Origin of the sequence: Rhizobacter sp. SG703 (assembly GCF_012275445.1) — a bacterium.
GTDB lineage: Bacteria > Pseudomonadota > Gammaproteobacteria > Burkholderiales > Burkholderiaceae_C > Rhizobacter.
The window spans coordinates 237778-695119 of record NZ_JAAZQK010000001.1 but is presented as its reverse complement, the minus strand read 5'-3'; the positions used below and the strand labels follow the sequence as shown (position 1 = coordinate 695119).

Annotated in this window: 378 protein-coding genes, 7 tRNA genes and 4 pseudogenes (2 of these 389 running past the window's edge); 214 read left to right on the top strand and 175 right to left on the bottom strand. The window is 69.8% G+C overall.

Translation table 11 applies throughout. The features are described from left to right. The 3 genes in view from folD to FHT26_RS02920 are tightly spaced (at most 59 nt apart) and all read right to left on the bottom strand, a layout consistent with a single transcriptional unit that may run on beyond the window. Positions 1-823, bottom strand: the 5' portion of a protein-coding gene (folD, locus tag FHT26_RS02930) for a bifunctional methylenetetrahydrofolate dehydrogenase/methenyltetrahydrofolate cyclohydrolase FolD (protein ID WP_168558647.1). The gene continues 32 nt to the left of window position 1, outside the view; only the first 823 of its 855 coding nucleotides appear in the window; it begins with the start codon at positions 821-823; its stop codon lies off the left edge, out of view. Positions 824-882: 59 nt separating this feature from the next. After that, positions 883-1506 carry a response regulator transcription factor gene (locus FHT26_RS02925; RefSeq protein ID WP_047510729.1) on the bottom strand — a complete coding sequence of 208 codons (624 nt, stop codon included), beginning with the start codon at positions 1504-1506 and terminating at the stop codon, positions 883-885. Positions 1507-1516: 10 nt separating this feature from the next. Then, positions 1517-4075: a PAS domain S-box protein gene (locus FHT26_RS02920; RefSeq protein WP_168558646.1), complete on the bottom strand. Its 2559-nt coding sequence runs from the start codon at positions 4073-4075 to the stop codon at positions 1517-1519. 157 nt (positions 4076-4232) lie between these two features. Here FHT26_RS02920 and aceE point away from each other — a divergent pair, with 157 nt between their 5' ends. Genes aceE through lpdA (FHT26_RS02900) form a run of 4 tightly spaced genes read left to right on the top strand, consistent with a single transcriptional unit; the run spans position 4233 to position 11086 of the window. After that, positions 4233-6938: a pyruvate dehydrogenase (acetyl-transferring), homodimeric type gene (gene aceE, locus FHT26_RS02915; RefSeq protein WP_168558645.1), complete on the top strand. Its 2706-nt coding sequence runs from the start codon at positions 4233-4235 to the stop codon at positions 6936-6938. A 35-nt stretch (positions 6939-6973) separates the two neighbouring features. Beyond that, on the top strand, positions 6974-8683 hold the full coding sequence (gene aceF, locus FHT26_RS02910; RefSeq protein ID WP_168558644.1) for a dihydrolipoyllysine-residue acetyltransferase: 1710 nt from the start codon (positions 6974-6976) through the stop codon (positions 8681-8683). Positions 8684-8696: 13 nt separating this feature from the next. After that, the gene (locus tag FHT26_RS02905) at positions 8697-9275 is read left to right on the top strand and encodes an Ntn hydrolase family protein (protein ID WP_056808316.1); all 579 of its coding nucleotides are present in this window, start codon (positions 8697-8699) and stop codon (positions 9273-9275) included. 2 nt (positions 9276-9277) lie between these two features. Continuing rightward, the gene (lpdA, locus tag FHT26_RS02900; protein WP_168558643.1) at positions 9278-11086 is read left to right on the top strand and encodes a dihydrolipoyl dehydrogenase; all 1809 of its coding nucleotides are present in this window, start codon (positions 9278-9280) and stop codon (positions 11084-11086) included. Between the two features lie 106 nt (positions 11087-11192). On the opposite strand, the gene FHT26_RS02895 is transcribed toward lpdA (FHT26_RS02900), so the two are convergent. Further along, a complete protein-coding gene (locus FHT26_RS02895; protein ID WP_168558642.1) occupies positions 11193-13040 on the bottom strand; it encodes a TolC family outer membrane protein in 1848 nt (615 codons plus the stop codon). A 387-nt stretch (positions 13041-13427) separates the two neighbouring features. Between FHT26_RS02895 and FHT26_RS02890 the strand changes: the two genes are divergently transcribed. Both FHT26_RS02890 and FHT26_RS02885 read left to right on the top strand, forming a co-directional pair. Beyond that, positions 13428-14051 (top strand): transglutaminase-like cysteine peptidase, encoded by a 624-nt coding sequence (locus tag FHT26_RS02890; RefSeq protein ID WP_349238075.1) that lies wholly within the window; start codon positions 13428-13430, stop codon positions 14049-14051. A gap of 22 nt (positions 14052-14073) precedes the next feature. Next, on the top strand, positions 14074-15987 hold the full coding sequence (locus FHT26_RS02885; protein WP_168558640.1) for an EAL domain-containing protein: 1914 nt from the start codon (positions 14074-14076) through the stop codon (positions 15985-15987). A 65-nt stretch (positions 15988-16052) separates the two neighbouring features. On the opposite strand, the gene FHT26_RS02880 is transcribed toward FHT26_RS02885, so the two are convergent. The 4 genes from FHT26_RS02880 to FHT26_RS02865 all read right to left on the bottom strand — a co-directional run bounded on the left by FHT26_RS02880 (position 16053) and on the right by FHT26_RS02865 (position 33653). Further along, positions 16053-29090, bottom strand: a complete 13038-nt coding sequence (locus FHT26_RS02880; protein ID WP_168558639.1) for an immunoglobulin-like domain-containing protein — start codon at positions 29088-29090, stop codon at positions 16053-16055. Between the two features lie 297 nt (positions 29091-29387). Then, a complete protein-coding gene (locus FHT26_RS02875; protein WP_246867668.1) occupies positions 29388-30836 on the bottom strand; it encodes an HlyD family type I secretion periplasmic adaptor subunit in 1449 nt (482 codons plus the stop codon). Then, positions 30833-33061, bottom strand: coding sequence for a type I secretion system permease/ATPase (locus tag FHT26_RS02870; protein ID WP_168558638.1), 2229 nt, complete (start codon positions 33059-33061; stop codon positions 30833-30835). Before FHT26_RS02870 ends, FHT26_RS02875 begins: the two co-directional genes overlap by 4 nt. 46 nt (positions 33062-33107) lie before the next feature. Beyond that, the gene (locus FHT26_RS02865) at positions 33108-33653 is read right to left on the bottom strand and encodes an NUDIX hydrolase (protein ID WP_168558637.1); all 546 of its coding nucleotides are present in this window, start codon (positions 33651-33653) and stop codon (positions 33108-33110) included. Positions 33654-33733: 80 nt separating this feature from the next. On the opposite strand from FHT26_RS02865, the gene FHT26_RS02860 reads away from it, so the two are divergent. From FHT26_RS02860 to pgeF, 3 genes are all read left to right on the top strand, one after another. Beyond that, a complete protein-coding gene (locus FHT26_RS02860; RefSeq protein WP_168558636.1) occupies positions 33734-34441 on the top strand; it encodes a fumarylacetoacetate hydrolase family protein in 708 nt (235 codons plus the stop codon). A gap of 28 nt (positions 34442-34469) precedes the next feature. After that, complete coding sequence (maiA, locus tag FHT26_RS02855) at positions 34470-35108, top strand: maleylacetoacetate isomerase (RefSeq protein ID WP_168558707.1); 639 nt, start codon at positions 34470-34472, stop codon at positions 35106-35108. A gap of 77 nt (positions 35109-35185) precedes the next feature. Then, complete coding sequence (gene pgeF / locus FHT26_RS02850) at positions 35186-35890, top strand: peptidoglycan editing factor PgeF (RefSeq protein ID WP_168558708.1); 705 nt, start codon at positions 35186-35188, stop codon at positions 35888-35890. On the opposite strand, the gene FHT26_RS02845 is transcribed toward pgeF, so the two are convergent. Then, on the bottom strand, positions 35822-36109 hold the full coding sequence (locus FHT26_RS02845) for a hypothetical protein (RefSeq protein ID WP_168558635.1): 288 nt from the start codon (positions 36107-36109) through the stop codon (positions 35822-35824). The two genes, pgeF and FHT26_RS02845, sit on opposite strands and share 69 nt — an antisense overlap. 191 nt (positions 36110-36300) lie before the next feature. Between FHT26_RS02845 and phaC the strand changes: the two genes are divergently transcribed. The 6 genes from phaC (at position 36301) to FHT26_RS02815 (ending at position 45034) form a co-directional block, all read left to right on the top strand. Then, positions 36301-37926: a class I poly(R)-hydroxyalkanoic acid synthase gene (gene phaC, locus FHT26_RS02840; RefSeq protein ID WP_168558706.1), complete on the top strand. Its 1626-nt coding sequence runs from the start codon at positions 36301-36303 to the stop codon at positions 37924-37926. Between the two features lie 78 nt (positions 37927-38004). Beyond that, positions 38005-39183 (top strand): acetyl-CoA C-acetyltransferase, encoded by a 1179-nt coding sequence (locus tag FHT26_RS02835; RefSeq protein WP_168558634.1) that lies wholly within the window; start codon positions 38005-38007, stop codon positions 39181-39183. A gap of 116 nt (positions 39184-39299) precedes the next feature. After that, positions 39300-40037, top strand: coding sequence for an acetoacetyl-CoA reductase (gene phbB / locus FHT26_RS02830; RefSeq protein ID WP_168558633.1), 738 nt, complete (start codon positions 39300-39302; stop codon positions 40035-40037). Positions 40038-40503: 466 nt separating this feature from the next. Continuing rightward, entirely contained in the window at positions 40504-42396 is a 1893-nt protein-coding gene (locus FHT26_RS02825; protein WP_168558632.1) for a thiamine pyrophosphate-binding protein, read from the top strand. A 61-nt stretch (positions 42397-42457) separates the two neighbouring features. After that, positions 42458-43393 (top strand): LysR substrate-binding domain-containing protein, encoded by a 936-nt coding sequence (locus FHT26_RS02820; RefSeq protein WP_168558631.1) that lies wholly within the window; start codon positions 42458-42460, stop codon positions 43391-43393. Positions 43394-43594: 201 nt separating this feature from the next. Continuing rightward, positions 43595-45034, top strand: a complete 1440-nt coding sequence (locus tag FHT26_RS02815) for an FAD-linked oxidase C-terminal domain-containing protein (protein ID WP_168558630.1) — start codon at positions 43595-43597, stop codon at positions 45032-45034. Positions 45035-45075: 41 nt separating this feature from the next. Here the strand turns inward: FHT26_RS02815 and FHT26_RS02810 are convergent, their stop codons facing one another. After that, positions 45076-47712 carry a [protein-PII] uridylyltransferase gene (locus FHT26_RS02810; protein WP_168558629.1) on the bottom strand — a complete coding sequence of 879 codons (2637 nt, stop codon included), beginning with the start codon at positions 47710-47712 and terminating at the stop codon, positions 45076-45078. An 11-nt stretch (positions 47713-47723) separates the two neighbouring features. Beyond that, a complete protein-coding gene (map, locus tag FHT26_RS02805; RefSeq protein ID WP_168558628.1) occupies positions 47724-48563 on the bottom strand; it encodes a type I methionyl aminopeptidase in 840 nt (279 codons plus the stop codon). A 99-nt stretch (positions 48564-48662) separates the two neighbouring features. Between map and purL the strand changes: the two genes are divergently transcribed. The 4 genes from purL (at position 48663) to FHT26_RS02785 (ending at position 54189) form a co-directional block, all read left to right on the top strand. Further along, entirely contained in the window at positions 48663-52667 is a 4005-nt protein-coding gene (gene purL / locus FHT26_RS02800) for a phosphoribosylformylglycinamidine synthase (protein ID WP_168558627.1), read from the top strand. A gap of 33 nt (positions 52668-52700) precedes the next feature. Further along, a complete protein-coding gene (locus FHT26_RS02795) occupies positions 52701-52943 on the top strand; it encodes a hypothetical protein (protein ID WP_168558626.1) in 243 nt (80 codons plus the stop codon). A 9-nt stretch (positions 52944-52952) separates the two neighbouring features. After that, entirely contained in the window at positions 52953-53309 is a 357-nt protein-coding gene (locus tag FHT26_RS02790) for a 5-carboxymethyl-2-hydroxymuconate Delta-isomerase (protein WP_168558625.1), read from the top strand. Between the two features lie 67 nt (positions 53310-53376). Next, positions 53377-54189 carry a metal-dependent hydrolase gene (locus tag FHT26_RS02785; protein WP_168558624.1) on the top strand — a complete coding sequence of 271 codons (813 nt, stop codon included), beginning with the start codon at positions 53377-53379 and terminating at the stop codon, positions 54187-54189. Between the two features lie 193 nt (positions 54190-54382). Here FHT26_RS02785 and FHT26_RS02780 read toward each other — a convergent pair whose 3' ends face one another. Genes FHT26_RS02780 through FHT26_RS02765 form a run of 4 tightly spaced genes read right to left on the bottom strand, consistent with a single transcriptional unit; the run spans position 54383 to position 59619 of the window. Further along, on the bottom strand, positions 54383-56599 hold the full coding sequence (locus FHT26_RS02780; RefSeq protein ID WP_168558623.1) for a molybdopterin-dependent oxidoreductase: 2217 nt from the start codon (positions 56597-56599) through the stop codon (positions 54383-54385). Between the two features lie 47 nt (positions 56600-56646). Next, positions 56647-57450, bottom strand: coding sequence for a helix-turn-helix domain-containing protein (locus tag FHT26_RS02775; RefSeq protein ID WP_168558622.1), 804 nt, complete (start codon positions 57448-57450; stop codon positions 56647-56649). After that, complete coding sequence (locus tag FHT26_RS02770; RefSeq protein ID WP_168558621.1) at positions 57447-58925, bottom strand: sensor histidine kinase; 1479 nt, start codon at positions 58923-58925, stop codon at positions 57447-57449. The genes FHT26_RS02775 and FHT26_RS02770 overlap by 4 nt, the downstream gene beginning before the upstream one ends. A 19-nt stretch (positions 58926-58944) precedes the next feature. Then, positions 58945-59619, bottom strand: coding sequence for a response regulator transcription factor (locus tag FHT26_RS02765; RefSeq protein WP_168558620.1), 675 nt, complete (start codon positions 59617-59619; stop codon positions 58945-58947). Positions 59620-59723: 104 nt separating this feature from the next. On the opposite strand from FHT26_RS02765, the gene FHT26_RS02760 reads away from it, so the two are divergent. Beyond that, a complete protein-coding gene (locus FHT26_RS02760) occupies positions 59724-60194 on the top strand; it encodes a nuclear transport factor 2 family protein (RefSeq protein WP_168558619.1) in 471 nt (156 codons plus the stop codon). Between the two features lie 25 nt (positions 60195-60219). On the opposite strand, the gene fabG is transcribed toward FHT26_RS02760, so the two are convergent. The 12 genes from fabG to FHT26_RS02700 are packed head-to-tail and all read right to left on the bottom strand — an operon-like array spanning position 60220 to position 70868. Beyond that, positions 60220-60957: a 3-oxoacyl-ACP reductase FabG gene (gene fabG, locus FHT26_RS02755; protein WP_210427210.1), complete on the bottom strand. Its 738-nt coding sequence runs from the start codon at positions 60955-60957 to the stop codon at positions 60220-60222. Continuing rightward, entirely contained in the window at positions 60954-61436 is a 483-nt protein-coding gene (locus FHT26_RS02750; RefSeq protein ID WP_168558618.1) for an ApeP family dehydratase, read from the bottom strand. Before FHT26_RS02750 ends, fabG begins: the two co-directional genes overlap by 4 nt. Positions 61437-61492: 56 nt before the next feature. Next, positions 61493-62296 carry a beta-ketoacyl synthase chain length factor gene (locus FHT26_RS02745; protein WP_210427209.1) on the bottom strand — a complete coding sequence of 268 codons (804 nt, stop codon included), beginning with the start codon at positions 62294-62296 and terminating at the stop codon, positions 61493-61495. Next, a complete protein-coding gene (locus tag FHT26_RS02740) occupies positions 62296-63483 on the bottom strand; it encodes a beta-ketoacyl-[acyl-carrier-protein] synthase family protein (RefSeq protein WP_168558617.1) in 1188 nt (395 codons plus the stop codon). The genes FHT26_RS02745 and FHT26_RS02740 overlap by 1 nt, the downstream gene beginning before the upstream one ends. After that, a complete protein-coding gene (locus FHT26_RS02735) occupies positions 63480-64379 on the bottom strand; it encodes a polysaccharide deacetylase family protein (RefSeq protein WP_168558616.1) in 900 nt (299 codons plus the stop codon). Before FHT26_RS02735 ends, FHT26_RS02740 begins: the two co-directional genes overlap by 4 nt. 40 nt (positions 64380-64419) lie before the next feature. Further along, complete coding sequence (locus FHT26_RS02730) at positions 64420-66795, bottom strand: MMPL family transporter (RefSeq protein ID WP_168558615.1); 2376 nt, start codon at positions 66793-66795, stop codon at positions 64420-64422. Continuing rightward, on the bottom strand, positions 66792-67346 hold the full coding sequence (locus FHT26_RS02725; RefSeq protein WP_157604793.1) for a LolA family protein: 555 nt from the start codon (positions 67344-67346) through the stop codon (positions 66792-66794). The genes FHT26_RS02730 and FHT26_RS02725 overlap by 4 nt, the downstream gene beginning before the upstream one ends. A 23-nt stretch (positions 67347-67369) precedes the next feature. Then, positions 67370-68290, bottom strand: coding sequence for a lysophospholipid acyltransferase family protein (locus FHT26_RS02720; protein ID WP_168558614.1), 921 nt, complete (start codon positions 68288-68290; stop codon positions 67370-67372). Then, positions 68287-68607, bottom strand: a complete 321-nt coding sequence (locus tag FHT26_RS02715) for an ApeI family dehydratase (protein WP_168558613.1) — start codon at positions 68605-68607, stop codon at positions 68287-68289. The genes FHT26_RS02720 and FHT26_RS02715 overlap by 4 nt, the downstream gene beginning before the upstream one ends. A gap of 5 nt (positions 68608-68612) precedes the next feature. Then, positions 68613-69971 (bottom strand): AMP-binding protein, encoded by a 1359-nt coding sequence (locus FHT26_RS02710; RefSeq protein WP_168558612.1) that lies wholly within the window; start codon positions 69969-69971, stop codon positions 68613-68615. Continuing rightward, positions 69968-70594: a COG4648 family protein gene (locus FHT26_RS02705; RefSeq protein WP_168558611.1), complete on the bottom strand. Its 627-nt coding sequence runs from the start codon at positions 70592-70594 to the stop codon at positions 69968-69970. Before FHT26_RS02705 ends, FHT26_RS02710 begins: the two co-directional genes overlap by 4 nt. 4 nt (positions 70595-70598) lie before the next feature. Continuing rightward, positions 70599-70868, bottom strand: coding sequence for a phosphopantetheine-binding protein (locus tag FHT26_RS02700; protein WP_168558610.1), 270 nt, complete (start codon positions 70866-70868; stop codon positions 70599-70601). A gap of 135 nt (positions 70869-71003) precedes the next feature. Between FHT26_RS02700 and FHT26_RS02695 the strand changes: the two genes are divergently transcribed. The 13 genes from FHT26_RS02695 to FHT26_RS02635 all read left to right on the top strand — a co-directional run bounded on the left by FHT26_RS02695 (position 71004) and on the right by FHT26_RS02635 (position 81754). Further along, entirely contained in the window at positions 71004-71792 is a 789-nt protein-coding gene (locus FHT26_RS02695) for a class I SAM-dependent methyltransferase (RefSeq protein WP_168558609.1), read from the top strand. Beyond that, positions 71792-72268 carry an acyl-CoA thioesterase gene (locus FHT26_RS02690; RefSeq protein ID WP_056808397.1) on the top strand — a complete coding sequence of 159 codons (477 nt, stop codon included), beginning with the start codon at positions 71792-71794 and terminating at the stop codon, positions 72266-72268. The genes FHT26_RS02695 and FHT26_RS02690 overlap by 1 nt, the downstream gene beginning before the upstream one ends. 58 nt (positions 72269-72326) lie before the next feature. Further along, positions 72327-73031 (top strand): aquaporin Z, encoded by a 705-nt coding sequence (gene aqpZ, locus FHT26_RS02685; protein ID WP_168558608.1) that lies wholly within the window; start codon positions 72327-72329, stop codon positions 73029-73031. 103 nt (positions 73032-73134) lie between these two features. Continuing rightward, a complete protein-coding gene (locus FHT26_RS02680) occupies positions 73135-73644 on the top strand; it encodes a hypothetical protein (RefSeq protein WP_168558607.1) in 510 nt (169 codons plus the stop codon). Positions 73645-73821: 177 nt separating this feature from the next. Then, the gene (gene thrS / locus FHT26_RS02675) at positions 73822-75741 is read left to right on the top strand and encodes a threonine--tRNA ligase (protein ID WP_168558606.1); all 1920 of its coding nucleotides are present in this window, start codon (positions 73822-73824) and stop codon (positions 75739-75741) included. A gap of 119 nt (positions 75742-75860) precedes the next feature. Then, a complete protein-coding gene (infC, locus tag FHT26_RS02670; protein WP_255358641.1) occupies positions 75861-76376 on the top strand; it encodes a translation initiation factor IF-3 in 516 nt (171 codons plus the stop codon). A gap of 111 nt (positions 76377-76487) precedes the next feature. After that, positions 76488-76691, top strand: coding sequence for a 50S ribosomal protein L35 (rpmI, locus tag FHT26_RS02665; RefSeq protein WP_056808404.1), 204 nt, complete (start codon positions 76488-76490; stop codon positions 76689-76691). Between the two features lie 52 nt (positions 76692-76743). Beyond that, positions 76744-77100, top strand: coding sequence for a 50S ribosomal protein L20 (gene rplT, locus FHT26_RS02660; RefSeq protein WP_047511792.1), 357 nt, complete (start codon positions 76744-76746; stop codon positions 77098-77100). Between the two features lie 150 nt (positions 77101-77250). Further along, positions 77251-78294: a phenylalanine--tRNA ligase subunit alpha gene (gene pheS, locus FHT26_RS02655; RefSeq protein WP_168558605.1), complete on the top strand. Its 1044-nt coding sequence runs from the start codon at positions 77251-77253 to the stop codon at positions 78292-78294. An 18-nt stretch (positions 78295-78312) separates the two neighbouring features. After that, positions 78313-80727: a phenylalanine--tRNA ligase subunit beta gene (gene pheT / locus FHT26_RS02650; RefSeq protein WP_168558604.1), complete on the top strand. Its 2415-nt coding sequence runs from the start codon at positions 78313-78315 to the stop codon at positions 80725-80727. Between the two features lie 12 nt (positions 80728-80739). After that, positions 80740-81108 carry an integration host factor subunit alpha gene (locus tag FHT26_RS02645; RefSeq protein WP_056808411.1) on the top strand — a complete coding sequence of 123 codons (369 nt, stop codon included), beginning with the start codon at positions 80740-80742 and terminating at the stop codon, positions 81106-81108. Positions 81109-81143: 35 nt separating this feature from the next. After that, positions 81144-81635, top strand: a complete 492-nt coding sequence (locus FHT26_RS02640; protein ID WP_168558603.1) for a MerR family transcriptional regulator — start codon at positions 81144-81146, stop codon at positions 81633-81635. A 42-nt stretch (positions 81636-81677) separates the two neighbouring features. Next, a tRNA-Pro gene (locus FHT26_RS02635) sits at positions 81678-81754 on the top strand. 65 nt (positions 81755-81819) lie between these two features. On the opposite strand, the gene FHT26_RS02630 is transcribed toward FHT26_RS02635, so the two are convergent. Then, positions 81820-84018: a sodium-translocating pyrophosphatase gene (locus FHT26_RS02630; RefSeq protein ID WP_168558602.1), complete on the bottom strand. Its 2199-nt coding sequence runs from the start codon at positions 84016-84018 to the stop codon at positions 81820-81822. Positions 84019-84322: 304 nt separating this feature from the next. Here FHT26_RS02630 and ppa point away from each other — a divergent pair, with 304 nt between their 5' ends. Further along, positions 84323-84868 carry an inorganic diphosphatase gene (ppa, locus tag FHT26_RS02625; protein ID WP_168558601.1) on the top strand — a complete coding sequence of 182 codons (546 nt, stop codon included), beginning with the start codon at positions 84323-84325 and terminating at the stop codon, positions 84866-84868. Between the two features lie 133 nt (positions 84869-85001). Then, positions 85002-87722 (top strand): M16 family metallopeptidase, encoded by a 2721-nt coding sequence (locus FHT26_RS02620; protein WP_168558600.1) that lies wholly within the window; start codon positions 85002-85004, stop codon positions 87720-87722. Here the strand turns inward: FHT26_RS02620 and FHT26_RS02615 are convergent, their stop codons facing one another. Next, positions 87723-88937 carry a GNAT family N-acetyltransferase gene (locus tag FHT26_RS02615; protein WP_168558599.1) on the bottom strand — a complete coding sequence of 405 codons (1215 nt, stop codon included), beginning with the start codon at positions 88935-88937 and terminating at the stop codon, positions 87723-87725. It abuts the gene before it with no gap. 11 nt (positions 88938-88948) lie between these two features. Between FHT26_RS02615 and FHT26_RS02610 the strand changes: the two genes are divergently transcribed. After that, complete coding sequence (locus FHT26_RS02610; RefSeq protein WP_168558598.1) at positions 88949-90625, top strand: NAD+ synthase; 1677 nt, start codon at positions 88949-88951, stop codon at positions 90623-90625. Positions 90626-90657: 32 nt separating this feature from the next. Further along, on the top strand, positions 90658-90996 hold the full coding sequence (locus FHT26_RS02605; RefSeq protein ID WP_047511820.1) for a P-II family nitrogen regulator: 339 nt from the start codon (positions 90658-90660) through the stop codon (positions 90994-90996). Positions 90997-91065: 69 nt separating this feature from the next. Here the strand turns inward: FHT26_RS02605 and FHT26_RS02600 are convergent, their stop codons facing one another. The 6 genes from FHT26_RS02600 to FHT26_RS02575 are packed head-to-tail and all read right to left on the bottom strand — an operon-like array spanning position 91066 to position 94413. Further along, on the bottom strand, positions 91066-91659 hold the full coding sequence (locus tag FHT26_RS02600) for an LOG family protein (protein ID WP_168558597.1): 594 nt from the start codon (positions 91657-91659) through the stop codon (positions 91066-91068). Further along, positions 91656-92036 carry a diacylglycerol kinase gene (locus FHT26_RS02595; RefSeq protein ID WP_047511825.1) on the bottom strand — a complete coding sequence of 127 codons (381 nt, stop codon included), beginning with the start codon at positions 92034-92036 and terminating at the stop codon, positions 91656-91658. Before FHT26_RS02595 ends, FHT26_RS02600 begins: the two co-directional genes overlap by 4 nt. 43 nt (positions 92037-92079) lie before the next feature. After that, positions 92080-92619 carry an RDD family protein gene (locus FHT26_RS02590; RefSeq protein WP_168558596.1) on the bottom strand — a complete coding sequence of 180 codons (540 nt, stop codon included), beginning with the start codon at positions 92617-92619 and terminating at the stop codon, positions 92080-92082. Further along, positions 92616-93392: a DUF3106 domain-containing protein gene (locus FHT26_RS02585; protein WP_349238072.1), complete on the bottom strand. Its 777-nt coding sequence runs from the start codon at positions 93390-93392 to the stop codon at positions 92616-92618. The genes FHT26_RS02590 and FHT26_RS02585 overlap by 4 nt, the downstream gene beginning before the upstream one ends. Positions 93393-93403: 11 nt before the next feature. After that, complete coding sequence (locus FHT26_RS02580; protein WP_082541881.1) at positions 93404-93850, bottom strand: DUF3619 family protein; 447 nt, start codon at positions 93848-93850, stop codon at positions 93404-93406. Continuing rightward, the gene (locus FHT26_RS02575) at positions 93847-94413 is read right to left on the bottom strand and encodes an RNA polymerase sigma factor (RefSeq protein ID WP_056808476.1); all 567 of its coding nucleotides are present in this window, start codon (positions 94411-94413) and stop codon (positions 93847-93849) included. Before FHT26_RS02575 ends, FHT26_RS02580 begins: the two co-directional genes overlap by 4 nt. A 256-nt stretch (positions 94414-94669) precedes the next feature. Between FHT26_RS02575 and FHT26_RS02570 the strand changes: the two genes are divergently transcribed. From FHT26_RS02570 to pbpG, 7 genes are all read left to right on the top strand, one after another. Continuing rightward, positions 94670-96448 (top strand): acetolactate synthase 3 catalytic subunit, encoded by a 1779-nt coding sequence (locus FHT26_RS02570; RefSeq protein WP_168558595.1) that lies wholly within the window; start codon positions 94670-94672, stop codon positions 96446-96448. Positions 96449-96614: 166 nt separating this feature from the next. Further along, positions 96615-97106: an acetolactate synthase small subunit gene (ilvN, locus tag FHT26_RS02565; protein ID WP_056808480.1), complete on the top strand. Its 492-nt coding sequence runs from the start codon at positions 96615-96617 to the stop codon at positions 97104-97106. Positions 97107-97163: 57 nt separating this feature from the next. Then, the gene (ilvC, locus tag FHT26_RS02560; protein WP_047511841.1) at positions 97164-98180 is read left to right on the top strand and encodes a ketol-acid reductoisomerase; all 1017 of its coding nucleotides are present in this window, start codon (positions 97164-97166) and stop codon (positions 98178-98180) included. Between the two features lie 140 nt (positions 98181-98320). Then, a complete protein-coding gene (gene pssA, locus FHT26_RS02555; protein WP_056809191.1) occupies positions 98321-99145 on the top strand; it encodes a CDP-diacylglycerol--serine O-phosphatidyltransferase in 825 nt (274 codons plus the stop codon). A gap of 198 nt (positions 99146-99343) precedes the next feature. Beyond that, positions 99344-101038, top strand: coding sequence for a 2-isopropylmalate synthase (gene leuA / locus FHT26_RS02550; RefSeq protein WP_168558594.1), 1695 nt, complete (start codon positions 99344-99346; stop codon positions 101036-101038). Positions 101039-101072: 34 nt separating this feature from the next. Beyond that, positions 101073-102614 (top strand): 2-isopropylmalate synthase, encoded by a 1542-nt coding sequence (locus tag FHT26_RS02545; protein ID WP_168558593.1) that lies wholly within the window; start codon positions 101073-101075, stop codon positions 102612-102614. 165 nt (positions 102615-102779) lie between these two features. Next, on the top strand, positions 102780-103805 hold the full coding sequence (gene pbpG, locus FHT26_RS02540; protein ID WP_490362761.1) for a D-alanyl-D-alanine endopeptidase: 1026 nt from the start codon (positions 102780-102782) through the stop codon (positions 103803-103805). A gap of 42 nt (positions 103806-103847) precedes the next feature. Here pbpG and FHT26_RS02535 read toward each other — a convergent pair whose 3' ends face one another. Together FHT26_RS02535 and hpnD are read right to left on the bottom strand one after the other, a co-directional pair. Further along, positions 103848-104615: an IclR family transcriptional regulator gene (locus tag FHT26_RS02535; protein ID WP_168558591.1), complete on the bottom strand. Its 768-nt coding sequence runs from the start codon at positions 104613-104615 to the stop codon at positions 103848-103850. Between the two features lie 68 nt (positions 104616-104683). Next, entirely contained in the window at positions 104684-105532 is an 849-nt protein-coding gene (gene hpnD / locus FHT26_RS02530) for a presqualene diphosphate synthase HpnD (protein ID WP_168558590.1), read from the bottom strand. 201 nt (positions 105533-105733) lie between these two features. Between hpnD and FHT26_RS02525 the strand changes: the two genes are divergently transcribed. From FHT26_RS02525 to FHT26_RS02485, 9 genes are all read left to right on the top strand, one after another. Further along, entirely contained in the window at positions 105734-106870 is a 1137-nt protein-coding gene (locus tag FHT26_RS02525; protein WP_168558589.1) for an efflux RND transporter periplasmic adaptor subunit, read from the top strand. A gap of 22 nt (positions 106871-106892) precedes the next feature. After that, positions 106893-110072: an efflux RND transporter permease subunit gene (locus FHT26_RS02520; RefSeq protein WP_168558588.1), complete on the top strand. Its 3180-nt coding sequence runs from the start codon at positions 106893-106895 to the stop codon at positions 110070-110072. A 108-nt stretch (positions 110073-110180) separates the two neighbouring features. Further along, positions 110181-110267 (top strand) — tRNA-Leu (locus FHT26_RS02515). A 29-nt stretch (positions 110268-110296) separates the two neighbouring features. Then, positions 110297-111604 carry a trigger factor gene (tig, locus tag FHT26_RS02510; protein ID WP_168558587.1) on the top strand — a complete coding sequence of 436 codons (1308 nt, stop codon included), beginning with the start codon at positions 110297-110299 and terminating at the stop codon, positions 111602-111604. Between the two features lie 205 nt (positions 111605-111809). Continuing rightward, positions 111810-112433, top strand: coding sequence for an ATP-dependent Clp endopeptidase proteolytic subunit ClpP (gene clpP / locus FHT26_RS02505; protein ID WP_168558586.1), 624 nt, complete (start codon positions 111810-111812; stop codon positions 112431-112433). A 166-nt stretch (positions 112434-112599) separates the two neighbouring features. Then, a complete protein-coding gene (gene clpX / locus FHT26_RS02500) occupies positions 112600-113865 on the top strand; it encodes an ATP-dependent Clp protease ATP-binding subunit ClpX (RefSeq protein ID WP_056808498.1) in 1266 nt (421 codons plus the stop codon). Between the two features lie 113 nt (positions 113866-113978). Further along, the gene (gene lon / locus FHT26_RS02495; RefSeq protein ID WP_056808499.1) at positions 113979-116417 is read left to right on the top strand and encodes an endopeptidase La; all 2439 of its coding nucleotides are present in this window, start codon (positions 113979-113981) and stop codon (positions 116415-116417) included. A 151-nt stretch (positions 116418-116568) separates the two neighbouring features. Beyond that, positions 116569-116644 (top strand) — tRNA-Gly (locus tag FHT26_RS02490). A gap of 88 nt (positions 116645-116732) precedes the next feature. Next, positions 116733-116806, top strand: a tRNA-Cys gene (locus tag FHT26_RS02485). A gap of 230 nt (positions 116807-117036) precedes the next feature. On the opposite strand, the gene FHT26_RS02480 is transcribed toward FHT26_RS02485, so the two are convergent. The 13 genes from FHT26_RS02480 to ccmA all read right to left on the bottom strand — a co-directional run bounded on the left by FHT26_RS02480 (position 117037) and on the right by ccmA (position 127465). Then, positions 117037-118791 carry a methyl-accepting chemotaxis protein gene (locus FHT26_RS02480; RefSeq protein WP_168558702.1) on the bottom strand — a complete coding sequence of 585 codons (1755 nt, stop codon included), beginning with the start codon at positions 118789-118791 and terminating at the stop codon, positions 117037-117039. Positions 118792-118821: 30 nt separating this feature from the next. After that, entirely contained in the window at positions 118822-119346 is a 525-nt protein-coding gene (locus FHT26_RS02475) for a chemotaxis protein CheW (RefSeq protein WP_168558585.1), read from the bottom strand. A gap of 399 nt (positions 119347-119745) precedes the next feature. After that, positions 119746-120105, bottom strand: a complete 360-nt coding sequence (locus FHT26_RS02470; protein ID WP_168558584.1) for an HrpB1 family type III secretion system apparatus protein — start codon at positions 120103-120105, stop codon at positions 119746-119748. A 132-nt stretch (positions 120106-120237) separates the two neighbouring features. After that, positions 120238-120453 (bottom strand): hypothetical protein, encoded by a 216-nt coding sequence (locus tag FHT26_RS02465; RefSeq protein ID WP_168558583.1) that lies wholly within the window; start codon positions 120451-120453, stop codon positions 120238-120240. A gap of 112 nt (positions 120454-120565) precedes the next feature. Next, positions 120566-121840 carry a c-type cytochrome biogenesis protein CcmI gene (gene ccmI / locus FHT26_RS02460; RefSeq protein ID WP_168558582.1) on the bottom strand — a complete coding sequence of 425 codons (1275 nt, stop codon included), beginning with the start codon at positions 121838-121840 and terminating at the stop codon, positions 120566-120568. A 1-nt stretch (position 121841) separates the two neighbouring features. Then, positions 121842-122318, bottom strand: coding sequence for a cytochrome c-type biogenesis protein (locus FHT26_RS02455; RefSeq protein ID WP_168558581.1), 477 nt, complete (start codon positions 122316-122318; stop codon positions 121842-121844). Further along, positions 122315-122860: a DsbE family thiol:disulfide interchange protein gene (locus FHT26_RS02450; protein WP_168558580.1), complete on the bottom strand. Its 546-nt coding sequence runs from the start codon at positions 122858-122860 to the stop codon at positions 122315-122317. Before FHT26_RS02450 ends, FHT26_RS02455 begins: the two co-directional genes overlap by 4 nt. Next, positions 122857-124827 (bottom strand): heme lyase CcmF/NrfE family subunit, encoded by a 1971-nt coding sequence (locus FHT26_RS02445; RefSeq protein WP_168558579.1) that lies wholly within the window; start codon positions 124825-124827, stop codon positions 122857-122859. Before FHT26_RS02445 ends, FHT26_RS02450 begins: the two co-directional genes overlap by 4 nt. Further along, positions 124824-125261 carry a cytochrome c maturation protein CcmE gene (gene ccmE, locus FHT26_RS02440; RefSeq protein ID WP_168558578.1) on the bottom strand — a complete coding sequence of 146 codons (438 nt, stop codon included), beginning with the start codon at positions 125259-125261 and terminating at the stop codon, positions 124824-124826. Before ccmE ends, FHT26_RS02445 begins: the two co-directional genes overlap by 4 nt. A gap of 17 nt (positions 125262-125278) precedes the next feature. Beyond that, positions 125279-125443 carry a heme exporter protein CcmD gene (ccmD, locus tag FHT26_RS02435; RefSeq protein WP_168558577.1) on the bottom strand — a complete coding sequence of 55 codons (165 nt, stop codon included), beginning with the start codon at positions 125441-125443 and terminating at the stop codon, positions 125279-125281. Next, the gene (locus FHT26_RS02430; protein ID WP_168558576.1) at positions 125443-126192 is read right to left on the bottom strand and encodes a heme ABC transporter permease; all 750 of its coding nucleotides are present in this window, start codon (positions 126190-126192) and stop codon (positions 125443-125445) included. The genes ccmD and FHT26_RS02430 overlap by 1 nt, the downstream gene beginning before the upstream one ends. Continuing rightward, positions 126192-126857, bottom strand: a complete 666-nt coding sequence (gene ccmB / locus FHT26_RS02425) for a heme exporter protein CcmB (RefSeq protein ID WP_168558575.1) — start codon at positions 126855-126857, stop codon at positions 126192-126194. Before ccmB ends, FHT26_RS02430 begins: the two co-directional genes overlap by 1 nt. Then, a complete protein-coding gene (ccmA, locus tag FHT26_RS02420; RefSeq protein WP_168558574.1) occupies positions 126854-127465 on the bottom strand; it encodes a cytochrome c biogenesis heme-transporting ATPase CcmA in 612 nt (203 codons plus the stop codon). Before ccmA ends, ccmB begins: the two co-directional genes overlap by 4 nt. A 477-nt stretch (positions 127466-127942) precedes the next feature. On the opposite strand from ccmA, the gene FHT26_RS02415 reads away from it, so the two are divergent. From FHT26_RS02415 to FHT26_RS02335, 17 genes are all read left to right on the top strand, one after another. After that, positions 127943-128923 carry an FAD:protein FMN transferase gene (locus FHT26_RS02415; RefSeq protein WP_168558573.1) on the top strand — a complete coding sequence of 327 codons (981 nt, stop codon included), beginning with the start codon at positions 127943-127945 and terminating at the stop codon, positions 128921-128923. A gap of 121 nt (positions 128924-129044) precedes the next feature. Beyond that, on the top strand, positions 129045-131987 hold the full coding sequence (locus FHT26_RS02410; protein ID WP_349238071.1) for an HzsA-related protein: 2943 nt from the start codon (positions 129045-129047) through the stop codon (positions 131985-131987). Positions 131988-132000: 13 nt separating this feature from the next. After that, positions 132001-132645, top strand: a complete 645-nt coding sequence (locus FHT26_RS02405; protein ID WP_168558571.1) for a hypothetical protein — start codon at positions 132001-132003, stop codon at positions 132643-132645. A 13-nt stretch (positions 132646-132658) separates the two neighbouring features. Next, entirely contained in the window at positions 132659-133462 is an 804-nt protein-coding gene (locus FHT26_RS02400) for an SH3 domain-containing protein (RefSeq protein WP_168558570.1), read from the top strand. 17 nt (positions 133463-133479) lie between these two features. Further along, a complete protein-coding gene (locus FHT26_RS02395) occupies positions 133480-134139 on the top strand; it encodes an outer membrane beta-barrel domain-containing protein (protein ID WP_168558569.1) in 660 nt (219 codons plus the stop codon). Positions 134140-134170: 31 nt separating this feature from the next. Then, positions 134171-134689, top strand: coding sequence for a TlpA disulfide reductase family protein (locus tag FHT26_RS02390; protein WP_168558568.1), 519 nt, complete (start codon positions 134171-134173; stop codon positions 134687-134689). Positions 134690-134691: 2 nt separating this feature from the next. Next, on the top strand, positions 134692-134928 hold the full coding sequence (locus tag FHT26_RS02385; protein WP_200953106.1) for a DUF4266 domain-containing protein: 237 nt from the start codon (positions 134692-134694) through the stop codon (positions 134926-134928). After that, positions 134915-136093: a DUF3570 domain-containing protein gene (locus FHT26_RS02380; RefSeq protein ID WP_349238070.1), complete on the top strand. Its 1179-nt coding sequence runs from the start codon at positions 134915-134917 to the stop codon at positions 136091-136093. The genes FHT26_RS02385 and FHT26_RS02380 overlap by 14 nt, the downstream gene beginning before the upstream one ends. A gap of 14 nt (positions 136094-136107) precedes the next feature. Then, positions 136108-136740 (top strand): AraC family transcriptional regulator, encoded by a 633-nt coding sequence (locus FHT26_RS02375; protein ID WP_168558566.1) that lies wholly within the window; start codon positions 136108-136110, stop codon positions 136738-136740. A gap of 6 nt (positions 136741-136746) precedes the next feature. Further along, entirely contained in the window at positions 136747-138681 is a 1935-nt protein-coding gene (locus FHT26_RS02370) for a tetratricopeptide repeat protein (protein ID WP_168558565.1), read from the top strand. Beyond that, a complete protein-coding gene (locus tag FHT26_RS02365; protein WP_168558564.1) occupies positions 138662-141475 on the top strand; it encodes a tetratricopeptide repeat protein in 2814 nt (937 codons plus the stop codon). The genes FHT26_RS02370 and FHT26_RS02365 overlap by 20 nt, the downstream gene beginning before the upstream one ends. After that, the gene (locus FHT26_RS02360; RefSeq protein WP_168558563.1) at positions 141462-142193 is read left to right on the top strand and encodes a tetratricopeptide repeat protein; all 732 of its coding nucleotides are present in this window, start codon (positions 141462-141464) and stop codon (positions 142191-142193) included. Before FHT26_RS02365 ends, FHT26_RS02360 begins: the two co-directional genes overlap by 14 nt. Beyond that, positions 142190-142528 carry a hypothetical protein gene (locus tag FHT26_RS02355; protein WP_246867667.1) on the top strand — a complete coding sequence of 113 codons (339 nt, stop codon included), beginning with the start codon at positions 142190-142192 and terminating at the stop codon, positions 142526-142528. The genes FHT26_RS02360 and FHT26_RS02355 overlap by 4 nt, the downstream gene beginning before the upstream one ends. Before the next feature lie 51 nt (positions 142529-142579). Next, positions 142580-143236: a MotA/TolQ/ExbB proton channel family protein gene (locus FHT26_RS02350; RefSeq protein ID WP_168558562.1), complete on the top strand. Its 657-nt coding sequence runs from the start codon at positions 142580-142582 to the stop codon at positions 143234-143236. A 2-nt stretch (positions 143237-143238) separates the two neighbouring features. Next, positions 143239-143733 (top strand): ExbD/TolR family protein, encoded by a 495-nt coding sequence (locus FHT26_RS02345; protein WP_168558561.1) that lies wholly within the window; start codon positions 143239-143241, stop codon positions 143731-143733. A gap of 11 nt (positions 143734-143744) precedes the next feature. Next, positions 143745-144242 carry an ExbD/TolR family protein gene (locus tag FHT26_RS02340; protein ID WP_246867666.1) on the top strand — a complete coding sequence of 166 codons (498 nt, stop codon included), beginning with the start codon at positions 143745-143747 and terminating at the stop codon, positions 144240-144242. Between the two features lie 117 nt (positions 144243-144359). Continuing rightward, positions 144360-145442 (top strand): AgmX/PglI C-terminal domain-containing protein, encoded by a 1083-nt coding sequence (locus FHT26_RS02335; RefSeq protein ID WP_168558560.1) that lies wholly within the window; start codon positions 144360-144362, stop codon positions 145440-145442. 34 nt (positions 145443-145476) lie between these two features. Here the strand turns inward: FHT26_RS02335 and FHT26_RS02330 are convergent, their stop codons facing one another. The 6 genes from FHT26_RS02330 to FHT26_RS02310 all read right to left on the bottom strand — a co-directional run bounded on the left by FHT26_RS02330 (position 145477) and on the right by FHT26_RS02310 (position 154384). Beyond that, positions 145477-145809, bottom strand: a complete 333-nt coding sequence (locus FHT26_RS02330) for a hypothetical protein (RefSeq protein WP_168558559.1) — start codon at positions 145807-145809, stop codon at positions 145477-145479. A gap of 129 nt (positions 145810-145938) precedes the next feature. Next, entirely contained in the window at positions 145939-146061 is a 123-nt protein-coding gene (locus FHT26_RS30235) for a hypothetical protein (protein WP_282597128.1), read from the bottom strand. Between the two features lie 47 nt (positions 146062-146108). Next, positions 146109-147614 (bottom strand): 4-alpha-glucanotransferase, encoded by a 1506-nt coding sequence (malQ, locus tag FHT26_RS02325; RefSeq protein ID WP_168558558.1) that lies wholly within the window; start codon positions 147612-147614, stop codon positions 146109-146111. A 17-nt stretch (positions 147615-147631) separates the two neighbouring features. Beyond that, positions 147632-149719, bottom strand: a complete 2088-nt coding sequence (glgX, locus tag FHT26_RS02320) for a glycogen debranching protein GlgX (RefSeq protein ID WP_210427207.1) — start codon at positions 149717-149719, stop codon at positions 147632-147634. Next, positions 149716-151896 carry a 1,4-alpha-glucan branching protein GlgB gene (glgB, locus tag FHT26_RS02315; RefSeq protein WP_168558557.1) on the bottom strand — a complete coding sequence of 727 codons (2181 nt, stop codon included), beginning with the start codon at positions 151894-151896 and terminating at the stop codon, positions 149716-149718. Before glgB ends, glgX begins: the two co-directional genes overlap by 4 nt. Before the next feature lie 19 nt (positions 151897-151915). Beyond that, the gene (locus FHT26_RS02310; protein WP_168558556.1) at positions 151916-154384 is read right to left on the bottom strand and encodes a glycogen/starch/alpha-glucan phosphorylase; all 2469 of its coding nucleotides are present in this window, start codon (positions 154382-154384) and stop codon (positions 151916-151918) included. 145 nt (positions 154385-154529) lie between these two features. Here FHT26_RS02310 and glgC point away from each other — a divergent pair, with 145 nt between their 5' ends. From glgC to FHT26_RS29465, 4 genes are all read left to right on the top strand, one after another. After that, the gene (gene glgC / locus FHT26_RS02305) at positions 154530-155798 is read left to right on the top strand and encodes a glucose-1-phosphate adenylyltransferase (protein ID WP_168558555.1); all 1269 of its coding nucleotides are present in this window, start codon (positions 154530-154532) and stop codon (positions 155796-155798) included. Beyond that, the gene (gene glgA / locus FHT26_RS02300; protein ID WP_168558554.1) at positions 155795-157312 is read left to right on the top strand and encodes a glycogen synthase GlgA; all 1518 of its coding nucleotides are present in this window, start codon (positions 155795-155797) and stop codon (positions 157310-157312) included. The genes glgC and glgA overlap by 4 nt, the downstream gene beginning before the upstream one ends. A 97-nt stretch (positions 157313-157409) precedes the next feature. Next, complete coding sequence (locus FHT26_RS02295) at positions 157410-157658, top strand: hypothetical protein (RefSeq protein WP_168558553.1); 249 nt, start codon at positions 157410-157412, stop codon at positions 157656-157658. Between the two features lie 166 nt (positions 157659-157824). Beyond that, complete coding sequence (locus FHT26_RS29465; RefSeq protein WP_210427206.1) at positions 157825-158973, top strand: CAP domain-containing protein; 1149 nt, start codon at positions 157825-157827, stop codon at positions 158971-158973. A 1-nt stretch (position 158974) separates the two neighbouring features. Here the strand turns inward: FHT26_RS29465 and FHT26_RS02285 are convergent, their stop codons facing one another. Continuing rightward, the gene (locus FHT26_RS02285; protein ID WP_168558552.1) at positions 158975-160084 is read right to left on the bottom strand and encodes a threonine aldolase family protein; all 1110 of its coding nucleotides are present in this window, start codon (positions 160082-160084) and stop codon (positions 158975-158977) included. Between the two features lie 77 nt (positions 160085-160161). Here FHT26_RS02285 and FHT26_RS02280 point away from each other — a divergent pair, with 77 nt between their 5' ends. Then, on the top strand, positions 160162-160617 hold the full coding sequence (locus tag FHT26_RS02280) for a hypothetical protein (protein ID WP_168558551.1): 456 nt from the start codon (positions 160162-160164) through the stop codon (positions 160615-160617). Between the two features lie 64 nt (positions 160618-160681). Further along, positions 160682-162529, top strand: coding sequence for an RICIN domain-containing protein (locus FHT26_RS02275; protein ID WP_168558550.1), 1848 nt, complete (start codon positions 160682-160684; stop codon positions 162527-162529). Positions 162530-162550: 21 nt separating this feature from the next. On the opposite strand, the gene FHT26_RS02270 is transcribed toward FHT26_RS02275, so the two are convergent. Beyond that, the gene (locus FHT26_RS02270) at positions 162551-166783 is read right to left on the bottom strand and encodes a chemotaxis protein CheB (RefSeq protein WP_168558549.1); all 4233 of its coding nucleotides are present in this window, start codon (positions 166781-166783) and stop codon (positions 162551-162553) included. Positions 166784-166934: 151 nt separating this feature from the next. Here FHT26_RS02270 and FHT26_RS02265 point away from each other — a divergent pair, with 151 nt between their 5' ends. Next, entirely contained in the window at positions 166935-167975 is a 1041-nt protein-coding gene (locus FHT26_RS02265) for a chemotaxis protein CheB (RefSeq protein ID WP_168558548.1), read from the top strand. 42 nt (positions 167976-168017) lie between these two features. Here the strand turns inward: FHT26_RS02265 and FHT26_RS02260 are convergent, their stop codons facing one another. Continuing rightward, the gene (locus FHT26_RS02260; protein WP_168558547.1) at positions 168018-169400 is read right to left on the bottom strand and encodes a sigma-54-dependent transcriptional regulator; all 1383 of its coding nucleotides are present in this window, start codon (positions 169398-169400) and stop codon (positions 168018-168020) included. Between the two features lie 74 nt (positions 169401-169474). Further along, a complete protein-coding gene (locus FHT26_RS02255) occupies positions 169475-172462 on the bottom strand; it encodes an ATP-binding protein (RefSeq protein WP_168558546.1) in 2988 nt (995 codons plus the stop codon). Positions 172463-172672: 210 nt separating this feature from the next. Between FHT26_RS02255 and rpoN the strand changes: the two genes are divergently transcribed. Genes rpoN through FHT26_RS02235 form a run of 4 tightly spaced genes read left to right on the top strand, consistent with a single transcriptional unit; the run spans position 172673 to position 179595 of the window. After that, entirely contained in the window at positions 172673-174196 is a 1524-nt protein-coding gene (gene rpoN / locus FHT26_RS02250) for an RNA polymerase factor sigma-54 (RefSeq protein WP_168558545.1), read from the top strand. A gap of 18 nt (positions 174197-174214) precedes the next feature. Beyond that, entirely contained in the window at positions 174215-177004 is a 2790-nt protein-coding gene (locus FHT26_RS02245) for an ABC transporter transmembrane domain-containing protein (protein ID WP_168558544.1), read from the top strand. 54 nt (positions 177005-177058) lie between these two features. Beyond that, complete coding sequence (locus FHT26_RS02240) at positions 177059-177808, top strand: SDR family oxidoreductase (protein WP_168558543.1); 750 nt, start codon at positions 177059-177061, stop codon at positions 177806-177808. A 14-nt stretch (positions 177809-177822) separates the two neighbouring features. Beyond that, complete coding sequence (locus tag FHT26_RS02235) at positions 177823-179595, top strand: carbamoyltransferase family protein (protein WP_168558542.1); 1773 nt, start codon at positions 177823-177825, stop codon at positions 179593-179595. Here the strand turns inward: FHT26_RS02235 and FHT26_RS02230 are convergent. The 7 genes from FHT26_RS02230 to FHT26_RS29455 all read right to left on the bottom strand — a co-directional run bounded on the left by FHT26_RS02230 (position 179538) and on the right by FHT26_RS29455 (position 187791). Further along, positions 179538-180563 (bottom strand): UDP-glucuronic acid decarboxylase family protein, encoded by a 1026-nt coding sequence (locus tag FHT26_RS02230; RefSeq protein WP_168558541.1) that lies wholly within the window; start codon positions 180561-180563, stop codon positions 179538-179540. The two genes, FHT26_RS02235 and FHT26_RS02230, sit on opposite strands and share 58 nt — an antisense overlap. After that, positions 180560-181801, bottom strand: a complete 1242-nt coding sequence (locus tag FHT26_RS02225; RefSeq protein ID WP_168558540.1) for a glycosyltransferase — start codon at positions 181799-181801, stop codon at positions 180560-180562. Before FHT26_RS02225 ends, FHT26_RS02230 begins: the two co-directional genes overlap by 4 nt. A 4-nt stretch (positions 181802-181805) precedes the next feature. Beyond that, a complete protein-coding gene (locus tag FHT26_RS02220) occupies positions 181806-182726 on the bottom strand; it encodes an amidohydrolase family protein (RefSeq protein ID WP_168558539.1) in 921 nt (306 codons plus the stop codon). Between the two features lie 16 nt (positions 182727-182742). Further along, positions 182743-185385: an FAD-dependent oxidoreductase gene (locus tag FHT26_RS02215; protein ID WP_210427205.1), complete on the bottom strand. Its 2643-nt coding sequence runs from the start codon at positions 185383-185385 to the stop codon at positions 182743-182745. Then, a complete protein-coding gene (locus FHT26_RS29460) occupies positions 185373-186617 on the bottom strand; it encodes a hypothetical protein (protein WP_210427204.1) in 1245 nt (414 codons plus the stop codon). Before FHT26_RS29460 ends, FHT26_RS02215 begins: the two co-directional genes overlap by 13 nt. Positions 186618-186792: 175 nt before the next feature. After that, positions 186793-187044: a hypothetical protein gene (locus FHT26_RS02210; RefSeq protein ID WP_168558160.1), complete on the bottom strand. Its 252-nt coding sequence runs from the start codon at positions 187042-187044 to the stop codon at positions 186793-186795. 336 nt (positions 187045-187380) lie between these two features. Then, positions 187381-187791 (bottom strand): hypothetical protein, encoded by a 411-nt coding sequence (locus FHT26_RS29455; RefSeq protein ID WP_210427203.1) that lies wholly within the window; start codon positions 187789-187791, stop codon positions 187381-187383. A gap of 213 nt (positions 187792-188004) precedes the next feature. On the opposite strand from FHT26_RS29455, the gene FHT26_RS02200 reads away from it, so the two are divergent. Next, positions 188005-189315: a glycosyltransferase family 4 protein gene (locus tag FHT26_RS02200; protein ID WP_168558699.1), complete on the top strand. Its 1311-nt coding sequence runs from the start codon at positions 188005-188007 to the stop codon at positions 189313-189315. Beyond that, positions 189312-190706 carry a UDP-glucose dehydrogenase family protein gene (locus tag FHT26_RS02195; RefSeq protein WP_349238068.1) on the top strand — a complete coding sequence of 465 codons (1395 nt, stop codon included), beginning with the start codon at positions 189312-189314 and terminating at the stop codon, positions 190704-190706. Before FHT26_RS02200 ends, FHT26_RS02195 begins: the two co-directional genes overlap by 4 nt. Here FHT26_RS02195 and FHT26_RS02190 read toward each other — a convergent pair. Continuing rightward, positions 190664-190756, bottom strand: a complete 93-nt coding sequence (locus FHT26_RS02190) for a DUF378 domain-containing protein (protein WP_168558538.1) — start codon at positions 190754-190756, stop codon at positions 190664-190666. The genes FHT26_RS02195 and FHT26_RS02190 overlap by 43 nt on opposite strands. Positions 190757-191031: 275 nt before the next feature. On the opposite strand from FHT26_RS02190, the gene FHT26_RS02185 reads away from it, so the two are divergent. Further along, on the top strand, positions 191032-191625 hold the full coding sequence (locus tag FHT26_RS02185) for a porin family protein (RefSeq protein WP_168558537.1): 594 nt from the start codon (positions 191032-191034) through the stop codon (positions 191623-191625). 42 nt (positions 191626-191667) lie between these two features. On the opposite strand, the gene FHT26_RS02180 is transcribed toward FHT26_RS02185, so the two are convergent. Then, positions 191668-192837 carry a zinc-dependent alcohol dehydrogenase gene (locus FHT26_RS02180; protein WP_168558536.1) on the bottom strand — a complete coding sequence of 390 codons (1170 nt, stop codon included), beginning with the start codon at positions 192835-192837 and terminating at the stop codon, positions 191668-191670. A gap of 147 nt (positions 192838-192984) precedes the next feature. On the opposite strand from FHT26_RS02180, the gene FHT26_RS02175 reads away from it, so the two are divergent. The 8 genes from FHT26_RS02175 (at position 192985) to FHT26_RS02140 (ending at position 200221) form a co-directional block, all read left to right on the top strand. Then, the gene (locus FHT26_RS02175) at positions 192985-193527 is read left to right on the top strand and encodes a hypothetical protein (protein ID WP_168558535.1); all 543 of its coding nucleotides are present in this window, start codon (positions 192985-192987) and stop codon (positions 193525-193527) included. After that, positions 193527-194528: a glycosyltransferase family 2 protein gene (locus FHT26_RS02170; RefSeq protein WP_246867665.1), complete on the top strand. Its 1002-nt coding sequence runs from the start codon at positions 193527-193529 to the stop codon at positions 194526-194528. Before FHT26_RS02175 ends, FHT26_RS02170 begins: the two co-directional genes overlap by 1 nt. A gap of 5 nt (positions 194529-194533) precedes the next feature. Continuing rightward, on the top strand, positions 194534-195520 hold the full coding sequence (locus tag FHT26_RS02165) for a glycosyltransferase (protein WP_168558534.1): 987 nt from the start codon (positions 194534-194536) through the stop codon (positions 195518-195520). Positions 195521-195585: 65 nt separating this feature from the next. Beyond that, on the top strand, positions 195586-196182 hold the full coding sequence (locus FHT26_RS02160; RefSeq protein ID WP_168558533.1) for a D-glycero-alpha-D-manno-heptose-1,7-bisphosphate 7-phosphatase: 597 nt from the start codon (positions 195586-195588) through the stop codon (positions 196180-196182). Beyond that, positions 196179-197327 (top strand): glycosyltransferase family 9 protein, encoded by a 1149-nt coding sequence (locus FHT26_RS02155; RefSeq protein WP_168558532.1) that lies wholly within the window; start codon positions 196179-196181, stop codon positions 197325-197327. Before FHT26_RS02160 ends, FHT26_RS02155 begins: the two co-directional genes overlap by 4 nt. 29 nt (positions 197328-197356) lie before the next feature. Beyond that, on the top strand, positions 197357-198436 hold the full coding sequence (locus FHT26_RS02150) for a glycosyltransferase family 9 protein (RefSeq protein WP_168558531.1): 1080 nt from the start codon (positions 197357-197359) through the stop codon (positions 198434-198436). A gap of 106 nt (positions 198437-198542) precedes the next feature. Next, on the top strand, positions 198543-198845 hold the full coding sequence (locus tag FHT26_RS02145) for a helix-turn-helix domain-containing protein (protein WP_168558530.1): 303 nt from the start codon (positions 198543-198545) through the stop codon (positions 198843-198845). Further along, positions 198842-200221 carry a type II toxin-antitoxin system HipA family toxin gene (locus FHT26_RS02140; protein ID WP_168558529.1) on the top strand — a complete coding sequence of 460 codons (1380 nt, stop codon included), beginning with the start codon at positions 198842-198844 and terminating at the stop codon, positions 200219-200221. The genes FHT26_RS02145 and FHT26_RS02140 overlap by 4 nt, the downstream gene beginning before the upstream one ends. Before the next feature lie 6 nt (positions 200222-200227). Here FHT26_RS02140 and FHT26_RS02135 read toward each other — a convergent pair whose 3' ends face one another. From FHT26_RS02135 to FHT26_RS02120, 4 genes are all read right to left on the bottom strand, one after another. Then, complete coding sequence (locus FHT26_RS02135) at positions 200228-201595, bottom strand: MATE family efflux transporter (RefSeq protein WP_210427202.1); 1368 nt, start codon at positions 201593-201595, stop codon at positions 200228-200230. 83 nt (positions 201596-201678) lie between these two features. Continuing rightward, positions 201679-203133: an ATP-binding protein gene (locus tag FHT26_RS02130; RefSeq protein WP_168558528.1), complete on the bottom strand. Its 1455-nt coding sequence runs from the start codon at positions 203131-203133 to the stop codon at positions 201679-201681. After that, a complete protein-coding gene (locus tag FHT26_RS02125; RefSeq protein WP_168558527.1) occupies positions 203126-203857 on the bottom strand; it encodes a response regulator in 732 nt (243 codons plus the stop codon). The genes FHT26_RS02130 and FHT26_RS02125 overlap by 8 nt, the downstream gene beginning before the upstream one ends. 10 nt (positions 203858-203867) lie before the next feature. Further along, positions 203868-205118 (bottom strand): ABC transporter substrate-binding protein, encoded by a 1251-nt coding sequence (locus FHT26_RS02120; RefSeq protein WP_168558526.1) that lies wholly within the window; start codon positions 205116-205118, stop codon positions 203868-203870. A gap of 285 nt (positions 205119-205403) precedes the next feature. Between FHT26_RS02120 and FHT26_RS02115 the strand changes: the two genes are divergently transcribed. The 6 genes from FHT26_RS02115 (at position 205404) to FHT26_RS02090 (ending at position 210976) form a co-directional block, all read left to right on the top strand. Further along, entirely contained in the window at positions 205404-206657 is a 1254-nt protein-coding gene (locus FHT26_RS02115) for an ABC transporter substrate-binding protein (protein ID WP_168558525.1), read from the top strand. A gap of 13 nt (positions 206658-206670) precedes the next feature. Beyond that, complete coding sequence (locus FHT26_RS02110; RefSeq protein ID WP_168558524.1) at positions 206671-207585, top strand: carbohydrate ABC transporter permease; 915 nt, start codon at positions 206671-206673, stop codon at positions 207583-207585. Beyond that, a complete protein-coding gene (locus FHT26_RS02105) occupies positions 207582-208421 on the top strand; it encodes an ABC transporter permease subunit (RefSeq protein WP_168558523.1) in 840 nt (279 codons plus the stop codon). Before FHT26_RS02110 ends, FHT26_RS02105 begins: the two co-directional genes overlap by 4 nt. A gap of 5 nt (positions 208422-208426) precedes the next feature. Further along, positions 208427-209584, top strand: coding sequence for an ABC transporter ATP-binding protein (locus FHT26_RS02100; protein WP_168558522.1), 1158 nt, complete (start codon positions 208427-208429; stop codon positions 209582-209584). Between the two features lie 110 nt (positions 209585-209694). Further along, positions 209695-210597 carry an SHOCT domain-containing protein gene (locus tag FHT26_RS30445; protein WP_168558521.1) on the top strand — a complete coding sequence of 301 codons (903 nt, stop codon included), beginning with the start codon at positions 209695-209697 and terminating at the stop codon, positions 210595-210597. Between the two features lie 118 nt (positions 210598-210715). After that, positions 210716-210976 carry a hypothetical protein gene (locus FHT26_RS02090; RefSeq protein ID WP_082542315.1) on the top strand — a complete coding sequence of 87 codons (261 nt, stop codon included), beginning with the start codon at positions 210716-210718 and terminating at the stop codon, positions 210974-210976. A gap of 232 nt (positions 210977-211208) precedes the next feature. Here FHT26_RS02090 and FHT26_RS02085 read toward each other — a convergent pair whose 3' ends face one another. Next, the gene (locus tag FHT26_RS02085) at positions 211209-212600 is read right to left on the bottom strand and encodes a class II fumarate hydratase (RefSeq protein WP_168558520.1); all 1392 of its coding nucleotides are present in this window, start codon (positions 212598-212600) and stop codon (positions 211209-211211) included. A gap of 95 nt (positions 212601-212695) precedes the next feature. Here FHT26_RS02085 and FHT26_RS02080 point away from each other — a divergent pair. After that, positions 212696-212782, top strand: a tRNA-Leu gene (locus FHT26_RS02080). Positions 212783-212837: 55 nt separating this feature from the next. Here FHT26_RS02080 and FHT26_RS02075 read toward each other — a convergent pair. Next, on the bottom strand, positions 212838-214391 hold the full coding sequence (locus FHT26_RS02075) for an Ig-like domain-containing protein (RefSeq protein WP_168558519.1): 1554 nt from the start codon (positions 214389-214391) through the stop codon (positions 212838-212840). Positions 214392-214410: 19 nt separating this feature from the next. On the opposite strand from FHT26_RS02075, the gene FHT26_RS02070 reads away from it, so the two are divergent. Continuing rightward, positions 214411-215391 carry an alpha/beta fold hydrolase gene (locus FHT26_RS02070; RefSeq protein WP_210427201.1) on the top strand — a complete coding sequence of 327 codons (981 nt, stop codon included), beginning with the start codon at positions 214411-214413 and terminating at the stop codon, positions 215389-215391. A 205-nt stretch (positions 215392-215596) separates the two neighbouring features. On the opposite strand, the gene FHT26_RS02065 is transcribed toward FHT26_RS02070, so the two are convergent. Together FHT26_RS02065 and FHT26_RS02060 are read right to left on the bottom strand one after the other, a co-directional pair. Then, positions 215597-216691 (bottom strand): sensor histidine kinase, encoded by a 1095-nt coding sequence (locus tag FHT26_RS02065; protein WP_168558518.1) that lies wholly within the window; start codon positions 216689-216691, stop codon positions 215597-215599. 453 nt (positions 216692-217144) lie between these two features. Next, positions 217145-218215, bottom strand: a complete 1071-nt coding sequence (locus tag FHT26_RS02060) for an aldo/keto reductase (protein ID WP_168558517.1) — start codon at positions 218213-218215, stop codon at positions 217145-217147. A 142-nt stretch (positions 218216-218357) separates the two neighbouring features. On the opposite strand from FHT26_RS02060, the gene FHT26_RS02055 reads away from it, so the two are divergent. Continuing rightward, positions 218358-219248: an AraC family transcriptional regulator gene (locus tag FHT26_RS02055; protein ID WP_168558516.1), complete on the top strand. Its 891-nt coding sequence runs from the start codon at positions 218358-218360 to the stop codon at positions 219246-219248. A 122-nt stretch (positions 219249-219370) separates the two neighbouring features. Continuing rightward, positions 219371-219673 (top strand): plasmid stabilization protein, encoded by a 303-nt coding sequence (locus FHT26_RS02050; protein ID WP_168558515.1) that lies wholly within the window; start codon positions 219371-219373, stop codon positions 219671-219673. A 15-nt stretch (positions 219674-219688) separates the two neighbouring features. Here the strand turns inward: FHT26_RS02050 and FHT26_RS02045 are convergent, their stop codons facing one another. The 5 genes from FHT26_RS02045 to FHT26_RS02025 are packed head-to-tail and all read right to left on the bottom strand — an operon-like array spanning position 219689 to position 226269. Continuing rightward, a complete protein-coding gene (locus tag FHT26_RS02045) occupies positions 219689-221179 on the bottom strand; it encodes an efflux transporter outer membrane subunit (RefSeq protein WP_168558514.1) in 1491 nt (496 codons plus the stop codon). Positions 221180-221196: 17 nt separating this feature from the next. Further along, a complete protein-coding gene (locus tag FHT26_RS02040; protein ID WP_168558513.1) occupies positions 221197-222309 on the bottom strand; it encodes an ABC transporter permease in 1113 nt (370 codons plus the stop codon). 5 nt (positions 222310-222314) lie between these two features. Further along, complete coding sequence (locus FHT26_RS02035; protein ID WP_168558512.1) at positions 222315-223478, bottom strand: ABC transporter permease; 1164 nt, start codon at positions 223476-223478, stop codon at positions 222315-222317. Then, positions 223475-225265 (bottom strand): ATP-binding cassette domain-containing protein, encoded by a 1791-nt coding sequence (locus FHT26_RS02030; RefSeq protein WP_168558511.1) that lies wholly within the window; start codon positions 225263-225265, stop codon positions 223475-223477. The genes FHT26_RS02035 and FHT26_RS02030 overlap by 4 nt, the downstream gene beginning before the upstream one ends. Then, positions 225262-226269: an HlyD family secretion protein gene (locus tag FHT26_RS02025; protein ID WP_168558510.1), complete on the bottom strand. Its 1008-nt coding sequence runs from the start codon at positions 226267-226269 to the stop codon at positions 225262-225264. Before FHT26_RS02025 ends, FHT26_RS02030 begins: the two co-directional genes overlap by 4 nt. A gap of 103 nt (positions 226270-226372) precedes the next feature. Here FHT26_RS02025 and FHT26_RS02020 point away from each other — a divergent pair, with 103 nt between their 5' ends. Beyond that, positions 226373-227053, top strand: a complete 681-nt coding sequence (locus tag FHT26_RS02020; protein WP_168558509.1) for a TetR/AcrR family transcriptional regulator — start codon at positions 226373-226375, stop codon at positions 227051-227053. A 7-nt stretch (positions 227054-227060) separates the two neighbouring features. On the opposite strand, the gene FHT26_RS02015 is transcribed toward FHT26_RS02020, so the two are convergent. Continuing rightward, complete coding sequence (locus FHT26_RS02015; RefSeq protein ID WP_168558508.1) at positions 227061-227969, bottom strand: AraC family transcriptional regulator; 909 nt, start codon at positions 227967-227969, stop codon at positions 227061-227063. Between the two features lie 148 nt (positions 227970-228117). Here FHT26_RS02015 and FHT26_RS02010 point away from each other — a divergent pair, with 148 nt between their 5' ends. After that, complete coding sequence (locus FHT26_RS02010; RefSeq protein ID WP_168558507.1) at positions 228118-228954, top strand: oxidoreductase; 837 nt, start codon at positions 228118-228120, stop codon at positions 228952-228954. 10 nt (positions 228955-228964) lie between these two features. Here the strand turns inward: FHT26_RS02010 and FHT26_RS02005 are convergent, their stop codons facing one another. Further along, positions 228965-229498, bottom strand: a complete 534-nt coding sequence (locus FHT26_RS02005) for a phosphoglycerate mutase family protein (RefSeq protein ID WP_168558506.1) — start codon at positions 229496-229498, stop codon at positions 228965-228967. A 17-nt stretch (positions 229499-229515) separates the two neighbouring features. After that, entirely contained in the window at positions 229516-229701 is a 186-nt protein-coding gene (locus tag FHT26_RS02000) for a DUF3606 domain-containing protein (RefSeq protein WP_168558505.1), read from the bottom strand. Between the two features lie 173 nt (positions 229702-229874). Between FHT26_RS02000 and xth the strand changes: the two genes are divergently transcribed. Then, positions 229875-230663 carry an exodeoxyribonuclease III gene (xth, locus tag FHT26_RS01995; RefSeq protein WP_168558504.1) on the top strand — a complete coding sequence of 263 codons (789 nt, stop codon included), beginning with the start codon at positions 229875-229877 and terminating at the stop codon, positions 230661-230663. A gap of 6 nt (positions 230664-230669) precedes the next feature. On the opposite strand, the gene FHT26_RS01990 is transcribed toward xth, so the two are convergent. Next, the gene (locus FHT26_RS01990) at positions 230670-231116 is read right to left on the bottom strand and encodes an SRPBCC family protein (RefSeq protein ID WP_168558503.1); all 447 of its coding nucleotides are present in this window, start codon (positions 231114-231116) and stop codon (positions 230670-230672) included. A gap of 144 nt (positions 231117-231260) precedes the next feature. Next, the gene (locus tag FHT26_RS01985) at positions 231261-231443 is read right to left on the bottom strand and encodes a GFA family protein (RefSeq protein WP_210427200.1); all 183 of its coding nucleotides are present in this window, start codon (positions 231441-231443) and stop codon (positions 231261-231263) included. Positions 231444-231653: 210 nt separating this feature from the next. Between FHT26_RS01985 and FHT26_RS01980 the strand changes: the two genes are divergently transcribed. Further along, complete coding sequence (locus FHT26_RS01980; RefSeq protein WP_168558502.1) at positions 231654-233465, top strand: YbhB/YbcL family Raf kinase inhibitor-like protein; 1812 nt, start codon at positions 231654-231656, stop codon at positions 233463-233465. A gap of 25 nt (positions 233466-233490) precedes the next feature. Here the strand turns inward: FHT26_RS01980 and FHT26_RS01975 are convergent, their stop codons facing one another. After that, positions 233491-234276, bottom strand: a complete 786-nt coding sequence (locus FHT26_RS01975; RefSeq protein WP_168558501.1) for an SDR family NAD(P)-dependent oxidoreductase — start codon at positions 234274-234276, stop codon at positions 233491-233493. 164 nt (positions 234277-234440) lie between these two features. On the opposite strand from FHT26_RS01975, the pseudogene FHT26_RS29630 reads away from it, so the two are divergent. After that, positions 234441-234995 (top strand): annotated as a pseudogene (locus FHT26_RS29630) (cysteine hydrolase family protein); the annotation flags it as partial. A gap of 28 nt (positions 234996-235023) precedes the next feature. Here the strand turns inward: FHT26_RS29630 and FHT26_RS29625 are convergent. From FHT26_RS29625 to FHT26_RS01955, 4 genes are read right to left on the bottom strand one after another with little or no spacing between them, the layout of a single operon-like run. Further along, positions 235024-235671: a UdgX family uracil-DNA binding protein gene (locus FHT26_RS29625; protein WP_246867664.1), complete on the bottom strand. Its 648-nt coding sequence runs from the start codon at positions 235669-235671 to the stop codon at positions 235024-235026. Between the two features lie 7 nt (positions 235672-235678). After that, the gene (locus FHT26_RS01965) at positions 235679-236692 is read right to left on the bottom strand and encodes an SDR family oxidoreductase (protein ID WP_168558499.1); all 1014 of its coding nucleotides are present in this window, start codon (positions 236690-236692) and stop codon (positions 235679-235681) included. Between the two features lie 59 nt (positions 236693-236751). Further along, positions 236752-237015: a hypothetical protein gene (locus tag FHT26_RS01960; RefSeq protein ID WP_168558498.1), complete on the bottom strand. Its 264-nt coding sequence runs from the start codon at positions 237013-237015 to the stop codon at positions 236752-236754. Then, positions 237008-237208 (bottom strand): hypothetical protein, encoded by a 201-nt coding sequence (locus tag FHT26_RS01955; protein ID WP_168558497.1) that lies wholly within the window; start codon positions 237206-237208, stop codon positions 237008-237010. The genes FHT26_RS01960 and FHT26_RS01955 overlap by 8 nt, the downstream gene beginning before the upstream one ends. Positions 237209-237308: 100 nt before the next feature. Between FHT26_RS01955 and FHT26_RS01950 the strand changes: the two genes are divergently transcribed. Then, a complete protein-coding gene (locus tag FHT26_RS01950; RefSeq protein WP_168558496.1) occupies positions 237309-238631 on the top strand; it encodes a chloride channel protein in 1323 nt (440 codons plus the stop codon). On the opposite strand, the gene FHT26_RS01945 is transcribed toward FHT26_RS01950, so the two are convergent. The 3 genes from FHT26_RS01945 to FHT26_RS01935 form a co-directional block, all read right to left on the bottom strand. Beyond that, positions 238615-239616 carry an NADP-dependent oxidoreductase gene (locus FHT26_RS01945; protein WP_168558495.1) on the bottom strand — a complete coding sequence of 334 codons (1002 nt, stop codon included), beginning with the start codon at positions 239614-239616 and terminating at the stop codon, positions 238615-238617. The genes FHT26_RS01950 and FHT26_RS01945 overlap by 17 nt on opposite strands. 95 nt (positions 239617-239711) lie before the next feature. Then, a complete protein-coding gene (locus tag FHT26_RS01940; RefSeq protein WP_168558694.1) occupies positions 239712-240308 on the bottom strand; it encodes a TetR/AcrR family transcriptional regulator in 597 nt (198 codons plus the stop codon). Positions 240309-240345: 37 nt separating this feature from the next. Then, positions 240346-241032, bottom strand: coding sequence for a glutathione S-transferase family protein (locus FHT26_RS01935; RefSeq protein ID WP_168558494.1), 687 nt, complete (start codon positions 241030-241032; stop codon positions 240346-240348). A gap of 119 nt (positions 241033-241151) precedes the next feature. Between FHT26_RS01935 and FHT26_RS01930 the strand changes: the two genes are divergently transcribed. Further along, positions 241152-241715, top strand: coding sequence for a TetR/AcrR family transcriptional regulator (locus tag FHT26_RS01930; protein WP_210427199.1), 564 nt, complete (start codon positions 241152-241154; stop codon positions 241713-241715). A gap of 94 nt (positions 241716-241809) precedes the next feature. On the opposite strand, the gene FHT26_RS01925 is transcribed toward FHT26_RS01930, so the two are convergent. Beyond that, the gene (locus tag FHT26_RS01925) at positions 241810-242691 is read right to left on the bottom strand and encodes an aldo/keto reductase family oxidoreductase (RefSeq protein WP_168558493.1); all 882 of its coding nucleotides are present in this window, start codon (positions 242689-242691) and stop codon (positions 241810-241812) included. Positions 242692-242784: 93 nt separating this feature from the next. Between FHT26_RS01925 and FHT26_RS01920 the strand changes: the two genes are divergently transcribed. Beyond that, the gene (locus FHT26_RS01920) at positions 242785-243705 is read left to right on the top strand and encodes a LysR family transcriptional regulator (protein ID WP_168558492.1); all 921 of its coding nucleotides are present in this window, start codon (positions 242785-242787) and stop codon (positions 243703-243705) included. A gap of 96 nt (positions 243706-243801) precedes the next feature. Here FHT26_RS01920 and FHT26_RS01915 read toward each other — a convergent pair whose 3' ends face one another. The 8 genes from FHT26_RS01915 to FHT26_RS01880 all read right to left on the bottom strand — a co-directional run bounded on the left by FHT26_RS01915 (position 243802) and on the right by FHT26_RS01880 (position 249324). Then, positions 243802-244209, bottom strand: coding sequence for a VOC family protein (locus tag FHT26_RS01915; protein ID WP_168558491.1), 408 nt, complete (start codon positions 244207-244209; stop codon positions 243802-243804). Beyond that, entirely contained in the window at positions 244206-244715 is a 510-nt protein-coding gene (locus tag FHT26_RS01910) for a helix-turn-helix transcriptional regulator (protein ID WP_168558490.1), read from the bottom strand. The genes FHT26_RS01915 and FHT26_RS01910 overlap by 4 nt, the downstream gene beginning before the upstream one ends. A 64-nt stretch (positions 244716-244779) precedes the next feature. After that, positions 244780-245367 (bottom strand): hypothetical protein, encoded by a 588-nt coding sequence (locus tag FHT26_RS01905; RefSeq protein ID WP_168558489.1) that lies wholly within the window; start codon positions 245365-245367, stop codon positions 244780-244782. Next, on the bottom strand, positions 245364-246023 hold the full coding sequence (locus FHT26_RS01900; protein WP_168558488.1) for an SCO family protein: 660 nt from the start codon (positions 246021-246023) through the stop codon (positions 245364-245366). The genes FHT26_RS01905 and FHT26_RS01900 overlap by 4 nt, the downstream gene beginning before the upstream one ends. 15 nt (positions 246024-246038) lie before the next feature. Next, on the bottom strand, positions 246039-246482 hold the full coding sequence (locus FHT26_RS01895; protein WP_168558487.1) for a group III truncated hemoglobin: 444 nt from the start codon (positions 246480-246482) through the stop codon (positions 246039-246041). Continuing rightward, positions 246475-247065, bottom strand: a complete 591-nt coding sequence (locus tag FHT26_RS01890) for a c-type cytochrome (protein ID WP_168558486.1) — start codon at positions 247063-247065, stop codon at positions 246475-246477. The genes FHT26_RS01895 and FHT26_RS01890 overlap by 8 nt, the downstream gene beginning before the upstream one ends. Positions 247066-247079: 14 nt before the next feature. Continuing rightward, positions 247080-247688 carry a cbb3-type cytochrome c oxidase subunit II gene (locus FHT26_RS01885; RefSeq protein WP_168558485.1) on the bottom strand — a complete coding sequence of 203 codons (609 nt, stop codon included), beginning with the start codon at positions 247686-247688 and terminating at the stop codon, positions 247080-247082. A 31-nt stretch (positions 247689-247719) separates the two neighbouring features. Next, a complete protein-coding gene (locus FHT26_RS01880) occupies positions 247720-249324 on the bottom strand; it encodes a cbb3-type cytochrome c oxidase subunit I (RefSeq protein ID WP_168558484.1) in 1605 nt (534 codons plus the stop codon). Between the two features lie 203 nt (positions 249325-249527). Between FHT26_RS01880 and FHT26_RS01875 the strand changes: the two genes are divergently transcribed. Further along, positions 249528-250025 (top strand): Rrf2 family transcriptional regulator, encoded by a 498-nt coding sequence (locus FHT26_RS01875; RefSeq protein WP_168558483.1) that lies wholly within the window; start codon positions 249528-249530, stop codon positions 250023-250025. 9 nt (positions 250026-250034) lie between these two features. Here the strand turns inward: FHT26_RS01875 and FHT26_RS01870 are convergent. After that, positions 250035-250280: pseudogene (locus FHT26_RS01870) on the bottom strand (thioredoxin domain-containing protein); the annotation flags it as partial. Positions 250281-250342: 62 nt separating this feature from the next. Between FHT26_RS01870 and FHT26_RS01865 the strand changes: the two are divergent. From FHT26_RS01865 to FHT26_RS01855, 3 genes are all read left to right on the top strand, one after another. After that, on the top strand, positions 250343-250864 hold the full coding sequence (locus tag FHT26_RS01865; RefSeq protein ID WP_168558159.1) for a hypothetical protein: 522 nt from the start codon (positions 250343-250345) through the stop codon (positions 250862-250864). 104 nt (positions 250865-250968) lie between these two features. After that, the gene (locus tag FHT26_RS01860) at positions 250969-251316 is read left to right on the top strand and encodes an H-NS histone family protein (RefSeq protein WP_168558482.1); all 348 of its coding nucleotides are present in this window, start codon (positions 250969-250971) and stop codon (positions 251314-251316) included. Between the two features lie 17 nt (positions 251317-251333). Continuing rightward, positions 251334-251723 carry a nuclear transport factor 2 family protein gene (locus FHT26_RS01855; protein WP_168558481.1) on the top strand — a complete coding sequence of 130 codons (390 nt, stop codon included), beginning with the start codon at positions 251334-251336 and terminating at the stop codon, positions 251721-251723. Positions 251724-251778: 55 nt separating this feature from the next. On the opposite strand, the gene murI is transcribed toward FHT26_RS01855, so the two are convergent. Next, positions 251779-252594, bottom strand: coding sequence for a glutamate racemase (murI, locus tag FHT26_RS01850; RefSeq protein ID WP_168558480.1), 816 nt, complete (start codon positions 252592-252594; stop codon positions 251779-251781). A gap of 200 nt (positions 252595-252794) precedes the next feature. Between murI and FHT26_RS01845 the strand changes: the two genes are divergently transcribed. The 6 genes from FHT26_RS01845 (at position 252795) to mgrA (ending at position 259061) form a co-directional block, all read left to right on the top strand. Then, positions 252795-253544 (top strand): electron transfer flavoprotein subunit beta/FixA family protein, encoded by a 750-nt coding sequence (locus FHT26_RS01845; RefSeq protein WP_168558479.1) that lies wholly within the window; start codon positions 252795-252797, stop codon positions 253542-253544. A gap of 145 nt (positions 253545-253689) precedes the next feature. Next, positions 253690-254622, top strand: coding sequence for an electron transfer flavoprotein subunit alpha/FixB family protein (locus FHT26_RS01840; RefSeq protein ID WP_168558478.1), 933 nt, complete (start codon positions 253690-253692; stop codon positions 254620-254622). 88 nt (positions 254623-254710) lie between these two features. After that, on the top strand, positions 254711-256504 hold the full coding sequence (locus FHT26_RS01835; RefSeq protein ID WP_168558477.1) for an acyl-CoA dehydrogenase: 1794 nt from the start codon (positions 254711-254713) through the stop codon (positions 256502-256504). 34 nt (positions 256505-256538) lie between these two features. Beyond that, on the top strand, positions 256539-257492 hold the full coding sequence (locus FHT26_RS01830) for an NAD(P)H-dependent flavin oxidoreductase (RefSeq protein ID WP_168558476.1): 954 nt from the start codon (positions 256539-256541) through the stop codon (positions 257490-257492). Positions 257493-257590: 98 nt separating this feature from the next. After that, on the top strand, positions 257591-258004 hold the full coding sequence (locus FHT26_RS01825) for a cupin domain-containing protein (protein ID WP_246867663.1): 414 nt from the start codon (positions 257591-257593) through the stop codon (positions 258002-258004). A 13-nt stretch (positions 258005-258017) separates the two neighbouring features. After that, on the top strand, positions 258018-259061 hold the full coding sequence (mgrA, locus tag FHT26_RS01820) for an L-glyceraldehyde 3-phosphate reductase (RefSeq protein WP_168558475.1): 1044 nt from the start codon (positions 258018-258020) through the stop codon (positions 259059-259061). A 14-nt stretch (positions 259062-259075) separates the two neighbouring features. On the opposite strand, the gene FHT26_RS01815 is transcribed toward mgrA, so the two are convergent. Further along, positions 259076-259402: a hypothetical protein gene (locus tag FHT26_RS01815; protein ID WP_168558474.1), complete on the bottom strand. Its 327-nt coding sequence runs from the start codon at positions 259400-259402 to the stop codon at positions 259076-259078. 243 nt (positions 259403-259645) lie between these two features. On the opposite strand from FHT26_RS01815, the gene FHT26_RS01810 reads away from it, so the two are divergent. From FHT26_RS01810 to FHT26_RS01790, 5 genes are all read left to right on the top strand, one after another. Continuing rightward, positions 259646-262504 (top strand): 2-oxoglutarate dehydrogenase E1 component, encoded by a 2859-nt coding sequence (locus tag FHT26_RS01810; protein WP_168558691.1) that lies wholly within the window; start codon positions 259646-259648, stop codon positions 262502-262504. A gap of 74 nt (positions 262505-262578) precedes the next feature. Then, positions 262579-263844, top strand: coding sequence for a 2-oxoglutarate dehydrogenase complex dihydrolipoyllysine-residue succinyltransferase (gene odhB, locus FHT26_RS01805; RefSeq protein ID WP_168558473.1), 1266 nt, complete (start codon positions 262579-262581; stop codon positions 263842-263844). Between the two features lie 12 nt (positions 263845-263856). Beyond that, positions 263857-265308 (top strand): dihydrolipoyl dehydrogenase, encoded by a 1452-nt coding sequence (gene lpdA, locus FHT26_RS01800; protein ID WP_168558472.1) that lies wholly within the window; start codon positions 263857-263859, stop codon positions 265306-265308. A 19-nt stretch (positions 265309-265327) separates the two neighbouring features. Further along, positions 265328-266428, top strand: a complete 1101-nt coding sequence (zapE, locus tag FHT26_RS01795; RefSeq protein ID WP_168558471.1) for a cell division protein ZapE — start codon at positions 265328-265330, stop codon at positions 266426-266428. Further along, positions 266425-266994 carry a hypothetical protein gene (locus FHT26_RS01790; protein WP_168558470.1) on the top strand — a complete coding sequence of 190 codons (570 nt, stop codon included), beginning with the start codon at positions 266425-266427 and terminating at the stop codon, positions 266992-266994. Before zapE ends, FHT26_RS01790 begins: the two co-directional genes overlap by 4 nt. Positions 266995-267037: 43 nt before the next feature. Here the strand turns inward: FHT26_RS01790 and FHT26_RS01785 are convergent, their stop codons facing one another. Further along, positions 267038-267802, bottom strand: a complete 765-nt coding sequence (locus tag FHT26_RS01785; protein WP_168558469.1) for a PP2C family protein-serine/threonine phosphatase — start codon at positions 267800-267802, stop codon at positions 267038-267040. A 63-nt stretch (positions 267803-267865) separates the two neighbouring features. Here FHT26_RS01785 and FHT26_RS01780 point away from each other — a divergent pair, with 63 nt between their 5' ends. Together FHT26_RS01780 and yoaA are read left to right on the top strand one after the other, a co-directional pair. Continuing rightward, a complete protein-coding gene (locus FHT26_RS01780) occupies positions 267866-268069 on the top strand; it encodes a YdcH family protein (RefSeq protein ID WP_168558468.1) in 204 nt (67 codons plus the stop codon). Beyond that, a complete protein-coding gene (gene yoaA / locus FHT26_RS01775) occupies positions 268047-270047 on the top strand; it encodes a DNA repair helicase YoaA (RefSeq protein ID WP_490362760.1) in 2001 nt (666 codons plus the stop codon). Before FHT26_RS01780 ends, yoaA begins: the two co-directional genes overlap by 23 nt. 6 nt (positions 270048-270053) lie before the next feature. Here yoaA and FHT26_RS01770 read toward each other — a convergent pair whose 3' ends face one another. After that, the gene (locus FHT26_RS01770) at positions 270054-270851 is read right to left on the bottom strand and encodes an outer membrane protein assembly factor BamD (protein WP_168558467.1); all 798 of its coding nucleotides are present in this window, start codon (positions 270849-270851) and stop codon (positions 270054-270056) included. A 56-nt stretch (positions 270852-270907) separates the two neighbouring features. On the opposite strand from FHT26_RS01770, the gene FHT26_RS01765 reads away from it, so the two are divergent. The 20 genes from FHT26_RS01765 (at position 270908) to FHT26_RS01670 (ending at position 292395) form a co-directional block, all read left to right on the top strand. Further along, a complete protein-coding gene (locus tag FHT26_RS01765) occupies positions 270908-271945 on the top strand; it encodes an RluA family pseudouridine synthase (RefSeq protein ID WP_168558466.1) in 1038 nt (345 codons plus the stop codon). Between the two features lie 279 nt (positions 271946-272224). After that, positions 272225-273148 carry an SMC-Scp complex subunit ScpB gene (gene scpB, locus FHT26_RS01760; RefSeq protein WP_490362759.1) on the top strand — a complete coding sequence of 308 codons (924 nt, stop codon included), beginning with the start codon at positions 272225-272227 and terminating at the stop codon, positions 273146-273148. Then, positions 273135-275381, top strand: coding sequence for a pseudouridine synthase (locus FHT26_RS01755; RefSeq protein WP_246867662.1), 2247 nt, complete (start codon positions 273135-273137; stop codon positions 275379-275381). The genes scpB and FHT26_RS01755 overlap by 14 nt, the downstream gene beginning before the upstream one ends. A gap of 108 nt (positions 275382-275489) precedes the next feature. Next, positions 275490-275915, top strand: coding sequence for a nucleoside-diphosphate kinase (ndk, locus tag FHT26_RS01750; protein WP_056808777.1), 426 nt, complete (start codon positions 275490-275492; stop codon positions 275913-275915). 31 nt (positions 275916-275946) lie between these two features. Further along, positions 275947-277104: a dual-specificity RNA methyltransferase RlmN gene (rlmN, locus tag FHT26_RS01745; RefSeq protein WP_168558464.1), complete on the top strand. Its 1158-nt coding sequence runs from the start codon at positions 275947-275949 to the stop codon at positions 277102-277104. Continuing rightward, on the top strand, positions 277101-277919 hold the full coding sequence (gene pilW / locus FHT26_RS01740; protein WP_168558463.1) for a type IV pilus biogenesis/stability protein PilW: 819 nt from the start codon (positions 277101-277103) through the stop codon (positions 277917-277919). The genes rlmN and pilW overlap by 4 nt, the downstream gene beginning before the upstream one ends. 4 nt (positions 277920-277923) lie before the next feature. Further along, positions 277924-278937, top strand: coding sequence for a RodZ domain-containing protein (locus FHT26_RS01735; protein ID WP_168558462.1), 1014 nt, complete (start codon positions 277924-277926; stop codon positions 278935-278937). Between the two features lie 3 nt (positions 278938-278940). After that, positions 278941-280278, top strand: a complete 1338-nt coding sequence (gene ispG, locus FHT26_RS01730; protein WP_168558461.1) for a flavodoxin-dependent (E)-4-hydroxy-3-methylbut-2-enyl-diphosphate synthase — start codon at positions 278941-278943, stop codon at positions 280276-280278. An 88-nt stretch (positions 280279-280366) separates the two neighbouring features. Further along, positions 280367-281689 (top strand): histidine--tRNA ligase, encoded by a 1323-nt coding sequence (hisS, locus tag FHT26_RS01725; protein ID WP_168558460.1) that lies wholly within the window; start codon positions 280367-280369, stop codon positions 281687-281689. 33 nt (positions 281690-281722) lie between these two features. Continuing rightward, positions 281723-282406 carry a YfgM family protein gene (locus tag FHT26_RS01720; RefSeq protein ID WP_168558459.1) on the top strand — a complete coding sequence of 228 codons (684 nt, stop codon included), beginning with the start codon at positions 281723-281725 and terminating at the stop codon, positions 282404-282406. Next, a complete protein-coding gene (gene bamB / locus FHT26_RS01715; protein ID WP_168558458.1) occupies positions 282403-283533 on the top strand; it encodes an outer membrane protein assembly factor BamB in 1131 nt (376 codons plus the stop codon). Before FHT26_RS01720 ends, bamB begins: the two co-directional genes overlap by 4 nt. 143 nt (positions 283534-283676) lie before the next feature. Then, on the top strand, positions 283677-285008 hold the full coding sequence (gene der / locus FHT26_RS01710; protein WP_168558457.1) for a ribosome biogenesis GTPase Der: 1332 nt from the start codon (positions 283677-283679) through the stop codon (positions 285006-285008). A gap of 83 nt (positions 285009-285091) precedes the next feature. Further along, entirely contained in the window at positions 285092-285334 is a 243-nt protein-coding gene (gene hfq, locus FHT26_RS01705) for an RNA chaperone Hfq (protein ID WP_047502530.1), read from the top strand. A gap of 55 nt (positions 285335-285389) precedes the next feature. Further along, the gene (hflX, locus tag FHT26_RS01700) at positions 285390-286691 is read left to right on the top strand and encodes a GTPase HflX (RefSeq protein WP_168558456.1); all 1302 of its coding nucleotides are present in this window, start codon (positions 285390-285392) and stop codon (positions 286689-286691) included. 55 nt (positions 286692-286746) lie between these two features. Further along, on the top strand, positions 286747-288078 hold the full coding sequence (gene hflK / locus FHT26_RS01695) for an FtsH protease activity modulator HflK (protein WP_168558455.1): 1332 nt from the start codon (positions 286747-286749) through the stop codon (positions 288076-288078). Positions 288079-288111: 33 nt separating this feature from the next. Then, entirely contained in the window at positions 288112-289038 is a 927-nt protein-coding gene (gene hflC / locus FHT26_RS01690) for a protease modulator HflC (protein ID WP_168558454.1), read from the top strand. A 12-nt stretch (positions 289039-289050) separates the two neighbouring features. Next, on the top strand, positions 289051-289239 hold the full coding sequence (locus FHT26_RS01685; RefSeq protein WP_168558453.1) for a DUF2065 domain-containing protein: 189 nt from the start codon (positions 289051-289053) through the stop codon (positions 289237-289239). A gap of 72 nt (positions 289240-289311) precedes the next feature. Next, the gene (locus tag FHT26_RS01680) at positions 289312-290478 is read left to right on the top strand and encodes an ATP phosphoribosyltransferase regulatory subunit (protein ID WP_168558452.1); all 1167 of its coding nucleotides are present in this window, start codon (positions 289312-289314) and stop codon (positions 290476-290478) included. 46 nt (positions 290479-290524) lie between these two features. After that, positions 290525-291856, top strand: coding sequence for an adenylosuccinate synthase (locus FHT26_RS01675; RefSeq protein WP_168558451.1), 1332 nt, complete (start codon positions 290525-290527; stop codon positions 291854-291856). Between the two features lie 17 nt (positions 291857-291873). After that, positions 291874-292395: a phosphoribosyltransferase gene (locus FHT26_RS01670; protein WP_168558450.1), complete on the top strand. Its 522-nt coding sequence runs from the start codon at positions 291874-291876 to the stop codon at positions 292393-292395. A 66-nt stretch (positions 292396-292461) separates the two neighbouring features. On the opposite strand, the gene FHT26_RS01665 is transcribed toward FHT26_RS01670, so the two are convergent. Together FHT26_RS01665 and FHT26_RS01660 are read right to left on the bottom strand one after the other, a co-directional pair. Then, positions 292462-292546, bottom strand: a tRNA-Leu gene (locus tag FHT26_RS01665). A gap of 135 nt (positions 292547-292681) precedes the next feature. Further along, a tRNA-Leu gene (locus FHT26_RS01660) sits at positions 292682-292766 on the bottom strand. 25 nt (positions 292767-292791) lie between these two features. Between FHT26_RS01660 and rnr the strand changes: the two genes are divergently transcribed. Beyond that, positions 292792-295038, top strand: a complete 2247-nt coding sequence (gene rnr / locus FHT26_RS01655; RefSeq protein ID WP_490362766.1) for a ribonuclease R — start codon at positions 292792-292794, stop codon at positions 295036-295038. 8 nt (positions 295039-295046) lie between these two features. On the opposite strand, the gene FHT26_RS01650 is transcribed toward rnr, so the two are convergent. The 3 genes from FHT26_RS01650 to FHT26_RS01640 are packed head-to-tail and all read right to left on the bottom strand — an operon-like array spanning position 295047 to position 299242. Beyond that, complete coding sequence (locus FHT26_RS01650) at positions 295047-296543, bottom strand: NAD(P)H-hydrate dehydratase (protein WP_168558448.1); 1497 nt, start codon at positions 296541-296543, stop codon at positions 295047-295049. 9 nt (positions 296544-296552) lie between these two features. Then, the gene (locus FHT26_RS01645) at positions 296553-297890 is read right to left on the bottom strand and encodes an FAD-dependent oxidoreductase (RefSeq protein WP_168558447.1); all 1338 of its coding nucleotides are present in this window, start codon (positions 297888-297890) and stop codon (positions 296553-296555) included. After that, positions 297890-299242: an amidase gene (locus FHT26_RS01640; protein WP_168558446.1), complete on the bottom strand. Its 1353-nt coding sequence runs from the start codon at positions 299240-299242 to the stop codon at positions 297890-297892. Before FHT26_RS01640 ends, FHT26_RS01645 begins: the two co-directional genes overlap by 1 nt. 194 nt (positions 299243-299436) lie before the next feature. Between FHT26_RS01640 and rpsB the strand changes: the two genes are divergently transcribed. From rpsB to FHT26_RS01560, 16 genes are all read left to right on the top strand, one after another. Then, the gene (gene rpsB / locus FHT26_RS01635; protein ID WP_168558445.1) at positions 299437-300183 is read left to right on the top strand and encodes a 30S ribosomal protein S2; all 747 of its coding nucleotides are present in this window, start codon (positions 299437-299439) and stop codon (positions 300181-300183) included. 123 nt (positions 300184-300306) lie between these two features. Beyond that, entirely contained in the window at positions 300307-301224 is a 918-nt protein-coding gene (gene tsf / locus FHT26_RS01630; RefSeq protein ID WP_168558444.1) for a translation elongation factor Ts, read from the top strand. Between the two features lie 99 nt (positions 301225-301323). Continuing rightward, entirely contained in the window at positions 301324-302034 is a 711-nt protein-coding gene (pyrH, locus tag FHT26_RS01625) for a UMP kinase (RefSeq protein WP_047502555.1), read from the top strand. An 18-nt stretch (positions 302035-302052) separates the two neighbouring features. After that, positions 302053-302613: a ribosome recycling factor gene (frr, locus tag FHT26_RS01620; protein WP_168558443.1), complete on the top strand. Its 561-nt coding sequence runs from the start codon at positions 302053-302055 to the stop codon at positions 302611-302613. A gap of 10 nt (positions 302614-302623) precedes the next feature. Further along, complete coding sequence (uppS, locus tag FHT26_RS01615; RefSeq protein WP_168558442.1) at positions 302624-303400, top strand: polyprenyl diphosphate synthase; 777 nt, start codon at positions 302624-302626, stop codon at positions 303398-303400. A gap of 2 nt (positions 303401-303402) precedes the next feature. Beyond that, positions 303403-304239, top strand: a complete 837-nt coding sequence (locus FHT26_RS01610; RefSeq protein ID WP_168558441.1) for a phosphatidate cytidylyltransferase — start codon at positions 303403-303405, stop codon at positions 304237-304239. A 70-nt stretch (positions 304240-304309) separates the two neighbouring features. Then, positions 304310-305512, top strand: coding sequence for a 1-deoxy-D-xylulose-5-phosphate reductoisomerase (gene ispC, locus FHT26_RS01605; RefSeq protein WP_168558440.1), 1203 nt, complete (start codon positions 304310-304312; stop codon positions 305510-305512). Next, positions 305509-306882: an RIP metalloprotease RseP gene (gene rseP, locus FHT26_RS01600; RefSeq protein WP_168558439.1), complete on the top strand. Its 1374-nt coding sequence runs from the start codon at positions 305509-305511 to the stop codon at positions 306880-306882. Before ispC ends, rseP begins: the two co-directional genes overlap by 4 nt. Positions 306883-306889: 7 nt before the next feature. Then, complete coding sequence (gene bamA / locus FHT26_RS01595; RefSeq protein ID WP_168558438.1) at positions 306890-309214, top strand: outer membrane protein assembly factor BamA; 2325 nt, start codon at positions 306890-306892, stop codon at positions 309212-309214. Positions 309215-309228: 14 nt separating this feature from the next. Continuing rightward, positions 309229-309741 carry an OmpH/Skp family outer membrane protein gene (locus tag FHT26_RS01590; RefSeq protein WP_056808798.1) on the top strand — a complete coding sequence of 171 codons (513 nt, stop codon included), beginning with the start codon at positions 309229-309231 and terminating at the stop codon, positions 309739-309741. Between the two features lie 3 nt (positions 309742-309744). Next, positions 309745-310773: a UDP-3-O-(3-hydroxymyristoyl)glucosamine N-acyltransferase gene (gene lpxD / locus FHT26_RS01585; protein WP_168558437.1), complete on the top strand. Its 1029-nt coding sequence runs from the start codon at positions 309745-309747 to the stop codon at positions 310771-310773. Between the two features lie 2 nt (positions 310774-310775). Further along, a complete protein-coding gene (gene fabZ / locus FHT26_RS01580) occupies positions 310776-311222 on the top strand; it encodes a 3-hydroxyacyl-ACP dehydratase FabZ (protein WP_490362765.1) in 447 nt (148 codons plus the stop codon). A gap of 16 nt (positions 311223-311238) precedes the next feature. Then, positions 311239-312027: an acyl-ACP--UDP-N-acetylglucosamine O-acyltransferase gene (gene lpxA, locus FHT26_RS01575; RefSeq protein WP_168558436.1), complete on the top strand. Its 789-nt coding sequence runs from the start codon at positions 311239-311241 to the stop codon at positions 312025-312027. Between the two features lie 113 nt (positions 312028-312140). After that, positions 312141-313286, top strand: a complete 1146-nt coding sequence (gene lpxB / locus FHT26_RS01570) for a lipid-A-disaccharide synthase (protein WP_168558435.1) — start codon at positions 312141-312143, stop codon at positions 313284-313286. After that, a complete protein-coding gene (rnhB, locus tag FHT26_RS01565) occupies positions 313258-313932 on the top strand; it encodes a ribonuclease HII (RefSeq protein ID WP_168558434.1) in 675 nt (224 codons plus the stop codon). The genes lpxB and rnhB overlap by 29 nt, the downstream gene beginning before the upstream one ends. After that, a complete protein-coding gene (locus tag FHT26_RS01560; RefSeq protein ID WP_168558433.1) occupies positions 313929-314732 on the top strand; it encodes a TrmH family RNA methyltransferase in 804 nt (267 codons plus the stop codon). The genes rnhB and FHT26_RS01560 overlap by 4 nt, the downstream gene beginning before the upstream one ends. On the opposite strand, the gene ppsR is transcribed toward FHT26_RS01560, so the two are convergent. After that, positions 314707-315528 carry a posphoenolpyruvate synthetase regulatory kinase/phosphorylase PpsR gene (gene ppsR, locus FHT26_RS01555; RefSeq protein WP_168558432.1) on the bottom strand — a complete coding sequence of 274 codons (822 nt, stop codon included), beginning with the start codon at positions 315526-315528 and terminating at the stop codon, positions 314707-314709. The genes FHT26_RS01560 and ppsR overlap by 26 nt on opposite strands. Positions 315529-315745: 217 nt before the next feature. Between ppsR and ppsA the strand changes: the two genes are divergently transcribed. The 8 genes from ppsA (at position 315746) to dnaB (ending at position 323746) form a co-directional block, all read left to right on the top strand. Beyond that, positions 315746-318154: a phosphoenolpyruvate synthase gene (gene ppsA, locus FHT26_RS01550; RefSeq protein ID WP_168558431.1), complete on the top strand. Its 2409-nt coding sequence runs from the start codon at positions 315746-315748 to the stop codon at positions 318152-318154. 7 nt (positions 318155-318161) lie between these two features. Continuing rightward, the gene (locus FHT26_RS01545; RefSeq protein WP_168558430.1) at positions 318162-318428 is read left to right on the top strand and encodes a sodium/substrate symporter small subunit; all 267 of its coding nucleotides are present in this window, start codon (positions 318162-318164) and stop codon (positions 318426-318428) included. Then, positions 318421-320493 (top strand): sodium:solute symporter family protein, encoded by a 2073-nt coding sequence (locus FHT26_RS01540; protein ID WP_168558429.1) that lies wholly within the window; start codon positions 318421-318423, stop codon positions 320491-320493. Before FHT26_RS01545 ends, FHT26_RS01540 begins: the two co-directional genes overlap by 8 nt. A gap of 169 nt (positions 320494-320662) precedes the next feature. After that, on the top strand, positions 320663-321025 hold the full coding sequence (rpsF, locus tag FHT26_RS01535; protein WP_047502595.1) for a 30S ribosomal protein S6: 363 nt from the start codon (positions 320663-320665) through the stop codon (positions 321023-321025). A 37-nt stretch (positions 321026-321062) separates the two neighbouring features. Beyond that, on the top strand, positions 321063-321344 hold the full coding sequence (gene priB, locus FHT26_RS01530) for a primosomal replication protein N (RefSeq protein WP_056808804.1): 282 nt from the start codon (positions 321063-321065) through the stop codon (positions 321342-321344). A 48-nt stretch (positions 321345-321392) separates the two neighbouring features. Then, entirely contained in the window at positions 321393-321683 is a 291-nt protein-coding gene (gene rpsR, locus FHT26_RS01525; RefSeq protein ID WP_047502601.1) for a 30S ribosomal protein S18, read from the top strand. A gap of 11 nt (positions 321684-321694) precedes the next feature. Next, positions 321695-322147 (top strand): 50S ribosomal protein L9, encoded by a 453-nt coding sequence (gene rplI / locus FHT26_RS01520; RefSeq protein ID WP_168558428.1) that lies wholly within the window; start codon positions 321695-321697, stop codon positions 322145-322147. Between the two features lie 156 nt (positions 322148-322303). Beyond that, the gene (gene dnaB / locus FHT26_RS01515; RefSeq protein ID WP_168558427.1) at positions 322304-323746 is read left to right on the top strand and encodes a replicative DNA helicase; all 1443 of its coding nucleotides are present in this window, start codon (positions 322304-322306) and stop codon (positions 323744-323746) included. Positions 323747-323752: 6 nt separating this feature from the next. On the opposite strand, the gene metE is transcribed toward dnaB, so the two are convergent. Then, entirely contained in the window at positions 323753-326080 is a 2328-nt protein-coding gene (gene metE, locus FHT26_RS01510; RefSeq protein WP_168558426.1) for a 5-methyltetrahydropteroyltriglutamate--homocysteine S-methyltransferase, read from the bottom strand. A gap of 109 nt (positions 326081-326189) precedes the next feature. On the opposite strand from metE, the gene FHT26_RS01505 reads away from it, so the two are divergent. Continuing rightward, the gene (locus tag FHT26_RS01505; RefSeq protein ID WP_168558687.1) at positions 326190-327128 is read left to right on the top strand and encodes a LysR family transcriptional regulator; all 939 of its coding nucleotides are present in this window, start codon (positions 326190-326192) and stop codon (positions 327126-327128) included. A 3-nt stretch (positions 327129-327131) separates the two neighbouring features. Here the strand turns inward: FHT26_RS01505 and FHT26_RS01500 are convergent, their stop codons facing one another. Genes FHT26_RS01500 through tehA form a run of 4 tightly spaced genes read right to left on the bottom strand, consistent with a single transcriptional unit; the run spans position 327132 to position 331085 of the window. After that, entirely contained in the window at positions 327132-327698 is a 567-nt protein-coding gene (locus FHT26_RS01500) for a hypothetical protein (RefSeq protein ID WP_168558425.1), read from the bottom strand. A gap of 5 nt (positions 327699-327703) precedes the next feature. Beyond that, positions 327704-329017: a lipase family protein gene (locus tag FHT26_RS01495; RefSeq protein ID WP_168558424.1), complete on the bottom strand. Its 1314-nt coding sequence runs from the start codon at positions 329015-329017 to the stop codon at positions 327704-327706. A gap of 42 nt (positions 329018-329059) precedes the next feature. Further along, positions 329060-330016 (bottom strand): hypothetical protein, encoded by a 957-nt coding sequence (locus tag FHT26_RS01490; RefSeq protein WP_168558423.1) that lies wholly within the window; start codon positions 330014-330016, stop codon positions 329060-329062. Between the two features lie 58 nt (positions 330017-330074). Beyond that, positions 330075-331085, bottom strand: a complete 1011-nt coding sequence (gene tehA / locus FHT26_RS01485) for a dicarboxylate transporter/tellurite-resistance protein TehA (RefSeq protein ID WP_168558422.1) — start codon at positions 331083-331085, stop codon at positions 330075-330077. Positions 331086-331203: 118 nt separating this feature from the next. On the opposite strand from tehA, the gene FHT26_RS01480 reads away from it, so the two are divergent. Further along, positions 331204-332142: an AraC family transcriptional regulator gene (locus FHT26_RS01480; RefSeq protein WP_168558421.1), complete on the top strand. Its 939-nt coding sequence runs from the start codon at positions 331204-331206 to the stop codon at positions 332140-332142. Between the two features lie 96 nt (positions 332143-332238). Next, complete coding sequence (locus FHT26_RS01475; RefSeq protein ID WP_168558420.1) at positions 332239-333225, top strand: M28 family peptidase; 987 nt, start codon at positions 332239-332241, stop codon at positions 333223-333225. A gap of 3 nt (positions 333226-333228) precedes the next feature. Here FHT26_RS01475 and FHT26_RS01470 read toward each other — a convergent pair whose 3' ends face one another. Further along, positions 333229-334206, bottom strand: a complete 978-nt coding sequence (locus FHT26_RS01470) for a DUF3616 domain-containing protein (protein ID WP_168558419.1) — start codon at positions 334204-334206, stop codon at positions 333229-333231. 179 nt (positions 334207-334385) lie between these two features. Here FHT26_RS01470 and FHT26_RS30580 point away from each other — a divergent pair. Continuing rightward, positions 334386-334490 (top strand): annotated as a pseudogene (locus tag FHT26_RS30580) (hypothetical protein); the annotation flags it as partial. On the opposite strand, the gene FHT26_RS01465 reads toward FHT26_RS30580, so the two are convergent. Beyond that, complete coding sequence (locus tag FHT26_RS01465) at positions 334490-335524, bottom strand: DMT family transporter (RefSeq protein WP_168558418.1); 1035 nt, start codon at positions 335522-335524, stop codon at positions 334490-334492. The pseudogene FHT26_RS30580 and the gene FHT26_RS01465 sit on opposite strands and share 1 nt — an antisense overlap. A gap of 135 nt (positions 335525-335659) precedes the next feature. On the opposite strand from FHT26_RS01465, the gene FHT26_RS01460 reads away from it, so the two are divergent. Continuing rightward, positions 335660-336541, top strand: coding sequence for a LysR family transcriptional regulator (locus FHT26_RS01460; protein ID WP_168558417.1), 882 nt, complete (start codon positions 335660-335662; stop codon positions 336539-336541). A 71-nt stretch (positions 336542-336612) separates the two neighbouring features. On the opposite strand, the gene FHT26_RS01455 is transcribed toward FHT26_RS01460, so the two are convergent. After that, positions 336613-337410: a ChaN family lipoprotein gene (locus tag FHT26_RS01455; RefSeq protein ID WP_246867660.1), complete on the bottom strand. Its 798-nt coding sequence runs from the start codon at positions 337408-337410 to the stop codon at positions 336613-336615. 78 nt (positions 337411-337488) lie between these two features. On the opposite strand from FHT26_RS01455, the gene FHT26_RS01450 reads away from it, so the two are divergent. Then, positions 337489-338616, top strand: a complete 1128-nt coding sequence (locus FHT26_RS01450; protein ID WP_168558415.1) for an aminotransferase class V-fold PLP-dependent enzyme — start codon at positions 337489-337491, stop codon at positions 338614-338616. 41 nt (positions 338617-338657) lie between these two features. Here the strand turns inward: FHT26_RS01450 and FHT26_RS01445 are convergent, their stop codons facing one another. The 3 genes from FHT26_RS01445 to FHT26_RS01435 form a co-directional block, all read right to left on the bottom strand. After that, positions 338658-339245, bottom strand: a complete 588-nt coding sequence (locus FHT26_RS01445) for a hypothetical protein (protein WP_168558414.1) — start codon at positions 339243-339245, stop codon at positions 338658-338660. Between the two features lie 142 nt (positions 339246-339387). Next, positions 339388-340287, bottom strand: a complete 900-nt coding sequence (locus FHT26_RS01440; protein ID WP_168558413.1) for an SDR family NAD(P)-dependent oxidoreductase — start codon at positions 340285-340287, stop codon at positions 339388-339390. A 37-nt stretch (positions 340288-340324) separates the two neighbouring features. Further along, positions 340325-341062: an SDR family oxidoreductase gene (locus FHT26_RS01435; RefSeq protein WP_168558412.1), complete on the bottom strand. Its 738-nt coding sequence runs from the start codon at positions 341060-341062 to the stop codon at positions 340325-340327. Positions 341063-341180: 118 nt separating this feature from the next. Here FHT26_RS01435 and FHT26_RS01430 point away from each other — a divergent pair, with 118 nt between their 5' ends. Beyond that, on the top strand, positions 341181-342116 hold the full coding sequence (locus tag FHT26_RS01430; protein ID WP_168558411.1) for a LysR family transcriptional regulator: 936 nt from the start codon (positions 341181-341183) through the stop codon (positions 342114-342116). On the opposite strand, the gene FHT26_RS01425 is transcribed toward FHT26_RS01430, so the two are convergent. The 3 genes from FHT26_RS01425 to FHT26_RS01415 all read right to left on the bottom strand — a co-directional run bounded on the left by FHT26_RS01425 (position 342049) and on the right by FHT26_RS01415 (position 346078). Further along, positions 342049-342348: a hypothetical protein gene (locus FHT26_RS01425; RefSeq protein WP_168558410.1), complete on the bottom strand. Its 300-nt coding sequence runs from the start codon at positions 342346-342348 to the stop codon at positions 342049-342051. The two genes, FHT26_RS01430 and FHT26_RS01425, sit on opposite strands and share 68 nt — an antisense overlap. Positions 342349-342412: 64 nt before the next feature. Further along, entirely contained in the window at positions 342413-343360 is a 948-nt protein-coding gene (locus FHT26_RS01420) for a YihY/virulence factor BrkB family protein (RefSeq protein WP_168558409.1), read from the bottom strand. An 84-nt stretch (positions 343361-343444) separates the two neighbouring features. Beyond that, positions 343445-346078, bottom strand: a complete 2634-nt coding sequence (locus FHT26_RS01415) for a di-heme oxidoredictase family protein (RefSeq protein WP_168558408.1) — start codon at positions 346076-346078, stop codon at positions 343445-343447. A gap of 234 nt (positions 346079-346312) precedes the next feature. Between FHT26_RS01415 and ku the strand changes: the two genes are divergently transcribed. Then, positions 346313-347161 (top strand): non-homologous end joining protein Ku, encoded by an 849-nt coding sequence (gene ku / locus FHT26_RS01410; protein ID WP_168558407.1) that lies wholly within the window; start codon positions 346313-346315, stop codon positions 347159-347161. A 10-nt stretch (positions 347162-347171) separates the two neighbouring features. Next, on the top strand, positions 347172-349745 hold the full coding sequence (gene ligD, locus FHT26_RS01405) for a DNA ligase D (protein ID WP_168558406.1): 2574 nt from the start codon (positions 347172-347174) through the stop codon (positions 349743-349745). A 6-nt stretch (positions 349746-349751) separates the two neighbouring features. Here the strand turns inward: ligD and FHT26_RS01400 are convergent, their stop codons facing one another. The 4 genes from FHT26_RS01400 to FHT26_RS01385 form a co-directional block, all read right to left on the bottom strand. Then, entirely contained in the window at positions 349752-350168 is a 417-nt protein-coding gene (locus FHT26_RS01400) for a type II toxin-antitoxin system HicB family antitoxin (RefSeq protein WP_168558405.1), read from the bottom strand. 372 nt (positions 350169-350540) lie between these two features. Next, the gene (locus tag FHT26_RS01395) at positions 350541-352508 is read right to left on the bottom strand and encodes a phosphatase PAP2 family protein (RefSeq protein ID WP_490362758.1); all 1968 of its coding nucleotides are present in this window, start codon (positions 352506-352508) and stop codon (positions 350541-350543) included. 127 nt (positions 352509-352635) lie between these two features. Next, positions 352636-353526 carry a PEP-CTERM sorting domain-containing protein gene (locus tag FHT26_RS01390; protein WP_168558404.1) on the bottom strand — a complete coding sequence of 297 codons (891 nt, stop codon included), beginning with the start codon at positions 353524-353526 and terminating at the stop codon, positions 352636-352638. 148 nt (positions 353527-353674) lie between these two features. Further along, positions 353675-354487: an IclR family transcriptional regulator gene (locus FHT26_RS01385; protein WP_168558403.1), complete on the bottom strand. Its 813-nt coding sequence runs from the start codon at positions 354485-354487 to the stop codon at positions 353675-353677. Between the two features lie 165 nt (positions 354488-354652). Here FHT26_RS01385 and FHT26_RS01380 point away from each other — a divergent pair, with 165 nt between their 5' ends. The 7 genes from FHT26_RS01380 to FHT26_RS01350 are packed head-to-tail and all read left to right on the top strand — an operon-like array spanning position 354653 to position 361383. Then, the gene (locus tag FHT26_RS01380; RefSeq protein ID WP_168558402.1) at positions 354653-355741 is read left to right on the top strand and encodes an ABC transporter ATP-binding protein; all 1089 of its coding nucleotides are present in this window, start codon (positions 354653-354655) and stop codon (positions 355739-355741) included. Continuing rightward, positions 355711-356583 (top strand): ABC transporter permease, encoded by an 873-nt coding sequence (locus tag FHT26_RS01375; RefSeq protein ID WP_349238081.1) that lies wholly within the window; start codon positions 355711-355713, stop codon positions 356581-356583. The genes FHT26_RS01380 and FHT26_RS01375 overlap by 31 nt, the downstream gene beginning before the upstream one ends. Positions 356584-356596: 13 nt before the next feature. Then, complete coding sequence (locus tag FHT26_RS01370; RefSeq protein WP_168558400.1) at positions 356597-357391, top strand: ABC transporter permease; 795 nt, start codon at positions 356597-356599, stop codon at positions 357389-357391. Next, entirely contained in the window at positions 357391-357702 is a 312-nt protein-coding gene (locus tag FHT26_RS01365) for a (2Fe-2S)-binding protein (protein WP_168558399.1), read from the top strand. The genes FHT26_RS01370 and FHT26_RS01365 overlap by 1 nt, the downstream gene beginning before the upstream one ends. Then, entirely contained in the window at positions 357699-359090 is a 1392-nt protein-coding gene (locus FHT26_RS01360; protein WP_168558398.1) for an NAD(P)/FAD-dependent oxidoreductase, read from the top strand. Before FHT26_RS01365 ends, FHT26_RS01360 begins: the two co-directional genes overlap by 4 nt. Continuing rightward, entirely contained in the window at positions 359087-360304 is a 1218-nt protein-coding gene (locus FHT26_RS01355; RefSeq protein ID WP_168558397.1) for an NAD(P)/FAD-dependent oxidoreductase, read from the top strand. The genes FHT26_RS01360 and FHT26_RS01355 overlap by 4 nt, the downstream gene beginning before the upstream one ends. A gap of 11 nt (positions 360305-360315) precedes the next feature. Continuing rightward, complete coding sequence (locus FHT26_RS01350; RefSeq protein WP_168558396.1) at positions 360316-361383, top strand: ABC transporter substrate-binding protein; 1068 nt, start codon at positions 360316-360318, stop codon at positions 361381-361383. Positions 361384-361486: 103 nt separating this feature from the next. Here FHT26_RS01350 and FHT26_RS01345 read toward each other — a convergent pair whose 3' ends face one another. Next, a complete protein-coding gene (locus FHT26_RS01345) occupies positions 361487-362179 on the bottom strand; it encodes a glutathione binding-like protein (RefSeq protein WP_168558395.1) in 693 nt (230 codons plus the stop codon). A gap of 76 nt (positions 362180-362255) precedes the next feature. Here FHT26_RS01345 and FHT26_RS01340 point away from each other — a divergent pair, with 76 nt between their 5' ends. Then, positions 362256-363017: a hypothetical protein gene (locus FHT26_RS01340; RefSeq protein ID WP_168558394.1), complete on the top strand. Its 762-nt coding sequence runs from the start codon at positions 362256-362258 to the stop codon at positions 363015-363017. Positions 363018-363023: 6 nt separating this feature from the next. On the opposite strand, the gene FHT26_RS01335 is transcribed toward FHT26_RS01340, so the two are convergent. From FHT26_RS01335 to FHT26_RS01325, 3 genes are read right to left on the bottom strand one after another with little or no spacing between them, the layout of a single operon-like run. Then, positions 363024-364238 carry an acyl-CoA dehydrogenase gene (locus FHT26_RS01335; protein ID WP_168558393.1) on the bottom strand — a complete coding sequence of 405 codons (1215 nt, stop codon included), beginning with the start codon at positions 364236-364238 and terminating at the stop codon, positions 363024-363026. 21 nt (positions 364239-364259) lie between these two features. Further along, positions 364260-365351 carry a phosphotransferase family protein gene (locus tag FHT26_RS01330; protein ID WP_210427198.1) on the bottom strand — a complete coding sequence of 364 codons (1092 nt, stop codon included), beginning with the start codon at positions 365349-365351 and terminating at the stop codon, positions 364260-364262. 30 nt (positions 365352-365381) lie between these two features. Next, positions 365382-366086 (bottom strand): Crp/Fnr family transcriptional regulator, encoded by a 705-nt coding sequence (locus tag FHT26_RS01325; protein ID WP_056808840.1) that lies wholly within the window; start codon positions 366084-366086, stop codon positions 365382-365384. Positions 366087-366178: 92 nt separating this feature from the next. Between FHT26_RS01325 and FHT26_RS01320 the strand changes: the two genes are divergently transcribed. Beyond that, the gene (locus FHT26_RS01320) at positions 366179-366955 is read left to right on the top strand and encodes a class II aldolase/adducin family protein (protein ID WP_168558392.1); all 777 of its coding nucleotides are present in this window, start codon (positions 366179-366181) and stop codon (positions 366953-366955) included. Between the two features lie 344 nt (positions 366956-367299). On the opposite strand, the gene FHT26_RS01315 is transcribed toward FHT26_RS01320, so the two are convergent. Beyond that, positions 367300-367983 (bottom strand): histidine phosphatase family protein, encoded by a 684-nt coding sequence (locus FHT26_RS01315; RefSeq protein WP_168558391.1) that lies wholly within the window; start codon positions 367981-367983, stop codon positions 367300-367302. A gap of 102 nt (positions 367984-368085) precedes the next feature. Beyond that, the gene (locus tag FHT26_RS01310; RefSeq protein WP_168558390.1) at positions 368086-368865 is read right to left on the bottom strand and encodes an oxepin-CoA hydrolase, alternative type; all 780 of its coding nucleotides are present in this window, start codon (positions 368863-368865) and stop codon (positions 368086-368088) included. A gap of 230 nt (positions 368866-369095) precedes the next feature. Between FHT26_RS01310 and FHT26_RS01305 the strand changes: the two genes are divergently transcribed. Further along, the gene (locus tag FHT26_RS01305; RefSeq protein ID WP_168558389.1) at positions 369096-371105 is read left to right on the top strand and encodes a hypothetical protein; all 2010 of its coding nucleotides are present in this window, start codon (positions 369096-369098) and stop codon (positions 371103-371105) included. A 28-nt stretch (positions 371106-371133) separates the two neighbouring features. Here FHT26_RS01305 and FHT26_RS01300 read toward each other — a convergent pair whose 3' ends face one another. From FHT26_RS01300 to lptF, 5 genes are read right to left on the bottom strand one after another with little or no spacing between them, the layout of a single operon-like run. Continuing rightward, entirely contained in the window at positions 371134-372285 is a 1152-nt protein-coding gene (locus tag FHT26_RS01300) for a pyridoxal phosphate-dependent aminotransferase (RefSeq protein WP_168558388.1), read from the bottom strand. Between the two features lie 28 nt (positions 372286-372313). Further along, positions 372314-373270, bottom strand: coding sequence for a CysB family HTH-type transcriptional regulator (locus FHT26_RS01295; protein ID WP_168558387.1), 957 nt, complete (start codon positions 373268-373270; stop codon positions 372314-372316). Positions 373271-373304: 34 nt separating this feature from the next. Then, on the bottom strand, positions 373305-373691 hold the full coding sequence (locus FHT26_RS01290; RefSeq protein WP_168558386.1) for a sirohydrochlorin chelatase: 387 nt from the start codon (positions 373689-373691) through the stop codon (positions 373305-373307). Further along, entirely contained in the window at positions 373688-374791 is a 1104-nt protein-coding gene (gene lptG / locus FHT26_RS01285; RefSeq protein ID WP_168558385.1) for an LPS export ABC transporter permease LptG, read from the bottom strand. Before lptG ends, FHT26_RS01290 begins: the two co-directional genes overlap by 4 nt. 7 nt (positions 374792-374798) lie before the next feature. Beyond that, positions 374799-375944, bottom strand: a complete 1146-nt coding sequence (lptF, locus tag FHT26_RS01280) for an LPS export ABC transporter permease LptF (RefSeq protein WP_168558384.1) — start codon at positions 375942-375944, stop codon at positions 374799-374801. A 26-nt stretch (positions 375945-375970) separates the two neighbouring features. Between lptF and FHT26_RS01275 the strand changes: the two genes are divergently transcribed. From FHT26_RS01275 to FHT26_RS01250, 6 genes are all read left to right on the top strand, one after another. Beyond that, positions 375971-377443: a leucyl aminopeptidase gene (locus FHT26_RS01275; RefSeq protein WP_168558383.1), complete on the top strand. Its 1473-nt coding sequence runs from the start codon at positions 375971-375973 to the stop codon at positions 377441-377443. Between the two features lie 112 nt (positions 377444-377555). Then, entirely contained in the window at positions 377556-377996 is a 441-nt protein-coding gene (locus FHT26_RS01270) for a DNA polymerase III subunit chi (protein WP_168558382.1), read from the top strand. Between the two features lie 85 nt (positions 377997-378081). Beyond that, the gene (locus tag FHT26_RS01265) at positions 378082-378573 is read left to right on the top strand and encodes a hypothetical protein (protein WP_168558381.1); all 492 of its coding nucleotides are present in this window, start codon (positions 378082-378084) and stop codon (positions 378571-378573) included. Between the two features lie 307 nt (positions 378574-378880). Further along, entirely contained in the window at positions 378881-380020 is a 1140-nt protein-coding gene (locus FHT26_RS01260) for a branched-chain amino acid ABC transporter substrate-binding protein (protein ID WP_168558380.1), read from the top strand. Between the two features lie 165 nt (positions 380021-380185). After that, positions 380186-380734: a Dps family protein gene (locus FHT26_RS01255; RefSeq protein ID WP_168558379.1), complete on the top strand. Its 549-nt coding sequence runs from the start codon at positions 380186-380188 to the stop codon at positions 380732-380734. 52 nt (positions 380735-380786) lie between these two features. Next, complete coding sequence (locus FHT26_RS01250; protein WP_168558378.1) at positions 380787-381431, top strand: YitT family protein; 645 nt, start codon at positions 380787-380789, stop codon at positions 381429-381431. 10 nt (positions 381432-381441) lie between these two features. On the opposite strand, the gene FHT26_RS01245 is transcribed toward FHT26_RS01250, so the two are convergent. The 8 genes from FHT26_RS01245 to FHT26_RS01210 form a co-directional block, all read right to left on the bottom strand. Then, on the bottom strand, positions 381442-381924 hold the full coding sequence (locus FHT26_RS01245) for a hypothetical protein (RefSeq protein ID WP_168558377.1): 483 nt from the start codon (positions 381922-381924) through the stop codon (positions 381442-381444). After that, positions 381921-384143: an acyl-CoA dehydrogenase gene (locus tag FHT26_RS01240; RefSeq protein ID WP_168558376.1), complete on the bottom strand. Its 2223-nt coding sequence runs from the start codon at positions 384141-384143 to the stop codon at positions 381921-381923. Before FHT26_RS01240 ends, FHT26_RS01245 begins: the two co-directional genes overlap by 4 nt. A 107-nt stretch (positions 384144-384250) precedes the next feature. Next, complete coding sequence (locus FHT26_RS01235) at positions 384251-384865, bottom strand: hypothetical protein (protein ID WP_168558375.1); 615 nt, start codon at positions 384863-384865, stop codon at positions 384251-384253. A gap of 18 nt (positions 384866-384883) precedes the next feature. Continuing rightward, positions 384884-385864: a 2-dehydropantoate 2-reductase gene (locus FHT26_RS01230; RefSeq protein WP_168558374.1), complete on the bottom strand. Its 981-nt coding sequence runs from the start codon at positions 385862-385864 to the stop codon at positions 384884-384886. Between the two features lie 43 nt (positions 385865-385907). Beyond that, the gene (locus FHT26_RS01225; RefSeq protein WP_168558373.1) at positions 385908-386183 is read right to left on the bottom strand and encodes a hypothetical protein; all 276 of its coding nucleotides are present in this window, start codon (positions 386181-386183) and stop codon (positions 385908-385910) included. Continuing rightward, complete coding sequence (locus tag FHT26_RS01220; protein WP_056808861.1) at positions 386174-386452, bottom strand: hypothetical protein; 279 nt, start codon at positions 386450-386452, stop codon at positions 386174-386176. Before FHT26_RS01220 ends, FHT26_RS01225 begins: the two co-directional genes overlap by 10 nt. Before the next feature lie 101 nt (positions 386453-386553). Further along, on the bottom strand, positions 386554-387891 hold the full coding sequence (locus FHT26_RS01215) for an ATP-binding protein (RefSeq protein ID WP_168558372.1): 1338 nt from the start codon (positions 387889-387891) through the stop codon (positions 386554-386556). Next, on the bottom strand, positions 387888-388550 hold the full coding sequence (locus FHT26_RS01210; RefSeq protein ID WP_168558371.1) for a response regulator: 663 nt from the start codon (positions 388548-388550) through the stop codon (positions 387888-387890). Before FHT26_RS01210 ends, FHT26_RS01215 begins: the two co-directional genes overlap by 4 nt. A 170-nt stretch (positions 388551-388720) precedes the next feature. Here FHT26_RS01210 and FHT26_RS01205 point away from each other — a divergent pair, with 170 nt between their 5' ends. From FHT26_RS01205 to FHT26_RS01165, 9 genes are all read left to right on the top strand, one after another. Beyond that, a complete protein-coding gene (locus FHT26_RS01205) occupies positions 388721-389245 on the top strand; it encodes a sigma-70 family RNA polymerase sigma factor (protein WP_349238066.1) in 525 nt (174 codons plus the stop codon). Positions 389246-389282: 37 nt separating this feature from the next. After that, positions 389283-389543: a DUF4880 domain-containing protein gene (locus FHT26_RS01200; protein ID WP_210427197.1), complete on the top strand. Its 261-nt coding sequence runs from the start codon at positions 389283-389285 to the stop codon at positions 389541-389543. Positions 389544-389715: 172 nt separating this feature from the next. Then, positions 389716-389949: an MbtH family protein gene (locus FHT26_RS01195; protein WP_168558370.1), complete on the top strand. Its 234-nt coding sequence runs from the start codon at positions 389716-389718 to the stop codon at positions 389947-389949. A 57-nt stretch (positions 389950-390006) separates the two neighbouring features. Further along, the gene (locus FHT26_RS01190) at positions 390007-390975 is read left to right on the top strand and encodes a TauD/TfdA family dioxygenase (protein WP_168558369.1); all 969 of its coding nucleotides are present in this window, start codon (positions 390007-390009) and stop codon (positions 390973-390975) included. Next, entirely contained in the window at positions 390972-396254 is a 5283-nt protein-coding gene (locus FHT26_RS01185) for a non-ribosomal peptide synthetase (RefSeq protein ID WP_168558368.1), read from the top strand. Before FHT26_RS01190 ends, FHT26_RS01185 begins: the two co-directional genes overlap by 4 nt. Next, positions 396254-403969 carry a non-ribosomal peptide synthetase/type I polyketide synthase gene (locus FHT26_RS01180; protein ID WP_168558367.1) on the top strand — a complete coding sequence of 2572 codons (7716 nt, stop codon included), beginning with the start codon at positions 396254-396256 and terminating at the stop codon, positions 403967-403969. Before FHT26_RS01185 ends, FHT26_RS01180 begins: the two co-directional genes overlap by 1 nt. Then, positions 403970-411733 carry a non-ribosomal peptide synthetase gene (locus FHT26_RS01175; RefSeq protein ID WP_168558366.1) on the top strand — a complete coding sequence of 2588 codons (7764 nt, stop codon included), beginning with the start codon at positions 403970-403972 and terminating at the stop codon, positions 411731-411733. A gap of 5 nt (positions 411734-411738) precedes the next feature. Continuing rightward, on the top strand, positions 411739-415785 hold the full coding sequence (locus FHT26_RS01170; RefSeq protein WP_246867659.1) for an amino acid adenylation domain-containing protein: 4047 nt from the start codon (positions 411739-411741) through the stop codon (positions 415783-415785). A 61-nt stretch (positions 415786-415846) separates the two neighbouring features. Continuing rightward, the gene (locus FHT26_RS01165) at positions 415847-416560 is read left to right on the top strand and encodes a YebC/PmpR family DNA-binding transcriptional regulator (protein ID WP_168558364.1); all 714 of its coding nucleotides are present in this window, start codon (positions 415847-415849) and stop codon (positions 416558-416560) included. A gap of 11 nt (positions 416561-416571) precedes the next feature. Here FHT26_RS01165 and FHT26_RS01160 read toward each other — a convergent pair whose 3' ends face one another. After that, entirely contained in the window at positions 416572-418965 is a 2394-nt protein-coding gene (locus tag FHT26_RS01160) for a TonB-dependent siderophore receptor (RefSeq protein WP_168558363.1), read from the bottom strand. Positions 418966-419261: 296 nt separating this feature from the next. Between FHT26_RS01160 and FHT26_RS01155 the strand changes: the two genes are divergently transcribed. Further along, entirely contained in the window at positions 419262-421004 is a 1743-nt protein-coding gene (locus tag FHT26_RS01155; protein WP_168558362.1) for a hypothetical protein, read from the top strand. Between the two features lie 12 nt (positions 421005-421016). Here the strand turns inward: FHT26_RS01155 and FHT26_RS01150 are convergent, their stop codons facing one another. Genes FHT26_RS01150 through FHT26_RS01135 form a run of 4 tightly spaced genes read right to left on the bottom strand, consistent with a single transcriptional unit; the run spans position 421017 to position 424964 of the window. Beyond that, positions 421017-422015: a FecR family protein gene (locus FHT26_RS01150; protein ID WP_349238065.1), complete on the bottom strand. Its 999-nt coding sequence runs from the start codon at positions 422013-422015 to the stop codon at positions 421017-421019. Then, the gene (locus tag FHT26_RS01145; RefSeq protein ID WP_490362764.1) at positions 422012-422605 is read right to left on the bottom strand and encodes an RNA polymerase sigma factor; all 594 of its coding nucleotides are present in this window, start codon (positions 422603-422605) and stop codon (positions 422012-422014) included. The genes FHT26_RS01150 and FHT26_RS01145 overlap by 4 nt, the downstream gene beginning before the upstream one ends. A gap of 5 nt (positions 422606-422610) precedes the next feature. After that, a complete protein-coding gene (locus FHT26_RS01140) occupies positions 422611-423879 on the bottom strand; it encodes a lysine N(6)-hydroxylase/L-ornithine N(5)-oxygenase family protein (protein WP_168558680.1) in 1269 nt (422 codons plus the stop codon). A 2-nt stretch (positions 423880-423881) separates the two neighbouring features. Continuing rightward, complete coding sequence (locus FHT26_RS01135) at positions 423882-424964, bottom strand: GNAT family N-acetyltransferase (protein ID WP_349238064.1); 1083 nt, start codon at positions 424962-424964, stop codon at positions 423882-423884. Between the two features lie 136 nt (positions 424965-425100). On the opposite strand from FHT26_RS01135, the gene FHT26_RS01130 reads away from it, so the two are divergent. Further along, the gene (locus FHT26_RS01130; protein ID WP_168558360.1) at positions 425101-425961 is read left to right on the top strand and encodes a formyl transferase; all 861 of its coding nucleotides are present in this window, start codon (positions 425101-425103) and stop codon (positions 425959-425961) included. Continuing rightward, positions 425958-428309, top strand: a pseudogene (locus tag FHT26_RS01125) (penicillin acylase family protein); the annotation flags it as partial. The gene FHT26_RS01130 and the pseudogene FHT26_RS01125, both read left to right, overlap by 4 nt. A gap of 42 nt (positions 428310-428351) precedes the next feature. Here FHT26_RS01125 and FHT26_RS01120 read toward each other — a convergent pair. From FHT26_RS01120 to aptA, 14 genes are all read right to left on the bottom strand, one after another. Beyond that, a complete protein-coding gene (locus FHT26_RS01120; RefSeq protein ID WP_168558359.1) occupies positions 428352-429278 on the bottom strand; it encodes a DMT family transporter in 927 nt (308 codons plus the stop codon). Between the two features lie 33 nt (positions 429279-429311). After that, positions 429312-430643 (bottom strand): type III glutamate--ammonia ligase, encoded by a 1332-nt coding sequence (glnT, locus tag FHT26_RS01115; RefSeq protein ID WP_168558358.1) that lies wholly within the window; start codon positions 430641-430643, stop codon positions 429312-429314. Next, on the bottom strand, positions 430640-431929 hold the full coding sequence (gene gabT, locus FHT26_RS01110) for a 4-aminobutyrate--2-oxoglutarate transaminase (protein ID WP_168558357.1): 1290 nt from the start codon (positions 431927-431929) through the stop codon (positions 430640-430642). Before gabT ends, glnT begins: the two co-directional genes overlap by 4 nt. Before the next feature lie 13 nt (positions 431930-431942). After that, complete coding sequence (locus tag FHT26_RS01105) at positions 431943-433430, bottom strand: aldehyde dehydrogenase (protein WP_168558356.1); 1488 nt, start codon at positions 433428-433430, stop codon at positions 431943-431945. A 46-nt stretch (positions 433431-433476) separates the two neighbouring features. Next, the gene (locus FHT26_RS01100) at positions 433477-434901 is read right to left on the bottom strand and encodes a DUF3138 family protein (RefSeq protein WP_168558355.1); all 1425 of its coding nucleotides are present in this window, start codon (positions 434899-434901) and stop codon (positions 433477-433479) included. 39 nt (positions 434902-434940) lie between these two features. Then, on the bottom strand, positions 434941-435789 hold the full coding sequence (locus FHT26_RS01095; RefSeq protein ID WP_168558354.1) for an ABC transporter permease: 849 nt from the start codon (positions 435787-435789) through the stop codon (positions 434941-434943). Next, positions 435786-436703 (bottom strand): ABC transporter permease, encoded by a 918-nt coding sequence (locus FHT26_RS01090; RefSeq protein WP_168558353.1) that lies wholly within the window; start codon positions 436701-436703, stop codon positions 435786-435788. The genes FHT26_RS01095 and FHT26_RS01090 overlap by 4 nt, the downstream gene beginning before the upstream one ends. Before the next feature lie 10 nt (positions 436704-436713). Then, a complete protein-coding gene (locus FHT26_RS01085; protein ID WP_168558352.1) occupies positions 436714-437823 on the bottom strand; it encodes an ABC transporter ATP-binding protein in 1110 nt (369 codons plus the stop codon). 136 nt (positions 437824-437959) lie between these two features. Then, positions 437960-439081, bottom strand: a complete 1122-nt coding sequence (locus FHT26_RS01080; RefSeq protein WP_168558351.1) for a polyamine ABC transporter substrate-binding protein — start codon at positions 439079-439081, stop codon at positions 437960-437962. A 23-nt stretch (positions 439082-439104) separates the two neighbouring features. Further along, positions 439105-440490 (bottom strand): aspartate aminotransferase family protein, encoded by a 1386-nt coding sequence (locus tag FHT26_RS01075; RefSeq protein ID WP_168558350.1) that lies wholly within the window; start codon positions 440488-440490, stop codon positions 439105-439107. Positions 440491-440504: 14 nt separating this feature from the next. Beyond that, positions 440505-441872, bottom strand: a complete 1368-nt coding sequence (locus tag FHT26_RS01070; RefSeq protein WP_168558349.1) for a glutamine synthetase family protein — start codon at positions 441870-441872, stop codon at positions 440505-440507. 81 nt (positions 441873-441953) lie between these two features. Continuing rightward, positions 441954-442742, bottom strand: a complete 789-nt coding sequence (locus FHT26_RS01065) for a gamma-glutamyl-gamma-aminobutyrate hydrolase family protein (RefSeq protein ID WP_168558348.1) — start codon at positions 442740-442742, stop codon at positions 441954-441956. Between the two features lie 133 nt (positions 442743-442875). After that, positions 442876-444204 carry an NAD(P)/FAD-dependent oxidoreductase gene (locus FHT26_RS01060; RefSeq protein ID WP_168558347.1) on the bottom strand — a complete coding sequence of 443 codons (1329 nt, stop codon included), beginning with the start codon at positions 444202-444204 and terminating at the stop codon, positions 442876-442878. A 49-nt stretch (positions 444205-444253) separates the two neighbouring features. Further along, positions 444254-445558: an omega-aminotransferase AptA gene (gene aptA / locus FHT26_RS01055; RefSeq protein ID WP_168558346.1), complete on the bottom strand. Its 1305-nt coding sequence runs from the start codon at positions 445556-445558 to the stop codon at positions 444254-444256. A 136-nt stretch (positions 445559-445694) separates the two neighbouring features. Here aptA and FHT26_RS01050 point away from each other — a divergent pair, with 136 nt between their 5' ends. After that, positions 445695-446174 carry an Lrp/AsnC family transcriptional regulator gene (locus FHT26_RS01050; protein ID WP_168558345.1) on the top strand — a complete coding sequence of 160 codons (480 nt, stop codon included), beginning with the start codon at positions 445695-445697 and terminating at the stop codon, positions 446172-446174. On the opposite strand, the gene speB is transcribed toward FHT26_RS01050, so the two are convergent. The 3 genes from speB to FHT26_RS01035 are packed head-to-tail and all read right to left on the bottom strand — an operon-like array spanning position 446146 to position 449974. Then, on the bottom strand, positions 446146-447090 hold the full coding sequence (gene speB, locus FHT26_RS01045; protein WP_168558344.1) for an agmatinase: 945 nt from the start codon (positions 447088-447090) through the stop codon (positions 446146-446148). The two genes, FHT26_RS01050 and speB, sit on opposite strands and share 29 nt — an antisense overlap. 17 nt (positions 447091-447107) lie before the next feature. Continuing rightward, the gene (locus tag FHT26_RS01040; protein ID WP_168558343.1) at positions 447108-447554 is read right to left on the bottom strand and encodes a hypothetical protein; all 447 of its coding nucleotides are present in this window, start codon (positions 447552-447554) and stop codon (positions 447108-447110) included. Beyond that, entirely contained in the window at positions 447554-449974 is a 2421-nt protein-coding gene (locus FHT26_RS01035; RefSeq protein WP_349238062.1) for a bifunctional metallophosphatase/5'-nucleotidase, read from the bottom strand. The genes FHT26_RS01040 and FHT26_RS01035 overlap by 1 nt, the downstream gene beginning before the upstream one ends. A 332-nt stretch (positions 449975-450306) precedes the next feature. Between FHT26_RS01035 and aceA the strand changes: the two genes are divergently transcribed. Beyond that, entirely contained in the window at positions 450307-451623 is a 1317-nt protein-coding gene (gene aceA, locus FHT26_RS01030; RefSeq protein ID WP_168558341.1) for an isocitrate lyase, read from the top strand. 65 nt (positions 451624-451688) lie between these two features. On the opposite strand, the gene FHT26_RS01025 is transcribed toward aceA, so the two are convergent. Next, positions 451689-452837, bottom strand: coding sequence for an iron-containing alcohol dehydrogenase (locus FHT26_RS01025; protein ID WP_168558340.1), 1149 nt, complete (start codon positions 452835-452837; stop codon positions 451689-451691). 83 nt (positions 452838-452920) lie between these two features. Between FHT26_RS01025 and FHT26_RS01020 the strand changes: the two genes are divergently transcribed. The 3 genes from FHT26_RS01020 to FHT26_RS01010 form a co-directional block, all read left to right on the top strand. After that, positions 452921-453832, top strand: coding sequence for an alpha/beta hydrolase (locus tag FHT26_RS01020; protein ID WP_168558339.1), 912 nt, complete (start codon positions 452921-452923; stop codon positions 453830-453832). Then, positions 453829-454686: a YbgC/FadM family acyl-CoA thioesterase gene (locus FHT26_RS01015; RefSeq protein WP_168558338.1), complete on the top strand. Its 858-nt coding sequence runs from the start codon at positions 453829-453831 to the stop codon at positions 454684-454686. The genes FHT26_RS01020 and FHT26_RS01015 overlap by 4 nt, the downstream gene beginning before the upstream one ends. Before the next feature lie 209 nt (positions 454687-454895). Next, positions 454896-457342: the 5' portion of an ATP-binding response regulator gene (locus FHT26_RS01010; protein ID WP_168558337.1), read on the top strand. It continues 409 nt past the right edge of the window; 2447 of the gene's 2856 nt are visible here — the first part of the coding sequence; the start codon lies at positions 454896-454898; its stop codon lies beyond the right edge, outside the window.

The following is a 457342-nucleotide window of genomic DNA, read 5'->3' as shown; positions in this document are numbered from 1 at the left end:
GGGTGTTGACCAGGAGCATCGCACGGGTCATGGGTCCGACGCCACCCGGCACCGGCGTGATCCAGCCGGCGACCTGGGAGACGCCGTCGAAGTCCACGTCGCCGGCGAGCTTGCCGTCGTCCTTGCGGTTCATGCCCACGTCGATGACCACCGCGCCCGGTTTGACCATGTCGGCGGTGAGCACATTGCGCTTGCCGACCGCCGCGACGACGACATCGGCCTGGCGCGTGAAGAGGCCGATGTCGGACGTCGCGCTGTGGCAGATGGTGACGGTGGCGTTGGCCTGCAAGAGCAGCTGGGCCATCGGCTTGCCGACGGTGTTGCTGCGGCCGATCACGACGGCATTCCTGCCGCGCAGCGCGATGCCGGTGGTGGCGATCAGCTTCATGCAGCCGTACGGCGTGCACGGCAGGAAGCCGGGGCGGCCGACCATCAGCGCGCCGGCGCTCTGCACATGGAAGCCGTCGACGTCCTTCAGCGGCGAGATCGCCTCGATGACCTTCTGCGGATCGATGTGCTTCGGCAGCGGCATCTGCACCAGGATGCCGTGGATCGTCGGGTCGGCGTTCAGCGCGGCGATGCGCGCCAGCAGCTCGGCCTCGGGCAGCGCCGCGTCGTACTTCTCGAGCACCGAGCGCACGCCGCTGGTTTCGCAGTCGTTGACCTTGTGCTTCACGTAGACCTGCGAGGCCGGGTCGTCGCCGACCAGGATCACCGCCAAGCCAGGCCGGTGGCCGCGGGCGGTGAGGGCGGCGGCACGTTGCGCGACTTCGGCGCGAACCTGCCTGGCGAGGGCGTTGCCGTCGATCAGTTGTGCGGTCATGGGGGGCTCCAGAAACGAAAAAGGCCGCTTCGGTAGCGGCCTTCAGGATGGGGTGGATGTCAGGCCTTGGCTTGGGCGCCGAGGGCAATCTTGAGGAGGTCGGCCACGGTGTTCGCGTTCAGCTTCTCCATGATGTTGGCGCGGTGCGCCTCGACCGTCTTGATGCTGATGCCCAGGTCGTCGGCGATCTGCTTGTTGAGCCGGCCTGCGACGATGCGCTCGAGCACCTGCGCCTCGCGGGTCGTCAGCCGCGACAGCAGCGCGTCGCGGCTGGCGGCTTCCTGGTGGTGCGAGAACGCGCTGCGCGCCTGGTCGAGCATGCGCTCGACCAGGCCGAGCAGTTCTTCTTCCTTGAAGGGCTTCTCGATGAAGTCCATCGCGCCCTTCTTCATCGTCGTGACCGCCATCGGCACGTCGCCATGGCCGGTGATGAAGACGACCGGCAGCGGCGACTTGCGCTCCAGCAACCGGTCTTGCAGTTCGAGCCCGCTCATGCCGTCCATGCGGATGTCGGCGATCAGGCAGGCGACCTCGCGGGGGTCGAAGCGGGACAGGAACGATTCGGAGGAATCGAAGCACTTGACGCGGTAGTCCTTGCCTTCGAGCAGCCATTGCAGCGAGTCGCGCACAGCCTCGTCGTCGTCGACCACATAGACCGTGCCCTTTTTCGGAATCAAGCTCATCGATGCAGTCTCATGGCAGCGCCGGCTCCAGGCCGGCAGATTTGGCGGTTTCCACAGGCAGCGTGAAGCTGAAGCGGCACCCGACGGCGAGGTCGCCATTGTAGAGGTTCTGTGCACGGATACGGCCGCGGTGGCTCTCGATGATCGAGCGGCACAGGGACAACCCGATGCCCAGGCCCTCGGCCTTGGTCGAGAAGAAGGCCTCGTACAGCCGCGCGATCACTTCCTCCTTCAGCCCGGGGCCGCTGTCGGTCACGCTGAACTCGATCACGCCGCCTTCTTCCGGCGTGTGCTTGGGCACCACGCGCATCTCGATGTTGCGGCGCGCCTGCGGCAGCTGCGCCATGTCGATCGCCTCGGCCGCGTTCTTCAGCAGGTTCAGCACCACCTGCTCGATCAGGATCGGGTCGACCATCAGCGTCGGCAGGCGCTGCGCGACATAGACGTGCACCGCCACGTTGCGCCGGCGCAGTTCGATGTTGGCCAGCTCCACCGCATCCTCGACGATGCTCTGCGCCTGCGCCGGCTGGCGCTGCGGCTCGCTGCGCTTCACGAACGCGCGGATGCGCCGGATGATCTGCCCGGCGCGCTCGGCCTGGCGCGCGGTCTTCTCGAGCGCGGCGATCAGGTCGTCCTTCTGGATCGCGTCGCCCTTCACGCGCGAGACCATGCCGTTGCAGTAGTTCGTGATCGCGGTCAGCGGCTGGTTCAGCTCGTGCGCGACCGACGAGGCCATCTCGCCCATCGTCACCAGCCGGCTCGTCACCTGCGCCTTCTCGGCCTGCTGCGCGGCCTGCGTCTCGGCGTTGCGGCGGCCGGTGATGTCGGTGGCGATCAGCATCTGCGCAAGCCGCCCGTCGGTCCACTGCAGGTAGCGCGCGCGCACGTCGAACCACTTCTGCAGCGGGTCGATGTAGACCTCGCGCGCATCCGAGCCGACCTCGGTCAGCTCCTGCGTCGGCAGGCCGCCGAAGCTGTCGACCGAATCGCCGTCGTCGCCGAAGGCCGACAGCCCGCCGATCACCGGCAGGCCGGGGTCGCCGCCGGCCAGCAGCGCATGGCCGCGCGCATCGGCACCGAACCACAGCCGGTACGAGCGGTTCGCGAACAGCAGCTCGCCCTGCTGCACCGACAGCACCGACACCGCGGCGTCCAGCCCTTCGAGCACGGTGGTGAAGCGCTCGTGCGAGGCCGACAGCTGGTCGCGCACCCGCTTGGCCTCGGTGATGTTGGTCATCGAGGTCATCCAGCCGGTCTGCAGCCCCTTCGGGTCGATCAGCGGCGAGACGTACATGCGCGCGTCGAACTGCGATTCGTCCTTGCGCATCACCTTCACCTCGATGCCACCGGCCGGGCTGCGGCCCTGCAGCTCCTGCTGCAGCAGCCGGGTGTTCTCGTCGATGCGCTCGGGCGGCCAGTGCGGGAACGGCGGCACGCGGCCGATCAGCTCGGCCTCGCTGAAGCCGGTCATCGCGCAGAAGGCCGGGTTCACGTAGGTGATGCGGCCTTCCATGTCCATCGCGCGCATGCCGGTCAGCATCGAGTTTTCCATCGCGCGCCGGAAGTTGGTCTCCGACACCAGCGTGCTCTGGATCTGCAGCCGCCGGCGCATGTGGCGCCAGGTGCCGAGCAGCATCCAGACCGTCAGCACCGACAGGGCCGCGACCATCCAGAAGAGGGTGTTGCTGATCAGCCCGATCGAGGTGCGGTAGCCCTGGCCGCGCAGCACCAGGCCGTTGCCGGCCGGCGCGAGCGGCACGTCGTGCACGATGGTGGTGGCCGAGCGGCGGTTCTGCTGGCCGGGCATCGGCGTCACGGTGCTTGCGAGGATGCGGTCCTGGCCGTCGACCAGCGTCACCGAATGCCGCGTCGACACCTCGGCCGGGATGAAGTAGCGCATCAGCGATTCGATCGAGTACTCGGCGATCAGCGTGCCCGAGAACGCGCTGCGGTCGAGCAGCGGCACCTGCACCTGGAACACCGCGGCGCCGTACAGGTCGGTGAACGGCCGCGAATACACCGGCTGGCGCAGGTCGCGCGCCGCGGTGAAGGCGGCCTCGGGCGCGGTCTTCGCGCCTTCCTTGGGCACCGAGGTGCTGCTCTCCTCGCCGCCGAAGCCGCTTTCCGGGTGGAAGCCGGTGGCCGCGTAGCCGGCGCGCCGGCTGCGGTTCGCGCCGACCCAGATCAGGTTCGTGATCTCGGGGCGCTCGCGGGTGAAGCTCGCGGCCTGGCCGAGGAACTCGTCCTGGTCGATGGTGCGGGTCGCGATCTCGCGCGCGATGCGCACCAGCTGCTCCTGGTTCTCGATCAGCCGCAGCCGGATCTGCTGCTGCGCGATCTCGGTGTCGCGCTTGACCGATTCCTGCTCGCGCTCGAATTCCTCGTTGCGCAGGTACCAGAAGGCCAGGATGATCGCCGCCAGGAACAGCAGCACCGACACCAGCGGACCCAGCGTCGCGAAGCGGTCCTGGCGGGCGAGCGACTGGCGCCGCCACCAGAGCCCGAAGATTCTCTGCGCCGCGCCGGGGAGAGGGGCGCTGCGTGGAGGAGGGGTGTTCAACGGCTGCATGGAGCGATTATCGAGGGCCCGCCCGAGGGAGCCCGTCCGGAGCGACCCGCGCCCCGGGGAATTCCATAATACGAAACGATGTCGCGCAATTTGGAAAGCTTTTTGAGTTGTGCGACACTGCCGCCGCCCCAAAAAGTTGAACCTTACGGAGACAAGCATGGCTGCAAACCCGGAGTCTTTCCTCGGCGACTCGGCGAACGATGCCGACTCGCAGGAAACCCGCGAATGGCTGGACGCCCTGTCGGCGGTGATCGGTGCCGAAGGCGGCGAGCGCGCGCACTTCCTGCTCGAGCAGCTGATCGACCACGCCCGGCAGGCCGGCATCGACGTGCCGTTCTCGGCCAACACCGCCTACGTCAACACCATCCCGGTCGACCAGGAGGAGCATTCGCCCGGCAACGTCGAGATCGAGGAGCGACTGCGCGCCTACATGCGCTGGAACGCGATGGCGATGGTGGTCAAGGCCAACCGCCTGCACCCCGCCGACGGTGGCGACCTGGGTGGCCACATCTCGTCGTTCGCATCGCTCGCGACGATGTTCGGCACCGGCTTCAACCATTTCTGGCATGCCGAGAGCGAAGGCCATGGCGGCGACCTGCTGTACATCCAGGGGCATTCGTCGCCCGGCGTCTACGCCCGCGCGTACATGGAAGGCCGGCTGAGCGAGGAGCAGCTGCTGAACTTCCGCCAGGAGGTCGACGGCAAGGGCATCTCCAGCTACCCGCACCCGAAGCTGATGCCCGAGTTCTGGCAGTTCCCGACTGTCTCGATGGGCCTGGGCCCGCTGATGGCGATCTACCAGGCGCGTTTCCTGAAGTACCTGCACGCCCGCGGCATCGCGAACACCGAGAACCGCAAGGTGTGGGTGTTCTGCGGCGACGGCGAGATGGACGAACCCGAATCGCTCGGCGCGATCGGCCTGGCCGCGCGCGAGAAGCTCGACAACCTGATCTTCGTCGTCAACTGCAACCTGCAGCGCCTGGACGGCCCGGTGCGCGGCAACGGCAAGATCATCCAGGAACTCGAAGGCGAGTTCCGCGGTGCCGGCTGGAACGTCATCAAGCTGCTGTGGGGCAGCTACTGGGATCCGCTGCTCGCGAAGGACAAGGACGGCATCCTGCGCAAGGTGATGATGGACACCGTCGACGGCGACTACCAGGCCTTCAAGGCGAACGACGGCGCCTTCGTGCGCAAGAACTTCTTCGGCCGCCATCCGAAGATGCTGGAGATGGTCGCGAAGATGAGCGACGAGGAAGTCTGGCGCCTGCAGCGCGGCGGCCACGACCCGCACAAGGTCTACGCCGCGTACGACCGCGCGACCAAGCACAAGGGCCAGCCGACGGTGATGCTGATCAAGACCGTCAAGGGCTATGGCATGGGCAAGATCGGCGAAGGCAAGAACACCGCCCACCAGACCAAGAAGCTGGTCGACGAGGATGTGCGCGCCTTCCGCGACCGCTTCAACATTCCGATTCCGGACGACAAGCTGGCCGAGATCCCGTTCTACAAGCCGGCCGACGACACGCCGGAGATGCAGTATCTGCACGCCCGACGCAAGGCGCTGGGCGGCTACCTGCCGCACCGCCGCACCAAGGCCGACGAGCAACTGAAGGTGCCCGAGCTGGAGACCTTCAAGGCGGTGCTCGAGCCGACCGCCGAAGGCCGCGAGATCTCGACCACGCAGGCCTACGTGCGCTTCCTGACGCAGCTGCTGCGCGACAAGGAACTCGGCCCGCGCGCGGTGCCGATCCTCGTCGACGAGGCGCGCACCTTCGGCATGGAAGGCCTGTTCCGCCAGATCGGCATCTACAACCCCGCGGGGCAGCAGTACACGCCGGTCGACAAGGACCAGGTGATGTACTACCGCGAGGACAAGGCCGGCCAGATCCTGCAGGAAGGCATCAACGAGGCCGGCGGCATGAGCAGCTGGATCGCGGCGGCCACGTCGTACTCGACGAACAACCGCATCATGGTGCCGTTCTACGTCTACTACTCGATGTTCGGCTTCCAGCGCATCGGCGACCTGGCCTGGGCCGCCGGCGACATGCAGGCGCGCGGCTTCCTGCTGGGCGGCACCTCGGGCCGCACGACGCTGAACGGCGAAGGCCTGCAGCACGAAGACGGCCACAGCCACATCCTGGCCGGCACGATCCCGAACTGCATCAGCTACGACCCGACCTTCGCGCACGAGGTGGGCGTGATCCTGCACCATGGCCTGAAACGCATGGTCGAGCAGCAGGAGAACGTGTACTTCTACCTGACGCTGCTGAACGAGAACTACCCGATGCCGGGCCTGAAGGCCGGCACCGAAGAGCAGATCATCAAGGGCATGTACCTGCTGGAAGAGGGCGCGAAGAAGACGCCGCGCGTGAACCTGCTCGGCTCGGGCACGATCCTGCGCGAATCGATCGCCGCGAAGGAGCTGTTGGCCAAGGACTGGGGCGTGTCGGCCAACATCTGGAGCTGCCCGAGCTTCAACGAGCTGGCGCGCGACGGCCAGGACTGCGAACGCTGGAACCTGCTGCACCCGACCGAGAAACCGCGCGTGCCGTTCGTCGCGCAGCAGCTCGACAAGTACGCCGGCCCGGTGATCGCGTCGACCGACTACATGAAGAACTACGCCGACCAGATCCGCGCGTTCATTCCGAAGGGCCGCAGCTACAAGGTGCTGGGCACCGACGGTTTCGGTCGCAGCGACTTCCGCAGCAAGCTGCGCGAGCACTTCGAGGTGAACCGGCACTACGTCGTGGTCGCCGCGCTGAAGGCGCTGGCCGACGAGGGCACGCTGCCGGCCGAGAAGGTCGCCGAGGCGATCAGGAAATACGGCATCAACGCTGACAAGATCAACCCGCTGTACGCCTGAACGGCTACGCCACAAGAACACGCCGGAGACCCAGCATGGCATTGGTGGAAGTGAAAGTCCCCGACATCGGCGACTTCAAGGATGTCGAGATCATCGAGTTGCTCGTGAAGCCGGGCGACACCGTGAAGGCCGAGCAGTCGCTCGTCACGGTGGAGAGCGACAAGGCCTCGATGGAGATCCCGTCGTCGCACGCCGGCGTCGTGAAGGAGCTGAAGGTCAAGCTCGGCGACAAGATCAACGAGGGGACGCCGCTGCTGGTGATCGAGGCGGCTGGCGCTGGCGCCGCACCGGGTGCCGCTGCTCCCGCGCCCGCTCCCGTTCGGGCTGAGCCTGTCGAAGCCCCTGCCTCGCAGGCCGCTGCGTCCACTTCGACAAGCCCGGTGCGAACGGAATCCGCGGCACCTGCTTCCGGCGGCGTCGTCGACGTGGTGATCCCCGACATCGGCGATTTCGACGAGGTCTCGGTGATCGAGGTGTTCATCAAGCCGGGCGACACGATCAAGGCCGAGCAGTCGTTGATCACCGTCGAGAGCGACAAGGCCTCGATGGAGATCCCGTCGTCGCACGCCGGCGTCGTCAAGGACCTGAAGGTGAAGGTCGGCGACAAGGTCAAGAAGGGCTCGCTGATTGCGACGGTGCAGGCTGCGGCCGGTGCCGTGAACACCGTTCGGGCTGAGCCTGTCGAAGCCCCTGCCTCGAAGGCCGCTGCAACTCCCGCAAGCACTTCGACAAGCTCAGTGCGAACGGAGGGTGGTGCGGTGCAAACGGCGCTCCCCGCCCACGAACCCGCCGTCCTCCAGTCCAACCTGCCGCACGCCTCCCCCAGCATCCGCAAGTTCGCCCGCGAACTCGGCGTGCCGCTGGACGAAGTGAAGGGCAGCGGTCCGAAGGGCCGCATCACGCAGGACGACGTGCAGGCCTTCGTGAAGACCGTTCTGTCCGGCGCGCAGCAGACCAAGGCGCAGGCCGCCAAGGCCCCGGCCGGCGGCGCGGCATCGGGCGGTGCCGGCTTCCCCGGCCTGCTGCCGTGGCCGCAGGTCGACTTCACCAAGTTCGGCCCGGTCGAGCGCCGCGACCTGTCGCGCATCAAGAAGATCAGCGGCGCCAACCTGCACCGCAACTGGGTGATGATCCCGCACGTCACCAACCATGACGATGCCGACATCACCGATCTCGAAGCCTTCCGCGTGCAGCTGAACAAGGAGAACGAGAAGTCGGGCGTCAAGGTCACGATGCTCGCCTTCCTGATCAAGGCCTGCGTCGCGGCGCTGAAGAAGTTCCCCGAGTTCAATGCGTCGCTCGACGGCGAGCAGCTGGTGCTGAAGCAGTACGTGCACATCGGCTTCGCGGCCGACACGCCGAACGGCCTGATGGTTCCGGTGATCCGCGATGCCGACAAGAAGGGCATCCTGCAGATCAGCAAGGAAATGAGCGAGCTCGCCGGCAAGGCGCGCGACGGCAAGCTGGGCCCGGCCGAGATGACCGGCGGCTGCTTCTCGATCAGCTCGCTGGGCGGCATCGGCGGCACCTACTTCACGCCGATCATCAACGCGCCCGAGGTGGCGATCCTCGGCGTGTGCAAGTCGGCGACACGCCCGGTGTGGGACGGCAAGGCCTTCCAGCCGCGCCTGATGCTGCCGCTGAGCCTGAGCTGGGACCACCGGGTGATCGACGGCGCCTCGGCGGCGCGCTTCAACACCTACCTCGCGCAGATCCTGGCCGACTTCCGCCGCGTCCTGCTCTGAGCGGATCCGCACCATGACGACCGTGGTGGTGGTCCGAAAGGGAATGCAGCTGGCGCTCGCGTCCGACAGCCTCGTGACCTTCGGGGACACGCGGCTGGCGCACGGCTACGAAGAGAACGAGAAGCTGTTTCGCGTCGGCGATTCGTGGATCGGCATGGCCGGCACCACCGCGCACTTCCCGGTGCTGCGGCGGGTGCTGAACAGCCTGCCGCCCGACGAGCTGAAGCTGCGCTCGCGCGACGAGGTGTTCGACACCTTCCTGAAGGTGCACCCGAAGCTGAAGGAGACCTTCTTCCTGAACCCGAAGGAAGAAGACGCCGACCCATACGAGAGCTCGCAGTTCACCGCGCTGATCGCCAACGCGACCGGCATCTACGGCGTGTACTCGTACCGCGAGGTGTTCGAGTTCGACCGCTTCTGGGCGATCGGCTCGGGCCGCGCGTTCGCGCTCGGCGCGATGTACGGCGCCTACGGCGGCAAGCTGACGGCGCGCGAGATCGCCGAGCTGGGCGTGCGCGCCGGCTGCGAATTCGACAAGAACTCGGCCGGGCCGATCAAGGCCCACACGATCAAACTGAAGGCGAAAGACTGAGCATGGCACTGATCGACATCAAGGTCCCGGACATCGGCGACTTCAAGGACGTGGCCATCATCGAGCTGCTGGTCAAGCCCGGCGACACGGTGAAGGCGGAGCAGTCGCTGATCACCGTCGAGAGCGACAAGGCGTCGATGGAGATCCCGTCGTCGCACGCGGGTGTCGTGAAGGACATCAAGGTCAAGGTGGGCGACACGGTGAACCAGGGGACGGTGATGCTGTCGCTGGAGGCCAGCACCCCCGTTCAGGCCGAGGCCCCCACCTCCGTTCGGGCTGAGTCCACCACCTCCGTTCGGGCTGAGCCTGTCGAAGCCGGGCGGGCAACGAGCCCTTCGACAAGCTCAGTGCGAACGGAATTTGCCGGTACCGCCGACCTCGAATGCGACATGCTGGTGCTCGGCGCCGGCCCCGGCGGTTACTCGGCCGCGTTCCGCGCCGCCGACCTCGGCCTGAAGACGGTGATGATCGAGCGCTTCGCGACACTCGGCGGCGTGTGCCTGAACGTCGGCTGCATCCCGTCGAAGGCGCTGCTGCACGTGGCCTCGGTGATGGACGAGGTCAAGCATTTCGATGCGATGGGCATCGGCTTCAATGCCCCGAGCGTCGACCTCGGCAAGCTGCTCAAGCACAAGGAAAAGGTCGTCGGCAAGCTGACCAACGGCCTGACCGCGATGGCCAAGATGCGCAAGGTGACGGTGGTGCAGGGCACGGCCGAGTTCGCCGATCCGCACCACATCACCGTCGCATTGGCCATGGGCGGCACCCAGACGATCCGCTTCAAGCGCGCGATCATCGCGGCCGGCTCCGAAGCGGTGAAGCTGCCGTTCCTGCCGAAGGACGATCCGCGCGTCGTCACCTCCACCGGCGCGCTCGAGCTGCGCCAGAACCCGAAGCGCATGCTGATCGTCGGTGGCGGCATCATCGGGCTGGAGATGGGCACGGTGTATTCGTCGCTCGGTGCGCGGCTCGACGTGGTCGAGATGCTCGACGGGCTGATGCAGGGCGCCGACCGCGACCTCGTCAAGGTGTGGCAGAAGATGAACGCGCCGCGCTTCGACCACATCATGTTGAAGACGAAGACGGTGGGCGCCGAGGCGACGAAGGACGGCATCCTGGTGCGCTTCGAAGGCGAGGGCGCGCCGAAGGAGCCGCAGCTGTACGACCTGGTGCTGCAGGCGGTGGGCCGCGTGCCCAACGGCAAGCGCATCGGTGCCGACAAGGCCGGCGTGGTGGTCGGCGAGCGCGGCTTCATCCCGGTGGACATCCAGATGCGCACCAACGTGCCGCACATCTTCGCGATCGGCGACATCGTCGGGCAGCCGATGCTGGCGCACAAGGCGACGCACGAGGGCCATGTGGCGGCCGAGGTCGCGGCCGGCGAGCAGCTGGGCGACGACCACCTCGCGAAGACCACGTTCATTGCGCGCGTGATCCCGAGCGTGGCTTATACCGATCCTGAAGTGGCCTGGGTCGGCGTGACCGAGGACGAGGCCAAGGCCAAGGGGCTGAAAGTGAAGAAGGGCCTGTTCCCGTGGACCGCGTCGGGCCGGGCGATCGCGAACACCCGCGACGAGGGCTTCACGAAGCTGCTGTTCGACGAAGAGACGCATGCCATCGTCGGCGGCGGCATCGTCGGCACGCATGCGGGCGACATGATCGGCGAGATCGCGCTGGCGATCGAGATGGGGGCCGATGCGGTGGACATCGGCCGGACGATCCATCCGCACCCGACGCTCGGCGAGACGATCGGGCTGGCGGCGGAGGCCTTCGAGGGTGCCTGTACCGATTTGCCGCCGGTGAAGCGATAGGCTTTGGAGTCGGCCGCCAGGCCGACCGCCCCGGCATGAGCCCCCGGCCCATTCCCTCACCCACCGCGACGCACCGGAGCGGCGCACAAGACCGCCCCCCGGCAGCTCAGAGGTTGCTCTCCTTGGTGATGAACCACTGCCCATCGATCAGCTGCCAGGTCAGCGACTTGGCGGTGACGTCGGCATAGCCGTTCGAGCTGTAGCTCTGCTTGAAGCGCGTCTGCGTGACCGTGGGACTCACCGCCTTCACGTCGATGCTGTCGAGCTTCACGCTGATCGAGCCGCCCTTCGACAGCATCGCCTGTCGGCGTGCCTTCCATGCGGCCGCCGAGCCCTGCGCCGGCGTGAAACCGGGCGCGTAGAAGCCCAGGTAGCGCGGCAGGTCCTTGGCTTCCCAGGCCGCCGCCCAGCCGTTCAGGCGCGTCAGCGGGCTGCCGGCGGCAGTCGCCGCTGCCGGCGCCGCCACCGCGGCCGGCAGCGTCGAGACGCCTCCCGCGATCGGCGTGGCCGGGCCACTGCCGCTGGCCGCGCGCCGCGACAAGGCGTCGAAATCGATCGGCGGCGACACGATGGTGTCGGCCGGGCAGCGCGTCGGCGCGTCGCCGTCGACCGCCCAGCCGCTCGCGTCGTCCGGCGCCTCGGGCGCGGCCTGGTCGCGCGCCAGCCCCAGCTGCGCGCTCAGCTGGTTCATCGACGCCTGCGTGCGCAGATAGGCGATGCCCAGGTCGTATTCGGCATTCGCGTAAGAGCGCCGCGCGGTGTACAGCTCGTTCTCGGCGTTCAACAGATCGAGCAGGCTGCGCTGGCCGATGTCGAACTGCTGCCGGTAGGCGTCGCGCGCTTTCTCGATCGCGATCGTGTTGCGGTCGAGGTAGCTCAGCTGGTCGCTCAGCTTGCGGGTGTCGTTGTAGGCGATCGCCACCGTCTGGCGCACGTCGCGGCAGGCCTTGTCGCGCAGGTCTTCGGCCTGCGTCAGCAGCTTGGCCTGCTGGCGCACGCGCGCCTGGTCGGAGCCGCCGTTGAAGAGGTTCCAGTTCAGCACGATCTCGGCGGTGCTGTCGCGGCGCTGGTCCTGCACGCCGTCGAAGTTGCGGCCGGCACCGGCCCGCACCCGGGCCTCGACCTTCGGCTGGTAGGCGCTTTCGCGCACGCCGACCGCCGAGCGCGCCGAGCGCAGCGATTCGACGGTGGCGCTGATGGTCGGGCTGCGGCGGATCGCCTCGGCCGCCGCATCGTTCGCGGTGGCAGGAATTGCCGCGCGCAACGGCGTGGGCAGCGGCAACGCCGCCGGCGGCGCCTCGCCGACCACGCGCTGGTAGCGGGCCGACACATCGTGCAGGTTCGACACCTCGGTCGACAGGTTGGATTCGGCCAGCGCGAGGCGCGCCGCGGCCTGCTCGAGGTCGACCCCGCGGCCGACACCGGCGCGCACCCGCGAGTTGATCTGGTTGAACGCGCCGCGGTGCTGCACGAAGTTGTCTTCGGCCAGCGTCACCAGCCGGCGGTAGCGCAACACGTCGTAGTAGGCACGCGCGGCTTCGAGCGCGGTCTGCTCGGTGATGTCGACCACCTCGAAGTAGCGGGCCAGCCGCTCGTGGCCGAGGCGGCCCACGTCCTTGCTGGTGGCGAGCCCGTCCCACAGCAGCTGCGTCAGCGTCAGCGCCGCGCCGCTGCGGCTGATCGACTGGCTCTCGGGCGTGCGCGAATCGATGCTGTCGCGGTCGCGGCCGACGTTGGCGCTCAGGTCGAGCCGGGGGTAGAAGCCGCCGCGCGACGCGTCGATCGCATCGGAAGCAGCGCGGTAGGCATTGAACCGGCCGGTGACGTCGGGGTTGGACGCGATGGCCTTCTGGGCCGCCGCCTTCAGGGCCTCGTTGCTCTGCGCGAGGGCCGGGCCGGCGCACGCCAGTGCGGCAGCGGCGGCGGAGAGCAAGCGCTTGGTCTTCAACTGCATCGTCATCCTGTCTCTGAGCGAACCCATCGTGAAACCCGATGAGTGTAGTGGCCGCGCTACATCTGCTCACCCGCGCGGGTCGAGGCGACACCGGGGCGGGCAAAGTATTTCACGCAACCGATGCGCGAAGAAGCGTTTTTGCAACAAGCTCTCACACTCTGCCGGGCGTTGGTGCGACGGGATCTTGCACCTCAAGTCCCCGCGCGTCATGACGACATCCTTACGTCGGGCCCCACTTCATGGATGCACGTGACCGATAGACCCCCCCCCGAAGGCGCTTCGCGCCTCCCCCCCGAGGGGGGCGCCGCCAGTGGCCCGGCGAAGCCGGTTCCACGGCGGCTGCTGGGTCTTCGGCTGTCGCAACGATGGCGTGCCGCGTTGCTGTCGTTGGCGCTTGTCTTGTCGATGGTGCCGTCGGGTGCGTGGGACGCCGACCGCATGCTGGCTGCCGCGCAGCGCATCTCGCCGCGCGCCGTCGACGGCGCGCGCGCGCTGCAGCCGGTGCTGGCCGCCGCGCAGGCGCTGGACGAAGCGGCCAAGCTGCAGACCGTCAACGAGTTCTTCAACCGACGCGTGCTGTTCCGCGACGACACCGAGGTCTGGGGCCAGGTCGACTACTGGGCCAGCCCGCTCGAGACGCTGGGCAAGGGCGCCGGCGATTGCGAGGACTACGCGATCGCGAAGTACTTCAGCCTGCTCGCGCTGGGCGTGCCGACGGCGAAGCTGCGGCTGGTCTACGTGCGGGCGCAGATCGGCGGACCGGGCGGTGTCGTGCAGGCGCACATGGTGCTCGCCTGGTACGCCGCCCCCGATGCCGAGCCGCTGATCCTCGACAACCTGATCACCGACGTGCGCCCGGCTTCGCGGCGCCCGGACCTGACCCCCGTGTTCAGCTTCAACAGCGATGGCCTGTGGCAGGGCGTCGGCGCGCAGGCCGCGGGCGACCCGTCGGTGCGCCTGTCGCGCTGGCGCGAAGTGCTTGCGAAGGCACGCGCCGAGGGGTTCCAATGAGTTTCCGAAAGAGGGAGAGAGCATGTCGCTGATTCGTCAGATCTGGTTGCTGCTGCTGGGCACGGTACTGCTCGCCTTTGCCGGCAGCGTGACCGTCGCGGTCGAATCGGCGCGCGGCTACCTGCAGACGCAGCTGGGCGTGAAGAACACCGACAACGCGACGGCCCTCGCACTCGCGCTCTCGCAGCAGCATGGCGACAAGGAACTGATGAATCTGCTGCTGTCGGCGCAGTTCGACAGCGGCTACTACAGCCGCATCCGCTTCGTCGCGAGCGATGGCAGCGTCGCCTTCCAGCGCGAGACCTCCGGCGCCCCGCGCGAGGCGCCCGGCTGGTTCGTCCGGCTGGTGCCGATCGGCGCGGAACCGGGCGTGGCCCAGGTGTCCGACGGCTGGCGCGCACTCGGCCGCGTCGAGCTGATCAGCCAGAGCGGCTATGCGCACGACGAGCTGTGGCGCAGCAGCCTGTGGTCGGCGCTGGCGCTGGGCCTGGTCGGGCTGCTGGCCGGCGGCGTCGGCACGCTGATGATCCAGCGCATCCGCCGGCCGCTCGATTCGGTGGTGGACCAGGCGCAGGCGCTGGTGCGCGGCGAGTTCGTCACCGTGCCCGAGCCCGGCGTGCCCGAGTTGCGCCGCATGACGCAGGCGATGAACACGATGGTCGGCCGGCTGCGCATCACGTTCCAGGCGCAGGCCGAGCAGCTCGAAGGGCTGCGCCAGCAGGCCAACTGCGACCGGCTGACCGGCCTGTCGAACCGGGCGCACTTCCTCGGCCAGCTGGCCGTCGCGCTGCAGCGCGAAGACGGCACCGCCGAAGGCGGGCTGGTGCTGCTGCGCATGCTCGACCTGGCCGACCTGAACCGCGCACTCGGCCACGCCGAGACCGACCGCATGATCACCACCGTCGCGCAGGCGCTGCGGCCGTATGGCGACCGGGTGAAGGGCTGCTTCATCGGCCGCCTGAACGGCTCCGACTTCGCGCTGTGCCTGCCGGTCGCCGGCATGGCGCGCGAAACCGCGCAGGCCCTGGCCGACGCGCTCAGCCTGGTGCTGCCCAACCTCAGCGCCGAGGCAGGGGTCAGCGTCGGCGCGGTCGAACTGCGCCGCGAGATGACGATGGGGCAGGTGATGAGCGAGGCCGATGCCGCACTGGCGCGGGCCGAGAGCCGCGGGCCGTTCGCGGTCGAGCTGGGCGGCGAGGGCGCGGTCAGCGTCGCGATGCTGGGCGAGGGCGCCTGGCGCCAGCGCATCCGCGACGCGATCGGCCAGCAGCGGGCCCACCTGGTCAACTTCCCGCTGGTCAACGTGCGCAAGGACCTGATCCACCTCGAATGCCCGCTGCGCCTGCAGCTGGAGCCGAACGGCGCCTACGAGCCGGCCGCGCGCTGGCTGCCGCTGGCGATCCGCAGCCGGCTGACGGTCGACATCGACGAATGCGCGCTCGCGCTCGCGCTGCGCGACGCGGCGCGCGACGGCAAGGCGCGCTGCGTCAACCTGTCGCCGTCCTCGCTGGCCGACAGCGGCTTCTCGGCGCGGCTGCGCGCGCTGCTGTGGAATGCGCCGCAGGTGGCGCGGCTGATCTGGCTCGAGGTGGCCGAGAGCGCGGCCGTCGAGCACTTCGGGCTGCTGCAGGAGCTGGGGCGGCAACTGCGGCCGACCGGCATCCGGCTCGGGCTCGAGCATGCCGGCGAGCGGCTGGGCAAGATCCCGCGGCTGTTCGAGGCCGGGCTCGACTACGTGAAGCTCGACGCGGCCATCGTGCAGGGCGTGGGCAGCGACGAGAACCGCGCCGCCTTCGTGCGCGGCACGGTGACGCTGCTGCACGGGCTGTCGCTGCAGGTGTATGCCGAGGGCGTCAGCAGCGCCGCCGATGCGCAGCGCCTGTGGGACTGCGGCATCGACGGCGCGACCGGCCCCTGGATCAGCGAGAACACGTGATGTAGCCCGGTTGCCAATCCGGGTTTCACGGTCACGTCGCCCGGATCTGCATCCGGGCGACGCGATCAATCCACCACCAGCTTGCCGCGCTTCAGCAGGTCGTCGAGCACCTGGTTGTCGTTCGTGAACGTACCGACGAGGTTCAGGTTGTTGATCGTGATCACCTGGTTCACCGCACCGGCGTTGTAGGTGCCGCCGGTGAAGCCGCCGGTCGTGCTGACCTCGACCACCGTGTTGCCACCCACTACCGAGAAGTGCAGGTAGTTGCTCAGGTTGCCGTGGTCGACGGTGATCGCGGTCGCGTTGTTGGTGCCGATGTTGGTCGCGGTCGTCACGCCGTTCGCCGTGTGCGATTCGCCGACCAGCAGGTCGCGCAGGTCGAGCACGTCGCCGGAGTTGTTGGCGTTGTCGAAATCGGTGATCACGTCGCGCGCCGGTGCCGCGACCGTGCCCTGGTCGGCGAACTTCCACTGGAAAACGTCGTGGCCGGCGCCGCCGGTCAGCAGGTCGTTGCCCTTGCCGCCGATCAGCGTGTCGTCGGCCGCGCCGCCATTCATCGAGTCGTTGCCGTCGCCGCCGATCAGCTTGTCGCGAGCGGCGCTGCCGGTCAGCGTGTCGTTGCCGACCCCGCCGTCCAGCGTGGAGCCGGTGCGGATCACGTACTGGCCGCTGTTCAGCACGATGTCCTGCGTGTCCGACAGCGTCGGCGCATTCGCATCGCTGAACATCGCGAAGCTGCTCGTGCCCAGCGTCTGGTAGCTCGTGTCCGCCGACCCCGTGGCCTTGATCTCGATCTTCAGCACCGCGTTGCCGCCTTGCTCCCAATAGAGCAGTTCCATCGCCGTCAGCCCGCCGGTGATCGGCACGCCGGTGTAGACGCGGGTGGTCGGCGACTGGATGTCGTCGAAGATCGCGACCTGGTGGCCGTCGAGTTTCAGGCGGAAGCCGTCGTCCGCGGTGACGCGGATGTCGTAGCTGCCGGCCGCCATGTACACCTCGCCGGTCAGGCGGATGCCTGCGTCGGTGGTGGTGCCCAGGCCGCTCGACGGACCGGACCCGCCGACGCTGCCGGCGCCGGTGCCGGTCTCGATCTTCAGCGAGCCGACATCGGGGCCGCCGGTGCCGGTGCGGTCGAGGAACTTGTACAGCGAGCTGTTGCTGTCGGTCAGCGTCGCGGTGGAGCCACCGGCTGCGACATTCTTGTTCGAGCCCAGCGAGTTGGTGACCTCAGGCGCGCTGCCGTAGTCGATGGTCTTCGCAAGGAAGCGGGCATCGACCGTGCCGGTGACGGCTGCGGTCGAGGTGCCGAGGATGGCGTTGCTGCCGCCCATTGCCGCATTGCGGGCGTTGACCAGCGTGTTGAAGTCCGACACTTGGTTGAGGTTGCCCACGCTCCCGTCGTCGCTGTGGCGGCGGTTGCCGTTCACCGCGCTTTCGTTGTAGCCGTAGTACTCGCCGTTCAGGCCCAGGGTGTTGGTGACGACCGTCGTGGTCGGCGTGCTGGCGGTCAGCGTGTCGGCCTGGCCGGCGACGTGGACCGTCAGCGTCGTGTTCGACGTGGCGCCGCTCGGGTCCTTGACCTGGTAGGTGAACACGTCGTCGACCGTGGTGCCGGTCGCGACTGCATTGGCGTTGCTGGCCGCGTAGCTGTAGCTGCCGTCGCTCTTCAGCGTCAGCGTGCCGTAGGTGCCGGTGATGGTGGTGCCGGCGGCGGTGATCGCGGTCGCCGGAGTGCCGGTTCCGGCGACGGCGAACGCGACGGTCAAGGCATTGCCTTCGGGGTCGGTGTCGGTGCCGGCCGGCGTGGCCGCCGACAGGATCACGCCGTCCGCGGCCGTGACGCTCAGCGTGGCCGCAGCGGTGACGCTGGCCTCGTCGCTGTGGGCCACCGGGGCGTCGTTGACGGCGACCACGCTGATCGTCGTCGTCGCGGTGGCGCTGTTGCTGGTGCCGTCGTTGGCGACGACGGTGATCACGCGGTTGGTGGTGTCGGGCGTGTCGCTGGAGTTCGAGTAGGTGATCGCGCGAATCGCCGTCTCGTAGCTGGCGAGCGACGCGGCACCGCTGAGCGTGATGACGTTGCCCACGACGTTGGCGGTGATGCCCGCCGGCAGCGTGCCGACGGTCAGCACGTCGCCACTCTTGGCGTTCGTCAGCGTGATGGTGGCGCTGGCCAGCGATGCGCTGTCGACGTCGGTGATCTTGATGTCGGAATCGGCGATCGAGACACCCGAGCCGTTCTCGATGAAGGTGGTCGCGTAGCCGACGCCTGTGGCGGTGGAGTTGTTCGAATCGAGGTCGATCGCCGGCGGCTGGTCGTTGTCGATGATGCTGCCGACGCCGGTGGCCACCGCGATGGTCGCGTTCGTGGCGCCGCTCAGCGTGACGTTGAAGGTCTCGGTGGCCTCGGCGAGGGTGTCGTTGGTGATCGGGACCGTGATGGTCTGGACGGTCGAGCCCGCGGCGAAGGTGAGCGTACCGCTGGACGCGGCGTAGTCGGAGCCGGCCGTGGCGGTGCCGTTGGACATGCCGTAGTTGACCGAGACGGCCTGGCCCGACGCGGCCGACAGCGTCACCGTGAAGGTGGCCGTGCCGGCGGCTTCGTTGACGGTGACGTTGTTGATCGACAGCGTCGGGGTCGGGTCGTTGTCGACCAGGGAAGTGGTCAGCGTGTTGTTCGTGGCATGCGGCGCGATGGCTTCGAATCCGCCTCCGATGACGGTGCCGATGGAGACCACGATCGTTTCGTTCGGTTCGTCGCGGCCATCGGCGGCCGTTGCGACGCTGAAATTGGCGCTGCTGGCGCCGGCGGGGATCGTGACGGTCGTGACGCCGGTGTAGTCGGTGCCATTGCTCGCGGTGCCGGTGTAGTTCAGCGTGACGGTGACGGCGCTGGTGGCGGGGTTGCTCAGTGTCAGCGTGTAGGTGGCTGCGCCGCCCTCGGTGACGGTGCTCGACCCCGACAGGCTGACGGTGGTCACGTCGCTGTCGTCGGTGACCGAAGTGGCCACGGTCGACGAGGTGGTCAGCGCCTCGAAGTTGCCGCCCGAGCTGGAGGACACACCGACGGTGATCGTCTGCGTGCCTTGAGCATAGGCATCGTCGGCACGTGGCACATAAGGCGCGGCGCTCGCGCTGGACTGGCCGACCGGGATGGTGATGGTCTGGCCGTTGCTCAGGGTCAGCACCAGCGGCGAGCCGGTGACGGCGTGGTCGAGCGTCGCGGTGTAGGTGACGCTGCCGCCTTCGACGACGGAGTTGGCCGAACTGCTGAGGATGACGGTGGTCGCGCTGGCGTTGTCGGTGACGTCGGTTCTGACGGTGCTGGTGGTCGTCAGCGCCTCGAAGTTGCCGCCGGTGTGCGAGCCGACGCCGACGCTCAGCGTCTGCGTGCCCTGCACATAGGCATCGTCCGCGCGCACAGCGAACGGTGCCGAGCTGCCGCTGGTCTGGCCGACTGCGATCGTGATGCTCTGGCCGTTGGTCAGCGTCAGCACCAGGTCCTGGCCGCTCACCGCATGGTCGAGCTCGGCGGTGTAGACGATGCTGCCGCCTTCGGACACCGAACTGCTCGACGCCTTCAGCGTGACGGTCGTCGCATCGGCGTCGTCGGTGACGCTGGTGCTGGCCGTCGACGTGTGCGTCACGGCCTCGTAGTTGCCGCCGCTGGTCGAGCTGACGCCGACGTTCAGCGTCTGCGTGCCCTGGACATACGCGTCGTCGCCGCGCACCGCGAAGGGCGCGCTGCTCGCGCTGGATTGACCGACCGGGATCGTGATCGTCTGGCCGTTGGACAGCGTGACGACGAAGGGCGAACCGGTGACCGGATTGTTGACGCTGGCGGTGTAGCTGATGCTGCCACCTTCGGCGACGGACGTGGCCGAGGGCGTGAGGGTGACCGTGGTTGCGCTGGCGTTGTCGGTGACGGTGGTGCTGACGGTGCTGGTGGTCGTCAACGCCTCGTAGTTGCCGCCGGTGTGCGAGCTGATGCTGACCGAGACAGTCTGGTCGCCCTGGGTGTAGGCGTCGTCGGCGCGCACGGCGAAGGCGGCACTGGTGCCGCTGGACTGGCCGGCAGCAATGGTGATGGTCTGCCCGTTGCTGAGGGTGAGCACCAGCGGCGAACCGGTGACGACGTGGTCGACGTTGGCCGTGTAGACGATGCTGCCGCCTTCGGAGACCGAGTTGGCCGAAGCGCTCAGCGTGACGACGGTGGCGTCGCCGTCGTCGGTGACGGTGGTGCTGGCCGTGCTCGTCGTGGTGACAGCCTCGAAGTTGCCACCCGCGGTATTGGTGATGCCGACCGAGACGGTCTGGTTGCCTTGGGCGTAGAAGTCGTCCGCACGCACGGCGGTGGCCGCGCTGCTCGCGCTGGATTGACCGACCGGGATCGTGATGGTCTGACCGTTGGACAGCGTGACGACGAAGGGCGAACCGGTGACCGGATTGTTGACGCTGGCGGTGTAGCTGATGCTGCCACCTTCGGCGACGGACGTGGCCGAGGGCGTGAGGGTGACCGTGGTTGCGCTGGCGTTGTCGGTGACGGTGGTGCTGACGGTGCTGGTGGTCGTCAACGCCTCGTAGTTGCCGCCGGTGTGCGAGCTGATGCTGACCGAGACAGTCTGGTCGCCCTGGGTGTAGGCGTCGTCGGCGCGCACGGCGAAGGCGGCACTGGTGCCGCTGGACTGGCCGGCAGCGATGGTGATGGTCTGCCCGTTGCTGAGGGTCAGCACCAGCGGCGAGCCGGTGACGACGTGGTCGACGTTGGCCGTGTAGACGATGCTGCCGCCTTCGGAGACCGAGTTGGCCGAAGCGCTCAGCGTGACGACGGTGGCGTCGCCGTCGTCGGTGACGGTGGTGCTGGCGGTGCTCGTCGTGGTGACAGCCTCGAAGTTGCCACCCGCGGTATTGGTGATGCCGACCGAGACGGTCTGATTCCCTTGGGCGTAGAAGTCGTCCGCACGCACGGCAGTGGCCGCGCTGCTCGCGCTGGATTGACCGACCGGGATCGTGATCGTCTGGCCGTTGGACAGCGTGACGACGAAGGGCGAACCGGTGACCGGATTGTTGACGCTGGCGGTGTAGCTGATGCTGCCGCCTTCGGCGACGGACGTGGCCGAGGGCGTGAGCGTGACGGTGGTCGCGCTGGCGTTGTCGGTGACCGTCGTGGACACGGTCGACGTGGTCGTCAACGCCTCGTAGTTGCCGCCGGTGTGCGAGCTGATGCCGACCGAGACGGTCTGGTCGCCCTGGGTGTAGGCGTCGTCGGCGCGCACGGCGAAGGCGGCACTGGTGCCGCTGGACTGGCCGGCAGCGATGGTGATGGTTTGGCCGTTGCTGAGGGTCAGCACCAGCGGCGAGCCGGTGACGACGTGGTCGACGTTGGCCGTGTAGACGATGCTGCCGCCTTCGGAGACCGAGTTGGTCGAGGCGCTCAACGTGACAGTGGTGGTGTCGACGGTATCGGCGATGGCCGTGACGGCCGGTGTCGGGTCGATCGACAGCAGGATGCCGCCGCCGCTCGTGCCCTGGATCGTCGCCGACACGCTGGTCGGGTCGACATACACGTCGTCGCTCGCGGCCACCGCCACCTGCGTGTTGCCGCTCAGGTGCCCGGCCAGGATCGTGATGCTCGCCCCGTTCGACAGGGTCACCGTCATGTCGCTCACCGGCGCCTGGGTCAGCGTGGCGGTGTAGACGATGTTGCCGCCGGCCTCGGTGAGACCGGACGTGGCCGACAGGCTCAGCGTCGCGCTGTCGTTGTCGACGATGCCGGTGGTGACGCTGTTCGCGCTGCCCACGGCCAGGCTCTCGAAGCCGCCGCCGCTCGCGCCGGTCACCGTCACGGTGAAGCTCTCGGTGCCCTCGGCCAGCGCGTCGTCGATGGTCGCCAGGTTGAAGCTGGCGCTGCTGCTGCCGGCCGGGATGGTGACGGTGGCGACACCGGTGTAGTCGCTTCCATCGGCGGCGACGCCGCTGTAGCTCAGCGTCACGGTCACCGGCGTGGCGGCGACGTGGTCCAGCGTCAGCGTGTAGCCGGCGCTCGCGCCTTCGGCGACGCTGCTCGCGCCGCTGATCGACACCGTCGTCACGTCGGCGTCGTCGCTCACGTCCACCTGGGCCGTCGAGCTGCTGTTCACCGCCTCGAAATTGCCGCCGCTGGTGCCGGTGATGCCGACCGACACCGTCTGCGTGCCTTGCATATGCGCGTCGTCGCCGCGCAGCACCAGGGCCGCGGTGCTGGCCGAGCTCTGGCCGACCGGAATGGTCACGCTCTGGCCGTTGCTCAGCGTCACGCTGAAATCGGAGCCGGTGACCGCCTGGTTCAGCGTGACGGTGTAGCTGACCGCCGTGCCTTCGGCCACCGCGCCGGCCGACGCCGTCACCGTGGCGACCGTCTGCGTGCCGTTGTCGTTGACGTCGGTACTGACGGTGCTGGTGGTCGTCAGCGCCTCGAAGTTGCCGCCGGTGTGCGAGCCGACGCCGACGCTCAGCGTCTGCGTGCCCTGCACATAGGCATCGTCCGCGCGCACAGCGAACGGTGCCGAGCTGCCGCTGGTCTGGCCGACTGCGATCGTGATGCTCTGCCCGTTGGTCAGCGTCAGCACCAGGTCCTGGCCGCTCACCGCATGGTCGAGTTCGGCGGTGTAGACGATGTTGCCGCCTTCGGACACCGAGCCGCTCGACGCCTTCAGCGTGACGGTCGTCGCATCGGCGTCGTCGGTGACGCTGGTGCTGGCGGTGCTGGCGGTGTTGAGCGCCTCGAAGTTGCCGCCGGCCGTGCCGGTGACGCCGACCACCACCGATTGCGAACCCTGCGCGTCGACGTCGTCGGCACGCAGCACGACGGCCGGGCTGCTGGCGCTGGACTGGCCGACCGGGATCGTGATCGTCTGGCCGTTGCTCAGCGTGATCACGAAGTCGGAGCCGGTGACGGCATGGTCGAGCGTGGCGGTGTAGCTGACGCCCGTGCCCTCGGCCACCGAGGCCGACGATGCCTTCAGCGTGACGGTCGTCAGGTCGCCGTCGTCGGTGACGGCGGTGCTGACCGTCGACGTGTGCGCCACGGCCTCGTAGTTGCCGCCGCTGGTCGCGCTGACGCCGACGTTCAGCGTCTGCGTGCCCTGCGCATACGCATCGTCCGCGCGCACCGCGAAGGGCGCGCTGTCGGCGCTGCTCTGGCCGACCGGGATGGTGATGGTCTGGCCGTTGCTCAGCGTGACGACGAAGTCCTGGCCGGACACCGGCTGGTTCACCGACGCGGTGTAGACGATGCTGCCGCCTTCGGCCACCGACGCCGTCGACGCACTCAGCGTCACGGTGGTCGTGCTGGCGTTGTCGGTGACGGTGGTCGCCACCGTGCTGCCGGTGGCCAGGTTCTCGTAGTTGGCACCGCTGTGCGACACGATGCCGACGTTCAGCGGCTGGTCGCCTTGCGCATAAGCGTCGTCGGGGCGCACCGCGAACGGCGCGCTGTTGCCGCTGCTCTGGCCGACGGCGATGGTGATGCTCTGGCCGTTCGACAGCACCAGCACCAGCGGCGAGCCGGTCACCGGGTGGTCGACGCTGGCGGTGTAGACGATGCTGCCGCCTTCGGCGACGCTGGTCGCCGACGCTTTCAGCGTGACCGTCGTCGTGTCGGGGGTGTCGGCGATTGTCGTGACCGCCGCCGTCGGATCGATGTTCAGCAGGATGCCGCCGCCGCTCGTGCCCTGGATGGTGGCGCTGACGCTGGTCGGGTCGACGTAGACGTCGTCGCCGGGTGCCACGGCCACTGTCGCAGTGCCGCTCAGCTGGCCGGCCGCGATCGTGATGACCGCGCCGTTCGACAGCGTCACGCTCAGGTCGCTCACCGGCGCCTGGGTCAGCGTGGCGGTGTAGACGATGTTGCCGCCGGCTTCGGTGAGACCGGACGTGGCCGACAGGCTCAGCGTCGCGCTGTCGTTGTCGACGATGCCGGTGGTGACGCTGCCATTGGCGGCGCTGACGACCAGGTTCTCGAAACCGCCGCCGGTGGCCGAGGCCACGCTGACGGTGAAGTGCTCGCTGCCTTCGGCCACGGCGTCGTCCAGCGTCGGGATGCTGAAGTTCGCGCTGCTGCTGCCGGCGGGAATGGTCACGGTGGCGACGCCGGTGTAGTCGCTGCCGTCGGCGGCCGTGCCGCTGTAGCTCAGCGTCACGGTGACCGGGCCTTGCGCCGGGCTGGTCAGCGACAGCGTGTAGCCGGCGCTTGCACCTTCGGTGACGCTGCCGCTGCCGGTGATGCTCAGCGTCGTCGTGTCGATCGAATCGGTGACCGTCGTCGTCGCGGCGGCGGCGCTCGGCGCCAGCTGCTCGAAGTTGCCGCCAGCGGCGCTGGCGATGGTGGTCGAGACCGTGCCGCCGTTGAGGTAGACGTCGTTGGCCGCGGTCGGGTGCGAGACCGAGCCGCTGAACTGGCCGGCGGCGATGGTGATGGTGTCGCCGTTCGACAGCGTCACCAGCACCGGTGCCTGCGCCACCGCGCCGAGCGTCGCGGTGTAGACGATGCTGCCGCCCTCGACCACCGACGGCGTGGCCGCCAGCACGACCGTCGTCGCGTCGACGCTGTCGGTCAGCGTGGTGCTGGCCGCCGTCGGGTCGACGCTGAGGTTCTCGAAGTTGCCGCCGCTCGCGTTCGCGATGGTCGCGCTGACGGTGCCGCCGCTCAGGTAGACGTCGTTCGCCGGCGCGGCGTGGGTGACGCTGCCGGTGGTGGCGCCGGCGGCGATGGTGATGACGTCGCCGTTCGACAGGTTGACGGTGAGCGGCGTCTGCGCCGCCTGCGTCAGCGTCGCGGTGTACGTGATGCTGCCGCCTTCGATCACGCTGCCGGTGGCCGACAGGCTCAGCGTGGTGGTGTCGGCGCTGTCGGTGATGCTGGTCGAGCGCGGCGTCGTGTCGACGTCCAGCTGCTCGAAGTTGCCGCCGGTGGCGCCGGTGATCGACGCCGAGACCGGCGCGTGGCCGGCATAGGCATCGTCGGCCGGGGCGGCGACGCTGACGGTGCCGGTGGTGGCACCGGCGGCGATGGTGATCGTCGCGCCGTTCGACAGCGTGACGCTGACCGGCGTCTGCGCCGCCGCGCCCAGCGTCGCGGTGTAGGTGATGCTGCCGCCTTCGACGGCGCTGGCCGGGGCCGACAGCGTCAGCGTGGTGGCATCGATGCTGTCGCCGATGGCGGTCTGCGCCGGCGTCGAATCGATCGCCAGGTTCTCGAACTTGCCGCCGGTCGCGCCGGTGATGGTGGCGCTGACGGTGCCGGCGTTGGCGTAGACGTCGTCGGCCGGGGCCGGATGGCTCACCGAACCGCTTTGCGTCCCGGCGAGGATGGTGATGGTGGCGCCGTTCGACAGCGTCACGGTCACGTCGGCCTGCGCCACCGCGGTGAGTTGCGCGGTGTAGGTGATGTTGCCGCCCTCGACCGCGCTGGCGGATGCGATCAGCCGGACGGTGGTGGTGTCGACGCTGTCGGTGACGAGGGTCTGCGCCGCCGTCGGGTCGACGGCCAGCTGCTCGAAGTTGCCGCCGCTGGCGTTGGCGATGGACACCGACACCGTGCTGCTGCCGGTGTACACGTCGTTCGCGGGCGCGGCATGGCTCACGCTGCCGGTGGTGGCACCGGCGGCGATGGTGATCACGTCGCCGTTGGACAGGTTGACGGTGACGGGGGTCTGGGCCGCGGCGGTCAGCGTCGCGGTGTAGGTGATGCTGCCGCCTTCGGTCGCGTTGGGCGTGGCCGCGAGCGACACGGTGGTCGTGTCGATGCTGTCGTTGACGGCGGTGACGGCCGGCGTCGCGTCGACGGTGATCGGGATGCCGCCGCCGGTGGTGCCCTGGATGCTCGCGCTGACGCTGCCCGGGTCGACGTAGACGTCGTCGCTGGCCGGCAGCGCGACGCTGGTGCTGCCGCTCAGGTGGCCGGCCTGCACGGTGATGACCGCGCCGTTGCTCAGCGTGACGCTCAGGTCGGTGGTGGGGGCCTGGCTCAGCGTCGCGGTGTAGACGATGCTGCCGCCGGCTTCCGTCAGCGCCGACGTGGCGGACAGGCTCAGCGTCGCGGTGTCGGCGTCGACGATGCCGGTGTTCACGCTGCCGCTGCCGGCGCTGATCGCCAGGTTCTCGAAACTGCCTCCGGTGGCGCCGGCGATGCTGACGGTGAACTGTTCCGGCCCCTCGGCCGTGCCGTCGGCCAGCGCGGCGACGCTGAACGTCGCGCTGCTGCTGCCGGCCGGGATCGTCACCGTGGTGACGCCGGTGAAGTCGCTGCCGTCGGCGGCGGTGCCGCTGTAGCTCAGCGTCACGGTGACGGCGGTCTGCGCCGGGCTGGTCAGCGACAGCGTGTAGCTCGCGTCCGCGCCCTCGTTGACGGTGCTGCTGCCGGTGATGCTGACGGTGGTGGTGTCGATCGAATCGGCGACGCTGGTCGTGGCCGGCGCCGGGTTCAGCGCCAGGTTCTCGAACTGGCCGCCGCTCGCGCTGCTGATCGTCGTCGAGACCGTGTGGGCATTGGTGTAGACGTCGTCGGCGGCGGTGGCATGCGCGACCGAGCCGCTGCTGGCGCCGGCGGCGATCGTGATCACGTCGCCGTTCGACAGCGTCACGGTGACCGGCGTCAGCGCCGGTGCGCCGAGGCTGGCGGTGTAGACGATGCTGCCGCCCTCGACCACCGACGGCGAGGCCGTCAGCGTGACGGTGGTGGTGTCGACCGTGTCGGTCACGGCGGTGGCGGCCGCGGCCGGGTTGACCGTCAGCTGCTCGAAGCCGCCGCCGGTGGCGCCGTTGATCGTGGCCGAGACGCTGCCCGCGTCGGCATAGACGCTGTCGGCCGGCGCCGCGTGCGCGACCGAGCCGCTGCTGGTGCCGGCGGCGATGGTGATGGTGGCGCCGTTCGAGAGCGTGACCGTCACGTCGGTGGCGGCCGGTGCGCCGAGGGTGGCGGTGTAGACGATGCTGCCGCCTTCGGCCACCGACGGCGTGGCGCTCAGCGAGACGGTGGTGGCGTCGGCGTCGTCGGTGACCGAGGTGGACGGGCTGCCGACCGGCGTCAGCGACTCGTAGCCGCCGCCGCTGCTGCCGGCGATGGCGGCCGTGACGGTCTGCGGGCCCTGGGCCAGCAGGTCGTCGGCGCGCACCGCGAACGGCGCGCTGCTGGCGCTGCTCTGGCCGACCGGAATGGTGATGGTCTGGCCGTTGTCCAGCGTCAGCACCAGCGGCGTGCCGCTGACCGGGCTGCTGACGGTGGCGGTGTAGACGATGCTGCCGCCTTCGGTGACGCTGGCCGCCGACGCGCTCAGCACCACGGTGCTGTGGCTGCCGTTGTCGGTGACGCTGGTGCTGACCGGGGCCGCAGGTGCGAGGCCTTCGAAGTTGCCGCCGCTGGTGGACGCGACGCCCACCGTCAGCGTCTGCGTGCCTTGCGCGTAGGCGTCGTCGCCGCGCACCACGAAGGGCGCGCTGCTGGCGCTGCTCTGGCCGACCGGGATCGTGATGGTCTGGCCGTTGTCCAGCGTGATGACCAGCGGCGAGCCGGTCACCGGGTTGTTCAGCGTCGCGGTGTAGACGATGCTGCCGCCTTCGGCCAGCGTGCTGGCCGACGGGCTCAGCGTGAGGCTGGTGGTATCGGCGTCGTCGACCACCGTGCTGCTGGTGCTGGCGTTCGGGTCGAGCGACGCGAAGTCGCCGCCGCTCGCCTGGGTGACGCTGACGGCGACCGTCTGCGGACCCTGCACGTAGCCGTCGTCGGCGCGCACCGGCACCGGGGCGCTGCTGCCGCTGCTCTGGCCGACCGGGATGGTGATGGTGCTGCCGTTGCTCAGCGTGATCACCAGCGGGCTGCCGGCGACCGGGTTGTTCAGCGTCGCGGTGTAGCTGAGGCTGCCGCCTTCGGTCACCGTGGCCGCCGATGCGGTCAGGGCGATGCTGGTGCCTTCGGGCGTCACGATGACCGGCACGCTGGCCGGTGCCGAGGTGCCGCCTTCGTTGTCGGTGACGGTGAAGCCGATGTCGGTCGAGCCGTGGTAGTTCGGATCCGGGCGGAACACCAGGTTGGCCGCGTCTGCGGCCGACATGGGCGTGCCGGCGCTGACCGGGGTCGTGCCGTCGGGCAGGTACAGCGTGCCGTGCTGCGGCAGCGTGGTGACGGTGACGCTGGTCACGCTGCCGTCGATGTCGCTGCCGCCCAGGTGGACGGCGATGGTCGTGTCTTCGAGGCCCGAGCCGGCCGGGACGCTGGTGGCGACCGGCAGGTCGTTGACCGGCGTGACCGAGATCGCGACGCTGGCCGGCGCCGAGACGGCGCCGCTGTCGTCGGTGACGGTGAAGCTGACGCTGGAATTGCCGTTGAAATCGGCAGCGGGCTTGAACAGCAGCCCGGCGGCATCGGCGGCGCTCAGCGTCTGGCCGGCGGTGACGACGGTGACGCCGTCGGCCAGCAGCAGGCTGGCGCCGGCCGGGATGGAGACGATCGTGACCGAGACCACGTTGCCATCGGCATCGCTGCCACGCAGCGGCAGCGGCAGCGTGCTGTCTTCGAGGCCGCTGGCATTGCCGGCGATGGCCGACGGTGCGGCGTTCTGCGGGGCCGGCGGCGGGCCGGCCGGGGTCGGGGCCGGGGCGGGTGCAGCGGCGGGGGCCGGAGCGGCAGCAAGGCCGTCGCCGGTCGGCGTGGTGGCCACGATCGGGGTGGTCGCGGGCGCCGCCGCGGCGGTGTCGGCGAGTTCGAGCGAGGCCGGCGTGATGTTTTCAGCGATGCGGTCGACACGCAGGCCCGGGGTCAGGCCGCCGCCACCGCCGCCGGTCAGGCCGGCCGCCGGGGCGGTCTGCGAATCGGGCTGGTTCAGCTCGGCGATCACCCGATCGATGTCGGTGTCGGCCGTCGCGGGAACCTTCGGTGCCGCGGCCATCGTCGGTGCGTCGACGTCGTCGAGCCGCACGATGCCGTCCTGCGTCGTCAGCACCACGTCGCCCTTGTTCACCACGTCGCCGATCTGCAGCGCGCGGACGTGGCCGTCGGGCGTGCGGATCAGCGCGGCACCCCACAGTGCGGACACCTTGCCGTGTTGGGTTTGGACGATGGTGGGCATGGGATTTCCTCGGACACAAAACTGGCCAGAACTTACCAGTCAGGATATCCAGAAACCCAGCGCTTATGTACGAACCTACCGCGGTGGTTCGTGACCTGAATCACCGAAACCGGCCCTTCGTGGGGCAATAAGCGAGATCGGTTTGGCCTGGCTCAAAGGGTTTCGGACATGTTCGAAACTCCCGGCTGGTCGGGTTTTCGACCTGCCGGAAGGGAACTTGAGACATGAATGTCCAGGCGTTTGTTACGCAAGACCGGCGCCGGTGGATGCACTGCCGGCCTGAGCCGGGGCAGCCGCCTAGCGTTCGCGCAGCGCGTTCGCCTTGATCTTCAGCACCGGCTTCAGCACGTAGGCGAGCACGGTCTTCTGGCCGGTCAACACGTTCACCTCGGCCGTCATGCCCGGGATGATCGGCATCTTCTCGCTGAAGTTGGAGCGCGTGGTGCGCACCCGCACCAGGTAGAACGCGTTGCCGCGCTCGTCGGTGATGGTGTCGGGGCTGATGTTCTCGACCTGCGCTTCCAGGCCGCCGTAGATCGAAAAATCGTAGGCGGTGAACTTGACGGTGGCGGCCTGGCCGGGGCGGATGAACGCGATGTCCTTCGGTGCCATGCGCGCCTCGAGCACCAGCTGGTCGTCCAGCGGCACGATCTCGACGATGTCCTTGCCCGGCTGCACGACGCCGCCGACGGTGTTGGCCAGCAGCCGCTGCACCCGGCCGCGCACCGGCGATTTCACCTGCGACTTCGTCACCTTGTCGGTCAGTGCCACCGCGCCTTCGTTCAGCGCGTTCAGCTTGCCGGCCACCTCGGCCAGTTCCTTGCGCGCCTCGTTGCGAAAGCCGATCTCGGTCTCCTGGCTCTTGCGCTCGGCCTCGCCGATGGCGGCCTGCACCCGTGCGATCTGCGCTGCCGACTGCTCCGATTCGCCGCGCGAGCGCGCCACCTCGCGCTCGAGCCGCAGGATGTCGACCTCCGACACCGCGCCGCTGGCCAGCAGCGGCCGGGTCTTGTTGAGTTCCTGCTGGCCCAGTTCGAGCCCGCGGTCGGCCGAGGCCTTGCGGGCGCGCATCTCGGTCAGCTCCTGCTGGCGCTGCTGCAGCTGCTGGCGGTTGATCGACAGCAGCGTCTCCAGTTCGGAACGCTTGGCTTCATACAGCTGCCGCTCGCCGAGCAGGATGCGCTGCTCGTCCGGGTCGGCCGAGGTCGGCGGCGTGAACACCGAGCCGTCGGCCAGCGCCTGCAGCCGCGCTTGGCGGGCCTTCAGCGCCAGCCCGGTGGCGTTGCTCTCGCGCACGCCCGAGGTGGCGCGCGTCTCGTCGATCTTCAGCAGCAGCTGGCCGGCCTCGACCACCTCGCCTTCGCGCACCAGGATCTCCGACACCACGCCGCCGTCAAGCGACTGCACCACCTGCAGCTGGCGCGACGGGATCACCTTGCCGTCGCCCTTGGTCACCTCGTCGACGTGGGCGAGCGCGGCCCAGCCCACCAGCAGCACGACGATCAGCAGCGCCGCCCGCACGATGGATTGCGCATGGTGGGTGCCGCTGCGCGACATCACCTGGTCGGCCTCGGCCTCGAAGCTGCGGAAGCCGGCATCGGCGGCGTTGTCGGGCGTGACCACCGGGCCGAGCACGCGGCGGGTGATCGGGTCGAGCAGCCGGCGCACGCGCTCGAGCACCCACATCACCGCCAGGCCGAGCTTGATCAGCACGCGGTTCAGGCCGCCTTCATTGCGCGCGCTCATGCGGCCCTCGCGATGCGCCCGCTCTGCAGCGCTTCCATGATGCGGTCGCGCGGGCCGTCGGCGACGATCTTGCCGCCGTCGATCACGATCACGCGCGTCACCATCGCGAGCAGCGAGGTGCGGTGCGTCACCAGCACCACCGTCTTGTTCTGCGCGAAGTTGCCGATGTTGTGCGTGATCTGCGCCTCGGTCGAGAAATCCATCGCGCTGGTCGGTTCGTCGAGCAGCAGGATCGGCGCGTTGTGCAGCACTGCGCGCGCCAGGCCGATGCCCTGCCGCTGCCCGCCGGACAGCGATTCGCCGCGCTCGCCGACCGTCATGTCGAAGCCGCGCGGGTGGCGGTCGATGAAGCCGCTCATGCCGGCCAGTTCGGCCGCCGCGACGATGGCCGAATCGTCGGCATACGGCAGCCCGAAGGTGATGTTGTCGCGCAGGCTGCCGTAGAACAGCGTCACGTCCTGCGACACGTAGCCCAGGTTGCGGCGCACGTCGGCCGGGTCGAGCTGGCGCAGGTCGATGCCGTCGAGCAGCACCGCGCCGTCGTTCGGCTGGTACAGCCCCATGATCAGCCGCTCGATCGTCGACTTGCCCGAGCCCACGCGCCCGATCAGCGCGACCCGCTCGCCGGCCTGGATCTTGAAGCTGATGCCGTCCAGCGCGGCATCCTGCCGGCCGGGGTAGTTGAACCTGACGTTGCGGAACTCGATGTCGCCGCGCAGCTGCGCGCGCTGCACGAAGTTCTCGCCCGGCGGCCGCTCGACCGGCTTCTCCATGATCTTGTCGAGCGACTCCATCGCGGTGCGCGCGCCCTGGTACTGCATCAGCAGGCCGACGATCTGCCCGGCCGGCTGCAGCGCGCGCGACGCGAGCATCGACGACGCCACCAGCGCGCCCATCGTCAGCTCGCGCTGGCTGATCAGGTACACGCCGACGATCACGATCGCGACGGTGACGCCCTGCGACAGCCAGTTGGTGCCGTAGTTGGCCGCCGACGACAGCGCGCGCATGCGCACGTTGGTGACCGCGAGGAAGGCGTTGGCGCGTTCCCACTTGGCCTGCACGACGCTTTCGGCGCCGAGCGACTTGATGGTCTCGATGCCGGTCAGGCTCTCGATCAGCGTCGCATTGCGCTGCGCCGAGGCCTGGTAGGTGGTCTGCGACAGCTCGTGCAGCCGGTGCTGCAGCACGTAGCCGATCACCAGGATCAGCGTGAAGGCCGCGACCACCGGCACCGCGAGCCACGGCGAGATCCAGGCCAGCACCACGACGAACAGCAGCGCGAACGGCAGGTCGATCAGCGCGGTGACGGTGCCCGACGCGATGAAGTCGCGCACCTGCTCGAAGCCGCGCAGGTTCGAGGCGAACGAGCCGACCGATTCGGGCCGGTTCTCGAGCCGCATGCCGAGCACCTTCTCCATCAGCGTGGCGGAGATCTGCACGTCGATGCGCGCGCTGGCCTCGTCGACGAAGTGGCTGCGCAGCAGCCGCATGAACAGGTCGCCGCACATGATCAGCACGACGCCGATGGACAGCGCCCACAGCGTCTCGACCGCGTTGTTCGGCACCACCCGGTCGTAGACGTTCATCGAGAACAACGGGAACACCAGCGCGAACACGTTGACCAGCAGCGCCGCCCACAACACGTCGCGGTAGACGATGCGCTGCTCGAGCACCGCGCCCCAGAACCAGTGCCGCTGGCGCACCTTGCGCACCTCGGGGGTGCGTGCGTCGAAGCGGAAATGCGGCCGCACGAACAGCACCACGCCGGTGTAGCGGCGCGCCAGTTCGTCGACCGGCAGCACGATCGAGCCCTGGCCGGTTTCGGGCAGCAGCACGCGGGCCACCTTGCCGGCCTTGCCGCCGCTTTCGATGCGCAGCAGCACGCAGGCCTGGTTGTCCTTCAGGATCAGGATGGCCGGCAGCGCGGCGGCGTCGATGCGCGGCAGCGCGAGGCGCTGCAGCTTGGTCGCCATGCCGGCGCGCGCGGCGGCCCGCTCGGTCAGCTCGATGGTCAGCCGGCCCTTGCCGCTGGCGCCCAGCGGCAGCCCGGCCGACAGCGAGGCGCGCGATGCCGCCTGGCCGTTCAGCCGGCAGATCTCGACCAGGCAGTCGAGCAGCGGATCGGGATGGATCAGGTCCTCGCGCAGGCGCAGCGGCGCGGCCTCCGCCGGTTTGTCGGACGAGGCATGGGCTGCAGCGGAGGGCAGGGGGCGAGGGTCGGTCATCGATGTCGCGGTTACTGCTGGATTCGAACGGCGACGCGGCGCGCCGTCAATCGATATCGGCCATATGAAAGCCGAATTGACCCCGGCGTCGATCGTCGAAGAAGCGCCTCAAGGTTTCCCGCACCGTGGGGAACGCGAGCTCGTCCCACGGCACGTCTTCTTCGCGGAACAGGCGCGCCTCGATCGTCTCGGGGCCGGGCGCGAAATCGGTGTCGAGCAGGCGAGCGCGGTAGAAGAAGTGGACCTGCCCGACGCGCACCACGTTCAGCAGCGTGAACAGCGCCTGCATCTCGATGCGCGCGCCGGCCTCTTCGTCGGTTTCACGCAGCGCGCCGGCGGCGGTGGTCTCGCCGAGTTCCATGAAGCCGGCCGGCAGCGTCCAGAAGCCGTGGCGCGGCTCGATGTTGCGGCGGCACAGCAGCACCTGGTCCTGCCACACCGGCAGCGTGCCGACGACATTCAGCGGGTTCTCGTAATGGATCGCACCGCAGGCGCCGCAGGTGGCGCGCTCGCGGTTGTCGTCCGGCGGGATGCTGTAGGTGACCGCCGAACCACACGCCTTGCAGTGCTTGAAGCTTCGCGCTTTGAACATCGCCCGAGTTTAGCCTTGAGGTTTCGCACCTCATGGCATCATCCTGGCATCCCCTATTGACTCTCTGCGGAGTGCTTTCCATGAGCCACGTCGTGCCGGTCCCGGCCACCCCTTCCGTGCCCGTCGTCGGCGCGCAGCTAGGCGACACCTTCCCGGTGCACCGCATCTACTGCGTCGGCCGCAACTACGTCGACCATGCGATCGAGATGGGCCACAGCGGCCGCGAGGCGCCGTTCTTCTTCATGAAGCCCGCCGACGCGGTGCTGCCGGTGGCCGAGGGCACGCTGGGGCAGATGCACTACCCGAGCGTCACGAAGGACCTGCACCACGAGGTCGAGCTGGTGGTGGCGATCGGCCGGGGCGGGCGCAACATCCCGGCCGCTTCGGCGCTCGAGCATGTGTACGGCTACGCGGTCGGGCTCGACATGACGCGCCGCGACCTGCAGGGCGAGGCCAAGAAGCAAGGGCGCCCGTGGTGCAGCGGCAAGGGCTTCGACGAATCGGCGCCGATCGGCCCGGTGCGGCCGGCCGCGCAATGCAACGTGGGCGCCGCGACGCGCATCGAGCTGAAGGTCAACGACAGCGTGCGCCAGCACAGCGTGATCGGCAAGCTGATCTGGAGCATCCCCGAGATCATCGAGCAGCTGTCCGCGCTGTGGGAGCTGGCGCCGGGCGACCTGATCTTCACCGGCACGCCCGAGGGCGTGGCCGCGGTCGTCGCCGGCGACACGCTGAGCGCGCAGGTCGACGGCGTCGGCAGCCTGCAGGTCCGGCTGGTCGCGCGCTGATGGTGGTCCGTTGAAAGGCGCCCGCGGCATGCAGCTCTACAGCTACTTCCGGTCGTCGGCCTCGTTCCGCGTGCGCGTCGCGCTCGCGCTGAAGGGGCTGGACTACGACTACGTGCCGGTGCACCTCGTCAAGAACGAGCAGACGCAACCGGACTTTGCCGCGCTGTCGCCCGGACGGCTGGTGCCGGTGCTGAAGGACGACGGCGCGCTGCTGTCGCAGTCGCTCGCGATCATCGAGTACCTCGACGAAACCCATCCGCAGCCGCCGCTGCTGCCCGCCGACCCGCTCGGCCGGGCGCGCGTGCGCGCGCTCGCGATGGACGTCGCCTGCGAGATCCACCCGCTGAACAACCTGCGCGTGCTGCGCTACCTGCTGCACGACCTGGGCGTCAGCGAGGACGACAAGAACCGCTGGTACCGCCACTGGTGCGAGACCGGCCTCGAGACGGTGGAGCGCCAGCTCGCGAGCCAGCCCGAGACCGGCCGCTTCTGCCACGGCGACAAGCCGACGCTGGCCGACATCACGCTGGTGCCGCAGATCTTCAACGCGCAGCGCCTGAACTGCCGGCTCGACCACGTGCCGACGGTGATGCGGGTGTTCGACGAATGCATGCGGCTCGACGCGTTCAGCGGCGCGCAGCCGTCGGCCTGCCCGGACGCGGCTTGAAGGGCATTGCCGTGAACACCACGCCGTTGCAGGACGCGCTTCGCCCCGACTGGGCGCTCGACCACGTCGGCGCGCTGATGAGCACCCGCCGCGGCGGGCTCAGCGCGCCGCCGTGGGCCAGCCTGAACCTCGGCATCGCGGTCGGCGACGACCCGGAGGCGGTGGCCGCGAACCGCGCGCGTTTCGCGGCGGCCACCGGCGCGGCGCCGGTCTTCATGAAGCAGGTGCACGGCACGCGGGTGCTGCGGCTGGTGCGGGGCTCGGCGAACGCGCCGCTCGAAGAGGCCGATGCCGCGATCACCACCGAGCGCGGCCTGGCCTGCACGGTGCAGGTGGCCGATTGCCTGCCGGTGCTGCTGGCGACCACCGGCGCGCTGGCCGTGCAGGCGGTGGGGGCGGCCCATGCCGGCTGGCGCGGCCTGGCCGGCGGCGTGCTCGACCACACCGTGGCGGCGCTGTGCGATGCGGCCGGCTGCGAACCCGCGGCGCTGGTGGCCTGGCTCGGGCCCTGCATCGGCCCCGGGCGCTTCGAGGTCGGGCCCGACGTGGTGCAGGCGTTCGGCGACGACCCGCGGCAGGCCGATCCCGCGCTGTTCCGCAGCCACGCGGCCGGCAAGTGGATGGCCAACCTGCCCGGACTCGCGCGCCGCCGGCTGGCGAGCCTCGGCGTGACGCAGGTCAATGGCGGCGCCTGGTGCACCGTCGATGATGCGTCACGGTTCTTTTCGTTCCGGCGCGACCGCATCACCGGCCGGATGGCCGCTGCCGTCTGGCTGCGCTGAAGGTTCCGCGGTGGCCAAGGCGAGGTCGGCCGCCTCGGCCTGCCGTTGCGCGCGCCGGCGCGACGGCGTCCCCAGCAGGTACAGCACGATGGACAACGGCAGCACGCCATACAGCAGCAGCGTGAAGACCGCGCCGAGCACGGTGCCTTGCGAGCTGGTCGCTTCGGCGATGCTCATCATGACAACCACGTACATCCAGGCAATCGCGACGAGGTACATTTTTGAGGCCGCCCGGCGGCTGATGGCGAAGCATCGAGTGTGACCCGAAACCGAACCCGTCGAACGACACCACGGAGGCCCGCACGAGGCCGGCAAGGAGACCTGTGAAGAAACCAGCAGCGGTGCCCGATGCCGTGGCCAACGAGCATGCGGATGCCTTCGGCGCGACGATCGGCGATGTCTTCAAGTCGATGAGCGGGTTGAGCGTGCCGGTGCCGCAGCTGAGCGCGCTGCAGGCCGACTACATGGCCCAGGCGAGTGCGCTGTGGAACCAGAGCGTTGCTGCCGCGCCGTCGAACGGCGCCGCGCACAAGCCCGAGCCGCTCGGCGATCGCCGCTTCAGCAGCCCGGCCTGGGCCGACAACCCGATGGCGTCGTTCACCGCGCGCATGTACCTGCTGAACGCCCGCACGCTGACGGCGCTGGCCGACAGCGTGCAGGGCGACGAGAAGACGCGCGAGCGCATCCGCTTCGCGGTGCAGCAGTACGTGGCCGCGGCTTCGCCCAGCAACTACCTGCCGCTCAACCCCGAGGCGCTGCAGCTCGCGCTGACGACGCAGGGCGAGAGCATCCTGCACGGCGTGCAGCACCTGGTGCAGGACCTGCAGCAGGGCCACGTCTCGCAGACCGACGAAAGCGTGTTCGAGGTCGGCCGCAACGTCGCGACCACCGAGGGCAGCGTGGTGTTCGAGAACGAGCTGTTCCAGCTGCTCGAGTACAAGCCGCTGACGAAGACGGTGTTCGAGCGGCCGCTGCTGATGGTGCCGCCATGCATCAACAAGTACTACATCCTCGACCTGCAACCCGAGAATTCGTTGATCCGCCATGCGGTCGCGCAGGGCCACCGGGTGTTCGTCGTCAGCTGGCGCAATGCCGACGCGAGCCTGTCGCACCTCGGCTGGGACGACTACATCGAAGACGCCGCGATCCGCGCGATCGAGGTGGTGCGCGAGATCACCGGTGTCGAGACGCTGAACACGCTCGGCTTCTGCGTCGGCGGCACCATCCTCGCCAGCGCGCTGGCGGTGCTGGCCGCGCGCGGCAGCAAGCCGGCGGCGAGCATCACGCTGCTCACCACCTTCCTCGATTTCAGCAACACCGGCGTGCTCGACCTGTTCGTCGACGAGGCGATGGTGCAGCTGCGCGAGATGACGCTCGGCCCGGGCAGCCCGAATGGCGGCGGACTGCTGAAGGGGCAGGAGCTCGCCTCCACCTTCAGCGCGCTGCGCCCGAACGACCTGCTGTGGAACTACGTCGTCGGCAACTACCTGAAGGGCGAGACGCCGCCGCCGTTCGACCTGCTGTACTGGAACAGCGACAGCACCAACCTGCCGGGGCCGATGTACTGCTGGTACCTGCGCAACACCTACCTCGAGAACAACCTGGTGAAACCGGGCCGCCTCACCGTGTGCGGCGAGAAGCTCGACCTGAACCGGGTCGATGCGCCGACCTACGTCTACGGCTCGCGCGAGGACCACATCGTGCCGTGGGACGCGGCCTGGCGGAACACGCAGGTGCTGAAGAAGGCGAAGACGCGCTTCGTGCTGGGCGCGTCGGGCCACATCGCCGGCGTCATCAACCCGCCGGCCAAGAAGAAGCGCAGCCACTGGATCGGCCCCGCCCAGGCATCGCAGCCGGCCAGCGCCGAGGCCTGGTTGGCGGCCGCGACGGAGCACCCCGGCAGCTGGTGGACCGACTGGGACGCCTGGCTCGCGGGCCATGCCGGCCGGCAGGTGCCGGCCCCGAAAAACCCTGGCAGCCGCAGGCACAAACCGATCGAGCCGGCGCCGGGGCGCTATGTGAAGCAAAAGGCCTGAAGTCGAACGCCGCCCGCGCTTGACCGCGACCCCGCACGGCACCACATTCCGACCAACATCCGTCAACAGGAGACTTTCATGTCCGACATCGTCATCGTCGCCGCCACCCGCACCGCCGTCGGCAAGTTCGGAGGCTCCCTCGCCAAGACGCCGGCCCCCGAGCTCGGCGCGGCCGTCATCGCCGAACTGCTGAAGCGCGCGAAGCTCAGCGGCGACCAGGTCAACGAGGTCATCCTCGGCCAGGTGCTCACCGCCGGCTCGGGCCAGAACCCGGCGCGCCAGGCCGTCATCAAGGCCGGGCTGCCGCAGGCGGTGCCGGCGCTGACCATCAACGCGGTCTGCGGCTCCGGCCTGAAGGCGGTGATGCTGGCGGCACAGGCCATCCGCGACGGCGATTCCGAGATCGTGATCGCCGGCGGCCAGGAAAGCATGAGCCTCGCACCGCACGTGCTGCCGAACTCGCGCGAAGGCCAGCGCATGGGCGACTGGAAACTGGTCGACTCGATGATCACCGACGGCCTGTGGGATGTGTACAACCAATACCACATGGGCATCACCGCCGAGAACGTCGCGAAGAAGTTCGGCGTGAGCCGCGAGGCGCAGGACGCGCTGGCGCTGGCCTCGCAGCAGAAGGCGGCCGCCGCGCAGGATGCCGGGCGCTTCAAGGACGAGATCGTGCCGTTCAGCATCGCGCAGAAGAAGGGCGACCCGATCGTCTTCGCGGCCGACGAGTTCATCAACCGCAAGACCAACGCCGAAGCGCTGGCGGGCCTGCGCCCGGCCTTCGACAAGGCCGGCGGCGTGACGGCCGGCAATGCCTCGGGCCTGAACGACGGCGCGGCCGGCGTGGTCGTGATGAGCGCGAAGAAGGCCGACCAGCTCGGCCTGACGCCGCTCGCGCGCATCAAGAGCTATGCGACGGTGGCGCTCGACCCGGCGCTGATGGGGATCGGGCCGGTGCCGGCCTCGCAGAAGGCGCTGCAGCGCGCCGGCTGGAAGCCGGGCGAGCTCGACCTGCTCGAGATCAACGAAGCCTTCGCGGCCCAGGCCTGCGCGGTCAACACCGAGATGGGCTGGGACGTCAGCAAGGTGAATGTCAACGGCGGCGCGATCGCGATCGGGCACCCGATCGGTGCATCCGGCTGCCGCATCCTGGTGACCCTGCTGCACGAGATGCAGCGCCGCAATGCGAAGAAGGGCATCGCCAGCCTGTGCATCGGCGGTGGCATGGGTGTTGCCTTGACGGTCGAGCGCTGAGCACCACGCCGGGCGTGAACATTAAGCCAGGGTGAGCCCAGGGCGAACCCCGGTTGACGCGGCACCCCGGCGCGACGACGCTCGGGTGTCTGCATACCATTTCAGGAGAGAAAAGAATGACTCAGAAGATCGCCTACGTCACCGGTGGCATGGGCGGCATCGGCACCACGATGTGCCAGCGCCTGCACAAGGACGGCTTCCTCGTCGTCGCGGGCTGCGGCCCGAGCCGCGACTACACGAAATGGCTGACCGAGCAGAAGGCGCTGGGCTTCACCTTCCACGCGTCGGTCGGCAATGTCGGCGACTGGGATTCCACCGTGTCGGCGTTCCAGAAGACCAAGGCCGAGTTCGGCCCGATCGACGTGCTGGTCAACAACGCCGGCATCACGCGTGACGGCATGTTCCGCAAGATGAGCCGCGCCGACTGGGATGCGGTGATCGAGACCAACCTGACCAGCCTGTTCAACGTCACCAAGCAGGTGATCGACGACATGCTCGAAAAGGGCTGGGGCCGCATCATCAACATCAGCTCGGTCAACGGCGAGAAGGGCCAGTTCGGCCAGACCAACTACTCCGCGGCGAAGGCCGGCATGCATGGCTTCACGATGGCGCTGGCGCAGGAAGTGGCGAGCAAGGGCGTGACGGTCAACACCGTGTCGCCGGGCTACATCGCGACCGACATGGTCAAGTCGATCCGCCAGGACGTGCTCGACAAGATCGTCGCCGGCATCCCGGTCAAGCGCCTGGGCACGCCGGACGACATCGCGTCCATCGTGTCGTGGGTGGCCTCCGACGAATCCGGCTTCGCGACCGGCGCCGACTTCTCGGTCAACGGCGGGCTGCACATGGGCTGACGCCCGCGCGCGCCACCGTTCGCTGTTCCCGCAGCCCCGGTTGCCAGCACGCTGGCGGCCGGGGCTGTTTTCATCGCGCCTGCAACGATGTTCGCGGGGTACACCTGCACTTTCTTGCACCACGCTGAGCCACCTCGACCCGGGCCATCGATTTCGCAGATGGCGCTATCGACAGAGGATATGGCCCGCCTCGCGAAAGCTCACTAGCATTCGCACCCATTCGCCACGCGCCGCCGGATTCACCCATCCGCAGCCGGCGGGGAACCCGGCCCATCGGCCTGCACGATTTCCCCGCAATTGAGACGCAAGCTGGCGCCCCGCCGCGATCGGCTCGCCGTTGCCGTCCTGCTTGTTTCGTCGCCGCTGTTTCGTCGCCGTTGTTTCGTTGCTGTCCCCCCGTCCCGTCAGCGTGCAGAGCCCCCGCATGGAGCACTCCCAGCCCCCCGCCCATCCCCTCCCCGAGCCAGTGCCCGATCCGTCCGACGACAGCCGGCCGGGCTCTCGCCGACTCGAACTGACGGCGCGCCGCCAGTCCGGATCGCAGGCCGTCGTCCAGGCGCTGGTCGACCGCGACGTGACGATGTTCTTCCTGTGCAGCGGCGGGGCCTTGATCGCTCCGCTGTGCGAGGCGCTCGGTGCGCGCGCCGGCGTGCGCGTCGTGCGCCTGTCGCAGGAGCGGGCCGCCGTGCACGCCGCCGAGGGTTACGCGAAGGCGACCGGGCAGATGGCCGCGGTGCTGGTGTCGGGCGGGTCCGGCGTGGCGGCGGCCGTCGCGGGGCTGATGAGCTCGATGGCCGACTCGGTGCCGGTGTTGTGCCTGGCCGGGCAGGTGGATTCGGCGCTGATCGGTACCGATGCGTTCCGCGAGTGCGATGCGCTGGGCATCACCCGCTCGGTGACCAAATGGAGCCGGCGCATCGACGCGGCCTACGATGCGGCCGACATCGTCGACCGTGCGGTGCAGGTCGCGCGCAACGGACGCTGCGGGCCGGTGCTGCTCGAGGTGCCGATCGACGTGCAGCGCACCCAGGTGCCGGTGCGGCGGCCGGCAACCGGCAGCGCCGCGGCGATGGCCGCGCGCAGCGGCTCGCGTGCGGGCCAGGTGCCCCGCTCGCCGCCCGACCGACGGCTCGTGCACTCGGTCGCACTGATCCGCGCCGCGCGCCGGCCGGTGCTGTACGCCGGCGGCGGCGTGATCCGCTCCGGTGCTGCCGCCAGCGAGGCGCTGGCCGCATTCGCGCAGGTGGCCGACCTGCCGTGCGTGCTGACGATGTCGGCGCTCGGCGCGCTGCCGTCGACCGATCGCCGCTGCCTGGGCTGCCTCGGCGAACAGGGCAGCCCGGTCGCGAACCTGGCGCTGCGTCACGCCGACCTGGTGATCTGCGTCGGCACGCGCCTCGACGAGCGGTCGTGGCCGCGCGGCGAGAGCCTGCCGGGCGCGTTGATCCATGTCGACATCGACCCGACCAGCATCAACAAGATCAGTCCGGCCGCCACGCCGCTGGTCGGCGATTGCGCCGAGGTGCTGAAGGGGCTCGGGCAGCACTGGCTGCAGGACCCCGCGTTCCGCGTCGCGGCCGACGACGGAGCAAGCGCCCGGCTGCTGCCGTGGTGGCAGGCGATCGACGGCTGGCGGCACGAGGCCGCGCCGGCCGACGTACTGCAGCCCCGGGCGCCGATCGCCGACCAGGTGCTGCGCGCGCTGCGCGATCCGCTGGCGTCGCTCGATGCCGTCGTGACCGTCGACGATGGCCTGGCGCAGGGGGCCGGTGCACGCCACCTGCAGCACCGCTTCCCGGGCCGCTGGCTGGTGTCGGCGGGTGTCGGCATGCCGGGCTTCGCGCTGCCCGCGGCGATCGGCGTGCTGGCGGCGCAACCGCGGCGGCCGGTGGTGTGCCTGAGCGATGCGAACGCGCTGCTGCCGACGCTGCATGAGCTGCAGTCCGTCTACGACCACGGCTGGCCGTTGAAGCTGATCGTTTTCCCGCCGCCGGTGGCAGACCTGCGTCGCAGTGCCGCGGCCTGTGCGGCGTCGCCGTCGGTGATGATCCAGCGCCCCGACATCGCGGCAGTCGCGCGCGCCTTCGGATGGCGCATCCACCGGCTGAAGTCGGCCGCCGCGATCGAGCGGGCGATCGCCGAATGCCTCGCCAGCGATGAACCCTACCTGCTGCAGGTCGACCTGTCGCTCGCCGATCCGTTGCGATTCGAGCCCGTGGACGGGCCGGCGGTCGAGCCGGCGGTCGAGCCGGCGGTCGAGCCGGTCGTCGAGCCGGTCGTCGAACCGGTCGTCGAACCAGCGGCCGGACCAGCGGTCGAGCAGGGACGGACCCGGCCCGCCTTGGCGCGCGAGCGCTGAACCCGCGACCGCGCGGCATGCGGCGCGGGTGGACGCCCCCCAGGAGGACGAGAAAATCGAGTTGAGACAGCTTCGCTACTTCGTGCGCATCGTGGACATGGGCAGCCTGTCCCGCGCGGCCGGCGTGCTGCACGTTGCGCAATCCGCACTGAGCCACCAGGTGGCCGCACTGGAGGACGAGTTCAAGAGCCTGCTGCTGAACCGCAGCTCGCGCGGCGTGTCGCCGACCGAATGCGGACTGCACCTGTACCGCTATGCGCAGGCGATCCTGAAGCATGCCGACGATGCGCACGATGCGGTCACCAGCTGCTCGACCGAGCCGACCGGGCACGTCGGCATCGGCATGCCGCTGTGCATGGTCGCGCCGCTCGGCCTGCCGATCTTCAACGAGGTCCGCACGCGCTATCCGGCGATCCGGCTGCAGGTCTACGAGGAGCTGAGCGGCACGGTGCTCGAATGGGTCAAGAGCGGCCGCCTGATGCTCGGCATCGCGTTCGACGACGGCAACCTCGAAGGGCTGGACATGGTGCGCGTGATGGAGGAGCGGCTGTTCCTGGTCGTCAACCCGAAGTCGCGGCTGGCGCGTCGCAAGGTGATCACGCTGCGTGAACTGCAGGGCATCGAGCTGGTGCTGCCGGGGCTGGAGCAGGGCGTGCGCCACCGCGTCGAGCGCGTGATGATGCGCGAGGGCCTGTCGCCGCCGACCGTCATCGCCGAGATGAACTCGCTGACGCTGCTGAAGCAGGCGGTCGCGACCGACATCGCCGCGACCGTGCTGTCGTGGCCCAGCATCGAGCTCGATGTGCTGCAGAAGAAGCTCGCGGTGATCGAGATCACGCGGCCGTCGATCACGCGCACGGTGTCGGTGTGCGCGACCACCGTCGTCAAGCAGACGCGTGCCGCCGAATGCGTGCTGGCGGCCGCCACCACCGCGATCCGCCATGCGGTGCGCAATGCGTCGTGGCGCGGCGTGCGCCTGTTGAGCGCCGGCGCATGACCCGTGCGGCTGCAAGAAATTGCAGTCGCGCGGTGCCGGTCGGTGACCGTGATCGCTGAAGCAGATGGCGCGTTCTCGAAAAGCTATGGCGCTGCCGGCGCGCTCGCGGCGATTCGTCGCTAGTCTTTCCACCTTGCCGAGCGCCGGCCAACAGGCGCCGTGTTCACCGCCGTCTCACTTGACGTTGTCAGAGAGGACCACATGATCGATCTTGCGACTGCTGCCGCCGCCTTTGCGGCCCCTCCCGCGACCGTGCTGACGGGTGCGCCGATGGCGCTGCTCGACGCGTTGCGACACCGCTTCGGCCTGCGCTTCAAGCTCGGCCGCTCGATGCGCGAGCAGCACGGCTGCGAGGCGTCGCCGTCGGACACGACGGCGCCCGACGGCGTTGTCTTCGCCCACGCGACCGAGGAGGTCGCCGAGATCGTCCGGCTGTGCGCGATGCACCGGGTCGCGGTGACTGCCTTCGGCATGTTCTCGTCGCTCGAGCGCCATGTGCTCGGCCATGTGGGCGGCATCTCGATCGACCTGTCCGAGATGGACGAGGTGATGACCATCAATGCGCAGGACCTGACCGCGACGGTGCAGGCCGGCGTCACCCGCGAGCAGCTGAATGCCGAGGTGAAGGACACCGGGCTGTTCTTCCCGATCGACCCCGGCTCGAAGGCCTCGCTCGGCGGGATGGCCGCGACGCGTGCCGGCGGCACGAGCGCGGTGCGCTACGGCACGATGCGCGAGAACGTGCTGGCGCTCACGGTCGTCACCGCCGAAGGCCGGATCATCCGCACCGCGCGCCGGGCCAAGAAGTCGTCGGCCGGCTACGACCTGACGCGCATCTTCGTCGGCAGCGAAGGCACGCTGGGCATCATCACCGAAGTGACGGTGCGGCTGTACCCGCGGCCCGACGCGATCGCGACGGCGGTGTGCACCTTCCCCGACGTGCGCAGCGCGGTCGACACGGTGATCCAGACCATCCAGACCGGCGTTCCGCTGGCCCGTGCCGAGTTCATGGACGCGCTGGCGCTGCGCGCCGTCAACCTGCACACCGACACGCTGTTCACCGAGCGGCCGACGTTGTTCCTGGAATTCCATGGCACGCCGGCCGGCGTGGCCGAGCAGGCCGAGATCGTGCGCGACATCGCACGCGAACACCGCGGCGACGACTACGACTGGGCCGACCAGCCGGAAGCCCGCACCCGCTTGTGGAGCGCGCGCCACACCGCGTTCGCCGCCTGCGAGCGGCTGCGGCCGGGCTGGCGCACCTTCACGACCGATGCCTGCGTGCCCTTGTCGCGGCTTGCGCAGTGCATCGAGGAGACCATCGAGGACACGCGGCGGTCATCGCTGCTGTGCCCGCTGTTCGGTCATGTGGGCGACGGCCACCTGCTGTGCCTGATCATTGCCGACCCGGACAATCCGGCCGAGATGGCCGAGGCCGAGCGATTGAACCAGCGGATGATGAGCCGGGCGCTGCGCATGGAAGGCACCTGCACCGCCGAGCACGGCATCGGCGCGCAGAAGGTGGTGCTGCTGACCGAGGAGTTCGACGCCAACGCGGTGCACCTGATGCGCCAGCTGAAGCGAGCGTGGGACCCGCTGAACATCCTGAACCCCGGCAAGGTGATCGCGGTTCCTGAGTGAATCTCGATCTCGGTTGACGCGATTGGCGCGCAGCACACACGCTATGTGATCGCGTCCAACAATTCGCTCTCGATCTCGATCTGCGCCCGGTTCTGCTGCAGCGCCGAGCCGTCGATCAGGAAGGTGTCTTCGACGCGCTCGCCGAGCGTCGTGATCTTCGCGAGCTGCAGGTTGATGTGGTGCCGCGCCAGCACCCGCGCGATCGCGTACAGCAGGCCGGAGCGGTCGCTGGTCGACACCGACAGCAGCCAGCGCTGGCCACGCTCGTCGGGGCGCAGCAGCACGCGCGGCGTGATCGGGAACGACTTCACGCGGCGCGACAGCCGGCCGCGGCTCGGGTCGGGCAGCGGCCCGTCGGCCTTCAATGCCAGCGCCGCCTGCGTCTCCACCAGCGAGATCAGGTCGCGGTAGTGGTGCTCCATCTGCGGGCTGATCACCTGGAAGGTGTCGAGCGCATAGCCGGCGCGCGTCGTGTGGATCTTGGCGTCGAGGATGTTGAAGCCGGCGCCGTCGAAGTACCCGCAGATGCGCGCGAACAAATCAGGGCGGTCGGGCGCGTACACCAGCACCTGCAGACCTTCGCCGACCGACGACAGCCGCGCCCGCACGATCGGCTCGGTGCTGGTCACGTGGCGGAACAGCGAGCGTGCATGCCAGGCGATGTCGCCGGCATCGTGCCGCGCGAAGTAGCTCAGCTCCAGCGTCTTCCACAGCGGCACCTCGGTGCCCGGCAGCAGCGAGTACAGGTTCAGCGTGTGCCGCGCATCCTGGCGGCGGGCCTCGATCTCGGCGTCGAGGTTCGGCGTCGCGCCGCCCAGCGCGCGCAAGGTCAGCCGGTACAGGTCCTCGAGCAGCTTGCCCTTCCAGGCATTCCACACCTTCGGGCTGGTGCCGCGGATGTCGGCCACCGTCAGCAGGTACAGCGCGGTCAGCCGGCGCTCGGTGCCGACCAGCGTCGCGAAGTTGCCGATGACCTCGGGGTCGCTCAGGTCTTCCTTCTGCGCGATGCGCGACATCGTCAGGTGGCCCTTGACCAGGAACTCGATCAGCGCGGTGTCGTCCTTGTCGATCCCGTGGTCGCGGCAGAAGCGCCGCGCCTCGACCGCACCCAGGTCGGAGTGGTCGCCGCCGCGCCCCTTGGCCACGTCATGGAACAGCGCGGCGATGTACAGCACGTACGGCCGGTCCCAGGTGGACGCGAGCTGCGAGCAGAACGGGTACTCGTGCGCATGCTCCGGGATGAAGAAGCGCCGCACGTTGCGCAGCACCATCAGGATGTGCTGGTCCACCGTGTAGACGTGGAACAGGTCGTGCTGCATCTGCCCGACAATGCGCCGGAACACCCACAGGTAGCGACCCAGCACGCTGGTCTGGTTCATCAGCCGGAAGGCATGCGTCTGGCCTTCGGGCTGGCGCAGGATCTGCATGAAGGTCGCACGGTTCGCCGGATCGCGCCGGAACTCGCCGTCCATCACCTCGCGGGCGTTGTACAGCGCCCGCAGCGTGCGCGCCGACAGTCCCTTGATGCCGGGCGTCTGCTGGTAGACGAGGAAGGCTTCGAGGATGGTGTGCGGCTCGCGCTCGAACAGGTCGTCGCTCGCGACTTCGAGCATGCCGGCGCGGTCGAGGAAGTGCGGGTTGATCGGGCGCATCGGCGCGTCCTGCGAGCCGTTGATGCGTTCCTCGATGTTCAGCACCAGGATCTGGTTCAGCTGCGTCACCGCCTTCGCCGCCCAGTAGTAGCGGTGCATCAGCTGCTCGGACGCGCGGCGCGCATGCGTGGTCTCGTAGCCGAAGCTCTCGGCCACCGCGGTCTGCAGGTCGAACACCAGCCGGTCTTCGCGGCGCCCGGCCACCATGTGCAGCCGCGCGCGGATCAGGCGCAGCAGGCCCTCGTTGCGCTGCAGCTGCTTCACCTCGAACGGCGTGATCAGCCCCTTGGCGGCCAGCTCGGTCCAGGTGCGGCCGAGGCCGGCCGCCCGTGCGACCCAGATCACCATCTGCAGGTCGCGCAGGCCGCCGGGGCTTTCCTTGCAGTTGGGTTCGAGCGAGTAGGGCGTGTCCTCGTACTTCTGGTGGCGCTGGCGCATCTCGAGCGTCTTCGCGCGCAGGAAGGCCTTCGGGTCCATCGCACCGGCATTGGCGCGCCGGAAGGCGTTGAACAGGCGCTTCGAGCCGCACAGGTAGCGCGATTCGAGCAGCGCGGTCTGCACCGTGACGTCGCCATGCGCCTCGGCGACGCATTCGTCGACGGTGCGCACGCTGGAGCCGATCTCCAGGCCCAGGTCCCAGCAGGCGGTGATGAAGCCCTCGACCGAGGACTTCAGCGCATCGTTGTCGGAGCCCGGCGCGCCGATGCGGGCGTTGTGCAGCGCGTCGCCCGGCGGCAGCAGCACCAGCACGTCGACATCGGAATGCGGGTACAGCTCGGCGCGCCCGTAGCCGCCGACTGCCAGCAGCGCGGCCCCCGGTGGCATCATCGCGTGCTCCCACAGGCCGAGCAGCGTCTGGTCGACGTGGCGGGCCAGCGCCCGCACCAGCCGGGTCGCGGCCGGCGCGGTGGCACGCGACTCGCTGAAATGGGCCATCAGCGCCGCCTTGCCCTCGCGGAAGCGGCTGCGTTGTTCGGCCAGGCTGCGCGCGGCCGCAGGCGTCGGTGTGTCCACCGCGATCGCCATCGACGACACCGTCAGGCGGCGGTGGAGGCGGTCGCCGATGCCGCCGCGGCAGCGACGGCGAAGGCCGGCGGCGGCGGGCTGCCGGCCGACAGCGTCAGCACTTCGTAGCCGGTCTCGGTGACGAGCACCGTGTGCTCCCACTGGGCCGACAGCGAGCGGTCTTTCGTGACGATGGTCCAGCCGTCGCCGGCCTCGCGGATGTCGCGCCGTCCGGCATTGATCATCGGCTCGATCGTGAACACCATGCCCGGCACCAGCTCTTCGAGCGTGCCGGGGCGGCCGTAGTGCAGCACCTGCGGTTCTTCATGGAACTTGCGGCCGATGCCATGGCCGCAGAATTCGCGCACGATCGAGAAGCCGGCATTCTCGGCGAAGGTCTGGATCGAGTGGCCGATGTCGCCCAGGTGGATGCCGGGCCGGACCTTCACGATGCCCTTCCACATGGCGTCGTAGGTGATCTGGCACAGGCGGTTGGCGGCGATGGAGCCGTGGCCGACGACGAACATCCGGCTGGTGTCGCCGTGCCAGCCGTCCTTGATGACGGTGACGTCGATGTTGACGATGTCGCCCGCCTTCAGCGGCCGGTCGTTCGGGATGCCGTGGCAGACTTGGTGGTTGATCGACGTGCAGATCGATTTCGGGTAGGGCGTGTAGCCCGGCGGCGCGTAGTTCAGCGGGGCCGGAATGCCTTGCTGGACGTCGACGATGTGGTCGTGCGCCAGCTTGTCGAGCTGCTCGGTGGTGACGCCGGGCTTCACGTGCGGCGTGAGCATGTCCAGCACTTCGGAGGCGAGCCGCCCGGCGATGCGCATGCCGGCGACATCCTCGGCGTTCTTGATCGTGATCGTCATGGGGCGGAATTATTGCACCGACCCCCGTAAAATCCCGGGTTTCCACCGGCAGTCCCTGAACACGACCCGGTCTCCAGAACCCGAAGCTGGCCCCCCACCGTGACGTCCACACCCAAGCATCTGCTGCACTTCGAGGGCGGCAACGCCTTGTCCGCCTTCCGCGCCCAGGCCCTGCTGCCGCGGCTGCAGGCGATCAGCCCGCGCATCGCCGCCGTGCACGCCCGGCATGTTCACTGGGTGTGGAGCGACCAGCCGCTGCCGCGCGACGCCCATGACAAGCTCGCCGCGCTGCTCACCTATGGCGATGCCTACACCGGCCCGGCCGACGGCGCGCTGGTGCTGGTGGCGCCGCGCCTGGGCACCGTGTCGCCGTGGGCCAGCAAGGCCACCGACATCGCGCACAACTGCGGCCTGGCGATCCGGCGCGTCGAACGCGTGACGGAATACCGGCTGGTGCTGAAGACCGGCCTGGCCGGCCTGCTCGGCGCCGCGAAGCCGCTCGAGGCCGGCGAGCTGCAGCAGGCCGCCGCGGTGCTGCACGACCGCATGACCGAGAGCGTGCTGCTGCAGCGCGACGATGCCGCCCACCTGTTCGACGAGCAGGTCGGCAAGCCGATGGCGCATGTCGACGTGATCGGCCGCGGCCGCGCCGCGCTGGAAGCCGCCAACAAGGACTTCGGCCTCGCGCTCAGCGACGACGAGATCGACTACCTGGTCGCCGCCTTCGGCGGGCTGAAGCGCAACCCGACCGACGTCGAGCTGATGATGTTCGCGCAGGCCAACAGCGAGCACTGCCGGCACAAGATCTTCAACGCCGCCTTCACGATCGACGGCGTCGCGCAAGAGCGTTCGATGTTCGGGATGATCCGCAACACCCACCAGCTGGCGCCGCAGCACACGGTGGTGGCGTACAGCGACAACGCGTCGGTGATGGAAGGCGGCCCGACCGAGCGCTGGCTGCCGCAGGGGTACACCAACGCGCCGCTGTACGGCCCGCGCGAGGACACCGTGCACGTGCTGATGAAGGTCGAGACGCACAACCACCCGACGGCGATCTCGCCGTTCCCGGGCGCGTCGACCGGTGCCGGCGGCGAGATCCGCGACGAGGGCGCGACCGGCCGCGGCTCGAAGCCCAAGGCCGGCCTGACCGGCTTCAGCGTCTCGAACCTGCACCTGCCTGGTACGAACGAGCCGTGGGAGCAGTCGCCCTACGGCAAGCCGGAGCACATCGCGAGCCCGCTGCAGATCATGGTCGACGGCCCGCTCGGCGGCGCCGCGTTCAACAACGAATTCGGCCGGCCCAACCTCGCCGGCTACTTCCGCGTCTACGAGCAGACGGTGGACGGCCAGCGCCGCGGCTACCACAAGCCGATCATGATCGCCGGCGGCCTGGGCAGCATCTCCGACAGCCAGACGCACAAGGTGAAATTCCCGGCCGGCACGCTGCTGGTGCAGCTGGGCGGCCCCGGCATGCGCATCGGCATGGGCGGCAGCGCGGCCAGTTCGATGGCGGCCGGCGCCAACGCGGCCGAGCTCGACTTCGATTCGGTGCAGCGCGGCAACCCCGAGATCGAACGGCGTGCGCAGGAGGTCATCAACCACTGCTGGGCGCTCGGCGAATCGAACCCGATCCTCGCGATCCACGATGTGGGCGCGGGCGGCATCTCGAACGCCTTCCCCGAGCTGGTCGACGGCGCCGGCCTCGGCGCGCGCTTCGACCTGAGCCAGGTGCCGCTCGAAGAGAGCGGCTTGGCGCCGAAGGAGATCTGGTGCAACGAGAGCCAGGAGCGCTACGTGATGGCGGTGTCGCCTGACGCGTTGCCGATCTTCCGCGCGATGTGCGAGCGCGAGCGCTGCCCGTTCGCGGTGGTCGGCGTGACCACCGAGGCGAAGCAGCTGGTGCTCGACCACTCGGCCGCCGACACCGACCCGCAGCAGCGCCCGATCGACATGCCGATGGAGGTGCTGCTCGGCAAGCCGCCGAAGATGCACCGCGACGTGAAGCGCGTCGCGCGCACGCTGCCGGCGCTGCAGCTGACCGACGTGTCGCTCGACAAGGTGGCCTTCGACGTGCTGCGCCATCCGACGGTGGCGAGCAAGCGCTTCCTGATCACGATCGGCGACCGCACCGTCGGCGGCCTGAACCACCGCGACCCGATGGTCGGCCCGTGGCAGGTGCCGGTGGCCGACTGCGCGGTGACGCTGGCCGATTTCCGCGGCTTCCGCGGCGAGGCGATGAGCCTGGGCGAGCGCACGCCGCTCGCGACGCTCGATGCGCCGGCCTCCGGCCGCATGGCGGTCGGCGAGGCCATCACCAACCTGCTGGCCGCGCCGATCGAGCTCGAACGCGTCAAGCTCAGCTGCAACTGGATGGCCGCCTGCGGCGAACCGGGCGAAGACGCGGCGCTGTACGACACCGTGAAGGCGGTCGGCATGGAGCTGTGCCCGGCGCTCGGCATCAGCGTGCCGGTCGGCAAGGACAGCCTGTCGATGCGCACCCGCTGGAGCGACGGCGGCGAAGCCAGGCAGGTCACCGCACCGGTGTCGCTGATCGTCACCGCGTTCGCGACGCTGGCCGACGTGCGCGGCACGCTGACGCCGCAGTTGCAGCCCGGCGACACGACGCTGCTGCTGATCGACCTGGGCCAGGGCAGGAACCGCATGGCCGGCTCGATGCTCGCGCAGGTGCTGGACCAGTTCGGCGACGAGGTGCCCGACCTCGACGACCCGGCGCTGCTGAAGTCGCTGGTCGCCGCGATCAACCAGCTGCGCGGCCAGGGCAGGCTGCTGGCCTACCACGACCGCAGCGACGGCGGCCTGTGGGCGGCGGCCTGCGAGATGGCCTTCGCCGGCCATCGCGGCCTGAGCCTGAACGTCGACATGCTGGTCACCGAAGGCGACGGCATCGCCGACAGCCGCGCCGACCATGGCGACTCGAAGAACTGGGCCGGGCAGGTCGGCGCGCGCCGCACCGAGCTGACGCTGAAGGCCTTGTTCAACGAAGAGCTGGGCGCCGTGATCCAGGTGCCGACCGCGTTGCGCGACGAGGTGATGCAGGTGCTGCGCGAGCACGGCCTGGCCAGGCACAGCCATGCGATCGGCAAGACCAACGAGCGCGGCGTCGTCGAGGTCTGGCGCGATGCGAAGGCGGTGTTCAGCGCGCCGCTGCGCGACCTGCACCAGGCCTGGGACGAGGTCAGCTGGCGCATCGCCCGGCTGCGCGACAACCCGGCCTGCGCCGATGCCGAGCACCAGGCCGCCGGCCGCGTCGACGACACCGGGCTGCACCTGCAGCTGAGCTTCGACCCGGCGGCGCCGGTCGCGCCGTACGTCAACACCGCGCGCCCGAAGGTGGCGATCCTGCGCGAGCAGGGCGTCAACAGCCACCTCGAGATGAGCTACTCGATGGCGCAGGCCGGCTTCGACACCTTCGACGTGCACATGAGCGACCTGCAGACCGGCCGCGCACGCTTCGACCAGTTCCAGGGCTTCGTCGCCTGCGGCGGCTTCAGCTACGGCGACACGCTCGGCGCCGGCGAAGGCTGGGCCCGTTCGGTGATGTTCAACCCGGTGCTGGCCGAGCAGTTCGCCGCCTTCTTCGGGCGCAGCGACACCTTCGCGCTCGGCGTATGCAACGGTTGCCAGATGATGGCAGCGCTGTCGCCGATGATTCCCGGCGCGCAGGACTGGCCGAAGTTCACCCGCAACCGCAGCGAGCAGTTCGAGGGCCGGCTGGCGCAGGTCGAGGTGCTGGACAGCCCGTCGATCTTCTTCGGCGGCATGGCCGGCAGCCGGCTGCCGATCGCGGTGGCGCACGGCGAAGGCTTTGCCGATTTCTCGCAGCGCGGCGACGCGGCCAAGGTGAAGCGCGCGATGCGCTTCGTCGACGCCGCCGGCCGGCCGACCGAGGCCTACCCGGCGAACCCGAACGGCAGCCCCGACGGCCTGACCGCGGTGACCACCGACGACGGCCGCTTCACGGTGCTGATGCCGCACCCGGAGCGGGTGTTCCGCAACGTGTTGATGAGCTGGACGTCGGGCGACATCGGCGCCCCCAGCCCGTGGATGCGGATGTTCCACAACGCCAGGAAGTGGATTGACTGAACACGTCCAGGAACAGGGCCAGGGAGAAATGCGATGCACAGCAAACCGGTTCGCTACCTCGTGTTGATCGACGCCGCCGGCGCGTCGGTGGCGCGGCTGTTCGATGAACAGCTGCACCAGCTCAACGAGATCGACGGCGGCTCCGAAGAGGTCGCGGTGATGCTGCGCGGCCTGGCGCCGGCGCATTCGGCTGGCGACCCGGCGTGGGCGCAGGCGCTGCGCGGCCACAGCGCCGCCGAACGTGCCGCCGCGCGCGTCTACACGCTCGACGTCTGAGAAGCTGCCATGCCCCATTGCATCCTCGAGTGCACGAAGGCGGTCGCGGCCCAGGTGCCGGTCGACCGGATGATGCGCGCCGTGCACGACGCCGCGCTCGCGAGCGAGCTGTTCACCGTCGGCGACGTGAAGATCCGCGTGCTGGTGCACGAGCACAGCCTGGTCGGCGGCATCAACGCCGATTTCGTCCACGTCTTCGCCTACGTGCTGACCGGCCGCAGCGAGGCCGAGCGCAAGACGCTGTCGGCCGGCATCGTGCGCGGGCTGGCGGCGCTGGTGCCGGCGGTGCAGGCCGTGTCGTGCGACGTGCGCGAAATGGACCGCGCGACCTTCAGCAACCGGCGCAACGCCGGCATCGACGCCTGAGGCGATCGAATTCCTGCGGCAAACCCTGCGCCGCGCGCGTCGCGGCTTCCGATAGCATCGCGGGACCATGGCCCACCACACCGTCCGCTCGCTGCTCGTCGACCTGTCGACCCCGATCGAGCGGCGCTGGGCGGGCGGCGATGCCTTCCTGACGGCGTTCTTCAATGCGCTGTCGATGAGCTTTCCGGTCGGCGAGCAGTTCTTCATCGATGCGGTGCGGACGGCCGCGAAGGCCTTGCCGGCCGATGTGCAGGCCGGCTTCGCCGACGAGGTGCAGGGCTTCGTCGGGCAGGAGGCGACGCACCGGCGCATCCACGGGCTGTTCAACGGCCAGCTCGAAGCGCAGGGCCACCGCAACACCTGGGGCCCGCGGGCGGCGCGCCGCATTGCGCGCTTCGAAGGCGGCGACCCGCGCCATGCGCTGGCGGTGACGGCCGGCTACGAGCACTTCACCGCGATCATGGCGGCGTGGATGCTGCAGCACCCCGAGGTGCTCGACGGCGCCGAGCCGCGGCTGCGCACGATGTGGATGTGGCATGCGGCCGAGGAGACCGAGCACCGCAGCACCGCGTTCGACGTCTACCGCGCCGGCGGCGGCGACCAGCGCTGGCGCATCCGCTGGTTCCGCGTCGTCACGTTCTTCTTCGTCACCGACGTGATCCGCCAGACGCTGCGCAACCTGTGGCACGACGGCGCGCTGCTGCAGGGCCGCACCTGGCGCAGCGCGTGGCGGCTGTTGTTCGCGCGCGGTGGCCTGGTGCGCGAGACGTTCCGGCCGTGGCGGGCGTACTTCCGACCCGGTTTCCATCCGCAGCAGCAGGACGAGCCGCGCGCCGAGGCCTGGCTGCGCGACAACGCGGCGCAGTTCCGCGAGGTGTAGGTGTTGGCTCCCCAGTCGCTTTGCTCCTGCCTTGCAGGCCGCGCTGGGCCAGAGGCCCAGCCCCTCGCCAGGCACGAACAGTCCTCAGGACTGTTCATGTCCGGGCTCGGCCCCCAAGGGGCGCCTCCCAGCGGCCCGGCGGAGCCGGTTCCGCGGGCGTTGCTTGATCCGAACCGATGTCTTGCTTCGGTCTTCAGCACGGTCTGACCTGCACCGACACACCGCCCAATACCGCATTGCCCGACAACGGATCCCGCAACGCATCGTCCAGCACCGCATTGAGGTTGGCGCCGGGCCGCTCGGCGGCCACCGCGAGGCGAGCCCCCGGCAACGCGTGGCCCCAGCCGTGCGGCAGGCTGATCACGCCGGGCATCATCTCGTCGCTGACCTCCACCTGCACCTCGATGGACTGGTCTTCTGCACGCGAGACCCGCGCCTGTCCGCCATGCTGCAGCCCCCAGCGCGCCGCATCGTGCGGATGAACCAGCGCCGTGCAGCGGAACGGGCCTTTCGCGAGCGTCGGCAGGTTGTGCATCCAGCTGTTGTTCGAGCGCACCTGGCGGCGGCCGATGATCACCGCGTCACCGGTGGACGGCCCTGCATCGGCGGCCACGCGCCGCAGGTCGTCGAGCAAGCTCGATGGCGCGAGCTCGATGCAGCCTGACGGCGTGCGCAGCAGCTCGGGCACGCGCGGCGCGAGCGGGCCGAGGTCGACGCCGTGCGGCGCGGCCTTCAGCGCGTCGAGCGTCAGGCCCTCGGGCCGACGGCCGAAGCCGTCGCCGAACGGCCCGCTGCGCAGCGCCAGGTCGAGCAGCCGCTCGGGGCCGCGGTGGTGCGACACCGCCTGCATCACCGCATCGGCCTGGTCGCCGGCCAGCTTGCGCACGTCCTCGGCCACCAGCGCATCGTCCAGCGCGCCGATGTCGGCCTGCGCGCCGCGCCCCTGCAGCAGCGCGGCCAGCCGCAGCAGCGTTTCCCATTCGGCCGGCGTGCCCGCCGGCGGCGGCAGCACCGCCGGGCTGTAGCGCGCGTGGTTGCGCACGCTGAACTGCGGGAACGCGACGTCGTAGTGCGTGTCCTCCAGCGGCGACAGCCCCGGCAGGATCACGTCGGCATGGCGGGTCGTCTCGTTCAGGTAGATGTCCAGGCTCAGCATGAAGTCGAGCCGCTCCAGCGCCTTCGCCAGCCGCGGCCCGTTCGGCGCCGACAGCACCGGGTTGCTCGCGATCGTGATCAGCGCCTTCACCTGGCCGTCGCCCGGGGTCTCGATCTCTTCGGCGAGGCAGGTCATCGGCAGCTCGCCATACACCTCGGGCGCGCCGCTGACACGGCTGCTGTGCCGCCCGGTCACGATGCCGCGCCCGCGCCCCGGCGTGCCGGCGGTGTTGGCCGCGAAGGCCGCCGCCTGCGGAAACATCGCACCGCCCGGCTCGTCGAGGTGGCCGGTCAGGATGTTCAGCACGTCGATCAGCCACGAGCAGGTGGTGCCGTAGGCCTGCACGCAGGTGCCGAGCCGGCCGTAGACGCAGCCGCGCCCGGCCACGGCGAGCTGGCGCGCGAGGCCGCGAACAGTGTCCGCATCGATGCCGCAGCGTGCGGCCATCGCGTCGGCGCCGAAGGGCTGCACCGCGTCGCGCAGCGCATCCAGCCCTGCCAGATGCGGCTGCAGGCGGCCGAGCTTCACCAGTCCCTCGGCGAACAAGGTGTGCACCATGCCGAGCAGCAGGAAGACGTCGCTGCCCGGGCGGATGAAGTGGTGCGCATCGGCGAGCGCTGCCGTCTCGGTGCGCCGCGGGTCGATCACCACCAGCCGGCCGCCGCGCGCCTTCATCGCTTTCGCCTTGCCGCGGAAATCCGGCACGGTCCACAGGCTGCCGTTGCTCGCCATCGGGTTCGCGCCGAGCACCAGCAGGAAGTCGCTGCGCTCGATGTCGGGCACCGCCATCGACAGCCAGTGGCCGTACATCAGCCCGTTCGACAGCTGCTTGGGCATCTGGTCGAGCGTCGACGCCGAAAAGAAATTGCGCGTGCCCAGCGCCTTCAGCAGCCGCGGCATGTACAGCAGCAGCCCCATCTTGTGCGCCGACGGGTTGCCCAGCGACAGCGCGACGCAGTCCTTGCCGTGCGCCTCGCGCAGCGGCAGCAGGCGGCGCTCGATCTCGGCAAAGGCCTCGTCCCAGCTGGCCTCGACGAAGCGCGCCCCGCGCCGGATCAGCGGCGTGCGCAGCCGGTCCGGATCGTCGTGCAGGTCCTTCAGTGCGACGCCCTTCGGGCACAGGAAGCCGGCGCTGAACACATCGGCCGCGTCGCCGCGGATGGTGCCGATGCGGCCGGCCTCGTCGACCTGCACCTCGAGGCCGCAGCAGGCCTCGCACAACGGGCAGATGCGCAGTGCAGTTCGTGGGCTCATCGTCGTCTCCTGTGCGGTCGGGGCCGCGGCGTCGTGCCGGTCCCCGTTTATCCGCCCGTCGGGCCGGTTTGTCCGTCACCGAGGCGACGCAGCAGCTGCGCCGTTTCGGCGTCGGCCGGGAAGAAGGTCTCCAGCGCCAGCTCCGACAGCGTGATGTCGACCGGCGTGCCGAACACCGTGGTCGTGCTGATGAACGACAGCACGCCGAGCGAGCTGCGGATCTGCAGCGGCACGGCCACCGCGCTCCAGTCCGCACCGCCCGGCGGGCTGTCGTCGCCGGGGTAGCCCTGCAGTTCGTCGAGCAGCGCGGCCAGCACCGGGTCGCCGCTGGCCAGCACCTGCGTGCGCAGCCGCGCGAACAGGTGCGTGCGCCAGGCGTTCAGGTTGACGATCTTCGGTGCTGCGCCTTGCGGGTGCAGGCTCAGCCGCAGCACGTTGACCGGCGGTTCGAGCAACTGCGGCGCGATGCCGTCGAGCAACAGCAGCATCGGCCGGTTGTGCGCCAGCAGGTTCCAGTGCCGGTCGACGGCCAGCGCCGGGTGGGGTTCATGCGCCCGCAGCACCAGCTCGACGGCGTCGCGCGCGGCCTTCAGCGCCGGGTCGTCCAGCGTGCGCTCGCGGTACAGCGGTGCGAAGCCGGCGGCCGTCAGCAACGCGTTGCGCTCGCGCAGCGGCACGTCGAGCGCCTCGGCCAGGTGCAGCACCATCGCGCGGCTCGGTGCCGCGCGGCCGGTCTCGACGTAGCTCAGGTGGCGTGTGGAGATGTCGGCACCGGTGGCCAGGTCGAGCTGGCTCAGGCGCCGGCGTTGGCGCCATTCGCGCAGCAGCGATCCCACTGGCACCGCGCTCATGCCATTGTCGCCTTGCGCTCGACGATCCGCGGCAGCCGCACCACCGCGCGCAGGCCGTGCGGCTGCACCGCCTGCAGCTCGACGGTGCCGGTGTGCCGCTCGACGATCTCCTTGACGATCGCGAGCCCCAGCCCACAGCCGTTGCCTTCGTGCGTCGCGCGGGCGAAGCGCTCGAACACCCGCTCGCGGTCGGCCTCGGCGATGCCCGGGCCGTTGTCCTCGACCTCCAGCACCGCCTGGCTGTCCTGCGCCGACAACCGCACCGTCACGACGCTGCCGTCTCCGGCATAGCGGATCGCGTTGTCGACCAGGTTCAGCAGCGACTCGCGCAGCAGCAGCGCATTGCCGTGGATCTCGATCGGCTTCTCGTCGCCATCGTCCAGCCCGAGGTCGACGCCCGCGTGCCGGCCGCGCGGCACCAGCTCGGCCGTCACCTCGCTCGCGAGGCGCCGCAGGTCGACGCGGGTGCGGCCCTGCGCGGCCACCGACTCCGGCTCGGCGCGCGCCAGCGTCAGCAGCTGGTTGATCAGGTGGGCGCTGCGCGTCGCGCTCTCGTGCACCCGGCGCAGCCGCGCCTGCAGCGCGGGGTTGTCGGTTTCGGTCAGCGCGAGTTCGGTCTGGCTCTTCAGCCCCGCCAGCGGCGTGCGCAGCTGGTGCGCCGCATCGCTGATGAACCGCTTCTGCACCGACACGTTCTCGTGCACCTGGGCCAGCAGGCTGTTCAGCGCCTTCACCAGCGCGCGCACTTCCTCGGGCGCGGCTTCGAGCTTGATCGGCGCCAGGTCGTTCGGCGCGCGGTCCTCGACCTCGGCGCGCAGCCGCGCCAGCGGCGCGAGGCCGGTGCGGATGCCGCCCCAGACGATCACCGACATCAGCGCCACCAGCCCCGACAGCGGCAGCGCGGTGTCGACCAGGATCTGGCGCGCGAGTTCTTCGCCGCTGGCACGGCTGCGCGCCACCTGCACCAGCATGCGCTGCGGCGCGTTCTCGTCGCCGAACGACAGGTACATCGCCGCGACGCGGATGCCCAGCTGCTTCGTCTTCTCCTGGGGAGTCCGCTCCTTCATGCTGCCGTTGTAGAAATAGGTCTCGCCCAGCCGCGCATCGGTGACCGGCGGCGGCGGCAGCTTGTTGTTGCCGAGGATGAACTCGCCCGGCGGCGTGCTGACCATGTAATACACCCGGTCGTCCGGGTCGGCCTCGATGATGTCCTGCGCGGCCTTCGGGAAATCGATGAACAGCCCGTTGCCGATCGGCTTGACCTGGCGGGCGAGCGAGCGGGTGGCGGTCTTCAGCGCGGCGTCGATCGCGCGGTTGGCATAGCGGTCGGCGACGTTGTAGGTGACGTAGGCAGCGGCCAGCCACAGCACCAGCTGCGGCAGCAGCAGCCACAGCAGCAGGTGGCGGTGCAGCGAGCGGGTGCCCGGCGTCACGCCGGGCATGCGGCGCAGGGCCAGCTTGAACGGGGAGAGCATCGACGCCGGGCCGTTCCAGTCAGGCCGCTTCGGCTTCCAGCAGGTAGCCCAGGCCTCGCACCGTGCGGATCGCGAGACCCGACCCGTCGAGCTTGCGCCGCAGCCGGTGGATGTAGACCTCGATCGAGCCGGCGTTCGCATCGCCGCGGTCCACCGCCCAGGCCTCGGCGATCTGCTCCTTCGTCACCACCTTGTCACGTTGCGTGAGCAGCAGGTCCATCAGCATCCATTCGCGCGGCGACAGCTCCATCGCCTCGTTGTCGATCGCGGCGCGGCGGGTGTCGCGGTCGAAGCTCAGGCGCCCCATCTCCTGCGCCGACGCGGCAGCCGCGCTGCGGGTGCGGCGCAGCAGTGCGCGGATGCGAGCCTCCAGTTCGGGGAAGTCGAAGGGCTTGGTCAGGTAGTCGTCGGCGCCGGCGTTCAGCCCGGCGACGCGGTGGTCGAGGCCGTCGAGCGCGGTCAGCACCAGCATCGGCAGCGTCGGCCGGGCGGCGCGCACACGCTTCAGCACCGTCAGGCCGTCGACCAGCGGCAGCCCCAGGTCGAGCACGCCGAGGTCGAACTGCTGGCGCAGCAGCAGGTACTCGGCGACGGCGCCGTTCGGGGCCACGTCGACCTCGAAGCCGGCCAGCGCCAGGTTGGCGCTGAGGGCATCGGCAAGGATGGCGTCGTCTTCGGCGAGCAGCAACTTCATGGGCGAAGCTTACCGACTTCAGTGGCGAATCCGCATCGCCGGATACCCGAACGGCCCTGGCTGCTGGCACACTCAAGCGATCCTCGACTGCCCCGGTGGCCCGCATGCACGACCACGCTGCACTGATCCAACGCTTCTACGAAGGCTTCTGCCGCCGCGACTGGTCCGCGATGGCCGGCTGCTACCACCGCGAGATCCACTTCAGCGACCCGGTGTTCGACCTGCACGGCCCCGACGCCGGGATGATGTGGCGCATGCTCTGCACCAACGGACGCGACCTGCGGCTCGAGTACACCGGCATCCAGGCCGACGACCGCCAGGGCTCGGCGCACTGGGAGGCGAGCTACACGTTCTCCGCGACCGGGCGCAAGGTGCTGAACATCATCGATGCGAGCTTCGAGTTCCGCGACGGGCTGATCGTGCGGCACGTCGACCAGTTCGATTTCTGGGCCTGGTCGCGGCAGGCCCTGGGGGCACCGGGGTGGGCACTGGGCTGGTCCGGCTTGCTGCAGAACAAGATCAAGGCGAAGGCGGCGTTCAACCTCGCGCAGTTCAAGGCGAAGAACCCCTCGTAGCCCGGATGCCGATCCGGGAGGCGGTTCACGCCATCCCGCCGTTGATCGAGATCACCTGCCCGGTGATGTAGCCGGCCTCGTCGCCCGCCAGAAACCCCACCAGCGCCGCCACCTCGTCGGCCTTGCCGGCCCGTTTGGCCGGCACCAGTTGCGCGATCGTCTTGTCGTCGAAGGCCTGTGCCGCCATCGGCGACGCGATGATGCCCGGCGCGACCGCGTTCACCGTGATGCCGCGGCTCGCCAGCTCCAGCGACAAGGCCTTGGTCGCGCTGTTCAACGCGCCCTTGGCTGCCGCGTAGTTCGTCTGCCCGCGGTTGCCCATCACGCCGGCCACCGACGAGATGTTGATCACCCGGCCCCAGCGCGTGCGGATCATCGGCATCACCAGCGGCTGCGTCACGTTGAAGAAGCCGTGCAGCGACACGTCGATCACGCGGTGCCATTGCTCGTCGCGCATCGCGGGAAACACCGCGTCGTCATGCAACCCGGCGTTGTTGACGACCACCTGGATCGCGCTGGCCTCGGCCAGCGGCAGCAGCACCGCGTCGCAGGCCGCGCGGTCGGTCACGTCGAAGCAGACCGCTTCGGCCGAGCCGCCGGCGGCCTTCAGCTGCAGCGCCAGCAGCTCGACCGCATCGGGCCGCGAGTTGGCATGCAGGATCACGTGGAAGCCGTCGCGCGCCAGCCGGCGTGCGATCGCGCTGCCGATCTCGCCGCTCGCGCCGGTGACCAGCGCGCGCCGCAGGGCAGGGGTGTCGCTCATGAGGGGTCTCCTGGTGTCGATCCTGAGGCGAGCACCGGGTTCAGCACGACCGCGGCCCGCCCGTCGGCCACCGGCTCGCCGGCATGCTGCACGCGGAACGCATAGAGCAGCTGGTGCGTATCGCCGGCGACCCGCTCGGCCACCACCTCCAGCGCGCCGGGCAGGTCGTGCAGGTGCAGCCGGTGGCAGTGCACGCCGCGCGCGCTCGCGAGGAAGCCGGGCGACGGCGACGCGCCGGTCGACTGCGCGAGCAACGCGCCATGCAAGGCCATCGCCTGCGCGGCGTATTCGATGGCGTTCGTCGCGAGCAGGCCCGACGCGGTGCGCAGCGGATGGCCGGCGGCGCGGTGGCCGGTGGCGCGGCAGCGGATGGTCCGCGCGTCCCAGGCCAGCAGCCCGTCGAGCAGGCACATCGACCCGGCATGCGGAATCAGCGCCGCGATGCCGGGCTGGTCGAGCAGCAGGGCGTCGTCGCTCACAGGAGTACCTTCGTGCTGCGCACTGCGGTATTCGCCCTTGGGGCGGCCCGGCGAGCTCATGGCTGCGACACGTCCACGCGCAACGACAGGCCGGTCTGGCAGTCGAGCACCACATGGCCCGCGACGCCGCGGGCGATCAGTTCGAGCAGCGGCAGCGCGCGCGCCGCGGGAATCTGCTGGCGCAGCGCTTCGAGCCCGGCGTCGCTGCAGGGCGTGGACGCCTGCGGCGGCTGCGCGGCGAGGGTCAGCCGCGCGAGCGCGCCATTGCCCGGCGGCTGCAGCACCAGCGCGACGCCGAGGCTGTCCGGCAGCGGCCGTGTCGCGTTCAGCGGCTCGGGGTAGGGCGTGTCGCTCGCGACCAGCAGCACCGGCTGCGCTTGCACCGGCGCCTGCCCATGCAACTGCCCGGCCGCTTCGATCAGCCCGGCCGCGAAGCTGGTGTCGAAGCCGCACAGGCTGGTCGACGCGGCGCGGCCGGTGACCGCGATGTGCCAGTAGCCGGCGGCAGCGTTGTGCACCGAGTTCGTGAAGCGCGTCGGCGACACCAGCCGGTCGCTGCCGGCCAGCGCCTCGCACAGCGCATGGCAGTTCGCGCCGTCGCCGCTCGACGACGCGAATACCGTGGCCGCCAGTGCCGGGTCGATGCCGCCGCGCCGGCAGGCCTCGTCGGCCACCGCCAGCGCGATCTTGATCGCGGCCCCGGCGCGGCGGCGCTCGGCGGCCGGCAGGCGCGCCGGTGGCGGCACCGCGGTCGGCGTGCGCGCATAGGCCAGTTGGCCGCCCAGCACCTGCGCACCTTGCGCCCAGTCCGCCAGACCGGGGCCGCACAGCCCGATGCCCTGCACGAAGAGCGTGGCCATCAGGCGGCTCCGAGCACGAGGCTGGCGTTCGAGCCGCCGAAGCCGAACGAATTGCTCAGCACGCGGCGCAGCGGTGCGGCGCGGCTGTGGTCGACGTAGTTCGACTGCAGCTCGGCATCCGGCTGCCGGCGGTTCAGCCCGCCCGGCAGCAGGCCGTGCTGCAGCGCCAGCAGGCTCAGCACCGCCTCGACACCGCCGGCCGCGCCCAGCGTGTGGCCGGTCGCGCCCTTGGTCGAGCTGCAGGGCGTGGCCGGGCCGAACACCGTCTGCACCGCGCGGTCTTCGGCCGCGTCGTTGTTGTGCGTCGCGGTGCCGTGCAGGTTGATGTAGTCGATGTCGCCCGGCTGCAGGCCGGCTCCGGCCAGCGCCTGCTGCATCGCGGCGACCGCGCCGCCGCCGTCGGGCAGCGGCGAGCTCATGTGGAAGCCGTCGCTGCTTTCCCCGACGCCGAGCAGCCAGCCCTGCGGCTCGGCCATGCCGGCCGACCGGCGCTCCAGCAGCGCGAACGCCGCGGCCTCGCCGAGCGACAGCCCGTTGCGACCGGCGTCCCAGGGCCGGCAGATCTGCGGCGACAGCAGCTCCAGCGAGTTGAAGCCGTACAGCGTCGTCAGGCACAGGCTGTCGACGCCGCCGACCACCGCCGCGTCGATCCAGCCGAGGTCCATCAGGCGCGCCGCGGCCGCGAACACCTTGGCGCTGGACGAGCAGGCGGTCGACACCACCCACTGCGGCCCGTCGAGCTGCAGCGCGAGCGCGACGAAGCGCGCCAGCGAGCCGGTGTTGTGCGTCTCGGCGTAATGGAAGTCGGCCGGCAGCGCGCCATCCGGCCCGCGCCGGCGGTAGGCATGCTCGGTTTGCAGGATGCCGGAGGTGCTGCTGCCGAGCAGCACCGCGACCCGTTGCGCGCCATGGCGCTCGCGCGCCGCACGCACCGCGGCCCGGAAGCCGTTCTGTTGCAGCCCGAGCCAGGCGAGGCGGTGGTTGCGGCAGTCGTAGGCTTCCAGCTCGGCCGGCAGCGCGATCGCATCGACGCCGGCGACCTCGCCGACGTGGCAGTTCAGCGCGACGTCCTCGAAGCGGCATGGCGCAAGCCCGCTGCGGCCGTCTCGCAACGCCTGCAGGTGGGTCTCGTTGCCGGCCCCGAGCGCGCTCGTGACCGTCATGCGGGTGATCGCGACCGGCTTCATGTGGCGGGCGAGGTGTTGATCGGCGCGACCTGCGGCCGCGCGGTGCAGGCATCGTCCAGCCGCACGAAGCGCAGCCCGGCCTGCCGTGCGTGCGCGATCAGCGCGGGCAGCACGTCGAGCACCACCGGCCGGCCGTCGGGCGAGCTCGCGCAGTGGCCGTCGTGCAGCAGCAGGACATCGCCGCCTCGCAGGCCGCGCGTCAGCCGCGCCAGCACGCGCTGCGCATCGCCGTCGCGGGTGTCGAAGCCGCGCCGCGTCCAGCTGGCCAGCCGCAGCCCCGCGCGGTGCAGCAGCGGGCCGAGGAACACGTTGCGCAACCCGGCCGGCGCGCGGAACAGCGTCGGCCGCTCGCCGGTCGCGTCGTGCAGGAACGCTTGCGCCTGCTGCAGTTCACGCGCGATGCGGCGCGGGCCGAACACCGAGAACGCATGCGGATGCCGCCAGCTGTGGTTCTGCACGCCGTGGCCGCGCCGCACGATGTCGCGCAGCAAGCCGGGGTGGGCCGCGGCGCGCTCGCCGATCACGAAGAAGGTGGCCTGCACGCCGGCCGCGTCGAGCAGCGCCAGCACCTGCGGGGTCAGCACCGGGTCGGGCCCGTCGTCCAGCGTCAGCGCGATCTCGCCGCGTGCGGCGGCCTCGGCCGGCAGCCGCGTCAGGTTCTCGCCCAGCCAGTTCGAGCGCGGCCACAGCCCGAGCAGCGTGATCGCGAGGTGGTTCAGAACGACGGCGCCGACCGCCCACGGCCACGCGGCGGGCGTGCGCAGCACCGCGAGCAGCGCCACCAGGTGCAGGCCGGCGCTGAGCAGCAGGAAGACGGGGACGGGCCAGGTCGTCACGCGGAGCGTTGGCGGGGGCGTCGAACGGGGGAGCGACGTTGAATGCTGCGCAGGCGTCATCGATTTTGGGGGCGAGGAGCTATGCCGCCAGCAGGGGAAATCAGGGCCCGGATTGTCCCACACCGCCCGGGCGGCGGGCCCAGCTGGCCGACAGCAGCAGGCACAGCGCGGTGCCCGGTGCGACCACCTCGCCGAGCGCGACCAGCAGCGGCACGCTGGAGCTGCACAGCAGCGCGAACGACGCGACGATGGTCAGGTTGGCGAGCAGCAGCGAAGCCAGCGTCTCGGCATCGGCCTCGCGCGCATCCTGCTGCGCCAGCTGGTCGAAGAACAGCGCGTAGTTGGAGCCGACCGCCACCACGAGCAGCAGCCCGACCAGGTGCAGCACGCCGAGCGCGACGCCGGCGAGCGTCAGCCCGGCCAGCACCAGCACCACGCTGGCCGCGAGCGGCAGCGCGACGCGCCACAGCCGGCGCAGCGAGCGCAGCCCGGCGTACAGGATCAGCAGCACCGCCAGTGCGCCGAGCGCGCTTTGCCAGAAGGCCTCGCGCAGGTAGCGGGCGTACAGCGCATCGAGCTCGGGCTGGATCTCGACGACGCGGGTGTCCGGCAGCCCCTGCATCGCGTCGCGCAGCCGCGCCGCGGGCAACGCCTGCGTGCCGGCGCGCAGGCTCAGCAGCACGGTCCACGGCCGGCCCTGTGCCGCCGGCAGCAGTTGCGCCTGCAACGCGGTCGTGAGCGGCGTGCCGTCGTAGTCGGCGCGGGTCAACGGCCTGGCCTGGCGCTGCGCCTGCACGTCGGCGATGAAGGGCTCGAGCCGGTCGGCCGGCAGCAGGCCGTCGACGGTCGCGAGCTTCAGCCGGGCGCGCAGCGTGTCGGCATCGGGCAGCGCGGCCCGGCGGGCGGCCTGCGTCGCCGCGGCCGGCAGCAGCCGGGTCGGCGATTCGTAGCCGGCGAGCAGGCCGGCGGCCACCAGCGGGTCGAGCCGAGCGCTCGCCTGTTCGGCGCGCTGCAGCGCGGTCGCTTCGTCGGGCGCCTCGATCGCGACCAGCGTGCCCAGTTCGGCCGCGCCCAGGTCGGCGCGCAGCGAGGCGTCGAGCGTCAGCGCCTTTGCCGAGACCGGGCTCAGGTGCGTGAGCTGGCCGCGCCAGGCGCTCGGGAGGCACAGCAGCAGCGCCAGCGCCGCGGCTCCGAGGCCGCCCCAGAACCAGCGCAGCCGCGGCAGCGCGGTCGCCATCCGCGCGGTGGCCTGGCCGAGGCGCATCCGAAGGCCCAGGCCGGGCGCGCCGTCGGGCGCGAGGTCGACCAGCAGGTAGCGGGTGGTCAGCGCCGCGGCCAGCAGCCCGGCGACCGAGAACACGCCGAGCTGGGCCAGCCCGCCGAAGCCGGAGAACACCAGCGCCGAGAAGCCGGCCAGCGAAGTCAGCAGGCCCCAGCGCACCGTCGGCCAGTTGTGCTGCCGCCAATGCAGCGCGCCGGCGCCGGGCGCGCTGCCGGCGGCCGGGCGTGCCTGCACCAGGTAGTAGATCGCGTAGTCGACCGCCTCGCCGATCAGCGTGGTGCCGAAGCCGAGCGTCATGCCGTGCACCTGGCCGAAGCCGAGGCTCACCGCGACGGTGCCGGCCAGCACGCCGCTGGCCACCGGCAGCAGCGCGACGCCGAGCGCCTTCAGCGAACCGAACGCGAGCAGCAGCAGCGCGAGCACGATCGCGCCGTCCCACAGCGCGAGCCGTTCGACCTCGGCCTTGATCAGCGTGCGCGACTGCACGCCGAGCACGCCGGCGCCGGACAGGTCGAGCGACAGCCCGCGCGCGGCCCACGGCTCGAAGGCCCGGTGCAGCGCCTCGATGGCCCGCGCCTGGCCGTCGAGGTCGGAGCCGCCGGCGCGCGTGATCGCGACCAGCAGCGCGCGCGGCTGGCTGCGCGACACCCACACGCCGGCCTCGACGCGCGGCCCGCCCGACGGCAGCAGCGTCTCGGCCAGCCGCGCCATCTCGCCGGTCGGGTCGCGCCACAGCAGCGGCTTGATCCACGCGCCGGCCGGCGTGCCGAGCATCGCGGTGGTGTCGGCGATGCCGTCGCGCAGGCCGTCGACGCTGAAGCGCTGCGCATCGACCGCCGGGCTCAGCAGGTAGCGGTGACCCATCAGCAGTTCGCCGACCGCCTTCGGCGCGCCCAGGGCGTCGCCGTTGTTGACGCTGTCGAATTCGCCACCGGCACGCAGCGCGGCCGCAAGGCCGCGCGAGGCTTCGCCGCGCAAGGCTGCGTCGCCGCCGCGCACGCCGACCAGCATCACGCGTGCGGTGACGCCATGGCGAAGCTGCTCGAGCAGCACGCGCTGCTCGGCACTCGGCGACGACGGCAGGAAGGCCGACAGGTCGGCGACGTAGGTGGCGCGCGTCGCGAGCCAGGCGCCGAGCAGCATCGCCGCCAGCCACACCCAGGCCGCCGGCCGGCGCAACCCCTGAAGCTTCATGGCGCCCGGCTCTCGACGATCTTCATCGTCGAGCGGTCGCCGCCGGCGAGCTGCACCTGCACCTCGGTCAGCGCGGCACGCACGCCGCTCACCGTGACGCGCGCGACCTGCTCGCGCAGCAGCGGTTCGCGCGGCACCATCTCGAGCGTCCACTGGTCGAGGCTGCCGCTGAACTGCAGCGTGAAATGGCGGTCGAGCAGCTCGCGGTTGCCGGTCAGCGTGCCGCGCACCGCCTCGACCAGCACCTGCGCTTCGGGCACGGTATCCAGCGGCACGCTGCGGCTGCGGCTGCCCTGGCTCATCGTCAGCGTGTTGCCGGCCACGGCCAGGCGCTCGCGGCGCGGCTTCAGCGTTTCGCGCACGAAGGTGTCGGGCGCCGCGAAGCTGAGCCGGCCGGACGATTCCAGCGTGCGCGTCATGTCCTGCAGCGTGACCTGGCGCTGTTCGGTGAACGTGGCCTCGCCCGATTTCACCGCGGCCAGCAGCGGCAGCAGGCTGCCCAGGTCGGCGGGCGCGGCGCCCGCGGCGGTGCTCACGAGTGCCAGCAACATCCAGACGAGCCTGCGCACGGGGGTCATGGTTTCCAGAAGTCGTAGAAGTTGAACCAGTTGAACGGATGCTCGCGGCACAGCGATTCCAGCATGCCCACATAGCGGTGTTGCGCCTCGGCGATGGCCGCATCCTGCGCCTCGCGGCCGGCCGGCCGCTCGCTCAGGTCGGCCAGCGGCATGAAGCGCAGTTCGTAGCGGTTGCCGCCGAGGTACAGCCCGGTCATGAAGACGACCGGCCGGCGCAGCAGCGCGGCGAGGCGGAACGGGCCGTCGGAGAAGGTGGCCTCGTCGCCGAGGAAGGGCAGCCGGTGGCTGACCGAGCGCGCCGACGCGGCGCCGGGCAGGCTGCGGTCGCCGAGCAGGCCGGCGACCCCGCCGTCGTCGAGCCAGCGGCGCAGCTGCAGCATCGACTCGAGGTGGCCGAGCGCGATGATGTGCAGCGGCGTGTCCGGTGCGATCGCCTTCAGCGTGGCATTGATCATCCGCGCATTCTCTTCGTACATCACCATCGCGACGCGCAAGCCTGCGCGCGACTGGCCGAGCGCGCGCATCACCTCGAAGCTGCCGAGGTGCGCGCCGATCAGCAGCGCGCCCTGGCCGCGCGCGAGCACCGCGTCGAGGTGCCCGGTGCCTTCGATGCGGATGTCGAAGCCGTCGAAGCGCTGCTGCAGCAGGTAGACGCGGTCGAGCACGGTCGACGCGAAGGCGTGCAGGTGGCGCAGCCGCTCGCCGAACGACGGCGCGCGGCCCAGCACGCGCCGCAGGTACTGCGTCGATGCACGCGACGGCGCGCCGCCGAACAGCAGGAAGTACAGCGCGATCGGGCCGAGCAGCAGCCGCGCGACCGGGCGGCCGAGGCCGACCGCGATGCGGCGCATCAGCGCCAGCGCCCACAGGTTGCTGCGCTCGCGCTGGCTCGTCCAGGAGCTGTCGGCAGGCGTCATCGGGGCGCGGCCGGCAGGTCGAAATGGCCGCTGGCGCGGCGCTGCGCCTGTCCGTCGACGACCTGGCCGACCTCGAAGCGCAGCCGTGTCGACGCGGCGTCGACCGCGTCCCATTCGATGCGCAGCTCGGCATCGGGGCCGACCGGCGCGACGAACTTGACCGCGCCGACCTGCAGCGGCGCCAGCGTGCCGCCGTGCGCCAGGATCGCCTCGACGACCTCGGCCAGCAGCAGCACGCCCGGCACGATCGGCCGGCCGGGGAAGTGCCCCGCAAAGGCCGGGTGCGAGGCCGGGATGCGAACGGTGGCGACAGGCATGCGGGTCAGGGCTGGAGGTGCTCGGCCGCGAGCGCGGCCAGCCGCTGCGCCGGCAGCTTGCCGGTGGCGTCGCGCGGCAGCGACGGCAGCAGCACGATGCGCCGCGGCAGCAGCACCGGGTCGAGCCGCAGCCGCAGCGCGGCCAGCAGCGCCTCGCGCGTCAGCGTGTCGGTGACGACGAAGGCCACCGGGCGTGCGATGCCCTCGACCGTGTCGGCCGGCGGCAGCCAGAACGCACCGTCGCGCACGCCGTCGATGCCGTTGAGCTGGAAGTTCAGGTGCGACAGCGAACTGCGCTTGCCGGCGACGTTGATCAGGTCATTGCTGCGGCCGAGCAGCCGGAAACGCGTCGGCGACAGCACCTCCAGCACGTCGGCCAGCCGCACCGGTTCGGGCACGTGGCCGCCGCTGACGATGCTGTCGGCGCCGTCGCCCGCCAGCCGCACGCCGTCGTAGGTGAGCCAGTCGGCGCCGTCGGTGGTGCGGCGCGTCGCGACCTGGCCGGCCTCGGTGCAGCCGTAGATCTCGATCAGCGGCGCCTGCCACGCGGCCTCGGCGCGCGCGGCCATCTGCGGCGACAGCGGCGCGGTGGCCGACAGCACCAGGTCGAGCGGCGGCAGCGCGACGCCGGCGTCGAGCAGCGTCTTCAGGTGGAACGGCGTGGTCACCAGCACCCGCGGCCGCGGCAGCTGCGCCAGCCCTTCGGCGATGTCGGCCGGCAGCAGCGGCCTCTCGGCGGCGAACGACGCGCCACCGAGCATCGCCAGCAGCACCGTCGATTCGAAGCCGTACATGTGGTGCGGCGGCACGGTGCCCAGCAGGCTGACGCCGGCGAGGCTGTCGCGGCCCAGGTGGTGGGCGATGCGCGCTGCTTCGGCGCGGAGGTTCTCGACCAGCAGGTCCCAGCGCTTGGCATGGCGGGTCGGCTGGCCGGTGGAGCCGGAGGTCAGCACCTGCGCGACGACGGTGTCGGGCGCGAAGCAGGGCGTGTCGGCGACGCTGTCGGCGCGGCCCGGGGCGACGTCGTCGAAGCGCAGCGACGGCAGCGCGTGCGGGCCGGCGCCGGCTTCGAGCAGGCCGTGCGTGCGCGGGAACAGGCCGAGCAGGCGCTCGACCATGTCCGGCGTGTGGTTCGGCGGCATCAGGTTGAACTGGCCGCGCTGCATCGCCGCGCCGAGCGACAGCGCGAAGCGGTAGCGGTCGTTGCAGACGGCGAGCACCGCGTCGCCGTCGGGCAGCCGTCGTGCCAGCGCGTCGACGTCGGCCAGGTACTGGCGGCGGCTGATCGGCCGGCCGGCGCGCCAGGCGAGCGGCGCATCGAGCGGCGCGCCGGCGAGAAGTGGCAACGCAGGGGGGGCGTTCATCGCGGCGTGTCGGCGCTGGCGCGGTAGGCGCGCACAGCGTCGAGGAAGGCGACGCGTTCGAATTCGGGGTGCAGCCGGTAGCGCAGCAGGTACTCGACGACGAACATCGCGACCAGCGAGACCGGCGTCAGCACGTTGGCGAACAGCGACCACGCGGCGATCGGCGCGAAGGCGAACAGCAGGAAGGAGGTGCCGGCGATCGCGACGAAGTAGATCGTCCAGGCCAGCGTGACGTGGCGCGTGTAGACCACCATCGTCGGCTGCATCGGGTCGTGCAGACGGCGTGCGAGCTGGGTGATGAAGGGCTCCAGGCCGCCGCGCAGCGTGCGGCCGAACCACCACGCGAGCCCCAGGTGGATGCCGGCATGCTGGGCCAGGTACAGCCACGAGACCGGCAGCCGCGAGCCGTTCAGCAGCACCGCGACGGCGCCGGTCGCCAGCCCGAGCGCGACCAGCCGGTGCCCCGCATGCCACAGCCCCCACAGCGTGGCGCCGACCATCGGCCCGAGCAAGGTGAGCAGCGCCAGCACCGAGCCGGCATCGCGGCTCACGAGGTGGTGCGCCAGCAGCGCATACGCCCCGAGGCCGACGGCGGCCAGACCCCAGCGGGCGCAGGAGTTCATCGTGTCACTGCGTGCGGTGCGCGGCGATGTGGGCGGCCAGGCTGCGCAGCGACGAGAAGATGCGCAGGTTGTCCTCGTCGCCCGAGCGCAGCTGGAAGCCGTAGCGCTTTGACACGACGAGCGCCAGTTCGAGGATGTCGATCGAATCGAGCCCGAGGCCTTCGCCGTACAGCGGCGCATCGGGATCGATGGCGTCCGGGGCGATCTCCAGGTTGAGGGACTCGACGAGGAGCGTGCCGACTTCCGGCAACAGAGAGATGTCAGCTGAACTCATGCGGTCTCAGGCTACTTGCACGATGTCGTACGGTGGGATCCGCACAATCAAAGTGCGCGATTTTAGCGGAGCCCGGGTTGCGGCATCCGTCACAGGCCGTACCATCGCCCGACCCTGGCCACCGCCCCGCCGCCCATGCCTGACCGTGTTCCTCCCGCACGTTCCTCGCCCGAACCGGCCGACGGCGTGGTGCACCTGCCGCACAGTGCACTGACCGATTACTACCCCGACGGCGACAGGCAGGCCCGCGAGCGCTTCATCCGCTCGGCCTTCGACGACACCGCCGGGGACTACAACCGCCTCGAACGCATCCTCGGCCTGGGCACCGGCTCGTGGTACCGGCGCCAGGCGCTGCTGCGTGCGGGGCTCGCGCCCGGCATGCAGGTGCTCGACCTCGGGATGGGCACCGGCCTGGTGTCGCAGGAGATCCTGCACGTGACGAACGAGCCGCAGCGGCTGGTCGGCGTCGACCCGAGCCCGGGGATGATGGCGCAGGCCCACCTGCCGGGCGAGGTGCGCTGCCTGGTCGGCCGGGCCGAGGCGCTGCCGGTGCCCGATGCCAGCATCGACTTCCTGGTGATGGGCTATGCGCTGCGTCACATCGAGGACTTTTCGGTGGCCTGCGCCGAGTTCCGCCGCGTGCTGAAGCCGGGCGGCCGGCTGCTGATCCTCGAGATCACGAAGCCGGCCGGGCGCATCGCCACCGTGCTGCTGAAGCTCTACATGCGGGGCGCGCTGCCGCTGCTGGCGCGCTTCGTCTCGAAGGCCGAGGGCACGCCGCGGCTGTGGCGCTACTACTGGGACACCATCGCCGCCTGCGTGGCGCCAGCCGAGGTGCTGGCGACGCTGCGCGCGGCCGGCCTGCACGATGCGAGCAGGTACGTCGAACTTGGCATCTTTTCGGAATACGGAGCCCGCGGCTGATGAACCTGCCATCGCATCAACTGACCATGACGGTGCTGATGACGCCCGACATGGCGAACTTCACCGGCAACGTGCACGGCGGCAGCATCCTGAAGCTGCTCGACCAGGTGGCCTATGCCTGCGCGAGCCGCTATGCGGGGCGCTACGTGGTGACGCTGTCGGTCGACCAGGTCACGTTCCGGCAGCCGATCCACGTCGGCGAGCTGGTGACCTTCCTGGCGTCGGTCAACCACACCGGCAACACCTCGATGGAGATCGGCATCAAGGTCGTCACCGAGAACATCCGCACGCAGACGGTGCGGCATGCCAACAGCTGCTTCTTCACGATGGTCGCGATGGACGACGAGCGCCAGCCGGCCACCGTGCCGAAGCTGGTGCCGGTGACGCCCGACGAGATCCGCCGCAGCAAGGCGGCCCAGGTGCGGCGGCAGCTGCGCCAGGAGTTCGAGCAGCGCGCGACGTCGATGAAGCCTTGACGGCGTCGGATGATGCGGGCACAACTGCGGTCCTCATCAACGACATCGGGGGAGAGCGATGAACCTGACGAAGCGGGCTGCGGCCGAATTGATCGGAACCTTCTGGCTGGTGCTGGGCGGGTGCGGGAGCGCGGTGCTGGCCGCCGCGTTCCCGAACGTCGGCATCGGCCTGCTGGGGGTGTCGCTCGCGTTCGGGCTGACGGTGCTGACGATGGCCTTCGCGATCGGCCACATCTCGGGCTGCCACCTGAACCCGGCGGTGTCGATCGGCCTGGTGGCCGGCGGGCGCTTCAAGGCGTCGGAGCTGCCGGCCTACATCGCCGCGCAGGTGATCGGTGGCCTGCTGGGTGCCGCGGTGCTGTACCTGATCGCCAGCGGCAAGGCCGGCTTCAGCCTGGCCGGCGGGCTGGCGTCGAACGGTTTCGGTGAGCACTCGCCGGGCGGCTATTCGGTGATGGCCGCCTTCGTCTGCGAGGTCGTGATGACCGGCATGTTCCTGGTGATCATCATGGGCGCGACCGACAAGCGCGCGCCGGCCGGCTTCGCACCGATCGCGATCGGCCTGGCGCTCACGCTGATCCACCTGATCAGCATCCCGGTCACCAACACCTCGGTGAACCCGGCGCGCAGCACCGGGCCGGCGCTGATCGTCGGCGACTGGGCGCTGGCGCAGCTGTGGCTGTTCTGGGTCGCGCCGATCGGGGGCGCGGTGATCGGCGGCGTGCTGTACCGCTGGCTGGCCGGGGCCGACGACAAGGGTTGAGGCGACAAGGGCCGACATCGTTCTTTACACGCGGGCGGCCAACCCGTGGCCGGGCTTCGGCGTTGCTCCAGGGCGGCGCCGCGTCCGGCGCCCGGAGATGTCGATGAATCCGAAGCTTGCGCTGACGCGGCTCGCGTTGCTGACCCTGGTGGGCAGCACCTTGTCCGGCTGCATCGTCTACCCCCGGCCGTACCACGAGCGGCCCTACGGCCCGCCGCCCGGGCCTCCGCCCGGTGCGGTCGTCGTCGTGCCGCAGGCACCGCCGCCGCGCTATTCGTACAACGACAACGGCCGCGGCCAGGTCACCAGCATCGAGGTGCTGCGCCAGCAGGAGCGCCCGACCGGCGGCGGCGCGGTGCTCGGCGGCATCGTCGGCGCCGCGGTGATCGGCGCGGTGATGGGCGGGCGCGGCGCCGGCGTGGTGGCCGGGGCGGTCGGCGGCGCGATCGTCGGCAACGAGATCGAACGCAACCAGGCGCCGGCCTACGACGTGTTCCGGATCTCGGTGCGGCTGGACAGCGGCGTGTGGCGGCAGTTCATCGTCTCGCAGCCGAACGGCCTGCGCGTGGGCGACGCGGTGCGCGTCGAAGGCCCCCGGATCTTCCCCGGCTGATCTACAATCCCGGCTCCCACGAGCAGCAAGGACCGAGGAAGGCAGCATGGTTATGACACCGCGAACTACGCCGGATTTCACGAAGGTTTAGTCGGCCGCGGCGCATCACGTCTTTACTCGTCATCTCTCTCGAAGCGCGGCTCACCCCGCGCTTTTTTGTTTTCAGGAGCTCCTTTCATGATTTCAGTCCAGTTGCCCGACGGTTCCAGGCGCGAGTTCCCCGGACCGGTCACGGTGGCCGAGGTGGCGGCATCCATCGGCACCGGGCTGGCGAAGGCGGCGCTCGCCGGGCGGGTCGGGCAGGGCGATGCGGCGCGCGTCGTCGACACCAGCTACCGCATCGAAGCCGACACGGCGCTGGCGATCATCACCGACAAGGACCCCGCCGGGCTGGACGTCATCCGCCACTCCACCGCCCACCTGCTGGCTTATGCGGTCAAGGAGCTGTTCCCGGATGCCCAGGTCACGATCGGCCCGGTGATCGAGAACGGCTTCTTCTACGACTTCTCGTACAAGCGCCCGTTCACGCCGGAAGACCTGGTGGCGATCGAAGCCAAGATGACCGAGCTCGCAAAGAAGGACGAGCGCGTCGAGCGCCGCGTGCTGCCGCGCGGCGAGGCGGTGGCGTACTTCAAGAGCCTGGGCGAGGACTACAAGGCCGAGATCATCGCCAGCATCCCGTCCGATGAAGACGTCTCGCTGTACCGCGAAGGCCGGTTCGAAGACCTGTGCCGCGGCCCGCACGTGCCGAGCACCGGCCGGCTGAAGCACTTCAAGCTGATGAAGGTGGCCGGCGCCTACTGGCGCGGGGACCACCGCAACGAGATGCTGCAGCGCATCTACGGCACCGCCTGGGCCACCAAGGACGAACTGCAGCAGTACCTGCACATGCTCGAAGAGGCCGAGAAGCGCGACCACCGCAAGATCGGCCGCGAACTCGACCTGTTCCACCTCGACGAGCACGCGCCCGGGCTGGTGTTCTGGCATGCCAAGGGCTGGTCGGTGTGGCAGCAGGTCGAGCAGTACATGCGCGCCGTCTACCGCGACAACGGCTACCAGGAAGTGAAGGGTCCGCAGATCCTCGACCAGGGGCTGTGGGAGAAGACCGGCCACTGGGGCAACTACCGCGACAACATGTTCGTGACCGAATCGGAGAAGCGCGACTACGCGCTGAAGCCGATGAACTGCCCGGGCCACGTGCTGATCTTCAACTCGCAGATGCGCAGCTACAAGGACCTGCCGATCCGCTACGGCGAGTTCGGCCAGTGCCACCGCAACGAGCCGTCGGGCGCGCTGCACGGGATCATGCGGGTGCGCGGCTTCACGCAGGACGACGGCCACATCTTCTGCACCGAAGACCAGATCCTCGAGGAGTGCGTCGCCTACACGGCGCTGCTGCAGCAGGTCTACAAGGATTTCGGCTTCACCGACATCATCTACAAGGTCGCGACCCGGCCGGAACACCGCGTCGGCTCCGATGCGTTCTGGGACAAGGCCGAATTCGCGGTGATGGAGAGCCTGCGCCGCTCCGGCTGCGAGTTCATCATCTCCCCGGGCGACGGCGCGTTCTACGGCCCGAAGATCGAGTACACGCTGAAGGACGCGCTCGGCCGGCAGTGGCAGTGCGGCACGATGCAGGTCGACTACAACACCGCCGAGCGCCTGGGCGGCGAATACGTCACCGACACCAGCGGCCGTGCGCACCCGGTGATGCTGCACCGCGCGATCATCGGCAGCTTCGAGCGTTTCATCGGCATGCTGATCGAACACCACGCCGGCGCGCTGCCGGTCTGGCTGGCGCCGGTGCAGGTCGTGGTGGCCAGCATCACCGAAGCGCATGCCGACTACGCCCGGGAAGTCGCGAAAACACTTCAAAAACAAGGAGTTAGGGCGGAGAGTGATTTGCGCAATGAAAAGATCACGTATAAAATCCGCGAGCATTCCTTGCAAAAGGTCCCGTTCATCCTTGTCGTTGGCGAGAAGGAGAAGGCAATCGGGGCCGTTGCGGTGCGTGCCCGCGGCAACCAGGATCTCGGCGTGATGCCCTTGGACGACTTCGCAAAGAAGCTCGCCAGCGACATCGCCAACCGGGCCTGAAGTACGGTAAGTCCTGTCCGCCGGCGTTCATCGACATTCCAAAGTTTGGGCTCCGCTGCCTCGGGGTCCGGTGAAAGGTAAGAACCATCGCTACTTTTGCTGACCGTCGCACTCCCAATGTGGAGCGCAAGCACCGCCTCAATCGCGAAATCATGGCGCCAGAGGTGCGGCTCAACGGTGTGGAGAACGAACCGCTCGGGATCGTCAACATTCAGGAGGCCCTCCGCATGGCGGGCGAACTGGACGTCGATCTGGTCGAAATCGCTGCCCAGGCCGATCCGCCGGTCTGCCGGCTGATGGACTACGGCAAGTTCAAGTACCAAGAGCAGAAACGGGCAGCGGAAGCGAAGTCCAAGCAAAAGGTCATCGAGATCAAGGAAGTCAAGTTCCGTCCGGGCACGGACGAAGGCGACTACCAGATCAAGATGCGCAACCTGCGCCGCTTCATCGAGGAAGACGGCGACAAGGGCAAGGTCACGCTGCGCTACCGAGGCCGCGAGATCACCCACCAGGACATCGGCATGCGCCTGCTGGAGCGCATTCGCGACGAACTGGCCGATGTGGCCGTCGTCGAGAACATGCCGAAGCTCGAAGGGCGCCAGATGATCATGGTGCTCGGTCCGAAGAAGCGTTGAAGAGTTCAGCGCGCCGGTCTGGTCACCGGCGCGTTGCAAGAAGCCCCTCCAGGCCAACAAGACCGCAAGTTCTTTGCGGGCGCCTGGTGGAGCAACGAAAAAGGAGCAGTCATGCCCAAAATGAAGACCAAGAAGAGCGCTGCGAAGCGTTTCCGCGTTCGTCCGGGTGGCACCGTCAAGCGGGGCCAGGCGTTCAAGCGCCACATCCTCACGAAGAAGTCCACGAAGAACAAGCGCCACCTGCGTGGCTCTGTCGGCGTGCACGAGACCAACATGGGTCACATGGCTCAGATGCTGCCCTTCGCCGGGCTGTGATCTGCAGCGATTGATTCCACGGTCTCAGAAATACTTCTAGAAGGAGAAATCCATGCCTCGCGTCAAACGTGGTGTAACAGCCCGCGCTCGTCACAAGAAAATTCTCGCACTCGCCAAGGGTTACCGCGGCCGTCGCAAGAATGTGTTCCGCATCGCCAAGGAAGCGGTCATGCGCGCTGGGCAATATGCCTATCGCGATCGTCGCACCAAGAAGCGTGTGTTCCGCCAGCTCTGGATTGCGCGTATCAACGCAGCAGCCCGTGGCCTGGGCATCACCTACAGCAAGTTCATGAACGGCATGAAGAAGGCGTCGATCGAGATCGACCGCAAGGTTCTTGCCGACATGGCAGTCAACGATCCTGCCGCTTTCGGCAGCATCGTGGAGAAGGTGAAGGCCCAGCTCGCTTGATGTCGTGATCGCGCCGGTTTGCGCACACCCTGTGCATCCGGTGCCACGCAAGTCCCCGAAGGCTGTTCGCAGCTGTCGGGGCAAGCTCTCCAAGGCCGACCTCGTGTGCGGCCTTTTTTGTTTCTTGAACCGACCATCCACCCTCAACCGATGAACGACCTCGATCAACTGGTGCAGGCCGCGCACGCCGATTTCGCGCAGGCGACTGCACCCGCCGACCTCGAGAACGCGAAGGCGCGCTATCTCGGCAAGGCCGGGCGCGTGACCGAGCTGCTGAAATCGCTGGCCGGGCTCGCGGGCGACGAGAAGAAGTCGCGCGGTGCCGAGATCAACGCTGCGAAGCAGGCCATCGAGGCCGCGCTGAATGCGCGCCGCCAGGCCCTGGCCGATGCCGAGTTGCAGGCGCAGCTGAAGGCTGAATCTCTGGACGTGAGCCTGCCCGGTCGCAAGCGCGGCGTCGGCAGCGTGCACCCGATCGCGCGCACGATGGAGCGCATCGAGGCGATCTTCGGTTCGATGGGTTTCGACGTGGCCGACGGCCCCGAGATCGAGACCGACTGGTACAGCTTCACTGCGCTGAACAACCCAGAGAACCATCCGGCGCGTTCGATGCAGGACACCTTCTACGTCGACATCAAGGACGACGAGGGCCACTGGCTGAACCTGCGTCCGCACACCTCGCCGATGCAGGTGCGCCACGCCCGCGCGCATGCCGCGAAATACGCCGGCCAGCCGCACATGCCCGACATCCGCGTGATCGCGCCGGGCCGCACTTTCCGCGTCGACAGCGACGCGACGCACTCGCCGATGTTCCACCAGGTCGAAGGCCTGTGGATCGGCGAGAACGTCAGTTTCAAGGACCTGAAGGCGATGTACCTGGATTTCATCCAGGCCTTCTTCGAGACCAGCGAGCTCGCGCTGCGCTTCCGCCCGAGCTACTTCCCGTTCACCGAGCCGAGCGCCGAGATCGACATCATGTTCGAGAGCGGGCCGCTGAAGGGTCGCTGGCTCGAGGTCTCCGGCTCCGGCCAGGTGCACCCGCAGGTGGTGCGCAACATGGGGCTCGACCCGGAGCGCCATGTCGGCTTCGCGTTCGGCTCGGGCATCGACCGCCTCGCGATGCTGCGCTACGGCGTCAACGACCTGCGCCTGTTCTTCGACGGCGACCTGCGTTTCCTCAGCCAGTTCAAGTAACCAGCGGAAGACCCATCAATGCAATTCCCCGAGTCGTGGTTGCGTGAGTTCTGCAATCCGCCCCTTGATACCGCCGCGCTGGCCGAGCTGCTGACGATGTCCGGCATGGAGGTCGAAGAGCTGCGCCCAATGGCGCCGCCCTTCAGCCGCGTGGTCGTCGGGCGCGTCGTGTCGCTGGCGCGCCATCCGAATGCCGACCGGCTGAACGTCTGCCAGGTCGACGTCGGCAGCGGCACGCTGCTGAACATCGTCTGCGGCGCGCCCAACGTGGCCGCCGGGCTGAAGGTGCCGTGCGCGCTGGTAGGGGCGGTACTCCCTCCGGGCGAAGATGGGAAGCCCTTCGAGATCAAGCTCGGCCAGCTGCGCGGTGTCGAGAGCCAGGGCATGCTGTGCTCGGCGCGCGAGCTGAAGCTGTCCGAAGACCAGGGCGGGCTGCTGATCCTGGCCGACGACGCTCCGGTGGGCGAGGACATCCGCACGCACCTGTCGCTCGACGACACCTTGTTCACGCTGAAGCTGACGCCGAACCTCGGCCACTGCCTGAGCGTGCTCGGCGTCGCGCGCGAGGTCTCCGCGCTGACCGGCACGCCGTTGAAGGTGCCGACCTTCGCGCCGGTGCCGGTGAAGCATCGCGACGTGCTGCCGGTCAAGGTCGAGGCGCCCGACCTGTGCGGCCGCTTCTCGGGCCGCATCGTGCGCAACGTCGACACCGCCGCGAAGACGCCGGCCTGGATGGTCGACCGCCTGGCCCGCTGCGGCCAGCGCTCGGTGACCGCGCTGGTCGACATCTCGAACTACGTGATGTTCGAGCTCGGCCGGCCTTCGCACATCTTCGACCTCGACAAGATCCACCACGGCCTCACGGTTCGCTGGGGCCGCCCGGGCGAGCAGCTGAAGCTGCTGAACGGCAACACGATCGAGGTCGATGCGTCGGTCGGCGTGATCGCCGACGCCGAGGCCGTCGAGTCGCTGGCCGGCATCATGGGCGGCGATGCGACCTCGGTGTCCGACGCCACGCGCAACGTCTACGTCGAGGCCGCGTTCTGGTGGCCCGAGGCGGTGGCGGGCCGTTCGCGCCGTTTCAACTTCACGACCGATGCGGGGCATCGCTTCGAGCGCGGCGTCGATCCGGCGCAGACGGTCGAGCACATCGAGCGCATCACGCAGCTGATCCTCGACATCTGCGGCGGCGAGGCCGGCCCGATGGACGACCAGATCACCCGGCTGCCGGCGCGCACGCCGGTCACGCTGCGCGTCGCACGGGCCGCGAAGGTGATCGGCATGCCGATCACGCAGGCGCAGTGCGTCGGCGTGATGGAGCGCCTGGGCCTGCCGTTCACGCAGGCCGAGGGCACGATCACGGTGACGCCGCCGAGCTGGCGCTTCGACCTGTTGATCGAGGAAGACCTGATCGAGGAAGTGATCCGCGTGCTCGGCTACCCGACGCTGCCGTCGACGCCGCCGCGCGCGGCGATCACCGCCAGCGTGCGCAGCGAATCGAAGCGCGGGCCGCATGCGGTGCGCCATCTGCTGGCCGGCCTGGACTACCAGGAGACCATCAACTTCAGCTTCGTCGAGGAGCGCTGGGAGCATGAGCTCGCCGGCAATGCCGATCCGATCCGCGTGCTGAACCCGATCGCGAGCCCGCTGTCGGTGATGCGCTCCAGCCTGATCGGCGGCCTGGTCAACGTGCTGCGCTTCAACCTGGCGCGCAAGACCTCGCGCGTGCGGGTGTTCGAATTCGGCCGCGTGTTCCGCCGCGATGCGACGGTCGCCAACGGCGCGTTCAGCGTCGCGGGCATCGCGCAGCCGCTGCGGGTCGCGGGCCTCGCGTACGGCGGTGTCGATGCGCTGCAATGGGCCGCCAAGGAGCGGCCGGTCGACTTCTTCGACGTGAAGGGCGACATCGAGTCGCTGCTCGCGCCGCTGGCGGTCCGCTTCGTCGCCGACGAGCATCCGGCGCTGCACCCGGGGCGCTCGGCGCGCATCGAGGTCGACGGCGCGGCCCTCGGTTTCGTCGGCGAGTTGCACCCGAAGTGGCGCCAGTCGTACGAGCTGCCGCAGGCGCCGGTGGTGTTCGAGCTCGATGCACCGGCCCTGCTGCAGCGCCTGCTGCCGCAGTTCCAGCCGATCCCGAAGCAGCAATCGGCCTGGCGCGACATCGCCGTCATCGCCGGCGAGCAGGTCACGCACGAAGCGCTGATCAGCACGATCACCGGCGTCGACCCGGGCCTGATCCGCTCGGCGCGCCTGTTCGACATCTACAAGCCGGCCACGCCGTCCGCCGACATGGCCGCCGGCGAGCGCAGCCTGGCGATCCGGCTCGAACTGCTGGACGACACCGCGACGTTGACCGACGAGCGCATCGAAGCCGGTGTGCACCGGGTGCTGGACAGCCTGAAGGCCCGCCTCGGCGTGCGCCTTCGCGGCTGAGCGGAGGCCGCGATGGACGATCACAACGACGACAAATCCCCGCCGCGCGTGCTGCTGCCGACGCTCGAGACGCCGACGCTGACCAAGGCCGAGCTGGCCGAGTTGCTGTTCGAGCGGCTGGGCCTGAACAAGCGCGAATCGAAGGACATGGTCGAGGCCTTCTTCGACATCATCCACGGCACGCTGGTGAAGGGCGAGGACGTGAAGCTGTCGGGATTCGGTAATTTCAACATCCGGCGCAAGGCGCCGCGGCCCGGGCGCAATCCCCGGACCGGGGAATCGATACCGATCAAGGCGAGGAATGTTGTAACGTTTCACGCAAGTCACAAACTGAAGGGAGTTGTGCAGGGCGACATACCGGCGGGTGACGACTTCGAGTAAAGTCTTAGCTTTCTCTCTCGAACTCCTTGATTTCAATGGAGAAAGCGCTTCCCGCCATCCCTGCCAAACGCTACTTCACCATTGGTGAGGTGAGTGATTTGTGCGGCGTGAAGCCGTACGTGCTGCGCTATTGGGAACAGGAGTTCACGCAGCTGAAGCCGATGAAGCGCCGGGGCAACCGGCGCTACTACCAGCACCACGAGGTGCTGCTGATCCGGCGCATCCGCGAACTGCTGTACGAGCAGGGGTTCACGATCAGCGGAGCCCGCAACCGGCTCACCGAGCTGGTCCACTCGCGGGCGTCGTCGTCTTCGCTGGCACCGGCCGGAGCGCCGGACAGCCAGGATGCGGAGCTCGACGGTGAACTGGATGCCGAACTCGATGCGGCCGGTCCCGACTCTGAATTGCCGCTGGCTGCCGAGCCCGAAGACGCGCCCATTCCGCAACCGGTCGTGATCGTCGACGAGGTGTCGATGACGCAGATGCGCGAAGAGCTGATCTCGATCCGCCATCTGCTCGTCGCATGACGGGAACCACCAGATTTCCACGCTATACTGCGCGGCTTACGTCGGGGTGTAGCGCAGCCTGGTAGCGCACTTGCATGGGGTGCAAGGGGTCGCGAGTTCGAATCCCGCCACCCCGACCAAAGAAGAACAGCGAAGCCCGGTACCGAAAGGTGCCGGGCTTTTTGCTTTCAGGCCGCCCGATGCCTCATTGGCTGGCGGCCGAAGCCGCCGGTGCGGGGACCACCGCAGGAGACACTGCTGCCGAGGCCTCCGTGGCCGGCGCGGGCGCGCTCGCCGCCATCGTGGTCGGCGCCCCGTGCTGCTGCATTGCGTCGGCGGTGCTCGCGGCCATGCTGGCCGGCAGCAACGGCACGATCAGCAGCGCGACGATGTTGATGATCTTGATCAGCGGGTTCACCGCCGGGCCGGCCGTGTCCTTGTAGGGGTCGCCGACGGTGTCGCCGGTCACGGCCGCCTTGTGCGCATCGGAGCCCTTGCCGCCGTGGTGGCCGTCCTCGATGTACTTCTTCGCGTTGTCCCAGGCGCCGCCGCCGGTGCACATCGAGATCGCGACGAACAGGCCGGTCACGATGGTGCCCATCAGCAGGCCGCCGAGCGCGGCCGGGCCGAGCAGCATGCCGACCGCGATCGGCACGATCACCGGCAGCAGGCTCGGCACGATCATTTCCTTGATCGCGGCGGTGGTCAGCATGTCGACCGCGCGGCCGTACTCCGGCTTGCCGCTGCCGTCCATGATGCCCTTGATGTCGCGGAACTGGCGGCGCACTTCCTCGACCACCGCGCCGGCCGCCCGGCCCACCGCCTCCATCGCCATCGCGCCGAACAGGTACGGGATCAGCCCGCCGATGAACAGCCCGACGATCACGCGCGGCTCCGACAGGTCGAAGCTGACCGTCATGCCACGTGCCGTCAGCGCGTGCGTGTAGTCGGCGAACAGCACCAGCGCGGCCAGGCCGGCCGAGCCGATCGCATAGCCCTTCGTGACGGCCTTGGTCGTGTTGCCGACGGCGTCGAGCGGATCGGTGATGTCGCGCACGCTGTCGGGCAGCCCGGCCATCTCGGCGATGCCGCCGGCGTTGTCGGTGATCGGCCCGTAGGCGTCGAGCGCGACGACGATGCCGGCCATGCTGAGCATCGAGGTCGCGGCGATCGCGATGCCGTACAGCCCCGCCAGCGCATACGACACCAGGATCGCGATGCAGACGAAGACCACCGGCCAGGCCGTCGAACGCATCGACACGCCCAGCCCGGCGATGATGTTGGTGCCGTGCCCGGTGGTCGACGCCTGCGCGACGTGCTGCACCGGCTTGTAGTCGGTGCCGGTGTAGTACTCGGTGATCCACACCATCGCGGCCGTCAGGACCAGGCCGACGACGCAGGCGCCGAACAGTCGCATCTGCGTGCCCGCGCCGAGCGCGTCGTCCGGCATCGCGTACTTCGTGATGAAGAAGAAGCCGACCAGCGAGATCAGGCCGGCGACGATCAGGCCCTTGTACAGCGCCGGCATCACGTTCTTCATGCCGGGCGTCGCCTTCACGACGCTGCAGCCGATGATCGACGCGATGATCGAGAAGCCGCCGAGAACCAGCGGGTAGATCACCGCCTGCATCGGCGCCTGCGCGACCATCAGCGCGCCGAGCGCCATCGTCGCGATCAGCGTGACGGCATAGGTCTCGAACAGGTCGGCCGCCATGCCGGCGCAGTCGCCGACGTTGTCGCCCACGTTGTCGGCGATCACCGCCGGGTTGCGCGGATCGTCTTCGGGGATGCCGGCCTCGACCTTGCCGACCAGGTCGGCGCCGACGTCGGCGCCCTTCGTGAAGATGCCGCCGCCCAGCCGCGCGAAGATCGAGATCAGCGACGCGCCGAACGCGAAGCCGAGCAACGGCTTCAGCACCGCCGACAGGTTCTCGGGCGCGGCCGTGCCGTTGCCGGTGATGAACAGGAAGAAGATCGTGACGCCCAGCAGGCCCAGGCCCACCACCAGCATGCCGGTGATCGCGCCGCCCTTGAAGGCGACGTCCAGGGCCGGTGCCATGCCCTGCGTGGCCGCCTGCGCGGTGCGCACGTTGGCCTTCACCGACACGTTCATGCCGATGAAGCCGCAGGCGCCCGACAGCACCGCGCCGAGCACGAAGCCGATCGCGGTGGTGATCGGAAGGAAGACGGCGATCAGGATCGCCAGCACCACGCCCACGATGGCGATGGTCTTGTATTGGCGGGCCAGGTAGGCGGCAGCGCCTTGCTGGATCGCCGCCGCGATCTCCTGCATGCGGGGGTTGCCCGCGTCGCGGCTCAGGATCCAGCTTCGTTGCACGAAGCCATACACCACTGCGGCGACACCGCAGGCCAGCGCAAAGTACAGCGCCAAGTTCGTGGACATCAGGTCTCCTTCCTCGTTCGTTCGTTGATGATCGGAATCGAGAGTCGTGCCCGACTGCACAGGGCCGCGTGAGGCCGCCGGGCCGCCCCAAGGGCAAACACCGGAGTGCGCAGCACGAAGGCTTCAGTGAGCCCTGACGGGTCTGCGGCGCATGCTACGGGATGACCCGCCTTGAAGGCAACGAAACCCGTCATGGTGTTTTCCAGCGGACCGCGCCGTCAGCTGCGCGAAAGGCGGGAGCGGGGCGCGCGGCTAAAATCCGGGTTATCCCTCGCGAGATCCCTGCTTCATTCAAGAGAACTTCATGAGCCTGCACAAAGTCCCCCCCGGCGCCAAGGCGCCCGAGCAGTTCAACGTGATCATCGAGATCCCGATGAACGCCGACCCGATCAAGTACGAGGTCGACAAGGAAAGCGGCGCGCTGTTCGTCGACCGCTTCATGACGACCGCGATGCACTACCCCTGCAACTACGGCTATGTGCCGCAGACGCTGTCCGACGACGGAGACCCGGTCGACGTGCTCGTCATCACCCCGTTCCCGCTGTCGCCCGGCGTGGTCGTCACCTGCCGCCCGATCGGCGTGCTGAAGATGGAAGACGAAGCCGGCGGCGACAGCAAGCTGCTCGCGGTGCCGATCGACAAGGTGCTGCCGATCTACACCCACTGGCAGAAGCCCGAAGACATCAACCAGATGCGCCTGAAGGCGATCCAGCATTTCTTCGAGCACTACAAGGACCTCGAGGCCGGCAAGTGGGTCAAGGTGACCGGCTGGGAAGGCCCGGAATCGGCCAAGGCCGAAATCAGCAACGGCCTCGCCGCGTACCAGAAGGCTGGCGCCGCGAAGGCCTGAGCCACACGCCGTCACGAACGGACATGAAGAACCAGGGGAGCCGCGTGCTCCCCTTTTGCATGGCCTCGGACCTCGCGGAACCTCCGTGGAAGAGGGCGCTCTACACTGCGCCCTTCGCTTCCATGAGCCGCCCATGCTGAATCGTTTCCTGCCTGCCGTTCTCGTCGTCGCCGGCGCCCTGCTGGTGCAGCCCGCCTCCGCGCAGGCCCTGCCGGCCGGCATCTCGAAGGTCCAGGTCGTCGAAGGCATCACCGAGTACCGCCTGCCCAACGGCCTGCAACTGCTGCTGATTCCCGACGATTCGAAGCCGACCACCACGGTCAACATGACCTACCACGTCGGCTCGCGCATGGAGAACTACGGCGAGACCGGCATGGCCCACCTGCTGGAACACCTGCTGTTCAAGGGCACGCCGAAGCACCGCACCGTGTGGTCCGAGTTCACCAAGCGCGGGCTGGCCGCGAACGGCAGCACCTGGTTCGACCGCACCAACTACTTCGCGAGCTTCTCGGCCAACGAGGACAACCTGAAGTGGTACCTCGAGTGGCAGGCCGATGCGATGGTCAACAGCTTCATCGCGCGGCGCGACCTCGACACCGAGATGACGGTCGTGCGCAACGAGATGGAGATGGGCGAGAACAGCCCCGACCGCATCCTGCTGCAGAAGACCGTCGCGACGATGTACGAGTGGCACAACTACGGCAAGGACACCATCGGCGCGCGGGCCGACGTCGAGAACGTCGACATCCCTCGCCTGCAGGCCTTCTACCGCCAGTACTACCAGCCCGACAACGCGACGCTGATCGTCTCGGGCAAGTTCGAGCCGGCCAAGGTGCTGCGCTGGGTCGGCGACGCATTCGGCAAGATCCGCAAGCCCACGCGCAAGCTGCCGGTGCAGTACACGCTGGACCCGGCGCAGGACGGCGAACGCAGCGTGACGCTGCGGCGCTCGGGCGGCACGCCGCAGATCTTCGCGGCCTACCACGTGCCGCCGGCGGCGCACCCGGACTATCCCGCCGTCGAGGTGCTCGACCTGGTGATGGGCGACACGCCGTCGGGCCGCCTGCACAAGCGCCTGACCGAGAAACAGCTGGCCGCCAGCACCTTCGGCTTCGCGCAGGCGCTGGCCGAACCGGGCTTCACGCTGTTCGGCGCGCAGCTGGCACCGGGCCAGGCGGTCGAGCCGGCGCGCGACGCGCTGCTGGCCACCGTCGAGTCGACCGCCGCCGAGCCGATCACCGACGAGGAATTCAAGCGCGCGCAGGGCAAGTGGCTGAAGGCCTGGGAACAGGCGTTCACGAACCCCGAGACGGTGGGCGTGTCGCTCAGCGAATCGGTGGCCCAGGGCGACTGGCGCCTGTTCTTCCTGCTGCGCGACCGCGTGCGCGACCTGAAGCTCGCCGATCTGCAGCGCGTGGCCGACCAGCGCTTCATCGCGTCGAACCGCACGCTCGGCACCTACCTGCCGACCGACAAGCCACAGCGCGCGCCCGCGCCGGCCAAGGTCGACGTGGCGACCGAGATCAAGAGCTTCAGGCCGCAGCAGGCCCTGGCCACCGCCGAGGCCTTCGACAGCTCGCCGGCCAACATCGACCAGCGCACGCAGCGCTTCCAGGTCGGCGGCATCAAGGCGGCGCTGCTGCCCAAGGCTTCGCGCGGCGGCACCGTGCATGCGACGCTGACGCTGCACTTCGGCACCGACAAGAGCCTGGCCGGCCTGAACGACGTGCCGGACATGACCGCCGCGCTGCTCGACAAGGGCACCGCGACGCTGACCCGCCAGCAGGTGCAGGACCGGCTCGACGCGCTGAAGACCGAGATGGGCGTCAGCGGCGGGCCGGGGCGCGTCACGGTCGGCCTGCTGTCGCGCCGCGAGACGCTGCCGCAGGCGATCGCACTGGTCGCCGACCTGCTGCGCAACGCCAGCCTGCCGGCCGATGCGCTCGACGAGCTGAAGCGCCAGACGCTCGCCGCCATCGAGCAGCAGCGCAAGGAGCCCGAGAGCGTGCTCGACAACGCGCTCGGCCGCATCGGCAACCCGTACCCACGCGGCGACGTGCGCTACGTGCGCAGCTTCGACGAGATGGTGGCGGACGTCGGCGGCCTGAAGCGCGGGCAGCTGCAGGCCTTCCACCAGCGCTTCTACAGCGCGGCACACGGCGAGTTCGGTGCGGCCGGCGACATGGACGTGCCGGCCGTCAAGGCGGCGCTGCAGGCCGCGTTCGGCGACTGGCAGAACAGCGAACCGTATGCGCGCATCGCCGAGCCGCTGGTGCCGATCCCGCCCCAGCGCGTCGTGCTGCCGACGCCCGACAAGCAGAACGCGACGATGCTGGTGCGCCTGGGCGTGCCGCTGCAGGACAGCGACGCCGACTACCCGGCGCTGATGATGGCCAACTACCTGCTCGGCTCGGGCGGCAACTCGCGCCTGTGGAAGCGCATCCGCGAGGCCGACGGCCTGTCGTACGACGTGCGCAGCCGCATCAGCTGGAACAACCAGGAGCCGCATTCCGAATGGCAGGCGAGCGCGATCTTCGCGCCGCAGAACCAGCCGAAGGTCGAGGCCGCCTTCAAGGAGGAAGTGGCGCGCGCGCTGAAGGACGGCTTCACCGCGCAGGAACTGGCCGAAGGCCAGCGCGGGCTGCTGGCCTTCCGCCGCCTGTCGCGGGCGCAGGACGCCAACCTGGGCGGCGCACTGGCCAGCAACGAGGAACTCGGCCGGACGTTTGCCGTTTCGGCTCGTGTCGACGACGCGTTGTCGAAGCTGACGCTGGAGCAGGTGAACGCCGCGCTGCGCGCCTACGTGAAGCCGGACGCCTTCGTCAGCGGCTTCGCGGGCGACTTCAAGCCCTGATCAGTCGGCTGCGCTGCCGGCTGATGCGGCGGGCGCCTGCTTGAACGGCAGGCGCTCGTTCAATTCGTCGATGTAGCCCTCGACCGCCGAGCCTTCGCGCGCGAGGAAGTCGCCGACCGCCTCGGCGAACTGCGGGTGCGCCAGCCAGTGGGCCGACCAGGTCTGCACCGGCAGCAGGCCGCGCGCCATCTTGTGCTCGCCCTGCGCGCCGCCTTCGAAGCGCCGCAAGCCGTGCGCGATGCACCACGCAAGCGGCTGGTAGTAGCAGGCCTCGAAGTGCAGGCAGGAGATGTGCTCGGTCGCGCCCCAGTAGCGGCCATAGGCCACGCCGCGCGCGGCATCGACGCCGATCAGCGACACCGCGATGCGCTCGCCGTCTTTCCAGGCGACGAACAGCACCCAGTTCTCGGGCATCGTGCGGGCCATGCGGGCGAAGAAGTCGCGCGTCAGGTAGGGCGTGGAGTGGTGCGCGCGGTAGGTGCGGACGTAGCAGCGGTAGAAGAAGTCCCACATCGCCTCGTCGATCCCGGCGCCGGCATGGGTCGTGAAGCTGACACCGGCCTCGGCGACGCGGCGGCGCTCCTGCTGGATCTTCTTGCGCTTCTCGCGCTGCAGGCTGGCGAGGAAATCGGTGAAGTCGGCGTACGGCTGCGGTTCGCGGTTGACCCAGTGGAACTGCACGGTGCTGCGCATCATCCAGCCGGTGTCGCGCGCCGCCTGCTGGTCGCGTTCGTCGAGGAACAGCACGTGGGCCGACGACAGCGACGCGTCGTGCGCGATGCGCATCATCGCGGACAGCAGCGCGCGCCGCGAGCCGTCGTCGCGCGCCATCAGCCGCGGGCCGGGTACCGGCGTGAACGGCACCGCGCTGAGCAGCTTCGGGTAGTAGCGCAGGCCATGGCGCTGGTAGGCGTCGGCCCAGGCCCAGTCGAAGACGTACTCGCCGTACGAATGGTCCTTCAGGTACAGCGGGCAAGCGGCGGCGAGCGTGCGCTGGTCCCCGTCGCCGTCTTCGATCAGCAGGAACTGCGGCATCCAGCCGGTCTCGGCCACCGCGCTCGCCGACGCGTGCAGTGCCGCGAGGTACTCATGCCGCATGAACGGCGCCGCCGACGGCTGCGCATCGAGCAGCGCGTTCCACTGCGCGGCGTCGATCTCGCCGGGGTCGGCGGCGACCCGGATGACATAATCTTTCGAGCTCTTTTTCGCAGGCATATCGCGGGTCTATGGCATCAAACACGAGGGTTCGCGTCGCGCTGGCGCAGATCAACGCCACGGTCGGCGACCTGGCCGGCAATGCACGCAAGATCGTCGAGAGCGCGCGGCGTGCGCATGCGCAGGGGGCGAGGGTGGTGCTGACACCCGAGCTCAGCCTGTGCGGCTACCCGCCCGAAGACCTGCTGCTGCGACCGGCCTTCATGCAGGCGTGCGCACAGGCGCTGGCCGAGTGCGCGGCGGCGCTGGCGCCGCTCGAAGGTCTGCATGTGGTGGTCGGGCATCCGCATCAATGGGGTGAGCACGGCGATGTTAGGTCGAAGTCGATGGCCGTGCAGCAGCGCTTCAATGCGGCCTCGGTGCTGGCCGGGGGACGCGTCGTCGCCACCTATTGCAAGCGCGAGCTGCCCAACTACCAGGTGTTCGACGAGCGCCGCTATTTCGCGTCGGGCCGCGACGCCGGGCTCGACCCGGTGGTGTTCGAGGTCGATGGGCTGCGCTTCGGCATCAACATCTGCGAGGACGCCTGGTTCGACGAGCCGGCGCAGCGGGCGAAGGCGGCCGGCGCCGATGTGCTGTGCGTGCTGAACGCCTCGCCGTTCCACCTCGGCAAGCTCGAAGAGCGCGAATCGTGGATGGCCGCGCGGGTGCGCAGTACCGGCATGCCGCTGCTGTACGCCCACCTCACCGGCGGGCAGGACGAAGTGGTGTTCGACGGCGGTTCGTTCGCGCTCGACGGGCAGGGCGCGGTGGCCGCGCGCGCGCCGATGTTCGAGGAGGACCTGCTGCTGGTCGACTTCGACGCAGCCGGGCAGCCGTCGGGCCCGGTGGCGCCGGTGCCGGAGATCGACGCCCAGGCCTGGGCGGCGCTGGTCACCGGCGTGCGCGACTACGTCGGCAAGAATGGCTTTCCCGGCGTGCTGATCGGGCTGAGCGGCGGCATCGATTCGGCGCTGGTGCTGGCGGTCGCGGTCGATGCGCTCGGCGCCGACAAGGTGCGCGCGGTGATGATGCCGTCGCCATACACCGCCGACATCTCCTGGATCGACGCGCGCGACATGGCCGGGCGGCTGTCGGTGCGCTATGACGAGATCTCGATCGTGCCGATGTTCGAGGCGTTCCGCGCCAGCCTCGCGAGCGAGTTCGCCGGCCGGCCCGAAGACGCGACCGAAGAGAACATCCAGGCCCGCGTGCGCGGCACGCTGCTGATGGCCTTGTCGAACAAGTTCGGATCGATCGTGCTGACCACCGGCAACAAGAGCGAGATGGCAACCGGCTACTGCACGCTGTACGGCGACATGGCCGGCGGCTTCGCGGTGATCAAGGACGTCGCGAAGACGCTGGTCTACCGGCTCGCGAACTGGAAGAACGCGCAAGGGCGCGAGGTGATTCCCCAGCGCATCATCACGCGGCCGCCGTCGGCCGAGCTGCGCCCGGACCAGAAGGATCAGGACAGCCTGCCGCCCTACGAGGTGCTCGACGCGATCCTGCAGCGCTACATGGAAGACGACCAGGGCATCGAGCAGATCGTTGCGGCCGGCTTCGACCCGGCCGACGTCGAGCGGGTCACGCGGCTGATCAAGGTCAACGAATACAAGCGCCGCCAGTCGCCGGTGGGCATCCGCATCACCCACCGCGCGTTCGGGCGCGATTGGCGATACCCCATCACATCGAGGTTCCGCGCTTAAACTACGTCGATCCCATCCCTTCGGAGACCGCCATGAAACAGATCACCGCGATCGTGAAGCCGTTCAAGCTCGAGGAAGTTCGCGAAGCCTTGGCCGATGTCGGCGTGACCGGCCTGACGGTGACCGAGGTCAAGGGTTTCGGCCGCCAGAAGGGGCACACCGAGCTGTACCGCGGCGCCGAGTACGTCGTCGACTTCCTGCCGAAGGTGAAGGTCGAGGTCGTGGTCAAGGATGGCGACGTCGACCGCTGCATCGACGCGATCGTCAAGGCCGCGAAGACCGGCAAGATCGGCGACGGCAAGATCTTCGTGACGGCGGTGGAGCAGGTCGTGCGCATCCGCACCGGCGAGACGGACGAAGCGGCCGTCTGAAGCACGCTTGCACCGGAATGGGGCCCGCCGCGAGCGGGCCTTTTTCATGGGCCGGTTTTTCCTCGAGCGTCAGATCGACCGATAGTCGTCGGGCCGGTGCGCCGTCGCGGCGAGCGACGCGAGCTGCGTCAGCAGGGCGGCGGCATCGTCGCCGACGTTCAGCAGTTCGTGCTGCGCCGTCGACAGGAAGCCGCTGTCGATGGACCGGGCGAGGAAGGCCAGCAGGTCGTCGTAGTAGCCGGCGACATTGAGCAGCCCGATCGGCTGGTCGTGGTAGCCGAGCTGGCGCCAGGTCCAGACCTCGAACAATTCCTCGAAGGTGCCGATGCCGCCCGGCAGCGCCAGGAACGCGCTGGCGCGCTCGGCCATCATCTGCTTGCGCTGGTGCATCGTGTCGACCACGTGCAGCTCGGTCAGCCCGGTGTGGCCCAGTTCGCGCGACATCAGCGCCTGCGGGATCACGCCGACCGCCGTGCCGCCGGCCTCCAGCGTGGCGTCGGCGACCACGCCCATCAGGCCGGCGCGGCCGCCGCCGTACACCAGCCGCCAGCCGCGCTCGCCGATCAGCGTGCCGACGCGGCGGGCCGCGGCTTCATGGGCCGGGTCGGTGCCGCTGCGCGAGCCGCAGTAGACGCACAGCGAGAAAGGCGCGTGCGTGCTCATGGCATGAAGCGGTGCCACAGCGCCGCGAGCCAGATACCGCCGCACAGCATCAGCGACAGGAACACCGCAGCGCTGGCCAGGTCCTTGGCGCGCTTGGAGAGGTCGTGCAGTTCGAACGAGACCCGGTCGACCACCGCCTCGATGCCGGAATTCAGCAGCTCGACGATCAGCACCAGCAGGACCGATCCGGCCAGCAGCGCGGTCTCGATCCAGGTGCGGCCGAGCCACAGCGCGGCGGGCAGCAGGAAGACGGCGAGCCAGGTTTCCTGGCGGAAGGCGCTCTCGCCGTGGTAGGCCGTTTTCAGGCCTTCGATGGAGTAGCCGGTGGCGCGGATCACGCGTTCCAGACCGGTGCGTCCTTTGTAGGGATTCGTCATGGGCCGCGATTGTGCCCTGAGCCGATGACGGCCCGATGCGCGCTCAGGCAGGGTGCGCGGGAGGAACGGCAGGCGGGGTGGGCGGGACGTCGACGAGGCGGGTGCCGCACAGCGCGTCGTGCCAGAACTGGCGCTGCGGGTGCAGCAGCGCGAGCAATGCGTAGGCGACGATGCCGACGCCGATCGCGCCGAACATCTCCTTGCCGGCCCAGCCGTTCAGCCGCGCGAGCGCCCAGGCGGGCGCGATCCAGACCCAGCTGGCGAAGTAGCGGGCCAGCGCATGCCACTGCGACAGCGGCCGGCCGTCGGCCGCGACGACGCGGATGCGCCAGGTCTGCATCGGCAGCGTCTGGCCGCGGCGCGACCAGAACCAGGTGAAATAGAGGCCGTAGATGATGAAGGCGATGTAGCGCAGCTCCACGCCATGCTCACGGCCGGTGATGGCGACGAAGAGCGCGCCGATCGCGCCGGGGATCAGGCCGATGCCGAACAGGATCAGCGCCTCGTAGACGAAGCTGGCCATGCGGCGCTTCAGGCTGGGCGCGCGCAGCGGGGCGGCGGCCAGCGCTGGCGTCGAATTCATCGGTTCGGCTTGCCGGACGCCGGGGCCGACGCGGCGACCGAGCGGGTCGCGGCGGCCTGCGGTCCGCGCTTGGGCAGCAGCGTGGCGCTGTCGACGAGGCCGGGCGCCGTCGCGATCTTCGGCAGGCCGGTCTGCTGGTGCGCCGGCGGGGTGGGGCGCTTGGAGATCAGGTTGGTGGTCGCGCCCGGCTGCGCCTGCGCGACCGTCGGTGCGACGGCCTTCGGACGGGCCGCGTAGGCGGTGTTCGGAACGATGCTCGACTTGGCTTCCGACGCGTCGCCGTCGGGCTCCCTGCCGGCCTTGGCGGCGGGCGCCTTGTTCCCGGCACGGTCGGCCAGCTGCTTGCGCTGGTCAGGCGGCAGGGCCTTGTAGGCTTCCCACTGCGACTTTCGGTCCTGCGGCGCGACCTGCTGGGCTTCCTTGAAGTTCAGCCGGGCCTCGGCGCGCTCCTTCGGCGTCAGCTTGGCCCATTCGGCCATGCGCGACTGCACGCGGGCCTGCTCGGCCGGCGGCAAGCTGCCGAAGCGTTCCGAGATCTCGATCCACTTGCGGCGGCGCGGCGCATCGATGCTGTTCCAGTCGTGCTGCAGCGGCGCCAATGCATGCTGTTGTGCCGGGGTCAGCGACGACCAGGCGGGACCCGTCCCCGCTGCCGGCGGCGCTTGCTGCGACCAGGCCAGCCCTGCGCAGGCCAGCAATGCACCGGCCAGCAGCGGCACGAAGCGGTGGCGCAGCGCGGTTACGGCGGAGTCCTTGTCGAGGCGTCGAATCACGAGCGCCTCGTTCAGTCGCGGGGGGTCTTGAGGAATTCCACGAAGCCCGGATCGCTGTAGGCGTCCGGCGGCACGTCGTCGGACAGCAGGCTGGCGTCGATTTCAGCGGCGGCTGAAATCTGCGAGCTGCTGTGCCAGCGCTGGATCAGGATCAGGCCGGCGGCCAGCACGACCAGCGGCAGCACCGAAGCGATCTTGACGCCCCAGCCGCCCAGCAATGCGAGCGACGCGCCGGAGCGGGAGGTCGATCCGGCGGTTTCGGCCGCCAGCTTCGTGCGGGCGCGCTCGAGCGCCTGCTCGCGCGCGAAGCGCAGGCGTTCGGAAATATCGGGGGAAACGGCCTGCGATTGTTCGGTCAGGCGGGCGGACAGGCGAAGTGCGAAGCGGGTCTGGAGGGCGTCCAGTTCGGCGGCGGAGTGCGGTGCTGTCTGCGGTGCTGTCATTTGGCGGCTGTTCATAGTTCGATTCCCTTCGACTTGAGGGCGTTGGCCAGGGCATGCACGGCACGCGAGCAATGGGTCTTCACGCTTCCTTCCGAGCACCCCATCACGGCGGCAGTCTCGGCAACATCGAGTTCCTCCCAGTAACGCAGCAGAAACGCTTCCCGTTGACGCGTCGGAAGCTGGCTCACCTGCGCCTCGATGGCTAGCAGGATCTGAGCCCGGGAAACCGAATCGGCAGCGCTTTCAGTGGCGGGGGAGTCGTCCTGGACCGCCAGAGTTTCCAGCAAATCGAAATCCCCGTCGTCGCTTGCGGATTCGAATTCGGAGAAATTCCGTACCACCGCATTGCGCACCTTCTGACGCCGGAACCAGTCCATGGTGGCGTTCGACAGGATGCGCTGGAAAACCAGCGGCAGTTCCGCGGCCGGACGGTCGAAGTATTTCTCGGCCAGCCGGATCATCGAATCCTGGACGATGTCGAGGGCCGCATCGTCATCCCGCACGGCGTACACCACGCGCTTGAAGGCCCGTTTCTCGACGCTCTTGAGGAAATCGGAAAGTTCTTTTTCAGATGCCAAGGGAGATGTGCCTCGGGCCAGCCAGCCTGCCAAAACGGGGCGGATTATCTCACTGCCTCCCGGCAAGGCGTCCCCTTCGCCGGAGATCGATGCGAAGCGATGCCATAATCGCCCGTTGCACAACATTCCGGTCTTGACTCAGCTGCCCGACCACGGGCGTTGCAGTGTTTGACCGCGCAGGTACCACACCCGCCTCACGAGGGCGAGGAAAGGTGCACCGATGGTTTTTCGTCAGAGAAATTCACAAAGGTTCAACATGGACATGTCTGCCGCGGAAATCAAGCGTGCCGCTTCGGCACAACCGCACCCTTCTTCTCCCTCCACCGAGCCCAACGGCTCCGAAATCCTCGTCCGCTGCCTGCAGGCCGAGAACGTCAAGTTCCTCTGGGGCTACCCCGGCGGCGCCGTCCTCTACATCTACGACGCGCTATACAAGCAGGACACCATCGAGCACGTGCTGGTCCGCCACGAACAGGCGGCGGTCCATGCGGCCGACGGCTATGCCCGCGCCACCGGCAACGTCGGCGTCGCGCTGGTCACGTCGGGTCCGGGGGTCACGAATGCCATCACCGGCATCGCGACCGCCTACATGGATTCGATCCCGATGGTGATCATCACCGGGCAGGTGCCGACGCCGGCGATCGGCCTCGACGCCTTCCAGGAGTGCGACACCGTCGGCATCACCCGCCCGATCGTCAAGCACAACTTCCTCGTGAAGGACGTGCGCGACCTCGCGACCACGCTGAAGAAGGCATTCCACATCGCGCGCACCGGCCGGCCCGGCCCGGTGGTGGTCGACATCCCGAAGGATGTGTCGCAGAAGACCACCGCGTTCCACTACCCGCAGAGCGTCGAAATGCGCTCGTACAACCCGGTCCGCAAGGGTCACGGCGGGCAGATCCGCAAGGCGGTGCAGTTGCTGCTGGCCGCCAAGAGGCCTTACATCTACACCGGCGGCGGCGTCGTGCTGGGCAACGCGGCCGCCGAGTTGCGCGAACTGGTCAACCTGCTCGGCTACCCGTGCACCAACACGCTGATGGGCCTGGGCTCGTTCCCGGCCAGCGACCCCAAGTTCCTCGGCATGCTGGGCATGCACGGCACCTACGAAGCCAACATGACGATGCAGAGCTGCGACGTCCTGCTGGCGGTCGGTGCGCGCTTCGATGACCGCGTGATCGGCAACCCGAAGCATTTCGCGTCCGTCGAACGCAAGATCGTCCACATCGACATCGACCCGTCGTCGATCTCGAAGCGCGTCAAGGTCGACATCCCGATCGTCGGCGACGTGAAGGACGTGCTGCAGGAGTTGATCGCCCAGATCCGCGAAGCCCAGGCGCGCCCCGACGTGCAGGCGCTGTCGGCCTGGTGGGGCCAGATCAACGAATGGCGCAAGCGCGAGTGCCTGTCTTACAAGGGTAGCGCCGACGTCATCAAGCCGCAGTCCGTCGTCGAGAAGCTCTGGGAGCTGACGAAGGACCGCGACACCTACATCACGTCGGATGTCGGCCAGCACCAGATGTGGGCCGCGCAGTACTACCGGTTCGACGAGCCGCGCCGCTGGATCAATTCCGGCGGGTTGGGCACGATGGGCGTCGGGCTGCCGTACGCGATGGGCATCAAGCTCGCGAAGCCCGATGCCGACGTGTTCTGCATCACCGGCGAGGGCTCGATCCAGATGTGCATCCAGGAGCTGTCGACCTGCCTGCAGTACAAGACGCCGGTCAAGATCGTCTCGCTGAACAACCGCTACCTCGGCATGGTGCGGCAATGGCAGGAGCTCGATTACGGCGGCCGCTACTCGCACAGCTACATGGACGCGCTGCCGAACTTCGTCAAGCTCGCGGAGGCCTATGGCCACGTCGGCCTGCTGGTCGAGAAGCCGTCGGATGTCGAGCCTGCGCTGCGCGAGGCGATCAAGCTGAAGGACCGGACGGTGTTCCTCGACGTTCGCACCGATCCGACCGAGAACGTCTGGCCGATGGTCCAGGCGGGCAAGGGCATCAGCGAGATGCTGCTGGGGTCCGAAGACCTGTGACGTGCTGAACACCGGCCAGGGCGGCGCGTCACCGCGCGCCGTCGACCGCCGGTGGAATGCACGATCGCCGCTTCGACCATTCGAGGTTCAACTTTCCATCATCGATACAGCGTGGCCAAGGCCCGTCGGTTACCGCCGCCGGTCTGAAGAGCGCGCTCCAACGACCATGAAACACATCATTGCCTTGTTGCTCGAGAACGAACCGGGCGCGCTGTCGCGCGTCGTCGCGTTGTTCTCCGCCCGCGGATACAACATCGAGAGCCTGACGGTCGCGCCGACCGAGGATGCCTCGCTGTCCCGCATGACCATCGTGACCACCGGCTCCGACGAGGTGATCGAGCAGATCACCAAGCACCTGAACCGGCTGATCGAGGTGGTCAAGGTCGTCGACCTGACCGAAGGCGCCTTCACCGAACGCGAGCTGATGCTCATCAAGGTGCGCGCCGTCGGCAAGGAACGCGAAGAGATGAAGCGGATGGCGGACATCTTCCGCGGCCGCATCATCGATGTCACCGAGAAGAGCTACACGATCGAACTCACTGGCGATGCGTCCAAGCTCGATGCCTTCATCGAAGCGATCGACCGCGGCGCCATTCTCGAAACCGTGCGCACCGGCACCAGCGGGATCGGTCGCGGCGAGCGCATCCTGCGCGTCTGATCGTCTCGATCAATCCAATCACCCCGCAAGACTGAACTGTTTTTTTTGGAGAAGACCATGAAGGTTTATTACGACAAGGACGCTGACCTGAGCCTGGTGAAGGGCAAGAACGTCACGATCATCGGTTACGGCTCGCAGGGCCATGCGCACGCGCAGAACCTGAACGACAGCGGCGTCAAGGTCACCGTCGGCCTGCGCAAGGGCGGGGCCTCGTGGTCCAAGGCCGAGAAGGCCGGCCTGAAGGTCGCCGAGATCGCCGATGCGGTGAAGGCCGCCGACGTCGTCATGATCCTGCTGCCCGACGAACAGATCGCGTCGGTCTACAAGAACGACGTCGAACCGCACATCAAGCAGGGCGCCTCGCTCGCGTTCGCGCACGGCTTCAACGTGCACTACGGCCAGGTCGTGCCGCGCGCCGACCTCGACGTCTGGATGGTCGCCCCGAAGGCCCCCGGCCACACGGTGCGTTCGACCTACACGCAAGGCGGCGGCGTGCCGCACCTGATCGCCGTCTACGCCGACAAGACCGGCAAGGCGCGCGACCTGGCGCTGTCATACGCGGCGGCCAACGGCGGCGGCAAGGCCGGCGTGATCGAGACCAACTTCCGCGAAGAAACCGAGACCGACCTGTTCGGCGAGCAGGCCGTGCTGTGCGGCGGTGCCGTCGAGCTGATCAAGGCCGGTTTCGAGACGCTGACCGAAGCCGGCTACGCACCCGAGATGGCCTACTTCGAGTGCCTGCACGAGCTGAAGCTGATCGTCGACCTGATCTACGAAGGCGGCATCGCGAACATGAACTACTCGATCTCGAACAACGCCGAGTACGGCGAGTACGTGACCGGGCCGAAGATCGTGACAGACGAAACCCGCCAAGCCATGCGCCAGGCGCTGAAGGACATCCAGACCGGCGAGTACGCGAAGAGCTTCATCCTCGAGAACCGCGCCGGTGCGCCGACGCTGCTGTCGCGCCGCCGCCTGACGGCCGAGCATCCGATCGAGGTCGTCGGCGAGCAGCTGCGCGCGATGATGCCGTGGATCAAGAAGAACCGCCTGGTCGACCAGTCGAAGAACTGAACGGGCCGCCTGGGCGAAGCCTGCCGGAAAGGGCTGCACGCCGCGCGCGTGCGGCCCTTTTTCACAGGTGCGCTGCGGTATCCTCCACGCGATGAACATTTCCCCTCGGCCGCTGCGCGGTCCGGACCATGAGTGACGACGTGCACGACGGCGACCAACCCTTGCCCGACGCCGATGAACTGCCCGTGCGGCGGCGTCGCAAGGGCATCTACATCCTGCCGAACCTGTTCACGCTGGCGGCGCTGTTCGGCGGCTTCTATGCCATCGTGATGGCGATGAACGGCCAGTTCGAGCAATCGGCGATCGGCATCTTCTGCGCGATGGTGCTCGACAGCCTCGACGGCCGCGTCGCCCGCATGACCAACACGCAGAGTGCCTTCGGCGAGCAGATGGACAGCCTGTCGGACATGGTGTCGTTCGGCGCGGCGCCGGCGCTGATCGTCTACGAATGGGCGCTGAAGGGCCTGGGCAAGCCGGGCTGGATCGCCGCGTTCGTCTACTGCTCGTGCGCGGCATTGCGCCTGGCGCGCTTCAACACGAACCTGAAGGTGGTCGACAAGCGCTTCTTCCAGGGGCTCCCGAGTCCCGCTGCGGCAGCGCTGGTGATGGGCTTCATCTGGTTGATGAACGACCAGGGCTTCGTCGTCGACGAGGAGGGCGCTTGGCTGATCTGGACGGCGTTCGGCTTCACGCTGTATGCCGGCCTGACGATGGTGACCAACGTGCCGTTCTACAGCTTCAAGGACGTCAGCTTCAAGCGCTCGGTGCCGTTCATCGTGATCGTCGCGATCGCGCTCGGCATCTCGCTGTTCACCTGGCACCCGCCGCTGGTGTTCTTCGGGCTGTTCGTCATCTACGGCCTCTCGGGCTATGGCGTGTATGCCTGGAAGCGCAAGAAGGGCAAGCCGGTCAGCGTGATCGCCACCTCGATGGACGAGCCCGACGAAGAAGGCCTGCACCGTTGACCGCACGGCGAGGCATGCTACATTCGCACCCCATGACGTTCCGCACCACGATCACGCTAGCGCTATTCCTAGGAGTACCTCGGGTGCGCTGATCGTTCACGTCCATCGTTTTCGTCTCAACGGCCCGATTGCAACCTGCAGCGGGCCGTTTTGCTTTTCGGAGTGCAGGTTGCGCCACACGACTCTCAAGGGATCGCCATGCTGAAGCAACCGAACACCAAGTACCGCGCCTTCAAACCCGTCGCCTTGCCCGACCGCCGCTGGCCGGATGCCGTGCTGGCTCACGCGCCGATCTGGCTCAGCACCGACCTGCGCGATGGCAACCAGGCGCTGATCGAGCCGATGGATGTGCAACGCAAGCTGCGCATGTTCGAGATGCTGCTGCGCGTCGGCTTCAAGGAGATCGAGGTCGGCTTTCCGTCGGCCTCGCAGACGGATTTCGATTTCGTGCGGATGCTGATCGAGCAGGACCGCATCCCCGACGACGTGACGATCCAGGTGCTGACGCAGGCCCGCGAGCCGCTGATCCGCCGCACCTTTGAATCGCTGCAGGGCGCGCGCCGCGCGGTGGTCCACCTCTACAACGCGACGGCACCGGGCATGCGCCGCGTGGTGCTCGGCCTCGACGAGGACGGTGTCGTCGAACTCGCGACCGCGCATGCGCGGATGTTCAACGAATGCGCCGCGGCCCAGCCCGGCACCGACTGGCGCTTCGAGTACTCGCCCGAGACCTTCTCCGACACCGAGCTGCCGTTCGCGAAGCGTGTCGTCGACGCGGTGACGGCGGTGTGGCAGCCGACGCCGCAGCGCAAGTGCATCATCAACCTGCCGACCACCATCGAGCGTTGCACGCCGAACGTCTTCGCCGACATGATCGAGTGGATGCATCGCCACCTCGAGCGGCGCGATTCGATCGTGCTGTCGGTGCATCCGCACAACGACCGCGGCACCGGCACCGCGACCGGCGAACTCGCGCTGATGGCGGGCGCCGAACGCATCGAGGGCTGCCTGTTCGGCAACGGCGAACGCACCGGCAACGTCGACCTCGTCAACATCGCGTTGAACCTGTACACGCAGGGCATCCCGCCGGGGCTCGATTTCTCGGACATCGACGAGGTGCGCCGTTGCGTCGAGCATTGCAACCAGCTGCCGGTGCACCCGCGGCATCCGTATGCCGGCGACCTGGTCTACACCTCGTTCTCCGGCTCGCACCAGGATGCGATCAAGAAGGCCTTCGCGCAGCGCCAGCCGACCGACATGTGGGACGTGCCGTATCTGCCGATCGACCCGGCCGACCTCGGTCGTAGCTATGACGCGGTGATCCGCGTCAACAGCCAGTCGGGCAAGGGCGGGGTGTCGTACCTGCTCGAGACCGAGTACGGCGTGGAGCTGCCGCGCCGCCTGCAGATCGAATTCAGTGGCGTGGTCCAGCGCGTGATGGACGACAGCGGCAAGGAGCAGACGGCCGCCGACCTGTGGGCCGTCTTCTGCGGCGAGTACGGCATCGACGAAGGCGACGTGCGCTCGAACCTGCCCGCGATCACCGCGCAGGCGGGCGGCTCGGTTCGCCTGCATGGCGCGGTCCGCCTCGGCGACCGCGAGTTGCTGCTGGATGCCGATGGTGCGGGGCCGATCGACGCGTTCGTCAACGCGCTCAACGCGCACCTGGCCGCTACGGTGCGGGTGCTCGACTACCACGAGCATGCGATCGCCAGCGGTGCCGACGCACGCGCTGTCGCCTACCTGGAGCTTCGCGTCGGCGATGCAGCGACGCTGTTCGGTGTCGGCATCGATGCCAACATCGTCTCCGCGTCGTTGAAGGCCATCGTGTCGGGCCTGCAGCGCGCGCTGCGCCGCGGCGAACTCGCCTTCAAGGCCGCCGAGCTCGCCTAAGATCCATGCAGACCACCAGAACCGAGGAGTCCCCATGACCGACAAACTGATCATCTTCGACACCACCTTGCGCGACGGCGAGCAATCGCCCGGCGCCTCGATGACCAAGGACGAGAAGCTTCGCATCGCCCGGCAGCTCGAGCGCCTGAAGGTCGACGTGATCGAGGCCGGCTTTGCGGCGGCGTCGAATGGAGACTTCGAAGCGGTCAAGGCGATTGCCCAGGCGGTGAAGGACAGCACCATCTGCTCGCTGGCGCGTGCGAACGACCGCGACATCGCACGCGCCGCCGAGGCGCTGAAGGGCGGCAACTCGACGCGCATCCACCTGTTCCTCGCGACCAGCGCGCTGCACATGGAGAAGAAGCTGCGCATGACGCCGGACCAGGTGTTCGAGCAGGCGCGGCTGTCGACGCGCTTCGCGCGCAACCTGACCGGCGACGTCGAGTTCTCGCCGGAAGACGGCTACCGCTCCGACCCCGATTTTCTCTGCCGCGTGCTCGAAGCGGTGATCGCCGAAGGCGCGACGACGATCAACATCCCCGACACCGTCGGCTATGCGATCCCCGAGCTGTACGGCAACTTCATCCTGGACCTGCGCCAGCGGATCCCGAACGCCGACAAGGCGGTGTGGTCGGTGCATTGCCACAACGACCTTGGCATGGCGGTTGCCAATTCGCTGGCGGGCGTGAAGATCGGCGGCGCTCGGCAGATCGAGTGCACGATCAACGGCCTGGGCGAGCGTGCCGGCAACTGCTCGCTCGAAGAGGTCGTGATGGCGGTGAAGACGCGGCGCGACTACTTCGGCCTCGACCTCGGCATCGATGCGAGCCAGATCGTGCCCGCCTCCCGCCTGGTGTCGCAGACGACCGGCTTCGTCGTGCAGCCGAACAAGGCGGTGGTCGGCGCCAATGCCTTCGCCCATGCGTCCGGCATCCACCAGGACGGCGTGCTGAAGGCGCGCGACACCTACGAAATCATGCGGGCCGAAGACGTGGGCTGGTCGGCCAACAAGATCGTGCTGGGCAAGCTGTCGGGGCGCAACGCCTTCAAGCAGCGCCTGCAGGAACTCGGCATCGCGATGGAGTCCGAGGCCGACATCAACGCCGCGTTCGCGAAGTTCAAGGAACTGGCCGACCGCAAGAGCGACATCTTCGACGAGGACATCCTCGCGCTGGTGATGGACGAGGCGGTGATGGCCGAGAGCGAGCATTACCGGTTGCTCGCGCTGTCGCAGCACTCCGAGATGGGCGAGCGGCCGCACGCCACGATCGCCTTTTCGGCCGGCGGCGTCGAGCACCATGCCGAGAGCGATGGCAACGGCCCGGTCGACGCCAGTTTGAAGGCCATCGAATCCAAGCTGCAAAGTGGCGCCGAAATGCTCCTCTATTCGGTCAATGCCATCACGTCGGGCAGCACAGAATCTCAGGGCGAGGTGACGGTTCGACTGCAGCATGGTGGCCGCGTCGTCAACGGAGTCGGGTCTGATCCGGACATCGTGGTGGCTTCGGCCAAGGCCTACCTCGCGGCCATGAACAAGCTGCACAGCAAGAGCGAACGCGTCGCTGCCCAGGGATAAGTCGATCTGATGACTTTGTCACAGACCTGACAGACCCTAAGGTACAGAAGGAGAAAGGGCGCGTAAGTTTTTGATCTTGCGCGCTTTTTTTCTTTCACCTACACTCGCGCCAGCGGCTGTCAAGGGGTTGTTGTGGCAAAAATGATGCAAGTTTCGGTATCGGCGATGATTCGCGGTCTGGTCACGTTGATCACGGCAGTTGCACTCCCGTTGGCCGCAGTAGCCGCCGACGGCACCGTCAAACCCACCAAGCGCAAGGTCGCTGCCAGCGCCAAGGCCTCGTCGGTCAAGTCCAAGAGCGCTCGCAGCAAGCGCGTCCGCACTGTCGCCTTCGTACCGGCTCGCCCGTCGTTCGGCCAGATCGCCGGCCTGCACACCACGGTCGATCCGCTCGAACTGAAATCCAGCGTGGCCCTGGTGATGGACCAGGACACCAATGAAGTGCTGTTCAGCAAGAACTCCGCCGCCGTGCTGCCGATCGCGTCGCTGACCAAGCTGATGACGGCGGTCGTCGTCACCGATGCCCAACTGCCGCTGGATGAAACGCTGACGATCACCCAGGACGATGTCGATACCGAGAAGGGCAGCCGCTCGCGCCTGACGGTCGGCACCCAGCTGACGCGCGAAGAGATGCTTCACCTGGCGCTGATGTCGTCCGAGAACCGCGCGGCCCATGCGCTCGGGCGCCACTATCCAGGCGGACTCGATGCTTTCGTCGCCGCGATGAACCGCAAGGCGGTCGAACTCGGCATGAACGACACGCACTACGTCGAGCCGACCGGACTGTCCAGCCGCAACCAGTCGAGCGCGCACGACCTGGCGTCGCTCGTCAAGGAAGCGAGCACGCGTCCGTTGATCAGCGAACTGTCGACCTCGCCGGAATACCAGGTGATGGTCGGTCGGCGCATGCAGGCTTTCCACACCACCAACGGCCTGGTGCGCAGCCCCGAGTGGGAGATCGGCGTGCAGAAGACCGGCTACATCTCCGAAGCCGGTCGTTGCCTGGTGATGCAGGCCAAGCTGGCCGGTCGCAAGCTGATCATGGTGTTCCTGGATTCGGCCGGCAAGTATTCGCGGATCGGCGATGCGGAGCGCGTCCGCCGCTGGGTGAACCAGCTGGCACCGGTTCCGGCGGTGGTTGCGCCGGCGGCCACCACGGTGGTCCACGACGTGCCGAAGCTGACGTCCTGAGTTCCCGGCACTGAGCCCGGATGCCAATCCGGGTTTCTTTTTTCAGCTGCGATGCCCCAGCGCAGACGAGATCTGCGACGCGGTGGCCTTCAGCCGCTCGAGCCAGGCTTCTTCCAGCCGGTCCGCCGGCGCCGAGATCGACAGCCCCGCGACCAGCTTCCCCTGGTCGTCCAGGATGCCGGCGGCCATGCAGCGCACGCCCAGTTCCAGCTCTTCGTCGTCGCGCGCCGTGCCGTACTGCAGCACCTTCGACAGCTCGCGCTCCAGCGTGCCGACCTCGGTGATGCTGTTGCGCGTGTGCCCGGCGAGGCCGGTGCGGGTCGCATAGGCCCGCACGCGTTGCGGGTCGTCGTGCGCGAGGAACAGCTTGCCGACCGACGTCAGGTGCAGCGGGGCTCGCCCGCCGACCGCGCGGACCACCTGCATGCCGGAGCGTTCGCTGTAGGTTCGTTCGATGTAGACGATCTCGTCGCCCTGGCGCATCGACAGGTTCACCGGCTGGTGCGTCAGCTTGTGGAGTTCGCGCATCGGGCCGAGCGCGGCATCGCGCACGTCCAGGCGCGCCTTCACCAGGTTGCCCAGTTCCAGCAGCCGCATGCCGAGGCGGTAGCTGCCGGCCTCGGGCCGGTCGACATAGCGGCCGACCGTCAGGTCGTTGAGGATGCGGTGCGCGGTCGACGGGTGCAGCCCCGTCTGTTCGCTGATCAGCTTCAGTGAGATCGGATCCTGGTGGGACGCCAGCAGGTCCAGCAGCGAAAACATGCGCTCCAGCACCTGGATCGCCGGCGTCTGGCCCTCTTTGCTTTTCATCGCGGCACTCTCATTCAGTTGTCCGCCATTTTGCATGGCGAAAACTGACTTGACCAGCACCGCGCCCTTCAGCGGCCTTTCCAGTGGGTGCGTGCGGCGATCCACAGTTTGCGGATCGGCGTCAGCGACACGCGCTGGTGCAGCACCTGGAAACCGCCGGCCTCGATCTCGCGCAACAGCGTGCGGTAGATGTTGGCCATCATCAGCCCCGGCTTCTGGGTCACGCGGTCCGCGTCGGGCAGCAGCGCGAACGCCTCGTCGTAGCAGCGGTGCGCCCGTTCGGACTGGAAGCGCATCAGCGCGGTGAATCGTTCGCTGTAGCCCCAGGGCGCGTTGCGCTTCAGCAGCTCGTGGGCTTTCACGTCGAACTGTTGCAGTTCGGAGATCGGCAGGTAGATGCGGCCGCGGCGCGCGTCGTCGCCGACGTCACGGATGATGTTGGTCAACTGCATCGCCAACCCCAGCCTGTGGGCGTACTGCAGCGTCTGGTCGCTGCTGCGCCCGAAGATGCTGGCCGCGACCTCGCCGACGATGCCGGCCACCAGGTGGCAATAGCGCTGCAGCCCGGGGTAGTCGAGGTAGCGCGACTGCTCCAGATCCATCTGGCAACCCTCGATCACCGCGTTGAGGTGCTCGGCGCGGATGCCGAACTCGGCGGTCTGCGGCATCAAGGCCTGCATCACCGGGTGGCTGGCCTGCCCGGCGAACGCGCTGGCCACCTCCTTGCGCCACCATGCGAGCTTGGTGGCCGCGACCCCTGGGTCCTGCACCTCGTCGACGACGTCGTCCACCTCGCGGCAGAAAGCGTAGAACGCGGTGATCGCCGCACGGCGCGGCGGTGGCAGGAACAAGAAGGCGTAGTAGAAGCTCGAGCCGCTCTTGGCGGCCTTGTCCTGCACGTATTGCTGGGGCGTCATCGTCGGTCGTGATCAATTCAGCGCGCATTGTCGCCGTGTCCGCTCCGGCCGCTGATGACGCGTCGAAAGATGCCATCGACGGTTTGACACCTGGGATTCACCCGAATACATTACTGACCGGTCAGTCAGTTGTACCGTAACTGACGTCACCTCCCGATTCCAATTCTCCCGCCCCCGTCCACCGCCTCGAAGAGGATTCCGATGCGATCCACGCTGTTCATTGCCTTGGCCGGTGCGGCCGTCCTGGCTGCCTGCTCGAAGACCGAACCCGCCGCCGAGCCGGTGCGCGCGGTCCGCACCCTGACGATCACCAACGGAGCGGCGGGCGGCACCCGCGAATACGCGGCCGAGATCAAGGCGCGCACCGAATCGAAGCTGGGCTTCCGGGTCGGCGGCAAGATCACTCGCCGTTCGGCGAACGTGGGCGACACCGTCAAGGCGGGCCAGGTGCTGGCCCAGCTCGATCCGCAGGACCTGAAGCTCGCCCAGGAGTCGGCGCGCGCGGCGCTCGCCGCGGCGCAGACCAACCTCGAGCTCGCGAACGCCGACTACAAGCGCTACAAGGACCTGCGCGACCAGGGCTTCATCAGCTCGGCCGAGCTGGAGCGCCGCGACACCGCGCTGAAATCGGCGCAGGCGCAGTTCGACCAGGCGCGCGCGCAAGCCGGCGTGCAGGGCAACCAGGCCGCCTACGCGGCGCTGGTGGCCGATGCGAACGGCGTGATCACCGGCGTCGACGCCGAACCCGGCATGGTGGTGGCGGCCGGCACGCCGGTCGTGCGCCTGGCGCAGGACGGCCCGCGCGACGTGGTGTTCTCGGTGCCCGAGGACCACGTCGGCGACCTGCGGGCGCTGGCCCGCAAGCCCGGCGCGCTGAAGGTGCGCCTGTGGGGCAGCAACGAGGCGGTGTCCGCCTCGATCCGCGAGGTGGCCGCGGCGGCCGATGCCGCGACCCGCACGTTCCAGATCAAGGCCGACATCGGCGAGCTGCCGGCCCGCCTCGGCCAGACCGCCACGGTGCTGATCGAGCTGCCGCAGCAATCCGGCGTGGTGCGCCTGCCGCTGTCGGCCGTCACAGAGTTGCAAGGCCGCACGTCGGTGTGGCTGGTCGACAAGAATGCCCAGGGCGTGCTCAGCGTCAAGGCACAGCCGATCCAGGTGGGTGGTGCCGATGGCAACACCGTGGTGGTGGCCGGCGGCCTCGCGCCGGGGCAGATGGTGGTGACGGCCGGCGTGCACGTGCTGTCGCCCGGCCAGCAGGTGAAGCTGTACGTCGAGCCGACCGCGCAGAACGGCAATCCGGCTGCGATGGCGCCCGCCAGCGCGGCGTCCCACTGAGCCCCCGCGTCCGAGGCACCGCATGAGCCCCCAAGACAACCACGATGGCCACGCCGGCCCGCACGACGACGTGCCGAGCTCGCGTTTCAACATCTCCCGCTGGGCGCTGGAACACCAGCCGCTGACGCGCTACCTGATGGTGGTGCTGATGCTGCTGGGCTTCGTCGCCTACTTCCAGCTTGGCCAAGATGAAGACCCGCCGTTCACCTTCCGCGCGATGGTGGTGCAGGCCTTCTGGCCCGGCGCCACCGCGCAGCAGATGGCCGAGCAGGTCACCGACAAGATCGAGAAGACGCTGCAGGAAGCGCCGTACGCCGACAAGATCCGCAGCTACACCAAGCCGGGCGAGTCGCTGACCATCTTCCAGATCAAGGACAGCTCGCCGCCGAAGGAAGTCAACAACGTCTGGTACCAGACCCGCAAGAAGATCGGCGACATGCGTTCGACGCTGCCGTCGGGCGTGATCGGGCCGGCGTTCAATGACGAATTCGGCGACGTCTACGGCTCGATCTTCGCGCTGTCGGCCGACGGCTTCACCTACGAAGAGCTGCGCCAGCGCGCCGAGGAGGTGCGCCAGAAGTTGCTGAAGGTGCCCGACGTGGCCAAGGTCCAGGTGTTCGGCGCGCAGCCCGAGAAGATCTTCATCGAGATCTCTCAGAAGCGCCTGGCCTCGATGGGGCTCGACTTCAACCAGGTGATCGCCCAGCTCGGCGCACAGAACGCGGTCGAGGGCGCCGGCGTGCTGAACGCCGGCAGCGACAACCTGCAGGTGCGCGTGGGCGGCCAGTTCAACTCGGTCGACGAACTGGCGGCCTTCCCGATCCGTGCCACCAACGCCGGCACCGGCGTCGCGAGCACGCTGCGCCTGTCCGACATCGCGACCATCAAGCGCGACTACGTCGATCCGCCGGCCGTCAAGGTGCGCCACCAGGGCAAGGAAGTGATCGCACTCGGCATCTCGATGGCCAAGGGCGGCGACATCATCGAGCTCGGCAAGCAGCTCAAGCACCGCGTGGCCGCGATCCAGAAGGAACTGCCGATCGGCATCGAGCTGTCGCAGATCCAGGACCAGCCGTCGGCGGTGACCACGTCGGTGGGCGAGTTCGTGCACGTGCTGATCGAGGCGGTGGTGGTGGTGCTGGCGGTCAGCTTCATCAGCCTGGGTCTGCACACCCGCCCGCTGCGCATCGACGTGTGGCCGGGGCTGGTGGTGGGCATCACGATCCCTCTGGTGCTCGCGATCACCTTCGTCACGATGTTCTACTGGGGCGTCGGGCTGCACAAGATCTCGCTGGGCTCGCTGATCATCGCGCTCGGGCTGCTGGTCGACGACGCGATCATCTCGGTCGAGATGATGGTGCGCAAGCTCGAAGAGGGCTACGACAAGATGCGCGCCGCCACCTTTGCCTACGACGTGACCGCGATGCCGATGCTGACCGGCACGCTGATCACAGCGACCGGCTTCCTGCCGATCGGCATGGCCAGGTCGACGGTGGGCGAGTACACCTTCGCGATCTTCGCGGTGACCACCGCGGCGCTGCTGATCTCGTGGGTGGTGTCGGTGTACTTCGTGCCCTACCTGGGCGCCAAGCTGCTGCACAGCAAGTCGAAGGTGCACGAGGGCGAGCAGGCCCACGAGCTGTTCGACACGCCGTTCTACACGCGCTTCCGGCGCGCGGTGAACTGGTGCGTGAAGCACCGCTGGATCACCATCGGCCTGACCATCGGCACCTTCGTGCTCGGCCTGGCCGGCATGGGCAAGGTGCAGCAGCAGTTCTTCCCGGATTCGAGCCGGCCCGAGATCCTGGTCGACCTGTGGCTGCCCGAAGGCGCCACCATCCAGTCGAGCGAGGAACTGGCCAAGCGTTTCGAGGCCCGCATGCTGAAGGAGCCGGGCGTCGTCGACGTATCGATCTGGGTCGGCAGCGGCGTGCCGCGCTTCTACCTGCCGCTGGACCAGATCTTTCCGCAGACCAACGTCAGCCAGGTGATCCTGATCCCGAAGGACCTGCCGACGCGCGAATCGCTGCGCCTGAAGCTGCCGAAGATGCTGGCCGAGGAATTTCCGGACGCACGCGGCCGTGTCAAGCTGCTGCCGAATGGGCCGCCGGTGCCGTACCCGGTGCAGTTCCGCGTGATGGGGCCGGATGCGGCGCAGGCCCGTGCCTGGGCCGACAAGGCCAAGGACATCCTGCGTACCAACCCGAACATGCGCGGCGTCAACGACAACTGGAACGAGTCGGTCAAGGTGCTGCGCCTCGAGGTCGACCAGGACAAGGCGCGTGCGCTCGGCGTCACCAGCCAGGCCATTGCCACCGCGTCGCGCACCATCCTGTCGGGCAACACCGTCGGCCAGTACCGCGAGGCCGACCGGCTGGTCGACATCGTCGTGCGCCAACCGCTGGACGAGCGCAACGCCATCACCGACATCGGCAACGCCTACCTGCCGACGGCCAGCGGACGCTCGATCCCGCTGACGCAGATCGCGAAGGTCGGCTTCGCCTGGGAGCCGGGCGTGCTGTGGCGCGAAGGGCGCGACTATGCGGTGACGGTGCAGGGCGACGTGGTCGAAGGCCTGCAGGGCCCGACGGTCACGATGCAGGTGTGGCCCGAGCTCGACAGGCTGCAGAAGACCATGCCGGACGGCTACCGAATCGAGATTGCCGGCGCGGTGGAGGAGAGCAGCAAGGGGCAGGGCTCGATCGCCGCAGGCCTGCCGCTCGCGCTCTTCATCATGTTCACGCTGCTGATGCTGCAGCTGCACAGCTTCTCGCGCTCGATCCTGGTGTTCCTCACCGGCCCGCTCGGCATCGCCGGCGTGGCAGGCGCGCTGCTGCTGCTGAACCGGCCGTTCGGCTTCGTCGCACTGCTGGGCGTGATCGCGCTGATGGGCATGATCATGCGCAACTCGGTGATCCTGATCGACCAGATCGAGCAGGACCGCGCGCGCGGCGTGCCGGCCTGGGAGGCGATCGTCGAATCGGCGGTGCGGCGTTTCCGCCCGATCGTGCTGACGGCGGCGGCCGCGGTGCTCGCGATGATTCCGTTGTCGCGCAGCGTGTTCTGGGGTCCGATGGCGGTCGCCATCATGGGCGGGCTGATCGTCGCGACGGGGCTGACGCTGCTGGCCTTGCCGGCCATGTACGCCGCCTGGTTCCGCGTCAAACCGGCCGATGAGGAAAGAGCGGCCGCGAGCGGCTAAACTACGCGGTTTACCGAATCGCCTCAAAAGGGAAGCTTCGGCTTCCCTTTGTTTTCATTTGCTTGTGCAAGTGCCGTGCAAGCACTTGTGCAAGTGCCCGGAGAATGTGCGCGGGTGGCGAAATTGGTAGACGCACCAGGTTTAGGTCCTGACGCCAGCGATGGTGTGGGGGTTCGAGTCCCCCCCCGCGCACCAGCTAACGAAACCAGAGAGTCCAGACAATCATGGCTGTCACTGTAGAAACCCTCGAGAAGCTCGAACGCCGCATCACGCTGACGCTGGCGGCCGACACCATCACCAACGAGGTCGAATCGCGCCTGAAGCGACTGTCCCGCACGGTCAAGGCCGACGGGTTCCGCCCGGGCAAGGTGCCGATGAGCGTGGTGTCGCAACGCTACGGCTACTCGGTGCAGTACGAGGTCATGAACGACAAGGTCGGCCAGGCCTTCGCGCAGGCCACCGCCGAAGCCAAGCTGCGTGTCGCCGGTGCCCCGCGCATCAGCGAGAAGGAAACCGCGCCCGAAGGCCAGATGGCCTTCGACGCCGTCTTCGAGGTGTACCCCGAGGTCAAGCTCGGCGACCTGTCGACCGCCGAGGTCGAGCGCGTCAGCACCGAAGTGACCGATGCCGCGATCGACAAGACGCTGGACATCCTGCGCAAGCAGCGCCGCACCTTCGCGCAGCGCCCGCAGGGCGAAGCGGCCGCCGAAGGCGATCGCGTGACGATCGACTTCGAAGGCAAGATCGACGGCGTGCCGTTCGATGGCGGCAAGGCCGAAGGCTTCCAGTTCCTGATCGGCGAAGGCCAGATGCTCGAGGCCTTCGAGAAGGCCGTCCGCGGCATGAAGACCGGCGAATCGAAGACCTTCCCGCTGCAGTTCCCCGAGGACTACCAGGGCAAGGACGTCGCCGGCAAGGAAGCCGACTTCCTGGTCACGCTGAACAAGGTCGAGGCGCAGAACCTGCCCGAGGTCAACGACGCGCTGGCCAAGTCGCTTGGCATCAAGGAAGGCACCGTCGATGCGCTGCGCGCCGACATCAAGCGCAACCTCGAGCGCGAGGTCAAGTTCCGCGTGCTGGCCCGCAACAAGTCGTCGGTGATGGACGCGCTGGTCAAGAGCGCCGAGCTCGACCTGCCGACCTCGCTGGTCAACGGCGAAGTCGAGCGCATGACCGAAGGCGCCCGTGCCGACCTGAAGAAGCGCGGCATCAAGGATGCCGACACCGCGCCGATCCCGGCCGAGATCTTCCAGCCGCAGGCCGAGCGCCGCGTCCGCCTGGGCCTGGTCGTCGCCGAGCTGGTTCGCGCGAACAACCTGCAAGCCAAGCCCGAGCAACTGCAGGCGCACATCGAAGAGATGGCGCAGAGCTACGAGAAGCCGGCCGAAGTGGTGCGCTGGTACCTGGGCAGCCGCGAGCGCATGGCCGAGGTCGAAGGCGTGGTCATCGAGAACAACGTGACCGAATTCGTGCTGGGCAAGGCGAAGGTCACCGACAAGGTGCTGCCGTTCGACGAACTGATGGCCGGCTGATCATTTCGACCGCCATGCGAAGGGCGCCGGGCTGAAAGGCCTGGGCGCCCTTTGCCATTCGAGGGTCTGCCATTCGAGGGTTTGCCTGCGTCGGCTTTGTTCACGCCAATGGACGCAGTTTCTTCGAACGCGGACTTGTCGCGACATAATCAAACCCAATCTCCGTGGGACTATCACGAACCTCCTCAAGGACGCAAGGACGATCATGAGCGCGCTGGAAACACAAAGTCTGGGCATGGTGCCCATCGTCATCGAGCAGTCGGGCCGCGGGGAACGGGCTTACGACATCTACAGCCGCCTGCTGCGCGAGCGGGTCATCTTCCTGGTAGGGCCGGTCAACGACCAGTCGGCCAACCTGGTCGTCGCGCAGCTGCTGTTCCTCGAAAGCGAGAACCCCGACAAGGACATCTCGCTGTACATCAACTCGCCGGGCGGTTCGGTGAGCGCGGGCATGTCGATCTTCGACACGATGCAGTTCATCAAGCCCGACGTGTCCACGCTGTGCATGGGCATCGCCGCCAGCATGGGCTCGTTCCTGCTGATGGCCGGCGCCAAGGGCAAGCGCTTCGCGCTGCCGAATTCGCGCGTGATGATCCACCAGCCCTCGGGCGGCGCCCAGGGTCAGGCCACCGACATCGAGATCCATGCCCGCGAGATCCTGAAGACCCGCGAGCAACTGAACCGGATCTATGCCGAGCGCACCGGGCAGACGATCGAGAAGATCCGCGCCGACATGGAGCGCGACTTCTTCCTCGACCCGACGGAAGCCAAGGACTACGGCCTGATCGACCAGGTGCTGACGCAGCGCACCCCGCCCGCTGCAACATGAGCTGACAGATCGGGCCCGCAGCCTCGGGTAAAACCGGGGTTGGACCTGGAAAAAGCCGTACAAAGCTGCAGAACGGGGCCCATTTGGGGCCCTTTTCCATGGCCTGGGCCCGAATTCTTTTGCTCTATCATTGACTCAGCCTTCTCAACGCACAGCGCATCCATCCATGGCCGACAAAAAAGGCTCCTCCAGCGAGAAAGTCCTGTACTGCTCCTTCTGCGGCAAGAGCCAGCATGAGGTGAAGAAACTGATCGCGGGTCCGTCGGTTTTCATCTGCGACGAGTGCATCGAGCTTTGCAACGACATCATTCGCGATGAAGTGCCGGCCGACACCGCCGAGGCCCGTGCCACCAAGTCCGACCTGCCGGTGCCCAGCGAGATCAAGGCGAGCCTCGATCAATACGTGATCGGGCAGGACACGGCGAAGCGCACGCTGTCGGTGGCGGTGTACAACCACTACAAGCGGCTCAAGCACATGGCGTCGTCGAAAGACGAGGTCGAGCTGAGCAAGAGCAACATCCTGCTGATCGGCCCCACCGGTTCGGGCAAGACGCTGCTGGCACAGACGCTCGCACGCCTGCTCAACGTGCCGTTCGTGATCGCCGACGCCACCACGCTGACCGAAGCCGGCTATGTCGGCGAGGATGTCGAGAACATCATCCAGAAGCTGCTGCAGAACTGCAACTACGACGTCGAGAAGGCGCAGCGCGGCATCGTCTACATCGACGAGATCGACAAGATCTCGCGCAAGGCCGACAACCCGTCGATCACGCGCGACGTGTCGGGCGAGGGCGTGCAGCAGGCGCTGCTGAAGCTCGTCGAAGGCACGATGGCGTCGGTGCCGCCGCAGGGTGGCCGCAAGCACCCGAACCAGGACTTCCTGCAGATCGACACGACGAACATCCTGTTCATCTGCGGTGGCGCGTTCGACGGCCTCGAGAAGGTCATCCAGAACCGCTCCGAGAAATCCGGCATCGGTTTCGCGGCGACCGTGCACACCAAGTCGGAACGCCGCGTGTCCGAGGTGTTCCGCGAAGTCGAGCCCGAAGACCTGATCAAGTTCGGCCTGATTCCCGAACTGGTCGGCCGCCTGCCGGTGGTCGCCACGCTGGGCGAACTGACCGACGACGCGCTGGTGCAGATCCTGACCGAGCCGAAGAACGCGCTGCTCAAACAGTACCAGAAGCTGTTCGCGATGGACGGCGTCGAACTCGAGGTGCGTCCTTCAGCGCTCGCCGCCATCGCCCGCAAGGCGCTGGCACGCCGCACCGGGGCACGCGGACTGCGTTCGATCATGGAGCAATCGCTGATCGACACGATGTTCGAACTGCCGACGCTCGATGGCGTCGCGAAGGTGGTGCTCGACGAGCACACGATCGAGGAAGACACCAAACCCTTGCTCGTCTACCGAGAGCAGAAGGCCAGTGCCTGAACAGGGCCATCGCCACGACAACGGATCCTGATGTTTGCCGGTGCGCCACACTGCGCCGGCTCCTTGCAAACGAATGCTTGAGCCCTAGATGGGCTTGAGAAAGAGAGGTTCCAATGTCCGGACATCCCGTTTTGCCCGCCGAGCCCATCACGATGCCGCTGCTCCCGCTGCGGGACGTGGTGGTGTTCCCCCACATGGTGATCCCGCTGTTCGTCGGACGCCCGAAGTCGATCAAGGCGCTCGAAGCCGCGATGGAAGCCGGCCGGCAGATCATGCTCGTCGCGCAACGCGCGGCCGGCAAGGACGAGCCCAAGCCCGACGACATGTTCGAAGTGGGTTGCGTCTCGAGCATCCTGCAGATGCTGAAGCTGCCCGACGGCACGGTGAAGGTGCTGGTCGAAGGCATCCAACGCGCCAACACGCATTCGATCAGCGACAACGGCGAGCACTTCATGGCCGAAGTGACGCCGGTGCCGCCCGAGACCGAGGCCAAGCCCGAGGTCGAGGCGCTGCGCCGCGCGGTGACGCAGCAGTTCGACCAGTACGTCAAGCTCAACAAGAAGATCCCGCCGGAGATCCTGACCTCCATCGCGGGCATCGACGATGCCGGCCGCCTGGCCGACACGATTGCGGCACACCTGCCGCTGAAGCTCGAGAACAAGCAGTCGGTGCTCGACCTGTTCGCGGTCGACAAGCGGCTCGAGAAGCTGCTCGAGCAACTCGAACATGAAGTCGACATCCTGCAGGTGGAGAAGCGCATCCGCGGGCGCGTGAAGCGCCAGATGGAGAAGAGCCAGCGCGAGTACTACCTGAACGAGCAGGTCAAGGCGATCCAGAAGGAACTCGGTGACGGCGAAGAAGGCGCCGACATGGAGGAGCTGGAAAAGAAGATCACTGCGGCGAAGATGCCCAAGGAGGCCCGCAAGAAGGTCGATGCCGAGCTGAAGAAGCTGAAGCTGATGTCGCCGATGTCGGCCGAAGCGACCGTCGTGCGCAACTACATCGACACGCTGATCAACCTGCCGTGGACCAAGAAGACCAAGATCAAGCACGACCTGCCGAATGCAGAGGCCGTGCTGAACGAGGACCACTACGGCCTCGAGAAGGTCAAGGACCGCATCCTTGAGTATCTCGCGGTGCAACAGCGAGTCGACAAGGTCAAGGCCCCGATCCTGTGCCTGGTCGGCCCCCCGGGCGTCGGCAAGACCTCGCTCGGCCAGAGCGTGGCGCGCGCCACCGGGCGCAAGTTCGTCCGCATGGCGCTGGGCGGCATGCGCGACGAGGCCGAGATCCGCGGGCACCGCCGCACCTACATCGGCTCGATGCCGGGCAAGGTGCTGCAGAGCCTGTCGAAGGTCGGCACCCGCAATCCGCTGTTCCTGCTCGACGAGATCGACAAGCTCGGCATGGACTTCCGGGGCGATCCTTCGAGCGCATTGCTCGAGGTGCTCGACCCCGAGCAGAACCACACCTTCAGCGACCATTACGTCGAGGTTGACTTCGACCTGAGCGACGTGATGTTCATCGCCACGTCGAACTCGATGAACATTCCGCCGGCGCTGCTGGACCGGATGGAGGTGATCCGCCTTGCGGGTTACACCGAGGACGAGAAGGTCAACATCGCTCAGCGCTACCTGCTGCCGAAGCAACGCAAGAACAACGGCGTGCAGGACGAGGAGATGGAGGTCACCGAATCGGCGATCCGCGGGATCATCCGCTACTACACGCGTGAAGCCGGCGTGCGTTCGCTCGAGCGCGAGGTGTCCAAGATCTGCCGCAAGGTGGTGAAGAGCATCCAGCTGAAGAAGCAGGTCGGCAAGATGGTCGTCAGCGAAGAGAACCTGAACGACTTCCTCGGCGTGCGCCGCTTCAACTACGGCCAGGCCGAGAAGCGCAACCAGGTCGGCCAGGTGGTCGGCCTCGCGTGGACGGAAGTGGGCGGCGATCTGCTGACCATCGAGACCGCGGTGATGCCGGGCAAGGGCAACATCATCCGCACCGGCTCGCTGGGCGACGTGATGAAGGAGTCGGTCGAGGCGGCACGTTCGGTGGTGCGCAGCCGTGCACGCCGCCTGGGCATCAAGGACGAGATGTTCGAGAAGCGCGACATCCACATCCACGTGCCCGATGGCGCGACGCCGAAGGACGGCCCGAGCGCGGGTGCTGCGATGACGACGGCCTTCGTGTCGGCGCTGACCAACATCCCCGTGCGTGCCGACGTGGCGATGACCGGCGAGATCACGCTGCGTGGCGAGGTCACGGCCATCGGAGGCCTGAAGGAGAAGTTGCTCGCGGCTCACCGCGGCGGCATCAAGACGGTGCTGATCCCGGAGGAGAACGCGAAGGACCTTCAGGACATTCCGGAGAACGTGAAGAACCACCTCGAGATCGTGCCGGTGAAGTGGATCGACCAGGTGCTGGAGATCGCCCTCGAGTCGGCACCGCAAGCGCTGGCCGATGAAGAGGTGCCGAAGGTCGACGGCAAGGCCGAAGCTGCGGCCACGCCTGCGGCGCCGGCCACGGCACCTGCGACCGACGCGCTGAAGCACTGAAGAAAGTTTGAAAAAAATCGGCCGGTCTTGCGGATCGGCCGATTTTGAACATATACTGTGAGTCTTGGTTGATACAGCAAAGCAACTGCAACGAAGTGAGAGCTTCAAGCGAGCAGAGCGAGTTGATCAAGGGATCGAAAGATCCGGCAAAGCGGGAGTAGCTCAGTTGGTAGAGCGCAACCTTGCCAAGGTTGAGGTCGCGAGTTCGAGCCTCGTCTCCCGCTCCAAATTCAAAGGGAAGCTTTCGAGCTTCCCTTTTTGCCTAGATGACGCAAGAGCGTGACGCAAGAGCGTCAGGCAAGACAAGTTAAGCGGGGCGCGGTAGCAAAGCGGTTATGCACCGGATTGCAAATCCGTGTAGGTCGGTTCGACTCCGGCCCGCGCCTCCAAAGAACTCAGTGAAATCAGCTCGTCTGAACGCCTCGCACTGCGAGGCGTTTCTGCTTCCAGCTGCGAGACATGGCCCATGTCCTGCAGCCGCTGCTGCACTTCGGTACCCGAAGAACATCGGATCACTTGTCTGAAGACCGTTGTCGCTGCCGGGCCCGACAAGTGATGAGCTGCGACTTCTGATCGATGCGCAGGTGGAACACTCACTTGCTGTGCTCCACGCCTTCCATCAGAACGAAGACCAATCCGTCGTACCCGTCGCCGCTGAGCTCAATCTTGCCGGCGCAGCGTGGCCAGCCTGCTTTCGTGCGATCACCGTGAAGCTCGGGCGTGCAGCACGCGGCGAGTCGTTCGCGCTGCGGCGATCTTGCAGTCCCGCTTCCAATGTGGAGCCTATCGAATCTGATCGGCCATTCGCGTCGCGATCCATCTTGAAGTTGGCCACGGCTTGCACCAATTGCTTGGCTTGGATGTTCATGCTCTCTGCGGCGGCGGCGCTTTCTTCGACCAACGCGGCGTTCTGCTGAGTTGCCTGATCCATCTGCGTGACCGCTTCCCCGACCTGCGCAACTCCGGCGCTCTGCTCCGTGCTGGCAGCACTGATTTCGCTCATGATGTCGGTGACGCGCTTGATGGAGCCGACGACCTCCCTCATCGTGACGCCGGCCTGGTCGACCAACGCAGTGCCTTGCTCGACGCGTTCGACGCTGGTGTTGATCAGGCCTTTGATTTCCTTCGCCGCATCGGCCGAACGCCCTGCGAGATTGCGGACCTCGGAGGCGACGACTGCAAATCCGCGCCCCTGTTCACCTGCTCTTGCCGCTTCGACGGCAGCGTTCAGCGCCAAGATGTTCGTTTGAAACGCGATGCCGTCAATGACGCTGATGATGTCCGAGATCTTCTTGCTGCTGTCGTTGATCCCCCGCATCGTCTCGACAACCTGGTCGACCACCTCACCGCCTTGGATCGCGACAGTGGTCGCGCCCTTTGCCAATTGATCCGCTTGGCGGGCGTTGTCCGCGTTCTGCTTGACGGTCGCGCTCAGCTGCTCCATCGATGCGGCGGTCTCTTCCAGGGCGGACGCCTGCTGCTCGGTGCGGCCGGACAGGTCGTTGTTCCCTTGCGAAATCTCCGCGCTCGCGGTCGCGATGCTGTCCGCCGAGGTCCGCACCTGGCTGATCAGCGCAACCAGTTGTCGTTGCATGGCGCCCATTGACGCGAGCACGCTGCCCGCCGGCGCCGATTCCGCGCCGCGCACCGGGCCCAGGTCCCCCGCCGAGACACGCTGCGCCGCATCGCTGAGATCGGCGGGTTCAGCTCCGAGCGACCAGACCAGCCGGCGCGTGATGAACCATCCGAGGACGAAGGCCACGATCGTTGCGAAAGCGCTCAGGGCCAGAACGACTGCGCGTTGCCTGGCAAAGACCTCCGAGGCCATCTCAACCTCTCTTTGGCTCGCCGCGTGACTGTATTCCGCATAGTCCTTTGCGGCTGCCAGCAATGCGGCGAGCAAGGGGCGGCATTCGACGTTCATCTTCTCGATCGCTTCGTCGGACTTGCCGCCGGCGGCCAGTTCCACGATGGCGAGCGCGACAGGACGGTACTGAGACTCGACCTTGTCAAATGCGTCGACGAGCTTGCGTTCCTGGTCGGTCGCATCTGCTGCTTTGCCGACGTTCTCGCGCAGAGACTTGAGGCTGGCCTGCAGGCCGTCATTCGCCGTGATGGCCATCTGCTTCGACGATGCACGGTCGGCATCTGTCTTCACAAGCACCATGTCGCGAACGCCGATCGCGCGTTGGCTGGCGTAGGAACGCACGTCGGCGGCAAGGTTCTCGCGCTCGGACGAACCGTTCTCATGCGCGATGAACCTTTCGTTGGAGCCGCCAAGTCCGTGCAATGCGACGATGCTGACGATGACCACCAATGCGGCGAGGGCGCCAAAGGCCAGGATGAGTTGCCTTTTGACAGATAAATTGTTCATGTACTGCTCCAGTTTCACGGATGCTGTTGACTAGTGAATCGCCGGGATCAGGCCCATGTCGAAGCTCGACATGAGCTTGCCGATGTCCAGCAAGATCAACATTCGTTCGCCTTCGCTCTGGGCGATGACGCCGATGCCCACGATGTGGTTCGCATCGATCGAAGAATTGAACTCGGGAGCGGGCCTGATCTGGTCAAGCGTGAGTTCTATGACGTCACTCACGGAGTCGACGACGGCGCCTACCGTTCGGCCGGCGATGCTCAGGATGATCGTGACGGTGACCGGTTCGCAGTTCGCGGCTTCGCCGAACTTCGTCCGCAAGTCGACGACAGGCACGATCACCCCCCGCAGGTTCAACACGCCTTTGATGAACGAGGGTGCACCGGCAATGCGCGTCGGAGTTTCATACCCGCGAATCTCCTGCACTTGAAGAATGTCGATTCCAAACTCCTCGCCTCCAATGCGAAACGTGAGGCATTCACGCATCAGCGTGTGGCCGATGGCGAGGCTGGAAGGGGAGGGAGCGGACGAGGAAGCGCCAGCGCGTGGATTCATGGGATTCCGATCTGAAGGACTACACGGAGGTCGATGGCCATGCCACCTTCCACACTCAATCTGATCTCGCGCTATTCGCAGGAGCGCACCGATGACTGCGGGCGCAATTGTGGTAAGAAAAGGAAAAACGGATAAGTAAATTAGTCACATTTAATCATTTATGATTAACGCGACAAAAAATATGCGACTTTATGACGAACGCAGTCATTTTTGGCTGCGTAGCCCTGGCGTGACTGCTGGCTCGCTCGGCCTGCGGGTCATCAGCGGGTCGGCTCCCGCATTGGCGACGGCAGCGAGAAGACCGTTGAAGGGCGCTGACATCGACCACCGGCCCTGCCCGGTGCCACCGCGATGGCCGCGGAGGAACAGCGACGCATGGGTCATGGGTCGCGCGCACCTTCAAACCGTCGCGCTCGTCTCCAGCAGATGCCGCATCGCCGTGCGCATCAACGGATCATCGCTCTCGGCCAGCGCACTTGCTTCCAGGTGCCAGATCGGATCGCCGAGCAGGTAGGTGCACAAGGCCTTCAGGTCGGGGCAGCAATCGTCCGGCAGCGTCTGCAGGAAGTGCAGTGCGTCGCGCGGCTCGTTGCGCAGGATCGGGATGAAGGCGCCGATGGCCAGTGCCGATGGCGCGACGTCCGGCAGGTCGCGAAGCTGGAACCACAGCGCTTCGGCGCGGCCGAGTTCCTGGCGCACGATCGCGTCGATCATCTCCTGGACCAGCTGCGCAATATCGTCTTTGGTGTGCGGGCTCATGACGGGCTTTCGGGGTAGTGCGCATCAGCGCACAAAGCGGTCCGCCGGGTCGCGGCCGCGTCAGAGGTGCCGGACAAGGCCGCAGCGCGGCCGGTCCGACAGGTCGATCTTCGTCAAGGTGATCGGTGGGACTCAGTCGCCTCCCCCCGGAACCATCGACTTCAGGCGCTGGATGATGGCGCTGGCGGCGCCGCCCGGGCCGGCTTGCTGGCCGCCTTGGGCTTGCTCGCCACCACCAGGGCCACCCATCAGGCCACCGAGGGCTTGCAGGCCAGGGGCCTTGCTGAGGGCTTGCGCGGCCATGGGAAGGGCACGGGTCAGTGCGGCACCGATTGCGGGAATGGGCATGTGAAATCCTTTCAGTTGGGACGCTGTCGGGTGACAGCGCTGAAAGGAAGTGTCGTCGGCGAGCGCCCGGCGTCGCGGCTCCGAAGCGAAGCGCGCGATGCCGGGCCGAAGCTCAGGGCCTGATCTGGTCGATCTGCACCGCGACGCCAGTGGCGCCCGGCTTCACCACCGGGCCCTGGCCGATCAGGTCGCCGGTCGATGGCGTCGCGCTGCCATTGCGCGACACCCGCACCTCGATGCGCACCTCGGGCACGCTCGACAGCTTGAACTGCGGGCTCATCGCGGTCGAGTCGTCGAGCACGAAATCCATCGGCAGGTCCGACACCAGCCCGCGCTTCACCGCCAGCGGCATGCGCGGGCCCTGCGGCGCACGCGCGAACACGAACACCGTGTCGCCCGGCTGCACCTTCGACGCCAGGGCAGGGGACAGCGTGACGCGCCCGCTGACCGACGTCGCCGTGCCCGCGGCCGGCTTGTTGGCCGCGGTCGCCGCCGTGGCGGCAGACGCCGATGCTCGCGCGGCAGACGCCACCGGCGCCGAAGCCGCCGCCCCCGCCGTGCCGCTGCGGATCTCGGCCAACGTCTGCACGATGAACTTCGCGTAGTCCGACTCCGGTGGCAGCATCGGCAGCAGCTGCTGCCATTGCGCTGCGGCCGTCTTCATGTCCTGCCGCTGGTACGCCGCCGTCGCCGACATCGACAGCGCCATCGCATTGTTCGGGTCGATCGCCAGCGCCTGCTGCACCAGCTTCAGCGGCTTGCCCTGCAGGTCGCCATTCGCCGTCGTCGCGAGCACGTCGGCGTACTCGGTCAGCAGCACCGGATCTCGGTCCAGCATCTCGGCACCGACGTGCTCGAAGGCCTTCGCCGAATCGGCCGGCCGGCCCATCGCGCGGTACGAGCGGGCGAGCACCATCCAGGCCTTCGGATCGTCCGGGTTCTTCTCGACGCGTGCCGCGAGCGCGGCAATCATCTGTTCGATCTGCTGCTGCGTCACCTCGCCGCGTTGCGCGGGCGGCGCCGGCGGGTTCAGCGCGGCCGGGTTGCCGCGCCACGCGTAGAGGCCGGTGGCCAGCAGCGGCAACGCCACCGCGAGCGCGACCATCGTGCCGCGGCCCGAGCTGCGCGGTGCGATCGCCGGCTCGGCGACCTCGGCATCGGCCAGCAGGCGCTTCTGCAGCTCGCCGCGCGCCTGTTCATGGTCGGCGGCCTGGATGGTGCCGGCTGCGAGGTCGCGGTCGAGCTCGGCCAACTGGTCGCGGTAGACGGCGGTGTTGGCGTCGCGGGCGGTCGATTCGGCGGCCTGCGCGGCGCGCCGCCAGGGTCGCAGCAGCACGAGCAGGGTGGCGGCGACGAGCAGCGCCGCGGCAATCAGGAAGGTGGCCATCTCAGGGGCGCTCGGCAGTTGTGGGGTCGTTGTTCAGCAGCGCCATCGCGCGCTGTTGCTCCTCGGCAGTCAGCGCGACGGCATCGGGCGCCGTGCGGCGGCGCAGGAAGGCGACCAGCGCCACCAGCCCGCCGCCGAGCAGCACGAACGGGCCGAGCCACAGCAGCCAGGTGGTCGGCTTCATCGGCGGCCGGTAGCGCACGAAATCGCCATAGCGGCTGACCAGGAAGTCCATCACCTCCTGGTCGGTCTTGCCCTGGCGGATCAGCGTGCGGATCTCGCGGCGCAGGTCTTCCGCCAGGTCGGCGCGCGAGCCGGCCAGCGATTCGTTCTGGCACACCAGGCAGCGCAGCTCCTCGGCGATGCCGACCAGCCGCGCCTCGACGACCGGGTCGTCGGCCAGCGGCGGGGCATCGGCGGCATGCACGCTGCAGGCGAACGCGATCGCCAGCGCGACTCCCATCATCAACCGCTTCATGTGCCGAGTTCCTTGAGCATCGGGATCACTTTCGAGCGCAGCACATCGTCGGTCAGCGGCCCGATCTGCTTGAAGCGGATCGTGCCGGTCTTGTCGATCAGGTAGGTCTCCGGCACGCCGTAGACGCCGTAGTCGATGCCGACGCGCCCGTCGGCATCGACGGCGGTCGCGACATACGGGTTGCCGAACTCGGTCAGCCAGCGCTGCGCCTCGTCGCGCTTGTCCTTGTAGTTCAGGCCGACCACCGGCACCAGGCCGAGCTTCGCGAAATTGACGAGCACCGGATGCTCCTGGCGGCACGGGCCACACCAGGTGGCCCACACGTTGAGCATCCACACCTTGCCGCGCATCTCCTGCGGCGTGAACTTCGCGGCGTCGGCCGCGGTCGCGCCAGACGCCTCGAGCCGCGGCAGCGAGAACATCGGCGCCGGCTTGCCGATCAACGGCGACGGCACCTCGTGCGGGTCGTGGTTCAGGCCGACGGCGAGGAACACCGCCAGCACCGCGAACAGCCCGAGCGGGATCAGGAAGTATTTCTTCATGCGGCCGCTCCGGTGGCGCCCGACAGCGTCGCGCCGACCCGCTGCTTCAGCTTCAGCCGGTAGCGCCTGTCGCTCGCGGCGAGTGCCCCGCCGGCGGCCATCAGCAGGCAGCCGAGCCAGATCCACACGACGAAGGGCTTGTAGTACACCCGCACGCTCCAGGCCGCGGCCTTGCCGCCCGGGCCGGCTTCCAGCGGTTCGCCCAGCGAGACGTACAGGTCGCGCGTCAGGCCGCTGTCGATCGCGGTCTCGGTCATCGGCATCTGCGACGACGCATAGTTGCGCTTCTCGGGGTTCAGCCGGTTCAGCACCTGGCCGTCGCGCGACAGCTCGACCTCACCTCGCTGCGCGATGTAGTTGGGCCCGCGCACTTCGTCGACGCCGAGCAGCTTGACGGTGTAGCCGCCCAGCGCGACGGTCTCGCCGACCGCCATGCGCACGTCCTTCTCGACCTCGTAGCCCTTCACCATCGTGACGCCGACGACGAACACCGCGATGCCGACGTGGGCCAGGTGCATGCCCCAGTACGCCCGCGGCGGCCAGCCTGATTTCAGGCGGGTGCGGATCTGGAACACGCTGCTCGCGACGATCCACACCGCCAGCAGCAGGCCGAGCGCGACCAGCGGCGACCAGTTGCCGACGAACGCCGGCAGCAGCGCGCCCAGCACGACGGCGATGCCGGCGGCCATCCACAGCCGCTGCGACATGTCGCGCGCATCGGCGTGCTTCCAGTTCGCGACCGGGCCGATCGCGATCAGGAACAGCAGCGGCACCATGATCGGCACGAACACCGCATTGAAGTAGGGCGGCCCGACCGACAGCTTGCCCAGCCCCAGCCCGTCGATGATCAGCGGGTACAGCGTGCCCAGCAGCACCGAGCCGGCGGCCACCATCAGCAGCACGTTGTTGATCAGCAGCAGCGTTTCGCGCGACATCAGCGCGAACGCGCCGCCCAGGCCGACCTTGGGGGCGCGGTACGCGAACAGGCTCAGCGAGCCGCCGATCACCGCGCTCAGGAACAGCAGGATGAAGATGCCGCGGCGAGGGTCGGTCGCGAAGGCGTGCACCGAGGTCAGCACGCCGGAGCGGACCAGGAAGGTGCCGAGCAGCGACAGCGAGAATGCGCAGATCGCGAGCAGCACGGTCCAGTTCTTGAAGCTGCCGCGCTTCTCGGTGACGGCCAGCGAATGGATCAGCGCGGTGCCGACCAGCCACGGCATGAACGACGCGTTCTCGACCGGGTCCCAGAACCACCAGCCGCCCCAGCCGAGCTCGTAGTAGGCCCAGTACGAGCCGAGCGCGATGCCGAGCGTCAGGAAGGTCCAGGCGACGTTGGTCCACGGCCGCGACCAGCGGGCCCAGGCGGCGTCGAGCGTGCCGGCCAGCAGCGCGGCGATCGCGAAGGCGAACGCGACCGAGAAGCCGACATAGCCCATGTAGAGCATCGGCGGGTGCACGATCAGGCCCGGGTCCTGCAGCAGCGGGTTCAGGTCCTGGCCTTCGACGGCGGCCGGGATCAGCCGGTCGAACGGGTTCGACGTCAGCAGCATGAATGCGAGGAAGCCGGCGGCGACCAGCCCGAGCACGCCGATCACGCGCGCGACCATCGGCAGCGGCAATTGGCGCGACAGCAGGCTGACGGCGAGGGTCCAGCCGTTGAGCATCAGCAGCCACAGCAGCAGCGAGCCTTCATGGCCGCCCCAGACGGCGGCGGCGCGGTAGGCGGTGGGCAACTGCGAATTGGAGTGCTCGGCGACGTACAGCACCGAGAAGTCGTTCGCGACGAAGGCCTGCATCAGGCAGGCGAACGCGAACGCGACGAGCAGGAACTGCGTCTGCGCCGCCGGCCGCGCGAGCGAGGTCCACGCGACCTTGTTGCGGTGGGCGCCGGCGATCGGCAGCACGCCCTGCACGATCGAGACGAGGAAGGCGAGGATCAGCGCGAGGTGGCCGAGTTCGGGGGTCATTTGAGTGTGTTCCTCATCTTCTTGGCTTGCTCGACCGCATGGGCGGCCTCGGGCGGCATGTAGTTCTCGTCGTGCTTGGCCAGCACTTCGGTCGCGACGAAGCTGCCGTCGCCATCGAGCTTGCCCTGCACGACCGCGCCCTTGCCCTCCTGGAACAGGTCCGGAAGGATGCCGGTGTAGCGGATCGCCACGTCCTTGGCGGTGTCGGTGATGACGAAGCTGACGGTCATCTGGTCGCGCTTCAGCGTGCCCTGCCGCACCATGCCGCCCACGCGGAACGCACGGTCCTTCGGGGCTTCGCCGGAGACGACCTGCGTCGGCGTGAAGAAGAACGCGACGTTGCTGTTCAGCGCGTTCAGCACCAGGGCGGCGGCGACGCCGAGGCTGGCGACGGCGCCGACGATGATCGCGAGGCGTTTGTGGCGGGGTTTCATGTGTGCTTGCTTTCCTGTCATGCCTCGTGCTGATCCTTCAGGGATCGCAACAGTTCCCGGCGCTGCTGGCGCAACAGCAGGCTTTCGACCAGCATCGCCAGCGCGCACGCGCCGAAGCTGCCCCAGACGTAGAAGGCGTAGCCGCCCATCGCGAAGAAATCACCCACGCTGTTCCACTGCATCACGATGCCTCCACGGCTTGACGAACCCAGTCGGCATGGCGCTCACGTTCGAGGATGATGTTGCGCACCCGTGCCAGCGCGACCGCGATCGCATACATCCAGAAGGCCAGCGCCATCAGCAGCATGCCCCACAGCATCGTGACGGCCATCGACGGCGACTTCGTCATCGAGATCGTCGCGCCCTGGTGCAGCGTGTTCCACCACTTCACCGAGAAGTAGATGATCGGCACGTTCACCACGCCGACCAGAGCCAGCACCGCGCCGGCACGGTCGGCCCGCTTCGGGTCTTCGATCGCCGCCTGCAGCGCGAGGAACCCGAGGTACAGGAAGAACAGGATCAGCTCCGACGTGAGCCGCGCGTCCCAGACCCACCAGGTGCCCCACATCGGCTTGCCCCAGAGCGACCCGGTCAGCAGCGACAGCAGTGCGAAGAGTGCCCCGGTCGGCGCCAGCGCCGAGGCCATCATCGACGACACCCGCGTGTTGAACGCCAGGCCGATGCCGGCCCAGAACGCCATCGCGCAGTAGATGACCATCGACATCCAGCTCGCCGGCACGTGCACGAAGATGATCCGGTAGCCCTCGCCCTGCGTCGCATCGGTCGGCGCGACGAAGAAGCCGATCCACAGGCCGGCGATCGTGAGCAGCGCAGCCAGGCCTGCAAACCAGGGCTGCAGCTTGCCGGCAAGGGGGTAGAAGGTGGCGGGCGATGCGTAGCGCATCCACGGGCTGGCTGAGTGCTTGTCCATCATTCGATTGCGATGCGAAGAGCCGCGGTGGTGGCCCAGGGTGCGAAGAATACGGCGAGCGCGAGCAGCGCCCCAAGGATCGACAACTGCGCCGACGAGCCCAGCCCGGCGCTCTGCGCCTCGACCGCGCCGGCGCCGAAGATCAGTGTCGGCACGTACAGCGGCAGTACCAGCAGCGCGAGCAGCGTGCCGCCGCCGCGCACGCCGAGCGTCAGCGCGGCACCGATCGCGCCGATCAGGCTCAGCACCGGCGTGCCCAGCAGCAGCGCCAGCATCAGCACCTGCAGTTCGCCGGCGTCCAGGTTGAACTGCAGCCCGAGCAACGGCGCCAGCAGCACCAGCGGCAGCCCGCACAGCAGCCAGTGCGCCGCGATCTTGCCGGCCACCAGCAGCGCGAATGGGCGCGGCGACAAGGCCATCTGCTCGAGCGTGCCGTCGGCATGGTCGCTCGCGAACAGCCGCGGCAGCCCGAGCAGCGTGGCCAGCAGCGCCGCGACCCACAGCACGCCCGGGCCGATGCGGCGCAGCATCGCCGGTTCCGGCCCGATGCCGAGCGGGAACAGGCTGACCACGACGACGAAGAAGAAGAGGGCGGTGACGACCTCGCTGCGCCGGCGGGCGGCCAGCAGCAGGTCTCGCTTCAGAGCAACGAAAAGGGTGTTCATGCGGCGAGGCTCACGGTCTCGCCGGCCGGCAACGGTGCCGGCTGGTGGCTGGTCAGGATCGCCAGGCCGCCCTGCGCCAGGTGCGCACCGATCAGTTCGCCCATCAGCTCGACCGCATCGGTGTCGAGGGCGGCGAACGGCTCGTCCAGCACCCACAGCGTCGCCGGGCGCACCAGCAGCCGGGCCAGCAGCACGCGGCGCTTCTGGCCGGCCGACAGCACGCGCGTCGGCAGGTGGCCGCGCCCGCGCAGCCCGATGCGGCGCAGCGCATCGCCGGCCTGAGCGTCGTCGAGCGCCACGCCGTCGATCGCGCAGGCCTGCCGCAGGTTCTCGAACGGCGTCAGCTCGTCCTTCACCGCTGCGTGGTGGCCGAGGTACAGGCAGGCGCGGCGGAAGTCTTCGCCGGCCTCGCGGATCGGCGTGCCGTTCCAGCGCACCTCGCCGTCATCGGGTGGGTTCAGGCCGACCAGCGTGCGCAGCAGCGTCGTCTTGCCGGCACCGTTCAGCCCGCCCACCTGCAGCCAGCGGCCGGGCGCCAGCGACAGGCTCAGGTCGGCGAACAGGGTCCGGTCGCCGCGCGAGCAGCGGAGGTGATGGGCACTGAGCATGGAGTGGGACGAGGGCGCGGGCAAGGCAAGGGAAAACCAGGAGGGCGGCGATCGATCGCCGGTATCGGAAGGGGCTGCGGTTCGGTGTCGATGGGGCCGTGGGTCGGTTCAATGGTGGGTCACGCCCAGCCCGGGAGTATCGGTGCCCTCGCGACCAGCTCGCATCAGGGACAGCACGATCTGCGCCATCGCTGCCGGCCGGCGTGCACGGGCCCATCCGGTTGCCTTCGTTCACATCTGATTCAGATCTCGTCTGGACGAGCAAAAACGGTCACCGTTTCTTCTGGAACAGGATGTAAGGTCGCCTCCGTTTGCCAACTATTGACACATTTTCAGGGGTTTTCGGGAAGAAGATCCGCTCCGCCGTCCAGGCACGTGATCTGCGTAGGACATGGATCAACAGACGGTCAACGATTCCGAGGGAATGAAGTGCAGTTGGTTCCGGAGGGCCTCGTGTCCAGCAAGCCAGTCAGGTCGATGAACCCCGTCCAGCCCGCCCAACCGGCCGTGCGGGGCGGTGGCTGGCTGCGCCGCGAGGAAGCCATCATGGGCACGTCGGTCTCCGTCGAGCTGTGGAGCGACGATCGCGCGGCCGGCGAGGCGGCGATCGCCGCCGTGATGGCCGACATGCAGCGCATCGATTGGACCATGAGCCCGGTGAAGGCCTCGTCCGAGCTGTCCCGCATCAACCGCGAAGCCGCCACGCAGCCGGTGGCGCTCAGCAACGAGCTGTACGGCCTGCTGGAACGCGCCCTGTATTTCTCGCAGCTCTCCGACGGCGCCTTCGACATCACGTTCGCCAGCGCCGGCCAGCTGTACGACTACCGCGAGCAGCGCGCGCCGACCGAGGCCGAGCTGGCCACGGCCCGTGCCGCGATCGGCTGGCAGCAATTGCTGCTCGACCCGCAGCACCGGACCGTCCGCTTCGGCCACCCCGGCATGCGCATCGACCTGGGCGGCTTCGCGAAGGGCCATGCGGTCGACCGCGCGGCCGCGATCCTGCGCGGCCACGGCATCCGCCACGCGGTGGTGGCCGCCGGCGGCGACAGCTACGTGCTCGGCGACCGCCGCGGCCGGCCGTGGAACATCGCGGTGCGCGACCCGCGCCGCCCGGACCAGGTCGTCGCGGTGCTGCCGCTCGAAGACGTCGCGATGTCGACCTCGGGCGACTACGAGCGCTTCTTCGAGCGCAACGGCGAGCGTTTCCATCATGTGATCGACCCGAAGACGGGGCGGTCGGCACACGGCCTGCGCAGCGTGACCATCCTCGCCGAGGACGGGCTCACCAGCGAAGGGCTGTCGAAGAGTGTTTTCGTGAAAGGCCTTGCAGAGGGCATGCGGCTCGTCGAGTCGCAGGAGGGCGTCGATGCCATCGTGATCGACGCGGAAGGTGTTCTGCATTACTCCTCCGGCTTGCTGGGCGCCGCCCCGCAGTCCGGCAACCCAGGCCGGCAGTAACACGACCGGCCGCATCGGAGGCGAGAAGATGAAGTACCCCACAGCAACCCAGGTCCCCGCGAGCGATCGCAGGGCGTACCGATGCAGCCTCCGGTTCGCGGGGGCGGCGCTCGTCGCCACCGTGGCGGCCGTACTCGCCGCCTGCGGCAGCGGCAGCAGCGATTCCACCGTGGAAGGCGATGTGCCGCTCGCGTACACGCAGCGCGTCAACACGATGGGCATGAACCCGACCAACGGCGCGCCGTACGCCCAGGGCGGCGACCTGATGATCCGCGAGAAATCCTCGCCGAGCGCGCCCGAGCACAACATCACGAAGGACATCACCCAGGGCCACGGCGACGTGTCCGACCCCGAGGTGTCGTTCGACGGCAAGAAAATCGTCTTCGCGCTGAAGTGCGAAACCTCCAACACCTCGATGATCGACGGCGCCAAGGCCTGTACCGGGCGCTGGAACATCTGGGAATACGACATGACGAAGGGCGGCATGACCGGCGGGAGCTTCAAGCGCCTGACGAACTCGACCACCGCCGACGACGTCGACCCGGCCTACCTGCCCGCGGGCAAGGGCTTCGTCTTCACGTCGAACCGCCAGGGCACGTCGTTCTTCAACCAGGGCGTCGGCGGCGACCGCTTCGCGCTGGACGAGTACGAACGCGAGCGCGTGTTCAACCTGCACACGATGGACGCCGCCGGCGGCAACATCACGCAGATCTCGGTCAACCAGAGCCATGACCGCAACCCGGTCGTGCGCCCCAACGGCGACATCATGTTCTCGCGCTGGGACCACGTCGGCATGCGCAACCACTTCAAGGTGTTCCGCGTGAAGCCCGACGGCACCGACATGTTCGTGCTGTACGGCGCGCACAGCGACGGCAACAGCTTCCTGCACCCGCGCGACATGGACCCGAACGGCAAGTTCAAGGGCTTCCTCGCGTCCGACCTGATGCCGCTGTCGCGCACGAAGGAAGGCGGCGGCCTGGTCATGGTCGACGCCGCCAACTATTCCGAACAGAACACGCCGGCCAACCCGGGCGTCGCGCCGCAAGGCGGCCAGTACTACCCGACGGCGGAAACGCTGAACATCGGCGGCGGGCTGTCCGAATTCGGCCGCATCACGACGCCGTTCCCGCTGTGGGACGGCACCGACCGCGTGCTGGTCGCCTTCCGCCCGTGCGAGGTGACGAAGAACGGCAAGGTGGTGCCATGCGCGTCGCTGACCACCGAAGAGAAGGCCCGCCTGGCCGATGACAACCGGATGGCCAGCGACGTCGCCGCCGACGGCGTGAAGGACAACGTGCCGCCGCCGTACGGCATCTACATGTTCAACCCGAACCGCCCGAAGGACGGCATGCAACCGGTGGCGCCGCCGCCGCCGGGCTTCATGAACACCGACCCGGTGCCGCTGCAGTCGCGTGCCGAGCCGAACGCCACCGACCCGACGCCGGTCGACGCCACGCTGGCCGCGCAGAAGCTCGGCCTGCTCGAAGTGCGCAGCGTCTACGACACCGACGGCCTCGGCCGCATGGGCGACCCGGTGATCGCCGCGGCCGACCTGTCGGCCACCTGCACCACCGCGATCGCGAAGACCAAGCCGACCGACCCGGCGGACACCCGCGCCCAGGTCGCCGATCTCGTCAAGATGAAGGACCCGGCGAACCCGGCCTACGGCTGTGCGCCGGCCCGCTTCATCCGTGCGTTCCGCGCCGCGGCCCCGAGCCAGGGCATGGGCGTGCGCCAGGCGATCGGCGAGACCGACTTCGAGCCGCAGCAGATCCTCGGCTATGCGCCGATCGAGCCGGACGGTTCGTTCAAGCTGCAGGTCCCGGCCGACACCCCGATCGGGCTGGCCGTGGTCGATGCCGAAGGCCGCGCCTTCCAGACCCACACCAACTGGATCCAGGTCCGCCCGGGCGAACGCCGCACCTGCGACGGCTGCCACAGCCCGCGCCGCGGCGGCGCGCTGAACTCCGGCACGGTCGCCAACACGATCCCGTCGGGCTGGATGGACGCCCTCGCCGGCGCCCACCAGTCGGGCGAGACGATGGCCGGCACCCGCACGCGGCTCGACCCGAACCTGCTGAAGCTGATGACCGACATGGTCTCGACCGACGTCTGGGCCGACCCGGCCAAGGCCGGCGTCACCGCGCGCAATTCGATCAGCATCAAGTACAAGAACAACACCGATCCGAAGGACGACCTGCTGACCGCGGCCCCGACCGACGGCGTCATCAACTACCCGGACCACATCCAGCCGATGTGGACGGTCAGCCGCGGCGTCAACGGTGCCGGCACCTGCGTCACCTGCCATGCCGACCCGGCCAAGCTGGACCTGACGGCGACCATCACCGGCACCGGCCGCACCGCGTCGTACGAGCGCCTGCTGATCGGCGACCCGCTGATCGACGAGGTCACCGGCCTGCCGAAGACCCACCTCGACGAAGGCGTGCCGATGATCGACCGCGAGCCGGCGATGGTCGACACGATGGCCAGCGAAGGCGATGCGCTCGGCATGGGGCGCAAGAGCCGCCTGGTGGAAATCCTGTCGGGGGCGACCCTGATGGCCAGCACGGAGGCACGCAAGCTGTACCCGACGCCGGCCGCAGGCGCGCCGGACCACTCGACGCTGCTGACCAAGGCCGAGAAGCGGCTGCTGGCCGAATGGATCGACCTCGGCAGCAAGTACTACAACGACCTGTCGGCCGGCGGCGTGAAGAACATCGGGCTGCTGACCCAGGCCTCGTTCGAGTCCGACATCTACCCGATCCTGCGCAGCACCTGCGCGGCCGGCTGCCACCAGGGCATCGGCAGCGACGAGATCGCCGCCGGCAAGGCGTTCCGCGAGAACCGCTTCGTGTTGCTGGGCGATGCGGAGGGCGATTTCAATGTCACACTGACGATGATCAACGACGCCTGCCATCCGGACAACAGCTCGCTGCTGAAGCGGCCGTCGACGATCCCGCACCCGGCGGGCGCCGCGAGTTCGCCGACGGCGGTGCTGCCGGTGGGCAGCGCGAACTACACGACGATCGCCAACTGGATCAAGAAGGGCTGTACCACCCCATGAGCTCCACCGTCCTATGAGGCAAGCGTCTCCCGCGGCACCTGCGCGCGCACCCTGGCGGGTGCCGCTGCGCGCGGCGGGTGCCTGCCTCGCCGCAGCCTGGCTCGCCAGCTGCGGCGGTGGCGGCAACCCGCTGGGCAACCCGTCGTCGATCAACAACCCGGGGGGAGCGACCGGCCAGCGCCTGTCGTACGCCTACTTCCAGAAGTGCATCAACCCGATCTTCCTGGCGGCGCTTCCGATCACGCACAACGGCGTGACGACCGTCAACACCTGCGCCGGCTCGGGCTGCCATGACACGGTGGCCGGCACCGGCGGCGCGTTCCGCATCGCCACCGGCGCAACCGCGCTCGACGTGACCGACCCGGCCAACACGCCGGACGCGATCCGCGACACCGACATGTACAAGAACTTCTACTCGGCGCAGGGCGAGGTGGTGGGCGGCTCGACCACGCAGAGCCGGCTGCTCGCGAAGCCGCTGCTGATCAACGTGCTGCACGGCGGGGGCCAGATCTTCGCGAACGACCAGGACCCCAACGTCAAGCTGATCGAGTACTGGATCACCCACCCGTCGCCGTCCGGCCAGGACGAATTCAGCACCGCGACCTACAACATGTTCACGCCGGCAGACCCGAACACCGGGACCTGCAATACAAATTGACAACCAGGCAAGCATGACCCTCGCTCCACCGCACGAGTCGCCACCCTACCGCCTTCACGCCCGCCTTCGCCACGCCCTCCAGGGGCTGGCGCTCGCCTGTGCGCTGGGCGTCGTGGCAGTGCCGGCTGCCGCTGCCGACACCCCGCCGGAGCGCCTGCAGGTCAGCGACCCCTACATCGAGATGCACACCGGTGCCGGCCGCGGCTACCCGGTGTTCCACATCGCCGAGAAGGGCGAGTGGATCGAGGTGCTGCTGCGCCACACCGACTGGTTCAAGGTGCGCACCGACAAGGGCAAGGAAGGCTGGGTCGCGCGGGCGCAGCTCGAGACCACGCTGACCGAAGGCGGCAGCACCAAGACCTTCCGCGACGTGCTGCTCGACGACTACCTGAACCGCCGCGTCGAGTTCGGCGCCGGCTGGGGCCGCTTCAAGGGCGAGCCGATGCTGAAGATGTGGACCGGCTACCGCCTGTCGGACACGCTGTCGCTCGAAGGCACGCTCGGCCAGGTGCAGGGCGTGTTCTCCGGCAGCGACTTCTGGCATGCCAACCTGATGGTCGAGCCGTGGTCCGACAAGCGGCTGTCGCCGTTCTTCTCGGTCGGCTTCGGCAAGTTCAAGAACGTGCCGAATTCGACGCTGGTCGACGCGATCGACACCAAGGCCAAGCTGGCCAATGCCGGCATCGGCGTGCGCTACCACCTGACCGATCGCTTCGTGATGCGGGCCGACTGGACGCTGTACACCGCGTTCATCGGCGACACCCGCAGTGCCGAGTACCGCGCCGCCACGGTCGGCTTCTCCTTCTTCTTCAATTGATGGATCGCGAGACCCCCATGCGCGAATTGCGACATCTCGTCATGCCCCTGCTGGCCTCGGCCTGCCTCGCCGCACCGCTCGCGGCCCGCGCCCAGAACCAGCAGCAGGTCGTCGAACCCGGCAACGAACAGGTGATCGTGCCGCAGGTCGACCGCCGCCCGGTCAACGTGCCGAAGATCCCGTCGAACGACTTCGAGTTCGGCCTGTTCGGCGGCACCTACAGCACGCAGAACTTCGGCGCGAACGCCGTCTCCGGGCTGCGCGTGGGCTACCACATCACCGAGGACTACTTCGTCGAGGCCGTCTACGGCCAGACCAAGGTCACCGACGAATCGTTCCGGCAGATCCTGCCGGGCGGCGTGCTGTCCGACGACAGCCAGAAGCTGCGCTACTACAACGTCTCGATCGGCGTGAACGTGCTGCCGGGCGAGATCTTCTGGGGCCGCAACACCGCGAAGGCCTCGGCGGTGTACCTGATCGGCGGCGTCGGCAGCACCAAGTTCAACGACCAGCGCAAGCAGACCTTCAACGTCGGGATGGGCGTGCGCCTGTTCCTGAAGGACTGGATGGCGCTGCAGGTCGACATGCGCGACCACATCTTCACGCTCGACCTGCTCGGCAAGCGCCAGAACACGCAGAACCTCGAGCTGACCGGCGGCGTCACCTTCTTCTTCTGATCGAGCGCTCTTCTTTGATCGAGAACCCCCCATGAACGTCTTCTTCCGATTCGACAAGCTCCTGCGTACCGCGGCCGCGCTGCTGCTGAGCACCGGCCTGGTCGTGGCGCCGGCGCAGGCGGCCGCGCCGATGACGCCCGCGCCCGACTTCACGCTGAAGAGCCTCGAAGGCCAGAACCTGCGGCTGAAGGAGCAGCGCGGCCGGGTCGTGCTGGTGAACTTCTGGGCCACCTGGTGCGCGCCGTGCCGCCAGGAGATGCCCAAGCTGAACGCGCTGTACGACAAGTACAAGGGCTCGGGCTTCGTGTTGCTGGGCGTCAACGTCGACGACGATGCGCGCAATGCCGCCAGCGTCGCGACCAAGCTCGGCGTCAAGTTCCCGGTGCTGTTCGACACCGACAAGAACGTCAGCAAGCTGTACGAGCTGAACAGCATGCCGTCGACCGTGCTGATCGACCGCGACGGCCGCGTGCGCTTCCTGCACCGCGGCTACCAGGACGGCTACGAGAACACCTACGACAAGCAGATCCGTGACCTGCTGAAGGAATGACCATGGGCAGCCAACGCAGAGCACTCGCTGTCGTCGCGCTGGGGCTGGCATCGCTGCTGGCCGGCTGCGCCGCGCCCGAGCCGTGGGTGAAGCCGTACGAGCGCGAGCGCCTGGCCGATCCGATCATGCGGCTGTCGCGCGATGCGCTCGCCGACAAGCACCGCGAACACATCTACGACGTGCGCGAGAGCGGACGCGGCGCCACCGGCGTGCAAGGAGGCGGCTGTGGTTGCAACTAGCGGCTCCAGCATCTGGATGCGCCGGCTGCGCCGCGCGCTGGCGCGCCGCCCGCACCACCTGATGCGCGCGGGCCGGGCGCTGGGCGTGGTGGGTGGCGTGATGGCGGCGGGTGTTTCCACGGTAGGGACGGCGTACGCGATCGACCTGCCGGAAGACCGCGCCGACGCGATGTACCACTTCTACGACGGCGGCGGCACGCGCGCCGACGGCCCGGCGCTGCTGATCCGCAAGAAGGTCGCCGACCGGCTGTCGATCAGCGGCTCGTACTTCATCGACTCGGTCAGCAATGCGTCGATCGACGTCGTGACGACCGCGAGCCCCTACAAGGAAAAGCGCACCGAATACAGCCTCGGCGCCGACTACGTCTACCGCGACGCGCAGGTCTCGCTGTCGGGCACCACCAGCGACGAGCCCGACTACAAGGCCAACAGCGTCAGCCTCGACGTCTCGCAGGAGGTGTTCGGCGGCATGACGACGATCAGCCTCGGCGCGTCGCGCGGGGCCGACCACGTCGGCTCGCGCTACGAGGGCATGTTCGACCGTGCGCAGCACTGGCGCTACCGCTTCGGCGTCACGCAGATCCTGACGCCGCGCTGGCTGATGAGCGCGAACCTGGAGGCCATCTCCGACAACGGCTACCTCGGCAACCCGTACCGCGTGGCGCAGGTGTTCGGCACGCTGGTGCAGGAGCGCTACCCTCGCACCCGCTCGAGCCGCGCGCTGAAGCTGCGCGCGGTCGGCGACATCGGGCAGGGCGAGCAGCGCGCCGCGCTGCGCGCCGAGTACCGCTACTTCTGGGACAACTGGGAAATCAAGGCGCACACGCTCGAGGTGGGCTACACCCGCTACTTCGGCGCGGAGTGGCTGGGCGAGGCCTTCGTGCGCTACAACACGCAGAAGCAGGCGCTGTTCTACAGCGACAACGCGCAGAGCGAGACGCTGTACGTGTCGCGCAACAAGCAGCTGAGCGACTTCAACGACGTCGGCATCGGAGCGAAGGCGACCTACAGCGCCGGCAAGATCGCCGACAAGTTCGACGTCAAGTGGAACGCGCAGTACCAGTTCATGCGCTTTCGCTACAAGAACTTCACCGACATCCGCACCCACGGCCTGTATTCGTTCGACGCGAACATCCTCGAGCTGTTCGTCTCGGCCACCTTTTGAGAAAGACCGCCCCCATGTTCAAACGTAGTCGCAGCCTGCTGGCTGCCGGATGCCTGGCGGGACTGCTGTGTGGTCCGCTGTGGTGTGGCAACGCGTTGGCCGCCGATCCCGCGCCGGCCGATGCCGCAGCGTCGGCACCGGTGCCGGCGATGGCCGCCAGCGCCCCCGATGCCGCGCTCGCGCCGGCCACCGCGGCGTCGGCCGCAAGCCTCGACGGCCGCATCCAGGACCTGAAGGGCGACGTGATCCGCCTGAACCGCGACCTGCTGGTGCTGGAAGAGGAACTGCTGTTCCCCGCCAACACGCAGGTGGCGGTGTTCGTGTCGATGGACGTCGGCAAGATGTTCGAACTCGGCTCGGTGCAGGTGAAGCTGGACGACAAGGTCGTCGCGAACTACCTCTACACCCCGCTGGAGGTGAAGGCCTTGCACCGCGGGGGCGTGCAGCGGGTGTTCCTCGGCAACCTGAAGGCCGGCGAGCACCAGATCGTCGCGGTGTTCACCGGCGGCGGCCCGCACTTCCGCGACTACAAGCGCGGTGCGACCGTCAAGTTCGACAAGACCACCGACCCGAAGTACATCGAGCTGCAGATCAAGGACAACACCGGCAAGCTGCAGCCGGAGTTCGAAGTCAAGGTCTGGCAGTAAGCCGCCATGCGCCTTCGCAACGTTCCCGCAACCCTGCTGCGCGTGGCCGCCGCGGCGTGCCTCGTCGGCGCGCTCCCGGGCACGGCCCAGGCCGCCGAGCCGCTGCCGCCGCACCTGGTGCAAGACCCGTATTACGGCGAGACGCTGTTCCAGTTCTACCAGGGCCGCTATTTCTCGTCGATCACCGGGCTGATGGTGTCGCAGCATTTCGGCCGCGTCTCGCACCACACCGATGAAGCCGAGATCCTGCGCGGCGGGCTGCTGCTGTCGTACGGCCTGCACCGCGAGGCCGGCGAGATCTTCGCGCAGCTGATCGAGAAGGGCGCGCCGCCGTCGGTGCGCGACCGCGCGTGGTTCTACCTCGCGAAGATCCGCTACCAGCGCGGCTTCCTGCCGGAGGCCGAAGAGGCGCTCGGCCGCATCGAGAAGAACCTGCCGCCCGAGTTCGAGGAAGAGCGCGGGCTGCTGAGCGCCAACGTGCTGATGGCGCGCGACGATTTCGCCGGCGCCGCGGCGCAGCTGGAGGCGCTGGCCAGGCTGCCCGACCCCGGCAAGATGCCCGGCGGCGCGAACGCGACCCGCTATGCGCGCTTCAACCTCGGCGTCGCGCTGATCCGCACCGGCGACGCCGAACGCGGCAACCAGCTGCTCGACCAGCTCGGCCAGGCCCCCGCGCCCGACGAGGAGACTCGCAGCCTGCGCGACAAGGCGAACGTCGCGCTCGGCTTCGCCGCGCTGCAGGACAACAAGCCCGAGGCCGCGACCATCTACCTCGAACGCGTGCGCCTGAACGGCATGCAGGCCAACAAGGCGCTGCTCGGCTTCGGCTGGGCCCAGGCCGCGCTGAAGCAGCCGAAGCGGGCGCTGGTGCCGTGGCAGGAACTCGCGCAGCGCGACCCGGGCGACTCGGCCGTGCTCGAAGCGATGATCGCGGTGCCCTACGCCTATGCCGAGGCCGGTGCGAGCGGCCAGTCGCTCGACCGCTACAACGAGGCCATCGCGTCGTTCGAGCGCGAGAACGGCAACCTCGACCAGTCGATCGTCGCGATCCGTGCCGGCAAGCTGCTCGACGGCCTGCTCGAACGCAACCCCGGCGAAGAGATGGGCTGGTTCTGGAACATCGGCGAGCTGCCCGAGATGCCGCACGCCAACCACCTGGCGCCGCTGCTCGCGCAGCATTCGTTCCAGGAGGCCTTCAAGAACTGGCGCGACCTGCAGTTCCTGCGCAGCAACCTGCTGCAGTGGCAGGACAACCTCGGCGTGTTCGGCGACATGCTCGCGAACCGCCGCCAGGCCTATGCCGAGCGGCTGCCGAAGGTGCGCGCGAAGTCGGCCGAAGGCGGGCTGGAAGCGCTGCAGAAGCGGCTCGACGAGATCACCACCGAACTCGCCCGCATCGAGGCCGACGGCGATGCCGCCGCGCTGGCCGACGAGAAGCAGGCCGCGCTGCAGGCGCGCGTCGACCGCATCCGCGCGACGCTGGCCCAGGCCGGCGACCTGCCCGAGGCGGTGGCGGCGCGCGAGCGCTTCCGGCTGGCCTCCGGCGCGCTGACCTGGCAGCTCGCGCAGGCCTACCCGCAGAACCTGTGGGACGCGCAGAAGAACGCGCGCGCCACCACCGAGGCGCTGGCCGACACGCGCCGCGCCGATGCCGCGCTGGCCCAGGCGCAGCAGGACGAGCCGGCGAAGTTCGATGCCTTCGGGACCCGCATCGCCGAGCTCGCGAAGGCCATCGAGCTGCTGCTGCCGCGCGTCGCCGCGCTGAGCACCGAACAACAGCAGTTCGTGCAGGAGCTGGCGGTCGCCGAGCTCGTGCAGCAGAAGGAACGGCTGGTCGAATACACCACGCAGGCCCGCTTCGCCGTCGCACAGCTGTACGACCGCGCCGCGAGCCAGGCCAACAAGCAACTGGAACCCGCCAATGCGCCGCCCAAGCCATAGTCTGGCGCTGCTGATGCTGCTCGGGCTGGCCGCCTGTGCCGGCAAGAAGACGCTGCCCGGCGATGACCAGCCGACCCTGAAGTCGATGTCCGGCCGCGAGATCACGGTCGCCGAGGACAACGGCGTGAAGGCCGACGAGAACCAGGCCATCGCCGCCTACAACGAATTCCTGAAGGCCGCGCCGAAGGCCACGCAGCGCGCCGAAGCGATGCGCCGGCTCGGCGACCTGGAGATGGACAGCGCCGACAACCGGCTGGCCGCCGGCCAGCAGACGCCGAACGGCACGCCCGACTACAAGGCCGCGACCGCGCGCTACCAGGAGTTCCTGAAGACCTACCCGCAGGACGAGACCAACGACCGCGTGCTGTACCAGCTGGCACGCGCGCAGGAGCAGGGCGGCGAGCTCGAACTGGCGCTGAAGACGCTCGACGACCTGGTCGCGAAATACCCGAAGACGATCTACCGCGACGAAGCGCAGTTCCGCCGCGGCGAGCTGCTGTTCTCGACGCGCGACTACGTGAAGGCCGAGCAGGCCTACGCGACCGTGCTGCAGGGCGACTCGTCGAACCCGTTCCGCGACCGCGCGCTGTACATGCAGGGCTGGTCGCTGTTCAAGCAGGGCCGGCTGGACGACGCGCTGCACCCGTTCTTCGGCGTGCTCGACCTGAAGCTCGGCGGCCGCAAGGACGACGGCGAGCTCGAGACGCTGCCGGGCCTGACGCGCGGCGACCGCGAGCTGGTCGAGGACACCTTCCGCGTCGCCAGCCTGAGCCTGGAGAACCTGCAGGGCGCCGAGAGCATCCCGGCCTACATGACGACGCCGGAGCGCCGCGCCTACGAATGGCGCGTCTACCAGCAGCTCGGCGAGCTGTATCTGCGCCAGGACCGGCCGAAGGACGCCGCCGACACCTTCAGCGCGTTCGCGCGCCGCGACCCGCTGCACGGCCAGGCGCCGCTGATGCAGGCGCGCGTGATCGCGATCTACCAGCAGAACGGCTTCGGCACGCTGGCGCTCGATGCGAAGAAGGAATACGTGGAGCGCTACGGCGTCGACAGCGAATTCAGCAGGCAGAACTCGGCCGCGTGGCAGGAGAACGCGCAGCCGCTGGTCAAGACGAACCTCGCCGAGCTGGCGCAGCACTACCACTCGCAGGCGCAGAAGACCAGGTCGACCGCCGACTACCAGGAAGCGGTCAAGTGGTACCGCAGCTACCTGGTGTCGTTCCCGAAGGACGCCGAGGCGCCGCAGAACAACTTCCTGCTGGCCGAGCTGCTGTACGAAGACGGCCGCTTCAAGGAAGCCGCGCCCGAGTACGAGAAGACCGCCTACGGCTACCCGCTGCACGCGAAGAGCGCCGACGCCGGCTATGCCGCGCTGCTGAGCTATGCCGCGCAGGAGAAGAAGGCCACGCCGGCCGAGCTGCCGGCGCTGCAGAAGGAAAGCGTCGAGAGCGCGCTGCGCTTTGCCAACGCGAACCCGGCCGACAAGCGCAGCGGCCCGGTGCTGACGAACGCCGCGGAGAAGCTGTTCGCGCTGGGCGACCAGGCGCGTGCGGCCACGGTCGCGCAGCAGGTGCTGGCGCTGCAACCGCCGGCCGAGCCGGCGAACCGACGCGTCGCGTGGACGGTGATCGCGCACAGTTCGTTCGAGCGCGGCGAGTACGAGCAGGCCGAGAAGGCGTACGGCGAGGTGCTGGCGCTGGCGCCGGCGAACGATCCGGCCCGCAAGGACCTGGTCGAGCGCCAGGCAGCGTCGATCTACAAGCAGGGCGAGCAGGCGCGCAGCAAGGGGCAGCTGGTCGAGGCGGTGAAGCATTTCACGCGCGTTGCCGCGGTGGCGCCGCAGTCGAGCGTGGCGGCGCCGGCGCAGTACGACGCGGCGGCCGCGATGATCGGGCTGAAGGACTGGGACGGCGCGAGCCGCACGCTGGAAGACTTCCGCAAGCGCTACCCGAACCATCCGCTGCAGGCCGACGTCGGCAGCAAGCTCGCGCTGGCCTACACCGAGCGTGGCCAGTGGGCCCTGGCGGCCGGCGAGTACGAGCGCTTCGCGGTCACCAACAAGGACCCTGCGCTGGCGCGCGACGCGCTGTGGCAATCGGCCGAGATGTACGAGAAGGCCGGTTCGCGCGCGAACGCCGGCAAGGCCTACGAGCGCTACCTGAAGCAGGGCGGCATGTCGTTCGAAGCGTCGGTCGAGGCACGCTGGCGCCTCGCGAAGATCGCGAAGGACGACGGCAATGCGGCGCGCGAGTTCGCATGGATGAAGGAGATCTACCAGGTCGACCAGGCCGGCGGCGCGGCGCGCACGAACCGCACGCGCTACCTCGGCGCGACCGCGGCGCTCGCGATGGCGGCGCCGGTGGCCGACAACTACCGCAAGGTGCAGCTGGTCGAGCCGCTGAACGTCGCGCTGAAGAACAAGAAGGCGCGGCTGGAGGAATCGCTGAAGGCCTACACGGTGGCGGCGGACTATGGCGTGGCCGACGTGACGACCGCGGCGACCTACCAGATCGCCTCGCTGTACCAGGACTTCGGCAAGGCGCTCGTCAACTCGCAGCGCCCGAAGAAGCTGTCGAAGCTCGAACTGGAGCAGTACAACGTGATGCTGGAAGAGCAGGCCTACCCGTTCGAGGAGAAGGCCACCGAGCTGCACGAGCTGAACGCGCGGCGCACCACCAACGGCATCTACGACCAGTGGGTCAAGAGCAGCTTCAAGGCCTTGGGCGAGATCCGGCCGTTGAGGTACGGCAAGTCCGAACGCAGCGAGGGAGTGGTCGATGCGATTCGTTGAGCGCCATCTCACCCTCGCGATGCTGCTGGTGCTGGCCGGCTGCTCGACGATCTCGCAGCCGCTGCAGGCCATTCGCGATGCGGTGATGCCGGCCAAGGCGGCCTCGGCGCCGGCGGCCGCCGCCTCTGCCCCTGCCCAGGCCGCTTCGGCCGCCGCCCCGGCCATCGCCCGACCCGATCCCGAAGCCCCGGTCGCGCCGGCGCTGCAACGCAGCTACGACGACGCCCGCCGCGCGCTGCGCGCCGGCCGCATGGACGAAGCCGAGCGCGCCTTCAAGGCCATCGCGCAAGCCAACCCCGAGCTCGGCGGCCCGCATGCCAACCTCGGCGTGATCTACCGCCAGGCCAACAAGCTGCCCGAATCGGCCGGCGAGCTGGAGCAGGCGGTGCGCCTGAACCCGAAGCAGCCGCTGTACTTCAACCAGCTCGGCATCACCTACCGCCAGCAAGGCCAGTTCACGAAGGCGAAGGACGCCTACGAGCGCGCGATCGCGCTCGACGCCGGCTATGCCGCGCCGCTCTTGAACCTCGGCATCCTGTACGACCTGTATCTGTGGGATGTTGCACAGGCCGGCGAGCTGTATGGCCGGTATCTTGCGTTGACTCCGGGTGGCGATGCCACGGTGACCAAATGGGTCGCAGATCTGAAAAATCGTAAGCAGCAGCCCGCTGCGGCCGCCGCACCGGCAGCGGCAGCGAGCCGGAAGGAAAAACCATGAAGTCCCGAGATCCCTTGCGCGTGCCGCTGACGGTGGCCGCGGTGTTCGCGATGCTGATCGCCGCCGGCCTCGCGCCGGCCTGGGCGCAGGACCGCGCCGACATCAAGGGCTCGCAGATCATCGGCAACCGCGAGCTGCCGAAGGTCTTGTACATCGTGCCCTGGAAGAAGCCGCTGACCGGCGACCAGAGCGGCCGGCCCGCCGTCAGCGTGCTCGACGAGGCGCTCGCGCCGGTCGACCGCGACGTGTTCCGCCGGCAGGTCCACTACGACACGCTGACGCAGCCGATGGCCGCTGCGACACCGGCCACCCCATCCGCCGCGGCCACCAGATAAGGCCTGCCGTTTTTTGTCGAATCACAGAGAAGTTTCCATCGGAGATCAGAGATGAATGCATTCAACACAGCAGTGAAGTTCTTCCAGGATTGCGGCCTCTTCATCTATCCGAGCTTGACGATCATGGCGATCGGCCTGGCCATCGGCATCGAGCGCTACATCGTGCTGAACAAGGCCCGCAGCGAGAACCGCAAGCTGTGGTCGCAGGTGCTGCCGATGCTGCAGGGCGGGCGCTTCAAGGAAGTGCAGAACGTCACCGCGAACTCCGACGCCGCGATCGGCAAGATCGTCAACTACGGGCTGACCCGCATGCAGAGCCCGGGCCGCCGTGAAGACTTCGACGCCGCAATGGAAGAGGGCATGATGGAAATCGTGCCGCGCCTGGAGAAGCGCACCCACTACATCGCGACCTTCGCGAACGTGATCACGCTGGTCGGCCTGCTGGGCACCATCATGGGCCTGATCAAGGGCTTCACCGCGGTGGCGCAGGTCAACCCGGCCGAGAAGGCCGAGATGCTGTCGGCGTCGATCTCGATCGCGATGAACAACACCGCGTTCGCGCTGATGGTCGCGATTCCGTTCCTGCTGCTGCATTCGTTCCTGCAGGCCAAGACTGCCGAGATCGTCGACGGCCTCGAAGCCGCCAAGATCAGCTTCCTGAACCTGGTGCAGCGCCTGAAGGCCGAGCAGAGCACCGGAGCGCGTTGACCATGGCTGCCCGTCGTCGCCTGCGCAAGGAAACGGCGCACCTGGAGATCACCGCGTTCATCAACCTGATCGTGGTGCTGGTGCCGTTCCTGCTGTCGACCGCCGTGTTCAGCCGGCTGGCGGTGATCGACATTTCGCTGCCCGCGAAGAACACCGCCGTCGAGCAACTGAAGGTCGACAACCTGCAGCTCGAGGTGGTGCTGCGCCCGGATTCGCTGGAGATCGGCGACCGCATCGGCGGGCTGATCCAGCGCATCCCGAACACCGCCACCGGCTACGACACCGCGGCCTTGTCGACGCTGATCCAGCAGATCAAGGCCAAGTTTCCGGACAAGGTCGATGCCAGCGTGCTGGCCGAGCCGAACACCCCGTACGACGCGCTCGTGCAGGTGATGGACTCGGTGCGCGTGGTCGCCAAGCCCCAGGGGGCGACGATCCTGCACACCGAAATGTTCCCCAACATCTCGATCGGCGACGCGCCGGTCGTCAAGCGATAGAGGCGGGGACCATGGCACTGATGACACCGCTGCAGAAGCGGGCCGAGCGCCGCGCGCGCAACCAGACGGGGCTCGACATGAACCTCGTCTCGCTGATCGACGTGTTCACGATCCTGATCTTCTTCCTGCTGTCGAATGCCACCGGCGTCGAACTGCTGCCCAGCCCGAAGGCGGTGCAGCTGCCGCAGTCGACGGCCGAGAAGCAGCCGAAGCAGAACGTGGTGCTGGTGGTCAGCGGCACCGAGATCATCGTCGAGGGCCGCAAGATCGCGAACGTGGCCGACGTGATGGGGCTGAAGGGCGACCTGATCGCGCCGCTGAAGGAAGAGCTCGACATCCAGGCCGGCCGCGAGATGATCCGCGAGGCCAACAAGGACAAGGGCAAGGCGCTCACCATCATGGGCGACAAGGACATCCCGTACCAGCTGTTGCGCAAGATCATGTACACCGCGGCGCGTTCGAGTTTCACCGACATGTCGTTCGCGGTACGACAGAGGAATGGCGCATGAAGATGATCCTGCGCAAAGCGCCAATCAGCAGCGGACCGAGCGCCGGGCCGCTCCCAAGCGGGTCCGCTCTCCCCTCGGGGGAGTGTCCGACGTACTCGTCTCGGACGAGGGGCTGACATGAGTGCCACCATTGTTTCGTTCAACCCGCGGGTGATGCCGTGGGCGGGCGTGCCCGAGGATGACGCGCGTTTTCGCCGCATCATCCAGCGCACGGTGGGCGCCTGCCTGCTGATCTTCCTGATCGTGCCGTGGCTGCCGGTCAAGCAGCCCGATCGCAGCGTGCCGGCCGAGCTGCCGCCGCGTCTGGCGAAGCTGGTGCTTGAGACGCCGCCACCGCCGCCTCCGCCGCCGAAGGTCCAGGAAAAGCCGAAGGACGCGGCCGAGGCCGCGGTGCCGCAGGCCAAGCCCGACCAGGCCAAGCCGATCCCGGCCAAGCCCGATCCGGTGAAGATGAAGGAGCCGATCCCCGAGGCTCGCGTGCCGCAGGCCAACAAGCCGCCGGGCGAGATCGAGGGCGCGCGCCGCAAGGCGGCCGGTGTCGGCCTGCTCGCGATGAAGGACCAGTTGCAGGAGCTGAGCGGCGCGCCGCTGGCGGTGCAGCTGAAGCCGGACATCAAGCAGGGACCGGGCGTGGGGTCGGGCGTGGGTGTCGGCGTCGGTGCGGGTACCGAGGCCGGCCTGCCGGACCGCGCGATGATCACGTCGAACGCGACCGGCGGCAGCGGCGGCATCAACACCGCGGGCTACAGCCGCAACACCGGTGGCGGCGGGCTGGCGGGGCGCTCGACCACGCTGGTGGCCGGCGTGGCCGGTGGCGGGGGCGGCGGCGGCAAGGGTTCGGCGGCCGGCAGCGGAACCGGCAATGGCACCGGGGCGGGCGGCACGGTGCAGCGCGGCGGCAGCGGCAAGGCGGCCCGTTCGATCGAAGAGATCCGGCTGGTGTTCGAGCGCAACAAGGGCGCGATCTACGCGATCTACAACCGTGCGCTGCGCGAGGACCCGGGGCTGCAGGGCAAGGTGGTGCTGGAGCTGAAGATCTCGCCGTCGGGCGAACTGGCCGGGGTGCGCATCCTGTCGAGCGAGCTGAAGTCGCCGGAGCTGGAAGCGAAGCTGCTGGCGCGGATCAAGCAGTTCGAGTTCGGCGCCCGCGACGTGGATCAGATCATCATCAGCTACCCGCTGGACTTCCTGCCGTCTTGATGCGCAGCCCGGGTGACAACCCGGGCCCGCGCCGTCAGTGCTTCAGCGACGCCGCCAGGCCGATGGCCCGGCGCGCTTCCAGCTCGGCGTTCAGCGCCTTCTCGAGCGGCGAGCGCACCAGCCCGGCGTGCTCGTAGCGTATGTTTTCATACAGCTCGGACGCCGCCGGGCAGTCTTCCAGGATCAGTTGCAAGGCCTTGCCCGGCTCGACGCGTTCGAGCGCGCGGGTCAGCTGCTGCACGACGGTGCGGTACTGGTGGGCGTCGATCTCGGCCGGGCTCGCTTCCATGCGTTGAACCAGGCGCGCCAGCGCGTGCACGACATCGAGGTCGCTGACGCTGCGTTGCTGCGATTGGGTGGTTTTCATCGGTTCCTTCTGCGGGCTGTACTGAACTGCCCTCGTCGAAGGAAGTGGGGCCGCCTCGGCAGCTTGCAAGATCTCACCGGTTTCAACCGCTTCGTCTGCGCGGCAACATAGGAGAGGCGTCTGGCCCATTCAGCGTCCGAAGCCGAAGATCCACGCCAGCTTCTGCAACGGGCTGCGGCCCAGGCGCACCAGCGACAGCGTCGGGTACGGACTGCGCGCCTTCAGCGGGCGGCGCCGCAACGCGGGGCGCACCGGCCGGACACCGCTCTTCCGGGGGGTGGCAGCCTGCCATCGGCACCCTAGGCCACGACCACCCCGTCCCGCCCGTACAACCGCGTCAGCAGCGCCAGCTCCTGCGCATGCGCCGGCTTCACCTGGTCCCAGCTGAAGCGCCATTCCCAATAGCCCGAGGGCTTGCCGGGATAGTTCATCCGGTCGGCGCCGGGCAGCCGCAGCACGTCCTGCATCGGGTGCACTGCGGTGTCGGCCACCGACGCGCAGGCGGTGCGGATCAGCTCCCACGCGATGTCGCTGCCGTCGGTCGGCAGGTAGGCCGACGCATGGCGCCGTTGCGCCTCGGTCGCGGTGGCCCACCAGCCGACGCTGGTGTCGTTGTCGTGCGTGCCGCTGTAGACCACGGTGTCGGCCTCGTGGTTGTGCGGCAGGAACGGGTTCGCGCTGTCGCCGCCGAACGCGAAGTGCAGGATGCGCATGCCCGGCAGCGAGAACTTGCGACGCAGCGCCTCGACGTCCGGCGTCACCACGCCCAGGTCTTCCGCGATGATCGGCAGCGTGCCGAGTGCCTCGGCGATCGCGTCGAACAAGGCCTCGCCCGGCCCCGGCCGCCAGTGCCCGCGGATCGCGGTCTCTTCGCTGGCCGGTATCTCCCAGTAGCTCGCGAAGCCGCGGAAGTGGTCGATGCGCACGATGTCGACCAGCTCGAAGGTGCGGCGGATGCGCTCGACCCACCAGGCATAGCCCTCGGCCGCATGCGCGCTCCAGCGGTACAGCGGGTTGCCCCAGCGCTGCCCGGTCTCGCTGAAGAAATCCGGCGGCACGCCGGCCACCACGGTCGGCTGGCCGCGCGCATCGAGCTCGAACAGGTCTTGCCGTGCCCACACCTCGGCGCTCTGGTACGCGATGAAGATCGGCGCATCGCCGATCACCTGCACGCCGCGGCTGGTCGCGTGGTCCTTCAGGCGTTCCCACTGCACGAAGAAGCGCCACTGGCAGAAGGTCCAGAACGCGATGCGCTCCGCATGCTGCAACCGCGCCGCCGCCAGCGCCGTCGGCTCGCGCTGCGCGAGGCCCGTGCCCCAGTCGCACCACGGCGCCCAGTCGTGGTGGTCGGCCAGCGCCATGAAGAGCGTGTAGTCGTCGATCCAGCTGGCGTGCTCGGCGCAGAAGGCCTGCAGCGCCTGCGTCTGCTGCGGCGTGGCCGTCGCGGCAAAGCGCCGCGCGGCGCGCGCGAGGCGGTCCATGCGGTACGGCCAGACGGCAGCGAAGTTCAGCCGGTGCGGCTCGATGCCGTCGGGCGGCAGCAGCTCGTCGGCGGTCAGCCAGCCGTGCTGGCCGAGCTCGGCCAGGTCGATCAGCAGCACGTTGCCGGCGAAGGCCGAGCTGCTCATGTACGGCGAGTTGCCGGGGCCGATGCCGCCCAGCGGCAGCATCTGCCACAGCCGCTGGCGCGCGGTCGCGAGCCAGTCGACGAAATGGTAGGCGGCCGGGCCGAAATCGCCGCTGCCGTGCGGGCCGGGCAGCGAGGTCGGGTGCAGCAGCACGCCGCTGGCGCGGGGGAATCGCATGGGTCGCCTCGTCGGGGTCAGGTGGCTGGATCGGCGGAATGGTCTTGCGCCAGCAGCACGACGCTGTGCGCGGCCAATGGCCACGGAGTGTGCGCCATCGCGCCGGCTTCGCGCAGCGCGGCCGAGGGCAGCGCGGCGCTGTCGAGCAGCACCCGCCAGCCGCCCGCCGGCAGTGCGAACGCGACATCGTCGTCGCCGGCATTCATCAGCAGCAGCAGCGGTCCCCCGGGCTGCCCCGGCGCGCCGATGCTCGCGCCGATCACGCGCTGCGCCGGATCGTTCCAGGCCGCATCGTCGAGCGGCGAGCCGTCGGCCTGCAGCCAGCCGAGGTCGGGCCGGCCCTGCGCATCGACCGCGCCGGTGTACCAGCGGTCGGCGAGCGGCCGGTGGGTGCGGCGCAGCGCCAGCAGCTGCGCGGTGAAGGCGATCAGCGCGTCATCGGCGCGCGCCCAGTCGATCCAGCTGGTCGCGTTGTCCTGGCAGTAGGCGTTGTTGTTGCCGTGTTGCGAATGCCCGAGCTCGTCGCCGGCGCACAGCATCGGCGTGCCCTGCGACAGCAGCAGCGTGGCCAGCAGCGCGCGCTGCAGCCGCCCGCGCAGCGCGACGATCACCGGGTCGTCGCTCGGCCCTTCGACGCCGGCGTTCCAGCTGTGGTTGTGGTCGTGCCCGTCGCGGTTGCCTTCGCCGTTCGCCTCGTTGTGCTTGCGGTCGTGGCTGACCAGGTCGGCCAGCGTGAAGCCGTCGTGCGCGACGATGAAGTTCACCGATTCGGCCGGCGTCCGCCCGCGCGCGTCGAACACGTCGGACGATGCGCACAGCCGCTGCGCCAGCTCGCCGCGCGTCGTCGCGTCGCGCAGCCAGAAGCTGCGTACCGTGTCGCGGAAACGGTCGTTCCATTCGGCCCAGCCTGCGGGGAACTGGCCGAGCTGGTAGCCGCCGAAGCCGATGTCCCACGGCTCGGCGATCAGCTTCACGCCGGACAGCAGCGGGTCCTGCGTGATCGCATGGAAGAACGCGGCATCGAGGTCGAAGCCGCCGCCGCTGATCCGGCTGCGGCCGAGCACTGGTGCGAGGTCGAAGCGGAAGCCGTCGACGTGCATCTCGCCGACCCAGAAGCGCAGCGAATCCATCACCAACTGCAGCACCCGCGGGTGGCCCAGGTTCAGCGTGTTGCCGGTGCCGGTGTCGTTGACGTACAGCGCCGGGTCGTCCGGCCGCAGGCGGTAGTAGGCCGCGTTGTCGAGCCCGCGGAAGTGGATCGTGGGCCCCCGCTCGTCGGTCTCGGCGCTGTGGTTGTAGACCACGTCGAGGATCACCTCGATGCCGGCGCCATGCAGCCGCCGGACCATCGTGCGGAATTCGTCGCGCGCCGATGCGCCCGGCGAGGCGAGCGCAGGGCTCGGGCAGAAGAAGCCGAGCGTGTTGTAGCCCCAGTAGTTGCGCAGCCCCATGCGCACCAGGCGTTCCTCGTCGAGCGCCTGGTGCACCGGCAGCAGGCTGACGGCGGTGACGCCCAGGCGCTTCAGGTGGGTTATGGCCGCGTCGCTTGCGAGGCCCGCATAGGTGCCGCGCTGCGCCTCGGGCACGCCGGGGTGCAGCCGCGTGAAGCCTTTCACGTGCACCTCGTACAGCACGGTGTCGGCCAGCGGCGTGGCCGGCGGCGCGTCGCCGCCCCAGTCGAAGCGGTCGTGCACGACGCGCGCCTTCAGCGCCTGCGCGCCGTTGTCGCGGGGGTCGATCTCCAGCGGGCGCTGGCGGTCCCCGCCGAAGTGCGGGCCGTCCCAGTCGAAGCGGCCGACGATCGCGCGCGCATACGGGTCGAGCAGCAGCTTGGCCGGGTTGAAGCGCTGGCCGCGCTGCGGCTGCCACAGGCCGTGCGCGCGCAGGCCGTACACCAGCCCCGGCTGCGCACCGGGCAGGTAGCCGTGCCACACCTGCTGCGTGCGGCCGGGCAGCGCGGTGCACGATTGCTGCAGCGTGCCGGCGTCGTCGAACAGGCACAGCTCGATGGCTTGCGCATGGTCCGAGAACACCGCGAAGTTGATGCCATCGCCATCCCAGTGCGCACCCAGCGGCCAGGGCCGTCCCACCTGCAACGCCGTCAAGCTGCGAGCTCCAGGAACACGGTGGCGAGCGGCGGCAGCGTCAGCATCATCGACTGCGCGCGGCCCTGCCACGGCACGTCTTCCGATTGCGCCGCACCGAGCGGCGTGCCGACGTTGCTGCCGCCGTAGTGCGCCGAATCGGTGTTGATGCGCTCGCGGTACTGGCCCGGCCGCGGCACGCCGATGCGAAAGCCGTGGCGCACCGTCGGCGTCAGGTTCGACACGACGACCACCGTCGCGCCGTCGCGGCGGCCGTGCCGCACGAAGCTGATCACCGAATGCTCGGCATCCTGGTGGTCGATCCACTCGAAACCGGCCGGCACGAAATCCTGCTCGTACAGCGCCGGCGTCGCGCGGTAGAAGCGGTTCAGGTCGCGCACCAGCCGCTGCATGCCTTCGTGCAATCCATCGGACAGCAGGTGCCAGTCGAGGCTCTGGTCATGGTCCCATTCGCGTTCCTGTGCGAACTCGCCGCCCATGAACAGCAGCTTCTTGCCGGGGTGGCCGAACATGAAGCCGTAGTAGGCCCGCAGGTTCGCGAACTTCTGCCAGCGGTCGCCCGGCATCTTCGCGATCAGCGAGCCCTTGCCGTGCACCACCTCGTCGTGCGACAGCGGCAGCACGAAGTTCTCGTTGAAGGCGTAGACCAGCCCGAAGGTCATCTCGCCGTGGTGGTGCTTGCGGTGCACCGGGTCGCGCGCCATGTACTTCAGCGTGTCGTGCATCCAGCCCATGTTCCACTTGTAGTGGAAGCCCAGCCCGCCGGCGAAGGTCGGGCGCGACACCGCCGGGAACGCGGTCGATTCCTCGGCCAGCGTCACCGCCTGCGCGCGTTCGATGCCCACCACCTCGTTCATGCGCTTCAGGAACGCGATCGCCTCGAGGTTCTCGCGCCCGCCGTGCACGTTGGGGATCCATTCGCCGGGCTTGCGGCTGTAGTCGCGGTACAGCATCGACGCGACCGCATCGACGCGCAGCCCGTCGACGTCGTAGCGCTCCAGCCAGTACAGCGCATTGCCGACCAGGAAGTTGCGCACCTCGGTGCGGCCGAGGTTGTAGATCAGCGTGTTCCAGTCGTTGTGGAAGCCTTCGCGCGGGTCGGCGTATTCGTACAGGTGCGTGCCGTCGAACTGCGCGAGGCCGTGCACGTCGCTCGGGAAATGCGCCGGTACCCAGTCGAGCAGCACGCCGAGGCCGGCCGAATGGCAGCGGTCGACGAAGCGGCGGAAGCCGGGGCCGTCGCCGAAGCGGGCGGTCGGCGAATAGAGTCCCACCGGCTGGTAGCCCCACGACCCGTCGAACGGGTGCTCGCTGACCGGCATCAGCTCGAGGTGGGTGAAGCCCATGTCCTGCGCATACGGCACCAGCGTGTCGGCGAGTTCGTCCCAGGTCAGCCAGCGGTCGCCTTCCTCGGGCTTGCGCCGCCAAGAGCCGAGGTGCACCTCGTAGATGCTGACCGGCGCATCGAGCGCGTTCGACTGCTGGCGCTGCGCCGAAGCCGGCGCGAGCCGCGGCATGTGCGACACCACGCTCGCGGTGGCCGGCCGCAGCTCGGATTGCAGCGCATACGGGTCGGCCTTCTGCGGCAGCACATGGCCGTCGGCGGTGCGGATCTCGTACTTGTAGCGCGCCCCTTCGGCGATGCCGGGCAGGAAGATCTCCCAGACGCCGCACTCGCGGCGCAGCCGCATCGGGTGGATGCGGCCGTCCCAGTGGTTGAAGTCGCCGACCAGGCTGACGCGCGAGGCGTTCGGCGCCCACACCGCGAAGCTCGCGCCGCTGACGCCTTCCATCGTGCGGATCTGCGCGCCCAGCGTCTCGTACGGCCGCAGGTGCGTGCCCTCGGCCAGCAGCCACACGTCGAGCTCGCCGAGCACCGGCGGGAAGCGGTACGGGTCGTCGACGGTGGACGTGGAGCCGTCGGGCCAGGTGAACTGCAGCCGCCAGGCGCCGGCGGTGCTGCCGAGCATGCCTTCGAAGACGCCGTCGGGGTGCAGCTGCGTCAGCACCGACAGCGGCTGGCCGTTGTCGGCATCGACCGCCAGCGCGGCCCGCGCACCGGGCTGGAAGCAGCGCAGCCAGCGCTGGCCGCTGGCATCTTCGTGCGCGCCGAGCACCGAGAACGGGTCGCCGTGGCGGGCGTGGCGGAGGGCCTCGATCTCGGCGAGGGTCAGCATGGGCGGCAGGGCAGGGAGGTCATGCGACCGATCGTAGCGCTGCCGTCGCCTTCAGTTCGGGGTCGATGTTCCAGATGTCGCGGGCGTACTCGCGGATCGTCCGGTCGGACGAGAACACCCCCATGCCGGCCACGTTGGCGATCGCGCGCGCGATCCAGGCCTCGCGGTGGCCGAACAGCGTGTCGACGCGCTGCTGCGTCTGCACATAGTCGTCGTAGTCGGCCAGCAGCAGGTAGTGGTCGCCGCCCCACAGCAGCGAGTCGACGAGCGGGCGGTAGCGGTCGCGTTCGTCGGGCGAGAACAGCCCGCCGGAAATCGCGTCGAGCACCGCCTTCAGCGCCGGGTTGCCCTCGTAGTGGCGCATCGGGTGGTAGCCCGAGGCCTTCAGCGCCTGCACCTCGGGGGTCTTCAACCCGAAGATGAAGATGTTGTCGTCGCCGACGCTCTGGCGGATCTCGATGTTCGCGCCGTCGTCGGTGCCGATGGTCAGTGCGCCGTTCAGCGCGAGCTTCATGTTGCCGGTGCCGGAGGCTTCGGTGCCGGCGGTGGAGATCTGCTCCGACAGGTCGGCGCCCGGCATGATGACCTCGGCCACCGAGACGCCGTAGTTCGGGACGAACACCACCCGCAGCTTGCCGCCGACGCGCGGGTCGGCATTGACGACCGTGCCGACGTCGTGGATCAGCCGGATGATCGACTTCGCGGTCTGGTACGACGACGCCGCCTTGCCGGCGAAGATCACCGTGCGCGGCACCCACGGCAGCGTCGGGTTCTCGAGGATGGCCAGGTAGCGCGTGACGACGTGCAGCACGTTCAGCAGCTGGCGCTTGTACTCGTGGATGCGCTTGACCTGCACGTCGAACAGGCTGCCCGGGTCGACGTGGATGCCGGTGTGGCGCTGGATGTGCTCGGCCAGCCGCTTCTTGTTGTTCAGCTTGATCGCGGCGAACTTGCTGCGGAAGGCTTCGCTGCCGGCGTGTTCCTTCAGCTGCCCGAGCTGGTCGAGGTCGAGCCGCCAGCCGCGGCCGAGCGTCTGGTCGAGCAGGTGCGCGAGGCCCGGGTTGGCCTGCGCCAGCCAGCGCCGCGGCGTGACGCCGTTGGTCATGTTCGTGAAGCGCGTCGGGTACAGCGACGCGAAGTCCGCGAAGATGGTCTTGGTCAGCAGCTCGGAGTGAAGCGCCGAGACGCCGTTGACCTTGTGGCTGCCGACGATCGACAGGTTGGCCATGCGCACCCGGCGTTCGCCGGATTCGTCGATCAGCGACAGGCGGCGCAGGAAGCCGTCGTCGCCGGGCCGCTGCTTCGCGGCCAGGTCGAGGAACTCCTGGTTGATGCGGAAGATGATCTCCAGGTGGCGCGGCAGCACCTGCTGCATCAGCGCCACCGCCCAGGTCTCGAGCGCCTCGGGCATCAGCGTGTGGTTGGTGTACGAGAAGGTCTTCTGCGTGATCTCCCATGCGGTGGCCCACGGCATCGCATGCTCGTCGCACAGCACGCGCATCAGCTCGGCCACGCCGATCGCCGGGTGGGTGTCGTTCAGGTGGATCGCGACCTGGTCGGCCAGGTTGTGCAGGCTGGCGTGCTCGTCGAGGTGGCGGGCGACGATGTCCTGGATCGACGCGCTGGTGAAGAAATACTCCTGGCGCAGCCGCAGCTCGCGGCCGGCCGGCGTGCTGTCGTTCGGGTACAGCACCCACGAGATGTTCTCGTACTCGTTCTTCACGCTGGCCGCGCGGGCGTAGTCGCCGGTGTTGAACGCGTTCAGGTCGATGTGGGCCGGCGCGGCGGCCTTCCACAGGCGCAGCGTGCTGACCTTCTGCGTGCCGTGGCCGGGGATCACCATGTCGTAGGCCTTGGCCTCGACCGCGCCGGCCGGGCGCCACACCGCGTGAGTGCTGCCGTCTTCATGCCGGTGCTGCTCGACATGGCCGCCGAAGCGCACCGGGTGGCTGATGCCGGGCCGCGGGAACTCCCACGGCGTGCCGTCGGCCAGCCACGGATCGGGGTGCTCGACCTGGCGGCCGTGCGCGATGCCCTGCGCGAACATGCCGTACTCGTAGCGGATGCCGTAGCCGAACGACGGCAGCCCGAGCGTGGCCATCGAATCGAGGAAGCAGGCGGCCAGCCGGCCGAGGCCGCCGTTGCCGAGCGCCGCATCGGGCTCGTGGTCGGCCACGTCTTCGAGCGTCTGCGCATGCAGCGCGACCGCAGCCGCGGCCGGCTCGCGCAGGTCGAGCGCGGCGAGCGCATTCGACAGCGTGCGCCCGATCAGGAACTCCATCGACAGGTAGCAGACGCGGCGGGCCTTGGCCGCGCGCTCGATGGCCTGCGTCTGCACCCAGCGTTCCGACAGCTGCTGGCGCGCCACCTGGGCCACGCCGTGCATCACGTCGACCGGCGTGGCGGCGGGCGGCGCGACGCCGACGGTCTTCAGCAGTTGCTCGTCGAGGTCGGCCTGCATCTGCTGGGGGGTGATCTGTTGTGTCATGGGGGGAGTCGTCGACAGGGGTGCTGCAGTGTTGTGGACGACACTTTGCTCGTTTGTCCCGGCGTGCGCAAGCGCAGGGGCAGTGCTTCAATGCGGTGCGGGCCGTGCACAATCGGTGCGCGCCGCGACCCCTCCTGGAGACATCATGCAACCCATCGATCTTGCGTTGAGCCTCGACCTGCCCAAGCGCGCCGTCGCGCTGGTGCTGGCGGGTGGCCGCGGCAGCCGGCTGAAGAACCTGACCGACCGCCGCGCCAAGCCGGCCGTCTACTTCGGCGGCAAGTTCCGCATCATCGATTTCGCGCTGTCGAACTGCCTGAACTCCGGCATCCGCCGCATCGGCGTGATCACGCAGTACAAGTCGCACAGCCTGCTGCGCCACCTGCAGCGCGGCTGGGCCTTCCTGAAGAGCGAGATGAACGAGTTCGTCGACCTGCTGCCGGCGCAGCAGCGCAACGACGACGAGAGCTGGTACCGCGGCACCGCCGACGCCGTCTACCAGAACCAGGACATCCTCGCGAGCTACGGCGCCGACTACGTGGTGGTGCTGGCCGGCGACCACATCTACAAGATGAACTACGCGCTGATGCTGGCCGACCACGTGGCCAAGGGGCGCGAGTGCACGGTCGGCTGCATCGCGGTGCCGCGCCACGAGGCGGTGGCCTTCGGCGTGATGGCGGTCGATCGCGACAACCACATCACCGAGTTCGTCGAGAAGCCGGCCGACCCGCCGCCGATGCCGGGCCGCCCCGACATGGCGCTCGCCAGCATGGGCATCTACATCTTCAATGCGCGCTACCTCTACAAGGAGCTCGAGCGCGACATGAACGACGCCGATTCGAGCCACGACTTCGGCAAGGACATCATCCCGCGCGCGGTGCGCAACGGCCAGGCGTCGGCGCACCCGTTCGAGCTGAGCTGCGTCAGCACGCGCCATGGCGAGGCGCCGTACTGGCGCGATGTCGGCACCATCGATGCGTACTGGGATGCCAACATCGACCTGACCGCCACCGACCCGTTGCTGAACCTGTACGACAAGCGCTGGCCGATCTGGACCTACCAGGAGCAGCTGCCGCCGGCCAAGTTCGTGCACAACCAGGAAGAGCGCCGCGGCATGGCGGTCGAGTCGCTGGTGTCGGGCGGCTGCATCGTCTCGGGCTCGGTCACGCGCACCGTGCTGTTCTCGAGCGTGCGGGTGCATTCGCATGCGGTCGTCAACTGGTCGGTGCTGCTGCCGGGCGCGCAGATCGGCCGCGGCGCGCGGCTCACCCGCGTGGTGGTCGACCGCGCCTGCGTGATCCCCGACGGCATGGTGATCGGCGAGGATGCCGAGCTCGATGCCCTGCGCTTCCACCGTTCCGAGAACGGCATCACCCTCGTCACGCGCGACATGCTCGCCAAGCTCACTGCATGAAAGTCCTCCAGGTCGCCGCTGAAATCTTCCCGTTGGTCAAGACCGGCGGCCTGGCCGACGTGGCCGGTGCGCTGCCGCAGGCGCTCGCGCGCGCCGGGGCCGACGTGCGGCTGGTGCTGCCCGGCCTGCCGGCCATCGCCGACGCGGTGCAGCAGCAGCAGACCGTCTGCGAGATCGGCGCCGCCTTCGGCGCCGCGCGCGTGCGGCTGACGCTCGGCACGATGCCGGCGAGCGGGCTGCCGGTCTACGTGGTCGACGCGCCCTACCTGTACCGGCGCGGCGGCAGCCCGTACCAGGCGCCCGACGGCAACGAATGGCCCGACAACGCGCAGCGTTTCGCGTTGCTCGGCTGGGTCGCGGCCCACATCGCCGCCGGTGAGTTCGATCCCGGCTGGGTGCCCGACGTGCTGCACACCCACGACTGGCATGCCGCGATGGCCTGCGCCTATGCGCATGCCCATGCGCCGACGCGCGCGGCGCGCGTCTTCACGGTGCACAACCTGGCCTACCAGGGGTTGTTCCCGGCCGGCGACTTCAACCTGCTCGGGCTGCCGGCGCGCTACATGGCGGCCTCGGGCCTCGAGTACCACAGCCAGCTGTCGTTCATGAAGGCCGGGCTGAAGTTCGCCGACCGCGTGACCACCGTCAGCCCGACCTATGCGCGCGAGATCGCGACGCACGACTACGGCTGCGGGCTCGATGGCGTGATCCGCGGCCGCGGCGGCGATGTCTGCGGCATCCTGAACGGCGTCGACCCGGAGGTCTGGAACCCGGCCACCGATGCCGGCATCGCGAAGCGCTACCAGGCCGATTCGCTGGTCGGCAAGGCGGTCTGCAAGCATGCGCTGCAGACCGAGCTGGGGCTGGAGCGGCGCGCCGATGCGCCGCTGTTCGGCGTCGTCAGCCGGCTCACGTCGCAGAAGGGGCTCGACCTGGTGCTGGCGGCGCTGCCGGGCATTCTCCAGCGCGGCGGGCAGTTCGCGCTGCAGGGCAACGGCGACCGCGCGCTCGAAGCCGCGTTCGAGGGCGCCGCGCGCGCGCACCCGGCGCAGGTGGCGGTGCGCACGGTGTACGACGAAGCGCTCGCGCACCGCATCATCGCCGGCAGCGACGCGCTGCTGATGCCGTCGCGCTTCGAGCCTTGCGGGCTGACGCAGCTGTACGCATTGCGCTACGGCACGCTGCCGGTGGTGCGGCGGGTCGGCGGGCTGGTCGACACGGTGGTCGACACCACCGACGAGACGATCCGCACCGACCGCGCGACCGGCTTCTCGTTCGAGCCGGCCAGCTCGATGGCGCTGGAGGTCACCGTCGACCGGCTGCTGCACGCCTACGGCCAGCCGGCGCTGTGGCAGCAGCTGATGCGCCGCGCGATGGCACAGGAGTTCTCGTGGGACGTGGCCGCCGCGTCATACATGCGCCTGTATTCGCAGTGCCCGCCAGTCGCTTCGCTCCTGGCCCCGGGGGGCGCCACCCCTGGGCCCGGCGAAGCCGGATCCCGGGGCGTTGCTTGATCCCTCGTATGGGGGCCATCATCTTGCGGATTCCCACGGCCTGTTCTTGCGTTCAAAGTTCGCCCCTTGCGGCAGTGGAGCCGGCGTGGAGCAGAGCATGCATTTCCAGGAGCAGACGGTCGGCGACTTCAAGATCTACGCCGGCGCCATCGAAGCGGCGCACGGCGGCTACGTGGCCGCGGTGGTGGTGAAACAGGTGCACGGCGGCGGGGCGCCGTGCGAGGTGTTCCGCGACGAATCGATGTGCGACGGCCGCTGCTGGACCGACCCCGAATCGGCGCTGCACTATGCGATGACGGCCGGGCGTTCGGTGATCCGCGACCGCGCCCGGCTCCAGAGCGCCTGAGGCGCCCCGGCTGACGCGCAGGCAGAGGGTGTGACGCCCGGCGTCGGCCTTGCAACACGATGTGTGCGGATCGTGCCGGATAGGGGCACGCACCGCGTGGTCCTGTGCTTGCTTGCCGGAAGGCATGCCTTCTCATCGTCATTCCATCGGATCCTCGGCCGGGCTGTTGAGCCTGTTGATGCTGGCCGCCTGCGGCAGCGGCGGCGACAGCACCGAGGTCAGCCAGAACCCGCCGACCGGCAATGCGCCGAGCCCGGCGCCTGCTCCTGCTCCTGCTCCTGCTCCTGCTCCTGCTCCTGCTCCTGCCCCCAGTCCTGCACCGTCTCCCGCGCCATCGCCGGCGCCATCCCCCGCACCTTCACCCGCCCCGTCGCCTGCGCCGGCACCTTCGCCGGCCCCGGCACCGGCACCGGCTCCCGCGAGCGCCACCGCCTTCGGTGCGATCGACACCAGCAACCGGGCCGAGGTGCTCGCGCGCTACCAGGATGGCTTCGTCGCGCTGCGCAAGACCACGTTCAGCTGGACCGGCAACGTCGCCGGCTGCGTGGCCGGCGACACGCCGCTCGCGTACAAGAACGCGGTCGTCAAGCTCGTCAACTACTACCGCGCGATGGCCGGCCTGCCGGGCGACGTGACGCTGTCGCTGACGAAATCGGCCCAGGCCCAGCAGGCCGCGCTGATGTTCGATGCCAATGGCCAGCTCAGCCACACGCCGCCCACCACCTGGAAGTGCTACACCGCCGACGGCGCGACCGCGGCCGGCAAGTCGAACATCGCACGGGGCGGCAACCTCAACAGCGCGAACCCCAACAGCTCGGGCATCGGCTCGATCCCGTTGTACGTGATGGACGGCGATGTCGCATCGCTCGGCCACCGGCGCTGGGTCTTCAGCCTGGTGCTTGGCGAAGTCGGCACCGGCGACACGCCACAGGGCAATGCGCTGTGGGTGCTGGGGAACACGCATGCGGCACCGAGCGTGCCGAACGGCATGCCGTGGCCGCCGCGCGGCTATGTGCCGTGGGACAGCAGCATCGCCGAGCCGGGGATGCGCTGGTCGTTCTCGTACCCCGGCGCCGACTTCTCGGCGGCCACCGTGGCGATGACCGACGACGCCGGCGCCGCCGTGCCGGTGACCGGCGTGGCCGAACTCGACAAGGGCTATGCCGAGAACACGATGGCCTGGTCGATCGGCGGCAGCGGGCAGCCCTGGTCGCGTGCGCCGGCCGACACGAAGCTCGGCGTGACGGTGTCGAACGTCAAGATCGGCGGTGCCGCGAAGAGCTTCAGCTACAGCGTGACCTTCATCAAGCCCTGATTCAGGGTCGCAGCGCCGCGGCGAGCTTCGCGAACAACGGCAGCACCGCCGCATCGTCGGCCTGCAGCAACCGGTCGCCGACGTAGAGCTCGGTCGCGCTCCAGCCCGGCACCTCGGTGGCCCGCACGTGGCCGAAGAGCCAGCAGCGGTCCTGCGCGGCGAGCGTGTCGCGTGCATTGAGCACCGCGTCGGGCGGCGCGTCGAAGAACAGGTGCAGCAGGTTGGTCTGCGGCACGCGCGGGTTCACGCGCAGCCCGGGGATCGCATTCAGCCCGGCGGCCAGCGCGACCGCGCGCCGGTACAGCGCCGGCATCAGCGCCAGGCGCTCGTCGAAGCGCATCGCGGCCGACACCAGCATCGGGCTCAGGTGGTAGAGCGTGCCGCCCAGGCGCCGGCGCCACAACCGGGCCTGCGCGATGAAGTCGTCGCTGCCGGCCAGCATCGCGCCCGAGACGCCGCCGATGCCCTTGTAGAGCGACACGTAGACCGACGCGAAACCGGCCGCGATCTCGGCCGGGCTGCGCTGGTAGAACGCCGCGCATTCCCACAGCCGCGCGCCGTCGAGGTGCAGCGGCAGCGCGCGCTGCTGCGCCACGGCATGCAGCGCGAGCAGATCGTCCCAGGTGGGCAACTGGCCGCCGGCCTCGCGGATCGGCAGCTCGACGATCGCGCAGGCGAGCGGCTGGCGCACCGCATCGAGGTCGGATGCGCGCATCGGCCGCAGCCGGTCGCCGACCGGCACCGCGTGGCATTGCAGCAGCGCGCTGAAGGCCTCTTCCTCGTGCAGCGCGAGGTGCGAGGTCGGGTGCAGGCCGAAGCGCGGCAGCCGTGCCGCTTCGGTGTGGATGCGCAGCGCGGCCAGTTGCGCCATCACGCCGCTGGGCATGAAGACCGCCGCCGGCTTGCCGAGCAGCGCGGCGATCTTGCGTTCGAAATCGGCTGCCAGCGCGCCGTTGCCGTAGTGGTCGTGCTCGACGCCATGGGCCTCGCACCAGGCGGCCATGCGCGCGAACTCCTCGGCCGGCGTCAGCGCGGCGAAGTCGGGGACGACCAGCGTGCAGTCGCGGCGCAGCTGCTGGCGTTGTTCGGGGGTCAGCGGGGTGGAGGGCATGGACAAGGGCATGGACAGCTTTGTAAAAAAAGGGCGGAAGTCCCTGGAATCCAAAAACTTCGAGGCGGACAACAAAAATGAGGCCTGTCGGGTCCGAGCACCTGCGCCAGTCGCTGTCGCTCGCGGCGCTTCCGCCCGCGAAGCCGGCTTGGCTGAAGCCGGTCACGCGCATCGAACCGGGCGAGACCTTCCTGTCCATTCCTCGCAGTGTTGCACCCGAGACGACGCAGCCGCTGGCGCACCTGCTGTTCGCGCTGAAGCAAGAGGGCGTCAACCTGCAGATTCTCGCGCAGGCCCTCCCGCGCGTGTGTCGAATCACCGGCGCAAGCAGCTCCGGAACCGCGTGCCTGAGGGGCTGTTCGATGCGGTTCAGGAAGCGGCGATGCGCTCCGCTCCGCCGGACTGAAAGCGTTTCCAGTGTCCCCGCCTGTTTGGTAACACGGCGCAATCGCCGCGACGCATCCGGGCATCGTTCGCCTGCTGGGACGGCACGGCTCTGCTCGGCGTCGACAGGTTTCGGCTTGTTGCAATGACCCGGTGCGCGGCCTCGCCGCACAACTCCAGAATCCGCCTGCCACACACAGGGGAGAGCAGGGCATGACAACGCACAGCACGGCGCGCGCAGCGGGCCACCGGACTTCATTGCTGCCGCTGGCGATCGCCGCGGCGGCGCTCGTCGCGGCCTGCGGCAGTGGCGATGACGCATCGTCATCCGCGCAGGCCGGCGCCAACGCCAACGCCCAGGACGCCGGCCGCGAAGCCGCCGCCGGCGTCTCCACCGCGACGCTGCCGGTCGGCCGCTACGTGATCGTCAATGCGCTGAGCGGCAAGTGCGTCGACGTCGCCGCGGCCAGCACCGCCGACGGCGGCAACATCCAGCAGGCGAGCTGCAACTCGAACCTGGCCCAGGCCTTCGACGTCTCGCAGCCGTCGGCCGGCGTCTACAAGCTGGTCAACGTCGCCAGCGGCAAGGCGGTCGATGTCGCGTCGGCCGGCACCGGCGACGGCGTCAACGTGCAGCAGTGGGCCGACAACGGCACCAATGCGCAGCGCTTCCGCATCGAGCGCGTGCAGGGCAACCGCTACGTGCTGACCAACGTCAACAGCAGCAGGTGCGTCGACGTCGCTGCCGCCTCGCTGAACGACGGCGCCAACATCCAGCAATGGGGCTGCAACGGCAGCGGCGCGCAGCAGTACCACTTCTACCCGCTGACGGCCGCCGGCCGCGGCACGCTGCCGGTCGGGCAGTACACCATCAGCTCGAACCACTCGCACCTGTGCGTCGACATCCAGGGGGGCAGCACGGCTGCCGGCGCGCCTGCGGTGCAGGCCGCCTGCGGCAGCGCGCATACGCAGAAGTTCGACGTGCTGCCGGAGCAGGGCGGCGCCTACCGCTTCTCGAACGCGCAGACCCACCAGTCGCTCGACATCGCCGGCGTCTCGACCGCCAGCGGCGCGCTGCTGACGCAGTGGACCGACACCGCCGGCGACAACCAGCGCTTCACCGTCAACGCGACGCCCGACGGCTACCAGGTCGTCGCGCGCCACAGCGGCAAGTGCCTGGACGTGGCCGACTGGAGCACTGCGCCGGGCGGCAAGCTGCAGCAGTGGGACTGCACCGGCACGCAGGCCAACCAGCGCTGGGCCTTCTCGGCCGGCAGCGGCGACACGACCACGCCCAACCAGCCGCCGACCCAGCCGCCGGCCGGCTGGCGCCTGGTGTGGCAGGACGAGTTCAACGGCAGCACGATCGACGGCACCAAGTGGGGCTTCGAGGTCAACGGCGGCGGCGGCGGCAACAACGAGCTGCAGTACTACACCGCGCGGGCCGAGAACGCCTCCGTCGCCAACGGCGTGCTGAGCATCAAGGCGCTGAAGGAACGCTTCTGCTCGACCGACGGCTGCCGCGACTACACCTCGGCCCGGCTGCGCACGCTGAACAAGGGCGACTGGCTGTACGGCCGCATCGAGGCGCGCATCAAGCTGCCGGGCGGGCAGGGCCTGTGGCCGGCGTTCTGGATGCTGCCGTCCGATTCGGTCTACGGCGGCTGGGCGGCCAGCGGCGAGATCGACATCATGGAAGCGGTGAACGCCGGCGCGGCCGGCGGCAACACCGTCTACGGCACGCTGCACTACGGCGGCAGCTGGCCGAACAACACCAACTCCGGCAAGCCCTTCGTGCCGGCGAGCAGCATCCTGAACGACTTCCACGTCTACGCGGTCGAATGGGAAGCCGGCGTGATCCGCCACTACGTCGACGGCACGCTGTACAACACGCAGACGCAGTGGTGGTCGAGCGGCGGCGCATTCCCGGCGCCGTTCGACAAGCGCTTCCACATCCTGCTGAACGTCGCGGTCGGCGGCAACTGGCCGGGCGCGCCGAACGGTGCGACGACCTTCCCGCAGCGCATGGACGTCGACTACGTGCGGGTGTACCAGCGCTGAGCGATCGCCGGCGGGCAGGCGTCACGCCGGGCGCCGCCAGCGCGCGATCAGCTCCTTCAGCTTGGCGACGTCGATCGGCTTCACCAGGTGCGCATCGAAGCCGGAGGCCGACGAGGCCTGCCGGTCCGCTTCGCTGCCCCAGCCGGTGGCGGCGATCAGCAGCATGCCGCGGCCCCACTCCTCGTTGCGCACCCGCCGCGCCACCTCGTAGCCGTCGAGCCCCGGCATCGCGATGTCGAGCAGCGCGACGTCGGGCACCATCTCGACGATGCAGGCCATCGCCTCGACGCCGTTGACAGCCGTCTTCACCAGGTGGCCCTCGGCCGACAGCAGCGTCGCGAGCGACCACGACGCGTCCTCGTTGTCGTCGGCGATCACGATGCGCTGCGGTGCGGGCCGGGTGTCGCCGGCCGTCGTGGCGCCGTCGTCGGTGTCCACCGGCAGCTCGTCGCCGGTCGGAGCGAGCGGCAGCCGCACGATGAACGCGCTGCCGTGGCCGGGGCCGTCGCTGCGCGCCTCGACGGTGCCGCCGTGCATCTGCACGATGCTGCGCACCAGCGACAGCCCGATGCCCATGCTGTGCGCGCTCTTGGTCTCGATCTCGCCGCTCTGCCAGAACATGTCGAACATCGATTCGAGCGCCTTCGCATCCAGGCCCCGGCCGTTGTCCGACACCGTCAGCACCAGCTGGGCGCCTTCGGTGTGGCCGGTCAGCGCGATGCGACCGCCGTCGTCGGTGTACTTGGCCGCATTGACCAGCAGGTTGGACAGCACCTGGCTGAGCCGCGACGGGTCGGCGTCCAGCATCACCGGGCGGGCCGGCAGGCTGACGCCCAGCTCGTGGCCGCGGCGTTCGATCTCGCTGCGCGCAGTCTCGACCGCCGCGTCGACCACGCTGCGCAGTGCGACGCGCCGCTGCGTCATCGCGAAACGCCCCAGGCGCAGGCGCGACACGTCGAGCAGGTCGTCCAGCAGGTCGCGCATGCTGCCGACCTGCTGGCGCAGGATGCGGATCGCGCGCTCGTGCGCATCGCCTTTCGACGCACCGGCCGCCAGCGTCTCGGACGCACCGGAGATCGACGCCAGCGGGTTGCGCAGCTCGTGCGACAGCACCGCCAGGAAACGGTCCTTTGCGGCGTCGGCGGCCTCCAGCTCGAGCCGCGCCTTCTCCTTTTCCTCGAGCGCCTGCAGCAGTTCGAGCCGCCCTTGCGCCAGCGCGTCGCTGGTCAGGCGTTCGGCGGTCTGGTCGCGCAGCACCTTCACGGCGCCGATCACGGTGCCGGTGGCGTCGCGCATCGGTGTCATCGCGCCGCTGGCCCAGAAGCGCTCGCCGTCCTTGCGCTGATGGGTGCGCTCGTCCATCGCGCGGCCCTCGCGCAGCGCGGTGGCCTGCTCGCGCTCCGGCACGCCGGCGGCCCGGTCTTCGTCGGTGAAGATCACGTCGCAACTCTGGCCCAGGATCTCGCTTTCGGTGAAGCCGAGCAGCCGCTGCGCGCCGGCGTTCCACGAGGTCACGCGGCGCTCCATGTCCATCGAGAAGATCGCGTACTCGACCGCGCTGTCGACCACCAGCCGCAGTCGTTCTTCCGACGCGCTCAGCGCCGCCTGGCCGTGCTTGCGCTCGGTCACGTCGACCAGCGTCAGCACGATGCCGGCGATGCGGTCGTCCACCGTGCGGTACGGCAGCATGCGCACCAGGTACCACTTCTGGCGCGAATCGTCGACCTCGCGCTCGATCGGCACCAGCCCCTGCAGCACCCGCCGCGCATCGGCGTCGAGCGTCGGGTAGTTCAGGTGGTTGGTCAGGTGCGACAGCGGCCGGCCGACGTCGGTCGGGATCAGGTTGAACAGCTCGACCGCCGACGGCGTGTAGCGGGTGATGCGCAGGTCGCGGTCGAGGAACACGGTGGCGATCGCCGTCGCGTCCATCAGGTTCTGCATGTCGCTGTTGGCATGGCCCAGCTCGTCGACCTTGCCCTTCAGCTCGTGGTTGACGGTGGTCAGCTCCTCGTTGATCGACTGCAGCTCCTCGCGGCTGGTCTCCAGCTCTTCGGTCGCGGAACGCAGCTCCTCGTTCATCGCCTGCAGCTCTTCGTTGCTGGCCTTCAGCTCCTCGGTCGAGGCCTCGTACTGCTCCACCGTGTCGCGCAGGTGCGCCTTCAGCCGCTCCAGTTCGCGGTCGAGGTGGTGCGACAACGGGTCGGCCTCGACCGGCGCCGGCGGCCGCGGCGCCGGCTCGAGCGCTTCGCCGGCCGCCGCCGATTCGAGCAGCACCAGCAGCATGCCGGGCGCCGCCTGGTTCATCGGCTGCACGCTGATGCGCACCGCCACCGGGTCGCCGCCCAGGTCGATCGCCAGCGGCGGCACCGTGATGCGCTCCTCGCCGAGCGCCGCCTTGTACAGCGCCGCGCGCAGCTCGACGCGCAGCGACGGGTGGATGGCCCGCAGCAGGTTGCGGCTCGGCTCGCCGCCGCTGAACTGCAGGAAGCGGCCGGCGCTGCCCGACAGGTGCACGATCTCGTGCTGGCCGTCGACCAGCATCGACGGCGGGGCCAGCATCTCGATCATCTTGAAATGCAGCTCGGCCCATGAGATCGAGCGGCCGTTCGCGTCGGCCAGCGGGCGCACATCGGCCAGGTCGCGCGAGAACGAGCTGCCGGCGACCATCGGGCTGGCGCGCGCCGCGTTCTGCAATTCGAGTGCGCGGGCGATCGAGCCGGCGCCGCTGGGCATCGGCATGCTGACGCGCGACACCGGGCGCGGCGCGTGGATGCGGTGCTTCTTGTCGAGCGTGAAGAAATACGGGCTGTCGTCCTCGACCGTCTCGGACGCGCCGATGAACAGCCGGCCCTCGGGCAGCAGCGCGAATCGCGCGGTCTCGAACACCCGCTGCTGCGCCTCGCGGTTCAGGTAGATCAGCAGGTTGCGGCACGACATCAGGTGCAGCCGCGAGAACGGCGAATCCTTCAGCAGGTCGTGCGCGGCGAACAGCACCATCTCGCGCAGTTCGCGCCGCACCCGGTAGCCGCGGTGCTCGCGGGTGAAGAACGTGCGCAGCCGGTCTTCCGGCACGTCGGCGGCGATCGTCAGCGGATAGATGCCTTCGCGCGCGATGCGGATCGCCTCCTCGTCGAGGTCGGTCGCGAAGATCTGGATCGGCGGCGGCGTCTCGAGCTTGCGCGCGTGCTCGGCCAGCAGCATCGCGATCGAATAGGCTTCTTCGCCGGTCGCGCAGGCCGCCACCCAGACGCGCACCGCGTCGTTCGGCGCCTTGTCGCGGAACAGCAGCGGGATGTGCGCTTCGAGCGCCGTGAAGCAGTCGGCGTCGCGGAAGAAATTGGTGACGCTGATCAGCAGGTCCTGCAGCAGCGCGCCGGCTTCGCCGGGCAGCGTGCGCAGGCAGCGCAGGTACTCGCCCAGCTCCTGCACGCCGTTGACCATCATCCGCCGCGCGATGCGCCGCAGGATGGTCGCGCGCTTGTAGTTCGAGAAGTCGCGGCCGGTGCGGGTGCGCAGGAAGCTCAGCACCTCGCGCAGCTCGGCCTCGCCGTCCGGCTGGCGAGCGTCGGCCACCGGCTGCTGGCCGTGCACCGGCGGCAGGCGCAGCTTCGACTCGAGCCGGATGTAGTCGAGCACGCGCGGCGCGATCTCGTCGACCGGCAGCACCCAGTCGACCATGCCGGTCGCGATCGCCGCGCGCGGCATGCCGTTGTGCTCGGCCTCGTCGGGGTCTTGCGCGACGGCCAGCCCGCCGCGTTCCTTGATGCGCTTGATGCCCATCGCGCCATCGCTGTCGGCGCCCGACAGCACCACCGCGACGGCGTGCGAGCCGTGGGTGTCGGCCAGCGTGCGGAAGAACAGGTCGACGGCCACCGGCCCGTTGCGTGCCGCCGGCATCTCGGTGAGCTGCAGGTGGCCGTCGTACATCTGCAGCGCCTTGCGCGGTGGAATCACGTAGACGGTGTCGGGCTCGATCTGCACGCTCTGGCGCACCTGCACCACGCGCAGCGAGGTGTGGCGCTGCAGCAGTTCCGCCAACGTGCTCTCGTGCTCGGGCGACAGGTGCAGGATCACGACGAAGGCGACGCCGGGCGACGCCGGCACGGTGCGAAAGAACGCCGTGAGGGCCGGGATGCCGCCGGCCGATCCGCCCAGGCCGATCACCGGCAGCTTGTCGTATCCCTCCTGCGGCAGGCCGTCCGGCAACGCGCTGCCGGCGTCTTGTTCTGCGGGGTCCGGACCGATGGCGTCCATGTGCTTGTCCCTTGGCTGCAAGTGCATCTGCGATGCGAGGCGCAATCGACAATGCTACGTCAGCCGGTTGCAGAAACCGGGTGGGCTGACCCGCAAAAGAAGGGGAACGCCGCTTGCCCCCGCAGGCCGTGTGCCGCCTCGTCGACTGCAGATGAATCGACCTTCCAGAATCGTGCTGATCGGTGCTTCGGCGGGTGGCGTCGCGGCGCTCACCGATCTGACAGCCGGATTGCCGAAGGATTTTCCGGCGCCGGTGCTGCTGGTGCTGCACATCGGCGCGCACCGCAGCAACCTGCAGGAGCTGCTGCAGCGCCGGTGCCCGCTCGACGTGGCGACCGCACGGCACGGCGAGCTGCCGCGGGCGGGCACCGTGCGGGTGGCGCCGCCCGACGAGCACATGGTGCTGGTGGGCGGGCACATCGAACTGACGCGCAGCGCGAAAGAGAACCACACGCGGCCGGCGATCGACCCGCTTTTCCGGTCCGCCGCCCTCGAATTCGGCGCGCAGGCGATCGGCGTGGTGCTGACCGGCACGCTGGACGACGGGACCGCCGGCCTGCAGGCGATCAAGGCGGTCGGCGGCACCGCGGTCGTCCAGGACCCGGCCGATGCGGCCGAGCCGGGCATGCCGGCCAGCGCACTGCGCCATGTGCGGGTCGACCACTGCGTGGCGCTGGCGGCGATGCCGGCCTTGCTGGCATCGCTGGCGGGCCGGTCCGTCGACAGCGCCGCCGCCGTGCCTGGCAACGGCACCGGCGCCGCCCAGGAGCTCGCCGCGATGTCGCCCGCCCGCCAACGCCTCTTCCACGAGCAGCAACTGATGCTCGGGCTGGGCAATTTCGTCGAGCACCTGCGGGCCATCGGCCGGCCCTCGATGTTCACCTGCCCCGAATGCCAGGGCGCGCTGTGGGAGCTGGACGACGTCGCGCCGCGCCGGCTGCGCTGCCACACCGGCCATGCGTTCACCGATCGCAGCCTGCAGCAGGCCGTGTCGGAGGGGGCGGACGAGGCCCTGTGGGCGGCGCTGCGCGCGCTGCAGGAAAAGGAAAGCCTGATGGCCCACCGTGCCGCCGAGCACCGCGACAGCGACCCGCTGGAAAGCGCGCGCCTCGCCGCCGCGGCCCGCAGCGCGGGGCGGCAGGCCCGTGCGCTGCGCCAGCTGCTGCACCGGCCGTCGCCGCCGGACGAGTGAACGGCGGTGGCGGCGCGCCGGCCGGCGTCGTTCCGGCCCGCGTCACTTCTCCTTCGCGCCGTCCGTCCCGTTTCGGTCGCCGCCGTACTCCTTCAGCCGGTTGTAGAGCGTCTTCAGGCTGACGCCGAGCACCGCCGCGGCGCGCTCCTTGTGGTGCTTGAAGTGCCGCACCGTCTCGAGGATCAGCTGCCGCTCGGCCTCGGCCAGCGAGGTGCCGAGCGGGATGCACAGGTGGTCCTCGTCGCGCACCGCCGGCGCGCGGGCCGGCTCGGCGTCCACCGGCAGCCATTCGTCGGTGATCGTCGCGCCGTCGGCCATCACGTAGCTGCGCTGCACCACGTTGCGCAGCTCGCGCACGTTGCCCGGCCACGAGTACTGCGTCAGCTTGCGCAGCGCGGCCGCCGAGAAGCGCCGCGCCTCGCCCTCCTGCGCGCTGATGGTCTCGGCGAAATGCTCGGCGAGCAGCGGGATGTCGGCGCCGCGCTCGCGCAGCGGCGGCAGCGCCAGCGGGAACACGTTCAGGCGGTAGTACAGGTCCTCGCGCAGCCGGCCGCTCTTCACCGCCTGGTCGGGCTGGCGGTTGGTGGCCGCGATGATGCGCACGTCGGCATCCTGGTAGGTGCTGGAGCCGACCCGCAGGAAGGTGCCGGTCTCCAGCACGCGCAGCAGCTTGACCTGCAGCTCCAGCGGCATCTCGGTGATCTCGTCGAGGAACAGCGTGCCGGCGTGCGCCCGCTCGAAGAAGCCCAGGTGCTGCCGCTCGGCGCCGGTGAAGCTGCCTTTCTCGTGGCCGAAGATCTCGCTTTCCATCAGCTGCGGCGAGATCGCGCCGCAGTTGATCGCGAGGAAGGGCGCGTGGCGGCGCCGGCTCAGGTCGTGCAGCGTGCGCGCGACCAGTTCCTTGCCGGTGCCGCTCTCGCCGGTGATCAGCACGCTGACCGAGGTGCCGGTCACGCGCGAGATCTGCGCATAGACCCGCTGCATCGGCTCGGAGCGGCCCCACAGCAGGCCGAAGCGGCCGCTGCGCTGCCACTCGTGCGACACGCTGACCAGCTCGGCGTTCAGCGTGGCCGGCGGCATCGCGCGCGACAGCACGCCTTCGAGCTGGCGGGCGCTGACCGGCTTCACCAGGTAGTCGGCGGCACCCAGCCGCAGCGCCTGGATGGACGTTTCCAGCGTCGCGTGGCCGGTGATCAGCACCACCTGCGCATCGGCGATCGCCGACGGCGGGTCGAACAGCGCCAGCCCCTGGCCGTCGGGCAGCTGCAGGTCGAGCAGCACCAGCTCGGGCGGGGCTATCGCCAGCTGGCGGCGCGCCTCGCGCAGCGTGTGCGCGACGCCGACGGTGAAGCCGGCCTTCTCGACCAGCGCGGCCATCATGTGGGCGGCATCGGCATCGTCTTCGACGATCAGCACTCGGCTCATTCGGTCTTTCCTCGGGATGTGGCGGACAAGGACAGGGACATCGGTTCAGCTGAGGGCGCTCTGCGAGGACGCAATCAGACTTCGTTCAACTGGCGGCGCAGCTGCTCGCCATGCACCGGCTTCACCAGGTGGGCGTCGAAGCCGGCTTTCAGCGAGCGCCGCACGTCGTCTTCGCGGCCGTAGCCGGTCAGCGCGACCATGCGGCCCGGGTAGCCGCTCGCGCGGGCGTGGCGGGCGATCTGCAGGCCGTCGAGCGTCGGCAGGCCGATGTCGACGATGACCAGGTCGGGGCGCTGCGTCAGCACCGCCGCGAGCCCGGCGCCGCCATCGCTTTCCGACAGCACCTCGTGGCCGTCGACGCTCAACAGGCCGTGCAGCGCGGCCAGCGCATCGGCGTTGTCTTCGATCACCAGCACCCGGCGGGGCGCGACCGGCGGTCGCCAGGCCGGCGCCTGCGACGTGGCCGGCGCCGCCACGCCGCGCAGCCGGATCTCGAAGCAGGTGCCGTCGGCGCCGCTGTCGACGCCGATCGTGCCGCCGTGCAGCTCGACCAGCCGCTTGGCCACCGTCAGCCCGAGGCCGAGGCCGCCGTCGCGCCGGTCGCTGCGGCGCTCGCCCTGCGCGAACAGGTCGAAGATGCGCGGCAGCAGGTCGGGCGCGATGCCGGGGCCGTCGTCGCCGACCTGCAGCACCGCCTCGCCGCCGTCGCGTTCGAGGCGGATCCGCACCGTGGTGCCGGCCGGCGTGTACTTCAGCGCGTTGCCGACCAGCTGCGAGATCGCCTGCTCGATGCGCAGCGGGTCGACTTCGGCCCAGGCCTCGTCCAGCGCGAGCGCGAGTGCATGGCCGCTCGCCGCCGCACCGGCCTGCAGCGGGGCCAGCGCCGAGTGCACCAGCGGCGCCAGCTCGCACACCTGGCGCACCAGCGCCATCTGGCCCGACATCAGCCGCGTGGTGTCCAGCATCTCGGCCATCAGGCGGGTCAGGTGGCGGGTCTGGCGCGCGATGATCTCGCAGGCGCTCGCGACCAGCGCGGGCGGCGGCCGGCTGGCCAGCACTTCGGCCGCCGACGAGATCGCGCCGAGCGGGTTGCGCAGCTCGTGGCCCAGCATCGCGAGCAGCTCGTCCTTCGCGCGGTTCACCGCCTCGGCCTTCTCGCGCGCCTGCTGCTCGTGCGCCATCAGCGCGACGGTCGCCCGCTCGGCGCGGCGCCGGTCGCTGACGTCGATGCTGACGCCCAGCAGCTGGCAGGGCCGGCCGTCGTCGCCGTAGCTGATCGCCACGCGCGTCGAGATCCATCGCTCGCGGCCGTCCGGCAGCGCGATGCGGTATTCCAGGTTCTCGCTCGCGCGCCGCGCGGCGAAGGCGCGCAGCAGCACCAGCTCCATGTCGCGCCGGTCGTCGGGTTCCGCCAGGTCGAGCAGCTCGGCCAGCGTGCCCGCGAGCGCTTGCCCGTCGCGTCCGAGCAGCCGGGCCTGGCCGGGCGTCCAGGTCAGCAGGTCCTGCGCGACGTGGTACTCGAAGAAGCCGACCTGGCCGACCTCCTGCGCCAGTTCCACCAGCCGCTGGCTCTCGCGCAGGCGGCCGTTGCTCTGCAGCAGCTCGTTCTTCGCGCGCACCTGGTCGCTGATGTCGACCAGCGCGCCGATCGCACCGCGCGGGCGGCCGTCGTCGTCGCGCAGCGGCATCGCGCTCGCGAGCACGCGTTGGCGCGGCCGGCCCGGCAGCTGCACCTCCAGCTCGGCGGTCTCGACCGGCTCGCCGGTGCGCGCCGCCACGCACAGCGGCCAGTCGCAGCGCGGCAGCGGCCGGCCGTCGCGCAGCATCTGCCAGCCGTCGTCGCCGTTGCTGCCGGCCTGCGGCGACGGGCCGAACAGCCGGTCCATCGCGGCGTTGTGCGTGACCACGCGGCAGTCGACGTCGTGCGCGAACGCGAGCCCGACCGGCGTGCAGGTGAACAGCGTCTCGAACTCCTCGGCGCGGCGCTCCAGTTCGGCGCGGGCCGCACTGTCGCGTTCGCGCGCCTGGCGCATCGCTTCGCCGAGCGCCTCGATCTCGCGCACCTGCGGGCCGTGCGACGGGGTCGCGTCCAGCCCCGCGGCGAGCCGCTGCAGCGGCCGCGTGATGCGCCGCGCCATCAGCAGCGCGACCGACCAGCCGAGCAGCAGGCAGGCGCCGACGGTCGCGAGCGCGGTGGCGACCGCGGCGCGCTGCGCCTGCTCCAGCGGCATCGCGGCGTTCGACACCATCACCCGCCAGCCGCTGCCGGCGACCTGCTGCTGCGCGACGTAGGCGTCGCCGAGTTCGGGCTGCGGCAGCCGCATGACGGCAGGCTCGACCGCGCCGCGGCACATCGGGCTCGCGACGAAGCGCTCCGGCGCCTCGGTGCGGGCGATGGCCCGGCCCTGGCCGTCGCACAGCGTGCTGATGCCGGCGTCCAGCGGCACCGCGTGTTCGATCAGCGACTGCCAGGTGCGCAGCGGGATCCAGACACCGAGCACCCGGGGCGGCGCATCCCGGCCCGACGGATCGGGCCGCATCGCCGGCAGCGGCACCATCACCGCCGTCGCGTACTGCCGGCTGCCCGGCTCGGTGACGAGGTCGGAGACGACCGCGCCGAGCCCCGGGCCGACGCGCTGCAGGTCGGGCAGCCGCAACCTGTCGCGCCGGCCCGGCGTCGCGGTGTCCAGCCGCAGCGTGCCGTCGGCATCGGCGACGAAGGCGCCCTGCCAGCCGGCGCGCAGCCGGCCGGCGGCGGCCAGCCCGCGGGCGAACGCGCCCATGTCGCCGCCGCGCAGGCTGTCGGATACCGCGAGGATGTTGAGCGCGTCGATCGACGATTCGAGCTCGCGCTCGACCGCCTTCGACAGCGCGGTCGAGGCCGCGGCCAGCCGCGCCTGCCGCCGCGCCTCGTCGCTGCGCAGCTCGTCGAGGATCTGCCACGACATCAGCGCGGCGATCGGCACCGCCGCCAGCAGCAGCACCAGCAGCAGCGTGCTGCGCAGCGACAGCTGCATGCCGTCGAAGCGCTGGCGCAGGGCCTGCACGGACGGTCGCTTCATCGCGATCCCCCGCCGGGTTGCGGCACGCCGATTGCAGCAAAAACTGCTGGAAACGGAAAGCGCCGACACGAAGCCCGCGGGCGGCGCGGGACGACCGCCGGCGCGTTCTGCGCAGGCAGCGCCAGCAAAAAAACAGCGGTGTCGGCGTGCGGCATGGGCCTTGCCTTTTCGGTGCATCTGAAACCCACACGAGACCGGAGGCTCCGTCCCATGTCTGCGTTGACCTTGCGTGCCGACCAGCGGCAGCATCAGGCTCTTTCACCCCGTCTCCAGCAAGCGGTGCGCCTGCTGCAGCTGTCGTCGATGGAGTTTGCGCAGGAAGTGCGCCAGGCGCTCGACAGCAACCCTTTTCTCGAACCGGTCGAGGACGAGGGACCGCCGCTGCCGCAGGGGCTGGCGATCGGCGGCATCCTGCCGGCCTCGGCGGTCGGCGAGGGGCCGGGCGATCCCGGCCCCGAGTCCGATCCCGAGATCGACGCCGTGCCCGGCACCGGGCCCGACGCCGCCGAGGAGCGCGACGACTGGCACCTGGCCGGCGGGGCGGCCGGCGGCGGCAGCGACGCGCCGCGCGGCGACGACGGCGAGTCGTCGCCGATGAACCGTGTCGCCGCACCGACCTCGCTGGCCGACGCGCTGCACGGCCAGCTGCACGTGCTGCCGCTGCCGCCGCGCGATCTGACGCTGGCGAAGGCCATCGTCGACTCGCTCGACGACGACGGCTACCTGCGCCTGGACAGCCTCGACGAGCTGGTCGAGGTGACGGCGCTCGACCCGCCGGCGACGCCGGACGAACTGCAGATCGCGCTGCGCCGCGTGCAGTCGCTCGAACCGGCGGGCGTCGGCGCGCGCAACGTGGTCGAGTGCCTGTCGCTGCAGCTCGGCGCCATCGCCTGCCCGGAGCAGCGCGCGCTGGCGCGGCTCATCATTGCGGAGCGGCTGGACGCGCTGGCCGGCAAGGACATGGCGGCGCTGGCGCGCATCCTCGGGCGGCCGCTGCCGCTGGTGGCCGACGCCTGCGCGGCGATCCGCCGGCTCGACCCGCGGCCGGGCTGGCGGCTCGGCCATGCCGACATCCGCTACGTCACGCCCGACGTGATCGTGCGCCGCGGCCACTCGCGCTGGCTGGTGCAGCTGAACCCGGCGGTGGTGCCGCGGGTGCGGCTGCACCGGGTGTACGCCGATCTGTTCTCGCGCCAGCGCGGCGACGAATCGCACCCGCAGATGGCCGAGCAGCTGCGCGAGGCGCGCTGGACGCTGCGCAACGTCGAGCAGCGCTTCGCCACCATCCTCGGCGTCGCGCAGGCGATCGTGAAGCGCCAGCACCTGTTCTTCGACTACGGCCCGCCGGCGATGAAGCCGCTCGGGCTGCGCGAGATCGCCGACGAGGTCGGGGTGCACGAATCCACCGTCTCGCGCGTCACCAGCAACAAGTACATCGCGACGCCGAGCGGCGTGTTCGAGCTGAAGTACTTCTTCTCGCGCGCGATGACGGCCGGCGACGGCGGCCTGGCCTACTCCGGCACGGCGGTGCGCGGGCTGATCAAGGAGATGCTCGAGCAGGAGGAGGCCGGCCAGCGGCTGTCGGATGCCGAGATCACGCGCCGGCTCGCGCGGCAGGGGCTGGTGGTCGCGCGGCGCACCGTCACGAAGTACCGGCACCAGCTGCGCGTCGACTCGGTCGGGCGGCGGCGCGCCGACGAGGCGCAGGCGGCGCGCGACGGCGCGGTCGCCTGAATCCGCGCGACGGCAACGATGGCGGCCACCTTCGACCGGCGCCGCGTCTTCGCCGGGCTGTGGGCGGCGGCCTGGCAGCACCGCGGCCGCGCGGCGCTGGCGCTCGTGCTGCTGGTCCTCGCGAAGGCGGCCGGCGTCGTGGTGCCGCTGGTGCTGAAGGCGATCGTCGACCAGTTCAGCCGGCCCGACGGGCTGGCCGAGCCGGCGAGCGCCGCGCTGGCGGCCGGCGCCGCGTCGGCGGCCGCCAGTGCGGGCATCGCCGCGAGCGGGCCGCCGATGGTGCTGGTGGTGCCGGTCTTCCTGCTGCTCGGCTATGCGCTGCTGCGCTTCCTCGGCACGCTGTTCACCGAGCTGCGCGACCTCGTGTTCGCGCCGGTCACGCAGCGCACCGTCACCGCGGTGTCGCAGCGCAGCTTCGCGCACCTGATGTCGCTGAGCCCGCGCTTCCACGTGCAGCGCAACACCGGGCAGCTGATCCGCGAGGTCGAGCGCGGCACCAGCGGCGTCGGCTTCCTGCTCGGTGCCGGGCTGTTCACCGTGGTTCCGACGCTGGCCGAGTTCGTCGCGGTGCTCGGCGTGCTGGCCTTCAACTACAGCGTCTGGTTCACGCTGATCATCGTCGTCACCTTCGTCGTCTACGCGACGCTGACCACGCTGCTGACGCAGAAGCGCGAACTGCGGCAGCGCCGCGTCAACGAGATGGACTCGCGCGCCAACGGCCGGCTGGTCGACAGCCTGCTGAACTACGAGACCGTCAAGAGCCACGCCCGCGAGGACTACGAGCGCGAGCGCTATGCCGCGATCTGCGAGCAGTGGGTCGCGGGCACCGTCACCAACCAGCGCATGCTGTCGGCGCTGCACATCGGGCAGAGCGCGGTGATCGCCGCCGGCGTCGCGGCGGTGATGCTGCTGGCCGGCCAGCAGACGGTGCGCGGTCTGATGACGGTCGGCGACCTGGTGCTGCTGAATGCCTACGTGATCCAGGTCTGCCTGCCGCTGAATGCGCTGGGCTTCGTGTTCCGCGAGGCGAGCGATGCGCTGGTCAACACCGAGAAGCTGTTCGCGCTGCTCGACGAGAAGCCCGACATCGAGGACCGCATCGGCAGCACCGCGCTGCAGCCGCGCGGCGGCCGGATCACCTTCGAGCACGTCGACTTCTCTTACGAGGCCGGCCGCCAGGTGCTCAGCGACGTCGACCTGGAGCTGCCGGCCGGCAGCACGGTGGCGGTGGTCGGTGGCAGCGGTTCCGGCAAGTCGACGCTGGCGCGGCTGGTGCTGCGGCTGTACGACGTGAACGGCGGGCGCATCGCGATCGACGGCCAGGACGTGCGCGCGCTGACGCTGCGGTCCTTGCGCGAGGCGATCGGCGTGGTGCCGCAGGACACCGTGCTGTTCAACGACACGATCGCCTACAACATCGCGTACGGCCGCCAGGGCGCCGGCATCGCCGAGGTGGTCGAGGCGGCCAAGGCGGCCCAGGTGCACGAGTTCATCCTGTCGCTGCCGCAGCAGTACGAGACCGTGGTCGGCGAGCGCGGCATGAAGCTGTCGGGCGGCGAGAAGCAGCGCATCGCGATCGCGCGCGCCTTCCTGAAGAACCCGCCGATCATGATCTTCGACGAGGCCACCTCGGCGCTCGACACCCGGGCCGAGCGGGCGATCCAGGGCGAGCTGGACCGCATCGCGCAGGGCCGCACCACGCTGGTCATCGCGCACCGGCTGTCGACCGTGGTGAATGCCGACGAGATCGTCGTGCTCGACAAGGGCCGCATCGTCGAGCGTGGCCGCCACGATGCGCTGCTGGCGCGAGACGGGCTGTATGCGCAGCTGTGGAACCTGCAGCGCCAGCAGCAGGAGTTCGAGCGGCTGGAGCGGCAGATGGCGCGCCAGCCGGTCAACCTGGTCGCGCTGGTCGCGAACGCGATCGACGGGCTGCGCGCGGCCATCGACGCGCGCCAGGTGCGGCTCTACACCGACATCGACATCGACAACGCCAGCATCACCGGCGACCCGAGCACGCTGGCCCAGGTGCTGCGCGAGCTCGGCATGTGGGCGGTGCAGGCGACGCCGCCGGGCGGGCGCGTCGAGCTGAAGCTGGAACGGCGCGACGGCAACGCCTGCCTGAGCGTGACCGACGGCCGCCACGCGGCCGGCAACGGGCTGCCGGCGGCCGCCAACGATGAGATGCCGCTGCCGCACGGCACCGAGACGCCGCTCGACCCGATGCAGCTGCGCTCGACTGTCGAGCGCCAGGGCGGCAGCTTCTCGATCGAGCCGCCGGGCGCGCTGAACGGCATGCGCTACCGGGTCGACCTGCCGCTGCGCGCGATCGTCGCCGATGCGGTGCCGACGCAGCCGGTGCTGCCGCTGGCGCCGCAGCCGCTGGCCGGGCTGCGCGTGATGGTGGTGGACGACAGCGCCGACGCGCGCGAGTCGCTCGGCATGGTGCTGGAGGTGGAGGGCGCCGACGTGCTGCTGTTCGACAGCGGCAGCGCGACGCTCGACTGGCTGGGGCGCCACCCGGCCAGCCTGTGGCCGGCGCTGATGGTCTGCGACATCGTGCTCGGCGACGAGGACGGCTACGGCGTGATGCGCCGCGTGCGGCAGCTGGAGGACCAGCGCCGCGTGCCGCTGGAGCAGCGCATGCCGGCCGTCGCGCTGACCGGGCTGGCGCAGCCGGACGACCGGGTGCGCGCGCTGATGGCCGGTTTCCAGGTGCACCTGGTGAAGCCGGTCGAGCCGCGCGAGCTGGTGGTCGCGCTGTACACGCTGGCTGGCCGCGGCGGGCCGGCCCGGGCCGCCGCCTGAGCGGCACGCCGCCTGCCCTTTCCGGGCTGCGGCATTTCTTTCCAAGGAGAACCCATGACATCTTCCATTCCCTCGTTGCGCGGCCAGGTGGTCGTCGTCACCGGCGGCTCGCGCGGGCTCGGCGCGGCCATCGCGCAGGTGCTGGGCGAGGCCGGCATGAAGCCGGTCATCGCCGACCTGGCGGTCGAACGCGCGCAGGACCGGGTCGCGGTGCTGGCCGATGCCGGCATCGAGGCGGTCGCGCTGCCGCTGGACGTCGGCGACGACGCGCAGGTGCGCGCGATGCTGTCCGAGGTGCGCGAGCGCTTCGGCCGGCTCGACGCGGTCGTCAACAACGCGGCGATCGACATCACCGTGCCGATCGCCGAGCTGGCGGCCGACGACTGGGAGCGCGTGCTGCGCACCAACCTGACCGGGCCGTTCCTGGTGGCCAAGCATGCGGCGGCCATCATGGGCCCGAAGACCGCGGGCGGCGGCGGCGGGCACATCGTCAACATCGCGTCGACCGCGTCGAAGCGCGCGTGGCCGAACGCCGCCGCGTACCACGCGACCAAGTGGGGGCTGCTCGGGCTGTCGCACGCGCTGCATGCCGAGCTGCGGCCGCAGGGCATCAAGGTGTCGGCGGTGGTGGCCGGCGGCATGCGCACGCCGTTCCTGCTCGACCGCTTCCCGGACATCGACCCGGGCGTGCTGCAGGACCCGCTGAACGTCGCCAACGCGGTGCGCTTCGTGCTGAGCCAGCCGGACGAGACGGTGGTGCCGGAGGTGACCGTGCTGCCGATGCGCGAAACCTCGTGGCCGTGAACGGAGGTGCACCGATGATCACGCTCGGCCTGAACGCCGCCTTCCACGACTCCGCCGCCGCGCTGGTGGTCGACGGCACCGTCGTCGCCGCCGCCGAGGAGGAGCGCTTCACCCGCATCAAGCACGGCAAGCGGCCGGTGCCGTTCTCGGCCTGGGAGCTGCCGTACCACGCGATCGACTTCTGCCTGCGCCAGTCCGGCATCACGCTGCGCGACGTCGACCACGTGGCCTACAGCTACGACCCGCAGCACTTCCTCGGCGACCGCCCGGCAGACCGGTTGACGCTGCCGATGCAGCCGTCGCTGGCACCGGGCGGCGACTGGGAGAACCCCTGGGATCCGCTGTTCGCCGCCTACATCGTCAACGCGCCGCGCCAGCTCGCCGACGGCGCACCGCACCACCTGCGCCGCCGGCTGGCCGGCGTGCGCGCCGACGCGGCGCCGTACCGCTGGCATTTCGTCAACCACCACCTGTGCCACCAGGCCAGCGCCTTCCTGGCCGCGCCGTTCGCGCGCTGCGCGGTGATGACGCTGGACGGGCGCGGCGAGCACGCCACCACCACCTACGGCCGCCATCGCGACAGCCGCTACGAGCCGATGGGCGAGGTGCTGATGCCGAGCTCGCTCGGCATGCTGTACGAGCAGGTCACCGCGCACCTCGGCTTCCTGCGGTCGAGCGACGAATACAAGGTGATGGCGCTGGCGGCGCTCGGCACGCCGCGCTACGCCGGTGCGCTGCGCGAGCAGGTGCGCATCGGCCGCGACGGCCTCTACACGATCGCGCCGGTCGACCTGGACGCGCTGGTCGGCCCGAAGCGCGAGGCCGGCAGCGAGCTCGCCGAGCGCGACCTCGACCTCGCCGCGTCGCTGCAGGACGTGCTGGAAGACACCGTGCTCGCGCTGGCCGGCTGGCTGCGCGAGGCGAGCGGCGAGCGGCAGCTGGCGATGGCCGGCGGCGTCGCGCTGAACTGCGTGATGAACTCGCGGCTGCGCGACAGCGGCATCTTCGACGCGGTGTGGGTGCAGCCTGCTGCCGGCGATGCCGGCACCGCGCTCGGCGCCGCGCTGTGGACCGATGCGCGCGAACGCCGCGGCCTGGAGCCGGACGACCGCGCGCTGCACGCGGTCGATACGCTGGCGCCGCGGCGCTGGCAGATGGACCACGTCTACCTCGGCCCCGGCTTCGAGGACGACGAGATCGAGGCGCTGCTGACCTGGGCCAAGCTGCCGTACCGGCGCAGCGATGCGCTGGCCGACGAGGTGGCGCGGCTGCTGGCCGACAACCGCATCGTCGGCTGGTTCCAGGGCCGCATGGAGTTCGGGCCGCGCGCGCTCGGCGGCCGCTCGATCCTCGCGTCGCCGATCACGCCGCAGATGCAGGCACGCCTGAACGAGCTGAAGGACCGCGAGGATTTCCGGCCGGTCGCGCCGGCCGTCCCGGTCGAGGACCTGCCGCAGTGGTTCGCACCGGCCGATGCGAACGGCGGGCGCTCGCCGTTCATGCTGTTCACCTACGACGTGCTGCCGGGCCGGCGCGACCGCATTCCGTCGGCCTGCCACACCGACCGCACGGCGCGGGTGCAGACGGTGGACCGCGAGACGAACCCGCGCTTCCATGCGCTGCTGAAGGCCTTCGGCGAGCTGACCGGCGTGCCGGTGCTGGTCAACACCTCGTTCAACGTGCGCGGCGAGCCGATCGTCTGCACGCCGCGCGCGGCGGTCGAGGCCTTCTACAGCACGCCGCTGGACGTGCTGGCGATCGGCTCGTTCATCGTCGAGAAGCGCTGAGCGCTGCCGGCGTCCGCGGCCGGCATCTGCCGGAAGTACGCGATCGTCTCGCGCAGCCCGTCTTCCAGCGACACCCGCGGCGACCACTGCAGGTGGTGGCCGGCCCGCGAGATGTCGGGCCGGCGGCGCTTCGGGTCGTCGGGCGGCAGCGGGCGCCGCTCGATGGCCGACCGGCTGCCGGTCAGCCGCAGCACCAGCTCGGCCAGTTCCAGCACCGTGTGCTCGACCGGGTTGCCGAGGTTGATCGGGCCTTCGATCGCGCTGTCCATCATGCGCAGCAGCCCGTCGACGGTGTCGTCGACGTAGCAGAAGCTGCGCGTCTGGCTGCCGTCGCCGTAGACCGTCAGCGGCTCGCCGCGCAGCGCCTGCACGATGAAGTTGCTGACCACGCGCCCGTCGCCCGGCCGCAGCCGCGGGCCGTAGCTGTTGAACAGCCGCACGATGCGCACCTCGCTGCCGTGCTCGCGGTGCCAGGCCATGCACAGGGTTTCGGCGACGCGCTTGCCTTCGTCGTAGCAGGCGCGCGGGCCGATCGGGTTGACGTGGCCGCGGTAGGACTCGGCCTGCGGGTGCTCCTCGGGGTCGCCGTAGACCTCGCTGGTCGAGGCCTGCAGCACGCGCGCGCCGTCGCGACGCGCCGCCTCGAGCGCATGCCACATGCCGAGCGTGCTGGTCAGCGTGGTCTGCACCGGGTGGCGCTGGTAGTGCGCCGGGCTGGCCGGGCACGCCAGGTTGTAGATGCGGCGCAGCGGCGGCAGGTCGGCCGGCCACGGCTGCGCGATGTCGTGCTGCCGCAGCGTGAACCGGTCGCGGTGCGGCGACGCCGCCAGGTGGGCCAGGTGCGACGCATCGCCGGTCGAGAAGTCGTCCAGCACCAGCACCGCGTCGCCGCGCGCCAGCAGGCGGTCGCACAGGTGGCTGCCGAGGAAGCCTGCACCGCCGGTCACCAGCACCAGCGGCGCCGTCATGGCGTGAGCTTCGCGTTGGCGCTGCGACGCGCGGCCGGCACCGCGCCGATCGCGGCACGCAGGCCGCTGCCGCGCGCCGCCAGCTGCGCGAGCAGCGCCGCGGTGCGCCGCACGCTGTCGGCCAGCTCGAAGCGGGCGACGGCGCGCGCCCGCGCCTGCGCGCCCATGCGGGCCGCGAGGCCGGGCGTCTGGAACAGCTGCGCCAGGTGGTGCGCGACCGCCTCGGCATCGCGCGGGCCGGTCAGCCAGCCGGTGGCACCGCTGTCGACCAGGTCGGGCACGCCGCCGACGTGGCTCGCGACCACCGGCAGGCCGCTGGCCATCGCCTCCATCAGCGCGAGCGGCATCGCCTCGGACTGCGAGGTGTTGACCAGCACGTCGAGCTGCCGCCACACCGCCGGCATGTCGTCGCGCACGCCGGCCGGCAGCACCGCATCGCCGAGGCCGAAGCGCTCGATGAACTGCTGCACCGACGCGCGCAGCGGCCCGTCGCCGACCAGCACGAAGCGGGCGCGCGGCAGCGTGGCGCGCAGCAGCAGCGCGGCGCGCAGGAACACCTCGGGGCCTTTCTCCGGCGACAGCCGGCCGACGAAGCCGATCAGCGGGTCGCCCTCGGCGAGCCCGAAATGGCGGCGCAGGTCGTCATCGCCGCCGTCGCCATGGCGGCCGTCGCGCGGCCGGAACACCTGCGTGTCGACGCCGTTCGGGATGCAGCTGAGCTGCGCCGCGTCGACGCCCATGCTCAGCGCGTGCAGGTGGCTGTGCCGGCACACCACGCTGAGGTGCGTGCCGGCGAGCCGGTGCACCTCCAGGTCCATCGGCGTGACGTGCCGGCTGTGCACGGTCGCGATGACCGGCTTGCCGCACAACTTGCCGACCAGCCCGGCCAGCAGGTGGGCGTTCGGCATGTGGGCATGCAGCACGTCGATGCCGCCGGCGCGCACCAGCGCGCAGGTGGTCATGATCGACGCCCACGGCGGGTCGTCGGGCATCGCGGCGGTCAGCACGTCGACGTCGAGCGCGCGCAGCCGGTCGGTGAACCGGCTTTCGCACGGGCACAGCACGGTGACCGCGAACTGCGCGCGCGGCAATTGCTCGATCAGCCGCAGCACGCAGTTCTCCATGCCGCCGACGATCGCGTTGCCGACGACTTCGAGCACGCGGGTCGGTCCGCCGGCGGCCGGCGGTGCGGTGGGGGAGGACAGCGAGACGGAATGCAGGTTCGCGGGAGTGCCCATGGTGTCAGCAGCAAAGAGGCGCCATCGGGCGCGAGCCGCCCAGCCAGCCGGCGGCGTGGCCGGCTGCGCGGGACGGGGAGGACGGCGAGCGGGCCGCCGTGGGCCCCGGCCGGGGTTCGAGCGCGGGCCCGAGCCAGGCCGCCGCGGTGCCGGACCAGATCTGCGCGCGCGCGGCCTCGTCGAGCGCCAGCTCGTCGAGCAGCTCCTGTACCCAGCGCCGGCGGGTCGCGATCTCGTGGCCCGGGCAGGGCAGGAAGCAGTCGCTGCCGAATTGCAGCGCGCCGGCGCCCAGCACCTCCAGCGCGCGCTGCAGCACCTCGCGCCGGTACGGCGGCGGCGGGCCGAACGAGATGTCGAAGCGGAACTGCGCACGCTCCGGCGGCACGCCGTGGATGCGGTCGATCAGCCCGACGGCGATCGCCTCGTCGGTCCACGGCCAGCCCAGGTGCGCGAGCGCGACGCGGGTGCCGGGGTGGTCGCGCATCACCTCGAAGAAGGCCGGCCGGCAGAAGCGGCCGGAACGGCCGTCGATGAAGATGCCGCTGTGGAACAGCACCGGCAGCCGCAGCTCGGCGGCCATCGCGAACACCGGCTGCACCTGCGCGTCGTACGGGTACCAGCCGGTCGGCACCATCTTGACGCCGCGCAGCCCCAGCGTCTCGACCGCATGGCGCAGGTCGTGCGCGGCCTCGGGCGAGCGCGGGTCCACCACCGCGAAGCCGACCAGCCGGTCGCGGTGCCCGCGCACCAGCGCCGACAGGTGGGCATTGGCGCGCCGCAGCGATGCGGCGTCGTCCAGCGAGTAGCCGTCGCCGAGGAAGGGCGCGAGCAGCACGCCGACATCGATCTGCGCCTCGTCGAGCGAGCGCAGCACGTCGTCGCTCGTCTCGCGCCCGGTGCAGTGCAGGTGGGCATCGATCACCATCGTGCGGTCCCGCGCGTCAGCCGGCCTGCACGCGGGTGGCGGCATTGGCCAGCCGCTCGCGCGTCTGCTCGGCGGCGCGCCGCCCGGCGATGAACGCGTGGTCGGAGTTGTAGTACTCCCATTCGCTGTAGCGGCCGGCCAGCACGATGTCGAAGCCGGCCAGCCAGTCGCGCAGCGTCGCGACGTTGGCGGCGCGCGCATGGTCGTACACCACGTAGGCGCAGGGCATGTCGAGCTGGCCGGCCGAGATCACCTCGTCGTCGTCCGCCAGCATGCCGACGCGGCGCGCGTCGGCGATCACGCGCTCGACCAGCGCGGCGCCGTCGCAGGGCAGCGGCTTCGACGGCGCATAGGTGATCTCGCAGATCAGCCCGCAGCAGCCCGGCGGGCTGCAGTGCGGGCTGGCGTTGCCCTGCACGAAGATGCGGTGGAACACGCTGTCTTCCGGGTAGTAGACCCAGTGCTTGTCGGTCAGGCGCCGGCGCCCGCCGCCGACCCGCACGCCGAGGTTGACGCAACGCACCGACACGTGGCGCAGCCCGAGCGCGGCCTGCCGCACCTCGGGCGGCGCCTCGTCGCCGCAGGCCTCGACCAGGCGTGGCAGCGGCATCGTGCTGACCAGTGCATCGAAGCCGATCGAGCGGCCGTCGTCCAGCCGCACGGTGCGCCGCGCCGGCGAGATCTGCAGCACCGAGGTCTTCAGCGCCAGCTCGCAGTTCAGCAGCGGCAGGAAGCCGTCCATCAGCGCCTGGAAGCCACCGCGCAGCGGGTAGCCGAAGCGGGCATTCGGCCCCATCGGCGCCGGCACCGGCTCGACCGCGCCGGCGATCATCTGCGCCAGGTCGGGTAGCGGCACGCGGCCGCCCAGCCACGAGGTCTCCATCTCGGACAGCGGCACCGCCCACAGCTTGCGGTTGTACGGCAGCGCGAAGTGGCGCGCGATGCCGGTGCCCCAGACGCGGTGGATGAACTCCTCGAAGTGGCGCGGCGGCTCGGCCTCGGCCACCTTGGTGCCGTTGCCGTCGAGCGGGCCGAAGCGCGCCTCGATCGCGCCGACCAGGCATTCGGTCAGCACCTTCGGCGGCAGCCCGTGCAGCGCGCCCTGGAACGGGTAGCGGCTGTAGGTGCCGTGGCTCCAGATCCAGGCCTCGCGGTTCTGCCAGTGCAGGTTGTCGCCGAGCAGGCGCTGGTACAGCGCCAGCACGTGCGCATCGTTCGAGAACATGATGTGGCCGGCATGGTCGAACGTGAAGCCGTCCTGTTGCACCGAACGGCACCAGCCGCCGACCTGCTCCTCGCGCTCGACCAGCAGCGTGTCGCCGCGGGCCGCCCCCTGGCCCAGCTCGTGCGCGGCGGCCAGGCCGGTCGGGCCGGCCCCGATCACCAGGTGGCGCACGTGGTGCGTGCCGCGGCGGCCGGCGGCGGCCATGGGTGCGGCGGCGGCCGACGGCGTGCCGCCGATGCCGGCCAGCGTGTGCACCGCCGACGGCGGCACCGGCTCGCCGGTCTCGCGCTTCGCGAGTTCGACCGTCAGCAGCTTCAGCACCTTCGCCGCGCTGCGGTCCCACGAGGTCTGCGCGACGCGGTCGCGCATCGCGCCGATGCGCGCCGCGCGCTGCGACGGCGTCTCGGCCAGCGCGGCTTCGCAGGCGCTCAGGAAGTCGTCCGGGGTGGCCGCGATGCGCACCAGGTCGCCGTACAGCGCGACCACGTCGTGCACCGGCGTGCTGACCACCGGCTTCTCGCCGGCCATGTACTCCAGCGTCTTGGTCGGGCTGATGAAGCGCGTCGATTCGTTCAGCGCGAACGGCATCAGGCAGACGTCCCAGCCGGCCATCAGGAAGGGCAGGCGTTCGTAGGGCTGCATGCCCATCCAGTGGATGTTGGCGGCCTGCGGCAGCGCCGCCGGGTCGATCTTGACGACCGGGCCGGCCATCAGGAAGTGCCAGTTCGGCCGCGCATCGGCCAGCGCGGCCAGCAGCGCGTGGTCGAAGCGCTCGTCGATCACGCCGAAGAAGCCGAGCCGCGGGTGCGGCAACCCGCCCTGCAGCAGGCGGACCCGTGCGAGTTCGCCGTGCTCCGATGCCGTCGCCGGCGTGGCTTTTGCCCGCGCGAGCCGGGTCGGCGCGAAGTGCGCCGCATCGACCGAGCTCGGCAGGCAGTGCACGTTCGGATGCAGCCCGCGCTTGGCGTCGTACAGGCGCGGCCCGCCGGTCAGCACCAGCTGCGACAGCCGCAGCAGCGCGCTCTCGCGCTGGCGCAACTGGCGCGGCGCGTCCTTGAAGGCCGTCAGCTCGTCCATGCAGTCGTACACCACGACGCGCGGCTTCAAGCCGCTCAGCAGCGGCAGCGCCATCGGCGTGTAGAACCACACCACGTCCTCGGCGACGCCGTGCTCGGCCAGGTACTCGGCGAGCAGCGGTTTCAGCAGCGGCAGCTGGTCGTCGTGGAAGCCGGTCGCGTCGATCGGCGTGTGCGGCACCACCACGTCGACGTTCGGCGAAGCCTGGCGCACCGCCAGCCGCGGCGCGCCGGCGCGCCGCATCGGCTCTTCGACGAAGACGATGTGGAACTGCCGCGCGAGCCGCGACAGCAGGTGCTGCGGCCGTTGGTGGACGAAGTCCCAGCGCAGGTGGGAGAAAACGATCAGGTGGGGCATGGGATGGCTCCGTGCGGGGTGGATGCGGGAAGGGGGTCGGCGGCGGGTTCGGCGAGCGGCAACGCCGGCGGCCCCGGCAGGCGCGCCTGCCAGTCGGCCAGCACGGCGGCGTAGTCGGGCACCAGCAGGCGTTGCCGTGGCTGCGGCGCGGCATGGTCGACGTCCCACAGCCCGCTGTGGTGCCAGTGCGCGGCGTCGCTCCAGTCGGGCCGGTCGACCAGCGGGTACAGGCACAGGCCCTCGACCGGAATGCCGGCGGCACGCGCCTGCGCGACCTCGCCGGCGACCTCGTCGAGCCAGCGTGCGCGGCCGACGCCGATGTGGCTGGTCTCGGCAACGATCAACGGGCGGCGATAGCGCTCCCAGGCGGCCTGCAGCAGCGCGCCGAACGGCCGGCGGCGCGGGTCGCCTTCGTGCCAGCGCAGGCGGCGCTGGGTGCCGGCCTCCCATTGGCCGCTGTGGTAATGGTTGACGCCGACCAGGTCGAGCGCGGCGGCGCTGCCGCCCAGCTGCGGCTCCAGGCGGCCGGCGATCAGGTCCCAGACCTGCCATTGGTAGCCGGCAATGCGCTCGGCGAGGTCGGCCAGCTCGGGCTGCTCGCGCGGCGCGACCACGTGCACCAGCGGCTCGACGTGCAGGAAGCGCGCACGCGGATCGATGTTGCGCACCGCGGCCATGCCGGCCAGCACCGCGCGCACCAGGCGCCGCTTGACGTCGTAGCCGCTCGCCGCGGTGTCTTCGCCGAGCCCGTGCGGATCGCCGACGTGCGGGTGGACCAGGTTGGTGTGCGACGCGGCCCACGACAGGAAGCCGATCTCGTTGATCAGGTTGTAGACCGGCGGCTCGTCGTGCAGCGGTGCCAGCGTGCGGGCGGCGGCTGCGGCAAAAGATGCAAAGCGCTCGATCAGCCGGTCGTCGAACAGGCTCAGGTCGGGCGGCGTGCCGTAGTGCATGAAGGTCCACACCACCTGCAGCCCGTGCCGGCGCGCGGTGATGGCGATGTGCGCGGCGCGCGCGAGGTCGTGGCAGTGCGGCGACGGTTCGGTGAGGCGCCAGCCGATGCTCTCGCGCACGGTCAGCAGGCCATGCTCGCGGGCGCGCAGGTAGTCGCCGTTCAGCAACTCGATGTGGGCCGTCGCCGCGGCCATGTCGAGCGGCTCGCGTCGACCGTTCACATGGTCGGCGCCTTCGAAGCCGCCCATCCAGAACGAGCGCAGCGGGGCAACGGTCATCGTCTCTCCTTCATGTCATCGAGCTTGGCAAGGCACATGCCGCTTCTCGGCCGGCCTGTGCCGCGGGGGTCGTGCGCGGCCTCGGCTGAAAGCGTTGCTGCAAGCGGCGTCGATGTCGGCAAGCGCGCAGAAAAACGCCCCGGCGTGCGGGGCGTTCACCGGGATCAACGCGAGCTCACTTGCTCTTGCTGCTGCTGCTCGAGCCGGTGCCGCTCGTGCCGCTGCTGCTGGACGGGCTGCTGTCGCTCGACGACGAACTGCCGGTGCCGCTGCTTCCGGAGGCATAGCTGCCCGGCGAACTGCTGCTGGTGCCGCTGCCACTGCTGCCACTGCCGCTGCGACTGCTGCGCCAAGTGTTGAACTCGTCGGAGAATTTCTTGTAGCGGTCCTGCCGCCAGCTGCGATAGTCGTTGTCGAGGTTGTTCAACTGCTCGGTGCGCCACTGGTGGTAGTCGGGATCGAACTGCTCATGGCCCGATGAGCCGCTGCCCTGGCTGCCATAGCCGCCCTGGCTGCCGCCGTAGCCACCCTGGCCGAAGCTGCTGGCCTGGCCGGCGCCGTAGCCGCCGTAGCCGCTTTGTCCGCCTTGGCCGAAGCTGCTGCCTTGGCCGCCGTAGCCGCCTTGGCCGACGCTGCCCTGGCCATAACGCTCCTGACCGTAGCCGCCTCGGTTGTCGCCATAGCCGCCCTGGCCGCCGTAGCGACCTTGGCTTTCGCCATAGCCGCCCTGACTGCCACCGAAGCCGCTCTGGCTGCCGCCGCCTTAGCCGCCTTGGCTCCCGTAGCCCTGGCCGCCGCCGTAGCCACCCTGGCCGCCGCCGTAGCCACCCTGGCTGCCGCCGTAGCTGCCTTGACCCCCGCCGTAGCCGCGTTCGTAGTTGCTGCCTTGCTGGCCGCCGCCGAAGCCGCCCTGGCTGCCTTCGTAGCCACCGTAGCCGCCTTGCTGGCCGCTGCCGAAACTGCGCGCTTCCTGGTTGCGGTTGCCGCCGCCATAGTCGCCGCCGTAGCCGCCGGCCTGCTGGCTGCGGCCGCCCGACTGCTCGTACTGGTTGTCGCGGCGGTAGTCGCCGTAGTTGCTGCCGGCGTCGCTGCGCTGTCCGCCCGATGCACTGCGGCCATCGTCTCCATATCCATAGCCGCCCTCGCGACGGCCTTGCTGGTCACGCTGAGTCATGTGGATTCCTTTCGAAAGGTCCGTGAACGAATCGGTCCGGCATGGCCGGCCCGCACCGTCTTGTGGGCAAGCGCCGTTCCGTCGGATGGCCGCGCTGCGTCTTGAACCCGGTTGAAGCCGCGGTGTTCGCGGAACGCATCGCTGCGGGCAGCGGAACACCGCTTGCCGAACCGGCCTCAACGTCGGCAACCGGAGCAATCCATGAATGACTCGCTGCGCATCGCGCTGATCAGTGAACATGCCTCGCCGCTGGCCACGCTCGGTGGCGTGGATTCAGGCGGACAGAACATCTACGTGACGCACGTCGCGCAGTGCCTGGCACGCGCCGGCCACCATGTCGACGTGCTGACGCGGCGCGACGACGCCGCGCTGCCGCGCACCGTCGACCTGCGGCCGGGCGTGCGCGTGGTCCACATCGATGCCGGACCGGCGGAGTTCGTGCCGAAGGAAGCGCTGCTGCGCCACATGCCCGACTTCGCGCGGGCCAGCGAGCAACTGGTGCGGCACAGCGTGCCGTACGACCTGGTGCATGCCAATTTCTTCATGTCGGGGCTGGTCGCGCTGCGGTTGAAGGAGACGCTCGGGCTGCCGTTCGCGATGACCTTCCACGCGCTCGGCCTGGTGCGGCAGGAGCATCAGAAAGAGGCCGATGCGTTCCCGCCGCAACGCATCGAGATCGAACGCGAGCTGGTGCGGCGCGCCGACGCGGTGATCGCCGAATGCCCGCAGGACCACGCCGACCTGACGCGCCTGTACGATGCCGATCCGCGGCGGCTGTCGATGGTGCCGTGCGGCTTCGATCCCGACGAGTTCGCGCCGCAGGACCGCGCGCTGTCGCGCGCCCGCCTCGGCCTGAAGCCCGACGAGTTCATCGTGCTGCAGCTCGGCCGCATGGTGCCGCGCAAAGGCGTCGACAACGTGATCCGCGCGCTGGCGCAGCTGCCGGCCGATGTGCCGGCACGCCTGCTGGTGGTCGGCGGCGAGTCGCGCGAGCCGGACGAGATGCGGACGCCGGAGATCGGCCGGCTGCGCCGGCTCGCGCGCGAGCTGGGCGTGCTGCAGCGGGTCAGCTTCATCGGCCACCGCACGCGCAGCGAGCTGCGCGACTGCTACGCGGCGGCCGACGTGTTCGCGAGCACGCCGTGGTACGAGCCGTTCGGCATCACGCCGCTGGAGGCGATGGCCTGCGGCACGCCGGTGGTGGGCAGCGCGGTCGGCGGCATCCGCTATTCGGTGCGCGACGGCGTGACCGGCTTCCTGGTGCCGCCGCACGATCCGCAGGCGCTCGCCGCGCGCTTGCTGCAGCTGCACCTCAACCCGGCGCTGGCGCGCGCGCTCGGCCGCGCCGGCATCCGCCGTGCGCGCTCGATGTTCACCTGGGAGCGGGTGACCGACCAGCTGCTCGAGGTGTACCGCGCGATCCGCACCGCGAACCTGCCGGCCGAGGCGGCGTGGCCGGCACTGCGCCTGGTGGGCGGTGCGAGTGGGCGCACGGCGCTCGGCGGCGCGAGAGCCGCCTCGTGAGCGGCGCCCCGGCGCTGCGCATCGCGGTGGTCGGTGCCGGCTATGTCGGCCTCGTCACCGCGGCCTGCCTCGCGGAACTCGGCCATGCGGTGACGGCGGTCGACAGCGACCGCGCACGCATCGCCGCGCTGGGCGCCGGCGGCATGCCGTTCTTCGAGCCCGGGCTGCAGGGACTGGTCGCCGCGCACCGGATGACGGAGCGGCTGCGCTTCACGCACCGGCTCGACGACGCGGTGCGCCGCGCCGAGCTGGTCTTCATCGCGGTCGGCACGCCGACCGGCGGCGACGGGGCGAGCGACCTGCGCGCGGTCGAGGCCGCGGTGTTCGCCGCCGCGGCGGCGGTGCAGGGGCCCGCCACGCTGGTGCTGAAGTCGACGGTGCCGGTCGGTACGCACGAGCGGCTGCGCCGCGCGCTGGCCGAACGGCAGCCGGATGGCGGCGCGGCGCGCCTCGCGCTGGTCAGCAACCCGGAGTTCCTGCGCGAGGGCTCGGCGATCGGCGATTTCCTGCGGCCCGACCGCATCATCGTCGGTGCCGACGACGAGCAGGACGCCGCGCTGCTGCTGGGCGTCTTCGCGCCGCTGGTCGAGGCCGGCGCGCAGCTGCTGTGCATGAACCCGCGCAGTGCCGAACTGGCGAAGTACGCGTCCAACGGCATGCTGGCCGCGCGCATCAGCTTCATGAACGAGATGGCGCAGATCGCCGACGCGACCGGCGCCGACATCGAGGCGGTGCGCGCCGGCGTCGGCAGCGACCGGCGCATCGGCAGCGATTTCCTGCGGGCCGGCATCGGCTACGGCGGCTCCTGCTTCCCGAAGGACGTGCGTGCGCTGGCGCACCTGGCGCGCCAACATGGGCTCGAGGCCCGCATGCTGGATGCGGTGGCGGCGACCAACGAACGCCACAAGCGGCTGCTGTTCGACAAGATGGCGAGCCACTACCGCGGCGAGGCGGGGCTGCGCGGCAAGCGCATCGCGCTGTGGGGGCTGGCGTTCAAGCCGGGCACCGACGACCTGCGCGAGGCGCCGAGCCTGGTGCTGCTGGAGCAGCTCGCGGCGGCCGGGGCCGAGGTCGCGGCCTACGACCCGGTGGCGGTGCCGGTGGCGCGCCGCCTGCTGGGCGAACGCGCGGGCCTGTGCTGGTGCCACAGCGCCGCCGACGCGCTGGCCGGCGCCGACGCGCTGGCGGTGGTGACCGAGTGGCAGGAATTCGTCAGCGGCGACCCCGCCGCGGTGCAGGCCGCGCTGGCCGACGGCGTGGTGTTCGACGGCCGCAACTGCCTGCCCTGCGACACCTGGCGTGGGCGCGGCCTGCAGGTGATCCAGGTCGGCCGGCCCGCGCGGGACGCTCAGGTCTTTCGCGCGCACTTGACGGCCAGCACGATGCCGTAGATCGCGGCGATGCCGACCAGGACGTAGACCGCGCGCGTCGGCGTGGTCATCGTGCCGGACAAGGTGGCGACAAGGGCATGGCATTTCTCCTGTGAAAGTGGACGAAGGGTGCTGCGCTTGCGGCAGCCGGCATGCCGCACTTCCCGGTGCACGCGGCGCCCGTCGGGCGGTGGCCGCGCTGCACAGGCGCCGTACCGGACGATGGAGAAACTTGCCGCAATCGACGCTGCCGGGCTGTCCGGTACGCCGCTTGCCGAGGGGAGGAACGACGCGTCGCATCTCGCTGGCGCATTCACCGCCCCTGTCCACTTCGAAGGAGACCCGCATGACCCGCATCTCTTCCCGCGGCATCGTCCGCAGCGCCGGCGCACTGGCCTGCCTGGCGCTCGCACTGGGCGCGCAGGCGCAGTCCTCGCGCACCGGCAGCTCGTGGATTCCGTACACCTCGAGCACCTACATCGGCGCGAACGTCGGCAGTTCCGACTACCACGCCGACTGCGCGCCGGGCCTGGGCTGCGACGACACCGAGACCGCCGCGAAGATCTTCGTCGGCGGCATGTTCAACGACGTGGTCGGCCTCGAGCTGGGCTACGTGCACCTTGGCGAGGTCGACCGCAACGGCGGCGTGGTGCGGGCGCACGGCGTCAACATCAGCCTGGTCGGCCAGTTGCCGATGAGCAGCCCGTTGTTGCTGACCGGCCGGGTCGGCACGATCTACGGCCGCACGAAGAACGAGTCGGTGGTGCCGGGCTACTCCGGCACCGGCACCGCATGGAAACCGGCCTGGGGCGTCGGGATCGGCTACCGCTTCAACCCGCAGTGGGCGGTGGTGCTCGACTGGGACCAGTACCGCTTCGATTTCCCGCGGGGCAGCGACCGCGTCGATGCGCTGACGCTGGGCGTGCGGGCGAGCTTCTGACGGCAGGCGCCGGCCCGTTGCAGGGCCGGCGGCCGCGGCGCATCAGGCCGGCCTGAGCACCACCTTGCGGCACTGCTCGCGCTTGGCCTCGAAGATCTCGTAGCCGCGCGCCGCATCGTCCAGCAGCAGCCGGTGCGTGATGATGGCCGCCGGGTTCAGGTGGCCGTTCGAGATGCGGTCCAGCAGGTGCGGCATGTAGTGCTGGGCGTGGGTCTGGCCGCTCGCGAACTGCAGGCCCTTCTCGAATGCGTCGCCGAACAGGAAGCCGTGGATGAAGCCGGCATACACGCCCGGCACGCTGACCGTGCCGCCGCGCCGCGTCGCCGCCATCGCCTGGCGCAGCGCCGCGCCGCTCGAGCCTTCGAGCTTGACCGCGGTGAGGGCGGTCTCCAGCGCGCTGCCCTTGGCCTCGAAACCGACGGCGTCGATCGACGCGTCGACCCCGCGGTTCGCGGTGCGCTCGATGATCAGCGCGGCCGGGTCGTCGACCTCGTCGAAGTTGATCGGCTCGACGCCGTAGGTTTCGGCGGCGAAGGCCAGCCGGTACGCATGGTGGTCGACCATGAAGATGCGTTCGGCGCCGAGCATGCGGGCCGATGCCGCGGCCATCAGCCCGACCGGCCCGGCCCCGAAGATCGCCAGCGTCGAGCCGGGGCCGGTGCGCGCATTGACCACCGCCTGGAAGCCGGTCGGCAGGATGTCCGACAGGAACAGCACCTGCTCGTCCGGCAGCGTCGAATCGGGGATCACGATCGGCCCGACGTTGGCCTTCGGCACCCGCACGAACTCGGCCTGCCCGCCGGCGTAGCCGCCGTACAGGTGGCTGTAGCCGAACAGGCCGGCGCCGGGGCGGGTGCTCTTCTTGTTCAGGATCGCGCCGCGCCCCGGGTTGGTGGTCTCGCAGGCGGCGAACAGCGAGCGGCTGCAGAAGAAGCAGTCGCCGCAGGAGATCGTGAACGGTACCACCACGCGGTCGCCGCGGCGCAGGCGGGTGACGGCCGGGCCGATGTCCTCGACGATGCCCATGAACTCGTGGCCGAGGATGTCGCCATCCTCCATGCCGGGGATCTTGCCGCGGTAGATGTGCAGGTCCGAGCCGCAGATGGCGGTCGCGGTGACGCGCAGCAGGATGTCGTCCGGCTCGACGATGGCCGGGTCGGGAACGTTCTCGACGCGCACGTTCTTCGCGCCTTGGTAGGTGAGGGCTTTCATGGGGTCTCCGGCGGGCGCCGACGGGCGCCGTTGCCGGCTGTCGCGGCAAACGGCATTCCGCGGACGCCGCGCACCGCGCCGCAGCGGCACGCCGTTTGCCGCTATGCGGCCATCGTCCCCATCGTCCTGTTTGCCGGAAAGCCGTCCATGTCGCCTGCAGTCAGTCCCACCGTCGCCGCGACCGCGTACGGCAGCCACTTCGCGAACGCCGGGGCGGCCTGCCTGGCGATCGAGCAGGCCCTGCCGACGATCACGCAGGCGATGCGCGATCCGCAGGTGTGCGGCAGCGGCTTCCTGTTCATCGTCGTGATGGACCCCGGCATCCTGCCGGGCGAGTGCCGCTTCGAGGACGCGATCCTGGTCGAGCACGCGATCGGCGACCGCACGCAGTGGGATGCCGACTACGCCGCGTTCGCGCGCGCGAAGGCCGCCGTCTGCTGGCGCCATGGCCAGGACGGCCAGCGCCTGCAATACGGCCTGGCGCACAAGCTGCGCGAGGGCGACAGCCTGCTGTGCGGCGCGGTCTGCCTGGACGGCATCACCGTCGGTGTCAGTGGAGCCGAGGCCTGGTGGGACGAGGCCTTCGCGACCAGCATCGCGGCCAACCTGCGGGCCATCGCGCGCGGCGCGCACGCGCAGGCGCTGAAAGACCGCAACGCGGTGGCCGGCGTCCCGGCCGGCGCGCGCTGATGGCGTCCGCGCAAGCGCCGATGCGGCCGCGCCTGTCGGTCGTGATCCCGACCTTCCGGCGGGTGCCGCTGCTGACGCGCTGCCTGCGCGCGGTTCTCGACCAGGACATCGACGACGGCAGCTTCGAGGTGATCGTCGTCGACGACGGCCACGACGAGGCCACCCGCGCGTGCGTGGCCGCGCTGGCCGCGCAGCGGCCGCGGCGCGCGCCGCTGCATTACATCCGCCCGCCGCGCGGCCGCGGCCCGGCGGTGGCGCGCAACGCCGGCTGGCGGGCCGCGCGCGGCGAGATCGTCGCCTTCACCGACGACGACACCGTGCCCGAGCGCGACTGGCTGGCGCAGGGCGAGCGGGCGATGCGCGGCGAACCGGTGCCGGCCGCGGTGGCCGGCGCGGTGCGCGTGCCGATGCCGCGGCGGGTGACCGACCACGCCCGCATGACCGAAGGCCTGGCGCGCGCCGAGTTCGTCACCGCGAACGCCTTCGTGCGGCGCTCGGCGCTGCAGAAGGTGGGCGGCTTCGACGAGCGCTTCGCCCGCGCGTGGCGCGAGGATTCCGACCTGCAGTTCCGCCTGATGGACGAGGCGGGCCCGGTGCTGCGCTGCCCGCAGGCGGTGGTCACGCACCCGGTGCGCGAGGTCGGCTGGGGCGTCAGCCTGGGCCAGCAGCGCAACACCTTCTTCGACGCGTTGCTCTACAAGAAGCACCCGCTGCGCTACCGCCAGCGCATCCGGCGCGTGCCGCCATGGCACTACTACCTGGTCGTGCTGGCAGCCGTGGCGGCGCCGCTGCTGGCCTGGCGCGGCCAGCGCACGCTCGCCGCGGCGGCCGGCGCGCTCGCGCTGCTGCTGGTGATCGGGATGGCCGTGCGGCGGCTGGCCGGCACCAGCCGCGCGCCGTCGCACGTGCTGGAGATGCTGGCCACGTCGGCGCTGATCCCGTTCCTGTCGGTGTACTGGCGGCTGCGCGGTGCGCTGCATTTCCGCACTTTTTTCCTGTGAGTGCCATGGCCGCGCCTGCTGTTCCTGTCGCTCCCGCGATCCGCGTCGCCCGCCCGCTGCGCATCCTCACCTGGCACGTGCACGGCAACTACCTGTACTACCTGACGCAGGTGCCGCACGAGTTCCACCTGGTCACCGATTCGGCCCGCTCGACGCACCACAGCGGCCGCAGCGGCACGCTGCCGTGGGGTGCCAACGTGCACGAGGCGCCGGTCGAGCTGATCCGCGACATGGCCTTCGACGCGATCCTGTTCCAGTCGCGCCGCGCCTGGGAGCAGGAACAGCACGAACTGCTGAGCGCGGCGCAGCGCCGGCTGCCGCGCATCTACCTGGAGCACGACCCGCCGCAGCAGCACCCGACCGACACCCGGCACTGGGTCGCGGACCCGAACGTGATGCTGGTGCACGTGACGCCGTTCAACGCGCTGATGTGGGACAACGGCGTCACGCCGCACCGCGTGATCGAGCACGGCGTGCTGCCGTTGCGCGAGGTGCCGTACACCGGCGGGCTGGCGCGCGGAATCGTGGTCGTCAACGACATCGACCGGCGCGGGCGGCGGCTCGGGCACGACGTGTACGAGCACGTCTCGCAGCATGTGCCGCTGTCGCTGGTCGGCATGGGCTCGCAGCGCTGCGGCGGGCTCGGCGAGGTGGCCAACAGCGCGCTGCCGGCAACGCTGGCGGCGCACCGCTTCTTCTTCAACCCGATCCGCTACACCAGCCTCGGGCTGGCGGTGATCGAGGCGATGATGATCGGCGTGCCGGTGGTCGCGCTGGCCACCACCGAGCTGGTCAGCGTGCTGCGCGACGGCGAGAACGGCGTGATCGACACCCGCGTCGACCGGCTGATCGTCCGGATGCACGAGCTGCTGGCCGACCCGCTGGAGGCGCGCCGGCTCGGCGTGGCCGGGCGCGAGACCGCGCGGCAGCGCTTCGGCATCGAGCGCTTCGTCGCCGACTGGCTGGACGCGCTGCGCTGCGTGACGGCGTGAACGGATGCGCCTGCGGCACACCGGTTGCCTCGATGGCCGCAGCAACGACTCGGGAGCAACACGGAATGGCTGATGCGCAACGCGCGGTGTTCCTCGACAAGGACGGCACGCTGGTCGAGGACGTGCCGTGGAACGTCGACCCGGCGCTGCTGCGCTTCACGCCGCATGCGGTCGACGGGTTGAAGTTGCTGGCCGCGCACGGCTGGCGGCTGATCGTCGTGACCAACCAGCCGGGCATCGCGCTGGGGCGCTTCGACGCCGACGCGCTGGCGCGCCTGGAGCAGGCGCTGTGCGAGCGCCTGGCGGAGCAGGGCGTCGTGCTCGACGGATTCTTCGCCTGCCCGCACGCGCCGGACAGCCCGGGCTGCGACTGCCGCAAGCCGCAGCCGGGGCTGCTGCGGCAGGCACAGCGCCGGCACGGCCTGCGCCTGTCGGCATCGTGGATGATCGGCGACATCCTGGACGACGTCGAGGCCGGCGCGCGCGCCGGCTGCCGCACGGTGTTGATGGACGTCGGCAACGAGACGGTGTGGCGGGCGTCGCCGTGGCGCCAGCCGACCTGCGTTGCCGGCGACCTGCTGGATGCGGCGCGGCAGATCGTCGCGCTGTCGCCGGCGGGCGCGCGCGATGCGCCCGTCACCGCCGCGGGAGCCTTGCCGTGAACCCGGCCTGGCGCGAGGCGCGCAAGGTGCTGGCGGTCCGGCTGGACAACCTGGGCGACGTGCTGATGACCACGCCGGCCCTGACGGCGATCCGCCAGTCGGCGCCCGGCATGCACCTGACGCTGCTCGGCTCGCGGGCCGGCGCGGCGCTGCGGCCGTACGTGCCGGCGATCGACGAGGTCATCGTCTACGACGCGCCGTGGATGAAGGGCGGGGCGCCGGCACCGGGGGCGCTGTCGGACCGCCGGCTGCTGGCGAAGCTGTCGCGCGGCGCCTTCGACGCCGCGGTGATCTTCACCGTGTGCACGCAGAGCGCGCTGCCGGCGGCGCTGATGTGTCGGCTGGCCGGCATCCCGCTGCGGCTGGCGCATTGCCGCGAGAACCCGTACGAGCTGCTGAGCGACTGGGTGCCCGACACCGAGGTCTGCCGCACCGGCATGCGCCACGAGGTGCAGCGCCAGCTCGACCTGGTGCACAGCGTCGGCTTCCACGAACGGGAGCGCGAGCGCGGGCTGGTGTTCCACGAGCGCTCGGGCGATGCGCAGGCGATGCGGCGCAAGCTGGTGCAGGCCGGCGGCGACCCGGACCGGCCCTACCTGGTGGTGCACCCGGGCGCGAGCGCGGCCTCGCGCCGCTATCCGGCCGAGCGTTTCGGCGAAGCGGTGACGGCCATCGTCGCGCAGACCGGCTGCCAGGTGGTGCTGACCGGCTCGGCCGACGAGCGGCCGCTGCTGGCGCTGGTCGAGAGCGGGCTCGATGCGCCGCTGCGGGCGTCGGCGGTGTCGCTGGCAGGCGTGCTGAACCTGGGCGAGCTGTCGGCGCTGATCGCGCAGTCGCAGGTGCTGTTGTGCAACAACAGCGGGCCGGCGCACCTCGCGGCGGCCGTCGGCGCGCCGGTGGTGGTGCTGTATGCGCTGACCAATCCGCAGCACACGCCGTGGCAGGCGCAATCGCGCGTGCTGAGCCACGAGGTGCCGTGCCGCGACTGCCTGAAGAGCAGCTGCCCGCAGCTGCACCACGACTGCCTGCGCAAGGTGTCGCCCGAGCGCGTGGCCGAGGCGGCCTGCGAGCTGATGCGCGACGCCCGGCCGCTGCCGCGCCCGATGCCCGCGCCGACGCACGCGCCGTGGACCGTCGTGCAGTGAGCCGGTCGTGAACGGGACATGAGCGGGCGATGCGGCTGAACCTGCATGCGATCGCGCCGCGCCGGATCGGCGTGTTCCGCGCCCTGGTGCTGGGCGACCTGATGTGCGCGGTGCCGGCGTGGCGGGCGCTGAAGACCGCGTGCCCCCGTAGCGAGTTGACGCTGATCGGCCTGCCGTGGGCCCGCGAGTTCGCGCAGCGCTGCCGCTGGATCGACGACTTCATCGAGTTCCCCGGCTACCCGGGGCTGCCGGAGCGCGTGCCCGACCTGTCGGCGTTGCCGGGGTTTCTGCAAACCATGCAGCAACGCCGCTTCGACCTGCTGCTGCAGATGCACGGCAGCGGGCGCGTCGTGAACCCGCTGCTGGCCGCCTGCGGTGCGCAGCATGTGGCGGGGTTCGTCGAGCGAGGTGCGTACTGCGCCGAGCCGCTGCTGCATGCGCCGTGGCCGACCGTGGGCCACGAGATCGAGCGGATGCTGTGCCTGATCGACCACCTGGACGCGGCGCGTTGCGGCAGCACGCTCGAGTTCCCGGTCTGCGACGACGACCGCCAGGCCGTGCGCGACGTCTGGCCCGGCATCGACGCGGCCGGCTCCTTCGTCTGCGTGCATGCCGGCGCGCAGCTGCCGTCGCGACGCTGGATGCCCGAGCGCTTCGCGCTGGTGGCCGACGGCCTGGCGCGGCTGGGCCACCGCGTGGTGCTGACCGGCACTGCCGGCGAGGCGTCGCTGGTGGCCGAGGTGGCTGCCGCGATGACGCAGGACGCGGTCGACCTGGCCGGGCAGACCACGCTGTGGACGCTGGGTGCGCTGCTGGAGCGGGCGCACTTGCTGGTGTGCAACGACACCGGCGTGTCGCACGTCGCGGCCGCGCTGGGCGTGCGCAGCATCGTCGTCAGTGCCGGCGCCGACGTGGCGCGCTGGGCGCCGCAGGACGCGCGCCTGCACCAGGTGCACTGGGCCGACGCGCCGTGCCGCCCCTGCGGCCATGCGACATGCCCGGTCGGTCACCCGTGCGCGCGGGCGGTGACGGCGCAGCAGGTGCTCCAGTCGGCGCGGACGGCAGTGACGGACGTGGTGGATGGGGGCCGACTGCCTGCGCATGGGTGATGGCACTAAAGTAGTTATTTTATAAAAATGGCAATTAATTGCCATTTTTCTTGACGCCAATATGGCATTAAAGTACCTTTGCAGGTTATTGGACTACTTTGATGCCATGAAATCCACCGACGAAGTCGCTGCCGTTCTCCGCCAGGCCCTGGCCGCGTCGCCGTGGACCCAGGCCGCATTGCGCACCCAGGCGGGCCTGTCGCAGCGCACGCTGACCAACGTGCTCGGCGGCCGGCAGGATTTCAAGCTCAGCACCTTGCTGGCGCTGGCCGACCGGCTCGGGCTGGAGCTGCTGCTGGTGCCGAAAGGCGCGGCCGTCGCGGTCGATGCCGGGCAGACCGAGGCGCCTCAGGTCAAGTCGCGGGTCGCCGCGGCGCTCGAGGCGGTGCAGGCACCGGCGCGCGAATGAACGTCAAGGCGCTGGGCATCCACTGCGGCGAAGGGCTGCGCATCGGCGTGCTGTTCCGCTACGAACTGGCGGCCGACGCGGTCGTCACGCGCTTCGTCGCCGACGAGGCCTTCATCCGGTCGGCGCAGCAGCCCACCGTGTCGGCGGCGTGGTGGGCCGATTCGCCGGTGCAGCAGCAGGCCTTGTGGCGCGACGTGCGCTCGGTCGACTTCAACGGCCGGCACTCCAGCCGCAACGGCTGGCTGCTGCCGGCGTTCTTCCAGAACCTGCTGCCCGAGGGCGTGTTCCGCGACCGCGTGGCCGAGCTGCGCGGCTGCGACCCGCGCGACCATTTCGAGATGCTCGCTGCCTGCGGCCGCGACCTGCCGGGGGCGCTGTACGCGCTGCCGGTGGCGCTGTCGCGCGACGAGCTGGCGCGCTACGTCACGCAGCAGCACGACGCGCTGGAGATGTCGGTGACGGCCGATCCGCTGGACGACGGCGTGTCGCTGTCGGGCGTGCAGCCGAAGGTCGGCGCGATGCGCGATGGCGACCGCTATGTCGCCCGCACCAAGGACCACGACACCCACATCATCGCGAAGCTGCCGGTGGTCGCACAGCCGCTGCTGCCGGAGGTGGAGCACCTGTCGCTGCAGCTGGCCGCGGCGGCCGGCGTGGCGGTGTGCGAGGCCTGGCTGGAGCCGCTGGCCAGGCTGGCGGTTCGCCACGGCTACGACCTGGGCGATGCCGATGCGCGCACGCAGTTCCTCGCGGTGCGCCGCTACGACCGCAGCGACACCGGCCGCGTGCACTGCGAGGATTTCGCGCAGGTGCTGGGCGTGATGCCGGAAGACAAGTACGGCACCGGCGGCGAGGCCGGCCCGCGCACCTGCCTCGACGTGGCCGCGGTGCTGATGGGCTTCGACAGCATGGGCGAGCCGGCGGTGCACGAGCTGCTGCGGCGGCTGGTCGTCAACGAGATGCTGGGCAACCCGGACATGCACCTGAAGAACATCGGGCTGGTCTATCCGGACGGCGTGCACCCGCGGCTGGGCCCGGCCTACGACATCGTCGCGTACGCGGCCTACAGCGGCCACCAGGGCCATGCGCTGGCGCTGCTGCCGGCGGCGCTGGCCCCGCCCGCCGGCAAGGCCCGGCCGCGGCCGAGCCAGCAGCTGTCGCCGGCGCTGGTGCGGGCCTTCTGCGCGGCGCTGCGCATCCCCGAGAAGCCGGCGGCCACGGCAATCCGGCTGGCGGTGCGGGCGGCGTGCGCCAGGTGGCCGGCGATGATCGACGCGTCGCCGCTGACGGCGATGCAGAAGTCGCGGCTGCTGGCGCATTTCCATGCGCACCCGCTGGCGGCGTCGGTCGCGAAGCGGTTGCCGGCCGCCGCTTGAACGGGGCTACACCAGCCGCTCGACCTTCGTGTGCCGCCACACCAGCCGGTAGAACGCCGACTGCAACACCAGCATCGAGACGAACGCGATCGGGTAGGACCACCAGACGCCTTCGAGGCCGATGCGTTGCGACAGGCCGTAGGCGGCCGGCACCTCGATCGCGACGATGCAGAAGATCGAGATCGACATCGGCACGAGCACGGTGCCCGAGGCGCGCATCACGCCGCTGACGACCGACGCGCAGCCGAACACGACGCTGCTCCACAGCATGATGTGCAGCAGCGTCTGCGCGAGTTCGATGACCGGCTGGCTGGTGATGAAGAGCGCCATCAGGTGGCGCGAGAACAGGTAGCCGACGACGACCAGCGTGCCGGTGATCGCGAGGTTCAGCACGATGCCGGTGCGGGTGATCGGCCCGAGCTTGTCGGTGCGGCCGGCGCCGATCGCCTGGGCGCCGAGGATGGACGCGGTGATCGCGATCGACAGCGCCGGGAACTGCACGTAGTTGACGACCTGGTTGACGGCCCCGTAGGCCGCGGTGGCGTCGGAGCCGAAGCGGTTGACGAGCGCGAGCAGCGCGATCTCCGCCAGCGAGATGACGACCATCTGGATGCCGGTGGGCATGCCGATCTTCAGCACCAGCCGCAGCAGCTGCGGCTGGATGCGCAGCGCGCGCAGCAGCTCCAGGTCGGGCGACAGCGGGTGGTCGGCCCGCCGCAGGTGCACGCCGAGGTAGAGCAGCGCGGCGATGAACGACACGATGGACGCGGCGGCGGCACTGGTGACGCCGAGCTGCGGCAGGCCGCCCCAGCCGCGGATGAAGGCGGGCGTCATCACGCACGAGACGAGGGTGGACAGCAGCAGCGCGTAGAGCGGCGTGACGGTATCGCCGACGCCGCGCAGCAGCTGCGTGATCAGGATGAACACCATCAGTCCGGGCATCGCGAGCATCATCAGCCGGGCGTAGCCGACGGCGTCGTCGACCACGTCGGCGGGGGTGCCGAGGGCATGCAGCAGGTGCTCGGTGAACACGCCGCCGAACACCGCGATCGCGAGGCCCACGCCGAAGCCGAGCGTGATCGCGGTGCCGGCGATCGCCTTGACCTTGTGCGTCTCCTTCGCGCCCCAGGCCTGGCCGATCAGCACCGAGCCGCCGGCGCCGATACCGATCACCAGCGTGATGAAGAAGAACACGATCGGGAAGACGGCCGCGGTGGCGGCGAGAGCCCTGGTTCCCAGCATCTGGCCGACGAACACGGCATTGAAGGTGCCGGACAGGCCCTGCAGCACGTTGCCGACGATCATCGGGCCGAGGAAGGCGAGGAAGATGCGCCACAGGGGGCGGGTGTCGGTGGCGATGGAGGGGCGGGTCATGGGGTCGGGATGATGCCAGTGTTCCAATGCGGTGGATTGCGGGCTCGATTTGCGATGTGCAAACGCGCGCACGGCAAAAATGCTCAGGCCGGCAAGCTCATGGCAGCCACCAGCCCGCCATCCGGGTGATTGCGCAGCCGCACATCGCCGCCATGCTCGCGCGCAATGCGACGTGCGATCGACAGGCCGAGGCCGGATCCGTCGGCGTGCATCGCGCGCCCGTGCTCCAGCCGCACATACGGCTCGAAGATCTCCTCCAGCGAATCCTCCGGCAACCCCGGCCCATGGTCGCGGACCAGCACCGAGCACTTGCCGTCACCCAGCTCGGCACCGACCTCGAGCTCGCGGCCGTAGCGCAGCCCGTTGTCGATCAGGTTGCCCAACGCGCGCTTCAGCGCCAGCGGCCGCCCGGTCACCGCGATCGGCGGCAGCGACACCGTGATCTTCGCGCCCGACGCCAGCGCCGCCGAGGTCAGCCGCTCGACCAGCCGGTCCAGTCGCACCTCGGCCAGGTTCTCGTGCACGTCGCTGTCCTTCACGCTCTGCAACGCGCCCTTGACCATCATGTCCAGCTCGTCCAGGTCCTCATGGAAATCGGCCCGCACCGCATCGTCGTCCAGCAGCTCGGTGCGCAGCTTCAATCGCATGATCGGCGTCTTCAGGTCGTGCGAGATGCTGCCGAACAGCCGCTCCCGGTCCTCGACGAAACGCTGGATGCGCGCCTGCATCTCGTTGAAGGCCCTCGCGGTGCGCTGCAGCTCCACCGTGCCGGTCTCGGGCACGGGGTTCGGGTGCATTGCGTTGCCGAACTCGCTCGCCGCCTGCGCCAGCCGCGACAACGGCCGCGTCAGGCTGCGCGCCACCAGCAGCACCAGCAGCAGCACCGTCACCAGGGTTGCGCCCTGCAGCAGCAGCCGGTCGCTGCTCAACGGGTTGGCGTTGTCGAGGAAGTACGGGTCCGGCAAGGTCGTCGCGAGCAACAGCCAGCCGCCCGCCTCGATCTCGGCCTGGATCACCAGCAGCGGCGCCGGCCGCGGCCGCAGCAGCAGCGAGGCCTCGACCCAGCTCTCCGGCAGCTCGCGCAGCGTGCGGCCGTCGTCGGCCACCACCAGCGTGTCCGGCCATGCGAACGCGGCCTCGAACGACGTGGTGTCGCCGACCTGCGCCAGCAGCCGCTCGCGCACGCCGCGCACCACCGTCTCCGACAGCTTCGACGGCGCGAACGCGCCGGTCGGCACGCGCGCATGGTTCACGTTGACGAAGAAGCGCGTGCCGCCCATCGTGCGCAGCTGCTCGATCAGCAGCGGCCGGTACTGCGGTGGCAGGTCGCGGAAGAAGCGGATCGCGCCGGCCGCGCTCTGCGCCGTCTGCTGCGCGGCGTCGCGCGCATCGCGCAGCGCATTCGCGCGCAGCTGCCAGGCCCAGATCGCGGTGCCCAGCAGCTGGCTCAGCAGCACGCCGGCCACCATCACCAGCATGATCCGGCCGCGCAGCGTGCGCGGCAGCAGCTGCTGCGACCAGGCGCGCCAGTCAGTCATGCGACGCCAGCACCTCGACCGAGAACACGTAGCCGCTGCTGCGCACCGTCTTGATCAGCGCCGGCTGCTTGCCGTCGTCGCCCAGCCGCTGGCGCAGCCGGCTCACCTGCACGTCGAGCGAGCGGTCGGCCGGGCCGAGGTCGCGGCCGCGCGTCTGCTCCATCAGCCGCGCCCGCTCCATCACCTCGCCGGCATGCTCGGCGAGCAGCCGCAGCAGGTCGAAATCCATCGCGGTCAATGCCAGCGCCTGGCCGTCCGGCCCGGTCACCGTGCGTTCCAGCCGGTCGAGCCGGAAGCCGGCGAAGCGCAGGTAGCGGGCCGCCGCGCCGCCCTCGGCCTGGCCGGCGCGCCGGTGGATCGCCTTGATGCGCGCCAGCAGCTCGCGCGGGTTGTAGGGCTTGCCGATGTAGTCGTCGGCCCCGAGCTCCAGCCCGACGATGCGCTCGGTGTCGTCGGCGCTCGCGGTCAGCATGATGATCGGCAGCGTCGGCGCCCGCTGCCGCACCATCTGGCACAGCGCGAAGCCGTCGGTGTCGGGCAGCATCACGTCGAGGATCACCAGGCTCAGCTCGTCGCGGTAGCGCTCGAAGCCGTTGCGGAAGCTCGCCCCGTCGGCCGCGAGCTGCACCACGTACTGGTGCTTCTCCAGGTACAGCTTCAGCAGCTGCCGGGTCTTCTGGTCGTCATCGACGGCGAGGATGGTGCGCTTGCGGGCGAGGTTCATGGCACTCGATTCACGGGGGAGGTGTCGCACGCGCCGCGCTGCGGATCAGCGCCACCAGGCGCTCCTGCGCCCGCGCGGGGGTCACGGCCGGGTCCTTGACGAAGCGGTGCAGCGCATCGGCCAGCGCATCCTTGGTGGCCTCGTCGGCCGCCATGCGGTGCGCGATGCTCGGCAGCAGCGGGCTGTCGGCGCGCTTCAGCGTCTGCCACGAGTCGCGCGCGCAGTCGTCCAGCTGCGTGGGGTCGATGTCGTCGCGCACCGGCACCGAGCCCTTGGCCTGGTTGTACGCGAGCTGCGCGGCCGGCGACACCACCACCTCGGCCATGCGCTCCTGCTCGGCCTCGCGCTTCCTGGTGCCGACCAGCATCGCCAGCGTGTCGATGCTGTACAGGTGCATGCCGGCCGTGTCGGGCACCGGCGTGCAGCCGTAGTCGCGGCCGGCCTGCGCGCCCCAGGCGACGAGTTCGCCGTCGGCCCAGTCGCCCATGATCAGCATGCCGGCGTCGCCGGTGAACAGCTGGCGCGCCGACGCGGTCCAGCGCTGCTCGATGGCGGTCTCTCCATTCAGGCGCCGCAGCCAGCGCAGCCGCTCGAGCGCCTTGGCGACGCGCGGGTCCTGCCAGGCCTGCCAGCGCTGCGTGGCGGCCAGCTCGCCATACAGCGCCGGCCCGCCTTCGGACAGCAGCAGCGTCTCGAACACGGTGGCGATCTGCCACGGCTCGTCGCTCCATGCGAACGGCGCGACGCCGGCGCGACGCAGCGCCGCCGCCGCCTGCTCGACGTCGCCCCAGGTCTTCGGCGCGCCGAGCTTCAGCTGCGCCCACACCCGCTGGTTGAAGAACAGCGTGTTGATGCGGTGCACGCCGAGCGGCGCCGCGACGATGCGGCCGCGGTGCGTGATCACGCGCTGCACCAGAGGGAACAGCGACTGGCTCCAGCGGTTGCGCTGCGCCACCTCGTCGAGCGGCAGCACCAGGCCGAGGTCGGACCAGTCGGCCAGCGTGCGGCCGATCACCTGCGCGGCGTCCGGCGGGTCGCGCGCCAGCACGCGGCTGTTCAGCACCTTCATCGCGCCGCCGCCGCCGCCGCCGGGGATCGCGGCGTCGCGCCACGCGATGCCGCGCCTGTCGAGCTGCTGCACCAGCTGATCGACCGCGCGGCGCTCGCCGGCCGAGGTCCACCAGTGCAGCACGTCGAGCGTCTGCGCCTGCGCGCCGATCGCGGTGCAGGCGAGCCAGAGACTCAGGGCAAACCCGCGCAACGCGCCTGTCGAATCCCGACGAATTGCAATGTTGTGTAAGGCGAGGGCCGCGACACGCCCCTTCGCGGCGCCTGCGCGGGCGCGCAGGGCAGCGTAAGGAACGGTGAGCGCGTGATGTCGCCTCATGGTCGGAAATCCCTGGAATGACAAGCACTTGGCCGCGAGCGGCGGGGCCGGGCGCGGGCCCTCGGTCAGGCCTCGTGTCACACGGCGGCCGATGGTACCTTGCGCCCCGCTTGACCTTTCGACCTGCACGACACGCTCATCCACCGAAGGAGACCGCTCATGAAACGCACTGTCCGAACTGCATTCGCCTGCACGGCACTGGCCCTGGCCGCGAGCGCCCAGGCCGGCTCGCTCGTCATCGAAAGCTGGCGCACCGACGACAAGGCGCTGTGGGACGAGGTGCTGTTGCCGGCCTTCATGAAATCGCACCCCGGCATCACGGTGAAGTACTCGCCGACCTCGCCGCCGGAATACAACTCGGTGCTGAGCGCCCGGCTCAGCGCCGGCAGCGCCGGCGACCTGGTGGCCTGCCGGCCGTTCGACGTGTCGCTCGATCTCTACAAGAAGGGCCGGCTGCTGCGGCTGGACGGCGATCCGGCGCTCGCGAACTTCTCCGACGTGGCCAAGGTCGCATGGCAGACCGACGACTTCAAGGAGTCCTACTGCCTGCCGATGGCCTCGGTGATCCACGGCTTCTTCTACAACAAGAAGATCTTTGCCGACGCCGGCGTGAAGCCGCCGGCCACCGAGGCCGAGTTCTTCTCGGTGCTCGATCGGGTCAAGGCGCAGGGCAAGGTGGCGCCGATCGCACTCGGCACCGCCGACCAGTGGGAGAGCAACCAGATCGTGTTCACCGGCATCGGCCCGAATTACTGGAAGGGCGAGGTGGGCCGCATGGGGCTGATCGCCGGTGCGAAGAAGTTCACCGACCCGGAGTTCGTCGACGTGTGGAGCACGATGGCGAAATGGTCGCCGTACCTGCCCAAGGGCTACCAGTCCGTGACCTACGGCGATGCGCAGAACCTGTTCGCCAGCGGCAAGGCCGCGGTGTACCCGGCCGGCTCGTGGGACATCGCGTACTTCGAGAAGGAGCCCGGCTTCGAGTTCGGCGCCTTCCCGCCGCCGGTGCGCAAGGCGGGCGATGCCTGCTACATCTCCGACCACAACGACATCGGGATGGGCATCAACAAGGCGAGCCGCAACGTCGCCGACGCGAAGGTCTTCCTCGGCTGGCTCGCCACGAAGGAATTCGCCGACCTGTACACCAACAAGGCCACCGGCTTCTTCTCGCTGTCCAAGCACCCGGTGGAAGTGAAGGACCCGGTGGCACGCGAGATGATCGGCTGGCGCGCGCAGTGCAAGTCGACCATCCGGCTGAATGCGCAGGTGCTGAGCCGCGGCGAGCCGAGCATGGAGAACGAGCTGTGGACGGTGAATTCGCAGGTGCTGAACGGCAAGCTCGCACCGAAGGACGCGGCACAGCGCATCCAGGCCGGATTCGCGAAGTGGTACCCGCCGCAGCAGAAGAAGTAAGGTGCTGCCCTCGATGAGAAAAGGCTTCGCCTGGCACGTGCTGGTGTTCCTCGCACCGGCCGTGCTGGTCTACACCGCGTTCAGCGCGTGGCCGCTGCTCGACACGCTGCGGCTCAGCGCGTACGGCACCGGGCCCGACGGCGCGGTGTCGTTCGTCGGGCTGCAGAACTTCCGCACGCTGCTGCTGGACCCGCAGTGGTTCGACAGCTTCCGCAACGCGATGGTGAACAACGTCGAGTTCTTCGCGATCCATTCGCTGGTGCAGAACCCGGTGGCGCTGGTGCTGGCGGCGCTGCTGTCGCTGCGCGGGCTGCGCGGCGCGGCGGCTTACCGCACGGTGCTCTTCCTGCCGACCTTGCTGTCGGTGGTGATCATCGGCTTCAGCTGGCAGCTGATCCTGTCGCCGCTGTGGGGCGTGACCGAGAAGCTGCTCGGCGCCGTCGGCCTCGAGCGCTTCTTCGGTCCCTGGCTCGGCATGGAGGAGACCGCGCTGCCGACGCTGACGCTGATCTCGGTGTGGCAGTTCATCGGCATCCCGATGATGCTGATCTATGCGGCGCTGATCGCCATCCCCGAAGACATCGTCGAGGCCGCCACCGTCGAGGGCGCCGGGCCGTGGCGCATCTTCTGGGCGATCCGGCTGCCGCTGATCCTGCCGACGCTCGGGCTCGTCAACATCCTGACCTTCGTCGGCAACTTCAACGCCTTCGACCTGGTGTACGCGGTGAAGGGGGCGTCGGCCGGCCCGAACTTCGCGACCGACCTGCTGGGCACGCTGTTCTACCGCACCTTCTTCGGCTACCAGTCGCAGCCGGGCAGCGCGACGATGGGCGCGGCGCTCGCGACGCTGATGTTCCTCGTGATCCTCGCCGGCGTGGCGGTCTACCTGTTCGTCGTGCAGCGCCGGCTGCGGAGGTATGCGCTGTGAGCCGCACCGTGAACCAGCGGCTGCGTTCGCTCTTCGTGCACCTGACGCTCGGCGGCTACGCGCTGCTGGTGCTGTTCCCGATCGTGATCGTGCTGATCAACTCGTTCAAGACGCGGCGCGCGATCTTCGACGACCCGCTCGGGCTGCCGTCCGCGGCCACGCTCAGCCTGGTCGGCTACACCAAGGTGCTGGGCAATGCGGCCGTCGGCAGCATGTTCGCCAACAGCGTCATCGTCACCGGCTGCTCGCTGCTGCTGATCCTGCTGTTCGGCGCGATGGCCGCCTGGGCGCTGACCGAATACCGCTTTCCCGGCAACCGGCTGCTGGCGCTGTTCCTCGCATTCGGGATCATGGTGCCGATCCGGCTCGGCTCGGTGTCGATCCTGCAGACCATGGTGGCGCTCGACCTCGTCAACACGCTGACCGCGCTGGTGCTGGTGTACGTGGCGCAGGGGCTGCCGCTGGCGATCCTGATCCTGTCGGAGTTCATCCGCCAGGTGCCGGGCGAGCTGAAGGACGCGGCGCGCTGCGACGGCGTCAACGAGTACCTGATCTTCCTGCGCATCGTGCTGCCGCTTGTGCGGCCGGCGGTCGCGACGGTGGGCGTGTTCACGATGGTGCCGATCTGGAACGACCTGTGGTTCCCGCTCATCCTCGCACCGTCCGAAGGCAAGCAGACGCTGACGCTCGGCGTGCAGCAGTTCATCGGCCAGTTCGCGACCGACTGGAATGCGGTGCTCGCGGCCTTGTCGCTGGCGGTGCTGCCGGTGCTCGTCGTCTATGCGCTGCTGTCGCGCCAATTGATCCGCGGCATCACCGCCGGTGCCGTGAAGTAGAGAACATGACCCAAGTCACGCTGACCAACGTTTCGAAATCGTATGGCGACACCGTCGTGCTGCAGGGCGTCGACCTGCAGATCGCCGACGGCGAATTCGTCGTGCTGGTGGGCCCGAGCGGCTGCGGCAAGACCACGCTGCTGCGCATGATGTGCGGGCTGGAGGAGATCACCGGCGGCACGCTCGCGATCGACGGCCAGGTCGTCAACCACCTGCCGCCGGCACGGCGCGGCATCGCGATGGTGTTCCAGAGCTATGCGCTGTACCCGCACATGAGCGTGTTCGACAACATGGCCTTCGGGCTGAAGCTGCACGGCGCCGACCGGGCCGAGCGCAAGCGCCGCATCGAGGCGTCGGCCAAGGCGCTGCACATCGACCACCTGCTGCAGCGGCTGCCGCGCGAGCTGTCGGGCGGGCAGCGCCAGCGGGTGGCGATCGGCCGCGCGATCGTGCGCGACCCGAAGCTCTTCCTGTTCGACGAGCCGCTGTCGAACCTGGATGCGTCGCTGCGCGTGAAGACGCGCGTCGAGCTGGCGCGGCTGCACCGCGAGCTGAAGGCGACGATGGTCTACGTGACGCACGACCAGGTCGAGGCGATGACGCTCGGCGACAAGATCGTCGTGATGCACGAAGGCCGGGTGCAGCAGGCCGGCACGCCGGTCGAGCTGTACGAGCAGCCGGCGAACCGCTTCGTCGCGACCTTCATCGGCTCGCCGTCGATCAACCTGCTGCCGGCGACCGTGTCGGCCAGCGGCAATGGCGGCTTGGTGCTGGCGCTGGCCCGCGGTGCGCAGGCGAAGGCGCGGGTCGACGCGCAGGGGCTGCGCATCGGGCAGGCGGTGGAGATCGGGATCCGGCCGGAGCATTTCACCGCCGTTGCGCCGAATGCGATGGCCAGCGCCGCGCGGCACGGCGACGGCGTCTTCTTCGAAGGCGACGTGGTGCTGGTCGAGCAGCTCGGCGAGTCGCACCTGGTCTACATGCGCACCGACGGCGGCGAGGAACTGGTGATGCGCGGCAGCGCGCTGACCCGCGCCCGGCCGGGGGACCGGGCGGCCTGGTGCGCGCCGGCGCAGGCGCTGCACGTGTTCGATGCGGACGGGCGGGCGCACCGGCGGCTGCAGTCGCTGGAATCCCTGGGAGAGACGCGGACAAACGCGTAGGCGCGGGATCGTGTTGCAAAACTACAATGCGACCCGCGCCGCTGGTGTTGCCCATCGGCAACGCACTGGCAACGCGCCGATTTCCCTCGCATTCCAAGGACCGACCTACCGTGAAACGAGCATCTCTCTGGCTGAAGCTGGGTGTCGTGTCAGCCATCGTCGCAAGCAACCCGGGATCGGCACAGGCCGCCGGCCTGTTCGATTCGGTGCTGGGCGCCCAGGCCGACACGGCCAGTGCGCAGGCCAAGCGGCGCCTGTGGCGCATCCGCGAGTTCAGCACCGTGCAGCTGCTGGCGCGCGAGGCCGGTGCCCCGGAGAACCAGCACCCGGTGCGGCTCAATGTCGACGCGCTGCGGCTGGCGCTGGGCCAGTTCAAGGCGATCGATTCGCGCGGCAAGCCGCAGGCGCTGTTCGACGCCGACGAGCTGGTCGAGATCAGCGAGCCGATCGCCCAGGCCTTCGCGAACGCCGAGCCGGGCGATGACGTGCTGCTGGTGTCGAGCGCGCGGCGCGAGGGCTTCCTGGCGCCGCCCACGGCCGTCACCGCGCGGCTGTTCATCGAAGGCGGCAACCTGAACTTCATCGCCCACGACAGCGCCTTCGACTTCGTGCACATCGTGCGCTCGACCAGCATGTCGCCGAACTTCATCTCCGGCTCGCGCGCGAAGGCGTCGGACGTGAAGCTGGCCAGTGCCGGCGCTGGCAACCGCCGCAGCGACTGGCTCACGGTGCCGCTGACCACGGCCACCACCGCGCCGGTGGCACCGCCCCCGCCGCCGATGGTGCTGGCCGCGCCGCCGGCCGCGGCCGCCACCTTCGCGACGCCGCCGGCCGCGCCGCCGGTGGTCGCGGCACCCGTGCCGGCACCGGCCGCGCCGATCGTCCAGCCGGCCGATGCGAAGGCCGACGAGATCGAACGCCGCCTGACCGCGCTGAAGCAGCTGCGCGACAAGGGCCTGATCACCGACGACGAGTACAAGCAGAAGCGCAAGGACATCCTGCAGGCGCTGTGACCGGCGGGCCGATCCGGCACTGCCCCCCGAAGAGGGCATCAATCGGATGGATGGATTCGCCGCATCGCATCGAACATAGTCTCGCCTCGCGGCAGCGGTTGCCGGCGTGGAGCGCGAGATGCAGTTCGATCAGCAGTTCAACGAGGGTGATTTCCGGATCTACGTGGCAGCCTCGGACACCGGGCGCGGCCGGGGGTACACGGCCGCCGTCGTCGTGAGCCGGGTGCGCGGCGCGATGAACACGCCCTGCGAGGTGTACCGCGACACCTGCCTCGCCGGCGGCCACCGCTGGATCTCGCGCAATGCGGCGCTGTCGTATGCCGCGTCGGTGGGTCGGGAGATCGCGCACACCGAGCCGTCGCGGCTGGCGCACTGTTGAATGCCGCGTGTTGAACCCGCGCGTTGAAACGGATCTCTCGAACCGAGCCACCAAAGAAAAAGCGGATGGTGCAAGCACCATCCGCCTGAAGAAGCCGCAGTGTCATTGGGAGGAGGGAGGAGGTAACTGCGGCTCCGTGGTCGATACTCTATCGCCGCCCACATCCCCATTCTGTAGGACGACATGCCGTTTTTCGGTGCATGAGTGTTTCCGCATGTGAGCGCTGCGGCGCTCATCCGCCGCCGCCTTCGCCCTCGCCATCGGCCAGGCGCGACGGGTCGAGCAGCCGCTCGAGTTCGGCGCGGCCGAGCGTGGTCTGCTCGTCGGCCACGTCGATGATCGGCCGGCCTTCGCGGTACGCCTGCTTCGCGATCTCGGCGGCGCGCGCGTAGCCGATCAGCGGGTTCAGTGCGGTCACCAGGATCGGGTTGCGCGACAGCGCATCGCGCAAACGATCGCCCCTCACGTTGAAGCCGGCGATCGCCTTGTCGGCCAGCAGCCGGCTGATGTTGGCCAGCAGCTCCAGGCTCTCGACCAGGTTGCGCGCGACCAGCGGCAGCATCACGTTCAACTCGAAGTTGCCGGACTGGCCGGCGATCGTGATCGCGGCGTCGTTGCCGATCACCTGCGCCGCGACCATCGTGGTGGCCTCGGGGATCACCGGGTTGACCTTGCCCGGCATGATCGACGAGCCGGGTTGCAGCGCTTCGAGCTCGATCTCGCCGAGCCCGGCCAGCGGGCCGGAGTTCATCCAGCGCAGGTCGTTGGCGATCTTCATCAGGCTGGCGGCCAGGCCCTTCAGCTGGCCGGAGACGGCGAGCGCGGTGTCCTGCGCGCCCATCAGCGCGAAGTAGTCGTCGCCCGGGCGGAACACCTGGCGCACGAGCCCGGTCAGTTCCTCGCAGGCGAGCCGCGCGAAATCCGGATGCGCGTTGACGCCGGTGCCGACGGCAGTGCCGCCGAGCGCGAGCTGGGCCAGGTCGGCTCGCAGACCCTCGAGCCGCGCGATCTGCGCATCGACCTGCGAGGCCCAGCCGCCGAGCGCCTGGCTCAGCCGCACCGGCATCGCGTCCATCAGGTGGGTGCGGCCGGTCTTCACGTGTTCGTGCACGCTGCGCGCCTTGTCGCGCGTCACCTTCGACAGGTGGTGCAGCGCGGGCAGCAATTGTTCGGCCAGCACGACGCCGGCGCTGACGTGGATCGCGCTCGGGATCACGTCGTTGCTGCTCTGGCCGTGGTTGACATGGTCGTTCGCCGAGACCGGGCGGCCGAGGCGGCGCGTCGCGAGCGTCGCGATCACCTCGTTGGCGTTCATGTTGGAGCTGGTGCCCGAGCCGGTCTGGAACACGTCGAGCGGGAAGTGCTGCATGAAGTCGCCGTCGAGCAGCTCGCGGCACGCGGCCTCGATCGCCTGCGCGGTGTCGGGCGCGACCTTGCCCAGGCGTGCATTGGCGCGGGCCGCCGCGAGCTTCAGCTGGATCAGCGCCCGGATGAAGGCGGCCGGCAACCGGCCGCCGCTGACCGGGAAGTTCAGCACCGCGCGCTGGGTCTGCGCGCCGTAGAGGGCGTCGGCGGGGACGGCGATGTCGCCGAGGCTGTCGTGTTCGAGGCGGGTCGCGGGCATGGGGCGTGTCGAAGGAGGAGGAGAGGTATGGATCATGGCCGAGGCGGCCCGACCGCGACGCATGCATTGATAATCCACCGCCTGACGTGCCCGCTGCCGGCGTGGCGAAATCGGTATACGCAAGGGACTTAAAATCCCTCCTCTTCACGGAGATGCGGGTTCAAGTCCCGCCGCCGGCACCACCGATGCGATCGCATCGCGCTCGACCCTCAGCCCCCGATCTTCACCCGCCGATCTTCACCCGCCGATCTTCACCGACACCACCGCCGCCGCGACCCCGCCGCGCCGGTCGGTCGCGACATACACGAAGTAGTCGGTCCCGCTTGTCACGCCCGCCGGCGGCGTGTACGTCACGGTGCGGCCATTCAGCACCGCCTGCCCGCCCAGGCTCGTCGCGCTGCCGGGCAGCTCGAAGGCCAGCCCGAGGCCGTCGCGGTCGTGCGCCAGCGCCGACAGGTGGATGCGCTTCGGCGTGTCGGCGGGCGTGGCGACGTCGGCAAACGCGGCGCGCGGCAGCCTGTTGTTCCCCAGCGCCGCGACACGTGTGTCGAGCCACGCGGTCAGCTGCCCGATCGTGTCGTTCTCGATGCCCAGGTAGCCGTGGGCGCTCAGCGGCCCGCAGACGTCGGGCGTCGAGCCGTTGCCCGGTGCCGTGACCTGCACGCCGCCGGTGGCGATGTGGAACGTTGCATCGACGCCGGCGGCCACCAGGCTGTCGTACAGCGCGCGCGATCCGGTCGGCCACGATCCGAAGCAGGCATCCTGCGCATGCCACAGCACGTGCGTCGGCCGCTGCACGAAGGGCGGCAGCAGCTTCGGCGTGTCCGGCCGGCCCACGTAGAGGTGGCGCCCCTGGTCGCCGGCGTCGCGCGTGACGCTGCTCGATGTGGAGATGCCCGTCGCGATGCGGTTCTGCGCGATCACCGACATCGAGCCGCGGCTGGTGCCGACCAGGAACACCGGCAGCCCGCGCGGGTCGAGCGACTTCAGCACCGCGAGGATGTCGACCGAATGGTCCACCGACACGCGGTACAGGTCGGTGGCGGTGACGGCATCGCTCGACCCCGGCGGCACCAGCGGCCCGGGCTCCGGCCGGTCCAGCGCCACCGCCAGGTAGCCGGCGTCGGCAAACAGCTGCGCGGTCCGCACGACGAAGTTGTTGGCGCCGCCGGTGATGTCGCCGATGCCGCTCGCCAGGTCGCCGCGGATCGCCATGTTGAAGTCGCCGCCGCCGAGCAGCACCACCACCGCCTTCGGCGCGGCGCCGCTGGACGGCCAGTTGACGAAGTAGTCCATCGTCACCGGCGTGCCGTTCGCGACGGTGCGGGTGGTGGTCTGGCCGTAGAACGCGCAGCCGTTCGACTTGGTGCGGGTGGCCAGCACGCCGGCCGGCGTGACGGTGCTGTCCTGCCGGCAGGTGGCCAGCATCGCGTCGTCGTACACCACCAGCCGCGCCACGCCGTCCACGCCGAGGCCGCGGTGGTCTTTCGCACGGTACGCGAAGCTGTCGGCACCGCGCGTCGCGGGAGCGGCGTACAGCAGCTGCCGGCCATCGGCCGTGACCGAGGCCGAGCCGCTCACAGGGGCCGACAGCAGCTCGAAGTGGTGGTGGCGGTCCCACCAGTCCGGGTCCTGCACCACCGGCGTGAACGCGATGCTGCTGCCGGCATGGATAGCGCGGCGGGCTTCGGTGAAGGTGGGCGCGTCGTTTGCTCCACCTGCGCAGGCGGGGCCGTGAAGGGCGCCGAGCGCGAGGAGGAGGGCGGTTGCGAGAAGTGGTTGGCTGGGCATGCGCGGTCCAAAGCGCTGGATGCTGCGGGCAGCGCGGGCGGGCGGCAACCTCCAGGTTGAGGATGAGCAGGCACTCGCGGCGCGTGGTCGGCGCGCCGCTGACATCACCCGGGAGAACTGGATGTTCGACGGCTTCAAACTCGAATTCATCGACGTCGGCGACGTGACGCTGCGTGTCCGGCACGGTGGACGCGGCCCCGCGTTGCTGTTGCTGCATGGGCACCCGCGCACCCACGCCACCTGGCATCGGGTCGCGACGCTGCTGGACAAGCGCTTCACGGTGGAGTGTCCCGACCTGCGGGGCTACGGGCAGTCGACGAAGCCGGCGCCGCAACCGGACCATGCCCAGGCGAGCAAGCGCGCGATGGCCGCCGATTGCGCCGGCCTGATGGAGCGCCTCGGACACCGCCAGTACGGCGTGGTCGGGCACGACCGCGGCGGGCTGGTGGCCTTGCGGCTGGCGCTGGATGTCCCGGACCGGGTGCGGCGCCTCGCGATCCTCGATTCGCTGCCCGTCGTCGAGCACCTGGAACGCTGCGACGACCGGTTTGCCAGCGCGTGGTGGCATTGGTTCTTCTTCCTGCAACCCGACAAGCCGGAGCGGGCGATCCTCGCGGATCCCGACGCCTGGTACGGCAGCAACGACACGAAGCGCGCGCTGATGGGCTGCGACGACGCCTGGGCCGACTACCTGGCCGCGACGCGCGACCCGGCGACCGTGCGGGCCATGCTCGAGGACTACCGGGCCGGCCCCGGCATCGACCGGCGGCTCGAGACCGAGGACCGGGCGGCGGGCCGCGTGGTCCGGTGTCCGCTGCTGTGCCTGTGGTCGAGTCGCGACGATCTGGCCGAGCTGCACGGCGATCCCCGTGCGATCTGGGCGACGTGGGCGCAGGACGTGCGCGGGGCGCCCGTCGACTGCGGCCACCACATGGCCGAAGAGGCGCCCGACGAACTGGCCGGCGCGCTCGCCGGCTTCTTCGGGTCGCCCACCGGTTGAGCGCTCCTCGCTCGGCAACATGACGCCAGCCGCGGTCCGTGCGACGCGATGGTGGGGGCGCTGCCGTGGCTGGTGACGGACACCGCGACCGGGCTGGTCACGCTGGGGCTCGACCACGGGCTTCAGTGGCTCGGGCACCGGTGCGCTGAAGACGCGCGACGATCAGGGGCCGAGACACCCGATCGACGTGAAGCTCGCCGAAGGATCAGCCCTCGACGATGCGCTCCGGCAGCCGCACCTGGATCGTCGTCCCCTGACCCGGTGCGGCCGTGACGACAAGCGTTCCGTGCTCGGCTTCCACACGAAACCTCATGCCGAGTAGGCCGTAGGCCGAGGTCGACGGCGAACTGGTGTCGAATCCGACACCGTCGTCTCGTACCGTCAACTCCGCCACCCCATCGCTGGACACCAGGTCGAGCCAGAGGGTCGTAGCCTTGGCGTACTTGCTGATGTTCGTGACGGCTTCCTGGACTACTCGGTACGCCACCAGTTCCGCAGTCGGCTCCAGCATCACCACCGAGAGCGCACAGTTCACCTTGACGCCGGAACGCTCAGCGAACTCGCGCGAGAGGATCTCGAGCGTGACGGCCAGCCCCAAGCTGTCAAGGGTCGATGGACGCAGGTTCTCGATGATGTTGTGTTTGAGCGCGATGCCCTTGTTGAGCATGTCGACCAGGTGTGCCAAGCGCTCCAACACCTCGGGCGCACTCTCGGTCACGCGGGCCTTGATCCGCGCGGCATCAAGCTTGGCCGAGATGAGCAAAGCGCCCAGCTCGTCATGCAGGTCACGCGCCAACCGGGCGCGTTCTTCTTCCCGCGCCGTTTCGATGTGGTGGGTCAGCTTGACGAGTTGCGCGGTGCGCGATGCCACCTCGACCTCCAAGCGCTCGCGCTCGATCTGCACCACGCGCTCAAGCTCTTCCTTGACATCTTCCTTCTTTTGCTCAAGTGCCAGGCCCTGGCGCAGGTACAGGAACAGCACCACGAGCCCGGCAGCGCTCAAAGCCCCCGCGCCAAGGCGATTGACCAGCAGCGTGCGATGAATGCTCGACTGGCTGTCTGGTGCCGTCGCTCGCAATTCTTGCAAGGTCGTCTTGCCCGATCGCAAGGCACTGAGCTGTTCCAACACACCCGTCGATTGCCAGTACGAACTCTCGCCGATCAGCACGATGGACAAGGTCGCGACGAAGGCGAGCGGAAGCAGGAGCGGATTTCGCTGGATGACGTCGCGGACGAGCATCAAGATGCTCCGCTTCGTCGTACTCATCGAATGCTCGCCGGCAGCTCGGTGGAAGGTCATGGTGGGCTCCGATGCTGACGGAGCCTACCACCCGTCATTCGCCCCGTGAGTTCAGCTTCGCTCGCCTGCCAACGCACGCGCAATTTGTCGTTGGGACAGGGGCTGAGCCAGTGGCCGTTCGGGCCGACAGGCAAGCCGCGCTGCGATGACAGGTTTCGCGAAGTTGCCAGCGATTTCCTCGGCAGCACATCAATGAAGTGATCCAGAAAACGTGAGTCACCTCAGGAAGGCCATGATGCGCTGCCGCGTCGGCCCGGCAGCATGGGCGTCATGCTCGGGTAGCGAGGCGTCGGTGTAGAAGTGGCCCGCGCCAGGGATGGGTGAACACCTCGCGTGGAGGAGCACCACGGCGGCGGCTTGCGGCCGCTTGGGCCACAGTGTGCCGACGACACCCACACCCATGGAGGGCGGGTGGCACGGTGACGCTGGCTTGTTCGGCAGCACGCTGGCCGCTCACGCGCGGCGCCGGACCTGCGCGTCGCCGAAGATCAGGCGCTGCGGCATCGGCATGCCGATGAAGCGCGCCGGGAAGATCGGGGCGATGGCGCTGGCGTCGTCGAGCCGCGCCCGCTGCGCCGCAGTCAACTGCAGGCCTAGCGCGCCGATGTTGTCCAGTGCCTGCGCCACGGTGCGCGCACCCATCACCGGCGCGGTCACGGCCGGGTTGGCCAGCGTCCATGCGATGGCCACCTGCGACGCGCTGGCGCCGACCTCGCGAGCCACCGCCTGCGCCGCATCGGCGATGTCCAGCGCCCGTTCGGTCATGTGGCCCGACGACGCGATCACGCCCTTGCGCGAGGCCGACACCCCGGCCTCGGCCTGCTGCGCCAGGTCGCTTCGGGTGTACTTGCCGGCCAGCAGGCCGCCGCCCAGCGGCGACCACGGCAGCACGCCCAGGCCCAGCTCGGTGGCCATCGGGATCAGCTCGTGCTCCACCGTGCGCTCGACCAGGCTGTACTCGATCTGCAGCGCCACCAGCGGCGCCCAGCCGCGCAGGTCGGCCAGCGTCTGCAGCCGCGCGACCTGCCAGGCCGGCGTGTTGCAGATGCCGATGTAGAGCACCTTGCCGGAACGCACCAGGTCGTCGAGACCGCGCATCACCTCGTCGGGCGAGGTGGTGAAGTCCCAGGCATGCAGGTAGAGCAGCTCGATGCGGTCGGTGCCGAGCTGGCGCAGGCTGGCCTCCACCGAACGCAGCAGGTTCATGCGGTGGTTGCCGCCGGAGTTCGGGTCGGCCGGGTCGCGGGCCATCGTGAACTTGGTGGCCAGCACCAGCCGGTCGCGCCGCCCCTGCATCAGGCCGCCCAGGATGCGCTCGGACGCGCCGCCGGTGTAGTTGACCGAGGTGTCGATGAAGTTGCCGCCGCGGTCGACGTACACGTCGAAGATGCGGCCGGCTTCGGCGCTGTCGGCGCCCCAGCCCCAGTCGGTACCGAAGGTCATCGTGCCCAAGGCCATGGGCGATACGCGCATGCCCGATCGTCCGAGCAGGCGGTAGTGGTCGAGTGCGAGGGCGGTGGTCATCGAGAAGTCCTTTCGAGGCAAGTTGTCTGGAAAGGATTCTGGTCGCGGCCAGCATGCAGCCTGTAGACGCTTCGTCCGCCGTTCTTGCACGATCGTCCAGCCTGTAGCGACGGTGGGCCGCCACGCGAGGACAATGGCCGCCATGCCTTCGCACCCCGCCATGCTGGTCGACCTGCTGGACCGCCACACCGCCACCGACGGCCTGCACGCGACCGCCATCCCGGGCGTGAGCCTGGTCCGCAGCTCGGCCCCGACGATGCCGATGCCGGTGGTCTACGAGCCCACGCTGTGCCTGGTCGCGCAAGGGCGCAAGCGCGCGATGCTCGGTGCCACCCGCTACGTGTACGACGCGGCGCACTACCTCGTGGCGTCGGTCGACCTGCCGGTCGTGGGCACGGTGATCGAGGCCAGCGCGGCCAGGCCCTACCTGTGCCTGGTGCTCGACCTCGACATGGCCCGCCTCGGCGAACTGGCACTGCGCCACCCGCTGCCCGAGGCCGGCAGCGGCCTGTCGCCGCGCGGCATCGCCCTCAACCAGACGACGCCCGAGCTGCTGGATGCCGCGGTGCGCCTGGCCGCGCTGCTGGACGCGCCGCAGGACATCGCCGAGCTCGCGCCGCTGGTGCAGCGCGAGATCCTGTACCGGCTGCTGAGCGGGCCGGGCAACAGCCTGGTGCGCCACATGGCGCAGGCCGACAGCCACCTGAACCAGATCGCGCGGGCCATCGCGTGGATCCGCGGGCGCTATGCGCAAGCCTGGACCATCGACGAGGTGGCCGCGGTCGCGGGCATGAGCCGTTCGAGCTTCCACGCCCACTTCAAGGCCGTGACCTCGATGAGCCCGCTGGCGTTCCGCACCCAGCTGCGCCTGCAGGAGGCGCGCCGGATGATGGTGGCCGAGGCGATGGACGCTGCCAGCGCGGGCTTCCAGGTCGGCTACGAGAGCCCGTCGCAGTTCAGCCGCGACTACGGCCGCGTGTTCGGCATGCCGCCCGCGAAGGACGCGCAGCGCCTGCGGTCGGGCGTCGCCTAGGGGGTGCCCAGGCGGTGCCACCGCGGCGTGTGCGAATCGACCGACACGCGCTCGCTGCATCGTCCGGCTGACGGCGCGGCTCGCACGCGTCATGGTGGATGCCTGGACTTCAAGGAGCGATCATGCCCAGAGGTGACAAGTCGTCGTACACCGACAAGCAGAAGCGCGAGGCCGCGCACATCGAGAAGGGCTACGAGCAGCGCGGCGTCGCGAAGGACGAGGCCGAACGCCGGGCCTGGGCCACGGTCAACAAGGAGACCGGCGGCGGCAAGAAATCCGGCTCCGGCCGCGGCCAGCCCGAGAACCACGAGCCGGCGCGCAAGGGCGGGCGGCTAGGCGGCGCGGCGGCGGCCAGCCGCACCGCGGCCGAACGGTCGGCGTCGGCGAAGAAGGCGGCCGCCACGCGCAAGCGCAACGCGCGCTGAGCGATCGACGAGGCGTCAGTCGGCCGGCACCGCGGCAATCGCCTTGTTGAGCGCGACGAACCGCAGCTTCAGCCGGTCTTCGCTGGCGATCCGCTCGCGCCCGGCCTGCAGCAGGCCGCGCTGACTTTCGAGCACCACGGTGTAGTCGACCGTGCCGCTGCGGTACCGGGCCGTCGCCAGCGCGTGGACCTGCCGAATGCTGCGCTCGCGATCCTGCAGCTGCAGCCACTGCTGGCGTTCGGCCGCACAGGCATTCAGCGCGTCGTCGATCTCGTGCCAGGCCTGCAGCACGGTGCGTTGGTAGGCCACTGCGGCTTCCTGCTGTTCGAGTTCGCGCAGTTGCACCATGCGCACGCGCCGCCCGCGGTCGAACAGCGGCAGGTCCAGCGTCGGCCCGATGGACCAGGTGCGGCTGCCCCAGCTCGCGAACTCGCTGCCGAGGTAGGACTCGGTGCCGAACTTCGCGCCGAGCCGGACCGTGGGGTAGAGATCGGCTTTCGCGACGCCGATGCTGGCGGTCGCGCGGCGCAGCCGGGCTTCGGCCGCCTGGATGTCCGGTCGGCGTTGCGCCACCGTCGACGGCAGGCCGAGCGCCAGCTCGGGCAGCATCGCGTGTGCGTCCGGTGCCGGCGTGGCGAGCAACGCGGCGAGCGCGCCAGGGCGCTCGCCCAGCAGCAGTTCGACCTGGCCGGCAGCGGCCGCCTGCTGCACCAGCAGTGCAGGCCCTTGCCCCTGGCTCGCGGCGAGGTCGGCACGCAGCGGTTCGAGCGCCAGCGCATCGAGCACGCCGGCGCGCACCCGCGCGTCGAGGAGCTCGATGCGCTGCTGCTGTGCCGCGATGTCGTCGCGCAGCAACTGCGATTGCTGCTGCGCCGCGCGGAAATCCAGGTAGTGGCGGGCCACGTCGCTGGCCAGGCTCAGCCGGGCCAGGCCGAGCAGCGCGGCCTGGGCGGCGACGTCGGCGTTCGCCGCGTCGACCGCCTGGCTGACGCGGCCCCACAGGTCCAACTCCCACGACGCATCGAACCCGGCCTGGTACAGCGTGAAGGGCTCGCCGAGCACCCCGGCCAGGCGGTCGCGGTCGCCGCCGATCGCGTCCAGCAGTCGCGTACCGGCCCCGAACTCGCTCTGGCGCTGGCGAACGACACCGGCATTGGCCCGCAGCTGCGGGCCCGCCTGCGCCTCGACCGCGCCCCGCTGGGTGCGCGCCTGCGCGAAGCGAAGCGCCGCGGTGCGCAGGTCGGGGCTGGCCGTCACGGCGCGTCGCTCCAGTTCGTCGAGCATCGGGTCGCCGAACACGGTCCACCAGGCCAGCGGCCAGGCCTGGTCGGTGGCCACCGGCGGATGGAGCGCGTCATCGCCGCTGCGCCATTGGCCCCAGTCCGACGGTGTCGGCGTCTGTGGCGGGACGTGGACCGGCACGTCGGCACAAGCCGCCAACGCCAGTGCCGACACCAGCGCCAGCGCGGTCGACGGCAGCCAGCAGCGCGCAGCAGCAGGACGCATCGCAGGACCTCCCCGGATCAGGACAGACGGTTGCGGAACAGCCAGGCGGCCAGCGGCAGCGTCACCGCGGCCACGGCCAGCATCGGCACGAAGTCGAACGCCACCTCGTGCAGGCCGGCGCCTTCGAGGTAGACGCGGCGCACCAGGTCCATGCCGAAGCGCAGCGGGTTGGCGTAGGTGGCGATCTGCAGCACCGGCGGCATGTTGCGCACCGGCGTCAGCAGGCCCGACAGCAGCATCAGCGGCATGATCAGCAGGAAGGTGTAGAGCATCGCCTGCTGCATGCTGACCGACAGCGCCGAGATCGACAGCCCGATGCCCACCGCCGCCAGCGTGAAGGTGACGAGGCCCAGGTAGAGCAGCGCGACCGAGCCCTGCATCGGGATGCGGAACCAGAACACCAGGACCAGGAAGATGAGGGTGGACTGCAGCAGCCCGACCAGCATCGACGGCAGGGCCTTGCCGACCAGCAGCTGCATCGGCGTGAACGGCGTCACCAGCAGTTGGTCGAAGGTGCCGTGCTCGCGTTCGCGGGCCACCGACAGCGCCGCCACCAGCAGCGTCTGCATCATGCTCAGCGCGGCGATCAGGCCCGGCATGATGTTCCAGCGCGATTCGAGGTTCGGGTTGTACCAGGCGCGGCGCTCGATGCCGACGGCCGCAGCGGCGCCGCGCGCCTGGTTCATCTGCGCGACGATGGCACCGACCTGCGCTGCTGCCGCGCCGGCGGTCGACGAGTTGCGGCCGTCGAGGATCAGCTGCAGTGGCGCGGCTTGGCCCGCGGCCAGCTTCTGCTCGAAGTCCGACGGGAAGACGAGCACCAGCAGCACGCCATCGTCGTCGATCGCGCGGGCGATGTCGCGGCTCGAGGCCAGCACTGCGTCGCGCTGGAAGACGCCGGTGCCGTCCAGCCGGTCCAGCAGCGCGGCGGCGGTGGCGCCGCGGCCCGGATCCAGCACCGCATAGGGCGCGTGGGTCAGGTCGTAGGTGGCGCCGTAGCCGAACAGCAGGGCCTGCATCAAGGCCGGCGCGATCAGGATGACCCGGCTGCTGGGCTCCTTCAGCAGCGCCAGCAGCTCCTTGCGGCACAGGAAGCCGATGCGCACCAGCGCGGCGATGAAGTCGTGCATGGTGTTCAGTCCAAGGTCTTGCGCAGCAGGCGCCGCGTGGCCAGCAGCAGCACCACGGCGTAGACCGCGAGGATCGAACCGTCGCGCAGGATCATGGCCCGGTTGTCGCCGGCCAGGAACAGCGTCTTGACGAGGCCCATGAAGTGCGTGGCCGGCAACAGCTGGCTGATGACCTGCACGGCGACCGGCACGTTGCGCAGGTCGAAGACGAAGCCCGACAGCATCATCGCCGGCATGAAGCTCGCGAGCATCGCGATCTGGCTGGCCTCGAACTGGTTGCGGGTCACGCCCGAGATGAACAGCCCGAGCAACAGCGCGACCGCGAGGTAGAGCATCGACGACGCGACGATCACCGCGAGCGAACCGCGGATCGGCACCTCGAACAGGTAGCGCGCCGCGAGCAGGCACATCGCCAGGTCGATCGCGCCGACGACCAGGTAGGGCACCAGCTTGGCCAGCACGATCTCGAGCGGCCTGACCGGCGTGACGAACAGCGATTCCAGCGTGCCTCGCTCCCATTCGCGGGCGATCAGCAGCGAGGTCAGGAAGGCGCCGATCAGCGTCATCACCAGCACGATCAGGCCCGGTACCAGGTACCAGGTGCTGGTCGACGCCTCGTTGAACCACATCCGCGGCACCAGCTCGATGCTGCCCGGCCCGCCGGTCGCCTTGACTCCGCTGCGCGCGGCCTGCAGCAGTGCCGATTGGCCGAGGGCGCCAGCGACGTAGCCTTCGACGGACGCGGCGGTGTTGGAGTCGACCCCGTTGAGCACCAGTTGCAGCGGCGCCTGGCCGATGGCGAGCTGCCGCGAGAAGTCGGCGGGCACGCGCAGGATGGCCTGGACCTCGCCATCGCGCAGGCGTTGCTCGGCCACCTGGGCGCTCGTCATCCAGACCGGCGACAGGTATGGCGAACCGTTCAGGCCGGCGACGACATCGCGCGCCGTCGGGGAGCTGTCTTCCATCACCACGGCCAGCGGCACGTTCTTCACGTCGAACGACAGCCCGTAGCCGAACAGCAGGATCAGCATCACCGGCAGCAGCAGGCCGACCGCGAGGTTGCTGCGGTCGCGCAGCATCTGCCGCGCTTCCTTGCGCAGCAGCGCGGTGAAGCGGCGCAGGAAGCCGCTGCGTCCCGTTGCTGCCGGTGGAGTCGAGAGCGCACTCATGCGGCCGCTGCGCTCGACGCATGCTGTCGACGGCCCTGTTCGACGATCGCGATGAACGCCTCGTCCATGTCGCTGCCGTGGCCGGTACCGGCCTGCACCCGCACCTGCTGCGGCGTGCCGAGCGCCAGCACGCGGCCGGCGTCCTGGATCGCGATGCGGTCGCAGTACTCGGCCTCTTCCATGAAATGCGTGGTGACGACGATGGTGACGGCGCGCTGCGCGAGCCCGGTGATCGTGCGCCAGAACGCGCGCCGGGCCAGCGGGTCGATGCCGCTGGTGGGTTCGTCGAGGAACAGGATCTCCGGCTCGTGCAGCAGGCTGGCGGCCATCGCGAGGCGCTGCTTGTAGCCGTTGGGCAGGTCGCCGCTGCGGGCGGCGGCGTCGAGGCTGAACTGGGCCAGCAGCGTGGCGACGCGGTGCCGCAAGGCCTGGCCGCGCAGCCCGTAGGCGCCGGCGAAGAACTCCAGGTTCTCGCGCACGCTGAGGTTGCCGTACAGCGCGAACTTCTGCGACACGTAGCCGATGCGCTGGCGGGCTTGCGCGCGGGCGCGCCGCAGGTCGACGCCGGCCACCTGCAGCTGGCCGCTGGTGGCTGGCAGCAGCCCGCACAGCATGCGGAAGGTGGTGGTCTTGCCGGCGCCGTTGGGGCCGAGCAGGCCGAAGATCTCGCCGCGGCCGACCTCGAAGGAGGTGCTGGCGACAGCGGTGAAATCGCCGAACCTGCGAACGAGGTCGCGCACCTGGATCACCGGAGCGTGCCAGCCTGGCGCCTGTGCCGGCGGCCGCTCGACGAGCGCCGGGGGCGGCGCGACCGCAGCGTCGTCGCGCGGGCCGGCGGACGACGAGGCCTGCGCCGCCAGCATCATCATGAAGGCGTCTTCCAGCTCGTGCGGACGCGTTCGCACCTGCGCGCCCTGCAGCAGGTCGCCGAGTGCGTCGGCGTCGGCCCCGGGCTGACGGATGAAGCGCACGCCGCCGCCCTCGGGCACCGCATCGATGACACGGTCGCGCGCGTCGATGAGGCGCGCCTGCAGGTCGCGCGCGGTGACGCCCGCGGGCGGCGACGCGAGGAAGGTCAACCCCGTCGCGCGCTCCTTCAGGCGATCCGGCGGCCCCTCGGCCAGCACCACCCCCTGGTGGATCACGAACACCTGGGCACAGCGCTCGGCCTCGTCCAGGTAGGCCGTGCTGACGACGACGCCCAGCCGTTCCCCGTCGATCAACTGCTGCAGGATCTGCCACAGGTCGCGCCGCGACAGCGGGTCGACGCCGACGCTCGGCTCGTCGAGCAGCAGCAGCTCCGGCGAACGGACCAGCGTGCAGGCGAGACCGAGCTTCTGCTTCATGCCGCCCGACAGTTTTCCGGCCGGGCGGTCGGTGAAGCGGGCGAGGTCGGTCATCGCCAGCAGGCGCGCGAAGCGTTCGCGGCGCAGCGTCGCCGGCACGCCGTGCAGGTCGGCGTACAGGTCGAGGTTCTCCTGGACGCTCAGGTCCTCGTACAGGCCGAAGCGCTGCGGCATGTAGCTCACGCGGTCCTGCACCGATTGCGGGTCGGCGACCACGTCGGTGTCGAGCACGCGCAGCGTTCCCGCATCGGGCGTCAGCAGGCCGGCCACCATGCGCATCAGCGTGGTCTTGCCGGCGCCGTCGGGCCCGACCAGCGCGGTGAGCTGCCCCGCGTGCACCTGCAGCGCCAGGTCGTCGACCGCGACGATGCGGCCGCCCTTCGGCGCGGCGAAGGTCTTGCGCAAGGCCTGGGCGGCCACGGTGACGCGGCCGCCGGTCATGGCGGCGTCGCGGCGACCGACAGCTGCACCGTCGCCGGCTGCCCCATGCGCAGCAGGTCGGCGCTGTCGTCGATCCGGATGCGCACTTCGTAGACCAGGCTGGTGCGCAGCTCCTCGGTCTGCACCGACTTCGGCGTGAACTCGGCGACCGGCGACACGAACGCCACCTGCCCCTGCAAGGCCTCCCCCGGCCGGCTGTCGGTGAGCACGCGGGCGGGCTGGCCGGGGCGCACCCGACCGAGGTCCGGCTCGCCGACGTAGACCCGCACCCATTTGGGACCGCCGAGCGCCAGCGCGAAGACCGGCCGCTGCGGCGTCGCCATGTCGCCGGCTTCGAGCAGGCGCGAGCGCACCACCGCATCGGCCGGTGCCTTCAACTCGCCGAGGTCGATCTGGTGCCGAAGCAGCGCCAACTGGGCCCGTGCACCTTTCAACTGCGCCGCGGTGGCCGCCACGTCTTCCTGGCGGGCGCCGCGTTCGACCAGCTGCAGCGCTTGCGCCTGTTCGTTCGACCGGGCCCGCGCCACCTGCGCGGTGGCCTTGGCGCGGTCCAGGTCCTGCGCGCTGACGCCGCGCCCCTCGGTCGACGCCGCGACCTGTTGCAGCCGCGCGAGTTCCTGCTCGGCACGCGCGGCGTCGACCTGCGAGGCGGTCGCGCGGCTGCGGGCCTGCGCGACTTCTTCCGGGCGCGCGCCGCGTTGCAGGCGCAGCAGGTTCTGCTGTTGCGCGTCGATCTGCGCTTCGGCCTGGTCGGCCTGCAGGCGCAGCGTGCTGACGTCGAGTCGCGCCAGCACCGCGCCGGCCTGGACGCGATCGCCTTCCTGGACCCGCAGCTCGGCGACGCGCCCGCTGCCGTCGAACGCGAGCGAGACCTGCCGGATGTCGACGTTGCCGTGCAGCTCCAGCAGCCCGCTGTCGCGCGGCGGGCGTTGATGCCACCACCACAGGCCGGCGGCCAGCAGCGCGACGGCCAGAATGGCAACGAGAATGAGCGGCTTCTTCATCGGCATGTGCCCACGGCAAGAGGAACAGGCTGACCGGAACAGGCTTACTTTAAATGCAATTTAGACTAAATTCCACCATGGCTCAAGCGCCGGCACCGACGCCATGACGAAGACGCCACCCCGTCGCAGCACGCGCATCGACGGCGACCAGACCTACACCCGCATCCTCGAAGCCGCGGGTCCGCTGTTCGCGGCGACCGGTTTCGCCGAGACGACCAGCAAGTCGATTGCCGCCGAAGCCGGCGCCGATGTCGCGTCGATCAACTACCACTTCGGCAGCCGCAACGGGCTGTACCAGACCGTGCTGGCCGAGGCGCACCGGCGCCTGATCCGGCTCGACACGCTGCAGGACATCGCCGGCAGCGGCCTGCCGGCGTCGGACAAGCTGGCGCGGCTGATCGACACGTTGCTGGCAGCCACGACCGGCGAGCACGGCTGGCCGGTGCGCGTGCTGGCGCGGGAGGTGCTGGCGCCAACCTCGAACGCCCGCCTGCTGCTCGACGCGGAGATCGAGCCGAAGCTGGTCGTGGTGCAGGGCGTGCTGAGCGAGGTGTCGGGCATCCCGCGCGGCGACCCGGCGTTGTTGCGCTGCATGGTCAGCGTGGCGGCGCCGTGCCTGATGCTGCTGGTCGCCGGCAACGGCCTGCCGGGGCCGATCCGGCCGGTGCTGACCGGTTCGTCGGCCGACCTGGCGGCCCACCTGCATGCGTTCGCGCTGGCGGGCCTGCATGCGGTGGGCCAGCAGTACCGGGACCGGCCGCGCCGCAGGAAGAAGGCGCCGTGACGGCCGGTCAATGCGACGTGACCCAGGCCGGCTCGCCCGGCAGCGGCGGCATCGCGAAGCTCGACTTCAGCCGCGCCACCTCGGCGCGCGGGCTGAGCCCGAAGAAGCGCTTGAACTCCCGGCTGAATTGCGACGCGCTTTCGTAGCCGACCGCGGCGCTCGCCGCGGACGCCGTCAGTTCATTGCGCAGCATCAGCAGGCGTGCCTGGTGAAGGCGCACCGATTTGAGGTACTGCAGCGGCGAGCTCTGCGTGACGGTGCGGAAGTGCGCGTGGAAGGTCGGGATGCTCATGCCCGCCTCGCGGGCCAGGCGGTCGACGCTCAGGCGTTCGGCAAACGACGCGTGGATGCGCCGCACCGCCTTGGCAATCTTGCCGAACTGGCCCTGGCTCGCCAGCGCGGCGCGCATCGACGCCCCCTGTTCTCCGGTGAGCACCCGGAAGTAGATCTCGCGCACGATCGCCGGCCCGAGCAGCACCGCCTCCACCGGCGAGCTGATCGCTTCGAGGAAGCGCAGGACGGTCGCTGCCAGCGCGTCGTCCATCGGTGTCGAGAACATGCCGACCGGCGCGGACCGCGGGCTTCCGGTGAGTTCGTCGACCTGCAGCGCGAGGGCGGCCAGCACGGTGAGGTCGAGGCTGAAGTAGATCGCGAGCAGCGGCTCGTCGGCGCTGGCGTCGGTCTCCATCGTGAACGGCACCGGCACCGACACCGCCAGGTAGTGCTGCGCATCGTAGAGGTAGACCTGCTCGGCCCAGTAGCCCCGCTTGCGGCCCTGGCAGACGATGACGATCCCGGGCTCGTACAGCACCGGGGTCGACGCCAGCGGTCGATCGGAGCGCAGCAGGCGCACGTCCGGCAGGGCCGTCGACGTGTAGCCCTCGCCAGGGGCGAGTCGCTTCAACAGCGCGACCATGCGGGCTTGGCGTGATATCCCCATGCGGCGTACTGTGCATCAACCCGGACCGGAACCGCCGACAGCGGCGGAGCGGCTCATAGGAACAGGCAAGCATGGCAGAGGATTTCGGCTGGCCCCACCGCCCGCTCGATTCCAGAATCGCCACATGCAAAACACCAGGACATTCTTCATCACCGGCGTCAGCAGCGGCTTCGGCCGTGCGCTCGCGAGCGCCGCGCTGCGGGCCGGCCACCGGGTCGTCGGCACGGTGCGCAGCGCGCAGGCCGCGACCGAGTTCGAACGGCAATTTCACGGCGATGCGCATGCGAGGCTGCTCGACGTGACGCAGTTCGACGCGGTCGCCCCGCTCGCCGCGGCCATCGAGGCCGAGATCGGGCCGGTGGACGTCGTGATCAACAACGCGGGCTACGGCCACGAGGGCATCCTCGAAGAATCGTCGCTCGACGAGATGCGCCACCAGTTCGACGCGAACGTGTTCGGCGCGGTCGCGGTGATCAAGGCCTTCCTGCCCTTCATGCGGCAGCGCCGGCGCGGCCACATCGTCAACATCACGTCGATGGGCGGCCACATCACGATGCCCGGGATCGCGTACTACTGCGGCAGCAAGTTTGCGCTCGAAGGCATTTCCGGGACGCTGGCGAAAGAGGTGAAGGGCTTCGGCATCGCGGTGACGGCCGTCGCGCCGGGTTCGTTCCGGACCGATTGGGCCGGCCGCTCGATGCGGCGCAGCGCGCGCTCCATCGGCGACTACGACGCGTTGTTCGATCCGATCCGGCAATCGCGCATCGACAAGAGCGGCAGGCAGCTGGGCGACCCGGACAAGGCCGCGGCGGCGATCCTCGCGCTGCTGGACCTGCCGGAACCGCCGGCGCATCTGCTGCTCGGCAGCGATGCGCTCGGGCTGGTGCGCACCCACCTGGAGGCGATGCAGGCGAGCCTGGTGCGCCATGAAGCGCTGACGCGCTCGACCGACGCGGCCTGACGCCGCAGGCCTACGCGTCGCCCGCGAGCAAGGACTGGTGCTGCACCGACCAGCGCCAGCCGATGTCGTCGTCGCGGGCGAACACCCAGACCTCGTCGTAGCAGTCTTCCTCCCAGCGGCGCGTTGCCGCTTCGGCCACGCCCAACGCGCCCGCCAGCACCGGGATCTGCTCGTGCCGCCAGCAGATCAGCACCGGCCCGGTGGCCGAAAGGCTGCGACGGATCACCTCGTCTTCGCCGCCGTCGGAGCGATGTTCGGCCTGCACGTGGACCTGCAGCGCCGCGGCAAGCGGCGCGACCGTCAGGGCAGGGCGCCTGGTGCGCCCGTGCGACGCCGCGGCAAAGATGGTGGCGGGCGGTGCGATGCCGGGTTGCCGCGACGAGCTCGTCCTCGACGCGAAGTACGGCACCAGCGCACCGGCGCGTTGCCATCCGCGCACCGACAGGCCGCCGGGATCGGCCACGCCGTGGGCGTCGATCGCGATGTCGTCCGCGCCGGGCCGCGGCTTCTCGGCATGGCGGATGATCATGATCAGCTGGGACATGGCCGAGCCGCCGCTGCTCAGCGAGGCTTCGCGCTCAGGTGCTTCTCCACGTCCTTCGCGGCGGTGCCGACCTCTTTCACCGCGGCCTTCAGCCGGTCCGGGCTCACGTTGAGCTTCCTGGCCCAGTCGCGGAGTTCGTAGTCTTCGTTGACGTTGATGCGGGTGCGATCCTGGCCGCCAGCCTTGCTCTTGTCGTCAGCCATCGTGTGCTCCTGGAATCTGCCCGCGCCGGAATGCGGGGGCATTGCCTGCATGGTCGGCACCGAAGGCCTCGCGCCATACCGGACAACGCCGCGATCCCGTGCCGGCATCGTCCGACAGACCGACGGGCCACGATCCCACAGCGGTGGGCGGCTTGCCGGGCAAGACTGCCGTGATGAAGATCGCGACCTACAACATCAACGGCGTGCGCGGGCGGCTGCCGTCGCTGCTGGCGTGGCTGGCGTCCGATCAGCCGGACGTCGTCTGCCTGCAGGAACTGAAGACCTCGCACGCGACGTTCCCCCGCGCCGAGCTCGAAGCGGCGGGCTATGGTGCGATCTGGAGCGGCGAGAAGGCGTACAACGGCGTGGCCATCCTCGCGAAGGGCGAGCAGCCGATCGAGACCCGCCGCGGACTGCCGGGCGATGCGAAGGATGTGCAGAGCCGCTACATCGAGGCGGCGGTGAACGGCGTGCTGGTCGCCTGCCTCTACCTGCCGAACGGCAATCCGCAACCCGGGCCGAAGTTCGACTACAAGCTGGCCTGGTTCGAACGGCTGATCCGGCATGCGGCGTCGCTGGTCGACCGGGACGAACCGGTGGTCATCGCAGGCGACTACAACGTCGTGCCGACCGACGACGTGACGGACATCTACAACACCCGCTCGTGGCTGAAGGATGCGCTGCTGCAGCCGGAGAGCCGCGCGGCCTACTTCCGGCTGCTCGACCAGGGCTGGACCGACGCGCTCGCGAAGAAGCGCCCGCGCGAACCGCTGTACACCTTCTGGGACTACTTCCGCCAGCACTGGCAGCGCAATGCCGGGCTGCGCATCGACCACCTGCTGCTGAACGCCAGCGCGGCGAAGCGGCTGAAGGCGGTCGGCGTCGACCGGGCGTTGCGCGGCTTGCCGAAGGCCAGCGACCACGCGCCGGCGTGGATCACGCTGGCGCGGCGCCGGGCGTGACGAGGGTCAGTCCGGAATCACCGGCTCGACCAATGTCGCGAGCTGCGCGAGCGATTCCTGCCAGCCGAGGTAGCACATCTCGACCGGGATGACCGCGGGTACGCCTTCCTGCACGATGCTCAGCTCGGTGCCGCACGACACCGCGGCCAGCGTGACGGTGGTCTCCATCTCGCCGGGCAGGTTCGGGTCGTCGAACGTGTCGGAATAGCGGATGCGCTGGTTCGGAACCAGCTCGCGGTATTCGCCCCCGAACGAGTGGCCGTTGCCGGTGCTGAAGTTCGTGAACGACATCCGGAAGCTGCCGCCCACGTGGGCTTCCATGTGGTGGACTCGGCAGGTGAAGCCGTACGGCGGCAACCATTTGGCCATCGCGTCCGCAGTGAGGAAGGCCCGGTAGAGGCGGTCGGGGGTGGCCCGGATGACGCGGTGGAGTCGGACGGTGTTGGTCGGCATGATCGAGTCCTGAAGCAGAGGATGACCCTCGGAAGATACGACGATCGGTCGTCGCGGGAATCGACACGCGATGCCCATCGAGGCGACGGCCCGGCGATGAGGATCCGACCTGAAGGCATCATCGCTGTTCGATTCGTTCCGGTATCAGCGCACCGCCAGTGCGTGCGCAAGGTCCGCCGGCGCGGCGGCTTCGGGCCAGGTCGGCACGCCCTCGGGCAGCGTCAGCCACGGCTGTTTGCGCTTTGCCCAGATGTGGGCGGCGATCTGCAGTTCGTCGCTTCGGTCCAGCGTGCCCCCAGGTCTGGCAGTCGCGGCAGTGGCAGGCATAGGTCGGCGGCAGGCCGTCCAATGCCAACGTGTAGCGCACCAGGCCACACCGGCATCAACCTCGGATCTCGCTCATCGTCGCCGCCTCTCATCCTTCGAATCGCTGCGATTTGAACGTCGGTGTCCGGCCACCGTCAATGCCTGGGCACACCGGTTGCCGCCGCATCGCATGCACCGGCCGCTCGGTGCGCCACTCCAGGGACTTGCGCCATGCTCTCGCTTCACCTCACACGTCTTCTCGCGTTGCTTGCGGCCGGCGTTGCCGCAGTTTCCGCGCCGGCCCAGCAAGGCGACGGCACCCAGGAGCGCATCCGGACCAACGTCTTCAAGCCCGCGAAGGTCAACGCGACGCCGGATCGCATCGCCGCAGTGAAGCTGCCGAAAGGCTTCAAGGCCTCGGTGTTCGCCAGCGGCCTGAAGAACGCCCGCATCGTCGTGGTCGCGCCTGACGGCACGGTTTACCTGAGCCGGCGCGACCAGGGCGATGTGCTGATGCTGAAGGACGCCGATGGCGACGGCCGTGCCGACGGACCGCCGGTCAAGGTGGCGAGCCGGCCGGGCGCGCACGGCCTGGCCGTCCACGACGGCAAGCTCTACCTCGCGACGGTGAAGGAGATCTTCGTCGCGCCGATCCAGCCCGGCGGCACGCTCGGCGCGGTCGAGATGATCGTCGGCGACCTGCCCGATGCCGGGCAGCATGCCAACCGCACGATCGCGTTCGGACCCGACGACATGCTGTACATCAGCGTCGGCTCGACCTGCAATGCCTGCAATGAAAGCAACCCCGAGAACGCCACGTTGTTGCGGGCGTCGGCCGACGGCAAGAGCCGCACGATCTTCGCGACCGGCCTGCGCAACACCATCGGCTTCGCCTGGCACCCGGCCACCGGCGAGCTGTGGGGCATGGACCATGGCATCGACTTCCTCGGCGACGAGGTGCAACCCGAGGAACTGAACAGGATCGAGGCCGGCAGGCAATACGGATGGCCGCACGTCTGGGGCGCGGGCGAGTTCAACCCGCAGAGCACGCCGGTCGGCGACATCGGCAAGGCGCAGTGGAAGGCGCTCAGCACGCCGATGGCGATGGGCTACACGGCGCATGCGGCGCCGATGCAGATGGTGTTCTATCCGGGCGGCTCGTTCCCGGCGGAGTACACCGGCGACGCGTTCGTCACGATGCGCGGTTCGTGGAACCGCAGCCCGGCGTCCGGCTACGAGATCGTGCGGATCCGCTTCTCGAACGGCGCGCCGCAGCGCTTCGAGCCGTTCGCGACCGGCTTCCTGACCGATGGCGGCCGGACGCACATCGCCCGGCCGGTGGGCCTCGCGGTGGCGAAGGACGGCGCGCTGTTGATGGCCGACGATGCGAACGGGCTGATCTATCGCATCGCATACACCGGCGCCGCCTCGGGCACCACCGGTGCTGCGGCCGCGATGCCGCCCGACGGACCGATGAAGGCGCAGACCTCGCGCGGCCTCGGCGTGCCGCTCGCGAAGGACCGCGACGAAACGCGCACGGGAACACGCACCGGCAGCACGATGACGGTGTCGTCCGTCAGCTTCGCACCCGGTGCCGCCATGCCGCTGAAGCACAGCGAGTACGCCGACGGCATTTCGGCGCACCTGCAGTGGAGCGCCGTGCCGGACGCGAAGTCCTACGCCATCGTGATGGAAGACCCGGACGCGAAGCCGATCGCGCCTTTCGTCCACTGGGTGGCGTGGAACATCCCGGCCGGCACGTTGATGCTGCCCGAAGGCCTGCAGGAGCAGCCGCGCCTGACCGATCCCGACGGCATGCTGCAGGGGCGCACCAGCCGCGGATCGTCCGGCTGGTACGGGCCGCGCCCGCCGGTCGGCGATCCGCCGCATCACTACCACTTCCAGGTCTTCGCGCTCGATTCGACGCTCGAGGTGCAGCCAGGGGCCGATCGCGACACGCTGCTCGCGGCGATGAAGGGCCACGTGCTGGCGAAGGGCGAGCTGGTCGGCGAGTTCCAGCAGACGGTGAAGCCCCTCAAGTAGCCGAAGGGCTTCGCGGAGCTTGTCGTCAATGCGCGCTGCCCGGCTCGGCCATTTTCCGGTGCCGCTCCGCGAGCACGGCCGCGGGCGTGACGCCGGCCAGCGCGACCTGCACCTTGTTCTTCCAGCCGGCGACGACGTCGCCTTCGCCGGCCTGCATCGCCTCGAAGCCCACCTTCGCGACGTCGGCCGGATCGGCCTTCCTGTCGGTCGCGACCTTGGTGTCGAGCATGTCGGCGCGGGCGAAGAACTCCGTGTCGGTGGGGCCTGGCATCAGGCAGGTCACCGTCACGCCGGTGTCCTTCAGCTCGTTGCGCAGCGCCCACGAGAACGAATCGATGAAGGCCTTGCTGCCGTTGTAGACCGCCTGGAACGTGCCGGGCATGAAGCCGGCGATCGAGCCGGTGATCAGGATCTTTCCGCGGCGGGCCTCTCTCATGCGGACGCCGACCTCGTGGATCAGGCAGACGGTGCCGGTGATGTTGGTGTCGATCACGTTGCGGATGTCGTCCAGCTCCTGCTCGAGGAAGGCGCGGCCCAGGCCGTGGCCGGCGTTGGCCAGCAGCGCGTCGACCGGCCGGCCGCCGATGGCCGACAGCAGGGTCTCGACGCCGGCGCGCGTGGCCAGGTCCGCCTGCACGGTGGTGACCTGGGCGCCGAGCCGCTGGACGGCTTCGGAAGCCGGCTGCAGGTCGCGGTCGGCGGCGAGGATCAGGTCGTAGCCGTTCTTCGCGCACTGCCTGGCGAGTTCGAGCCCGATGCCGGACGATGCGCCGGTGACGACGGCGAGGGGACGAGCGGTGGTGGTGGTCATGGCGACTCCTGTTGAACAAGGACACGAGTGCGCCATGCTCGGCCTCGGTGCCCGGCCTGTGAGTCAGGCGGATGGGCGTCTTCGGGTAGGAGAGTTCAACCCCGCATGCAGGATCGGTGCGGTGTCGGGCTCATCGTGAATCGACCAACGCCATCCTTTGCACCATGACCACCACGACCCCCCAGCGCAAGCGCACCGGCAAGCTCTCGGAGCCGCCCGTCGAGGCGAGCCCGACCGTGCTGCTGATGGTGGACTTCATCAACCCGCTGTCGTTCGACGGCGCCGAGCAGCTCGCCCCCTGCGCGCTGCGTGCCGCGGCCGCCACCGCGCGCCTGCGGCGCGAACTGGCGGCGCGCAGCAAGCGCATGCCGCTGTGCATCTATGCAAACGACAACTACGGCGTCTGGCGATCCGACTTCAAGGCCTTGTGGCTGCGTTGCTCGCGAATGCCGGGAGAGGCCGGGCGCATGGCGAGGATCCTCAAGCCCAAGCCCGGCGACTGCACGCTGCTGAAGCCGCGCCATTCGGCGTTCTACGAGACGCCGCTCGACATCCTGCTGCGCCAGGTCCGGTGCAAGCGACTGATCGTGACCGGCCTCGCCGCCGACAGCTGCGTGCTGTTCACCGCGATGGATGCGTACGTGCGCGGCTACGAGCTGTGGGTGCCGTCGGATTGCGTCGCCAGCGAGACGGCCGAGGCAGCCAGCTACGCGCTGGGCCACATGGAGCGCGTGCTGAAGGCGGCGGTCAGCCCGGCGTTCCAGCCGCAGGCCCGCGCTGCGCCCGGCGCAGATCGGCCACCCACGCGCGCACGGCCTGCTCGCGCTGCGCAGGCTCGCCGCGCAGCAGCGCGGCCGGGTGCAGCGTGACGAGCACCGGCAGCCCGTCTTCGCGCAGCAGCCACCGCCCGCGCTCGCTCAACACCTTCACCGCCCGGCCGAGCAGCGCACGCGCCGCGGTGCCGCCGAGCGCAACCAGCATCTCGGGCCGGACCGTCGCGATCTCGCTTTCCAGCCAGTGATGGCACGCGATGATCTCCAGCTGCGCCGGCGTCTTGTGCTTGCGGACCTTGCCGCGCATCTCGAACTTGAAGTGCTTGACGGCGTTGGTCACGTAGAGGCTCTCGCGGGGCCAGTCGAGCTCGTCGAGCGCCTGGTCGAGCAGCCGGCCGGCGGGGCCGATGAACGGATGCCCCTCGCGGTCCTCCTTGTCGCCGGGCTGTTCGCCGACGAACATCCAGCGGGCGTTCGGCCGGCCTTCGCCCCACACCGTCTGCGTGGCGCGCTCGCCCAGCGGGCATTCGCGGCAGGTGGCCGCGCTGCGGCGCAGGCGGGCCAGCGCGCGCGCCGCCTTGTCGTGCGAGGCATCGCCGCTCGCGCCAGGCGCCTTGGGCATCGCGCCGTCAGGGATTGCCGCGCCCGCCGGAGGCGCCGTAGATCTGGCCGGTGATGTAGCTCGCGTCCGCCGCCGCCAGTTGCACGTACACCGGCGCCAGTTCGGCCGGCTGGCCGGGGCGGCCCATCGGCGTGTCGCCACCGAACTTCGCGAGCTTCTCCTGCGTCTGGCCGCCACTGACCTGCAGCGCGGTCCAGAACGGCCCCGGCGCGACGCCGTTGACGCGGATGCCCTGTTTCGCGAGCTGCTTCGCCAGGCCCTTCGTGAAATTCATGATCGCCGCCTTCGTCATCGCGTAGTCGATCAGGTTCTCCGACGGGTCGTAGGCGTTGACCGATGCGGTGTTGATGATGGCCGCGCCGGGTTGCAGGTGCGCGAGCGCCGCCTTGGTGATCCAGAACATCGCGTACACGTTGGTCTTCATCGTCCAGTCGAACTGTTCGGTGGTGATGTCCTTGATCGAGTCCTGGCTCTGCTGCCGGCCCGCGTTGTTGACCAGGATGTCGAGCCCGCCCAGCTGCTGCACCGCGTCGCTCACCAGGCGCTGGCAGAACGCCTCGCTGCGGATGTCGCCGGGCAGCGCCACCGCCTTGCGGCCGGCCGCCTGGATCAGCCGGACCACCTCGCGCGCGTCGGGTTCCTCGGCCGGCAGGTAGTTGATCGCGACGTCGGCGCCTTCGCGGGCATAGGCGATGGCCGCGGCGCGCCCGATGCCGCTGTCGCCGCCGGTGATCAGCGCATGGCGCCCGGCCAGCCGGCCCGAGCCCCTGTAGCTGGACTCGCCATGGTCGGGCCGCGGCTGCATCTTTCCGGCCAGCCCCGGCCAGGGCTGGGACTGGTTCGGGAATGGCGGCTTCGGGTACTTCTCGGCCGGGTTGCCCGCCGGGGAGGGCGCCGCGCCGGACGCTGCGCTGGCGGCACTCTGCGCGATGGCCGGGCTGGTCACCGCCGCGGCGAGGCCGGTGGCCATGCCGCCGACGATCTGTCGGCGGGAGAGCGGGGTGTCGTCGTGTCGATCCATGTTCGGCTCCGTGTGATGTCGCGAGCGATGCCGGCAACCGGTGTGCCGCCGCAGCCAGCTCAGGTCAGCCAAGCCGGGGGCACCTCGGTCATTGCGGCCAACGGCCGGGCCTCGTGCGCGGCGTGCTGCAATGCCGCGTCCTTCGACGGAAACTCGCCGTCGAGCAGCATCGTCCGCTCGTAGGTGTTCTCGCCCTGGTCCCACCACGCGGTCAGCTCGGCCTCCCAGCGGCCGTTGCCCACGGGGTGTGCGGCAGGCCGCAAGGTCATGGCCTTGCCTTCGATGTCCTGCATGGGGTCGCCTTCCGGCTTGCCGTCAGTCATGGCCTTGGCGAACGTTGTCGAGCGCGGCATCGCTTTGTTGCTTCTGCCGGCGTGCACTGTCGCGTGTCGCGGCGCCGTTTTGCGCGGTCTCGCCTGGCGCTCTGGTCAGTTCGTCGCCGCTGCCCGGCTTGTCGGGTTGCAGCGGCTCGGCCCGCGGCGGTTTGCTCGCGGAAGGGGTGCGATCCTGGTTCATGCGGTGCCTCGCAGGTTGCAGGCCGCCCGGTATGGGCGGCCCTCGCCGCAATCGGGCAAGCGGCGTTCCTGACCGGCCGACAGCAGGTATGGTTCAGGCGATGAAACACAGCGAACCCGATTTCCTTCACCACCTGCGCGCCGAGCTGTCGAACGGCCGCACCTGGTTCGACCGTGCCGTCGTGCTGGGCTACGCGGTGGCTGCCGGCCTGTCCGTCGTGGCCTTCACGCTCGCGAGCGACGCGGTCTCCGGCCTGTTCCTGCAGTACCACCGCGGCTGGCCCTGGGCCGTGCTGCTGACCACACCGCTGCTCACCGCCGGCATCGTCTGGCTCACGATCCGCTGGTTCCCGGGCGCCTCGGGGTCCGGCATTCCGCAGATCAAGGCGGCGCTGGACCCGGCGCTGCCCGAAGAGCGCCGCGCGCTGTTCGCGTCGCTGCGCCTGACCGTGGCCAAGATCGGCCTCGGCGTCGCAGGCTTCGCGGCCGGCCTGTCGATCGGCCGCGAAGGGCCGTCGGTGCAGGTGGCCGCCGGCGTGATGCAGGACGCCCGGCGCTGGCTCTCGCCCGGCACGGCGATCGACGGTCGCGCGCTGCTGGTGGCCGGCGGTGCGGCCGGCATCGCGGCGGCCTTCAACGCCCCGCTGGCCGGCGTGGTGTTCGCGATCGAGGAACTGTCGGGCCGGCTCGAGGCGCGCTCCAGCGGGCTGATCATCGCCGCCATCGTGCTGGCCGGCCTGGTGGGCGTGTCGGTGTTCGGCAACGCCAGCTACTTCGGCGTGATCAGGGTGCCGCGGCTCGGCTGGGATGCGCTGTGGCCCGGCCTGCTGGTCGCGCTGCTGAGCGGCGCGGCCGGCGGGCTGTTCGCGCGGCTGCTGATCGCGTCGTTGACCGGTGCGCCGGGCCGCCTGAATGCGCTGCGGGCGCGCTTTCCGGTGCGCTTCGCGGCTGCCGGCGGGTTGGCGGTGGCCGTCATCGGGCTGGTGTGCGGCGGTGTCACGTTCGGCGCCGGCTCCGAGGCGGTCAAGCAGATGCTGAACGGGCACGACGAACTGACGCCGCTGTACACCGGGCTGAAGTTCATCGCCACCTGGCTGACCGCCTGGTGCGGCGTGCCGGGAGGCATCTTCGCGCCGTCGCTGGCCATCGGCGCCGGCATCGGCGATGCGGTGGCCCGGCTGGCCGCCAGCGAGCTCGGGCCGGCGCTGATCGCGATGGGCATGGCCGGCTTCCTGGCTGCCGTCACGCAGGCGCCGCTGACCGCCTTCATCATCGTGATGGAGATGGTCGACGGCCACTCGATGGTGCTCAGCCTGATGTCCGCGGCGATGCTGGCCAGCCTGGTGTCGCGCATGATCAGCCGGCCGCTCTACGGCACGCTGGCGCACCACATGGTCGACAAGGCCCTCACTTCACCCGGATGACGACCTTTCCCTTCGCGCGACCGGATTCGACGTGGGCCAGCGCTTCGTTGGTGGCCGCGAACGGAAAGACCTTGTCGATCACCGGGCGGATCGCGCCGTCTTCGATCAGCCGCGCGATCTGCTGCAGCTGGCGCCCGTCGGCCTTCATGAAGAGAAAGGCGTAGTCGATGCCGCGCGCGGCGGCCCGGCGCCTGACGCCGGCGCTCAGCAGCCGCATCGCCAGCCTGACGAAGCCGGGTGCCCCGATGTCCCTGCCGAAGTCGGGGTCGGGCGGCCCGGAGATGGAGATGAGCCGGCCACCGGCCTTCAGCACGCGAAGCGATTTCTCGAGCGTCTTGCCGTCCTGGCTGTTCAGCACCACGTCCTGGTCGCGCAGGATGCTTTCGAAATCCTGCGTCCGGTAGTCGATGACGACCTCGGCGCCCAGCCCCTTCACGAGCGCGGTGTTTGCAGCGCTCGTCGTCGTCGCGACCGTCGCGCCCAGGTGCCTGGCGAGCTGGATCGCGAACGTGCCGACGCCGCCGGAGCCGGCCTGGATGAAGACCTTCTGCCCCTTCGCCAGCCTGGCCTTCTCGACCAGCGCCTGCCATGCGGTCAGGCCCACCAGCGGGATGGACGCTGCCTCTTCCATCGTCAGGCCCTGCGGCTTGAGCGCCAAGGAGGCTTCCCGGACCGGAACGAACTCGGCGAAGCTGCCGATCCGGAAGTCGTCCACGCGCGCGTGGACCTCGTCGCCCGGTTTGAACCGCCGCACCCGCGGTCCCGCCTTGACCACGACGCCGGCGACGTCGTGGCCGAGGACCAGCGGCAGGCGATAGGGCAGGATCAGCTTGAACTCGCCGTTCCTGATCTTGGCGTCCAGCAGGTTCACGCCGGCGGCATGCACCTCGACCAGCACCTCGTCGTCGCGCAGCGCCGGGGTCGGCAGTTCTGCCAGCGTCAGGGCGCGCTGCTTGCCGTAGCGCTCGAGGATGAATGCTTTCATGGGGTTCCTTGCAGTGAATGTCGCATGATGATTGTCATGTAGATTGGCAAAAAAATGCGGCTGGATCCGATGGTGGATCCAGCCGCTGTCGGGGCTCAGGGGCTCAGTCGCTGCAGCGCCGTCTGGCGCAGGTCGTGCGACAACGCGGGGTCATCGACGGCGCGGGCCAGCAGCATGGCACCGACCATCGTCGAGAGGGTGACGAGCGCGCGCTCGTGGGCCGCTGGCTGTCCCCAGTCGGGCAACTGACGCGCCAGCAGGTCGATCATTTCCTTGATGTACCGGGTGGTCGCGCGACGCACTTCCGGCGCCTGGCGCGAGGTCTCCGACCCCAGCGCGACCAGCGGACAGCCCCGTTCGGCATTCTCCAGGTGCTCGCTGGAAAGATAGGCCCCGAGCATCGACGCCAGCGCCAGGTCGGCCGGCACGCGGGCCACCACGCCGGCCGCCGCCGCGGCGGACTCCGCGCAGGCTTGCGCCGACGCTTCGGCCAGCATCGCCTCGCGCGACGCGAAGTGGGCGTAGAACGCGCCGTGCGTCAGCCCCGCTTCTTTCATGATGTCGGCGACGCCGGTGCCGTCGTAGCCGCTGCGGCGGATGGCACGGGCGGCCACCGCCACGATGCGCTCGTGCGTGGCCTCCTTGGCGGCTGCTCGGGCGCTGGTTGTCGAATTTCGCATGACGATCATCATACACAATTCGAGCGCCCGGCGCATGGCGGAGGGGTGCTCAGAATCCCATGCGCTTCAGGTCGACCGGCAGGAAGGCCTGCCCGCTGCGGTTCTTCACGCTCGGCCGCTGCGCGACGCGCTCGCGCCACTGCAGCAGCGCGCTGCTGCCGGCCGGCGCCGCCAGCCCGGCGGCGTCGGCGAACATCAACCCGGCGAACAAGGTGATGTCGGCCATCGAGAAGCTGTCGCCGGCCACGAAGGGCGCGTCCTTCAGCACGCCGTTGAAGTAGGTCATGCCGGCCACGGCCTTCGCGCCTTCGCGCCGGCCCATCTCGGCGCGGCCGTCCCAATCGGGGCTCTTGAAGGCCTGCAGCGCGCTGCCGAGCCCCGGCGTCGCATGGTGGAAGTAGAGGCCGACCGGGTCGAGCACATACGCCTCGGCACGCCGCTGCATCATGTGGACCATCGCCTTCTCGCGCGGCGTGCGGCCGGTCAGCGTCGGCTGGCCGTCGAGGTTGTCGAGGTACTCGGTGATGGCCGTGCTTTCGGAGATGAAGCTGCCATCGTCGAGTTCGAGCACCGGCAGCACGCCCGACGGATTCTTCGCAAGGAAGGCGGGCTGCTTGTGCTCGGCCCCGATCAGGTCGACCGGCACGAACTCGACCCGCGCGTCGAGCCCTTTCTCGGCGAGCGCGATGCGGATGCGGGCGGGGTTGGGGAAGCCGGGGCGGTCGTGGATTTTCATGGGTCTGGACTCGGGTTGGTTAACTACCTATCGGTCGATAGGTAGGCGCCGCACTGTAGGCGAGGCGAGCCCGGTCCGTCAATCTGATCTACTGATAGATAGTGTGATAAAGTGCGTCGATGAGCACAGACACGCGCGCAGAGATCATGCTGGCCGCCCGCGCCGCGGTTCAGTCCCACGGCTACAACGCCCTGAGTTTTCGCGAACTCGCGAAAGAGGTCGGCATCAAGAGCGCGAGCGTGCATTACCACTTCCCGACCAAGGGCGACCTGGCGGCGGCGCTCGCGAGCCAGTACACCGACGAGGCCGCGGCGTTCTTCGACGCGTTGCGCGAATCGACGCAGGACCACGCGCAGCGCATGGCCGCCTACACCGCGGTCTTCCGCAGGGCGCTCGAGAACGACAACCGGATGTGCCTGTGCGGCATCCTGGCCGCTGAATACGACGACCTGCCGGCGCAGGTGCGCGGGGAGGTCGACCGCTTCATCGCGGTGAACACCCGCTGGCTGGTCGAGGTGCTGGCCGAGCGCCAGCCGCGGCTGAAGGCGAAGGCGCTGGAAGCGCAGGCGCTGGCGGTGCTCGCGGCCATCGAAGGGGCGCAGCTGATGGCCCGCGGGCGCGAGGACCTGAAAGCCTTCGACCAGGTCATCGCGGCCTACACCGCCGCGGGACTGTTCGGCTGAAGCGGGCGCTGGTGCGCCCGAGCCGGGCCTGCAAGCCGCGTTGCCGATCCTGCTGCGCGGCGTGTCGCCGACAGAGGGACCGGCGGCTGCCCGGCTAGCGCGGCGAAGCCCCGCCCGCGATCCGGTCCAGCGTCGCGACCGCGTCGCCCGGCAGGCGCAGCTCGGCCGCCGCCAGGTTCTCGCGCAGGTGCCCGAGCGACGACGTGCCGGGGATCAGCAGCAGGTTCGGCGCGCGTTGCAGCAGCCACGCGAGCGCCACCTGCATCGGCGTTGCGCCGAGCGCGTTCGCCACCTCGGACAGCGCCGTCGACTGCAGTGGGCTGAAGCCGCCGAGCGGGAAGAACGGCACGTAGGCGGTGCCGTGCCGCGCCAGCTCGTCGACCAGCGCGTCGTCGTCGCGGTGCGCGAGGTTGTACAGGTTCTGCACGCAGGCGATCGCGCAGATCTTCCGGCCGTCGGCCACCTGGGTCGGCGTCACGTTGCTCAGGCCGATGTGGCGCACCAGGCCCCGCTGCTGCAATTCGGCCAGCGCGCTGAGCGGCTCCTCGAGCGAGCCCTCGGCCGGCCCGTGCACGTCGAGCATGCTGCGCAGGTTGACGACCTCCAGCACATCGAGGCCGAGGTGGCGCAGGTTGTCGTGCACCGCCTGCGTCAGCTGCTGGCGCGAGAGGGCCGGGTTCCACGAGCCGTCGTCGCCGCGCAGCGCGCCGACCTTGGTGACGATGACCAGGTCGTCGCGGTACGGGTGCAGCGCCTCGCGGATGATCTGGTTGGTGATGTGCGGGCCGTAGAAGTCGCTGGTGTCGATGTGGTTCACGCCGCTGTCCACCGCGGCGCGCAGCACCGCGACCGCGCCGGCACGGTCCTTCGGCGGACCGAAGACGCCCTTGCCGGCGAGCTGCATCGCGCCGTAGCCCAAGCGGTTGACGGCACGTGTGCCGAGCTTGAAGTTGCCTGCCTTGCCGAGGTCGATCATGGGAGTTTCCTTTCGTGAGGCTGTGAATCTATCGACCCTCGACTCGAACGATAAGATGGCTCTATCGGCACAGGCTGTACGGAATCTCGAACAATGGCGGTCGACCTGGGTGATCTCACGGCCTTGCTGGCCGTTGCGCGGGCAGGGGGGTTCCGCGACGCGGCGCGCGCCACCGGCAGCAGTGCGTCGAGCCTCAGCGAGGCCGTGCGCCGGCTCGAAACCCGGCTCGGCGTGCGGCTGCTGCACCGCACCACCCGCAGCGTGGCGCCCACCGAAGCCGGCGCGCGGCTGATCGATCGGCTGGGACCGGCGCTGGTCGAGGTCGAAGCGTCGCTCGACGTGGTCAACGGCTTTCGCGACCGGCCGGCCGGCACGCTGCGGCTCAACGTGCCGATCAGCGCGGTGCGGCTGGTGCTGCCGCGCATCGTGCCGGCGTTCCTCGCGGCCTACCCCGACATCCGCCTCGACATCGTGGCCGAAGACAGCTTCGTCGACGTGCTCGCGGCCGGTTGCGATGCCGGCATCCGTTACGACGAGCGGCTCGAGCAGGACATGATCGCGGTGCCGATCGGCCCGCGGGTGCAGCGCTTCGCGGCGGCGGCATCGCCGGCGTACCTCGACCGCCGCGGCCGCCCCGAGCATCCGCGCGAGCTGCTGGCCCACGCCTGCCTGCGCGGCCGCTTCAGCAGCGGCTCGATGCCGCCGTGGGAGTTCGAGCGCGACGGCGAGCTGCTGAAGGTCGACCCCACCGGTCCGCTGATCGTGCGCCTCGGCGCGGCCACCGACCTGGCGGTCGATGCCGCGGTGGCCGGCACCGGCGTGATCTACCTGTTCGAGGACTGGCTGCGGCCGGCGCTCGACAGCGGCGCGCTCGAACCGGTGCTGCAGCCGTGGTGGCCGTCGTTCACCGGCCCGTTCCTCTACTACCCGAGCCGGCGCTACCTGCCGGCGCCGCTGCGCGCGTTCGTCGATTTCATCGGCGCGAAGCGGCCGGAGGCCGCCGCGGTTCTCTGACATCGGGCCTCATTTCAAGTGGGACACGATGCTTGCGTTCGACGCCTACGCGCCGCGCGCCCATGTCTGCCAGGTGCTGGCCAGGCCCGACGGCCATCAGCCGCGCGACTGGATCATCTTCCAGCCATTCCCCGACGGATCGCGGAAGCCGGCATCCACCGTGCCGTAGCGCTCGATCGGCTCCTGCGTGAACTCCACGCCGCGGGCCAGCATGCGCTCGCAGGCGGCACGGCAATCGGCCACCTTCAGCACCAGCGGCGGCATGCCGCCCTTCGCGACGATGGCGCGCAGCGCCTGCGCGGTCTCGGCGTCGAGCGCCGGCGCGCCCGGCACGCTCAGCCCGAGCTGGAACGACGGCTGCTCCGGGTGCTGCACCGTCAGCCAGCGGTAGTCGCCGTTGCGCACGTCGGTGTGCACGCGGAACCCGAGCTTGTCGACATAGAACGCGAGCGCCTCGTCCTGGTCTCGCACGTACAGGCCCACCACTTCGATACCTTGGGTCATGGAGCTTCCTTTTTCGGGGAACGGTTGATGTGGGTGCCGTTTATAGCGGCCGCCTCCAGGCGCCGCTTCTCCGAAACTGCGGTCGCCAGGTCGGGCCGGTGCGCCGCGCTGAGCACGCAGGCCGGCACGCGGCCGGGGTCCTGCGCCGCGGCCCGGGTGCGGGCGCGCAGCGCGCTCGGGCTGTCGCCGGTGACGTCGCGGAAGGTGCGCCCGAAGGTGCCCAGGCTCTCCCAGCCGGTCTGGAACGCGATCTCGGTGATCGGCAGTTCGGTCTCGCGCAGCAGCGCGGTCGCCCGCTCGATGCGCCGCGTCAGCAGGTAGCGGTGCGGCGGCGTCCCGAAGGCCTGCTTGAACGAGCGCGCGAAATGCGCCTCGGAGACCCCGCTGACCCGTGCCAGCCGCTCGACCGGCCAGGCCTCGTGCGACGCGGCATCCATGCGGTCCTTGGCGCGCAGCAGTCGCCTCAGCAGCTCGGGGTCCTGGGAAGGCGGCAACTGATGGCTCATGCGGCGGCATTGTCGCCGCGGGCAGGGTGTCGGGCCGGCTGGACGGGCTCGGGTCGTCCGACCTTCACGCGGTTCGCGATGCGGCGTCGGGCGCCTCGGCGGGTTCATCGATCGCCAGGTGCACCGCCAGCGCACCGAGCAGCAGCGCCAGGCCGAGCAGCCCGGTGCCGGCCCACGCCTGCTGGTCGACCAGGTAGTTCACGCAGAGGCGGTTCTCGCTCTCGCGGTACAGCAGGCCGGCGGTCGCCATCATCCACGCGAGATTGAACAGCACGAAGAGCCGCAGCTCGCGGCGCCAGCGGCAGACGGCACGCGCCAGCGCGGCACCGGCGGCGAGCCAGTTCAGGGCCTTCGCGAAGGCGACCCACGGGCTCAGCAGCGCCAGGTCGAGCGCCACCGGCAGCATCCAGAAGCTGGCGGTGACCAGCATCAGCAGCGCGCTCGACAGGCCTTCGACATCCCAGCGCGAACCTGCATTCGCCGCGCGTGGCCACAGCGAGGCCGCAGCCCAGCCGGTCGCGAACAGCAGCGGAAACTCGACCAGCATGTGCAGCGCCATGCTCGCTTCCAGCAGGTGGCGCAGCGGTGGCGCCAGCAGCACCGGCAGCGCGATCGCGGGCAGCGCGAGCCCGGCCCGCCGTGGCAGCGTCATCGCGCCGCCCCGGCCAGGCGCTGCGCCGCGGCGAGCGCCTGCGGCCAGGCGTCGTAGTCGAAGATCCCGCGCACCCGGCCTTCGCCGTCGAGCAGGTGGATCGCGCCGTTGTGCACGTAGCCGCCGACGCCGTCCGGCACCGCGACCACGCCCAGCTCGCCGAGCAGGCGCTGCGAGTCGTCCACCGCCGGCACCGCGATCCACCACTGCGCCGGCGCGGCATGGTGCAGCTTCGCGTACGAGGCCAGCGCCGGCACGTCGTCGTGCGCCACGTCGAACGACAGCGACAGCAGCCGCACGCCGCCGCTCACGTGCGGGCGGGCCAGTTCGTCCTGCATGCGCTGGTACTCCGAGCCCAGCGCCTGGCACACGCCCGGGCAGCGGGTGTAGATGAAGTCGACCAGCAATGCGCGCGGCGCATCGGCATGCGGCCACAGTGCGCGCCGGCTGCCGTCGCTCAAGGTCGCGGCGAGCGGCGAGGCCTGCAGCAGCCCCTGCTGCGCCTGCGCCCGCCGCAGCGATTCGAAGGTCCACAACTCGAAGCCGTGGCTGATGCGCGCGACCGCGCCGATGAACAAGGCCAGCAGCGCGCCGCAACACAGCAGCGTCGGCCACAGCGGGCGACGCGTCGCGTGGGGCAGGGGGGTGTCGCGCATCGAACGCATCACCTGTCAGGGCGCGACCCACGCGTCCGGCTCATGGCCGATGGCCACGCCGTCGCGCATCACGAACTTCGGGAACTCGCCGAAGAAGCCGTGGAACAGGTTGCGGCCGATGCCGTGCGCGGTGCGCTGGAATTCTTCGGCGACCTCTCTTGAGAACAGCCGGTCGGTGTGGCGGTGCCACAGCGTGATCCAGCGAAGGAAGTGTTCCTGTCGCACGCCGTCGATCGCCATGTGCTTGCCGTACACATTGCCGCGGAAGCTGCGCGAGCCGAGCATCACCGTGCTCCAGAACTCGACCATGCGCTGCAGGTGCACGCTCCAGTCGTCGCCGATGACCGCGCCGAACACCGGGGCGAGCAGCTCGTCGCTGCGCACGTCGCGATAGAACTCGTGCACCAGCGTTTCGACCTGGGCGCGGTCAAGCGCTTTTTGATGGACAGGCTCAGTCATGCGGGGGAAGCTCCTTGTCGCCCGTGAAGCTCTCGCTGCGGGCCTTCGTCTGTTCACGCACCTGGGCCACGGTGGCGGCGGTGATCGCCGTCGCGCTGTTGCCCCACTGGCTGCGCACATGGCTCAGCACCGCGGCGATCTGCTCGTCGCCCAGCTGGGCCTTGAAGGCGGGCATCGCGCCGTTGTAGACCGTGCCCTTCACCGTCACCGGGCCGGTGATGCCGTGCAGCACGATCGCGGCGGCCGTCGTGTCCTTGCCGGCCACCCATTCGCTGCCGGCCAGCGGCGGGAACACGCCGGGCAGGCCCAGACCGGTCGGCTGGTGGCAGGCGGCGCACAGCGACGCATAGAGCGCGCCGCCATCCACCGCGGCGCCGGCGGTCTTGACCTCGCCTTCGAGCTCGGCGCGGCTGCGGCCGTCGCCCCAGGCCGACGGCGTGTCGACGTGGGCGCAGGCGATGTAGACGACGCCGAAGCCGACCAGCAGCGCCACCAGGATCAGCAGCGGCCACGGGATCGGTTTGCGCTCCTCGTGCGGGTCAGGGTTCTCGCGTCGTTGTGGGGGTGGCGTGTTCGAGTCCATGGCTGTCCTCCTCGTCAGCGGGTCGTGGCGGAGGCCGCGGGTGCAGGCGCCGCCAGCACCGGGTAGCTGCGGTCCAGCGATTTCAGGTAGGCGACCAGGTCGAGCGCTTCCCTGCTCGCGATCACCGCCTTGCCGCCGGGCGCGTAGCCGGCCGGCACGCGCACCTCGACATCGCCGGGCTCGGGTTCGTCCTTCAGCTCGAACATGAACGGGTAGCTCGGCATGATGCTGCCGCGCACGTAGGCGCGCGGCTGGAACAGGTGCCCCAGGTGCCACTGGTCGCTCGGCTGGCGCACGCCGATGTTCATCAGGTCGGGGCCGGTGCGCATCGTGCCGAGCAGGTGCGGCGCGTCGTAGGCGTAGTCGCCGGCCACCGTCGCGCGGCCCCAGCCGCGCTGGAAGTCGGGTGCGAACTCGCGGGCCCGCGGCTGCTGCGAATGGCAGTAGACGCAGCCGTTGCGGATGTATTCCTCGCGGCCGCGCAGCTGGGCGCTGGTGTAGGGCTTCAGGCCGGCGACCGGCGGTGCGTCGCGCACCGTCATGTACGGGATCACGACCAGCGCGCTGGTCGCGATGCCCAGCATGGTCATGCCACCGGCGAGCAGGCTGACTTCGTTCTTCATGGCGTTGTCCGTTGAGGTGCTGCAGAGGGCATCAGGCGATTTCCAGGCGGGCCGGCGCGTCGCGCTGCGGCGACCGGTCCATCAGCAGCCGCACGAAATGCAGCACGAACACCAGGTGGCCGGCCACCATCAGCGCGCCGCCGATGCTGCGGCCCTTCAGGTAGGGCAGCGTCAGCGCCACCGATTCCATGAACGGCCGGCTCGCGTCGAGCATCGCCTTGCCCTGCAGCCAGCCGCCGATGCTCAGCGACACGAAGTACACCGTGATGCCGATCGCCGACAGCCAGAAGTGCGCCGCGATCAGCGGCGGCGACGGCCATTCCTTTGCGGTGATGCGCGGCACGATGAAGTAGATCGCGCCGAAGAACACCATCGTCACGAAGCCGTAGAGCCCGAGGTGGGCATGCGCCACCGTGTAGTGCGTGAAGTGCGTGACGACGTTGACGCTGCGCAGCGCCTCGTACGATCCCTGGATCGAGCTGGCGGTGTACATCAGCCCGCCGAAGCCGATGAAGCGCAGCGTGGGCGACCGGCGCAGCGCCTGCAGGTGGCCCTTCAGCGTCTGGTGCTGGTTGACGGTGAAGGCCACCACCGGCACCACCATCATCACGCTCTGCACGATCGACAGCGTGACCATCCAGCCCGGCACCGGCCCGCCGATCAGGTGGTGGCCGCCGACCTGGCCGTAGAAGAACGCCAGGCCCCAGAAACCCAGCAGCGACAGGTTGTACGACTGCACCGGCCGGCCGATGATCTTCGGCAGGAAGTAGTACACCGACGCCAGCGCGAGCGGCGTGTAGAACAGGCCCAGCACGTTGTGGCCGAACCACCAGTTCATCGTCGCCTGCTCGACGCCATGGTGCAGGCCGGGAACGTTGGCGACGAAGAACAGCACCGGGAACCAGAACAACGCGCAGCCCATGTACCAGACCGAGACGTACAGGTGGTCGACGCGGCGGCGCAGCAGCGTCAGCACCAGCGGCACGCCGACCAGCGCGCCGCCGGCGACGAACAGCATGTCGATCTGCCACGGGATCTCCAGCCATTCGAGGCCGTCGCTGACGCCCACCGCGATGCTGCCGAGCCCGGCGATCAGCGCGGCGTTCCACAGTGCCGCGCCGAGGAAGGCGTAGCGCGCGCCGACCAGCTCGGTCTTCAAGAGGCGCGGGATCACGAACAGCGCGATGCCCAGGCCCGCCATCGGCGCCCAGCCATAGGCCACCGCGTTCAGGTGGATGGTGCGGATGCGGCCGAACGTCAGCCAGGCCTGCGACACCAGCCAATCAGGCTCGTGCAGCTTGATCGACGCGGTGAGGCCGGCGGCCGACGCGACCAGCAGCCAGGCGAACGCGCAGCAGAAAAAGAAGAACACCAGCGGCGCGGTCGACGCATCGGCCCTCACGCGGTCGGCGAGCTCGGGCAGCGCCGTGCCGGCGGGGGGGGCCTGGCCGATGCCGGCGCGCTGCGCGGCGCTGATCGACGGGTCTTCGGGCGAGCCGATCTCGCCCGGCGCGAAGATCACTTCGGCGCCGCGGGCGTTCTGGTCGAGCAGGCCGCTGCGCTGGCTCCAGACGAAGACCAGCAGCGCGACGACCGACAGGACGAAAGCCGACAACAGGATGGCGACGGTGCTCATGGGAAGTTCCTCGGAGGTGGGGTGCGCATCAGCGGTCCGGGTCATCGGAACGAGGGGCGTCGGGCATGGACATGTTGCGTGCTTATTGATGCATTAGAAATGCATCTTAAAGCCGGCGATCCGCGGCTGGCAAGCTTGGAAGGTATGCCACTTTGTCCCACCCCTAAAGTAGACTGCAGCGTGCTTGTTTGCTGGAGCGTACCGTGCGCCTGACCGTCTACACCGACTACACGCTGCGCGTGATGATGTACCTCGCGGTGGCGTGGCCGACGGGTCGCGTCTCGACCATCGACGAGATCGCTGGCGCCTACGACATCTCGCGCAACCACCTGACCAAGATCGTCCACGAGTTGGGGCTGAACGGCTTCATCGCGACGACGCGCGGCCGCGCCGGCGGTGCGATGCTGGCGCGGGCGCCGGACGAGATCTCGATCGGCGACATCGTGCGCATGGCCGAGAAGGACTTCGCGGTGGTGGCGTGCCACGACACGTCGGTGGCGCACGGCTGCCGGATCTTCGCGGCCTGCAACCTGAAGCGCGGGCTGGCGCGCGCGGTCGATGCCTTCATGGCCGAGCTCGACGCGATGACGCTGCAGGATGCGATCACCGTGCCGACGGTGGCGGCCGGGCTGCTGGGCCTGACGCCGCGCGAGCAGCCGATCAAGATCGCCCGCTCGCCGCGCCGAAGGGTGGCGGGTTGATCTCGCGCGTCAGCCCGGCTGCCTTGTGACGCGCAGGTAGGGCTTCGCTGCCTTCCAGCCGGCCGGGAACATCGCTTTCGCGTCTTCGTCGCTGACCGACGGCACGATGATCACGTCGTCGCCCGGCTTCCAGTTCACCGGCGTGGCGACCTTGTGCTTCGCGGTCAGCTGCATCGAATCGAGCACGCGCAGGATCTCGTCGAAGTTGCGGCCGGTCGTCATCGGGTAGGTCAGCATCAGCTTGATGCGCTTGTCCCGGGGGGCGCCTGCGGGGCGACCTGCAGGCCTTGCTGGCCTGCCGCGAGCAGGAGCTTGCGATGTCGCGCGAACTCGGCTGGGGCGACATGGCGCAGGCGGCCGAGAGCAACGTCTGCGCGGCGCTGGTCGCGTTGGGCCGCCCTGCCGAGGCGGCAGCGCGTGGCCAAGCGCTGCTGCAACGCATCGATGCGGACGGTGGCGACACCAACGGCAACCTGCCGTGGGCATTGAACGTGCTGATCGAAGCGCGGGTGTTGCTGGGCCAGTCGGCCGAGGCCCGGGCGCTGGTGCCCCGTTCGCTGGCGGCGGGGCGTCGCTTCGGCACGACGGTGCCTTGGCAGGGCGTGCTGTTGCTGCTGCTGGACCTGCAGCGATTCGAGGCCGCCGGTCGACTGGTCGGGCATGTGAGCCGCTTGTGGACCTTGCGCGGTGCGTCGCCCGATCGCGATGAACGGGCCCGGCTGGCGCAGGCGGAAGAAGCGGTGCGGGAGCGCTTGGGCGCTGAGGGGGCTGCCGCTCTGGCGGCAGAGGGGCGGGGACTCGGCGACGATGCCGCCGCGGCGCTCGCGGAGGGGCGCTGACATGGCGGCGCCTGAAAGCTCCAGGGGGCCAATCTCAAAAAACGACCAATCGGCACATAGACTATCGGTCTTCGCATTTTCCGATCCACGTCAGGACCACCGAGATGACCGAACTGAAGGGTATGTCGTACGCCGAGCTGCGCGCTCTGCTGGAAGAAACCGAAGCGGCGCTCAAATCCAAGCGCACCGAGGAACTGAAGGTCCTGGCCGACGGCTATGCCAAGAAGCTGCAGATGGGCGGCTTCAACATCGCCGAAGGCATCGAAGCGCTGAAGCCCTACCTGCCCGCGAAGGCCGCGAAGGCGCCGTCGGCCCCGGGCGACGAGCGCAAGGCCAAGTATGCGAACCCGGCCGACCCGACCCAGACCTGGGTCGGGCTGGGCAAGCCGCCGCAGTGGTTCCGCGACCAGATCGCGAACGGCCGTGCCCGCGAGGACATGCAGATTCCCTGACCCTCCGCGAGGAAGCCATGAGCATCGACACGCTGGCGGTCTGGCACGAACTCGTCGCCACGCGCAATGCGAAGGGCCTGGGAGCGCTGCTCTCGGACCAGGTCGTCTTCCACTCGCCGGTGGTGCACACGCCGCAGGTCGGCAAGGCCGTCACGGCCCAGTACCTCGGCGCGGCGTTCCACGTGTTCTTCAACGAGAGCTTCAAGTACGTCCGCGAGGTCGTCGGCCCGCGTGACGCGGTGCTGGAGTTCCAGGTCGAGATCGACGGCATCGCCGTCAACGGCGTCGACATGCTGACGTGGGACGACGCCGGCCGGATCGTCGACTTCAAGGTGCTGATCCGGCCGTTGAAGGCGATCAACCTGATCCACCAGAAGATGGCAGCCATGCTGCAAGCCCGGCCGTAGCGGCGCAGGCGTCGGAGCGGGCCTGCGCGCAATTGATCGCTTGGTCCTGCGTTGATCAGACGTCAGCAGCGCTGACCTCGCAGCGGAACGCCAGCCAGCCGGCGGCCACCCGCTGCTGCGCGGCCACGTCGCCGGTCGTCTCCAGCATCACCACGTCGGCGGCCGCGGGCGCCGCGCCGCTGGCCTGCCACAGCTGCGCCGCGCGCCGGGCCACCGCATCGCCGGTGTCGATGAGCTGCACCTGTGCTCCCATCGCCGCGGCGATCAGGTGCCGCACGAACGGGTAGTGCGTGCAGCCGAGCACGACAGTGTCGACCCCCGCGTCGCGCAGCGGCGCGCAGCAGCGCTCGACCAGCGCCCGCAGCTCCGGCGTGTCGAGCGCGCCGCGTTCGATCAGGTCGGCGAGGCCCGGGCAGGGCTGGGCCACGATGTGCACCGCATCGCCTTGCCGTGCCAGCAACTGCCGGAATTTCTCGCTGCGCAAGGTGCCGGTGGTGGCGAGCACGCCGATGCGGCCGTTGCGGCTTGCCGCCACCGCCGGCTTCAGCCCGGGCTCGACGCCGACGATCGGCAATGCCGGCCAGCGCTCGCGCAGGCGGGCGACCGCTGCGGCCGTCGCGGTGTTGCACGCGACCACCAGCAGCGTCGCGCCATGCGCCACCAGGTGCTGCGCGATGCGCTGCGAGCGCTCGACGATGAAGGCCTCGCTGCGGTCGCCGTACGGCGCATTCGCCGAATCGGCCAGGTAGCGCAGCGGCGCCTGCGGCAATTGCCGGCGCAGCGCCTGCAGCACCGACAGGCCGCCGAGCCCCGAATCGAACACGCCGATGCAGGCGACGGCAGGGGTCTCGGCAGCGTGGGGCTCGGGCATGGCGGCGCAGTCTAGCAACGCATTCGACGCGAACGTCTCGCAGGCGACGCCGAAACCGCCCCGACCTGTGCGAGAATCAAAAAAGCACGATCGTTCTATTTCGATGCCGCAGCAGGGTCTCCCCCGCTGCCGCGCGCGGGGTGTCCGAGGCCCGGCCACTAGAATCGATCAACCCTTTCAGAGTCATCAGGAGCGTGCGAATGAAGGTATTGGTCGCGGTCAAGCGCGTTGTGGACTACAACGTCAAGGTGCGGATCAAGAGCGATGGCAGCGGCGTGGACATCGCCAACGTCAAGATGAGCATGAACCCGTTCGACGAGATCGCCGTCGAAGAAGCGGTCCGCTTGAAGGAGAAGGGCGCGGTGACCGAGGTCATCGCCGTCTCGCTCGGCGTCACGCAGTGCCAGGAGACGCTGCGCACCGCGATGGCGATCGGCGCCGATCGCGCGATCCTGGTCGAGACCACCGAAGAGCTGCAGCCGCTGGCGGTGGCCAAGCTGCTGAAGGCGCTGGTCGACAAGGAGCAGCCGGGGCTGGTGATCCTCGGCAAGCAGGCGATCGACGACGACTGCAACCAGACCGGGCAGATGCTGGCCGCGCTGGCCGACCTGCCGCAGGCCACGTTCGCGAGCAAGGTCGAGATCGCCGATGGCGCCGCGACCGTCACGCGCGAGGTCGATGGCGGCCTCGAGACGCTGAAGGTCACGCTGCCGGCGGTCGTCACCACCGACCTGCGCCTCAATGAGCCGCGCTACGTGACGCTGCCCAACATCATGAAGGCGAAGAAGAAGACGCTCGAGGTGCTGAAGCCGTCCGACCTGGGTGTCGACGTGACGTCGCGCCTGAAGACGCTGAAGGTGAGCGAGCCGCCGAAGCGCAGCGCCGGCATCAAGGTGGCCGACGTGGCCACGCTCGTCTCCAAGCTCAAGACCGAAGCCAAGGTGATCTGAAGGTGATGGCACCCACCCCCGGAGGCGCTTCGCGCCACCCCCTCGAGGGGGCGCCGCCAGTGGCCCGGCAAAGCCGGTTCCACGGCGTCCGCTGGGTTTCTTCCGATTCGTGCGGCCTGCATGCCGCCCAAGACATGGAATTGACATGACAACACTCGTAGTGGCTGAACACGACAACGCCTCGATCAAGGGCGCCACCCTCAACACCGTGACCGCGGCTGCCCAGTGCGGCGGCGAGGTGCACGTGCTCGTCGCCGGCAGCAATGCCGCCGGCGCCGCGCAGGCCGCCGCGCAGATTGCCGGCGTCACCAAGGTGCTGCACGCCGACGGCGTGCAGTTCGCGCACGGCCTGGCCGAGAACGTCGCGGCGCAGGTGCTGGCCGTGGCCTCCGCCTACAGCCACATCCTGTTCCCCGCCACCGCGAGCGGCAAGAACATCGCGCCGCGCGTGGCGGCCAAGCTCGACGTCGCGCAGGTCAGCGACATCACCAAGATCGACAGCCCCGACACCTTCGAGCGCCCGATCTACGCCGGCAACGCGATCGCCACGGTGCAGAGCAGCGACAAGGTCAAGGTGCTGACCGTGCGCACGACCGGCTTCGACCCGGCCGCCGCGAGCGGCGGTTCGGCCGCGGTCGAGAGCACGACGGCGGCGGCCGACAACGGCAAGAGCAGCTTCGTCGGCGCCGAGATCGCGAAGAACGACCGCCCCGAGCTGACCGCCGCGAAGATCATCGTCTCGGGCGGCCGCGCGCTCGGCTCCAGCGACAAGTTCAACGAGGTGCTGACGCCGCTGGCCGACAAGCTCGGTGCCGCGCTGGGCGCGAGCCGCGCCGCTGTGGATGCCGGCTACGCGCCGAACGACTGGCAGGTCGGCCAGACCGGCAAGATCGTCGCGCCGCAGCTGTACATCGCCGCCGGCATCTCCGGCGCGATCCAGCACCTGGCCGGCATGAAGGATTCGAAGGTGATCGTCGCGATCAACAAGGACCCCGAGGCGCCGATCTTCAGCGTGGCCGACTACGGCCTCGAGGCCGACCTGTTCACTGCCGTGCCGGAGCTGGTCAAGGCCTTGTAAGCCGGCCGCCGCCGCGTCGCCAGCCCGTTCGCTCGACACGCGCGGCAACGGGCTTTTTCATGCCCGGACAAGACAAGGAGACAACACGATGAGCTATGTCGCACCCGTCAAGGACATGCTGTTCTGCATGAAGGAACTCGCCGGCCTCGAAGCCGTCGCGCAACTGCCCGGCTTCGAGGACGCCGGGCTGGAGACGGCGCAGGCGGTGCTCGAGGAATGCGCGCGCTTCAACCAGGAGGTGCTCGCGCCGCTGAACTTCGAGGGCGACAGGAACCCGTCGTCGTGGAAGGACGGCCAGGTCACGACGACGCCGGGCTTCAAGCAGGCCTTCCGCCAGTTCGCCGAGGGCGGCTGGCAGGGGCTGCAGCACCCGTCCGATTTCGGCGGGCAGAACCTGCCGAAGACCATCGGCGCGGCCTGCATCGAGATGATCAACAGCGCCAACATGAGCTTCGCGCTGTGCCCGCTGCTGACCGATGGCGCGATCGAGGCGCTGCTGACCGCCGGCACGCCCGGGCAGCAGGCGCTGTTCCTGCCGAAGATGATCTCCGGCGAGTGGACCGGCACGATGAACCTGACCGAGCCGCAGGCCGGCTCCGACCTCGCGCTGGTGCGCACCCGCGCCGAGCCGCAGCCGGACGGCACGTACAGGATCTTCGGCACCAAGATCTTCATCACCTACGGCGAGCACGACATGGCGGGCAACATCGTCCACCTGGTGCTGGCACGCGTGGCCGGCGCGCCCGAGGGCGTGAAGGGCATCAGCCTGTTCCTGGTGCCGAAGTTCCTGGTCAACGACGACGGCTCGCTGGGCGCGCGCAACGATGCGCACTGCGTCAGCATCGAGCACAAGCTGGGCATCAAGGCCAGCCCGACCGCGGTGCTGCAGTTCGGCGACCACGGTGGGGCCGTCGGGCAACTCATCGGCCAGGAGAACCGCGGCCTGGAGTACATGTTCATCATGATGAACGCCGCGCGCTATGCGGTCGGCATGCAGGGCATCGCGGTGGCCGAGCGGGCCTACCAGAAGGCCGTGGCCTATGCGAAGGACCGCGTGCAGTCGCGCCCGGTCGACGGCTCGGTGGCCGGCAGCGCCAGCATCATCCATCACCCCGACGTGCGGCGCATGCTGATGACGATGCGCGCGCTGACCGAAGGCTGCCGTGCGATGGCGCTGACGGCCGCCGCGGCCTACGACGCCGCGCATGCGCACCCGGATGCCGAGGTGCGCAAGCAGAACCAGGCCTTCTACGAGTTCATGGTGCCGCTGGTGAAGGGCTTCAGCACCGAGATGAGCCTGGAGGTGACCAGCCTGGGCGTGCAGGTGCACGGCGGCATGGGCTTCATCGAGGAGACCGGCGCGGCGCAGTACTACCGCGACGCGAAGATCCTGACCATCTACGAAGGCACGACCGCGATCCAGGCGAACGACCTGGTCGGCCGCAAGACTGCGCGCGACGGCGGCCAGACCGCGAAGGCGATCGCCGCGCAGATCGAGAAGACCGAGGCCGAACTCGCCACCCGCGACAGCGTGGCCGCCCGCGCGGTGCGCAAGCACCTGGCCGCGGCCCGCGAGGCCTTCGTGCAGGTGGTCGATTTCGTCGCCGGCTCGACCAAGGCGCATCCGAACGCGGTGTTCGCCGGCTCGGTGCCGTACCTGATGCTGGCCGGCAACCTGATGGCCGGCTGGCAGCTCGCGCGTGCATTGCTGGTGGCCGAGACGCAGCTGAAGGCGGGCGAGGGCGATGCGGGCTTCCTGAACGCCAAGTCGTCGACCGCGCGCTTCTACGCCGAGCATCTCCTGAGCCGCGTGCCCGGCCAGCGCGACGCGATCCTCGAGGGTGCCGACAGCGTGATGGCGCTGCCGATGGACGCGTTCTGATCGCCCACGACCCCCAGACCACCGGAGACCTGCCTTGTCGCTTCCGCCCGTTCTGCAGAACCTGCCGCTGCCGGTGATCGGCTCGCCGCTGTTCATCATCAGCAACCCGAAGCTCGTGATCGAGCAGTGCAAGGCCGGCGTCGTCGGCGCGATGCCGGCGCTCAATGCGCGCCCGGCCGAGCTGCTCGACGACTGGCTGGCCGAGATCACCGAGACGCTCGCCGCGCACGACCGCGCGCACCCCGAGCGGCCGGCCGCGCCGTTCGCGATCAACCAGATCGTGCACAAGAGCAACGACCGGCTCGAGCACGACATGGCGCTGTGCGCGAAGTACAAGGTGCCGGTCGTCATCACCTCGCTCGGCGCGCGCACCGACGTCAACGACGCGGTGCATGCCTGGGGCGGCATCGTGCTGCACGACGTCATCAACAACTTCTTCGCGAAGAAGGCGATCGAGAAGGGCGCTGACGGCCTGGTCGCGGTGGCGGCCGGTGCCGGCGGCCATGCCGGCGTGAAGAGCCCGTTCGCGCTGGTGCAGGAGATCCGCGCCTGGTTCGACGGGCCGTTGGCGCTGAGCGGCTCGATCGCGAGCGGCGACGCGATCCTCGCGGCGCAGGCGATGGGCGCCGACCTGGCCTACATCGGCTCGGCCTTCATCGCGACCGACGAGGCGCGCGCGAGCGACGACTACAAGCAGATGATCGTCGGTAGCAGCAGCGACGACATCGTCTACAGCAACCTCTTCACCGGCGTGCACGGCAACTACCTGAAGGGCTCGATCGTGAAGGCCGGGCTCGACCCCGACAACCTGCCGGAGAGCGACCCGAGCAAGATGAATTTCGGCGGCGATGCGCGCAAGGCCTGGAAGGACATCTGGGGCTGCGGGCAGGGCATCGGCGCGATCGACAAGGTGCTGCCGGCGCGTGCGCTGGTGGAGCGGTTGCATGGCGAGTACGAGGCGGCGCGACGCCGGTTGTCCGTCGCCTGACCGACTGGCGGCCTTAGCCCTGCCGTCGGCCCCGATTGACGCTCCCGCGAGCCGCGCGCACAGTGCCGCGGCGCATGTCGCGCGAGGAGACCGACACCATGAAGACTTCCCGGCTGACGCTGACGCTGTCGGGTGCGCTGTTGTTCGCACTCGGCCTGACCACCGGCCTGACGGCCCAGACGCTGACCGATTCGCCGCAGCGCGCCGAGCAGAAGCGCACCGACCTGAGCGGCACGCCCGACATGGAGGTGATCGCGTCGATCGTCGAGCTGAAGCCGGGGCAGAGCAGCAACCTGCATGTGCACCACGGCGTCGAGGCCTTCCACGTGCTGCAGGGCGCGATGGTGCAGGCGCCGGGCAAGGAGGCGTCGATGATGCCCACCGGCCTGACCGGCCTGAACCTGCGCGACGTGCAGCACGGCAGCTTCAAGGTGGTCGGCGACATGCCCCTGAAATTGTTCACCGTGCACATCGTCGACAAGAATGCGCCGCTGTACGACTTCGTCAAATGACATCCGGGGAACCATGACCTACGCCGCCGCGCCCGACCGCTACCAGGGCATGACCTACCGCCGCTGCGGGCGCAGCGGCTTGCAGCTGCCGGCGCTGTCGCTCGGCCTGTGGCACAACTTCGGCGACGCGACGCCGCTCGCCGAACAGCGGGCGCTGCTGCGCACCGCCTTCGACCTGGGCATCACCCACTTCGACCTTGCCAACAATTACGGCCCGCCGTACGGCAGCGCCGAGAGCAACTTCGGCCGCCTGCTGCGCGAGGACTTCAAGCCCTACCGCGACGAGCTGGTGATCTCCACCAAGGCCGGCTACGACATGTGGCCGGGCCCGTACGGGCAGGGCGGCGGCTCGCGCAAATACGTGCTCGCGAGCCTCGACCAGAGCCTGCGGCGCATGGGACTCGACTACGTCGACATCTTCTATTCGCACCGCTTCGACGCCGCGACGCCGCTCGAGGAAACCGCGTCGGCGCTCGCCACCGCGGTGCAGTCGGGGCGCGCGCTGTACGTCGGCATCTCGTCGTACTCGGCCGCCAGGACCGCCGAGATGGCGAAACTGCTGCGCGAACGCGGCGTGCCGCTGCTGATCCACCAGCCGTCGTACAGCCTGCTGAACCGCTGGATCGAAGGCGGGCTGCTCGCCACGCTCGACGCCGAAGGCGCCGGCTGCATCGCCTTCAGTGCGCTGGCCCAGGGACTGCTGACCGACAAGTACCTGAACGGCATCCCGGCCGATGCGCGCATCAACAAGCCGGGTGGCGGCTCGATGAAGGCGGAGCACCTGTCGGAAGCCAACCTGGAGCGGGTGCGCGGGCTGCGGGCGATCGCGCAGCAGCGCGGGCAGTCGCTCGCGCAGATGGCGCTGGCCTGGGTGCTGCGCGACCCGCGCGTGACGACCGCGCTGATCGGCGCGAGCCGGCCCGAGCAGCTGCGCGAGAACGTCGCGGCGCTGGCGCGGCTCGATTTCAGCGCGCAGGAGCTGGCCGAGATCGACCGGCATGCGCAGGACGGCGGGCTGGACCTGTGGGACCGCTCCAGCCGCGACGAGGCGTTCTGAGGTCGCGACGCCGTTCAGCGATGCGGTCCGACCTCGCGCGGTTCGACCACATAGTCGCAATCGCAACCCTGGCCGGCGGCGATCAGCCGCGTTGCCAGTCGCGTGGCCGCGCGGCGAAGCCAGGCCGGCCCGCGCAAGCCGCGCGCCCGCAGCAGCACGCCGCAGCGGTAACCGCCCTGTACCTCCCACACCAGCGCTGCACAGGCCCCGTGTCGGCGCCGGCTGACCAGCACGCCGACCGGGCAAGGTTCGCTCGCGCAGCACACGCCGCAGCCGTTGCAGGGCTGGCCGAGCGGCGGCTTGGGCGGCGCGGCGGGGTGGATTTCGATGGTGCGGCGCATGTCGGGCGGATGAATCCACCAAAGGAGTCGGGCGATTGTCGTCCGCACGAAACACGCCGATCCCACGAGGTGGACCGCAGAATTCCAACGGTGTTACAGTCCCGGCCGTGACTTCAGGTCCTTCCCGTCCCCTTGCTGGTTGAGCAGTCAAGGCGGGTCGCAATCCGCCAGTCGGTCTAGCCGTGTCGCGGAAGGTTTGTTAACCCACTACAGCGCTGGAAACCAGTGCGAAAGGTGAGCGAAATGATGCAGGAATACAGGTCGAACTCGTACCTGTTCGGGGGCAATGCGCCCTATGTCGAAGAGATGTACGAGGCTTACCTCGACAACCCGGGCTCCGTGCCCGACAACTGGCGCGCCTATTTCGACGCCCTCCAGCACGTTCCTGCCGCCGACGGTTCGTCGGCCGCCGACGTACCGCATGCACCGGTCGTCGAATCATTCGCTCAACGCGCCAAGGCCAACGCCTTCGGCAACAAGGCCAGCAGCGCCGACCTCGCGGTCGCCCGCAAGCAGGTCCACGTCCAGTCGCTGATCGCCGCCTACCGCGTGCTCGGCGCCCGCTGGGCCGACCTCGACCCGCTGAAGCGTGTCGAGCGCCCGAAGATCCCCGAACTGGAACCGGCGTTCTACGACCTGAGCGAGTCCGACATGGACATCACGTTCAGCGCGACGAACACCTACTTCAGCACGTCCGAGCAGATGACGCTGCGCCAGATCGTGCAGGCGCTGCGCGAAACGTATTGCGGCTCGATCGGCGCCGAGTACATGCACATCACCGACCAGCCTGAAAAGCGCTGGTGGCAGCAACGCCTCGAAGCCATCCGCTCGAAGCCGAACTTCACGGCCGAGCAGAAGAAGCAGATCCTGAACCGCCTGACGGCCTCCGAAGGCCTGGAGCGCTACCTGCACACGAAGTACGTCGGCCAGAAGCGCTTCTCGCTCGAAGGCGGCGAAAGCTTCATCGCGTCGATGGACGAGCTGGTGCAGCGTGCCGGCGAGAAGGGCGTGCAGGAGATCGTGATCGGCATGGCCCACCGCGGCCGCCTGAACGTGCTGGTCAACACGCTGGGCAAGATGCCCAAGGACCTGTTCGCCGAGTTCGACCACACCGCGCCCGAGAACCTGCCCTCGGGCGACGTGAAGTACCACCAGGGCTTCTCGAGCGACGTCACCACCGACGGCGGCCCGGTCCACCTGAGCCTGTCGTTCAACCCGTCGCACCTGGAGATCGTCAACCCGGTCGTCGAAGGTTCGGTGAAGGCCCGCCTCGACCGCCGCGGCGACAAGGAAGGCGACACCGTGCTGCCGGTGCTGGTGCACGGCGACGCGGCCTTCGCCGGCCAGGGCGTCGTGATGGAAACGCTGGCGCTCGCGCAGACGCGCGGCTACTACACCGGCGGCACCGTCCACATCGTCATCAACAACCAGATCGGCTTCACGACCAGCGACCCGCGCGACACCCGCTCGACGCTGTACTGCACCGACGTGGTCAAGATGATCGAGGCGCCGGTGCTGCACGTGAACGGCGACGACCCCGAAGCGGTCGTGCTGTGCACGCAGCTCGCGCTCGACTACCGCCAGGAGTTCAACAAGGACGTGGTGGTCGACATCGTCTGCTTCCGCAAGCTCGGCCACAACGAGCAGGACACGCCGGCGCTGACGCAGCCGCTGATGTACAAGAAGATCGCGCAGCACCCGGGCACCCGCAAGCTGTACGGCGACAAGCTGGTGGCGCAGGGCGTGCTGCCGGCCGACGGCCCGGACGCGATGGTCAAGGAATTCCGCGCCGCGATGGACGCCGGCAAGCACACCATCGACCCGGTGCTGACCAACTACAAGAGCAAGTACGCGGTCGACTGGTCGCCGTACCTGAACAAGAAGTGGACCGATTCGGCCGACACCGCGCTGCCGCTGGCCGAGGTCAAGCGCCTGGCCGAGCGCATCACGACGGTGCCGGCGAACTTCAAGCCGCACCCGCTGGTCGAGAAGGTGCTGGCCGACCGCGCCGCGATGGGCCGCGGCGACATCAACATGGACTGGGGCATGGGCGAGCACCTCGCCTTCGCATCGCTGGTCGCGAGCGGCTACCCGATCCGCCTGTCCGGCGAAGACAGCGGCCGCGGCACCTTCACGCACCGCCATGCGGTGCTGCACGACCAGAACCGCGAGAAGTGGGACGAAGGCACCTGGACGCCGCTGCAGCACGTGGCCGACAACCAGGCCCCGTTCGTCGTGATCGACTCGCTTCTGTCCGAAGAAGCCGTGCTCGGCTTCGAATACGGCTACGCCAGCGCCGACCCGAACACGCTGACCATCTGGGAAGCGCAGTTCGGCGACTTCGTCAACGGCGCGCAGGTGGTGATCGACCAGTTCATCGCGTCCGGCGAGGTCAAGTGGGGCCGCGCCAACGGCCTGACGCTGATGCTGCCGCACGGCTACGAAGGGCAGGGCCCGGAGCATTCGTCGGCACGCCTGGAGCGCTTCATGCAGCTGGCCGCCGACAACAACATGCAGATCGTGCAGCCGACCTCGGCCAGCCAGATCTTCCATGTGCTGCGCCGCCAGATGGTGCGCATGTTCCGCAAGCCGCTGGTGATCATGACGCCGAAGTCGCTGCTGCGGAACAAGGACGCCACGTCGCCGCTCGTCGAGTTCACGAAGGGCGAGTTCAAGACGGTGATCCCCGAGGCGAGCGCCGAGATCCCGGCCGACAAGGTCAAGCGCATCGTCGCGTGTTCCGGCAAGGTCTACTACGACCTGGTGAAGGCCCGGGCCGAGAAGAAGGCCACCGACGTGGCGATCATCCGCGTCGAGCAGCTCTATCCGTTCCCGCACAAGGCCTTCGCGGCCGAGGTGAAGAAGTACGCCAACGCGACCGAGATCGTCTGGTGCCAGGACGAGCCGCAGAACCAGGGCGCCTGGTTCTTCGTGCAGCACTACATCCACGAGAACATGGTCGACGGCCAGCGGCTGGGCTATGCGGGTCGCCCCGCGTCGGCTTCGCCGGCGGTGGGTTATGCGCACCTGCACCAGGAGCAGCAGAAGGCGCTGCTCGACCAGGCCTTCGCCAAGCTCAAGGGCTTCGTCCTCACCAAATAAGCAAGTCGTGGTGCAGCCTGCCGGCCCGGTGGCCGGCGCGGCTGCAACCGTGCTGAACACCCAGAAAGAACCTCATGGCAATCGTAGAAGTCAAAGTTCCGCAGCTGTCCGAATCGGTGGCCGAAGCCACGCTGCTGCAATGGAAGAAGAAGCCCGGTGAAGCCGTGGCCATCGACGAGATCCTGATCGAGATCGAGACCGACAAGGTCGTGCTCGAAGTGCCGGCGCCGGCCGCCGGCGTGATCGTGCAGATCGTCAAGAACGACGGCGAGAGCTGCACCAGCGATGAAGTCATCGCGAAGATCGACACCGAGGCCGCCGCGCAGGTGAGCCCGCTCGAGATCAAGGCCGTGCCGGCTCCGGCGGCCGCGCCCGCCGCAGCGGCTGCTGCACCCACCGGCACCAGCAAGAGCGACGTCGCGATGCCCGCGGCCGCGAAGCTGCTGGCCGACAACAACCTGTCGACCAGCGCCGTCACCGGCACCGGCAAGGACGGCCGCGTGACCAAGGGCGACGTGCTGGGCGCAATCGCCTCCGGCGCGAAGCCGGCCGTCGCCGCACCGGTCGCCGCGCCCGTCGCCGCATCGGTGGCCAAGCCGCTGCCTTCCGTCGCCGCACCGGTCTCGCAGAATCTCGGCGATCGTCCGGAGCAGCGCGTGCCGATGAGCCGCCTGCGCGCCCGCGTGGCCGAGCGCCTGCTGCAGTCGCAGGCCACCAACGCCATCCTGACCACGTTCAACGAAGTGAACATGGCGCCGGTGATGGAGATGCGCAAGAAGTTCCAGGAGAAGTTCGAGAAGGAGCACGGCGTGAAGCTGGGCTTCATGAGCTTCTTCGTGAAGGCCGCGGTCGCCGCGCTGAAGAAGTACCCGGTGATCAACGCCAGCGTCGACGGCAACGACATCGTCTACCACGGCTACTTCGACATCGGCATCGCGGTCGGTTCGCCGCGCGGCCTGGTGGTGCCGATCATCCGCAATGCCGACCAGCTGAGCTTCGCCGACATCGAGAAGACCATCGCCGGCTTCGGCCAGAAGGCCAAGGACGGCAAGCTGTCGCTCGACGAGCTGACCGGCGGCACCTTCTCGATCTCGAACGGCGGCACCTTCGGCTCGATGCTGTCGACGCCGATCATCAACCCGCCGCAGTCGGCCATCCTCGGCGTTCACGCGACGAAGGACCGCGCGGTGGTCGAGAACGGCCAGATCGTGATCCGCCCGATGAACTACCTCGCGATGTCGTACGACCACCGCATCATCGACGGTCGCGAAGCCGTGCTGGGCCTGGTCGCGATGAAGGACGCGCTGGAAGATCCGGCCCGCCTGCTGTTCGACATCTAACCGGACATCACGATGAGCAAATCATTCGACGTCGTCGTCATCGGCGGCGGCCCCGGCGGCTACATCGCGGCGATCCGCGCGGCGCAGCTGGGCTTCAACACCGCCTGCATCGACGAGTGGAAGAACGAGAAGGGCGGCCCCGCCCCGGGCGGCACCTGCACCAACGTCGGCTGCATTCCGTCGAAGGCGCTGCTGCAGTCGAGCGAGCACTTCGAGCACGCCGGCCATGCCTTTGCCGACCACGGCATCGGCCTGAAGGACCTCAGCATCGACATCGGCAAGATGCTGGGCCGCAAGAACGCGGTCGTGAAGCAGAACAACGACGGCATCCTGTACCTTTTCAAGAAGAACAAGGTGTCGTTCTTCCACGGCCGCGGCTCGTTCGTGAAGGCGGCCGAGGGCGCCGCTTCGACAGGCTCAGGACAGGGCTACGAGATCAAGGTCGCCGGTGCCGCCGAAGAAACGGTCATCGCGAAGCACGTGATCGTCGCGACCGGCTCCAACCCGCGTGCGCTGCCCGGCGCGCCGTTCGACGAGGAGCTGATCCTCAGCAACGACGGTGCGCTGCGCATCCCGGCGGTGCCCAAGAAGCTGGGGCTGATCGGCGCCGGCGTGATCGGGTTGGAGATGGGCTCGGTGTGGCGCCGCCTCGGTGCCGAGGTGGTGGTGCTCGAAGCGCTGCCGACCTTCCTCGGCGCGGTCGACGAGCAGATCGCCAAGGAGGCGCAGAAGGCCTTCAACAAGCAGGGCCTGAAGGTCGAGCTGGGCGTGAAGATCTCCGAGGTGAAGACCGGCAAGAAGGGTGTCACCGTCGCGTATGCCAACGCGAAGGGCGAAGCGCAGACGCTGGAAGTCGACAAGCTGATCGTTTCGATCGGTCGGGTCGCCAACACGATCGGCCTGAACCCGGAAGCGGTCGGCCTGAAGCTCGACGAACGCGGCGCGGTGGTGGTCGACGACGACTGCAAGACCAACCTGCCGAACGTCTGGGCGATCGGCGACGTGGTGCGCGGCCCGATGCTCGCGCACAAGGCCGAGGAAGAGGGCGTCGCGGTGGCCGAGCGCATTGCCGGCCAGCACGGGCACGTCAACTTCAACACGATCCCGTGGGTGATCTACACCTCGCCGGAGATCGCGTGGGTCGGCCAGACCGAACAGCAGCTGAAGGCCGCGGGCCGGGCCTACAAGGCCGGCACCTTCCCGTTCCTCGCGAACGGCCGGGCGCGCGCGCTGGGCGACACGACCGGCATGGTCAAGTTCCTGGCCGACGCGAAGACCGACGAGATCCTCGGCGTGCACATCGTCGGGCCGATGGCGTCGGAGCTGATCTCCGAGGCGGTGGTCGCGATGGAGTTCAAGGCCTCGGCCGAAGACATCGCGCGCATCTGCCATGCGCATCCGTCGCTGAGCGAAGCCACGAAGGAAGCCGCGCTGGCCATCGACAAGCGAACGCTGAACTTCTGATCGGGCGCTGTCGCTGTCGATGGTCTCCGTCACCGAGTTGTACCGGCAGACGCTCGCGGAGCGCGGCTACCACAGCGACCCGGCGCAACTCGCCGCGGTCGCCGCGTTGCAGCGCTGCCAGGACGAGTGGGAAGCCTACAAGGCGCGGCGCAGCAACGCGATCACGAAGCTGCTGGTGCGCCCGCCGCTGCCGCGCGGCGTCTACATGCACGGCGGGGTGGGGCGCGGCAAGAGCTTCCTGATGGACTGCTTCTTCAACGCCGTGCCGCTGCAGCGCAAGACGCGGCTGCACTTCCACGAGTTCATGCGCGAGGTGCACCGCGAGCTGGCCGAGCTGAAGGGCATCGTCAACCCGCTCGAAGAACTGGGCGCGCGCATCTCGCGGCGCCACCGGCTGATCTGCTTCGACGAGTTCCACGTCGCCGACGTGACCGACGCGATGATCCTGCACCGGCTGCTCGACAGCCTGTTCGCGAACCGCGTCAGCATCGTCACCACCTCGAACTTCAAGCCCGACGACCTGTACCCGAACGGGCTGCACCGGGACCGCATCCTGCCGGCCATCGAGCTGCTGAAGCAGAAGCTCGAGGTCATCAGCGTCGACAACGGCACCGACTACCGGCGTCGCACGCTGGAACAGGTGACGCTGTACCACACGCCGCTCGGCCCCGACGCCGATGCCGCGATGGCCGACGCCTTCACGCAGCTGGCCGAGGCCAAGGACGAGCCGCCGGTGCTGCACATCGAGCACCGCGAGCTGCAGGCGCGGCGCAAGGCCGGCGGCGTGGTGTGGTTCGACTTCAAGACCTTGTGCGGCGGACCGCGCTCGCAGAACGACTACCTCGAACTCGCGACGCAGTTCCACACCGTGCTGCTGTCGGATGTGCCGCAGATGCCGCCCCGGCTGGCGTCGGAGGCGCGGCGCTTCACCTGGCTGGTCGACGTGCTGTACGACCGCCGCGTGAAGCTGATCCTGTCGGCCGCGGTGCCGCCGGAGGAGCTGTACAAGGACGGCCCGCTGGCGCACGAGTTCCCGCGCACGGTGTCGCGGCTCAACGAGATGCAATCGAAGGAATTCCTGTCGCTCGAGCGGCGGGACGTGGATACTCGGTTGACATGAACCGGCTGCTCGTCATCGCCCTCTTGTCGATCGCCGCGCTGGCGCCTGTGCCGGCGCGGGCACAGGACGCGCCGTCCAGCCAGGCCGAGCGCGAGCGCATCGCGAAGCAGCGCCAGGCGGCCGAGGTGCAGTACGCGCAGCGCGAGGCCGAATGCAAGCGCCGCTTCGTCGTGACCTCGTGCATCGACCAGGCGCGGGCCGACCGCCGCCAGTCGCTCGACAACCTGCACCAGCAGGAGATCGCGCTCGACGAGGTGGAGCGCCAGCAGCGCAGCGCCGAGCACCGCCGCCGGCGCGAGGCCAAGGCCTGGGACGAGATCAACAAGCCGCCGCCCGAGCCGCGTGCGCCGCGCGTGACGAAGCCCCGCGAGGCGAAGCCGCTGTTGCCGGCTGCGTCGCGACCCGCACCGGTCGATCGCAGCGCCGACGAGCAACAGGCACGCGAGCGCTTCGAGGCTCGCCAGCGCGAGGCGCAGGCCCACAAGGAAGAGATCGAGAAGCGCAACCGCGACAAGGCGGCGAAGCGCAAGCCCGCGCTGCCGATGCCCGCCGCGTCGTCGCCCTAGGCAGCTCGAATGCCAATCCGGGGAGTGCGGCCCGGAAAGAACCTCAGCCGAGGGCGTCGATCCGGATGAGGGCCAGCGACAGGTTGTCCCCCGTCCCCCGCGCCCGCTGGCGCGCCTTCGTCACCAGCATCTCGCTCGCCTCGCGCGGCGGCAGCGTGTGCACGATCGCGCCGAGCTCCTTCGGGGTGAAGTAATGCCACAGCCCGTCGCTGCACGACAGCACCGAATCGCCGACCTGCAACTGGTCGATGTGGTGCAGGGTCAGCGGCGGGTCCTGGTAGGTGCCGAGGCAGCCGGTCAGCAGGTTCGACTGCGGGTGGGTGTTGGCCTCGTCCTCGCTGATCTGGCCTTCGTCGACCAGGCGCTGCACGAACGAATGGTCGATGGTGCGGCGGACCATGTCGGGTCCGCGGAAGTGGTAGCAGCGCGAATCGCCGGCGTGGATCATGTCGCACTCGCGCGACGGGCTGATCAGGTAGGCCACCGCGGTGCTGTGCGGTTCTTCCTCGGCGGTGATCGCGGTCAGCTTGATCATCAGGTGGGCTTCGAGCACCAGCTGTTTCAGCAGCTCCGAAGGATCGTCCTGGTTCGGGCTGTAGCGCTCGAACAGCTGGCGCGCGGTGAGCACCACCTGGTCGGCGGCCTTGCGCCCGCCGCTCTTGCCGCCCATGCCGTCGGCCAGCACCGCGAGGGCACACCCGGGAACCCGGTGGTGGGGCAGGATTTCGACCTGGTCCTGCTGGTAGGCTCGGTCGCCGCGGTGCATGCCGGTGGCGGCATTCAGCCGATATCCTGGGGGTGTGCTCATGGGCGAAAACTATAATCGCTTTGCACTCACATTCACTTGCAATACTCCGCGACGTTCTCCTCGATGGACGACAACCTGCACTCGCCGCAGCGCCGCCTCATCGAGCTTCGGATGGAACACGCCGACCTCGACAGCCTGATCGACCTGGCCGGCGAAGACGCTCCTCGCGACGAACTGGTGATGCGCCGCCTGAAGAAGCGGCGCCTGGCCCTGCGGGACCAGATCTCGAAACTGGAAGCCCAGCTTGACCCTCCCGAACCCGCCTGATCTGACGCCGCTCGAGGAGGCCGTGGCCGAAGCCTTTGCGCAGGGCGGCGCGCTGTCGCAGGCCGACGAGCGCTATGTCGAGCGCGAGGTGCAGCAGCGCATGGCGCAGCAGGTCGCGCAGGCGATCGACGGGCGGCATGCGCTGGTCGCCGAGGCTGGTACCGGCGTCGGCAAGACCTTCGCGTACCTGGTGCCGACGCTGCTGTCGGGCGCGCGGGCGTTGGTCAGCACCGCGACCAAGAGCCTGCAGGACCAGCTCTTCCTGCGCGACCTGCCGCGGCTGCGCGATGCGCTCGGGCTGCCGGTGACGATCGCGCTGCTGAAGGGCCGCGCCAGCTACCTGTGCACGCACCGCATGAACCAGGCGCGCCAGTCGGCCCAGCTGCCCGACCGCTGGGCGGTGCGCACGCTGGCGAAGATCGAGACCTGGTCGCGCGCCACCACCAGCGGCGACCTGGCCGAGCTCGACGGGCTGGACGAACGCTCCAGCGTGATCCCGCTGGTCACCTCCACCCGCGACAACTGCCTCGGCAGCGAGTGCCCCGACTACCGCCAGTGCCATGTGATGAAGGCCCGGCGCGACGCGATGGCCGCCGACCTGGTCGTCGTCAACCACCACCTGTTCTTCGCCGACATGGCATTGCGCGATTCGGGCGTGGCCGAGCTGCTGCCGAGCGTCGAGGTGGCGGTGTTCGACGAGGCGCACCAGCTGGCCGAGGCCGGCGTCGCCTTCCTCGGCACGACGCTCGGCACGGGGCAGGTGATCGATTTCGCGCGCGACATGCTCGGCGCCGGCCTGCAGCTGGCGCGCGGCCTCGCGCCGTGGCAGGACCTGGCCGCCGCCTGCGACAAGGCCGCACGCGAGCTGCGCATGGCCGCGGCCGGGCCGCTGCGCGAGGTGCGCGGCAGCCTGAAGCTGCGCTGGGACGAACGCGCCGGACGCGCCGATTTCGGCAGCGCGCTGCAGGGCGTCGCGCAGGCGTGCGAAGCGGCCCAGCTGGGGCTGGACACCGTCAGCGAGATCGCCCCCGATTTCTCGAAGCTGATGGAGCGGGCGCAGAACTTCCGCCGCATGGCCGCGCAGTTCGAGCAGGAAGCGGAGCCGGGCAAGGTGCGCTGGATCGACCTGTCGCCGCACCAGGCGCGGCTGGTCGAGTCGCCGCTCGACATCCGCGACGCGTTGCGCGAGCAGATGGAGGCGGCGCCGCGCGCGTGGATCTTCACGTCGGCGACGCTCGGCGACGACGAGCGGCTGTCGTGGTTCACCGAGTCGGCCGGGCTCGACGATGCGCTGACGCTGCGCGTCGGCAGCCCGTTCGACTATGAAGCGCATGCGCGGCTGTACATCCCGGCCGCCTTCCCGAAACCGAACGAGCCGGCGCATCCGCCGGCGGTGGCCGCGCTGGCCGCGCGTTGCGCACGGGCGCTGGGTGGGCGCACGTTCGTGCTGACCACCACGCTGCGGGCGCTGCAGACGGTCGGCGACCGCCTGCGCGACACCTTCGAGACCGAGGGCGACAACATCCAGGTGCTGATGCAGGGCTCGATGCCGAAGCGGCAGCTGCTGCAGCAGTTCCTCGCGCAGCCGCGCTCGGTGCTGGTCGGCTCGCAGAGCTTCTGGGAAGGCATCGACGTGCCCGGCGACGCGCTGCAGTGCGTGATGATCGACAAGCTGCCGTTCCCGCCGCCGACCGATCCGCTGGTGGAAGCGCGCGTCAGGCGGCTGGAGAGCGAAGGGCGCAATCCGTTCGCCGACTACTTCATCGCCGAGGCGGCGGTGTCGCTGAAGCAGGGCGCGGGGCGGCTGATCCGCAGCGAAACCGACCGTGGGCTGCTGGTGATCTGCGACCCGCGCATGGCCGGCATGAACTACGGCAAGCGGCTGCGCGATGCGTTGCCGCCGATGACGCGGGTGATGAGCGAGGCCGAGGCCTTGGAATGGCTGAAGGGCCTGCAGGCGCAGGCACTGCCGTTCTAGCGGAGCTTATTGCGCCGTTGCCGGCAAGGGCTCCGACGCAATGAACTCGCTGTTGGGATAGTTCTGGCGCAGCACGCGCCCGGCGTCGTCGCGCAGCTGGACCAGGCCGAGCTTGTCGTAGCTCATCACCATCAGGTGCAGCGCCTCTTCGGTCGCCGGGCTCTGCTGGAATTCCTGCACCGTCTGCTGAGCCCGGTTCGCGGCGGCCACGTAGGCGCCGCGGCGGTAGTAGTAGCGGGCCACGTGCACCTCGTACGACGCCAGCGAGTTGACGATGTAGCGCATGCGCGCCTGTGCGTCGGGCGTGTACTTCGACTGCGGGAACTGGTCGACCAGTTGCTTGAACGACTGGAACGAGTCCTTCGACGCCTGCTGGTCGCGCTCGGACAGGTCTTGCCGCGCGATGCTGCTGAACAGGCCGAGGTTGTCGTTGAAGTTGACGACGCCCTGCAGGTACAGCGCGTAGTCGAAGGCAGGGCTGGTCGGGTGCAGCTTCAGGAAGCGCTCGAGGATCGACAGCGCGGTCGCCTTCTCGCCGGTCTTGTAGTTCAGGTAGGCTCGCTCCAGCGTCGCCTGCTGCCCGAGCGGCGTGCCGGCGGCCCGGCCTTCGAGGCGTTCGTAGAGCTTCAGCGCGCGCTCGTAACTGCCGGCATCGGCTTCGGACTTCGCCTCTGCATACAATTTCTCGACGGTCATCCCGGCCGTTTCGTCTTTCGGGGTCGAGCCACAGGCCGTGAGCAGCGCGGCCAGGACGGCCACCGATGCCAGGGCCGACCACCGGCCAACCAAGCGAATCACATTCATGAGCCTCGTGGCGCCACCGCTGCGGCGCTTCCTGTCGAAAGAAGAGCGGCGATTATATGGTTCACCCCCCCAGCGACCTGTCGCTGACCCCCGAGTCCGCGCAGGGCATCGATCCGGCCGAGGTGGGCGACGATGCGCTCGAGGCCGGCGTTGCCGATGCGCCCGAGCGCCGCGTCGCGCTGATCGACCGCAGCCTGCACGGCGTGCGGCTCGACAAGGCGCTGGTCGCGATGGCCGGCGAGTTCTCGCGCAACCACCTGCAGACGCTGATCGAAGGCGGCCATGTGTGGGTCGACGAGCGGCCGATGACGCAGGCCTCGCGCAAGGTGTCGGCCGGCCAGCAGCTGGTGGTCGAACTGGTGCCGACGCCCGAGAGCCGCGCGTTCCGCCCCGAAGCGATGGCGCTGCCGATCGTGTTCGAGGACGAGTCGCTGATCATCGTCGACAAGGCGCCGGGCATGGTCGTGCACCCGGCCGCCGGCAACTGGTCGGGCACGCTGCTGAACGGGCTGCTGGCGCACCACCCGGCCGCAGCGACGCTGCCGCGAGCGGGCATCGTGCACCGGCTCGACAAGGACACCTCGGGGCTGCTGGTGGTCGGCAAGACGCTGCAGTCGGTGACGGCGCTGGTGCGGGCGATCGCCGCCCGCGAGGTGCGGCGCGAATACCAGGCGCTGGTGCACGGGCGGGTGCCGTCGCAGCCGTTCCGCATCGACGCGCCGCTCGCGCGCGACCCGCAATCGCGCGTCAGGATGGCCGTGGTCGGCGGCGGCAAGCCGGCGCAGACCGATGTCAGCCGGGTCGCGCTGGCAGAGTTCGACGAGGGCGCGGTGAGCGCGGTGCGCTGCAAGCTGCACACCGGGCGCACCCACCAGATCCGCGTGCACCTGGCGACGCGCGGCCACGCGCTGCTGTCGGACGCGCTGTACGGCGGGCGCCCGGGGCTGGGGCTGACGCGCCAGGCGCTGCATGCGGCGCGGCTCGGTTTCGCGCACCCGGCGAGCGGGCAGCCGATGCAGTTCGAGGCCGCGCCGCCGGCCGACCTGGCCCGCGCCTGGCAGCAGGTCGTCGAGGCCTCGGAGAAAGCCCTGTAGAACGCAGGTGACAGGCTTGCCGGAGGGCCTATACAATGGCGCACAATCGCTCCCACCCCAGGAAGCGACGGCGCCAACGTGAATGGCGCGCAGCACGGATTGCTGCACAGAGGTCGTCCATGGATGCTGTCAAGGCGGACGCCTCGAATCCGACGCTCCAAGCGCTCGACAGCCTTCGCCAATGACGTCCAGACGCCCCGATGCCCAGCCACCCAGCTGCTTCACCGGTGCGCCGCGGGATTCGAGCGAAGGCTGATGCGAACGGAGCCAGCCCCCTGAATGCCTGCCGGCCCTGCCGGCCGAGGATGTGATCGAACGTCAATGAATACACAGGATGCAAAGCGCGTCCTTGAGACCGCGCTCATCTGCGCCCAGCAGCCGATGCCCTTGCGGGACATGCGTGCGCTGTTTGCCGACGAACTCGGCCCCGACACCCTGCGCGCGCTGCTCGACGAGCTGATGCGCGACTGGGACGAGCGCGGGGTCGAGCTGGTGGCACTGGCCCACGGCTGGCGCTTCCAGAGCCGGCCGGAGATGCGCGAGTACCTCGACCGCCTGAACCCCGAGAAGCCGCCGAAGTATTCGCGCGCCGTGATGGAAACCCTCGCGATCATCGCGTACCGCCAGCCGGTCACGCGCGGCGACATCGAGGACATCCGCGGCGTCACCGTCAGCAGCCAGATCGTCAAGCAGCTCGAAGACCGCGGCTGGATCGACGCGATCGGCTACCGCGAGGCCCCCGGCCGCCCGGCGCTGTACGCGACGACCCGGCAGTTCCTCGACGACCTCGGGCTCGCCAGCCTGGAGCAGCTGCCGATGCTGGAAAGCTCGGCGCTGAACCCCGGCGCGATGGCCGAGGCGCTGGCCGGCCAGCCGTCGCTGCTGGAGCCGGAGCAGGGCGCACTGGCGCTCGACGGCGAGCTGGCGATCGAGGTGTCGCTGCCGGCCGATGCCGAAGCGGCGCCCGTTGCTGAAACCCTCGCCGAAACTCTCGCCGACACCGCGGCCGAACCGGCCGCCGACGCCGAGGCCGCGCTCGACCCCGCGGTCGATCCCACCAGCGACTCCGCCGGTGACCCCGCGCCAGAACCTGCCATCGAACCCGGCGCCGACAGCGTCGCCGATTCCCCCGCCCCTTCTTCTTCTCATTCCGAGCCAGCGGCCGACGCCGCCTCCGAGGACACACCGCATGAACCAAGCTGACGACTCTTCGACGACCCTGCCTGCCGACGCCGATGGCGGCGAGGCCTCGGCCGCGAAGCCCAAGCGTCGACGCGCCCCCAAGGCTGCGGCCACCGAAGCCCCGGAGGCGGCGGTCGAGGCCGCACACGCCGAGGGTGCTGCGGCGGACGCGGTCGAGCCTGCAGCCAAGCCGGCTCGCAAGCGCAAGTCGGCGGTGAAGGTCGATGCCGATGCCGATGCCGATGCCGGAGAGGGTGCCGCCGTGGCTGCCGTTCCTCCGGTGGAGCAGATGATCCAGGTCGAGACGAAGCGGCCGCGCAAGCCCGTCGAGGCGGCTGCTGCCGACGCGGCGCCGGCCCAGGCCGCCGCTGAACCGTCGCATGCGGCCGCGGCTGCAGGCGCCGATGCGCCGGCGGTCTTCACGGTCGTCACCGAACCCGGCGCCGAGCTGCCCCCCGACTGGGACCCGCCCGGCCTCGAGCGCGAGGTCGACGAGAACGGCCAGCCGACGCGGGCGTCGCGCAATCGCCGCCGCGGCGGCCGCAAGGACCGTCGCCGCGAAGACGCGGTGCTCGGCGTCGCCGAGGCGCACCTGTCCGCGCCGGCGATGCCCGATGCGGGCGACCTGTTCGCGATCGTCGTGTCCGGCGATTTCGATGCCGAGGTCCCGGAGCCCGAGGGCCTGCCGAACGACGAGCCGGCCGCGCCATCGCTCGCTGCCGACGGCGCCGACGAAGGCGTCGATGCCGATGACGGCGAAGAGGCCGGCGGCGATGAGGTTGCCGCCGAGATCACCCCCGAGGAAGCTGCCGAGCGCAAGCGCGTGCTGCAGGCCGACCCCGACGCGCCGAAGCTGCACAAGGTGCTGGCCCAGGCCGGCGTCGGCTCGCGCCGCGACATGGAAGACATGATCGCCGACGGCCGCGTCACCGTGAACGACCAGCCGGCCCACACCGGCCAGCGTATCTCGTTCGGCGACCGCATCAAGGTCGACGGCAAGCCGGTGCGCGTGCGCATCGTGCCGCCGGCGCCGCGCATCATCGCGTACCACAAGCCGGTCGGCGAGGTCGTCACGCACGACGATCCGCAACACCGCCCCACCGTGTTCCGCCGCCTGCCGCGCCTGCAGCAGGGCAAGTGGCAATCGGTCGGCCGGCTCGACCTGAACACCGAAGGCCTGCTGCTGTTCACGAACTCCGGCGAACTGGCCAACCAGCTGATGCACCCGCGCTTCGGCGTCGAGCGCGAGTACGCGGTGCGCGTGCTCGGCACGCTGGAAGAGGGCGACAAGGCCAAGCTGCTGGCCGGCGTGATGGTCGAAGGCCAGGTCGCGGGCTTCAAGTCGATCGTCGATGGCGGCGGCGAGGGTGCGAACCACTGGTATCGCGTGGTCATCACCGAAGGGCGCAACCGCGAGGTGCGCAAGCTGTTCGACACCGTCGGCCTCACCGTCAGCCGGCTGATCCGCATCCGCTACGGCACCGTGGTGCTGCCGCGCGGGTTGAAGCGCGGCGTCTGGGTCGACCTCGAGGACAGCGACGTGCGCACGATCCGTCGCCTTGCCGGCGGCGGCGATGGCCAGCGGCGCGACGGCAACCCGCCGCAGGGGCGCCAGGACAACCGTGGCGAGAATCGTGGTGAGAACCGCGGCAATGAAGGCCGCGGCAACGACAACCGCGGCAACGACCGCGGTCGCGGCAACAACAACGCCGGCCAGAACCGGCCGCGCAACGACCGCGACGCCCAGCGTCCGAACGATCGCCAGGACCGGGGACCGCGCGGCAACCGCAACGCCCCGGGCCAGGGCCAGCCGCAACCACAGCAGATGCCGGCACAGGCGCGCGAACGCCAGCCCGACGACTTCGACCGCGACGACGAAGGCCTGGATTTCGACCCGTCGAAGATCCCGAATCCGCTCGAACAGACCTTCGACAAGCGCTTCGTGCAGAAGCCGCGCACGCCCGCGGGCGGCGCCGGTTTCGGCCGCGGCGGCGGCGGCTTCGGGCCGGGCGGCAGTGCGCCGCCGCGGCCGAACGCGCCGAAAAAGGGGGGCGGCCCGCGCGAGCCGGATCCGCTGCAGACCTCGATGGGCTACCTCGGAGCCGATGCCTTCCACCGCCGTGGCGGCAAGGGCGGCGGCGGTGGCCGGGGCGGCAGCAATCGCGGTGGTGGTGGCGGGGGCGGTGGGTACGGCGGCGGCGGTGGAGGTTATGGCGGCGGCGGTGGCGGCGGTGGTCGCCGCGGCGGCCGCTGAGTCCACGGCGCGACAAGACCGTTCCAGGCACCCGGCGGCAGTCGCCGCCGGTGCTTCAAGCGATACAATCCGAAGCTTTGCCAAGTGCTTGATTCAGGAGAAAAAATCATGGCGATCGAACGTACTCTTTCCATCATCAAACCCGACGCCGTCGCGAAGAACGTGATCGGCCAGATCTACAGCCGCTTCGAAGGCGCGGGCCTGAAGGTCGTGGCCGCCCGGATGGCCCACCTGTCGCGCGGCGAAGCCGAAGCGTTCTACGCGGTGCACAAGGCCCGTCCGTTCTTCAAGGACCTGGTCGATTTCATGATCTCCGGCCCGGTGATGATCCAGGCGCTGGAAGGTGAAGGCGCCATCGGCAAGAACCGCGACCTGATGGGCGCCACCGACCCGAAGAAGGCCGAGAAGGGCACGATCCGCGCCGACTTCGCCGACAGCATCGACGCCAATGCCGTGCACGGCTCGGACGCCCCGGAGACGGCGGCTGTCGAGATCGCGTTCTTCTTCCCGGGCATGAACGTCTACTCGCGCTGAGCGGGCGACATCTCTCGCGATGGAGGCTGGCATGAGTCTCACCAACCTCCTCGAATTCGACCTCGACGGGCTCGCTGCCTACTGCGAGCGGCTCGGCGAGAAGCGTTTTCGCGCGACCCAGCTGTTCCGCTGGATCCACCAGAAGGGCGCGTCGGACTTCAATGCGATGTCCGACCTCGCGAAGTCGCTTCGCGACAAGCTCGCCGGCGTCGCCTGCGTGACGCCGCTGGCGGTCGTCAGCGAGCAGGCGTCCACCGACGGCACCATCAAGTGGCTGTTCGACGTCGGCGGCGGCAATGCCGTCGAGACGGTGTTCATCCCCGAAGACGACCGCGGCACGCTGTGCATCTCGTCGCAGGCCGGCTGCGCGGTCGGCTGCCGCTTCTGCTCCACCGGCCACCAGGGCTTCAGCCGCAACCTCACCGCCGGCGAGATCGTCGCCCAGCTGTGGTTCGCCGAACACCACCTGCGCCGCCGCCTGAACCTGGCCGCCGGCGACCGGGCCATCACCAACGTCGTGATGATGGGCATGGGCGAGCCGCTGCAGAACTATTCGGCGCTGGTGCCGGCACTGCGCGTGATGCTCGACGACCACGGCTACGGCCTGTCGCGCCGCCGCGTCACGGTGTCGACCTCGGGCGTCGTGCCGATGATCGACCGGCTGCGCGACGACTGCCCGGTGGCGCTGGCGGTGTCGCTGCATGCGCCCGACGACGCGTTGCGCGACGACCTGGTGCCGCTGAACCGCAAGTACCCGATCGCCGAGCTGCTCGAGGCCTGCAACCGCTACCTCGACAAGGCGCCGCGCGACTTCATCACCTTCGAGTACTGCATGCTCGACGGCGTCAACGACACCCCGGAGCATGCCCGTGCGCTGGTGCGCATCAGCCAGGCGGTGTCGTGCAAGTTCAACCTGATTCCGTTCAATCCGTTCCCGCAGTCCGGCCTGAAGCGTTCGCCGCGCGAGCGCGTGACGGCCTTTGCGCAGGTGCTGCAGGACGCCGGTGTCGTGACGACGGTGCGCAAGACGCGCGGCGACGACATCGATGCCGCCTGCGGCCAGCTCGCCGGCGAGGTGCAGGACCGCACCCAGGCCCACAAGCGCATGACCCGTGCACCGATCCGCGTGCACCGGCCTGCCTCCGAATCTGCAGACATCACATCACGCTCGAAGGAGGGCCGTTCATGACCTGGGGACGTCGTTGCTTGTCGATCACGCTGGCCGTTGCGGCCTTGTCCGCGTTGATCGGGGGCTGTACCACCACCACCACCGTGAACGGTGTCGAGCAGGCGAGCCGGGACCGGACGACGTCGTCCGACGAGACCGAGGCCGGCAAGCGCGCCCGCGTGCGCATGGAGCTCGCGAGCGCGTATTTCGCGCGCGGCCAGCTGACCACCGCGCTCGACGAAGTGAAGCTCGCGCTGCAGGCGCAGCCCGACATGGTCGAGGGCTACAACCTGCGCGGCCTGATCTATGCCGGGCTGAACGACGACGCGCTGGCCCAGGAAAGCTTCCGCCGCGCGCTGCAGCTGAGCCCGCGCGACGGCGACACGCTGCACAACTACGGCTGGTACCTGTGCCAGCAGAAACGCTACGACGAAGCCTTCCCGCTGTTCGAGCAGGCGATGACGGCACCGCAGTACACCGGCAGCGTGCGCTCGATCCTCGCCAAGGGCGTGTGCCAGGCACGCGCCGGCCAGTGGCCGGAGGCCGAGGCGACGCTGCTGCGCGCCTACGAGCTCGACCCGGCCAACCCGGCCACCGGCGTCAACCTGGCCGAGGTGCTGCTGCGCCGCGGCGACTTGGAGCGCGCACGCTTCTACATCCGCCGCGTCAATGCGGTGGCCGACCAGTCGAGCGCACAGACGCTGTGGCTGGCCGCGCGCGTCGAGAACAAGCTCGGCAACCGCCAGGGCGTGGTCGACCTCGGGCGCCAGTTGCGCGACCGCTTCCCGCAATCGCGCGAATCGTCGGCGTTCGAGCGGGGGCAGTTCGATGAGTGATCCGGTGCCGGCTGAACCCGACCCCGAAGGCGCGGCGCCCGCTGGCGCGACGCCGGCGGTGGAACCCGCAGCGGCGCCGGCCCCGGCCGCCGAAACGGTGACCGCCGGCATGCTGCTGCGCCAGGCCCGCCAGGCGCGCGGCCTGCACATCGCCGCGCTGGCGACCTCGATCAAGGTCGCGCCGCGCAAGCTCGAGATGCTCGAGGCCGACCGTTTCGACGAACTGCCCGATGCCACGTTCACGCGCGCGCTGGCGCAGACCGTCTGCCGCACGCTGAAGATCGATGCGGCGCCGGTGCTCGCGCTGCTGCCGCAGCCGCAGGCGCACCGGCTGGACCACCTGAGCCAGGGCCTGAACGCGCCGTTCCGCGACAAGCCGCTCGGTGGCGTGCCGACCGACCTGAGCTTCCTGAAGAACCCGGGCGTCATCGGCGCGTTGCTGCTGGCGCTGGCCGCCGCAGCGGTCTACCTGCTGCCGAGCGGCTGGATCGCGTCCAACCTGCCGCGTGTCTCCGAGGCAGCGTCGTCGCCGTCGCCGGTGCCGGCCGATGCCGGCGCGTCGGAGCCGTCGGCGCTGATGCCGCCGGTATTGCCGCCGAACACGGTGGTCGAGACCGTCACGCTGCCGACCGCCTCGGTGCCTGCCATGCCGCCGACCGCATCGTCGACCGTGCCTGCGGTCGCGTCGCCCAACTCGACGCCGGTGCCGCCGATGCCGTCTTCCGCCACGGCGGCGGCCCCGCCGGTCGCGCAGGTTGCCTCGGCCGCCGCGCCGCGCACCACCTCCGGCGCGCTGCTGCTGAAGGCCAGCGCCGAATCCTGGGTCGAGGTGATCGACGGCCGCGGCACCGTGCTGGTGTCGCGCTCGCTGCAACCCGGAGAGTCCTTGGGACTGGACGGGGCTTCCCCGCTTCACGTCAGAATCGGCAATGTCTCCGCCACCAGCGTGACCTACCGCGGCCGCGCGGTGTCGATGACGGCCACGCGTGACAACATCGCCAAGTTCGATCTCGAGTAAGCCATGACCGCCACCTCTTCCTCGTCGGCTGCTTTGTCGGCTTCCTTGTCGGCGTCGCTGCTGGACGACGAGTTCATCGAGCCGGCACGCCCGGTGCAGCGCGCCACCGTGCAGGCGCAGGTGCGCTGGGGCGCGCGCACCGTGACGATCGGTGGCGGCGCGCCGGTGCGCGTGCAGTCGATGACCAACACCGACACGGTGCAGGTCATCGAGACCGCGATCCAGGTGAAGGAGCTGGCGGTGGCCGGCTCCGAGATGGTCCGCATCACCGTCAACACGCCCGAGGCGGCAGCGGCGGTGCCGCACATCCGCGACCAGCTCGACCGCATGGGCATCGACGTGCCGCTGATCGGCGATTTCCACTACAACGGCCACCGCCTGCTCACCGAGCACCCGGCCTGCGCCGAAGCCTTGTCGAAGTACCGCATCAACCCCGGCAACGTCGGCAAGGGCGACAAGCGCGACAAGCAGTTCGCACAGATGATCGAGGCCGCCGCGCGCCACGACAAGGTGGTGCGCATCGGCGTCAACTGGGGCAGCCTCGACCAGGAACTGCTCGCGCAGATGATGGACGAGAACGGCCGCCGCGCCGAGCCGTTCGAGCCGCAGCAGATCATGTACCGCGCGATCATCACGTCGGCGGTCGAATCCGCGAAGCGGGCCGAAGAGATCGGCCTGCGGCGCGAGCAGATCGTGCTGTCGTGCAAGATGTCCGGCGTGCAGGACCTCGTCAGCGTCTACCAGGCGCTCGCGAAGCGCTGCGACTACCCGCTGCACCTGGGCCTCACCGAGGCCGGCATGGGCACCAAGGGCACCGTCGCGTCGACCGCGGCGCTGTCGCTGCTGCTGCAGCAGGGCATCGGCGACACGATCCGCGTGTCGCTGACGCCGCAGCCCGGCGAGGCCCGCACGCAAGAGGTGGTGGTCGCGCTGGAGATCCTGCAGTCGCTCGGCCTGCGCGCGTTCAACCCGAGCGTCACCGCCTGCCCCGGCTGCGGCCGCACCACCAGCACCACCTTCCAGGAACTGGCCAAGCAGATCGACGACTACCTGCGCGATCAGATGCCGGTGTGGCGCGCGCGCTACCCGGGCGTCGAGAAGATGAAGGTCGCGGTGATGGGCTGCATCGTCAACGGCCCGGGCGAGAGCAAGCATGCCGACATCGGCATCAGCCTGCCGGGCAACGGCGAGGCACCGGCCGCGCCGGTCTTCATCGACGGCGAGAAGGCGCTGACGCTGCGCGGCGAGCGCATCGCGCAAGAGTTCCAGACGCTGGTCGAGGACTACATCGAGAAGCGCTTCGGCTCGGCCACCGCCCAGCATTCGACCGCGACCGCCTGACCGCGCCCCGCGCGCGTCGCCGGTCGCCGCCAACGCGTTGCCGCAGCCGCCCTCGGGCGGCTCTTCCACCCATAGCTCCAAGGTTTCCATGGCTGACACCAAGCAAGCCGCCCTCCAGGCCGTGAAGGGCATGAACGACATCCTGCCGGCCAGCGTGCCGCGCACCGAGAAGCTGCCCGACGCCGGGCTGTGGCTGTGGTTCGAGACCACGGTGCGCTCGGTGCTGGCGCGCCACGGCTACCAGTACCTGCTGACGCCGATCGTCGAGCCGACCGCGTTGTTCGTGCGGGGCCTGGGCGAGGTCACCGACATCGTCGAGAAGGAGATGTACTCGTTCACCGATTCGATGAACGGCGACCGCCTGACGCTGCGCCCGGAGGCCACCGCCGGCATCGTGCGGGCGATGGTCGAGCACAACGCGCTGTACAACGGCCCGCTGCGCATCTGGACGCTGGGCCCGATGTTCCGCCACGAGAAGCCGCAGAAGGGCCGCTATCGCCAGTTCCACCAACTGGACGTCGAGGCGCTCGGCTTCGCCGGCCCCGATGTCGATGCCGAGCTGATCCTGATGACGCGCCTGCTGTGGCGCGAGCTCGGCCTGGTCGAAGGCGAGCATGTGCGGCTCGAGCTGAACAGCCTCGGCCAACCCGACGAACGGCGCGCGCACCGCGACGCGCTGGTCGCGTACTTCGAGCAGCATGCCGACGCGCTCGACGAGGATTCGAAGCGTCGCCTGCACAGCAACCCGCTGCGCATCCTCGACAGCAAGAACCCGGCGCTGCAGGCGCTGCTCGAAGCCGCCCCGACGCTGATGGACTTCCTCGGCGAGGCGTCGCTGGCGCACTTCAACACGGTGCGCGCGGTCCTCGACGCGGCCGGGCTGCCGTACCGCGTCAACCCGCGCCTGGTGCGCGGCATGGACTACTACAACCTCACCGTCTTCGAATGGGTCACGGACCTGCTCGGCTCGCAGGGCACGGTGTGCGGCGGCGGCCGCTACGACGGGCTGATCGAGCAGCTCGGCGGCAAGCCGGCGGCGGCGGTCGGTTTCGGCCTCGGCATCGAACGGCTGCTGCTGCTGATCCAGGAGCTGAAGCTGCCGGTGCCGTCGGCGGCGCCGCGCGTCTATTCGGTGCTGATGTCGCCCGCGGTGCTGCCGCAGGCGATGACGACGCTGCAGGCGCTGCGCGCGGCCGGCGTCTCGGTGCAGATGCATGCCGGCGGCGGCGGCATGAAGGCGCAGTTCAAGAAGGCCGACCAGAGCGGTGCCACCTGGGCGCTGATCTTCGGCGAATCGGAGCTGGCGGCCGGCGAGGTGGCGTTGAAATCATTGCGCGACCCGGCTGTCACACAACGCAACTTGCCGCTCTCCGGCGTGTCCGAATGGGCGACTGAACTGCGCAACGCATAATCCCGGCTTCGTCCGAAATTTCCAACGATCCCCATGGCCACCCACCTCGACCTCGAAGAACAAGAACAGATCGACCAGCTGAAGGCGTTCTGGAACCAGTACGGCAACCTGATCACCTGGGTGCTGATCCTGGCGCTGGGCGGCTTCGCTGCCTGGAACGGCTGGACCTACTGGCAGCGCGAGCAGTCGGCCAAGGCCGGCATGCTGTTCGACGAGCTCGACAAGGCCGTGACCGCCGGCAACACCGAGCAGGCCGGCCGGGTCTTCGGCGAGATGAAGGAGCGCTTCCCGCGCACCGCGTTCGCGCAGCAGGCCGCGCTGCTGACCGCCAAGCTGCAATTCGAGAAGGGCCAGGCCGACGCCGCCCGCGCCAGCCTGACATGGGCCAGCGAGAACGCGAGCGAGGCCGAGTACCAGACCATCGCCCGCCTGCGGCTGGCCGGCCTGCTGCTCGACCAGAAGAAGTACGACGAAGCGCTGAAGGCGCTCGACGCCGCCACCACGCCCGGCTTCGAAGGCCTGGTGGCCGACCGCCGCGGCGACGTGCTGCTGGCGCAGGGCAAGGCCGACGAGGCGAAGGCCGCCTACAACCAGGCCTGGAAGTCGTTCGACAGCACGGTCGACTACCGCCAGCTGGTCGAGGCCAAGCTGACGGCGCTCGGCGCCGCGCCGGCCGCCAGCGCCGCCACCGCTGCCGCCAAGAAGGACGGCCCATGAGGGGGCTGACCCGTCTCTCGCGGGGCTTGGCGGTCGCGGCGCTGTCCGCCGTGCTTGGTGCCTGTGCGAGCAAGTCGACCCGTCCCGACCCGACGGTGCTCGAGGAGTTGACGCCGTCGATCGCCGGCCGCCAGGTCTGGACGCAATCGATCGGCACACTGAAGTTCCCGATGACGGTGGTCGCGGCCGCCGGCAACTTCATCGTGGCCAGCGACGATGGCAACGTCTACGCCTACCGCGCCGACAACGGCCAGGAAGCCTGGCGCGGCCAGGCCGACGGCCGGCTCAGCGCCGGCGTCGGCAGCGACGGCCGCTACGCCAGCGTCGTGACCCGCGACAACCAGCTGGTCACGCTGGATGCCGGCAAGGAAATCTGGCGCAAGCAGCTGCCGGCACGCGTCAGCAGCGCACCGCTGGTGGCCGGCGAGCGCGTCTTCGTGATGAGCGTCGACCGCGTCGTGCAGGCCTTCGACGTGCTCGACGGCCGCAAGCTCTGGACCTTCCAGCGCCCCGGCGATGCGCTGACGCTGTCGCAGCCGGGCGTCGTGATGGCCTTCAAGGACACCTTGCTGGTCGGGCAGGGCGCCAAGCTGGCCGGGCTCGACCCGCTGCGCGGAACCGTGCGCTGGGAGGTGTCGCTGGCATCGCCGCGCGGCACCAACGAGATCGAGCGGCTGGCCGACCTGGTCGCGCCGGCCGCCCGCGTCGGCGACAACGTCTGCGCGCGTGCCTTCCAGGCCGCGGTGGCCTGCGTCAACGCCGAGCGCGGCAGCCTCGCGTGGACCCGCAACATCGGCGGCCTGCAAGGTGTCGCGGCCGACGAGGACGTGACCGTCGCCGCCGATGCCAGCGACCGCGTCACCGCATGGCGAACCGCCAGCGGCGAGGTGGCATGGAGCGTCGAAAAGCTGCTGTACCGCGGCCTGTCGTCGCCGATCGTCGTCAACAAGATGGCCGTGTTCGGCGATGTCGAGGGCTACGTGCACTGGATGTCGACCGCCGACGGCAGCTTCAAGCTGCGCCTGCCGACCGATGGCAGCCCGGTGGTCGGCAAGCCGGTGCTGAGCGGCACCACGCTGCTGGTGACCACGCGCAACGGCGGCCTGTTCGCCTTCCGCCCCGAGTGAGATGACGACCACCCCCGCAGGCGCTTCGCGCCACCCCCTCAAGGGGGCGCCACCAGTGGCCCGGCAAAGCCGGTCCCACGGCGGCCGCTGGGTCATGCGGCCGCTGCGCTTTGTGGCGATGTGGCGATGTGGAGATATTTGAAATGAAACCTGTGATCGCGGTTGTCGGCCGCCCCAACGTGGGCAAGTCGACCCTGTTCAACAGGATGACCAAGAGCCGGGACGCGATCGTCGCGGACTTCGCCGGCCTGACGCGCGACCGCCACTACGGCGACGGCCGCCTCGGCGACCGCGAGTTCATCGTCGTCGACACCGGCGGCTTCGAACCCGACAGCACCACCGGCATCGTCAAGGAGATGGCCAAGCAGACGCGCCAGGCGGTTGCCGAGGCCGATGCGGTGATCTTCGTCGTCGACGTGCGTGCCGGCGTGTCGGCACACGACCACGACATCGCCCGCTACCTGCGCTCGGTCAACAAGAAGGTGCTGCTGGCCGTCAACAAGGCCGAAGGCATGGTCGATTCGCCGCTGCTCGGCGAGTTCTACGAGCTCGGCATGGGCGAGCCGCACCCGATCTCGTCGGCGCACGGCCAGGGCATCCGCAGCCTGACCGAAGCCGCGCTCGAAGACTTCGTGTTCGACGACGAGCCCGAAGAGCCGGAAGAGGGCGCCCCGATCCGCCTGGCCGTCGCCGGCCGGCCGAACGTCGGCAAGTCGACGCTGATCAACACCTGGCTCGGCGAAGAGCGCCTGGTGGCCTTCGACCAGCCGGGCACCACGCGCGACGCGATCACCGTGCCGTTCGAACGCCATGGCCAGAAGTTCGAGTTGATCGACACCGCCGGGCTGCGCCGCAAGGGCAAGGTGTTCGAGGCGATCGAGAAGTTCTCGGTCGTCAAGACGCTGCAGGCGATCGCCGATGCGAACGTCGTGCTGCTGCTGCTCGACGCGACCCAGGGCGTGACCGACCAGGACGCGCACATCGCCGGTTACATCCTCGAGAGCGGCCGCGCGGTGGTGGTGGCGATCAACAAGTGGGATGCGGTCGACGACTACCAGAAGCAGACGCTCGAGCGCTCGATCGAGCAGCGCCTCGCGTTCCTGAAGTTCGCGCCGGTGCTGCTGATCTCGGCGATCAAGCGCCAGGGGCTCGGCCCGGTGTGGAAGGGCATCGCCGATGCGCATGCGTCGGCCACCCGCAAGATGACGACGCCGGTGCTGACCCGCCTGCTGCACGAAGCGGTGGAGCTCCAGACGCCGAAGCGCGCCGGTGCGTTCCGCCCGAAGCTGCGCTATGCCCACCAGGGCGGCATGAACCCGCCGGTGATCGTGATCCACGGCAATTCGCTGGAGCACGTGACCGACGTCTACAAGCGCTTCCTCGAAGGGCGCTTCCGGGCGCATTTCAAGCTGGTCGGCACGCCGCTGCGCATCGAGATGCGGTCGTCGAGCAATCCGTTCGCCGACAAAGATTGAGTCATTTGGCGACCTGCGCTGCGATGCAGCACGGCGCTGTGTTAACGTGACGACCTCCATCACTTTCCATCACGGAGCATATCGTGAGCAATAAAGGGCAGCTTCTACAAGACCCGTTTCTGAACCTGCTCCGCAAAGAGCATGTTCCGGTGTCGATCTACCTGGTGAACGGCATCAAACTGCAGGGCCACATCGAATCCTTCGATCAATACGTCGTCCTGCTGCGCAACACCGTGACGCAGATGGTCTACAAGCACGCGATCTCGACCGTCGTGCCCGGCCGCGCGGTGAATTTCCACGCCGCCGAGGCGCCGGAGCAGACCTGAGACCGCTGAGGCCGTCCGGGTGGGTGCGCCACCAACTCCCGAGGCGGTGCCCCGCATGACGGCCGCCGGTTCCGCTGCCGCCACGCAGTCGGACTTGCCGCGCGCGATCCTGGTTGGCGTCGATTTCGGCGGTGGCCCGCACGGCGGTGGCTCGCATTTCGATGCGAGCCTCGACGAACTCGCGTTGCTGGCCGAATCGGCCGGCGACGTGCCGGTGGCCCGGATCACGGCCCGGCGCAAGTCGCCCGACCCGGCGCTGTTCGTCGGTTCCGGCAAGGCCGACGAGATCAAGGCGCTGGTGCTGGGCCACCAGGCCGAAGCGGTGCTGTTCGACCAGGCCTTGTCGCCGGCGCAGCAGCGCAACCTCGAGCGCCACCTGGGCGTGGCGGTCGCCGACCGCACGATGCTGATCCTCGAGATCTTTGCCGCCCGTGCGCAGAGCCACGAGGGCAAGCTGCAGGTCGAGCTGGCCCGGCTGCAATACCTGTCGACCCGCCTGGTGCGCCGCTGGAGCCACCTGGAGCGCCAGCGCGGCGGCATCGGCAACCGCGGCGGGCCCGGCGAGGCGCAGATCGAACTCGACCGCCGCATGATCGGCGAGCGCATCAAGTCCGTGAAGGAACGGCTGGTGCGCGTCAAGAAGCAGCGCAACACGCAGCGCAAGTCGCGCGAGCGCAGCGGCACCTTCCGCATCTCGCTGGTCGGCTACACCAATGCCGGCAAGTCGACGCTGTTCAATGCGCTGGTGAACGCGAAGAGCTATTCGGCCGACCAGCTGTTCGCGACGCTCGACACCACCACCCGCCAGCTCTACCTCGAAGGTGCGAGCCGCTCGGCCGCGCTCTCGGACACGGTCGGCTTCATCCGCGACCTGCCGCACAAGCTGGTCGAGGCCTTCGAGGCGACTCTGCAGGAGGCGGCCGATGCCGACCTGCTGCTGCACGTGATCGATGCCGCGAGCCCGGTGCAGGCCGAGCAGATGGCCGAGGTGCAGCGTGTGCTGGGCGACATCGGCGCGGCCGACATCCAGCAGGTGCTGGTCTGCAACAAGCTCGACAGGCTCGAATTCGCGCACCTTCCGCGCCATCACGCCGATGTGCTGGAACTTGATGGCGGCGTGCGTGTCCCACGCGTCTTCGTCAGCGCGCTCGACGGCCGCGGCCTGCCGGAGTTGCGTCGCATCCTGTCGGCTGCGGCGTCCGGCACGCTGCAGGACGACTTGAACGCGATGCATTCATCCTCAACTCTGCCGCTGGGCTACCAACCGGTGCCGGGCGATCCGGCGACCGATGACCCCGATCCACTCGATCAATTCGATGAGCCCGACTCTCCCGAGTTGCCCGACGCCGCGGCCTGAGCCTCGAGCGCTGAGTCCAAGCCCTGAGCCCGATTCCTCTGCACACCACATGACCATGAGCCCCATCCCCCATCTGCCTGCCGCCGGCCCCGCCTCGCAGGTTCGTGACGTGGCCCAGGCAGTCAAGGCCCTGCTGTCCGGCCTGGGCCGCGCCGCCTTCGCACGCCTGCCGGGCGTGCGCTCCGGCGTCCAGGCGCCGGTGCTGAACAGCGGCGGCGGTCGTGGCGACGGCCCGCCCGACCTCGACGAACTGTGGCGCGACTTCAACCGCAAGCTGAGCGGCCTGTTCGGCGGCAAGGGCGGTTCGCGGCCGAACGGTTCGGGCGGCGGTGGCAACGGCGGCGGCCCCGACATGCGCAGCGCCGGCATCGGCGTCGGCCTGATCGCCGGCGTGGTCGTGCTGATCTGGGCCTTCAGCGGCTTCTTCATCGTGCAGGAAGGCCAGCAGGCGGTCGTCACGTCGTTCGGCAAGTACAGCCACACCGTCGACGCCGGCTTCACCTGGCGCTTCCCGTACCCGTTCCAGGCCCACGAGACGGTGCCGGTCACGCAGTTGCGCACCAAGGAGATCGGCCGCAGCAACGTGGTGCAGGCCACCGGGTTGCGCGATTCGTCGATGCTGACGCAGGACGAGAACATCATCGACATCCGCTTCAGCGTGCAGTACCGGCTGAAGGACGCGCGCTCGTACCTGTTCGAGAACCGCAACCCCGACGACATCGTCGTCGAGCAGGCCGCCGAATCGGCGGTGCGCGAGATCGTCGGCAAGTCGAACATGGACTCGGTGCTGTACGAGCAGCGCGACGCGATCGCGATCGAGCTCGTCAAGTCGATCCAGACCCAGCTCGACCGGCTGCGCACCGGCATCCTGGTCGTCAACGTCAACGTGCAGAGCGTGCAAGCGCCGGAGCAGGTGCAGACCGCGTTCGACGACGCGTTCCGCGCCGGTGCCGACCGCGAGCGCGCGAAGAACGAGGCGCAGGCCTATGCGAACGACGTGATCCCGAAGGCGCAGGGCACGGCCGCGCGGCTGCGCGAAGAGGCCGAAGCCTACAAGGCCCGCGTGGTCGCCACCGCCGATGGCGATGCGCAGCGCTTCAACCAGGTCCTCGCCGAGTACCAGAAGGCGCCTGGCGTCACCCGCGACCGCATGTACATCGACACGATGCGGCAGGTCTATTCGAGCGTCAGCAAGGTGATGGTCGATACCCGCGAGAACTCCAACCTGCTGTACCTGCCGCTCGACAAGCTGATGCAGCAGGTGGGCGGGGCCGTGCCGGCCACGGTGGCGCCGACCGCGCCGACCGAAGCGCCCGGCAGCTCCACCGGCAGCGTGGACATCCGCTCGCGAGAAGGCCAGCGCACCCGCGATCGCGACGGCCGCTGATCCGACGGCGAAGAGAACCGCAGAAAGCCCACCATGAATCGAATCGCCATGCTCGTCGCCAGTGCCCTGGTGGCACTGATGCTGCTGTCTTCCGTCCTGTTCATCGTCGACCAGCGCCAGTTCGCGGTCATCTATGCGCTGGGCGAGATCAAGGAGGTCATCTCCGAACCGGGCCTGAAGGCGAAGCTGCCGCCGCCGCTGCAGAACGTCGTCTTCCTCGACCGCCGCGTGCAGACCCTCGACAGCCCCGAGACGCGCCCCATCTTCACCGCCGAGAAGAAGAGCCTCGTCATCGACTGGCTGGTCAAGTGGCGCGTGATCGATCCGAAGCAGTTCATCCGCAACAACGGCACCGACATGCGCAATGTCGAGAACCGGCTGAGCCCGATCGTGCAGGCCGCCTTCAACGAAGAGGTGACCAAGCGCACGGTGCAGGCGATGCTCGCGACCGACCGCGACCGCGTGATGCAGGGTGTGCGCGTGCGCCTGACCGATGAAGCGAAGGCCTTCGGCATCGAGATCATCGACGTGCGCATCAAGCGTGTCGATTTCTCGGCCAACGTCACCAGCTCGGTCTACAGCCGCATGGAATCGGAGCGCAAGCGCGTGGCGAACGAGCTGCGTTCGACCGGTGCGGCCGAAGGCGAGCAGATCCGCGCCGATGCCGACCGCCAGCGCGAGGTGATCGTCGCCGAGGCCTACCGCAATGCCCAGAAGGTGCAGGGCGATGGCGATGCGAAGGCGTCGGCGATCTACGCCGAATCGTTCGGCCGCGATCCGCAGTTCGCGCAGTTCTACCGCAGCCTCGAGGCCTACCGCGCGACCTTCCGCAGCAAGTCCGACGTGATGGTGATCGACCCGTCGGGCGAGTTCTTCAAGGCGATGCGCGGCCCGGGCCGCGAATCGGCCGCGGCGCCGGCCCGCACCAAGAAGCACGCCGCGTCTGCCGCTGCCGAGTGATCCCCGCGCCTCATGTGGGACGCCCTGCTGGCCGCGCTGGCGCTGATGCTCGTGCTCGAAGGCGTGCTGCCGTTCCTGAGCCCTGGTGCGTGGCGCCGGGTGTTCGAACGAGCGACGCAACTGTCTGACGGGCAGATCCGCTTCCTCGGGTTGAGCAGCATGCTGGCGGGGCTGCTGATGCTGCTGATCTTCTGGACCTGACGCGGTCACGGGGCGCCGGTGGCAGCTTCTGCCGCCGGTACAATCCTGGTTTTAATACCCCCGGTGATTCACATGTCGTCTGCTTGGCTCCTGCCCGAGCACATTGCCGACGTCCTGCCTGCGCAGGCGCGGCGCATCGAGGATCTGCGTCGAGACCTGCTCGACGGGGCTCGCAGCTATGGTTTCGAGCTGGTGATGCCGCCGCTGCTGGAGCACATCGAATCGCTGCTGTCGGGCACCGGTCGCGAGCTCGACCTGAAGACCTTCAAGCTGATCGACCAGCTCAGCGGCCGCACGATCGGCGTGCGCGCCGACACCACGCCGCAGGTGGCGCGCATCGATGCGCACCTGCTGAACCGCCAGGGCGTGGCCCGGTTGTGCTATTGCGGCCCGGTGCTGCACACCCGCCCGGCCGGGCTGCACGTGACGCGCGAACCGCTGCAGTTCGGTGCCGAGATCTACGGGCACCGCGGTCTCGAGGCCGACCTCGAAGTGCAGGAACTCGCGCTCGACCTGCTGCAGCGCGCCGGCGCGAGCCAGCTGACGCTCGACATGGGCGACGCGCGCATCGTGCGGGCGCTGCTGGCCGGCAGCGGGCTGCCGGAGCCGGCGGTGGCCGCGCTCTATGCGGCGCTTGCCGCGAAGGACCAGCCCGGCGTCGCCGAGCTCACGGCGACGCTGCCCGAGCCGTCGCGCAACGGCCTGCTGGCCTTGCTGCGCCTCTATGGCGGCGACGAGGTGCTGGCCGCCGCGCGTGCGCAGTTGCCGGCGTTGCCGACGCTCGGCGCGGCGCTCGACGACCTGCAGTGGCTCACGCAGCACCTGCGGCAGGCGCACCCGGGCGTGCGCATCGGCTTCGACCTGGCCGACCTGGGCGGCTACGACTACTACAGCGGCGCGCGCTTCGCGGTGTATGCCGCCGGCTCCAGCGATGCGGTGGCCCGCGGCGGCCGCTACGACGAGGTCGGTGCGGTGTTCGGCCGCACACGTCCGGCGGTCGGCTTCAGCCTGATCGACCTGAAGGAGCTGGTGCTGATCGCGCCGCCGCGCGCGATGCGCCCGGCGATCCGCGCGCCGTGGGGCGAAGACGCGTCGCTGCGCGCGGCGATCCGGCAGCTGAGGGAGCAGGGCGAGTCGGTCGTCTGCATCCTGCCGGGGCACGAACACGAAGGCCAGGAATTCGACTGCGACCGCGAGCTGGTCGCGCAGGCCGGCCAGTGGCAGGTGCGAGCGCTCTGACGCCACCCGCCGATCCCCCCCATTCGAGACATTGGACAGGACAGACATGGAACAGACACGCAGCGGCCACAACGTGGTCGTGGTCGGCACCCAGTGGGGTGACGAAGGCAAGGGCAAGGTGGTGGACTGGCTGACCGACCACGCACAGGCGGTGGTCCGCTTCCAGGGCGGCCACAACGCCGGCCACACGCTGGTGATCAAGGGCGTGAAGACGGCGCTGCAGCTGATCCCGTCGGGCATCATGCGCGAGGGCGTCGCCTGCTACATCGGCAATGGCGTGGTGGTCGATCCGGTGCACCTGCTCGGCGAGATCGAGCGGCTGGAAGCGATCGGGCTCGAGGTGCGTTCGCGGCTGTTCGTCAGCGAATCGTGCCCGCTGATCCTGCCGTTCCACGTCGAGGTCGACAAGGCGCGCGAGGCGCTGCGCGAGACCAGCGGTGCCGGCAAGATCGGCACCACCGGCAAGGGGATCGGCCCGGCCTACGAAGACAAGGTGGCCCGCCGCGCGCTGCGCGTGCAGGACCTGAAGCACCCGGAGCGCTTCGCGAAGAAGCTGCGCGAGCTGCTGGAGCTGCACAACTTCGCGCTGGGCGGCTACCTGAAGTCCAAGCCGCTGGAGTTCCAGCCGATCTACGACCTGGCGATGAAGGTCGCCGAGCAGCTCAAGCCGATGCTGGCCGACGTCGGCTACACGCTGTTCACGAAGCACCGCGAAGGCGCCAACATCCTGTTCGAGGGCGCGCAGGGCACGCTGCTCGACATCGACCACGGCACCTACCCGTACGTGACGTCCAGCAACTGCGTGGCCGGCAACGCCGCGGCGGGCGCCGGCGTCGGGCCGGATCTGCTGCACTACATCCTCGGCATCACGAAGGCCTACACCACGCGCGTCGGCAGCGGCCCGTTCCCGACCGAGCTCGACATGGACGTGCCCGGCACGGTCGGCCACCACCTGTCGACCGTCGGCCAGGAGCGCGGCACCGTCACCGGCCGCCCGCGCCGTTGCGGCTGGCTCGATGCCGCGCTGCTGAAGCGCTCGATGATCATCAACGGCATCTCGGGCCTGTGCATCACCAAGCTCGACGTGCTGGACGGCCTGCCGGAGATCAAGGTCTGCGTCGGCTACGAACTCAATGGCAGGCGCATCGACATCCTGCCGCTGGATGCCGACGACATCACCGCCTGCCAGCCGGTCTACGACACCTTCCCGGGCTGGACCGAGCGCACCGCCGGCATCACTCAGTGGGATGCGCTGCCGCTGAACGCGCGGCGCTACCTGGAGCGGGTGCAGGAGTTCATCGGCCGCCCGATCGACATGGTGTCGACCGGCCCCGACCGCGAGCACACGATCCTGCTGCGCCACCCGTATCAAGCCTGACGCCTGGAGCCTTGAACATGCTGACCGACGACGGCAAACACCTTTACGTGTCCTGGGACGAGTACCACATGCTGATCGAGCGCCTGGCGCTCAAGGTGCATGCCTCGGGCTGGGAGTTCGACCAGATCCTGTGCCTGGCGCGCGGCGGCATGCGGCCGGGCGATGTGCTGTCGCGCGTGTTCGACAAGCCGCTGGGCATCATGTCGACGAGCTCGTACCGGGCCGAGGCCGGCACCATCCAGGGCCGGCTCGACATGGCGAAGTACATCACGCTGCCGAAGGGCGAGCTGGCGGGGCGCGTGCTGCTGGTCGACGACCTGGCGGATTCGGGCGTCACGCTGCGCGCGGTGGTCGACCGGCTGCGCGGCATGCCGGCGATCGCGGAGCTGCGCTCGGCGGTGATCTGGACCAAGGGCGTGTCGAGCTACACGCCGGACTACTACGTCGAGCTGCTGCCGACGAGCCCGTGGATCCACCAGCCGTTCGAGGAGTACGACGAACTCCGCCCGGACGGCCTGGCCAGGAAATTCGCCATTTGAGGACGGCGCACAAAGCAAAAAGCCAGCACGATGTGCTGGCTTCGCTTGTATCTCTTGTTCCGTTGATGGTGCCCAGGAGAGGACTCGAACCTCCACGGAGTTACCCGCTAGTACCTGAAACTAGTGCGTCTACCAATTCCGCCACCTGGGCATCTCAGGAAGCCTGCGACTATAGCATGAGCTTTGGGGCTCTCTGGATTCGCAGACTCATCAGTCTCTACAAAAGCAAAAAGGCCAACACGTTGGTGCTGGCCTTCTCAACATTTACCACTTTATTGATTATTCTTGGTGCCCAGGAGAGGACTCGAACCTCCACGGAGTTACCCGCTAGTACCTGAAACTAGTGCGTCTACCAATTCCGCCACCTGGGCATTTCAGGAAGTCTTGGACTATATCATCAAAAACAACAACTTCTCAAACGCAACGCAAGTCGGCAACGAACTGATGAGCGAAGTCGAGGGCACGGTGCAAGGGCACCGCGACGGCCACGGATTCCTGGTCCGCGACGACCGACAGCCCGATCTCTACCTCTCGCCGCAGGAAATGCGCGCGGTGCTGCACCGCGACCGCGTGAAGGCGCGCGTGATCCGCTACGACCGCAAGGGCCGGCCCGAAGGCCGCGTGCTCGAGATCATCGAGCGCAAGAAGGCGCCGATCATCGGCCGCCTGCTGCACGAGAGCGGCATCTGGCTGGTCGCCCCCGAAGACAAGCGCTACGGCCAGGACATCATGGTGCCGAAGAACGCGATCGCGAACGCGAGCGCGGGCCAGGTGGTCGCGATCGAGCTGACCGAGCCGCCGTCGCTGTATTCGCAGCCGATGGGCCGCGTCACCGAGGTGCTCGGCGAGATCGACGATCCCGGCATGGAGATCGAGATCGCGGTGCGCAAGTACGAGGTGCCGCACCGCTTCTCGCCCGAGACGCTGGCGCAGGCCGCGGGCCTGCCCGACAAGATCCGAAGCATCGACCGCAAGGACCGCATCGACCTGACCGACGTCGCGCTGGTGACGATCGACGGTGAAGACGCACGCGACTTCGACGACGCGGTCTACTGCGAGCCGGTCAAGCTCGGCCGCGGCAAGACCGCGTTCGACGGCTGGCGGCTGGTCGTCGCGATTGCCGACGTGAGCCACTACGTGAAGCCGAACGAGCCGATCGACGAGGATGCCTACGAACGTGCCACGTCGGTCTACTTCCCGCGGCGCGTGATCCCGATGCTGCCGGAGAAGCTGTCGAACGGCTTGTGCTCGCTGAACCCGAACGAGGACCGCCTCGCGATGGTGTGCGACATGCTGATCACCGCCGGCGGCGAGATCCACGCCTACCAGTTCTTCCCGGCAGTGATCTGCTCGCACGCGCGCTTCACCTACAACGAGGTCGCCGCGATCCTCGGCAACACGCGCGGCCCCGAGGCGGCGCGTCGCAGCGAACTGGTGCCGCACCTGCTGCACCTGCACGAGGTCTACCGTGCGCTGCTGAAGGAACGCGCGAAGCGCGGCGCGGTCGATTTCGAGACCACCGAGACGCAGATCGTCTGCGACGACAACGGCCGCATCGAGAAGATCGTGCCGCGCACGCGCACCGAGGCGCACAAGCTGATCGAAGAGGCGATGCTCGCCGCCAATGTCTGCTCGGCCGATTTCATCGCGCAGCACAAGCATCCGTCGCTGTACCGGGTGCACGAAGGCCCGACGCCCGAGAAGAAGACGCTGCTGCAGAACTACCTGAAGGCGCTGGGCCTGGGGTTGAGCGTCAGCGACGACCCGAAGCCGGGCGAGTTCCAGGCGATCGCCGCAGCCACCAAAGACCGGCCGGATGCGATGCAGATCCACACGATGCTGCTGCGCTCGATGCAGCAGGCGATCTACACGCCGATCAACAGCGGCCACTTCGGCCTGGCGTACGAGGCCTACACGCACTTCACGAGCCCGATCCGCCGCTACCCCGACCTGCTGGTGCACCGGGTGATCAAGGCGCTGCTGCACGGCAAGCGCTACAGCATCGTGACCGGTGCGATCGAGCCGGCATCGAAGGCCAAGCGCGGCGCGCACACCGAGGACGAAACCTGGGAGGTCGTGGGCGCGCATTGCAGCGCGAACGAGCGCCGTGCCGACGAGGCCTCGCGCGATGTCGAGGCCTGGCTCAAGTGCCGCTTCATGCGCGAGCACCTCGGCGAGGAATATGGCGGCACCGTCACGGCGGTCACCAGCTTCGGCTTGTTCGTCACGCTCGACGGCCTGTATGTCGAAGGGCTGATCCACATCACCGAACTCGGCGGCGAGTACTTCAAGTTCGACGAGGCGCGCCAGGAACTGCGCGGCGAGCGTTCGGGGGTTCGCTACACCGTCGGTGCGCGCGTGCGGGTGCAGGTCAGCCGTGTCGACCTCGACGGTCGCAAGATCGACTTCCGCATGGTCCACGAGGGGACCGACGACGGCATTCCGGCGCGACCGCGCCGCGCTGCCGACAAGGCGGCCGGTGCGGCGGCTGCCGATCTGGCCGCGGTGAAGGGCGCGGACCGCGCGGCCAAGGCCGGCACGAAGGCGGCGAAGGGCCGGACGGCGCATCCGGTGCGGGCGGCCAAGACCGCGGCGCGCAAGGGCGGCGGCAAGACGGCGGCCAAGACGGCGCGCCGGCGCTGAAAGGCGCGTCAGCCGCGTCGCATCTGGGCGTGCAGCGCGGTGATCAGGTCCGACGCCCGCAGCGGTGTCGTCGGCGACAGGTCGGCGGCCCGGCCGTGTTGCCAGGCGGCGGCACTGGCGGTCTGCAATACGTCGGCAATCGACGAGGCGTCCCCGGCCGACCAGCGCCCGCCGATCCAGCCGGCGAGCACGTCGCCGGTGCCGGCGGTGGCCAACGCGGCATTGCCGGTCGGGTTGACGTGCGGCGTGCAGCCCGGCGCCGCGACCACGCTGCCTGATCCCTTCAGCAGCACGACCGCCTTCAGCCCGTCGGCCAGCGTCTGCGCGGCGCGCAGGCGATCGGCTTGCACGACCGCGGTGTCGCTGCCGAGCAGCCGTGCGGCTTCCAGCGGGTGCGGCGTCAGCACCGCCGGCCGGCCGCTGCGGCTGCGTGCGACCAGCAATTGCCGAAGCGTGCTGTCGGCGGCAATCGCGTTCAGCGCATCGGCATCGAGCACGAGGCGGCCGGCCTGGCCGATCACCCGCGGCAGCACGCCGCGCACCGCGTCGCCGCCGCCACAGCCGCAGACCACGGTGGCCTTGCGCAGCAGGTCCTCCTTCCACAGCGCTTGACGGATCATCAGCTCGGGGTGTTCGCCGTCGAGCGACGGGCCGGCGTCGTCGAGAAAACTCAGGTAGGTGCGACCGGCGCCGGCGGCATGCCCGGCGCGGGCGGCCAGCAAGGCCGCGCCCGCCATGCCCGGCGCGCCGCCGATCACGACCAGGTCGCCGAAGCTGCCCTTGTGCTGCGCGTGCGCGCGCTGCCAGGCGGTGGCCGACGGTGGCGCACCGAGCCAGGCATCGGCCGGCCCGGCGGCCACGTCCAGGCCGTCGAGCCAGACCTCGCCGCAGCAGTCGCGCCCGCGGCCGGTGAACAGGCCGGGCTTCAGCGTCAGCAGCGACAGCGTGTGCGTGGCCTTCACACAGGCCTCGCCATGCGGCTGGCCGATGTCCGCGCCGAGGCCCGACGGCACGTCGATCGCGAGCACCGGGCAGTCGAGGGCGTTCAGCGCGTCGATCAGCGCCGCGAGCCGGCCTGCAGGTGCGCGGCTCGCGCCGATGCCCAGCAGCGCGTCGAGCGCGAGGTCGCCGGCGCGGCCGAAGCCGCCGGGCGGCTGGTCGACCCAGTGCAGGTCTTCGCCGAGCGCCAGCGCATGGGCCTGCTGCGCATCGCCACGCAGCTGAGCGGCATCGCCCGACAGCGTCACGAAGGTCTCGATGCCGGCCCGGCGCAGCGCGATGGCAGCGACCAGGCCGTCACCGCCGTTGTTGCCGGGGCCGGCGGCCACCCAGGCGCGCCGCGTGTGCGGCGCGAGGGCGCGAGCGAGGCGCGCCGCGGCATCGCCCGCGCGCTGCATCAGCGTGAAGGCCGGCAGCGATTGCAGCGCCGCGGCCTCGACTTCGCGCGTGCGGGCCAGCCGGTGCAGCGGCCACGGCCCGGTGGTGGCATCGATGCGCTGCAGCATCTCGATCGCTCAGCGCCGCAGGCGCTCGATGCCCAACCCGTCGACGTCGATCGCCGGCGCGCGTTGGGCGACCTGGTCGGCCAGCACGCGGGCCGACCCACAGGCCAGCGCCCAGCCGCTGGAGCCGTGCCCGAGGTTCAGCCAGATGCCGGCGAGCCCGCTCGCACCCAGCACCGGCGGCCCGTCGGGCAGCATCGGCCGCGCGCCTTTCCAGCGCTGCGCCTGGCTCATGCGTGCCGCGCCCGGGAACCAGTCGTTCAGCACCTTGTACAAGGTGTCGAGCGAGCCCTTGTTCCAGGCCTGCGGCGAGCCGCCCAGCTCGGCGCTGCCGGCCACCCGCACGCGGGCGCCCATGCGCGTGACGGCGACCTTGAAGCGCTCGTCCATCAAGGCCGAGCGCGGGCCGACATCCGGGTGCGCCTCATGGTGGCGCAGTGGCGCCGTCACCGAGTAGCCATAGACCGGCGCGAGCGGCAGGCGCAGGCCGTGCGGCGACAGCAGCTGCGGTGCGCCCATCGCGGCGCACACGACGATCGCGTCGAAGGTCTGCGTCTGCGGTTCGGCGATGGCTGGCGGCGCGCTGCGGCGGCCGCTGTCGTTGTTCGGCGTCGCGAGCGTCGATTCCTCGGCCGACAGCTGCAGGTGCGTGAGCTGCGGCCGCAGCCCCGGCTCGATGCGGCTGACGGTGGAATGGAAGTTGAAGCGTGCGCCCAGCCGTTGCGCTTCGGCGCGCATCAGCCCGGCGAACTGGCGGCAGTTGCCGACCTCGTCCTGCGGCAGGTACAGCCCGCCGTGCAGCGGTGTGTCGGGGTTCAGGCCCGGCTCGACGCGGCGGCATTGCGCGGCATCGAGCGTCTCGAAGCGGATGCCCAGGTCGTGCAGCATCGCGATGCCGGCCTGCGCGTGGGCCGCGTCGCGCGCGCCGCGCCACAGCACCAGGCAGCCGTCGGTGCGCTCGTACTCGAGCTGCAGCGTGGCCGTCAGCTTGTGCAGCCGGTCGCGGCTGAACAGCGCCAGCCGCTGCATGCGCGCGCGGTTGGCGCGGAAGCTGTGCAGGCTGCTGGCACGCCACCAGCGCCAGATCCAGCCGAGCGTCGCAAGGTCGAGCGTCGGGTTCACGCGCACCGGCGAATGCGCGCTGAACAGGTGGCGCAGCACCTTGCCCGGCATGCCCGGTGCGGCCCACGGCGTCACGTAGCCGGGCGCGATCACACCGGCATTCGCGAAGCTGGTTTCCGCGGCCACGCTGCCGCGGCGTTCGAACACCGTCACGTCGTGGCCGTCGGCGGCCAGTTCGTAGGCGGACGTGACACCGACGATGCCGGCGCCGATCACCGCGACGCGCATCAGGCGGCCTCCGCGTCTTGCAGCGCGCGCTCGATCGCGAGCGAGGCGTCGAGCACCGTGTCGTCGCGCAACGCGCTGCTCCACACCATCAGTCCGACCGGCATCTCGCCGGCGCGCTGGCAGGGCAGCGACAGCGCGCAGCCGTCGAGCATGTTGACGACCGACGGATTGCGCAGCAGGCGCGCGTTGGTCGCGAAGAAGGCGTCGTCGCTTGCCAGCTCGGCCACCGGGGGCGCGAGCATCGGCACGGTGGGGCTCAGCAGCGCGTCGAACGGCGCGAGGCGCGGCGTCATGCGGGCGATCCAGCCGGCGCGGGCGTTCAGCACGGCGATGTAGTCGGCAGCGCTGATGCGCTCGCCGCGGCGGATGCGCAGCGCGACGCGCGGGTCGTAGTCGGCCTCGCGCGTGGCGAGCAGCGACCGGTGCCAGGCCCAGCTCTCGGCAGCGGGCAGGCCGCCGGCAGCGTTGATCGCGGCCAGTTCGTCGACCTCGGGCAGCGCGATCTCGTGCAGGCGGGCACCGGCGCGGCCCAGCGTGGCGAGGCTGCGCTCGAAGGCCGATGCGACCGCGCCGTCGAGGCCGTCGAGGAAGGCGCCGCCGGGCACCGCCAGCGTCAGCGCCGAGACCGGCCGCTGCGCCAGCACGACGCGGCGCGCCGACAGGATCTCGTGCAGCAGCACCGCATCGCGCACCGAACGGGTGATCGCGCTCGCGGTGTCGAGCGAGGTCGACAGCGGGATCGCGCCGTCGAGCGGCGTCAGCCGCGCGGTGTTCTTGAAGCCGACGAGGCCCTGCAGCGCGGCCGGGATGCGGATCGAGCCGCCGGTGTCGGAGCCGAGCGCGGCCCAGGCGGCGCCGCTCGCGACCGAGGTCGCGCCGCCGGAGGTCGAGCCGCCGGGAATGCGCGGCTGCGCATCGAGCGCGGCGGTGGCGGCATTCAGCGGCGTGCCGTGGTGCGGGTTGATGCCGACGCCGGAGAACGCGAATTCGGTCAGGTTGGTGTGGCCGACCAGCGCGGCGCCGGCGGCGCGCAGCCGCGACACCGCCGTGCAGTCGCGCGCGGCGGGTCGGGCGTCCGCCAGCGCGCGCGACGCACCGGTTGTCGGATGGCCGGCCACATCGAACAGGTCCTTGATGCTGACGGCCAGGCCGGCGAGCGGTGGCAGCGGCAGGCCGGCGGCGGCCTGGGCATCGACGCAGGCGGCAACGGCCTGCGTGCCGGCGAAGCGGCGGATGAAGGTGTGCCGGTTGACGGGGAGGGCGGCCGCGGCCTGGCTGCGCGCGAGGGCGTCGACGGCGGTCGATCGACGCTGCTGGATGTCGCTGACGGCAGCGGTGAGGTCAGGAGGCATGGAGAGGGGAGGAGGCCGTGCTACACTCTACGGGTTTATCTGAATGCACTCTTGAATCTTCTTGAAAGAGCAAGAGCGCAGCAGAAAACAAATCGCGAATCCGGCTGTTGAAAGGTGTTGCGAAGGCTGTTGTCACAGAGTGACGAAAACCTTGCAATTCGAGTCGGATTCTAGAACCAACCTTTGGAGTTCACATGACCATCACCATGCGTGAGATGCTGGAAGCCGGCGTCCATTTCGGCCACCAAACCCGCTTCTGGAACCCGAAGATGGCACCGTACATCTACGGCCATCGCAACAAGATCCACATCATCAACCTCGAGAAGACGCAGCCGCTCTTCAACGACGCGATGAAGTTCATCCGCCAGCTGGCAGCACGCCGCGGCACCATCCTGATGATCGGCACCAAGCGCCAGGCCCGCGAAGTCATCGCGATGGAAGCCCGCCGCGCCGGCATGCCCTATGTCGACCAGCGCTGGCTGGGCGGCATGATGACCAACTTCAAGACGGTCAAGGGCTCGCTGAAGAAGCTGAAGGACATGCAGGCCCAGGTCGAAGCCGGCACCGAGATCCGCATCAAGAAGGAAGCGCTGATGTTCCAGCGCGACCTGGCCAAGCTCGAGAAGGACATCGGCGGCATCCAGGACATGAACGCGCTGCCCGATGCGATGTTCGTGATCGACGTCGGCTACCACAAGATTGCCGTCGCCGAAGCCAAGAAGCTCGGCATCCCGGTCATCGGCATCGTCGACTCGAACCACTCGCCTGAAGGCATCGACTACGTGATCCCGGGCAACGACGACTCGTCGAAGGCCGTGGCGCTGTACGCTCGTGCGGTGGCCGACGCCATCCTCGACGGCAAGGCCAATGCCACCAACGAGGTGGTGCAAGCCGTGTCGGCCGAAGGCGACGAGTTCGTGGAAGTCAGCGAGAACGCCTGATCGCGACGCCCCCGCCCGCTGAAAGGCGAGCACACAAAGGGGCTTCACAGCCCCTTTTTTTCCACCCGAGATGATTCAGGCGCCCGGCCTTCGGCGGGGCGTCCCAGCAAACGGAGATTCAAGATGGCTGCAATCACTGCAAGCATGGTCGGCGAACTGCGCGCGAAGACCGACGCCCCGATGATGGAATGCAAGAAGGCGCTGACCGAAGCCGGCGGCGACATGGAAAAGGCCGAAGAGCTGCTGCGCGTCAAGCTGGGCAGCAAGGCCGGCAAGGCCGCTTCGCGCATCACCGCCGAAGGCGTGGTCACCGCGGCCGTCGTCGGCAGCGCCGGCGCGCTGGTCGAAGTCAATTGCGAGACCGACTTCACCTCGAAGAACGACATGTTCCTGAACTTCGCGAAGGCCTGCTCGCAGCTGGCCGCCGAGAAGAACCCGGCCGACCTGGCCGCGCTGGCGGCGCTGCCGTACTCGCAGGACGGCTACGGCCCGACGCTCGACGACGTCCGCAAGGGCCTGATCGGCACCATCGGCGAGAACATGACGATCCGCCGCTTCAAGCGCTATGAAGGCGCCAAGCTCGCAAGCTACCTGCATGGCACCCGCATCGGCGTTCTGGTCGAGTTCGAAGGCGACGAGACCGCCGCCAAGGACATCGCGATGCACATCGCCGCAATGAAGCCGGTGTCGCTGGCGTCGTCGGAAGTGCCGGCCGAGCTGATCGAGAAGGAACGCGCCGTGGCGGCCGGCAAGGCCGCCGAAGACGCGAAGGCGGCCGAAGCGGCCGGCAAGCCGGTGCAGTCGGCCGAGATCGTCGCGAAGCGCATCGAAGGCTCGGTGCAGAAGTTCCTGAAGGAAGTCAGCCTGCTGAACCAGACCTTCGTCAAGAACGACAAGCAGACCGTCGAGCAGATGCTCAAGGGCGCGAACACCTCGGTGAAGGGCTTCACGCTGTACGTCGTCGGCGAAGGCATCGAGAAGAAGGTCGACGACTTCGCGGCCGAAGTGGCGGCGCAGGTCGCTGCTGCCAAGGGCGGCTGAACGGCTGGTGCATGACGCGGCAGGGGGCTCACGAGGCCTCCCGCCGCGGTGGTTAGACTTCAGCGCCGCAAGGCCTGGGCAACACGGGGAGAAAATCGCATGCCGGCGTACAAGCGCATCCTGCTCAAGCTCTCGGGCGAGGCCCTGATGGGCGACGACGCCTACGGGATCAACCGAGCCACCATCGTCCGCATGGTGCGCGAGGTGCAAGAGGTGACGCAGCTCGGCTGCGAGGTCGCCGTCGTGATCGGCGGCGGCAACATCTTCCGCGGCGTGGCCGGCGGCTCGGTCGGCATGGACCGTGCGACCGCCGACTACATGGGCATGCTGGCCACCGTGATGAACTCGCTGGCGCTGGCCGACACGATGCGCCAGGAAGGCATGACCGCGCGCGTGATGTCGGCCATCAGCATCGAGCAGGTCGTCGAGCCGTACGTGCGGCCGAAGGCGCTGCAGTACCTCGAGGAAGGCAAGGTCGTGATCTTCGCGGCCGGCACCGGCAACCCGTTCTTCACGACCGACACGGCCGCTGCGCTGCGCGGTGCCGAGATGGGCGCCGAGATCGTGCTGAAGGCGACCAAGGTCGACGGCGTCTACAGTGCCGACCCCAAGAAGGACCCGAGCGCAACGCGCTACAGTCAGATCAGTTTCGATGAGGCCATCACCCGCAACCTGCAGGTGCTGGATGCCACGGCCTTCGCGCTGTGCCGCGACCAGAAGTTGCCGATCAAGGTGTTCAGCATCTTCAAGGCCGGCGCGCTGAAGCGGGTGGTGATGGGTGAGGACGAGGGCACCCTCGTCCACGTGTGAGCGTGTGAGGAAATCGACATGAGCATCGCCGACATCAAGAAGACGGCCGAGCAGAAGATGGGCCGGACGATCGAATCGTTCAAGGGTGAACTGCAGAAGATCCGCACCGGCCGGGCCCACCCCGGCCTGCTCGACCAGGTGCAGGTCGACTACTACGGTTCGATGCTGCCGATCAGCCAGGTCGCCAACGTGACCCTGCTCGACGCGCGCACGATCACCGTGCAGCCCTGGGAAAAGGGCATGGGCGCGAAGATCGAGAAGGCCATCCGCGAATCCGACCTGGGGCTGAACCCGTCGTCGCAGGGCGACCTGCTGCGCGTGCCGATGCCCGCGCTGACCGAAGAGCGCCGCCGCGACCTGACCAAGGTCGTGCGCAACGCCGGTGAAGACGCCAAGATCGCGACCCGCAACCTGCGCCGCGATGCCAACGAACACGCGAAGAAGCTGCTGAAGGACAAGGAGATCACCGAAGACGACGAGCGCCGCTCGCTCGACGAGGTGCAGAAGCTGACCGACCGCACGATCGCCGAGATCGATCGGCTGATCGCCGCCAAAGAAGCGGAGATCATGGCCGTCTGACGACGTGGCCATGAACACCAGCATCGTTTCTTCCCTCTTCTCCCGAGCGCCTGCCGTGGAAGCCGCTCCCCGCGTCCCGCGTCACGTCGCGATCGTGATGGACGGCAACGGCCGCTGGGCCAAGAAGCGGCTGATGCCGCGCTTCTTCGGCCACAAGCAGGGCGTCGATGCGCTGGTGCGCACCGTCGAGGCCTGCGCCGACCGCGGCATCGAGTACCTCACCGTGTTCGCGTTTTCGTCCGAGAACTGGAAGCGCCCGACCGAGGAGGTGTCGGGGCTGATGAGCCTGGTGCTGGTCGCGGTGTCGAAGTACCTGGCCAAGCTGGCGGGCGAGGGCGTGCGCATCCGCATCGTCGGCGACCGCTCGCAGGTGTCCGACAAGGTGCGTGCCGCCTGGGACGAGGCCGAGCGCACCACCGCCGACAACCGGCGCATCACGCTGTCGGTCGCGTTCAACTACGGCGGCCGCTGGGACATCGTGCAGGCCTGCCAGCAGGCCATCGCGGACGGCGTGCCGGCGACCGAGCTCGACGAAGCGAAGCTCGGCAGCTACATGGCGATGAATTTCGCGCCCGATCCCGACCTGTTCATCCGCACCGGCGGCGAGGTGCGCATCAGCAACTTCCTGCTGTGGCAGGTGGCGTACTCCGAGCTGGTGTTCAGCGACTGCCTGTGGCCGGAGTTCGGCGTCGCGCAACTCGATGCCGCGCTGGCCGACTACGCGAGCCGCGACCGCCGCTTCGGCCGCGTGAATAGCGCCGACGTGGCCGCCGAGGCCGGGGCCTGAGCGTGCTGAAGCAACGCGTCATCACGGCCGTCGTGCTGTTGATCATCCTGCTGCCGGCGATGTTCGCGCCGATGGCTTGGCCGTTCGCGCTGGTCACGCTGCTGATGATCGGCGCGGCCGGCTGGGAATGGGCGCGCCTGAATGCGGCCGGGTCGGCGCTTGCGATCGGCTTCGGCGTGCTGCTGGCCGCCGCCTGTGCCGGTGCGATGGCGGCCGGCTGGGTGCACCCGGGGGCGAGCCCGGCCTGGTGGCTGGCGTTCGCGGTGTGGGTGCTGGGCGGCGCGCTGGCGCTGCGGGTCGGACCGTCGGCCTGGCCGCAATTGCCGGCCGTGGCCCGCTGGGTCCTGGGCTTCGCCGCGCTGTGGACCGCGTGGCTCGCACTCGCGAGTGCCAGGACCAGCGGTGTCAACTACCTGCTGTCGGTGCTGTGCCTGGTGTGGGCCGCCGACATCGCCGCCTATTTCGGTGGCAAGGCCTTCGGCCGCCGCAAGCTCGCTCTGGCCATCAGCCCCGGCAAGAGCTGGGAAGGCGTCTGGAGCGGCATGCTCGGCGTGCTGGTGCTGGCCGGCGCGTGGATTGCGCTCGACCGCTCGATCCAGCCCGATTCGGCCAGCCTCTACACGCTGCTGCTGCAGCGCTTCGGCGTCATCGGCCTGGTGCTGTCGCTGGTGTTCCTGTCCGCGATGAGCGTGGTCGGCGACCTGGTCGAGTCGCTGGTCAAGCGCGCGGCCGGCGCGAAGGACAGCAGCGGCCTGTTGCCGGGCCATGGCGGCGTGCTCGACCGCGTCGACGCGCTGCTGCCGGTGTTCCCGATCGCGATGGCGCTCAGCTCGCTGTAGCTGCCCGCACCAGCAGCCCGCCTCGGCCGCACTCCCGGCGCCACGTCACCCTTTCCAGCCAGGCCCACCGATGTCAGAAGTCTCGTCTCCCCGCCAGCGGGTGTGCATCCTCGGCTCCACCGGCAGCATCGGCACCAGCACGCTCGACGTGCTGGCGCGCCACCCCGGTCGCTTCGAGGTGTTCGCGCTGTCGGCACACAGCCGCAGCGACGAGCTGCTCGCGCAGTGCCTGCAGTGGAAGCCGCGCTTCGCGGTGATGACCGATGCCACGCATGCGAAGCGCCTGCGCGCCGCGCTGCACGGGGCCGGCGCTGCCACCGAGGTGCTCGAGGGCGCGGCTGCGCTGGACGAGATCGCCGCCCACCCCGAGGTCGACAGCGTGATGGCGGCGATCGTCGGCGCCGCCGGGCTGCCGTCGTGCCTGGCCGCGGCACGCGCCGGCAAGCGGCTGCTGCTGGCCAACAAGGAGGCGCTGGTCGTCGGCGGCGCGTTCTTCATGGACGCGGTGCGGGCCGGCGGCGCGACGCTGCTGCCGGTCGACAGCGAGCATTCGGCGATCTTCCAGTGCCTGCCCGAAGACCGCAGCACCTGGCCGGCGCGCATCGACCACCTGCTGCTCACTGCCTCGGGCGGCCCGTTCCGCACCCGCGACCCGGCGACGCTGCGCGACGTCACGCCCGACCAGGCCTGCGCGCATCCCAACTGGGTGATGGGCCGCAAGATCTCGGTCGACTCGGCGACGATGATGAACAAGGCGCTCGAGGTCATCGAGGCTCGCTGGCTGTTCGACCTCGCGCCGCAGCAGATCCGCGTCGTGCTGCACCCGCAGAGCGTCATCCATTCGATGGTGGTGCTGCGCGACAACTCGGTTCTGGCCCAGCTCGGCACGCCCGACATGCGGGTGCCGATCGCCTACAGCCTGTCGTTCCCCGAGCGCGTCGAGTCGGGCGCGTCGCAGCTCGATTTCCTGAAGATGTCGGCGCTCAGTTTCGAAGAGGCCGATTTCGTGCGCTACCCTGGCCTGAAACTCGCATGGGACACGCTTCGCGGGCCCGAGGGCAGCACCGCGATCCTCAACGCGGCCAACGAGATCGGTGTCGCATCGTTTCTGGCAGGAACCATCCGCTTCGATCAGATTCACAGCGTCAATGTCAGCACCCTCGACGCCATGACCCCTGAACGCGATGCCTGCCGCTCCCTCGACGGATTGATCGCGCTCGACGCCGAGGCGCGACGCGTCGCCTGCGCCGCCGTGGCGAGGATGGGCGCATGATCCTCGCCGCGAAGGTCATCGGTTTCGTCGTGACGCTCGGGATCCTGATCGTCATCCACGAGTACGGCCACTACCGCGTGGCACGCGCCTGCGGCGTCAAGGTGCTGCGCTTCTCGATCGGCTTCGGCCGGGTGCTGTGGCGCCGCCAGGCGACGCCCGACAGCACCGAGTTCGTGCTGTCGATGCTGCCGCTGGGCGGCTACGTGAAGATGCTCGACGAGCGCGAAGGCCCGGTGGCGCCGGGCGAGCTGTCGCAGGCCTTCAACCGCAAGCCGCTGTGGCAGCGCGCCGCGGTGGTCGCGGCCGGGCCGATTGCCAACCTGCTGCTCGCGGTGCTGTTCTATTCGGCGGCCCACTGGGTCGGCGTCGAGGAACCCCGCGCCGTGCTCGCGACGCCGCCGGCCGGCAGCCTGGCCGAACGGGCCGGGCTGCGCGCCGGCGACACCGTGTCGGCGATCTCCCGGGACGGCAACGACTGGGACGACGTGCAGTCGATGAACGACCTGAACTGGCAGCTCACGCAGGCCTTGCTGCGCACCGAGAAGCTGCAGTTGCGGGTGGCCGATTCGCGCGGGCACGGCGCGCACGCAGTGACGCTCGATGTCGACACGCTCGACACCTACGACGTGACGCCGGAGACGATGGCGCGCATCGGCGTCGCGCCGCTCAGCGCTGCGGTGCTCGGGAAGATGACGCCGGGCGGGGCCGGGGATCGCGCCGGCCTGCGCAGCGGCGACCGCGTGCTCGCGATCGACGGCGAGCCGGTGCCCGACGCGAACCGCATGCTGCTGATGATCCGCGCGAATGGCGCCGACGGCGAATCGGTGGCGGTGCCGTGGCGGGTGCAGCGCGGCAACCAGGTGATCGACCTCACGGTGCGCCCGGCCGTCGAGATGGACGGCGGCCAGCGCGTCGGCCGCATCGGCGCCGGCATCGCGGCGTCCTACGAGATGGTGACGGTTCGCTACGGTGTGTGGGGCGGCATGACACAGGCCGTGCAGCGCACCTGGGACTCGTCGGCGCTGACCTTGAAGATGCTCGGCCGCATGCTGATCGGCCAGGCCTCGATCAAGAACCTGAGCGGCCCCATCACGATCGCCGACTACGCCGGCAAGTCGATGCTGCTCGGCCCGGCCTACTTCCTCGCGTTCATCGCGGCCGTCAGCGTGAGCCTCGGCGTGCTGAACCTGCTGCCGCTACCGATCCTCGACGGGGGGCACCTGATGTATTATCTTTTCGAAGCGGTGACGGGGCGGCCTCTCTCGGACGTGTGGCTTGAGCGGCTGCAGCGGGGCGGGGTGGCGATCATGCTCTTGATGATGTCGCTCGCTCTCTACAACGATGTGGCCCGGCAACTGGGCCTGCACTGATCACCGCATGCGCAATCCCCTCGTTCTGCAGTTCCCCCCCGTCCACCCCCGTTCCCTGCGTCCCACTGTCCTCAGCATCGCGCTGGCGGCGGCATTGCATGCAGGATCGGCCTGGGCGGTGACCCCCTTCGAGCTGAAGGACATCCGCGTCGAGGGCCTGCAACGGTCGGACGCCGGCACGGTGTTCGCATCGCTGCCGTTCCGCATCGGCGACACCTACAACGACGAGAAGGGCGCGGCCGCACTGCGCGCGCTGTTCGCCACCGGCCTGTTCAAGGACGTGCGCATCGAAATCGACGGCAACGTCGTCGTCGTGATCGTCGAAGAACGCTCGGTCATCGCGAACATCGACTTCGTCGGCCTGAAGGAATTCGACAAGGACACGCTGACCAAGTCGCTGAAGGACTTCGGCATCGGCGAAGGCCTGCCGTTCGACAAGGCGCTGGCCGACCGCGCCGAGCAGGAACTCAAGCGCCAGTACCTGACGCGCAGCCTGTACGGCGCCGAGGTCGTGACGACCGTGACCCCGCAGGAGCGCAACCGCGTCAACGTGACCTTCACGGTCACCGAAGGCTCGGCAGCGCGCATCAGCGAGATCCGCATCCTGGGCAGCCACGCCTTCTCCGAAAGCACCCTGCTCGGGCTGTTCGACCTGAACGACGGCGGCTGGCTGAGCTGGTACACCAAGGCCGACCGCTACTCGCGCGCCAAGCTGACGGCCGACCTCGAGACGCTGCGCTCGTACTACCTGAACCGCGGCTACCTGGAGTTCCAGGTCGAGTCGACGCAGGTCGCGATCTCGGCCGACAAGCAGGACATCACGATCACCGTCAACATCAAGGAAGGCCAGCCCTACACCGTGACGGCGGTCAAGCTCGAGGGCGAGTACCTCGGCAAGGAAGAAGACTTCAAGACGCTCGTCAAGGTGAAGCCGGGCGAGCCGTACCGCGCCGAGGCGGTCGCCGAGACGACCAAGGCCTTCACCGATCGCTTCGGCAGCTTCGGCTATGCGTTCGCGCGGGTCGAGCCGCGCACCGACATCGACCGTGCCACCGGCCAGGTCGTGCTGACGCTGGTCGGCGACCCGCAGCGCCGCGTGTACGTGCGCCGCGTCAACGTGGCCGGCAACAGCCGCACCCGCGACGAGGTGGTGCGCCGCGAGTTCCGCCAGTTCGAATCGTCGTGGTACGACGGCCGCCGCATCAAGCTGTCGCGCGACCGCGTCGACCGCCTGGGCTACTTCAGCGAGGTCAACGTCGAGACCAACGAAGTGCCGGGCTCGCAGGACCAGGTCGACCTGACGCTGACCGTGAAGGAAAAGCCGACCGGCAACCTGATCGTCGGCGCGGGCTTCTCGAGTGCCGACAAGCTGGCGCTGAACGCGTCGATCCGCCAGGACAACGTGTTCGGCTCGGGCAACTACCTGGGCATCGAGCTGAACACCAGCCGTTCGAGCCGCACGCTCGACGTCAGCGCGGTCGACCCGTACTTCACGATCGACGGCATCTCGCGCGCGCTCGACGTGTACTACCGCACCGTCAAGCCGTTGAACAGCCAGGGCGAGGAATACCAGCTGGTGACGCCCGGCGCCTCGGTGCGTTTCGGCGTGCCGTTCAGCGAGTACGACACGGTGTTCTTCGGCATCGGCATCGAGCGCACCGAGATCCGCGGCGCGAGCGCATTGCCGAACAACTACTTCCTGTACCGGCTGCGCTACGGCGACGCGAGCACCTCGGTGCCGCTGACCATCGGCTGGTCGCGCGACCAGCGCGACAGTGCGCTGGTGCCCAACGAAGGCAGCTTCAAGCGCATCAACGTCGAGTGGGGCGCGGCCGGCGACACCCGCTACGTCCGCACCAACACGCAGTACCAGCTGTACATCCCGCTGACCAAGCGCTACACCTTCGCGTTCAACTCCGAGCTGGGCTGGGGCCGTGGCTTGAACGGGCAACGCTACCCGATCTTCAAGAACTTCTATGGCGGCGGCCTGGGCACGGTGCGCGCGTTCGACCAGGGCTCGCTCGGCCCGGTCGACGTGGTCGGCTCGTACAGCGGCGGTTCCAAGCGCGTGAACATCAACAGCGAGCTGTACTTGCCGGTGCCGGGCTCGGGCAACGACCGCACGCTGCGCATCTTCGGCTATGTCGATGCCGGCAACGTGTGGGGCGAGAACGAGACGCCGACCTGGGACAGCATGCGGGCCTCGGCCGGCATCGGCCTGAGCTGGGTGTCGCCGGTGGGTCCGCTGAAGCTCAGCTACGGCGAGCCCATCCGCTACAAGTCAACAGATAGAATTCAACGTTTGCAATTCCAGATCGGGACCGCGTTCTAATGAATAGCTCCACCTTGAAGTCTCTGCGCCTCCTGCTGGCTGCCGCATCCCTGGCGTCCGCTGCGCTGGGCGTGCAAGCACAGGAATTGAAGATCGGCTATGTCAGCACCGACAAGGTGCTGCGCGACGCGCTGCCGGCCAAGGCGGCGCAGACCAAGCTGGAAGCCGAGTTCTCGAAACGCGAGAAAGACCTGAACGAGATCGGCAACCGGCTGAAGGCGGCCGGCGACAAGTTCGAGAAAGACCAGCCGACGCTGGCCGAATCCGAGAAGAGCCGTCGCCAGCGCGACCTGCTCGACCAGGACCGCGAATTCCAGCGCAAGCGCCGCGAGTTCCAGGAAGACCTGAACCAGCGCAAGAACGAGGAACTGGCTGCGGTGGTCGAGCGCGCCAACAAGGTCATCAAGCAGATCTTCGAGACCGAGAAATACGACATCATCCTGCAGGACGTCGTCTTCGCCAGCCCGCGCATCGACATCACCGACAAGGTGATCAAGGCGCTGAACGCCCAGCAAGGCGGCAAGTGATCCGTGAATGAGGTCCCACTCGGTGACATCGCCGCGCAGCTCGGCGGCGAACTGATCGGCAACGCGTCGCTGCGCATCGACCGCATCGGCCCGCTCGAGGGCGCCACGCCCGGCACGATCTCCTTCCTCTCGAATCCCCGCTACGCCTCGCAGCTCGCGGCCACCGCCGCCGGTTGCGTGATCGTCTCGCCGGCGATGCGCGACGCCGCGGTCGCCCGCGGCGCCACGCTGGTCTGCGACGACCCCTACCTGGCCTTCGCGAAGCTCACGCAGTGGTGGGCGGCGCGCACGCGACCGCCGGTGCCGGCCGGCATCCACCCGAGCGCGGTCGTCGACCCGGGCGCGGCGGTCGACCCGAGCGCCAGCATCGGGCCGTTCGTGCTGGTCGAGGCCGGTGCCCGCATCGGCCCGGGCGTGGTGGTCGGGGCGCATTGCGTGATCGGCCGCGGGGCCAGCCTCGGTGCCGGCACGCGCCTCGCGCCGCGCGTCACGCTGATGGGCGACTGCCACATCGGCGCGCGCGGCATCGTGCACAGCGGCGCGGTGATCGGCGCCGACGGTTTCGGCTTCGCGCCGACGCAGGGCCGCTACGAGAAGATCGAACAGCTCGGCGGCGTGCGCATCGGCGACGACGTCGAGATCGGCGCCAACACCTGCATCGACCGCGGCGCGCTGGCCGACACCGTCATCGAAGACGGCGCCAAGCTCGACAACCAGATCCAGGTCGGCCACAACGTGCGCATCGGCCGCAACACCGCGATCGCCGGCTGCGTCGGCATTGCCGGCAGCACGACGATCGGCGCCAACTGCACCATCGGCGGGGCCGGCATGATCCTCGGCCACCTGAAGCTGGGCGACCGCGTCAACATCTCGGCCGCGAGCGTGGTCACGCGCTCGATCCTGCAGCCCGGCACCTACAGCGGCGTGTTCCCCATCGACGACAATGCGTCCTGGGAAAAGAACGCCGCGACATTGCGCAACCTGCACGGCCTGCGTGAACGTCTGCGTGCCCTTGAAAAGAAGATTGCATGACCATGGACACGATGGATATCCACCAGATCCTCAAGAAGCTGCCGCATCGCTATCCGATCCTGCTGGTCGACCGCGTGCTGGAGATGGAAAAGGGCGTGCGCATCAAGGCGCTGAAGAACGTCACGATCAACGAACCGTTCTTCACCGGCCACTTCCCGCACCGTCCGGTGATGCCGGGCGTGCTGATGCTCGAGGCGCTGGCCCAGGCAGCGGCGCTGCTGTCGTTCGAGACCATCGGCGAATCGCCGGACAGCGACACCGTCTACTACTTCGTCGGCATCGACGGTGCGCGCTTCAAGCGGCCGGTGGAGCCGGGCGACCAGCTGATCCTCGACGTCACGGTCGATCGCGTGAAGGCCGGCATCTACAAGTACAAGGCGCGCGCCTCGGTCGGCGGCGAGCTCGCGGTCGAGGCCGAGCTGATGTGCACGATGCGCAAGGTCAGCTGAAGGCGGGAGCAACGCGATGGCCACCATCCACCCCACCGCCGTGATCGCGCCGGGCGCCCAGCTGGGCGAGACGGTCAGCGTCGGCCCCTACGCGGTGATCGGCGCGCATGTGCGCATCGACGAAGGCACGACGATCGGCCCGCATGCGGTGATCGAAGGCCACACGACGATCGGGCGCGACAACCGGATCTTCCAGTTCGTGTCGCTCGGCGCGGTGCCGCAGGACAAGAAATACGCCGGCGAGCCGACGCAGCTGCACATCGGCGACCGCAACGTGGTGCGCGAGTTCTGCACCTTCAACACCGGCACCGCGCAGGACGTCGGCATCACGCGCGTCGGCAACGACAACTGGATCATGGCCTACGTGCACGTGGCGCACGACGTGCAGCTGGGCAACCACACGGTGCTGGCCAACAACGCGACGCTGGCCGGCCACGTGCACGTCGGCGACTGGGTGACGATCGGCGGGCTGTCGGGCGTGCACCAGTTCGTCAAGATCGGCGCCTACGCCTTCGTCGGCTTCTCCAGCGCGATCTCGCAGGACGTGCCGCCGTACATGATGGTCGACGGCAACCCGCTCGCGGTGCGCGGTTTCAACATCGAAGGCCTGCGCCGCCGCGGCTTCAGCGCGGAGCGCATCGCGGCGGTCAAGCAGATGCACCGCAGCCTGTACCGCAGCGGTCGCACGCTGCAGGAAGCGCGCGACGAGATCGCGGCGCTGGCCGATTCGGTGCCCGAGGCCGCCGGCGACGTGGCGATGATGAACGACTTCCTCGCCGCCGTGACCCGCGGCATCGCGAGATGAGGACACCCATCCCCGAAGCGCTGCGCGCCTCCCCCTCAAGGGGGCGCCGCCAGCGGCCTGGCAAAGCCGGTTCCGCGGCGTCCGCCGGGTCAGCCATTCGATGAACTACTGACATGAAGAACGGCTCACCACGGCTGGCCCTGGTGGCCGGCGAAGCTTCCGGCGACCTGCTCGCCGGCCTGTTGCTCGGTGGCCTGAAGGCGCGCTGGCCGCACTTGCAGGCGGCCGGCATCGGTGGCCCGAAGATGGCCGCCCAGGGCTTCGAGGCCTGGTGGCCGCACGACAAGCTCGCGGTGCGCGGCTATGTCGAGGTGCTGCGCCACTACCGCGAGATCTCCGGCATCCGCGAGCAGCTCGCCGAGCGCCTGCTGCGCGAGCCGCCGGACGCGTTCATCGGTGTCGACGCGCCCGATTTCAACCTGGGCCTCGAGACGCGGCTGAAGCAGCGCGGCATCAAGAGCATCCATTTCGTCAGCCCGTCGATCTGGGCCTGGCGCGGCGGGCGCATCGAGAAGATCGGTGGCGCGGTCGACCACGTGCTGTGCATCTTCCCGTTCGAGCCGGCCTTGTACGAGCGGCATGGCATTGCCGCGACCTACGTCGGCCACCCGCTGGCCGATGCGATCCCGATCGAGGTGCCGCGCGACGCCGCCCGCCGCGCGCTGAGCATCGGCCCCGACGAAACCGTCGTCGCGCTGCTGCCCGGCAGCCGGCGCTCCGAGATCCAGTACATCGCGCCGCGCCTGCTGGCTGCGGCCGCGCTGATGAAGCGGCAGCGCCCCGGGCTGCGCTTCCTGCTGCCGGTGGTGCCGGGGCTGCAGTCGCTGGTCGTGCCGATGGTGGCCGAGCATGCGGCCGGTGTCGGCATCGAGCTGCTCGACGGCCGGTCGCACGAAGCGCTGGCGGCCTGCGACGTCACGCTGATCGCGAGCGGCACCGCGACGCTCGAGGCGGCGCTGTTCAAGCGGCCGATGGTCATCACCTACGCGATGAACTGGCTGAGCTGGCAGATGATGAAACGCATGGGTTACCAGCCATGGGTCGGGTTGCCCAACATCCTGCTCGGCGAATTTGCGGTGCCCGAGCTCTTGCAGAACGACGCGACGCCGCAGAAACTCGCGGCTGCGGGCTTCGCGTGGCTGGACAAGCCAGCCGAATCCGCTGCCATCGCCCGGCGTTTCACCGAACTGCACCACCGACTGCGCTGCAACACTGCCCAGGCTGCCACCGATGCGATCGAGAAAGTCCTCCACGCCTGAGCAACTCGGCCTGCGCTTCGACGCGATCGGCCTGGTCGCGGGCGTCGACGAAGCCGGCCGCGGCCCGCTGGCCGGCCCGGTGGTCGCCGCGGCGGTGATCCTCGACGACCTGCGCCCGATCAAGGGCCTGGACGATTCGAAGAAGCTGACGGCCGCGGTGCGTGCGCGCCTGTACGACGAGATCCGCGCGAAGGCCTTGTGCTGCGCGGTGGCCGAGGCCACGGTGGAAGAGATCGACACGCTGAACATCCTGCAGGCGACGATGCTCGCGATGCGCCGCGCGGTCGAGGGGCTGCGGCTGAAGCCGGCCAAGGTGCTGGTCGACGGCAACCGGCTGCCGGTGCTGAAGATCGCGGCCGAGGCGATCGTGCAGGGCGATGCGCTGGTGCAGTCGATCTCGGCGGCGTCGATCCTCGCGAAGGTGCACCGCGACCGGCTGTGCCTGGTGCTGCACGACCAGCACCCGCAGTACGGCTTCGACGAGCACAAGGGCTACGGCACGCCGATGCACCTGGCCGCGCTGAAGCAGCACGGCGCCTGCGTGCACCACCGCCGCTCGTTCGCGCCGGTGCGCGAAGCCCTGGTGCCGGCGGGTGTGCCGGTGCTCGTGCCGGTACCGGCCGCCGTTTCGGTGCCTGCCGAGTGACGGCCGCCGCGGTCAAGGCGATCAGTTCGCGCGACAACCCGTTGCTGGTGCGGCTGCGCAAGCTGGCCGCCGATCCGGGCGGTTACCGCAAGCACGGCGAGGTGCTGCTGGAAGGCGACCACCTGGCATCGGCGCTGCTGCAGCGTGGCGGGCAGCCGTCGCAGGCCGTGATCACCGAAGCGGGCTGGCAGGTGCCGGCATTGCGCGCGCTGGCCGAGCGTGCACCGCAGGTGGCGGTGGTGCCGGCGGCGCTGATGGCGGGCCTGGGCACGTTGGAATCGGCCGCGCCGATCGTGTTCGTGCTGCCGTGGACCGGCGGTGCAACGCTGCAGGCCGATGCGCCCAGCGTCGTGCTGGATCGCCTGCAGGACGCCGGCAACGTCGGCGCGGTGCTGCGCAGCGCGGCCGCCTTCGGCTTCACGCAGGTGATCGCATTGAAAGGCACCGCCGCGCTGTGGTCGCCGAAGGTGCTGCGGGCCGGCATGGGCGCGCATTTCGCGCTGCGGCTGGTCGAAGGGCTCGAAGCGCCGGCGCTCGAAGCGCTGACCGTGCCGCTGCTGGCCACCAGTTCGCACACTCCGCACGAGATCCACCGCGCCAGGCTGCCGTGGCCTTGCGCCTGGGTGCTGGGCCACGAAGGGCAGGGCGTGTCGGCCGCGTTGATGGCGCGCTGCGCGCAATCACTGCGCATTCCGCAGCCCGGCGGCGAGGAGTCGCTGAACGTCGCCGCGGCCGCGGCGGTGTGCCTCTACGAATCGGCGCGACAAAACAAGGTCAATACATCAACCGATCCGGCCTGATGTCGCGCAGGATCGTCGTCGCGATCTCCTCGATCGACTTGTGCGTCGACGACAGCCACGCGATGCCTTCGCGCCGCATCATCGCCTCGGCCTCCGACACCTCGTGCCGGCAGTTCTCGATGCTCGAATAGGGGCTGTTCGGCCGCCGCTCATGGCGGATCTCGGCCAGCCGCTCCGGCGCGATCGTCAGCCCGAAGCACTTGCGCCGGTGCGGCGCCAGGCCCGCCGGCAGCACCATGCGGTCGAAGTCTTCCGGGATCAGCGGGTAGTTGGCCGCCTTGATGCCATGCTGCATCGCCAGGTACAGCGAGGTCGGCGTCTTGCCGCTGCGGCTCACGCCGACCAGGATCACGTCGGCCTCGGCCAGGTTCTTCGACGATTGCCCGTCGTCGTGCGCCAGCGAGAAGTTGATCGCCTCGATGCGGTCGGTGTACTCCTGGCTCTTCGAAATATCCGGGAAGCGGCCGACGCGGTGGTTCGAGGTCATCTCGAACTCGGCCTCCAGCGGTTCGATGAAGGTGTTGAACATGTCCAGCACCATGCCGCGGCTGCTTGCCTTCAGGATGTTCAGGATCTCGCGGTTGACCAGCGTCACGAACACGATCGGCCGCCGGCCCTCGACGTCGAACGAATGGTTGATCTCGCGCACCACCTGGTGCACCTTGTCCTCGGAGTCGATGAACGGCCGCCGCACGTGCCGCGGCTTGATCGCGAACTGGGCCAGGATCGAGTTGCCGAAGGTCTCGGCCGTGATCCCGGTGCCGTCGGAGACGAAGTAGACAGTGCGATTGGCCATGTGAACAGGGGGGCGTTGAGGCATCGATGATAGGCAGGAAGGCCCGTAAAATCGCGCCCAACCTTCCAAATCGCCCCCAAACGCCTCTTCGGTCCATGCCACCACTCGAACACCTCAAGCGCTGGACCGCGCGTCGCCTGCTGGAGCCCTCGGAGCGTTGCTCGGGTTCGCGGTCAGGGCGGGAAGCACCGGTTTCTCAACATCACGGAGCTTTCCCATGTCACTTCCGAACTTGGCGACCGCCCTGGTCGCACCGTTTGAACATCTGAGAATGACCGACGTCGAGGCGGTCGGCGGCAAGAACGCCTCCCTCGGCGAAATGATCAGCCAGCTGGCCGCCACCGGCGTGCGGGTGCCCGGCGGTTTTGCCACCACGGCGCATGCGTTCCGGCAGTTTCTCGCGCACAACGGCCTGGCCGCGCGCATCCAGGATCGACTTTCCACCCTCAATACCGATGACGTGAAGGCGCTGGCCGAGGCCGGCGCGCAGATCCGCGCCTGGATCGAGGCCACGCCGTTCCCGCCCGAGCTGGAGACCGCCATCCGCGCCGAGTTCGCGCGGCTGACGGCCGACCACCCGGGCGCGTCGTTCGCCGTGCGCTCGTCGGCCACCGCCGAAGACCTGCCCGACGCCAGCTTCGCCGGCCAGCAGGAGACCTTCCTCAACGTGATCGGCATCGACGAGGTGCTGCACAAGATGAAGGAGGTGTTCGCGAGCCTCTACAACGACCGCGCGATCAGCTACCGCGTGCACAAGGGCTTCGCCCATGCCGACGTCGCGCTGTCGGCCGGCGTGCAGCGCATGGTGCGCTCCGACCTCGGGGCCGCCGGCGTGATGTTCACTCTCGACACCGAGAGCGGTTTCCCCGACGTGGTCTTCATCACCTCCAGCTATGGCCTCGGCGAGACGGTGGTGCAGGGCGCGGTGAACCCCGACGAGTTCTACGTGCACAAGCCGGCGCTGAAGAACGGCAAGCAGGCCATCATCCGCCGCAACCTTGGCTCCAAGCTGATCAAGATGGAGTTCTCGACGCCGGCCGAGAAGTCCGCGTCCGGCAAGCTGGTCAAGACGGTCGACACCGCCACCGAACTGCGCAACCGCTATTCGCTGATCGACGCCGACGTGGCCGAGCTGGCGCGCTACGCGCTGATCATCGAGCAGCACTACGGCCGGCCGATGGACATCGAATGGGGCAAGGACGGCGCCGACGGCAAGCTCTACATCCTGCAGGCCCGCCCGGAGACGGTGAAGAGCCAGGCCAAGGGCAAGGCGGAGCAGCGCTACCGGCTGAAGGGCAGCGGCACCGTGCTCGCCGAAGGCCGCGCGATCGGCCAGAAGATCGGCACCGGCCCGGTGCGCATCGTGCACAGCCTCGCCGACATGGACACCGTGCAGGCCGGCGACGTGCTCGTCACCGACATGACCGACCCGAACTGGGAGCCGGTGATGAAGCGCGCCAGCGCGATCGTCACCAACCGCGGCGGGCGCACCTGCCACGCGGCGATCATTGCGCGCGAGCTCGGCATCCCGGCGGTGGTCGGCTGCGGCGACGCGACGGAGACGCTGAAAGACGGCGCGCTCGTCACGGTGGCCTGTTCCGAAGGCGACACCGGCTACATCTACGAAGGCCTGCTCGACACCGAGGTCAACGAGGTGCAGCGCGGCGAGCTGCCGTACTGCCCGGTCAAGATCATGATGAACGTCGGCAACCCGCAGCTGGCCTTCGACTTCGCGCAGATGCCCAACAGCGGCGTCGGCTTGGCGCGGCTCGAGTTCATCATCAACAACAACATCGGCGTGCACCCGAAGGCGATCCTCGACTACCCGAACATCGACCTCGACCTGAAGAAGGCGGTCGAGTCGGTGGCGCGCGGCCATGCGTCGCCGCGCGCGTTCTACGTCGACAAGCTGGTCGAGGGCGTGGCCACCATCGCGGCGGCGTTCTGGCCGAAGCCGGTGATCGTGCGGCTGAGCGATTTCAAGAGCAACGAGTACCGCAAGCTGATCGGCGGCTCGCGTTACGAGCCGGAAGAAGAGAACCCGATGCTCGGCTTCCGCGGCGCGTCGCGCTACGTCAGCGAGAGCTTCGGCGAGGCCTTCGCGATGGAGTGCGAGGCGCTCAAGCGCGTGCGCAACGACATGGGGCTGGACAACGTCGAGATCATGGTGCCGTTCGTGCGCACCGTCGGGCAGGCGAAGCGGGTCGTCGAGATGCTGGCCGAGCACGGGCTGAAGCGGGCCTCGGCCGGCGGGTCGGACGGGCTGCGCATCATCATGATGTGCGAAGTGCCGAGCAACGCGATCCTGGCCGACCAGTTCCTGGAGCACTTCGACGGCATGTCGATAGGCTCGAACGACCTGACGCAGCTGACGCTGGGCCTGGACCGCGATTCGGGCATGGAGCTGCTGGCGCGCGATTTCGACGAACGCGACCCGGCCGTGAAGGCACTGATCTCGCGCGCGATCGCGGCCTGCCGCGCGGTCGGCAAGTACATCGGCATCTGCGGCCAGGGGCCGAGCGACCACCCCGATTTCGCCGACTGGCTGGCGCAGGAGGGGATCGTGTCGATCTCGCTGAACCCGGACACCGTGGTCGACACCTGGCAGCGTTTGGCCAAACGCTGAGCGCAGTGTGAGCGAAGCCCGGCCGACCACCGCCTACTGGCGCCGCAACCGGCGCATCGTCGCCGGATTGCTGCTGGTGTGGTTCGCGGTCGGCTTCGGCGTCGCGTGGTTCGCGCGCGACCTGGGCTTCGTCTTCTTCGGCTGGCCGTTCAGCTTCTGGGTCGGCGCGCAGGGCGCCTTGCTGGTGTTCCTCGCGATCGTCGGCGTCTACGCGTGGGTGATGGACCGGATGGACGCGGCGCAGCCGGGCGGCGACCATTCCGGCCATGAGTGACCCCGGCGAGCAGCGCCGTTTCCTTCGCCGGCTCAACAAGGTCTACGGGCTCTACACCGTGGGCCTGCTCGCGTTCATCGCGGCGCTGGCCGCGGCCGAGCAGGCCGGCCTGCCCAAGCGCTGGATCGGCGTGATCTTCCTGCTGGCCACCGTCGCGCTGTATGCCGGCATCGGCATCGTCAGCCGCACCACCGATGCGCTCGAGTACTACGTGGCCGGCCGGCGCGTGCCGGCGGTCTACAACGGCATGGCGACCGCGGCGGACTGGATGTCGGCCGCGTCCTTCATCAGCCTGGCCGGCACGATGTACCTGCAGGGCTACGGCGGGCTGGCGTTCATCATGGGATGGACCGGCGGCTTCTGCCTGGTGGCGCTGCTGCTGGCGCCGTACCTGCGCAAGTTCGGCGAGTTCACGATCCCCGATTTCCTCGGCGCGCGCTACGGCGGCCATGCGCCGCGGCTGATCGGCGCGGCGGCGGCCATCCTGTGCTCGTTCACCTACGTGGTGGCGCAGATCTATGGCGTCGGGCTGATCACCACCCGGCTGACCGGCGTGGCCTTCGAGGTCGGCATCTTCCTCGGGCTGGGCGGCGTGCTGGTGTGCTCGTTCCTCGGCGGCATGCGCGCGATCACCTGGACGCAGGTCGCGCAGTACATCGTGCTGCTGGTGGCCTACCTGGTGCCGGTGGTGTGGCTGTCGGTCAAGCAGACCGGCGTGCCGGTGCCGCAGGCGATCTATGGCGCGCAGCTGCAGAAGCTGACCGAGCGCGAGAAGGAGCTCGCGCAAGACCCGCGCGAGCTGCAGGTGATCGCGCTGTACAAGGCGCGCGCCGACGCCGATGCGGCGCGCCTGCGCGACGTGGCCGGCGCGCTCGCCGCGGAGCGTGCCGACGCTCGGCGCCAGCTGGCCGAGCTGCGCCAGGCCGGTGCGTCGCTGGCCGAGCTGCAGGCTGCCGAGAAGCGGCTGCTGGCGCTGCCGGCCGACGAAGCCGCGGCGCGCATCGCCTGGACGCAGTCGCAAACGGCCAACGAGGCGAGGGCGCATCCGCTCGGCGGCATGCCGCCGCACGGCACGCCGTTCGCCGGCGACCCCGACGGCACGCCGGCCGAGCGGGCGGCCTTCGGCGACTCGCGCCGCAACTTCATCGCGCTGGTGTTCTGCCTGATGCTGGGCACCGCCGCGCTGCCGCACATCCTGGTGCGTTGCTACACGACGCCGTCGGTGCGGCAGGCGCGGCAGTCGGTCACCTGGTCGCTGTTCTTCATCCTGCTGCTGTACCTGTCGGCACCGGCGCTCGCGGTGCTGGTGAAGTACGAGCTGTTCACGTCGCTGGTGGGCACGCCGTTCGAGCAGCTGCCGGCCTGGATCGCGAACTGGGCCAAGGTCGATCCGACGCTGCTGTCGGTCGCCGACATCAACCGCGACGGCGTGCTGCAGCTGGGCGAGATCCGCATCGGCGCCGACATCGTCGTGCTGGCCACGCCCGAGATCGCCGGGCTGCCGTATGTCGTCTCCGGCATGGTGGCGGCCGGCGGGCTGGCGGCGGCGCTGTCGACCGCCGACGGGCTGCTGCTGACGATCTCCAGCGCGCTGTCGCACGACGTCTACTACCGCACGCTCGACCCGAAGGCGCCCGGCGGGCTGCGGGTGATGCTGTCGAAAGTGATGCTGCTGCTGGTCGCGCTGGCGGCGGCGGCGCTTGCGACGCAGAAGCCGGCCGACATCGTGTTCCTGGTGTCGGCGGCGTTCTCGTTCGCCGCCTCGGCCTTCTTCCCCGCGCTGGTGCTCGGCGTGTTCTGGCAGCGCGCGAACCGCCAGGGCGCGGTGGCCGGCATGCTGGTCGGGCTGTCGGTGACGCTGTACTACATGGCGCTCAACGAGCCGTGGATGCGCGGGCTGCTCGGCGTGCAGGCGCCGGGGCGGCTGTGGTTCGGCATCCAGCCGATCTCGGCCGGCGTGTTCGGCGTGCCGGCGGGTTTCGCGGCGACGGTGATCGCCAGCCTGCTGGCGCCGGCACCGGGGCCGCAAACGCGGGAGTTTCTCGATCGGCTGCGTGCACCGTGACGACTCCGGACAGAAAAATGTCCACTCACCAATTTTCTGAGTAGAATCCCGGGTTCGCCTTGCCACACCCAGACGACGCTTGGGGTGGTGTATCACCCAACAGCCTGTTTTTGCTTGCCCAGCCGGGAAGCAGTGGCCGGCAAAGGGTGCAAACCCAAAAGGAGTTTCAATGCGTCACTACGAAATCATCTTGCTCATCCATCCGGATCAGAGCGAACAGGTTCCGGCCATGCTGGAACGCTACAAGGGTGTGATCACCGCCGGCGGCGGCAAGGTCCACCGTGTGGAAGATTGGGGCCGTCGCCAGATGGCTTACCTGATCCAGAAACTGGCCAAGGCCCACTACCTCTGCATCAACATCGAATGCAGCAAGGAAGTCCTCGGCGAGCTGGAAACGGGCTTCCGCTTCAATGACGCCGTGCTGCGTCACCTGACCGTTGTCCGGCCGCAAGCCGACACCGGTCCGTCGGTGATGATGAAGGCCGTCGAGAAGGAAGAGTCCCGCAAGGCCCCGCAGGAAGCTGCAGCCTGAGAACAGTGAAGTCCCGCGGCTGTCACCCGCGTGTTGCATGAACCGACTGGTTCTGGCAGCGCAAGTGGTGGAGCGGGGCGCCATGAGGTACACACCGGCCGGGCTGCCGGCCTTCGATTTGAGCCTCAAGCACGAATCGCAGGTCAGCGAATCCGGTCAGGTCCGCCGAGTCTCCCTGGAGATCCGGGCCGTGGCCATCGGTGACATCACACGGCGCCTGCAGGCATTGCCGATCGGAAGCACAGGCACCTTCGCCGGCTTTCTTTCAGCGATGCGCAGCGGTCGCGGCACGCTGTTCCATGTGACCGAATTCGAATGAGCTTCGTGCTCAACCTGTTTGTCCGGATATTCAAGAGTGAGGTGAAACATGCCCCCGCCACGTGGTAAAGGTCGGTTCTCGAAGGACCGCAAGCCCAAGCGCAACCAACAATCCCTGCTGTTCCGCCGCAAGCGCTTCTGCCGCTTCACGGTGACCGGCGTCAAGGAAATCGACTACAAGGACATCGACACCTTGCGCGATTTCATCGGTGAGAACGGCAAGATCACGCCCGCACGCCTGACCGGCACGCGCGCGTTCTTCCAGCGTCAGCTGACCACCGCCATCAAGCGCGCGCGCTTCCTGGCGATGCTGCCGTACAGCGACCAGCACAAGGTCTGAGGAGTACCAGCATGCAAGTGATCCTGCTCGAAAAAGTGGGCAACCTCGGAAACCTGGGCGATGTCGTCAAGGTCAAGGACGGTTATGCACGCAACTTCCTGATCCCGACCAAGGCCGCACGCCGCGCGACCGCGGTGGCGATCCAGGAATTCGAAGCCAAGCGTGCCGAGCTCGAAAAGGCCGCTGCCGAGAAGCTCGCCACCGCGCAAGCGCTGGGCGAGAAGATGAGCGGCCGCACCGTTCACATCACGCAAAAGGCGGGTGTGGATGGCCGGTTGTTCGGCTCGGTGACCAACAACGACATCGCCGAAGCGCTGACGCGCATCGACTTCAAGGTCGCCAAGGCGCAGGTCCGCCTGCCCAACGGCCCGCTGAAGACCGTCGGCGAGCACGTCGTCTCGGTGGCACCGCACACCGATGTCGTCGTCGACGTCAAGGTGGTGGTGGTGGGCGAAACCGACTGAGGTCGCTTCGCTCTGCGATTGAAAGGCCGGCATCGCCGGCCTTTTTCATTTTCCGGCACCTCAGGCCGGCACCCTTACATCTTTTCCGCAGCTTCCTCACCGGAAGTCCACAGGCTTACCCACAGGCTGTCGCGCACCAGCGCTTAGGATCGACTGATGTCCACCGTATTCAATCTTCCACCGCAGTTCGGGTCGGATGCCCACGGCAGCAGCGGTGATGACGAGGTGGCGCGCCTTCGCGTGCCACCGCATTCGATCGAGGCGGAGCAGAGCGTCATCGGCGGCCTGCTGCTCGACAACAGCGCCTGGGACCGCTGCGGCGACCTGCTGCAGGACACCGATTTTTATCGCTACGAGCACAAGTTGATCTATGCCGCGATCGGCGGACTGATCAACGGCTCGAAGCCGGCCGACGTGATCACGGTGTTCGAGCAGTTGCAGGGGCTGGGCAAGGCGGCCGACTGCGGCGGGCTGACCTACCTGAACGCGCTCGCGCAGAGCGTGCCGAGCGCGGCCAACCTGCGCCGCTATGCCGAGATCGTCCGCGAGCGCGCGGTGCTGCGCAAGCTGGTGGCGGCCAGCGACGAGATCGCGACCGCGGCCTTCAACCCGCAGGGCCGGCCGGTCTCGCAGATCCTCGACGAATCCGAAAGCAAGATCTTCAAGATCGGCGAAGAAGGCTCGCGCTCGCGACAGGGCTTCATCAGCATGGACACGCTGGTGGTGCAGCTGATCGACCGCGTCAACGAGCTGCACGAGAACGGCGCCGAGGAAGTGACCGGCGTGCGAACCGGCTTCTTCGACATGGACCGCATGACGGCCGGGCTGCAGCCGGGCGACCTGATCGTGCTGGCCGCCAGGCCGTCGATGGGAAAGACCGCCTTCGCATTGAACATCGCCGAAAACGTCGCGGTGCACGAAGGCCTGCCGGTCGTCGTGTTCTCGATGGAAATGGGCGCGGCGCAGCTGGCCTTGCGGATGGTCGGCTCGCTCGGCCGCATCGACCAGAGCAACCTGCGCACCGGCAAGCTGCGCGACGACGAATGGGGCCGCCTGTCGGAGGCGGTCGAGAAGCTCGGCAAGGCCGCGGTCTTCATCGACGAGGGCTCGGCGCTGTCGCCGAGCGAGTTGCGTGCGCGGGCCCGCCGCCAGGCGCGCCAGTGCGGCCAGCTCGGCCTGATCGTCGTCGACTACCTGCAGCTGATGAGCGGCAGCGGCGGCGGCAGCGAAGAAAACCGCGCCACCGTGATCGGCGAGATCTCGCGCGGATTGAAGTCGCTGGCCAAGGAACTGAAGTGCCCGGTGATCGCGCTGTCGCAGCTGAACCGGAGCGTCGAAACCCGCACCGACAAGCGGCCGATGATGAGCGACCTTCGCGAATCGGGCGCGATCGAGCAGGATGCCGACGTCATCATGTTCATCTACCGCGACGACTACTACACCAAGGACGAGAGCAAGGACCCGGGTGTCGCCGAGATCATCATCGGCAAGCAGCGCAACGGGCCGACCGGCACGGTGCGCCTCGCGTTCCTCAAGCCGTTGACGAAGTTCGAGAACCTCGCCCCCGGCAGCGGCGGCGGTGGCGGCGACATGTACTGACGCGGGTCAGCGGGTCGCGCCGGCAGCCCGCAGGTCGCGCGCCGCCTGCACCATGTGGCGCAGCGCCGCTTCGGTCTCCGGCCAGCCGCGCGTCTTCAGCCCGCAATCCGGGTTGACCCACAGGTTGTGCGGCGGGATCACGGCGGCCGCCTTGGCCAGCAGCCGTGCCATCTCGGCCTGCGACGGCACGCGCGGCGAGTGGATGTCGTACACGCCCGGGCCGATCTCGTTCGGGTAGCTGAATGCGCCGAAGCCACGCAGCAGTTCCATGTCGGATCGGCTGGTCTCGATGGTGATCACGTCGGCATCCATCGCGGCGATGTCCGGCAGGATGTCGTTGAACTCCGAATAGCACATGTGGGTGTGGATCTGCGTGCTGTCGGCCACGCCGCTGGCCGACACGCGGAAGGCCCGCGCCGCCCAGCGCAGGTACTCGTTCCAGTGCGCGCGACGCAGCGGCAGGCCTTCGCGGATCGCCGGCTCGTCGATCTGGATGATGCCGATGCCGGCGCGCTCCAGGTCGGCCACCTCGTCGCGGATCGCCAGCGCGATCTGCAGCGCGGTGTCGGCGCGCGGCTGGTCGTCGCGCACGAAGGACCACTGCAGGATCGTGATCGGGCCGGTCAGCATGCCCTTCATCGGCCGCTCGGTGAGCGATTGCGCATGCACCGTCCAGTCGACCGTCATCGCGTTCGGGCGCGACACATCGCCGAACAGCACCGGCGGCTTCACGCAGCGCGAGCCGTACGACTGCACCCAGCCGTTGGCGGTGAATGCGAAGCCCTCCAGCTGCTCGCCGAAGTACTCGACCATGTCGTTGCGCTCGGCCTCGCCGTGCACCAGCACGTCCAGCCCGAGCTCCTCCTGCTTGCGCACCGCGAACAGGATCTCGCGCTGCATCGCGTCGCGGTAGGCCGGCTCGCTCAGCGTGCCCTTCCGGTAGGCCGCGCGCGCGCCGCGGATCTCGGCGGTTTGCGGGAACGAGCCGATCGTGGTGGTCGGGAACGCCGGCAGCTTGAAGCGCTCGCGCTGCAGTGCCTGGCGGGCCGGGAAAGGCTGGCCGCGCCGGTCGGCATCGGCGGGCAGCGCGGCGACGCGGCTCGCCACCGCGGTGTTCTTCACGCGCGGGCTGGCGGCACGGGCGGCCACCGCGGCACGGGCCGCGAAGATCTCGCCGCGCACCGCGGCTTCGCCTTCGGACAGCACGCGCTTCAGCAGGTCCAGCTCGTCGAGCTTCTCGGTCGCACCGGCCAGCCAGCTGCGCAGCTCGGCATCGAGCGCGGCGTCGTCGCGCAGCGTCAGCGGCACGTGCAGCAGCGAGCACGACGGCGCGATCCACAGCCGGTCGCCGCGCTTGTCCAGCGCGCGCTGCAGGCGGACCAGCGCGCGGTCGAGGTCGGTACGCCAGATGTTGCGGCCGTCGACGATGCCGATCGACAGCACGCGCTGCGGCGGCAGCCAGTCGAGCACCGCCTGCAGCTCATGGCCGGCCCGCACCGCGTCGATGTGCAGCCCGGCCACCGGCAGCTTGCAGGCGAGGCTCAGGTGGTCCTCCAGCGGCGCGAAGTAGGTGGCCAGCAGGATCGACACCTTCGCGGCCTGCAGTGCGTGGTAGGTCCGCTCGAAGGCCAGCGTCCAGTCGCCCGGCAGGTCGAGCCCGAGGATCGGTTCGTCGACCTGCACCCACGCGACGCCGCGCTCCGCCAGCTCGGCCAGCAGCCCGACGTAGACCGGCAGCAGCGCGTCGAGCAGGTCGAGACGGCTGAAGCCCGGGGTCTTCTCCTTGCCGAGCCACAGGAAGCTCAGCGGCCCGAGCAGCACCGGCTTCACCGTGTGGCCGAGCGCCTGTGCTTCGGCCACCTCGTCGAGCAACCGGCGAGACGCCAGCCTGAAGCTCGTCTGCGCAGTGAACTCCGGCACCAGGTAGTGGTAGTTGGTGTCGAACCACTTGGTCATCTCCAGCGCAAACGTGCCGTCGTCGTGCGCGTGCTGGCAGTCGTCCGTATGCACGTGCCGATGTTCGTCGGCGACGCCGCGCGCCATCGTGAAGTAGCGCGCCAGTTCGGGCTCGTCGCCGCTGAAGCCGAAGCGCGCCGGCTCGCAGCCGAACAGCTGGATGTGGTTGGCGACATGGTCGTAGTACGCGAAGTCGCCGACGGTCACCATGTCGAGCCCTGCCTGGCGCTGCAGCGCCCAGTGGCGTGCCCGCAGCTCGCGGCCGGTCTGCTCCAGCGCCGCCAGCGGCAGGTCACCGCGCCAGTGGCGCTCGAGCGCCAGCTTCAGCTCGCGGTGCGCGCCGATGCGCGGAAAGCCGAGGGTATGAGTACGAATCATGGAATCGATGCATGTTGATGAATTCAGCTTGCAATGATCGGCACACCGCTTCTATGATTCAAACGAAACTTTTTCTCAATCATCCTGAGCTGCGTTCATGCAGACCGCCATGCCGACCACGCCGCTGGAACTGCGCCACCTGAAGACCCTGCAGGCGCTGCGCGAGACCGGCAACCTGTCGCGCGCTGCGCAGCTGCTCAACCTGACGCAGTCGGCGCTGTCGTACCAGCTGCGCGCGCTGGAGGAGCACTACGCCACGCCGCTGTTCGAGCGCAAGTCGAACCCGGTCAGCTTCTTCGTCGCCGGCCAGCGGCTGCTGCGGCTGGCCGATGCGGTGCTGCCGCTGATCGACGAGGCCGAGCGCGACGTGAGCCGGCTGGTCAGCGGCGCGGCGGGCACGTTGCGCATCGCGGTCGAGTGCCACACCTGCTTCGACTGGCTGATGCCGGCGATGGACGCGTTGCGCGAGCGCTGGCCCGAGGTCGAGCTCGACATCGTCTCCGGCTTCCAGGCCGACCCGGTCGGGCTGCTGCACCAGGACCGCGCCGACCTGGCCATCGTCTCCGACGTCGACGACGGCGAAGCCGGCGTGGTCGTGCACCCGCTGTTCGAATTCGAGATGGTCGCGCTGCTGCCGAAGGGCGATGCGCTGCTCGGCAAACCCTGGCTGGAAGCGGCCGATTTCGCCGACCGCACGCTGATCACCTACCCGGTGCCCGACGAGATGCTCGACCTGGTGCGCCGCGTGCTTCAGCCGGCCGGCATCGCGCCGGCGCGGCGCACCACCGAGCTGACGGTCGCGATGCTGCAGCTGGTGGCCAGCGGCCGCGGGCTGGCCGCGCTGCCGCTGTGGGCGGTGGCGGGCTACCTGGAGCGTGGCTATGTCGCGAGCCAGCGCATCGGGCCGCAGGGGCTCACCGGCCGGTTGTACGCGGCGGTGCCGCAGCGGCTCGGTGCGCGCCCGTACGTGGCCGACTTCGTGCGTGTGATGCGCGAGACCTCGCTGCGCACGCTGCCGGGCGTGCGGCTGATGCCGGCGCCGGCCTAGGGTTCAGAACGGCTCGAGCCGCCGGATCTGCTGCACCAGCGCCTCGAGCGCCGGGTGGCGTTGCTCGTAGAGCGCGAGCCACGGCGCGAGCTCGTCGGCGCTCAGCGGGCCGGTCAGCGCCGACGGGCCGGCCGGCAGCGCCGCCAGCGCGTCGTCGAGCACCTGCCGGTCCACCGTGGCCCATGAATGCGCGATGCGCCCGGCCAGCAGAGTTCGCGCCGCATGCGCGCGCGCCAGGTAGTTCGCGAGCTCGGGCAGTGCATCGCCGCCGACCTCGTCGTCGATCGCCAGCGCTTCGGTGAAGGTCGGGCCGTCGTAGCTTGCCGCCGGCGCCGCATCGAGCGCAACGGCCTCGGCACCGAACGCGTCCACGCCCTCCAGCGCCGACCAGTCGAAGCTGGCCGCATCGAGGTTCAGCATCTGCTGCGCATCGGCCTCGTTGGCCGCAAGCTGCGCCGGCGCGAGCGCGGCGATGTCGGTGGTCGCGAGCCCCGCCATCGCCCGCATGAAGCCGAACTCGGCCAGCGTGTGGGCATGCAGGTACAGGTGCTCGAAGGCGTCGCGGTCCATCGGCGTCAACCGATCAATGCGCCGGCCAGCGCGCTCGCACCGCCGAGCAGCAGCGGCAGCGGCGTGCCCGAGCGCCCGACGGTCTGCAGCGCGTTCACCGCGATCGGCCGCAGCACGCTGAACATCGCGTTCAGGATCGCGCGGATCACGGTGGCGGTCAGCTGTGCCGCGTTCGACACCACGACGCGCGCCCAGCGGGCGGCCTGCAGGATGCAGTCCATCAGTTGCGAGTTCATCTCGGCGATCTTCGTCATGTTGGACGCCAGCACCACGCAGAACAGGTCGATGCCGGTCAGCCCGGCGATCGTCACGAAGCCGAGCTGGCGCAGCAGGTGCGAGAAGGCCTTCATCAGGTAGCTCAGGCCCTGCGCGGCGGTCTGCGTGAGCCAGCCGGGGTTGTCGGAACTGCGCAGCAGCCAGCGCGCCAGCACCGCGTTGTCGCGCTCGACCGCGCCGCCGAGCGCACGCACCGCCTGCCAGTTCATTTCAAGGCCGCCGACGCTGCGCACGTACTCGGTCATGTCGTGGTTGGCCACGCTCAGCAGCTGGCCGGTCGGCGACACCAGCATCATGTTGTTCGCATCCTCCGGCTGGCCATTCAGGTGGCCGTAGGGGTAGGGGCCGACCATCGTCACCGGGTCGAGGTCGTGCGAGACGCGGAAGATGTTGTGCTTGCCGAGCGACTGCTCCATCGCTCCCTGCGCCCCCAGCGCGCCGACGCGCGGACAGCCGAAGGTGTAGAGCTTCACCGCCTTGCCGCGCGACGAGAAATGCGCCGCCACCAGCGTCGCGACCGCACCGCCCAGGCTGTGGCCGACGCAGTGCACCACGTCGGCATCCATGATGCGTCGGTCGTCGCGGGCGAGGCCGGTCTTCACGCTGTCGAAGGTGTTGCGGAAGCCCTGGTGCACCAGCCCGAAATCGCCGAAGCCGGTCATCGACGCGCGCAGGTCGGTCAGCAGGTCGGCCTTCGAATGCTCGGCCCGCGTGCCACGCGTCGCGATGACGACCTGCTTGCTGCCGGCCCGGTTGAAGCTCAGCACGTAGCCGAAGCCGGTGGTGACGCCGGCCGTCGACCCGGCGAACACCCGGTCGAGCTTCGCGCCGCCGAGCTCGGTGGTCTTCAGCGAGGTGTTGGCGCCGCCGGCCTGCGCCGCCGCGCCCAGCCCGTCGCCGGTGACCATCTTGCGCACGTTGGCGCGTGTCTCCATGCCGATCGTCGGCTGGCCGCTGATCCAGTCCTTCAGCGTGAAGTAGGCGTTGTGCGCGATGTACGACGCCTCTTGCGGCGTCAGGTATTCGTTGATCGGTGTCGACATGATGGTTCGCGGTGTGCGTGGGAGGGGCGTGTCGGTGAAACGTCAGAGCACGCGGGCGAGGTCCAGCGACCAGACGAACTCGCGCGGCGGCGACGCCCGCTCGTCGACGGTCTGCAACCACAGCTTGCTGCCCGACAGGCCCCAGCGGCGGACGCTGCCGTCGTCGAGGCCGAGCTTCGCGAGTTCCAGGCCGTCGCGGTGGCGCGGCGAGAACAGCACCAGGTGCTCGAAGTGGTTCACGTAGCGCTGCGGGCCGAGCCGCTCCTTGTCGGTCTGGTAGCGCACCAGCAGCGCGTCGGGCAGTAGCTGCAGGCTGTCGATGAACCTGAACGGCAGGCCGCGCGACCAGTCGGGCTCGACGTTGCCGAAGCTGCGGATGCGGTCGGCCTCGGCGTCGTAGACGAACAGGCCGTCGGCCGCTTGCGGCTTGTGGTATTTCAGCTGGATCAGCAGTTGCCGGCCGGGCAGCGCGAGCACCGATTCGGCGCTGTACATCAACCACTTCGCCTGCGCGGCATCGAAGGTGGCACTGCGCTGCTTGTCGAAGCGGCGCGCGTCGCGGGCATCGAGCTGCCACAGCTGCGTGCGGCGTTCCGGGTCGTAGGTGTTGACGACGGCCAGCGCGGGCTGGCCCGCCGTCGCGTCGATGACGAAGGCCTCGGCGGCCGGGTGCTCGGCGCGCGTGGCCGCCAGCGTGCCGGCCGGCGGCAGGCCGCCGTCGATGCTGACGTTGCGGACCTGCGGGTACGACGCCGCCGGTGGCGCCGGCATCGATGCGGGCCAGGCCGCTTCGCGCACCAGCGAAGCGCCGACCTGCGGACCGACACTCGTCGTGTACTTGCTCTTGAACAGGCCGAAGATCATGCCGTTGCCGCCGTCGTTGGAATGGGCCGGCCCGCAACCGGCGAACAGGCCTGCCAGCACCAGCAGGCCGACGCCGACCCGGGGGGCGGCAGTCGACCGTCGCGGCGGGCGGGCGTGATCTCGTCGTGCGGGCATCGGGCCATTATTGCGGCCGGGCCCTGCTGCGCCGCTCGACCAAAGTCACCCCAAGGCGTCAGACAGGCTGGGACACCCCCGGATGGATGGGGGCGGCCGGTGCAGCCGTCGACGGCGTGGCAGGGATCAGGCGGCCAGCCGCCCACAGGCGCAGCGTACCGACCCCGAGCGCGACGACGATCGCATTGGCGAGCGCGAACGCGATCGGCGCGAGCCAGTGCACCGCGCTGTCAGGCGTGCCCTGCGCGGCCAGCCGCATCGCCAGCGTCGGCAACGCCGCCACGCCGAAGCTGAAACCCCAGTACGAGGTCGTGAAGCCCTGTTCACGGATCCACGGCAGAAGGCGGGCCAGCAACAGCGCCTGGTACAGGCCGTAACCGAGCAAGGCCTGGCCGACCCACTCCGGCGACTCGTGGCCGAGCGCCATCCACGCGACGCCACCGACCACCGGCGGTGCGAGCTGGATGCCCAGCAGCGGTCGCATCGCGGCCGGCAGCGGGCCGCGCGTGCCGAGGCGGTTCAGGATCGTCGATTCGATCGCGAGCCAGCCCAGCAGGCCGGCGCCGAAGAACCACAGGCCCACCTGCGTACAGCCGAAGCTGGCGGACGCGAGCGCGGCGACGAAGCTCTGCGCGACCACCGGCAGGTAGATCGCCGGCGTGACGAGCTCCGGCGCCAGCCCGCCTCGCCAGACGCGGCCGTACAGCCACGCGCCGATGGCCAGCGACGCGAGCAGCGCGACGATGAACACCGTGAACGCCAGCGGCCGCGACAACGGCTGCAGCGCGATCGCGGCGAGCAGGCTGGACACCGGCACCAGCGCGAGGAAGGCCGACTGCAGCGGATGCTGCAGCTCGGCGCGCGCCGCCTCGCGGTGCCGCCCCCACTTCAGCGCATACAGCACCAGCAACGCGAGCCACGCGACGAGACCCGCGGCGGTGACGACCGATGCCAGCCAGGCCGGCAGCGGCCACAGTCCGACGGCCACTCGCCAGGCCGCGCCGAGCGCGAGCAGGCCGACCGCGATGCTGAAGAACGAGACGGGGATCGGGGAGCGTGGAGAGTTCATGGCGGGGTCCATCACGGCGACGGTGTGTCGATGCCCCGACTGTAGGCACGCGCCACGCGATGATGAATGCCGGCGGGTCTCCGATAATTGCTCCGTCGTCTCAACCGGGAAGCTGCCCATGGATGCCTTGACCCAGCTGGTCGCCACGCTCGACCTGCGCGGTCGCATGGACCTGCGTTGCCTGTTCGGCCCCGGCTTCTCGGTGCCGCATGCCGCAACCGGGCCGTGGCGGGCGCCGTTCCACGTGGTGCTGGCGGGCGAGTGCGAGGTGTGGCTGCCGGCACAGCGGCGCGCGATCGCGTTGCGGCAGGGCAGCCTGCTGGTGCTGCCCCATGGCGATGCGCATGTGGTGCGCGGCGTGTCGGCGCGGCGCGGCCCGGCGATCCGCACCGACGACGGCCCGGTGCTGCCGCTGAAGACCAACCTCGCGTCGCCCGAGGCGGCCGCGCTCGACCTGTTGTGCGGCGAGTTCGAGTTCGCCGGGCGGCGGCGTAGCAGCGTGCTCGATGCGTTGCCGGCGCACATCGTCGTGCCCTTCGAGGCGACGCCGGGCGCGGCCTGGCTGCGCGGGCTGGTCGGCATGATGGCGCACGAGATCGAGCAGCAGCAGCCGGGCGCGGCCGCGATCGTCGCCGGGCTGTGCGGTGCCTTGTTCACGCTGGCGCTGCGCGCGCACCTGGCGCAGCAGCCGCAGCAGCGCGGCGTGCTCGGCCTGATGGTGCGCGAGCGCCTCGCGCCGGCGCTGCAGGCGATGCTGTCCGAGCCGCAGCGGCCGTGGACGGTCGACGAGATGGCGCGCCGCTGCCACTTGTCGCGCGCGACCTTCGCGCGCCAGTTCCTGCAGGCCGCGGGCTGCGGCCCGATCGAGCTGCTGACGACGCTGCGGATGGAGCTTGCGTCGCGCCTGCTCGCGCAGGGCGGTCACGACAGCGCGTCGGTCGGCGAGGCAGTGGGTTACCGCTCCGAGGCCGCGTTCAACCGCGCGTTCGCGCGGCATGCGGGCGTGACGCCGGGGCGCTTCCGGCGCGCGGCCGGCGGCCGGATCGCGACCGGCTGAGTTTCGCGGCCTCGAACCGGTCGATCGTCGGATGCTGCCCCACGAGGTCGGGCGCCGTGGGCACGATGCCGTGATCGAATCACCGAGGGATCGCGCATGACAAGAGGGTTTCGCATCGCCTGGGTCGGCCTGCTCGCGGCCGTGCTCGCGGTCTTGATCGCGGCCTGGATCACCGTCGCGCAGCCGTGGGTGGTGCCGCTCGCGACGCACCCGCCCGAAGTCGACGCCGAGCGGCTGAAGGCGCATGTGCGGCGGCTGTCGGTCGACCTGCACCCGCGCGTGGCCGGGCCATCCGGGCGGCTCGAGGCAGCGGCCGACTACGTGGCCGGCGTGCTGCGCGAATCCGGCGGCGCGGTGAGCATGCAGCGTGTCAGCGTCGGCAAGGTTCGTCAGCGCAACCTGATCGCGCGCTTCGGACCGGCGGACGGCGAGCCGCTGGTGATCGGCTCGCATTACGACGCGCATGGCGGCGACGACGGCGATGCGACCCCGGGCGCCGACGACAACGCGAGCGGCGTCGCCGGGCTGCTGGAACTGGCGCGGCTGCTCGGCCGCGATCCGCCGCCGCGGCCGGTCGAACTCGTCGCCTACACGCTGGAAGAGCCGCCGTACTTCCGCACGGCCGGGATGGGCAGCGCGGTGCATGCGCAGTCGCTGCGCGCCGGCGGCCGCGAGCCGCGCCTGATGCTGGCGCTGGAGATGATCGGCACGTTCTCCGACCAGCCCGGCTCGCAGCGCTACCCGGTGCCGGGCCTGTCGGCGCTGTACGGCGACCGCGGCGATTTCATCGCGGTCGTCGGCCGGCTCGAACGCTTCGGCCTCACGCGCCAGGTGAAGGCGGTGATGGCGGGTGCCACCGACCTGCGCGTGCAATCGATCAATGCGCCGACCGGGCTCGACGGCATCGACTTCTCCGACCACCTGAGCTACTGGGCGCTCGGCATGCCGGCGCTGATGGTCACCGACACCGCCTTCCTGCGCAACGACCACTACCACCAACCGGGCGACCGCTGGGAGACGCTGGACTATCGCCGCATGGCGCAGGTGGTGCAGGGCGTCTGGGCTGTGACGCGAGCGCTGTGATCGCTACGGCCTGACGACGACGCTACGGAACGCGCGCTGCGCCGCCGGCAGCGTCTTGCATTCGACGCCGGCGATGCGCACGCCGCCGTCATCGCTGAGCACCTGCACCTCGCCCGTTTCCGGCCATGCGAACAGCGCCTCGGGCCGCAGGCTGCCGAACGCGACCGACGACAGCGGCACCGGGATATCGCCGGCGTTGCCGGACCAGCGGTACAACGCGAAGCTGCCGTCATCGGCCGGCGGCCCGGCGACGACGAGGTAGCCGCTGCCGACGCGTTCGAGGCTGCGGATGCCGCGGCCGCCGAGCGCCAGTTCGGTCACGCGGCCGATCTTCGCGCGCTGGCCGTGCACGACCTGCGCCGGGTTGTCGATCGCGATGACCAGCGCCCGCCCGCGCGGCAGCGGGTTGCGCAGCCCGACCAGCAGCGCGCCGCCGGGCGTCGCGGCCAGGCCTTCGATGTTCAGGCCGCCCTCCGCCTCGGGCGGCCGCTTCGACGCGTCTTTCAGGTGGTAGCCCTTCAGCTGCGGCGCATCGAGCAGGTCGTCGAGCAGGCGGGTGTACGGCCGGCCGACCGGGCGCAGCGAGGGCGGCGTCGACCCGGGCACGCGCTCGGTCGCGAACAGCCGGTGCCGCTCGTCGCGCTTCTTGCCGGCGCTGTTGCGGCCGTGCGAGGCGATCCAGTAGATGAGGCCGCCGCTCTCGGCCGCGCCTTCGAGGTCGGATTCGCGGCCGCCCGCGGTGCCGAGGAAGTCGTCGAGGTCGACGCGGCCGACGGCGTCCGGCGCATCGCGGCGAAACACCTGCAGCGTGTTGTGTTCGTCGTCGGCGACGACAAAGTGCCGGGCATCGAGCGCGATGGCGGCCGATGCATCGCACAGCCCGCGGTACGCGTCGGGCGCCTGCGCGCGGGCGCCGGCATGGGCGGCCGCGAGCAACGTGAACAGCAGGCCGGCCAGGCAGCGGCATCGCAGCGTCTTCATCAGGTCCTCCGGCCGCACGGGCGAAGCGATCATTCTCGCGGCCCCCGATTCACAGGGGTCAGCGGTTTCCGTCACAGACAGGACACACGTCAGGGTTTACACTAGGTACTAGGTGTTAACCCGCACGACGGGCGCACCGACTGAGAAAAAACCGACCACAAGACGGACCGAGATAGAACATGAACTTCATCAATGCCATCGCCAGCGCCATGCGCAACGCATTCGCCGGCGGCACCCAGCCCCGCGGCTACGACGAGGCCTGGCTGGCCGAATCCCACGACATCTACGAACTCGAGCGCCGCATGCGCGCGATCGACAACAGCCGCAGCGGCCGGGGCGACCTGCACACCAGCGCGTTCCTGTCGATGTCGCCGGCCGGCACCGGCCGCTGAGCGTCTTTCGCCAACCGGCTGGCCGCACGCTGCGACAGCGTGTGGACCAGCAAGCCCGACACCACCAGCATCACCCCGGCCAGCTCATGCAGCGCCGGGCGTGAGCCCATCGCGACCCCGATCAGCAGCACCGACACCGGAACGACGTTCAGGAACGCGGTGCTGGTCACGACGCCCAGCGTCCTGACGCCGAAGTTGTACGCCAGCACCCCGAACACCGTCGGCACGAGGCCGATGTAGACCAGCGCAGGCGCCGCGTTCCACGCAGCCTCGGCGGTCGGGACCGGCGCCAGCCCGAAGGCGGTCAGCGCGAGCGTGGCGATCAGCAGCAGCGGCCACGAGGCGAGGGCGCTCAACGCGCTGAAGCCGATCACGTCGAGCGCCGGAAAACGCGCCGCGCCGCGGGTGTAGGCGATCCAGCCGAGCGTGCCGGCCAGCGCCGTCAGGTCGCCGACCAGCGTCGAGGCTTGCGCGGACGCTGCCCGCGTCACCGCACCCGACACCATCGCCACGCCGACCAGCGCCAGCAGGGTGCTGAAGACCGCGCTGCGGCTCGGCCGCTGGCCGTCGAGCGCCCAGCGCACCAGCTGCGTCGTGATCGGCATCGTCGCCATGATCACCGCGCCGTGCGACGGCAGCGAGTGCGCGAGACCCACCAGCACCATCGCGCTGAACACGCCGTAGCCGATGAAGCCGAGCCCGGCCAGCCGCGCGCCGTGCTGCCGCAACGCGCTCCACGGCACCGGCCCGCGCAGGCGCAGCACCGCCATGAAGCCGAGCGTCGCGATGCTGTAGCGCAGCAGCGTGAACCACACCGGGTCGACGTGCGGCAGCACCGGCTTGCTGGCGAGGAACAGGCTGCCCCAGGCGGTGGTCGCGAGCAGCAGCCCGGCGATGCCGACGGCCGGAGAACGAGGAAGGGTCATGGCGGGCTCCACGGAAACGGATGCGATGGAGCCAGTCTCGGCAACGCCGGCCTGCAAGGCCATTCGCGAATTCGGACCGGAGCCTCAGGAAATCCGAACTGACAGCCCGGCACCGCATGGCCACAATCGCCGGCCATGGAGCTGTATCAACTGAAGACCTTCGTCGCGGTCGCCCAGGAGGGCCACCTGACGCGTGCCGCCGAGCGCGTGTTCACCAGCCCGCCGGCGGTCAGCGCGCAGGTCAAGGCGCTGGAGGATGAACTCGGCGTGCGGCTGTTCGACCGCACGCCGCGCGGCATGGTGCTGACCGAAGAGGGCCGCCGGCTGCTCGACGACGCCGAGCGCACGCTGGCCTCGGCCGGGCGGCTGCGCTCGGCGGCGGCGCAGCTGCGCGGCGCCGCGCAGGGCGTGGTGCGCTTCGGAACCGTCAGCGACCCGATCGCGCTGCGGCTCGGCGATGCGCTGCTGCGGCTCGCGCAGCGCAACCCGCAGGTCACGCTGCAGCTGCAGCAGGGCTTGTCGTCCGAGATGCTGCTGATGCTGCAACGCGGCGAGCTGGACTGCGCCTACGTGATGACCGACCACGAGGACGTGCCGGGCGTGCAGCTGCAGCGGCTCGCGACGGTCGACCTGGTGGTCGCGCTGCCGACCGCGTTCGCCGAGGCCCATCCCGACCCGTCGCTGGCCGACCTGATGACGCAGCCGTGGATCGGCACGCCGGCCGGCTGCGTGCTGCGCACCCACATCGATGCGCTGTTCGCCGCCGGCGGGCGCGACTACCGCGAAGAGGGCGCATCGGCCAGCACCGAAGGCGTGGTGCGCAGCATGGTGGCCAGCGGCATGGGCGTCGGCGTCGTGCGACTGGACCAGGCCGAGCAGGCCGAGCGCCAGGGCGAGCTGCGCATCTGGAAGCACTGGCGGGCCCACACCTGGATCTGCTTCGCGTCGCCGCCGGAGGGGCGCTTGTCGCCGGCCACGCTGGCGGTGCGTTCGGCGGTGCAGGAGGCGTGGAGCTGAAACGGACTACTCACCCGTTCGGGCTGAGCTTGTCGAAGCCGCGGTGGCGTGCGAGCAACCCATCGACAGGCTCAGGGCGAACGGGGCGGTGAGGGTTGGTGCATCGCCGCGCAAGGGTCCTCGCGCGCTTGCGGTGGCGTCACGACGACGCGGTCGTAGGCGCCCGGCGGCGGCACGTCGGTGTCCTCCAGGTAGCCGATGCTGCGGCTGCGCGCGCGGGTGCGGTCGGCCAGCCAGCGCGGCACGCCGACATCGCGCCGCACGTGGCCGTTGCCGGCCAGCAGCACCACGCCACGGTCGGCCCAGGCCTCGATGCTGCGCGCCATGAACTGGTCGCGCGCCACCTGGGCGCCGGCCATGCGGCGGGCGGTGGCCGCGTCGATCATCCCGCAGTGGCTGTCTTCGATGTCGGCGGTGTGGGCGGTCCAGACCGCGTCCGGCACGTCGGCCGAGAAACCGGTGTCGGCCAGGCCCTGGCTCATCACCTGCCGGCTCTCGGCGCGCGACACGTTGACCGCGACGATCGGCAGGCCTCGGTCGAGCGCGAGCTGCACGAACGGCGTGTAGAAGGCCCAGTCCCAGCCCGGGCCACCGCCGGCCGCGGCGACCAGCGCGGCGGCGGTCGGGGCCGGCGTGGCCGCGCGCACCCGGTCGATGTCGGGCTGGCGGTCGCGGTCGAACTGCTCCATCAGCAGCGCCGGCCGCGCGCCGCTGTCGAGCAGTGTCCTGAACTCGGCGAGCCGCAGCGCATGCTGTGCGGCGTTGTCGTGCACCTCGCCGAGCAGCACGATGGACGGCGGTGCGGAGGAATGTGCGCAGGCGACCAGCAGCACGGTGGCGGCGCAGCACAGGATCAGGGCGAATCGCATCCGCCGCATGATGGCAGGTATCCGCCGGCGTCCGGTGCTACGCTGCGCCACGACGACACCCCACTGATGGAGACACCCATGCCCGGACTGCTGCCCCAGGTCGATCCCGATGGCCTGCTCGAGTTCTCGGTGGTCTACACCGACCGCGCGCTGAACCACATGTCGAAGAAGTTCCAGGGCGTGCTGCGCGGCATCACCGACACGCTGAAGCGCACCTACCGCGCGCCCACCGCGATCGTGATGCCCGGCAGCGGCAGCTTCGGCATGGAGGCGGTGGCCCGCCAGTTCGCGACCGGCCAGCGCGTGCTGGTGATTCGCAACGGCTGGTTCAGCTACCGCTGGACGCAGATCTTCGAGATGGGCTCGATCCCGTCGGCCGCCACCGTGCTGAAGGCGCGGCCCACCGGCTCGGGCTACCAGGCGCCGTACGCGCCGCCGCCGATCGACGAGGTGGTGCAGACGATCCACCGCGAGTCGCCGGCGCTGGTGTTCGCAGCGCACGTCGAGACCGCGTCCGGGATCATCCTGCCCGACAACTACCTGAAGGCGGTGGCCGATGCGGTGCATGCGGCGGGCGGCCTGTTCGTGCTCGACTGCATCGCGTCGGGCGCGATGTGGGTCGACATGGAGGCGTCCGGCGTCGACATCCTGATCAGCGCGCCGCAGAAGGGCTGGAGCGGCTCGCCGGGCAGCGCCTTCGTGATGCTGAGCGCGGCCGCGCGCGACCGCATGGCGCAGACGCAGAGCACCAGCTTCGCCTGCGACCTGCGCAAGTGGCTGCAGATCGCCGAGACCTACGAGGCCGGCGCGTTCGGCTACCACACGACGATGCCGACCGATGCGCTGACGAAGACCTGGGAGGTGATGCAGGAAACGAACCGCTTCGGCTTCGACGCGGCGCGCAACGCGCAGCAGCAGCTCGGCACCAAGGTGCGCGCGTTGCTGGCGCAGAAGGGCTTCAAGAGCGTCGCGGCGACCGGCTTCGAGGCGCCGGGCGTCGTGGTCAGCTACACCGACGACCCCGAGATCCAGTCGGCCCGCAAGTTCGCCGGGCTCGGCCTGCAGACCGCCGCGGGCGTGCCGCTGCAATGCGACGAGCCGGCGGATTTCCGCAGCTGGCGCATCGGGCTGTTCGGGCTCGACAAGCTGGGGCATGTCGACCGCACGGTGCAGCAGCTGGCGAACGCGCTGGAGCGCTTGCGCTGAGCTGACGCGACGCGCAGAAGCGACGCGCGTCGGCCGGCCGGTCAGCGCGCGAGCGGGCGGCGCAGCACCTGCCGCTCGTGCCGCCATGCGTGCATCAGCGCCTCGTGCAGCGGCGGGATCACCAGGCGCAGGATCTCCAGCGTCTGCGAGGGGCTGATGTCTTCGTTCAGGTGGCAGAAGCTGAAGCAGCTGCCGACGATGCCGCCGAGGTCGATGCGGCCGTGCAACGCCAGCCGGCGGATGCCCAGCGCATCGATTTCGCGGCGCTCCCGCGCCGACACCCGCTCGGCATCGCGGGGCATCTGCAGCACCTGCGGCTCGCGGGTGTCGAGCCAGCGTTTCAGTGCCGGCCGGTCGTCCAGGTCGAGCTGCCGCGGCAGCTTCGCCATCGCGGCGGCCGGGTGGTCCACGCCGATCGCATGCACCAGCCGCAGCTGCTGCGGCCCGATGCGCACGATCGCCGCCACCAGCGAGCCGTGCGGCAGCACCGGTTGCACCTGCTGTCGCACCATCGCGGCGAACTGCGCTTCGTCGCTGCACAGCGCGCAGGCGTCTCGCAGCGCGAGCAGCAGCTGCGTCAACGGCGCCTGCGGCGTGCCATGTTCTTCGTTCGATCCCTTCGTCGTCATGCCTGTGTCCGTGGTTGCCGTCCACCGGCGGATCCGGTGAAACCCCGGCCATTGGCTGCCGCGAATGTGCAGCGAATGCGGAGGTCGCCATCGCAAATGAAGATGGTGACGGCGGCTTCCAAGATGGCCCTGCGCAACGGTTTCAAGCGACCGTCGGCACGACCTTCAGCAGGTCCGACAGCCCGGCTCGTTCGAACAACTGCGCGCGCATCCGGTCGGCCACCGCGCTGACGATTCCCGAGCCGTCGTCGCTCGGATCGACATGCACGCGGTACGGCCGCTGGCCGTACGGCGCGTCGACGGCGGCGACGATCGCCCGCGCGATATCGGCCACGTCGGCATCGGCCGGCTCCAGCTTCGCGAGCGCCTCGCCGACCTGCTCGGGCAGCCCGGCGTACAGCGCGTCGTAGGCCCGGGCCACGTCGGCGTCGGCCGCGTGCGTGGCGTGCGCGAAGTGGTTGGTGCCCGACGTGAACGCGCCGGGCACGACGATGCTGGTCTCGACGCCGAAGCGCGCCAGCTCGCCGGCGTAGCTGACCGCCAGCGCATCCATCGCCGCCTTGGCCGCGAAGTATGGCCCGAGGAAGGGCGGCGTGCCGCCCTTGACGCTGGAGCTCGACACCCACACGACCAGCCCATGCCGCTGGCGGCGCAGCTGCGGCAGCGCCGCGCGGTTCAGGCGCTGCGTGCCCAGCGTGTTGACGTCGAAGACCTGCGCGATCTGCTCCGGCGTGAAGGCCTCGGCCGGGCCGGTCACCAGGTGGCCGGCGTTGTGCACGATGACGTCGAGCCGCTGGTGGGCCTCGACGATGCGGGCCACCGCGGCGTCGACCGATGCCTGCGAGCCGACATCGAGCTCGATGCTGCGCAGGTCGACGAGGCGTTCCGTCGCGTAGTCTGCGGCGTCCTGTGCCGCCTTCGCATTGCGCGTCGCGATGGCCCGCATGCCGGCGTAGACGGTGTGGCCGGCGTCGGCGAGGGCGCGGGCGGTGAGGGCGCCGAAACCGCTCGACGCACCGGTGATGACGATCACTTTGTTCATGAGAGTTCTCCGGGGTGGAAAGAATGGATCCAGTGGGTCAGACAATGCCGCCATTGGCGCGCAGGGTCTGGCCGTTGACCCACGCGCTGTCGGGACCGGCAAGGAAGGCCACGACGCCCGCGATGTCCTGCGGGGTGCCCAGCCGCTCCAGCGGCGAGGCCTGGGCCAGGCGCTCGATCAGCTCGGGGCTCTTGCCGTTCAGGAACAGGTCGGTCGCGGTCGGTCCCGGCGCGACGGCGTTGACGGTGATCCGGCGACCCCGCAGCTCTTTCGCGAGGATGTGGGTCATCGTCTCGATCGCCGACTTGCCGGCCGCATAGGCCGCGTAGCCCGGCGTCGCGAGCCCGACCACGCTGCTCGAGAAATTGACGATGCGCCCGCCCGCCTGCAGGCGCTTCACGGCTTCGCGCATCGTGTTGAAGCTGCCCTTGACGTTGATGTGGAACAGGCGGTCGAAGGTCGCGTCGTCGGTGTCGACGAGCGCCGGCATGTTCGTCGGCATCACGCCGGCGTTGTTGACCAACACGTCGACGCGGCCGTAGGCGTGCGCTGCCTCGTCGAACAGCGTGCGGGCGGCGGCCGGGTCCGCCACGTCGGCCTGGACCGCGGTGGCCTGCCCGCCGGCGGCGGCGATTTCAGCGACCACTTCGGCGGCCGCGGCGGCGTTGCCGGCGTAGTTGACGATGACGGCGAAGCCGTCGGATGCGAGGCGGCGGGCGACGGTGGCGCCGATGCCGCGGGACGCGCCGGTGACGATGGCGACTGGCTGGGTCATGGTGAGCTCCTGGGAGTGAGTTGCGATGGAGTGAAGTCTCGTTGCTCGAAGGAAATCAATAAATGAGCAAGAATTGCCATCACTGTTCAACCAAGAACAACAAAAAAGGGGCTCCCCGATGGACCGTTTCCAGACCATGCAGCTGTTCGTGCGCATCGTCGAGCTGGGCAGCTTCACGAAGGGCGCCGAAGACCTGGAGCTGCCGCGCGCCACTGCGACGCATGCGATCCAGGCGCTGGAGAAGCGCCTGGGCACCCGGTTGCTGCAGCGCACGACCCGCCAGGTGAAGCCGACGCCCGACGGCGAGGCCTACCACCAGCGCTGCGTGCGGCTGCTGGCCGACCTGGACGAGACCGAATCGGCATTCGGCCAGTCGCTGGCCAGCCCGAAGGGCAAGCTGCGCGTCGACCTGCAGGAGACGCTCGCGCGCCACTTCCTGCTGCCGCACCTGGGCGAGTTCTGCGCCCGCTACCCCGACATCGAGCTGGAGATCGGCATGGGCGACCGGCTGGTCGACCTGGTGCGCGAGGGCGTGGATTGCGTGCTGCGCGCCGGCAGCCCGCGCGATTCGTCGATGGTGCAGCGGCATGTGGCCGACAACCCGCAGCTCACCTGCGCGAGCCCGGCCTACCTCGCGAAGTACGGCGTGCCGAACTCGCTGGCCGAGCTGCCGCAGCACCGGGCGGTGAACTTCGTGTCGAGTGCGAGCGGCCGGCGCGTCCCGTTCGATTTCATCGTCGACGGCCAGCCGCAGTCGGTGTCGATGAAGGGCAGCGTGTCAGTGCGCCATGCCGATGCGTACCTGGCCTGCTGCCTCGCCGGCCAGGGCCTGGTCCAGGTGCCGCGCTACCACGTGCAGGCCGAGCTGGCCGACGGGCGCTTGCAGGAGGTGCTGGCGGCGTGGTGTCCGGCGCCGATGCCGGTGTCCTTGCTGTACCCGCACAGCCGGCAGCTGTCGCCGCGGGTGCGGGTGTTCGTCGACTGGGTCATCGACCGGATGGCGACCCCAGCGACGAAGGCCCCAGACCCCGCGCCGATTCGCGCACCCGGCTGACCTCGCGCTTGATGACCGGCACCGCGCTTGCGGCCGCCGCCGGCACCGCGGCGGCCATCAGCAGCACGTCGGCGGCGAACGCGTTGCGGTCGGCCCGCTCGGTCACCGGCAGGCCGATCGCCAGCGCCGCCAGGGCCACCGCCACCGGCACGGCCACGCCGACGCCGGGGAGCAGCTTGCGGGCCGCCGGCAACGAGCGGTGCGACAGGTCGGCGAGGTGCAGCGAACGCATGGTGTTTTCTCCCTGGCGATGGAGAGACTGTAAGGACGACCCGATCTCCCTGGTGTAGGTGCGCTCAAGAACCCACTGTAGGAATTCCGCCCGCGCTGCCCGACTGCGTCGGCGCGGGCGGGTGCGGCAGCTGCCGCATCGAACCGAAGCTGCGCGCATAGACCCAGGTCAGCTCGGCCCCCATCAGGAAGATCTGCGCCGAGTAGTAGACCCACACGAAGATCACGATCAGCGAGCCGGCGGCGCCGAAGCCGGAGGCCACGCCGCTGCGGCCGATGTAGGCGCCGATCAGGTAGCGGCCGACGGTGAACAGCACAGCCGTCAGCAGCGCGCCCAGCCACACGTCGTGCCAGCGCACATCCACCCGCGGCATCAGCTTGTAGATCATCGCGAACACGCCGGTCGTCATCAGCAGGCCGACCGCCAGGTTCACGCCCTGGGCCAACGTGGCCCAGTTGCCGAACGCGCCGCCCCACCACTTGCCGAGCGCCGAGATCGCGGCGCTGAGCACCAGCGAGATCATCAGCAGGAACGCGATGCCGAGGATCATGCCGAACGACAGCAGCCGCGCGCGCAGCAGGTTCCACCAGCCGCTCGCGCGCACGCGGGCCGGTGCGCGCCAGATGCGGTCGAGCGCGTCCTGCAATTCGCCGAACACCGAGGTGGCGCCGACCAGCAGCACGACGACGCCGAGCACCGCCGACGCGGTGCCTTCGGCCGGCTTGTGCAGGCTGGCCAGCACCGCTTCCACCGCCTGCGCCGACTCGGTGCCGAGCAGGCCGCGGATCTGGCCGAACACCTCGCCGCGCGCGGCGTCCTCGCCGAACACCAGCCCGGCGATCGCGATCACGATCAGCAGCAGCGGCGCCAGCGAGAACATGCTGTAGTACGACAGCGCCGCGCCCATGCTGGGCGCGTAGTCGTCGATCCACGCATTGCCGGCCTGCTTCACGAGCGACCACCAGGCGCGCAGGCCCGGCCAGCGGGAGGGGAGCGGGGCGGCGGTGTCCATCGCCGTCGAGCGTACCCAGGCGCCGCGCCGCTGCCATCGTCCACCGGCGCGACCGCCTGTAGGAGGCTTCGCACAGCCCCGGCGCTACAGCGTGCCGAGGAAGGCCAGCACCGCCGCGCGGTCGTCCTTCGACAAGGCCTCGAAGCGCTGGCGGCTGTTGTCGGCCTCGCCGCCGTGCCAGCCGATCGCCTCCATCAGCGTGCGGGCCCGGCCGTCGTGCAGGTAGCGCACGTTCTGCGCGGCGCCTTGCACGAACGGCAGCGAGCCGATGCCCCACAGCGGCGCGGTGCGCCACATCGACGGCTGCGCCTTGCCTTCGGCCACCGTGTCCGCCAGCCCCGCGCCCATGTCGTGCAGCAGCAGGTTGGTGTACGGATGGATGGTCTGGTCGCGCAGCTCGGCGAACGGGTGCGTGGTGCCGGTCTTCAGCGTCGCGGTGTGGCAGCCGACGCAGTTGACCTGCGCGAACAGCTGCGCGCCGCGCGCCACCTGGGCCGGGTTCACCTCGTGCTCCGGCGACACCCGCACGCCCGCCGGGAAGGCGCTGCGCAGGCTGCGCTGGGCTGGCACCGCGAGCAGCTCCAGGTACTGCACGACGCGTTGCAGCTCCTGCTCGTTGACGCCGCTGCCCTGCGGGTTGCTGCGGCAGTCGGCGGCCGCCCGCTGGCAGCTGCGCGACGGGTACACCGGCGACACCACGCCCATGTCGTTGACCAACGCCTCGGCGGCCTGGTGGCGCACGCTCGCCTTCGCGGCCTTCCAGCCGAAGCGGCCGAGCCGCGTCTGGCCGGTTTCCGGATCGGTCACCAGGTTGGCGACGCCGCGGATGCCGTCGCCGTTCGCATCGCCGGGGTCGGCCAGCGCCAGCACGGTGCTCTCGGGCAAGGCCTCCAGCAGCCCGACGCCGATCACCTGCGGCGCCTGGCGTGCCGAGAACTGCGCCGGCACCGGGCCCTTGAACGCATACACCGGCTTCTGCAGCTCGACCTTTTCGCCATCGGCCAGCGTGCGCACCGTCGTCGTGTAGGCCTGGACGTTGACGCCGTAGTCCGCCGCGCCGGCGGCGCTGGCCTTCTGCAGCACGTTCAGCCCGTAGGTCGCATCGGGCACGCGCTTGCCGTCGCTGCCCGCGCTGCCGGTCAGCACCGTGCCGGCGAACAGCGTGCCGGCGACCGGGGCCGCCGTGCGCCCGTTCAGCGCATGGCAGGCGATGCAGCTGACCTGGTTGTAGCGCGGCCCCAGCTGCCCGGCATGCGCGCTGAACACCGGGTTGGTCTCCGGGTGCTCCGAATGCCGGCCGTCGACGAACGAGGTGTGGAACAGCCGCCGCCCCTCGACGAAGCGCCTGGTGTTCTGGATGCCGATGTTGTTGGCCATCTGCTGGAACACGCGCATCGGCTCTTCGGAATAGTTGTACGACAGGCTGGTCTGCCCGCCGGACAGCGTCTCGGCCGGCAGCGCCGCGGAGTCGAGGTTCGGCGCGATGCCGTACCACGGCCGCAGTCCGACGCCGGCCACGTACAGCTGCTCGAACGAGTAGTAGCGCGCGCCGCCGCCGTCGATCACCGCGCTGCCGTCGGCGTTGTACTTCAGCCGCGGGGCCGGTGCGAGCTCGACCGGGTCGCCGACCTTCAGCGTGCTGTGCGGATCGGTGCGCCAGTTGGTGTCGACCGAGAACTGGCAGTCGGCATCCGGCTGGCCGGCGATGCAGATCGGCAGCGGGTAGTTGTCCTGGTTCAGGAACTTCGGGTTGCCGAAGCCGTAGTTCAGCGCCCAGCCGTAGTCGCGCACGTTCGGGTCGCCGGCGTTGCGGAACAGGCTGAAGGTGGTGCCGTCGAAGGTGCCGTCGTTGACGCGCAGCGTGAAGGTGATCTTCGAGCGGCCGGCCGGCACCTCGTCGCGGATCACCAGCCCGAAGGTCCGGTTCTGGAAGTAGAACGAGGGGAAGGTCAGGTAGCGGCCCGGACCCTGGTCGGGCGCGTCCCAGGCCTCGCCGCGTTCGCGCGCGTGGCGCTCGGTCGGCCGCATGCCCATGTAGGTGACCAGCGTGCCGTCGGCCTCGACGGTCTGGATCGGCTCGGTGATCGGCGTGCCCTGCGGGAACAGCGGCACCAGGCCGGCCGGGTCGGGCGGGTTGATGCTGCCGCCGACCAGCTTGAACTGCTGCGGCGCGCTGCCGGCGGCGCAGCCGTACTGGCGCACGGTGGCCGCATCGGCCGCCTGCACGCACTTGCCGCTGTTGACGTTGACCAGCGCGATGACGCCGGCGCCGAGCTCGGTCAGCTGGAAACGCTGCGCGTTGGTGCCGTTGTCGGTCCACTGCTGCAGCGGTGCGCCGTCGCTGGCGGATGCGTTCTGCACGTCGACCGCCAGGCCGCTCGCCGCGACCGTCAGCCTGTAGACGCCGGTCGTCACCTGCGCCAGGTCGAACTGCTGGGTGGCGGCGCTGCTGCAGGCCTGCAGTTGCAGCGCCGTGCCGCTGGCGTTGCCGCCGCCGTTGATGCCGATGCATTGCCCGGTCGACACGCTCTGCAGCGCGTAGCGACCGGCCGTGACGGCCATCGCCTGCTCCTTGGCGGCGCTGCCGGCGGTGTCGGAAGAAGGGGCGGAAGCGTCGTTGCCGCCGCAGCCCGCGAGCAGCAGGGCCGGCAACCATGCCAACCTCCCGATGCGCGAAGCCAAAGCGCGGCCCGACCCGCGTGATGGGACCTGTTTCATGTCGTCTCCTCGTGTGGATGGCAGAAACGGTCCCTCGGTACTGCGGTCATTGGAACCGGTTCCAAGTACAGCGACGCCATTGAACTCCCGAAGTGCACGGGTCGTCCAGTCGGATAGAAAACTTTTGCAAGCCGGCGTCTTCCTACATCAGCGTGCGCGATCTGCTGCTGGCGACACGGCGTCGCACGACCCTAGGCTTGGAGCCGTCGTCGATGCCGTTCAAGGAGTTCCGCCATGCCCCACGCCATCTGGAAAGGCGCCATCAGCTTCGGCCTGGTGCACGTGCCGGTCGCGCTGTACCCGGCGTCATCGGAATCGGGTGTCGACTTCGACTGGCTCGACAAGCGCTCGATGGACCCGGTCGGCTACAAGCGTGTCAACAAGCGCACCGGCCGCGAGATCGACAAGTCGCACATCGTGAAGGGCGTGAAGGTCGACGGCGGCGACTACGTCGTGCTGAGCGACGACGAGATCAAGGCTGCGTACCCGAAAACCACGCAGACGATCGAGATCGAATCGTTCGCGCATGCCGACGAGATCCCCTTCACGCTGCTCGACCGGCCGTACTACCTGGAACCGCTGGCCAAGGGCGAGAAGGTGTATGCGCTGCTGCGCGAGGCGATGCTGGCCGCGGGCGTGATCGGCATCGCGCGCGTCGTGATGCACACCAAGGAGCACCTGGCCGCGCTGATCCCGAGCGGCCCGGCGCTGATGCTGAACACGCTGCGCTGGGCCGCCGACATCCGGCCGTGGGCCGACATCAACCTGCCGCCCGAAGGCAGGAAGGGCGTGAACCTGAAGGAGGCCGAATTGAAGATGGCGCAGCAGTTGATCGGCGACATGACCGAACCGTGGAAGCCCGAGGCGTATTCCGACCGCTTCACCGAAGCGATCCACGCACTGGTGGCCCGGCGCGTCGAGCGCGGCGAGACCGAGCAGGTCGAGCCGATGGAAGAGAGCGGCTCGACCGGGCCGAGCAACGTGGTCGACCTGACCGAGCTGCTGGCGAAGAGCCTGAAGGGCAAGCCGGCCGCTGCGCACAAGCCGGCGGCGCGCAAGTCGCCGGCCCGCAAGCGAGCCTGAGCGAACGGCGATGGCGCGCAACTCGACTACCGCACACGGCTCGACGGCGGCCGACCCGCTGCACACCTACTGGAGCAAGCGCGATTTCAGCCAGACGCCGGAGCCGCGCGGCGAGCAGGCCTCGGCCGGCGATGCGCTGGCGTTCGTCGTGCAGAAGCACGATGCGACGCGGCTGCACTACGACTTCCGGCTCGAACTGGACGGCGTGATGCTGTCGTGGGCGGTGCCGAAGGGGCCGAGCTTCGACCCGTCGGAAAAGCGGCTCGCGGTGCGCACCGAAGACCATCCGGTGTCGTACAACAGCTTCGAAGGCCGCATCCCCGAGGGCCACTATGGCGCCGGCGACGTGATCATCTGGGACCGCGGCACCTGGCAGCCCGTCGGCGACCCGAAGAAGGGCTTGGCCGCCGGCAAGATCGCGTTCACGCTCGATGGCGAGAAGCTGCACGGCGCGTGGGAGCTGGTGCGCATGCGCGGCGCCGGCAGCGACAAGCAGCCGCCGTGGCTGCTGCTGAAGAAGAAGGACGGCTTCGCCCGGCCGCATGCGGAGTACGACGTCGTCAGCGCGCTGCCGGACAGCGTGGGCCCGGGTGGCGACGCGAAGGCGAGGCCGAAGCCGAAACCCGAACGGCAGGAGCGCCCGCTGAAGGCCGTGAAGGCGCCGCTGCCGGCGACGATGACCCCGCAGCTGGCGACGCTTGCGAGCGGCGTGCCGGCCGACGGCGACTGGGGCTTCGAGATCAAGTTCGACGGCTACCGGATCATGACGCGCATCCAGCGCGGCAAGCCGGTGCTGATCACGCGCGGCGGGCACGACTGGAGCGACCGGCTGCCGACACTGGTGGCCGCCTTGCGCCAACTCGACGTGACGTCGGCCTGGCTCGACGGCGAGATCGTCGTGCTCGGCGACGACGGCCTGCCGGCCTTCAACCGGCTGCAGAACGCGTTCGACGGCGGCAACACCGCGCAGGTGGCGTATTTCCTGTTCGACCTGCCGTACCTCGAAGGGCACGACCTGCGCGAGCTGCCATTGCGCGAACGGCGCCGGCTGCTGAAGCAGCTGCTCGAGGCGAAGGGCAGCGGGCCGCTGCGCTTCAGCGAAGACTTCCCGGCCGATGCGGCCAGCGTGCTGCAATCGGCCTGCCGGCTGAAGCTCGAAGGCGTGATCGCGAAGCGGCAGGATGCGCCGTACGTGTCGCGCCGCACCGAGGACTGGCTGAAGCTGAAGTGCCAGCAGCGCCAGGAGTTCGTGATCGGCGGCTACACCGACCGGCGCGGCGAGCGCGACGGCGCGCACATCGGCAGCCTGCTGCTGGGCGTGCACGACGACGACGGCACGCTGCGCTCGGTCGGCAGCGTCGGCACCGGCTGGGATTCGGCGATGGCGGCCGAGCTGAAGACGAAGCTGCTGAAGCTGCAGGCCGATGCGTCGCCGTTCGCCACGGCGCCGAAGCCCGGGCGCGGGCCGCGCGGCGCCCAGGGCGAGCGCCGCTGGGTCAAGCCGACCTTGATGGCCGAGGTCAGCTTCGGCGAATGGACGCCCGATGGGCAGATCCGCCATGCATCGTTCGAAGGCCTGCGCACCGACAAGCCGGCAAAGCGGATCACGCGCGAGCGGGCGGTGGCGGTGAAGACGAAGGCGACCGCGAGCACAAGCATGGGCACGAGCGCGAAGACCCGCGCGGCGACGAAGGTGACGCACCCGGAACGCGTGATCGACAAGAGCACCGGGCTGACCAAGCTCGACCTGGTGCGCTACTACGAAAGCGTGGCCGAGCGGATGCTGCCGCACTTGAAGGGCAGGCCGTGCGCGCTGATGCGCGCCCCGGAAGGCGTCGGCGGCGAACAGTTCTTCCAGAAGCACGCCGGCAAGATGCGATTCCCCGGCATGCGCGAGCTCGACCCGGCGTTGTGGCCCGAGCACGAGCCGCTGCTCGAGGTGCCGAGCGCGACGGCGCTGGCCGGCGCGGCGCAGATGAACGTGATCGAGTTCCACACCTGGAATGCGCTCGCGCGCCGCATCGACAAACCCGACCGGATGGTGTTCGACCTGGACCCGGGAGAAGGCGTCGAGTGGGCGAAGGTGCGCGAGGCAGCGGCGCTGGTGCGCTCGCTGCTGCAGGCGCTGGGCCTGGAGAGCTGGCTGAAGACCAGCGGCGGCAAGGGCCTGCACGTGGTGGTGCCGCTGAAGCCGCAGCACGGCTGGGATGCGGTGAAGGGCTTCTCGCAGGCGATCGTGCAGCACATGGCGCAGGTGGTGCCGGAGCGTTTCGTCGCGAAGAGCGGGCCCGCCAACCGCGTCGGCAAGATCTTCGTCGACTACCTGCGCAACGGCCACAACGCGACGACCGCGGCCGCGTTCTCGGCACGCGCGCGGCCGGGGCTCGGGGTCTCGATGCCGGTGCCGTGGGAGGCACTGGACGAGCTGAAGGGCGGCAACCAATGGACCATCAAGACCGCGCTCGATCACCTGTCGTTCGAACGCGAAGACCCATGGAAGGACTACTGGACGACGAAGCAGCCGATCGGCAAGGCGATGCAGCGGTTGGGGTTCAAGCCGGTGAGCGGGAAGGACAAGGGTTGATCTCGTTCAGGTGAGCGAGATCGTGAGGCGCCTGCCGAGCGCCTTCAGCGCATCGGCCACCGTATCGATCTTCGTCGGGTGGGTCAGCGTCGTGAGGCGGTTCACTTCTTGTGGCCGGATGTGCATGCGGCGCGCGAGATCGACCGGCCGCGTTCCCTGGCGAATCATTTCGTTCAGCAGCAAGACCTTGACGGCGATGCTGACCGGGAGGTCGATGGACACCTGACCGCGCTTGGGTGCCGACGGCTCGGGGACGAGTCGACGGTCCTCGAAATAGAAATCCATCGCGGTGGTCAAGGCATCGGCCGCGTTCTGCAGCGCCTCTTCCTTCGTGGCAGCGCCGGTCAGCGCCTCGGGGATGTCCGGGAATGAGACCATGAAGCCATCGCCATCTCGGACGATGCGGGCGGGGTAACTCAACATGGATTGCTTCCCTCAACGAATCGCGCGCCCATCGATGCAAGTTGGCGTTTGAACTCTGCGACCTTCATGCGGGTTCCAGTTCCGGCGAGTTGGCGACATGAATGCACTCCTGAAACTGCCGTCCTTGTGCACTGGGGCGGCGTCAGCGTGGAGCGAGTCGTCAGTCCGGCGGGATCCTGCGGCGCACCAGGCAACTCGGATCAGGCTGGTTGGCCAACCTCGTTGCCGATGCGACCGTAAACAATTTTGATTGTTTTTGGAATGGAATTTCTCGTTGAATCCAGCGGGCCGCCTGGTCCGGGCGGCCGTGTCAAAAAAAGCCCCCTTGCGGAGGCGCTTTCGATGACGACGGTTTCTGAGGTCGACGCGTGCTCAGGCGTCGATGTGCAGCGACAAGCCGGTGTCGGTGTAGGTCGGCGTCACCGTGTGACCTGGGAGCGTGATCGTCGTGAAGCGGCCGCGCAGCTTCGACGCGCTGATGACCCGGATCGTGTCGCCGACGACCGGTGCGAAGCCGCTGCGGAACTGGAGGGTCAGCGTGCCGCCATCCAGCGTCACCGTGCGGTCGACGACCAGTCGCCCCGCATCCGCGGCGCCCAGGTTCAGCTGCAGCGTGCCGCCGCCCAGCTGGGTGTAGGCGCCGAGCAGATGAAGTGCCGTGCTGCCGTTGCTGACCAGGCTGCCGCCGCTCACATGCACGTCTCCGCTGCCGAGTGCCAGCGCACTGTCGGCGCGCAAGGCCCCGGCCTGCACCGCGGTGCCGCCGCTGTAGCGGTTGCTGCCGCTCAGCGCCAGCGTGCCGGTGCCGGACTTGCTGAGCTTGCCGGCGCCGCCGATGGTGTTGTTCCAGCTGTCCGACGCGTTGAAGCCGCCGAGGCTGGCGTCCATCGCGACGCTGACGTCGCCGTTGAAGGCGCCGTAGCCGTCGGCCGCGTCGAACAGGTTCAGGCGACCCCAGCCTTCGGCATCGTCAAGCACCGGGTAGCCCGACGGCAGCGCGGTGGTCTTCAGCACCACGCGGCGCTGCTCGACGCTCAGGTAGGGCAGGCGGGTCTCCAGCAGCACTTCGGCACCTTTGGGCACGACGGCGGCCCTGGTCTTGTCGCCGGTCTGCGCGAAGCCGTACGTCAGGCGGCGCAGGTAGTCGGCCTTCGCGGCAGCCCGGTCGGCGAAGCGGTCGCTGCTGCCGACTTGCGAATGCGCGAACGCGTTGAGCTCGGCCGCGCTGCTCGCGCCCGTCGCGGCCATCAGCGCCGTCTGCGCCTGCGCATAGGCCGCGGCACGGATCTTCGAGTCGGCGCCGGTCGCGATGGCCGCGGCCGCGACGGCCTGGCCGTGCACGCGCCCGCCGATCACGTCCAGCGGCGAGTGCATGCCGGCGAGGATGCGGTTCTCGCCGAGCTCCGCGCCCCGCGCGAGCATCTCCTGGAAGCGCTGCGGCACCACGTATGCCATCGCGACGGCGTCGCGCGTCGCCTCGGCCGAGTGGCCGCTGATGAAGCCGCCGTCGGTGGTGGGCGTCGTGCTCTTGGCCGGCTCCAGCGCCGGCACCACCTTCACGCTGGAACTCCAGCGCCACGGGCGCGCGTACTTGAAGAAGCGCTTGGCGGGCTCGGTCGAGCCGTTCTCGCCGATGCCGTTGACGAAGTCGACGACGACGCCGAAGCTCGTGTTGCCCGCGGCGCTCGCCACGCCGGTGTTGTTGCCGCTGTCGTTGTAGAGCACCGTCGTGGCGTCGCCCGCGATGGCCGTGATCGAGGTCACCTGCTGGGCGGCGCTGCGCCATGCTGCGGTGAGCGGGCCCATGCCGTCGCTGACGCTGTAGGCCTTGCCGCGGCGGTCGTCCAGGTAGGCGGCCAGTTCCTGCGCGGCCGTGCGCCGGGTGGTCGCATCGATCACGTACTGGATGTTGGCGCCGTGCGCCGTGGCGTCGAGCACCGTGCCATCGGTGGCGTCGCCGGGGATGCCGCTCCAAGTCGAGGTGGCCACGGCCGGGAAGCTGCCGCTGGCCGCGGCCGTCACGCCGGCATCGACGAGGGCGGTCGTCGGTTTCCACACCGACAGGAAGCCGCCGACCACGCGCACGCCGGCATTGGTCGAGAGCGTGGCATAGCGCGCATCGCCGCGCTGGTTGGTGAAGGCGTTGTCGACGAACGGCAGCACCGTGCTTTCGTCGGCCACCGGTGCCGTGTCCGTCTTGCCGAGGCCGGTCGGCGCATCGGGAACGGTGTAGCCCGGGGCGGTGTCGTCACCATTGCTGCCCCCGCCGCCGCAGGCGCTCAGCAACAAGGTGGTGGACAGGGCGAGGCAGAGCGGGCGCAAGGCGAAGCGAGACATCATGGTCGAGGGAGTGACAGCCGATTTTGGAAGCTGCGACTCTAGGGACGCGATGTGTCCCGCTCATGACGCGCTCTTGCCGCGCTATTGCCACGCTCGTGCCCCGGTGGCGCCCGAGGCGGGATCGCCGTCAGGGACGGCTCGCCGCGCCGACACGCCGCTTCGCCACGCCCAGTCCCGCCAACCCCAGCACCATCAGCGCCCAGGTCGCCGGCTCGGGCACCGGCGCGGTGTTGTTCCAGCTGTATGCGAACAGCTCGAAGCTGCCGAACAGCACCTGCTCCGAGCGGTTGTGCACCGTCAATGACAAATGCCCGAGCGGATCGGCGCTGTAGGTGAAGTCGTCGAAGCTCGGCAGCCGCTGCTGCGCGGCGGTGCCGGGTGCCGTCGGGTTGTCGTTGAAGATGTTCGCGATCAGGTTCACGCCGTTGCTCGCGAAGGCTTCGTCGCGGAAGATCAGCGCCGCCTGGTGCACGTACGAATCGGGCCGGGTGCTGTCCTCGGTGAAGCGCGGCAGCGGCGCCGACGCGATCGAGTTCGTCAGCATCGCGATGCCCGAGAAGGTCACCGACGCGAACGGGTTCAGCACGAACGGGCGCTGCCAGTTGATCGTCGCGCTGGCTTCGTCGTCGTGCCGGTCGGCCTGGAAGCCAGTCGACACGCTGCCGTGCCCGATCGAGGCCTGCGCCGACAGCGTCTCGCCGGGCGCCTTCGGCAGCTCGATCGCCGCCTCGCCGAACGGCGTGCCCGCACGCGCCGACGCATCCAGCAGGCGCGACTTCAGGTTCAGCGAATGCACGTCGTTCGGCCCGGGCACCTCGTGCGCCGTGACCAGCGAGGCCTGGAAGCCGTTGTCCGCCAGCCAGTGACCCGGCTCGCCGGTGTCGAGGCCGGTCGGCGTGCCGAGCGTGAAGGTCGCCGATGCCGAGCCCGGCTTCCCCTGCGGCGTCGAATCCGATCCGGCCTGCGCCACGCCGCACACGCTCAGCAAACAGGCCGAGGCGATCATCCACGTCTTCATCTGGGTTCTCCCTGCCGGACCCTTTCCAGCGCCTCCCATTGAAGACTGTGCCGCCGCGGGCGGCAAGCCCCAATTGGTTGCCGGCCGTGTATCCGACGGAGATGGGTCCGACGCGCCGATCAGTGCCGTCCGACAGCCCGCTTCCGGTTCAGCGCGACGCCAGGCTTTGCGCCGGCCGCCGCAGGCTCGGGTCGAACGGGTGGATGCGCGGCCCGATCGCGGCCGCCTCGCGCTTCAGCAGTTCCACCACGGTCGGCATGCGGTCGGCGTTGAGCCGGTCGGAGATCGTGCCCACCGACAGCGCGGCCACCGCGCGTCCCTCGCGGTCGAGCACCGGCACCGCGACGCCCGCCATGCCTTCCAGCAAGCCGGTGTTGCGCCCGGCGAAGCCGGCCTGCCGCACGCGATCGATCTCGGTGCGCAGGTAGACCTCGTCGTACACGCCGTACTCGCGCACCCGCGACAGGTTGAAGCGGATCACCTCCTCGCGCTCGGCCTCCGGCAGGAACGCGAGGATCGCCAGCGCCCCCTGGCCGACGCCGAGCGCGACGCGCCCGCCGACGTCGCCGGTGAACGAGCGGATCGGGAACGGCCCCTCGCTGCGGTCCAGGCACACCGCGTCGAAGCCGCTGCGCGCCAGCAGGAAGATGCTGTCGCCCAGGCTCGCGCACAGCCGCAGCAGCGCCGGCCGGCATAGCGTGCGCAGGTCGGCCGGGTTGCCGGCCGTCGCGGCCAGCGCGAAGAACTCGATGCCCAGCCGGTAGAGCTTGCTGCGCGCGTCCTGCTCGACCATGCCCTCGGCCACCAGCGACTGCAGCAGCCGGTGCGTCGTCGCCTGTGTCAGGCCCACGCTGCGTGCAATCTGCGTGACCCGCCCCCCATCGGCGTGCACCTGCGCCAGCGCACGGATCACGGCAAACAGCCGGCTGGCGGCGGCGGTCGACGGACTGTCTTCGCTCATGGCTCTATCCTGTGGAATCTCCGGGTTCGGTCAGCCGAAGAGTATTCCATTGAGCGAAATCATGAAACAAAGTATTTGATTCATCGGAATGTCAGGTTCAAGATGGCTTGCAACTTGCAATCGATTTGAAACATCGGTTCGGGGATTCGGCAAGCGAGGGCCTCCATGTCTTTCCTGCAGTTGACGGGCGTGACCAAGTTCTACGGCGACACCTGCGCGGTCGCCGACCTGAGCCTGTCGGTCGAGAAGGGCGAGTTCGTCTCGCTGCTCGGGCCGTCGGGTTGCGGCAAGACGACCACGCTGCAGATGGTGGCCGGCTTCGAGCCGGTGACGCGCGGCCGCATCGAGCTCGACGGCCGCGACATCACGCAGGCCAAGGCCAACACCCGCGGGCTGGGCATCGTGTTCCAGACCTATGCGCTGTTTCCGCACATGACGGTCAGCGCGAACGTGGCCTTCGGGCTCGAGATGCGCAGGATGCCGCGCGCCGAGCGGCTCGAGCGCGTGCGCGCCGCGCTGGCGCTGGTGCACCTGGAAGCACATGCCGGCAAGTACCCGCGCGAACTGTCCGGCGGCCAGCGCCAGCGCGTGGCGCTGGCGCGCGCGCTGGTGATCGAGCCGCCGGTGCTGCTGCTCGACGAGCCGCTGTCCAACCTCGATGCCCAGCTGCGCGAGGAGATGCAGTTCGAGCTGCGCCGCATCCAGCGCCAGGTCGGCACCACCACGGTGATGGTCACGCACGACCAGGGCGAGGCGATGTCGATCAGCGACCGTGTCGTCGTGATGGAGCAGGGCCGGGCGACGCAGGTCGACCGTCCGCAGCGCGTCTACGACCACCCGCGCACCCGCTTCATTTCCACCTTCGTCGGCAAGGCCAACCTGCTGGAGGCGCGCGTCAACGGCGAAGGCGCGGTGCAGGTCGGCCCGCTGCGCGTGGTGGTCGACGACACCGGCCACCGCCCCGGCGCCGCGGTGCTGCTGAGCGTGCGGCCGGAGAAGCTGCAGTTCGTGCCGCCCGGCAGCGGCCGGCTCGACGGCGAGGTCGCCGAGCGCTTCTTCCTCGGCAGCCAGTGGTTGTACCGCGTCGACACCGCGGTCGGCGTGCTGGCCGTGCTGTGCCCGAACGACGGCCGCGCCGCGCTCGAGACCGGGCAGCGTGCCGGCATCGACTGGCCGGTGCAGGGCAGCCGGCTGCTGCCGTCCGAGGTGGCGGCCGGCACTGCATCGCGTGCCGTGCAGGAGACCGTGCGTTGAAGTGGGCTCCGTGGTGGCTGAGCGCCCCGGCCGCGCTGCTGTTCACCGGGCTGCTGCTGGTGCCGCTCGCGCTGACCGCGGTGCTGTCCTTCAACGTCTACGACCCGGCCACCGGCGCGCGTGCCGGCGAGTTCACGCTGGCCCACTACGCGATGGTGTTCGGCGACCCGTACTACCACGGCATCTTCTGGCGCACCTTCCGCATCTCGGCGCTGGTGGCGCTGATCTGCGTGCTGGTCGGCGCGCCCGAGGCCTGGGTGCTGAGCCGCATGCGCAACCCGTGGCGCTCGGCGATGCTGCTGGTGGTGCTGGCGCCGCTGCTGGTCTCGGTGGTGGTGCGGGCGTTCGGCTGGAGCATGCTGCTCGGCCCCGAGGGCCTGGTCAACGCGGCGCTCGGCGCGCTCGGCCTCGGGCCGTTCAAGCTGCTGTACACCGAGACGGCGGTCGTCATCGCGCTGGTGCACGTGATGCTGCCCTTCATGGTGATCCCGGTCTGGACCTCGCTGCAGAAGCTCGACCCCGGCATCGCCGACGCCGCGCTGTCGCTGAAGGCCTCGCCGTTCACCGCGCTGCGCCGCATCGTGCTGCCGCAGGTGATGCCGGGCATCCTGTCGGGCAGCCTGATCGTGTTCGGCCTCGCGGCCAGTTCGTTCGCGATCCCGGGGCTGCTCGGCGGACGCCGGCTGAAGATGGTCGCGACCGTGGTCTACGACGAGTACCTGCACGAGCTCAACTGGCCGCTCGGCGCCGCGGTCGCGCTGACGCTGCTGGCCGCCAACCTCGCGGTGATGCTGGGCTGGAACCGGCTGGTCGAAGGGCGCTACCGGCGCGCGCTGGGCTGATGGGGCGCCGCCGATGAACCGCAACGGCCCGCTCGCCCTCGCATTCCACGCGCTCGTGATCGCCTTCATGCTGGCGCCGCTGGTCGTCGTGTGCCTGGTCGCGTTCACGCCCGAGAACACGCTGACGCTGCCGACCACCAGCTTCTCGCTGCGCTGGTTCCGCGCGGTGTTCGAGCATCCGGATTTCATGCAGTCGTTCTGGAACAGCCTGTGGCTGGCGCTCGGTTCGGCCACGCTCTCGACGCTGCTCGCGGTGCCGGCCGGCCTGGCGATCACCCGCCACCGCTTTGCCGGGCGGGAGTTCCTGAACGGGCTGTTCCTGTCGCCGCTGATCATTCCGCACCTGGTGCTCGGCGTCGCGCTGCTGCGGCTGTTCGCACTGGTCGGCGGCAGCGGCAGCTTCGGCTTCCTGGTGTTCGCGCATGCGCTGATCGTCACGCCGTACGCGCTGCGCCTGGTGGTGGCGGCGCTGGTCGGCTTCGACCGCAGCGCGGAGCAGGCGGCGGCCTCGCTCGGCGCCGGCCACTTCACCGTGTTCCGGCGCATCACGCTGCCGATGATCCTGCCCGGCGTCACCGGCGGCTGGATGCTGGCCTTCATCAACAGCTTCGACGAGGTGACGATGTCGATCTTCGTGACCGCGCCGAGCACGGTGACGCTGCCGGTGCGCATGTACATGTATGCGACCGAATCGATCGACCCGCTGATGGCCGCGGTGTCGGCGCTGATGGTCGGCGTGACGGCCCTCGCGATGGTGCTGCTCGACCGCGCCTACGGGCTCGACCGCGTGCTGGTGGGGCGGCGCTGATGACCGATGCACCGACACCGCGCCGACCGCTGCTGGTGCGCCTGGCCGAGACCGGCCGCGCGCGCGTGGCCTTCACGCTCGACGGCGCGCCGGCCGCCGCGCTCGAAGGCGACACCGTGCTGACCGCGGTGCTGACGCAGCGCGACCGCCTGCGCCGCAACGAGTTCAGCGGCGCGCCGCGGGCCGGCTTCTGCCTGATGGGCGCCTGCCAGGACTGCTGGATCGCAACGGCGGACGGCGAGCGGCTGCGCGCCTGCTCGACCTTCATCGCACCGGGCATGGCCTTGCTGAGCGGGGAGGGCGCGGCATGACGCCACCGGTGATCGTCGGCGCCGGCCCGGCTGGCGTGCGCGCCGCGCAGGCGCTCGCGGCACACGGCCTGCGGCCGGTGCTGGTCGACGAGGCGCCGCGCGCCGGCGGCCAGGTCTACCGGCGCCCGCCGGCGCATTTCCGCCGCTCGCCGGCCGAGCTGTACGGCAGCGAGGCGGCGCGCGCGGTCGCGCTGCATGCCGCGGCCGACGCGCTCGCCGACCGCATCGACCACCGGCCCGACAGCCTGGTGTGGAACGCGCAAGGCGGCGTGCTCGACGTGCTTCAGCGCGGCCGCATCGAACGCCTGCCGTACGACGGGCTGATCGTCGCCACCGGTGCCACCGATCGCGTGCTGCCGGTGCCGGGCTGGACGCTGCCCGGCGTCACCACGCTCGGCGGCGCGCAGGTGGCGCTGAAGTTCCAGGGCTGTGCGATCGGCGAGCGCGTGGTGCTGATGGGCAGCGGGCCGCTGCTGTACCTGGTCGCGTACCAGTATGCGAAGGCCGGGGCGCGCGTCGTCGCGGTGCTCGACAGCGCGCGGCTGGCCGACCAGGTCGCGGCGCTGCCGATGATGCTGACGCGGCCGGCGATCCTGATGAAGGGCGCGTGGTACGTCGCGTGGCTGCGCGCGCACGGCGTGCCCATCGTGCGCGATGCGCGGCCGCTGCGGATCGTGGGTGGCGAGCGGGTCGAGGGCGTGGAGTTCGAGCAGGGCGATCGCCTGCAGGCGATCGAATGCGACGCCGTCGGCATCGGCCATGCGCTGCGCTCGGAAACCCAGCTTCCCGACCTGCTCGGCTGCCGCTTCGCCTTCGACGAGCTGCAGCGCGCGCACCTGCCGCTGCGCGACGCGGCAGGGCGCAGCAGCGTGCCGGGCCTGTACCTGGCCGGCGACGGTGCCGGCATCCTCGGGGCCGATGCGGCCGAGTGGGCCGGCGAGCGCGCGGCGCTGGCGCTGCTCGAAGACCGCGGCCTGCCGGTCGATGCGGCGCGGGCGCGTGCACTGGAGCAACGCCTGGCCGGCCTCCGGCCGTTCCGGCGCGGCCTCGAACGGGCGTTCCCGTTCCCGATCGACTGGGCGGCGCGTGCCGACGACGAGCTCATCGTGTGCCGCTGCGAGCACCTCAGCGCCGGGCAATTGCGCCGCACCGTGCGCGAGACCGGCGCCGACGACATCAACCGGCTGAAGGCGCTGTCGCGCGTCGGCATGGGCCGCTGCCAAGGCCGCATGTGCGGCGTCGCGGCGACCGAGATCCTGGCGCAGGCCTGCGGCCGGCCGGTCGGCGAGGTGGGCCGGCTGCGCGGGCAGGCGCCGATCAAGCCGGTGCCGTTGTCCGCGTTGTCGTCCGCGCCGTCGGCCGTGCCCGAGCCGGAGGCCGCCGCATGACGGCCCGGCGCTGCGTCACCGATGTCGCGATCGTCGGCGGCGGCATCGTCGGCAGCTCGGCCGCGCTCGCGTTGCGCCGCATGGGGCTGAAGGTGGTGCTGCTCGAACGCGACCTGTGCGGCTCGCGCTCCAGCGGCGTCAACTACGGCGGCGTGCGGCGGCAGGGCCGGCCGTTGTCGCAGCTGCCGCTCGCGCAGCGCGCGCACGAACTGTGGGGCCGGCTGCCCGAGCTGATCGGCACCGACGGCGAGTACGAGCGCAGCGGGCATTTCAAGATCGCCCGCAGTGCGGCCGACATGGCCTCGCTGGAACGCTACCGCGCGCTGAGCCAGGGCTTCGACCTCGACCTGGAGCTGATCTCCGGCGAGCGCCTGCGCGCGCGCTGCCCGTGGCTGGGCGCGAAGGCGGTCGGCGGCTCGCTGTGCCCCGCGGACGGCCAGGCCAATCCGCGGCTGGTTTCGCCGGCGTTCGCGCGCGCCGCCGAGCGCGCCGGCGCGCTGGTGTTCGAACGCACGCCGGTCGACGAGGTGATCGGCGACCGCGCCGGCTTCACGCTGCGCTGCGGCCCCACGCTGGAGGTGCGCGCGCCGCTGCTGCTGAACTGCGCCGGCGCGTGGGCCGGCCAGCTCGCGGCGCAGTTCGGCGAGCCGGTGCCGATGCATTCCGGCCACCCGGCGATGGCGGTCACCGAACCGATGCCGCATTTCATGGACTGGAGCCTGGGCGTCGAGGGCGGCGGCATCTACTGCCGGCAGGTCGCGCGCGGCAACCTGGTGCTGGGCGGCGGCGCGGGCGTGGCGCTCGACGCCGACCGCGCACGCTCGGACCGGCAGGCGATCACGACGCTGGCGCGCCAGGCCGTCGAGCTGATCCCCGCGCTGCGCGATGCGCAGCTGATCCGCACCTGGAGCGGCACCGAAGGCTACCTGCCCGACCGCGAACCGGTGCTCGGCTGCAGCCGCACGATGCCCGGACTGATCCACGGCTTCGGCTTCGCCGGTGCCGGGTTCCAGATCGGGCCGGCCGTCGGCGAGGTGCTGGCCGAGCTGGCCCGCGACGGCCGCAGCAGCACGCCGATCGGCGCGTTCGGCATCGAGCGCTTCGCGGCCCAGCCCGGCGCCGCGCAGGCGCCGGCCGCATCGGCGGCGCCCGCGGCGGCCGCGATGGCTGCCGCTTCACGTCCCACTTCGCTTCCCGTGTTGTCCCACCGTTGAAAGGATCGACCATGCCAAGCACCTTCCCGCTCCGCACGCGCCGTCACTGGCTGGGGGCCGTGGCCGCCGCGGCCGCGCTGCTGTCTGCCGGCGCCGCGCAGGCGCAGGCCAAGACGATCTACATCGGCATGAACGGCGGCACGATGGAGAAGGCGTACACCCAGTACGTGTTCCCGGCCTTCGAGAAGCTGTACGGCGCCAAGGTCGTCGTGGTGCCGGGCACCTCGTCGGACATCCTCGCGAAGGCGCAGGCCAACAAGGACAAGCCGCAGATGCACGTGATGTTCCTCGACGACGGCATCATGGTGCGCGCGATCGGCATGGGCCTGTGCGAGAAGCAGCGGCCGAGCCCGGCACTGAACGAGATCTACCCGGCGGCGCGCTTCAAGGACGACATGGCCAGCGGCGTCAGCCTCGGCATGACCGGCATCGCCTACAACAAGAAGATGTTCACCGAGAAGGGCTGGGCCGCGCCGACCTCGTGGATGGATTTCGCCGATCCGAAGTTCAAGGGCAAGGTGGTGTTCCAGTCGGTGTCGTCGTCGTCCTTCGGGCTGCACGGCTTCCTGATGTTCAACCGCATCCAGGGCGGCAACGACAAGAACGTCGAGCCCGGCTTCAAGGCCTGGCCGGAGAAGATCGGGCCGAACGTGCTGGAGTACATCCCGAGTTCGGCCAAGCTGTCCGAGATGGTGCAGACCGGCGAGGCGGCACTGTTCCCGCTGACGCCGACCGCGGTGGCCGCGCTGAAGGTCAAGGGCATCCCGGTGGAGTACGCGCAGCCCAAGGAAGGCTCGGTGGTGCTGATGGTCGGCCAGTGCGTGATCGCGAACAACAGCGAACCCGAGCTGGCGCAGAAGCTCGCCGAGTTCCTGCTGAGCCCGCTGGCGCAGGCCAACGTGCTGCAGTACGGCAGCCAGATCCCGACCAACCCGAAGGCACCCGCGGTGGGCGAGGGCGCGGCGCAGGTCGCGCAGATCTCCCAGTGGATGAAGAACGCGGTGACGCTCGACTGGGAGAGCATCAATGCCAACAGACCAGCGTGGAACGCACGCTGGAACAAGACCATAGAGAAGTGACGCTATCTGACGATCAAGCAACGCCCCGGGGAACCGGCTTTGCCGGGCCCCTGGGGTGGCGCCCCTTGGGGGCAGGAGCGAAGCGACTGGGGGGCCGTTTGCTCTAGCGACGCTCGTATTGCTGCTTGCCGAACAGGGCGTTGCGGGCCTTCTCGTCGTTGAGCGGCTTGCGATGCTCGGCCAGCACGGCCACGCCGCGCTGCACCGCCGGGCGGGCGGCGATCTCGTCGAACCAGCCTTTCAGGTGCGGGTAGTCGGCCCAGTCGATGCCTTGGTTCTTCCACGACCGCAGCCACGGGAAGATCGCGATGTCGGCGATGCTGTATTCCGGGCCGGCGACGTACTTCGACTTCGCGAGCCGCTTGTCGAGCACGCCGTACAGGCGCTTCGCCTCATTGGTGTAGCGGTTGATCGCGTACTCGATTTTCTCGGGCGCGTAGATGCGGAAGTGATGCGCCTGGCCGAGCATCGGACCGATGCCGCCCATCTGGAACATCAGCCACTCCAGCACCTCGTAGCGCGCGGCGGTGCCGGTCGGCAGCAGGTGGCCGGTCTTGCCGGCGAGGTACATCAGGATGGCGCCCGATTCGAACAGCGAGATCGGTCGGCCTTCCGGCCCGTCGGGGTCGACGATCGCGGGGATCTTGTTGTTCGGGCTGATCGCGAGGAACTCGGGCTTGAACTGGTCGCCGGCCCCGATGTCCACCGCCGTCACCCGGTACGGCAGCCCGCACTCCTCGAGCATGATGTGAACTTTGTGGCCATTGGGCGTGGCCCACGAATACACTTCGATCATCTTGTTTTCCTCAGGTCGTCTTTCTGCAGCACGGGCGTGCTGCGTGGATTGCGACTCTAGTTCAAGCACGGCCTTCATGCTCGACGCGCTCAAACGACTGATCTCAGGCAGGCCCGACGGCCCGGACTGGCGGGCGGTGTCGGAATGGGCGCGCGACAGCAAGATGGCCTTCAAGCGCGTCCGCGAAGAAGAAGGCTTCGTCATCGACGGCGGCATGGACAGCAAGCCGTGGCGCCTCGAATGGGGCGCGCCGCAGCGCTTCTACATCGAAGGCCATGAGCTGCGCCTGCGCATGGAACTCGGCCTGCCGCCGAACCTGCAGGTGCTGCTGCTGTCGCAGCCGTTGCGCGAGACACTCGAGCGCCAGACCTTCGAGCGCTTCACCGAAAGCACGCAGACCGTGATCGACGGCGCCACGCCCGAAGAGATGCGCTGGCTCGCGATGTTCGCGAAGGTCACGTTCGCCGCGTCGAAGGCGGTGCGCATGCGCTTCGGGCTGGTCGGCAACACGCCGCAGGTGGCGGCGTCGTGGGTCGAGGGCGCGCTGGCGCGGCAGCTCGAAGAGGCCAGCGGCAACCTGCTGGCGCAGGAGCCGCCGTTCGTGCTGATGCTGCTGCGCGGGCGGGTCTACCTGCGTCTGCAGCTGGCCAGCCCCGACCTGGCGTCGGTGAAGCAGGCGATCGGGCTGTTCGAGGTGGCGGTGCTGCAGGCGGTGCGGGTGGCCGGCGGCATGGGCGCGGGCGACAGCGGCGCAGCCAGCGGCTGGCCCAGCACCTCGTCGACCGCATGGCAGACCCAGCTGGGCCCCGACGATCCGAAGGACCGGTCGAGGCACTGAGCCGACTCAGGCGTACTTGCCCAGCTCCATCTTCGCGATCGCATTGCGGTGCACTTCGTCCGGCCCGTCGGCGAAGCGCAGCGTGCGTGCCGCGGTGTAGAAGTAAGCCAGCGGGAAGTCGTCGCACATGCCGGCACCGCCGTGCACCTGCATCGCCCAGTCGATCACCTGGCAGGCCATCGATGGCGCCACCACCTTGATCATCGCGATCTCGGCCTTCGCGGTCTTGTTGCCGGCGACGTCCATCATCCACGCGGCCTTCAGCGTCAGCAGCCGAGCCTGTTCGATCTTGCATCGCGCCTCGGCGATGCGCTCGCGCGTGACCCCCTGCTCGGCCACCTTGCGGCCGAACGCGACGCGCGACGAGGCCCGCTTGCACATCAGCTCCAGCGCCCGCTCGGCCAGCCCGATCAGCCGCATGCAGTGGTGGATGCGGCCCGGCCCGAGCCGGCCCTGCGCGATCTCGAAGCCGCGGCCTTCGCCGAGCAGCATGTTGCCGGCCGGCACGCGCACGTTCGTGAAGCTCATCTCGCAGTGGCCGTGCGGCGCGTCGTCATAACCGAACACCGGCAGCGGGCGCAGCACCTTCACCCCCGGCGTGTCGGCCGGCACCAGGATCATCGACTGCTGCGAATGCCGCGGCGCCTCGGGGTCGGTCTTGCCCATGAAGATGTAGACCGCGCAGCGCGGGTCGCCGGCGCCCGAGATCCACCACTTGCGGCCGTTGATCACGTAGTCGTCGCCGTCGCGGCGGATGCTCGACTCGATGTTGGTCGCGTCCGACGAGGCCACGTCGGGTTCGGTCATCGCGAACGCGCTGCGGATCTTGCCGTCGAGCAGCGGCTCGAGCCAGCGCTTCTTCTGCTCGGCCGTGCCGTAGCGGACGATGGTCTCCATGTTGCCGGTGTCCGGCGCCGAGCAGTTGAACACCTCGCTGGCCCAGGGCACGCGGCCCATCAGCTCGGCCAGCGGTGCGTACTCCTGGTTCGTCAGGCCGGCGCCCAGTTCGCTCTCGGGCAGGAACAGGTTCCACAGCCCTTGCGCGCGCGCCTTCGTCTTCAGCCCCTCGATCAGCTGCAGCGGCGTCCAGCGCTTGCCGGCGCGGGTGTTGGCCTCGATCTCCTCGTTGAAGGCGGCCTCGGCCGGGAAGATGTGCTGGTCCATGAAACCGGCCACCCGGGCCTGCAGGTCCTGGGTGCGCGGGGAGTAGCTGAAGTCCATGCTGGGGTCTCCGGAGGGTGGTCAGGTGCCGTGCCGGGCGCCGTGTTGTGCAATCCGCCAGCCCATCTCGGCCAGCGGCCGCGCGCCGGCGCCGGCCTGGCGCGCCTGCGCGCTCGACGCGGTGCCGTCTTCGACCCGCTTCGCGATGCCTTGCAGGATGCCGGCCATGCGGAACAGGTTGTAGGCCATGTAGAAGTTCCAGTCGGCCATCACCGCCTGCGGGTCGGTGCGGCCGGTGCGCTCGCAGTAGCAGCGCACATAGGCCGCTTCGGCGGGGATGCCGAGCGCGGCCAGGTCGAGCCCGCCGATGCCGCGGAACGCGCCGGGCGGGATGTGCCACGACATGCAGTGGTAGCTGAAATCGGCCAGCGGGTGGCCGAGCGTCGACAGCTCCCAGTCGAGCACCGCCAGCACGCGCGGCTCGCTCGGGTGGAACACCAGGTTGTCGAGCCGGTAGTCGCCGTGCACCACAGACACCTGCGATTCGTCGCGCGCGCTGGCCGGCATGTGGGCCGGCAGCCACTGCGCGAGCTCGTCCATCGCGTCGATCGGCTGCGTGACCGAGGCCTGGTACTGCTTGCTCCAGCGCGCGATCTGGCGCTCGAAGTAGTTGCCCGGCTTGCCATAGTCGGCCAGGCCCGCGGCCGCGACGTCGACCTGGTGCAGCGCCGCCATCACGCGGTTCATCTCGTCGTAGAGGCGGCCGCGCTCGGCCGCATCGAAGCCGGGCAGCGACTGCTCCCACAGCACGCGGCCCTGCACGAACTCCATGATGTAGAACGCGCGGCCGATCACCGATTCGTCCTCGCACAGCAGCAGCATCTCGGGCACCGGCACGGCACTGCCGTGCAGCGCGCGCATCACGCGGAACTCGCGCTCGATCGCATGCGCCGACGGCAGCAGCTTCGCGGCCGGGCCGGGCTTGGTGCGCATCACGTACGAGCGCGACGGCGTCACCAGCTTGTAGGTCGGGTTCGACTGGCCGCCCTTGAACTGCTCGACCTGCAGCGGCCCGCCGAACCCCGGCAGCGCGACCTGCAGGTGGGCCTGCAACGCGGCCGCGTCGAACGCGTGCGAGTCGGCGACGGGTTTGGTTCCGGTGTAGGCGTCCATGCGGTCCAGCCCCTGGTCAGCGTCGGGAACTCAGCGTTCGGAGATCGCCAGCAGCTTGTCCTTCGACAGCACCACCAGCCGCGTCGGCTCGATGCGCACCGCGCCGTCGCGCTCGAAGCCCTTCAGCTCCTGGTTGACGCGCTGGCGCGAGGCACCGAGCAGCTGCGCCAGGTCTTCCTGCGCGAGCTGCAGGCCGATGCGGATCTCCTGGCCTTGTTCGATGCCATAGCTGCGCGACAGCAGCAGGATCTGCTTGGCCAGCCGCGCCGCGAGCGGCATCGTGTTGAGGTCTTCGACCACGTCGAACATCAGGCGCAGCCGGCGGCAATTCAGCTTCAGCAGCGCTTCGTAGAGCTCGGTGTGCTGCGACAGCAGCTCGCGGAAATCGGCCTTGCGCACCACGAGCAGCGTGGTCGCGCCATGCGCGTTTGCATCGTGCGTGCGCGGCAGGCCGTCGAACAGCGAGATGTCGCCGAACCACAGGCCGGGCTCCACGTAGGTCAGCGTGATCTGCTTGCCGGACAGCGAGACCGAGCTGACCCGCACCGCGCCCTTCGCGACGCCGCACCATTCGTCGGCCGCTTCGCCGCGCGACGACAGCAAGGCGCCGTCGTGCACGCGGCGCACGACGGCCCGCGAGAGGATGGCATTGCGCAATGGCTGCGAGAGTTTGGAGAACCACGAACCCGATTCGATGTTGGCCTGCTCATCGATTGTAAGAACGGGGGTATTCATGTTTTGTCTCTGACGTGACAGGGTGCGACCTCATTGTCCATGAAGGCGATTGCTGAAAGAGTGCGCGGATTCCCTTCACGAGGAGAGTGCACATGGGCGATCGAGTGCTGGACATCCCGAGCCGCGAGGGCCGCGTCAGCGATGCCGAATGGCAGACCCGCGTGGACCTGGCCGCGGCGTACCGGCTGGTGGCGCATTTCAAGTGGGACGACTTGGTGTTTACCCACATCACCGCGCGCGTGCCGGGCGAGGAAGACCGCTTCCTGATCAACCCGTACGGGCTGATGTTCGACGAGATCACCGCGTCGAGCCTGGTGAAGATCGACCTGCAGGGCAACAAGCTCGACGACACGCCGTTCCCGGTGAACCCTGCGGGTTTCACGATCCACAGCGCGATCCATTCGGCGCGCCACGATGCGCAGTGCGTGCTGCACACGCACACGCTGAACGGCCTGGCGGTGTCGGCGCAGAAGGGCGGCGTGCTGCCGTTGTCGCAGCAGTCGATCTTCATCCTGTCCAGCCTCGCGTACCACGACTACGAAGGCGTCGCGCTGCGCGACGACGAGAAGCCGCGGCTGGTGAAGGACCTCGGCCGCGCGACCTACCTGATGCTGCGCAACCACGGGTTGCTGACGGTCGGGCCGACGGTGGCCGATGCGGTGCTGGCGATGTACTTCTTCGAGACGGTGTGCACGATCCAGGTCCGTGCGATGGCGGGTGGTGCGCCGCTGATCCACATCGACCCGCAGATCATCCAGACCGCGGCGGAGCAGGCGAGGGTGGCGACGCGGGGGATGGGGGCGGGGGCGTTGACGTGGCCGGGGTTGTTGCGGCGGCTGGATCGGATCGATGGGGGGTATCGGACGTAGGTTGCTGTCGTTCGCATGGTGGCGCGAAAGGCGCGTGGGAGGAGGCCGTGGCGCGCCGGACGGGTCGGTCATCGGCCCCCTGGGGGGCCGATGACTTCCCTCCGCTGACTGGTTCGATGGCCCGTCGCCGAAACTCCCGCCGCTCACTTCGTTCGCTGTGGTCAGACAGTCGGCGACAGTCAGTTCACGAACGCGCTGCGCGCGGGGCCACCAAACCAGCCAGCTCCGGCGACCCGCCCTGATTGGCGCGCCACGGCCTCCCCCCACGCGCCTTCGGGCAGCGCTCTGCTCCTTCGGGTGTGACAAGCGAACAAATGGGGGTTGAGTCCCGGATCGGATCCGGACTATGGGCGCATGTACTGCGCCAGCAGCTTCTCCATCGTCGTCATCGTCTCGCGCTCGTGCAGCCATTGCGTGGGCGCGAGGTTGACGGCGCGCACGATCTGGTCGTTCGTGCCGACGTCGATCACGTTGATGCAGGCCGGCGCCTGTTCGAGCCGGCCGAAGAAGGCGCGCTCGCCGGCCAGCACGCGCGACAGCAACGCGCGGTTCACGCCGCCGTGCATCACCATCAGCAGGCATTGCCAGTCGTCGCGCGCGAGCAGCGCGTCGAAGGCCGGCAGCACGCGGTCGAGCAGCTCGCCGACCGATTCGCCCCCGAGGAAGCGCTGCGATTGCACGTCCGGGCCGATGCGGAACGCGCCGAGGAAGGCGGCCTCGATCTCGTGCTTCGGGATGTCGGCCAGGCGGCCTGGGCGGATCTCTTCGAGCGCGTGCTCGTGCAGCAGTTGCAAGGCCGGCTGCGCGCCCGCGGCCAGCACGCGCGTCGCGGTCTCGACCGTGCGCGGCAATCCGCTGACGAGCACGCTGTCGAATTGCACGCCGCATTGCGCGAACAACCGGCCCGCTGCATCGGCCTGCTCGCGGCCGACGGCATTCAGCGGCACCGTGTCCGGCGGCACCGCGCTGCCGTCTTCTCGAAAGTAGTCGACCGACCCATGCCGCATCAGGTAGATGCGTCGCCTCATGACAGCCCCTCGACCGGCGAGTACGCCGGCCACTCCCCCGAGGGGAGCGCGGGCCGGCTTGGGAGCGGCCCGGCGCTCGGCCCGCGGTCTCGCGGGCACGCGCTATTCGAAGTGCGGCGCGCGCTTGTCCAGGAAGGCCTGCAGGCCTTCGCCGCCGTTGCGATGAAAGAGGTTCTCAAGGAAGTGATCCCGCTCCGATGCCATCTGCTGCGAGAGGCTGCGCTCGGGCCATGCATTGACCAGCTCCTTCACGCTGGACACCGCGTTCGGCGCCAGGTGCGACAGCCGTTCGGCCACCGCCAGAGCTTGGGTCAGCGCCTGGCCACTGTCTGTCACCCAATTGACAAGGCCCAAGGCCTGAAGCTGCGCCGCGCCCATCGGCTCGGCCAGCCACAGCATCTGCAGCACCACCGCGCGCGGCAGGCGCTGCATCAGCTGCCAGGTCGAGCCGCCGTCGGGCGACAGGCCGATGCGGCCGTACGACATCACGAAGCGTGCATCCTCGGCCGCGACGATCAGGTCGCAGGCCAGCGCCAGCGCAAAGCCACCGCCGGCCGCGGCGCCTTCGACCGCCGCGATCACCGGCTTCGGGAACACGCGCAATACCTCGACGAACTCGTGGAATCGCTCCAGCATCGCGCGCTGCACCTCGGGCGGCGCCTCGCGGTTCGCGCGCAGCCGCTGCAGGTTGCCGCCGGCGCAGAAATGCTCGCCATCGCCGCGCAGCACGACGCAATGCACGTCGGGGTCCGATTCGGCCACGCCCAGCGATTCGATGCCGGCGGTGAAGACCTGTTCGGAGAGCGTGTTGCGCGAAGCCGGGTCGCTGATCGTCAGCACCAGGGCGCCGTCACGTCGTTCGGCACGCAATTCAGAAGGCATGGCCATCCCATTCGTCAGACAGCGCCAGGCGCATGGCGCGCGATTGTGGCATGGGGTGCCGGACGCGCCGTTCTGGGCCCGTTCCTGCCCGTTATTGCGGAGATCGCCGCAGGAACGTTCATGCTAGAGTCAAAACGATCAATCAACTGCTCAGCCGAATGCAGAGATTCTCGAACTTGCTCGCGGTCAGTCTCGCTTTGGGCCTCCTGCCCATGGGCCGAGCGACCGCGATGGGGTTCGGCAATACGCTGGGTGCCACCACGCTGGGCCACCCGCTCAATTTCGGCGTGATGCTGCGGCTGGAGCCCGACGAGCGCCTCGAGGCCTCCTGCATCAAGGCCGATGTGTCGATCGGCGACCATCCGCTGTCCTCGCTGTCGGTGCAGGTCCGCATCGAAGGCCGGCCAGGCAGCGCCGAGCGCCGGCTGCGCGTCACCACCACCGTGCCGGTCGACGAACCGGTGGTGGCCATTGCATTGAATGTCGGATGTCCGACCCGGCTGTCGCGCAATTACGTGGTGTTTGCCGATCCGCCGTCGGCCACCGCGGCGGCACCGGCCCATGCGCTGCCGGACATCGCCGATCAACCCGATCTCTCTGCCTCGCCGCTGGCCAGCGTGATCTCGCCGCAGGGCGAGCCGCCGGTGCGTTCGACGCTTCCGCGCGTTGCCCCGGGCGTGGCGGCGCAGCGCCCGCGCGCCGCCGCCGGCGCGACATCGTCGACACGCCCGGCCGCGACGGCCGGCGCGGCCAGGAAGGCCGCGCGCTCGCAGAAACCGGCCCCCGAGCCGGTGCGCCCGAAGGGACCGACGCTGCAACTCGATCCGGTCGAGACCGATGCGCTGATCTCGCCGTCGCTGCGGATGAGCTCCCAGCTGACGCCGCTGGCCGAGGCCGCACAGGCGGCCGGCTCGGCGCCGTACCGCTTCATCGACCCCGAACTGGTCGAGCGCCTGCAGGCGCAGGATCGCCTGAAGTCGCTCGAAGCGTCGATGAGCCAGCTGCGCGCCGAAGGCCAGGCGCGCCAGCAGTCGATCGCCGACCTGCAGGCGAAGGTGCAGCAGGCCCAGTCGGCGCGCTACGCGAACCCGCTGGTCTATGCGCTGGCCGTGCTGTGCGCGCTGCTCGCCGCCGGCCTCGGCTTCCTGGTCTGGCAGCGCTGGCGCGAGCGCCAGGCCGCCGCCTGGTGGGTCGAGCCGCCGGCGCCGACGCCCACCGCGGCCCCGGCCGCCGCGCCGGCCGAGCCGCCGCGCACCATTCCAGCAGCGATGTCGCCCGAGCCATTCGCCGGTGGCGCAGTGCTGGTCGACACGCCGCCGCCGGTGCGCAAGCGGCCCGCCGCGCCGGCGCCGCTGTCGCCGATGTCCGACGTCACGCTGACGCCGCGCGCGGTCGCCGCGATGCAAGCTACGCTGTCGAGGGCGACCGAGCCCGGCACCGACATCGATCCCGATGCGCTGGAACCGCACCGGCCGATGTCGGCCGAGGAGCTGATCGACCTCGACCAGCAGGTCGAGTTCTTCGTCGTGCTGGGCCAGGACGACGCCGCGGTCGACCTGCTGATGGGCCATGTGCGCAGCACCGGCGGCGTCAGCCCGCTGCCGTACCTGAAGCTGATGGAGATCTACCGCCGCCGCGGCGAGCGCGATCCGTACGACCGCATCCGCGAGCGTTTCAACCGCCGCTTCAACGCCTATGCGGTCGAATGGGACGAAAACGATCCGTCGAAGGAGCGCGACCTCGAGGAAGGCTTCCCCGACGTGCTGGCCCGCGTGCAATCGCTGTGGTCGGCACCGGCCGAGGCGATGGCCGCGCTCGACGGCGCGCTGTTCCGGCGCAACCAGGGCCCGCCGTTCGACGTGCCGGCGTACCGCGACCTGCTGTTCCTGTACGGCATCGCGCGCGACCTGGCCGAACGCGACGTGCGCCCCGAAGGCGTCGACCTGCTGCTGCCGATCGAATCGGTGGGCATCACGCTGGACCTGTCGGCGACCGGCGATTCGTCCGCCCCGCGGCCCGATGCCGCCGTGATGCCGCCGCCGGGTGCCCCGACGCTGCCGCTCCCGCAGGTCGAGCGGCTGTCGCTCGACCTCGATATCTCGACCGATCCGGCCCGGCTGTCGGGGCCCACCGCGGCGCCGAACGACGCCGGCGACTCGCGCCCCGGCCTCGATTTCGACCTCAGCGAACTGAGCGCACTCGACACCACCCGCAAACCGAAGGCGAGCGGCTCGCGCTGAATCTGCGCAGCCCGGATGGGCATCCGCGCTACAGCCTGGCCAGGCGCTCCAGCGCCAGCTCCAGCGTCTCGTCCTTCTTCGCGAAGCAGAAGCGCGCCAGCTTCTGCTCGAAACCGCCGGCATAGAACACCGACACCGGGATCGCCGCGACGCCGATCTCGCTGGTCAGCCAGCGGCAGAAGCCTTCCTCGCCCAACTCGCTGACGGCCGAGTAGTCGACGCTCTGGAAATAGCTGCCCGCGCTCGGCAGCAGCTTCAGCCGGGTCGTCGCCAGGCCCGCGCGGAACAGGTCGCGCTTGCGCTGGTAGAACGCCGGCAGCTCGAGGTAGGGCGCCGGGTCGGCCATGTAGGCGGCCAGCCCGTGCTGCACCGGCGTGTTGACGGTGAACACATTGAACTGGTGCACCTTGCGGAATTCGGCCGTCAGCGGCGCCGGCGCCGCGACGTAGCCGACCTTCCAGCCGGTCACGTGGTAGGTCTTGCCGAAGCTCGAGACGATGAAGCCGCGCGCCGCCAGCTCGGGGTGGCGCGCGATGCTTTCGTGCCGCTGGCCGTCGAACACCATGTGCTCGTAGACCTCGTCGGCGATCACGAACACGTCGGTCGGGCGCAGCAGCTCGGCCAGCTGCTGCATCTCGGCCACGCTCCAGACGGTTGCGCTCGGGTTGTGCGGCGTGTTGACGATGATCGCGCGGGTGCGCGGCGTGAGCGCGGCGCGGATGCGCTCGAAATCGGGCCGGAACGTGCGCGGCGTCAGCGGCACGTGCACCGCGGTGCCGCCGGCCAGCACGATGTTCGGCTCGTAGCTGTCGTAGCACGGGTCGAGCACGATCACCTCGTCGCCGGGGTGCACGATCGCGAGGATCGCGGTGATGATGGCCTGCGTCGCGCCGGCGGTGATGGTCACTTCGGTGCCGGGGTCGTACGCGTGGCCGTACAGCGCGGCGATCTTCGCGGCCACCGCCTCGCGCAGCGCCGGCACGCCGGCCATCGGCGGGTACTGGTTCAGTCCGCGCTTCATCGCGCCGGTCACCGCGTCGAGCAGCTTCGGGTCGCCGTCGAAATCGGGGAAGCCCTGGCCGAGGTTGACGGCGCCATGCTGCTGCGCCAGCGCCGACATCACGGTGAAGATGGTCGTGCCGACCTGCGGCAGGCGGCTTTCGAGGGTGGGGGTTCGCATGGTGGGCTCGTGGCTCGAAACGGGCGAATCAGAGTTGGTAGTCGTGGCCGGTGTCGGCCGCATCGCCGCTCATCGCGCGGGTGATCAGTCCGCGGTTCAGGCGGTCGGACAGCATCTCGGCGAACGCGTAGACGAAGTTTCTCAGATAGGCCCCGCGCTTGAACGCGACGCGGGTGACGTTGGGGCCGAACAGGTGGCCGACCGGGCGCGACACCAGGTCGCCGTTCGGCGGGTCGTCGCGCACCGCGATCTCGGCCAGCACGCCGATGCCCATGCCCAGGCGCACATAGGTCTTGATGACGTCGGCGTCGATCGCCTCCAGCACGATGTTCGGCTTCAGCCGGCGCGCCGCGAAGGCCTGGTCGACCCGCGTGCGGCCGCTGAACGACGGGTGGTACGACACCAGCGGCTGCTGCGCCAGGTCTTCGAGCGTGATGCGTTCGAGCTGCGCCAGCGGGTGGCCGGCCGGCATCACCACCGCGTGCTGCCATTCGTAGCAGGGCAGGCTGATCAGCTCGCTGTGCTCGGCCAGCGCCTCGGTCGCGATGCCGATGTCGGCCACCTCCTCGATCACCATCTGCGCCACCTGCGCCGGCGCGCCCTGGTGCAGGCTGATGTTGACCTTCGGGAAGCGCTTGCGCAGCTGCGACACCGGCTCGGGCAGGAAGTAGCGGGCCTGCGTGTGCGTGGTCGCGATCGACAGCGTGCCGGCATCCTGCTTCGAGAACTCTTCGCCGATGCGCTTCAGGTTGCCGACCTCGCGCATGATCACCTCGATCGACTTCAGCACCTCGGCGCCCGGCTCGGTGACGCGGCGCAGCCGCTTGCCGTGGCGCGCGAAGATGTCGACGCCGAGCTCGTCCTCGAGTTCGAGGATGGCCTTGGAGATGCCGGGCTGCGAGGTGAACAGCGCCTTGGCCGTCTCGGTCAGGTTCAGGTTGCGGCGCACGGCCTCCTGGACGAACCGGAATTGGTGCAGGTTCATATTCCGTTGCAATCTGTGGATTGCACGGATTAAATCACTTCGTGTCTGTGGAAGCGATGATCAGTCGGCCGGCGGCGTCGGCCATCGCGGCGATCACCGGGTCGAGTTCGCCGACGGCCGGGTGCAGCTGCCAGCGCACGCCGGGGTGCGCGGTGCCCAGTTCGGCCAGCAGTTCCGGCAGGTCCTTGCGCACGTGGCCGCCGGCGCCGAGGAACAGCGGCAGCACGTCGACGTGCGTGCAGCCGTGCGCGGCGAGCTGCCGGCCGGCTTCGCGCAGGTCCGGCGCCATGAATTCGAGGAAGGCGAGGGCGACCGGCACGCCGGGATGCGCTCGGCGCACGCGCGCGGCGACGTCCTCGAACGGCAATGCCCAGTTCGGGTCGCGCGCGCCGTGCGCGAACAGCAGCAGGCCGCGGCTCATCGGTAGCGGACGAGCCAGCTGAAGGCGGCCAGCGACAGCAGCAGGTAGATCGCGCTCGGCGTCGCCGCGACGATCCATGGCGTCCAGTTCTGCAGCAAGCCCAGGTGCGCCGCGACGTTGTTCAGCAGCACGAAGCTGATGCCGAGCATGATGCCGCCGAACACCTTCAGGCTGACGCCGCCGGCGCGTGCATGCAGGTACGCGAAGGGCAGCGCCAGCGCCACCATCACCAGGCAGGCGAGCGGGTACAGCGCGCGTTTCCAGAACTGGATCTCGTGGCGCTGCGCCGTCTGCTCGTTGTCGGACAGGTGGGTGATGTAGCGGAACAGCTCCAGCGTCGACATCGAGCCTTCGGGCAGCACCGCGGCCGCCACCACGTTGGCCGGCAGCGTGCTCGGCCAGGTGTAGACCGGCATCTGCTGCGAGTTGACCAGCCCGCCGGTCGCGGCATCGCGCCAGTCGGTCAGGTTCACGTCCTGCAGCGTCCAGTTGTCGTCGCTGCCGACGCGCCCGCGCGCCGCGCTGATGCGGCGCAGCAGCCGGCCGCTGCCGTCGGATTCGAAGATGCGGATGTTCAGCAGCTCGCCGCCGGCGGCGGCGCTGCCGACGTTGACCGAGTACGAGCGCTCGCCGTCGGGCGTCACGCGGTGGTCCTTCAGCCAGGCGCCGGTGATGCCGAGGCTGAAGCCGCCCTTGTAGCGCGCCTGCAGCTGTGCGGCGCCGCGCTCGCTGAGCGGCGCGAGGTAGTCGCCGACGACGAAGGTCAGCACGCCGAAGGCCATGCCGAGGCCGGTCAGCAGGAACAGCGCGCGGCCCGGGCCGAGCCCGCCGGTGCGCAGCACGGTGAACTCGGACGACTGCGCAAGCCGCGACAGCGCGTAGATGGTGCCGATCAGCACCGCGATCGGCGACAGCTCGTACAGGTGCCCGGGCAGCTCGAGCAGCGAGTACACCGCCGCATGCAGGGCGGTGTAGGTCTTCGTGATGTCGGCCAGCTCGTCGACGAAGTCGATGAAGAAGAACAGCGACAGGAAGGCCACGGCGACGAAGGCCACCGACGAGACGATGTCGGCATAGAGCAGCCGGCGCACGGTTTTCATCGGAGACTCATTTCTTGCAGGCTTCCTGCAGGCGCTGCTTCAGGCGGCCCTTGCCGCTTCCGCCACCGTCGCCGGTGTGCCGGCGCAGGCTCCAGTGGGTGCCGTTGTCGCGCCACCAGAGCAGCGCGATCGCCAGCAGCAGCACGCCGCCGTGCATCGTGACCAGGATCGCCCCCATGCCGGCCTTGCCGCCGGCCACCCAGGCCTGCGACAGGTTGATCAGGTTGTAGTAGACGACGAAGCTCAGCAGCGCGAACAGCAGGTTCCAGTTGCTGGCACGCCGCGGCTGCGTGGCCGACAGCCCGATCGCCAGCAGCAGCAGGTTGGCCGCGCCGAGCGTCAGGCCGAGCCGCCAGGTGAGTTCGCCCTGCGCGGCCGGCGTCGGCTCGCTCATCAGCTCGATGGTCGGGCGCGCCTTCGGCGGCGGCGCGTCCGCGCTGCTCAGCACGCGGTCGCCGGCCTGCACCTTGTAGGTCTCGAAGCGCGCCAGCGTCTTGTCGCCGCTGCGCAGGTTCTGCTCGTTCTGCTGGCCGCTGTCGAGCACCAGGAAGCGGTCGTCGTCGGTGTTCTCGATGTGCCCGCTGCGTGCCGAGGTGACCGATTCCTTGTCGGCCTGCGCGGTCAGGATGAAGACGTTGCGGCCGGTGCGGCCGTCTTCGCTGTCGCGCTCGATGAAGAAGGTGCGGCGCCCGTCGCGCGACGACTGGAACTGGCCCGGCGTGACGCGCGACAGGTCGGAGCGGCGCTCGAAGCGCTCGCGCAGCTCGGCGCTGCGCGCGTTCATCCACGGCCACACGAAGAGCGCGAGCAGCGCCACCACCAGCAGCACCGGCCAGCTGACGCGCAACACCGGCCGCACGAAGCGCGACAGGCCGACGCCGCTCGCGAACCAGATCGCCATCTCGCTGTCGCGGTACATGCGCGTCATCGTCGAGACGGTGGCGATGAACAGCGACAGGCTCAGCATCGTCGGCAGCTGCGCGAGCGCCACGTAGCCGAGCAGCAGCACCACGTCCTGCGGGGCGACACGGCCCAGCGCGGCCTGGCCCAGCGTGCGGATCAGCATCATCGTCAGCACGATGGTGAGGATCACCACCAGCGTGGCGCCGAATGTGCGGGCGAGGTCTCGCCGCAGGGAGGAATCGAATAACATCGTTGGATTCTGGACTGGCTCGCATTATGGACTTCAAGCATCAGGTTTCTTCTTCCGGCAGCCTGGCTGCCCTGCAGGCCGACGCACTGCTCGTCATCGTCGACGCCTCCGCCGGCGGCAACACCGTCGATGCCTCGCTCGACGCGAAGCTCGCGGCCCCGATCAACGAGGCGATCGCCCATGGCGACTTCGCACTGAAGGCCGGGCGCGCGCTGTACCTGCACCGCGTGGCCGGCGTGAAGGCGCCGCGCGTGGTGGTGGCCGCAGCCGCCTCCGGCACCGCGAAGGCCTTCAAGACCGCGGTCGCGAACGGGCTGGCCCAGCTGAAGGGCGGCGGCGCGAAGCACGTGGCCGTCGCGCTGGCTTCGGCCGGCGACCTCGGCGCCGCGCATGCGCAGGCGCTGGTCGCCGCGGCCGGCGACGCCACCTACCTGTACCGCCACACCAAGCCCAGCGCACCGGCCGCATCGGCCATCGCCAAGCTCACGCTGGTGTGCGACAAGGCGCAGGCCAAGGCGGTGCAGTCGGGCCTGGCGGTCGGCGAGGCGATCGGTGCCGGCGTCGAGCTGGCGCGCGAATGCGCCAACCGGCCGGGCAACCACTGCACGCCCACCTTCCTGGCCGAGCAGGCGAAGAAGCTTGCGAAGGACCACGGCCTGAAGGTCGAGGTGCTGGACCGCAAGGCGGTCGAGAAGCTCGGCATGGGCTCGTTCCTCGCGGTCGCCCAGGGCTCCGACGAGCCGCTGCGCTTCATCGTCGCGCGCTACGAAGGCGCGGCGAAGACGCAGGCGCCGATCGTGCTGGTCGGCAAGGGCATCACCTTCGACACCGGCGGCATCTCGATCAAGCCGGCCGCCGAGATGGACGAGATGAAGTACGACATGGGCGGCGCCGCGAGCGTGCTCGGCACGCTGCGCGCGGTGGCCGAACTGAAGCCGAAGCTGAACCTGATCGGCATCATCCCGTCGTGCGAGAACATGCCGAGCGGCCGGGCAGTGAAGCCGGGCGACGTCGTCACCAGCATGTCGGGCCAGACGATCGAGATCCTGAACACCGACGCCGAAGGCCGGCTGATCCTGTGCGATGCGCTGACCTACGCCGAGCGCTTCAAGCCGGCGGTCGTGGTCGACATCGCGACGCTGACCGGTGCCTGCGTGATCGCGCTCGGCCACCACAACTCGGGCCTGTTCACCGCCGACGACGCGCTGGCCGCCGACCTGCTGGCCGCCGGCCAGAGCGCGCTCGACCCGGCCTGGCGCATGCCGCTGGACGAGGAGTACGACGACGCGCTGAAGAGCAACTTCGCCGACATGGGCAACGTCGGTCCGCGCGCCGGCGGAGCGATCACCGCGGCGATGTTCCTGCGCCGCTTCACCGCGAAATACCGCTGGGCCCACCTCGACATCGCCGGCACCGCCTGGAAGTCGGGTGCTGCCAAGGGCGCGACGGGGCGGCCGGTGCCGCTGCTGACGCAATTCGTGCTCTCGCAGGCAAAGTGATGCTCCTGGCCCGCGCCGCGCTGCTCCTTCAAGCCACTCCCCAGGATCCGGCTTTGCCGGGCCGAGGGGAGGCGCCCCTCGGGGGCAGGAGCGAAGCGACTGGGGGGCCCACATGACAGAGGTCAGCTTCCACTTCAACGTGCCGGATCGGCTGTCGTACGCGTGCAGGTTGCTGCGCAAGGCGACTCGCCGCGGTGCACGCGTGGTGGTCGCAGGCCCCGCGCCGGTGCTCGGACGCCTCGACAAGCAGCTGTGGGTGTTCGAGCCGACCGATTTCGTGCCCCATGTGCATGCACGCGCCGGCCAGCCGATCGCGCCGCGGCTCGCGCCGACGCCGGTCTGGCTGGTCGAGCGGCTGGCCGATGCGCCGCACCGTGACGTGCTGCTGAACCTGGGCGAAGAAACCGCCGACGGTTTCGAGAGCTTCGCCCGCGTGATCGAGCTCGTTTCGCGCGACGGCGACGACCGCCCGTCGGGCCGCGCGCGCTGGAAGCACTACGCCGACCGCGGCTACCCGATCGTCCGGCACGACGTGGCGCAGGAGGGCGAATGAAGCGAGCCGAGCGCCGGGCCGTTCCCAAGCCGGATCGCATCCCCTCGGGGGATCGATCGATGTATTCATCGAGCGAGGGGTCGTCATGAGCACCACCCCGCGCCAGCAGCCGCCGCACCGCCTGCCGGTGCTGACCGAGGTGGTGCCGAGCGCACGCGGCGCGCCGCCGGCCGCCGAGGCCGTACCGCCACCGCCACCTTCACCGCCGCGTGCGCCCGTGCCGGTCGCGCCGCCGGCTTTCGCGGCCACCGCGCCATCGGCGTTGTCGCCGCTGCCTCCTGCGCAATCGCCCCCGCCACCGCTGGCGCCCCGTGCGGCCGTCCCGGCGGCGGCCCCTGCAGCCGCGCCGGTGGCTCCACCGCTCAGCGAAGAAGCCGTCGTCCAACGTGTGCTGACCGATGTGCAGCGCCAGCTCGACCTGGTCTTCGAATACAAGCTGCGCGAGTTGCTGACGCCGGCGCTCGCGCGCATTGCCGATTCGTTGATCCGCGACACCCGCAACGAGCTCGCGACCACGCTGCGCGAGATCGTCACGCGCGCCGTCGCGCAAGAGCTGCATCGCCAGCGCGGCCGCTAGGTCGAGCACCGCGAGGACCCATCAAGCAACGCCCCGGGGATCCGGCTCTGCCGGGCCCAGGGGTGGCGCCCCTCGGGCAGGAGCGAAGCGACTGGGGGCTGTCGTTTACCCTATCAACGCGGCCCGGTTCTTGCTCGTTGAGTCGCCATGCCCAGCGAGCCCAACCCCTTGTCCCTGCTGAGGACATCGCGCAACGAGACCCGAGGATTCCCGCAATGGAGGCGGTTTTTTTTGGGGTAACGTTGCGCCCGCTGAGGCTGACTCCTCACCCGTTATTCCAGTCTTTCCAAACCCCGGAGGTTTTTGAATGCAATACAAACTCAATGTCCTGGTCGCCGCCGCCGTGACCCTGTTCGCCGGTGCGGTGTCCGCCCAGGAAGTCGTGAAGATCGGTCACGTCGCCCCGACCAGCGGCGGCATTGCCCACCTCGGCAAGGACAACGAGAACGGCGCGCGCATGGCCATCGACGAACTGAACGCCAAGGGCGTGACGATCGGCGGCAAGAAGGTCAAGCTCGAGCTGCAGGCTGAAGACGACGCCGGCGATCCGAAGCAAGGCACCGCGGTCGCCCAGAAGCTGGTCGACTCCAAGGTCAACGGCGTGATCGGCCACCTGAATTCGGGCACGTCGATCCCGGCCTCCAAGGTCTACAGCGACGCCGGCATCCCGCAGATCAGCCCGTCGGCCACCAACCCGAAGTTCACCCGCAACGGCTACAAGACCACGTTCCGCGTGGTGGCTGACGACGTGCACCTCGGCGGCACGCTGGGCCGCTATGCCGTCAAGGAGCTGAAGGGCAAGTCGATCGCCGTCATCGACGACCGCACCGCCTACGGCCAGGGCGTCGCCGACGAGTTCGAAAAGGGCGTCAAGGGCGCGGGCGGCACGACCGTCTCGCACCAGTTCACGACCGACAAGGCGACCGACTTCACCGCCATCCTGACCCAGATCAAGTCGAAGAAGCCGGACGTCGTGTTCTACGGCGGCATGGACGCCGTGGCCGGCCCGATGATCCGCCAGATGAAGCAACTCGGCATCGACGCCAAGTTCATGGGCGGCGACGGCATCTGCTCGGGCGAACTGCCGAAGCTGGCCGCCGGCGCGATGGGCGACGGCCAGGTCGTCTGCGCCGAAGCCGGTGGTGTCGAAGGCACGCAGAAGGTCGGCATGGACAAGTTCCGCGAGGACTACAAGAAGAAGTTCGGCACTGAGGTGCAGATCTATTCGCCGTACGTCTACGACGCCGTCAACGTGATGGTCGCCGCGATGGTCAAGGCCGGCTCCGCCGACCCGGCCAAGTACCTGCCGGTGCTGGCCAAGACCGACGGCTACAAGGGCGTGACGGGCACGATCTCGTTCGACGAGAAGGGCGACGTCAAGAACGGCGCGCTGACGCTGTACACCTACAAGGGCGAGAAGCGCGAGCAGATCGCCGTCGTGCGCTGATCGGCCTGCGTTCACCGCCAGATCGCTGCAGGACAGAAGGGACGCCGAGAGGCGTCCCTTTTTTCATGGCAGCTTGATCGAGGTCGGCACGCCCGCCCCTTCTGGAGGAGGCGAATCCCGCAGCCCGGGGCTATGCTGCGCGGTCACTCCACCGAAGGATCCGCGATGAAGAAGAAGGCCTCGATCCCCGCGCGCAGCGCCAAGGAACGCCAGCGCGCCCCGCTGGTCACGCCGACCGACCTGAAGGCGGGCGCCACCCGCGACATCGCCGCCGCGATGAACGGCATCCTGGCCGACGTGTTCGCGCTGTACCTGAAGACCAAGAACTTCCACTGGCACATGAGCGGGCCGCACTTCCGCGACTACCACGTGATGCTCGACGAGCAGGCCGACCAGCTCTATGCGATGACCGACCCGATCGCCGAACGCGTGCGCAAGGTCGGCGGCACGACGCTGCGCTCGATCGGCCACATCGCGCGCTCGCAGCGCATCCTCGACAACGATGCCGACTACGTCGAGCCGTCGGACATGCTGGCCGAACTGCGCGAGGACAACAAGACGCTGGTCGCCGCGCTGCGCCAGGCCCACAACGTCTGCGACGAGCACCAAGACATCGCGACCGCCAGCCTGATCGAGGTCTGGATCGACGAGAGCGAGCGCCGCACCTGGTTCCTGTTCGAGGCCGGCCGCTCGGGCGACAGCGGCGGGCACTGACGGGCACCAGCCCGCGGCCGGTGGCGGCACGCTTCGTGCAACATCCGGGGCCATGAGCCTCTCCCGCGCCCCCGCCGACGCCGCGCCGCCCGCATCGCCACCGGTCCAGCGGCACACGCCGTTCGAAGACGCGCAGGCGATCTTCACCGGCACGCTGTTCGTGTCGCTCGCGCTGATCCTGTTCGCGCAGGCCGGGCTGCTGACCGGCGGCACGGCCGGCGTGGCCTTCGTGCTGCACTACGCGACCGGCATCGGCCTGGGCAAGCTGTTCTTCGCGATCAACCTGCCGTTCTACTGGTTCGCGTGGCGGCGCATGGGCCGCGAGTTCACGCTGAAGACCTTCGTCGCGATCACGCTGCTGTCGCTGATGACGGAATGGTCGCCGCGGCTGTTCGCGATCGAGCGATTGCACCCGGCGTATGCGGCGGTGCTGGGCGGGCTGCTGCTCGGTTCGGGCTGCCTGTTCCTGGCCCGCCATCGCGCGAGCCTGGGCGGCGCGACCATCGTGTCGCTGTACCTGCAGCAGTCGCGCGGCTGGCGGGCGGGCAAGGTGCAGATGGTCGTCGACTGCAGCGTCGTGCTGCTGGCGCTGACGGTGGTCGACCCGGCGCGGGTCGCGTGGTCGGTGCTTGCGGCCGTCGTGATGAACCTGTTCATCGCGGTCAACCACAAGCCGGGACGCTACGCCGTTCTCTGATCCCTGCAGGTCAGCGGTGCGTCTCGCGGTCCAGCCCGCGGTCGGGCGATTCGAAATGCTGCTGCTTGCCCGGCTGCGGCTCGACCAGCTCCTCGATGATCAGCCGCCCGAACTTCTGCGCCCGTACCGCGTTGTGCTGGATGGCCACCTGCGTGATCAGCTCTTCGTGGTCGCTCTTCGGCCACAGCACGACCACGTAGCCGTGCCCCTGCTCGGCGAGCGCGAGGTGGGTCTTCAGCAGGTTCATGTCCTGGCCGATCGAGGCCAGCGGCCCGGCATGGTCGATGTTGGTCTGCATCTGCTGCTTCATCTGCTGCGGCGAGAACACCAACAGCTCGCTTTCCTGGAAGCCGGCGTCGAGCAGTGCATTCAGCGCGCCCTGCAGGTCGTCCGCCTGCTGGAAGGCGATGAAGATCTTGTTCTCCGGCGGCAGCACGCCATCGCTGCGGATCGGGTTCTCGACAGCGTTCGGTACATCTTTGGTCTGGCTCATGGCACCTCCAGAGGATCGGGCACCGCGAAGGCGGTGGGCAAGGGAACGCGGGGAACCGTCGGCGCCGGTTTCACCGGACCTGGGAAGTCATCGACGCGGATCACCTTCGCGGCCGCGCGCAGGTACGCGAGCGCCGCGCCGGGGTTGCGCGAATGGCTGGCCACGTCTTCGAGCGAGTGGTTGTGGCGCAGCGCCTGGTTCAGCCGGGCGGCCTCGTCGCCAAGGGCCCGTGCCTGGTCGAGCGCGTCCTTCAGGTCGCGCAGGCCGCCGGAGCGCGGCGTGCCGACGTCGATGCACAGGCGCGCCAGCACCGCCGGCTCGTCGCGCAGCGATTCGGCCAGCGCCACCAGGTCGCGGTCGCGCAGCGGCGCCAGGTGCCGCGTGCCGCTCAGCAGCAGCGGCGCCAGCAGGCGCAGCGCGCCCGACGGCAGGTTGGCGTACAGGTCGCGCAGCGTCGCGGCTGCCTGGTCGAGCTGCACGCGGATCGCCGCGCGCGCGATCGGCAGCAGCGCCGGGTCGGCCTCCTGCTCGTAGCGCCAGACGCTGGCCGATGCGAGGTACAGGTTCGACAGCACGTCGCCCAGCCGCGCCGACAGCAGCTCCATGCGCTTCAGCTTGCCGCCGAGCAGCCCCATCGCCAGGTCGGCGGTCAACGCGTACTTGGCCGACACCCGGGCGATCAGCCGCGCTTCCTTCTGCAGGCCCTTCGGCACCCGGCCCTGCAGCGGGGCGCCGGCCAGGCTTGCCCACAGGTTGCGCAGCACATGCCGGCCGTGGGCCAGCAGCGCCGCGCCCAGCGCCTGGGCGTCATCGGCCTGCACCGCGGCCATCTCGTCGAGCACATGCGGGTGGCAGCGCACCGCGCCCTGGCCGAAGATGATCAGCGAGCGCGTCAGCAGGTTGGCGCCTTCCACCGTGATCGCGATCGGCGCCTGCCGGTACGCGGCGCCCAGCAGGTTGCTCGGGCCGGAGATGATCCCCTTGCCGCCGAGCACGTCCATGCCGTGCACCACCGCGCGCCGGCCGGCTTCCGTCAGGTGCACCTTCAGGATCGCGCTGGCGACGCTCGGCCGCTGGCCGGCATCGAGCGCGGCGGCGGTGTAGCGGCGCGCGGCGTCGGTGGCGTACAGGTCGGCGGCGGTGCGGGCGAGCAGCGCGGCGATGGCATGGAACTTCGCGATCGGCAGCCCGAACTGTTCGCGGATCTGGCCGTAGCCGTTCATCACGAACAGCGCGGTCTGCTGCATCGCGGCGCCCATCGCCGGCAGCGATATCGCGCGGCCGGCGGCGAGGCATTCCATCAGCATGCGCCAGCCCTGGCCGACCTGCTGCTCGCCGCCGATCACCCAGTCCATCGGCACGAACACGTTCTCGCCGCGCACCGGGCCGTTCATGAAGGCGGAATCCATCGGCCGGTGGCGGCGCCCGATCTCCATGCCCGGTGTCGGCACCGGCAGCAGCGCGCAGGTGATGCCGAGTTCCTGTTCGCCGTCGGGCCGCGTCAGGTCGACCGCCTGGAAGGCCAGCCCGACCACCGTCGCCACCGGGGCGAGCGTGATGTAGCGCTTGTCGAAGGTGACGCTGAAGCCGCGCACGCGCCGGCCGTCGATCACCCGCTCGGTCAGCACGCCGCGGTCGGGGATCGACGCAGCGTCGGAGCCGGCATACGGCGAGGTCAATCCGAAGCACGGCAGCTCGCGGCCGTCGGCCAGGCGTTCAAGGTAGTGGGCCTTCTGCGCGTCGGTGCCGTAGCGCAGCAGCAGTTCGGCCGGGCCGAGCGAGTTCGGCACCATCACCGTGACGGCGGCCGCCACGTTGACGCTCGCGATGCGCGCCACCACGGTGGCATGCGCATGGTGGCTGAAGCCGAGCCCGCCCTGTTCAGTCGGGATGATCATGCCGAAGAAGCGGTGCCGGCTCAGGTGCTGCCAGACCGCGGCGGGCAGGTCGCCTTCGGTGTCGATCGCGAACTCGTCGAGCATGCCGATCAGGTCGCGCACCGGACCGTCGAGGAAGGCGTGCTCGGCCGGCGTCAGCCGGTTCGGGGGGATCGCCAGCAGCGCGTCGAAATCCGGCCGACCGGCGAACAGCTGCCCCTCGAACCCCACGGTGCCGGCCTCGAGCGCCGCCCGTTCGGTGTCGCCCATCGCGGGCAGCGCCTTGCGGAAGAACGGCATCGCGGTCCGGCCGAGCCAGCGCTGGAAGGGAGTCAGGCCCATCGAGGGTCTCCGTGCAGATCAGATACCGCATCGTCGAGCCTGGGTGCATCGGAATCTGCCGGACGGCATCGGCTTGGCGAGTCGGACAGCGCTCACACGGCCGGCCGCTACATCGGCGGCGCGAACCCGTTGCGCCCCGCGATCGCCCGCAGCGCCACCGGCTTGCCGTCGCGCAGCTGCGCGGTGACCAGCACCTTCGCGCCCGGTACCAGCAGCGCGCGGTCGCCCGGCTTCACGGTGACGACCGGCACGCCTTCGGGCACCCGCACCGTCTTCTCGCCATCCTTGTAGCGCAGCCGCAGCGTGCGGCCCCTGGCCTGGCCGACGACGTCGGCAACGGTCGCATTCGTCATCGTGCTGCCCGGCTGCAAGTCCCACGGGTAGTGGCCTTCGTTGCTGCCGCGCGCCTGTTCGGGGAACACCAGCACCTCCAGCGCCTGCAGCGTGCCGTCGGCCTGCGGCATTGCCGCGGTGCCGATGTAGCTGCCGGCGGCGATGTCGGCCAGCTCGGTCGGCACCACCTCGTTGACGCCGAAGCTGTCGGCCAGCGCCAGGCGCAGCAGCTCGCCGCTGCGTTCCTTCATCACCAGCGTGGTGTTGTCGAAGGATTCGACGGTACCGCGCAGGCGTTGCGTCGGGGCCGGCGGCGATGCCTGCGCATGGGCGACCGTGACGGCCAGCGCCAGCAGCGCGGCGCCGAGGAAGCGGGGAAGGTGGGTCATGGCGGTGTCCGGCAGGGGTTACTGGGGGTACAGCCCGCGCACGCGCCCGAACAGCCGCGTCATCCCGAGCAGCGCATCGATGTTCGGCGTCGCGAGCCCGAGGCGCTGCGCGATCTCGCGCACCGCGCCGACCAGCGCATCGAGTTCGATGCCGCGGCCGGCTTCGACGTCCTGCAGCATCGAGGTCTTGAACGCACCGAGCTTGCGCGTGACCTGCTGGCGGTCTTCGGGGGTCTGCGCGATCGCGCAGCCGATGCGCTCGCCGATGGCCGAGGCCTCGCGCATCGCGTTCGCGCAGAAGGTCAGCAGCAGCGGGTCGTCGAGCACGCGGTCGACGGTGGCGCCGGTGATCGCCGACACCGGGTTCATCGTCATGTTGCCCCACAGCTTGTACCAGATGTCCTGGCGCACGCTGGCCGACACGGTGACGTCGAAGCCGGCCTGCGCCAGCAGCGCGCCGATCTCCTTCGCACGGGCCGATTCGCCGCCGCCGGGCTCGCCGACGATCAGCCCCCGGCCCATCTTGTGCTCGACCAGGCCGGGCTCCGGGCTGGCGGTGGCGGCATGCACGACGCAGCCGAGCACCTGCTGGTGCGGGATCTTCGCGGCGATGCGGCCGCCGGGGTCGACGCTCTCCAGCGGCGCATCGCCGATGGCCGCGATGCCGCGGCCGAACCACCACGGCACGCCGTTCATCGCCGGCAGCACCACGGTGTGCGGTGCCAGCAGCGGCGCGAGCCGGTCGGCCACCGCGGCGAGCGCCGGGCCCTTGACCGCGATGACGACCAGGTCCTGCGGGCCGAGCTCGGCGGCGTCGGCGCTCGCGTGCACCGCGCCGGTGATGAGCTGCCCGCCTTGCTGCAGCCGCCAGCCGTGCGCGCGCAGCGACTGCAGCGTCGCGCCGCGCGCCACCGCGCTGACCTGCGCGTTGGTGCCGGCCGCGAGCCGCGTGCCGATGAATCCGCCGATCGCACCGGCCCCGTAGATGCACACCTTCATCGCTGCCCCTTGTCTGCAAGAGGGGGCATTCTGCGACAGCGCGCTACTTGCGCGTCTTCGGGGGTTTTGCGCTGCGCTTGTCGGAGGCGGGCACCGCCAGCTGCTTCGCGATGCCGGCGTGGAAACGCTCGATCTCGTCGGTGGTGGCGAGCGACGCGGGCAGTTCGAGCTCGATGCGGTGCAGCGTCTGCGCCGGCCCGGCGCGCAGCATCGCGACCGGCCCGACGCGGCGCGAGCCGGCCGGCAGGTCGACCTGGACGCCGACCACGCGGCCGGCCTCGGTGATGACGGTGGCGGTGTGCATGGTGTTCAGCTCCATTCGGCGATGCTGAGGTTGTAGTGGATCGCCGCGGCGCCGGCGTTGCGGATGTTCACGGTGTAGTGGATGCCGTCGGTCTCGCCGTTCGAGCGCGCGACGACGCCCTGGCTGACCGTGACCAGTTCGACGTTGAGCTGCGGCTCCTGGATGTTGGGCGCCGCGACCGCGACGCCGACGTCGCGGCCGAAGCCGTCGAACACGTACTCCCAGTGGTGCGTGCCCCCGGGGGCGAGGGTCACGATGCCGCCGACGTTGCGGTACAGGGCCATGCGGTTGCTCCGATGAGGCAATGAGGAGTTGCCACGGTAGCGGCGCCAGCCGCCGCGTCCATACCGAAATTGGAGGACGCGGCCCGCCACCCCCCACGTTTTCAGGAGGCGGGCGCGCCGTCGTCGCGGAGGTCCTGCCGGTACTCGAAGCGCAGTCCGCCGGCCGGTGCGCTGCCGAGCGCGATCTGCCCGCCCAGCCGCTGCGCGATGCCGCGCGCGATCGACAGCCCCAGCCCGCTGCCGGTCGGCTGCGTGCCGACCACCCGGTAGAACGCATCGAACACCCGCTCGCGCTGGTCCGGCGGAATGCCCGGGCCGGTGTCGTCGACGCGCAGCAGCGCCTGGGCGCCGTCGCGCTCGATGCTGACGTCGACGCGCCCGCCGGCCGGCGTGTAGCGCACCGCGTTGTCGACCGCGTTGCGCACCAGCGTGTGCAGGTCGACCGGCGTGCCGGCGACCTGCACCGCATCGAGCCGCGTGACGCCCAGGTCGACGTTGCCGGCCTCGGCCATCGCGACAAGGTCGGACACCACCTCGCGCACCACCTCGTGCAGCGCGACCGGTGGCTGCGGCGCGGCGTCGCCCGCGGGCCGCGCCTGCGCCCGCGCGAGCGACAGCAGCTGCTCCAGCAGCGCGCGCGAGCGCGACAGCCCTTCGCGCAGCGGCGCGAAACGCCGGCGCGCCTCGGGCGACATCTCGGCATGCTCCAGGTTCTCGGCCTGCACCGTCAGCGCGGTGATCGGCGAGCGCAGTTCGTGCGCCGCATCGGCGATGAAGCGGCGCTGCTGTTCGAGCGATTCGGCCAGGCGGCGCAGCAGCGCGTTGATCGACGTGACGAAGGGTCGCACCTCGTCGGGCATCCCGCCGGCCGGCACGTCGACCAGCGCCGCATCGCCTTGCTGGTCGAGTTGCCGGGAGGCCAGCGCGATCGGCCGCAGCGTGCTGCGGATCACCACGCGGACCAGCAGCGCCACCACCGGCAGCAGCGCAACCAGCGGCACCAGCGCGGCCAGCGCGCTGTCTTGCGCGATGTCGTCGCGCCGGTCGGTCTGCTGCGCGACGACGAAGCGGCGGCCGTCCGGCAGGTGGGCCAGCAGCATGCGCCACGGGCGGCCTTCGGCGACGTGGGTGTCCAGGCCGTCGGGGAGGTCGGGCGGCAGCCGGCCGATGCCGTTCACCCGCGGCTGGCCGGCCACCGTGTCGACCAGCTCCACGACGACGCTCGGCTGCGGCGCGCCGGTTGCAGCCACCGGCTCCACCGGGTTGATCGCGAGCTGGCCGGCCAGCACCAGCGCGGCGGTCTGCTCCAGCAGGTCGTCCTGCAGCTCGTTGGCCTCGTGCAGCGCCCAGAAGAACGACACCGCACCGGCCGCGACCGCGGTGGCCAGCAGCAGCACGGCCATCCACAGCGACAGGCGGAACTGCAGCGAATTCTTCATCCGCCGCGGTCCACGCGCCAGCCGACGCCGCGCACGTTGCGGATCACGGTCGGTCCGAGCTTGCGGCGGATGCCGTGGATCAGCACCTCGACGGTGTTGCTCTCGATCTCCTCGTTCCAGCCGTAGATGCGCTCCTCGAGCTCCTGGCGCGACAGGATCGCGCCGGGCCGCACCAGCAGCGCCTGCAGCAGCGTGAACTCGCGGCCCGACAGCGTGACGGCGTGGCCTTCGAAGCTGACGTCGCGCGTCACCGGGTCGAGCGTGACCGTGCCGTTGGTCAGCAGCGGCGAGGCCGAGCCGCCTTGCCGGCGCATCACCGCGCGCATGCGGGCGAGCAGCTCCTGCACGTCGAACGGCTTCAGCACGTAGTCGTCGGCGCCGAGGTCGAGGCCGGCGATGCGGTCCTCGACCTCGTCGCGCGCGGTGACGATCAGGATCGGCACATGCGCATTGCGCGCGCGCAGCTGGCGCAGCACGTCGATGCCGTCGCGCAGCGGCAGCCCGAGGTCGAGCAGCACGACGTCGTAGGCCTGCGCGAGCGCGGCGGCCAGTGCCTGCTCGCCGTCGGTGGTCCAGTCGACCGCATAGGCGGCGTCGGACAGGGCCTGCTGCACGGCCGCGCCGATCATCCGGTCGTCTTCCACCAGCAATACGCGCATCGGTTGGTTTTCCGCAGGGTTGGCCGGAAGGCTTCGCGTCAGGAACGAGGTTCGCATTCTGGATCAAGCCCCCGGCAGGCCGACGCAGGGTCATTCGAAGGCGCTTGACGTGGCCCAAGAAAATAAGAATCATTCTCAACAAACAGCGAAATCATCAGGGGGTAGCGCGCGTGTCCATCACCAACCATGAGCCCGCCGGGCTGGGCGGAGCTTTCCTGGCCCACCGGGCCAAGCTGCAGGGCCTGGCCCACAAGATCACCGGCCGGCGCGAGCTGGCCGAAGACGTGGTGCAGGAGGCCTTCCTGAAGCTCGCCGACGTGGCGCCCGGCCTGCCGGTGCAGCAGCCGATCGGCTACTGCTTCCAGGTGGTGCGCAACCTGGCGATCGACTGCCGGCGCCGCATGATGCTCGAGGCCGGCGTGTTCGCCGACGGCGAGAGCGGCGAGCACATTGCCGCGCCGCAGGGCACGCCGGAGCAGTACGCGATCAGCCGGCAGAACCTGGTGATCGTCGACGAGGCGCTCGGCCGGCTGCCGGCGCGCACGCGTCAGGCCTTCGAGCTGTACCGCATGGGCGGCCTGACGCAGCGCGCGATCGGCGAGCGGCTGGGCGTGTCGGCGGCGCTGGTCAACACGATGATCCGCGACGCGGTCCAGGCGCTCACGCGCTGCAGGCACCTGCTCGAAGCCGAATGAGGCGCTCCTAGAATCGGCGGTTTCCACAGCCAGCCCCGTGCGCACCCGCGCGCGCCGCCCGCCGATGAGCCCCGACCAGGACCGTGAAGACCCCGCGCAGGAGCTTGTCATGCAGGCCGCCTGGGACTGGGTGATGAAGGCGCACGAGCAGCCGCTGGGCGATGCGGAGCTGGATGCCTTGAACCGCTGGCTCGATGCCGATCCGCAACACCGCATCGCGCATGCGCAGGCCTCGCGGTTGTGGCTGCTGAGCGGGCTGGTGCCGCCGGCGCACGACGACGACGGATTGCCGCACTGACGTCCGACCCCTCGCCCGGTGGGTACACCGGTCGATCCCCCGAGGGGATGCGGGCCGGCTTGGGACGGCCCGGCGCCCGGCCCGCCAGAACCTGCGGGCGGCGCTGAACAAACCCGCCCCCGGCTCGTCATGGAAGGCAAGGCGCACTGCTGCGCGAACCACGAGCCTTGCCATGTCCACCAGCTGCTTCGACCGCGACGACGACACCTTCATCGTGCTCGTCAACCACGAGGACCAATATTCCATCTGGCCGCACTGGAAGGCCGTGCCCGCCGGCTGGACCGCGGTGCCCGGCGCCAGCGGCGACAAGAAGACCGTGCTGGCCTTCGTCGACGCCGCATGGACCGACATGCGGCCGCTGTCGCTGCGCCGCTGGATGGACGAGCAGGCCGCGGCAGGACCTTGATGCACGCGTCGCGCGGCGGCCTGCCGCTGGAACCGTTGCCATCCTGACGAGGATCCCATGACCGACTTGCTGAATCCGGCCCGCGCGGCCCTGCCGGCCGTGCTGTCGCCTGCGCGCCCCGGCGAGCCGCTGCTCGGCGCCTTCGCGGCGCTGCGCGGCGACATCGACGCGCTGCTCGCGCGCATCGGCGGCGTGCTGTTGCGCGGCTTCGAGGTGCCGGGCGTCGATGCGTTCCGCGCGTTCGCCGCGGCCTTCGGCCACCCGCTGCTCGCCTACGAGTTCGGCTCGACGCCGCGCAGCGCGGTCGGCGGCGGCGTCTACACCTCCACCGAGTACCCGGCGCACCAGCGCATCCCGCTGCACAACGAGCAGGCCTACACACGCGAGTGGCCGATGAAGATCTGGTTCCACTGCGTCACCGCGGCGCCCGAGGGCGGCGAGACGCCGATCGCCGACAGCCGCGCGATCTGGCGCCAGATGCCCGACGCGATCCGCCGCCGCTTCGCCCCCGGCGTGCTGTACGTGCGCAACTACGGCGAGTTCGACGTGCCGTGGCAGCAGGTGTTCAACACCGACCGCCGAGACGAGGTCGAGGCCTGGTGCAGCCGCTCGGGCGTGCGCTTCGAATGGAAGCCCGACGGCAACCTGCGCACCACGCAGCTGTGCCAGGCCACCGCGGTGCACCCGCGCAGCGGCGAGACGGTGTGGTTCAACCAGGCGCACCTGTTCCACGTGTCGAACCTGCCGCCGGAGGTGCGCGAGTCGCTCGAGGAGCTGCTGGGCGCCGACGAGATGCCGCGCACCGCCTGCTTCGCCGACGGCTCGGCCATCCCCGACGCGATGCTCGACGAGGTGCGCGCGGTGCTCGACGCGCAGACGGTGTCGTTCCGCTGGCAGGCCGGCGACGTGCTGATGCTCGACAACATGCTGGCCGCGCATGCGCGTGCGCCGTTCAAGGGCCCGCGCAAGGTGGTGGTCGCGATGGCCGAGCCGCACGGCAACCTCGACCAGGACCTGTCCCGATGACGCTTTTGCCACTGTCCTCCCGCAATTTCGTCGAGCACCTGCAGCAGCTTGCGACCGGCCGGCCCGACGACACCGCGCTGGTGATCGTCGGTGCCGTCGACGGCTGCACGGTCGACACGCCGATCACCTACGCCGCGCTCGCACGGCGCGTGCGTGCGCTGGCCACGCGGCTGCAGCGCCGCTTCGCACCCGGAGAGCGCGTGCTGCTGCTGCTCGACAACGACGACCGCTGCGTGGTCTCGTTCCTCGCCTGCCTGCACGCCGGGCTGATCGCGGTGCCGGCGTTCCCGCCCGAATCGGCGCGGCCGCAGCACCTGGCGCGGCTGGCCGGCATTGCACAGGATGCGCAGCCGGCGGCGCTGCTCGCGACGCGCGCGACGCTGGCGCTGATCGGCGCGGGCTTCGCCGGTGCCGAGCCGATCGCGCTCGACGAGTTCGATGCCGCCGACGATGCCGCGCTTGCCGCCGCGTGGCAGCCGCACGCGCCGCGCGACGGCGACATCGCGTTCCTGCAGTACACCTCCGGCTCCACGTCGACGCCGAAGGGCGTGATGGTGAGCCACGGCAACCTGATGGCCAACGAGCGCGCGATCGGCGACGGCTTCGAGGTCGGCGCGGGCGACGTGTTCGTCAGCTGGCTGCCGCTGTACCACGACATGGGGCTGGTCGGCGGGCTGCTGCAGCCACTGCACCGCGGCATCCCGGCGGTGCTGATGACGCCGCAGTTCTTCCTCGAGCGGCCGGTGCGCTGGCTGGAGGCGATCGCGCGGCACCGCGGCAGCATCAGCGGCGCGCCTGATTTCGCGTACCGGCTGTGCGTCGAGCGGGTGAAAGACGGCGCGATCGCGGGGCTCGACCTGTCGAGCTGGCGGGTCGCGTTCAGCGGTGCCGAGCCGGTGCGGCACGACACGCTGCGGGCCTTCGTCGAGCGCTTCGCACCGGCGCGCTTCGACGCGCGCTCGGTGTTCCCGTGCTACGGCCTGGCCGAGGCGACGCTGTTCGTCAGCGGTGCCACGCGCGGGCAGGGCCTGCGGGCGCAGGTGTTTTCGGCCGAGGCACTCGCGCAGGGCCGGGCGGAGCACGGCGCGGGCGGCGATGCCGTCACGCTGGTCAGCAGTGGCCGCGTGCCGGCCGGCCAGCGCGTCGAGCTGGTCGATCCGCAGACGCTCGCGGTCTGCGCCGACGGCCAGGTCGGCGAGATCTGGGCGGCCGGCCCGAACATCGCGCAAGGCTACTGGCAGCGGCTTGCCGAGACGCAGGCCGCCTTCGTCGAACGCGGCGGCCAGCGCTGGCTGCGCACCGGCGACCTCGGCTTCGTGCGCGACGGCGAGCTGCACGTCACCGGCCGGCTGAAGGACCTGATCATCCTGCGCGGCCAGAACGTCTACCCGCAGGACATCGAGCGCGCGATCGAGGCCGAGGTCGACGCGGTGCGTGCCGGCCGCGTTGCGGCGTTCGCGGTCGAACGGCCGGAGGGCGGCGAGGGCATCGGCATCGCGGTCGAGGTCTCGCGCGCGACGCAGAAGCGCGTGCCGGCCGCGGCACTGGTGCAGGCGCTGAGCGAGGCCTGCGCCGACGCCTGCCGCGAGGCGGTGTCGGTCGCGCTGTTGCTGAACCCTGGCACGCTGCCGAAGACCTCCAGCGGCAAGCTGCAGCGGCGCGCCTGCCGGCAGGGCTTCGAACAGGGCACGCTGGACGCCTTCGCGGTGTTCGCGCACGGCCGCTTCGTCGTCGGTGGCGGCGGGGCCGCCGAGGCGGCGCCGCTCGACGCCACCGAGGCCGCGCTCGCGGCGCTGTGGCAGGAGGTGCTCGGCCTTGCCGCGCTGCCGGCGCGCGATGCGCAGTTCTTCGCGTGCGGCGGCCAGTCGCTGGCCGCGGTGCAACTGGCCGCGCGCATCGCCGGGCGCTGGGGCATTGGGTTCGCGCCGCGCGATGTCTTCGAACAGCCGCGGCTGGTCGACCTGGCCGCGCGGGTGCGCCAGGCCTGCGACGCCGGTGCGCCGCCATCGACGCCGATCCCGGTGCTCGACGCGGCGCGGCGCGGCGAACCGCTGCCGCTGTCGAACGCCCAGCAGCGCCAGTGGTTCCTGTGGCAGCTCGATCCGGCGAGCAGCGCGTACCACGTGCGCTTCGGGCTGCAGTGGCGCGGCTTCGTCGACGCGGCCGCGCTGCAAGCGTCGCTCGACGCACTGGCCGCCCGCCACGAGCCGCTGCGAACGCGGTTCCAGCCTGCCGACGACGGCATGCCGCGCCAGCACATCCAGCCGTCGATGCCGATCGTGCTGCAGCCGTTCGACCTGCGCGACCGCCCCGGCGGCGAGCGCCAGGCCGTGCTGCAGCGCCTGCTCGACACCCCGTTCGACCTGCACCGCGGCCCGCTGTGGCGCGTCGGCCTGCTGCAGGTGCGGGACGACGCGCACCAACTGGTCGTCGTGATGCACCACATCGTTTCGGACGGCGCGTCGATGCAATTGTTCGCCGACGAACTGGCCGCGGGTTATGCCGCGCGGCTCGCCGGCCGGCCGCTGCCGCTCGCGGCGCCGGCGGTCCAGTACGCCGACCATGCGCTGTGGCAGCGCGACGAGCTCGCCGCCGGCGAGGCCGCGCGGCAGCTCGCGTGGTGGCGTGCCGAACTCGCGCACGACGACACCGAAGAACCGGTGCTCGCGCTGGCCACCGACCACCCGCGCCGCCCGCAGGCCGGCTACCGCGCCGCGCGCCATTCGTTCATGCTGCCCGAACCGTTGCGCGCCGCGCTGCAGTCGGTGGCGCACGGGCAGGGCGCGACGCTGTCGATGCTGCTGCTCGGCGTCTTCCAGGGCCTGCTGTACCGCTGCACCGGCCAGCGCGACGTGCGCGTCGGCATGCCGGTCGCGAACCGCGCGCGGCCGGAGTCGCAGGCGCTGATCGGGCTGTTCGTCAACACGCTGGTGCTGCGCAGCCGCGTCGACGGCCGCACGACGCTCGCGGAGCTGGTGGCGCAGGCGCGCGACGCCTCGCTCGGCGCGCTGGCCCATGCCGAGCTGCCGTTCGACAGCCTCGTCGAGGCCTTGCAGCCGGAGCGCAGCCCAGGCGCCAGCCCGCTGTTCCAGGTGATGTTCAACCACGTCGCCGAAGACCCGCGCGGGCTGCGGCAGTTGCCGGGGCTGGACGTCGAATCGCTGCCGCTGCCCGAACTGGCGGCGCAGTTCGAGCTGGTGCTCGAACTGCGCGAACGGGCGGGCGATGCGCTCGCGCTGTCGTTCGTCTACGCCGCCGAGCTGTTCGACACGCCGACCATCGAGCGCTTCGGCGCGCAGCTGCTCGCGCTGCTGAACGCGCTGGCGCAGCAGCCGGCGCAGGCGCTCGGCGACGTGCCGCTGCTCGGCGCCGACGACCGGGCGCGGCTGGAGGACTGGGGTGTCGATACGCATCGCTTCGACGACTGGCAGCCGGTGCATCGTTCGTTCGAGCAGCAGGTGCGCGACGACCCTTCGGCGGTCGCGCTGCACGTGGCCGACACGACGCTGGCCCGCGCCGAGCTGAACCGCCGCGCGAACCGGCTCGCGCACCGGTTGATCGCATCGGGCATCGGCCCGCAGACGCGCGTCGGCATCGCGCTCGAACGCTCGGTCGCGATGATGGTCGGCATCCTCGCGGTGCTGAAGGCCGGCGCGGCCTACGTGCCGCTGGACACCGAGCTGCCGGCCGAACGGCTCGCGTGGATGGCCGCCGACAGCGGCGTCGCGCTGGTGCTGACGCAGGCTGCGGTGCGCGGGCGCCTGCCGGCGATGGTCGCGCCCGCGCTCGACCTCGACACCCTCGACCTCGACAGCGCCGATCTCGCGACGGAACCCGACCACGACCCGCAGGTCGCCGTGCATGCCGAGCAGCTGGCCTACGTGATCTACACCTCCGGCTCCACCGGCACGCCGAAGGGCGCCGCGGTGCGGCACCGCGCGCTCGCGAGCTGCATGGCCTGGATGCAGCAGGCGTACCGGCTCGACGCGTCCGACGCCGTGCTGCACAAGGCCGCGTTCGGTTTCGACGTGTCGGCCTGGGAGATGTTCTGGCCGCTGACCACCGGCACGCCGCTGGTGCTGGCCGAACCCGGCGAGCACCGCGACCCGGCGCGGCTCGCGGCGCTGATCCTGCGCCACCGCATCACGACGCTGAACTTCGTGCCGGCGATGCTGCAGGCCTTCCTGCAGCAGCCGCAGGTGCAGGCGATGGGAACCCGGGCCCCGCTGCGCCGCGTGATCGTCGGCGGCGAGGCGCTGCCGGCCGAGGCGCAGAAGGAGGTCGCGCTGCGGCTGCCGCGCGCCACGCTGTACAACCTCTACGGCCCGACCGAGACGACGATCCACGTGACGCACTGGACCTGCCGCGCCGATGGCGCCGCGGTGCCGATCGGCCGGCCGATCGCCGACACGAGCGCGCGCGTGCTCGACGCCGACCTGAACCTGGTGCCGCCCGGCGTGCCCGGCGAGTTGCATCTGGGCGGCGTCAGCCTGGCGCGCGGCTACCTGAACCGGGCCGCGCTGACGGCCGAGCGCTTCGTCGCCGACCCGTTCGATCCGCACGGCGGGCGGCTGTACCGCACCGGCGACCTGGTGCGCTGGAATCCCGAGGGCCAGCTGGACTACCTCGGCCGCATCGACCAGCAGGTGAAGGTGCGCGGCTTCCGCATCGAGCTCGGCGAGGTCGAAGCGCGCTTGCTGGCCCAGCCGGCGGTGCGCGATGCGGTCGTCGTCGCCCGCCCCGGTCCTGCCGGCCTGCGGCTGGTGGCCTATGCGGCACCGCAGGCCGGCCGGCGCATCGATGCCGCCGCGCTGCGCCACGCCCTCGGCGAGGCGTTGCCCGAGCACATGGTGCCCAGCGCGATCGTCGCGATGGACGCGCTGCCGCTGACGCCGAACGGCAAGGTCGACCGCCGCGCGCTGCCCGAGCCGGTGTTCGACGGCGACCGCGCGCACGTCGCGCCGCAGGGCCGCGTCGCCGAGGCGCTGGCCGTCATCTGGCGCGAGGTGCTGGGCGTCGCCCGCGTCGGGCTGCACGACAACTTCTTCGACCTCGGCGGGCAGTCGCTGCTGCTGATCCGCGTGCACCGGCTGGTGCAGCAGCGGCTCGATCCGTCGGTGCCGCTGGTCGAGCTGTTCAAGCACCCGACGCTGGCGGCGCTCGCGCAGCGGCTGGAGCGCGGTGCGGCCGTGCCGGCCAGCACCGCCGTCGACGACCGCACCCGGCAACAACGGGCCGCGCTGCTGCAGCGGCGGCGCCCCACCCAGAGGAACACCTGATGCACCCCCAAGACTCGAACGGCATCGAGATCGCGATCGTCGGCCTGTCCGGCCGCTTCCCGGGCGCGGCCGATGTCGACGCGTTCTGGCGCAACATCCGCGACGGCGTCGAATCGGTCACCCGCTTCAGCGACGACGAGCTGCGCGCGCGCGGCGTGCCGCAGGCACTGCTCGACGACGCGAGCTTCGTGAAGGCCGGCGTGCGGCTGGACGGCATCGGCGAGTTCGACGCCGGCTTCTTCGGCTACACGCCGCGCGAGGCCGAGCAGCTCGACCCGCAGCAGCGCCTGTTCCTCGAATGCGCCTGGCAGGCGCTGGAGCACGCCGGCTACGCCAGCGGGCAGCTCGACATGCCGGTCGGCGTGTACGCCGGCGACGGACCGAACCTGTACCTGATCCGGCACCTGCTGCCGTCGTTCGGCGGCGAGGCCACCGGCCAGATCGCCGAGCTGCTGAGCCTGATGAGCGGCAATTCGCCCGGCTCGCTGTGCACCCGCGTCGCCTACAAGCTGAACCTGCGCGGCCCGGCCGTCACGGTGCAGACCGCATGCTCGACCTCGCTGACGGCGGTGCACACGGCTTGCCAGGCGCTGCTGGCCCGCGACTGCGACATGGCGCTGGCCGGTGGCGTCTGGCTGAACCTGCTGCAGGACGGCGGCTACCGCCACCAGGCCGGCGCGATCCTGTCGCCCGACGGCCATTGCCGCACCTTCGACGAGAAGGCCGCCGGCACGCTGATCGGCAGCGGCGCAGGCCTGGTGGTGCTGAAGCGCCTCGACGACGCGCTGCGCGACGGCGACACGGTGCACGCGGTGATCAAGGGATCGGCGGCCAACAACGACGGCGCCGACAAGGTCGGCTTCACCGCGCCGAGCGTGCGCGGCCAGGCCGACGTGATCCGCGCCGCCCACCTGCTGGCCGACGTGTCGCCCGACAGCATCGGCTGCATCGAGGCGCATGGCACCGGCACCGTGCTCGGCGACCCGATCGAGGTCGCGGCGCTGACGCAGGCCTTCCGGGCCGGCACCGCGCGGCGCGGCTTCTGCGCGCTCGGTTCGGTCAAGACCAACATCGGCCACCTGGATGCGGCCGCCGGCGTCGCCGGACTGATCAAGGCGGTGATGGCGCTGAAGCACCGCACGCTGCCGCCGAGCCTGCATTTCGAGCGGCCGAACCCGCAGCTCGCGCTGGACGACAGCCCGTTCTTCGTCGCGACCACCGCGACGCCGTGGCCGCGCGGCGACACGCCGCGGCGGGCGGGCGTCAGCGGCTTCGGCATCGGCGGCACCAACGTGCACGTGGTGCTGGAGGAAGCACCCGAGGCGTCGATGCTGCCCGAAGACGGCGACTGGCAGGTGCTGCCGCTGTCGGCGCGCGACGGCCACGCGCTGCAGCAGATGCGCGCGCAGCTGGCGGCGCACCTGCAGGGTGAGTCCGCGCAGGCGCTGGCCGACGTCGCACACACGCTGCAAGCGGGCCGGCAGGCCTTCGCGCATCGCAGCGCGGTGGTGGCCGACCGCGCGTCGCTGGCCGCGCAGATGCTGCTCGCGCCCGAAGCGGCGAACGCCGCGGTCGACACCCCGCCCGAGCTGGTGTTCCTGTTCCCCGGCGGCGGTGCGCAGCATGTGCACATGGGCGAGGCGCTGTACCGGCGCAGCGCGGTGTTCCGCGCCGAGGTCGACCGCTGCTGCGAGCGGCTGCGGCCCGAGCTCGGCGTCGACCTGCGCGAGCTGCTGTTCCCGGCGCCCGCAGAAGAAGCGCCGGCCGAGCTGCGGCTGGCCCGCATCGAACTGCAGCAGCCGGCGCTGTTCGTCATCGAGTACGCGATGGCGCGCTGGTGGATCAGCCTGGGGGCCGAGCCGGCGATGATGCTCGGCCACAGCCTCGGCGAATACGTCGCGGCCTGCATGGCCGGCGTGTTCCGGCTGGAGGATGCGCTGCACATCGTCGCGGTGCGCGGCCGGCTGATGCAGACGCTGCCGGCCGGAGCGATGACGGCGGTCGCGTTGCCGGAAGATGCGCTGCGCCCGTACCTGGACGACGGCTGCGACCTCGCGGCGGTCAATGCTGCGCAGCTGTGCGTGATCGCCGGCCCGGTCGATGCCGTCGAGCGGGCCGAGGCGCGCCTGCGCGAGGCCGGCCAGCAGCCGCGCCGGCTGCATGTCGGTATCGCATCGCATTCGTCGATGGTGGAACCGATCGTCGCCGAGCTGGAGCGCACGATCGCCGCGGTGCCGCGCGAGGCGCCGCGGCTGCCGTTCATCTCGAACGCGAGCGGCCGCGCGATCACCGCGGCCGAGGCGGTGGACCCGGCCTACTGGGGCCGCCACCTGCGCGGCGCGGTGCGCTTTGCCGACGGGCTGAGCGCGATGTTCGAGGTGCCGGGGCGGGCGCTGCTCGAAGTCGGCCCGGGCGCAACGCTGTGCGGGCTCGCGCGCCAGCACCCGGGCGTCGCGACCGCCGCCGGCCTGTGGGCCAGCCAGGCCCACCCGCAGCAGCACGCGCGCAATGCACAGCAACTGGCCGGCACGGTGGCGGCCGCGTGGGTGGCCGGCGTGCCGGTCGACTGGACGGCCTGGCGCGTTGGCGCCGCGCGGCGCCGCGTGCCGCTGCCGACCTATGCGTTCCAGCGGCGCCGCCATTGGGTGGAGGCCGGCGCGCCCGCCGCCGCACCGAAGGGCGACGACTCGCGCTTCTACGCACCGGTCTGGCAGCGCAGTGCGCCGCCATCGCCGGCGAAGGACTCCGCCGGCCACGTGCTGGTGCTCGGCGAGGTCGACAGCATCGGCGCCAGCGTGCTGCGCGAGCTGCGCCGGCGCGGCGCGCGCGTCAGCTTCGCGCAGCCTGGCGCCCGCTTCGCGCGCACGATGGCGCAGCAGTACCGCGTGCGTCCCGCCGAGCGGGAGGACCTCGACGCGTTGCTGCGCGAGGTGCAGGCCGGGCAAGGGCCGCTGACCCAGGTGCTGCACTTGTGGAGCCTCGACGGCCCGCGCAGCGCCACATCGCAAACGCCGCGGCTGGAGACCGGCTACCTGAGCCTGCTCGCGTTCGCTCAGGCCGCCGAGGCGCACGCCGCGGCGCCGCTCGCGCTGACCGTCGTCACCGACCGCGTCGAAGATGTGACCGGCACCGAGCCGCTGGCGCCTGAGAAGGCGACGATGCTCGGCCTCGCGCGGGTGATGGGGCAGGAGATCCCGTCGTTGCGCTGCCGCGTCGTCGATGTGCTGCTGCCGGCACCCGAGAGCGAGGCCGAAGACCGGCTGGCGCGCGCGCTGGTCGACGAGGCGCTGGGCGACGGCAGCGACGCCGGCGTCGCCTGGCGCGGCCCGCACCGCTGGGTGCGGCGCTACGAGCCGCTGCCGGCCGGCCTGCCGACGCGCCAGCGGCTGCGCCGTGGCGGCGTGTACCTCATCACCGGCGGGCTTGGCGGCGTCGGCCTCGCGCTGGCGCGGCACTTGGCGAGCGCCTGGCAGGCGAGGCTGGTGCTGCTCGGCCGCACCGAACTGCCGCCGCGCGACGACTGGGCGCGGCTGGCCGACGACCCACGGCAGCCGCTGGCGCTGCGACGCAAGCTGCAGCAGCTGGTCGCGCTCGAAGCGGCCGGCGCCGAGCTGATGACGGTCGCCGCCGATGTCAACGACGCGGCGCAGCTGCGCGCGGCGCTGGCGCAGGTGCACCAGCGCTTCGGCCCGGTGCAGGGCGTCGTGCATGCGGTCGTGCACCCGGACCGCGGGTTGATCGCGCAACGCCGCCGCGCGCAGGTCGAGGCGGCGTTCGAGCCGAAACTGCATGGCACGCAGACGCTGCTGGCGGTGCTGCGCGACGAGCCGCTGGCCTACGTGCTGTTCTGCTCGTCGGTCGCGAGCCTGATCGGCGGCCTCGGCCGCAGCGACTACGCCGGCGCCAACGCCTACCTCGATGCGCTGGCCCATGCGTCGCGGCGCGGCGACGGCCCGCCGCTGTTCTCGGTCAACTGGGATGCCTGGCGCGATGTCGGCATCGCGGTCGACATGGACCTGCCCGACGGCATCGGCCTCGACGAGCGCAGCGGTGCCGCGGCGTTCGAGCACATCGTCAACGGGCCGGATCTTCCGCAGACGGTGGTGTCCGTCACGCCGTTCGCGCAGCGCTTGGGTCCGCTGGACGGCGGGATGCTGGACGTGATCGCCGCCTCGGCCGCGACCGCAACGCCGGCGCGCAGCGGCCACCCGCGGCCGGTGCTGGCGACGCCGTTCGCCGCACCGGACGGTGCGCTGGAAGAAGGCCTCGCGGCGTTGTGGACCGAGCTGCTCGGCATCGCGCCGATCGGCGTGCACGACAACCTGTTCGAGCTCGGCGGCGATTCGCTGCTGGCGATCCGGCTGCTGTCGCGCGTGCGGCAGGCGCAGGGGGTCGAGCTGCACCCGGCGCTGTTCTTCAAGACGCCGACGGTGGCGGCGCTGGCGCAGGCGGTGCGCGAACGCGCGCCGGCGGCCGAGGCACCCGTGCTCGTCGCCGATGCGATCAAGCGCGAGGCCGGCGCGGTGGCGCCGATGTCGCCGGCGCAGCAGGGCCAGTGGTTCCTGTGGCAGCTCGACCCCGACAGCACCGCATACCACGTCGGCGGCGGCCTGGGCTTGTCGGGCGTGCTCGACGTGAAGGCGCTGCAGCAGGCGATCGGCGAGCTGGTGCAGCAGCACGACGGGCTGCGCACGGTGTTCCGCGAAGGCGAGGGCGGGGTGCTGGAGCAGGTGGTGCAGGACCATGCGGCGGTCGAGATCCCGCTGCTCGACCTGTCGGCACTGCCGGCCGCCCAGCGCGAGGCGCGCCGCCGCGACGAGGCGCTGCGCATCGCGCGCACGCCGTTCGACCTGCGCCGCGGTCCGCTGCTGCGCGGCATGCTGCTGCGGCGCGCGCCCGGCGAGCACGAGCTGCTGCTGATGATGCACCACATCGTGTCGGACGCCTGGTCGGTCGAGCTGATGCTGGACGAGCTGGCGCAGCGCTATGCCGCTGCGCGCGACGGCCGCCGCGCGGCGCTGCCGGCACCGGAGATCCGCTATGCCGATTTCGCGGCCTGGCAACGGCGCTGGCTGGCCGATGGCGAGGGCGCGCGCCAGCTCGCGTACTGGCAGCGCCAGATCGACGATCCGGACGCGGTGCTCGCGTTGCCGACCGATCGCCCGCGCGGCCCGGCCGTGCGCACTGGCGCCGCGCAGCACCTCGTCGACCTGCCGGCCGAGCTGGTCGACGGGCTGAAGCGCCTCGTCGCGGCCCACGGCGCGACGCTCTTCATCGGGCTGGTCGCGGCCTTCCATGCGCTGCTGTTCCGGCACACCGGCCAGACGGTGGTGCGCATCGGCGTGCCGGTGGCCAACCGGCACCGGCCCGAAACGGCGCGGGTCGTCGGCTTCTTCATCAACACGCTGGCGATCCAGGCGCGTGTCGACGGCCGCATGCCGCTGCAGGCGCTGCTGCAGCAGGTGCGCGATGCGGCTGTCGACGCGCAAGCCCACCAGGACCTGCCGTTCGACCACCTCGTCGAGGCGCTGCGGCCGCAGCGCCTGCCCGGTGTCACGCCGCTGTTCCAGGTGATGTTCAACCACCTGGGGCAGGGCGGGCGCGCGCCGGATGGGTGGCCGGGACTGCAGGTGTCCCGCATCGACCTGGCGGAGCGCGCGGCGCCGTTCGAGCTGACGCTGGAGACGCAGGAGCTGGACGACGGCCGGCTGCGCGCGGCGTTCCGCCATGCCGATGCGCTGTTCGATGCGGTGCGCGTCGAACGGCTGGGCGCGCACTACGTGGCGCTGCTGCGCGCGCTGGTCGCGCAGCCGCAGTGCGCCGTCGGCGAGGTCGCGCTGCTCGGCGCCGACGAGCAGGCGCTGCTGGCGCGCTGGAGCCGCAACGATGAGCAGCATCGGTACGACGCACCGGTGCACCGCGCGTTCGAACGCCAGGCCGACGCGCATCCGCAGGCCGTGGCGCTGGCCTCCGGCGGGCAGTCGCTGAGCTACCGCGACCTGAACCGCCGCGCCAACCGCGTCGCGCACCGGCTGATCGCGCACGGCGTGCGGCCGGACATGCGGGTCGGCATCGCGATGGAGCGCTCGGTCGAGATGGTCGTCGGCCTGCTGGCGATCCTGAAGGCCGGTGGCGCCTACGTGCCGCTGGACCCGGAGCATCCGGACGAGCGCTTGCAGTACCTGCTCGACGACAGCGGCATCGCGCTGCTGCTGACGCAACCGCACCTGGCGGCGCGCTTCGGCGGCCGGCCGGCGCTGCTGGTGCTGCCGGTCGAGGCCGACGGCGACGGCGACCGGCCCGACACCGATCCGCGGGTCGCGCTGCACGGCCGGCACCTGGCCTACGTGATCTACACCTCCGGCTCGACCGGCCGGCCCAAGGGCGCCGCGAACCACCACCATGCGCTGCACAACCGGCTCGCGTGGATGCAGCAGGCCCATGCGCTGACGCCGGACGACGCCGTGCTGCAGAAGACGCCGTTCGGCTTCGACGTCTCGGTGTGGGAGTTCTTCTGGCCGCTGATGACCGGCGCGCGGCTGGTGCTGGCCGCCCCCGGCGAGCACCGCGATCCGGCGCGGCTCGCGGCATTGATCCGCCGCGAGCGGGTCACGACGCTGCATTTCGTGCCGTCGATGCTGCAGGCCTTCCTGGCGCATGCCGAGGTCGAGCGCTGCGACAGCCTGCGGCGCGTGGTCTGCAGCGGCGAGGCACTGCCGGCCGAGGCCCGGAACGAGCTGCTGCGGCGCCTGCCGCGGGCTGGCGTGTTCAACCTGTACGGCCCGACCGAGGCGGCGATCGACGTGACGCAATCGCGCTGCCACGACCTTGCCAAGGATCGTGGCCACCTGCGCGTCGCGATCGGCCGGCCGATCTCGGCCACCCGCACGCTGGTGCTCGATGCCGGGCTGCAGCCGGTGCCGCCGGGCGTGGCCGGCGAGCTGTACCTGGGCGGCATCGGCCTCGCGCGTGGCTACCTCGGGCGGCCCGGGCTGACCAGCGAGCGCTTCGTCGCCGACCCGTTCGTGCCGGGCGAGCGGCTGTACCGCACCGGCGACCTCGCATGCTGGCGCGGTGACGGCGAGCTGGAGTACCTCGGCCGCATCGACCACCAGGTCAAGATCCGCGGCATGCGCGTCGAGCTCGGCGAGATCGAGGCCGGCCTGCTGGCGCAGCCCGGCGTGCGCGAGGCGGTGGTGGTCGCGCGCGGCGGCGAGTCGTTGGTCGCGTACGTGTCGGCGCAACCCGGGCAGGTGCTCGACGGCGCTGCGCTGCGCGCGCGACTGGCGCTGCACCTGCCCGACGCGATGCTGCCGTCGGCGATCGCGGTGCTCGACACGCTGCCGCTGAACGCCAACGGCAAGATCGACCGCAACGCGCTGCCGGCGGTCGCACCGCAGGCGGCGGGCGCCTTCGAGGCGCCGCAGGGCGAGGCCGAGACGGTGCTCGCAGCGATCTGGGCCGAGGTGCTCGGCGTCGAGCGCGTCGGCCGCGAGGACCGCTTCTTCGAGCTCGGCGGGCATTCGCTGGCGGCCTTGCGCGTGCAGTCGCGGCTGCGCGAGCGGCTGGGCGTCGCGCTGCCGCTGCGCACGCTGTTCGAGCACGGTTCGCTGGCCGCGCTGGCGGCCGCGGTGCAGGCCGCGCAGCCGGCGGCGGCCGATGACGATTCGGCGCTGGCCCGCATGGCGGACCTGCTGTCCACCCTGGAGAACTGAATGAGCTCACGCGCCCGCGACATCGCCGAGCGATTCACCCGGCTGCCGGCCGACAAGCGCAGCGCCTTCGTGGCGCTGCTGCGCGAGCAGGGCATCGCCTTCGACCGCCTGCCGATCGTGCCGTGGCCGGCGACCGGCGAGCCCGACCCGATGTCGCCTGCGCAAGCCCGCCAGTGGTTCCTGTGGCGGCTCGACCCGGCGAGCACGGCGTACCACATCGCCGGCGCGCTGCGGCTGCGCGGGCGGCTCGACGCAGCGGCGCTGCGCGCGAGCTTCGACGCGCTGGTCGAGCGGCACGAATCGCTGCGCACCGTGTTCGACCCGTTGCCGGACGGGCTCGCGCAGCCGCGCGTGCTGCCGGGCGCCGCGATCGGGCTGGCCGAGCGCGACACCGACGAAGCCTCGCTGGCCGCGGAGCTGCGGCGCATCCACGCCGAGCCGTTCGACCTGGCGCACGGGCCGCTGCTGCGGCTCGCGCTGCTGCGGCTCGCGCCGCAGGAGCACGTGCTGGCGGTCGTGATGCACCACATCGTGTCCGACGGCGCGTCGCTGCAGGTGATCGTCGGCGAGTTCGTCGCGCAGTACCGGGCCCGCGTGGCCGGCGGCGTGGCCGCGCTGCCGCCGCTGCCGATCCGCTATGCCGACTACGCCCGCTGGCAGCGCCACGGGCTCGCGGCCGGCGAGCAGGCGCGGCAACTCGCCTACTGGACCGCGCAGCTGGGCACCGACCACCCGGTGCTGCAACTGCCGACCGACCGCCCGCGCGTGGCCGAGGCGCGGCTGCGCGCGGCCCGGCACGCGGTGGCGCTGCCGCCGGCGCTGGTGCTCGCGCTGCGCCAGCGCGCCGAGGCGCAGCAGGCGACCTTGTTCACCGTGCTGCTGGCCGGCTGGCAGGCGCTGCTCGCGCGCTGGAGCGGCCAGCACGACGTGCGGGTCGGCGTGCCGATCGCGAACCGGCAGCGCGTCGAGACCGAGGGGCTGGTCGGCTTCTTCGTCAACACGCAGGTGCTGCGCAACGTCGTCCATGCGCGCATGCCGCTCGCGCAGGTGCTGCAGCAGGCGCGCGACGCCGCGCTCGGCGCGCAGGAGCACCCCGACCTGCCGTTCGAGCAGCTCGTCGATGCGCTGCAGCCCGAACGCAGCCTCGGCACGACCCCGTTGTTCCAGGTGCTCTGCAACCACCAGCGCGGCCGCGATGCGCTGCTGGCGCAACTGCCCGGCCTGCGCGTGCACGAGCAGCCGCTGGACGAACTGGCCGCGCAGTTCGAGCTGACGCTCGACACGCTGGAGCATCCGGATGGCGGCGTGCAGGCGGTGTTCAGCTATGCCGAGGCCTTGTTCGAACCGGCGACGATCGCGCGGCTCGCGCGGCAGTACCTCGCGCTGCTGGCCGCGTTGGCGTGGCAGCCGCAGACGGCGCTCGGCGATGTCGACCTGCTCGATGCGGCGGAGCGCGAGCTGCTGCAGGCCTGGGGCGCGAATGCGCCGCGACGCGAGCCGGAGGTGTGGGTGCACCGCGCGTTCGAACGCCATGCGCGCCGCCGCCCCGATGCGCCGGCCGTGCTGCATGGCGACGGCATGCTCCGCTACGGCGAGCTGAACCGCCGTGCGAACCGGCTCGCGCACCGGCTGATCGCGCGGGGCGTCGGGCCGGAGACGCGGGTCGCGGTGTCGCTGCCGCGTTCGTTCGAGCTGGTCGTCGCGCTGCTCGCGGTGCTGAAGGCCGGTGGCGCGTACTTGCCGATGGACCCGTCGCACCCGCCCGACCGGCTGGCCTTCATGCGCGACGACGGCGGCGCGGCCTTGCTGCTGACGCTCGAGTCGGTGCGCGAGCTGGAGGCGCAAGACAGCGCCGTCAGCGATCAGGACAGCGACCCCGCCGTGCCGCTGCACGACGGCAGCCTGGCCTACGTGATCTACACCTCCGGCTCGACCGGCCGGCCGAAGGGCGTTGCGGTGGCGCACGGGCCGCTCGCGATGCACTGCCGGGAGACGGCGCTGCTGTACGAGATGGGTCCGGCGACCCGCGAGCTGCACTTCCTGTCGTTCTCGTTCGACGGCGCGCACGAGCGGCTGCTGACGGTGCTCGGCTGCGGCGCATCGCTGCTGCTGCGCGACGAGGCGCTGTGGACGCCGGCGCAGACGCTCGCGGCGACGCGCGAGCACGGCGTGACGAACGCCGGCTTCCCGCCGGCCTACCTGCAGGCGCTGGCGCAGGGGGCCGCGGACCAGGGTGGCGGCGCGCCGCTCGCGCTGCTGTCGTTCGGCGGCGAAGCGATGCCGCGCGCCGGGCTGCAGGCGGTGCGCGAGCACCTGCGGCCGCGGCTGCTGATCAACGGCTACGGGCCGACCGAGGCGGTCGTCACGCCGGTGGCATGGAAAGCGCGCGGCGATGCGGCGGAGATCGCCACCGCCTACGTACCGATCGGCCGGCCTTGCGGCGACCGCACCGCGCGTGTGCTGGATGCGGACATGAACCTGCTGCCGCCCGGCGCGGCCGGCGAGCTGGTCCTGGGCGGTGCCGGGCTGGCGCGCGGCTACCTGGGCCGCGCGGGGCTGACCGCCGAGCGCTTCGTCGCCGATCCGTTCGACGCGGCCGGCGGCCGGCTCTACCGCACCGGCGACCTGGTGCGCTGGATCGTCGATTCGGCCGGCGACGCGCAGTTGGAGTACCTCGGCCGCATCGACCAGCAGGTCAAGGTGCGCGGGTTCCGGATCGAGCTTGGCGAGGTCGAGGCGCAGCTGATGCCGCTGCCCGGCGTCGCCGAAGCGGTGGCCAGCGTGCAGCAGGGGCCGGGCGGGACGCGGCTGGTGGCGCACGTCACCGCGCGGGCCGGCGCGGTGCTGGTGCCGGCCGAGCTGCGGGCGCAGCTCGCGGCGCGCTTGCCGGACTACCTGGTGCCGTCGGCGATCGCGGTGCTGGACGCGCTGCCGCTGAACCCGAACGGCAAGGTCGACCGGCAAGCGCTGCCGGTGATCGAGGCACGGGCCGACGACGACCGCTACGCCGCGCCGCAGGGCCCGGTCGAGCAGGCGCTGGCGACACTGTGGGCCGAGCTGCTGGGCGTGCCGCGTGTCGGCCGCCACGACAACTTCTTCGACCTGGGCGGCGATTCGATCCTGAGCCTGCAGATCGTCGCGCGCATGCGCGGCCTGGGCTGGACGCTGACGCCGCGCCAGGTGTTCGAGCGGCAGACGCCGGCGCTGCTGGCGCCGCTCGCGCAGGCCGAAGCACCGCGTGCGGCGTGTGCAATGCCGGAGCCGACCGGCGCGGTGCCGCTGCTGCCGATCCAGCACGAGTTCTTCGCATTGGCGCTGCGCAACCGCCACCACTGGAACCAGTCGCTGCTGCTGCACAGCCGCGATCCGCTGCGGCCGGCGGCGCTGGCGCAGGCGCTGGCGGCGCTGGTGCGGCACCACGACAGCCTGCGGCTGCGTTTCACGCAGCAGGCGGATGGTGCGTGGCACCAGGCCCATGCACCGCACGACGAGGCCGGCCAGCGCGAGCTGCTGTGGGTGCGGCGCGCGGCCGGTGCGGCGCAGGTCGAGGCGCTGTGCGACGAGGTGCAGCGCAGCCTCGACCTGTCGCGCGGCCCGCTGCTGCGCGGTCTCGCGATCGAGGTGGCCGATGGCAGCTGGCGGCTGATGCTCGCGGTCCATCACCTGGTGGTGGACGGGGTGTCGTGGCGCATCCTGCTCGAGGACCTGCAGACGGCGTATGGGCAATGCGTGGCGGGGCGACCCGTCGTGCTCCCGCCGAAAACCGACAGCTACCAGACGTGGAGCGAGACCCTCGCAGCGCGGATGCCCATCCGGGACGCGGCGGTGGACGACGACCCCGGATGGGCATCCGGACTGCCGTGTGCTCGCCCCGACGGCGCGAACACCGCCGCGCACCAGCACACGATCGACCTGCAGCTCGACCCCGCGCAAACCGAATCGCTGCTGAAGCGCGCCCCGGCCGCCTACCGCACCCAGGTCAACGACCTGCTGCTGACCGCGCTCGGCCGCGCGCTGTGCGGCTGGAGCGGCCACCAGCGCATCCGCATCGACCTGGAAGGCCACGGCCGCGAAGACCTCGGCGACGGGATCGACCTGTCGCGCACGGTCGGCTGGTTCACCAGCCTGTACCCGGTGGTGCTGGACCCGCTGGGCGAGCCCGGTGCGGCGCTGAAGCGGGTGAAGGAGCGCCTGCGCGCGGTCCCGCTGCGCGGCCTGGCGCACGGCTTGCACAAGCACCTGGGGTCGCCCGAAGTCCGGCAGGCGCTGCAAACGCTGCCGCAGGCGCAGCTGGTCTTCAACTACCTCGGCCAGTTCGACGGCAGCGTCGATGCGCAGTCGGCCTGGCGACCGGCCGATGAACGCCCCGGCGCGTCGGTCGACGAGAACGCCCCGCAGGCGCACGAGTTCTCGGTCGACGGCCGGGTGCTGCACGGCCGGCTGTCGTTCGCGGTGCGCTTCAGCCGCGCGCGGCACGACGTGGCCGAGGTGCAGCGCTTCGTCGACGCGTTCCGCGCCGAATTGCTGGCGCTGGGGGCGCATTGCGTCAGCGGCGCGATGGGCGTCACGCCGTCGGACTTCCCGCTGGCGGGGGTCGACCAGGCCACGCTGGACGGCCTGGTGTCGTCGCTGCCGCTGCACCACCTCGACGACCTGTACCCGCTGTCGCCGATGCAGGCCGGCATGCTGTTCCAGACGCTGGTCGACGGCGGCGGCGTGGCCTACCGCACGCAGCTGCGCGTCGATCTCGATGGGCTGGACGTCGCGCGTTTCCGCTCTGCCTGGACCACGGTGCTGGCGCGCCACGAGGTGCTGCGCAGCGGCTTCATCGCGCAGCCGCCGCTGCAGTGGGTGGCGCGCCGCGCCGACCTGCCGTGGTCGGTGCAGGACTGGCGCGGCCGCGGCGCGGCGGAGGTCGACCACTTCGCCCAGGCCGAACTCTCGGCGCCGCTCGACCTGGCGCAGCCGCCGTTGATGCGCGTCGCGCTGCTGCGCACGCGGGACGACCGGCACCACGTCGTGTGGACCGTGCACCACCTGCTGCTCGACGGCTGGAGCAGCTCGCTGTTGCTTGGCGAGGTGCTGCGCGCGTACGACGGTGCGACCTTGCCGCCGCCGCTCGGGCGCTTCCGCGACCACATCGCGTGGCTGCTGGCGCGCGATCCGGCTGCCGGCGAAGCGCACTGGCGCGCACAGCTCGCGCGGCTGGAGGCGCCGACGCAGCTCGCCTCGGCGCTGCGCAAGCCGGCTGCGCCGCGGCCCGGCCAGGGCGGCCTGCGCCGCACGCTGGCGGTGCAGCCGCTGGTTGGCGCGGCGCGGCGCGAGCGGGTGACGATCAACACGCTGGTGCAGGCCGCCTGGGCGCTGGTGCTGGCGCGCTGCACCGGTCAGCGCACGGTGTGCTTCGGCAGCACCGTCGCCGGCCGGCCAGCCGAGCTGCCGGGGGCGCAGCAGATGCTGGGGCTGTTCATCAACACGCTGCCGGTGCTGGCGACACTGCGCCCGGCGCAGCGGCTCGGCGACTGGCTGCGCGAACTGCAGGCGCAGGGGCTCGCGGCGCGCGAGCACGAGCACACGCCGCTGGTCGAGATCCAGCGCTGGGCCGGGCAGGGCGGGCAGGCGCTGTTCGACAGCCTGCTGGTATTCGAGAACTACCCGATCGATGCGGCACTGCGCGAGGCGCCGCCGGGCGGGTTGCGCGTCGGTGCATCGAGCACGAGCGACGACACGCACTATGCGTTGACGCTGGCGCTGCACCAGGGCGAGCAGCTGGCCTTCGACTACCGCTTTGCGCACGGCGCGTTCGACGAGGCGACCGTGGCGCGGCTGGCCGGGCAGGTCGAGCGGGTGCTGGCGGCCTTCGTGCACGAGCCGGGGGCGTGTGTCGGCGAGCTGGTGCTGTTGGCGCAGGGCGAACGCGAACGGCTGCTGCGGCTGGGTGAGAACGCGGTGATCGAATCGCACGCCGAGGCCGAGCCGGTGCACCGCACGATCGAGCGGCTGGCCCGGGTGCAGCCCGACGCGACGGCACTGGTGTTCGGCGATCTCGAACTGAGCCGCGGCGAACTGAACGCGCAGGCCAACCGGCTCGCGCACCAGCTGATCGCGCAGGGCGTGCAGCCGCAGGCCTGCGTCGGGATCGCGCTCGATCGGTCGATGGAGATGATCGTCGCGGTGCTGGCGGTGCTGAAGGCCGGCGCGGCCTATGTGCCGCTGGACCCGGCCTATCCGGCCGAGCGGCGCCAGGCGATGGTGGAGGACAGCGGCATCGCGCTGGTGCTGGCGCAGCTGGATGCCGACGCGCTGAAGCATCAACCGGCGAGCGATCCGCAGCTCGCACTGCACCCGGATCAACTCGCGTACGTGATCCACACCTCCGGCTCGACCGGCCGGCCGAAGGGCGTGGGGGTGTCGCACCGGACGCTGGCGCGGCATGTGCACGCGGCGGCCGGGTGCTTCGGCCTCGTGCCCGGCGACCGCGTGCTGCAGTTCGCGACGCTGAACTTCGACGCCTTCGTCGAGCAGCTGTTCGCACCGCTGGCGATCGGTGCCGCGGTGGTGCTGCGCGGCCCGGAGGTCTGGGACAGCGCGCAGTTCCGCCGCGAGGTGATCGCGCGGCGCATCAGCGTCGCCGACCTGACGACGGCGTACTGGCAGTTGCTCGCGCAGGATTTCGCGCGCGACCCCGGCGGCGATGTGGGCGCACTGCGCCAGGTCACCGTCGGTGGCGAGGCGATGTCCCCGCAAGGCCTCCAGGCCTGGCGAGACGCCGGCCTGTCGCACGTGACGCTGCTGAACGCCTACGGCCCGACCGAGGCCACCGCGACCGCCGCGGCGCTGGACTGCACGCCGTTCGTCCGCCGCGACGCACCGCTGCCGTCCACCGTGCCGATCGGCACCGCCTTGCCCGGCCGCGCGCTGCGCATCGTCGATGCCGACCTGCACCCGGTACCGGTCGGCGTCGCCGGCGAACTGTGCATCGGCGGCCCGCTGCTGGCCCGCGGCTACCTCGGGCGCCCGGGCCTGACCGCCGAGCGCTTCGTCGCCGATCCGTTCGACGCCCACGGCGGCCGGCTCTACCGCACCGGCGACGTGGTGCGCTGGAACGACGACGGCCAGATCGAGTACCTCGGCCGCCTGGACCACCAGGTCAAGCTGCGCGGCTTCCGCATCGAGCTCGGCGAGATCGAGGCCGCGCTGCTGGCACAGCCGGAGGTGCGCGAGGCCGTCGTGCTCGCGCGGCCCTCGTCGGCGGGGCCGCGGCTGGTGGCCTGGGTGTCGCTGCAACCCGGCGCATCGATCGAGCCGCCAGCGCTGCGCGCGCGGCTCGCGACGCTGTTGCCCGAGCACATGCTGCCGTCCGCGTTGGTGCCGTTGCCGGCGCTGCCGTTGAACCCCGTGGGCAAGGTCGACCGGCGCGCGCTGCCCGAGCCCGACACGGCCGACGAGGCCGCGCACGTGCCGCCGCTCGGCGACACCGAGCAGGCGCTGGCGGCGCTCTGGTGCGAGGTGATCGGCGTGCCGCACGTCGGCCGCCACGATCACTTCTTCGAGCTCGGCGGGCATTCGCTGCTCGCGGTGCGGCTGGTCGCCGAGCTGCGGCACCGCCTGGGGCTGGAGGTGCCGCTGCGCACCGTGTTCGATCACCCGACGCTGGCCGGCCAGGCGGCTGCGTTGCCGGCCCCGTCGACCGCCGGCACCGCGGAGCGGCTCGGCGCGCTGCTCGCTGAACTTGAAGACTCACTGGAAGACACGCTGGAATGACGACGATGGAACTGGCTTCGCTGTCGCGCCGCTTCGCGCAGTTGCCGCAGGGCAAGCGCGCGGCCTTCCTCGAGCGCCTGCGCGCCGAAGGCATCGGCTTCGACGCGCTGCCGCCGATCGCCCGCGAGCCCGGCACGCCGGCGCCGCTGGCCCCGGCGCAGCGCGCGCTGTGGCTGGCCTGGCAGCGCGCACCGCAATCGCCGGCCTACAACCTGGCCGGGCGCCTGCGCATCCGCGGCGGCTGCTGCGCCGACGAGGTGCAGGCGGCGGTGCGCCGGCTGGTGCAGCGGCATGCGGTGCTGCGCACGCGGATCGGTCTCGATGCCGACGGGCAGGCGGTGCAGATCGTCGACGAGACGGAGGACGTGTCGACGGGATCCGGATGGTCGGTTCATGGACCCTGCACCGATGCCGCCGCGCATGCCTTCGCGGCCCGGCCCTTCGACCTGGAGCGCGGCCCGGTCTTCCGCGCGGCGCTGCACCGCGAGGCCGACGGCGCGCTGGTGCTGCTGCTCGGCGTGCACCACATCGCGGCCGACGGCGGCTCGGTGGCGCTGCTGCTGCAGGAGTTGTCGTCGCTGCTGCGCGACCCGGCGCAGGCGCTCGAGCCGCCCGCCTTGCAGTACGCCGACCACGCGCAGTGGCAGCAACGCTGGCTGGCCGCCGGCGAGCTGGCGCGCCAGCGGGCCTGGTGGGTCGACGAACTGCGCGACGCGCCGCCCACCACCACGCTGCCGCTCGACCGGCCGCGCGGCGCACGGCGCAGCGCCCGCGGCGAGCTGCTGGCCTTCGGCCTGCCGCCCGCGACCGGCGATGCCTTGCTCGCGCTGGCACGCCGCGATGCCGCGTCGCCCGCGATGCTGACGCTCGCCTTGCTCGCACTGCTGCTGCACCGCTACGGCGGCGACCGCGAGCTGTGCATCGGCGTGCCGTCGGCGAACCGCGACCGGCCCGAGCTGGCCGGCATGGTCGGCCACTTCACCAACGTGCTGGTGCTGCGGCTGCGCGTCGACCCGCAGGCCGGCTTCGCGGCGCTGCTGCGCCAGGTGCGCGAGCGGCTGCTGGCCGCGCGGCAGCATGCCCACCTGCCGCTGGACCAGCTGGTCGAAGCGCTCGGCATCGAGCGCAGCGCCGGGCTGAACCCGCTGTTCCAGGTGAAGTGCGCGTCGCAGGCCACCGGTGGCGCCGCGGAGCTGGCGGCCGGTGGCGGCCTGCAGATCGAGATCGACGCCGTCGCGGTCGACGAGGTGCACTTCGACCTGAGCCTGGACCTGATGGAAAACGCCCGCGGCCTGGATTTCCAGCTCGCCTGGGCGACCGACCTGTTCGACCGCACGACGATCGACCGGCTGGCGGCCGCCTTCGTGCACCTGGCGGCGCAGGTCGCCGCCGACCCGCAGCGCGCGCTGGCGTCGACCACGCTGCCCGGCACCCCGTCGGTGCTGCACGGCGAGGCGCCGTCATGGCCGTGGCACGGCATTCCGGCGTTGTGGGCCGCGCAGGCCGAACGGCATGCGCAGCAGCCGGCCCTGCTCGACGCGCGGGGCTCGCACACCCATGCGCAGCTGCAGCGCGCCGCGCGCCAGCTGGCCGCGCAGCTGGCCCGGCGCGGCATCGGCGCCGAGGCGCGCGTGGCGCTGCTGCTGGAACGCGGCAGCCCGTTCGTGCTGGCGATGCTGGCGGTGATGAAGGCCGGCGCCGTGGCCGTGCCGCTGGACCCGTCGCTGCCGGTGCCGCGCCTGCAGGCGTTGGTGCGCGACTGCGGTGCGCGCGCGCTGATGGCGGCCGGGCCGGTGCCGTGGAGCACGCTGCCCGTGATGGTGCCGCGCTTCGAGGCGTCAGGGCCATCGTCGTTGGCGCCCGAACCGGTGCTGCTGCCCGACCAGGCCGCGTACCTGATCTACACCTCCGGCTCGACCGGTGCGCCGAAGGGCGTGCTCGTCTCGCACGGCGCGCTCGCGAACTACGCGCAGGCGATGCTGGCGCGGCTGGCGGACGCCGATGGTCTGCCGCTGCCGGCGGGCCTGCGCTTCGCGATGGTCTCGACCGTCGCCGCCGACCTGGGCCACACGGCGCTGTTCGGCGCGCTGTGTTCCGGCGGCAGCCTGCTGATGCTCGACAGCGCCGCGGCCTTCGACCCCGATGCGTTCGCCGACGCGATGGCCCGCCACCGCATCGACGTGCTGAAGATCGTGCCGAGCCACCTGAAGGGGCTGCTGAACGCCGCGCGGCCGCACGACGTGCTGCCGGCCCACACGCTGGTGCTCGGCGGCGAGGCGGCCGATGCCGCGCTGCTGGCCACCGTGCGCGCGCTGCGGCCGGGGCTGCGCATCGTCAACCACTACGGGCCGACGGAGACCTGCGTCGGCATGCTGATGCACGTCGCCGGCGACGGCGATGCGGCGTTGCCGCTCGGCCGGCCGATCGGCGGCATGTCCGCGTTCGTGCTCGACGAGTCGCTGGCGCCGGTGCAACCGGGCATCGCCGGCGAGCTGTTCGTCGGCGGGCCGGGTGTCGCGCGCGGCTACCTCGGGCAGCCGGGGCTGACTGCGAGCCGCTTCGTCGCATCGCCGTTCGGCGACTCGTCGGCGGGCGAGCGGCTGTACCGCACCGGCGACCGCGTGCGCCAGCGCAGCGACGGCGCGCTGGTGTTCCTCGGCCGCAACGACGACCAGCTGAAGATCCGCGGCTTCCGGGTCGAACCCGGTGAACTGCACGCGCAGCTGCGCGCGATCGACGGCGTCGCGGATGCGGCGGTGGTGGCCGGCGAAGGCGAGAGCGGCAGCGCCGTGCTGTGGGCCTACGTCGTCGCGCGCGCCGGCGCGACGCTGGACGCCGCCGCCGTGCGGCTCGCGCTGCAGGCCAGCCTGCCGGCCCCGCTGGTGCCGGAGGCGGTCGTCGTGCTCGACGCGATGCCGCTGACGCCGAACGGCAAGATCGACCGCAACGCGCTGCCGCGGCCGCAGCCATCGGCGCCGGCCCGCCGCATCGATCCGCCGCGCGGGCCCACCGAGCAGGCCCTGGCGCGCCTGTTCGGCGAGGTCCTGGGCCTGGGGCCGGACGCGGTCGGCCGCGACGACGACTTCTTCGAGCTCGGCGGCGATTCGATCCTCAGCCTGAAGCTGATCGCTCGCATCCGCAAGCAGGTGCCGGGCGGCGCCGGGCTGGCCTTGTCGGACCTGATGCAGGCCACGCGGGTGAGCGCGCTGGCCGGGCGGCTGCAGCAGCGGCTCGCGCAGCAGCACGATGCGATCTGCCTGCACGCCGGCGGCACCGGCGTGCCGCTGTACTGCATGCCGGGGATGATCGTCAACTCGCGCGAGTTCCTGCCGCTGGCCGAGGCGTTGCAGGGGACGCGGCCGGTGCACGGCTTCGTCAGCCATGTCTACACGCGCCAGCGCTGGCGCGGCTTCGCGGTCGAGGCGCTGGCCGCGGAGTACGCCGCCTTCATCGAGGCGACGGCGGCGCAGCGGCGTTGTGCGCTGCTCGGCTGGTCGTCGGGAGGCGACCTGGCGATCGAGGTCGCGCGGCAACTGCAGGGGCGGGTCGCGGTCGAGTTCATCGGCATGGTCGACGTGTTCGAGACCGAGCCGCTGCGCGCGTCGCGGCCGCTCGGCGTCGACGAGCGCGCGCTGGCCTGGCGCGAGATCGACGCCTGGGTCGCCAAGTCGACGATGGCCGAGGCGTGGCGCGAGCTGTTCGCGCGGCTGGAGGATGCCGAGCGCGACGGCCTGGCCGAGCAGGTGCTGGCCGGCGACCGGACCTTGCCGCTCGATGGCGACGGCGACGACGCGGCGGAGTACCTGCTGTGGGCCACCGTCGACAAGCGGGCGCAGGGCGCGCGCCAGGTGCATGGCCGCCTTGACACCCCGCTGCACGTCTTCCAGGCGGCGGCGTCGGTGAACGATTCGGTCGGCCGCCTGCGCGACTGGGCGGAGCATGCGCCAGTGGCGGCCACCGGGGTGATCGATGGCGCGAGCCACCTCGACATCATCCGGCGCCCCCAGCTGCATGCGGCGCTGCGGGAAGCGCTGGAGAAGCTGGACGGCTGAACGACCCTAGAATCGTCGTCCCGGTGCATGTCGCCCGGGCATCGAACCAAGGAACGTCGGCATGGGCGCGCAGTGGAAGGCATATCACAAGGACCTGGCGTCCAGTGCCAAGAGCAGGTTGTTCGGCAAGCTGGCCAAGGACATCATGGTGGCCGCGCGCCACGGCGCCGACCCGGCCGCGAACTCGCGGCTGCGGCTGGTGGTCGAACAGGCGCGCAAGGTCTCGATGCCGAAAGACACGCTGGACCGCGCGATCAAGAAGGGCGCGGGGCTGACCGGCGAGACGGTCCACTTCGAGCACGCGCTGTACGAGGGCTTCGCGCCGCACCGCGTGCCGGTGATGGTCGAATGCCTGACCGACAACGTGAACCGCGCGGCATCGGAGATGCGGGTGCTGTTCCGCAAGGGCCAGCTCGGCACCTCGGGCTCGGTGGCCTGGGATTTCGACCACCTCGGCATGATCGAGGCCGAGCCGGCGGCGCCGGGCGCCGACCCGGAGCTGGCGGCGATCGAGGCCGGCGCGCAGGACTTCGAGCCGGCCGACGAGAACGGCGTCACGCTGTTCCTGACCGACCCCGCTGACCTGGACCTGGTGAGCCGCGCGCTGCAAGGCCAGGGCTTCACGGTGCTGTCGGCCAAGCTCGGCTACAAGCCGAAGAACCCGGTCGACCCGAAGAGCCTGACGGCCGAGCAGCGGGAGGAAGTGGAGAGCTTCCTGACCGCGCTCGACGCCGGCGACGACGTGCAGAACGTCTACGCCGGCTTCGGTGCTTGATCGGCGGCTGATCAGAACCTGTACTTCGCCGTCAGCAGCACATTGCGTTCATTGCCGCGGAAGTAGCTGCCGTACGCGTGGCCGGCGAGGTACTCCTTGTCGAACAGGTTGCTGACGTTCAGCGCGAAGCGCCACGGGCCGTTGTCGTAGCGCACCGCGGCATCGGCCAGCGTGTAGGCCGGTTGCGATTCGGTGTTCGCGCCGTTGTCCCAGCGCTTGCCGACATGGCGCAAGCCGCCGCCGATGCTCACGCCGCGGGCGACCGCAGCGCCCAGTGCGTAGTCGAGCCAGACGGACGCGGTCTGCTTCGGCGTCAGGATCGGCATGTTGCCGACCTCGCTGTCGATCGCGCTGGACAGCACCTTCATGTCCAGCGCCGTGAACGAGCCGGTCAGCCGCAGCTGCGGCGTCAGTGCCGCCTTGGCTTCGAGCTCGATCCCGCGCGAGCGCACCTTGCCGATCGCGTGCGGCACGAAGTCGACCGGGTCGTAGGACACGACGTTGGTCTTCTCCAGGTCGAACACCGCCGCGGCGAATGACACCGCCTCGCCCTCGGGCATGTACTTGACACCGAGCTCGACCTGCTTGCCCCGGCTCGGGTCGAACAGCACGCCTTCGTCCACCGCCATCACCGGCACGAACGACTCGCCATAGCTCGCATACGGCGCCCAGCCGTTGCCGACCTGGTAGCTGACGCCCAGCCGGCCGGTGGTCGCGTTGTCGGTGCGCTCGGCGACGGTGACCTCGCCGAAGGCCGGATCGGCCAGGCGGTTCTCGTAGCGCGACTTCACCCGGTCCTGGCGCACGCCGACCGTCAGGCCCCAGTGCGAATCGAGACGCACCTGGTCCTGCGCATACAGCCCGACCTGCTCGAGGATCACCTGCTTGTCGCGCGATTGGGATGTGGGCTCGGCGATCGGCACGCCGTAGACCGGGTTGCTCAGGTCCAGCGGCGTCGTCATGGCCTGCCAGCGCTGCCACTCGGCCCGGCTGCGGTCGATGTCGACGCCGAACAGCAGCGTGTGCGAGATGCCGCCACCGTCCACCTTGCCCTGCACCGAGGTGTCGATGCTGTTCTCGTCGACCGCTTCCACGTCGTGCCGTGCCTGGCGCAGCAGCAGGTTCGGATCGGCGCCGTAGAACGACTGGATGTGGTGCTTGTCCGACGTGCGGTGCGCATAGCGCGCCTTCTGCTGCAGCTGCCAGCCGCTGTCGAAGCGGTGCGCGAACTGCCAGCCGATCGCATCCGAGCCGGTCTCGATGCGGCTGTAGGACGGGTCGCCTTCCTTCAACGTGGTCGGCCGGTCGTCGGCGGTGCTGACGAACTGCACGTCGTCGGAGCCGTCGTCGCGCAGCACCTCGGCCTGCAGCGTCAGCGAGGTCTGCGGCGTCGGCTGCCACTTGAGCGATGGCGCGAGGTACTGGCGCTTCTGTGTCATGCGCTCGCCGTTCGGGTACTGGTCCTGCGTGCCGGTGTCCAGGCCCAGGCCGACGACGCGCCAGCGCCATTGCCCTTCGGCATCGATCGCGCCGCCCAGGTCGGCCATCGCCTGCTTGCGGTCGTAGCGGCCGGTCTGCACGCCGATCTCGCGCACGGCGTCGGGGCCGGGCACCTTGCTGACGCGGTTCACCACACCGCCGACGTCGCCCTTGCCGAACAGCACCGACGACGGGCCGCGCAGCACCTCGAGGCGCTCCAGCCCGTAGACCTCGGTCTGCACGCCGAGGAAGGTGATGCCGACGTTCTGCGCCAGCCCGTCGCGGAAGCTGCTGGTGTACCAGCCGTCGAAGCCGCGCAGCAGCACCCAGTCGAGCCCGCGCGAATCGAAGCCGTAGGGGTTCACCGTGACGCCCGGCGTCTGCGCGAGCGCATCGGTCAGCGTCGTCTGGCCCTTGTCGTCGATCTCCTGGCTGCCGATGACCGAGATCGACTGCGGCACCTCGACCAGCGGCGTGTCGGTCTTGGTGCCGACGCTGGCGTGCTGCGCGACGTAGCCGCCGGCATCGGCATCGGCGCGAGCGCGCACGGTGAGGGCGGGGAGGGTGGTTTCGGCGGCGGCTCCGGCCGACGCCTGGCGCACCGCGAAGCCGCCATTCGGCGCGCGGGCGGCTTCGAGGCCGCTGCCGGCGAGCATCTGCTGCAGCGCCTGGGCCGCGCTGAAGCGGCCCGACACGGCGCGCGAGGTCTTGCCGCTGGTGGCGTCACCGGCCGCGAGAACGGCCACGCCGGTCTGGCGCGACAGCTCGTTCAGCGCGGCATCCAGCGGCTGGGCCGGCACCTGGACGTCGAACTCGGCTTCGGCCAGCACGGCGGCCTGGGCGAGCGCGCGCGGCAGCGCGAAGGGGCCGCTGAAGGCGGCGGCCAGCGCTGCGACGAGCAGGCGTTGGCGGGGCAGGGAACGCATGGGGTACTCCAGAGGTTGTGTTGCGTGATGAACGACGAGCCGCTGGCGTGGGGCCGCGTAAGGGGCCGGGGGCTGGCTTGCGAGCTCTCTGACTACTTAGACGAATGAGCAGGAAGAAGCGGGACAGGTGGCTGCGCTCCCCAGCGTGACGGAGCGAGACACAGGTGTACTTGGTCAGGAACCAGCGGATGGCGGGGGGCACTCAGTGGGTTCGCCGCAGCCGTTGACTTTTGAGAGAGCGCTTGAAAGTGAACGGGATATGGGTCCAATCAACTCGATGTCTATGAGGTTCGACGATGAAGAAGATCGAAAAAATTAAGCGAACATTCGAATCGCTTTCGCTCAAGGGAAAAAACAAAAAAAAGAAAACAGACGTCAAAACGGAAAGGTCAGGCGCGGAGATTCTGACAGAGAGGACATTGAAAAATTCCTCGTCCGGATCGAGCGGTTCATCACATGTCAAGTCGCAGAAAGATGAGCAGAAGTCATCAATTCACTCACGCGTGAATTCTCCGAGAGCCACGACGAGGACGAAGAAAAATTGCAGTTTGGAAAATAACTCGGGCAAGTCAGAGATTTCGTCAGGTGGTGCGCATCAAGCCGAACCGAGCAGTGGCAACCGTCAGCAACAAAATGAATTAAAAGAAATTCCAACGAAGTCTAGGTCGAACGTTTCGCCACGTTTGGAACCGCAGAAAAATGAACAGAAATCGCCCATTCACTCGCCCGTGAATTCCCGGAGAGCCACGACGAAGACGAAGGAAAATAAATCAGGCGAGCCGGAGATTTCGTCGGGTTTTGCGCACCAAGCCAACCTGAGCAGTAGCAATCACCAGCAGATGGTGAATTTATTCGCGACTCTTCGACATCAATACGAAAATATCAGTCATGAAGACTTGATAAAAGTTTTTTGCTCGGAGATGAAAAAGAATGCTGTCGCAATTTCGCAGAAGGAAATCGATTCTTTTTTAAAAAACGAGAAAACCAAGTGGGATTTGCATGGGGATCTTCAGCTCGCCAAGTGGAAGCGAAATTACTCTCAAGCTGAGCACGACGTGGTCAATCTGCTGGACAGAGAGGCGTGTTACACCACATTTTCCGAGCTGTCCAAAAAATATAAGATAAAGACGGATAAAAGTGGCGGGAAATATATGGATTTTCCCAAAGGGGTGACGGCTGAAGACGCAAGAAAAGAAATCACTGCTTTCATCAGGTCCGAAAAGGCTGGTGCAGAGTTCCGCTGGAAGGAGTCCCCGGACTTGGCGAATAAAATATTGGGATTCAATCAGCGTTTGAATGTTACCGATGAGGCATTTTTCGGGCACTACAGTCAGCTCTGCAAGGCTTTCGTTGCAGATCCGGGATTCCAAAGATGGAATGAAAACGCGGAGCACACAGTTTCGACGAAAACAGCGCCAACTTTACCGCGAGCGACTACTGCGTCACCATTTTCGAAGACATTTCGAAGTGAGTTTGTCAAATTGCATCTGAAGCATATAAGTCTGACCAGGAAAAATGAAGGAATCTATACGCCAGGAGAGAATGGTCGAGACTATTTATCAGCGTTCATAGTCGGCGAGGTGAAGCGAAATCCTGGGTACGTGGGGTGGCCGGAAGACGCGAAGAAGGCATTTTGTGAGCTGCTTGATGCGTTTCAGAACAAGGAAGAATTATTCAATCCGACTTGCTGGTCAAATTTCAGAGAAATCATGTTGAACGATCCGGTGGTTCGCCACGAAGTGGCGCTGGCGCAGCAGCAGCAGCGTCGGAAGGCCGCGTCATCGAATGATGTCATTGTCCCCGAGCCCTTGACGTTCAAGGATCCCGAGATCAAACATCTACTTGAGCCGCACAAATACAGCAAGGCAGATTTCTTGTCGCTGTCGTATGAGAAGCATGGCAAGACGGCGGAGACTTTCGATGAGGCGGTCCGGAAGGTAACGAAAGAGGCAGTCGATCATCGGTCGGACATTACTCGATTTGATATTGAGAATCATCTTCTCTCCAAGCGCCAGCATTTCCATCTGCAGAAGGACTGAACTTGCTGCTCGTCAATGAGCGGCGAGTTCAACCCCACCGTCCATGCGCAGGCGGACGGTGACCGGCAGCACCTGCGGCAACGCCGCCAGCAACCCGGCCGCATCCCGCACCGGGAAGCGGCCGGTCAGCCGCATCGCGTTGACGCGTGAATCGGTGCTGACGATGGGCGAGGCGCGGTAGGCATTGACGCTCGCGAGCATCTCGCGCAGCGGGGTGTCCTGGAAGCTCAGCCAGCCGTCGCGCCAGCCGGCGAGGGCGGCCGCATCGCCCGGGCGCGGCGGCTGCGCGATGCCGTTGCGGATGTCCATCAGCTCGCCAGCGCCCAGCACGATGGGTGGGCCGAAGCGGTCTGCGTCGCCATCCACCGCCGCGTCACGCAAGGCCACCTGCACCCGCCCGCGTTCGACACCGACCGTCAGTGCACCGCCGCGGTCACGCAGGCTGAACACCGTGCCCAGCACCTCGATGCGCGCGTCGCGCGTCAGCACCTGGAACGGCCGCGCCGGATCGTGCGCCACGTCGCAACGCAGTTCGCCGCCGTCGAGCCGCACGATGCGCCGCTGCCGATGCAGCCGAACGTCGATCGCGCTGTCGGCGCCCAACGCCAGCTGCGTGCCGGGTTGGGCATCGGGCAGCGTGACGTCGAGCAACTGCAACGGCTGCGTCCGATACGCCGCCGTGAACACCGGCGCCTGCCAGTATTGCCAACCCAGCCGGCCGGCGAGTGCCGCACCGCCGAGCACCGCAGCCGCCGACAGCAGCAGGTTGCGCCGCCCCGGCGCGGCGACCGGCTCCTCGAAATGCTCGCGCAGCCCGTCGGACAGACCGCCCAGCATCTGCCAACGCCGGCGCGCTTCATCGGCCGCCGCGGCGTGATCGGGCGATTCGCAGATCCACTGCCGCAGCCGCGCGAGCGCCCGGCCGGCCGCCGGCTCGGGCTCGACCTCGCTCTTCACGACCAGGTCGAGCGCGTGCTCGATCAGCTTCTCGGCAACCACGGCGCGGCTCACGCCCAGTCCTCGGCCAAGGTCGCGCGGAAACTGCTGCGCGGTGAGACGGCAGGTGCCTCGATCAACTCGGCCTGCATCTCAGCAAACACCCGCGAGCAGTCGAGCGCCGCGCGCACCAGGTGCTTGGCCACCGCCGCTTCGCTGAGCGTCAGCCGCCCGGCGATCTCGGTGCGCGTGAAGCCATAAGCGCGGAACAGCAGGAACACCTCGCGCCGCAACGGCGGCAGCGATTCCAGCACGCCGATCACGCGCCGCAGCACCTGGCGCTGCGCATGCACGTATTCGCACGACGGCGCCGCCGCATGCAGGCCCATCGGCGACTGCTCCACCAGCCAGCGCTGGGCCACCTGCCGGTGCCGGGCTTCATCGATGCACAGGTTGCGCGCCACGCGGAACAGCAGCGCGCGCGGCGATGCGATCGACGCCTGAGGCCCGTCGCCCAGCGCCAGCGCATAGACCCGCTCGAAGCTCGACTGCGCGATGTCCGCCGCGTGCTGCGGATCGCGCAGCTCGCGCGTCAGCTGCCGCCGCAGGTCCGCACAATGGGCCACCAGTTCCTGGATCAGCTCGCGCATGCGTTGGAAGAGCACCTCGCTCAATGAGAATTGTTCGCATTGAGTGTAGCAAGGTTCGTCGCGATCTCGTTCGAGCGCACCGCGGTGATCGACAGCAGCGTGTCGCTGAGCCCGTGAGTGGTCTCGCAGGCCCCCTGCAGGAACACCGCCGGGCGGAACTCGCGCGGCGCGATCACGCGGTAGTCGCGGTCGACCTGCAGGCGCCCGAGCCACGGTGCCAGCTCGCCGAGCAGCGCATGGTGCTGCTCGCGCGCATAGCCGGTCGCCAGCACCACCGCGTCGTAGCGTTGGCTGCTCTCGCGCGAGGCGTCGACGTCGAGCAGGTTCAGGTGGATGCCGTCGGGCGCGGCGCGCACGCTCTGGATCTCGTGCCGCCGCAGGAAGCGGTGCTGCTCGTCGCCGCTGACGCGCTGCTCGTAGAACACCGCGAACATCTGCCGGATCAGGTCGAGGTCGGCGCAGGCGTAGTTGGTGTGGCGGAACGCCGCCAGCATCTCGGCCCGCTGCGCCTCGGGCTGCGCATAGACGTGGTCGACGAAGCCGGCGTTGAAGATCTCGTTGACGAACGGGCTGTCGTCGGCCGGCCGGATCGCGCGGGCCCGCATGATGAGGTCGACCTGCGGCGCGTTCGGCCGGCCATGCAGGTCGATGAACAGCTCGGCCGCGCTCTGGCCGGCGCCGACGATCGCGATGCGCTTCGCATCGGCATGCCGCGCCATGCCCGCCAGGTAGCCGCTGGAGTGCATCACCCGCGGGTCGCCGGCCAGTATGCGGAAGGCCTCGGGGATGTGGGCGGTGCCGCCGATGCTGACCACCAGGTGGCGCGCGAGCCGCTCGTGCCACTGGCCGGCGGCGTCGCGCGAGCGCACCCGCAGCAGCGACACCTCGCGGCCCTGCGCCTGCGGCAGCACCTCGACCACCTCTTCGCCGTACACGCAGCTGTCGTCGAACTGCGCGGCCGCCCAGCCGAGGTAGTCGTTGAACTCGCGGCGGCTCGGGTAGAAGGTCTTCAGGTTGATGAAGTCCTGCAAGCGGCCCTGCTGGTGCAGGTAGTTCACGAAGGTGAAGCGGCTGGTCGGGTTGCGCAGCGTCGCCAGGTCCTTCAGGAACGAGATCTGCATGTGGGCGTGCGGCAGCAGCATGTCCGGATGCCATGCGAAGCCCGGCTGGCGCTCGATGAACAGCGCGTCGACGAGCGGCCGTCCGGCGCGCCGCTGCTCGTCGAGCGCGATCGCCAGCGCCAGGTTCGACGGCCCGAAGCCGATGCCGATGAGGTCGTGCACGCGCATGCTCATGTCCTTGCCTGCAGGGTGGTGGAGGTGATGGCGAAGGGGGCCTCGTCCTCGCGCGGCCACCACAGCGTGTCGGTGAAGAAGCGTTCGCGCAGCAGCGTCACCAGCATCGCGCGCTTGTGCGGGAAGTCGAACTCCTTGACCTTCGCGTAGCCGGAGCGGTCGAGGTTGCGCAGTTGCTGCCGGTGGTCGGCGCGCGGCTCGCCGACGATGCGCCGGGTGCGCGGGTCGGCGAGGAACAGGTAGTGCGAGATCGACGTGAGCCACGCGGTCGCGAAGGCCTTGCCGCGAAAGTCCGGTTCGCCGATCAGCACATGCCAGCCGCGGTCGTGGTCGTCGGCCTCGCAGAACGGCGCGATGCGGTTCTCCTTCGCCCAGTAGGCCTCGAAGTAGCCGAAGGGCTCGCCGTCCAGGCAGGCGATCATCGACTGCATGTGCGGGTCGGCGGCGATGGCGTCGAGGTAGCCGCGGTGCTTCGCGAGGTCGCCGTCTTCCTGCCAGACCTGGGCCACGTCGGGGTCGTTCATCCAGCGGTGGAAGCGCGGCAGGTCGGCATCGATGTCGAGGCTGCGGAACGAGAACGTGCGGTCCAGCCACGGGATGTGGCGCTGGTACAGCACGCCTCGGCGCTTGGCCGCGCGCAGCGGGTGGCGGCGGTCGCCGGTGAGTGCGTAACGCAGCGGGATCGGCGAGGCCACCTGCGGCAGCCACATCGGCGCGTGCTGGAAGAACATCTCGCGGTGCACGATGCATCGGCCGCCGGTGGCCGGCAGCGCGAGGCCGTGCTCGACCAGGTTCAGCGCCGATGCGAACGGCGGTTGCAGCAGCAGGCGGGCGGTGTGCGGCTCGAAGGTGAACGCCGCCTCGAGGATCGCCAGCAGGTGGGCGGCCGACGGCTCGCCGGAGCAGGGGCCGAGCCATTGCAGTTCCGGGTCCTGGCCTGCATCGATGCCGTGCCGCCACTGCCAGCGGCCGATGCGGTCGCGAGGCGCATCGCCCGCACGCGCCGGCTGCGGGTCGGTCACCACCAGCCGGTCGCCGTCGCGCTGCACCTGCAGCGCCTGGCCGAACGGATGGCTCACGCAGCGCGGTGCTGCAAAGTCGGGAGAGGGTCGTGGGGGGGTGCCGCTGTTCATGCCTCCATGACGAGCGGTCGATGGGTTTGTTCAGCCGACGTCGTTCGCTGAACAGCGCGGCCCGTGCTTCGTCATGTGGCACATGGAACCGTCAACCAGACCGCCAGAGAGACCGGCCAGGCTCGTCTACATCGCGTCGCTGCGCAACGCGGCCGCCGACCGCGCCGGGCAGCCCGTCGCGTTCAAGGGCGGGCAGCGCTACATGAAGTCGCCGCTCGAATTCCTGGTCGAGACGCTGAACGGCAGCGCGCTCGGCGATGCGTATTCGCTGCAGGCGGTGATCGTCGACGACGACGAAGGCAACCCGCGCGACCGCGAGCTGCTGAAGGACTACGGCTTCTCGCCGCACCCGAGCCGCTGCTGGCCGTTCCCGCCGGCGCTGCAGGTGCAGGGCCGGCCGCTCGTCGAGCTGCTGGAAACGGTGCCATCCCACTACCGCCGGCTGCCGCTCGGCGCGGCGGATCGCGTGGCCGGCAAGCGCGATTTCGAAACCCGGCTGCTGGCGCGGCTGCTCGCGCTGCGGGCCGACGTCGTCGTGCTCGACGGCCTGCTGGTCATCCTCGACGCGCTGGTGCGGCCGGGCGCGCCGTTCCACCGCCGCATCGTCAACATCCATCCCGGCATCACGCGCGACGGCTCGCCGCACCAGCGGCGCGGCGCGTGGGCCACGCTCGATGCGCTGCACGGCGCCCGGGGCGAACGCATCGACTGGCGCACGATGGCGCGCACGCCGGTCGAGCCGGTGCGGCAGACCGGTGCGTCGTTCCACTACGTCGACAACGGCATCGATTCGGGCGAGGTGATCGTCGACGTGCTGGCCACCGAGATCGACCCGGCCGACACCATCCTCGAGCTGCGCTGGAACAACTTCCACCGGAGCCTGTTCCCTGCGCTGCAGCGCGGGCTCGCGACACTCGCCGAACGGGCGAAGGAGACGTCATGAGCCTGTCGATTCGACGCCTGCTGCTCGCGCTCGCACCGCTGCTGTCGGCACCGCTGCTGGTCTCGACGGCGGCTGCGGCGCCGGTGGGCGACGTCGAGATCCGCCGCACCGCCGACCGGATCCCGCACATTCGCGCGCCAGGCTGGCGCGAGCTCGGCGTCGGCATCGGCTATGCGCAGGCGCAGGACGCGCTGTGCACGCTGGCCGAGGCCTTCACCACCTGGCGCGGCGAACGATCGCAGCACTTCGGGGCCGACGCACGGCCGGCGCGGCTGTCCACCTTCGGCCGGCCGACCAACCTGGAGCTGGACTTCTACTTCCGCGCGTTCGCCGACGACGCGATGCTCGCGCGTTCGCGCGCTGCGCTGCAGCCAGACCTGCTGGCCGCGGCCGACGGGTATGCGGACGGCTACAACCGCTACCTCGTGGAGGCGCGCAGCGCTGCACGCGACAACGTCCGCGGCCAACCCGGCGCGCCGCGCCAGGCCTGCCTGCGCGAGCCGTGGGTGCACGAGATCGCCGGCGACGACATCCTGCGCCGCCTGTTCGCCGCGCAGGTCGCCGCGGGGCAGGCGCGCTTCATTCCCGAGATCGTCAACGCGCGGCCCGCGACGGCCGACGCAGCGAAGGTCGGCCAGGCGGCCGACGACGACGGCACGCTGCGCGCTCGGCTCGCGCACCCGCTGGGCGAGCAGGCCGGGCTCGGCAGCAACATGATGGCGTTCGGCCGCGAGGCCACCGGCGAAGCCGGCGGCGTGCTGTTCGGCAATCCGCACTGGTACTGGGGCGGACCCGATCGCTTCTACCAGATGCACCTGAGCATCCCGGGCCGCGTCGACGTGGCCGGGGTCGGCTTCCTCGGCGTGCCGCTGGTGATGATCGGCTTCAACGACCGCATCGCGTGGAGCCACACCGTGTCGGCCGCGCGCCGTTTCGGCTTCTTCGAGCTGGCGCTGGACCCGGCCGACCCGACGCGCTACCGGGTCGACGGTGCCAGCGAGGCGATGCAGTCGCGCGAGGTCACGGTGCAGGTGCGCGCGGCCGACGGCACGCTGCAGCCGGTGACGCGCCGGCTGTACGGCACGCGCTTCGGCCCGATCGCCGACCTCGGCCGGCGCGCCGCGCCGTTCGGCTGGGGCACGGCGCATGCCCTGGCGCTGCGCGACATCAATGCCGACAACTTCCGGGTGTTCCGCACCTTCTTCGCGTGGAACCAGGCGCGCTCGCTGGACGACTTCATCGCGATCCAGCGCCGCGAGGCCGGCATGCCGTGGGTCAACACCGCGGCCATCGGGCGCGGCGACGGCCGGGTGTGGATCGCCGACGTGGGCACGGTGCCGAACGTGCCCGATGCGCTGCGCGAGCGCTGCAGCACCGCGCTGTCGCGCGGCTTCGCGCAGATCGATGCGGCCACGCCGTTCCTCGACGGCAGCCGCGCGGACTGCGACTGGGCCGCCGATGCCGCGGCACCGCAGCCGGGTGCGATGCCGGTGGCGGCGCTGCCGAGCCTGCTGCGCAGCGACCACGTCGAGAACATGAACGACAGCCACTGGCTGTTCAGCGTGCAGCAGCCGCTGGAAGGCTACCCGAGCGTGATCGGTGCGCAGCGGCAGGCCTTGTCGCTGCGCGCGCGGCTGGGCCACACGATCGCGCAGGAGCTGGCGACGGCGCCGGCGCGCTCGGCCGAGGCGCTGGCCGGACGGCTGAAGCGGGCGGTGCTCGCGCCGCGGGCCTGGGCGGCGGAGCGATTCCGGCGCGAGCTGCTGGCGCCGAGCTGCGCGGCACCGGCGATGGCCGACGTGGGTCGGGCCTGCGAGGTGCTCGCGCGCTGGTCCGGCCGCGCGGAGCCCGACGCGCGCGGCGCGCTGCTGTGGGATGCGTTGTGGGCGCGGCTCGAGGACCTGCCCGATGCCGAGCTGTTCGGCGTGCCGTTCTTGCCGCAGTCGCCGCTGGACACACCGCGCGCGCCGAACGGTTCCGATCCGCGCATCGCGCAGGCGCTGGCGGCCACGGTCGCGGCATTCGCCGAACGCGGCTGGGCGCTCGACGAACCGCTGGGCCGGCGCCGCTTCGTGCGCAGCGGTGGCGAGCAGCTCGCGCTGTACGGCGGCTGCCATGGCGCGGGCTACGTCGCGGTGGTCTGCGATGGCGACGACACGCACGGCATCGGCCCGGACGCGGTCGCCAACAGCTACCTGCAGGTGGTGCGCTTCGGGCCGCGCGGCGTGGTGGCCGACACCTTGCTCGCGCATGGCGAGAGCGACGGCGCGGTCGAAGCGGGCGAGGGCGCGGCCGAGCCGTCGGTCGCGCGCCATGCCCGCCGCGCGTGGCTGCGCTTTCCGTTCCACGAGGACGAGATCGCGCGCGATCCCGCGTTGCGCACGATCCGGCTACGAGCGGCGGGGCCAGGTCGCCAGCAGCACGCCGGCAATCGCCAGGCCGAAGGCCGCGGCCTGCGTCGCGCTGATCCGCTCGCCGAGGAACACCACGCCGATCGCCGCCGCGCTGATCGGCAGCAGCACCGTGAAGATGCCCGCCGATGACGCCGGCACCTGGCGCAGGCCGGTCATCCACAGCCACACGGTGACCATGCTGGCCGCCAGCGAATAGAACAGCAGCAGCGACCACGAGCCCGGCTGCACCGCGCCGAAGTCGAACGACATCGCCTGCCACAGCCCGAGCGGCGTCACCAGCGCCAGCCCCCACAGGTTCACCAGCGCGCTGATGCGCCTGGCCGACACGTTGCCGGTCAGCTTCTTGCCCATCACCACGTACGAGGCCTCGCAGATCACCGCGCCGGACAGCAGCAGGTTGCCGAGCAGCGAGCTGCCGCCCTGGTCGTCACCGCCGTGCGCCACCACCGACACCAGCGCGATGCCGCCGACCGCGCACGCAATGCCCATCGCCACGCGCGGCACGATGCGCTCCTTCAGGAACAGCCGCGACAGGATCGCCACTGCGGCCGGGATCGCCGCCATGATCACGCCCGCCGCCAGCGCGGAGCTGAGGCCGACGCCGAACAGCATGCAGATCGAGAACAGGAAGTTGCCGAAGAAGGATTCGAAGAACAGCAGGATGCGGTCGTGCCGGCTCAGCGGCGTTTCGCCGGGCCGGCGCTTCACCCAGCCGGCCATCGCGACCGCCGCCATGCCGAAGCGCAGCCAGGCCAGCAGGAAGACCGGGAACACCGCCAGCAGCAGCTTCGACAGCCCCACATAGCTGCCCACCAGGGCCATCGAGCTGCCGAGGCAGAGGTAGGCGATCCACGGCGCGTGCGCGCGGTGGGCGGCCACCGGGGCCGAAGACGAAGAGTTCATTCGAGAAGGAGGAGAAGGGGCACAGGGGAGGGCTCAGAACGCCGAAGCGTACCGCGCAATCTCCCAGCCGCTCACATGGCGCGCATAGTCGGTCCACTCGGCGCGCTTGAGCCGGATGAACTCCGCCGACAAGGTCTCGCCCAGCGCCGCGCGGACCACGCCGTCGGCCTCGAGCGCGTCGACCGCCTCGCCCAGGCTTTGCGGCAGCAGCCCGATGCCGCGCTCGCGGACCTGCGCCAGGCTCAGCGCGAACAGGTCGTCGGTGCAGGCCGGCCCCGGGTCGAGCGCGCGGGCGATGCCGTCGAGCCCGGCGGCGATCAGCCCGGCCGTCGCCAGGTACGGGTTGGCCGACGCATCCGGCAGGCGCCATTCGAAGCGGCCGCCGAGCGTGCGGACCAGCGCGGTGCGGTTGTTCGGCCCGTGCGCCACGTAGGCCGGCGCCCAGCTGGTGCCCGACAACGATTCGCCGACCACCAGCCGCTTGTAGCCGTTGACGGTCGGCGCGGCCAGCGCGCACAGCGCGGCCGAATGCGCCAGCACGCCGGCGATGAACTGCCCAGCCAGCGTCGACAGCGGCTGCTGCCGGTCGGCGAACACGCAATCGGAGCCGGCCCACAGCGACACATGGAAGTGCATGCCGCTGCCCGGCTGGTTCGCGAACGGCTTCGGCATCATCGAGAAGATGCTGCCGTGCCGCTCGGCCAGCGCCTGCGCGGCCAGCTTGAACAGCATCAGGTGGTCGGCGCTCTGCAGCGCGTCGGCATGGTGGAAGTTCAGCTCGTACTGGCCGTGCGCGTCTTCATGGTCGACCTGGAACACGTCGAGGCCGCAGGCGGTCAGCGCGTCGCTCAGCTCGTGCAGGAAGGTGGCCTGGCGCGGCAGCGTCTTCAGGTCGTACGACGGCTTGTCGAGCGTGTCGTGCGGATCGGCCGGCGCGATGCCGTCGTCGGCCGTGCGGCGCAGCAGGAAGAACTCCGGCTCGATGCCGGTGCGCAGCGTCCAGCCCCGTTCGGCGAGCCGCGCCAGCTGGCGCTTCAGCACCTGGCGCGGGCAGGCGTCGAAGGGCTCGCCGGCGACGAAGCCATCGCAGACAATGCGCGCATACCCCGGCATCCACGGCAATGCGCGCGCGGTCTCGGGCTGGCCGCGGCCGAAGTACTCCGCGCGCGGACCGGTGCGCGGCAGCCCGGTGCCCCAGATCGACGGACCGGCAAAGCCGGCGCCTTCGGCCAGCAGGCTGTCGAGATGCGCGAGCGGCACGTACTTGCCCTTCGCGACGCCGTGCACATCGGTGAACTGTGCAACCAGCGTGTGCACGCCCTCGGCCTGCAGGCGCTCGCGAAGCGGCCCGTGGAGTTCCTTCATGCGGGGCGGGCCGCCGCGGCCTTCAGCGAAGCCTGCAGGATCGCGGTCGCCTCGGCGAAATGCGCCTCGGGAATCGTCAGCGGGAACAGGAAGCGGATCACGTTGGCATCGACGCCGCAGCTCAGCAGGATCAGCCCGCGCTGCAGCGCTTCGGCCTGCACCTGCTTCGTGAACGCGGCGTCGGGCGCGTCGGTGCCGGCACGGTTGAACTGCACCGCCACCATCGCGCCGAGACCGCGCACGTCGACGATCTGCGGCACGGCAGCGCGCGACTCGTTCAGCACCGCCTTCAGCCGGTCGCCGAGCGCCTGGCCGCGCGCGGGCAGCTGTTCGTCGTGCATCACGCCGATCACCGCATGCGCCGCGGCGATCGCCAGCGGGTTGCCGGCATAGGTGCCGCCAAGTCCCCCCGGCGAGGGCGCGTCCATGACCTCGGCGCGGCCGGTCACCGCCGACAGCGGCAGCCCGGCGGCCAGCGACTTGGCGCTGACCAGGATGTCGGGCAGCACGTCGGGGAAATGCTCCATCGCGAACAGCCGGCCGGTGCGGCCGAACCCGGTCTGCACCTCGTCGGCGATCAGCACGATGCCGTGCTCGTCGCACAGTGCGCGCAGCCAGCGCAGCGCGTCGGCCTGGATCACGTTGAAGCCGCCTTCGCCCTGCACCGGTTCGAACACGATGGCGGCGACCCGCGACGCTTCGATGTCGGCCTTGAACAGGTGCTGCACCGCCTTCTGCACGTCGGCCAGGTGCGTGCCTTCGGCAGGGAAGGGGACGTGGTAGATCTCCGGCGGGAACGGGCCGAAGCCGGCCTTGTACGGCTGTACCTTGCCGGTCAGCGCGACCGCGAACAGGCTGCGCCCGTGGAAGGCGCCGCCGAACGCGATCACGCCGGAGCGCTTCGTGTGGGCGCGCGCGATCTTCACCGCGTTCTCGATCGCTTCGGCGCCGGTGCTGAAGAACGCGGTCTTCTTCGCATGGCGGCCGGGCGTCAGCGCATTGAGCTGCTCGGCCAGCGCGATGTAGCCCTCGTAGGGCACGACCTGGTAGCAGGTGTGGGTGAAGCGCTTCAGCTGCGCCTCGATCGCCGCGACGACCTTCGGGTGGCGGTGGCCGGTGTTCATCACCGCGATGCCGCCGGCGAAGTCGAGGAAGCGCCGGCCTTCGACGTCCCACAGCTCGGCGTTCTCGGCATGGTCGGCGAAGAAGCTGCCCATCACGCCGACGCCGCGAGGCGTGGCGGCGGCCTTGCGGGCCATCAGTTGTTCGTTGAGGGAGTGGTTCATCACGGTTCCCCGGTCAGTCGAGCCGGATCCAGGTCGTCTTCAGCTCGGTGTACTTGTCGAATGCATGCAGCGACTTGTCGCGCCCGTTGCCGCTCTGCTTGAAGCCGCCGAACGGCACCGTGATGTCGTCTTCGTCGTACTGGTTGACGTGCACCGTGCCGGCGCGCAGTGCCCGCGCCACGCGGTGCGCACGGTTGATGTTGCTGCTCCAGACGCTCGCCTGCAGCCCGTAGGCGCTGTCATTCGCCATCGCGACCGCTTCTTCCTCGGTCTTGAAGCGGATCACCGACAGCACCGGCCCGAAGATCTCCTCGCGCGCGATCTTCATCGTGTTGGACACGCCGTCGAACACCGTCGGCTCGACGAAGTAGCCGCCGCTGTCCTGGCGCGCCTGCCGGCCGCCCGCCGCGAGCCGGGCGCCCTCGGACTGGCCGGCATCGATGTAGCCCATCACCGTGCGCAGCTGCGTGTCGTCGACCAGCGCGCCGAGCTCGGTGCCGGCGTCGAGCGGGTCGCCCGGCCGGTACTTCGGCGCCTCGACCGTCACCGTCTTCACGAAATCGTCGGCGATGCTGTCGTGCACGAACACCCGCGACGGCGCATTGCACGATTCGCCCTGGTTGAAGAACATGCTGCCGGCCACCGTCTGCGCGGCGCGTTGCAGGTCGTCGAAATCGGGGAACACGACGAAGGCCGACTTGCCGCCCAGCTCGTTGTAGACCCGCTTCAGGTTGCTGCGCCCGGCGTACTCCAGCATCTTGCGGCCGACGCGGGTCGACCCGGTGAAGCCGATCGCATCGACCTGCGGGTGCAGCGCGAGCGCCTCGCCGGCCTCGTGGCCGTAGCCGGGCACGACGTTGAACACGCCGTCGGGCAGGCCGGCCTGCAGCGCGAGCTCGGCCAGGCGCAGTGCGGTCAGCGGCGATTTCTCGCTCGGCTTCAGCACCACGCTGTTGCCGGCGGCGAGTGCCGGGCCGAGCTTCCACGAGGCCATGATCATCGGGTAGTTCCACGGCACGATCGCGCCGATCACGCCCATCGGCTCGCGCGTGATCAGCGCCAGCGCGCTGTGCGGCGTCGGCGCGATCTCGTCGTAGACCTTGTCGACCGCCTCGGCATACCAGGCGATGCAGCGCGCGGTGGACGGCACGTCGACGCTCAGGCTGTACTTGATCGGCTTGCCCATGTCGAGCGTCTCGAGCAGGGCCAGCTCCTCCTTCGCGCCGAGGATCAGCTCGGCGAAGCGCTGCAGCACCTTCTTGCGCTGCGCCGGCGCCTTGCGCGCCCAGCGGCCGTCGTCGAAGGCTCGGCGCGCCGACAGCACCGCCGCATCGATGTCGGCCGCCTGGCCGCGCGCCACCGGGGCCAGCGTGCGGCCATCGAGCGGCGACACGCAGCCGAAGGTCTCGCCGGCGAGCGCCGCGACGCGCTGGCCGCCGATGAAGGCGCGGCCGTCGAGTTGAAGCGCCGCAGCGCGGGCGGTCCAGTCAATCGAGTTCATCTCGTCTCCTCTGCAAAACCGTTCGCCCTGAGCAGGGATTGAGCTCTTAGAACGATACGACCACCGACGCGCCCAGCAGGTGGTTGCTCTTCTTGTAGCTGCCGTCGTTGGCGTCGATGAACACCGGCAGTGTCGCGCGATCGAGCCGGTATTCGGCCTTCAGGGTCGTGTTGCGCGTCATCAGGTAGTTGAAGCCGACCGCCAGCGCATAGCGGTTCGCGCCTTCGTCGCAGCCGTCGACCAGCGCGCCCGGCGCGCAGCCCAGCGCCGGGTCGGGGCCGATGCCGTTGCGGTCGTCCGCGACCGAGTACTGCAGCAGCCCGCCGCCGTTCTTCTTGTTGTTGATGTAGTCGACCCGCACCACGCCTTCGAAGCGCGGCTCGAACTTGTAGGCCGCGAGCGCCGACGCCCCCCACCACTGCGCATCGCGCAGGCTGCCGTCCGCGGCCGGCACGATAGCCGCATTGCGCTGCCGCCCGAAGCCGACCTGGCCTTGCACCGTCCAGTCGCCGCGGATGAAGTAGCCGTCGATCTCGAACAGGTCGAGGCGGGTGTCGTCCTGCGGGATCACCTCCAGCGTGTTCGGGTCGATCGCGCTTTCGGAGAAGTTGGCGACCTTGCCGTGCACGCCGGCGAAGCCGAAGCCGTTGAACTCGCCTTTCGAGTAGTCGACGCGGTAGGCGAACACCGGCGATTTCTGGTTCGCGCCCTGCTTGGTCTTGTTGTAGTTCGCAATGACGAACTTGCTGTCCCACTTGCCGCGGATGAATTCCATGCCGGCGCCGGTGTAGGCGGTCGGCTCGGTGAAGTCGAGCAGCAGGCCGCGCGTGACCAGCTTGGTCAGCGTCGGCTGCACGTACTCGTAGCCCGACCAGTCGGGGATCTGGCCGGCGAGGAAGCGCGTCTGCAGGTCGCCGATCGGGACCGACACCGAGGCCTCGTGGACGATGCTGTTGCCGTCCGGGTCGGCGATCGAGCCGGCACCGCGGTTGGGCATCAGCGTCAGGCGCCACCGGGTGCCGCCTTCCATCTCCTTCTGGAAATCGAGGCTCGCGACGCCGAAGTAGGAGTTGTCGTAGTTGTAGCCGTCGTCCGAGACGCGGTTCAGGAACTGGAAACCGGCGCGGTGCTGGTTCTTGTTGTAGATGTAGCTCGGGTCGAAGTAGCCGCTGATCTTCAGGCCCTTCAGCCCCTGCGCTTCCATCGCGTCTTCGAGCGCCTCGGTCTTCACCGCGATGCGGTTGAAGTCCTGCACCTGCTCGGGGGTCATGCCCCACTGCTTCTCCTGTGTCTTCTCGCTGGGCTTCACCTCGGCGGCCGACTTCTCGGCCAGCTTCTTCTCCAGGTCCGCGATGCGCTGCTTCATCGCCTTCAACTCGTCCATCAACTCCTTGTTCGACTGCGCCTGGGCGGGGGCCGCGAACGCGGCGGCGATCGCCAGCGCCAGGGTCGAGAGCTTCGCGAACTTCATCGGTTTTCTCCTCGGGGTTGGATTCGGGGTGTTGCGATGTCAGGCGCCACGCTGGGCCGCGTTCATTTCCTGCAGGCGGCGCCGCTCGGCGCGCGCGATCCAGAGGCTGGCCGCCGCGACGCAGACGGCGACGACCACGATGATCACGGTGGCGACCGCATTGACGCTCGGGTTCAGCCCGAGCCGGGCGCGCGAGAAGATCACCAGCGGCATCGTGGTGGCGCCGGGGCCGGAGAGGAAAGCCGACACCACCACGTCGTCGAGCGACAGGCTGAAGGTGAGCAGCCAGGCCGAAGCCAGCGCCTGGCCGATCATCGGCAGCGTGACCAGCGTGAACACCTGCCAGGGCCGCGCGCCGAGGTCCATCGCGGCCTCTTCGAGCGACGGGTTCAGGTCCTGCAGGCGGGCCTGCACGACGACGGTGGCGTACGACATGCCGAGCAGCAGGTGGCCGAGCCAGATCGTCATCAACCCGCGCTCGGGGAAGCCGACCGCCTTCTGCACCGACACCAGCATCAGCAGCAGCGACAGCCCGCAGATCACCTCGGGCATCACCAGCGGCGCGTTGACCAGCCCGTTGAACAGCGTGCGGCCGGTGAAGCGCCGGTACTTGACGAGCGAGAACGCCGCCAGCGTGCCCAGCACGACCGAGCCGCAGGCGCTGAGGAAGGCGATCTTCAGCGACAGCCACAGGCCGGACAGCATCTCGCGGTCGTGGGCCAGCTTGCCGTACCAGTCGAGCGTGAAGCCGCCCCACACGGTGGGCAGCGGCGACGCGTTGAACGAGTAGATGACGAGCGTGACGATCGGCAGGTACAGGAACACGAAGCCGCCGGCCAGCCAGGCGCGGCCGAACCACGCGGCCTTCGGGTGCACGGTGCCGCTCATCGCCTGCGCTCCTGGCTTTCGACCTGGTACTTGTTGAAGAGCGCCAGCGGGAACACGATCAGCAGCACCAGCACGACGGCAACGGTGGAGGCCATGGTCCAGTCGTTGTTGCTGAAGAACTCGTCCCACAGCACGCGGCCGATCATCAGCGTCTGCGGTCCGCCGAGCAGCTCGGGGGTGACGAACTCGCCGACGCAGGGAATGAAGACCAGCATCGAGCCGGCGATGATGCCGGCCTTGGACAGCGGCACGGTGATGCGCCAGAACGCCTGCCAGGGCGTCGCGCCGAGGTCGGCCGCGGCCTCGAGCAGCCGCAGGTCCATCTTCGCGAGGTTGGCGTACAGCGGCAGGATCATGAACGGCAGGTAGGTGTAGGTCATGCCGATCACCAGCGAGAAGGGCGTGTTCATCAGCTTGCCGGGCACGTCGATCATCTGCGCCTGCACGAGCAGCGTATCGAGGTGCAACCCGACCACGAGGCGGTGCACCCAGCCGTTCTCCTCGAGCAGGCCTTTCCACGCGTAGACGCGCAGCAGGAACGAGGTCCAGAACGGCAGCATCACGAGCATCAGCAGGGCGGGCTGCAGGCTCTGCTTCGCCCGGGCCATGAAGTAGGCGAACGGGTAGCCGATCGCGAGGCACAGCACGGTGGTGATCAGCGCGAACTTCAGGCTCGACACATAGGCCTTGAAGTACAGCGCGTCGCCGGTCATGAAGACGTAGTTGCCGAACTTCAGCGTGATCTTCAGCGCGCCGTCGGCCACGCTGGTGATGTCGTTCGGCGTCACGGCGCCCATTTCCGACAGGCTGTACTTCAGCACGATCAGGAACGGCGCGAGGAAGAACGCGAGCAGCCACAGGTAGGGGATGCCGATGACGGCGCTGCGGCCGCGCCACCAGGTGGGGGCTTTCATGGCCGGGCTTTCATTGCGTCAGCACGACATGGGCAGACGGCGACCAATGCGCCCACACCTCGTCGTCCCAGGTGATCACGTCGTCGCGGTGCCGCTCGGCGTTGTTCTGGCTGACCTTCAGCATCGCGCCGCTCGGCAGCTGGATGTGGAACACCGTGAAGCTGCCGAAGTACGCCAGGTTCTTCACCTTGCCGCGGGCCCGGTTGTGCGGGCCGTGCTCGCCGGCCGGCACCTGGCGCGACAGCTGGATCTTCTCGGGCCGCAACGCCACCGTGACCTCCATGCCTTCGGTGCCGGTGATGCCGTGGCCGACGTAGTGCGTGCAGTCCGGGCAGGTGATCACGACATGGTCGGGCTGGTCTTCGGTGACCGCACCGTCCATCAGGTTCACGTTGCCGATGAAATCGGCGACGAAGCGCGTGGCCGGCGTCTCGTAGATGTCGGCCGGCGGGCCCACCTGCAGGAAGCGGCCTTCGCTCATCACCGCGATCCGCGAGGCCATCGTCATCGCTTCTTCCTGGTCGTGCGTCACCATCACGCAGGTCACGCCGACCTCCTCGATGATGTTCACCAGCTCGATCTGCGTTTCCTCGCGCAGCTTCTTGTCGAGCGCGCCCAGCGGCTCGTCGAGCAGCAGCAGTTGCGGCTTCTTCGCCAGGCTGCGCGCCAGCGCCACCCGCTGCTGCTGGCCGCCCGACAGCTGGTGCGGCTTGCGCTGGCCGTACTTCGTCAGCTGCACCAGCTTCAGCATCGCGTCGACCCGCTCGGCGATCTCGGCCTTCGGCAGCCGGTCGCGTCGCAGGCCGAAGGCGATGTTGTCCCAGACCGTCAGGTGCGGGAACAGCGCATACGACTGGAACATCATGTTCAGCGGCCGCGCATACGGCGGCAGGCCGGCCAGGTCCTTCCCGTCGAGCACGATGCGGCCCGAGGTCGGCGTCTCGAAGCCCGCGAGCATGCGCAGCAGCGTCGTCTTGCCGCAGCCCGACGAGCCGAGCAGCGCGAAGATCTCGCCCTTCGCGATGTCGACGCTGACGTGGTTGACCGCGACGGCACCGCCGCCGAAATCCTTCACCACATCCTCGATGCGAAGAAAGCCGCCTTGAGATGTATCCGTCATTGGGAAGATCCACGCAAAGAGCTGAGATCAAGCGGCCGCCGCGGAACCGGCTTTGCCGGGCCGCTGGCGGCGTCCCCTTGAGGGGGAGAGGGCGTCAGCCCGAGGGGGCCCGCGTCAGCGCCTCGGGGGTGGGCCATCAGATGCCGGTCTTGAACGAGGTGTAGATGCGCGTCATCGTGCGCCGGATGTCGTTGGTCACCGCCTCCGGCAGTGCCATCTTCTGCATGTCGGCATCGCCCGGGAACACCGTCGGGTTGCTCGCCACCTCGGGCTTGATGAACTTGCGCGATTCCTTGTTCGGGTTCGCGTAGAACACCTTGTTCGTCAGCGACGCGTGCACCTCGGGCTTCATGATGTAGTTGATGAACTTGTGCGCGTTGTCCGGGTGCGGCGCGTCGGCCGGGATCACCATCGTGTCGAAGAACAGCACGCCGCCGGTCTTCGGGATCAGCGCCTCGATCTTCTGCCCGGTCTTGCTGTCGATCGCGCGCTGGCGGGCGATGTTGATGTCGCCCGACCAGCCGAGCGCGACGCAGATCGAGCCGTTGGCCATGTCGTTGATGTAGCCCGACGAGCTGAACAGCGTCACCGACGAGCGGATCTTCTTCAGCAGGTCCGGCACCGCCTGGTAGTCGCCGGCATTGCGCGAGAACGCCGGCTTGCCGAGGTAGTGCATCGCGGCCGGCACGATGTCGGTCGGCGAGTCGAGGAAGGACACGCCGCAGGACTTGAGCTTGCCGATGTACTCCGGCTTGAACACCAGGTCCCAGGCGTTGTCGGGCATCGGCAGGCTGCCGAGCGCCGCCTTCACCTTGTCGACGTTGATGCCCACCGTGGTGTAGCCCCACAGCCAGTCGACCATGTAGTCGTTGCCCGGATCCAGCTTCGCGAGCGTCGCCTGCGTCTGCGGGTCCATGTTCTTCAGGTTCGGCAGCTTGCTCTTGTCGAGCTTGCGCAGCAGCCCGCCGTCGGCCTGCAGCTTGGCCCAGTACGACGACGGCACCACCACGTCGTAGCCGCTCTTGCCGGCGACCAGCTTCGCGTGGACGATTTCGTTGTTGTCGAAATTGTCGTAGCGCACCTTGATGCCGGTCTCCTTCTCGAAGTTCGCCAGCGTGTCGTCGGCGATGTAGTCGGACCAGTTGTAGATGTTGATGACCTTGTCTTCCTCTTGCGCGACGGCCGGCGTGCCCCACAGCACGACGGCCAACGCGCATCCCAATGCACCGAACACCTGCTTCATGGTCATGTCCTTCATGTTGAAAAACTCCGGGCGTGAATTCAGAGCCAGCTGCGCGACCTGACGTCGGCGAGCGTGAGGTCGAGGCACTTGCGGATCAGCGCGACCATCTCGTCGAGCTGCGCGATCGTCATCACCAGCGGCGGCGCGACGATCATCCGGTCGCCGACCGCACGCATGATCAGCCCGTTGCCGAAGCAGTGGCCGCGGCACACCATGCCGACCTCGAGCGAGGGGTCGAACACGCGGTTCGACGCCTTGTCCTTCACCAGCTGCAGCGCGCCCATCATTCCGCAGGTCTGCGCCTCGCCGACCAGCGGGTGCTCGCCGAGCTCGGCGAAGCGCGCCGCGAGGTACGGGCCGAGCTCGTCGCGCACGCGGTCGACCAGCCCCTCGCGCTGGATCAGCCGGATGTTGGCCAGCGCCACCGCGCAGGCCACCGGGTGGCCGGAGTAGGTGTAGCCGTGGTTGAACTCGCCGCCTTGCTCGATCAGCACCTTCGCGATGCGCTCGCCGACCATCACGCCGCCGAGCGGGATGTAGCCGGAGGTCACGCCTTTCGCGAAGGTCATCAGGTCGGGCTTGAATCCCATCGTCTCGCAGCCGAACCAGCGGCCGGTGCGGCCGAAGCCGGTGATGACCTCGTCGGAGACGAGCAGGATGCCGTGCTTGTCGCAGATGCGCTGGATCGCCGGCCAGTAGCTCGACGGCGGCACGATCACGCCCCCGGCGCCTTGCACCGGCTCGCCGATGAACGCCGCCACCTTGTCGGCGCCGACCTCGAGGATCTTCGCTTCGAGCCAGTCGGCCGCGCGGATGCCGAACTCGTCGCGGTTCATCCCCTGGCCGTTCTCGAACCAGAACGGCTGCTCGATGTGCACGATGCCCGGAATCGGCAGCCCGCCCTGCGCATGCATGCCGCTCATGCCGCCGAGCGACGCGCCGGCCATCGTCGAGCCGTGGTACGCGTTGTGGCGGCTGACGATCACCGTGCGCTCGGGCTGGCCGAGCACGTCCCAGTAGCGGCGCACCATGCGCACGACGGTGTCGTTGCCCTCGGAACCCGAGCCGCTGAAGAACACGTGCTTGAACTGCGGCGGCGTCACCTGCGCCAGCAGCTCTGCCAGCTCGATCGCCGGCGGCGTCGCGGTCTGGAAGAACGAGTTGTAGAACGGCAACTGCTTCAGCTGCGCGGTGGCGGCATCGATCAGCTCCTGGCGGCCGTAGCCGACGTTGACGCACCACAGGCCGGACATCGCGTCGAGGATCTTGTGACCCTCGCTGTCCCACAGGTAGATGTTGTCGGCCTTGGTGATGATGCGCGAGCCCTTGGACGACAGCGATTTGTAGTCGGTGAACGGGTGCAGGTAGTGGGCCGTGTCGGCGGCCTGCCAGTCGCGCGTGCTGCGTGAGGTGGTGTGGTCCATCGGAGGTCTCCCGGTCAGACGTGGAGGAGAAGGTGCTCGCGCTCCCACGGCGAGATCACCTTCATGAACTCGTCGTGCTCGATCTCCTTGACCTCGGAGTAGACGGTGATGAACGGCTTGCCGAGCACGTCGTGCAGGTCCTTCTCGTCCGACAACCAGCCCAGCGCTTCGCTCAGCGAGCGCGGCAGCTGGTACTCCGACAGGTAGGCGTCGCCCTTGCACTCGGCGGCCGGCTCGATCCGGTTCTTGATGCCGAGGTAGCCGCAGGCGAGCGTGGCAGCCAGCGCCACGTAGGGGTTCGCATCCGCACCGATCACGCGGTTCTCGACCCGCCGCGCGGCCGGCGTCGCCACCGGCGAGCGGATGCCGACCGTGCGGTTGTCGGTGCCCCACTGGATGTTGATCGGCGCCGCGGTCGAGCGCGCGAGCCGGCGGTACGAGTTGACGTAGGGCGCGAACAGCGCCATCGCCGCCGGCGTGTACTTCTGCAGCCCGCCGATGTACCAGAAGAACTCCTTCGACGGCGAGCCGTCCTCGTTGCTGAAGATGTTCTTGCCGGTCAGCTTGCTGACGACGCTCTGGTGCACGTGCATCGCGCTGCCGGGTTCGTTGGCCATCGGCTTGGCCATGAAGGTGGCGTACATCTCGTGGCGCAGCGCGGCCTCGCGGATCGTGCGCTTGAAGAAGAACACCTCGTCGGCCAGCCCGAGTGGGTGGTCGTGGAAGAAGTTGATCTCCATCTGGCCCGCGCCGACCTCGTGGATCAGCGTGTCGACGTTCAGTTCCATCTGCTCGCAGTAGGCGTAGATGTCTTCGAACAGCGGGTCGAACTCGTTCACCGCATCGATCGAATAGGCCTGGCGCGAGGTCTCGGCGCGGCCGCTGCGGCCCTTCGGCGGGCGCAGCGGCTGGTTCGGGTCGGTGCTGCGCTCGATCAGGTAGAACTCGAGCTCGGGCGCGACCACCGGGTCCCAGCCTTCGGCGGCATACAGGTCGCAGATGTTGCGCAGCACCGAGCGCGGCGCGTAGGGAATCATCTTGCCGTCGCGGTCGAAGCAGTCGTGGATGACCTGCGCGGTCGGGTCGACCGCCCACGGCACGATGCGCACCGTGCTCGGGTCGGGGCGCAGGTGCATGTCGCGGTCGGTCGCGTGGATCACGTCGTAGTAAGGGCCTTCCTCGGGGAATTCACCGGTGACGCCGATCGCGACGATGGCCTCGGGCAGCCGCATGCCGCGGTCTTCGGTGAATTTCTCGCGCGGCAGGATCTTGCCGCGGGCCACGCCGGTGAGGTCGGGCACCAGGCATTCGATCTCGGTCACGCGGCGGTCGTTGAGCCACTGTTCGAGGTCGCTGAAATTGAAGTTGTTCTTGTCCACCATGGGATCACCTGTTTGATTCGTTGGCCGCAGATCGAGGGTGACCGGCGGTTGGGTCGAGCGTCAGGGCAGGGTGGAACGCACCTAACGGTCGGGGTCGCGGTGCGGCTCCCGGTGGCGGTCGCGGAACGACTGGCAGGCGGCGCCGAAGGCCTTGAACAGGCGCAGCGAGATCGGGTTCTGCGCGGCCTGCCATTCGGGGTGCCATTGCACGCAGAGGTTGAAGGACTTGGCCTCGGCCATCGAGAAGGCCTCGACCAGGCCGTCGGGTGCGCGCGCCTCGACGCGCAGCCCCGGCGCGAGCTTGTTGACGCCCTGGCCGTGCACCGAGTTCACCTGGAACGACGGCTTCTCGACGATGCCCGCCAGCGTGCCGCCGGGCACCACGGTGACCTCGTGCGCGAAGTCGTAGACCACCTCGGGCGGCGCGTCTTTCAGGTGCGGCGCGCCGCGGTGGTCGCGCTGGCCCGGCACCTCCTGCACGGCCTGGTGCAGCGAGCCGCCGAGCGCGACGTTGGCCTCCTGGAAACCGCGGCAGATCGCGAACAGCGGGATGCCGCGTTCGAGGGCGCGCGGGATCATCGGCAGCGTCCAGTCGTCGCGGTCGGGGTCGAGCGGCAGCGACGGGTCGTGCACCTCTTCGCCGAAGTGGCTCGGGTGCACGTTCGACGGCGAGCCGGTCAGCAGCACGCCGTCGGCGACGTCGAGCAGTTCGTCGATCTCGGCCGCGGTGGACGAGGGCACGACCAGCGGCAGGCAGCCGGCCAGGCGCACCGCGTCGATGTACTTCTTGCCCGCGATGTGGAAGGGATGCAGGCCGACCAGTCGGTTGCACGCGGGGACCAGGACGACCGGCTTGTTGGGTGTTTTCATTGGGCTTGCTGCGTGTCGCTTGTTGAGCGACAGCACACTGGGCTTGCTGTCAACAGACGTGGAGCAATGAGCGTGCCTGTGAGTTTGACCCCACGAGGCACAAAGTCAATCGGAAGGAACCTCGCCGCGGCACTCACAGCATGTCCTTCAGGCGGTAGTACGCCATGCCCATCACGAGGGCCGGCGTGCGCAGCAGCGGGCCGCCGGGGAACGGGCGGTGTCGCAGTGCCGCGAAGGTGTCGAAGCGGGCCGCGTGGCCGTCGATCGCCTCGGCGACCAGCTTGCCGGCGAGGCCGGTCAGCGCGAGGCCGTGGCCCGAGAACCCCTGCAGGTAGTAGATGTTGTCGTGGTGCGGTTTCGCGCCGGCGCCTGCACCCTCGGCGGGCAGGCGCCCGAAATCGGGCGCGCGGTTCATGCTGATGTCGACGAAGCCGCCCCACGAGAACTCGACCGCGGTGTCCTTCAGCTGCGGGAAGGTGTGCGCCATGCGGCGTTGCATGCTGGCCGCGAGGTTGATCGGCGTGCTGGTGCTGTAGCTGACGCGTCCGCCGTACAGCATGCGGTGGTCGGGTGTCGGGCGGAAGTAGTCGAGCACGAAGTTGGTGTCGCACACGGCCGAGCGCGACGGGATCAGCGACTGCGCCAGCTCGGGGGCCATCGGCCGCGAGGCCACGATATAGGTGCCGACCGGCATGATGCGGCGTTCGAGCTGCGGCGCGAGGCCCTGCAGGTAGACGTTGCCGGCGAGCAATACGTGCTTCGCGCGCAGCTCGCCTTGCGGTGTGGCGAGCCGCACCGTGGGGCCGGGCGTGATCGACGTGACCGGCGACTGCTCGAACAGCTGCACGCCGAGGCTGGCCGCGGCGCGCGCGAGCCCCAGGCTGTACTTCAGCGGATGCAGGTGCCCCGAGCGTGCATCGTGCGCGCCGCTGTGGAAACGCGGGCTCGCGATCCACTGCGGCAGGTCGGCCGGCGCGATCCAGGTGGTGTCGTGGTCGTAGCGCTCGCGCATCAGCACGTGCCAGTCGTGCAGCTCGCGCGCCTTGCGGGCATTGACGGCCACGCTCAGGTAGCCCGGCTGCCAGTCGCAATCGATCGAGAAACGCCTGCAGCGCTCGTGGATCAGGTCCAGCGCCTCGAGCGTCATCGCCCACACGCGGCGCGATGCGTCGAGGCCGAGCTGGTCCTCGATCACCGTCTGCTCGCAGGCCAGGCCGGCGATGGCCTGGCCGCCGTTGCGGCCCGAGGCGCCCCAGCCGACCTCGCGGGCTTCGAGCAATGCGACGCGGTAGCCGCGGTCGGCCAGTTCGATCGCGGCCGACAGCCCCGCGAGACCACCGCCGACCACCGCGACATCGCAGTCGAGCGACGACGACAGCGTGGGAAAGCCCGGCGCCCGCTGCACGGTCGCGGCGTAGTACGAGTGGCGGGTGAGATCGCTGTCGGCGCTCAGGAAGCTCATACGGTAGGCGCTAGGCAGGGCCCTTTGACGTTCGGTTGATGAATGTCTTTCAGGCGGCGCGCTTGATGGCGTCGGACAAGGTCCCGATCAGCTGGTCGACGTGCTTGTTCTCGATGATCAGCGGCGGCGACAACGCAATCGTGTCGCCGGTGGTGCGGATCAGCAGGCCCTTCTCCCAGCAGTCGAGGAAGACCGAGAACGCTCGCTTGCCGGGCTGGCCGTCGATCGGCGCGAGCTCGATGCCGCCGACCAGGCCGAGGTTGCGCACGTCGACCACGTTCGGCAAGTCCTTCAGCGAATGCACCGCGCGCTCGAAGGTCGGGGCCATCGATTCGCCGCGCGTCAGCAGGCCTTCGTCGGCATAGGTGTCGAGCGTGCCGAGCGCCGCGGCGCAGGCCAGCGGGTGCGCCGAGTAGGTGTAGCCGTGGAAGAACTCGATGGCCTGCTCCGGGCCGTTCATGAAGGCGTCGTGCACGTGCTGCTTCGCGAACACCGCGCCCATCGGCACCGCGCCGTTGGTCAGGCCCTTGGCGACGGTCATCAGGTCGGGCGTGACGCCGAACTTCGTCGCGGCGAACGGCGCGCCGAGGCGGCCGAATCCGGTGATGACCTCGTCGAAGATCAGCAGGATGCCGTGCTTGTCGCAGATCGCGCGCAGCCGTTCGAGGTAGCCCTGCGGCGGCACCAGCACGCCGGTGGAGCCGGCGACCGGCTCGACGATCACCGCGGCGATGGTCGATGCATCGTGCAGCGCGACCAGGCGCTCCAGGTCGTCGGCCAGCTCGGCACCGTGCAGCGGCTGGCCCTGCGTGAACGCGTTGCGCGGGTCGTGCGTGTGGCGGATGTGGTCGACGCCCGGCAGCAGGCTGCCGAACATCTTGCGGTTGGCGACCAGCCCGCCGACCGAGATGCCGCCGAAGTTGACGCCGTGGTAGCCGCGCTCGCGGCCGATCAGCCGGGTGCGCTGGCCTTCGCCGCGGGCGCGGTGGTAGCCGATCGCCATTTTCAGCGCGGTCTCGACCGCTTCGGAGCCGGAGTTGGTGAAGAACACCTTGGTCAGCTCGGCCGGCCCGAGCCGCACCAGCCGCTCGGCGAGCTCGAAGGCCTTCGGGTGGCCCATCTGGAACGGCGGCGCGAAATCCATCTCGGCCGCCTGCGCCTGGATCGCCTGCACGATCTTCGGCCGCGCATGGCCGGCGTTCACGCACCACAGGCCGGCGGCGCCGTCGAGCACCTGGCGGCCCTCCGGGGTCCAGTAGTGCATGCCTTCGGCCTTGGACAGCAGGCGCGGCGCCTGCTTGAACTGCCGGTTGGCGGTGAAGGGCATCCAGTGGGCGTCGAGCGTGTTGTCCATGACAGGCGGTCCAGATGGCTTGTGATTTCCGTCACGCAGTCTAGCCGGGCTGTCGCGAAATTTGCTTGCGCAACGCAGCCCGATTTGGGTTCGTTGAGCAATATCATGCGGCGAAACGTCCAAGGATTCGCAGGATATGGCAAGCAGTAAGCCGAAGGTGCAACTCGATGCGATCGATCGCCAGATCCTGCGGGTCTTGCAGGTCGAGGGCAAGCTGGCCAACGTCGACCTGGCCGAACGGGTTCACCTGTCGCCGTCGGCCTGCCTGCGGCGCGTGAAGGCGCTGGAAGACGGCGGCGTGATCGCGCAGTACGTTGCGCTGATCGATTCGAAGGCGGTCGGCCAGCCGGGCACCAGCTTCACGATCGTCAACCTCGAGAAGCTGACGCAGGCGGCGATGGCCGAGTTCGAGCAGGCGGTGCGCGGCGTGGCCGAGATCCTCGACTGCTTCTACGTCGCCGGCACCAACGACTACCTGCTGCGCTTCACCTACTGCGACGCCGGCGACCTGGAGCGCTTCCACACCGAGGTGCTGGAGCGGCTGCCGGGGGTCGTGCGATCGAACTCGATGCTGGTGCTGCGGACCGTCAAGAAGACGACGGCGCTGGCGGTGTAGGCCGGGCCACCTGCCCGCACAGGTAGGTCCACACGAAGCTCGCTGCCGCGTAGCTGGTCAGCTCGGCATGGTCGTACGGCGGCGAGACCTCCACGCAATCCATCCCGACGAACGGCAGGTCGGCCAGCTCCTCCAGCACCGTCAGCACCTGCGTGGTCGACAGCCCACCCGGCTCGGGCGTGCCGGTGCCGGGCGCGAATGCCGGGTCGAGGCAGTCGATGTCCAGGCTCAGGTAGACCGGCGGATGGTCGTGGCGCGACAGCCGGCTGCGGATCGCCGACAGCACCGGCTGCAGCTGCACCGCGCCGTCGAGCCCGCGCAGCTCGCGGGCGGTGAAGATCTGCCCGCCCTGGTCGCGCACGTACTCGCGCGCCTCGCGCTGGCCGGCCGAGCGGATGCCGATCTGCGTGAAGCACTCCTTGATCACCAGGCCTTCGTTGATCGCCTCGTAGACCCAGGTGCCGTGGCCGCTCGGCTCGCCGAAGTGGTCCTCCCAGGTGTCGCAGTGCGCATCGAAATGGATCACCGCCAGCGGCTTGCCCAGCCACTCGACATAGCTGCGCAGCAAGGGCAGCGTGATCGAATGGTCGCCGCCCAGCCAGGCCATGTGGTGCCGGCGGATCAGCGGCGCCACCTGCGGACCCATCGCTGCGCGCATGCGCTCGAGGCTGGTGTTCGGCAACAGCAGGTCGCCGGCATCGCCGAGCTGGCCTTCCAGTGCGATGTCGAAGAACGGATGCGTGCCGTCGCACAGCATGTGGCTCGCCTCGCGGATCGCGCGTGGCCCGAAGCGCGCGCCGGGACGGTTCGTCACCGAGCCGTCCCATGCGATGCCGGCGACCGCGAACGGCGTGTCGGCCGACGTGGCGGGTGCCTTCAGGAAGGCGTTGTTCGACAGGAAGGCGAAGCTGCTCATCCCGCGATTCTCACGGTTTATCGCTTCGGCTTGCTGTCCCTGCGCAGCGCCTCGATCTGCGCCAGCCGGCTGCGGCAGTCGCCGGCCACCGTGGGGCACAAGGCCTCGTGGCTCAGCTTCAAAGGCTTGCGCAATGCGTCCACCCGCGCGAGGTAGCCGCGGGCGCAGGTGTCCGAATGCAAGGTCGCGATCCGTGCCGCCGATACGCAACCGACCAGGCCCAGGTAGGCCGTGCCGAGCTGTTCCGCGGGCTTGCCGGCGGCACGCAGCAGCCTTGCGTCGACGCAGTCCGAGAATTCGTCGGTGTCGTGGTGCATCTCGTGCAGGCAGGTCTGCGAGGTCTGCTGCACCGCGTCGGTCAACGCCTGCCATCGCGGCTTGTCGAGCGCGTGGACCGGCAGCGCGAGCAAGCCGCATGACATGCCGACCAGGCCGATGCCCGCCAGCGCTGCGATGCGTCGCATCAGTTGATGCGCGTGATGCGAGGCGTCGTCGGCGCGACCGGCGATTTCTCGCGGAAGTAGGCGATCAGCGCATCGAGGTCGATCACCTTGGAGTCCACCACGTTGCTGCCCTGGGTGGCGAGCACGGTGAAGTTGTCGCCGCCGCTGCCGAGACCCAGGAAGTTGTTGGTGCTGACGACGTAGGTCCTGGCCAGGTCCAGCGCCACGCCATTGACCTTGACCGACGACACCACCACGCGATGCCCGGTGCCTGCCGCCGCGCAGTTGTTCGGGCTCGCGCCGGAGGTCCAGGCATTGACGCTGTTGTCGAAGCTGTAGGTCAGCCCGCCGGAGACCTGCAGCAGGCGGCCGTACTGCATCGTCGCCGGGTTGAACTTGGCGGTGCAGTTCGGGGCTTCCCACTGCTGCTCGAGCAGGCGGACCAGCTGGGCGCCGGTGACGGAGACCTTGACGACGGTGTTCGCGAACGGTGCCACGGTGTTCACCTGGGCGTAGGTCACCGGGCAGGGCGGCGTGGCACCGGCGGCACAGGTCAGGTCGGCGCGCACGCCGCCCGGGTTGACCATCGCGAAGTCGGCGCCGTTCGGCGTGCCGTACAGGTAGGCGTCGGCGATCACCGAGCCCATCACGCCTTCGGCCGATTCGTCGCGGTTGGTGGTGCCGGTGAACAGCGCCCGCATCAGGTTGCCGCCGAGCGTGCCGACCTGCTTCTGCGCCAGCGTGTTCGAGACGGCGACGTAGCTGTTGACCAGCGCGGCGATGTCGGCATCCTTCGCGAAGCTGGCAAAGGCGGCGGGCACCGTCACGCCGGTGTTGTTGTCGGCCTGGATGATCGGCACCGTGGCGGCGTCGATCGAGGTCACGCCGGTCTTCAGCTTGACGCCGAGGTCGATGTCGGTGACCGCGCCGCCGTAGAAGCCGGTCTGCGTGACCAGGTAGCGCTTGCCGCTGGCCTTGCCGGTGTAGTTGCAGACGTATTCCTGGTGGCTGTGGCCGCTGACGACCACGTCGACGTCGGTGCCGAGCTTGTCGAGGATGGTCCCGAGGTCGCCGAAGCTGACCGGGCAGCTCTTGTCGTTGACGGTGGTTGCGGTGGAGATGCCGCCCTGGTGGATCAGCACGACGACGGCCTGCACGCCGGCGGCCTTCAGCGCCTTCGCCTGGCTGTTGATCGTCGCGGATTCTTCCTGGAACGCCAGGCCGGCGATGCCGGTGCCGGCCACCAGCTCGGTGGTGCCCTTCAGCGTCAGGCCGATGAAGCCGACCGCCACCGGGCCGAAACGCTTGATGGCCGTGGCCGGCAGCACCGGCGTGCCGGTGGCCTGGTCGACCACGTTGGCGGCCAGGTACTTGTACTTCGCGCCGCTGAACGTGCCGCCGCTGGCCGAGTAGGTGCCGGTGGCCGCGTCCATGAAGCAGGTGTCGGCACCCGCCACCCCCTGCGCGCCGGAGGCCGGGAAGCAGCCGCCGTTCTGCTTGCGCAGCAGTTCGGCGCGGCCGTAGTCGAACTCGTGGTTGCCGACCGACGTGATCTCGAGCCCGATGCGGTTCAGCACGTCGACCGAGGCTTCGTCGTGCGTCGCCGACGAGACGAAGGGCGAGGCGCCGGTCATGTCGCCGGCACCCACCACGACGCTGTTCGGCCCCTTGGCCCGCAGCGCCTTGATCGCGGTGGCCAGGTAGGCGGCACCGCCGACGTTGACCTTGGTGCCGGCCGCATTGGCGGGGTCGGGCAGGGTCACCGTGCCGCCGTTGGTGGCGGCCGGCGTGGTGATGCTGCCGTGGAAATCGTTCATCGCCACCAGCTTGATGCTGAAGGTCTTCGCGCCCAGCGCGTCGAGCAGCTGGTCGTGCTCGTTGCCGGCGGTGCCGGCGGACGCTGCGACCAGTGCGCCGGTCAGGAAATCGGTGACCGGCGCAGGAATGGTCACGCCGTTGGCGACCAGCTCGGCCTTGACCGCCGCCTGGGCCGCGGCGACCTTGGCGGCCGTCAGGTCGGTGGCCGCGGCGGCGTTGAAGCCCGAGAAGTAGGCCACCGTGTCCGCCGAGAACTTGCCGACCGTGGCCTCGGTCAGCACCGTGAGGTGCGCCGTCGCGGTGCCAACGCTGCCGGTGGCGAGCGAATGCAGCTTGCCGGAAGCGCCCGCATCGGCTTCGAGGACGCAGGGCAGCTTGCCGTTCAGCGCGACGGTGTAGCTGCCGTCGGCGCGGGTGGTGGTGCTGCCCTGGGCGCCGTCGGCGCATCGAACGGCGACCGGTGCATTCGCCAGCGCACTGCCGACGGCGGCCGTGCCGGAAATGGTCAGCGACGGCGCGGGATCGCTGGACGACGAGCTGTCCCCACCACACGCGCCCAGGCCCGCGCACACGCAAGCCAGCAGGGACAGCCGCACGCGGCTCGACAGACGACGGTTCGACACGAAGGCACTCCTCGAAAGCCCGCGATCTTGTCCGCGCAGCATTTCGCGTTGGTGACAAGCGGAGGCGGGCGGTTCCATGCACGCGCCAGCTTCCACATCAAGAAAACGTCATTTCGCATTGTGGCAAGTCGTGAGGGGCCACACGGTTGCTTTCTTCCAGATGGGAAGAGCTGGTTTCACATCCAGAAAATGAAACTGCAAGTCATTGATTTCATTGATTAATATTTTTAGTCTTATATAAGACATAAGTCTTCCGAAACGGACGCATGGCTTCTATCCTTGAAGTCATCAAGTCCTCGTTTTTTCACCCTCTCACACTTCCGGAGACCGACATGACCCAAGCGACCCGCGAACAACAGATCGCCGCCCTTGAAAAAGACTGGGCCGAGAACCCGCGTTGGAAGGGCATCAAGCGCGGCTACACCGCGGCCGATGTCGTGCGCCTGCGCGGCTCGCTGCAGATCGAGCACACGCTGGCCAAGCGCGGCGCCGAAAAGCTGTGGAGCCTCGTCAACACCGAGCCCTTCGTCAACTCGCTCGGTGCGCTGACCGGCAACCAGGCGATGCAGCAGGTGAAGGCCGGCCTGAAGGCGATCTACCTGAGCGGCTGGCAGGTCGCCGGCGATGCCAACCTGGCCGGCGAGATGTACCCCGACCAGTCGCTGTACCCGGCGAACTCGGTGCCGATGGTGGTGCGCCGCATCAACAACACCTTCCAGCGTGCCGACCAGATCCAGTGGTCCGAAGGCAAGGGCCCGGGCGATGCCGACTACCGCGACTACTTCGCGCCGATCGTGGCCGACGCCGAAGCCGGCTTCGGCGGCGTGCTGAACGCCTTCGAGCTGATGAAGTCGATGATCGAGGCGGGCGCCGCCGGCGTGCACTTCGAGGACCAGCTGGCCTCGGTCAAGAAGTGCGGCCACATGGGTGGCAAGGTGCTGGTGCCGACGCGAGAAGCGGTGGCCAAGCTGGTGGCGGCGCGCCTCGCGGCCGACGTGATGGGCACGCCGACCGTGCTGCTCGCCCGCACCGATGCCGAAGCGGCCGACCTGGTGACCAGCGACGTCGACGACAACGACAAGCCGTTCACCACCGGCGAGCGCACCGTCGAAGGCTTCTACCGCACCCGCAACGGGCTGGAGCAGTCGATCAGCCGCGGCCTGGCGTATGCCGAATACGCCGACATGATCTGGTGCGAGACCGGCAAGCCCGACCTGGCGTTCGCGAAGGCGTTTGCCGATGCGATCCACAAGAAGTTCCCGGGCAAGCTGCTGGCCTACAACTGTTCGCCGAGCTTCAACTGGAAGAAGAACCTCGACGACGCGACGATCGCGAAGTTCCAGCGCGAACTCGGCGCGATGGGCTACAAGTTCCAGTTCATCACGCTGGCCGGCTTCCACAGCCTGAACTACTCGATGTTCAACCTGGCCTACGGCTATGCACGCAACAACATGAGCGCCTTCGTCGAGCTGCAGGAAGCCGAATTCGCCGCGGCCGAGAAAGGCTTCACCGCGGTGAAGCACCAGCGCGAGGTCGGCACCGGCTACTTCGACGCGGTGACGACGACGATCGAACGCGAGGCGTCGACCGCGGCGCTGAAGGGCTCGACCGAAGACGAACAGTTCTTCGACGAGCGCAAGCACGCCTGAGCGGTGCGGGGGGGGCCTGCTGGCTGGCGCGTGTTGCGCATCGTCGAGCGCGGCGGGCCGGACGGCTACATCGACGCGGCCAGCATCTCCCGGTAATCGTCCCGCGTCGCCAGCCGCGGGTTCGTCTTGTGGCAGTGGTCGACCATCGCGCCGTCGATCACGCGTTCGAACAGGTCTTCGGTGACGCCGAGCGCCCGCAGTCCCGGCGCCAGTCCGAGCCGCGCGTTCATCTCGCGCACGGCATCGGCGATCTCGGTGCCTTCGGCATCGCAGCCGCCCAGGCCCATCGCATGCGCCATGCGCGCGAGCCGCCGTTCGCGCACGATCGATCCCGCGCTCGCATTGAAGCGCAGCACCGCCGGCAGGAACATCGCGTTCAGCGTGCCGTGGTGCAGCTTCGGGTTCACGCCGCCCAGGCTGTGGCTGAGCGAATGCACGCAGCCGAGCCCCTTCTGGAACGCCATCGCGCCCTGCAGGCTCGCGCTCATCATGTTCCAGCGGGCATCGCGGTCCTGGCCGTCGCGGGTGGCGCGCTCGATGTGGCCCCAGCCGCGCTCCAGCCCGTCGAGCGCGATGCCGTCGGCCGGCGGGTTCACCGCCGGCGCCATGAAGGTCTCCATGCAATGCGCGATCGCGTCCATGCCGGTCGCCGCCGTCAGCAGCGGCGGCAGGCCGAGCGTCAGCGCCGGGTCGCAGATCGCCGCGCGCGGCAGCAGGTTCCAGTTGTGGAAGCCGAGCTTGCGGCCGTCGTCGACGATCACGATCGCGCCGCGCGCGACCTCGCTGCCGGTGCCGGCGGTCGTCGGCACCGCGATCACCGGCGCGACGCGGTCGCTGATCTTCGTGCTGCCGCCTTCGATGGTCGCGTAGGTCTTCATCGGGCCGTCGTGCGTCGCTGCGATCGCGACGCCCTTGGCCAGGTCCATGCTCGAGCCGCCCCCGACCGCGATCAGCCCGTCGCAGCCGTGGTCGCGCCAGACCTGCACCGCCGAACGCACCGCCGCCTCGGTCGGGTTGAACGGCGTGCCGTCGAACACCGCATGGGGCAGGGTGCCGAGTGCCGCCAGCGCCTGGTCCAGCACGCCGGCCGCGCGCACCCCGGCGTCGGTGACGACCAGCGGCTTGCCGATGCCGATGCGCTCGCATTCGGCCGGCAGCAGCGCGAGCGCGCCGAAGTCGAGCTGGATCTGCGTGAGGTAGTAGATGAAGGCCATGGCGGACCACGAGTTTGCGATGGACCGGCCAGTATGCTCTGGCACACTCGCCCCCCGTGAGCTCGCATCCCCTGACCCCCGCGATGAGCAGCCTGCTGTATCGCATCAGCCGCGCCAAGCGTCCCCCGTTCCACACCATGCCGGTCGCGCAGGCCCGCGAGGTCTACACCGCGGCCGCCGAAACCATCGACCCGCCGCGGGCGCCGCTGGCGCGCGTCGAGGACTTCACGCTGCCGGCCGCCGATGGCACGCCGTTGCGGGCCCGGCTCTACGCGCCGTCGACCGGCCGGCTGCCGCTGACGATGTACCTGCACGGCGGCGGCTTCACGATCGGCAACCTCGAAACCCACGACAGCCTGTGCCGCCAGTTCGCGCTGCGCAGCGGCACCGCGGTGGTCGCGATCGACTACCGGCTGGCGCCGGAGCACCGCTTCCCGACCGCGGTGGACGACGCCTGGGCGGCGCTCGCATGGCTGGCCGCGCATGCCGGGACGCTGGGGCTGGACGCGCGCCGCCTGGCCGTCGCCGGCGACAGCGCCGGCGGCACGCTGGCGGCGGTCAGCGCGATCCATGCGCGCGACATCGGCCTGCCGCTCGCGCTGCAGGTGCTGATCACGCCGGGCACGACGGCCTATTCCGACACCCCGTCGCACCGCGAGTTCGCCGAAGGCTTCCTGCTCGACGCGCGCGGCATCGAGTGGTTCTTCGGTCACTACATCGCCCATGCCGACCGCGGCGACTGGCGCTTCGCACCGCTGAATGCCCCCGATCTCGACGGCGTCGCGCCGGCCTGCGTGGTGCTGGCCGAATGCGATCCGCTGGTCGACGAGGGCGTTGCCTACGCCGACCGGCTGCGCGCCGCCGGCGTCGGCGTCGAACTGGAGCTGTACCGCGGCGTCACGCACGATTTCATCAAGATGGCGCGCGAGCTCGACGAAGCCGTCGCCGCGCAGGACGCCATCGCCGCCGCACTGAAGAAGGCCTTGATCCCATGAAGCGCACCGATTTCCGATTCCTCGAACGGCTGCGCGTGCGCTGGGCCGAAGTCGACCTGCAGCAGATCGTCTTCAACGGCCACTACCTGATGTACTTCGACACCGCGGTCGCCGGTTACTGGCGGGCGCTGGCGATGCCGTATGCGTCGACGATGCACTACCTGGGCGGCGACCTGTTCGTGCGCAAGAGCACGGTCGAGTACGAAGGCTCGGCGCGCTACGACGACGTGCTCGACATCGGCGTGCGCTGCGGGCGCATCGGCACCTCGTCGATGGTGTTCAGCGCGGCCGCCTTCCGGCAGGACCAGCTGCTGGTCAGCGCCGAGCTGGTCTACGTGTTCGCCGACCCGGTCGCGCACACCTCGAAGCCGGTGCCGCAGGAACTGCGCGAGCTGCTGCAGGATTTCGAGGCCGGCAAGCCGATGGTGGCGGTGCGCGTCGGCCGGTGGGCCGAGCTGGGGCGCGATGCCCAGCGCATCCGCACCGAGGTGTTCGTCGAGGAGCAGCGCATCCCGCCGGAGCGCGAATGGGACGATGCCGACGCCGACTGCCTGCATGCCGTCGCCTACAACCATTTCGGCGCGGCGCTCGCGACCGGCCGGCTGCTGGAGCATGTGCCGGGCGTCGCGAAGATCGGCCGCATGGCGGTCACGCAGGCGATGCGCGGCAGCGGCGTCGGGCGCGCGGTGCTCGATGCGCTGATGAAGGCGGCGCGCGAGCAGGGCTACCGCGAAGCGGTGCTGCATGCGCAGACCTCGGCCGAGGCGTTCTACCTGCGGGCCGGTTTCGCCCCGCGCGGGCCGGTGTTCGAGGAGGTCGACATTCCGCACATCGAGATGGTGCGGACGCTCTGACGCTGCCGTCGACGGGCATCCGTCAGACGCCGGCGCCCGTTCGATCAGGGGGGATGTCGGCGCAACCACCGTTGTGAGCGATGGCGCCGGCGCGTATACCTCGACCGTTGTTTCCCGGCAGGCGCTCGATGGACCTTGACTACTTCGGGGCGGATCACGACGTTCAAGGTCTTGAGCGGCAGTTGGCCGTCGTCGATGGTGGCTCGCGTTTGCCTTGCCTGACCGCGCTGGCCTGGTACCTGCGCCAACGCGACACGCGGCGCGCGTTGCTGCTGGTGCACGAGGCGCAGGCGTTGCTGGCCGCCGGTGCGGCCGCGCCGGACACGACCGCCGGCGACGACACCGAGCGGGTCCGCTGCCAGGCGCGGCTGATGCTGGTCGAGGGCGAAGCCCGCTGGCTGTTCGCCGAGCTGGAGCCCGCGAAACAGCTTTTGTCGCAGGCGCGCGAGCGATTCGCCGCGATCGGCGACGCCACCGGGGCCGGCGACGCCTGGCTCGCGCTGGCCATGCTGCTTCAATTTCATGCCGACGAACCGGCGCGTGCCAACGCCTGTTTCGCCGAATCGCAGGCCGCCTACCGCAGCGCCGGCGACGAGCTGCGCCTGCGCTGTGCCGAGGCCAGCCTGGCGCTCGGCCAGTTCATGCAGGAGCCGGCGGCGGCGGTCGCGCGCTGGGCCGCGGTGCTCGGTGCCGCCCCGCCGTCGGGCCATGCCGGGCTCGACGCGCGGATCGCGGTGACGAACGGCTGGTTCGCGCAGTTCCGCGGTGAGCTGGCGCAGGAGATCGCGGTCAACCAGCGCGCGTTCTCGCTGGCGCTGGTGGCTGGGCAATTGCGCACGGCGATCATCGTGGCCGGCAATGTCACCCGGGCCTTCATCAACCTGAACGACCCGGCGCAGGGGCTGGAGTGGGCGGAACGCGCTGTCGCGCTGGCCCGCAGGACCGGCTGGCCGGCCACGCTGACGCTGAGCCTGTCGTGGATGGGCATGGCGCTGCACCGGATGGGCCGCTCGGAGGCGGCGCGCGCGTGGCTGAACGAGGCGCTGGCCGGCTCGGGCGCGCGCACCGGCAACTTCCACACGATTGCCTCGACGCTGCTGGGCGACGTCTGCGTCAGCCTCGGCGAGTACGCGGCGGCGGCCGATGCCTATGCGGTCAGCGAGGAGATCGAGCGGCGGGCCGGCCGCAGCACCTGGTACCTGGCCGATGCGCTGCGCGGCAAGTCGCTGGTGCTGTCGCGCTTTCGGCGCCGCGGCGAGGCCGTCGCCGCGATCGAGGAGGCGATCGCGATCCACGTGAAGGCCGGCGTGCGCTGGCGGCAGGCTGCCTGCCTGCAGGCGCTGGCCACGATCGCCCGCGAGCACCAGTTGCCGCCGCCGGCCGGATCGAGCGCGGCGACCGGCACGATCCACTACCTGGAACAGGCGCTCGCGATCGACGAAGGCACCGAAGGCAAGACGGTGTCCGACGAGCTGTGCAGCGAGCTGTCGCGGGAGTACGAAGCCGCCGGCGACCTGGCGAGGGCGCTCGCGCTCGAGCGGCGCGCGATGGCGACCCGCGTGCGCATCCAGTCGAAGAAGGCAACCGACCTGGCGGCGGCGATGCAGGTGCGCTTCGAGACGGAGCGCGCGAAGGCCGACGCCGACTACAACCGCGCGCTGGCCGAGGCCGAGGCGCGCCGCGCCGACGCGGAGGCGGCGGCCAACCGCGCGAAGAGCGTGTTCCTGGCGAGCATGAGCCACGAACTGCGCTCGCCGTTGAACGCGATGCTGGGCTTCTCGCGCCTGCTGATGCGCGACGCCAGCCTGGGCGAGCGCGCGCGCCGCGACGTGGGCGTCGTGCTGTCCAGCGGCGAGCACCTGTACCAGGTGATCAACCAGGTGCTGGAGCTGTCGAAGATCGAGGCCGGCCACATGAGCGTGAAGCCGGTCGGCTTCAACCTGGCGGTGGTGCTGCACGAGCTGGAAGAGGTGTTCTCGCTGGGTGCGCGGCAGAAGGGCCTGCGCCTCGTGGTGGAGGCCGCGCCGGGGTTGCCGCCGCACGTGGAGGCCGATGTGCTGAAGCTGCGGCAGGTGCTGGTCAACCTGCTGGGCAATGCGATCAAGTTCACCGCGCAGGGCAGCGTGACGCTGGCGGTCCGGATGGTCGGCGACGGCTGGCTGCAGGTCGGCGTCACCGACACCGGCGTCGGCATTGCCGCGGCCGAACTGCGCACGCTCGGCGAGGCCTTCGTGCAGGCCCAGGCCGGCCGGCAGGCGGCCGAGGGCACCGGCCTGGGCCTGGCCATCAGCCGCGGCTTCGTGCAGCTGATGGGCGGCGAACTGCGGATGGAGAGCGAACCCGGCCGGGGCACGACGGCGCAGTTCGAGATCCCGGTGCGCGTGCGCGACGAGGGCACGGCGGCGGACGCCCCGGCGGCGCCGGGCCGGGCCGTCGCGCTGGCCGCGGGCACGCCGCAACAGCGCATCCTGGTCGTCGACGACCTGGCCGACGGCCGGGCACTGCTGGTCCGGCTGCTGCAGCCGCTGGGCTTTGCGGTCCGCGAGGCGGCCAACGGGCGCGAAGCGGTGGAACTCTGGCAGCAGTGGGCGCCGCAGCTGATCCTGATGGACATGCGCATGCCGGTGATGGACGGCCGTGAAGCCACGCGGCGGGT

What these genes read in the sequence shown, in the direction of transcription:
- FHT26_RS01140 (WP_168558680.1), bottom strand. Translation starts at nt 423,879, where the DNA reads ATGCGCGTGCACGACCTCATCGGCATCGGCTTCGGGCCGTCGAACCTG.
- glgC (WP_168558555.1), top strand. Translation starts at nt 154,530, where the DNA reads ATGCAACCCATCGATCTTGCGTTGAGCCTCGACCTGCCCAAGCGCGCC.
- FHT26_RS02720 (WP_168558614.1), bottom strand. Translation starts at nt 68,290, where the DNA reads ATGACGCCTGCCGACAGCTCCTGGACGAGCCAGCGCGAGCGCAGCAAC.
- rseP (WP_168558439.1), top strand. Translation starts at nt 305,509, where the DNA reads ATGATCCTCGCCGCGAAGGTCATCGGTTTCGTCGTGACGCTCGGGATC.
- FHT26_RS02725 (WP_157604793.1), bottom strand. Translation starts at nt 67,346, where the DNA reads ATGTTGCTGGCACTCGTGAGCACCGCCGCGGGCGCCGCGCCCGCCGAC.
- FHT26_RS02390 (WP_168558568.1), top strand. Translation starts at nt 134,171, where the DNA reads ATGAACGTCTTCTTCCGATTCGACAAGCTCCTGCGTACCGCGGCCGCG.
- FHT26_RS01290 (WP_168558386.1), bottom strand. Translation starts at nt 373,691, where the DNA reads ATGAGCCGCGGCCTGCTGCTGTTCGCGCACGGCGCGCGCGACCCGAAC.
- FHT26_RS01355 (WP_168558397.1), top strand. Translation starts at nt 359,087, where the DNA reads ATGACGGCCCGGCGCTGCGTCACCGATGTCGCGATCGTCGGCGGCGGC.
- FHT26_RS01070 (WP_168558349.1), bottom strand. Translation starts at nt 441,872, where the DNA reads ATGGTGGACAAGAACAACTTCAATTTCAGCGACCTCGAACAGTGGCTC.
- FHT26_RS01170 (WP_246867659.1), top strand. Translation starts at nt 411,739, where the DNA reads ATGGAACTGGCTTCGCTGTCGCGCCGCTTCGCGCAGTTGCCGCAGGGC.
- FHT26_RS01390 (WP_168558404.1), bottom strand. Translation starts at nt 353,526, where the DNA reads ATGAAGACGTGGATGATCGCCTCGGCCTGTTTGCTGAGCGTGTGCGGC.
- FHT26_RS02690 (WP_056808397.1), top strand. Translation starts at nt 71,792, where the DNA reads ATGAACCTGCCATCGCATCAACTGACCATGACGGTGCTGATGACGCCC.
- FHT26_RS02810 (WP_168558629.1), bottom strand. Translation starts at nt 47,712, where the DNA reads ATGGCGATCGCGGTGGACACACCGACGCCTGCGGCCGCGCGCAGCCTG.
- FHT26_RS01790 (WP_168558470.1), top strand. Translation starts at nt 266,425, where the DNA reads ATGAACCGGCTGCTCGTCATCGCCCTCTTGTCGATCGCCGCGCTGGCG.
- maiA (WP_168558707.1), top strand. Translation starts at nt 34,470, where the DNA reads ATGCAGCTCTACAGCTACTTCCGGTCGTCGGCCTCGTTCCGCGTGCGC.
- FHT26_RS02880 (WP_168558639.1), bottom strand. Translation starts at nt 29,090, where the DNA reads ATGCCCACCATCGTCCAAACCCAACACGGCAAGGTGTCCGCACTGTGG.
- dnaB (WP_168558427.1), top strand. Translation starts at nt 322,304, where the DNA reads ATGTCCACCGTATTCAATCTTCCACCGCAGTTCGGGTCGGATGCCCAC.
- FHT26_RS02525 (WP_168558589.1), top strand. Translation starts at nt 105,734, where the DNA reads ATGCGATCCACGCTGTTCATTGCCTTGGCCGGTGCGGCCGTCCTGGCT.
- FHT26_RS02370 (WP_168558565.1), top strand. Translation starts at nt 136,747, where the DNA reads ATGCGCCTTCGCAACGTTCCCGCAACCCTGCTGCGCGTGGCCGCCGCG.
- FHT26_RS01310 (WP_168558390.1), bottom strand. Translation starts at nt 368,865, where the DNA reads ATGCCTTCTGAATTGCGTGCCGAACGACGTGACGGCGCCCTGGTGCTG.
- FHT26_RS01430 (WP_168558411.1), top strand. Translation starts at nt 341,181, where the DNA reads ATGGACCGTTTCCAGACCATGCAGCTGTTCGTGCGCATCGTCGAGCTG.
- FHT26_RS02785 (WP_168558624.1), top strand. Translation starts at nt 53,377, where the DNA reads ATGGCCCACCACACCGTCCGCTCGCTGCTCGTCGACCTGTCGACCCCG.
- FHT26_RS01365 (WP_168558399.1), top strand. Translation starts at nt 357,391, where the DNA reads ATGACCGATGCACCGACACCGCGCCGACCGCTGCTGGTGCGCCTGGCC.
- FHT26_RS02730 (WP_168558615.1), bottom strand. Translation starts at nt 66,795, where the DNA reads ATGAAGCTTCAGGGGTTGCGCCGGCCGGCGGCCTGGGTGTGGCTGGCG.
- FHT26_RS01195 (WP_168558370.1), top strand. Translation starts at nt 389,716, where the DNA reads ATGTCCACCAGCTGCTTCGACCGCGACGACGACACCTTCATCGTGCTC.
- FHT26_RS01020 (WP_168558339.1), top strand. Translation starts at nt 452,921, where the DNA reads ATGAGCAGCCTGCTGTATCGCATCAGCCGCGCCAAGCGTCCCCCGTTC.
- FHT26_RS01650 (WP_168558448.1), bottom strand. Translation starts at nt 296,543, where the DNA reads ATGCTGCAGCGCATCGATGCCACCACCGGGCCGTGGCCGCTGCACCGG.
- FHT26_RS01905 (WP_168558489.1), bottom strand. Translation starts at nt 245,367, where the DNA reads ATGACGCTGCCACGGCGGGCCGGGCTCGCGCTGCCCGCGATCGCGCTG.
- FHT26_RS02480 (WP_168558702.1), bottom strand. Translation starts at nt 118,791, where the DNA reads ATGAACAATTTATCTGTCAAAAGGCAACTCATCCTGGCCTTTGGCGCC.
- pyrH (WP_047502555.1), top strand. Translation starts at nt 301,324, where the DNA reads ATGCCGGCGTACAAGCGCATCCTGCTCAAGCTCTCGGGCGAGGCCCTG.
- FHT26_RS02475 (WP_168558585.1), bottom strand. Translation starts at nt 119,346, where the DNA reads ATGAATCCACGCGCTGGCGCTTCCTCGTCCGCTCCCTCCCCTTCCAGC.
- FHT26_RS02630 (WP_168558602.1), bottom strand. Translation starts at nt 84,018, where the DNA reads ATGTCCACGAACTTGGCGCTGTACTTTGCGCTGGCCTGCGGTGTCGCC.
- FHT26_RS01250 (WP_168558378.1), top strand. Translation starts at nt 380,787, where the DNA reads ATGAGCCTCTCCCGCGCCCCCGCCGACGCCGCGCCGCCCGCATCGCCA.
- FHT26_RS01420 (WP_168558409.1), bottom strand. Translation starts at nt 343,360, where the DNA reads ATGGACACCGCCGCCCCGCTCCCCTCCCGCTGGCCGGGCCTGCGCGCC.
- uppS (WP_168558442.1), top strand. Translation starts at nt 302,624, where the DNA reads ATGAACACCAGCATCGTTTCTTCCCTCTTCTCCCGAGCGCCTGCCGTG.
- FHT26_RS01685 (WP_168558453.1), top strand. Translation starts at nt 289,051, where the DNA reads ATGTGGGACGCCCTGCTGGCCGCGCTGGCGCTGATGCTCGTGCTCGAA.
- mgrA (WP_168558475.1), top strand. Translation starts at nt 258,018, where the DNA reads ATGACCTACGCCGCCGCGCCCGACCGCTACCAGGGCATGACCTACCGC.
- FHT26_RS02645 (WP_056808411.1), top strand. Translation starts at nt 80,740, where the DNA reads ATGGACGATCACAACGACGACAAATCCCCGCCGCGCGTGCTGCTGCCG.
- glnT (WP_168558358.1), bottom strand. Translation starts at nt 430,643, where the DNA reads ATGAAGGAACTCCACGGGCCGCTTCGCGAGCGCCTGCAGGCCGAGGGC.
- FHT26_RS01345 (WP_168558395.1), bottom strand. Translation starts at nt 362,179, where the DNA reads ATGATCGAAGTGTATTCGTGGGCCACGCCCAATGGCCACAAAGTTCAC.
- FHT26_RS02775 (WP_168558622.1), bottom strand. Translation starts at nt 57,450, where the DNA reads ATGAGCGCGGTGCCAGTGGGATCGCTGCTGCGCGAATGGCGCCAACGC.
- FHT26_RS01015 (WP_168558338.1), top strand. Translation starts at nt 453,829, where the DNA reads ATGAAGCGCACCGATTTCCGATTCCTCGAACGGCTGCGCGTGCGCTGG.
- FHT26_RS01950 (WP_168558496.1), top strand. Translation starts at nt 237,309, where the DNA reads ATGAAACACAGCGAACCCGATTTCCTTCACCACCTGCGCGCCGAGCTG.
- ppa (WP_168558601.1), top strand. Translation starts at nt 84,323, where the DNA reads ATGAGCCTGCACAAAGTCCCCCCCGGCGCCAAGGCGCCCGAGCAGTTC.
- FHT26_RS01025 (WP_168558340.1), bottom strand. Translation starts at nt 452,837, where the DNA reads ATGGCCTTCATCTACTACCTCACGCAGATCCAGCTCGACTTCGGCGCG.
- FHT26_RS01675 (WP_168558451.1), top strand. Translation starts at nt 290,525, where the DNA reads ATGGAACAGACACGCAGCGGCCACAACGTGGTCGTGGTCGGCACCCAG.
- FHT26_RS02125 (WP_168558527.1), bottom strand. Translation starts at nt 203,857, where the DNA reads ATGAACCTCGCCCGCAAGCGCACCATCCTCGCCGTCGATGACGACCAG.
- FHT26_RS01230 (WP_168558374.1), bottom strand. Translation starts at nt 385,864, where the DNA reads ATGAAGGTGTGCATCTACGGGGCCGGTGCGATCGGCGGATTCATCGGC.
- FHT26_RS02005 (WP_168558506.1), bottom strand. Translation starts at nt 229,498, where the DNA reads ATGTCCCAGCTGATCATGATCATCCGCCATGCCGAGAAGCCGCGGCCC.
- FHT26_RS02245 (WP_168558544.1), top strand. Translation starts at nt 174,215, where the DNA reads ATGGCGGCCACCTTCGACCGGCGCCGCGTCTTCGCCGGGCTGTGGGCG.
- priB (WP_056808804.1), top strand. Translation starts at nt 321,063, where the DNA reads ATGAACCGACTGGTTCTGGCAGCGCAAGTGGTGGAGCGGGGCGCCATG.
- phaC (WP_168558706.1), top strand. Translation starts at nt 36,301, where the DNA reads ATGAGCGGGTTGAGCGTGCCGGTGCCGCAGCTGAGCGCGCTGCAGGCC.
- pheS (WP_168558605.1), top strand. Translation starts at nt 77,251, where the DNA reads ATGAACGACCTCGATCAACTGGTGCAGGCCGCGCACGCCGATTTCGCG.
- FHT26_RS01445 (WP_168558414.1), bottom strand. Translation starts at nt 339,245, where the DNA reads ATGACGACGAAGGGATCGAACGAAGAACATGGCACGCCGCAGGCGCCG.
- FHT26_RS02260 (WP_168558547.1), bottom strand. Translation starts at nt 169,400, where the DNA reads ATGAGCCGAGTGCTGATCGTCGAAGACGATGCCGATGCCGCCCACATG.
- FHT26_RS02230 (WP_168558541.1), bottom strand. Translation starts at nt 180,563, where the DNA reads ATGACGGCGCCGCTGGTGCTGGTGACCGGCGGTGCAGGCTTCCTCGGC.
- FHT26_RS01480 (WP_168558421.1), top strand. Translation starts at nt 331,204, where the DNA reads ATGGATGCCTTGACCCAGCTGGTCGCCACGCTCGACCTGCGCGGTCGC.
- FHT26_RS01505 (WP_168558687.1), top strand. Translation starts at nt 326,190, where the DNA reads ATGCCGACCACGCCGCTGGAACTGCGCCACCTGAAGACCCTGCAGGCG.
- lptG (WP_168558385.1), bottom strand. Translation starts at nt 374,791, where the DNA reads ATGAAAACCGTGCGCCGGCTGCTCTATGCCGACATCGTCTCGTCGGTG.
- lpdA (WP_168558472.1), top strand. Translation starts at nt 263,857, where the DNA reads ATGAGCAAATCATTCGACGTCGTCGTCATCGGCGGCGGCCCCGGCGGC.
- murI (WP_168558480.1), bottom strand. Translation starts at nt 252,594, where the DNA reads ATGCCCGAGCCCCACGCTGCCGAGACCCCTGCCGTCGCCTGCATCGGC.
- FHT26_RS02780 (WP_168558623.1), bottom strand. Translation starts at nt 56,599, where the DNA reads ATGAGCCCACGAACTGCACTGCGCATCTGCCCGTTGTGCGAGGCCTGC.
- FHT26_RS02640 (WP_168558603.1), top strand. Translation starts at nt 81,144, where the DNA reads ATGGAGAAAGCGCTTCCCGCCATCCCTGCCAAACGCTACTTCACCATT.
- malQ (WP_168558558.1), bottom strand. Translation starts at nt 147,614, where the DNA reads ATGCGATTCCCCCGCGCCAGCGGCGTGCTGCTGCACCCGACCTCGCTG.
- rpoN (WP_168558545.1), top strand. Translation starts at nt 172,673, where the DNA reads ATGTCTGCGTTGACCTTGCGTGCCGACCAGCGGCAGCATCAGGCTCTT.
- FHT26_RS02085 (WP_168558520.1), bottom strand. Translation starts at nt 212,600, where the DNA reads ATGCCCGCGACCCGCCTCGAACACGACAGCCTCGGCGACATCGCCGTC.
- FHT26_RS01380 (WP_168558402.1), top strand. Translation starts at nt 354,653, where the DNA reads ATGTCTTTCCTGCAGTTGACGGGCGTGACCAAGTTCTACGGCGACACC.
- FHT26_RS02100 (WP_168558522.1), top strand. Translation starts at nt 208,427, where the DNA reads ATGACCCAAGTCACGCTGACCAACGTTTCGAAATCGTATGGCGACACC.
- FHT26_RS02715 (WP_168558613.1), bottom strand. Translation starts at nt 68,607, where the DNA reads ATGCCTGTCGCCACCGTTCGCATCCCGGCCTCGCACCCGGCCTTTGCG.
- der (WP_168558457.1), top strand. Translation starts at nt 283,677, where the DNA reads ATGAAACCTGTGATCGCGGTTGTCGGCCGCCCCAACGTGGGCAAGTCG.
- FHT26_RS02220 (WP_168558539.1), bottom strand. Translation starts at nt 182,726, where the DNA reads ATGGTGATCGATGCCCACCTGCACTGCACCGGGCGCGAGACGAGCGAC.
- FHT26_RS02735 (WP_168558616.1), bottom strand. Translation starts at nt 64,379, where the DNA reads ATGACGCCTGCGCAGCATTCAACGTCGCTCCCCCGTTCGACGCCCCCG.
- FHT26_RS01295 (WP_168558387.1), bottom strand. Translation starts at nt 373,270, where the DNA reads ATGAACCTGCACCAATTCCGGTTCGTCCAGGAGGCCGTGCGCCGCAAC.
- FHT26_RS01270 (WP_168558382.1), top strand. Translation starts at nt 377,556, where the DNA reads ATGACAGAGGTCAGCTTCCACTTCAACGTGCCGGATCGGCTGTCGTAC.
- ilvN (WP_056808480.1), top strand. Translation starts at nt 96,615, where the DNA reads ATGAAACACATCATTGCCTTGTTGCTCGAGAACGAACCGGGCGCGCTG.
- FHT26_RS01720 (WP_168558459.1), top strand. Translation starts at nt 281,723, where the DNA reads ATGGCCACCCACCTCGACCTCGAAGAACAAGAACAGATCGACCAGCTG.
- odhB (WP_168558473.1), top strand. Translation starts at nt 262,579, where the DNA reads ATGGCAATCGTAGAAGTCAAAGTTCCGCAGCTGTCCGAATCGGTGGCC.
- FHT26_RS01085 (WP_168558352.1), bottom strand. Translation starts at nt 437,823, where the DNA reads ATGACGGATACATCTCAAGGCGGCTTTCTTCGCATCGAGGATGTGGTG.
- FHT26_RS02025 (WP_168558510.1), bottom strand. Translation starts at nt 226,269, where the DNA reads ATGAAGAAGCCGCTCATTCTCGTTGCCATTCTGGCCGTCGCGCTGCTG.
- FHT26_RS02545 (WP_168558593.1), top strand. Translation starts at nt 101,073, where the DNA reads ATGACCGACAAACTGATCATCTTCGACACCACCTTGCGCGACGGCGAG.
- ccmD (WP_168558577.1), bottom strand. Translation starts at nt 125,443, where the DNA reads ATGCAGTGGAACAGCGTGGGTGATTTCTTCGCGATGGGCGGCTACGCC.
- FHT26_RS01880 (WP_168558484.1), bottom strand. Translation starts at nt 249,324, where the DNA reads ATGAGCACCGTCGCCATCCTGTTGTCGGCTTTCGTCCTGTCGGTCGTC.
- FHT26_RS01210 (WP_168558371.1), bottom strand. Translation starts at nt 388,550, where the DNA reads ATGCGCGTATTGCTGGTGGAAGACGACCGGATGATCGGCGCGGCCGTG.
- FHT26_RS02455 (WP_168558581.1), bottom strand. Translation starts at nt 122,318, where the DNA reads ATGAAGCGGTTGATGATGGGAGTCGCGCTGGCGATCGCGTTCGCCTGC.
- FHT26_RS02030 (WP_168558511.1), bottom strand. Translation starts at nt 225,265, where the DNA reads ATGACCGGCGGCCGCGTCACCGTGGCCGCCCAGGCCTTGCGCAAGACC.
- clpX (WP_056808498.1), top strand. Translation starts at nt 112,600, where the DNA reads ATGGCCGACAAAAAAGGCTCCTCCAGCGAGAAAGTCCTGTACTGCTCC.
- FHT26_RS02345 (WP_168558561.1), top strand. Translation starts at nt 143,239, where the DNA reads ATGGCTGCCCGTCGTCGCCTGCGCAAGGAAACGGCGCACCTGGAGATC.
- FHT26_RS01240 (WP_168558376.1), bottom strand. Translation starts at nt 384,143, where the DNA reads ATGGGCCTGACTCCCTTCCAGCGCTGGCTCGGCCGGACCGCGATGCCG.
- FHT26_RS01470 (WP_168558419.1), bottom strand. Translation starts at nt 334,206, where the DNA reads ATGAAGACGCTGCGATGCCGCTGCCTGGCCGGCCTGCTGTTCACGTTG.
- FHT26_RS02385 (WP_200953106.1), top strand. Translation starts at nt 134,692, where the DNA reads ATGGGCAGCCAACGCAGAGCACTCGCTGTCGTCGCGCTGGGGCTGGCA.
- FHT26_RS01910 (WP_168558490.1), bottom strand. Translation starts at nt 244,715, where the DNA reads ATGAGCCATCAGTTGCCGCCTTCCCAGGACCCCGAGCTGCTGAGGCGA.
- FHT26_RS02015 (WP_168558508.1), bottom strand. Translation starts at nt 227,969, where the DNA reads ATGGTCGCGCTGTTGAAGCGACTCGCCCCTGGCGAGGGCTACACGTCG.
- FHT26_RS02185 (WP_168558537.1), top strand. Translation starts at nt 191,032, where the DNA reads ATGACCCGCATCTCTTCCCGCGGCATCGTCCGCAGCGCCGGCGCACTG.
- FHT26_RS02065 (WP_168558518.1), bottom strand. Translation starts at nt 216,691, where the DNA reads ATGACCTTCCACCGAGCTGCCGGCGAGCATTCGATGAGTACGACGAAG.
- FHT26_RS02135 (WP_210427202.1), bottom strand. Translation starts at nt 201,595, where the DNA reads ATGACCCGCCCCTCCATCGCCACCGACACCCGCCCCCTGTGGCGCATC.
- FHT26_RS02110 (WP_168558524.1), top strand. Translation starts at nt 206,671, where the DNA reads ATGAGAAAAGGCTTCGCCTGGCACGTGCTGGTGTTCCTCGCACCGGCC.
- FHT26_RS01925 (WP_168558493.1), bottom strand. Translation starts at nt 242,691, where the DNA reads ATGATCGACCTCGGCAAGGCAGGCAACTTCAAGCTCGGCACACGTGCC.
- FHT26_RS02075 (WP_168558519.1), bottom strand. Translation starts at nt 214,391, where the DNA reads ATGCCCAGCCAACCACTTCTCGCAACCGCCCTCCTCCTCGCGCTCGGC.
- pheT (WP_168558604.1), top strand. Translation starts at nt 78,313, where the DNA reads ATGCAATTCCCCGAGTCGTGGTTGCGTGAGTTCTGCAATCCGCCCCTT.
- FHT26_RS02270 (WP_168558549.1), bottom strand. Translation starts at nt 166,783, where the DNA reads ATGGACGCCATCGGTCCGGACCCCGCAGAACAAGACGCCGGCAGCGCG.
- FHT26_RS01965 (WP_168558499.1), bottom strand. Translation starts at nt 236,692, where the DNA reads ATGGATCGACACGACGACACCCCGCTCTCCCGCCGACAGATCGTCGGC.
- FHT26_RS01160 (WP_168558363.1), bottom strand. Translation starts at nt 418,965, where the DNA reads ATGCGTTCCCTGCCCCGCCAACGCCTGCTCGTCGCAGCGCTGGCCGCC.
- FHT26_RS02795 (WP_168558626.1), top strand. Translation starts at nt 52,701, where the DNA reads ATGCACAGCAAACCGGTTCGCTACCTCGTGTTGATCGACGCCGCCGGC.
- rpsF (WP_047502595.1), top strand. Translation starts at nt 320,663, where the DNA reads ATGCGTCACTACGAAATCATCTTGCTCATCCATCCGGATCAGAGCGAA.
- glgA (WP_168558554.1), top strand. Translation starts at nt 155,795, where the DNA reads ATGAAAGTCCTCCAGGTCGCCGCTGAAATCTTCCCGTTGGTCAAGACC.
- FHT26_RS01095 (WP_168558354.1), bottom strand. Translation starts at nt 435,789, where the DNA reads ATGAGCGGCACCGTGCACCCGAAGGCCGCGTGGTTCGGCCGCGCCTGG.
- FHT26_RS01245 (WP_168558377.1), bottom strand. Translation starts at nt 381,924, where the DNA reads ATGAGCCAGACCAAAGATGTACCGAACGCTGTCGAGAACCCGATCCGC.
- aceF (WP_168558644.1), top strand. Translation starts at nt 6,974, where the DNA reads ATGGCATTGGTGGAAGTGAAAGTCCCCGACATCGGCGACTTCAAGGAT.
- FHT26_RS01040 (WP_168558343.1), bottom strand. Translation starts at nt 447,554, where the DNA reads ATGCGACGCATCGCAGCGCTGGCGGGCATCGGCCTGGTCGGCATGTCA.
- FHT26_RS01495 (WP_168558424.1), bottom strand. Translation starts at nt 329,017, where the DNA reads ATGTCGACACCGATCAACGAATACCTGACGCCGCAAGAGGCGTCGTAC.
- FHT26_RS01340 (WP_168558394.1), top strand. Translation starts at nt 362,256, where the DNA reads ATGCTCGACGCGCTCAAACGACTGATCTCAGGCAGGCCCGACGGCCCG.
- FHT26_RS02520 (WP_168558588.1), top strand. Translation starts at nt 106,893, where the DNA reads ATGAGCCCCCAAGACAACCACGATGGCCACGCCGGCCCGCACGACGAC.
- FHT26_RS02620 (WP_168558600.1), top strand. Translation starts at nt 85,002, where the DNA reads ATGCTGAATCGTTTCCTGCCTGCCGTTCTCGTCGTCGCCGGCGCCCTG.
- FHT26_RS02175 (WP_168558535.1), top strand. Translation starts at nt 192,985, where the DNA reads ATGTCGCCTGCAGTCAGTCCCACCGTCGCCGCGACCGCGTACGGCAGC.
- tsf (WP_168558444.1), top strand. Translation starts at nt 300,307, where the DNA reads ATGGCTGCAATCACTGCAAGCATGGTCGGCGAACTGCGCGCGAAGACC.
- FHT26_RS02470 (WP_168558584.1), bottom strand. Translation starts at nt 120,105, where the DNA reads ATGAGCCCGCACACCAAAGACGATATTGCGCAGCTGGTCCAGGAGATG.
- FHT26_RS02285 (WP_168558552.1), bottom strand. Translation starts at nt 160,084, where the DNA reads ATGCCCTCCACCCCGCTGACCCCCGAACAACGCCAGCAGCTGCGCCGC.
- FHT26_RS01780 (WP_168558468.1), top strand. Translation starts at nt 267,866, where the DNA reads ATGGACGACAACCTGCACTCGCCGCAGCGCCGCCTCATCGAGCTTCGG.
- FHT26_RS01475 (WP_168558420.1), top strand. Translation starts at nt 332,239, where the DNA reads ATGACAAGAGGGTTTCGCATCGCCTGGGTCGGCCTGCTCGCGGCCGTG.
- FHT26_RS02610 (WP_168558598.1), top strand. Translation starts at nt 88,949, where the DNA reads ATGGCATCAAACACGAGGGTTCGCGTCGCGCTGGCGCAGATCAACGCC.
- FHT26_RS01490 (WP_168558423.1), bottom strand. Translation starts at nt 330,016, where the DNA reads ATGCCCGCACGACGAGATCACGCCCGCCCGCCGCGACGGTCGACTGCC.
- FHT26_RS29460 (WP_210427204.1), bottom strand. Translation starts at nt 186,617, where the DNA reads ATGACCGTTGCCCCGCTGCGCTCGTTCTGGATGGGCGGCTTCGAAGGC.
- FHT26_RS02000 (WP_168558505.1), bottom strand. Translation starts at nt 229,701, where the DNA reads ATGGCTGACGACAAGAGCAAGGCTGGCGGCCAGGATCGCACCCGCATC.
- FHT26_RS01985 (WP_210427200.1), bottom strand. Translation starts at nt 231,443, where the DNA reads ATGCCTGCCACTGCCGCGACTGCCAGACCTGGGGGCACGCTGGACCGA.
- FHT26_RS01360 (WP_168558398.1), top strand. Translation starts at nt 357,699, where the DNA reads ATGACGCCACCGGTGATCGTCGGCGCCGGCCCGGCTGGCGTGCGCGCC.
- FHT26_RS01785 (WP_168558469.1), bottom strand. Translation starts at nt 267,802, where the DNA reads ATGAGCACACCCCCAGGATATCGGCTGAATGCCGCCACCGGCATGCAC.
- gabT (WP_168558357.1), bottom strand. Translation starts at nt 431,929, where the DNA reads ATGAACCACTCCCTCAACGAACAACTGATGGCCCGCAAGGCCGCCGCC.
- FHT26_RS02605 (WP_047511820.1), top strand. Translation starts at nt 90,658, where the DNA reads ATGAAACAGATCACCGCGATCGTGAAGCCGTTCAAGCTCGAGGAAGTT.
- FHT26_RS01900 (WP_168558488.1), bottom strand. Translation starts at nt 246,023, where the DNA reads ATGCGCGACACCCCCCTGCCCCACGCGACGCGTCGCCCGCTGTGGCCG.
- rpsB (WP_168558445.1), top strand. Translation starts at nt 299,437, where the DNA reads ATGACCATCACCATGCGTGAGATGCTGGAAGCCGGCGTCCATTTCGGC.
- FHT26_RS02430 (WP_168558576.1), bottom strand. Translation starts at nt 126,192, where the DNA reads ATGGACAAGCACTCAGCCAGCCCGTGGATGCGCTACGCATCGCCCGCC.
- lptF (WP_168558384.1), bottom strand. Translation starts at nt 375,944, where the DNA reads ATGTTATTCGATTCCTCCCTGCGGCGAGACCTCGCCCGCACATTCGGC.
- FHT26_RS02360 (WP_168558563.1), top strand. Translation starts at nt 141,462, where the DNA reads ATGCGATTCGTTGAGCGCCATCTCACCCTCGCGATGCTGCTGGTGCTG.
- FHT26_RS01890 (WP_168558486.1), bottom strand. Translation starts at nt 247,065, where the DNA reads ATGGACTCGAACACGCCACCCCCACAACGACGCGAGAACCCTGACCCG.
- FHT26_RS02705 (WP_168558611.1), bottom strand. Translation starts at nt 70,594, where the DNA reads ATGAACTCCTGCGCCCGCTGGGGTCTGGCCGCCGTCGGCCTCGGGGCG.
- FHT26_RS01165 (WP_168558364.1), top strand. Translation starts at nt 415,847, where the DNA reads ATGGGCGCGCAGTGGAAGGCATATCACAAGGACCTGGCGTCCAGTGCC.
- FHT26_RS01315 (WP_168558391.1), bottom strand. Translation starts at nt 367,983, where the DNA reads ATGAGGCGACGCATCTACCTGATGCGGCATGGGTCGGTCGACTACTTT.
- FHT26_RS01815 (WP_168558474.1), bottom strand. Translation starts at nt 259,402, where the DNA reads ATGCGCCGCACCATCGAAATCCACCCCGCCGCGCCGCCCAAGCCGCCG.
- FHT26_RS01840 (WP_168558478.1), top strand. Translation starts at nt 253,690, where the DNA reads ATGACAACACTCGTAGTGGCTGAACACGACAACGCCTCGATCAAGGGC.
- FHT26_RS02235 (WP_168558542.1), top strand. Translation starts at nt 177,823, where the DNA reads ATGATCACGCTCGGCCTGAACGCCGCCTTCCACGACTCCGCCGCCGCG.
- FHT26_RS02040 (WP_168558513.1), bottom strand. Translation starts at nt 222,309, where the DNA reads ATGCACGACTTCATCGCCGCGCTGGTGCGCATCGGCTTCCTGTGCCGC.
- clpP (WP_168558586.1), top strand. Translation starts at nt 111,810, where the DNA reads ATGAGCGCGCTGGAAACACAAAGTCTGGGCATGGTGCCCATCGTCATC.
- FHT26_RS01825 (WP_246867663.1), top strand. Translation starts at nt 257,591, where the DNA reads ATGAAGACTTCCCGGCTGACGCTGACGCTGTCGGGTGCGCTGTTGTTC.
- FHT26_RS02335 (WP_168558560.1), top strand. Translation starts at nt 144,360, where the DNA reads ATGAGTGCCACCATTGTTTCGTTCAACCCGCGGGTGATGCCGTGGGCG.
- ccmB (WP_168558575.1), bottom strand. Translation starts at nt 126,857, where the DNA reads ATGAACACCCTTTTCGTTGCTCTGAAGCGAGACCTGCTGCTGGCCGCC.
- FHT26_RS01845 (WP_168558479.1), top strand. Translation starts at nt 252,795, where the DNA reads ATGAAGGTATTGGTCGCGGTCAAGCGCGTTGTGGACTACAACGTCAAG.
- ppsR (WP_168558432.1), bottom strand. Translation starts at nt 315,528, where the DNA reads ATGGCCAATCGCACTGTCTACTTCGTCTCCGACGGCACCGGGATCACG.
- FHT26_RS01920 (WP_168558492.1), top strand. Translation starts at nt 242,785, where the DNA reads ATGGCGGTCGACCTGGGTGATCTCACGGCCTTGCTGGCCGTTGCGCGG.
- FHT26_RS02920 (WP_168558646.1), bottom strand. Translation starts at nt 4,075, where the DNA reads ATGCAGCCGTTGAACACCCCTCCTCCACGCAGCGCCCCTCTCCCCGGC.
- FHT26_RS01325 (WP_056808840.1), bottom strand. Translation starts at nt 366,086, where the DNA reads ATGAATACCCCCGTTCTTACAATCGATGAGCAGGCCAACATCGAATCG.
- FHT26_RS01275 (WP_168558383.1), top strand. Translation starts at nt 375,971, where the DNA reads ATGGACTTCAAGCATCAGGTTTCTTCTTCCGGCAGCCTGGCTGCCCTG.
- hflX (WP_168558456.1), top strand. Translation starts at nt 285,390, where the DNA reads ATGACGGCCGCCGGTTCCGCTGCCGCCACGCAGTCGGACTTGCCGCGC.
- FHT26_RS01540 (WP_168558429.1), top strand. Translation starts at nt 318,421, where the DNA reads ATGAGTGACCCCGGCGAGCAGCGCCGTTTCCTTCGCCGGCTCAACAAG.
- FHT26_RS01225 (WP_168558373.1), bottom strand. Translation starts at nt 386,183, where the DNA reads ATGGAGCTGAACACCATGCACACCGCCACCGTCATCACCGAGGCCGGC.
- FHT26_RS02745 (WP_210427209.1), bottom strand. Translation starts at nt 62,296, where the DNA reads ATGGCCACGCTCTTCGTGCAGGGCATCGGGCTGTGCGGCCCCGGTCTG.
- FHT26_RS02330 (WP_168558559.1), bottom strand. Translation starts at nt 145,809, where the DNA reads ATGAAAACCACCCAATCGCAGCAACGCAGCGTCAGCGACCTCGATGTC.
- FHT26_RS02140 (WP_168558529.1), top strand. Translation starts at nt 198,842, where the DNA reads ATGAACGTCAAGGCGCTGGGCATCCACTGCGGCGAAGGGCTGCGCATC.
- FHT26_RS01960 (WP_168558498.1), bottom strand. Translation starts at nt 237,015, where the DNA reads ATGACTGACGGCAAGCCGGAAGGCGACCCCATGCAGGACATCGAAGGC.
- FHT26_RS02535 (WP_168558591.1), bottom strand. Translation starts at nt 104,615, where the DNA reads ATGAAAAGCAAAGAGGGCCAGACGCCGGCGATCCAGGTGCTGGAGCGC.
- FHT26_RS02770 (WP_168558621.1), bottom strand. Translation starts at nt 58,925, where the DNA reads ATGCTCTCCCCGTTCAAGCTGGCCCTGCGCCGCATGCCCGGCGTGACG.
- FHT26_RS01465 (WP_168558418.1), bottom strand. Translation starts at nt 335,524, where the DNA reads ATGACCCTTCCTCGTTCTCCGGCCGTCGGCATCGCCGGGCTGCTGCTC.
- FHT26_RS02860 (WP_168558636.1), top strand. Translation starts at nt 33,734, where the DNA reads ATGAGCCACGTCGTGCCGGTCCCGGCCACCCCTTCCGTGCCCGTCGTC.
- FHT26_RS02060 (WP_168558517.1), bottom strand. Translation starts at nt 218,215, where the DNA reads ATGACCACCGCCCTCGCACTCGACCACTACCGCCTGCTCGGACGATCG.
- bamB (WP_168558458.1), top strand. Translation starts at nt 282,403, where the DNA reads ATGAGGGGGCTGACCCGTCTCTCGCGGGGCTTGGCGGTCGCGGCGCTG.
- FHT26_RS01425 (WP_168558410.1), bottom strand. Translation starts at nt 342,348, where the DNA reads ATGCGTTCGCTGCACCTCGCCGACCTGTCGCACCGCTCGTTGCCGGCG.
- FHT26_RS01335 (WP_168558393.1), bottom strand. Translation starts at nt 364,238, where the DNA reads ATGGACTTCAGCTACTCCCCGCGCACCCAGGACCTGCAGGCCCGGGTG.
- FHT26_RS02395 (WP_168558569.1), top strand. Translation starts at nt 133,480, where the DNA reads ATGCGCGAATTGCGACATCTCGTCATGCCCCTGCTGGCCTCGGCCTGC.
- hpnD (WP_168558590.1), bottom strand. Translation starts at nt 105,532, where the DNA reads ATGACGCCCCAGCAATACGTGCAGGACAAGGCCGCCAAGAGCGGCTCG.
- FHT26_RS02600 (WP_168558597.1), bottom strand. Translation starts at nt 91,659, where the DNA reads ATGAGCACGCACGCGCCTTTCTCGCTGTGCGTCTACTGCGGCTCGCGC.
- FHT26_RS01755 (WP_246867662.1), top strand. Translation starts at nt 273,135, where the DNA reads ATGAACCAAGCTGACGACTCTTCGACGACCCTGCCTGCCGACGCCGAT.
- ccmE (WP_168558578.1), bottom strand. Translation starts at nt 125,261, where the DNA reads ATGAAACCCCGCCACAAACGCCTCGCGATCATCGTCGGCGCCGTCGCC.
- FHT26_RS02790 (WP_168558625.1), top strand. Translation starts at nt 52,953, where the DNA reads ATGCCCCATTGCATCCTCGAGTGCACGAAGGCGGTCGCGGCCCAGGTG.
- zapE (WP_168558471.1), top strand. Translation starts at nt 265,328, where the DNA reads ATGGTCTCCGTCACCGAGTTGTACCGGCAGACGCTCGCGGAGCGCGGC.
- rnhB (WP_168558434.1), top strand. Translation starts at nt 313,258, where the DNA reads ATGCGATCGAGAAAGTCCTCCACGCCTGAGCAACTCGGCCTGCGCTTC.
- FHT26_RS02180 (WP_168558536.1), bottom strand. Translation starts at nt 192,837, where the DNA reads ATGAAAGCCCTCACCTACCAAGGCGCGAAGAACGTGCGCGTCGAGAAC.
- FHT26_RS01940 (WP_168558694.1), bottom strand. Translation starts at nt 240,308, where the DNA reads ATGATGATCGTCATGCGAAATTCGACAACCAGCGCCCGAGCAGCCGCC.
- FHT26_RS02925 (WP_047510729.1), bottom strand. Translation starts at nt 1,506, where the DNA reads ATGAGCTTGATTCCGAAAAAGGGCACGGTCTATGTGGTCGACGACGAC.
- FHT26_RS02365 (WP_168558564.1), top strand. Translation starts at nt 138,662, where the DNA reads ATGCGCCGCCCAAGCCATAGTCTGGCGCTGCTGATGCTGCTCGGGCTG.
- xth (WP_168558504.1), top strand. Translation starts at nt 229,875, where the DNA reads ATGAAGATCGCGACCTACAACATCAACGGCGTGCGCGGGCGGCTGCCG.
- thrS (WP_168558606.1), top strand. Translation starts at nt 73,822, where the DNA reads ATGATTTCAGTCCAGTTGCCCGACGGTTCCAGGCGCGAGTTCCCCGGA.
- FHT26_RS02070 (WP_210427201.1), top strand. Translation starts at nt 214,411, where the DNA reads ATGCTGCGGGCAGCGCGGGCGGGCGGCAACCTCCAGGTTGAGGATGAG.
- FHT26_RS01330 (WP_210427198.1), bottom strand. Translation starts at nt 365,351, where the DNA reads ATGGACGCCTACACCGGAACCAAACCCGTCGCCGACTCGCACGCGTTC.
- FHT26_RS01415 (WP_168558408.1), bottom strand. Translation starts at nt 346,078, where the DNA reads ATGAAACAGGTCCCATCACGCGGGTCGGGCCGCGCTTTGGCTTCGCGC.
- hflK (WP_168558455.1), top strand. Translation starts at nt 286,747, where the DNA reads ATGAGCCCCATCCCCCATCTGCCTGCCGCCGGCCCCGCCTCGCAGGTT.
- FHT26_RS01975 (WP_168558501.1), bottom strand. Translation starts at nt 234,276, where the DNA reads ATGACCACCACCACCGCTCGTCCCCTCGCCGTCGTCACCGGCGCATCG.
- FHT26_RS01100 (WP_168558355.1), bottom strand. Translation starts at nt 434,901, where the DNA reads ATGAAGTTCGCGAAGCTCTCGACCCTGGCGCTGGCGATCGCCGCCGCG.
- FHT26_RS01860 (WP_168558482.1), top strand. Translation starts at nt 250,969, where the DNA reads ATGACCGAACTGAAGGGTATGTCGTACGCCGAGCTGCGCGCTCTGCTG.
- FHT26_RS02375 (WP_168558566.1), top strand. Translation starts at nt 136,108, where the DNA reads ATGTTCAAACGTAGTCGCAGCCTGCTGGCTGCCGGATGCCTGGCGGGA.
- FHT26_RS02020 (WP_168558509.1), top strand. Translation starts at nt 226,373, where the DNA reads ATGACGAAGACGCCACCCCGTCGCAGCACGCGCATCGACGGCGACCAG.
- FHT26_RS01215 (WP_168558372.1), bottom strand. Translation starts at nt 387,891, where the DNA reads ATGAAGAATTCGCTGCAGTTCCGCCTGTCGCTGTGGATGGCCGTGCTG.
- FHT26_RS01130 (WP_168558360.1), top strand. Translation starts at nt 425,101, where the DNA reads ATGGAACCGTCAACCAGACCGCCAGAGAGACCGGCCAGGCTCGTCTAC.
- speB (WP_168558344.1), bottom strand. Translation starts at nt 447,090, where the DNA reads ATGAGCAGCTTCGCCTTCCTGTCGAACAACGCCTTCCTGAAGGCACCC.
- FHT26_RS01220 (WP_056808861.1), bottom strand. Translation starts at nt 386,452, where the DNA reads ATGGCCCTGTACCGCAACGTCGGCGGCATCGTGACCCTCGCCCCCGGG.
- FHT26_RS01260 (WP_168558380.1), top strand. Translation starts at nt 378,881, where the DNA reads ATGCAATACAAACTCAATGTCCTGGTCGCCGCCGCCGTGACCCTGTTC.
- aptA (WP_168558346.1), bottom strand. Translation starts at nt 445,558, where the DNA reads ATGGACAACACGCTCGACGCCCACTGGATGCCCTTCACCGCCAACCGG.
- FHT26_RS01945 (WP_168558495.1), bottom strand. Translation starts at nt 239,616, where the DNA reads ATGAAAGCATTCATCCTCGAGCGCTACGGCAAGCAGCGCGCCCTGACG.
- FHT26_RS02570 (WP_168558595.1), top strand. Translation starts at nt 94,670, where the DNA reads ATGGACATGTCTGCCGCGGAAATCAAGCGTGCCGCTTCGGCACAACCG.
- FHT26_RS01885 (WP_168558485.1), bottom strand. Translation starts at nt 247,688, where the DNA reads ATGAAGAACGAAGTCAGCCTGCTCGCCGGTGGCATGACCATGCTGGGC.
- FHT26_RS01105 (WP_168558356.1), bottom strand. Translation starts at nt 433,430, where the DNA reads ATGAACTCGATTGACTGGACCGCCCGCGCTGCGGCGCTTCAACTCGAC.
- hflC (WP_168558454.1), top strand. Translation starts at nt 288,112, where the DNA reads ATGAATCGAATCGCCATGCTCGTCGCCAGTGCCCTGGTGGCACTGATG.
- FHT26_RS01385 (WP_168558403.1), bottom strand. Translation starts at nt 354,487, where the DNA reads ATGAGCGAAGACAGTCCGTCGACCGCCGCCGCCAGCCGGCTGTTTGCC.
- FHT26_RS02580 (WP_082541881.1), bottom strand. Translation starts at nt 93,850, where the DNA reads ATGAACAGCCGCCAAATGACAGCACCGCAGACAGCACCGCACTCCGCC.
- metE (WP_168558426.1), bottom strand. Translation starts at nt 326,080, where the DNA reads ATGATTCGTACTCATACCCTCGGCTTTCCGCGCATCGGCGCGCACCGC.
- FHT26_RS02130 (WP_168558528.1), bottom strand. Translation starts at nt 203,133, where the DNA reads ATGACTGACTGGCGCGCCTGGTCGCAGCAGCTGCTGCCGCGCACGCTG.
- FHT26_RS02265 (WP_168558548.1), top strand. Translation starts at nt 166,935, where the DNA reads ATGAATCGACCTTCCAGAATCGTGCTGATCGGTGCTTCGGCGGGTGGC.
- FHT26_RS02225 (WP_168558540.1), bottom strand. Translation starts at nt 181,801, where the DNA reads ATGGGCACTCCCGCGAACCTGCATTCCGTCTCGCTGTCCTCCCCCACC.
- FHT26_RS02405 (WP_168558571.1), top strand. Translation starts at nt 132,001, where the DNA reads ATGAGGCAAGCGTCTCCCGCGGCACCTGCGCGCGCACCCTGGCGGGTG.
- FHT26_RS02590 (WP_168558596.1), bottom strand. Translation starts at nt 92,619, where the DNA reads ATGAATTCGACGCCAGCGCTGGCCGCCGCCCCGCTGCGCGCGCCCAGC.
- rlmN (WP_168558464.1), top strand. Translation starts at nt 275,947, where the DNA reads ATGAGTCTCACCAACCTCCTCGAATTCGACCTCGACGGGCTCGCTGCC.
- fabG (WP_210427210.1), bottom strand. Translation starts at nt 60,957, where the DNA reads ATGAGCGACACCCCTGCCCTGCGGCGCGCGCTGGTCACCGGCGCGAGC.
- FHT26_RS01915 (WP_168558491.1), bottom strand. Translation starts at nt 244,209, where the DNA reads ATGACCCAAGGTATCGAAGTGGTGGGCCTGTACGTGCGAGACCAGGAC.
- ligD (WP_168558406.1), top strand. Translation starts at nt 347,172, where the DNA reads ATGGCGCGCAACTCGACTACCGCACACGGCTCGACGGCGGCCGACCCG.
- FHT26_RS02885 (WP_168558640.1), top strand. Translation starts at nt 14,074, where the DNA reads ATGTCGCTGATTCGTCAGATCTGGTTGCTGCTGCTGGGCACGGTACTG.
- pbpG (WP_490362761.1), top strand. Translation starts at nt 102,780, where the DNA reads ATGATTCGCGGTCTGGTCACGTTGATCACGGCAGTTGCACTCCCGTTG.
- FHT26_RS02595 (WP_047511825.1), bottom strand. Translation starts at nt 92,036, where the DNA reads ATGACGAATCCCTACAAAGGACGCACCGGTCTGGAACGCGTGATCCGC.
- ispG (WP_168558461.1), top strand. Translation starts at nt 278,941, where the DNA reads ATGACCGCCACCTCTTCCTCGTCGGCTGCTTTGTCGGCTTCCTTGTCG.
- FHT26_RS02875 (WP_246867668.1), bottom strand. Translation starts at nt 30,836, where the DNA reads ATGAGCGCGCGCAATGAAGGCGGCCTGAACCGCGTGCTGATCAAGCTC.
- FHT26_RS01090 (WP_168558353.1), bottom strand. Translation starts at nt 436,703, where the DNA reads ATGAAAGCCCCCACCTGGTGGCGCGGCCGCAGCGCCGTCATCGGCATC.
- FHT26_RS02905 (WP_056808316.1), top strand. Translation starts at nt 8,697, where the DNA reads ATGACGACCGTGGTGGTGGTCCGAAAGGGAATGCAGCTGGCGCTCGCG.
- frr (WP_168558443.1), top strand. Translation starts at nt 302,053, where the DNA reads ATGAGCATCGCCGACATCAAGAAGACGGCCGAGCAGAAGATGGGCCGG.
- bamA (WP_168558438.1), top strand. Translation starts at nt 306,890, where the DNA reads ATGCGCAATCCCCTCGTTCTGCAGTTCCCCCCCGTCCACCCCCGTTCC.
- FHT26_RS02295 (WP_168558553.1), top strand. Translation starts at nt 157,410, where the DNA reads ATGCATTTCCAGGAGCAGACGGTCGGCGACTTCAAGATCTACGCCGGC.
- lpxB (WP_168558435.1), top strand. Translation starts at nt 312,141, where the DNA reads ATGAAGAACGGCTCACCACGGCTGGCCCTGGTGGCCGGCGAAGCTTCC.
- FHT26_RS02450 (WP_168558580.1), bottom strand. Translation starts at nt 122,860, where the DNA reads ATGAAGAAATACTTCCTGATCCCGCTCGGGCTGTTCGCGGTGCTGGCG.
- FHT26_RS02255 (WP_168558546.1), bottom strand. Translation starts at nt 172,462, where the DNA reads ATGAAGCGACCGTCCGTGCAGGCCCTGCGCCAGCGCTTCGACGGCATG.
- FHT26_RS02445 (WP_168558579.1), bottom strand. Translation starts at nt 124,827, where the DNA reads ATGACCCCCGAACTCGGCCACCTCGCGCTGATCCTCGCCTTCCTCGTC.
- FHT26_RS01440 (WP_168558413.1), bottom strand. Translation starts at nt 340,287, where the DNA reads ATGAACAAAGTGATCGTCATCACCGGTGCGTCGAGCGGTTTCGGCGCC.
- FHT26_RS02275 (WP_168558550.1), top strand. Translation starts at nt 160,682, where the DNA reads ATGACAACGCACAGCACGGCGCGCGCAGCGGGCCACCGGACTTCATTG.
- FHT26_RS02865 (WP_168558637.1), bottom strand. Translation starts at nt 33,653, where the DNA reads ATGTTCAAAGCGCGAAGCTTCAAGCACTGCAAGGCGTGTGGTTCGGCG.
- FHT26_RS02765 (WP_168558620.1), bottom strand. Translation starts at nt 59,619, where the DNA reads ATGAAGTTGCTGCTCGCCGAAGACGACGCCATCCTTGCCGATGCCCTC.
- FHT26_RS01175 (WP_168558366.1), top strand. Translation starts at nt 403,970, where the DNA reads ATGAGCTCACGCGCCCGCGACATCGCCGAGCGATTCACCCGGCTGCCG.
- FHT26_RS02145 (WP_168558530.1), top strand. Translation starts at nt 198,543, where the DNA reads ATGAAATCCACCGACGAAGTCGCTGCCGTTCTCCGCCAGGCCCTGGCC.
- FHT26_RS01895 (WP_168558487.1), bottom strand. Translation starts at nt 246,482, where the DNA reads ATGACTGAGCCTGTCCATCAAAAAGCGCTTGACCGCGCCCAGGTCGAA.
- FHT26_RS29455 (WP_210427203.1), bottom strand. Translation starts at nt 187,791, where the DNA reads ATGACTCAGCGTGACCAGCAAGGCCGTCGCGAGGGCGGCTATGGATAT.
- FHT26_RS01120 (WP_168558359.1), bottom strand. Translation starts at nt 429,278, where the DNA reads ATGAACTCTTCGTCTTCGGCCCCGGTGGCCGCCCACCGCGCGCACGCG.
- FHT26_RS01180 (WP_168558367.1), top strand. Translation starts at nt 396,254, where the DNA reads ATGCACCCCCAAGACTCGAACGGCATCGAGATCGCGATCGTCGGCCTG.
- FHT26_RS02415 (WP_168558573.1), top strand. Translation starts at nt 127,943, where the DNA reads ATGAACCCCGTCCAGCCCGCCCAACCGGCCGTGCGGGGCGGTGGCTGG.
- rplT (WP_047511792.1), top strand. Translation starts at nt 76,744, where the DNA reads ATGCCTCGCGTCAAACGTGGTGTAACAGCCCGCGCTCGTCACAAGAAA.
- FHT26_RS02035 (WP_168558512.1), bottom strand. Translation starts at nt 223,478, where the DNA reads ATGAGTGCGCTCTCGACTCCACCGGCAGCAACGGGACGCAGCGGCTTC.
- FHT26_RS01050 (WP_168558345.1), top strand. Translation starts at nt 445,695, where the DNA reads ATGGCAAGCAGTAAGCCGAAGGTGCAACTCGATGCGATCGATCGCCAG.
- FHT26_RS02845 (WP_168558635.1), bottom strand. Translation starts at nt 36,109, where the DNA reads ATGTACCTCGTCGCGATTGCCTGGATGTACGTGGTTGTCATGATGAGC.
- FHT26_RS02710 (WP_168558612.1), bottom strand. Translation starts at nt 69,971, where the DNA reads ATGAACGCCCCCCCTGCGTTGCCACTTCTCGCCGGCGCGCCGCTCGAT.
- phbB (WP_168558633.1), top strand. Translation starts at nt 39,300, where the DNA reads ATGACTCAGAAGATCGCCTACGTCACCGGTGGCATGGGCGGCATCGGC.
- FHT26_RS02695 (WP_168558609.1), top strand. Translation starts at nt 71,004, where the DNA reads ATGCCTGACCGTGTTCCTCCCGCACGTTCCTCGCCCGAACCGGCCGAC.
- ispC (WP_168558440.1), top strand. Translation starts at nt 304,310, where the DNA reads ATGTCAGAAGTCTCGTCTCCCCGCCAGCGGGTGTGCATCCTCGGCTCC.
- tehA (WP_168558422.1), bottom strand. Translation starts at nt 331,085, where the DNA reads ATGAACTCTCCACGCTCCCCGATCCCCGTCTCGTTCTTCAGCATCGCG.
- FHT26_RS01320 (WP_168558392.1), top strand. Translation starts at nt 366,179, where the DNA reads ATGGGCGATCGAGTGCTGGACATCCCGAGCCGCGAGGGCCGCGTCAGC.
- FHT26_RS01835 (WP_168558477.1), top strand. Translation starts at nt 254,711, where the DNA reads ATGAGCTATGTCGCACCCGTCAAGGACATGCTGTTCTGCATGAAGGAA.
- hisS (WP_168558460.1), top strand. Translation starts at nt 280,367, where the DNA reads ATGGCTGACACCAAGCAAGCCGCCCTCCAGGCCGTGAAGGGCATGAAC.
- FHT26_RS02165 (WP_168558534.1), top strand. Translation starts at nt 194,534, where the DNA reads ATGGCCGCGCCTGCTGTTCCTGTCGCTCCCGCGATCCGCGTCGCCCGC.
- FHT26_RS02280 (WP_168558551.1), top strand. Translation starts at nt 160,162, where the DNA reads ATGAGGCCTGTCGGGTCCGAGCACCTGCGCCAGTCGCTGTCGCTCGCG.
- FHT26_RS01300 (WP_168558388.1), bottom strand. Translation starts at nt 372,285, where the DNA reads ATGCGAACCCCCACCCTCGAAAGCCGCCTGCCGCAGGTCGGCACGACC.
- lpdA (WP_168558643.1), top strand. Translation starts at nt 9,278, where the DNA reads ATGGCACTGATCGACATCAAGGTCCCGGACATCGGCGACTTCAAGGAC.
- FHT26_RS01060 (WP_168558347.1), bottom strand. Translation starts at nt 444,204, where the DNA reads ATGAGCTTCCTGAGCGCCGACAGCGATCTCACCCGCCACTCGTACTAC.
- FHT26_RS02465 (WP_168558583.1), bottom strand. Translation starts at nt 120,453, where the DNA reads ATGCCCATTCCCGCAATCGGTGCCGCACTGACCCGTGCCCTTCCCATG.
- map (WP_168558628.1), bottom strand. Translation starts at nt 48,563, where the DNA reads ATGACGATCACGATCAAGAACGCCGAGGATGTCGCCGGCATGCGCATC.
- leuA (WP_168558594.1), top strand. Translation starts at nt 99,344, where the DNA reads ATGCTGAAGCAACCGAACACCAAGTACCGCGCCTTCAAACCCGTCGCC.
- FHT26_RS01670 (WP_168558450.1), top strand. Translation starts at nt 291,874, where the DNA reads ATGCTGACCGACGACGGCAAACACCTTTACGTGTCCTGGGACGAGTAC.
- aqpZ (WP_168558608.1), top strand. Translation starts at nt 72,327, where the DNA reads ATGAACCTGACGAAGCGGGCTGCGGCCGAATTGATCGGAACCTTCTGG.
- glgB (WP_168558557.1), bottom strand. Translation starts at nt 151,896, where the DNA reads ATGCTGACCCTCGCCGAGATCGAGGCCCTCCGCCACGCCCGCCACGGC.
- FHT26_RS01935 (WP_168558494.1), bottom strand. Translation starts at nt 241,032, where the DNA reads ATGAAAATCCACGACCGCCCCGGCTTCCCCAACCCCGCCCGCATCCGC.
- FHT26_RS01450 (WP_168558415.1), top strand. Translation starts at nt 337,489, where the DNA reads ATGCCCGGACTGCTGCCCCAGGTCGATCCCGATGGCCTGCTCGAGTTC.
- ccmI (WP_168558582.1), bottom strand. Translation starts at nt 121,840, where the DNA reads ATGGCCACCTTCCTGATTGCCGCGGCGCTGCTCGTCGCCGCCACCCTG.
- FHT26_RS01235 (WP_168558375.1), bottom strand. Translation starts at nt 384,865, where the DNA reads ATGACCCACCTTCCCCGCTTCCTCGGCGCCGCGCTGCTGGCGCTGGCC.
- pgeF (WP_168558708.1), top strand. Translation starts at nt 35,186, where the DNA reads ATGAGCACCCGCCGCGGCGGGCTCAGCGCGCCGCCGTGGGCCAGCCTG.
- FHT26_RS01395 (WP_490362758.1), bottom strand. Translation starts at nt 352,508, where the DNA reads ATGATGTCTCGCTTCGCCTTGCGCCCGCTCTGCCTCGCCCTGTCCACC.
- fabZ (WP_490362765.1), top strand. Translation starts at nt 310,776, where the DNA reads ATGGACACGATGGATATCCACCAGATCCTCAAGAAGCTGCCGCATCGC.
- lpxA (WP_168558436.1), top strand. Translation starts at nt 311,239, where the DNA reads ATGGCCACCATCCACCCCACCGCCGTGATCGCGCCGGGCGCCCAGCTG.
- rplI (WP_168558428.1), top strand. Translation starts at nt 321,695, where the DNA reads ATGCAAGTGATCCTGCTCGAAAAAGTGGGCAACCTCGGAAACCTGGGC.
- FHT26_RS02615 (WP_168558599.1), bottom strand. Translation starts at nt 88,937, where the DNA reads ATGCCTGCGAAAAAGAGCTCGAAAGATTATGTCATCCGGGTCGCCGCC.
- rpmI (WP_056808404.1), top strand. Translation starts at nt 76,488, where the DNA reads ATGCCCAAAATGAAGACCAAGAAGAGCGCTGCGAAGCGTTTCCGCGTT.
- FHT26_RS02350 (WP_168558562.1), top strand. Translation starts at nt 142,580, where the DNA reads ATGAATGCATTCAACACAGCAGTGAAGTTCTTCCAGGATTGCGGCCTC.
- FHT26_RS01770 (WP_168558467.1), bottom strand. Translation starts at nt 270,851, where the DNA reads ATGAATGTGATTCGCTTGGTTGGCCGGTGGTCGGCCCTGGCATCGGTG.
- FHT26_RS02740 (WP_168558617.1), bottom strand. Translation starts at nt 63,483, where the DNA reads ATGAAGCCGGTCGCGATCACCCGCATGACGGTCACGAGCGCGCTCGGG.
- FHT26_RS01855 (WP_168558481.1), top strand. Translation starts at nt 251,334, where the DNA reads ATGAGCATCGACACGCTGGCGGTCTGGCACGAACTCGTCGCCACGCGC.
- FHT26_RS01305 (WP_168558389.1), top strand. Translation starts at nt 369,096, where the DNA reads ATGGGGTTCGGCAATACGCTGGGTGCCACCACGCTGGGCCACCCGCTC.
- FHT26_RS01185 (WP_168558368.1), top strand. Translation starts at nt 390,972, where the DNA reads ATGACGCTTTTGCCACTGTCCTCCCGCAATTTCGTCGAGCACCTGCAG.
- ku (WP_168558407.1), top strand. Translation starts at nt 346,313, where the DNA reads ATGCCCCACGCCATCTGGAAAGGCGCCATCAGCTTCGGCCTGGTGCAC.
- FHT26_RS02760 (WP_168558619.1), top strand. Translation starts at nt 59,724, where the DNA reads ATGCACGACCACGCTGCACTGATCCAACGCTTCTACGAAGGCTTCTGC.
- FHT26_RS02835 (WP_168558634.1), top strand. Translation starts at nt 38,005, where the DNA reads ATGTCCGACATCGTCATCGTCGCCGCCACCCGCACCGCCGTCGGCAAG.
- ccmA (WP_168558574.1), bottom strand. Translation starts at nt 127,465, where the DNA reads ATGCTCAGTGCCCATCACCTCCGCTGCTCGCGCGGCGACCGGACCCTG.
- FHT26_RS01640 (WP_168558446.1), bottom strand. Translation starts at nt 299,242, where the DNA reads ATGCCTCCTGACCTCACCGCTGCCGTCAGCGACATCCAGCAGCGTCGA.
- FHT26_RS01065 (WP_168558348.1), bottom strand. Translation starts at nt 442,742, where the DNA reads ATGAAAACACCCAACAAGCCGGTCGTCCTGGTCCCCGCGTGCAACCGA.
- ppsA (WP_168558431.1), top strand. Translation starts at nt 315,746, where the DNA reads ATGTCACTTCCGAACTTGGCGACCGCCCTGGTCGCACCGTTTGAACAT.
- FHT26_RS01155 (WP_168558362.1), top strand. Translation starts at nt 419,262, where the DNA reads ATGAAGAAGATCGAAAAAATTAAGCGAACATTCGAATCGCTTTCGCTC.
- FHT26_RS02115 (WP_168558525.1), top strand. Translation starts at nt 205,404, where the DNA reads ATGAAACGCACTGTCCGAACTGCATTCGCCTGCACGGCACTGGCCCTG.
- FHT26_RS02090 (WP_082542315.1), top strand. Translation starts at nt 210,716, where the DNA reads ATGCAGTTCGATCAGCAGTTCAACGAGGGTGATTTCCGGATCTACGTG.
- FHT26_RS02170 (WP_246867665.1), top strand. Translation starts at nt 193,527, where the DNA reads ATGGCGTCCGCGCAAGCGCCGATGCGGCCGCGCCTGTCGGTCGTGATC.
- FHT26_RS01400 (WP_168558405.1), bottom strand. Translation starts at nt 350,168, where the DNA reads ATGTTGAGTTACCCCGCCCGCATCGTCCGAGATGGCGATGGCTTCATG.
- FHT26_RS02190 (WP_168558538.1), bottom strand. Translation starts at nt 190,756, where the DNA reads ATGACCACGCCGACGCGCGCGGTCTACGTCCTGGTCGGCATCGCCGCG.
- FHT26_RS01255 (WP_168558379.1), top strand. Translation starts at nt 380,186, where the DNA reads ATGAAGAAGAAGGCCTCGATCCCCGCGCGCAGCGCCAAGGAACGCCAG.
- FHT26_RS02160 (WP_168558533.1), top strand. Translation starts at nt 195,586, where the DNA reads ATGGCTGATGCGCAACGCGCGGTGTTCCTCGACAAGGACGGCACGCTG.
- FHT26_RS01500 (WP_168558425.1), bottom strand. Translation starts at nt 327,698, where the DNA reads ATGGACCGCGACGCCTTCGAGCACCTGTACCTGCATGCCCACACGCTG.
- FHT26_RS01980 (WP_168558502.1), top strand. Translation starts at nt 231,654, where the DNA reads ATGCTCTCGCTTCACCTCACACGTCTTCTCGCGTTGCTTGCGGCCGGC.
- FHT26_RS01990 (WP_168558503.1), bottom strand. Translation starts at nt 231,116, where the DNA reads ATGCCGACCAACACCGTCCGACTCCACCGCGTCATCCGGGCCACCCCC.
- FHT26_RS01680 (WP_168558452.1), top strand. Translation starts at nt 289,312, where the DNA reads ATGTCGTCTGCTTGGCTCCTGCCCGAGCACATTGCCGACGTCCTGCCT.
- FHT26_RS02240 (WP_168558543.1), top strand. Translation starts at nt 177,059, where the DNA reads ATGACATCTTCCATTCCCTCGTTGCGCGGCCAGGTGGTCGTCGTCACC.
- ilvC (WP_047511841.1), top strand. Translation starts at nt 97,164, where the DNA reads ATGAAGGTTTATTACGACAAGGACGCTGACCTGAGCCTGGTGAAGGGC.
- FHT26_RS02215 (WP_210427205.1), bottom strand. Translation starts at nt 185,385, where the DNA reads ATGCCCCACCTGATCGTTTTCTCCCACCTGCGCTGGGACTTCGTCCAC.
- FHT26_RS01370 (WP_168558400.1), top strand. Translation starts at nt 356,597, where the DNA reads ATGAACCGCAACGGCCCGCTCGCCCTCGCATTCCACGCGCTCGTGATC.
- FHT26_RS01075 (WP_168558350.1), bottom strand. Translation starts at nt 440,490, where the DNA reads ATGGACCACACCACCTCACGCAGCACGCGCGACTGGCAGGCCGCCGAC.
- FHT26_RS02700 (WP_168558610.1), bottom strand. Translation starts at nt 70,868, where the DNA reads ATGAGTTCAGCTGACATCTCTCTGTTGCCGGAAGTCGGCACGCTCCTC.
- FHT26_RS02150 (WP_168558531.1), top strand. Translation starts at nt 197,357, where the DNA reads ATGCGGCTGAACCTGCATGCGATCGCGCCGCGCCGGATCGGCGTGTTC.
- FHT26_RS02815 (WP_168558630.1), top strand. Translation starts at nt 43,595, where the DNA reads ATGATCGATCTTGCGACTGCTGCCGCCGCCTTTGCGGCCCCTCCCGCG.
- FHT26_RS02895 (WP_168558642.1), bottom strand. Translation starts at nt 13,040, where the DNA reads ATGCAGTTGAAGACCAAGCGCTTGCTCTCCGCCGCCGCTGCCGCACTG.
- aceA (WP_168558341.1), top strand. Translation starts at nt 450,307, where the DNA reads ATGACCCAAGCGACCCGCGAACAACAGATCGCCGCCCTTGAAAAAGAC.
- FHT26_RS01435 (WP_168558412.1), bottom strand. Translation starts at nt 341,062, where the DNA reads ATGACCCAGCCAGTCGCCATCGTCACCGGCGCGTCCCGCGGCATCGGC.
- FHT26_RS01350 (WP_168558396.1), top strand. Translation starts at nt 360,316, where the DNA reads ATGCCAAGCACCTTCCCGCTCCGCACGCGCCGTCACTGGCTGGGGGCC.
- FHT26_RS02045 (WP_168558514.1), bottom strand. Translation starts at nt 221,179, where the DNA reads ATGCGTCCTGCTGCTGCGCGCTGCTGGCTGCCGTCGACCGCGCTGGCG.
- FHT26_RS02355 (WP_246867667.1), top strand. Translation starts at nt 142,190, where the DNA reads ATGAAGTCCCGAGATCCCTTGCGCGTGCCGCTGACGGTGGCCGCGGTG.
- scpB (WP_490362759.1), top strand. Translation starts at nt 272,225, where the DNA reads ATGCCTGCCGGCCCTGCCGGCCGAGGATGTGATCGAACGTCAATGAAT.
- FHT26_RS02680 (WP_168558607.1), top strand. Translation starts at nt 73,135, where the DNA reads ATGAATCCGAAGCTTGCGCTGACGCGGCTCGCGTTGCTGACCCTGGTG.
- FHT26_RS01955 (WP_168558497.1), bottom strand. Translation starts at nt 237,208, where the DNA reads ATGAACCAGGATCGCACCCCTTCCGCGAGCAAACCGCCGCGGGCCGAG.
- rpsR (WP_047502601.1), top strand. Translation starts at nt 321,393, where the DNA reads ATGCCCCCGCCACGTGGTAAAGGTCGGTTCTCGAAGGACCGCAAGCCC.
- FHT26_RS02010 (WP_168558507.1), top strand. Translation starts at nt 228,118, where the DNA reads ATGCAAAACACCAGGACATTCTTCATCACCGGCGTCAGCAGCGGCTTC.
- ndk (WP_056808777.1), top strand. Translation starts at nt 275,490, where the DNA reads ATGGCGATCGAACGTACTCTTTCCATCATCAAACCCGACGCCGTCGCG.
- FHT26_RS01765 (WP_168558466.1), top strand. Translation starts at nt 270,908, where the DNA reads ATGGTTCACCCCCCCAGCGACCTGTCGCTGACCCCCGAGTCCGCGCAG.
- FHT26_RS01930 (WP_210427199.1), top strand. Translation starts at nt 241,152, where the DNA reads ATGAGCACAGACACGCGCGCAGAGATCATGCTGGCCGCCCGCGCCGCG.
- FHT26_RS01865 (WP_168558159.1), top strand. Translation starts at nt 250,343, where the DNA reads ATGTCGCGCGAACTCGGCTGGGGCGACATGGCGCAGGCGGCCGAGAGC.
- FHT26_RS01810 (WP_168558691.1), top strand. Translation starts at nt 259,646, where the DNA reads ATGATGCAGGAATACAGGTCGAACTCGTACCTGTTCGGGGGCAATGCG.
- FHT26_RS29625 (WP_246867664.1), bottom strand. Translation starts at nt 235,671, where the DNA reads ATGCCCAAGGCGCCTGGCGCGAGCGGCGATGCCTCGCACGACAAGGCG.
- FHT26_RS02400 (WP_168558570.1), top strand. Translation starts at nt 132,659, where the DNA reads ATGACCCTCGCTCCACCGCACGAGTCGCCACCCTACCGCCTTCACGCC.
- FHT26_RS01265 (WP_168558381.1), top strand. Translation starts at nt 378,082, where the DNA reads ATGAGCACCACCCCGCGCCAGCAGCCGCCGCACCGCCTGCCGGTGCTG.
- FHT26_RS01455 (WP_246867660.1), bottom strand. Translation starts at nt 337,410, where the DNA reads ATGCGATTCGCCCTGATCCTGTGCTGCGCCGCCACCGTGCTGCTGGTC.
- FHT26_RS02340 (WP_246867666.1), top strand. Translation starts at nt 143,745, where the DNA reads ATGGCACTGATGACACCGCTGCAGAAGCGGGCCGAGCGCCGCGCGCGC.
- pilW (WP_168558463.1), top strand. Translation starts at nt 277,101, where the DNA reads ATGACCTGGGGACGTCGTTGCTTGTCGATCACGCTGGCCGTTGCGGCC.
- FHT26_RS01645 (WP_168558447.1), bottom strand. Translation starts at nt 297,890, where the DNA reads ATGCGCGTCGCGGTGATCGGCGCCGGCATCGTCGGTGTCACGTCCGCC.
- FHT26_RS02050 (WP_168558515.1), top strand. Translation starts at nt 219,371, where the DNA reads ATGCCCAGAGGTGACAAGTCGTCGTACACCGACAAGCAGAAGCGCGAG.
- FHT26_RS02310 (WP_168558556.1), bottom strand. Translation starts at nt 154,384, where the DNA reads ATGACACAACAGATCACCCCCCAGCAGATGCAGGCCGACCTCGACGAG.
- aceE (WP_168558645.1), top strand. Translation starts at nt 4,233, where the DNA reads ATGGCTGCAAACCCGGAGTCTTTCCTCGGCGACTCGGCGAACGATGCC.
- FHT26_RS01460 (WP_168558417.1), top strand. Translation starts at nt 335,660, where the DNA reads ATGGAGCTGTATCAACTGAAGACCTTCGTCGCGGTCGCCCAGGAGGGC.
- FHT26_RS01080 (WP_168558351.1), bottom strand. Translation starts at nt 439,081, where the DNA reads ATGAAGGACATGACCATGAAGCAGGTGTTCGGTGCATTGGGATGCGCG.
- tig (WP_168558587.1), top strand. Translation starts at nt 110,297, where the DNA reads ATGGCTGTCACTGTAGAAACCCTCGAGAAGCTCGAACGCCGCATCACG.
- lon (WP_056808499.1), top strand. Translation starts at nt 113,979, where the DNA reads ATGTCCGGACATCCCGTTTTGCCCGCCGAGCCCATCACGATGCCGCTG.
- FHT26_RS01190 (WP_168558369.1), top strand. Translation starts at nt 390,007, where the DNA reads ATGACCGACTTGCTGAATCCGGCCCGCGCGGCCCTGCCGGCCGTGCTG.
- FHT26_RS02055 (WP_168558516.1), top strand. Translation starts at nt 218,358, where the DNA reads ATGCCTTCGCACCCCGCCATGCTGGTCGACCTGCTGGACCGCCACACC.
- FHT26_RS02870 (WP_168558638.1), bottom strand. Translation starts at nt 33,061, where the DNA reads ATGACCGACCCTCGCCCCCTGCCCTCCGCTGCAGCCCATGCCTCGTCC.